The organism is Thermohalobaculum sediminis (assembly GCF_023487995.1).
Classification (GTDB): domain Bacteria; phylum Pseudomonadota; class Alphaproteobacteria; order Rhodobacterales; family Rhodobacteraceae; genus Thermohalobaculum; species Thermohalobaculum sediminis.
The window spans coordinates 55763-500993 of sequence record NZ_JAMFKN010000001.1 but is presented as its reverse complement, the minus strand read 5'-3'; the positions used below and the strand labels follow the sequence as shown (position 1 = coordinate 500993).

433 protein-coding genes, 4 tRNA genes, 2 pseudogenes and 1 riboswitch (2 of these 440 cut by a window edge) are annotated in these 445231 nt (G+C 70.8%); of the genes and pseudogenes, 262 read left to right on the top strand and 177 right to left on the bottom strand.

The genetic code is table 11. The features are described 5' to 3' along the window. The 3 genes from M1105_RS02445 to arfB all read left to right on the top strand — a co-directional run. Positions 1 to 895: the 3' portion of a mandelate racemase/muconate lactonizing enzyme family protein gene (locus M1105_RS02445; protein WP_249578751.1), read on the top strand. It extends 308 nt beyond the left edge of the window; the window shows 895 of its 1203 coding nt (coding positions 309–1203); the start codon falls outside the window, past its left edge; it ends in the stop codon at positions 893 to 895. 266 nt (positions 896 to 1161) lie between these two features. After that, positions 1162 to 1776 (top strand): VUT family protein, encoded by a 615-nt coding sequence (locus M1105_RS02440; RefSeq protein WP_249578750.1) that lies wholly within the window; start codon positions 1162 to 1164, stop codon positions 1774 to 1776. Next, complete coding sequence (gene arfB / locus M1105_RS02435; RefSeq protein ID WP_249578749.1) at positions 1769 to 2203, top strand: alternative ribosome rescue aminoacyl-tRNA hydrolase ArfB; 435 nt, start codon at positions 1769 to 1771, stop codon at positions 2201 to 2203. Before M1105_RS02440 ends, arfB begins: the two co-directional genes overlap by 8 nt. A gap of 21 nt (positions 2204 to 2224) precedes the next feature. On the opposite strand, the gene M1105_RS02430 is transcribed toward arfB, so the two are convergent. From M1105_RS02430 to M1105_RS02420, 3 genes are all read right to left on the bottom strand, one after another. Continuing rightward, complete coding sequence (locus M1105_RS02430; protein WP_249578748.1) at positions 2225 to 2599, bottom strand: VOC family protein; 375 nt, start codon at positions 2597 to 2599, stop codon at positions 2225 to 2227. A gap of 126 nt (positions 2600 to 2725) precedes the next feature. Continuing rightward, positions 2726 to 4003: a pyridoxal-phosphate-dependent aminotransferase family protein gene (locus M1105_RS02425; RefSeq protein WP_249578747.1), complete on the bottom strand. Its 1278-nt coding sequence runs from the start codon at positions 4001 to 4003 to the stop codon at positions 2726 to 2728. Positions 4004 to 4130: 127 nt separating this feature from the next. Continuing rightward, complete coding sequence (locus M1105_RS02420; protein ID WP_249578746.1) at positions 4131 to 4922, bottom strand: tyrosine-protein phosphatase; 792 nt, start codon at positions 4920 to 4922, stop codon at positions 4131 to 4133. 324 nt (positions 4923 to 5246) lie between these two features. Here M1105_RS02420 and M1105_RS02415 point away from each other — a divergent pair, with 324 nt between their 5' ends. From M1105_RS02415 to M1105_RS02190, 46 genes are all read left to right on the top strand, one after another. Next, on the top strand, positions 5247 to 5975 hold the full coding sequence (locus tag M1105_RS02415) for a sulfotransferase-like domain-containing protein (protein ID WP_455153128.1): 729 nt from the start codon (positions 5247 to 5249) through the stop codon (positions 5973 to 5975). A 53-nt stretch (positions 5976 to 6028) separates the two neighbouring features. Further along, positions 6029 to 6104 (top strand) — tRNA-Trp (locus M1105_RS02410). Positions 6105 to 6159: 55 nt separating this feature from the next. After that, positions 6160 to 6345: a preprotein translocase subunit SecE gene (secE, locus tag M1105_RS02405; protein ID WP_249578744.1), complete on the top strand. Its 186-nt coding sequence runs from the start codon at positions 6160 to 6162 to the stop codon at positions 6343 to 6345. 235 nt (positions 6346 to 6580) lie between these two features. After that, positions 6581 to 7114 carry a transcription termination/antitermination protein NusG gene (gene nusG / locus M1105_RS02400; RefSeq protein WP_249578743.1) on the top strand — a complete coding sequence of 178 codons (534 nt, stop codon included), beginning with the start codon at positions 6581 to 6583 and terminating at the stop codon, positions 7112 to 7114. A gap of 106 nt (positions 7115 to 7220) precedes the next feature. Next, complete coding sequence (gene rplK, locus M1105_RS02395; protein ID WP_249578742.1) at positions 7221 to 7646, top strand: 50S ribosomal protein L11; 426 nt, start codon at positions 7221 to 7223, stop codon at positions 7644 to 7646. Next, positions 7646 to 8341: a 50S ribosomal protein L1 gene (gene rplA / locus M1105_RS02390; protein ID WP_249578741.1), complete on the top strand. Its 696-nt coding sequence runs from the start codon at positions 7646 to 7648 to the stop codon at positions 8339 to 8341. The genes rplK and rplA overlap by 1 nt, the downstream gene beginning before the upstream one ends. Positions 8342 to 8621: 280 nt before the next feature. Continuing rightward, complete coding sequence (gene rplJ, locus M1105_RS02385; protein ID WP_249579041.1) at positions 8622 to 9137, top strand: 50S ribosomal protein L10; 516 nt, start codon at positions 8622 to 8624, stop codon at positions 9135 to 9137. Positions 9138 to 9220: 83 nt separating this feature from the next. Next, positions 9221 to 9601, top strand: a complete 381-nt coding sequence (gene rplL / locus M1105_RS02380; RefSeq protein ID WP_249578740.1) for a 50S ribosomal protein L7/L12 — start codon at positions 9221 to 9223, stop codon at positions 9599 to 9601. Positions 9602 to 9855: 254 nt separating this feature from the next. Beyond that, positions 9856 to 13959, top strand: coding sequence for a DNA-directed RNA polymerase subunit beta (gene rpoB / locus M1105_RS02375; RefSeq protein WP_249578739.1), 4104 nt, complete (start codon positions 9856 to 9858; stop codon positions 13957 to 13959). 92 nt (positions 13960 to 14051) lie between these two features. Continuing rightward, a complete protein-coding gene (gene rpoC, locus M1105_RS02370; protein WP_249578738.1) occupies positions 14052 to 18293 on the top strand; it encodes a DNA-directed RNA polymerase subunit beta' in 4242 nt (1413 codons plus the stop codon). 135 nt (positions 18294 to 18428) lie between these two features. After that, positions 18429 to 18992 carry a YbjN domain-containing protein gene (locus tag M1105_RS02365; RefSeq protein ID WP_249578737.1) on the top strand — a complete coding sequence of 188 codons (564 nt, stop codon included), beginning with the start codon at positions 18429 to 18431 and terminating at the stop codon, positions 18990 to 18992. 280 nt (positions 18993 to 19272) lie between these two features. After that, positions 19273 to 19644: a 30S ribosomal protein S12 gene (gene rpsL, locus M1105_RS02360; protein ID WP_249578736.1), complete on the top strand. Its 372-nt coding sequence runs from the start codon at positions 19273 to 19275 to the stop codon at positions 19642 to 19644. 12 nt (positions 19645 to 19656) lie between these two features. Beyond that, on the top strand, positions 19657 to 20127 hold the full coding sequence (gene rpsG / locus M1105_RS02355) for a 30S ribosomal protein S7 (protein WP_249578735.1): 471 nt from the start codon (positions 19657 to 19659) through the stop codon (positions 20125 to 20127). A gap of 17 nt (positions 20128 to 20144) precedes the next feature. Then, a complete protein-coding gene (fusA, locus tag M1105_RS02350; protein ID WP_249578734.1) occupies positions 20145 to 22286 on the top strand; it encodes an elongation factor G in 2142 nt (713 codons plus the stop codon). A 54-nt stretch (positions 22287 to 22340) separates the two neighbouring features. Further along, positions 22341 to 23516, top strand: coding sequence for an elongation factor Tu (gene tuf / locus M1105_RS02345; RefSeq protein ID WP_249578654.1), 1176 nt, complete (start codon positions 22341 to 22343; stop codon positions 23514 to 23516). A 65-nt stretch (positions 23517 to 23581) separates the two neighbouring features. Then, positions 23582 to 23890, top strand: coding sequence for a 30S ribosomal protein S10 (gene rpsJ, locus M1105_RS02340; RefSeq protein ID WP_200613472.1), 309 nt, complete (start codon positions 23582 to 23584; stop codon positions 23888 to 23890). A gap of 13 nt (positions 23891 to 23903) precedes the next feature. Beyond that, positions 23904 to 24626: a 50S ribosomal protein L3 gene (rplC, locus tag M1105_RS02335; RefSeq protein WP_249578733.1), complete on the top strand. Its 723-nt coding sequence runs from the start codon at positions 23904 to 23906 to the stop codon at positions 24624 to 24626. Then, the gene (rplD, locus tag M1105_RS02330) at positions 24623 to 25255 is read left to right on the top strand and encodes a 50S ribosomal protein L4 (protein WP_249578732.1); all 633 of its coding nucleotides are present in this window, start codon (positions 24623 to 24625) and stop codon (positions 25253 to 25255) included. The genes rplC and rplD overlap by 4 nt, the downstream gene beginning before the upstream one ends. A gap of 2 nt (positions 25256 to 25257) precedes the next feature. Continuing rightward, positions 25258 to 25554, top strand: a complete 297-nt coding sequence (locus tag M1105_RS02325) for a 50S ribosomal protein L23 (protein WP_249578731.1) — start codon at positions 25258 to 25260, stop codon at positions 25552 to 25554. 42 nt (positions 25555 to 25596) lie between these two features. Then, a complete protein-coding gene (gene rplB / locus M1105_RS02320) occupies positions 25597 to 26433 on the top strand; it encodes a 50S ribosomal protein L2 (protein WP_249578730.1) in 837 nt (278 codons plus the stop codon). Between the two features lie 12 nt (positions 26434 to 26445). Then, entirely contained in the window at positions 26446 to 26724 is a 279-nt protein-coding gene (rpsS, locus tag M1105_RS02315) for a 30S ribosomal protein S19 (protein ID WP_249578729.1), read from the top strand. A gap of 4 nt (positions 26725 to 26728) precedes the next feature. Then, complete coding sequence (gene rplV, locus M1105_RS02310; protein ID WP_249578728.1) at positions 26729 to 27109, top strand: 50S ribosomal protein L22; 381 nt, start codon at positions 26729 to 26731, stop codon at positions 27107 to 27109. Further along, positions 27109 to 27837, top strand: coding sequence for a 30S ribosomal protein S3 (rpsC, locus tag M1105_RS02305; RefSeq protein ID WP_249578727.1), 729 nt, complete (start codon positions 27109 to 27111; stop codon positions 27835 to 27837). Before rplV ends, rpsC begins: the two co-directional genes overlap by 1 nt. Before the next feature lie 21 nt (positions 27838 to 27858). Then, a complete protein-coding gene (gene rplP / locus M1105_RS02300) occupies positions 27859 to 28272 on the top strand; it encodes a 50S ribosomal protein L16 (RefSeq protein WP_249578726.1) in 414 nt (137 codons plus the stop codon). A 117-nt stretch (positions 28273 to 28389) separates the two neighbouring features. Then, a complete protein-coding gene (gene rpmC, locus M1105_RS02295; RefSeq protein ID WP_249578725.1) occupies positions 28390 to 28596 on the top strand; it encodes a 50S ribosomal protein L29 in 207 nt (68 codons plus the stop codon). A 5-nt stretch (positions 28597 to 28601) separates the two neighbouring features. Continuing rightward, positions 28602 to 28835: a 30S ribosomal protein S17 gene (gene rpsQ, locus M1105_RS02290; protein WP_249578724.1), complete on the top strand. Its 234-nt coding sequence runs from the start codon at positions 28602 to 28604 to the stop codon at positions 28833 to 28835. Between the two features lie 72 nt (positions 28836 to 28907). Continuing rightward, positions 28908 to 29276, top strand: a complete 369-nt coding sequence (gene rplN, locus M1105_RS02285) for a 50S ribosomal protein L14 (protein WP_200613440.1) — start codon at positions 28908 to 28910, stop codon at positions 29274 to 29276. After that, the gene (gene rplX, locus M1105_RS02280) at positions 29276 to 29593 is read left to right on the top strand and encodes a 50S ribosomal protein L24 (protein WP_249578723.1); all 318 of its coding nucleotides are present in this window, start codon (positions 29276 to 29278) and stop codon (positions 29591 to 29593) included. Before rplN ends, rplX begins: the two co-directional genes overlap by 1 nt. Beyond that, positions 29586 to 30146 (top strand): 50S ribosomal protein L5, encoded by a 561-nt coding sequence (rplE, locus tag M1105_RS02275; protein WP_249578722.1) that lies wholly within the window; start codon positions 29586 to 29588, stop codon positions 30144 to 30146. The genes rplX and rplE overlap by 8 nt, the downstream gene beginning before the upstream one ends. A 19-nt stretch (positions 30147 to 30165) precedes the next feature. Next, entirely contained in the window at positions 30166 to 30471 is a 306-nt protein-coding gene (gene rpsN / locus M1105_RS02270; protein ID WP_249578721.1) for a 30S ribosomal protein S14, read from the top strand. Between the two features lie 13 nt (positions 30472 to 30484). Next, a complete protein-coding gene (gene rpsH / locus M1105_RS02265) occupies positions 30485 to 30883 on the top strand; it encodes a 30S ribosomal protein S8 (RefSeq protein ID WP_249578720.1) in 399 nt (132 codons plus the stop codon). A 10-nt stretch (positions 30884 to 30893) separates the two neighbouring features. After that, positions 30894 to 31427 carry a 50S ribosomal protein L6 gene (gene rplF / locus M1105_RS02260; RefSeq protein ID WP_249578719.1) on the top strand — a complete coding sequence of 178 codons (534 nt, stop codon included), beginning with the start codon at positions 30894 to 30896 and terminating at the stop codon, positions 31425 to 31427. A 12-nt stretch (positions 31428 to 31439) separates the two neighbouring features. After that, on the top strand, positions 31440 to 31799 hold the full coding sequence (gene rplR, locus M1105_RS02255) for a 50S ribosomal protein L18 (protein ID WP_249578718.1): 360 nt from the start codon (positions 31440 to 31442) through the stop codon (positions 31797 to 31799). A 13-nt stretch (positions 31800 to 31812) separates the two neighbouring features. Beyond that, positions 31813 to 32385: a 30S ribosomal protein S5 gene (gene rpsE / locus M1105_RS02250; RefSeq protein WP_249578717.1), complete on the top strand. Its 573-nt coding sequence runs from the start codon at positions 31813 to 31815 to the stop codon at positions 32383 to 32385. A gap of 13 nt (positions 32386 to 32398) precedes the next feature. Beyond that, a complete protein-coding gene (gene rpmD, locus M1105_RS02245) occupies positions 32399 to 32587 on the top strand; it encodes a 50S ribosomal protein L30 (protein WP_249578716.1) in 189 nt (62 codons plus the stop codon). A 172-nt stretch (positions 32588 to 32759) separates the two neighbouring features. Further along, a complete protein-coding gene (gene rplO, locus M1105_RS02240; RefSeq protein WP_249578715.1) occupies positions 32760 to 33248 on the top strand; it encodes a 50S ribosomal protein L15 in 489 nt (162 codons plus the stop codon). Between the two features lie 102 nt (positions 33249 to 33350). Next, positions 33351 to 34682 carry a preprotein translocase subunit SecY gene (secY, locus tag M1105_RS02235; RefSeq protein WP_249578714.1) on the top strand — a complete coding sequence of 444 codons (1332 nt, stop codon included), beginning with the start codon at positions 33351 to 33353 and terminating at the stop codon, positions 34680 to 34682. A 48-nt stretch (positions 34683 to 34730) separates the two neighbouring features. Beyond that, positions 34731 to 35375, top strand: a complete 645-nt coding sequence (locus tag M1105_RS02230; protein ID WP_319936757.1) for an adenylate kinase — start codon at positions 34731 to 34733, stop codon at positions 35373 to 35375. Positions 35376 to 35603: 228 nt separating this feature from the next. Next, complete coding sequence (gene rpsM / locus M1105_RS02225) at positions 35604 to 35972, top strand: 30S ribosomal protein S13 (RefSeq protein ID WP_249578713.1); 369 nt, start codon at positions 35604 to 35606, stop codon at positions 35970 to 35972. A gap of 12 nt (positions 35973 to 35984) precedes the next feature. Further along, positions 35985 to 36377, top strand: coding sequence for a 30S ribosomal protein S11 (gene rpsK / locus M1105_RS02220; RefSeq protein WP_249578712.1), 393 nt, complete (start codon positions 35985 to 35987; stop codon positions 36375 to 36377). A gap of 117 nt (positions 36378 to 36494) precedes the next feature. Further along, positions 36495 to 37514, top strand: a complete 1020-nt coding sequence (locus tag M1105_RS02215) for a DNA-directed RNA polymerase subunit alpha (protein ID WP_249578711.1) — start codon at positions 36495 to 36497, stop codon at positions 37512 to 37514. Between the two features lie 117 nt (positions 37515 to 37631). Further along, positions 37632 to 38054 (top strand): 50S ribosomal protein L17, encoded by a 423-nt coding sequence (gene rplQ / locus M1105_RS02210; RefSeq protein ID WP_249578710.1) that lies wholly within the window; start codon positions 37632 to 37634, stop codon positions 38052 to 38054. A 185-nt stretch (positions 38055 to 38239) separates the two neighbouring features. Continuing rightward, entirely contained in the window at positions 38240 to 39649 is a 1410-nt protein-coding gene (locus tag M1105_RS02205; protein ID WP_249578709.1) for a Do family serine endopeptidase, read from the top strand. Next, positions 39646 to 40977: a replication-associated recombination protein A gene (locus tag M1105_RS02200; protein ID WP_406600575.1), complete on the top strand. Its 1332-nt coding sequence runs from the start codon at positions 39646 to 39648 to the stop codon at positions 40975 to 40977. The genes M1105_RS02205 and M1105_RS02200 overlap by 4 nt, the downstream gene beginning before the upstream one ends. Next, the gene (gene crcB, locus M1105_RS02195) at positions 40974 to 41360 is read left to right on the top strand and encodes a fluoride efflux transporter CrcB (protein WP_249578708.1); all 387 of its coding nucleotides are present in this window, start codon (positions 40974 to 40976) and stop codon (positions 41358 to 41360) included. Before M1105_RS02200 ends, crcB begins: the two co-directional genes overlap by 4 nt. 10 nt (positions 41361 to 41370) lie before the next feature. Then, positions 41371 to 42408, top strand: a complete 1038-nt coding sequence (locus M1105_RS02190) for an RluA family pseudouridine synthase (RefSeq protein WP_249578707.1) — start codon at positions 41371 to 41373, stop codon at positions 42406 to 42408. Between the two features lie 293 nt (positions 42409 to 42701). Here M1105_RS02190 and M1105_RS02185 read toward each other — a convergent pair whose 3' ends face one another. The 5 genes from M1105_RS02185 to M1105_RS02165 form a co-directional block, all read right to left on the bottom strand. Further along, positions 42702 to 43799: a flagellar basal body P-ring protein FlgI gene (locus M1105_RS02185; RefSeq protein WP_249578706.1), complete on the bottom strand. Its 1098-nt coding sequence runs from the start codon at positions 43797 to 43799 to the stop codon at positions 42702 to 42704. 16 nt (positions 43800 to 43815) lie between these two features. After that, entirely contained in the window at positions 43816 to 44832 is a 1017-nt protein-coding gene (locus M1105_RS02180; protein WP_249578705.1) for a hypothetical protein, read from the bottom strand. A 3-nt stretch (positions 44833 to 44835) separates the two neighbouring features. Then, a complete protein-coding gene (gene flgK, locus M1105_RS02175) occupies positions 44836 to 46302 on the bottom strand; it encodes a flagellar hook-associated protein FlgK (RefSeq protein WP_249578704.1) in 1467 nt (488 codons plus the stop codon). A gap of 25 nt (positions 46303 to 46327) precedes the next feature. Beyond that, the gene (locus M1105_RS02170; RefSeq protein ID WP_249578703.1) at positions 46328 to 47635 is read right to left on the bottom strand and encodes a flagellar hook protein FlgE; all 1308 of its coding nucleotides are present in this window, start codon (positions 47633 to 47635) and stop codon (positions 46328 to 46330) included. A 72-nt stretch (positions 47636 to 47707) separates the two neighbouring features. Next, the gene (locus M1105_RS02165) at positions 47708 to 48607 is read right to left on the bottom strand and encodes a flagellar motor protein MotB (protein WP_249578702.1); all 900 of its coding nucleotides are present in this window, start codon (positions 48605 to 48607) and stop codon (positions 47708 to 47710) included. Positions 48608 to 48754: 147 nt separating this feature from the next. On the opposite strand from M1105_RS02165, the gene M1105_RS02160 reads away from it, so the two are divergent. From M1105_RS02160 to M1105_RS02150, 3 genes are all read left to right on the top strand, one after another. Next, positions 48755 to 49732: a flagellar motor switch protein FliM gene (locus tag M1105_RS02160; RefSeq protein WP_249578701.1), complete on the top strand. Its 978-nt coding sequence runs from the start codon at positions 48755 to 48757 to the stop codon at positions 49730 to 49732. Between the two features lie 126 nt (positions 49733 to 49858). Further along, the gene (gene mepA / locus M1105_RS02155; protein ID WP_249579038.1) at positions 49859 to 50704 is read left to right on the top strand and encodes a penicillin-insensitive murein endopeptidase; all 846 of its coding nucleotides are present in this window, start codon (positions 49859 to 49861) and stop codon (positions 50702 to 50704) included. 67 nt (positions 50705 to 50771) lie between these two features. Continuing rightward, a complete protein-coding gene (locus tag M1105_RS02150; protein WP_249578700.1) occupies positions 50772 to 51746 on the top strand; it encodes an esterase-like activity of phytase family protein in 975 nt (324 codons plus the stop codon). Between the two features lie 33 nt (positions 51747 to 51779). Here M1105_RS02150 and M1105_RS02145 read toward each other — a convergent pair whose 3' ends face one another. Next, positions 51780 to 52598: an LOG family protein gene (locus tag M1105_RS02145; protein WP_249578699.1), complete on the bottom strand. Its 819-nt coding sequence runs from the start codon at positions 52596 to 52598 to the stop codon at positions 51780 to 51782. 202 nt (positions 52599 to 52800) lie between these two features. Between M1105_RS02145 and dapD the strand changes: the two genes are divergently transcribed. Both dapD and M1105_RS02135 read left to right on the top strand, forming a co-directional pair. Beyond that, complete coding sequence (gene dapD, locus M1105_RS02140; protein WP_249578698.1) at positions 52801 to 53646, top strand: 2,3,4,5-tetrahydropyridine-2,6-dicarboxylate N-succinyltransferase; 846 nt, start codon at positions 52801 to 52803, stop codon at positions 53644 to 53646. Further along, positions 53639 to 53983 (top strand): hypothetical protein, encoded by a 345-nt coding sequence (locus M1105_RS02135; protein ID WP_249578697.1) that lies wholly within the window; start codon positions 53639 to 53641, stop codon positions 53981 to 53983. Before dapD ends, M1105_RS02135 begins: the two co-directional genes overlap by 8 nt. A 23-nt stretch (positions 53984 to 54006) precedes the next feature. Here the strand turns inward: M1105_RS02135 and M1105_RS02130 are convergent, their stop codons facing one another. After that, positions 54007 to 55080 carry a phosphatase PAP2 family protein gene (locus tag M1105_RS02130; protein WP_249578696.1) on the bottom strand — a complete coding sequence of 358 codons (1074 nt, stop codon included), beginning with the start codon at positions 55078 to 55080 and terminating at the stop codon, positions 54007 to 54009. A 157-nt stretch (positions 55081 to 55237) separates the two neighbouring features. Here M1105_RS02130 and dapE point away from each other — a divergent pair, with 157 nt between their 5' ends. Continuing rightward, the gene (gene dapE / locus M1105_RS02125; protein ID WP_249578695.1) at positions 55238 to 56386 is read left to right on the top strand and encodes a succinyl-diaminopimelate desuccinylase; all 1149 of its coding nucleotides are present in this window, start codon (positions 55238 to 55240) and stop codon (positions 56384 to 56386) included. 80 nt (positions 56387 to 56466) lie between these two features. Here the strand turns inward: dapE and M1105_RS02120 are convergent, their stop codons facing one another. The 5 genes from M1105_RS02120 to M1105_RS02100 all read right to left on the bottom strand — a co-directional run bounded on the left by M1105_RS02120 (position 56467) and on the right by M1105_RS02100 (position 62103). Further along, a complete protein-coding gene (locus M1105_RS02120; RefSeq protein WP_249578694.1) occupies positions 56467 to 56985 on the bottom strand; it encodes a CarD family transcriptional regulator in 519 nt (172 codons plus the stop codon). A gap of 326 nt (positions 56986 to 57311) precedes the next feature. After that, positions 57312 to 57650, bottom strand: coding sequence for a ferredoxin FdxA (gene fdxA, locus M1105_RS02115; protein ID WP_249578693.1), 339 nt, complete (start codon positions 57648 to 57650; stop codon positions 57312 to 57314). A gap of 102 nt (positions 57651 to 57752) precedes the next feature. Continuing rightward, on the bottom strand, positions 57753 to 58166 hold the full coding sequence (locus M1105_RS02110; RefSeq protein ID WP_249578692.1) for an RNA-binding S4 domain-containing protein: 414 nt from the start codon (positions 58164 to 58166) through the stop codon (positions 57753 to 57755). Positions 58167 to 58169: 3 nt separating this feature from the next. Then, entirely contained in the window at positions 58170 to 61349 is a 3180-nt protein-coding gene (locus M1105_RS02105; protein ID WP_249578691.1) for a helicase-related protein, read from the bottom strand. An 82-nt stretch (positions 61350 to 61431) separates the two neighbouring features. Continuing rightward, positions 61432 to 62103, bottom strand: a complete 672-nt coding sequence (locus M1105_RS02100) for a tetratricopeptide repeat protein (RefSeq protein ID WP_249578690.1) — start codon at positions 62101 to 62103, stop codon at positions 61432 to 61434. Between the two features lie 67 nt (positions 62104 to 62170). On the opposite strand from M1105_RS02100, the gene M1105_RS02095 reads away from it, so the two are divergent. Both M1105_RS02095 and M1105_RS02090 read left to right on the top strand, forming a co-directional pair. Next, entirely contained in the window at positions 62171 to 62458 is a 288-nt protein-coding gene (locus tag M1105_RS02095) for an SCP2 sterol-binding domain-containing protein (RefSeq protein ID WP_249578689.1), read from the top strand. A gap of 2 nt (positions 62459 to 62460) precedes the next feature. After that, positions 62461 to 63402: an alpha/beta fold hydrolase gene (locus M1105_RS02090; RefSeq protein WP_249578688.1), complete on the top strand. Its 942-nt coding sequence runs from the start codon at positions 62461 to 62463 to the stop codon at positions 63400 to 63402. Between the two features lie 14 nt (positions 63403 to 63416). Here M1105_RS02090 and hisN read toward each other — a convergent pair whose 3' ends face one another. The 4 genes from hisN to M1105_RS02070 all read right to left on the bottom strand — a co-directional run bounded on the left by hisN (position 63417) and on the right by M1105_RS02070 (position 67877). Then, a complete protein-coding gene (hisN, locus tag M1105_RS02085; RefSeq protein ID WP_249578687.1) occupies positions 63417 to 64238 on the bottom strand; it encodes a histidinol-phosphatase in 822 nt (273 codons plus the stop codon). Between the two features lie 91 nt (positions 64239 to 64329). Continuing rightward, a complete protein-coding gene (locus M1105_RS02080) occupies positions 64330 to 64692 on the bottom strand; it encodes a helix-turn-helix domain-containing protein (protein WP_249578686.1) in 363 nt (120 codons plus the stop codon). Positions 64693 to 64963: 271 nt separating this feature from the next. Then, positions 64964 to 66781, bottom strand: coding sequence for a translational GTPase TypA (gene typA / locus M1105_RS02075; protein WP_249578685.1), 1818 nt, complete (start codon positions 66779 to 66781; stop codon positions 64964 to 64966). 121 nt (positions 66782 to 66902) lie between these two features. After that, complete coding sequence (locus M1105_RS02070) at positions 66903 to 67877, bottom strand: CorA family divalent cation transporter (RefSeq protein WP_249578684.1); 975 nt, start codon at positions 67875 to 67877, stop codon at positions 66903 to 66905. Between the two features lie 114 nt (positions 67878 to 67991). On the opposite strand from M1105_RS02070, the gene M1105_RS02065 reads away from it, so the two are divergent. Next, positions 67992 to 68951, top strand: coding sequence for an NADPH:quinone oxidoreductase family protein (locus M1105_RS02065; RefSeq protein WP_249578683.1), 960 nt, complete (start codon positions 67992 to 67994; stop codon positions 68949 to 68951). A gap of 280 nt (positions 68952 to 69231) precedes the next feature. On the opposite strand, the gene rocD is transcribed toward M1105_RS02065, so the two are convergent. Continuing rightward, positions 69232 to 70446 carry an ornithine--oxo-acid transaminase gene (gene rocD / locus M1105_RS02060; RefSeq protein WP_319936756.1) on the bottom strand — a complete coding sequence of 405 codons (1215 nt, stop codon included), beginning with the start codon at positions 70444 to 70446 and terminating at the stop codon, positions 69232 to 69234. Positions 70447 to 70462: 16 nt separating this feature from the next. Beyond that, positions 70463 to 71371: an arginase gene (gene rocF, locus M1105_RS02055; RefSeq protein WP_249578682.1), complete on the bottom strand. Its 909-nt coding sequence runs from the start codon at positions 71369 to 71371 to the stop codon at positions 70463 to 70465. A gap of 118 nt (positions 71372 to 71489) precedes the next feature. On the opposite strand from rocF, the gene M1105_RS02050 reads away from it, so the two are divergent. Beyond that, positions 71490 to 71915, top strand: coding sequence for an Lrp/AsnC family transcriptional regulator (locus M1105_RS02050; protein ID WP_249578681.1), 426 nt, complete (start codon positions 71490 to 71492; stop codon positions 71913 to 71915). A gap of 101 nt (positions 71916 to 72016) precedes the next feature. Here M1105_RS02050 and M1105_RS02045 read toward each other — a convergent pair whose 3' ends face one another. Beyond that, a complete protein-coding gene (locus M1105_RS02045; RefSeq protein WP_249578680.1) occupies positions 72017 to 72892 on the bottom strand; it encodes a LysR family transcriptional regulator in 876 nt (291 codons plus the stop codon). Between the two features lie 122 nt (positions 72893 to 73014). On the opposite strand from M1105_RS02045, the gene M1105_RS02040 reads away from it, so the two are divergent. Beyond that, positions 73015 to 73221 carry a DUF1127 domain-containing protein gene (locus M1105_RS02040; protein WP_249578679.1) on the top strand — a complete coding sequence of 69 codons (207 nt, stop codon included), beginning with the start codon at positions 73015 to 73017 and terminating at the stop codon, positions 73219 to 73221. 30 nt (positions 73222 to 73251) lie between these two features. Here M1105_RS02040 and thpR read toward each other — a convergent pair whose 3' ends face one another. Both thpR and M1105_RS02030 read right to left on the bottom strand, forming a co-directional pair. Next, on the bottom strand, positions 73252 to 73797 hold the full coding sequence (gene thpR / locus M1105_RS02035) for an RNA 2',3'-cyclic phosphodiesterase (RefSeq protein ID WP_249578678.1): 546 nt from the start codon (positions 73795 to 73797) through the stop codon (positions 73252 to 73254). After that, positions 73794 to 74474, bottom strand: a complete 681-nt coding sequence (locus M1105_RS02030) for an arylesterase (RefSeq protein WP_249579036.1) — start codon at positions 74472 to 74474, stop codon at positions 73794 to 73796. Before M1105_RS02030 ends, thpR begins: the two co-directional genes overlap by 4 nt. On the opposite strand from M1105_RS02030, the gene M1105_RS02025 reads away from it, so the two are divergent. The 3 genes from M1105_RS02025 to M1105_RS02015 all read left to right on the top strand — a co-directional run bounded on the left by M1105_RS02025 (position 74473) and on the right by M1105_RS02015 (position 78639). Next, positions 74473 to 75168, top strand: a complete 696-nt coding sequence (locus M1105_RS02025; protein ID WP_249578677.1) for an ABC transporter ATP-binding protein — start codon at positions 74473 to 74475, stop codon at positions 75166 to 75168. The genes M1105_RS02030 and M1105_RS02025 overlap by 2 nt on opposite strands. Before the next feature lie 23 nt (positions 75169 to 75191). Continuing rightward, positions 75192 to 77738 (top strand): ABC transporter permease, encoded by a 2547-nt coding sequence (locus tag M1105_RS02020; protein ID WP_249579035.1) that lies wholly within the window; start codon positions 75192 to 75194, stop codon positions 77736 to 77738. 115 nt (positions 77739 to 77853) lie between these two features. Next, positions 77854 to 78639 carry a Bax inhibitor-1/YccA family protein gene (locus M1105_RS02015; RefSeq protein WP_249578676.1) on the top strand — a complete coding sequence of 262 codons (786 nt, stop codon included), beginning with the start codon at positions 77854 to 77856 and terminating at the stop codon, positions 78637 to 78639. 165 nt (positions 78640 to 78804) lie between these two features. Here the strand turns inward: M1105_RS02015 and rpmG are convergent, their stop codons facing one another. The 4 genes from rpmG to M1105_RS01995 all read right to left on the bottom strand — a co-directional run bounded on the left by rpmG (position 78805) and on the right by M1105_RS01995 (position 81505). Beyond that, the gene (rpmG, locus tag M1105_RS02010) at positions 78805 to 78972 is read right to left on the bottom strand and encodes a 50S ribosomal protein L33 (protein ID WP_200613306.1); all 168 of its coding nucleotides are present in this window, start codon (positions 78970 to 78972) and stop codon (positions 78805 to 78807) included. Between the two features lie 135 nt (positions 78973 to 79107). After that, positions 79108 to 80292, bottom strand: coding sequence for an MFS transporter (locus M1105_RS02005; RefSeq protein WP_249578675.1), 1185 nt, complete (start codon positions 80290 to 80292; stop codon positions 79108 to 79110). Between the two features lie 10 nt (positions 80293 to 80302). After that, positions 80303 to 80998 (bottom strand): NUDIX hydrolase, encoded by a 696-nt coding sequence (locus M1105_RS02000; protein ID WP_249578674.1) that lies wholly within the window; start codon positions 80996 to 80998, stop codon positions 80303 to 80305. A 96-nt stretch (positions 80999 to 81094) separates the two neighbouring features. Beyond that, positions 81095 to 81505, bottom strand: a complete 411-nt coding sequence (locus tag M1105_RS01995; protein WP_249578673.1) for a DUF983 domain-containing protein — start codon at positions 81503 to 81505, stop codon at positions 81095 to 81097. Between the two features lie 202 nt (positions 81506 to 81707). Here M1105_RS01995 and M1105_RS01990 point away from each other — a divergent pair, with 202 nt between their 5' ends. From M1105_RS01990 to M1105_RS20760, 10 genes are all read left to right on the top strand, one after another. Continuing rightward, on the top strand, positions 81708 to 82196 hold the full coding sequence (locus M1105_RS01990; RefSeq protein ID WP_249578672.1) for an EF-hand domain-containing protein: 489 nt from the start codon (positions 81708 to 81710) through the stop codon (positions 82194 to 82196). 72 nt (positions 82197 to 82268) lie between these two features. After that, the gene (locus tag M1105_RS01985; RefSeq protein WP_249578671.1) at positions 82269 to 82838 is read left to right on the top strand and encodes a sigma-70 family RNA polymerase sigma factor; all 570 of its coding nucleotides are present in this window, start codon (positions 82269 to 82271) and stop codon (positions 82836 to 82838) included. 4 nt (positions 82839 to 82842) lie between these two features. Then, on the top strand, positions 82843 to 83253 hold the full coding sequence (locus tag M1105_RS01980) for a hypothetical protein (protein ID WP_249578670.1): 411 nt from the start codon (positions 82843 to 82845) through the stop codon (positions 83251 to 83253). Between the two features lie 52 nt (positions 83254 to 83305). Then, positions 83306 to 83815, top strand: coding sequence for a periplasmic heavy metal sensor (locus M1105_RS01975; protein ID WP_249578669.1), 510 nt, complete (start codon positions 83306 to 83308; stop codon positions 83813 to 83815). A gap of 115 nt (positions 83816 to 83930) precedes the next feature. Next, positions 83931 to 84224, top strand: coding sequence for a DUF3572 domain-containing protein (locus tag M1105_RS01970; protein ID WP_249578668.1), 294 nt, complete (start codon positions 83931 to 83933; stop codon positions 84222 to 84224). A 4-nt stretch (positions 84225 to 84228) separates the two neighbouring features. Beyond that, on the top strand, positions 84229 to 84909 hold the full coding sequence (locus tag M1105_RS01965; protein WP_249578667.1) for an HAD family hydrolase: 681 nt from the start codon (positions 84229 to 84231) through the stop codon (positions 84907 to 84909). 57 nt (positions 84910 to 84966) lie between these two features. Further along, entirely contained in the window at positions 84967 to 86934 is a 1968-nt protein-coding gene (gene dnaG, locus M1105_RS01960) for a DNA primase (protein WP_249578666.1), read from the top strand. 188 nt (positions 86935 to 87122) lie between these two features. Further along, the gene (gene rpoD / locus M1105_RS01955) at positions 87123 to 89129 is read left to right on the top strand and encodes an RNA polymerase sigma factor RpoD (protein ID WP_249578665.1); all 2007 of its coding nucleotides are present in this window, start codon (positions 87123 to 87125) and stop codon (positions 89127 to 89129) included. A 309-nt stretch (positions 89130 to 89438) separates the two neighbouring features. Next, the gene (locus M1105_RS01950) at positions 89439 to 90362 is read left to right on the top strand and encodes a hypothetical protein (RefSeq protein WP_249578664.1); all 924 of its coding nucleotides are present in this window, start codon (positions 89439 to 89441) and stop codon (positions 90360 to 90362) included. 22 nt (positions 90363 to 90384) lie between these two features. Then, positions 90385 to 91593, top strand: coding sequence for an FAD-dependent oxidoreductase (locus M1105_RS20760; RefSeq protein WP_249578663.1), 1209 nt, complete (start codon positions 90385 to 90387; stop codon positions 91591 to 91593). 21 nt (positions 91594 to 91614) lie between these two features. On the opposite strand, the gene M1105_RS01940 is transcribed toward M1105_RS20760, so the two are convergent. The 4 genes from M1105_RS01940 to M1105_RS01925 form a co-directional block, all read right to left on the bottom strand. Continuing rightward, positions 91615 to 91980, bottom strand: a complete 366-nt coding sequence (locus M1105_RS01940; RefSeq protein ID WP_249578662.1) for a nuclear transport factor 2 family protein — start codon at positions 91978 to 91980, stop codon at positions 91615 to 91617. Further along, a complete protein-coding gene (locus M1105_RS01935) occupies positions 91977 to 92117 on the bottom strand; it encodes a hypothetical protein (protein ID WP_249578661.1) in 141 nt (46 codons plus the stop codon). The genes M1105_RS01940 and M1105_RS01935 overlap by 4 nt, the downstream gene beginning before the upstream one ends. After that, on the bottom strand, positions 92114 to 94015 hold the full coding sequence (locus tag M1105_RS01930) for a BON domain-containing protein (RefSeq protein WP_249578660.1): 1902 nt from the start codon (positions 94013 to 94015) through the stop codon (positions 92114 to 92116). The genes M1105_RS01935 and M1105_RS01930 overlap by 4 nt, the downstream gene beginning before the upstream one ends. A gap of 115 nt (positions 94016 to 94130) precedes the next feature. Then, entirely contained in the window at positions 94131 to 95039 is a 909-nt protein-coding gene (locus M1105_RS01925; protein ID WP_249578659.1) for a DMT family transporter, read from the bottom strand. A 150-nt stretch (positions 95040 to 95189) separates the two neighbouring features. Here M1105_RS01925 and M1105_RS01920 point away from each other — a divergent pair, with 150 nt between their 5' ends. After that, a complete protein-coding gene (locus M1105_RS01920) occupies positions 95190 to 96074 on the top strand; it encodes a tetratricopeptide repeat protein (protein WP_249578658.1) in 885 nt (294 codons plus the stop codon). A 2-nt stretch (positions 96075 to 96076) separates the two neighbouring features. Here the strand turns inward: M1105_RS01920 and M1105_RS01915 are convergent, their stop codons facing one another. From M1105_RS01915 to M1105_RS01905, 3 genes are read right to left on the bottom strand one after another with little or no spacing between them, the layout of a single operon-like run. Next, positions 96077 to 97369: a TRAP transporter large permease gene (locus tag M1105_RS01915; protein WP_249578657.1), complete on the bottom strand. Its 1293-nt coding sequence runs from the start codon at positions 97367 to 97369 to the stop codon at positions 96077 to 96079. Then, positions 97366 to 97869 (bottom strand): TRAP transporter small permease, encoded by a 504-nt coding sequence (locus M1105_RS01910; protein ID WP_249578656.1) that lies wholly within the window; start codon positions 97867 to 97869, stop codon positions 97366 to 97368. The genes M1105_RS01915 and M1105_RS01910 overlap by 4 nt, the downstream gene beginning before the upstream one ends. 7 nt (positions 97870 to 97876) lie before the next feature. Next, complete coding sequence (locus M1105_RS01905; protein ID WP_249578655.1) at positions 97877 to 98911, bottom strand: TRAP transporter substrate-binding protein; 1035 nt, start codon at positions 98909 to 98911, stop codon at positions 97877 to 97879. A 209-nt stretch (positions 98912 to 99120) separates the two neighbouring features. Between M1105_RS01905 and tuf (M1105_RS01900) the strand changes: the two genes are divergently transcribed. From tuf (M1105_RS01900) to M1105_RS01890, 3 genes are all read left to right on the top strand, one after another. Next, positions 99121 to 100296 (top strand): elongation factor Tu, encoded by a 1176-nt coding sequence (gene tuf / locus M1105_RS01900; protein ID WP_249578654.1) that lies wholly within the window; start codon positions 99121 to 99123, stop codon positions 100294 to 100296. A 118-nt stretch (positions 100297 to 100414) separates the two neighbouring features. After that, the gene (locus M1105_RS01895) at positions 100415 to 100927 is read left to right on the top strand and encodes a hypothetical protein (protein ID WP_249578653.1); all 513 of its coding nucleotides are present in this window, start codon (positions 100415 to 100417) and stop codon (positions 100925 to 100927) included. Positions 100928 to 101062: 135 nt separating this feature from the next. Beyond that, on the top strand, positions 101063 to 101602 hold the full coding sequence (locus M1105_RS01890) for a hypothetical protein (protein ID WP_249578652.1): 540 nt from the start codon (positions 101063 to 101065) through the stop codon (positions 101600 to 101602). Positions 101603 to 101621: 19 nt separating this feature from the next. Here M1105_RS01890 and M1105_RS01885 read toward each other — a convergent pair whose 3' ends face one another. Beyond that, positions 101622 to 101912 carry a DUF1330 domain-containing protein gene (locus M1105_RS01885; RefSeq protein ID WP_249578651.1) on the bottom strand — a complete coding sequence of 97 codons (291 nt, stop codon included), beginning with the start codon at positions 101910 to 101912 and terminating at the stop codon, positions 101622 to 101624. 11 nt (positions 101913 to 101923) lie between these two features. Beyond that, positions 101924 to 103054: a carboxylate-amine ligase gene (locus M1105_RS01880; protein WP_249578650.1), complete on the bottom strand. Its 1131-nt coding sequence runs from the start codon at positions 103052 to 103054 to the stop codon at positions 101924 to 101926. A 132-nt stretch (positions 103055 to 103186) separates the two neighbouring features. Between M1105_RS01880 and M1105_RS01875 the strand changes: the two genes are divergently transcribed. The 3 genes from M1105_RS01875 to M1105_RS01865 all read left to right on the top strand — a co-directional run bounded on the left by M1105_RS01875 (position 103187) and on the right by M1105_RS01865 (position 106674). Next, a complete protein-coding gene (locus M1105_RS01875; protein ID WP_249578649.1) occupies positions 103187 to 104860 on the top strand; it encodes a thiamine pyrophosphate-binding protein in 1674 nt (557 codons plus the stop codon). 1 nt (position 104861) lies between these two features. After that, positions 104862 to 106028 (top strand): NAD(P)/FAD-dependent oxidoreductase, encoded by a 1167-nt coding sequence (locus M1105_RS01870; protein WP_249578648.1) that lies wholly within the window; start codon positions 104862 to 104864, stop codon positions 106026 to 106028. 70 nt (positions 106029 to 106098) lie between these two features. Beyond that, on the top strand, positions 106099 to 106674 hold the full coding sequence (locus M1105_RS01865; protein ID WP_249578647.1) for an NAD(P)H-dependent oxidoreductase: 576 nt from the start codon (positions 106099 to 106101) through the stop codon (positions 106672 to 106674). A gap of 67 nt (positions 106675 to 106741) precedes the next feature. Here the strand turns inward: M1105_RS01865 and M1105_RS01860 are convergent, their stop codons facing one another. Then, entirely contained in the window at positions 106742 to 108106 is a 1365-nt protein-coding gene (locus M1105_RS01860) for a glutamate--cysteine ligase (RefSeq protein WP_249578646.1), read from the bottom strand. Positions 108107 to 108346: 240 nt separating this feature from the next. Between M1105_RS01860 and bchI the strand changes: the two genes are divergently transcribed. Genes bchI through M1105_RS01835 form a run of 5 tightly spaced genes read left to right on the top strand, consistent with a single transcriptional unit; the run spans position 108347 to position 114677 of the window. Next, a complete protein-coding gene (gene bchI, locus M1105_RS01855; RefSeq protein ID WP_249578645.1) occupies positions 108347 to 109360 on the top strand; it encodes a magnesium chelatase ATPase subunit I in 1014 nt (337 codons plus the stop codon). A gap of 15 nt (positions 109361 to 109375) precedes the next feature. Continuing rightward, the gene (locus M1105_RS01850) at positions 109376 to 111142 is read left to right on the top strand and encodes a magnesium chelatase subunit D (protein WP_319936755.1); all 1767 of its coding nucleotides are present in this window, start codon (positions 109376 to 109378) and stop codon (positions 111140 to 111142) included. 10 nt (positions 111143 to 111152) lie between these two features. Beyond that, positions 111153 to 112106 carry an alpha/beta fold hydrolase BchO gene (bchO, locus tag M1105_RS01845; protein ID WP_249578644.1) on the top strand — a complete coding sequence of 318 codons (954 nt, stop codon included), beginning with the start codon at positions 111153 to 111155 and terminating at the stop codon, positions 112104 to 112106. Continuing rightward, on the top strand, positions 112103 to 113632 hold the full coding sequence (locus M1105_RS01840; protein ID WP_249578643.1) for a phytoene desaturase: 1530 nt from the start codon (positions 112103 to 112105) through the stop codon (positions 113630 to 113632). The genes bchO and M1105_RS01840 overlap by 4 nt, the downstream gene beginning before the upstream one ends. Next, the gene (locus M1105_RS01835) at positions 113613 to 114677 is read left to right on the top strand and encodes a phytoene/squalene synthase family protein (protein WP_249578642.1); all 1065 of its coding nucleotides are present in this window, start codon (positions 113613 to 113615) and stop codon (positions 114675 to 114677) included. Before M1105_RS01840 ends, M1105_RS01835 begins: the two co-directional genes overlap by 20 nt. Before the next feature lie 262 nt (positions 114678 to 114939). Here M1105_RS01835 and M1105_RS01830 read toward each other — a convergent pair whose 3' ends face one another. Beyond that, positions 114940 to 116139, bottom strand: a complete 1200-nt coding sequence (locus M1105_RS01830) for an aminotransferase class V-fold PLP-dependent enzyme (protein ID WP_249578641.1) — start codon at positions 116137 to 116139, stop codon at positions 114940 to 114942. Positions 116140 to 116388: 249 nt separating this feature from the next. Here M1105_RS01830 and M1105_RS01825 point away from each other — a divergent pair, with 249 nt between their 5' ends. The 4 genes from M1105_RS01825 to M1105_RS01810 all read left to right on the top strand — a co-directional run bounded on the left by M1105_RS01825 (position 116389) and on the right by M1105_RS01810 (position 118825). Next, complete coding sequence (locus M1105_RS01825) at positions 116389 to 117807, top strand: helix-turn-helix domain-containing protein (protein WP_249578640.1); 1419 nt, start codon at positions 116389 to 116391, stop codon at positions 117805 to 117807. Between the two features lie 15 nt (positions 117808 to 117822). Continuing rightward, positions 117823 to 118035, top strand: a complete 213-nt coding sequence (locus M1105_RS01820) for a hypothetical protein (RefSeq protein WP_249578639.1) — start codon at positions 117823 to 117825, stop codon at positions 118033 to 118035. 111 nt (positions 118036 to 118146) lie between these two features. Continuing rightward, positions 118147 to 118551 carry a methylmalonyl-CoA epimerase gene (mce, locus tag M1105_RS01815; protein ID WP_249578638.1) on the top strand — a complete coding sequence of 135 codons (405 nt, stop codon included), beginning with the start codon at positions 118147 to 118149 and terminating at the stop codon, positions 118549 to 118551. 1 nt (position 118552) lies between these two features. Beyond that, positions 118553 to 118825: a DUF1467 family protein gene (locus M1105_RS01810; protein ID WP_249578637.1), complete on the top strand. Its 273-nt coding sequence runs from the start codon at positions 118553 to 118555 to the stop codon at positions 118823 to 118825. Here the strand turns inward: M1105_RS01810 and M1105_RS01805 are convergent. From M1105_RS01805 to M1105_RS01770, 8 genes are all read right to left on the bottom strand, one after another. After that, the gene (locus M1105_RS01805; RefSeq protein WP_249578636.1) at positions 118779 to 119381 is read right to left on the bottom strand and encodes a hypothetical protein; all 603 of its coding nucleotides are present in this window, start codon (positions 119379 to 119381) and stop codon (positions 118779 to 118781) included. The two genes, M1105_RS01810 and M1105_RS01805, sit on opposite strands and share 47 nt — an antisense overlap. A gap of 15 nt (positions 119382 to 119396) precedes the next feature. Beyond that, a complete protein-coding gene (locus M1105_RS01800) occupies positions 119397 to 120089 on the bottom strand; it encodes an EI24 domain-containing protein (protein ID WP_249578635.1) in 693 nt (230 codons plus the stop codon). Further along, a complete protein-coding gene (locus M1105_RS01795; protein WP_249578634.1) occupies positions 120080 to 120667 on the bottom strand; it encodes a nitroreductase family protein in 588 nt (195 codons plus the stop codon). The genes M1105_RS01800 and M1105_RS01795 overlap by 10 nt, the downstream gene beginning before the upstream one ends. 11 nt (positions 120668 to 120678) lie before the next feature. Beyond that, entirely contained in the window at positions 120679 to 121377 is a 699-nt protein-coding gene (locus M1105_RS01790) for a GNAT family N-acetyltransferase (protein ID WP_249578633.1), read from the bottom strand. Between the two features lie 279 nt (positions 121378 to 121656). Continuing rightward, entirely contained in the window at positions 121657 to 123441 is a 1785-nt protein-coding gene (gene aspS, locus M1105_RS01785; RefSeq protein ID WP_249578632.1) for an aspartate--tRNA ligase, read from the bottom strand. A 94-nt stretch (positions 123442 to 123535) separates the two neighbouring features. Continuing rightward, a complete protein-coding gene (locus M1105_RS01780) occupies positions 123536 to 124216 on the bottom strand; it encodes a CPBP family intramembrane glutamic endopeptidase (protein ID WP_249578631.1) in 681 nt (226 codons plus the stop codon). Between the two features lie 143 nt (positions 124217 to 124359). Next, complete coding sequence (locus M1105_RS01775; protein WP_249578630.1) at positions 124360 to 124998, bottom strand: OmpA family protein; 639 nt, start codon at positions 124996 to 124998, stop codon at positions 124360 to 124362. 80 nt (positions 124999 to 125078) lie between these two features. Further along, positions 125079 to 125723 (bottom strand): ParA family protein, encoded by a 645-nt coding sequence (locus M1105_RS01770; protein WP_249578629.1) that lies wholly within the window; start codon positions 125721 to 125723, stop codon positions 125079 to 125081. Positions 125724 to 125873: 150 nt separating this feature from the next. On the opposite strand from M1105_RS01770, the gene rnd reads away from it, so the two are divergent. Next, on the top strand, positions 125874 to 127043 hold the full coding sequence (gene rnd / locus M1105_RS01765) for a ribonuclease D (RefSeq protein WP_249578628.1): 1170 nt from the start codon (positions 125874 to 125876) through the stop codon (positions 127041 to 127043). 44 nt (positions 127044 to 127087) lie between these two features. Here the strand turns inward: rnd and M1105_RS01760 are convergent, their stop codons facing one another. Continuing rightward, complete coding sequence (locus M1105_RS01760) at positions 127088 to 127534, bottom strand: hypothetical protein (protein WP_249578627.1); 447 nt, start codon at positions 127532 to 127534, stop codon at positions 127088 to 127090. A 176-nt stretch (positions 127535 to 127710) separates the two neighbouring features. Between M1105_RS01760 and M1105_RS01755 the strand changes: the two genes are divergently transcribed. The 4 genes from M1105_RS01755 to M1105_RS01740 all read left to right on the top strand — a co-directional run bounded on the left by M1105_RS01755 (position 127711) and on the right by M1105_RS01740 (position 130895). After that, positions 127711 to 128139, top strand: coding sequence for a SufE family protein (locus tag M1105_RS01755; RefSeq protein WP_249578626.1), 429 nt, complete (start codon positions 127711 to 127713; stop codon positions 128137 to 128139). Between the two features lie 104 nt (positions 128140 to 128243). Beyond that, a complete protein-coding gene (gene bmt / locus M1105_RS01750; RefSeq protein WP_249578625.1) occupies positions 128244 to 129257 on the top strand; it encodes a betaine--homocysteine S-methyltransferase in 1014 nt (337 codons plus the stop codon). 205 nt (positions 129258 to 129462) lie between these two features. After that, entirely contained in the window at positions 129463 to 130167 is a 705-nt protein-coding gene (locus tag M1105_RS01745; RefSeq protein ID WP_249578624.1) for a corrinoid protein, read from the top strand. Between the two features lie 74 nt (positions 130168 to 130241). Further along, on the top strand, positions 130242 to 130895 hold the full coding sequence (locus M1105_RS01740) for a DUF1638 domain-containing protein (RefSeq protein WP_249578623.1): 654 nt from the start codon (positions 130242 to 130244) through the stop codon (positions 130893 to 130895). Positions 130896 to 130917: 22 nt separating this feature from the next. Here the strand turns inward: M1105_RS01740 and M1105_RS01735 are convergent, their stop codons facing one another. Beyond that, a complete protein-coding gene (locus M1105_RS01735; RefSeq protein WP_249578622.1) occupies positions 130918 to 131643 on the bottom strand; it encodes a PAS domain-containing protein in 726 nt (241 codons plus the stop codon). A 272-nt stretch (positions 131644 to 131915) separates the two neighbouring features. Here M1105_RS01735 and gmk point away from each other — a divergent pair, with 272 nt between their 5' ends. Further along, positions 131916 to 132575 carry a guanylate kinase gene (gene gmk, locus M1105_RS01730; protein WP_249578621.1) on the top strand — a complete coding sequence of 220 codons (660 nt, stop codon included), beginning with the start codon at positions 131916 to 131918 and terminating at the stop codon, positions 132573 to 132575. Then, a complete protein-coding gene (locus M1105_RS01725; protein ID WP_249578620.1) occupies positions 132572 to 133099 on the top strand; it encodes a gamma carbonic anhydrase family protein in 528 nt (175 codons plus the stop codon). Before gmk ends, M1105_RS01725 begins: the two co-directional genes overlap by 4 nt. Positions 133100 to 133109: 10 nt before the next feature. Here M1105_RS01725 and M1105_RS01720 read toward each other — a convergent pair whose 3' ends face one another. Then, positions 133110 to 133730, bottom strand: coding sequence for a histidine phosphotransferase family protein (locus M1105_RS01720; protein WP_249578619.1), 621 nt, complete (start codon positions 133728 to 133730; stop codon positions 133110 to 133112). 90 nt (positions 133731 to 133820) lie between these two features. Between M1105_RS01720 and M1105_RS01715 the strand changes: the two genes are divergently transcribed. The 4 genes from M1105_RS01715 (at position 133821) to M1105_RS01700 (ending at position 137412) form a co-directional block, all read left to right on the top strand. Continuing rightward, a complete protein-coding gene (locus tag M1105_RS01715; protein ID WP_249578618.1) occupies positions 133821 to 134012 on the top strand; it encodes a DUF3553 domain-containing protein in 192 nt (63 codons plus the stop codon). Positions 134013 to 134184: 172 nt separating this feature from the next. Continuing rightward, complete coding sequence (locus M1105_RS01710; protein WP_249578617.1) at positions 134185 to 134991, top strand: GNAT family N-acetyltransferase; 807 nt, start codon at positions 134185 to 134187, stop codon at positions 134989 to 134991. A 30-nt stretch (positions 134992 to 135021) separates the two neighbouring features. Further along, on the top strand, positions 135022 to 135861 hold the full coding sequence (locus M1105_RS01705) for a lysophospholipid acyltransferase family protein (RefSeq protein ID WP_249578616.1): 840 nt from the start codon (positions 135022 to 135024) through the stop codon (positions 135859 to 135861). A gap of 204 nt (positions 135862 to 136065) precedes the next feature. Beyond that, the gene (locus M1105_RS01700; RefSeq protein ID WP_249579033.1) at positions 136066 to 137412 is read left to right on the top strand and encodes a glutamine synthetase family protein; all 1347 of its coding nucleotides are present in this window, start codon (positions 136066 to 136068) and stop codon (positions 137410 to 137412) included. A 263-nt stretch (positions 137413 to 137675) separates the two neighbouring features. On the opposite strand, the gene M1105_RS01695 is transcribed toward M1105_RS01700, so the two are convergent. The 9 genes from M1105_RS01695 to tkt form a co-directional block, all read right to left on the bottom strand. Next, positions 137676 to 138314: a thiamine phosphate synthase gene (locus M1105_RS01695; RefSeq protein ID WP_249578615.1), complete on the bottom strand. Its 639-nt coding sequence runs from the start codon at positions 138312 to 138314 to the stop codon at positions 137676 to 137678. 59 nt (positions 138315 to 138373) lie between these two features. Next, the gene (locus M1105_RS01690; RefSeq protein WP_249578614.1) at positions 138374 to 139102 is read right to left on the bottom strand and encodes a hypothetical protein; all 729 of its coding nucleotides are present in this window, start codon (positions 139100 to 139102) and stop codon (positions 138374 to 138376) included. Further along, positions 139095 to 139841 (bottom strand): hypothetical protein, encoded by a 747-nt coding sequence (locus M1105_RS01685; RefSeq protein WP_249578613.1) that lies wholly within the window; start codon positions 139839 to 139841, stop codon positions 139095 to 139097. The genes M1105_RS01690 and M1105_RS01685 overlap by 8 nt, the downstream gene beginning before the upstream one ends. A gap of 117 nt (positions 139842 to 139958) precedes the next feature. Continuing rightward, positions 139959 to 140390, bottom strand: coding sequence for a cupin domain-containing protein (locus M1105_RS01680; protein WP_249578612.1), 432 nt, complete (start codon positions 140388 to 140390; stop codon positions 139959 to 139961). Positions 140391 to 140466: 76 nt separating this feature from the next. Then, on the bottom strand, positions 140467 to 141396 hold the full coding sequence (locus tag M1105_RS01675; protein WP_249578611.1) for a class I fructose-bisphosphate aldolase: 930 nt from the start codon (positions 141394 to 141396) through the stop codon (positions 140467 to 140469). Positions 141397 to 141457: 61 nt separating this feature from the next. Then, the gene (locus tag M1105_RS01670) at positions 141458 to 142660 is read right to left on the bottom strand and encodes a phosphoglycerate kinase (RefSeq protein WP_249578610.1); all 1203 of its coding nucleotides are present in this window, start codon (positions 142658 to 142660) and stop codon (positions 141458 to 141460) included. A 66-nt stretch (positions 142661 to 142726) separates the two neighbouring features. Continuing rightward, positions 142727 to 143728, bottom strand: a complete 1002-nt coding sequence (gap, locus tag M1105_RS01665; RefSeq protein ID WP_249578609.1) for a type I glyceraldehyde-3-phosphate dehydrogenase — start codon at positions 143726 to 143728, stop codon at positions 142727 to 142729. Positions 143729 to 143885: 157 nt separating this feature from the next. Next, positions 143886 to 144434, bottom strand: a complete 549-nt coding sequence (locus M1105_RS01660; protein ID WP_249578608.1) for a carboxymuconolactone decarboxylase family protein — start codon at positions 144432 to 144434, stop codon at positions 143886 to 143888. A gap of 98 nt (positions 144435 to 144532) precedes the next feature. Further along, complete coding sequence (gene tkt / locus M1105_RS01655; protein WP_249578607.1) at positions 144533 to 146551, bottom strand: transketolase; 2019 nt, start codon at positions 146549 to 146551, stop codon at positions 144533 to 144535. A gap of 507 nt (positions 146552 to 147058) precedes the next feature. Between tkt and M1105_RS01650 the strand changes: the two genes are divergently transcribed. Then, positions 147059 to 150739, top strand: coding sequence for a vitamin B12-dependent ribonucleotide reductase (locus M1105_RS01650; RefSeq protein WP_249578606.1), 3681 nt, complete (start codon positions 147059 to 147061; stop codon positions 150737 to 150739). Between the two features lie 186 nt (positions 150740 to 150925). On the opposite strand, the gene M1105_RS01645 is transcribed toward M1105_RS01650, so the two are convergent. Continuing rightward, on the bottom strand, positions 150926 to 152131 hold the full coding sequence (locus M1105_RS01645; RefSeq protein WP_249578605.1) for an MFS transporter: 1206 nt from the start codon (positions 152129 to 152131) through the stop codon (positions 150926 to 150928). Between the two features lie 214 nt (positions 152132 to 152345). On the opposite strand from M1105_RS01645, the gene M1105_RS01640 reads away from it, so the two are divergent. Next, positions 152346 to 152972 (top strand): hypothetical protein, encoded by a 627-nt coding sequence (locus tag M1105_RS01640; protein WP_249578604.1) that lies wholly within the window; start codon positions 152346 to 152348, stop codon positions 152970 to 152972. Between the two features lie 158 nt (positions 152973 to 153130). Then, a complete protein-coding gene (locus M1105_RS01635) occupies positions 153131 to 154273 on the top strand; it encodes an ABC transporter substrate-binding protein (protein WP_249578603.1) in 1143 nt (380 codons plus the stop codon). Between the two features lie 96 nt (positions 154274 to 154369). On the opposite strand, the gene M1105_RS01630 is transcribed toward M1105_RS01635, so the two are convergent. Further along, positions 154370 to 154846, bottom strand: coding sequence for an Lrp/AsnC family transcriptional regulator (locus M1105_RS01630; protein WP_249578602.1), 477 nt, complete (start codon positions 154844 to 154846; stop codon positions 154370 to 154372). A gap of 141 nt (positions 154847 to 154987) precedes the next feature. On the opposite strand from M1105_RS01630, the gene M1105_RS01625 reads away from it, so the two are divergent. From M1105_RS01625 to M1105_RS01605, 5 genes are read left to right on the top strand one after another with little or no spacing between them, the layout of a single operon-like run. Further along, a complete protein-coding gene (locus M1105_RS01625; RefSeq protein WP_249578601.1) occupies positions 154988 to 156004 on the top strand; it encodes a 1-aminocyclopropane-1-carboxylate deaminase in 1017 nt (338 codons plus the stop codon). 50 nt (positions 156005 to 156054) lie between these two features. Next, on the top strand, positions 156055 to 156975 hold the full coding sequence (locus M1105_RS01620; RefSeq protein ID WP_249578600.1) for a branched-chain amino acid ABC transporter permease: 921 nt from the start codon (positions 156055 to 156057) through the stop codon (positions 156973 to 156975). Beyond that, complete coding sequence (locus tag M1105_RS01615; protein WP_249578599.1) at positions 156968 to 157945, top strand: branched-chain amino acid ABC transporter permease; 978 nt, start codon at positions 156968 to 156970, stop codon at positions 157943 to 157945. The genes M1105_RS01620 and M1105_RS01615 overlap by 8 nt, the downstream gene beginning before the upstream one ends. After that, a complete protein-coding gene (locus M1105_RS01610) occupies positions 157938 to 158687 on the top strand; it encodes an ABC transporter ATP-binding protein (RefSeq protein WP_249578598.1) in 750 nt (249 codons plus the stop codon). The genes M1105_RS01615 and M1105_RS01610 overlap by 8 nt, the downstream gene beginning before the upstream one ends. Next, on the top strand, positions 158687 to 159367 hold the full coding sequence (locus tag M1105_RS01605; protein ID WP_249578597.1) for an ABC transporter ATP-binding protein: 681 nt from the start codon (positions 158687 to 158689) through the stop codon (positions 159365 to 159367). The genes M1105_RS01610 and M1105_RS01605 overlap by 1 nt, the downstream gene beginning before the upstream one ends. Before the next feature lie 252 nt (positions 159368 to 159619). Here M1105_RS01605 and M1105_RS01600 read toward each other — a convergent pair whose 3' ends face one another. The 4 genes from M1105_RS01600 to M1105_RS01585 are packed head-to-tail and all read right to left on the bottom strand — an operon-like array spanning position 159620 to position 166205. After that, entirely contained in the window at positions 159620 to 160621 is a 1002-nt protein-coding gene (locus M1105_RS01600; protein ID WP_249578596.1) for an Ldh family oxidoreductase, read from the bottom strand. Position 160622: 1 nt separating this feature from the next. Beyond that, positions 160623 to 162605, bottom strand: a complete 1983-nt coding sequence (locus M1105_RS01595) for an oxidoreductase (RefSeq protein ID WP_249578595.1) — start codon at positions 162603 to 162605, stop codon at positions 160623 to 160625. Next, a complete protein-coding gene (locus M1105_RS01590) occupies positions 162606 to 164642 on the bottom strand; it encodes an NADH:flavin oxidoreductase (RefSeq protein WP_249578594.1) in 2037 nt (678 codons plus the stop codon). A 9-nt stretch (positions 164643 to 164651) separates the two neighbouring features. Then, a complete protein-coding gene (locus M1105_RS01585; protein WP_249578593.1) occupies positions 164652 to 166205 on the bottom strand; it encodes a trimethylamine methyltransferase family protein in 1554 nt (517 codons plus the stop codon). A gap of 97 nt (positions 166206 to 166302) precedes the next feature. On the opposite strand from M1105_RS01585, the gene M1105_RS01580 reads away from it, so the two are divergent. The 6 genes from M1105_RS01580 to M1105_RS01555 all read left to right on the top strand — a co-directional run bounded on the left by M1105_RS01580 (position 166303) and on the right by M1105_RS01555 (position 173308). Continuing rightward, a complete protein-coding gene (locus M1105_RS01580; protein ID WP_249578592.1) occupies positions 166303 to 167211 on the top strand; it encodes a LysR substrate-binding domain-containing protein in 909 nt (302 codons plus the stop codon). A gap of 58 nt (positions 167212 to 167269) precedes the next feature. Further along, positions 167270 to 167860: a helix-turn-helix domain-containing protein gene (locus tag M1105_RS01575; protein ID WP_249578591.1), complete on the top strand. Its 591-nt coding sequence runs from the start codon at positions 167270 to 167272 to the stop codon at positions 167858 to 167860. Between the two features lie 54 nt (positions 167861 to 167914). Continuing rightward, the gene (locus tag M1105_RS01570; protein ID WP_249578590.1) at positions 167915 to 169102 is read left to right on the top strand and encodes a glycine C-acetyltransferase; all 1188 of its coding nucleotides are present in this window, start codon (positions 167915 to 167917) and stop codon (positions 169100 to 169102) included. Then, positions 169099 to 170121: an L-threonine 3-dehydrogenase gene (gene tdh / locus M1105_RS01565; protein WP_249578589.1), complete on the top strand. Its 1023-nt coding sequence runs from the start codon at positions 169099 to 169101 to the stop codon at positions 170119 to 170121. Before M1105_RS01570 ends, tdh begins: the two co-directional genes overlap by 4 nt. A gap of 102 nt (positions 170122 to 170223) precedes the next feature. Then, the gene (locus tag M1105_RS01560; protein WP_249578588.1) at positions 170224 to 172020 is read left to right on the top strand and encodes an adenylate/guanylate cyclase domain-containing protein; all 1797 of its coding nucleotides are present in this window, start codon (positions 170224 to 170226) and stop codon (positions 172018 to 172020) included. Positions 172021 to 172111: 91 nt separating this feature from the next. Beyond that, positions 172112 to 173308 carry a trans-sulfuration enzyme family protein gene (locus M1105_RS01555; protein ID WP_249578587.1) on the top strand — a complete coding sequence of 399 codons (1197 nt, stop codon included), beginning with the start codon at positions 172112 to 172114 and terminating at the stop codon, positions 173306 to 173308. Here M1105_RS01555 and M1105_RS01550 read toward each other — a convergent pair. Then, the gene (locus tag M1105_RS01550; protein WP_249578586.1) at positions 173305 to 174906 is read right to left on the bottom strand and encodes a GMC family oxidoreductase; all 1602 of its coding nucleotides are present in this window, start codon (positions 174904 to 174906) and stop codon (positions 173305 to 173307) included. The genes M1105_RS01555 and M1105_RS01550 overlap by 4 nt on opposite strands. 17 nt (positions 174907 to 174923) lie before the next feature. Continuing rightward, positions 174924 to 175958 carry a radical SAM protein gene (locus M1105_RS01545; protein WP_249578585.1) on the bottom strand — a complete coding sequence of 345 codons (1035 nt, stop codon included), beginning with the start codon at positions 175956 to 175958 and terminating at the stop codon, positions 174924 to 174926. 172 nt (positions 175959 to 176130) lie between these two features. Here M1105_RS01545 and M1105_RS01540 point away from each other — a divergent pair, with 172 nt between their 5' ends. Genes M1105_RS01540 through M1105_RS01530 form a run of 3 tightly spaced genes read left to right on the top strand, consistent with a single transcriptional unit; the run spans position 176131 to position 178449 of the window. Further along, entirely contained in the window at positions 176131 to 176700 is a 570-nt protein-coding gene (locus M1105_RS01540) for a hypothetical protein (RefSeq protein WP_249578584.1), read from the top strand. Between the two features lie 52 nt (positions 176701 to 176752). Further along, positions 176753 to 177328 carry a hypothetical protein gene (locus M1105_RS01535; protein WP_249578583.1) on the top strand — a complete coding sequence of 192 codons (576 nt, stop codon included), beginning with the start codon at positions 176753 to 176755 and terminating at the stop codon, positions 177326 to 177328. Further along, on the top strand, positions 177325 to 178449 hold the full coding sequence (locus M1105_RS01530) for a CaiB/BaiF CoA transferase family protein (RefSeq protein ID WP_249578582.1): 1125 nt from the start codon (positions 177325 to 177327) through the stop codon (positions 178447 to 178449). The genes M1105_RS01535 and M1105_RS01530 overlap by 4 nt, the downstream gene beginning before the upstream one ends. Positions 178450 to 178456: 7 nt before the next feature. Here the strand turns inward: M1105_RS01530 and M1105_RS01525 are convergent, their stop codons facing one another. Continuing rightward, complete coding sequence (locus tag M1105_RS01525; RefSeq protein ID WP_249578581.1) at positions 178457 to 179221, bottom strand: class II aldolase and adducin N-terminal domain-containing protein; 765 nt, start codon at positions 179219 to 179221, stop codon at positions 178457 to 178459. 264 nt (positions 179222 to 179485) lie between these two features. Here M1105_RS01525 and M1105_RS01520 point away from each other — a divergent pair, with 264 nt between their 5' ends. Beyond that, positions 179486 to 179887 carry an Hpt domain-containing protein gene (locus M1105_RS01520; RefSeq protein WP_249578580.1) on the top strand — a complete coding sequence of 134 codons (402 nt, stop codon included), beginning with the start codon at positions 179486 to 179488 and terminating at the stop codon, positions 179885 to 179887. A gap of 196 nt (positions 179888 to 180083) precedes the next feature. Here the strand turns inward: M1105_RS01520 and M1105_RS01515 are convergent, their stop codons facing one another. After that, positions 180084 to 181361, bottom strand: a complete 1278-nt coding sequence (locus M1105_RS01515) for a PP2C family protein-serine/threonine phosphatase (RefSeq protein ID WP_249578579.1) — start codon at positions 181359 to 181361, stop codon at positions 180084 to 180086. 126 nt (positions 181362 to 181487) lie between these two features. Here M1105_RS01515 and M1105_RS01510 point away from each other — a divergent pair, with 126 nt between their 5' ends. From M1105_RS01510 to M1105_RS01500, 3 genes are read left to right on the top strand one after another with little or no spacing between them, the layout of a single operon-like run. Beyond that, entirely contained in the window at positions 181488 to 181838 is a 351-nt protein-coding gene (locus tag M1105_RS01510) for an STAS domain-containing protein (RefSeq protein ID WP_249578578.1), read from the top strand. 49 nt (positions 181839 to 181887) lie between these two features. Beyond that, complete coding sequence (locus M1105_RS01505) at positions 181888 to 182370, top strand: ATP-binding protein (RefSeq protein WP_249578577.1); 483 nt, start codon at positions 181888 to 181890, stop codon at positions 182368 to 182370. 11 nt (positions 182371 to 182381) lie between these two features. Next, a complete protein-coding gene (locus M1105_RS01500) occupies positions 182382 to 185111 on the top strand; it encodes a hybrid sensor histidine kinase/response regulator (protein ID WP_249578576.1) in 2730 nt (909 codons plus the stop codon). Between the two features lie 201 nt (positions 185112 to 185312). Here M1105_RS01500 and M1105_RS01495 read toward each other — a convergent pair whose 3' ends face one another. Further along, entirely contained in the window at positions 185313 to 185603 is a 291-nt protein-coding gene (locus M1105_RS01495) for a 4a-hydroxytetrahydrobiopterin dehydratase (protein ID WP_406600572.1), read from the bottom strand. 690 nt (positions 185604 to 186293) lie between these two features. Here M1105_RS01495 and M1105_RS01490 point away from each other — a divergent pair. Continuing rightward, positions 186294 to 187139, top strand: coding sequence for a DMT family transporter (locus M1105_RS01490; RefSeq protein WP_249578575.1), 846 nt, complete (start codon positions 186294 to 186296; stop codon positions 187137 to 187139). On the opposite strand, the gene M1105_RS01485 is transcribed toward M1105_RS01490, so the two are convergent. Genes M1105_RS01485 through M1105_RS01475 form a run of 3 tightly spaced genes read right to left on the bottom strand, consistent with a single transcriptional unit; the run spans position 187096 to position 188831 of the window. Then, positions 187096 to 187833: a DUF1045 domain-containing protein gene (locus M1105_RS01485; protein WP_249578574.1), complete on the bottom strand. Its 738-nt coding sequence runs from the start codon at positions 187831 to 187833 to the stop codon at positions 187096 to 187098. The genes M1105_RS01490 and M1105_RS01485 overlap by 44 nt on opposite strands. A 25-nt stretch (positions 187834 to 187858) precedes the next feature. Next, positions 187859 to 188140, bottom strand: a complete 282-nt coding sequence (locus M1105_RS01480) for a hypothetical protein (protein WP_249578573.1) — start codon at positions 188138 to 188140, stop codon at positions 187859 to 187861. Continuing rightward, on the bottom strand, positions 188133 to 188831 hold the full coding sequence (locus tag M1105_RS01475; RefSeq protein WP_249578572.1) for a M48 family metalloprotease: 699 nt from the start codon (positions 188829 to 188831) through the stop codon (positions 188133 to 188135). Before M1105_RS01475 ends, M1105_RS01480 begins: the two co-directional genes overlap by 8 nt. A 191-nt stretch (positions 188832 to 189022) precedes the next feature. Here M1105_RS01475 and M1105_RS01470 point away from each other — a divergent pair, with 191 nt between their 5' ends. Further along, complete coding sequence (locus M1105_RS01470; protein ID WP_249578571.1) at positions 189023 to 189523, top strand: VOC family protein; 501 nt, start codon at positions 189023 to 189025, stop codon at positions 189521 to 189523. Positions 189524 to 189604: 81 nt separating this feature from the next. On the opposite strand, the gene M1105_RS01465 is transcribed toward M1105_RS01470, so the two are convergent. The 5 genes from M1105_RS01465 to M1105_RS01445 all read right to left on the bottom strand — a co-directional run bounded on the left by M1105_RS01465 (position 189605) and on the right by M1105_RS01445 (position 193421). Then, on the bottom strand, positions 189605 to 190102 hold the full coding sequence (locus M1105_RS01465) for a hypothetical protein (protein ID WP_249578570.1): 498 nt from the start codon (positions 190100 to 190102) through the stop codon (positions 189605 to 189607). Between the two features lie 181 nt (positions 190103 to 190283). Further along, the gene (locus M1105_RS01460; protein WP_249578569.1) at positions 190284 to 191465 is read right to left on the bottom strand and encodes a vWA domain-containing protein; all 1182 of its coding nucleotides are present in this window, start codon (positions 191463 to 191465) and stop codon (positions 190284 to 190286) included. 6 nt (positions 191466 to 191471) lie between these two features. Beyond that, positions 191472 to 191642 (bottom strand): hypothetical protein, encoded by a 171-nt coding sequence (locus M1105_RS01455; protein WP_249578568.1) that lies wholly within the window; start codon positions 191640 to 191642, stop codon positions 191472 to 191474. A gap of 22 nt (positions 191643 to 191664) precedes the next feature. Beyond that, positions 191665 to 192966, bottom strand: coding sequence for a DUF2927 domain-containing protein (locus tag M1105_RS01450; RefSeq protein WP_249578567.1), 1302 nt, complete (start codon positions 192964 to 192966; stop codon positions 191665 to 191667). After that, positions 192963 to 193421, bottom strand: coding sequence for a GNAT family N-acetyltransferase (locus M1105_RS01445; RefSeq protein ID WP_249578566.1), 459 nt, complete (start codon positions 193419 to 193421; stop codon positions 192963 to 192965). The genes M1105_RS01450 and M1105_RS01445 overlap by 4 nt, the downstream gene beginning before the upstream one ends. Before the next feature lie 360 nt (positions 193422 to 193781). Between M1105_RS01445 and M1105_RS01440 the strand changes: the two genes are divergently transcribed. Beyond that, complete coding sequence (locus M1105_RS01440) at positions 193782 to 193949, top strand: hypothetical protein (RefSeq protein WP_249578565.1); 168 nt, start codon at positions 193782 to 193784, stop codon at positions 193947 to 193949. 79 nt (positions 193950 to 194028) lie between these two features. On the opposite strand, the gene M1105_RS01435 is transcribed toward M1105_RS01440, so the two are convergent. Further along, positions 194029 to 194868, bottom strand: a complete 840-nt coding sequence (locus M1105_RS01435; RefSeq protein ID WP_249578564.1) for an AAA family ATPase — start codon at positions 194866 to 194868, stop codon at positions 194029 to 194031. Between the two features lie 162 nt (positions 194869 to 195030). Here M1105_RS01435 and dksA point away from each other — a divergent pair, with 162 nt between their 5' ends. Further along, positions 195031 to 195453 (top strand): RNA polymerase-binding protein DksA, encoded by a 423-nt coding sequence (gene dksA, locus M1105_RS01430; protein WP_249578563.1) that lies wholly within the window; start codon positions 195031 to 195033, stop codon positions 195451 to 195453. 65 nt (positions 195454 to 195518) lie between these two features. Here the strand turns inward: dksA and M1105_RS01425 are convergent, their stop codons facing one another. Further along, positions 195519 to 196070, bottom strand: a complete 552-nt coding sequence (locus M1105_RS01425; RefSeq protein ID WP_249578562.1) for a hypothetical protein — start codon at positions 196068 to 196070, stop codon at positions 195519 to 195521. A gap of 221 nt (positions 196071 to 196291) precedes the next feature. Between M1105_RS01425 and M1105_RS01420 the strand changes: the two genes are divergently transcribed. The 5 genes from M1105_RS01420 to M1105_RS01400 all read left to right on the top strand — a co-directional run bounded on the left by M1105_RS01420 (position 196292) and on the right by M1105_RS01400 (position 202265). Beyond that, positions 196292 to 198505: a malate synthase G gene (locus M1105_RS01420; RefSeq protein WP_249578561.1), complete on the top strand. Its 2214-nt coding sequence runs from the start codon at positions 196292 to 196294 to the stop codon at positions 198503 to 198505. A 1-nt stretch (position 198506) separates the two neighbouring features. Next, a complete protein-coding gene (locus M1105_RS01415; protein ID WP_249578560.1) occupies positions 198507 to 198935 on the top strand; it encodes a GlcG/HbpS family heme-binding protein in 429 nt (142 codons plus the stop codon). 178 nt (positions 198936 to 199113) lie between these two features. Continuing rightward, on the top strand, positions 199114 to 199860 hold the full coding sequence (locus M1105_RS01410; protein ID WP_249578559.1) for a DUF3047 domain-containing protein: 747 nt from the start codon (positions 199114 to 199116) through the stop codon (positions 199858 to 199860). Between the two features lie 139 nt (positions 199861 to 199999). Beyond that, positions 200000 to 201700, top strand: a complete 1701-nt coding sequence (locus M1105_RS01405) for a Na/Pi cotransporter family protein (RefSeq protein ID WP_249578558.1) — start codon at positions 200000 to 200002, stop codon at positions 201698 to 201700. Positions 201701 to 201902: 202 nt separating this feature from the next. Next, positions 201903 to 202265, top strand: a complete 363-nt coding sequence (locus M1105_RS01400) for a hypothetical protein (protein WP_249578557.1) — start codon at positions 201903 to 201905, stop codon at positions 202263 to 202265. Between the two features lie 351 nt (positions 202266 to 202616). Here M1105_RS01400 and cbbR read toward each other — a convergent pair whose 3' ends face one another. Continuing rightward, the gene (gene cbbR, locus M1105_RS01395) at positions 202617 to 203546 is read right to left on the bottom strand and encodes a LysR family regulator CbbR (protein ID WP_249578556.1); all 930 of its coding nucleotides are present in this window, start codon (positions 203544 to 203546) and stop codon (positions 202617 to 202619) included. Between the two features lie 146 nt (positions 203547 to 203692). On the opposite strand from cbbR, the gene M1105_RS01390 reads away from it, so the two are divergent. Next, on the top strand, positions 203693 to 205231 hold the full coding sequence (locus M1105_RS01390) for a CYTH and CHAD domain-containing protein (RefSeq protein ID WP_249578555.1): 1539 nt from the start codon (positions 203693 to 203695) through the stop codon (positions 205229 to 205231). Position 205232: 1 nt separating this feature from the next. On the opposite strand, the gene M1105_RS01385 is transcribed toward M1105_RS01390, so the two are convergent. The 8 genes from M1105_RS01385 to M1105_RS01350 form a co-directional block, all read right to left on the bottom strand. Next, positions 205233 to 206108, bottom strand: a complete 876-nt coding sequence (locus M1105_RS01385; protein ID WP_249578554.1) for an NAD(P)-dependent oxidoreductase — start codon at positions 206106 to 206108, stop codon at positions 205233 to 205235. Between the two features lie 124 nt (positions 206109 to 206232). Beyond that, positions 206233 to 207078 (bottom strand): fumarylacetoacetate hydrolase family protein, encoded by an 846-nt coding sequence (locus tag M1105_RS01380; protein WP_249578553.1) that lies wholly within the window; start codon positions 207076 to 207078, stop codon positions 206233 to 206235. A 16-nt stretch (positions 207079 to 207094) separates the two neighbouring features. Further along, entirely contained in the window at positions 207095 to 207817 is a 723-nt protein-coding gene (locus tag M1105_RS01375) for an SDR family oxidoreductase (protein ID WP_249578552.1), read from the bottom strand. An 11-nt stretch (positions 207818 to 207828) separates the two neighbouring features. Continuing rightward, positions 207829 to 208308 carry a DUF6505 family protein gene (locus M1105_RS01370; RefSeq protein ID WP_249578551.1) on the bottom strand — a complete coding sequence of 160 codons (480 nt, stop codon included), beginning with the start codon at positions 208306 to 208308 and terminating at the stop codon, positions 207829 to 207831. Next, positions 208305 to 209021 carry a biotin/lipoate--protein ligase family protein gene (locus M1105_RS01365; RefSeq protein ID WP_249578550.1) on the bottom strand — a complete coding sequence of 239 codons (717 nt, stop codon included), beginning with the start codon at positions 209019 to 209021 and terminating at the stop codon, positions 208305 to 208307. Before M1105_RS01365 ends, M1105_RS01370 begins: the two co-directional genes overlap by 4 nt. Then, positions 209021 to 210118: an Mrp/NBP35 family ATP-binding protein gene (locus M1105_RS01360; protein WP_249578549.1), complete on the bottom strand. Its 1098-nt coding sequence runs from the start codon at positions 210116 to 210118 to the stop codon at positions 209021 to 209023. The genes M1105_RS01365 and M1105_RS01360 overlap by 1 nt, the downstream gene beginning before the upstream one ends. Then, positions 210115 to 210312, bottom strand: a complete 198-nt coding sequence (locus M1105_RS01355; protein WP_249578548.1) for a DUF6494 family protein — start codon at positions 210310 to 210312, stop codon at positions 210115 to 210117. The genes M1105_RS01360 and M1105_RS01355 overlap by 4 nt, the downstream gene beginning before the upstream one ends. Beyond that, on the bottom strand, positions 210309 to 212321 hold the full coding sequence (locus tag M1105_RS01350; RefSeq protein ID WP_249578547.1) for a 4Fe-4S binding protein: 2013 nt from the start codon (positions 212319 to 212321) through the stop codon (positions 210309 to 210311). The genes M1105_RS01355 and M1105_RS01350 overlap by 4 nt, the downstream gene beginning before the upstream one ends. 203 nt (positions 212322 to 212524) lie before the next feature. Here M1105_RS01350 and M1105_RS01345 point away from each other — a divergent pair, with 203 nt between their 5' ends. From M1105_RS01345 to M1105_RS20560, 9 genes are all read left to right on the top strand, one after another. Beyond that, complete coding sequence (locus M1105_RS01345) at positions 212525 to 213091, top strand: DUF3305 domain-containing protein (RefSeq protein WP_249578546.1); 567 nt, start codon at positions 212525 to 212527, stop codon at positions 213089 to 213091. Further along, a complete protein-coding gene (locus M1105_RS01340) occupies positions 213088 to 213789 on the top strand; it encodes a DUF3306 domain-containing protein (protein WP_249578545.1) in 702 nt (233 codons plus the stop codon). The genes M1105_RS01345 and M1105_RS01340 overlap by 4 nt, the downstream gene beginning before the upstream one ends. A gap of 154 nt (positions 213790 to 213943) precedes the next feature. Beyond that, positions 213944 to 214549 (top strand): TorD/DmsD family molecular chaperone, encoded by a 606-nt coding sequence (locus M1105_RS01335; protein WP_249578544.1) that lies wholly within the window; start codon positions 213944 to 213946, stop codon positions 214547 to 214549. A gap of 91 nt (positions 214550 to 214640) precedes the next feature. After that, positions 214641 to 214823, top strand: a complete 183-nt coding sequence (locus M1105_RS01330; RefSeq protein ID WP_249578543.1) for a twin-arginine translocation signal domain-containing protein — start codon at positions 214641 to 214643, stop codon at positions 214821 to 214823. Between the two features lie 94 nt (positions 214824 to 214917). Then, the gene (locus M1105_RS01325; protein ID WP_249578542.1) at positions 214918 to 217830 is read left to right on the top strand and encodes a formate dehydrogenase subunit alpha; all 2913 of its coding nucleotides are present in this window, start codon (positions 214918 to 214920) and stop codon (positions 217828 to 217830) included. Positions 217831 to 217845: 15 nt separating this feature from the next. Continuing rightward, positions 217846 to 218439, top strand: coding sequence for a formate dehydrogenase FDH3 subunit beta (gene fdh3B / locus M1105_RS01320; protein ID WP_249578541.1), 594 nt, complete (start codon positions 217846 to 217848; stop codon positions 218437 to 218439). Positions 218440 to 218609: 170 nt separating this feature from the next. Continuing rightward, complete coding sequence (locus M1105_RS01315) at positions 218610 to 219908, top strand: formate dehydrogenase subunit gamma (protein WP_249578540.1); 1299 nt, start codon at positions 218610 to 218612, stop codon at positions 219906 to 219908. A 106-nt stretch (positions 219909 to 220014) separates the two neighbouring features. Continuing rightward, a complete protein-coding gene (locus M1105_RS01310; protein ID WP_249578539.1) occupies positions 220015 to 221355 on the top strand; it encodes a c-type cytochrome in 1341 nt (446 codons plus the stop codon). Beyond that, positions 221352 to 221474, top strand: a complete 123-nt coding sequence (locus M1105_RS20560; protein WP_264759449.1) for a hypothetical protein — start codon at positions 221352 to 221354, stop codon at positions 221472 to 221474. The genes M1105_RS01310 and M1105_RS20560 overlap by 4 nt, the downstream gene beginning before the upstream one ends. A gap of 13 nt (positions 221475 to 221487) precedes the next feature. On the opposite strand, the gene M1105_RS01305 is transcribed toward M1105_RS20560, so the two are convergent. Then, positions 221488 to 222339 carry a GHMP family kinase ATP-binding protein gene (locus tag M1105_RS01305; protein ID WP_249578538.1) on the bottom strand — a complete coding sequence of 284 codons (852 nt, stop codon included), beginning with the start codon at positions 222337 to 222339 and terminating at the stop codon, positions 221488 to 221490. A gap of 49 nt (positions 222340 to 222388) precedes the next feature. On the opposite strand from M1105_RS01305, the gene cobD reads away from it, so the two are divergent. Both cobD and cbiB read left to right on the top strand, forming a co-directional pair. Continuing rightward, a complete protein-coding gene (gene cobD, locus M1105_RS01300; protein ID WP_249578537.1) occupies positions 222389 to 223363 on the top strand; it encodes a threonine-phosphate decarboxylase CobD in 975 nt (324 codons plus the stop codon). Continuing rightward, a complete protein-coding gene (cbiB, locus tag M1105_RS01295) occupies positions 223351 to 224265 on the top strand; it encodes an adenosylcobinamide-phosphate synthase CbiB (RefSeq protein WP_249578536.1) in 915 nt (304 codons plus the stop codon). Before cobD ends, cbiB begins: the two co-directional genes overlap by 13 nt. A gap of 13 nt (positions 224266 to 224278) precedes the next feature. On the opposite strand, the gene cobO is transcribed toward cbiB, so the two are convergent. The 10 genes from cobO to M1105_RS01245 form a co-directional block, all read right to left on the bottom strand. After that, positions 224279 to 224908: a cob(I)yrinic acid a,c-diamide adenosyltransferase gene (gene cobO, locus M1105_RS01290; protein ID WP_249578535.1), complete on the bottom strand. Its 630-nt coding sequence runs from the start codon at positions 224906 to 224908 to the stop codon at positions 224279 to 224281. Continuing rightward, positions 224905 to 225387 carry a GNAT family N-acetyltransferase gene (locus tag M1105_RS01285; RefSeq protein ID WP_249579031.1) on the bottom strand — a complete coding sequence of 161 codons (483 nt, stop codon included), beginning with the start codon at positions 225385 to 225387 and terminating at the stop codon, positions 224905 to 224907. Before M1105_RS01285 ends, cobO begins: the two co-directional genes overlap by 4 nt. 130 nt (positions 225388 to 225517) lie before the next feature. Next, positions 225518 to 229285: a cobaltochelatase subunit CobN gene (gene cobN, locus M1105_RS01280; RefSeq protein WP_249578534.1), complete on the bottom strand. Its 3768-nt coding sequence runs from the start codon at positions 229283 to 229285 to the stop codon at positions 225518 to 225520. Then, entirely contained in the window at positions 229285 to 229749 is a 465-nt protein-coding gene (locus M1105_RS01275; RefSeq protein WP_249578533.1) for a GNAT family N-acetyltransferase, read from the bottom strand. Before M1105_RS01275 ends, cobN begins: the two co-directional genes overlap by 1 nt. Beyond that, positions 229746 to 230816 (bottom strand): cobalamin biosynthesis protein CobW, encoded by a 1071-nt coding sequence (gene cobW / locus M1105_RS01270; RefSeq protein WP_249578532.1) that lies wholly within the window; start codon positions 230814 to 230816, stop codon positions 229746 to 229748. The genes M1105_RS01275 and cobW overlap by 4 nt, the downstream gene beginning before the upstream one ends. Positions 230817 to 230828: 12 nt before the next feature. Next, positions 230829 to 231458 (bottom strand): 5,6-dimethylbenzimidazole synthase, encoded by a 630-nt coding sequence (gene bluB, locus M1105_RS01265; protein ID WP_249578531.1) that lies wholly within the window; start codon positions 231456 to 231458, stop codon positions 230829 to 230831. Between the two features lie 10 nt (positions 231459 to 231468). Continuing rightward, positions 231469 to 232200, bottom strand: a complete 732-nt coding sequence (locus M1105_RS01260; protein WP_249578530.1) for a CbtA family protein — start codon at positions 232198 to 232200, stop codon at positions 231469 to 231471. A gap of 18 nt (positions 232201 to 232218) precedes the next feature. Continuing rightward, positions 232219 to 232398 carry a CbtB domain-containing protein gene (locus tag M1105_RS01255; RefSeq protein ID WP_249578529.1) on the bottom strand — a complete coding sequence of 60 codons (180 nt, stop codon included), beginning with the start codon at positions 232396 to 232398 and terminating at the stop codon, positions 232219 to 232221. Positions 232399 to 232431: 33 nt separating this feature from the next. Next, positions 232432 to 232674: riboswitch (cobalamin riboswitch) on the bottom strand. Between the two features lie 56 nt (positions 232675 to 232730). Then, positions 232731 to 233471 carry a cobalt-precorrin-6A reductase gene (locus M1105_RS01250; RefSeq protein ID WP_249578528.1) on the bottom strand — a complete coding sequence of 247 codons (741 nt, stop codon included), beginning with the start codon at positions 233469 to 233471 and terminating at the stop codon, positions 232731 to 232733. After that, on the bottom strand, positions 233468 to 234586 hold the full coding sequence (locus tag M1105_RS01245; RefSeq protein WP_249578527.1) for a cobalt-precorrin-5B (C(1))-methyltransferase: 1119 nt from the start codon (positions 234584 to 234586) through the stop codon (positions 233468 to 233470). Before M1105_RS01245 ends, M1105_RS01250 begins: the two co-directional genes overlap by 4 nt. A 96-nt stretch (positions 234587 to 234682) precedes the next feature. Between M1105_RS01245 and cobA the strand changes: the two genes are divergently transcribed. From cobA to purF, 12 genes are all read left to right on the top strand, one after another. After that, positions 234683 to 235546 carry a uroporphyrinogen-III C-methyltransferase gene (gene cobA / locus M1105_RS01240; RefSeq protein ID WP_249578526.1) on the top strand — a complete coding sequence of 288 codons (864 nt, stop codon included), beginning with the start codon at positions 234683 to 234685 and terminating at the stop codon, positions 235544 to 235546. Further along, positions 235543 to 236859, top strand: coding sequence for a cobyrinate a,c-diamide synthase (locus M1105_RS01235; protein WP_249578525.1), 1317 nt, complete (start codon positions 235543 to 235545; stop codon positions 236857 to 236859). The genes cobA and M1105_RS01235 overlap by 4 nt, the downstream gene beginning before the upstream one ends. Positions 236860 to 236964: 105 nt before the next feature. Next, a complete protein-coding gene (gene ade, locus M1105_RS01230; protein WP_249578524.1) occupies positions 236965 to 238662 on the top strand; it encodes an adenine deaminase in 1698 nt (565 codons plus the stop codon). A 156-nt stretch (positions 238663 to 238818) separates the two neighbouring features. Continuing rightward, positions 238819 to 240327 carry a replicative DNA helicase gene (locus M1105_RS01225; RefSeq protein ID WP_249578523.1) on the top strand — a complete coding sequence of 503 codons (1509 nt, stop codon included), beginning with the start codon at positions 238819 to 238821 and terminating at the stop codon, positions 240325 to 240327. After that, entirely contained in the window at positions 240324 to 241379 is a 1056-nt protein-coding gene (gene alr / locus M1105_RS01220) for an alanine racemase (protein WP_249578522.1), read from the top strand. The genes M1105_RS01225 and alr overlap by 4 nt, the downstream gene beginning before the upstream one ends. 27 nt (positions 241380 to 241406) lie before the next feature. Next, positions 241407 to 242201, top strand: coding sequence for an MlaE family ABC transporter permease (locus tag M1105_RS01215; RefSeq protein ID WP_249578521.1), 795 nt, complete (start codon positions 241407 to 241409; stop codon positions 242199 to 242201). Beyond that, positions 242198 to 242968 carry an ABC transporter ATP-binding protein gene (locus M1105_RS01210; protein ID WP_249578520.1) on the top strand — a complete coding sequence of 257 codons (771 nt, stop codon included), beginning with the start codon at positions 242198 to 242200 and terminating at the stop codon, positions 242966 to 242968. The genes M1105_RS01215 and M1105_RS01210 overlap by 4 nt, the downstream gene beginning before the upstream one ends. Beyond that, on the top strand, positions 242968 to 243333 hold the full coding sequence (locus M1105_RS01205; protein ID WP_249578519.1) for a hypothetical protein: 366 nt from the start codon (positions 242968 to 242970) through the stop codon (positions 243331 to 243333). The genes M1105_RS01210 and M1105_RS01205 overlap by 1 nt, the downstream gene beginning before the upstream one ends. After that, positions 243333 to 243776, top strand: coding sequence for a paraquat-inducible protein A (locus M1105_RS01200; RefSeq protein WP_249578518.1), 444 nt, complete (start codon positions 243333 to 243335; stop codon positions 243774 to 243776). The genes M1105_RS01205 and M1105_RS01200 overlap by 1 nt, the downstream gene beginning before the upstream one ends. Before the next feature lie 43 nt (positions 243777 to 243819). Continuing rightward, positions 243820 to 245193, top strand: a complete 1374-nt coding sequence (gene radA / locus M1105_RS01195) for a DNA repair protein RadA (RefSeq protein WP_249578517.1) — start codon at positions 243820 to 243822, stop codon at positions 245191 to 245193. A 25-nt stretch (positions 245194 to 245218) separates the two neighbouring features. Then, entirely contained in the window at positions 245219 to 245866 is a 648-nt protein-coding gene (locus M1105_RS01190) for a CvpA family protein (RefSeq protein ID WP_249578516.1), read from the top strand. A 177-nt stretch (positions 245867 to 246043) separates the two neighbouring features. Beyond that, complete coding sequence (gene purF, locus M1105_RS01185; RefSeq protein ID WP_249578515.1) at positions 246044 to 247522, top strand: amidophosphoribosyltransferase; 1479 nt, start codon at positions 246044 to 246046, stop codon at positions 247520 to 247522. Positions 247523 to 247670: 148 nt separating this feature from the next. On the opposite strand, the gene M1105_RS01180 is transcribed toward purF, so the two are convergent. Continuing rightward, positions 247671 to 248549, bottom strand: coding sequence for an alpha/beta hydrolase family esterase (locus tag M1105_RS01180; RefSeq protein WP_249578514.1), 879 nt, complete (start codon positions 248547 to 248549; stop codon positions 247671 to 247673). A 209-nt stretch (positions 248550 to 248758) separates the two neighbouring features. Between M1105_RS01180 and M1105_RS01175 the strand changes: the two genes are divergently transcribed. Then, entirely contained in the window at positions 248759 to 249439 is a 681-nt protein-coding gene (locus tag M1105_RS01175) for an SDR family NAD(P)-dependent oxidoreductase (protein ID WP_249578513.1), read from the top strand. Between the two features lie 216 nt (positions 249440 to 249655). Here M1105_RS01175 and rplI read toward each other — a convergent pair whose 3' ends face one another. Genes rplI through rpsF form a run of 3 tightly spaced genes read right to left on the bottom strand, consistent with a single transcriptional unit; the run spans position 249656 to position 250957 of the window. Continuing rightward, a complete protein-coding gene (gene rplI / locus M1105_RS01170; RefSeq protein WP_249578512.1) occupies positions 249656 to 250240 on the bottom strand; it encodes a 50S ribosomal protein L9 in 585 nt (194 codons plus the stop codon). Positions 250241 to 250253: 13 nt separating this feature from the next. Next, a complete protein-coding gene (rpsR, locus tag M1105_RS01165; RefSeq protein WP_249578511.1) occupies positions 250254 to 250481 on the bottom strand; it encodes a 30S ribosomal protein S18 in 228 nt (75 codons plus the stop codon). 17 nt (positions 250482 to 250498) lie between these two features. Beyond that, complete coding sequence (rpsF, locus tag M1105_RS01160) at positions 250499 to 250957, bottom strand: 30S ribosomal protein S6 (RefSeq protein WP_249578510.1); 459 nt, start codon at positions 250955 to 250957, stop codon at positions 250499 to 250501. 310 nt (positions 250958 to 251267) lie between these two features. On the opposite strand from rpsF, the gene M1105_RS01155 reads away from it, so the two are divergent. The 10 genes from M1105_RS01155 to M1105_RS01110 all read left to right on the top strand — a co-directional run bounded on the left by M1105_RS01155 (position 251268) and on the right by M1105_RS01110 (position 261537). Continuing rightward, positions 251268 to 252836, top strand: coding sequence for a sodium:solute symporter (locus M1105_RS01155; protein ID WP_249578509.1), 1569 nt, complete (start codon positions 251268 to 251270; stop codon positions 252834 to 252836). Positions 252837 to 252906: 70 nt separating this feature from the next. Next, a complete protein-coding gene (gene fabD / locus M1105_RS01150) occupies positions 252907 to 253845 on the top strand; it encodes an ACP S-malonyltransferase (protein WP_249578508.1) in 939 nt (312 codons plus the stop codon). Positions 253846 to 254066: 221 nt separating this feature from the next. Further along, positions 254067 to 254804 (top strand): 3-oxoacyl-[acyl-carrier-protein] reductase, encoded by a 738-nt coding sequence (gene fabG, locus M1105_RS01145; RefSeq protein ID WP_249578507.1) that lies wholly within the window; start codon positions 254067 to 254069, stop codon positions 254802 to 254804. Between the two features lie 163 nt (positions 254805 to 254967). Continuing rightward, positions 254968 to 255204: an acyl carrier protein gene (locus M1105_RS01140; RefSeq protein WP_249578506.1), complete on the top strand. Its 237-nt coding sequence runs from the start codon at positions 254968 to 254970 to the stop codon at positions 255202 to 255204. Positions 255205 to 255356: 152 nt separating this feature from the next. Next, complete coding sequence (fabF, locus tag M1105_RS01135; protein ID WP_249578505.1) at positions 255357 to 256619, top strand: beta-ketoacyl-ACP synthase II; 1263 nt, start codon at positions 255357 to 255359, stop codon at positions 256617 to 256619. Positions 256620 to 256653: 34 nt separating this feature from the next. Further along, positions 256654 to 257661: an endolytic transglycosylase MltG gene (gene mltG, locus M1105_RS01130; protein ID WP_249578504.1), complete on the top strand. Its 1008-nt coding sequence runs from the start codon at positions 256654 to 256656 to the stop codon at positions 257659 to 257661. Positions 257662 to 258076: 415 nt separating this feature from the next. Beyond that, positions 258077 to 258451 (top strand): hypothetical protein, encoded by a 375-nt coding sequence (locus tag M1105_RS01125; RefSeq protein ID WP_249578503.1) that lies wholly within the window; start codon positions 258077 to 258079, stop codon positions 258449 to 258451. Further along, positions 258372 to 259754: a DNA-packaging protein gene (locus tag M1105_RS01120; protein ID WP_406600571.1), complete on the top strand. Its 1383-nt coding sequence runs from the start codon at positions 258372 to 258374 to the stop codon at positions 259752 to 259754. Before M1105_RS01125 ends, M1105_RS01120 begins: the two co-directional genes overlap by 80 nt. 28 nt (positions 259755 to 259782) lie before the next feature. Then, positions 259783 to 260958, top strand: coding sequence for a phage portal protein (locus M1105_RS01115; RefSeq protein WP_249578501.1), 1176 nt, complete (start codon positions 259783 to 259785; stop codon positions 260956 to 260958). A 15-nt stretch (positions 260959 to 260973) separates the two neighbouring features. Next, entirely contained in the window at positions 260974 to 261537 is a 564-nt protein-coding gene (locus M1105_RS01110; protein WP_249578500.1) for an HK97 family phage prohead protease, read from the top strand. A 37-nt stretch (positions 261538 to 261574) separates the two neighbouring features. Here M1105_RS01110 and M1105_RS01105 read toward each other — a convergent pair whose 3' ends face one another. Beyond that, complete coding sequence (locus M1105_RS01105) at positions 261575 to 261712, bottom strand: hypothetical protein (protein WP_249579050.1); 138 nt, start codon at positions 261710 to 261712, stop codon at positions 261575 to 261577. On the opposite strand from M1105_RS01105, the pseudogene M1105_RS01100 reads away from it, so the two are divergent. The 15 genes and pseudogenes from M1105_RS01100 to cysE all read left to right on the top strand — a co-directional run bounded on the left by M1105_RS01100 (position 261690) and on the right by cysE (position 273473). Then, positions 261690 to 262758 (top strand): annotated as a pseudogene (locus M1105_RS01100) (phage major capsid protein). The gene M1105_RS01105 and the pseudogene M1105_RS01100 overlap by 23 nt on opposite strands. 133 nt (positions 262759 to 262891) lie before the next feature. Continuing rightward, positions 262892 to 263473 (top strand): head-tail connector protein, encoded by a 582-nt coding sequence (locus M1105_RS01095; protein WP_249578499.1) that lies wholly within the window; start codon positions 262892 to 262894, stop codon positions 263471 to 263473. A gap of 10 nt (positions 263474 to 263483) precedes the next feature. Next, entirely contained in the window at positions 263484 to 263822 is a 339-nt protein-coding gene (locus tag M1105_RS01090; protein ID WP_249578498.1) for a head-tail adaptor protein, read from the top strand. Beyond that, positions 263819 to 264154, top strand: a complete 336-nt coding sequence (gene gp17, locus M1105_RS01085; RefSeq protein ID WP_249578497.1) for a tail completion protein gp17 — start codon at positions 263819 to 263821, stop codon at positions 264152 to 264154. The genes M1105_RS01090 and gp17 overlap by 4 nt, the downstream gene beginning before the upstream one ends. Further along, entirely contained in the window at positions 264082 to 264246 is a 165-nt protein-coding gene (locus M1105_RS01080) for a DUF3168 domain-containing protein (protein ID WP_249578496.1), read from the top strand. The genes gp17 and M1105_RS01080 overlap by 73 nt, the downstream gene beginning before the upstream one ends. 36 nt (positions 264247 to 264282) lie before the next feature. After that, complete coding sequence (locus M1105_RS01075) at positions 264283 to 264696, top strand: phage major tail protein, TP901-1 family (protein ID WP_249578495.1); 414 nt, start codon at positions 264283 to 264285, stop codon at positions 264694 to 264696. Between the two features lie 2 nt (positions 264697 to 264698). Beyond that, on the top strand, positions 264699 to 265025 hold the full coding sequence (locus tag M1105_RS01070; RefSeq protein ID WP_249578494.1) for a gene transfer agent family protein: 327 nt from the start codon (positions 264699 to 264701) through the stop codon (positions 265023 to 265025). Further along, positions 265022 to 265231, top strand: coding sequence for a rcc01693 family protein (locus M1105_RS01065; protein WP_249578493.1), 210 nt, complete (start codon positions 265022 to 265024; stop codon positions 265229 to 265231). Before M1105_RS01070 ends, M1105_RS01065 begins: the two co-directional genes overlap by 4 nt. 1 nt (position 265232) lies before the next feature. Next, positions 265233 to 265898, top strand: a complete 666-nt coding sequence (locus tag M1105_RS01060) for a phage tail tape measure protein (RefSeq protein ID WP_249578492.1) — start codon at positions 265233 to 265235, stop codon at positions 265896 to 265898. A gap of 12 nt (positions 265899 to 265910) precedes the next feature. Beyond that, positions 265911 to 266537 carry a DUF2460 domain-containing protein gene (locus tag M1105_RS01055; RefSeq protein WP_249578491.1) on the top strand — a complete coding sequence of 209 codons (627 nt, stop codon included), beginning with the start codon at positions 265911 to 265913 and terminating at the stop codon, positions 266535 to 266537. Beyond that, entirely contained in the window at positions 266537 to 267430 is an 894-nt protein-coding gene (locus M1105_RS01050; RefSeq protein WP_249578490.1) for a DUF2163 domain-containing protein, read from the top strand. Before M1105_RS01055 ends, M1105_RS01050 begins: the two co-directional genes overlap by 1 nt. Beyond that, positions 267402 to 267890, top strand: a complete 489-nt coding sequence (locus M1105_RS01045) for an NlpC/P60 family protein (RefSeq protein ID WP_249578489.1) — start codon at positions 267402 to 267404, stop codon at positions 267888 to 267890. Before M1105_RS01050 ends, M1105_RS01045 begins: the two co-directional genes overlap by 29 nt. Then, complete coding sequence (locus tag M1105_RS01040; RefSeq protein WP_249578488.1) at positions 267890 to 271816, top strand: baseplate multidomain protein megatron; 3927 nt, start codon at positions 267890 to 267892, stop codon at positions 271814 to 271816. The genes M1105_RS01045 and M1105_RS01040 overlap by 1 nt, the downstream gene beginning before the upstream one ends. Beyond that, the gene (locus tag M1105_RS01035; RefSeq protein WP_249578487.1) at positions 271809 to 272513 is read left to right on the top strand and encodes a DUF2793 domain-containing protein; all 705 of its coding nucleotides are present in this window, start codon (positions 271809 to 271811) and stop codon (positions 272511 to 272513) included. Before M1105_RS01040 ends, M1105_RS01035 begins: the two co-directional genes overlap by 8 nt. Before the next feature lie 120 nt (positions 272514 to 272633). Continuing rightward, positions 272634 to 273473 (top strand): serine O-acetyltransferase, encoded by an 840-nt coding sequence (gene cysE / locus M1105_RS01030; RefSeq protein WP_249578486.1) that lies wholly within the window; start codon positions 272634 to 272636, stop codon positions 273471 to 273473. A gap of 66 nt (positions 273474 to 273539) precedes the next feature. Here the strand turns inward: cysE and M1105_RS01025 are convergent, their stop codons facing one another. Genes M1105_RS01025 through M1105_RS01015 form a run of 3 tightly spaced genes read right to left on the bottom strand, consistent with a single transcriptional unit; the run spans position 273540 to position 275868 of the window. Further along, positions 273540 to 274589: a methyltetrahydrofolate cobalamin methyltransferase gene (locus M1105_RS01025; RefSeq protein WP_249578485.1), complete on the bottom strand. Its 1050-nt coding sequence runs from the start codon at positions 274587 to 274589 to the stop codon at positions 273540 to 273542. A 20-nt stretch (positions 274590 to 274609) separates the two neighbouring features. Next, a complete protein-coding gene (locus tag M1105_RS01020; protein WP_249578484.1) occupies positions 274610 to 275542 on the bottom strand; it encodes a methylenetetrahydrofolate reductase in 933 nt (310 codons plus the stop codon). Positions 275543 to 275562: 20 nt separating this feature from the next. Then, positions 275563 to 275868, bottom strand: coding sequence for a virulence factor (locus M1105_RS01015; RefSeq protein WP_249578483.1), 306 nt, complete (start codon positions 275866 to 275868; stop codon positions 275563 to 275565). A 263-nt stretch (positions 275869 to 276131) separates the two neighbouring features. Here M1105_RS01015 and metF point away from each other — a divergent pair, with 263 nt between their 5' ends. The 4 genes from metF (at position 276132) to M1105_RS00995 (ending at position 280167) form a co-directional block, all read left to right on the top strand. Further along, positions 276132 to 277016: a methylenetetrahydrofolate reductase [NAD(P)H] gene (metF, locus tag M1105_RS01010; protein ID WP_249578482.1), complete on the top strand. Its 885-nt coding sequence runs from the start codon at positions 276132 to 276134 to the stop codon at positions 277014 to 277016. Between the two features lie 92 nt (positions 277017 to 277108). After that, entirely contained in the window at positions 277109 to 278251 is a 1143-nt protein-coding gene (locus tag M1105_RS01005; RefSeq protein ID WP_249578481.1) for a Ppx/GppA phosphatase family protein, read from the top strand. Further along, positions 278248 to 279036 (top strand): RlmE family RNA methyltransferase, encoded by a 789-nt coding sequence (locus M1105_RS01000; RefSeq protein ID WP_249578480.1) that lies wholly within the window; start codon positions 278248 to 278250, stop codon positions 279034 to 279036. Before M1105_RS01005 ends, M1105_RS01000 begins: the two co-directional genes overlap by 4 nt. A gap of 135 nt (positions 279037 to 279171) precedes the next feature. Then, positions 279172 to 280167 carry a methyltransferase domain-containing protein gene (locus M1105_RS00995; RefSeq protein WP_249578479.1) on the top strand — a complete coding sequence of 332 codons (996 nt, stop codon included), beginning with the start codon at positions 279172 to 279174 and terminating at the stop codon, positions 280165 to 280167. A 13-nt stretch (positions 280168 to 280180) separates the two neighbouring features. Here M1105_RS00995 and M1105_RS00990 read toward each other — a convergent pair whose 3' ends face one another. Next, on the bottom strand, positions 280181 to 281344 hold the full coding sequence (locus M1105_RS00990; RefSeq protein ID WP_249578478.1) for a glycosyltransferase family 61 protein: 1164 nt from the start codon (positions 281342 to 281344) through the stop codon (positions 280181 to 280183). 73 nt (positions 281345 to 281417) lie between these two features. Further along, positions 281418 to 282278, bottom strand: coding sequence for a glycosyltransferase family 2 protein (locus tag M1105_RS00985; protein WP_249578477.1), 861 nt, complete (start codon positions 282276 to 282278; stop codon positions 281418 to 281420). 182 nt (positions 282279 to 282460) lie between these two features. Between M1105_RS00985 and guaB the strand changes: the two genes are divergently transcribed. From guaB to M1105_RS00955, 6 genes are all read left to right on the top strand, one after another. After that, positions 282461 to 283915: an IMP dehydrogenase gene (gene guaB / locus M1105_RS00980; RefSeq protein WP_249578476.1), complete on the top strand. Its 1455-nt coding sequence runs from the start codon at positions 282461 to 282463 to the stop codon at positions 283913 to 283915. Continuing rightward, positions 283915 to 285093 (top strand): RsmB/NOP family class I SAM-dependent RNA methyltransferase, encoded by a 1179-nt coding sequence (locus M1105_RS00975; protein WP_249578475.1) that lies wholly within the window; start codon positions 283915 to 283917, stop codon positions 285091 to 285093. Before guaB ends, M1105_RS00975 begins: the two co-directional genes overlap by 1 nt. A gap of 86 nt (positions 285094 to 285179) precedes the next feature. Next, positions 285180 to 287555 (top strand): hybrid sensor histidine kinase/response regulator, encoded by a 2376-nt coding sequence (locus tag M1105_RS00970; protein WP_249578474.1) that lies wholly within the window; start codon positions 285180 to 285182, stop codon positions 287553 to 287555. Positions 287556 to 287698: 143 nt separating this feature from the next. Then, positions 287699 to 288757: a recombinase RecA gene (recA, locus tag M1105_RS00965; RefSeq protein WP_319936752.1), complete on the top strand. Its 1059-nt coding sequence runs from the start codon at positions 287699 to 287701 to the stop codon at positions 288755 to 288757. A 315-nt stretch (positions 288758 to 289072) separates the two neighbouring features. Further along, on the top strand, positions 289073 to 291748 hold the full coding sequence (gene alaS, locus M1105_RS00960) for an alanine--tRNA ligase (RefSeq protein ID WP_249578473.1): 2676 nt from the start codon (positions 289073 to 289075) through the stop codon (positions 291746 to 291748). A gap of 100 nt (positions 291749 to 291848) precedes the next feature. Beyond that, positions 291849 to 292418, top strand: a complete 570-nt coding sequence (locus M1105_RS00955; RefSeq protein WP_249578472.1) for an EF-hand domain-containing protein — start codon at positions 291849 to 291851, stop codon at positions 292416 to 292418. 71 nt (positions 292419 to 292489) lie between these two features. On the opposite strand, the gene M1105_RS00950 is transcribed toward M1105_RS00955, so the two are convergent. The 4 genes from M1105_RS00950 to M1105_RS00935 form a co-directional block, all read right to left on the bottom strand. Continuing rightward, the gene (locus tag M1105_RS00950; RefSeq protein WP_249578471.1) at positions 292490 to 293809 is read right to left on the bottom strand and encodes a pyruvate dehydrogenase complex dihydrolipoamide acetyltransferase; all 1320 of its coding nucleotides are present in this window, start codon (positions 293807 to 293809) and stop codon (positions 292490 to 292492) included. A gap of 10 nt (positions 293810 to 293819) precedes the next feature. Then, complete coding sequence (locus tag M1105_RS00945) at positions 293820 to 295193, bottom strand: pyruvate dehydrogenase complex E1 component subunit beta (RefSeq protein ID WP_249578470.1); 1374 nt, start codon at positions 295191 to 295193, stop codon at positions 293820 to 293822. Between the two features lie 17 nt (positions 295194 to 295210). Further along, entirely contained in the window at positions 295211 to 296209 is a 999-nt protein-coding gene (pdhA, locus tag M1105_RS00940; protein WP_249578469.1) for a pyruvate dehydrogenase (acetyl-transferring) E1 component subunit alpha, read from the bottom strand. Positions 296210 to 296429: 220 nt separating this feature from the next. Further along, entirely contained in the window at positions 296430 to 296729 is a 300-nt protein-coding gene (locus M1105_RS00935) for an FtsB family cell division protein (protein ID WP_249578468.1), read from the bottom strand. 228 nt (positions 296730 to 296957) lie between these two features. Here M1105_RS00935 and M1105_RS00930 point away from each other — a divergent pair, with 228 nt between their 5' ends. Next, positions 296958 to 297878, top strand: coding sequence for a calcium/sodium antiporter (locus tag M1105_RS00930; protein ID WP_249578467.1), 921 nt, complete (start codon positions 296958 to 296960; stop codon positions 297876 to 297878). Between the two features lie 52 nt (positions 297879 to 297930). Here M1105_RS00930 and eno read toward each other — a convergent pair whose 3' ends face one another. The 5 genes from eno to M1105_RS00905 form a co-directional block, all read right to left on the bottom strand. Next, positions 297931 to 299223 carry a phosphopyruvate hydratase gene (eno, locus tag M1105_RS00925; protein WP_249578466.1) on the bottom strand — a complete coding sequence of 431 codons (1293 nt, stop codon included), beginning with the start codon at positions 299221 to 299223 and terminating at the stop codon, positions 297931 to 297933. A 163-nt stretch (positions 299224 to 299386) separates the two neighbouring features. Next, positions 299387 to 300412: a Fe(3+) ABC transporter substrate-binding protein gene (locus M1105_RS00920; RefSeq protein WP_249578465.1), complete on the bottom strand. Its 1026-nt coding sequence runs from the start codon at positions 300410 to 300412 to the stop codon at positions 299387 to 299389. Between the two features lie 117 nt (positions 300413 to 300529). Beyond that, positions 300530 to 301369 (bottom strand): nucleoside triphosphate pyrophosphohydrolase, encoded by an 840-nt coding sequence (gene mazG, locus M1105_RS00915; RefSeq protein WP_249578464.1) that lies wholly within the window; start codon positions 301367 to 301369, stop codon positions 300530 to 300532. Next, a complete protein-coding gene (locus M1105_RS00910) occupies positions 301366 to 302247 on the bottom strand; it encodes a DMT family transporter (RefSeq protein ID WP_249578463.1) in 882 nt (293 codons plus the stop codon). Before M1105_RS00910 ends, mazG begins: the two co-directional genes overlap by 4 nt. Beyond that, positions 302244 to 302942 carry a YdcF family protein gene (locus M1105_RS00905; protein WP_249578462.1) on the bottom strand — a complete coding sequence of 233 codons (699 nt, stop codon included), beginning with the start codon at positions 302940 to 302942 and terminating at the stop codon, positions 302244 to 302246. Before M1105_RS00905 ends, M1105_RS00910 begins: the two co-directional genes overlap by 4 nt. Before the next feature lie 212 nt (positions 302943 to 303154). On the opposite strand from M1105_RS00905, the gene M1105_RS00900 reads away from it, so the two are divergent. Next, complete coding sequence (locus M1105_RS00900; protein WP_249578461.1) at positions 303155 to 303562, top strand: universal stress protein; 408 nt, start codon at positions 303155 to 303157, stop codon at positions 303560 to 303562. A 34-nt stretch (positions 303563 to 303596) separates the two neighbouring features. On the opposite strand, the gene M1105_RS00895 is transcribed toward M1105_RS00900, so the two are convergent. From M1105_RS00895 to M1105_RS00885, 3 genes are all read right to left on the bottom strand, one after another. Continuing rightward, on the bottom strand, positions 303597 to 304493 hold the full coding sequence (locus tag M1105_RS00895; protein ID WP_249578460.1) for a dihydrodipicolinate synthase family protein: 897 nt from the start codon (positions 304491 to 304493) through the stop codon (positions 303597 to 303599). A gap of 49 nt (positions 304494 to 304542) precedes the next feature. Beyond that, entirely contained in the window at positions 304543 to 305457 is a 915-nt protein-coding gene (locus tag M1105_RS00890) for a polyprenyl synthetase family protein (RefSeq protein ID WP_249578459.1), read from the bottom strand. Between the two features lie 87 nt (positions 305458 to 305544). Next, positions 305545 to 306324 carry an MlaA family lipoprotein gene (locus M1105_RS00885; protein WP_249578458.1) on the bottom strand — a complete coding sequence of 260 codons (780 nt, stop codon included), beginning with the start codon at positions 306322 to 306324 and terminating at the stop codon, positions 305545 to 305547. Between the two features lie 187 nt (positions 306325 to 306511). On the opposite strand from M1105_RS00885, the gene M1105_RS00880 reads away from it, so the two are divergent. The 4 genes from M1105_RS00880 to hpnH all read left to right on the top strand — a co-directional run bounded on the left by M1105_RS00880 (position 306512) and on the right by hpnH (position 312067). Next, positions 306512 to 309067 carry an MMPL family transporter gene (locus tag M1105_RS00880; protein ID WP_249578457.1) on the top strand — a complete coding sequence of 852 codons (2556 nt, stop codon included), beginning with the start codon at positions 306512 to 306514 and terminating at the stop codon, positions 309065 to 309067. A gap of 68 nt (positions 309068 to 309135) precedes the next feature. Continuing rightward, positions 309136 to 309738, top strand: a complete 603-nt coding sequence (locus M1105_RS00875; RefSeq protein WP_249578456.1) for an MlaC/ttg2D family ABC transporter substrate-binding protein — start codon at positions 309136 to 309138, stop codon at positions 309736 to 309738. Positions 309739 to 309939: 201 nt separating this feature from the next. Then, positions 309940 to 310917, top strand: coding sequence for a 4-hydroxy-3-methylbut-2-enyl diphosphate reductase (gene ispH, locus M1105_RS00870; RefSeq protein WP_249578455.1), 978 nt, complete (start codon positions 309940 to 309942; stop codon positions 310915 to 310917). Between the two features lie 19 nt (positions 310918 to 310936). Beyond that, entirely contained in the window at positions 310937 to 312067 is a 1131-nt protein-coding gene (hpnH, locus tag M1105_RS00865) for an adenosyl-hopene transferase HpnH (protein WP_249578454.1), read from the top strand. Between the two features lie 16 nt (positions 312068 to 312083). On the opposite strand, the gene M1105_RS00860 is transcribed toward hpnH, so the two are convergent. Continuing rightward, positions 312084 to 313229, bottom strand: coding sequence for a class I SAM-dependent methyltransferase (locus tag M1105_RS00860; protein WP_249578453.1), 1146 nt, complete (start codon positions 313227 to 313229; stop codon positions 312084 to 312086). A 261-nt stretch (positions 313230 to 313490) separates the two neighbouring features. Here M1105_RS00860 and M1105_RS00855 point away from each other — a divergent pair, with 261 nt between their 5' ends. After that, a complete protein-coding gene (locus M1105_RS00855; RefSeq protein ID WP_249578452.1) occupies positions 313491 to 313775 on the top strand; it encodes a hypothetical protein in 285 nt (94 codons plus the stop codon). An 18-nt stretch (positions 313776 to 313793) separates the two neighbouring features. Here M1105_RS00855 and M1105_RS00850 read toward each other — a convergent pair whose 3' ends face one another. From M1105_RS00850 to hpnC, 5 genes are all read right to left on the bottom strand, one after another. Beyond that, positions 313794 to 314444, bottom strand: a complete 651-nt coding sequence (locus M1105_RS00850) for a phosphorylase family protein (RefSeq protein WP_249578451.1) — start codon at positions 314442 to 314444, stop codon at positions 313794 to 313796. A gap of 144 nt (positions 314445 to 314588) precedes the next feature. Beyond that, complete coding sequence (gene shc, locus M1105_RS00845) at positions 314589 to 316562, bottom strand: squalene--hopene cyclase (RefSeq protein ID WP_249578450.1); 1974 nt, start codon at positions 316560 to 316562, stop codon at positions 314589 to 314591. A 45-nt stretch (positions 316563 to 316607) separates the two neighbouring features. Then, positions 316608 to 317864 carry a hydroxysqualene dehydroxylase HpnE gene (gene hpnE, locus M1105_RS00840; protein WP_249578449.1) on the bottom strand — a complete coding sequence of 419 codons (1257 nt, stop codon included), beginning with the start codon at positions 317862 to 317864 and terminating at the stop codon, positions 316608 to 316610. After that, positions 317857 to 318756 carry a squalene/phytoene synthase family protein gene (locus M1105_RS00835; RefSeq protein WP_249578448.1) on the bottom strand — a complete coding sequence of 300 codons (900 nt, stop codon included), beginning with the start codon at positions 318754 to 318756 and terminating at the stop codon, positions 317857 to 317859. Before M1105_RS00835 ends, hpnE begins: the two co-directional genes overlap by 8 nt. After that, a complete protein-coding gene (gene hpnC / locus M1105_RS00830; RefSeq protein WP_249578447.1) occupies positions 318753 to 319613 on the bottom strand; it encodes a squalene synthase HpnC in 861 nt (286 codons plus the stop codon). The genes M1105_RS00835 and hpnC overlap by 4 nt, the downstream gene beginning before the upstream one ends. Positions 319614 to 319748: 135 nt before the next feature. Between hpnC and M1105_RS00825 the strand changes: the two genes are divergently transcribed. Beyond that, positions 319749 to 320906 carry a glycosyltransferase gene (locus M1105_RS00825; protein ID WP_249578446.1) on the top strand — a complete coding sequence of 386 codons (1158 nt, stop codon included), beginning with the start codon at positions 319749 to 319751 and terminating at the stop codon, positions 320904 to 320906. 9 nt (positions 320907 to 320915) lie between these two features. Here the strand turns inward: M1105_RS00825 and M1105_RS00820 are convergent, their stop codons facing one another. The 7 genes and pseudogenes from M1105_RS00820 to hemB form a co-directional block, all read right to left on the bottom strand. Continuing rightward, on the bottom strand, positions 320916 to 321899 hold the full coding sequence (locus M1105_RS00820; protein WP_249578445.1) for an NAD-dependent epimerase/dehydratase family protein: 984 nt from the start codon (positions 321897 to 321899) through the stop codon (positions 320916 to 320918). Then, the gene (locus M1105_RS00815) at positions 321896 to 322909 is read right to left on the bottom strand and encodes a strictosidine synthase family protein (RefSeq protein WP_249578444.1); all 1014 of its coding nucleotides are present in this window, start codon (positions 322907 to 322909) and stop codon (positions 321896 to 321898) included. The genes M1105_RS00820 and M1105_RS00815 overlap by 4 nt, the downstream gene beginning before the upstream one ends. Further along, positions 322906 to 324003: a sulfotransferase family protein gene (locus tag M1105_RS00810; RefSeq protein WP_249578443.1), complete on the bottom strand. Its 1098-nt coding sequence runs from the start codon at positions 324001 to 324003 to the stop codon at positions 322906 to 322908. Before M1105_RS00810 ends, M1105_RS00815 begins: the two co-directional genes overlap by 4 nt. Before the next feature lie 54 nt (positions 324004 to 324057). Beyond that, the gene (locus M1105_RS00805) at positions 324058 to 325182 is read right to left on the bottom strand and encodes a pyridoxal phosphate-dependent aminotransferase (RefSeq protein ID WP_249578442.1); all 1125 of its coding nucleotides are present in this window, start codon (positions 325180 to 325182) and stop codon (positions 324058 to 324060) included. A 190-nt stretch (positions 325183 to 325372) separates the two neighbouring features. Further along, positions 325373 to 325654 carry a DUF4242 domain-containing protein gene (locus tag M1105_RS00800; RefSeq protein ID WP_249578441.1) on the bottom strand — a complete coding sequence of 94 codons (282 nt, stop codon included), beginning with the start codon at positions 325652 to 325654 and terminating at the stop codon, positions 325373 to 325375. A 119-nt stretch (positions 325655 to 325773) separates the two neighbouring features. Beyond that, positions 325774 to 326870, bottom strand: a pseudogene (locus M1105_RS00795) (PQQ-dependent sugar dehydrogenase). A gap of 72 nt (positions 326871 to 326942) precedes the next feature. Then, positions 326943 to 327938, bottom strand: a complete 996-nt coding sequence (hemB, locus tag M1105_RS00790) for a porphobilinogen synthase (RefSeq protein ID WP_249578440.1) — start codon at positions 327936 to 327938, stop codon at positions 326943 to 326945. A gap of 65 nt (positions 327939 to 328003) precedes the next feature. Here hemB and M1105_RS00785 point away from each other — a divergent pair, with 65 nt between their 5' ends. Further along, positions 328004 to 329071, top strand: coding sequence for an enoyl-CoA hydratase/isomerase family protein (locus M1105_RS00785; RefSeq protein WP_249578439.1), 1068 nt, complete (start codon positions 328004 to 328006; stop codon positions 329069 to 329071). A 108-nt stretch (positions 329072 to 329179) separates the two neighbouring features. Here M1105_RS00785 and M1105_RS00780 read toward each other — a convergent pair whose 3' ends face one another. Further along, positions 329180 to 329656, bottom strand: coding sequence for a hypothetical protein (locus M1105_RS00780; protein ID WP_249578438.1), 477 nt, complete (start codon positions 329654 to 329656; stop codon positions 329180 to 329182). Between the two features lie 136 nt (positions 329657 to 329792). Between M1105_RS00780 and mfd the strand changes: the two genes are divergently transcribed. Then, entirely contained in the window at positions 329793 to 333254 is a 3462-nt protein-coding gene (mfd, locus tag M1105_RS00775) for a transcription-repair coupling factor (protein ID WP_249578437.1), read from the top strand. Between the two features lie 348 nt (positions 333255 to 333602). Here the strand turns inward: mfd and M1105_RS00770 are convergent, their stop codons facing one another. Continuing rightward, a complete protein-coding gene (locus M1105_RS00770; RefSeq protein WP_249578436.1) occupies positions 333603 to 333782 on the bottom strand; it encodes a hypothetical protein in 180 nt (59 codons plus the stop codon). On the opposite strand from M1105_RS00770, the gene M1105_RS00765 reads away from it, so the two are divergent. After that, positions 333769 to 334551, top strand: a complete 783-nt coding sequence (locus M1105_RS00765; protein ID WP_249578435.1) for a bestrophin-like domain — start codon at positions 333769 to 333771, stop codon at positions 334549 to 334551. The genes M1105_RS00770 and M1105_RS00765 overlap by 14 nt on opposite strands. On the opposite strand, the gene M1105_RS00760 is transcribed toward M1105_RS00765, so the two are convergent. Further along, positions 334539 to 335591, bottom strand: coding sequence for a trans-3-hydroxy-L-proline dehydratase (locus M1105_RS00760; protein ID WP_249578434.1), 1053 nt, complete (start codon positions 335589 to 335591; stop codon positions 334539 to 334541). The genes M1105_RS00765 and M1105_RS00760 overlap by 13 nt on opposite strands. Positions 335592 to 335750: 159 nt before the next feature. Between M1105_RS00760 and M1105_RS00755 the strand changes: the two genes are divergently transcribed. Continuing rightward, positions 335751 to 336740 carry a glutathione S-transferase family protein gene (locus tag M1105_RS00755; RefSeq protein WP_249578433.1) on the top strand — a complete coding sequence of 330 codons (990 nt, stop codon included), beginning with the start codon at positions 335751 to 335753 and terminating at the stop codon, positions 336738 to 336740. Between the two features lie 33 nt (positions 336741 to 336773). Here M1105_RS00755 and M1105_RS00750 read toward each other — a convergent pair whose 3' ends face one another. The 5 genes from M1105_RS00750 to M1105_RS00730 all read right to left on the bottom strand — a co-directional run bounded on the left by M1105_RS00750 (position 336774) and on the right by M1105_RS00730 (position 341263). After that, entirely contained in the window at positions 336774 to 337265 is a 492-nt protein-coding gene (locus tag M1105_RS00750; RefSeq protein ID WP_249578432.1) for a hypothetical protein, read from the bottom strand. Then, a complete protein-coding gene (locus M1105_RS00745; protein WP_249578431.1) occupies positions 337262 to 337918 on the bottom strand; it encodes a DsbA family oxidoreductase in 657 nt (218 codons plus the stop codon). Before M1105_RS00745 ends, M1105_RS00750 begins: the two co-directional genes overlap by 4 nt. Before the next feature lie 78 nt (positions 337919 to 337996). Continuing rightward, positions 337997 to 339559: a class I adenylate-forming enzyme family protein gene (locus M1105_RS00740; protein WP_249578430.1), complete on the bottom strand. Its 1563-nt coding sequence runs from the start codon at positions 339557 to 339559 to the stop codon at positions 337997 to 337999. Positions 339560 to 339635: 76 nt separating this feature from the next. Further along, positions 339636 to 340112, bottom strand: a complete 477-nt coding sequence (locus tag M1105_RS00735; RefSeq protein ID WP_249578429.1) for an arsenate reductase/protein-tyrosine-phosphatase family protein — start codon at positions 340110 to 340112, stop codon at positions 339636 to 339638. Positions 340113 to 340201: 89 nt separating this feature from the next. Further along, entirely contained in the window at positions 340202 to 341263 is a 1062-nt protein-coding gene (locus M1105_RS00730; RefSeq protein ID WP_249578428.1) for a patatin-like phospholipase family protein, read from the bottom strand. 176 nt (positions 341264 to 341439) lie between these two features. Between M1105_RS00730 and M1105_RS00725 the strand changes: the two genes are divergently transcribed. Beyond that, positions 341440 to 341847 (top strand): hypothetical protein, encoded by a 408-nt coding sequence (locus tag M1105_RS00725; protein ID WP_249578427.1) that lies wholly within the window; start codon positions 341440 to 341442, stop codon positions 341845 to 341847. Between the two features lie 7 nt (positions 341848 to 341854). Here M1105_RS00725 and M1105_RS00720 read toward each other — a convergent pair whose 3' ends face one another. The 5 genes from M1105_RS00720 to M1105_RS00700 form a co-directional block, all read right to left on the bottom strand. Continuing rightward, a complete protein-coding gene (locus tag M1105_RS00720) occupies positions 341855 to 342265 on the bottom strand; it encodes a metallopeptidase family protein (protein WP_249578426.1) in 411 nt (136 codons plus the stop codon). After that, the gene (locus M1105_RS00715; RefSeq protein ID WP_249578425.1) at positions 342262 to 342783 is read right to left on the bottom strand and encodes a GNAT family N-acetyltransferase; all 522 of its coding nucleotides are present in this window, start codon (positions 342781 to 342783) and stop codon (positions 342262 to 342264) included. The genes M1105_RS00720 and M1105_RS00715 overlap by 4 nt, the downstream gene beginning before the upstream one ends. Continuing rightward, a complete protein-coding gene (locus M1105_RS00710; RefSeq protein ID WP_249578424.1) occupies positions 342783 to 343532 on the bottom strand; it encodes a class I SAM-dependent methyltransferase in 750 nt (249 codons plus the stop codon). Before M1105_RS00710 ends, M1105_RS00715 begins: the two co-directional genes overlap by 1 nt. A gap of 152 nt (positions 343533 to 343684) precedes the next feature. Then, positions 343685 to 345094: a type I glutamate--ammonia ligase gene (gene glnA, locus M1105_RS00705; RefSeq protein WP_249578423.1), complete on the bottom strand. Its 1410-nt coding sequence runs from the start codon at positions 345092 to 345094 to the stop codon at positions 343685 to 343687. 90 nt (positions 345095 to 345184) lie between these two features. Further along, on the bottom strand, positions 345185 to 345523 hold the full coding sequence (locus tag M1105_RS00700) for a P-II family nitrogen regulator (RefSeq protein ID WP_249578422.1): 339 nt from the start codon (positions 345521 to 345523) through the stop codon (positions 345185 to 345187). A 458-nt stretch (positions 345524 to 345981) separates the two neighbouring features. Between M1105_RS00700 and M1105_RS00695 the strand changes: the two genes are divergently transcribed. The 31 genes from M1105_RS00695 to M1105_RS00545 all read left to right on the top strand — a co-directional run bounded on the left by M1105_RS00695 (position 345982) and on the right by M1105_RS00545 (position 375607). Next, positions 345982 to 347565, top strand: coding sequence for an NAD(P)H-hydrate dehydratase (locus M1105_RS00695; protein WP_249578421.1), 1584 nt, complete (start codon positions 345982 to 345984; stop codon positions 347563 to 347565). Between the two features lie 296 nt (positions 347566 to 347861). Further along, positions 347862 to 347946, top strand: a tRNA-Leu gene (locus M1105_RS00690). A 71-nt stretch (positions 347947 to 348017) separates the two neighbouring features. Next, complete coding sequence (tig, locus tag M1105_RS00685; RefSeq protein ID WP_249578420.1) at positions 348018 to 349349, top strand: trigger factor; 1332 nt, start codon at positions 348018 to 348020, stop codon at positions 349347 to 349349. 197 nt (positions 349350 to 349546) lie between these two features. Further along, complete coding sequence (locus M1105_RS00680) at positions 349547 to 350173, top strand: ATP-dependent Clp protease proteolytic subunit (protein WP_249578419.1); 627 nt, start codon at positions 349547 to 349549, stop codon at positions 350171 to 350173. Between the two features lie 160 nt (positions 350174 to 350333). Beyond that, the gene (clpX, locus tag M1105_RS00675; protein WP_249578418.1) at positions 350334 to 351599 is read left to right on the top strand and encodes an ATP-dependent Clp protease ATP-binding subunit ClpX; all 1266 of its coding nucleotides are present in this window, start codon (positions 350334 to 350336) and stop codon (positions 351597 to 351599) included. A 222-nt stretch (positions 351600 to 351821) separates the two neighbouring features. Continuing rightward, positions 351822 to 354230 (top strand): endopeptidase La, encoded by a 2409-nt coding sequence (lon, locus tag M1105_RS00670; RefSeq protein WP_249578417.1) that lies wholly within the window; start codon positions 351822 to 351824, stop codon positions 354228 to 354230. Then, on the top strand, positions 354230 to 354700 hold the full coding sequence (locus tag M1105_RS00665) for a rhodanese-like domain-containing protein (protein ID WP_249578416.1): 471 nt from the start codon (positions 354230 to 354232) through the stop codon (positions 354698 to 354700). Before lon ends, M1105_RS00665 begins: the two co-directional genes overlap by 1 nt. 78 nt (positions 354701 to 354778) lie before the next feature. Continuing rightward, positions 354779 to 354854, top strand: a tRNA-Val gene (locus tag M1105_RS00660). 449 nt (positions 354855 to 355303) lie between these two features. Further along, positions 355304 to 355380: transfer RNA gene (locus M1105_RS00655), tRNA-Asp, on the top strand. Between the two features lie 229 nt (positions 355381 to 355609). Beyond that, on the top strand, positions 355610 to 355975 hold the full coding sequence (locus M1105_RS00650) for an NADH-quinone oxidoreductase subunit A (RefSeq protein WP_249578415.1): 366 nt from the start codon (positions 355610 to 355612) through the stop codon (positions 355973 to 355975). After that, positions 355966 to 356508: a NuoB/complex I 20 kDa subunit family protein gene (locus tag M1105_RS00645; RefSeq protein ID WP_249578414.1), complete on the top strand. Its 543-nt coding sequence runs from the start codon at positions 355966 to 355968 to the stop codon at positions 356506 to 356508. The genes M1105_RS00650 and M1105_RS00645 overlap by 10 nt, the downstream gene beginning before the upstream one ends. Before the next feature lie 42 nt (positions 356509 to 356550). Continuing rightward, positions 356551 to 357153 carry an NADH-quinone oxidoreductase subunit C gene (locus M1105_RS00640; RefSeq protein WP_249578413.1) on the top strand — a complete coding sequence of 201 codons (603 nt, stop codon included), beginning with the start codon at positions 356551 to 356553 and terminating at the stop codon, positions 357151 to 357153. A gap of 1 nt (position 357154) precedes the next feature. Further along, a complete protein-coding gene (locus M1105_RS00635; protein WP_249578412.1) occupies positions 357155 to 357373 on the top strand; it encodes a hypothetical protein in 219 nt (72 codons plus the stop codon). Next, the gene (locus tag M1105_RS00630) at positions 357373 to 358575 is read left to right on the top strand and encodes an NADH-quinone oxidoreductase subunit D (RefSeq protein WP_249578411.1); all 1203 of its coding nucleotides are present in this window, start codon (positions 357373 to 357375) and stop codon (positions 358573 to 358575) included. Before M1105_RS00635 ends, M1105_RS00630 begins: the two co-directional genes overlap by 1 nt. After that, positions 358572 to 359033: a hypothetical protein gene (locus M1105_RS00625; RefSeq protein WP_249578410.1), complete on the top strand. Its 462-nt coding sequence runs from the start codon at positions 358572 to 358574 to the stop codon at positions 359031 to 359033. The genes M1105_RS00630 and M1105_RS00625 overlap by 4 nt, the downstream gene beginning before the upstream one ends. Beyond that, entirely contained in the window at positions 359033 to 360106 is a 1074-nt protein-coding gene (nuoE, locus tag M1105_RS00620) for an NADH-quinone oxidoreductase subunit NuoE (RefSeq protein ID WP_249578409.1), read from the top strand. The genes M1105_RS00625 and nuoE overlap by 1 nt, the downstream gene beginning before the upstream one ends. After that, positions 360106 to 361401 carry an NADH-quinone oxidoreductase subunit NuoF gene (gene nuoF / locus M1105_RS00615; protein ID WP_249578408.1) on the top strand — a complete coding sequence of 432 codons (1296 nt, stop codon included), beginning with the start codon at positions 360106 to 360108 and terminating at the stop codon, positions 361399 to 361401. The genes nuoE and nuoF overlap by 1 nt, the downstream gene beginning before the upstream one ends. Positions 361402 to 361411: 10 nt before the next feature. Then, positions 361412 to 361915 (top strand): hypothetical protein, encoded by a 504-nt coding sequence (locus M1105_RS00610; protein WP_249578407.1) that lies wholly within the window; start codon positions 361412 to 361414, stop codon positions 361913 to 361915. Between the two features lie 102 nt (positions 361916 to 362017). After that, positions 362018 to 364096 carry an NADH-quinone oxidoreductase subunit NuoG gene (gene nuoG / locus M1105_RS00605; RefSeq protein ID WP_249578406.1) on the top strand — a complete coding sequence of 693 codons (2079 nt, stop codon included), beginning with the start codon at positions 362018 to 362020 and terminating at the stop codon, positions 364094 to 364096. A 1-nt stretch (position 364097) separates the two neighbouring features. After that, a complete protein-coding gene (gene nuoH / locus M1105_RS00600; RefSeq protein ID WP_249578405.1) occupies positions 364098 to 365129 on the top strand; it encodes an NADH-quinone oxidoreductase subunit NuoH in 1032 nt (343 codons plus the stop codon). Between the two features lie 4 nt (positions 365130 to 365133). Continuing rightward, positions 365134 to 365490, top strand: a complete 357-nt coding sequence (locus M1105_RS00595) for a hypothetical protein (protein ID WP_249578404.1) — start codon at positions 365134 to 365136, stop codon at positions 365488 to 365490. 1 nt (position 365491) lies between these two features. Beyond that, positions 365492 to 365983: an NADH-quinone oxidoreductase subunit NuoI gene (gene nuoI, locus M1105_RS00590; RefSeq protein ID WP_249578403.1), complete on the top strand. Its 492-nt coding sequence runs from the start codon at positions 365492 to 365494 to the stop codon at positions 365981 to 365983. 136 nt (positions 365984 to 366119) lie between these two features. Continuing rightward, on the top strand, positions 366120 to 366728 hold the full coding sequence (locus M1105_RS00585) for an NADH-quinone oxidoreductase subunit J (protein WP_249578402.1): 609 nt from the start codon (positions 366120 to 366122) through the stop codon (positions 366726 to 366728). A gap of 2 nt (positions 366729 to 366730) precedes the next feature. Further along, positions 366731 to 367066: an NADH-quinone oxidoreductase subunit NuoK gene (gene nuoK, locus M1105_RS00580; protein ID WP_249578401.1), complete on the top strand. Its 336-nt coding sequence runs from the start codon at positions 366731 to 366733 to the stop codon at positions 367064 to 367066. Positions 367067 to 367072: 6 nt separating this feature from the next. After that, positions 367073 to 369037: an NADH-quinone oxidoreductase subunit L gene (nuoL, locus tag M1105_RS00575; RefSeq protein WP_249578400.1), complete on the top strand. Its 1965-nt coding sequence runs from the start codon at positions 367073 to 367075 to the stop codon at positions 369035 to 369037. Continuing rightward, complete coding sequence (locus M1105_RS00570; protein ID WP_249579029.1) at positions 369037 to 370575, top strand: NADH-quinone oxidoreductase subunit M; 1539 nt, start codon at positions 369037 to 369039, stop codon at positions 370573 to 370575. Before nuoL ends, M1105_RS00570 begins: the two co-directional genes overlap by 1 nt. Before the next feature lie 16 nt (positions 370576 to 370591). Further along, positions 370592 to 372037: an NADH-quinone oxidoreductase subunit NuoN gene (gene nuoN / locus M1105_RS00565; RefSeq protein WP_249578399.1), complete on the top strand. Its 1446-nt coding sequence runs from the start codon at positions 370592 to 370594 to the stop codon at positions 372035 to 372037. Positions 372038 to 372059: 22 nt separating this feature from the next. Further along, positions 372060 to 372803, top strand: a complete 744-nt coding sequence (locus M1105_RS00560) for a biotin--[acetyl-CoA-carboxylase] ligase (protein WP_249578398.1) — start codon at positions 372060 to 372062, stop codon at positions 372801 to 372803. An 18-nt stretch (positions 372804 to 372821) separates the two neighbouring features. Further along, positions 372822 to 373607 carry a type III pantothenate kinase gene (locus tag M1105_RS00555; protein ID WP_249578397.1) on the top strand — a complete coding sequence of 262 codons (786 nt, stop codon included), beginning with the start codon at positions 372822 to 372824 and terminating at the stop codon, positions 373605 to 373607. Then, positions 373604 to 375289, top strand: a complete 1686-nt coding sequence (locus M1105_RS00550; protein WP_249578396.1) for a ribonuclease J — start codon at positions 373604 to 373606, stop codon at positions 375287 to 375289. The genes M1105_RS00555 and M1105_RS00550 overlap by 4 nt, the downstream gene beginning before the upstream one ends. A 147-nt stretch (positions 375290 to 375436) precedes the next feature. Further along, positions 375437 to 375607, top strand: coding sequence for a hypothetical protein (locus tag M1105_RS00545; protein ID WP_249578395.1), 171 nt, complete (start codon positions 375437 to 375439; stop codon positions 375605 to 375607). 147 nt (positions 375608 to 375754) lie between these two features. Here the strand turns inward: M1105_RS00545 and M1105_RS00540 are convergent, their stop codons facing one another. Then, positions 375755 to 377257 carry a DEAD/DEAH box helicase gene (locus M1105_RS00540; protein ID WP_249578394.1) on the bottom strand — a complete coding sequence of 501 codons (1503 nt, stop codon included), beginning with the start codon at positions 377255 to 377257 and terminating at the stop codon, positions 375755 to 375757. A 258-nt stretch (positions 377258 to 377515) separates the two neighbouring features. Next, positions 377516 to 379123 (bottom strand): peptide chain release factor 3, encoded by a 1608-nt coding sequence (locus M1105_RS00535; protein ID WP_249578393.1) that lies wholly within the window; start codon positions 379121 to 379123, stop codon positions 377516 to 377518. Between the two features lie 155 nt (positions 379124 to 379278). Here M1105_RS00535 and M1105_RS00530 point away from each other — a divergent pair, with 155 nt between their 5' ends. From M1105_RS00530 to M1105_RS00510, 5 genes are all read left to right on the top strand, one after another. Next, on the top strand, positions 379279 to 380442 hold the full coding sequence (locus M1105_RS00530; RefSeq protein WP_249578392.1) for an ABC transporter ATP-binding protein: 1164 nt from the start codon (positions 379279 to 379281) through the stop codon (positions 380440 to 380442). Between the two features lie 168 nt (positions 380443 to 380610). Beyond that, the gene (locus tag M1105_RS00525) at positions 380611 to 380835 is read left to right on the top strand and encodes a twin-arginine translocase TatA/TatE family subunit (protein WP_249578391.1); all 225 of its coding nucleotides are present in this window, start codon (positions 380611 to 380613) and stop codon (positions 380833 to 380835) included. A gap of 24 nt (positions 380836 to 380859) precedes the next feature. Then, positions 380860 to 381303, top strand: a complete 444-nt coding sequence (tatB, locus tag M1105_RS00520; protein ID WP_249578390.1) for a Sec-independent protein translocase protein TatB — start codon at positions 380860 to 380862, stop codon at positions 381301 to 381303. Positions 381304 to 381316: 13 nt separating this feature from the next. Then, positions 381317 to 382168 carry a twin-arginine translocase subunit TatC gene (gene tatC, locus M1105_RS00515; protein ID WP_249578389.1) on the top strand — a complete coding sequence of 284 codons (852 nt, stop codon included), beginning with the start codon at positions 381317 to 381319 and terminating at the stop codon, positions 382166 to 382168. Beyond that, a complete protein-coding gene (locus tag M1105_RS00510; RefSeq protein WP_249578388.1) occupies positions 382165 to 383016 on the top strand; it encodes an ATP-binding protein in 852 nt (283 codons plus the stop codon). Before tatC ends, M1105_RS00510 begins: the two co-directional genes overlap by 4 nt. A gap of 280 nt (positions 383017 to 383296) precedes the next feature. Here the strand turns inward: M1105_RS00510 and M1105_RS00505 are convergent, their stop codons facing one another. The 3 genes from M1105_RS00505 to surE form a co-directional block, all read right to left on the bottom strand. Further along, complete coding sequence (locus M1105_RS00505; protein ID WP_249578387.1) at positions 383297 to 384484, bottom strand: M23 family metallopeptidase; 1188 nt, start codon at positions 384482 to 384484, stop codon at positions 383297 to 383299. A gap of 98 nt (positions 384485 to 384582) precedes the next feature. Continuing rightward, a complete protein-coding gene (locus tag M1105_RS00500; protein ID WP_249578386.1) occupies positions 384583 to 385239 on the bottom strand; it encodes a protein-L-isoaspartate(D-aspartate) O-methyltransferase in 657 nt (218 codons plus the stop codon). A gap of 41 nt (positions 385240 to 385280) precedes the next feature. After that, complete coding sequence (gene surE / locus M1105_RS00495) at positions 385281 to 386078, bottom strand: 5'/3'-nucleotidase SurE (protein WP_249578385.1); 798 nt, start codon at positions 386076 to 386078, stop codon at positions 385281 to 385283. A 200-nt stretch (positions 386079 to 386278) separates the two neighbouring features. Here surE and M1105_RS00490 point away from each other — a divergent pair, with 200 nt between their 5' ends. Continuing rightward, positions 386279 to 386833, top strand: a complete 555-nt coding sequence (locus M1105_RS00490) for a GNAT family N-acetyltransferase (protein ID WP_249578384.1) — start codon at positions 386279 to 386281, stop codon at positions 386831 to 386833. Between the two features lie 82 nt (positions 386834 to 386915). Here the strand turns inward: M1105_RS00490 and serS are convergent, their stop codons facing one another. After that, entirely contained in the window at positions 386916 to 388208 is a 1293-nt protein-coding gene (gene serS, locus M1105_RS00485; protein WP_249578383.1) for a serine--tRNA ligase, read from the bottom strand. Positions 388209 to 388769: 561 nt separating this feature from the next. Here serS and yajC point away from each other — a divergent pair. The 4 genes from yajC to M1105_RS00465 all read left to right on the top strand — a co-directional run bounded on the left by yajC (position 388770) and on the right by M1105_RS00465 (position 392977). Then, positions 388770 to 389102, top strand: a complete 333-nt coding sequence (gene yajC, locus M1105_RS00480) for a preprotein translocase subunit YajC (protein WP_249578382.1) — start codon at positions 388770 to 388772, stop codon at positions 389100 to 389102. A gap of 69 nt (positions 389103 to 389171) precedes the next feature. After that, on the top strand, positions 389172 to 391733 hold the full coding sequence (gene secD, locus M1105_RS00475; protein WP_249578381.1) for a protein translocase subunit SecD: 2562 nt from the start codon (positions 389172 to 389174) through the stop codon (positions 391731 to 391733). Between the two features lie 84 nt (positions 391734 to 391817). Then, the gene (locus M1105_RS00470; RefSeq protein ID WP_319936749.1) at positions 391818 to 392180 is read left to right on the top strand and encodes an Mth938-like domain-containing protein; all 363 of its coding nucleotides are present in this window, start codon (positions 391818 to 391820) and stop codon (positions 392178 to 392180) included. Positions 392181 to 392362: 182 nt separating this feature from the next. Beyond that, positions 392363 to 392977, top strand: coding sequence for a superoxide dismutase (locus M1105_RS00465; RefSeq protein WP_249578379.1), 615 nt, complete (start codon positions 392363 to 392365; stop codon positions 392975 to 392977). A gap of 125 nt (positions 392978 to 393102) precedes the next feature. Here M1105_RS00465 and M1105_RS00460 read toward each other — a convergent pair whose 3' ends face one another. Then, positions 393103 to 393681, bottom strand: coding sequence for an LOG family protein (locus tag M1105_RS00460; RefSeq protein ID WP_249578378.1), 579 nt, complete (start codon positions 393679 to 393681; stop codon positions 393103 to 393105). Between the two features lie 110 nt (positions 393682 to 393791). Here M1105_RS00460 and M1105_RS00455 point away from each other — a divergent pair, with 110 nt between their 5' ends. Both M1105_RS00455 and M1105_RS00450 read left to right on the top strand, forming a co-directional pair. Further along, on the top strand, positions 393792 to 395195 hold the full coding sequence (locus M1105_RS00455; RefSeq protein ID WP_249578377.1) for a LysM peptidoglycan-binding domain-containing protein: 1404 nt from the start codon (positions 393792 to 393794) through the stop codon (positions 395193 to 395195). 118 nt (positions 395196 to 395313) lie between these two features. Then, positions 395314 to 397125: an ABCB family ABC transporter ATP-binding protein/permease gene (locus M1105_RS00450; protein ID WP_249578376.1), complete on the top strand. Its 1812-nt coding sequence runs from the start codon at positions 395314 to 395316 to the stop codon at positions 397123 to 397125. Between the two features lie 222 nt (positions 397126 to 397347). Here M1105_RS00450 and M1105_RS00445 read toward each other — a convergent pair whose 3' ends face one another. Both M1105_RS00445 and M1105_RS00440 read right to left on the bottom strand, forming a co-directional pair. Next, positions 397348 to 400659 (bottom strand): efflux RND transporter permease subunit, encoded by a 3312-nt coding sequence (locus M1105_RS00445; protein ID WP_249578375.1) that lies wholly within the window; start codon positions 400657 to 400659, stop codon positions 397348 to 397350. Continuing rightward, positions 400656 to 401759 carry an efflux RND transporter periplasmic adaptor subunit gene (locus M1105_RS00440; RefSeq protein ID WP_249578374.1) on the bottom strand — a complete coding sequence of 368 codons (1104 nt, stop codon included), beginning with the start codon at positions 401757 to 401759 and terminating at the stop codon, positions 400656 to 400658. Before M1105_RS00440 ends, M1105_RS00445 begins: the two co-directional genes overlap by 4 nt. Positions 401760 to 401974: 215 nt before the next feature. Here M1105_RS00440 and panB point away from each other — a divergent pair, with 215 nt between their 5' ends. The 4 genes from panB to M1105_RS00420 all read left to right on the top strand — a co-directional run bounded on the left by panB (position 401975) and on the right by M1105_RS00420 (position 405710). Next, positions 401975 to 402835 (top strand): 3-methyl-2-oxobutanoate hydroxymethyltransferase, encoded by an 861-nt coding sequence (panB, locus tag M1105_RS00435; protein ID WP_249578373.1) that lies wholly within the window; start codon positions 401975 to 401977, stop codon positions 402833 to 402835. After that, positions 402832 to 403545: a hypothetical protein gene (locus M1105_RS00430; protein WP_249578372.1), complete on the top strand. Its 714-nt coding sequence runs from the start codon at positions 402832 to 402834 to the stop codon at positions 403543 to 403545. Before panB ends, M1105_RS00430 begins: the two co-directional genes overlap by 4 nt. A gap of 106 nt (positions 403546 to 403651) precedes the next feature. Next, positions 403652 to 404296, top strand: coding sequence for a tetratricopeptide repeat protein (locus tag M1105_RS00425; protein WP_249578371.1), 645 nt, complete (start codon positions 403652 to 403654; stop codon positions 404294 to 404296). Between the two features lie 139 nt (positions 404297 to 404435). Then, positions 404436 to 405710, top strand: a complete 1275-nt coding sequence (locus M1105_RS00420) for an outer membrane protein assembly factor BamB family protein (RefSeq protein WP_249578370.1) — start codon at positions 404436 to 404438, stop codon at positions 405708 to 405710. Between the two features lie 15 nt (positions 405711 to 405725). On the opposite strand, the gene M1105_RS00415 is transcribed toward M1105_RS00420, so the two are convergent. After that, on the bottom strand, positions 405726 to 406640 hold the full coding sequence (locus M1105_RS00415; protein WP_249578369.1) for a DMT family transporter: 915 nt from the start codon (positions 406638 to 406640) through the stop codon (positions 405726 to 405728). Positions 406641 to 406744: 104 nt separating this feature from the next. On the opposite strand from M1105_RS00415, the gene der reads away from it, so the two are divergent. Then, positions 406745 to 408115: a ribosome biogenesis GTPase Der gene (gene der, locus M1105_RS00410; protein WP_249578368.1), complete on the top strand. Its 1371-nt coding sequence runs from the start codon at positions 406745 to 406747 to the stop codon at positions 408113 to 408115. Positions 408116 to 408282: 167 nt separating this feature from the next. Here the strand turns inward: der and cobM are convergent, their stop codons facing one another. The 7 genes from cobM to M1105_RS00375 all read right to left on the bottom strand — a co-directional run bounded on the left by cobM (position 408283) and on the right by M1105_RS00375 (position 416111). Beyond that, positions 408283 to 409047: a precorrin-4 C(11)-methyltransferase gene (gene cobM, locus M1105_RS00405; protein WP_249578367.1), complete on the bottom strand. Its 765-nt coding sequence runs from the start codon at positions 409045 to 409047 to the stop codon at positions 408283 to 408285. After that, positions 409044 to 410849 carry a precorrin-3B C(17)-methyltransferase gene (gene cobJ, locus M1105_RS00400; protein ID WP_249578366.1) on the bottom strand — a complete coding sequence of 602 codons (1806 nt, stop codon included), beginning with the start codon at positions 410847 to 410849 and terminating at the stop codon, positions 409044 to 409046. Before cobJ ends, cobM begins: the two co-directional genes overlap by 4 nt. Next, entirely contained in the window at positions 410837 to 411547 is a 711-nt protein-coding gene (gene cobI / locus M1105_RS00395; protein ID WP_249578365.1) for a precorrin-2 C(20)-methyltransferase, read from the bottom strand. Before cobI ends, cobJ begins: the two co-directional genes overlap by 13 nt. Then, a complete protein-coding gene (gene cbiE / locus M1105_RS00390) occupies positions 411544 to 412785 on the bottom strand; it encodes a precorrin-6y C5,15-methyltransferase (decarboxylating) subunit CbiE (protein ID WP_249578364.1) in 1242 nt (413 codons plus the stop codon). Before cbiE ends, cobI begins: the two co-directional genes overlap by 4 nt. Continuing rightward, entirely contained in the window at positions 412782 to 414365 is a 1584-nt protein-coding gene (locus M1105_RS20750) for a precorrin-8X methylmutase (protein ID WP_319936747.1), read from the bottom strand. Before M1105_RS20750 ends, cbiE begins: the two co-directional genes overlap by 4 nt. Before the next feature lie 388 nt (positions 414366 to 414753). Next, positions 414754 to 415917 (bottom strand): sirohydrochlorin chelatase, encoded by a 1164-nt coding sequence (locus tag M1105_RS00380; protein WP_249578363.1) that lies wholly within the window; start codon positions 415915 to 415917, stop codon positions 414754 to 414756. Beyond that, positions 415917 to 416111 carry a DUF6732 family protein gene (locus M1105_RS00375; protein ID WP_249578362.1) on the bottom strand — a complete coding sequence of 65 codons (195 nt, stop codon included), beginning with the start codon at positions 416109 to 416111 and terminating at the stop codon, positions 415917 to 415919. Before M1105_RS00375 ends, M1105_RS00380 begins: the two co-directional genes overlap by 1 nt. A gap of 306 nt (positions 416112 to 416417) precedes the next feature. On the opposite strand from M1105_RS00375, the gene M1105_RS00370 reads away from it, so the two are divergent. The 7 genes from M1105_RS00370 (at position 416418) to M1105_RS00340 (ending at position 422126) form a co-directional block, all read left to right on the top strand. Then, on the top strand, positions 416418 to 416825 hold the full coding sequence (locus M1105_RS00370) for a DUF1636 family protein (RefSeq protein ID WP_249578361.1): 408 nt from the start codon (positions 416418 to 416420) through the stop codon (positions 416823 to 416825). Then, complete coding sequence (gene cobT / locus M1105_RS00365) at positions 416818 to 417870, top strand: nicotinate-nucleotide--dimethylbenzimidazole phosphoribosyltransferase (protein WP_249578360.1); 1053 nt, start codon at positions 416818 to 416820, stop codon at positions 417868 to 417870. Before M1105_RS00370 ends, cobT begins: the two co-directional genes overlap by 8 nt. A gap of 1 nt (position 417871) precedes the next feature. Next, positions 417872 to 418621 (top strand): adenosylcobinamide-GDP ribazoletransferase, encoded by a 750-nt coding sequence (cobS, locus tag M1105_RS00360; protein ID WP_249578359.1) that lies wholly within the window; start codon positions 417872 to 417874, stop codon positions 418619 to 418621. After that, entirely contained in the window at positions 418618 to 419151 is a 534-nt protein-coding gene (locus M1105_RS00355) for a histidine phosphatase family protein (protein ID WP_249578358.1), read from the top strand. Before cobS ends, M1105_RS00355 begins: the two co-directional genes overlap by 4 nt. Continuing rightward, on the top strand, positions 419144 to 419659 hold the full coding sequence (gene cobU, locus M1105_RS00350; RefSeq protein WP_249578357.1) for a bifunctional adenosylcobinamide kinase/adenosylcobinamide-phosphate guanylyltransferase: 516 nt from the start codon (positions 419144 to 419146) through the stop codon (positions 419657 to 419659). The genes M1105_RS00355 and cobU overlap by 8 nt, the downstream gene beginning before the upstream one ends. Continuing rightward, on the top strand, positions 419656 to 421116 hold the full coding sequence (locus tag M1105_RS00345) for a cobyric acid synthase (RefSeq protein WP_249578356.1): 1461 nt from the start codon (positions 419656 to 419658) through the stop codon (positions 421114 to 421116). Before cobU ends, M1105_RS00345 begins: the two co-directional genes overlap by 4 nt. A gap of 83 nt (positions 421117 to 421199) precedes the next feature. Then, the gene (locus tag M1105_RS00340) at positions 421200 to 422126 is read left to right on the top strand and encodes a fatty acid desaturase (RefSeq protein WP_249578355.1); all 927 of its coding nucleotides are present in this window, start codon (positions 421200 to 421202) and stop codon (positions 422124 to 422126) included. Between the two features lie 216 nt (positions 422127 to 422342). Here M1105_RS00340 and M1105_RS00335 read toward each other — a convergent pair whose 3' ends face one another. The 6 genes from M1105_RS00335 to M1105_RS00310 form a co-directional block, all read right to left on the bottom strand. After that, positions 422343 to 424754 carry a glycogen/starch/alpha-glucan phosphorylase gene (locus tag M1105_RS00335; protein WP_249578354.1) on the bottom strand — a complete coding sequence of 804 codons (2412 nt, stop codon included), beginning with the start codon at positions 424752 to 424754 and terminating at the stop codon, positions 422343 to 422345. A gap of 137 nt (positions 424755 to 424891) precedes the next feature. Continuing rightward, positions 424892 to 426937, bottom strand: a complete 2046-nt coding sequence (malQ, locus tag M1105_RS00330; protein WP_249578353.1) for a 4-alpha-glucanotransferase — start codon at positions 426935 to 426937, stop codon at positions 424892 to 424894. Beyond that, positions 426934 to 429033, bottom strand: a complete 2100-nt coding sequence (gene glgX, locus M1105_RS00325) for a glycogen debranching protein GlgX (RefSeq protein WP_249578352.1) — start codon at positions 429031 to 429033, stop codon at positions 426934 to 426936. The genes malQ and glgX overlap by 4 nt, the downstream gene beginning before the upstream one ends. A gap of 91 nt (positions 429034 to 429124) precedes the next feature. Further along, entirely contained in the window at positions 429125 to 430567 is a 1443-nt protein-coding gene (gene glgA / locus M1105_RS00320; RefSeq protein WP_249578351.1) for a glycogen synthase GlgA, read from the bottom strand. Positions 430568 to 430576: 9 nt separating this feature from the next. Then, positions 430577 to 431845 (bottom strand): glucose-1-phosphate adenylyltransferase, encoded by a 1269-nt coding sequence (gene glgC, locus M1105_RS00315; RefSeq protein ID WP_249578350.1) that lies wholly within the window; start codon positions 431843 to 431845, stop codon positions 430577 to 430579. Positions 431846 to 431968: 123 nt separating this feature from the next. Next, positions 431969 to 433093, bottom strand: a complete 1125-nt coding sequence (locus tag M1105_RS00310) for an NAD(P)/FAD-dependent oxidoreductase (protein WP_249578349.1) — start codon at positions 433091 to 433093, stop codon at positions 431969 to 431971. A gap of 143 nt (positions 433094 to 433236) precedes the next feature. Here M1105_RS00310 and M1105_RS00305 point away from each other — a divergent pair, with 143 nt between their 5' ends. Further along, positions 433237 to 434103, top strand: a complete 867-nt coding sequence (locus tag M1105_RS00305) for a hypothetical protein (protein ID WP_249578348.1) — start codon at positions 433237 to 433239, stop codon at positions 434101 to 434103. A 10-nt stretch (positions 434104 to 434113) separates the two neighbouring features. Here the strand turns inward: M1105_RS00305 and M1105_RS00300 are convergent, their stop codons facing one another. The 3 genes from M1105_RS00300 to M1105_RS00290 form a co-directional block, all read right to left on the bottom strand. Next, entirely contained in the window at positions 434114 to 434347 is a 234-nt protein-coding gene (locus M1105_RS00300; protein ID WP_249578347.1) for a hypothetical protein, read from the bottom strand. A gap of 172 nt (positions 434348 to 434519) precedes the next feature. Beyond that, on the bottom strand, positions 434520 to 436511 hold the full coding sequence (locus M1105_RS00295) for a CocE/NonD family hydrolase (protein ID WP_249578346.1): 1992 nt from the start codon (positions 436509 to 436511) through the stop codon (positions 434520 to 434522). Positions 436512 to 436642: 131 nt separating this feature from the next. Continuing rightward, positions 436643 to 438235, bottom strand: coding sequence for an ABC transporter substrate-binding protein (locus M1105_RS00290; RefSeq protein WP_249578345.1), 1593 nt, complete (start codon positions 438233 to 438235; stop codon positions 436643 to 436645). 187 nt (positions 438236 to 438422) lie between these two features. On the opposite strand from M1105_RS00290, the gene M1105_RS00285 reads away from it, so the two are divergent. Then, on the top strand, positions 438423 to 439196 hold the full coding sequence (locus tag M1105_RS00285) for a helix-turn-helix domain-containing protein (protein WP_249578344.1): 774 nt from the start codon (positions 438423 to 438425) through the stop codon (positions 439194 to 439196). A 24-nt stretch (positions 439197 to 439220) separates the two neighbouring features. On the opposite strand, the gene M1105_RS00280 is transcribed toward M1105_RS00285, so the two are convergent. The 3 genes from M1105_RS00280 to M1105_RS00270 all read right to left on the bottom strand — a co-directional run bounded on the left by M1105_RS00280 (position 439221) and on the right by M1105_RS00270 (position 444137). After that, positions 439221 to 440618, bottom strand: coding sequence for an SLC13 family permease (locus tag M1105_RS00280; RefSeq protein ID WP_249578343.1), 1398 nt, complete (start codon positions 440616 to 440618; stop codon positions 439221 to 439223). A 303-nt stretch (positions 440619 to 440921) separates the two neighbouring features. Next, positions 440922 to 442220 carry an AfsR/SARP family transcriptional regulator gene (locus M1105_RS00275; protein WP_249578342.1) on the bottom strand — a complete coding sequence of 433 codons (1299 nt, stop codon included), beginning with the start codon at positions 442218 to 442220 and terminating at the stop codon, positions 440922 to 440924. A 231-nt stretch (positions 442221 to 442451) separates the two neighbouring features. After that, entirely contained in the window at positions 442452 to 444137 is a 1686-nt protein-coding gene (locus M1105_RS00270) for a tetratricopeptide repeat protein (RefSeq protein ID WP_249578341.1), read from the bottom strand. 507 nt (positions 444138 to 444644) lie between these two features. Between M1105_RS00270 and M1105_RS00265 the strand changes: the two genes are divergently transcribed. Both M1105_RS00265 and M1105_RS00260 read left to right on the top strand, forming a co-directional pair. Continuing rightward, positions 444645 to 445091, top strand: coding sequence for a DUF4381 domain-containing protein (locus M1105_RS00265; RefSeq protein ID WP_249578340.1), 447 nt, complete (start codon positions 444645 to 444647; stop codon positions 445089 to 445091). Positions 445092 to 445148: 57 nt separating this feature from the next. Beyond that, positions 445149 to 445231, top strand: partial view of a fatty acid desaturase family protein gene (locus M1105_RS00260; protein WP_249578339.1) — the beginning only. 1066 nt of this gene lie beyond the right edge of the window; 83 of the gene's 1149 nt are visible here — the first part of the coding sequence; the start codon lies at positions 445149 to 445151; its stop codon lies off the right edge, out of view.

The following is a 445231-nucleotide window of genomic DNA, read 5'->3' as shown; positions in this document are numbered from 1 at the left end:
CATCGTGGGCAAGTCGGCGGACAAGCCGATCTGCGACCTCTTGGGCGGGCGCTGCCGCGACCGGCTGCGCAGCTACACCTATATCTACCCGGCCGAGGGCGACACCTACCCCGACCCCAACCTGCCCAACGCCTACAACGACCCAGACATCGCGGCCGAGCGGGCGGCGCATTACCTGTCGCTGGGCTTCACCGCGCTCAAGTTCGACCCGGCCGGGCCCTACACGGTGTTCGACGGGCACGAGCCGAGCCTCGAGGACCTGGACCGCTCCGAGCGGTTCTGCCGGGTGCTGCGCGAGGCGGTGGGGACGCGCGCGGACCTGCTGTTCGGCACGCATGGGCAGTTCACCGTCTCGGGCGCGAAGCGCCTCGCGCGCCGGATCGAGCCCTATGACCCCTTGTGGTTCGAGGAGCCGGTGCCGCCCGACATGCCCGAGGCGATGGCCGAGGTGCAGCGTTCCACCAGCGTCCCGGTGGCGACGGGCGAGCGGCTCTCGACCAAGTGGGAATTCGCGCGGGTGCTCGAGACCGGGGCCGCGCGGATCCTGCAGCCGCAGCTTGGCCGGGTGGGTGGCATTCTCGAGGGCAAGAAGATCGCAGCGATGGCCGAGGCGAAATATGTGCAACTGGCGCCGCATCTCTATTGCGGGCCGGTCGGGGGGGCGGCGAACATTCAGCTCTCGCTGTGCATCCCGAACTTCCTGATCCTCGAATCGATCGAGCGGTGGGAGGGTTTCCACGCGAAGCTGCTCAGGAAACCGATCCGCTGGGAGGACGGCCACGTCCTGCCACCCCAGGGGCCGGGGCTGGGGATCGAGCTCGACGAGGAAGTCGCGCGGGCGCATCCCTATGAGGGAGATGAGCTGCACCTCCTGATGGCGGGCGAGAGCGTCTGAGAACGGACCGCTGGGCCGGGAGAGACGGAGCGGTGTGGACGCTGTCCCCGCGCCCCGCGTAGGGGCCTCGCGGGCGGGGCGTGGTGCGGATGGCGGCGAGGCCCCGGCTCAAGGCCGGGGCACCGGCAAAGGTGGCAGGGAGACCCCGGGACGAGTCAGCGGCAACGCGGGCCGCCACACGGGGCGCTTGCATTTGCGGGCCGAGGGGGCGTAGAGAACCGGCCTTCCGGCGCGTTCCCAGCGCCGGCGACGCGGAGGCGATGGATATGGGCGCGCAGGCAAGGGGCATTCTGACCGGCGTGGTGGCGATGATGGTGATCGTCACCGCCTCGAACGTGCTGGTGCAGTATCCGTTCAACGACTGGCTGACCTGGGGCGCCTTTACCTACCCGATGGCCTTCCTGGTGACCGACCTGTCTAACCGCTATCTGGGTGCGGCGGGCGCGCGGCGAGTGGTGCTGGCGGGCTTCGTGCTGGCGGTGGCGCTGTCGGTGTGGCTGGCGACGCCGCGCATCGCGGTGGCCTCGGGGACGGCGTTCCTCTGCGCGCAGTTGCTGGATGTGGCTGTGTTCGACCGGCTGCGGGCGGGCTCGTGGTGGCGCGCGCCGCTGGTGTCGAGCTTCTTCGGCTCGGCGCTCGATACCGCCCTGTTCTTCTCGATGGCCTTCGCGCCCGCCTTCGGCTTCCTCGGCGCGAACGAGGACTGGGCGCTGGCGCCGGTGCCGCTCCTGGGCATGGGCGCGCCGGTGGCGCTGTGGGTCAGCCTCGCGGTCGGCGATTTCGGGGTGAAGCTGGCGCTTGCCCTGCTGGCGCTGGTGCCGTTCCGGGCGGCGATCGCGCTGGCCGGGCCGGGCGTGAGGGGACGGCCCCGCGGTGCCTGACGGCCCGGTTCGGGTCACCGAGCGGATCACGCTCGAGCCCTGGGAACTGAGCGAGAGCTTCGCGCGCGCCTCGGGCCCCGGCGGGCAGAACGTGAACAAGGTCGAGACGGCGGTCGTGCTGCGGTTCGAGGCGGCGCGCTCGCCGAACCTCGCGCCCGAGGTCAAGGCGCGGCTCAGGCGCCTTGCCGGGCGGCGCTGGACCGAGGACGGGGCGCTGGTCATCCACGCCGACACCCACCGCAGCCAGGCGCGCAACCGCGAGGAGGCGCTGGCCCGGCTGGTCGACCTGATCGCCCGCGCCGCCGTCCCGCCCAAGCCGCGCATCCCGACCAAGCCCACCAAGGGCTCGCAGCGCCGGCGCGTCGCGGCCAAGAAGGCGCGCGGCCAGGTCAAGGCGCTGCGGCAGGGCCCGGACGCCGACGACTAGGCGTCGCCGCCAGCCCCGCGGTCACATGCTGATGAAGTTGAACTTGTTCCCGTCGGGATCGCGGAAATAGGCGGCGTAGAAGTCGAAGCCGCTGCGGCTGCGCGCGCCGGGCTTGCCCGCGTCGGTGGCGCCAAGCTCGATGGCCCGGGCGTAGAGGCGGTCTACCTCGGCAGGGTCCTTCGCGGCAAAGGCGATCATCGAGCCGTTGCCGACGCTCGCCGGGTTTCCATCGGCGGGGGTGCAGATGCAGAAGATCGGCGCGCCCTCGGCCCCGGCGTAGAGGATGGCCCCGTCCAGATCCATCGCGCGCTTGCCGCCGATCTCGGCAAGCAATGCGTCGTAGAAAGCGGTGGCCCTGTCGAGATCGTTGGTGCCGACCATCGTGTACGCGATCATCCCGTCATCCTTCCCGTCGCTGCGCCGCGAGGCCGGACGCCCCGCTCCCCGGGGGCCAAGTCTAGGTGGTTGCGGCCTCGCCGGGAAGCCGCAACCCTGCGCGGTGCGGGGCGCGGGGCCGGGCGATCAGGGGTTGAAGCCGTGGACCTGCCCGGTGCCGATCGCCTGCGTCCCCAGATCGGCCGCAATCGAGATGGCCGCCGCGGCGATGCCCGAGCCGCCGATCGGCGCACCCATGCCGATCAGCGCCGCCTCGATGGTGGCGAGCGTGCCAAGGATCATCGGCGGGTTCAGGTGCCCCATGTGGCCGATCCGGAAGGCGCGGCCCTCGAAGGTGCCGAGGCCGATGCCGAGGGTCAGTCCCGCGCGCTCCTCGCAGACCGTCCTGAGCCGCGCGGCGTCGATGCCCCCGGTCAGCACCGTGGTGACGGCGTTGGAGCGTTCGGCGGCCTCCTCGACGTTGAACTCGAGCCCGCCCGGCGTAGACCAGACCGCCACCGCCGCCCGCACGGCGCGGGCAAGGGCCGTGTGGCGGGCCCAGACATTCTCGAGCCCTTCCTCGGCGATCATGTCGAGCGCCTCGCGCAGCGCGAAGAGGTGCGACACCGGCGGCGTGCCGCAATAGCGCAGGTAGTGCATGCCCTCGGTCGAGCGGGCGAGCCAGTCCCAGTAGCCGGTGCGAAGATCGGCGCGGCGGCACGCCTCCATCGCCCGCGGGCCCGCCCAGCAGAAGCCGAGGCCGGGCGGCACCATCAGGCCCTTCTGGCTGCCCGCCACGGTGACATCGACGCCCCAGGCGTCCATCTCGTAGGGCACGCAGCCCAGCGACGCGATGCAGTCGACCATGTAGAGCGCCGGGTGGCCAGCCGCATCGATCGCCTTGCGGATCGCCGCGATGTCGTTCCAGACCGACGAGGCCGTGTCGATCTGCACGACCATCACCGCCTTGATCTCGTGTGCCCGGTCGGCGCGCAGGCGGGCTTCGACGGCCGCGGGGTCGACGGCGCGGCGGGGGCGGGCGTTGAGGATCTCGACCTCGATGCCGAGAACCTTGGCCATCTCACCCCAGCCCACGGCGAAGCGGCCGCTTTCCAGCACCAGCACCTTGTCGCCGCGCGAGAGCGTGTTGGTCAGCGCCATCTCCCACGCCCCGTGGCCGTTGGCGACCGCTATGAAGGGGATGCCGCTGGTCCGCGCGATCGAGGGGAGTTCGGCGAGGATCCCCTCGGAGCGCGCGACGAGGTCGCCCTCGTAGATGTTGGGCATCGCGCGAGCCATCGCCGCAAGCACCCGCTGCGGCGTCACCGAGGGGCCGGGGATCGAAAGGAAATGGATCCCGTGGCGCAGGCTGGGCGGTGTCGCCGCGTGCGTGCGGGTGGCGAGGCGGGTGTCGGCGAGGGTCATGCGGTCCTCATGGATGGGGCCGCCCGGTCGAGGTCGCCGGGCGGAGTGCGTCAAGGCTAGGCTGCGCCCGGCGCAAGGCAAGGCGCAAATCTTGATGCGGTCGATCACGCCGCGTGATCGGAGCGCGTCACTCGCGCTTCAGGATGTCGTCGATCAGCAGGCTGGCCCAGCCGCGGGCGTGGAACGCGCGGGTGATGCAATCGGGGTCATAGGCGGTCACGATCCAGTCGCGCAGCGACATGCCCCGCGCCTCGCCCTCGCGGGCATAGGCGTCGAAGAAGGCGTCGAGCACCCCGGTCTTCGACTGACGGACATGGCCGAAGCGCAGCGAGAGCTGGCGCCGCGCGACCGCGACCGGCGCGCCCTCGACCAGCATCAGCCACAGCGCCGCGGCAAACCCGGCCCGGTCGGCGCCGGACTTGCAGTGCAGCAGCACCGGGCGCTCGATGTCGTGGAAGAAGCGGTCGAGGGCTGCCAGCTCATCGCGGCCGGGCAGCCCGCGCGAGCGCAAGGTGAAGCTGCGGAAATCGAGACCGAGGCGGGCGCAGGCCTCGCGCTCGATGGGCAGCGAGCCGAAGGTGAGGCCGCCGCGCAGCGTCACCACCGTGCGCCCGCCCGCCGCGCGGAAGCGGCGCAGGTTGTGCGGCGCAGGCTGGGCCGAGCGCCAGAGCGCGGGCGTGACCCGCCAGGTGTTCGACCAGACCAGCCGCAGGATGCCGTGGTCGACCAGCAGCATGTTGGTCCAGGCGCGCAGCCGGTCCCAGGGCGTCGCCAGCGGGCGCTGCCATCGCTCGATCCGCGCGCGGTGCTTGAGATACCAGCAGTCCGGCTCGGCCTCGGGCGCCGTCGCGGGGCCGGGCTCGGGCGCGTTGGCGGCCGAGGGGGGGCTGGCATCGGGGGCGGGTCCGGGTTTACGCATGGGGCGGCGCTATAGCACCGGGCCGCGGCGGCTCACAAGCGCGCGGGGAGCTGCGCGGCGCGACATCGGGGTCGTGTCGAAAATCTGCCGCAGCCTGTGACATTTGTGACGAATCGGTGATAAATCGTGCCTCAACATCCCCACTTTCCTCGGGCAGGCTTGAGACCGGATGCGAGGCGGCGGCTGGCGAGAGCTGCCCGGCGCCGAGGCAGGCCAGACGCGATGACCGGGCCCTCCCGCGCTGCGGGGAGAAGGCGCGGCGGACCGGGCGGGGAGGCCACGGTAGGCGTAACAGGCAAGGACGTGAGGCAGATGCCCTGCACCATTCGGATCGCGATGTGGTCCGGCCCGCGCAACATCTCGACCGCGATGATGCGCGCCTGGGAGAACCGGGCAGACACGTCCGTGATGGACGAACCTTTCTACGGCGCATACCTGAAGGACACCGGGCTCGATCACCCGATGCGAGCCGAGGTGCTCGCCCACCATGCGGTCGACTGGGACGAGATCGCCGAGACCTGCGCGACCGCGGCCGGGGCGCCGATCGTCTATCAGAAGCACATGTGCCAGCACATGATCCCCGGCTCGCCGCGGGGCTGGATGCGCGCGGTGCGGCACGCCTTCCTGATCCGGCCGCCGCAGGCGGTGGCGTCCTCGTTCAAGCGCGGCTGGGAGGGCATGGGGGCCGAGGACCTCGGCTATCGCCAGCAGGCCGAGCTGTTCGACCATGTCTGCCAGATCACCGGGATGGCGCCCCCGGTCGTCGAGGCGCGCGACGTGCTGGAGCGGCCCGAGGCGATGCTGCCGGCGCTGTGCGGCGCGCTGGGCGTGGGCTTCGACCCGGCGATGCTGAGCTGGCCCGCCGGGCGCCGCCCAAGCGACGGGGTCTGGGCCGCGCACTGGTACCGCCGGGTCGAGGCGTCGACCGGATTCGCGCCCTATCGCGAGCCGGGACCGGTGCCGGCCGAGCTCGAGCCGATCGTCGAGGCCTGCTTGCCTTATTACGAGCAGATGCGGGCCTGGCGGCTGGGTCCGGTCGAGGCCGGCGAGTAGCGCCGCGCCCCCTTGCATAGCCGGACGTTTGCCCGTAAATGCAGCCTCGGCCTAGGGGTATAGCTCAGCTGGTAGAGCATCGGTCTCCAAAACCGAGGGTCGCGGGTTCGAGTCCTGCTGCCCCTGCCACCATCCCGCCGGGTGGCGCCATGCGCGCCGGCGGGGCCTTCGGAGGGAGAGGAACATGATGAACCCCGCGCAATTCGTCGCGCAGGTCCGCTCGGAAGCGGCGAAGGTCGTCTGGCCGTCGCGCAAGGAGGCGGGGCTCACCACGGTGATGGTGTTCGTCATGGCCACGCTGGTGGCGATCTTCTTCTTCACCGTCGATCAGCTTCTGAGCCTTGGCGTCGGCCTGCTGCTTTCGCTCTGAACCCCCATTCGGGGCTTGATTTCGGCGGGGTAGAGGGATAGTCCCGGCAGGCTTCATAAACCGTCCCGGCGCGCGGCGATTCGCGTTCGCGCGCCTTTGCGGTTGAAGCAAGCACCGCAAGGGCTTGAACAGGCAGGGTTTTCGCCGGCCGGAGCATTCCGGTGCGGCAACGGGCAGGCGGTCGCGGGCGGGCAGGCAACGCCCCGGCCCGAACGAAAAAAGGCGGCACGACACGATGGCGAAGCGCTGGTATTCGGTCCATGTCCTCTCGAACTTCGAGAAGAAGGTCGCCGAAGCGATCCGCGACGCGGTGCGTCAGCAGGGCCTCGATGACGAGATCGAGGACGTGATGGTGCCGACCGAGGAGGTCGTCGAGGTCCGCCGCGGCCAGAAGGTGAATGTCGAGCGGCGCTTCATGCCGGGCTACGTGCTAGTCAAGATGGAGATGACCGACCGCGCCTACCACGCGATCAACGACATCCCGCGCGTCACCGGCTTCCTCGGCCCCCAGGGCCGCCCGACGCCGCTGCGCGACTCGGAGGTCGCGCGCATCCTGAACCAGGTCGAGGAAGGGCTGGAGCGGCCGCGTCCCTCGATCACCTTCGAGATCGGCGAGCAGGTCAATGTCACCGACGGGCCCTTCGAGGGCTTTACCGGGCTCGTCGAGGATGTGGACGAGTCGAATGCGCGCCTGAAGGTCAGCGTCTCGATCTTCGGCCGGGCCACTCCGGTCGATCTGGAATACTCGCAGGTCTCGAAACCGGCCTGACGGGTTGCACCCCGTGGGAGGCGAGGGCGGCGCGCCGTCCGGACCGCACCACGCTTTCAATGGCGCCCCGTGACGCGTCGCGGGGCCGGAGAGAAGAGGAAGAGCGATGGCAAAGAAGGTCATCGGCACGCTCAAGCTGCAGGTTGCGGCGGGCAAGGCGAACCCCTCGCCCCCCATCGGCCCGGCGCTTGGCCAGCGTGGCATCAACATCATGGCGTTCTGCAAGGAGTTCAACGCCAAGACGCAGGACATCGAGCCGGGCGCGCCGTGCCCGACCGTGATCACCTACTACCAGGACAAGTCCTTCACTTTCGAGATCAAGACGCCGCCGGCGTCCTTCCTGATCAAGAAGGCGGCCAAGGTCCCGGGCGGCTCGTCCAAGCCGGGCCGCGAGGTCAAGGGCTCGATCACGCTCAAGCAGGTGCGCGAGATCGCCGAGGTCAAGATGAAGGACCTCAACGCGAACACCATCGAGGCCGCGATGCAGATCATCGTCGGTTCGGCGAAGTCCATGGGCATCGAGGTGAAGTGATGGCGAACACCGGCAAGCGCATGAAGGCGATCCGCGCCGCCACCGAGGGCAAGGCCAACCTGCCGCTCGCGCAGGCGATCGCGCTGATCAAGGAGAACGCCAAGGCCAAGTTCGACGAGACCGTCGAGATCGCGCTGAACCTGGGCGTAGATCCGCGGCACGCCGACCAGATGGTCCGCGGCTCGGTCAACCTGCCGAACGGCACCGGCAAGTCGGTGCGTGTGGGCGTGTTCGCCCGCGGCGCCAAGGCGGACGAGGCCCGCAAGGCGGGTGCGGACGTGGTCGGCGCCGAGGACCTGATGGAGACCGTGCAGTCGGGCAAGATCGAGTTCGACCGCTGCATCGCGACCCCGGACATGATGCCGATCGTCGGCCGTCTGGGGAAGATCCTCGGGCCGCGCGGCCTGATGCCGAACCCAAAGGTCGGCACGGTGACGATGGACGTGGCGCAGGCGGTGACCGACGCCAAGGGTGGCCAGGTGCAGTTCCGCGTCGAGAAGGCCGGCATCATCCACGCGGGCGTGGGCAAGGTGAGCTTCGACGACGCCAAGCTGGCCGAGAACATCCGCGCGCTGGTGGATGCGGTCAACCGGGCGAAGCCGACGGGCGCCAAGGGCACGTATCTGAAGAAGCTCTCGGTCAGCTCGACCATGGGCGCGGGCGTGTCGGTCGCGCTCGACAGCCTGAGCGCGTGAAGAATTGCGGCGCGGGGTTCGCGCCGCGTGACGGAATTCCCGGCCCTGGCCGGGAGTGAAGGGGGCGGCGGCGCCCCCACCTGTCCGAGACGGCGGGCGGCCCCTTCGGGGGCGGAAGTCCTGCCATAGACGGGGAACGAACGGATCAGCCATAGCCGCAGCGCGGCGCCGGCGATCTTGGTCGGGACCCCGGACGGGAGCCTGAGAGCCGTGGCGGCATCCCCGCCCCGGCGGAACTGAGCCGGCGGGGGCGTCGCCCCTGCCAAACTTGGAGACGACTGTGGATAGAGCCCAAAAAGCACAGGCGGTCGAGGAACTCGGCCGGATCTTTGCGGACTCTGGCGTCGTGGTGGTTGCGCACTACGCCGGTCTCACGGTCGCCGAGATGTCGGATTTCCGTGCCCAGATGCGTGAAGTGGGTGGCGGGGTCCGGGTCGCCAAGAATCGGCTCGCCAAGATCGCCCTGGAAGGCAAGCCCTGCGAAGGCATGGGCCAGTTCCTGAAGGGGCAGACGGTGCTCGCCTATTCCGAGGACCCCGTCGCCGCGGCAAAGATCGCGGATGCGTTCGCCAAAAAGAAGGACAAGTTCCTGATCGTTGGCGGCGCGATGGGCGGCGAGGTTCTCGACCCCGAGGGGGTCAAGGCGGTGGCCGGCATGCCTTCGCGCGAGGAGCTCATCTCCTCGATCGTCGGGATGCTGATGTCGCCGGCCGGAAACCTCGTGGCGGCGATCACCGCGCCTGGCAGCCAGCTCGCAGCGATCTGCGAAACCCTCGAGTCGAGGGAAGCGGCCTGACATCGACGCGAAACCGTGGACCGGGGAACACGCGAAACTGCGCCCCAGACCCACACATGACATGAACGGAATGGAAGAGAGACATGGCTGATCTCGCGAAACTGGCCGAGGAGCTCGTCGGCCTCACGCTGCTGGAAGCGGCGGAGCTCAAGAACATCCTCAAGGACAAGTACGGCATCGAGCCCGCGGCCGGCGCCGTGGCCGTCGCCGCGATGCCGGGTGCCGCCGCGGCCGCCCCGGTCGAGGAAGAGAAGACCGAGTTCGACGTCATCCTGGTCGATGCCGGCGACAAGAAGATCAACGTCATCAAGGAAGTCCGCGCCATCACCGGCCTGGGCCTCAAGGAGGCGAAGGATCTGGTCGAGGCCGGCGGCAAGGCCGTGAAGGAGCAGGCTCCGAAGGCCGAGGCCGAGGAGATCAAGAAGAAGCTCGAAGAGGCTGGCGCCAAGGTCGAGCTCAAGTGATCCCGCGCGTGGCACGCGCCACGCGGGATTGAGGGAAAACGGCTGGATCCGCCGGCTTGGCGGGTCCGGCCCGCGTCGTCTCAGGGCCTGAGGTGCGGGGGTATCCCGGCGCAGGCCCTGAGACGGCGCGGACGGGGTCCGGGAACGGTCGGCGGGGGCGCCGGCCGGATGGATGGGACCCCAGACCGCACCAGAACCAGCGCGCGGCGGCCGCCCCTGAGCCGACGCGCGCGGATGCAGGACCCGAGGTACAGATGGGCGAGATGTTCTCCGGCCGGAAACGTATTCGCAAGCATTTTGGCAAGATCCGCGAAGTCGCGGAAATGCCGAACCTGATCGAGGTTCAGAAAAGTTCTTACGATCTCTTCCTGGACTCCGGCGACGGGCCGAAGCCGACGGACGGCGAGGGCCTGCAGGGCGTGTTCCAGTCGGTCTTCCCGATCAAGGACTTCAACGAGACGGCGGTGCTCGAGTTCGTGAAGTACGAGCTCGAGGCGCCGAAATACGACGTGGACGAGTGCCAGCAGCGCGACATGACCTATTCCGCGCCGCTGAAGGTGACCCTGCGCCTGATCGTGTTCGATGTCGACGAGGACACCGGCGCCCGCTCGGTCAAGGACATCAAGGAGCAGGACGTCTACATGGGCGACATGCCGCTCATGACGTCGAACGGCACCTTCGTCGTGAACGGCACCGAGCGCGTGATCGTGAGCCAGATGCACCGCTCGCCGGGCGTGTTCTTCGACCACGACAAGGGCAAGACCCATTCGTCGGGCAAGCTCCTGTTCGCCGCCCGCGTGATCCCCTATCGCGGCTCGTGGCTCGATTTCGAGTTCGACGCGAAGGATGTCGTCTATGCCCGTATCGACCGGCGCCGCAAGCTGCCGGTGTCGACGCTGCTCTATGCGCTCGGCCTCGATCAGGAAGCGATCTGCGACTATTTCTACGACCGCGTCGTCTACCGCCGCCAGGGCGATGGCTGGGCCACGCCGCTGAACGTCGACCGGCTGCGCGGTTCGACGCCCGTCTTCGATCTGGTGGACGCGGCGACGGGCGAGGTCGTGGCCTCGGCGGGGCAGAAGCTCACGCCCAAGAAGCTGCGTGACCTTGCCCAGAACGGCGTGAAGGACGTGCTGGTTCCCTACGAGGCGATCATCGGCCGCTATGCCGCGGTCGACATGATCAACGAGCAGACTGGCGCGATCCATGTCGAGGCGGGCGACGAGCTCGACGAGGAGAACGTCAAGACGCTGGAGGAGGCCGGATTCAACGAGATCGCGACCCTCGACATCGATGGCGTGACCGTCGGCGGCTACATCCGCAACACGATGGCGGTGGACAAGAACGTCGGCCGCGAGGGCGCGCTGCTCGACATCTATCGCGTGATGCGCCCGGGCGAGCCGCCGACGCTCGACGCCGCCGAGACGATGTTCCAGTCGCTGTTCTTCGACTCGGAGCGGTATGACCTCTCGGCCGTCGGCCGCGTGAAGATGAACATGCGCCTCGAGCTCGACGTGCCCGACACGCAGCGCACGCTGCGCAAGGAGGACATGCTCGCGGTCATCAAGGCGCTGGTGGACCTGCGCGACGGGCGCGGCGAGGTGGACGACATCGACCATCTCGGCAATCGGCGCGTGCGCTCGGTCGGCGAGCTGATGGAGAACCAGTACCGCGTGGGCCTGTTGCGCATGGAGCGCGCGATCCGCGAGCGCATGAGCTCGGTCGAGATCGACACGGTGATGCCGCAGGACCTGATCAACGCCAAGCCCGCGGCGGCGGCGGTGCGCGAGTTCTTCGGCTCGAGCCAGCTCTCGCAGTTCATGGACCAGACGAACCCGCTCTCGGAAGTCACGCACAAGCGGCGGCTTTCGGCGCTGGGGCCGGGGGGCCTGACGCGCGAGCGCGCGGGCTTCGAGGTCCGCGACGTGCATCCCACCCATTACGGCCGGATGTGCCCGATCGAGACGCCGGAAGGGCCGAACATCGGCCTGATCAACTCGCTCGCGAGCTTTGCGCGGGTGAACAAGTACGGCTTCATCGAGACGCCCTACCGTAAGGTGGTGGACGGCAAGGTGACAGACGAGGTGGTGTATCTGAGCGCCACCGAGGAGATGCGCCACACTGTCGCCCAGGCGAACGCGCGACTGAACGCGGACGGCACCTTCCAGAACGAGTTCGTCTCGACCCGCAAGGGCGGCGAGTTCACGCTGAGTCCGCGCGAGGTCGTGGACCTGATCGACGTGAGCCCCAAGCAGCTCGTGTCGGTCGCTGCGGCGCTGATCCCGTTCCTCGAGAACGACGACGCCAACCGCGCGCTGATGGGCTCGAACATGCAGCGCCAGGCGGTGCCGCTGCTTAGGGCCGAGGCGCCCTTCGTGGGCACCGGCATCGAGGCGAAGGTCGCGCGCGACTCGGGCGCCGCGATCACGGCGCGGCGCGGCGGCGTCATCGACCAGGTGGACGCCACCCGCATCGTCGTGCGCGTGACCGACGATATGGCGATGGGTGATCCCGGCGTCGACATCTACCGGCTGCGCAAGTTCCAGCGCTCGAACCAGAACACCTGCATCAACCAGCGTCCGCTTGTGAAGGTGGGCGACATCGTGAAGGCGGGCGACGTGGTGGCCGACGGGCCCTCGACCGACCTGGGCGAGCTCGCGCTCGGCAAGAACGTGCTGGTCGCGTTCATGCCGTGGAACGGCTACAACTTCGAGGACTCGATCCTGATCTCGGAGCGGATCGCCAAGGACGACGTGTTCACCTCGATCCATATCGAGGAATACGAGGTCATGGCCCGGGACACCAAGCTGGGGCCGGAGGAGATCACCCGCGATATCCCCAATGTCGGCGAGGAGGCCCTGCGCAACCTCGACGAGGCGGGGATCGTCTATATCGGCGCCGAGGTGGGTCCGGGCGACATCCTGGTGGGCAAGATCACGCCGAAGGGCGAGAGCCCGATGACGCCGGAGGAGAAGCTGCTGCGCGCCATCTTCGGCGAGAAGGCCTCGGACGTGCGCGACACCAGCTTGCGCATGCCGCCGGGCGACTTCGGCACGGTGGTCGAGGTGCGGGTCTTCAACCGTCACGGCGTCGACAAGGACGAGCGCGCGCTGCAGATCGAGCGCGAGGAGATCGAGCGGCTGGCCCGTGACCGGGACGACGAGCTGGCAATCCTCGAGCGCAACATCTATGCGCGCCTGAAGGACCTGATCCTCGGCAAGACGATCGTGAAGGGCCCGAAGGGCGTCAAGTCGGGCAGCGTGGTGACCGAGGACCTGCTCGGCGAACTGTCGCGCGGGCAGTGGTGGCAGCTTGCGCTGCCCGAGGAGCAGGACGCGGCCGCGGTCGAGGCGCTGAACAAGCAGTTCGACGCCGCCAAGCGCGTGCTGGACGCCCGCTTCGAGGACAAGGTCGAAAAGGTCCGGCGCGGTGACGACCTGCCGCCGGGCGGCATGAAGATGGTCAAGGTGTTCGTCGCGGTGAAGCGCAAGCTGCAGCCCGGCGACAAGATGGCCGGCCGCCACGGCAACAAGGGCGTCATCAGCCGCGTCGTGCCCGAGGAGGACATGCCGTTCCTAGAGGACGGGCGTCCCGTGGATCTCGTGCTGAACCCGCTGGGTGTGCCGTCGCGCATGAATGTGGGCCAGATCCTCGAGACCCACATGGGTTGGGCCGCGGCGAACCTTGGCCGGCAGGTCGGCGAGGCGCTGGATGCCTACCGCCGCTCGGGGGACCTGACGCCGGTCAGGGACGCGATGAAGATCGTCTATGGCGACGAGATCTTCGCGGACGCGACCTCGGACATGTCGGAGTCGGAACTGGTCGAGGCGGCGGGCAACATCCGCAACGGCGTGCCGATCGCGACCCCGGTCTTCGACGGCGCGAAGGAGGCCGATGTCAACGAGCATCTGCGGATGGCGGGGCTGGACGAGTCGGGGCAGGTGACGCTCTATGACGGGCGGACCGGCGAGCCTTTTGCGCGCAAGGTGACGGTGGGCTACAAGTACCTCTTGAAGCTGCATCACCTGGTGGACGACAAGATCCACGCGCGCTCGACCGGCCCCTACAGCCTGGTGACCCAGCAGCCGCTGGGCGGCAAGGCGCAGTTCGGCGGTCAGCGCTTCGGCGAGATGGAGGTCTGGGCGCTGGAAGCCTACGGCGCCGCCTACACGCTGCAGGAAATGCTGACCGTGAAGTCGGACGACGTGGCCGGCCGCACCAAGGTCTATGAGTCGATCGTCAAGGGCGAGGACAACTTCGAGGCCGGCATCCCGGAATCGTTCAACGTCCTCGTGAAGGAGATCCGCTCGCTGGGCCTCAATGTCGAGCTGCAGGACAGCGAAGACGACGCGGCCTGACCGGAATTGCCCCAAGGGCGTCGCGCAGCATCCCCCGCGCGGCGCCTCAGGGGGCTCCCATCGTTGATGGGGGAGATGACGGAGAGTTTGAGATGAACCAGGAACTCACCAATCTGTTCCACACGCATGATGCGCCGAAATCGTTCGACGAGATCAAGATCTCGCTGGCGAGCCCGGAGCGCATCCTGTCGTGGTCGTTCGGCGAGATCAAGAAGCCCGAGACGATCAACTACCGCACCTTCAAGCCCGAGCGCGACGGCCTGTTCTGCGCGCGCATTTTCGGGCCGATCAAGGATTACGAGTGCCTGTGCGGCAAGTACAAGCGCATGAAGTATCGCGGGGTGACCTGCGAGAAATGCGGCGTCGAGGTCACGCTGCAGAAGGTCCGGCGCGAGCGCATGGGCCATATCCAGCTTGCGGCGCCGGTCGCCCACATCTGGTTCCTCAAGTCGCTGCCCTCCCGCATCGGCCTGATGCTGGACATGACGCTGCGCGACCTCGAGCGCATCCTCTACTTCGAGCAGTACGTGGTGATCGAGGCCGGCATGACCGACCTGACGCCGGGCCAGATGCTGACCGAGGAGGAGTATCTCGACGCGCAGGACCAGTATGGCGAGGATGCCTTCCGCGCCGGCATCGGCGCCGAGGCGATCCGCGAGATGCTGGCCGCCATCGACCTCGAGGAGGAGGCCGACCGTCTGCGCGTCGATCTCTCCGAGGCCACCGGTGAGCTCAAGCCCAAGAAGATCATCAAGCGCCTGAAGCTGGTCGAAAGCTTCCTCGAGTCGGGCAACCGGCCCGAGTGGATGGTGCTGACCGTGGTCCCGGTGATCCCGCCCGAGCTGCGCCCGCTGGTGCCGCTGGATGGTGGGCGCTTTGCCACCTCGGACCTCAACGACCTCTACCGCCGCGTCATCAACCGTAACAACCGCCTGAAGCGGCTGATCGAGCTGCGCGCGCCCGACATCATCATCCGCAACGAGAAGCGGATGCTGCAGGAGGCGGTCGACGCCCTCTTCGACAACGGCCGGCGCGGCCGCGTCATCACGGGCGCGAACAAGCGGCCGCTCAAGTCGCTCTCGGACATGCTCAAGGGCAAGCAGGGTCGGTTCCGCCAGAACCTGCTGGGCAAGCGCGTGGACTTCTCGGGCCGCTCGGTCATCGTGACGGGGCCCGAGCTCAAGCTGCACCAGTGCGGCCTGCCGAAGAAGATGGCGCTGGAGCTGTTCAAGCCGTTCATCTACTCGCGGCTCGACGCTAAGGGCTATTCGGCAACCGTGAAGCAGGCGAAGAAGCTGGTCGAGAAGGAGCGCCCGGAGGTCTGGGACATCCTCGACGAGGTGATCCGCGAGCACCCGGTGCTGCTCAACCGCGCGCCGACGCTGCACCGCCTCGGCATCCAGGCCTTCGAGCCCGTGCTGATCGAGGGCAAGGCGATCCAGCTTCATCCGCTGGTCTGCGCCGCCTTCAACGCCGACTTCGACGGCGACCAGATGGCCGTGCACGTTCCGCTGAGCCTCGAGGCCCAGCTGGAAGCGCGCGTCCTGATGATGTCGACGAACAACGTGCTGAGCCCCGCGAACGGCAAGCCGATCATCGTGCCGTCGCAGGACATGATCCTCGGGCTCTACTACCTCTCGCTCGAGAAGTCGGGCGAGCCGAACGAGGGCAAGGCCTTCGCGGACATGGCCGAGATCGAGCACGCCCTCGCCTCGGGCCTGATCAACCTGCACACCCGTATCGTCACCCGCTTCCGGACGGTTGACGAGAACGGTGACAGCATCGTCCAGCGCGTCGAGACGACTGCGGGGCGCATGATGATCGCGAACCTGCTGCCGCGGAACCCGAAGGTGCCCTTCGACATCGTCAACCGCGTGCTGAGGAAGCGCGAGGTCGGCGAGGTGATCGACACCGTCTACCGCCACTGCGGGCAGAAGGAGTCGGTGATCTTCTGCGACCGGATCATGTCGCTGGGCTTCAAGGAAGCCTGCAAGGCCGGCATCTCGTTCGGCAAGGACGACATGGTGATCCCGGACTCGAAGTGGGACATCGTCAACGAGACGCGCGAGCTCGTGAAGGAGTTCGAGCAGCAGTACATGGACGGCCTGATCACCCAGGGCGAGAAGTACAACAAGGTCGTCGACGCCTGGGCGAAGTGCACCGACAAGGTGGCCGACGCCATGATGAAGGAGATCTCGTCGGTCCAGATCGACCAGGAGACCGGCCGCGAGCGCGAGCCGAACTCGGTCTACATGATGAGCCACTCGGGTGCGCGCGGCTCGCCCACCCAGATGCGCCAGCTCGCCGCCATGCGCGGCCTGATGGCCAAGCCTTCGGGCGAGATCATCGAGACGCCGATCGTGTCGAACTTCAAGGAAGGCCTCACCGTGCTCGAGTACTTCAACTCGACTCACGGCGCACGCAAGGGCCTGGCCGACACGGCCCTCAAGACCGCGAACTCGGGCTACCTGACGCGGCGCCTCGTGGACGTGGCGCAGGACTGCATCATCAAGCTCGAGGATTGCGGCACCTCGCAGGGCATCACCGCGCGCGCGGTGATCGACGGCGGCAACGTGATCGCCTCGATCGGCGAGCAGGTGCTGGGCCGCGTGCCTCTCGAGGATGTGCTCGACCCGGCGACGGGCGAGGTGATCCACCCCGCGAACGAGCTGATCGAGGAGCGCCACGCCACGGCCATCGACGAGGCCAAGGTGCAGGAGATCTATGTCCGCTCGCCGCTGACTTGTGAGGCCGAGGACGGGATCTGCGCCCAGTGCTACGGGCGCGACCTTGCCCGCGGTACCCGCGTGAACGTCGGCGAGGCGGTGGGCATCATCGCCGCGCAGTCGATCGGCGAGCCGGGCACCCAGCTGACGATGCGGACCTTCCACATCGGCGGCGCGGCGAACGTCTCGAACCAGTCGTTCCTCGAGTCGACGCAGGAAGGCAAGCTGGAGTTCCGCAACGCCAACACGCTGACCAGCGCCGATGGCGAGGTGATCGTGATGGCGCGCAACATGCAGCTTGCCATCGTCGACGAGCAGGGCCGCGAGCGGGCGGCCTACAAGGTCACCTACGGCACCAAGCTGCTGGCGGCCGAAGGGATCGAGGTCAAGCGCGGCGATCGGCTGGCCGAGTGGGACCCCTACACCCTGCCGATCATCGCCGAGAAGGCGGGCATCGCGAAGTTCGTCGACCTCTACGCCGGCATCTCGGTGCGAGAGGAGACGGACGAGGCGACGGGCATCGCGCAGCGGATCGTGTCGGACTGGCGCTCGGCCCCCAAGGGCAACGAGCTTCGCCCGGCGATCACGCTGGTCGATGCGAACGGCGAAATGGTCAAGCTGGATAACGGCAACCCGGCCCATTACTTCATGTCGGTCGACGCGATCCTGTCGGTCGAGGACGGGCAGGAGATCAAGGCCGGCGGCGTGATCGCGCGCATCCCGCGCGAGGGCGCCCGGACCAAGGACATCACTGGCGGCCTGCCGCGCGTGGCCGAGCTGTTCGAGGCCCGGCGTCCGAAGGACCACGCGATCATCGCCGAGATCGACGGCACGGTGCACTTCGCCAAGGACTACAAGAACAAGCGCCGCATCGTGCTGGAGCCGCGCGACGAGAGCCTCGAGCCCCGGGAATACCTGATCCCGAAGGGCAAGCACATCACCGTGCAGGAAGGCGACGTGATCCAGAAGGGCGAGTACATCATGGACGGCAATCCCGCCCCCCATGACATCCTCGCGATCATGGGCATCGAGGCGCTGGCCGAGTACCTGATCAACGAGGTGCAGGACGTCTATCGGCTGCAGGGCGTGAAGATCAACGACAAGCACATCGAGGTGATCGTCCGCCAGATGCTGCAGAAGATCGAGATCACGGCCTCGGGCGACACGACGCTGCTGCCGGGCGAGCAGATCGACCGCTTCGAGTTCGACGAGATCAACGCCAAGATGGACGCGCAGGGCAAGCGTCCCGCCCAGGGCGGGCCGGTTCTGCTGGGCATCACCAAGGCGAGCCTGCAGACGCGCTCGTTCATCTCGGCCGCCTCGTTCCAGGAGACGACCCGGGTGCTGACCGAGGCCGCCGTCCAGGGCAAGCGCGACAAGCTGGTGGGTCTCAAGGAGAACGTGATCGTCGGGCGCCTGATCCCGGCGGGCACGGGCGGGGCCACGATGCGCCTCAAGCTCGAGGCGCAGCGGCGCGACAAGCGCATCGTCGCGGAGCGCGAGGCAGCGGCGCGCGATGCCGCGGCGGCCCTGGAGGTGATCGACGTCGCCGACGAGTCGGTCGATCCCGAGCCGTCCCCGGGCGGAGGCTTCGGCGAGATCCTCTGACCGGCGCGCGCGCGCCCCTCGCGACAACGACGGAAGCCCGGCCCCCGCGGCCGGGCTTTCCATTTTCTCAGACCCGCGTGATCGCCTGCGTTTCCCCATTGCGCGCGCGGCGGGAGCACGGCAGGGTCCGGCGCCATGGAGCCCCGCCGCCGTCCCACCTGCTGCCCACGACCGCACGCCGCGATCGCCCTTGCCGGCGCGCTCGCAGCGTGCACGACGGCCCCCGCGGGCTTCGAGCGCCCTGAGCAGCCGCTGCCGACGCCCGAGGGGCTGGTGGACGCGACCGATCCGCAGCCGATCTCGGAAGTCGCCTGGCGCTATGGGCCGGCGCCGTGGAAGACCGATGCGGTGGGAGACCCGCGGATCGAGGCCGAGATGGGTGGCCTCGCCTACGCGATCGAGTTCTATGGCTGCGACGTGGGCCGCGGCTGCACCGACCTGCGGTTCGTGACGCGGGCGACGGTGATGGACGCCGAGGCGCCCGACCGCCCGGCCTCGCGCCAGGCGCTGGTCTGGAAGGCTAACCGGTGGAATCTGGAGCACCGCTTCGGCAAGGCGAGCGCGGGCGAGGCGCGGGGCGAGCTGATCCTCGAGCTGAACGCGACTCTCGCCGGCGGGGTGACCCGGCAAAACCTCGACGCGCTGTTCGACTGGTGGCGCGTGGCACTGGCGGAATTTCGCGATTTCACCGAGCTTTAGCGGGCCTTCGTCCCGGGGCCGGGGGTGAAAAATCGCCCTTGACCGCCCCGGGGGGCACGAGTATGTTCCGCGGACTTTCGCGCGGGGACTCTCGCGCGAGGTTCAGAACTGCCTAAAGAATGGCATGCATGACCCGGCTTCGGCCCGGTCCTCTGAAATTCTGCCGCAGGGATGCGATCCTCGCATCGTTTGCGGCTTTTCGTGCGTTCCCGCACGGCCCGTGTGGCCAGACGGGGGACCGCAGGGAACGGATGGAAGAACGAGAAGGGCAACGCGACCCATGCCGACGATCCAGCAGCTGATCCGGAAGCCCCGGCAGCCCAGAGTCAAGCGACAGAAGGCCCAGCACCTGCAGGCCTGCCCTCAGAAGCGCGGCGTCTGCACGCGCGTCTACACCACGACGCCGAAGAAGCCGAACTCGGCGCTCCGCAAGGTGGCGAAGGTCCGGCTCACCAACGGCTTCGAGGTGATCAGCTACATCCCCGGCGAGGGCCACAACCTTCAGGAGCATTCGGTGGTCCTGATCCGCGGCGGCCGCGTCAAGGACCTTCCGGGCGTGCGCTACCACATCCTGCGCGGCGTGCTCGACACGCAGGGCGTGAAGGACCGCAAGCAGCGCCGCTCGAAATACGGCGCCAAGCGTCCGAAGTAAGGAGACCGCGACATGTCCCGTCGTCACAGCGCCGAGAAGCGCGAAGTCCTGCCGGACGCCAAGTTCGGCGACCGCGTCGTCACCAAGTTCATGAACAACCTGATGTATGACGGCAAGAAGTCGGCCGCCGAGAGCATCGTCTACGGCGCGTTCGACCGCATCCACGCCCGGCTCAAGCGCGAGCCGGTCGAGGTGTTCCACGAGGCGCTCGACAACGTGAAGCCCTCGGTCGAGGTCCGCTCGCGCCGCGTCGGCGGTGCCACCTACCAGGTTCCGGTCGACGTGCGCCCCGAGCGCCGCGAGGCGCTGGCGATCCGCTGGCTGATCGACGCCTCGCGCAAGCGCAACGAGAACACCATGGAAGAGCGCCTTGCCGCCGAGCTGATGGACGCGGTGCAGAACCGCGGCACGGCGGTCAAGAAACGCGAAGACACGCACAAGATGGCGGATGCCAACAAGGCGTTCAGCCACTACCGCTGGTAACCCGAGGAATTTGAACTATGGCCCGCGCATTCCCGCTCAGCCGTTATCGCAACTTCGGCATCATGGCCCACATCGATGCTGGCAAGACCACGACGACCGAGCGCATCCTCTACTACACCGGAAAGTCGCACAAGCTGGGCGAGGTGCATGACGGCGCCGCGACCATGGACTGGATGGAGCAGGAGCAGGAGCGCGGGATCACCATCACCTCGGCCGCGACCACGACCTTCTGGTTCCGCACCGAGGACGGCAAGAACCCGACCGGCCTCTACGGCGACACGCCGGACGAGGCGCGCTTCCGCTTCAACATCATCGACACGCCCGGCCACGTCGACTTCACCATCGAGGTCGAGCGCTCGCTCGCCGTGCTCGACGGCGCGGTCTGCGTGCTGGACGCGAATGCGGGCGTCGAGCCCCAGACCGAGACGGTCTGGCGCCAGGCCGACCGCTACGAGGTGCCCCGCGTCGTGTTCGTCAACAAGATGGACAAGATCGGCGCGGACTTCTTCAACTGCGTCCGCATGATCAAGGACCGCACCGGCGCGCAGCCGCTGCCGATCCAGTGTCCGATCGGGGCCGAAAACGAGTTCGAGGGCCTGATCGACCTCCTGACCATGAAGGAGTGGGTCTGGAAGGGCGAGGACCTCGGCGCGAGCTGGCTGGTGCAGGAGATCCGCGCCGAGCTGAAGGACAAGGCCGAGGAGATGCGCGCCGCGCTGGTCGAGCTTGCCGTCGAGCAGGACGACGAGGCGATGGAAGCCTATCTCGAGGGCAACGAGCCCGACTACAAGACGCTGCTCTCGCTGATCCGCAAGGGCACGCTGTCGATGTCGTTCGTGCCCGTGCTCTGCGGCTCGGCCTTCAAGAACAAGGGCGTGCAGCCGATGCTGAACGCCGTGATCGACTTCCTGCCGGGCCCGCTCGACGTTCCTGCCTACAAGGGCTTCAAGCCGGGCGACGAGACCGAAACCCGCAACATCGAGCGCAAGGCCGATGACGCGCAGCCCTTCTCGGGCCTCGCTTTCAAGATCATGAACGACCCCTTCGTGGGCTCGCTGACCTTCACCCGGATCTATTCGGGCCAGATCCGGAAGGGCGACGCGCTCATGAACTCGACCAAGGGCAAGCGCGAGCGCGTCGGGCGCATGATGATGATGCACTCGAACAACCGCGAGGAGATCGACGAGGCCTTCGCCGGCGACATCATCGCGCTCGCGGGCCTCAAGGAGACCACCACGGGCGACACGCTGTGCGACCCGTCGAACCCGGTCGTCCTCGAGACCATGACCTTCCCCGAGCCGGTGATCGAGATCGCCGTCGAGCCGAAGTCGAAGGCCGACCAGGAGAAGATGTCTGCGGCGCTCGCGCGCCTCGCGGCCGAGGACCCGTCCTTCCGCGTCGAGACCGATCTCGAGTCGGGCCAGACGATCATGAAGGGCATGGGCGAGCTTCACCTCGACATCCTCGTCGACCGCATGAAGCGCGAGTTCAAGGTCGAGGCGAACATCGGCGCGCCTCAGGTCGCCTATCGCGAGACGATCTCGCGCAAGGCCGAGATCGACTACACGCACAAGAAGCAGACCGGCGGCACCGGCCAGTTCGCCCGCATCAAGCTGGTGATCGAGCCGACCGAGCCGGGCGAGGGCTACTCGTTCGAGTCGAAGATCGTCGGCGGCGCGGTGCCGAAGGAGTACATCCCCGGCGTCGAGAAGGGCATCAAGTCGGTGATGGACTCGGGGCCGCTTGCCGGCTTCCCGGTGATCGACTTCAAGGTCGCCCTCATCGACGGCGCGTATCACGACGTCGACTCGTCGGTTCTCGCCTTCGAGATCGCGTCCCGCGCGGCGATGCGCGAGGGCCTGAAGAAGGCGGGCGCCAAGCTGCTCGAGCCGATCATGAAGGTCGAGGTCGTGACCCCGGAGGAATATACCGGCGGCATCATCGGCGACCTGACCAGCCGCCGCGGCCAGGTGCAGGGCCAGGACACCCGCGGGAACGCGAATGTCATCAACGCCTTCGTGCCGCTCGCCAACATGTTCGGCTACATCAACAACCTGCGCTCGATGTCCTCGGGCCGCGCGCAGTTCACGATGCAGTTCGACCATTACGAGCCGGTTCCGTCGAACATCTCTGAGGAAATCCAGGCGAAGTATGCGTGATCCGGCTGCCCGAAGCAGCCGCAGCATCTGACGCCCCACCAGGAGGAAAGAACAATGGGTAAGGCAAAGTTCGAGCGGACGAAGCCGCATGTGAACATCGGGACGATCGGTCACGTCGACCACGGGAAGACGTCGCTGACGGCTGCGATCACGAAGTATTTCGGGGAGTACAAGGCGTACGACCAGATCGACGCGGCGCCGGAGGAGAAGGCGCGCGGGATCACGATCTCGACGGCGCATGTGGAGTACGAGACGGCGGCGCGGCACTACGCGCATGTCGACTGCCCGGGCCATGCGGACTACGTGAAGAACATGATCACGGGTGCCGCGCAGATGGACGGCGCGATCCTGGTGTGCTCGGCCGCGGACGGCCCGATGCCGCAGACGCGCGAGCACATCCTGCTGGCGCGTCAGGTGGGCGTGCCGGCGCTGGTGGTGTTCCTGAACAAGGTCGACCAGGTGGACGACCCGGAGCTTCTGGAGCTCGTCGAGATGGAGGTGCGCGAGCTTCTGAGCTCGTATGACTTCCCGGGCGACGACATCCCGATCGTTGCCGGCTCGGCGCTGGCGGCGCTGGAGGACCGCAACCCCGAGATCGGCGAGCAGAAGGTGCGCGAGCTGATGGCGGCGGTGGACGAGTACATCCCGACGCCGGACCGCCCGATCGACCAGCCCTTCCTGATGCCGATCGAGGACGTCTTTTCGATCTCGGGCCGCGGCACGGTGGTGACGGGGCGCGTCGAGCGCGGCATCGTGACGGTGGGCGAGGAGGTCGAGATCGTCGGCATCCGCCCGACCCGCAAGACCACGGTGACGGGCGTCGAGATGTTCCGCAAGCTGCTGGACCGCGGCGAGGCGGGCGACAACATCGGCGCGCTTCTGCGCGGCGTGGACCGCGAGGGCGTGGAGCGCGGGCAGGTGCTGTGCAAGCCGGGCTCGGTGAAGCCGCACAAGCGCTTCGAGGCTGAGGCCTACATCCTGACGAAGGAGGAGGGCGGCCGTCACACGCCGTTCTTCACCAACTACCGGCCGCAGTTCTACTTCCGCACGACCGACGTGACGGGGACGGTGGAGCTGCCGGAGGGCACCGAGATGGTGATGCCGGGCGACAACCTGAAGTTCACCGTGCAGCTGATCGCCCCGATCGCGATGGAGGAGAAGCTCCGCTTCGCCATCCGCGAGGGCGGCCGCACCGTCGGCGCAGGCGTCGTGTCGAAAATCATCGAGTGAATGAAGGCTTGAGGACCCGGCCGGGGGCCTGACCCCCGGCCGTCCGATTTCCCTGCGAGGCGAAGATGCAAGGTCAGAACATCAGAATCCGGCTCAAGGCCTTCGATCACCGCGTGCTCGATGCCAGCACGGCCGAGATCGTGAACACGGCCAAGCGGACCGGCGCGCAGGTGCGCGGCCCGATCCCGCTGCCGAACAAGATCGAGAAATTCACCGTGCTGCGCGGCCCTCATATCGACAAGAAGAGCCGCGAGCAGTTCGAGATCCGCACCCACAAGCGTCTTCTCGACATTGTGGACCCGACGCCCCAGACCGTGGACGCGCTGATGAAGCTCGACCTCGCGGCTGGCGTCGATGTCGAGATCAAGATCTGAGGAGGCGACGTCCATGCGCTCCGGCGTGATCGCAAAGAAGCTGGGCATGACCCGGCTGTTCATGGAGGACGGACGGCAGGTGCCGGTCACCGTGCTCCAGATGGAGAATGTCCAGGTCGTCGCCCAGCGCACGGCCGACCGCGACGGCTATACGGCCGTCCAGCTCGGCGCGGGCGAGGCCAAGGCCAAGAACACCACGCAGCCGATGCGCGGCCATTTCGCCAAGGCGAATGTCGCGCCGAAGCGCCGCCTCGTCGAGTTCCGCGTGGCGCCCGAGAACCTGATCGACGTGGGGGCGGAGATCACCGCCGACCACTTCGTGAGCGGCCAGCTCGTGGACGTTGCCGGCACGTCGATCGGCAAGGGCTTCGCGGGTGCGATGAAGCGGCACAACTTTGGTGGCCTGCGCGCCTCGCACGGCGTGTCGATCAGCCACCGCAGCCACGGCTCGACCGGCCAGTGCCAGGACCCCGGCAAGGTGTTCAAGGGCAAGAAGATGGCGGGCCACATGGGCGACGCACGGGTGACCGTGCAGAACCTCGAGGTGGTGCGCACCGATGCCGAGCGCGGCCTGCTCATGATCAAGGGCGCGGTTCCCGGCTCGCGCGGCGGTTGGGTCACGGTCCGCGACGCGGTGAAGCGCCCGGCGCATGACGGCGTGCCGATGCCGGCCGCGATCCGCGCGGCGGAGGCTGCGGCGGTTGCCGAGGCCTCGGCCGAAGGGGGTGAGGAATGAAACTCGCAGTGATCAATCTCGATGCCGCCGCGGCGGGCGAGGTCGAGGTCTCGGACGAGATCTTCGGCGTCGAGCCGCGCGCCGACATCCTGCAGCGCGTGGTACGCTGGCAGCTGGCCAAGCGCCAGGCCGGCACCCACAAGACCAAGTCGCGTGGCGAGGTGAGCTACTCGACCAAGAAGATCTACCGCCAGAAGGGCACCGGCGGTGCCCGTCACGGCGACAAGGGCGTCACGCAGTTCCGGCACGGCGGCAACGCCAAGGGCCCGGTGGTCCGCAGCCACGCGCACGACCTGCCCAAGAAGGTCCGTGCGCTGGGCCTGAAGATGGCGCTCTCGGCCAAGGCGAAGGACGGCCAGCTCATCGTCGTCGACGAGGCGCGGCTGGATGCGCCCAAGACCAAGGCGCTGGCCGACAAGGTCGCGAAGCTGGGCTGGAGCAAGGCGCTGGTGATCGACGGAGCCGAGCTCGACGCGAACTTCGCGCGCGCCGCCCAGAACCTCGACGCGGTGCACGTGCTGCCGGGCCAGGGCGCGAATGTCTACGACATCCTGCGCAAGGACACCCTGGTGGTGACGAAGGCGGGTCTCGCGGCGCTGGAAGCGCGGCTCGCGGCGAAGGAGGCGTGACGATGACCGACAAGGCAGCCCTCTACGACGTGATCCGCCGTCCCATCATCACCGAGAAGGCGACGATGGTCTCGGAGTCGAACGCGGTGGTGTTCGAGGTCGCGATGGACTCGACCAAGCCCCTGATCAAGGAGGCGGTCGAGGCCCTGTTCAACGTGAAGGTGAAGGCCGTCAACACGACCGTCACCAAGGGCAAGGTGAAGCGCTTCCGCGGCAAGCCGGGGCGGCGCAGCGATGTCAAGAAGGCCTATGTGACCCTCGAGGAGGGGAACGCGATCGACGTGACCACCGGTCTCTGAGATCTGGGCACGGACTGAAACGAGCAAACGGAAGACAGCAAGATGGCGTTGAAAACCTATAAGCCGACGACGCCGGGCCAGCGCGGGCTGGTTCTGATCGACCGTTCCGGGCTCTGGAAGGGCCGTCCCGAGAAGACCCTCATCGAGGGGCTCACGGGCAACGGCGGCCGGAACAATACCGGACGGATCACCGCGCGTCGGCGCGGCGGCGGCGCGAAGCGGCTCTACCGCATCGTGGACTTCAAGCGGACCAAGGCCGATGTGCCGGCGACCGTCGAGCGGATCGAGTATGACCCGAACCGCACGGCGTTCATCGCGCTCATCCGGTACGAGGACGGCGAGCTTGCCTACATCCTGGCGCCGCAGCGCCTGGGCGTCGGCGACAAGGTCGTCTCGGGCCGCAAGGTCGACGTGAAGCCCGGCAACGCGATGCCGTTCACCGGCATGCCGATCGGCACGATCGTCCACAATGTCGAGATGAAGCCCGGCAAGGGCGGCCAGATCGCGCGGGCGGCGGGCACCTATGCCCAGTTCGTCGGCCGTGACGGCGGTTATGCCCAGCTGCGTCTCAGCTCGGGCGAGCTGCGCATCGTTCGGCAGGAGTGCATGGCGACGGTCGGCGCGGTGTCGAACCCCGACAACTCGAACCAGAACTTCGGCAAGGCCGGCCGCACCCGCCACCAGGGCAAGCGCCCCGCCGTCCGCGGCGTCGCGATGAACCCGATCGACCACCCGCATGGCGGCGGCGAGGGCCGCACCTCGGGCGGCCGTCACCCGGTCACCCCCTGGGGCAAGCCCACGAAGGGGCGCAAGACGCGCTCCAACAAGGCGACCGCGAAGTACATCCTGCGCTCGCGCCACGCGCGCAAGTCGAAGTAAGGAGGCGAGAACATGCCACGTTCCGTCTGGAAGGGTCCGTTCGTCGACTCCTACGTGCTGAAGAAGGCCGCGAAGTCGCGCGAGTCGGGTCGCAACGAGGTCATCAAGATCTGGTCGCGCCGCTCGACCATCCTGCCGCAGTTCGTCGGGCTGACCTTCGGTGTCTATAACGGCCAGAAGCACATCCCGGTGAGCGTCACCGAGGAGATGATCGGCCACAAGTTCGGCGAGTTCTCGCCGACCCGCACCTATTACGGCCACGCGGCCGACAAGAAAGCGAAGCGGAGGTAAGACCATGGGTCAGGAAAAGAACCCCCGCCGCGTCGCCGACAACGAGGCGATGGCCGTGAACCGGATGCTGCGGGTCAGCCCGCAGAAGCTCAACCTCGTGGCGCAGATGATCCGCGGCAAGTCCGCCGACCAGGCGCTGGCGATGCTGACCTTCTCGAAGAAGCGCATCGCCGAGGACGTGAAGAAGACGCTGCAGTCGGCGATCGCGAACGCCGAGAACAACCACGGCCTCGACGTCGACGCGCTGGTCGTGTCCGAGGCCTTCGTCGGCAAGAACCTTGTGTTGAAGCGTGGCCGCCCGCGTGCGCGTGGCCGCTATGGGCGGATCATGAAGCCGTTCAGCCAGCTCACGATCAAGGTCCGGCAGGTAGAGGAGCAGGCCTGATGGGTCACAAGGTTAATCCGATCGGCCTTCGTGTCGGCATCAACCGTACCTGGGACAGCCGCTGGTACGCCGACCGCAAGGAATACGGCCAGCTGCTGCACGAGGACCTGCGGATCCGCGACTTCATCCGCAAGGAGGCCGCGCAGGCCGGCGTCAGCCGCGTCGTGATCGAGCGCCCGCACAAGAAGTGCCGGGTGACGGTCCACACCGCGCGTCCGGGCGTGATCATCGGCAAGAAGGGCGCGGACATCGAGAAGCTGCGCTCGAAGCTGGCCGCGCTCACGGCGAGCGAGCTGCATCTCAACATCGTCGAGATCCGCCGCCCCGAGCTCGACGCGCAGCTGGTGGCCGAGAACATCGCCCAGCAGCTCGAGCGCCGCGTCTCGTTCCGCCGGGCGATGAAGCGGGCGGTGCAGAACGCCATGCGCATGGGCGCGCTGGGCATCCGCATCAACTGCGCGGGCCGCCTTGGCGGCGCCGAGATCGCGCGCACCGAGTGGTATCGCGAGGGCCGCGTGCCGCTGCACACGCTGCGTGCGGACATCGACTACGCGCTGGCCGAGGCGAAGACCGCATACGGCATCATCGGGATCAAGGTCTGGATCTTCAAGGGCGAGGTGATGGAGCACGATCCCTCGGCCCGTGACCGCCGCCAGCAGGAAATGCAGGAAGGCGGCGCCGGGCGCCCCGGCCGCGACCGCGACCATCGCGGCGACCGCGACCGCTGACGCAGGGCAGGGAGACGAGCAATGCTTTCGCCGAAACGAACCAAGTTCCGCAAGCAGCACAAGGGCCGGATCCACGGCGAGGCCAAGGGCGGCTTCGACCTGAACTTCGGCACCTTCGGGCTCAAGGCGGTCGAGCCCGAGCGCATCACGGCGCGTCAGATCGAGGCGGCACGCCGCGCGATGACCCGCCAGATGAAGCGTCAGGGCCGCATCTGGATCCGCATCTTCCCCGATGTCCCGGTCACGCAGAAGCCGACCGAGGTCCGCATGGGCAAGGGCAAGGGTTCGGTCGAGTACTGGGCGGCCAAGGTCAAGCCCGGCCGTATCATGTTCGAGATTGACGGCGTGCCCGAACCTGTGGCAAGGGAGGCCCTCCGTCTCGCGGCCATGAAGCTGCCGATCAAGAGCCGGGTCGTCGTCCGCGAGGACTGGTGAGAAATTTCGGGTCCGCCCCCGCCTTGCGGGCGAGGGGGCGGATCGATTTTTGATGAATGATGCGGTGGCGCGGGCCCTGCGGCTGCGCCCCCGCATATCTGTCAAAGGAGACGTGCCATGAAGGCCACTGAGCTGCGCGACAAGACGCCGGATCAGCTGCGCCAGGATCTCGAGGTCCTGAAGAAGGAGGCCTTCAACCTCCGCTTCCAGGCCGCGACCGGCCAGCTTGAGAACACGGCGAGAAAGCGCGCCGTCCGCCGCGACATCGCGCGGGTGAACACCATCCTGATCGAGAAGGCCCGCGCCGCGGCCGGGGCGGAGTGAGAGAGATGCCGAAGCGAATCCTGCAGGGCACCGTCGTGAGCGACAAGAACGAGCAGACCGTCACGGTCCTGGTCGAGCGGCGCTTCACGCACCCGGTTCTGAAGAAGACCGTCCGCAGCTCGAAGAAGTACCGCGCCCATGACGCGGCCAACGAGTTCAAGGTCGGCGAGACCGTGCGCATTCAGGAATGCGCGCCGATCTCGAAAAGCAAGCGCTGGGAGGTCGTCGGCCGGGTCTGATCCGGTCCGACATCCCAGCTGATCGAAACCGCGGGGCCATGAAGGGGTCCCCGCAGGTCGGGAGAGCAAAGCATGATCCAGATGCAGACCAATCTGGACGTCGCCGACAACTCCGGCGCGCGTCGGGTGCAGTGCATCAAGGTGCTTGGCGGCGCGAAGCGTAAATACGCGGGCGTCGGCGACATCATCGTCGTCTCGGTGAAGGAGGCGATCCCCCGCGGCCGCGTGAAGAAGGGCGACGTGCGCAAGGCCGTCGTCGTTCGCACCGCCAAGGAAGTCCGGCGCGAGGATGGCACCACCATCCGGTTCGACCGCAACGCCGCGGTCATCCTCAACAACAACCTCGAGCCGGTCGGCACCCGCATCTTCGGGCCGGTCGTGCGCGAGCTGCGCGCCAAGAACTTCATGAAGATCATTTCGCTCGCGCCGGAGGTGCTGTGATGGCCGCGAAGCTCAAGAAGGGCGACAAGGTCGTGGTCCTGACCGGCCGCGACAAGGGCAAGGAGGGGGAGATCCTCCGGGTGATCCCCAAGGACGGCCGCGCGGTCGTCGCGGGCGTCAACATGGTGACCCGTCACCAGCGCCAGACCCAGACCAGCCAGGGCGGCCGCATCCAGAAGGAAGCGGCGATCGACCTGTCGAACATCGCGCTCGTCGACCCGAAGGAGGGCGGCCCGACCCGTGTCGGCTTCCGCATCCTCGAGGACGGCACCAAGGTCCGCTTTGCAAAGAAGTCGGGGGAGGTCATCGATGGCTGACGGCTCCGCATATGTGCCCCGTCTCCGCGCTCTCTACCAGAGCCAGATCCGCCAGGCTCTGAAGGAGCAGTTCGGCTACAAGAACGACATGATGATCCCGCGCCTCGACAAGATCGTCCTGAACATGGGCGTCGGCGAGGCGGTGAGCGACTCGAAGAAGATCAAGTCGGCTCAGGACGAGCTGATGAAGATCGCCGCCCAGAGGCCGGTCGTCACCAAGGCCAAGAAGTCGATCGCCGGCTTCAAGCTGCGCGAGGGCATGCCGATCGGCGTCAAGGTCACGCTGCGCCGCGACCGGATGTACGACTTCCTCGACCGCCTGATCACCGTGGCGATGCCGCGCATCCGCGACTTCCGCGGCGTGCCGGGCAAGAGCTTCGACGGCCGCGGGAACTTCGCGATGGGCGTGAAGGAGCACATCGTGTTCCCCGAGATCGACTACGACAAGGTCGACGCGGTCAAGGGCCTGGAGATCGTGATCAGCACCACGGCAGGCACGGATGCCGAGGCGAAGGCGCTTCTTGCGGCCTTCAACATGCCGTTCCGGACCTGAGCGCGGGAGGAAGAGAGACATGGCAAAGAAGAGCATGGTCGAGCGCGACAAGAAGCGCATCCGCCTTGCCGCGCAGTATGCCGAGAAGCGCGCCGCGCTGAAGGCGATTGCGAGCGACGAGTCGAAGTCGATGGAAGAGCGCTTCAAGGCGCGTCTGAAACTCGCGAAGCTGCCGCGGAACTCGGCCCCGAGCCGCATCCGCAACCGCTGCGAGGTGTCGGGCCGTCCGCGCGCCTACTACCGCAAGCTCAAGATGAGCCGCATCGCGCTCCGTGACCTCGCCTCGCGTGGCGAGATCCCGGGCATGGTCAAGTCGAGCTGGTGAGGAGGGGACAGGTATGTCGATGAACGATCCTCTCGGCGATATGCTCGCCCGCATCCGCAACGCGAGCCTGCGCAACCGCTCGACGGTCCGCACGCCTGCGTCCAAGCTGCGCGGCTGGGTGCTCGACGTCCTGAAGGACGAGGGCTTCATCCGCGGCTACGAGAAGGTGGACGGCCAGGGCGGCCATCCCGAATTCGAGATCAGTCTCAAGTATTTCGACGGCCAGCCCGCGATCCGCGAGCTCAGGCGCATCTCGACCCCCGGTCGGCGCGCCTACTCGGCCTCGAAGGGGCTGCCGCATGTCCGCAACGGGCTCGGCGTCGCCATCGTCTCGACCAGCCGCGGCGTCATGACCGACGCACGCGCGCGGGCGGAGAACGTGGGCGGCGAAGTGCTCTGCACCGTTTTCTGAGGAGGCGATCATGTCGCGTATCGGAAAGAAACCGGTCCAGGCCCCCAAGGGCGCCGAGTTCAAGGTCGCCGGCCAGACCGTGGAGTGCAAGGGGCCCAAGGGCGTCCGCAGCTTCACCGCCACCGACGATGTCGACATCGTGGTCGAGGGCAATGTCGTCACCGTGAAGCCGCGTGGCACCTCGAAGCGCGCGCGTCAGCAGTGGGGCATGGCCCGCACGCAGATCGCTAACCTCGCGCAGGGCGTGACCGAGGGCTTTACCAAGCAGCTCGAGATCCAGGGCGTCGGCTATCGCGCCCAGGTGCAGGGCCGGACCCTGAAGCTGGCGCTGGGCTACAGCCACGACGTCGACTTCGCGATCCCCGAGGGGATCGACGTGGTCTGCCCCAAGCCCACCGAGATCGTGGTGAGCGGCATCGACCAGCAGCTTGTCGGCGAGACCGCCGCCAAGATCCGCGATTGGCGCCGGCCCGAGCCCTACAAGGGCAAGGGCATCCGCTACAAGGGCGAGTTCATCTTCCGCAAGGAAGGCAAGAAGAAGTAAGGACGCAAGGACATGGCCAACAGCAAGCGTGAGCTTTTCCTGCGGCGCCGCCTGCGCGTCCGCAACAAGCTTCGGAAGATGGCGGGCGACAGGCTGCGCATGAGCGTGCACCGGTCCTCGAAGAACATCTCGGTGCAGATCATCGACGACGTGGCGGGGCGCACGGTCGCATCGGCCTCGTCGCTCGAGCCCGCGCTGGGCGTCGTCGGCAAGAACAACGTCGAGGCCGCTAAGAAGATCGGCGCGACCGTCGCCGAGCGTGCCAGGGCGGCCGGCGTCGAGGACGTTTATTTCGACCGGGGCGGGTTCCTGTTCCACGGCAAGATCAAGGCCCTGGCCGATGCCGCCCGCGAGGGCGGGTTGAAGTTCTGAGGAGGCGAGAGAGATGGCAGAACGTGAAGGGCGCCGCGAGCGCCGCGACCGCCGCGAGGAGGATCGCGAGCCGGAATTCGCCGATCGTCTCGTCGCGATCAACCGCGTCTCGAAGACGGTGAAGGGCGGCAAGCGCTTCGGCTTCGCGGCGCTCGTCGTGGTCGGCGACCAGAAGGGTCGCGTCGGCTTCGGCAGCGGCAAGGCCAAGGAGGTCCCCGAGGCCATCCGCAAGGCCACCGAGGAGGCCAAGCGCTCGATGATCCGCGTTCCGCTCCGCGAGGGCCGGACGCTGCATCACGACGTTCTGGGCCGCTGGGGCGCGGGCAAGATCGTCATGCGCTCGGCGCCCGCGGGCACCGGCATCATCGCGGGCGGCCCCTGCCGCGCCGTGTTCGAGATGCTGGGCGTCCAGGACGTTGTCGCCAAGTCGACCGGCAGCCAGAACCCCTACAACATGGTCCGCGCGACCTTCGACGGCCTGCGGAACGAGTTCTCGCCCCGCCAGGTCGCGGCGCGCCGCGGCAAGAAGGTTTCGGACATCCTGCCGGCCCGCGAGGGCCAGCCGGCCGAGACCGCGGACGCCTGAGGAGGTCTGACCCATGGCCAAGACCATCGTCGTCAAGCAGATCGGCAGCCCGATCCGCCGCCCGGCCAAGCAGCGCGAGACGCTGAAGGGGCTGGGGCTGAACAAGATGCATCGCACCCGCGAGCTCGAGGACACGCCCGCGGTGCGAGGGATGGTGAACTCGATCCCGCATCTTGCGGTCATCGTCGAGGAGAAGGGCTGAGGCCCGTTCCCCGGGGGGCGCCAGGCGCGTCCCCCTTCCGCGCCCCTTCCACAGGGGCCGCGCCGGCGCCGGTCCCATCCTTGGTTCGTCCCGAGGCCGGCGCTTCATTGAAACCGTGGCGGCGGGGACTGACGCATTGCCCCGTGCGGTCCGGTGAGAGAGGAGATGCGTCATGAAACTGCACGAACTGCGCGACAATCCCGGCGCGGCGAAGACCAAGAAGCGCGTGGCGCGCGGCCCGGGCTCGGGCAAGGGCAAGACCGCGGGCCGCGGCATCAAGGGCCAGAAGTCGCGCTCGGGCGTGGCGATCAAGGGCTTCGAGGGTGGCCAGATGCCGCTCCACCGCCGCCTGCCGAAGCGCGGCTTCACCAACAAGATGTTCACGAAGAACTTCGCCGTGGTGAACCTGTGCGCCATCCAGCGCTTCATCGACGACGAGAAGATCGACGCCGGCGCGGTGATCGACGAGGCGGTGCTGGTCAATTCGGGCCTGGTGCGGCGCAAGCTCGACGGCATCCGGGTGCTGGCCAAGGGCGCGCTGACCTCGAAGGGCCTGAAGATCGACGTGACCGGCGCCTCGAAGGCGGCCGTCGCGGCGGTCGAGGCGGCGGGCGGGAGCCTCAGCGTGAAGGCCGCGGCCGCCGAGGCCGGCGCCGAGTGACGGCACGCGCGCGCGCCCCTGGCCGAGGCGCGCACCGGAACGGATGAACGGCCGCCGCGGGGCTTTCCCCGTGGCGGCCTTTGACCTGACAAGAGAGGCATCATGGCTTCCACCGCCGAGCAGCTGGCCGCGAACATGAGTTGGAGGTCCTTCGGCAAGGCCAAGGACCTGCAGAGCCGCATCCTCTTCGCCATCGGGCTCCTGATCGTCTACCGCCTCGGCACCTTCATCCCGATGCCCGGGATCGACACGGTGCAGCTTGCCCAGTTCATGGAGCAGACGCGCGGCGGGATTATCGGCGTCTTCAACATGTTTGCGGGCGGTGCCGTCGGGCGCATGGCGATCTTTGCGCTGGGCATCATGCCCTATATCTCGGCCTCGATCATCATGCAGCTGATGACCTCGATGGTCCCCTCGCTCGAGCAGCTCAAGAAGGAGGGCGAGAGCGGGCGCAAGAAGATCAACCAATACACCCGCTACGGCACCGTGCTGCTCGCGACCGTGCAGGCCTATGGCATCGCGGTCGGCCTCGAGGGGCAGGGCCTCGCGCTCGAGCCCGGCGCCTTCTTCCGCGCCTCGGCGGTGATCACGCTGGTGGGCGGCACGATGTTCCTGATGTGGCTCGGCGAGCAGATCACGGCGCGCGGCATCGGCAACGGAATCTCGCTGATCATCTTCGTGGGCATCGTCGCCGAGCTTCCCGGCGCGCTGGCGCAGTTCTTCGAGCTGGGCCGCACCGGGCAGCTTTCGACGATCGCGATCCTCGGGATCATGATCCTCGCGGGCGGCGTGATCTATGCCGTGGTCTTCGTCGAGCGTGCCCAGCGCCGGATCCTGATCCAGTATCCGAAACGCCAGGTCGGCAACAAGATGTATGGCGGCGAGAGTTCGCACCTGCCGCTCAAGCTCAACACCGCGGGCGTCATCCCTCCGATCTTCGCCTCGTCGCTGCTGCTGCTTCCGACCACGATCGCAAGCTTCGGCGCGCAGAGCGGCGATGTGGGCTGGCTGGGCTCGGTCGCCGCGATGCTGGGGCACGGGCAGCCGCTGTTCCTGGTTTTCTATGCCGCGCTGATCGTGTTCTTCGTGTTCTTCTATACGGCCGTGGTGTTTAACCCGGACGACGTGGCCGACAATCTCAAGAAGCATGGCGGCTTCGTGCTCGGGATCCGGCCGGGCAAGAAGACGGCGGAGTATCTCGACTACGTGCTGACGCGGCTCAGCGTGGTGGGGGCGATCTACCTCGTGGTCGTCTGCCTTTTGCCCGAGATCATGATCGCCGAGCTGGCGGTGCCCTTCTACTTCGGCGGCACGTCGCTCCTGATTGTCGTCTCGGTGACGATGGACACCATGACGCAGGTGCAGAGCCATCTGCTTGCGCATCAGTATCAGGGTCTGATCGAGAAATCGAAGATCCGGGGGCGGCGCCGGTAACAGGTGCCCCCTCCTGCCAGACTGAAGAACCGGAAGGGGAACGCGGACGTGAACATCATCCTCTTGGGCCCGCCGGGGGCCGGCAAGGGCACCCAGGCGCGCATCCTGATGGAGCGCAAGGGCATGGTGCAGCTCTCGACCGGCGACATGCTGCGCGCCGCCGTGGCGGCAGGTAGCGAGGTCGGGCGCAAGGCCAGGGCGGTGATGGAGGCCGGGCAGCTGGTCTCGGACGAGATCGTGATCGGCGTGGTCTCCGAGCGGCTCGACGCGCCCGACGTCCGGCAGGGCGTGATCTTCGACGGCTTCCCGCGCACCGTCGCGCAGGCCGAGGCGCTCGATGCCCTGCTGGCCGACAAGGGGATGAGCCTCGACGCGGTCGTCAGCATGGAGGTCGATGACGAGGCGCTGGTGGACCGGGTATCGGGCCGCTTCACTTGTGCAGGGTGCGGCGAGGGCTACCACGACACGCACAAGCGGCCGGCCGTCGAAGGCGTCTGCGACAAGTGCGGCGGGACCGAGTTCAAGCGCCGCGCCGACGACAACGCCGAGACGGTGCGCGAGCGGCTCAACGCCTACCATGCCGAGACCGCCCCGCTGATCGATTTCTACCGCGCGCAGGGCAAGCTGCGGACGGTGGACGGGATGGCCGAGATCGACGAGGTCACGGCGCAGATCGGTGCGGCGCTGGCCTGAAGTGCCTGGCAAGCCGGGCTGGCCCCGAAATCGGGGTTGACGCATCGGGGCGCGTGCTTATAGTTCGCGCTTCCATTCACGGAATGAGAGTCGCCGCCGTCGACTTCACCTCTCGACGGCACGGGATGTGGCGGAAAACTCTCGGGATGAGACGGGGCCGGTCGCGAGGACTGGTCCCTTGGATTTTGGGCCGCCCGGACGCGGGGGGCGAAGGACGGAGCTGGAGAAGTGGCGCGCATCGCTGGCGTTAACATTCCGACGAACAAGCGGGTGCATATCGCACTCACCTATATCCATGGCATCGGCCAGGCCGCGGCGCGCCAGATCTGCGAGGCCGTCGGCATCGCTGACGCACGCCGGGTGAACGAGCTCTCGGATGCCGAGGTGCTGGCGATCCGCGAGCACATCGACGCGAACCACCAGGTCGAGGGCGACCTGCGGCGCGAGGTTGCCGTGAACATCAAGCGGCTGATGGACCTCGGCTGCTACCGCGGCCTGCGTCACCGCCGCGGCCTGCCCGTGCGCGGCCAGCGCACGCACACCAACGCGCGCACCCGCAAGGGCCCCGCGAAGCCGATCGCCGGCAAGAAGAAGTAAGGAGCAGGGCAGATGGCTCGTGATCGTCGCGTTGCGCCCAAGCGCAAGGAGCGCAAGAACATCTCGGCTGGCGTCGCGCATGTGAACGCCTCGTTCAACAACACCCTCATCACCATCGCCGACGCGCAGGGGAACACCATCTCCTGGTCGTCGGCCGGGTCGATGGGCTTCAAGGGCTCGCGCAAGTCGACCCCCTACGCGGCGCAGGTCGCCGCCGAGGATGCCGGCAAGAAGGCCCAGGAGCATGGCGTACGCACCCTCGAGGTCGAGGTGCAGGGGCCGGGCTCGGGCCGCGAGTCGGCGCTGCGTGCGCTGCAGTCGATCGGTTTCCAGGTGACCGCCATTCGCGACGTGACGCCGATCGCGCACAACGGCTGCCGCCCGCCCAAGCGCCGCCGGGTCTGACCGCCGGAATTTGTCGAGCAGGCGGGCCTGCTTCCCGATCTGGGGCAGGTCCGCAGGCTTTTCCTCGAGTGTGCACGGACTCAGGGTCGGTCCGCGCGCGAGAATGGAGGAGACACCATGACGATCCACAAGAACTGGCTTGAGCTGATCAAGCCGCATGGCCTGGTGATTACCCCGGGTGCCGACAGCGAGCGCGTCGCCACCGCGGTGGCCGAGCCGCTCGAGCGGGGCTTCGGTCTGACGCTGGGCAACGCCCTTCGCCGCGTGCTCCTGTCGTCGCTGCAGGGCGCGGCGGTCACGTCGGTGCAGATCGACGGCGTGCTGCACGAGTTCTCCTCGATCCCCGGCGTGCGCGAGGACGTCACCGACGTCGTGCTCAACGTGAAGGGTATCGCGGTGCGCATGGACGCCGAGGGCAACAAGCGCCTGCAGCTCACGGCGACGGGCCCGGGCGTCGTGACCGCCGGCGACATCACCGAGGTCGCGGGCGTCGACATCATCAACAAGGGGCACGTGATCTGCCATCTCGACGATGGCGCGTCTCTGCACATGGAGCTGACGGTCGGGACCGGCAAGGGCTATGTCTCGGCAGACAAGAACCGGCCCGAGGACGCGCCGATCGGCCTGATCCCGGTCGATGCGATCTACTCGCCCGTCAAGCGCGTGAGCTACAAGGTAGACCCGACCCGCGAGGGCCAGGTGCTCGACTATGACAAGCTCTCGATCACGGTGGAGACCGACGGCTCGCTGAGCCCCGAGGATGCGATCGCCTATGCGGCGCGCATCCTGCAGGACCAGCTCCAGATCTTCATCAACTTCGAGGAGCCGAAGGAAGCGGGCCGCGAGGAGGGCGAGGAGTCGCTCGAGTTCAACCCGCTCCTCCTCAAGAAGGTGGACGAGCTGGAACTCTCGGTTCGTTCGGCCAACTGCCTCAAGAACGACAACATCGTCTATATCGGCGACCTGATCCAGAAGACCGAAGCCGAGATGCTGCGCACCCCGAACTTCGGCCGCAAGTCTCTGAACGAGATCAAGGAAGTGCTCTCGACGATGGGCCTGCACCTCGGCATGGACGTGCCCGACTGGCCGCCGGAAAATATCGAGGACATGGCCAAGAAGTTCGAGGATCAGTTCTGATCCTGCGACCCGCGGGGGCGTCAGCGCCCCCGCGTCACGACCCGGGCATGGTGCCCCAAGGAGGCCGCTTCCACGCAACGGCGGCCGGACAAAGCATAAGGACCAAGGAGAGACGACATGCGTCACGGTAGCGGACACCGCAAGCTCAATCGCACGGCCGAGCATCGCAAGGCGATGTTCGCCAACATGGCCTGCTCGCTGATCGAGCATGAGCAGATCAAGACCACGCTTCCCAAGGCCAAGGAACTGCGCCCGATCGTCGAGAAGCTGATCACGCTGGCCAAGCGCGGCGACCTTCATGCGCGCCGTCTCGCGGCGTCGAAGATCAAGCAGGACGAGGCGGTGAAGAAGCTGTTCGACGTCCTGGGCGCGCGCTACAAGGACCGCAATGGCGGCTATGCGCGCGTGCTGAAGGCGGGCTTCCGCTATGGCGACATGGCGCCGATGGCGATCATCGAACTCGTGGACCGCGACGCCGACGCCAAGGGTGCGGGCGACCGCGCCCGCGTGGCGGCCGAGGAGGCCGCGGCCGAGGAGTGAGGCGGGGGGCCACGCGGCCCCGGCGGCTTGCAGCGCGCTGCATCAGGGCGGCCCCCGCGGGGCCGCCTTTCGCGTTTCGGCGGCCGGCGCAGCCTGCGGCCGGGCGGCGGCGAGCCACCCCTTGGCGCGACCGTCGGCCCCCCATAGATTGCCGGGACAGGACCTCGATGCTGATGAGGCGGATCATGCGTGCCCGGGAAATCGGAAAGGCGATTGTGCTTGCGGCCTCGCTTACCGCGCTCGTCCCGCCCGCGGCCGCCCAGCAGGTGCCCCAGACGCGCGAGGAGATCACGCTGTCCTTCGCGCCGGTCGTGCGCAAGGCGGCGCCCGCCGTCGTCAACATCTACACGCGCAAGGTGGTCACCCAGCGGCCCGGCCGTTTTGCGGGCGATCCGTTCTTCGAGCGATTCTTCGGGGATTTCTTCGGTCAGCAGGTGCCCGAACGGCGGCGGATCGAGAACTCGCTGGGCTCGGGTGTCATCGTCGATGCGGAAGGGATCGTCGTTTCCAATCACCATGTCGTGGGCGACGCCGACGAGATCACGGTGATCCTGCATGACCGGCGGGAATTCGAGGCGCGGGTGATCTTCACGGACGAGGCGGCCGATCTCGCCGTGCTCGAGCTCGACGGCGCTGAGGATCTGCCGACGCTCGAGCTGCGCGATTCCGACACGCTGGAGGTAGGCGACCTCGTGCTCGCCATCGGCAACCCCTTCGGTGTCGGGCAGACGGTGACCAGCGGCATCATCTCGGGCCTCGCCCGCTCGGCGGGCAGGGCGGCGACGCGGCAGGGATATTTCATTCAGACCGATGCGGCGATCAACCCGGGGAACTCGGGCGGGGCGCTCGTCGACATGAAGGGGCGCCTGGTCGGGGTCAACACGGCCATTCTCAGCCGCACCGGCGGGTCGATCGGCATCGGCTTCGCGGTGCCGGCGAACCTGGTGGCCCGGGTGATCGACGCGGCGCTGAGCGGGGCCGAGGGCCTGGCCCGGCCGTGGCTCGGCATCGCCGGGCGCGAGGTGACCGGCGACCTCGCCGAGGCGCTCGGGCTCGGCGTGCCATCGGGCGTCCTGGTCGAGCAGATCCACCCGGAAAGCCCGCTCGCGGAACTTGGGCTGATCCCGGGCGACGTGATCCTCGGTATCGACGGCGTCGCGGTCAACTCGCCGGGCGAGCTCGATTTCCGGACCGCGACGCTGGGCATCGGGCAGAGCGTCACGATCAGCTATCTCAGCCGCGGCGTCGAGCGGGAGGCGCGCCTGCGCCTTGCGGCCGCGCCGGAGACGCCGCCGCGCGAACGGATGGTCCTCGAGCGCGCCGGGCGGCTCACCGGGCTCGATGTCGTCACCGTCAACCCCGGCGTCATCGCCGAGGCCCGCCTGCCCCTCATGGCGTCGGGCGTGCTGGTCATGGACGCCGCCGGCCCGTCCGGCCGCGCCGGGTTGCGGCGCGGCGATGTCATCCGCGCCGTCAATGGGCGCGAGATCGCCGGCACAGCGGACCTCGGCGCGGCGCTCGGCAATGCGCGGGGCGAGATCGTGCTGGAGGTGCTTCGCGGCGGCCGCCGCGGCAACATCACGGTGCGGGGGTGAGCGGCTCGCTCGACCTCTTCGGCGGCGACGAGGCGCCGGCCGCGGCGTCCGCGCCGGTGGGCGACGGGCCGCGCCCGTTGGCCGACCGGTTGCGGCCGGCGCGGCTGGAGGATGTCATCGGTCAGGATCACCTGTTGGGGCCCGAGGGGCCGCTCGGGGCGATGCTGGCGGCGGGCGAGCTGGGCTCGCTGATCCTCTGGGGGCCGCCGGGGGTGGGCAAGACGACGATCGCGTGCCTGCTGGCGGCCGAGACGCGGCTCGCCTTCGTGCAGATCAGCGCGATCTTCGCCGGGGTCGCCGACCTGCGAAAGGTGTTCGACACGGCCCGCACGCGGCATGCGGCGGGGCAGGGCACGGTGCTGTTCGTCGACGAGATCCACCGCTTCAACAAGGCCCAGCAGGATGCCTTCCTGCCGTTGATGGAGGCGGGCATCATCACGCTGGTCGGCGCGACGACCGAGAACCCGTCCTTCGAGCTCAATGCGGCCCTGCTGTCGCGCGCGCAGGTGCTCCGCCTTGCCGCGCTCGACGACCGGGCGCTTGGCGCGCTCCTCGACCGTGCCGAGGCCGCCGAGGGTCCGCTGCCCCTGACGCCCGAGGCACGCGCGGCCCTGATCGGCATGGCTGAGGGGGACGGGCGCGCGCTCCTCAACCTCGCCGAGCAGGCCTACCGGCTGGCGGGCGGCCCGCATGACGCGGCGGCCGTTGCCCGGCGCCTCAACCGGCGCGCCGCGCTCTACGACAAGACTGGCGACGGGCATTATGGCCTGATCTCGGCCCTGCACAAATCGGTGCGCGGGTCGGACCCCGACGCCTCGCTCTACTGGCTCGCGCGGATGCTCGAGGCCGGCGAGGATCCCCGCTTCCTCGCCCGGCGCCTCACGCGGATGGCGATCGAGGACATCGGCCTTGCCGATCCCGATGCGGCGCATCACTGCCTCGCGGCGTGGGACATCTACGAGCGGCTCGGCTCGCCCGAGGGCGAGCTTGCGCTGGCGCAGGCGGTGATCTACCTCGCGCTCGCGCCCAAGTCGAACGCGGCCTACATGGCCTACAAGGCCGCGCGCCGCGCAGCGGCCGAAAGCGGCGCCGCTCCGCCGCCCGACCATATCCTGAACGCGCCCACGCGGATGATGAAGGAGATGGGCTTCGGCCGCGATTACGCCTATGACCACGACGCGCCGGACGCGTTCTCGGGGCAGAACTACTTCCCCGCCGGCATGGCGCGGCCCGAGTTCTACCACCCCGTCGAGCGAGGCTTCGAGCGCGAGATGATGAAGCGCATCGATTGGTTTGCGCGGCTGAGGCGGGAAAGGGGTGGCGCGTGATCGAAAAGCTGATGCTGGTCGCGCTCGGCGGCGCCGTCGGGGCAAGTGCGCGCTTCCTGGCCGTGACGGGCGCGATCCGCCTGCTCGGCCCGGGCTTTCCCTGGGGCACGGTGATCGTGAACGTGGCGGGCTCGATCGCGATGGGGGTGCTGGTGGTCCTTCTGATCGAGCGGCTGCCCGGGGGCGGGGCCCGTCTCGCACCGCTGCTGATGACCGGCGTGCTGGGCGGTTTCACGACCTTTTCGGCCTTCTCGCTCGACGCGATTCAGCTCGTCGAGCGCGGGCGCTGGCTTGCGGCGGCCGGATACGTGTCGTCGTCGGTGATCCTGTCCATCCTCGGACTCGCGCTGGGTCTTGCGATCGCCCGCGCGCTGATAGCCTGAGGGGAGTGCGATGAGCGGCGTGCAGCACATGACGGTCGGACCGGACGAGGCGGAGCAGCGGCTCGACCGCTGGTTGCGCCGGCAGTTTCCGCAGCTTGCGCAGGGACGCATCGAGAAGATGTGCCGCAAGGGCGAGCTGCGCATCGACGGCGCACGGGCGAAGCCGTCGAGCCGCGTGGCGCCGGGGCAGGTGGTGCGCGTGCCGCCGCTGCCCGATCCCGCAACCGCGCCGGCCGAGGTCCCGATGGCCGTGCCGCAGATCGGCGAGGCCGAGCGCGACGCGATCCGCCGCGCGGTGGTCTTTCGCGACGACCACATGATCGTGCTGAACAAGCCGGCCGGCCTTGCCGTCCAGGGCGGCACGGGGCAGCGGCTGCATCTCGGCGCGATGCTGGATGCCCTTCGCTTCGGCCGCGAGGATGATCCGCGGCTGGTGCATCGGCTCGATCGCGACACGTCGGGGCTCCTTGTTCTGGCGCGGACGGGGCAGGCGGCCGTTGCCCTCGCGCGCGCATTCCGCTCGCGCGCGGTCGAGAAGATCTACGTGGCGTTGGTCGCCGGCGTGCCGTCGCCCCGGATGGGCACGATCCGGTTGGCGCTGGCGAAGTCCGCGTCGGGCGGGACGGCGTCGCGGATGCAGACCCTGCATCCCGATGACGCCGAGGAGGTCGAGGGCGCGCGCCACGCCGTCACCGACTATCGCGTGATCGACCACGCCGGAAGCCGCGCGGCCTGGGTGGCGCTGCGCCCCGTCACTGGGCGCACACACCAGCTTCGCGCGCACATGGCGGCGATCGGGCACCCGATCGCGGGCGACGGCAAATATGGCGGCAGCCGGCAGGAGAATCGCGGCGAGGGATGGGGTGCTGGCCTCGGGGGCGCTCTCAGCCGCAAGCTCCATCTTCACGCGGCGCGGCTGGTTCTGCCCCATCCGATCAGCGGGAAGCGGATCGAGTTTAGCGCGCCGCTGCCGGAGCACATGGCGCGCAGCTGGGATTTCTTCGGCTGGAATCCCGATGACCTGCCGGAGCCCATCTTCCCCGATTGAGCGCCGCGCCTGCGGTGCCGGCCTGGCGCGCGGGCGCCATATGACGGGCCCAGATGATGGACGAGTGTCCGAGGCGGGCTCACGGAGCGGCGAGAAGCCCTGGTGGCATCGAGGTGTCGGGCGGCATGTGATGGCGCCGGGCGGCGCGCAGCGACGCCAGTGCCAGCGCGGACGGCATGATCGGCCGGGCGGCGCTGGGGCCGTGGCCTAGCGCCCGGCGCGCTGCGACACCGGCCCGACGAGCACCTGTCGGCCCGGGATATTCTCGCGGGCCCCAGACCCCGCGCGTGCCATCAGTGGATCACCAGCTCGGCATGGAGCGCTCCGGCGGCGTGGATCGACTTGAGGATATCGATCATATCGCGCGGCCCCACGCCGAGCGCATTCAGGCCATCGACCAGATCGGCCAGCGTCACGTTCTCGTCCACCACGCCCAGCCGGTTGCCTGCCTCCTCGTCGATCTCGAGGTCGGTGCGGGGCAGCACCACGGTTTCGCCCGCCGCGAACGGATTGGGTTGAAGGGCGACCGGCGACTCGGTGACGCGGATCGTGAGGTTGCCCTGGGCCACGGCCACCTGGCTTATGCGAACGTCCGCGCCGAGCACGATGGTTCCCGAGCGCTGATCGATCACGACCCGGGCCTTGCGCGACGGGCTGATGGGCAAGCCCTCGATCATGCTCATCAGTTGCGCCGGCGGAACACCTGCTGCGACCACGTCCACGTCGACGGTGCCGCTGTCGCTCATCCGCGCGATGTTGCCCCGCAATCGACCGTTGATGGCGGCTTCGATCCGACTGGCCGTGGTGAAATCGGGCTCGCGGAGCGCGAGGCGCCCCCGCTGCATCGCGCCGAACACGAAATCCACCTCGCGCTCCACCCGGGCGCCGCCCGGCAGCGAGCCCGCCGTCGGAACGCCGATCTGCGCCGAGGCCCCCTGACCCTCGGCCGAGACGCCGCCCGCAAGGATCGGTCCCTGTGCCACCGCGTAGATCTCGCCGTCCGCGGCGTTGAGAGGGGTCATCACCAGCGTGCCGCCAAGCAGGCTCTTGGCATCCCCGATGGCCGAGACCGCGACGTCGATGCGGGCGCCGGCGCGGGCGAAGGCGGGCAGGGTGGCGGTCGCGATCACCGCGGCGACGTTGCGCGAGCGGAAGTCCTCGCCGCTGACATTCACCCCGAGGCGTTCCAGCAGGTTCTGCAGGGCCTCCTCGGTGAAGGGGGCGTTGCGGATGCTGTCGCCCGTGCCGTTGAGGCCGACGATCAAGCCATAGCCCACCAGGTCGTTGCCCCGGACACCCTCGATCTCGACGAGATCCTTGATGCGTGGACCGGCAACGGCCACCAGCGGTACCAGTGCGGCCGCAAGCATCACCAGAAGACCAAGACGCATCGGGCTCCTCCCCCGGTCAGCGCAGGAAGGCACCGAGCGACAGGCCCGACAGCCGCGCGGTCGTCGCAAAGAGCGTTCCGATCTGCCCCTCGATCGCATTGAAGCGCAGCGCGGCCGCGGTCTGATCGCCGCCCGAAAGCTCGTTGACGGCGATCGCGAGACCCGCCTGTTCGGCCATGTTGCGTGCTTTCACAAGTGAGATGCGTTCCTGCACGACGCCGACGCGGCCCATCGTGCCCGCGAGCTCGTCGGCGCTCTCGCGCAGGCCTGCAACGGCGCGTCGGGCGAGGCGATCGCTTTCTTGGGAATCGAGTGCCGTACTGCCGTCGAAGGCGCGGGTGAGCACGACAAGCTGCGCCAGCAATGCCCGAGCTTCCGGGTCGTCGGCGCGAACTCCAAGTGCGACTGTCTCGCCCGGTGCGATTTCGGCACGCGGCGCCGGGCCCGCCCCTCCGATGTAGATCGTGCCTCCGAAGACCCCCGCGGTGTCGGCAAAGCCCGCGACCAGCGCGTCGTGGGCGCTCGCGCCCGATGTTCCGGTCGCGATCAGTGCGTCGCCCGCGCCAAGCACCGCGGCCGCTCCGGTGAGGGCCGGGCCATCGGTCGCGTCGCCTGCGAACAGGCTGCGTCCGCCGACCGAGAGATTCAGCACCGCGACCGCGCGTTCGAGCGCAGCGCGTGCAGACGCCGCGATGGCCGAACGCCCCTGGGGCAGGTTGCCGGCGATGGCGATATCGGCGTCGTTGGCCAGGTCGCTCGCGAGCTGCCGAAGCTCGCCGAGGCCGCTGGCGACGACATTCACGCGCGTCTCGGCCAGGACGATTGCCTCGGCATGCCCCGCTAGGCGGTCGAGCGCGCCGCCGAGGCGCACGGTTTCCGCCACGCGGCCCGAAAGGCGTTCGGCGAGGTCGGCGGGTCGGCCGGTCACCGCCTCGGTCTGGGCGGCGTCGCCACGCGCGCGCAGCTCGGCCGCCATGCGCGTCAGCGTTGCCATGCGGGGCTGGAGGGTAAAGCCCGTCTCGAGTCGATTCATCGCTCAGATCCCCGTCAGTTCGTCCAGCATCCGGGCCGCGGCCTGGATGACCTGCGTGTTCGCCGCGAAGGCCTGTTCGAGGCGGATCAACTTGGCGAGCTCGGCATCCTCATCGACCGCGCGAAGCCGCCCCTCTTCTCCGGCGAGCACCGCGCGTGCCCCGGTCAGCACGCCCAGATCCACCTCGCGCGCCACGCGCGCGGTGGCGACCAGCTCCATGACGCCGGCGATGCGTCCGTCGAGGCTGAGCTCGCCCGAAAGTCCCGGGACCGAGGTGGCGTCCGTACGCGCGGCAAAGGCGTCGCCCAGCACGCGAAGCAGTGTATCGCGCCCCACCGGGCCGGGCGTGGCGGCCGCGAGCCCGTCCCGCAATCGGGAAGGGAAGCCGCCGGCCGCCGGATCGATGGAAGGGTTGACCGCGATGCGGCCCGCGAGGCCAACCAGCGTGGCGGGGTCGAGGGCCGCGCCCGCGTCGGTGAAGAGCCCCGGATCCCCGGCGCCAAGGGATGGGTCCGCAGTGCCCGGATCGCCGCGGGCGATCAGGTCGGCGGCGAGCGCGTCGATCTGCGCCTGGAACCGGGGGAGCGTCTCGTCTCGGATCTCGAACAGGCCCGCAAGCGCGCCGTCGGTGAGCGCTTGCGCCCTGCCACTGCCTGGCGCGATGTCGACATCGCCGAGCCGCAGGCCCGAAAGCGCGCCGGTGCCGCCGGCATAGGACATCGGCGCCGTGATCACCGGCGTCGGCGTGAAGTCGAGCCGCCGCACGCTGCTGTCGACAAGGGTGAGCCCCTGCTCGGTCCGCAGCTCGATCCGCCCGTCGTCGGTGCGGGTCTCTCGCAGCGGGATCGCCGCCGCGATCCGGTCGACATGCCGCTCGCGCGCGTCCTCGAGCGCGCTGGTATCGCGGCCGGTCGCCGTGAAGACCTGGATCTGCCGGTTCAGCCGCGCAACCTCGCCGGGCGCCGTGTTGATCGCCTCGACCTCGCGCGCGATGGCCCCGTCGGCGCCCTCGCGCAGGCGGACGGTTTCCTCCGACATCGCGACGAAGCCCGCAGCAAGGTCGATGGCGGCGGCGACCGCGGCCTCCTGCCGCGGCGCAGATTCAGGTGTGTCCGCCAGCGCGCCGAGGGCGGTCTCGAAGCGGCGCAGCCGGTCGATCAGGCTGCCGGGCTCGCCGGTCTCGCCAAGGGCCGAGGCAATCGCCGTGGCGGCGTCGGACATGATGCCGCCCCGCGCGGCCTCGGCGTCGGCGCGGCGGCGGAGCGCGGTCAGCTCGGTGTCGACCGCGCGGTCGACCGACAGCACCCGCACGCCACCGCCCAGCCCGCCGGCCATCGAGCCGAGCGAAACCGAGCGCGCGGCGTAGCCCTCCGTGAGCTGGTTCGCGAGGTTTCCGGAGACCACCTCGAGCATTCGGGAGTTCGCACCGAGGCCGCTGACGGCGCTCTGCAATGCGGACGAGATCGACATGGCTTCCCTCGCACCGGTCAGCGCCTCAGCGCTTGAGGTTGGTGGTTTCCTGCAGCATCTCGTCGACCGTCCGGATCGTGGTGGCGTTCGACGAATAGGCGCGCTGCGTCTGGATCAGGCTGGTCAGCTCCCTGGCGATGTCGACGCTGCTCTGCTGGACCGAGAACCCATTGATGCCGCCCACCGGACCCGTGTTGGCGTCCCAAAGGAACGGCTGCCCCGAGGCCGACGAGATCGCGAAGGCCTGGTTGTCAACGGCCGTCAGCCCGTTCGGGTTCGGCACGTCCACCACCGGGATGCGGTAGAGCGCGAGCCGCTGTCCGGTGTCGTAGACGCCGAGAAGCGTGCCGTCCGCTTCGAGCTCGAGGCCCGTGAAGTTGCCTGCCCGCGCGCCGTTCGCGTTGATGCCGGTGGGCGTGAAGCCCGCGGCGAGCTGCGTGAGGCCGCCCGCGAGCCCGGCGCCGCCGATCATCGCATCGATCGGGCCGCTGCCGGCCGTGATCGTCGCGACCCCGTCGGTCGCCGAGTAGGTCGCCCCGCTGGTGGCCGTGACTGTGCTGATAGTGCCGCGCCCGGCGACCGAGTCGTCGAAGGCGACCTCGAGTTCGGCGATCGGGTTCGTCGCGCCCGGGGCGCTGTCGTCGAAGGTGACGGTCCAGGTGTTGCTGCTGCCGGTGGCGGGAACCGTGGGCGTGAAGGTCACGGTGAGCCGGTTCTCGCGCCCGATGCCATCGAAATAGGCGATGGTCGAGGTGAAGGGGGCACCGCTCGCGGTGGCGTCGGTGGCGGTGGCCGGCAGGTTGGCGCCAAGCTCGATCCGCGTGGTGGGCTCGGCCGCGATCTGCGCGCCGTCGACTCGGATGGGCTCGAGGCTTGTGGGGCCGTCGCGCACCACGCCGGCCGCGATCTGGCCCGAGCTGTCCGTCGGGAGGCCGAGCAGGGCGAGGCCCGAGCGCGTCACCAGCACACCGTTCGCGTTCAGCGAGAACGAGCCGGTACCGGTGAGCTGGAACGGGCGCTGGCCGGCCGGCTGGTCGGCCGTGGCCGCCAGTGTGACCGGGAGCATGCCGCGCCCAGTGATCGCGATGTCCGTCGCGCTGCTGGTGCCGATCGGCGCGCCCGCGGTCGCGACGTCCCGGTAGGCCGCCGCCTGCACGCCGCCTGCCGAGAAGGCGCTGCGCGAGCCCGGAACGACCAGCGAGGCAAAGTCAACATCGGCGCGGCGAAATCCGGGTGTCGAGGAATTCGCGATATTGTCGGAGATCACCGCCAGCCGCGTCGAGTTTGCCTGTAGCCCGGCGACGGCGGCACCGAGGGAGGACGAAAGGCTCATGATTCTACCTCGCAGGTCGTTCTGATCGGGTCGTCTTGCCTTGCCCTTAGCCCGCCGAGGGTTGAGAACGCCCTAACGCCGGCCCTCGCGCAGCATGACGACCGCGATCCGCCGGTTCTGCGGTGCCTTGGGGTCGGCGTCGAACGGGTCGGTGTCGGCGAGGCCGCTCACGCGCACGATCCGCGCGGCGGGAAGCCCCTGCGCGGTGACGAGCCGCCGCGCCGCGTTGGCACGATCGGCGCTCAGCTCCCAGTTGGTGAAGGGCGCGCCGCTGCCGAAGGGCAGGGCATCGGTATGCCCCACCAGCGCGATGTCATTCGCGGTGTCTGCGATCAGCGGGACCAGAATGCCCAGAAGCGTATGCAGGACGGCGCTCGGCTCGGCCGAGCCCGCGTCGAAAAGCGGTCGCTCGGAGAGGTCGACAATCTCGATCACCAGCCCTTCGGGCGTCACGCGCAGCCGGAAGTGCCGACGGACGGTCGCGTCGTCCATTGCCGACAGCGCGGCGGCGATCCGCCGCTCGAGGTCGGCTTCGGCCTGCGCGGCCGCGCGAGCCGCGTCCGCCTCCGCATCGGGTGCAGGCGTGTCGGCGGTGCCGGTCGGCGGGTCGCTCGGCGCGCGCCTTTCGTCCGACGTCGCCGTCTCGTCGGGTGGCGGGTCGTCGACGCGCCGCTTGTGTCCCGAATCGTGCATCGCGGCGAGGCGGTCGCGACTGAAGATGCTCTCGCCCGAAAGCATCCCTGTCCCGCCCGCCGAGGTTCGGCTGACCGGCAGCGCGGGGTCGAAATAGTCGGCGATGCCCTTGCGCTGTTCCTCCGAGGTCGCGTTGAGAAGCCACATCAGCAGGAAGAAGGCCATCATCGCCGTGACGAAGTCGGCATAGGCCACCTTCCAGGCGCCGCCATGGTGGCCGCCCTCGACCTTCGTCACCCTGCGGATGATGAGCGGCGCCGCCGCGTCGCGATTTGCCATCATGTCCTCTCCGACCGCCCGAAGCCGAGTCTGGGCGCGCTCCCTTAGCGTCGGGTTAGCCCGCAGGGTTAACCGGCTCGCAAGCATCGCCATGCAAGACCCGGGGCGCGCGGGATGGTTGAGGCGGACCGGGAGCATGGACCGAGAATGACGGGACGAAGCGAGGACGAGGCAAGCGTTCTGGCCCGCAAGCTGCGCGGGCCGAAGATGCGGCTCAGCGGATTTCCGCCGATGGACCCGCTCTGCTACACCTTCGCCTCGATCGCGGCGACCCGGACGCGGGCGGAACTGCGGCCTGGCATCGACGTCACCGTCTATGGCTACGAGGTGCTGCGCCACGGCGACTACCTGCGCAGCCTGCGGGCGCCTTCGGCGATCTACCTCCTGTCATTTCCCACGACGCAGGGCACGGGGCTCATCAAGGCGCATCCGCGGCTGCTGGGGAAGGTGCTCGACATCTATTTAGGCGGCGACGGCAGCTTCGAGGAATCGAACTTCGCCCGCGGCCTGACCTCGATCGATCTGGCGATCTACGGCCGGTTCGTCGATCTCGTCGCCCGCTGCTTCGACGAGGCGCTGCACGAGCTGTGCGGCGCCTCGGCCATCGGGCTCGCGCGCCGGACGCGCTTCGAGCAGTTGCCGGGGATGGTGCGGATCGCCCCGGACGCGTCGGAAATCTTCGTCATCAAGCTCAATTACCATGTCGGCGACGACAAGCGCGGCGCCGGTCTGGATTTCGTCGTGCCCGTTTCGACGCTCGAGCCGCTCAAGCGCCAGCTGATCTCGGCGCAGCGCGGCGGCGATTCGAACCATGGGCTCTGGGCCGGCCACATGCTCGCGCAGGTGCTTGAGATGCCGCTGAAGGTGTCGGGGACGATCGGGCTCGGGCGCCTCTCGGTGGCCGAGATCAACCGCTTCCGGCAGGGGATGCTGCTCGAGCTTCCGCCCAACGCGCTCGACCGGGTCGAACTGCGGGTGATGACGAACGAGGGGCCGGTGACGCTGAGCACGGGCAAGCTGGGCGCGCGTGAGCGGCAGAAGGCGATCCGCCTCGCCGATCCCCCCGACCCGCGCTTCATGGCCCCGTTGCAGCGCGCCATCTCGGCCTCGCGGGCGGCGGAGTGACGCGGTAACCGCCGCGCGCAGGACGGGCCTTCCCGGACATTGGCGCCACGGGCATACTGAGGCGGGCGAGAGGCTTCGGGCGGGGCGAGGATCATGGCGGGGATCGGACGGCGCGGTGCGGCGGCCATGGGCGCGGTGCTGATCCTGTGCTCGGCCCTGGTCGCAACCCCTTCCATGGCCGAACCCGCCAAGGAACTCTTCGGCGCCATGTCCCGGCCAAGCGCCGAGCCGCCGGCACCCATCGGAGGCTATGCGGCAGGCTGCATCGGCGGCGCGGTCGAACTGCCCGAGACCGGCCCCGGCTGGCAGGCGATGCGGCTCAGCCGCAACCGCAACTGGGGCCACCCCGACGCGATCGCCTTCATCGAACGGCTTGCCGGCGCGGCCCGGGAGGCGGGCTGGCAGGGCCTCAACATCGGCGACATCAGCCAGCCGCGCGGCGGGCCGATGCGGACCGGGCATCGTTCGCACCAGATCGGGCTCGACATCGACATCTGGCTGCGGCCGCCGTCATCGCTCGACCTCAGCCGGGCGGATCGCGAGAGCGTCTCGTCCGTCAGCGTGGTGCGCGCCGACCGGCGCGGCGTCACCGCCGACTGGACGCCAGCGCATCACGCCATCCTGCGCGCGGCCGCCAGCGATCCCGCAATCGCCCGCATCTTCGTCAATGCCGCGATCAAGCGCGCGCTCTGCGAGGCCGAGCCGCAGGGCGCCGATCGCGCGTGGCTGGCGCGTATCCGTCCGTGGTGGGGGCATGACGCGCATTTCCATGTGCGCCTCTCCTGTCCCGCGGGGGCCGGGGACTGCCAGCCGCAAGAGCCGATCCCGGCGGGCGATGGTTGCGGCGCCGATCTCGACTGGTGGTTCTCGGACGAGGCGCTGAACCCCAAACCATCCGGGAAGCCCACGCGGCCGCGCGAGATCACGCTTGCCGATCTGCCGGCGGCGTGCCGCGCCGTGCTGTCGCGGTGATGCCGGTGCGTCGCGCCTTGAGCCTGCCCGCCACCGATCGGAGGCCGCGGCGAGGCGACGGGCGGCCATGACCAATCCGAACGCGGCAAGACTCGCGCAATCGCGCAGATGCCTGCGCGCCATGCTGCTCGCCGCCGCCCTTGCAGGGCTGAACCTGCCGCTCGCGCCCGCGGCCGCCGCCGGGCCGGTCGAGATCCGCGCCGAGCCGGTCCGCGTCGTCGCCGACACCCTGAGCGGCCTGAGGCAGCTGGGCGCATGGGAGCTTTCGAGCGAGGCGGGCCGGTTCGGCGGCTTCTCGGGGATGGTCGTCGAGGGTGGCCGCCTGACCGCGGTGAGCGACCGGGGGCTGCTGCTGAGCGCGCAATTCGCCGAGACGGCCGGAGCTCTCACCTTCTCCGACGCAACGCTCCGCCGACTGATTGAGACCGATGGCAGCCGCCTCCGCGGCGAAGGGGGCGACGCCGAGGCGCTGACCCGCCTCGATAGCCAGCTGTTCGTGGCCTTCGAGCGTGACCACCGCATTGCCCCGCTCGGGCGCGACGGGACCCTCGGGCCAAGCGTCACGCAGCGCGCCTTCGAGAGCCTGCCCTCGAATGGCGGGATCGAGGGGCTTGCCGGTGCGGGCCGCGTGCTTCTCGCCTTCCCCGAGACGCCGCAGGACGACAAGACGGCGGCGCTCGCCCTCTCTCCCGACGGCGAACTGCTCGGGACCGGTCGGCTCGCGACGCCAGCCCCGCATGTCGTCACCGATGCGGCGGTCGGACCGGATGGCCGGCTCTACGTGGTCCTGCGGGACTTCTCGATTCTGCGCGGCGTCAGCATCCGCGTGCGCCGCCACGCGCTTGCGGGCAGTCCGCCCCTCCCCGTCGAGGGGCCGGGCGAGACGCTCGCGGCCTTCGCGCATTCCAGCGGCATCGACAACATGGAGGCCATCGCCCTGTGGCGCGACGCGCAGGGACGCCTGCGGCTGTGGCTGATGTCGGACGACAACTTCAACCCGCTTCAGCGCACCCTGCTCCTGGATTTCGAAGTGACGCCCTGACGCGGGACCGGCATGCGGGGGCAGTGCGCCCCCTCAGGCATCGATCCCCAGCGCCGCGCGGACATGCGCCCAGCCTTCCTCGGCGGTGTCGACGAAATGGAACAGGTCGAGGTCCTCGGGCGCGATCGTTCCCGCCTCGACCAGCGCATGCCAATTCACGATATCGCGCCAGAAGTTCGAGCCGAACAGCAGGACCGGCAATGGGCGCATCCGCTCGGTCTGGATCAGCGTGAGCGTCTCGAACAGCTCGTCCAGTGTCCCGAAGCCGCCCGGGAACACCGCGATGGCGCGCGCGCGCATCAGGAAATGCATCTTGCGGATGCCGAAATAGTGGAAGTTGAAGCTCAGCTCCGGCGTGACGTAATGGTTCGGCGCCTGTTCGTGGGGCAGGACGATGTTGAAGCCCATGCTGGGGGCGCCGGCCTCGTGCGCGCCGCGGTTTCCCGCCTCCATCACGCCCGGCCCGCCACCGGTCACCACCACCAGCTCGCCGCCACCGCGGCGGACGCATTCATGGCCCACCAGCCGCGCGAACTCGCGGGCTTCCTGGTAGAAATGCTTGAGCCATTCGCGCTGCGGCGGGACGGCATCGCCCGGCCGCGGCACCCGCGCGCCGCCGAACAGCACGACGGTCGAGGTGATGCCGAGATCGCCCATTGCCAGTTCGGGCTTGAGAAGCTCGAGCTGCAGCCGCACGGGGCGCAGTTCGTCGCGCCCCAGGAAGTCGGGGTCCGCGAAGGCCAGGCGGAACGCCGGGGATAGTGCCTGCGGCGTCTCGGCGACATGGCCGGCGCGGCTCTTGTCCTCGTCGGCCGACGGAAAGACGCGCGGGGGATTGGACCTGGTCGTCATGTCTCGATGCCTGCCTTGCCTCGCTGGTCCGGCCGCCATGAGCGCGTGGCCGGTTCGCCCACTTCTAGACGCTTCCCGTGCCGCCCGCATCCCCTTCCGGTGGCGGCACGGCGCAGGGCGGCGCCGGAATGCCATTGCCCGGGCCCGGTGTCTTGCCTATAGCCTCTCCCGGACCGCGCCCGCCGCCATAAAGGAGACGACAATGAGCCATGCCGACCTCGAAGCCACCATCGACGCCGCCTGGGAGGCGCGCGCCGAGGTGACGCCAGCCACGACGGGGCCGGTGCGCGACGCGGTCGAGAGCGCGCTGGACCTGATGGACCGCGGCGCGCTGCGCGTCGCCCAGCGCCATGCCCGCGGCCACTGGGAGGTCAACCAGTGGGCCAAGAAGGCGGTGCTCCTCAGCTTCCGCCTCAACGACATGACGCCGATCGAGGGCGGTCCCGGCGGGGCCACCTGGTGGGACAAGGTGCCCTCGAAATTCGCCGGCTGGGGCGACAACCAGTGGCGGGCCGCGGGCTTCCGCGCCGTGCCGAACTGCGTGGTGCGGCGCTCGGCCTACATCGCGCCGGGGGTGGTGCTGATGCCGTCCTTCGTCAATGTCGGCGCCTATGTGGACGAGGGCACGATGGTCGACACCTGGGCGACCGTGGGGTCCTGCGCGCAGATCGGCAAGCATTGCCACATCTCGGGCGGCGCCGGCATCGGCGGCGTGCTCGAGCCCCTGCAGGCCGGCCCGGTGATCATCGAGGACAACTGCTTCGTCGGCGCGCGATCCGAGGTCGCAGAGGGCGTGATCGTCCGCGAGGGTTCGGTGCTCTCGATGGGCGTGTTCCTCGGCGCCTCGACCAAGATCATCGACCGCGCAACGGGCGAGACATTCATCGGCGAGGTGCCGCCCTATTCGGTGGTCGTCCCCGGCACGATGCCCGGCAAGCCGATGCCCGACGGGACGCCCGGACCCGGCCTCTACTGCGCCGTGATCGTGAAGCGGGTCGACGAGCGCACGCGCTCCAAGACCTCGATCAACGAGCTTCTGCGTGACTGAGGGGAGCGGCCCTGCGAAGCCGGCGAAGCCTCGCGCGGCCGAGCAGGTCTTCATCCTCGTGGTCGAGGTGGGTCGCCTGCCCGGCGACGGGCTCCCGGACGGCGCGACCGGCGCGGCGCTGATGTGCTACGCCTCGGGCCGCACCGAGAAGCACGCCGTCGACGAGACGGTGCGCGTGCTGAAGGAGGCGGGTCTCGCGCCGCTCGAGGTCGAAGGCTACGGCACCCGCGACGCCCCCGAAGGCGTCGCGCCGGGGCCGGAGGAATTGGCGCTGATGGACCGCGCGCTGGCCGAGAACGCCGTGATCGTGGCGCAGGTCACGACCTTCAGCGACTGAGAGGACGCCCCCCCCCGGCCGCCTCACGCGGTCTCGGGCCAGCGCGCGAGCCAGCGGCGCGCCAGCGTCGCGCTCATGCGCCAGATGGCGACCGACAGCGCGATCCCGGCGAGCCCGTCCACGAGGTAGTGCCATCCCAGGTGCACCGAGGCCACCAGCATCACCGTCGTGAACAGTGCCATGGCGACGCCGAGCCAGCGGGCGAGCGCGAAGCAGAACAGCGTCACCGTCATCGAGATGCACAGATGCATCGACGGGAAGGCCGAGATCCCCGTCGCCGGATAATCGGGATCGGCATAGCCGCGCCAGAGCTTTTCCTGGACGTCGAGGGCCGCGATGGTCAGCACCTCGCTCTGCGCCGAGAGACGCTCCATCAGCGGCGCGAAGTCGGTGATCCCGAACAGCCGCTCCATGTAGACCGGTCCCGCCGAGGCGAAGACCAGCGCGGCGAGCGAGCCGGCGAGGATCCAGTTGAGGTAGAACGCGGTCAGGAAGGTCAGCCGCGTCGTGCTGGAAAGCCGCATCACGCTCGCGGTGATGTAGCTGATCAGCATGATGAAGAACCAGGCGGCATAGAAGATGTCGAACGTCCGCGTGGCGATGGCGCCGGGCAACAGGCCGTGGCTGATCACCCATGGATCGGTGCCGAGGAAAAGGAGCCGGTCGATCTCGGCCAGCAGCGGGTCCCAGGTGAAGGGCGCGATCTCGGGGATGCTCTGCTTCACCGCCAGGAACAGCGGCTGGAACATAACGAACAGCCCCATCGCCGGCAGGAAGCGCCAAATGATGATCTCGCCGAAGGGGGTCGAGCTTGCCCAGGACATGATGCGCCGGAACGGGCGTTCGCCCGTGTCCGTCAGTGCAAGGTAGATCGTGCCGTAGATCGAGGCGGCGACCAGAAACAGCGGGATCATCACCTGAACGATGGTGACGAGGCTGCCGCTGCGCACGCCAAGCTCGCCCACCACCTTGCCGAGCCCGACATGCGCGATGATGCCGTAGACGAGCACGATCAGCCCCGGCAGCGCCATGGCACGGATCACGGCCAAGCCGCCGGCCTCGATCCGGTAGCGCTCTCGGAGGGGGCTGTCCGTCATCCTGCGTGTGAGCTGCTCGGCCATATCGTGCTGCCTGACACTTTTCACCTGCCGGCGCCTTACTTAAAAGCGATCAGTGAGGCAAAACCATGACGCGACGGCCGTCCCGGTGCCCAGCCCGCCGGCCGATGCCGTGGCGGGGCAGGAGAGCGAGCAGATGAAATCACTTCCCGACCCGGTCGAGCTGACCTCGGCGCTGGTCCGCTGCCCATCCGTTACGCCGGCCGAGGGCGGGGCGATCGCGCTGATCGAGCGCACCCTCGCGCCGCTCGGCTTCGTCTGCACCCGGATCAGCCGCGGCGGGGTCGAGAACCTCCACGCCCGCTGGGGCCGTGCCGCGCCGGTCTTCGCCTTCGCGGGGCATACCGATGTCGTGCCCGTCGGCGATCGCGCCGCATGGAGCGCGGAGCCCTTCGGCGCCGAGATCCGCGGCGGCGTGCTCTACGGCCGCGGTGCCGTCGACATGAAATCGGGCGTCGCCGCCTTCGTCGCCGCCGCGGCGCGCATGGTGATCGAGACCCCGCCGGATGGCTCCATCGCGCTCCTGATTGCCGGGGACGAGGAGGGCGACGCCACCGACGGGACGGTCGCGATCCTCGACTGGATGGCCGGGGCGGGCGAGGGCGCCGATTTCTGCATCGTCGGCGAGCCCACCTCGGTCGCGCGTCTCGGAGATGTGGTCAAGATCGGCCGGCGGGGATCCATGACCGGCAACCTCCGCATTTCCGGCAGACAGGGGCACACCGCCTATCCCGAGCGCGCGCTCAACCCCCTGCCGGTTCTGGCCCGGGTCTGCGCCCGGCTCGCGGACACGCCGCTCGATTTCGGCTCGGCGCATTTCCAGCAATCGACGCTCGCGCTCGCCTCGATCGACGTGGGCAACCCCGCCAGCAACGTGATCCCGGCCGAGGGGCGGGCGGTGTTCAACATCCGCTTCAACGACCTCCACAGCAGCGACAGCGTGAAGGTCTGGGTCGAGGAGATCGTGAACGACGAGATCCGAGGCACCGGCACCGAGGCCGAGATCGAGTGGAAGGTGTCGGGCGAGAGCTTCCTGACCGAGCCCGGCGGCGCGGTCGATCTCGTGACCGAGGTCATCACCCGCGCGACGCTCGAGCGCCCGGCGCTGACCACCGGCGGCGGCACCTCGGATGCGCGCTTTATCAAGGCGATCTGCCCGGTGATGGAGTTCGGCCTCGTCGGCGACACCATGCACCAGGTCGACGAGCGCGTTTCGGTGGCGGACATCTCGCGGCTCTCGGACCTCTATCTCGAGATCCTGCGCCGCTTCTTCGACAAGGGCTGAGTGGCGGATCCCGCACCTCGGCATGAAAACGCCGCCGGTCGCGGACGACCGGCGGCGCGGATTTCGGGGGGTGGCGCGCGTCAGGCGGCCTTGGCCTCGAGCATCGCGTCGACCCTGGCGGCGGCGTTCGCATGGTCGAGCCGCTCTACCGCCGCGACCTCGCGCGTGAGCCGCTCGAGCGCGGCCTCGTAGAGCTGGCGCTCGGAGTAGGACTGCTCGGGCTGGTCGCCCGCGCGATAGAGGTCGCGGACCACCTCGGCGATCGAGATGAGATCGCCCGAGTTGATCTTCTGCTCGTATTCCTGCGCCCGGCGCGACCACATCGCGCGCTTGATCTTGGCGCGGCCCTTGAGGGTCGCGAGCGCCTTCGCCACGAGATTAGGGCTCGAGAGCGAACGCATGCCGATCGAAGCGGCCTTGGCCGTCGGCACCCGCAGGGTCATCTTGTCCTTCTCGAACGAGATGACGAAGAGCTCGAGCCGCATCCCTGCGATTTCCTGCTCCTCGATGGACAGGATCCTGCCGACGCCATGCGCGGGGTAGACGACGTAGTCGTTCGCGCGAAAGACGTTCGCGGTGTCGCTGGACTTCTTGGACATGGGATCTCCGGTCTTCATGGAGCCGAGATGCGGGGGGGGGACGCATCAGGGCAAAAGAAGGGCGCCACCAGGTCACTCCCCAGGGTGGTGCGAAAAGTCAAAGAGGCAATGGCACCGACGATCTCATCGACAGCAGGTGCACCCTTGCCTCTGCGACAATTATGTAACACGAAAGGCTGGGATTTTCCAGCCCCCAGTTGCATGGCGGCCCTGCAAATCATGCAACGACCCAGAACAAGCCATGAATCAGCTATCAACTCCGTGCGAGGGGCGAGTCACAATTCATCATTTGACACGAAATCCGGCCCGATGGGGCCGAGTCGATGTCAATCGCCGCTGCCGGGAGCCTCGGAGAAGAACTTCTCGAACTTGCCCGATTCGCCGTCGAACTCCTCGGCCTCGGGAAGCGGGTCCTTCTTCTGGGTGATGTTGGGCCACGCATCGGCGTACTTCTTGTTGACCTCGAGCCATTTCTCGAGACCCGACTCGGTATCGGGGCGGATCGCGTCGGCGGGGCATTCCGGTTCGCAGACGCCGCAGTCGATGCACTCGTCGGGATGGATGACGAGCATGTTCTCGCCTTCGTAGAAGCAGTCGACCGGGCAGACCTCGACGCAGTCGGTATACTTGCACTTGATGCAGTTGTCGGTGACCACATACGTCATCGAGGTCGGCTCCTGTGTGGCTCGGTTGACTCGCGAGACCGTCAGGCGGCCGTTATATGTCCGAGTCTTTCGCTTGCGTTCTAGGCCCGCGCCGCATGGGCTTCAAGGTCTGTCGCGTCGCAGCATGTCGATTTCCCGACGCTCGCGCTTGCTCGGACGGCCGGCGCCGCGGTCGCGCTGCCCCTGCGCGGCGTCTGTCGCCTCGTCGCCCGCCGGGCTGGCGGCGGGCGGGTCGAGATCGGTGTAGAGCGTCGCCGCCTCGGTCGCCGGACCGCGCCGGGTGCCCAGGGCTTCGATCCGGATCACGCGGATCCGCCCGCCCTGCGGAAAGGTCAGCACGTCGCCGGGGCGGATCGGCTGCGCCGGCTTCGTGCAATGCATGCCATTGACCCTGAGCCGCCCCGATCCCGCGAGTTCCGCCGCGAGGCCGCGCGAGCGGACGAAGCGCGCCTGCCACAGCCACTTGTCCACACGTAGGCGGGCCGCGCCTTCATCCGGCGTGGCGGGCGCAGCCATCCCTCAGGGCTTCTTGAGCTGCTGGAGGATGGCGAAGGGGCTGTCGGGATCGACCGGCTTGTCCTCGCGCCGGGGTCGCGGCGGGGCGGCGCTGGCGCGAACCTCGTCGCCGCGCGGCGGGCGCTTGCCGCCGTGCTCGAAGCCGGGCTTGCCCTTGCGGCCCTTTCCGGGTCCGGTGCCGCGCGGCTTGCCGGGACGCTCGCCATCGCCGCCCCCGGCCCCATCGGCATCCTTCTTGGCGCCACCGCGCCGCTCGCGATGCCCGTGCCCGGCGCGCTCCTGCCCGGAGCGCTCCTGCTCGCGCGCCTGCCCGCGGCCTGGACGCGGGCGCGGACGCAGGGTGAAGGTGAAGAAGGCCTCGATCTCGACCGCGCTCTCGCTGCCTGCCGGGGGCTCGGCGGGCGCCGCGCCCTCAACGGGCAGGGGAGCTTCACCCGGCGCCTCCGGCTGTACCTCGGCCGCCGGCGCGGCCTCGGCCATCTGCGCGGGCTCGGCTACCGGCTTGGCCTCTGCCACCGGCTCGGCCTCTGCCGCCGGCGCTGGCTCGGCTACCGGCGCGGGCTTGGCCTCAGTCTCCGGCGCGGGCTCCGCCGCCAGGGCGGTCGCGGCCTCGGCGTCTGCTGTCCCGCCAGCGGTTTCCTCGGGCGCCACCGCGGCTTCTGCAACGAGGGCTTCGGCCTGCCCGGCAGCCTCCGGGGCCGCAGCGGCCTCGGCCACCGCCCCGGCGCCGTCCACTTCGTCCGGCGCGCTTCGCGCTGGCGCCGCCGGCTCCGCCGCCGGACGCGCCGCCTTGGGCCGCTCGCCCCGCTCGGCCATGAAGCCCAGGCCCTTCATGATCTCGGCGAACTGGTCGAGCGTGCAGCCGGTGATCGACAGCATGTCAGCGGTCGCCTCGAAGCCGCCGCGGACGTCCAGCGGGCGGATCATGTCGGCGAGCCGCTCGAGCATATCGATGCGCACGGCGCGGGGTCCGCAGACACGATAGCCCGCCTTCTCGTAGTAGCCCTGCGGCATTCCCGGCGCGACCGGCACCGTGACATGGCCAGCCGGCGGCGCCGAGGGGAAGTCCTCGAGCCCTTCCCACAGGCTCCAAAGGATCAGCCGCATCCGTGTCGGTGCGGGCTTCAGCAGCGCCGGCATGAACACGTTGTGCTGGCCGAAGCGCACGCCATGCTTGCGCAGGCTCGCGCGCTCCTCCTGGCCCAGCGCGCGGATGTCGTCGGCCATCGCGCGGCGCGGCTGGATGCCGAGGCCCTCGCCCAGCCGGAAGGCCACGCCGCGCGCGAGGCCCGTCACCGCCTCGTCCGCCTGCATCGCCACCAGCGGCTCGAACAGCGCGGCGATCCGGCGGGCCAGCCAGTGGGTCAGCCGCCGCTCGATCTTCTCGGCCACCGTGGGCTCGACGATGTCGTCGATGAACACCCGCACCCTGGGCGCGAGGATCGTGTCGCCCTTCTCGACGCGGCCGATCGCCTGGTCGCCCCACATCAGGCCGCCCTGCTCGGTCACATCGATCTCGGTGTCGGGGCTCAGATAGAGCTTGTCGGCGCGGCGGGCGAACTCGCTCTGCAGCGCCGCGACCGAGGTCGATTGCAGGGTCTTGAGCTCGTCCCCCGTGGCCGTTTGATCCACGGTGAAGCGGAACCCGTCGAGGCGGCCGATGAACTCGCCCTCGACCGTGACTTCGCCCTTGTCGTTCACCTCGGCCACGAGCCGCTCCTTCTGCTTCAGCCGGCGCATCAGCACCGAGGTGCGCCGGTCCACGAATCGCTGCGTCAGCCGCTGGTGCAGGGCGTCCGAGAGGCGGTCCTCCACCTCGCGCGTCGCCTCGCGCCATTCGGCCGGATCATCGAGCCAGCGGCCACGGTTCGCCACATACGTCCAGGTGCGGATGAACGCCAGTCTCTTGGAGAGCGCGTCGATATCCCCGTCCACCCGGTCGATGCGCCGCACCTGACCCGAAATCCAGTCCGAGGGTATAACGCCTCTCTCGGACAGCAGGAACCGGTAAATCCGCCCGATCAGCCCGGCATGGTCGCCCGCGCCCGTCTTGCGGAAGTCGGGGATCTGGCAGGCGTCCCACAACAGCCGCACCCGGTCGGGCCGGTCGGCCAGGCGGGCGAGCTCGGGGTCGGTGTCGATCGCCTTCAGGGCGGCGAGGTCGTCCGCCTCCCGCGCGCGCATCAGGTCGGGCCGGCCGGGGTTCGCCTCGAGGCTCGCGATCAGCCGCGCGACCGAGCCGAAATCGGGCGCGTGGTTGCGCCACATCAGCCGCGTCACGGGGCGGAAGGCGTGGTTCTCGATCGCCTCGACCGTCTCGGCGTCGAGGCCATGCGCCTCTCCGGTGACGCCGAAGGTGCCGTCCGCCATGTGCCGCCCGGCGCGGCCGGCGATCTGGGCAAGCTCGTCCGGCGCGAGCGAGCGGTGGCGGTGGCCGTCGAACTTCGCGAGGCCCGCGAAGGCCACATGGTCGACATCCATGTTGAGCCCCATCCCGATCGCGTCCGTCGCGACCAGGTAGTCGACATCGCCGTTCTGGTAGAGCGCGACCTGCGCGTTCCTGGTGCGCGGGCTCAGCGCTCCCAGCACCACCGCGGCACCGCCGCGCTGGCGCCGGATCAGTTCCGCGATCGCATAGACCTGGTCGGCCGAGAACGCGACCACCGCCGTGCGCGGCCTGAGGCGCGAGATCTTGCGCGGCCCCGCATAGCTCAGCGTCGAGAAGCGCTCGCGCCCCATGAAGCGCACGCCCGGCACCAGCCCGGCAATGCGCGCCCGCATCGTCTCGGACCCAAGGAACAGCGTCTCGTAGCGCCCGCGGGCGCGCATCAGCCGGTCGGTGAAGACATGGCCGCGGTCGGGGTCGGCGCAGAGCTGGATCTCGTCCACCGCCACGAAATCGGTGCCGAGATCGAGCGGCATCGCCTCGACCGTGCAGACGTGATAACGCGCGTTCGGCGGGACGATCTTCTCCTCGCCGGTCAGCAGGGCCACGGCGCCGGGCCCGCGCAGCGCGACGATCCGGTCGTAGACCTCGCGCGCCAGGAGGCGCAGCGGCAGGCCGATCACGCCATCGGTGCGCCCGAGCATCCGCTCGATGGCGTAATGGGTCTTGCCGGTGTTGGTGGGGCCGAGGATGGCCGTGACCGTCCGGCCCTCCGGCTCGCGCCCGATCTGGTTCATCCGCCCGCTCCTCGCACGCGCGGGACTGCCGCGTGCCGCAGCGGCTACCTAGTCCGGGCCGGGCGCGGCCACAAGGGCGCCGTCAGATCGGGCGGCCCTCGACCTCGGGCGCGAGGCGCTTCACGCCCTCGCGCGCGCCGGGCATCTGCGGGTTGATCTCGAGCACCCGACGGAACGCCTTGAGCGCGGCCGCCTCGTTGCCCAGCCGGTCCATGATTATGCCGAGGCCCGACAATGCCCCGAAATGCCTAGGCTCGAGGCTCAGCACCCGCTCGATGTCGGCGACCGAGCGGCCGTAGTCGCGGCGCAGGAAATGCACCGTTGCGCGCTGGTTCCAGGCTTCGGCGAAATCGGGCGCGAGCCGGACGAGGTCGTTCAGGAACACCAGCGCGGTGTCATAGTCGTCCTCCTCGATGGCCGCGAGCGCGCGGTTCATCAGGAGGTCCATCGAGGCCGAGCCGGACTGGCGCCACTGCCGGAAGATCTGCGCCTGCACCAGCTCCCAGTTCGGGTTCGTCTCGTCCGCCAGTTGATCGAACAGCGCATCGAGCTGGGCCTGCCGCGCCGCCTCGCGCGCCTCGGGCAGGGCGGGCATCAGGCCCTCGGGCAGGGCGGGGGCTTCTGGCAGCGCGGCATCGGCGCCGCCTTCGGGCAGTTCCGTCTGCGCCTGCGCCGGCCACGGGGCGGCGAGCGCGACCGCAAGCGCGAGTGACGCGACGACAGGAACTCTCGGGACCGCTCTCATGATTGCCAATGATAGCCTCGCAGCTTACCTGTGCAAGCGGCGCGGCACCGGCCGCCGGATCACGAAGGGGAGAGAGATGAGCAAGGACCTCGATGCCGCCGCAGCCGCCCTCCGCGAGAAGTTTGCGGGGTCCGGCTTCGCGGGCTCGGTGAAATTCGACGTCGAGGGCGAAGGCGTCATCCTGGTGCGCGACGGCGAGGTCAGCACCGGCGACGGCGAGGCCGACGTGACCATCGCGGCCAGCCTCGACACCTTCCGCGCCATGTTCGAGGGCGATCTCTCGCCCACCGCCGCCTACATGACCGGCAGGATCCGCATCGACGGCGACATGGGCGCCGCGATGAAGCTGAGCCAAATCCTCTGACGATGGACGGCCCGGGCGCCGCCGTGCCCCCGGGCGGCGCGGCCTGGGACCGGCCGCTGCGGTTCGCGGCGGCGGACGGCGTGGGCCTGCGCGGCGGGGTTTGGAACCCGTCGGGCGGGCGCGGCCACGTGGTCCTGCTGCCCGGCCGGACCGAGTTCCTCGAGAAGCTGTCTATCCCCGCCGCCGCGCTGGCGGCGCGCGGCTTCGCGGTGGCCGGACTCGACTGGCGAGGACAAGGGCTCAGCGACCGCGTTCTGCCGGACGCGCTGAAGGGCCACGTCGGCGATTTCGCCGAGTATCGCGCAGACCTCGCCGCCCTGCTCGCGCAGCCCGAAGTCGCGGACCTGCCGCGGCCGCGCGTGCTCGTCGCGCATTCGATGGGGGGCTGCATCGCGCTGGGCGCGCTGCTGAGGGGCGAGCTTGCGGCCGATGCCGCGATCCTCTCGGCGCCGATGCTGGGGATCTCGCTCAATCCCGCGCTTCGGGCGGCGAGCGCGGTGGTTGTGACGCTGGGGATGCGGTTGGGTCAGCACCATCTATGGGCGCCGCTGCCCGAACCCGCGAGGCCCTATGTGCTGCAGGGCTTCGACGGCAACGTGCTGACGGGCGACCGCGCCCTGTTCGACTGGATCGTCGAGGTGCTGCGGCGCGAGCCCGCGCTGCGGCTGGGACAGGCGCCGACGCTGGGCTGGCTCGACGCCGCGTCCGCCGAGATGCGCTGGATCGCGCGCGCCGCGCGCCCGCTCGGCCTGCCGGCGCTGGCACTGATCGGCAGCGAGGAGCGGGTCGTCGACCCTGCCGCGCTGCGCCGCACCGCGCCGCGGCTTGGCCTCGACATCGGCGAGATCGCGGGCGCCCGGCACGAGATCTTCCTCGAGGCCGCCCCGGTCCGCGCCGCCGCGTGGCAGGCGATCGACGCCTTCCTCGACCGTCACGGCATCTGAGCGCGGCGCGCCTCTCAGCCGGGCTCGACCTGACCGAGGATCGCGAGGGCCTGCGCGTGAAGCGCGGGATGCGCTGCCGCGACCACCCGCCCGCCGCAGCGGCAGTCCTCGCCGCGCCAGCCGGTGACGATACCGCCGGCGGCCTCGATCAGCGCCTTGGGCGCGGCGATGTCATAGGCCTTGAGGCCGGCCTCGATGACCAGGTCCACATGTCCCATCGCCAGCAGCGCATAGGCGTAGCAGTCGGTCCCGTAGCGGGTGAGCCGCGCGGCGCCGCGCATCGCTTCGAAGCCCGCGCGCTCGGGGGCCGTGAAAAGCTCGGGCGCCGTGGTGAACAGCGTGGCCTCGGCAAGATCGCGCCCCGCCCGCGTCGCGATCGGCCGCGCAATGCCGCGGTGCTCCAGCACCGCCCGCCCGCCATCGGCGCGGTTGAGACCGACGAAGCGCTCGCCGGTGAAGGGCTGGTCGACGATGCCGATGATCCCCCGCGCCCCGTCGTCGAGCGCGATCAGCGTGCCCCAGACCGGCAGGCCCGAGATGAAGGCCCGCGTGCCGTCGATCGGGTCAACCACCCAGGTGAGGCCGCTGCGCCCCGCCTGCGCGACATGTTCCTCGCCGAGGATCGCATCCTCGGGCCGCTCGCGCGCCAGGATCTCTCGGATCGCCGCCTCGGCCTCGCGGTCGGCGGCGGTGACCGGATCGAACAGGCCCGCCGCGCCCTTGTCCTCTGCGGCGAGGTCAGCCGCACGGAAACGCGGCAGCGTCACCGCCGCAGCGGCATCCGCAAGCCTGCGCGCGAGCCGCGCGAGCTCGTCGAGAGTGGGATCGTCGGTCATGTCCGAAGGGCCCGAAGGGCGGATCGAGCAGGTGAGACGGACCCGCGCCGGTGGCAGTGGGTCCGTGTCAGGGAACAGTTCCTGGGGCGCGTCAGGCGACGTCGCCCATCACGCGCGCAAGATCGAACAGCCGGCGGCGCTGCGTCTCGGGCATCGAGTAGTAGGCCCGGACCAGTTCGAGCGCCTCCTTGTCCATCAGCATGTCGCCCGCGACCTTCGCGTCCTCGCCGACGGCCTCGTCGATGCCTTCGAAGAAGAATGCCACCGGCACGTCCAGGGCATCCGCGATGTCCCAAAGCCGCGATGCCGAGACGCGGTTGGCGCCGGTCTCGTATTTCTGGATCTGCTGGAACTTGATCCCGACCTTGTTCGCGAGCTGCTGCTGCGTCATCCCGATCATCCAGCGACGCTGGCGCACGCGCTGCCCGACATGCACATCTACTGGGTGTTTCATTCCTCGCCTCTCCGATCTTCCACTGTGCTTATGGTTGTGCTCGGCAATCTGGGCGATTTTTTGCCCGGAACGCGAACCCATTCGTCACAATTCCCGTGACGCGGGAATCGTTCCATCTTGGATTGTAAACCGGACATGGACCGCTCGATTCTTCCACAATGCCGTTCTCAAGACACTGTGATCGCCTGCAACCTCTAGCTGGGTGCTTTTGTGGCCTCCTCAACGCTTACACAATTGCAGATTGCATCTCCGATTTCAATACACTGTTTCGTCACCCGGCCTGGCGGGCGGCGCGCTTGCGCTCATGCGGGTCCAGCAGGCGCTTGCGCAGGCGAATCGATCCGGGCGTCACCTCGACCAGCTCGTCGTCGTCGATATAGGCGATCGCCTGCTCCAGGGTCAGCCGCACGGGCGGCGTGAGCTTCACCGCCTCGTCCTTGCCAGCGGCGCGGATGTTGGTGAGCTGCTTGCCCTTGAGCGGGTTGACCTCGAGGTCGTTGTCGCGGCTGTGCTCGCCGATGATCATGCCCTCGTAAACCTTCTCGCCGGGGCCGATGAACAGCCGCCCGCGCTCCTCGAGGTTCCACAGCGCATAGGCGACCGAGTCGCCGCCCTCCATCGAGATCAGCACGCCCTGCCGCCGGCCGGGGATCGGGCCGCGCCATGGCGCCCAGTCGTGGAACACGCGGTTCAGCACGCCGGTGCCGCGGGTGTCGGTCAGGAACTCGCCGTGATAGCCGATCAGGCCGCGGCTGGGCACATGGGCGACGATCCGGGTCTTGCCCTCGCCCGCGGCGCGCATCTCGGCCAGCTCGCCCTTGCGCTGCGCCAGCTTGTCGACCACCACGCCCGAATAGGCGTCGTCCACGTCGACTGTCACCTCCTCGATGGGTTCGAGCCGCTGGCCGCCGTCCTCGCGGATGATGACGCGCGGGCGCGAGACCGACAGCTCGAAGCCCTCGCGGCGCATGTTCTCGATCAGCACGCCCATCTGCAGCTCGCCCCGGCCAGAGACCTCGAAGGCCTCGCCGCCCGGCGTGTCGGCCACGCGGATCGCGACGTTCGATTCCGCCTCGCGCATCAACCGCTCGCGGATCACGCGGCTCTGCACCTTCGAGCCCTCGCGGCCGGCGAGCGGGCTGTCGTTGATGCCGAAGGTCACCGTGATGGTGGGCGGGTCGATCGGCTGCGCCGGGATCGCCGCGCTCACCCCGGTGTCGCACAGCGTGTCGGCGACGGTCGCCTTCGTCATGCCCGCGAGCGCGACGATGTCGCCCGCCCCGGCCTCCTCGACGCCGGTGCGCGAGAGGCCGCGGAAGGCCAGCACCTTCGAGACGCGGAAGCGCTCGACCTCGGCCCCCTCGCGCGACAGCGCCTTGATGGTCTGGCCCTGCCGGACGCGGCCCGACTCGATGCGGCCCGTGAGCAGCCGGCCCAGGAACGGGTCGGCCTCGAGCGTGGTGGCTAGCATCGCGAAGGGTTCGTCTGCGCGAACCACCTGCGCCGGCGCGGGCACATGCGCCACGATCCGGTCGAACAGCGGCCCCAGTCCCTCGCGCGGGTCGTCGAGGTGATCGGCCGCCCAACCCGACCGGCCCGAGGCGTAGAGCAGGGGGAAGTCGAGCTGCTCCTCGGTCGCGCCCAGCGCCGCGAAGAGGTCGAACACCTCCTCGTGCGCGCGGTCGGGCTCGGCGTCGGGGCGGTCGACCTTGTTCAGCACCACGATCGGGCGCAGGCCGAGGCGCAGCGCCTTCGAGGTCACGAACTTGGTCTGCGGCATCGGCCCCTCGGCGGCATCGACCAGCAGCACCACGCCATCGACCATCGACAGGATGCGCTCGACCTCGCCGCCGAAATCGGCGTGGCCGGGCGTGTCGACGATGTTGACCCGCACCCCCTTCCACTCGACCGAGGTGCATTTCGCAAGGATGGTGATGCCCCGCTCGCGCTCGAGGTCGTTGCTGTCCATCGCCCGCTCGGCCACCGCCTGGTTCTCGCGGAAGGCGCCGGACTGTTTCAGAAGCTGGTCGACCAGCGTGGTCTTGCCATGGTCGACATGGGCGATGATCGCGATGTTGCGCAGATCCATTGGGGGCGCGTCCTTGATGCGGCGCGCCGGGGCTGCCTGCGGCCCGCGCGCGATGTTCCGGAGAGTTGGCGCTCATGTGGCGCAAATCGGCTCCGGGGGCAAGCCCGCGCGGCGGCGGGCCTCAGCGCAGGAGGTGGCGCGCGAGCCAGACCGCGAGCGCGGTCACGACGACGAGCACGCCTGCAAAGCACCAGAAGGCCAGCGGATGCTCGGCAAACGGGATGCCCGCGAGGTTCACGCCCAGAAGCCCGGTCATGAAGGTGAGCGGCAGGAACACGACCGACACGGTCGACAGCGTGAGCATGATCCGGTTGGTGCGCTCGGTCATCGCGATGTTGATCTCCTCGGCGATGACCTGCGCCCGGCCGCGCAGGGCGTCGAGGTCGGCGCTGATGCGACGGAAGGCCTCGCCCTCCTCGCGCAGGGCGGCCGCGTCCTCGAGCCATGCGGGCGGGACCCGCCCCAGCGCCTCGAGCGCGGTGGCCTGCGGCGCGATGAAGCGGTGGAGCATGATCGCGTCCTGCCGCGCGTCCACCAGTTCGGCGCGGTCGCGCCCGTCGAGCTGGCCCGCGAGCCGCAACGACTTCTGCTCGAGCCGGGCGATGTCGTCCTCGAGCGCATCCAGCACCATCTCGGCGTCCTCGCGCAGGACCTCGACCAGCTTGAGGACGAAGGCGCTCACGCTGGCCGGCGCCGCGCCCGCGCGGAACTCGGCGATCAGCCGGTCGATGAAGTGAAGGCGGCGGATCTCGAGCGAGACGATCCGCGTGCCCGAGACCACCAGCCGCAGCGAGATCATGTCCTCGGGCTCGGCGTTCGCGGCCTTGTTGATGCCGCGCAGGATCAGGAGCGTGGCCGGGCCTTCGCGGACGACGCGGGGCTGGGTGTCGCGCTCGAGCATCGCCCAGGCGAAGCTCTGCGGGATGTCGGCGTCGGCAAGCAGCGCGCGCTCGCTCTGCGTGCCGCCCTTGAGGTGGCGCCAGTGATAGGCGCGCTCGCCTCTGCCGCCGCTGCCGTCGAAGATCACGTCGCCCTGGCCGGCAATGGCCGCCGGGTCCTGCCCGGCCGCAAGCGGGGCGGGCGTGCCCGCGCTCATCGGGCGATGCCCCGTCGCGTGTCGTCAAGGCGGTGCCGCATGATCGACCCCTCGTCTCGAAGCCTCCCCGACGCTATAGCAGAGGGAGGCACGAGACAGCGAGAGGGGCGAGCAATGCGGGCAATGCGGCTGCACGAGATCGGGGGCGCGCTGAGGCTCGACGAGGTGCCGCCTCCCCAGCCCGGGCCGGGCGAGGTGCTGATCCGCGTCGCGGCCTGCGGGGTGAACTTCGCCGACACGCTGATGATGAAGGGGCAGTATCAGGAAAAGCCCGCGCTGCCGTTTGCGCCGGGGATGGAGGTGGCGGGCACGGTCGCGGCGCTGGGGCCCGGCGCCGACGGTCCGGCGTCCGGCACGCGGGTCGCGGCGATGTGCGGCGCGGGCGGCTTCGCCGAGTTCGTCTGCGCCCCGGCGGCGGCCTGCGTGCCGATCCCCGACGCGATGCCCGACACGGACGCGGCGGCGCTTCAGGTCGCCTACGGGACCTCGGAGCTTGCGCTCGGCCACCGCGCCCGGCTGAAGGCCGGCGAGCGGCTGCTGGTGCTGGGCGCCGCGGGGGGCGTGGGGCTCACCGCGGTCGAGATCGGCAAGCTGATGGGGGCCGAGGTGATCGCCTGCGCCCGTGGCGCGGCCCGACTCGAGACCGCGCGCGAGAAGGGCGCCGACCACCTGATCGACCCCGAGAGCACCGACCTGCGCGAGGCCGTGCTGGCGCTGGGCGGCGCCGACGTGGTCTATGATCCGGTGGGCGGCGAGCAGTGGAAGGCGGCGCTGAGGGCCGCGAACCCCGAGGCCCGGCTGATCCCGATCGGCTTCGCGAGCGGCGAGGTGCCGCAGATCCCGGCAAACATCCTGCTGGTCAAGAACCTCGACGTGCTGGGGGTCTACTGGGGCGCCTATTACCGCTTCGCGCCGCGGGTCCTCGCCGAAAGTTTCCGCCGCATCCTGGGGTGGTATGCCGAGGGCCGCATCCGGCCGCATGTCTCGAACGTGCTGGAGCTGGAGCGGGCGGGCGAGGCGCTGGAGCTGCTGGCAGGGCGCCGGGCGACCGGGAAGGTCGTGGTGACGCCGTAACGGGCCGAGACCTCACGCGCAAAGGTGGGGACAGTACATTGATATAAAGAGAAAATCAGCGGCTGCGCCGCTGATCCAAGATGAGCCGCCATCGGCCCTCGCGCTTTGGCTGGCTGCGGCTGCGGTGACGCCGCAGGGGGCGCTGGCTGCCCACCCCCGTGCGCGCGGCTCCCCTACGGCGCCCCGCCTGCAGCCTGCCTGCTCGCAGATACGAGCAAGGCGAAAACGTGCGCCCGCGCAGTTGGTTCCACGCGAGAGCAAATATTTTGCATGAGGCGTGTCAGAGATCGCGCCCGGTGAGCACGGCGTCGAACTGCTCGAGCGCCCAGTCCACCTCCTCCTCGGTGATGACCAGCGGCGGCGCGATGCGGATCGAATGGCCGTGCGTGTCCTTGGCCAGCACGCCGCGGCCCTTGAGCGCCTCGCAATAGCGCCGCGCGCCGCCGGCCTCGGGGTGGAGTTCGACCGCCAGCATCAGGCCGCGCCCGCGCACCTCGCGCACCGCGTTCGAGCGGATCGACTCGAGCCCCGCCTTGAAGCGGTCGCCCATCTTCTCCGCGTTCTCGATCATCCCCTCTTCGGTCAGCACGCGCAGCGCCGCGCGCGCGATGGCGCAGGCGAGCGGGTTGCCGCCGAAGGTCGAGCCGTGCTGGCCGGGCTTGAGCACGCCCAGCACATCCGAGTTCGAGAGCACCGCCGAGACCGGGTAGAACCCGCCCGACAGCGCCTTGCCGACCAGTGTGACATCCGCCTCGATCCCTTCATGCTGCTCGGCCAGCAGCTTGCCGGTGCGCCCCAGCCCGGTCTGGATCTCGTCGAGGATCAGCGTCACGTTGTGCGCGGTGCAAAGCTCGCGCACGCGGGGGAAGTAACCGGCGGGCGGGATCATGACGCCGGCCTCGCCCTGAATCGGCTCGACCAGGAAGGCCACGGTGTTGGGCGTGATCGCGGCCTCGAAGGCGTCCGCGTCGCCGAAGGGCACGACCACGAAGCCCGGCGCGAAGGGCCCGAAGCCGCCGCGCGCGTCGGGGTCGGTCGAAAAGCCCACCACGCCCAGCGTGCGGCCGTGGAAGTTCTGGCGGCAGACGATGATCTCGGCCTGGCCCTGCGGCACGCCCTTGACCTCGTAGCCCCACTTGCGCACCGCCTTGACCGCGCTTTCCACGGCCTCGGCGCCCGAGTTCATCGGCAGCACCTTGTGGCTGCCGGTCAGCGCCGCGATCTCCTCGTAGAACAACGCCAACTGGTCGTTCCGGAAGGCGCGGCTGGTCAGCGTGAGCTTGCCGGCCTGCTCGGTCATCGCGCGCAGGATCTTGGGGTGGCAATGCCCCTGGTTGACGGCGGAATAGGCCGAGAGGCAGTCGAGATACTGCTTGCCCTCGACATCCCAGACCCAGACGCCGCGGCCGCGGCTGAGGATCACGTCGATGGGCTTGTAGTTGTGCGCGCCAAGCTGGTCCTCGACGGCCAGGAAATCGGCGGGGTGCATGATCATCGAACGGTCTCCCATGTCAGTTGGCCACGATACGGCGGCCGAAGAGCGAGGCGGCAAGGTCCACGGCAAGTCGCGCGGTGCGGGCGCGCTCGTCCTCGAAGAGGTTCAGCTCCACGATGTCGAGGGCGGCGACCCGGCCGCAGTCGCACAGCATTTCCATAGCGAGATGCGCCTCGCGCAGGTTCGCGCCGCCCGGCACAGGGGTCGAGACGCCGGGGGCGAGCGCGGGGTCGATGAAGTCCATGTCGAGGCTGACATGGATCAGCGCGTCCTCGGCCTCGGCACGGGCGATCACCTGGCCGATCAGGCGGGCCATGCCGTGCTCGTCCACCCGGCGCATGTCCATGATCTCGACGCCATGGGCGCGCAGGCGGCGGGCCTCCTCGCGGTCGACCGAGCGGATGCCGAGCAGGCAGAACTGGTCGGGCCGCAGGATGGCGCGCGGGCTGCCGCGATAGAGGAAGCCGAGGCCGTCCTCGCCGGTCAGCGCGGCCACCGGCATGCCGTGGATGTTGCCCGAGGGCGAGGTGTCGGGCGTGTTGAAATCGGTGTGGGCGTCGAGCCAGAGCACGATCAGCGGCTTGCCCGCGGCCTCGGCCCTCAGGGCTGACGCGTTGACCGAGCCCGCCGACAGCGAGTGGTCGCCGCCCATGTAGACCGGCAGGCGCCCGGCGGTCTCCGCGCAGAGCCCGGCCTGCGTGACCGCGCCGACCCAGCCCGCGACCTCGGCCCCGTTCCGGCCCGCGGCCTCGGCGGCGTGGGGGAGGGGGGCAACGTCGCCCGCGTCCCGTACGTCGTGGCCGAGCGCCGCGAGCGCGGAGCCAAGCCCCGCAAGGCGCAACCCCGCCGGGCCGAGCGCCGCGCCGTCGCCGGCACCGCCCGCCGCCAGCGGCACGCCGATCAGTTCCAGTCCCATATGCTGCATCGAATCCCCCTGTTTCGGGCTTGCGGGGATGATCCGGGATCGGGATGTTGGCGAAAAGCCGGAGAATGTGCCAGATTGAGCGACGCATCTACCAAAATGACAAGGATGACTGAGCAGGATGCTCGATACGCTCGACCGTGATCTGATCGCGCTGTTGCGCTCGGACGGCCGCGCGCCGGTGGCGAGCCTTGCCGCCGCGCTGGGGGTGTCGCGTGCGACCGTGAAGGCGCGGCTCGACCGGCTGGTGGCGGACGGCGTGGTGCAGGGCTTCACCGTGGTGCTCGCCGCCCCCGAGGCGGACGCCGTGCGCGCGGTGATGCTGGTCGCGGTCGAGGGCAAGGGCACCGAGGCGGTGGTGCGCCGGCTGCGGGGGTTCCCGGAGATCCGGGCGCTCTATGCCACCAACGGGCGTTGGGACCTGGTGGCCGAGATCGAGACCCGCGACCTGCCGGCCTTCGACGCGCTGCTGCGGCGCGTGCGCGAGGTGGACGGGATCGGGCTCACCGAGACGAACCTGCTGCTGGCGGCGCGGAAGGCGGGGTAGGGGCGACGTGGGTCGGGCAGGAAGGCCCCGGCCCGGGGGGGCGGGGCAGCGCGGGTGTGGCGTGCGGGGCAATCGCGGGCGGGCGCGGTTCGCCCGCCGGCTCACTCCGCCGCGGTCTGGAGCGCCTGCGCGCCATAGGCCTGCCGCACCATCGCCGCGAGCGCGTCGAGCGGCAGCATCGAGATGGCATGCGTCTGGTACATGTTGATCTGCGTGGTCGGCAGTTCCGGCAGGGCGCCGCCATGGGCGATCGGCTCCATCCGGTCGGTCACCGCGCCCTCGATCATCGCATGCACCGCGAGGTCGGCCGAGACCGACGCCTCGACCGTGCGGGTCGAGCCGGTGTCTACCGCCATCTCCCACGGGATGCCGGCGTCGTCGAGCGCACGCAGCGCCCAGGGCTTGAACAGGCACGTCCGCTCGAACGCGAGGCGCAGCGGGCGCTGGCGCCAGGCGATCCCGCCATGCGCGCCCACCCAGACGAGGCGCTGCGTCGCGAGCGTCTCGCCGTCGGCGTCGCAGTCGTCTTCGGTCGTCAGGATCAGGTCGGCCTTGCCCGCGTCCAGCATCTCCTTGAGCTTGCGGGTGTAGGAGGACATCAGGTTGATCTTCATCCGGGGGTATTCGCGGTCGAAGCGCTTCAGGATGTGGGGGACATGCGGATAGACGATATCCGTGGGCACGCCGAAGCGGATCTCGCCCTCGAAGGCCTTGTCGGTCATGCGGGCGATGACCTCGTCGTTAAGGCCGAGCAGCCGCCGCCCATAGCTGAGCAGCTGCTCGCCCTGCGGCGTCAGCGCGACCCCCCGGCCCGAGCGGTCGAGCAGCGGCTGCCCGAGCGATTCCTCGAGCCGCTTGAGCTGCATCGAGACGGCCGACTGCGTGAGGTTCAGTTGCGTCGCCGCGCGCGTCACCCCGCCGGTGTCGGCTACGGTCACGAAACTGCGCAGCGCGGTCAGGTCGAGATTGCGGATCATCATCGCCATCCGTGATGATTTTGCCAACAAACATTCATTTTGATTATGCAACGCTCCCATCTATATATCACTCATCCTGATGGCGGTCCAGCTTTGGATCAGTGAAACGAATGAGGTTCGCCATGAACGCCCTGACGCTCCTGTTCGCCCCGCGCGCGTTCCGGCAGGCTCGCCTGCCGCTGCCGTCGATCGAGCGCTGGCTCACCGTTGCCGCCGAGCGGCGCCGGCTGGCGGCGCTGCCCGATCACGTGCTCAAGGACATCGGCCTCAGCCGGGCCGACGCGATGGCGGAAGCCGCGCGGCCCTTCTGGGACACGGACGCCCGCTGACGCCCCGGCTCGCCTCCCCGGCTGACGCGCTCAGCCGAGGGGGTAGGCCGCGAGGTCCTCGTAGCTCGGGCCCGCCTTGCCGAGGCGCGAGCGAACGAGGACGAATTCCTCCACCTCGAAGGGCTGGCAGGCGAGCCCCGCGCGCATGGCGGCAAAGCGGTGAAGCTCGGCGATCTCGTCGGGTCTGAGCCCTTGCCCGAGGCGCGCAAGCGTCACATGCGGCGTGAATCGCCCGCCCTTCAGCGCGATGCCCACGGCGCGGGCGGCCTGCGCCACTTTCGCCCGCAGATGCGAAAGCCCCGGCTCGGGGGCGATGCGTGCGTGCAGGATGGTGGGCTGCTCGCCGCCGAACAGGTCCACCCCATCGACCCGCAGGACGAACCGCGGCGCGCGAATGTCGTCGAGCGCGTGGTGCATGTCCTCGATCACCGGCTCGGGCTGCTCGCCGAGGAAGGCGAGGGTGAGGTGGAAGTTCTCGGCTTCGACCGCGCGGCCGACCGGCAATCCCGCCTGGGCGGCGGCAAGGCAGGCCGCCACGGCGCCCGGGGGCCGGATGCCGACGAAGGCGCGGATCATGGCGCGGCCCGGCCGATCAGCTCGAGCACGCGGGGGCCGATGGCCTCGACCATGCGCGCGACGCCCGCGGCGTTCGGGTGCAGCCCGTCGTCCTGGAGCAGGCCCGGCTGTCCCACCAGCCCCTCGAGGAAGAAGGGGTGCAGGATCGCGCCGTGCGTCGCCGCGAGATCGTGAAAGATCGCGTCGAACTCGGCCTTGTAGTCGGGGCCGTAGTTGAGCGGCGCCTGCATCCCCACCAGCAGGACCGGCAGGCCGCGGGCGTCGAGCGCGCTCAGCATGGCGTCGAGATTGGCGCGGCTTGCGGCGGGCTCGATCCCGCGCAGCAGGTCGTTGCCGCCGAGCGCGATGATCACCGCATCCGCGCCGTCGGCCAGCGCCCATTCGAGCCGGGCCCGCCCGCCCGCCGTGGTGTCGCCCGAGACGCCCATGTTGACGACCTCGGCCTCGGGCTGGCCCTGGGCGGCTAGCCAAGCGTCGAGCTGGGGCACGAATCCCTCGCCCTGCGGCAGGCCGTAGCCCGCGGTGAGGCTGTCGCCGATCGCGACGATCCGGGGGGCGGCGGCAGCCGCGGCGGGGCCGAGCGCCGCGGCCAGCAGGATGGCGAGGCAGGCAATTCGCTTGCGCCACGCGCCGCGCGGTCCATATGAGCCCCAGAGGCGGCGTGGGATGGTGAGCATGACGGACACGGTGATCGGCCTTCGCAGCGTGGGGCTGACCTTGCCAAGCATGGCCGGCGATGTCGAGGTGCTGCGCGGCATCGACCTCGAGGTCGCGCGGGGCGAGCGGCTGGGCATCGTTGGGCCCTCGGGCTCGGGCAAGTCGTCGCTCCTGATGGTGCTGGGCGGGCTCGAGCGCGCCACCTCGGGCGAGGTGCAGGTGCTGGGCGCGGATCTGAGCGCGCTAGGCGAGGACGCGCTGGCGCGGCTGCGCGGGCAGAGCATCGGCATCGTCTTCCAGTCCTTCCACCTGATCCCGACCATGACGGCGCTGGAGAACGTGGCGACGCCCCTGGAGATCGCGGGCGCGCGCGACGCCTTCGAGCGTGCGGGTGCCATGCTGGAGCGCGTCGGGCTGGGGCACCGGCTGACGCATTACCCTGCCGAGATGTCGGGCGGCGAGCAGCAGCGCGTGGCGCTGGCACGCGCGCTGGCACCGCGGCCGCGGCTTCTGCTGGCGGACGAGCCCACCGGCAATCTCGACGGGCGCACCGGCGAGGCGGTGATCGAGCTCCTGTTCGGCCTCGCCGCCGAGGAAGGGGCGACGCTGGTTCTGGTGACGCACGAGACGGCGCTGGCGCGGCGCTGCTCGCGCGTCGTGACGATGCGCGACGGGCGCATCGCGGGCGAGGAGCGGCGCGAGGCCGCGGCATGACGCGGCCTGCCTTCGCGGCCCGGATGGGGTTCGCCTCGCGGCTCGCCCGGCGCGAGCTGCGCGGGGGGCTGGCGGGGTTCCGCATTTTCCTCCTATGCCTCGCGCTGGGCGTCGCGGGGATCGCGGCGGTGGGGTCGGTGACGGCCGCGATCCGCGCGGGGCTGGCGGCCGAGGGGCAGGCGATCCTTGGCGGCGATGTCGCCATCACCTTCACCTATCGCGCGGCCGACGAGGCCGAGCGCGCCTGGATCGAGGGCGCGGGCCCGGTGGCCGAGGTGTTCGACCTGCGCTCGATGCTGGGCACGACCGAGGGTGAGCGGGCGCTGGCGCAGGTGAAGGGCGTCGATGGAGCCTATCCGCTTTACGGCGCTGTCGAGATCGAGGGCACGGACCTCACGGGCGCGCTGGCCCAGCGCGATGGCGCCTGGGGGCTGGTGGCCGAGCCGGTGCTGGCCGAGCGGCTGGGCCTGACCCCCGGCCAGCGGGTGCGGCTGGGGGCGGGCGAGTTCGAGTATCGCGGCGCGCTGCTGGCCGAGCCCGACCGGCTGTCGGGTGGCTTCGCCCTCGGGCCGCGGGTCATCGTGGCAAGCGAAGGCCTGCGGGCCGCGGGGCTCTTGGGGCCCGGCACGCTCTACGAGACGATCTACCGCCTTCGCGTGGCCGAAGGCATCGACCTGGTGGACTTGCGCGCGTCGTTCGAGGCGGCCTTCCCCTACTCGGGCGCGCGCTGGCGCGACCGCACCGAGGCAGCGCCGGGGATCGCGCGGTTCGTCACGCGGGCGGGGGCGTTCCTGACGCTGGTGGGGCTGGCCGCGCTGGTGGTGGGCGGCGTCGGCGTGGGCGCCGCGGTGCGCGGCTATCTGGCTCGCAAGCTGGGGGCGATTGCGACGCTCAGGACGCTTGGGGCCTCGGCGGACACCGTGTTCGCGGCATATCTGATGCAGATCGGCGCCATCTCGGCGCTGGGGATCGGTCTCGGCGTGGCGCTGGGCGGCGGGCTGGTGGCGCTGGCGGGCCCATGGATGGCCGGAACGCTGCCGCTGCCAGCCCGCTTCGCGCTTTATCCCGCGCCGCTCGCGCTGGCGGCGGTCTATGGCGCTGGGATCGCGGCGCTGTTCGCGCTGGGGCCCCTGATGTGGCTGCGCGAGATCCGGCCCGCAGCGCTTTATCGCGCGGCGGCGCGGGTGGCCGTGCGCGGGCGCGGCGGCATCGATGCCTGGCCGCATCGGGCGGCGCTGGTGGTGGTGGGCGGGCTGGGGCTTGGGCTCGCCGCGCTGGTCGTGGCGCTCTCGGGCGCGCCCAAGCTGGCGCTGGGGGTCATCGGGGCGATCGCCGGCGCCATGGCGGTGCTGCGCGGCGCGGGGTGGCTTGCGGCGCGCGGGGCGCGGCGGCTGGCGCATGGGCCGATCGCGCGCAACCGGCCGGGGCTGCGGCTGGCGCTGGGGGCCATCGGCGCGCCGGGCGGGGGCGCCGCGAACGTGGTGATGGCGCTGGGCCTGGGGCTGGGCGTGCTCGCGGCCATCGGGCAGATCGACGCGAACATGCAGCGGTTGATCCGCTCGGAACTGCCGCAGGACGCGCCCGCCTTCTTCTTCGTCGACATCCAGCCCGACCAGCTCGCCCCCTTCCGCGCGATGGTCGAGGGCACCGACGGCGTGAGCCGCATCGCCACTGCGCCGATGCTGCGCGGCGTGGTGACGCATCTGAACGGCATCCCGGCGGCCGAGGCGCCGATCGACCCCGCCGGCGCCTGGGTGCTGCGCGGCGACCGGGGCGTGAGCTATGCCGCCACGCCCCCGCCCGGCGCCCGGATCGTCGAGGGCGCCTGGTGGTCCGAGGCCCATGCCGGCGAGCCGCAGGTCAGCTTCGCGGCCGAGGAGGCGCGCGAGCTGGGGTTGGGCGTGGGCTCGACGGTCACCGTCAACATCCTCGGGCGGCCGGTGACGGCGCGGGTCGCCAACCTGCGCGAGGTGGACTGGCGCTCGCTGGGCATCTCATTCCTGATGGTGCTGTCGCCCGACGCGCTGGCCGGGGCGCCGCACACGCACATCGCCACGGTCCATGCCGCGCCGGGGGCCGAGGCCACGCTGATGCGCGAAACGGGACGGGATTTCCCAAATGTCACCGCGATCCGGGTGCGCGACCAGATCGAGCGCGTCTCGGACGGACTCGCGACGCTTGGGGCGGCGACGCGATGGGGGGCGCTGGCGGTGCTGCTGACGGGGCTCGCGGTGCTGGTCGGCGCAGCGGGCGCCGCGGCCGAGCGGCAGGTGAGCGAGGCCGCGGTGATGAAGGTGCTTGGCGCGCCGCGCCGGCGCATCCTAGGCAGTTTCGCGCTGAGGGCGCTGGCACTGGGGGCGGTGGCGGGACTCGTCGCGCTGATCTGGGGGACGCTGGCCGCCTGGGCGGTGACACATTTCGTTCTGGATGCCGATTTCACCCTGCGGATCGGGCCTGCCCTGGCGGTGGTGCTGGGGGGTGCGGCACTCAACCTGCTGGCGGGGCTTACATTTTCCGCTCGGCCGCTGCGCCTGCGGCCGGCGCGGGTGCTGCGGATGGCGGCCGGGTAACGATGCCGGAAATCCTTGAAACATCGCTCACGGTTTCCGATATCATCACTCGGGATAACGAAGGGGCGGCCGCCGGCCGCCTCTCTTAGTGCAACAGGAGCATAGGGTCAGAGACATGGTGAACCCGAACTACGCTACAGGCCGCGTTGCGACCGGTGCGCGCGTCGCGGAAATCGACGAGGGCCTGCGCGCCTATATGAACAAGGTCTACGCGCTGATGGCGGGTGCGATGGTCATCACGGGCCTCGTCGCCTGGGTGATCGGCCATGATTTCCGCGAGGCCATCGTCGCATCGCAGGGCGGCGACGCCGCGCCCTACATCCTGGGGCCGGGCGCGATCGCCACGCTCTACGGCAGCCCGCTGAAGTGGGTGATCATGTTCGCGCCGCTGGCCTTCGTGTTCGGCTTCGCGGCGATGATCAACCGGATGAGCGCCTCGGCCGCGCAGATGACGTTCTGGGCCTTCGGCGCGGTGATGGGCCTGTCGATGGCCTGGATCTTCGCAGTGTTCACCGGCGAGTCGATCGCGCGGACCTTCTTCATCACCGCGATCGCCTTTGGCGGCCTGTCGATCTGGGGCTACACGACCAGAAAGGACCTGTCCGGCTGGGGCTCCTTCCTCATCATGGGCGTGATCGGCCTGATCGTGGCCTCGATCGTGAACATCTTCCTTGCCAGCTCGGGCCTGCAGTGGGCGATCTCGCTGATCGGCGTGCTGCTGTTCGCGGGGCTGACGGCCTATGACACGCAGTCGATCAAGAACGAGTATCTCGGCATGCGCGCGACGCCGGGCGGCGAGGCGTGGCTCGAGAAGGGCGCGATCATGGGGGCGCTGCGCCTCTATCTCGACTTCATCAACATGTTCATGTTCCTGCTGCAGTTCCTCGGGAACCGCGAGTGACGCAGGCCGCAGGGCCGGAACGGAGAAGGGCCGGGGGGCGACCCCCGGCCCTTTCTCGTTGTCCCGCCGCCGTCAGGGCCGGCGCGCGACTGCCCCGGAAACGCGAACGGGCGGCCGCGATGGGCCGCCCGACTGTCCCCCGCGATTGTCTCGCGTGTCGGGTTCTTACTTGATCTTGCCTTCCTTGAACTCGACATGCTTGCGCGCGACCGGGTCGTACTTCCGCACGGTCATCTTCTCGGTCATGGTGCGCGAGTTCTTCTTGGTCACGTAGAAGAAGCCGGTGCCGGCGGTCGAGTTGAGGCGGATCTTCACCGTGGTGGGCTTCGCCATCGTCGTCACTCCTCTGCGGGCCGCGCGCCGCGCGTCGCCCATTCGCTCCGGGCGCCGCCGCCCGCACATGTTCCTGGCCGCGGGATCGAGCGCCCGCGAAGTCGAGTGCCGTTCCTACCCGTCGGCGCGCCCGAGTCAAGGGGTTTTGCGCGCCCGCGCCATCCGCGCCAGCACCAGCGCGAGGAAGGCGGCGGCAAAACCGCTGCTGCCCAGCAGCAGCCCGTCGGGGTCGGCCGCGTCCATCGCCGCCCCGAGTGCGAGGGGAGAGACCAGCGCGCCGACGCCATAGGCAAGCACCACGGCGGCATTGGCCTGCGCCAGCCGCTGACCCGAATAGCGCGCGCCAAGCCCGGTGAGCGCGACCAGGTAGAGACCCGAGGCCAGCCCGCCCCAGACCATCGTCACCGGCACCAGCGGCCCCAGCGCGCGCTCGAGGCCGGTGATCGCCACGGGGGCCGCGATCATCACCGCGGCGATGAGCAGGAGCAGCCGCCGCCGGTCGAACCGGTCGGCCGCCCAGCCAAGCGGCAGCTGCATCAGGATCGCCCCGAGCGGGAAGGCCGACAGCAGCAGCACCGCCTCGGCCTCGGGCAGGTCCGAGCGAACGCCCCAGACCGACAGCAGCGCGAGCGTGCCGTATTCGACGGTGGCGAAGAGGACGACCGCCCAGACCATCGCCGGATCGGTGACGAAATAGCGAAGCGTGTCGGCGAGGCGCGGCAGTTCCTCGTCCTCCATCGGCGGGGCGCTCGCGAGACCCCAGACGATGGGCACGAGCCCCGCGAGCGGGATCGCGGCGGCGACGAGGAAGGGCGGCCAGCCCTCGAGCCCGGTGACGGTCAGCAGCAGCGGCCCGGTCATGAAGCTGGTCGACAGCGAGATGCCATAGATCGCGATGATCCGCCCGCGGCTCGCCTCGGGGGCGGCGCCGACGATCCAGAACTCCGAGGCGAAGAACAGCGCCGTTCCGGCAAAGCCATAGGCGAAGCGCAGCGCCATCCACCAGCCGATGCCCTCGTGGAGCGGGACGGCGGCGAAGATCGCGGCCATCACCAGCGCCGAGCCGATCATCAGCCGGCCGATCCCGACGGCACGCAGCAGCCGCGGCATCATCGGCGCCGTGAGCACCATCGACACCGCCGCGGCCATGGTGTTGAGACCGATCGTGGCGCCGCTCGCCCCCGCCCGCTCCAGCAGCAGCGCGAAAAGCGGGTAGCTCATGGTCATCGACAGCCCGAACAGCGAGATCGCCGCGATGGGGGCGATCTGGCCCTTCCAGGCGCCGATCCGTCCGCCGATTCTGGTGGCGCTCCGCGTCATCGCGCGGGCCTCAGATCGCTTCGAAGAACGACCTCCCGCCGTCGTGGCGGAAGAAGGGCGCGGGCCGCGGCCCCGAGGGCGCATCGAGCCGGGCCTCGACCTCGGCCAGCACCACCTCGGTGATGAAGGGCAGGTCGAGCGCGCGAGCCTCGGGCAGGGTCAGCCAGCTCAGATGCGACAACTCGTGGTCGATGTCCTCGAACGCCTCGGGGCCGGTGGCGAGCCCTGCCGCGTCGGCCATGAAGAAGCGGGCATCGAAGCGGCGCGGCCGCCCCGGCGGCGTGATCGCGCGGAACACGAAGTCGAGCGCCTCGGTCGCCGGACGCCAGCCGCGCCCGAGGAAGTCGCGCCAGGGCCCCGGCGCCGTGGCGGCGGCGGCCCGCGCGTCGGCGTCGCCGGGCCGGGCGAGGACGAGCCCCGCCTCCTCCCACAACTCGCGGATCGCAGCCAGAGCCAGCGCGCCGCCGATGCCCGCGGGCGCGCGGATATCGAGCCGGGCGCCCAGCGCCGCGGGCGGCGCGAAGCGGGCCGCGAGCGCGTGGTCGGCCGCATCGACCGCGCCGCCGGGAAAGACGAATTTCGATGGCATGAAGGCCGCCGCCTCGCCGCGCTGCCCCATCAGCACGCGCGCCGGGCCAGGGCCGTCGCGGCGGATCAGGATCACCGTCGCCGCGTCGCGCAGCGTGTCCTTCGCCGGTTCGGCCATGTCGAATAATCCTGTCAGAATGCCGCGCCCGGCGAAATCCGGGCGCGTGTCGAGACTATGGCGCGGGGGCGGCGCCTGTCCAGACGCGTGCGGCGGTCAGCTGCCGCCGTCCTCGAAGCCGTGCATCCGCCAGGCCCACTGCATCGCCACGACCATACCCTTGATCCGGGGCAGCAGCCACAGCGTGAGGCCAAGCGCGAGGGTGGGCCAGACCGCGAAATGCACCCACATCGGCGGCTCGAGCGAGAACTCGACCGACAGCATCAGGCTGCCGACCAGGTGGCCGACAATCAGGATCGTGGCCCAGGCCGGCAGGTCGTCCGCGCGGTGATGGTGCAGCGCCTCGCCGCAGGCGGCGCAGGTCGGGCGGACGGACAGATAGCCCGCGAAGATCGGACCGCCGCCGCAGTTGGGGCAGCGCTTGCGCCAGCCGCGCAGCAGCGCAGGCACCAGCGGGCGGCCAAGCGGCTGGGATCCGTGCAGGAAGCTGTTGGGATCGTGTTGCATGGAAAGCATCTAGCGCCTCGGCCCGGCGCGCGCACCCCCTCGCATGGCGATTGCGGCACCGTGTCGCCATCCGCCGGCCCCACCCGGCCTGAAGTTGCGCGCGTGCCGCGACGGAATGCGCGGCCCGCGCCGTTTGCATCGACAGGTCGGGACGCGCCGGCCGCCGGACCGGCGGGGCGCCACAGATACAAGGGGTCGGATCATGTCCAGGATGTCATCGCAACCGGGCTGGATGTCTGCACTGCCGCGGGCGCGCACGCTGACCGCGTCGCTCGCCGCGCTCGCCTGTGTCGCCATCGCCGGCGCCGCGGCGGCCGAAGGCAAGCCGACCGCCGCCGAGCGTCGCGAAGCGCGGGCCGAGCGGATGTTCGAGCGGCTCGACACCGACGGCGACGGCCGCATCGGGCGCGCCGAGATGGAGAGCGGCCAGGCCGCATGGCACAAGCGCCTCGACACCGACGGCGACGGCACGCTGAGCGAGGCCGAGATGCGCGCGCCGCAGGAGGCGCGCATCGCCCGGCGCGTCGCGAAAAGGTTTGCGCGGCTCGACACGAACGGGGATGGTCGCATCGACGCCGCCGAGTTCTCGAGCCGGGGAGAGCGCCGGTTCGAGCGGCTCGACGCCGACGGCGACGGTGCGGTCTCGCGCGAGGAGATGCGCGCGGCGGGACCGGGCCGTGGACGCAAGTGACCCGCGACCATTCTCATCCGCGACGGCTGCGGAGCATGGCCGCGGCGAGGGCAGGGGGTGCGGATCGTCCGGATGGCCGGCATGTTCGATCTGAGCGAGACGGAGGAGGAGGCCGCCTTGCTCGCGCGCTATGCGGCGGGCGATCAGGCGGCGGCCCGCGAGTTGACCCAGCGGTTCCTGCCGCTGGTGCTGCGTCAGGCATGGCGGGTGCTGGGCAGCGAGGCCGAGGCCGAGGAGATCGCGCAGGAGGCGATGCTGAGGCTGTGGCGGCAGGCGCCGTCCTGGCGCGCGGGCGAGGCGCGGGTGTCGACATGGCTCTACCGGGTCACGCAGAACCTGTGCATCGACCGCATCCGGCGGCGGCGGGCGACCGCGAACGTGGACGACTTGCCCGAGCCCGCCGACCCGACGCCCGGCGCGCTGGAGCGGCTGGCGGCGGGCGAGGACATGCGCAGGCTGGCGCGCGCCATCATGGCGCTGCCCGACCGCCAGCGCGACGCACTGGTGCTGCGGCATTTCGAGGGGGCGTCGAACCCCGATATCGCCGAGCGGCTCGACTGCTCGGTCGAGGCGGTGGAGAGCCTGCTCGCGCGGGCACGCCGCCAGTTGCAGAAGGATCTCGCGCCCTATCGGCCGGAGTGATGACATGAGTAACGAGAAACCCGGCATGAACGCAGGCGACGAGGCCGCCATCGAGCACGCCATCGCCCGGCTCGCTGCGGCCGAGGCTGCCGCGGCCCCCGGTCCGTCCGACGCGCTGGTCGCGCGCGTGCTGGCGGATGCCGCGGCCAGCCGTCCCGCCACCGTGGCGCTGCCGCATTCGGGGGCGATGCGCGCCGGGCGCGCCGCGGCCTTGCGCCCACGGGCGCAGGCGCGGTGGTCGATGGGAGGCATGGGCGCGGCGGCGGCGCTGGCCGCCGGGCTGGTGTTCGGTTTCGTCGCGGGCTTTGCCGGGCCCGAGCCCGAGATGGTGTCGGTTGCCATGGCGGCCGAGGACGAGGTGATCGTGGTGTCCGACGCGGGGCTTGCCCTGTTCGACGTAGAACAGCCGTTCTGAGTGCGGCCCTGACGTTGCCCGAGGGCGCGCTCCGGGTCCGGGAGAGATGTGGATGAGTGCAGACACGAACGTCGCAACGCCCGCCGGGCGCCCCGGCTGCCCGCTCTGGCTGCGGGCACTGCTGGTGGTCTCGCTGGCCGGGAACCTCGCGGTGCTGGGCCTGGTCGGCGGCTGGTCGATGCGCGACCATCACTGGCACGATCGCGACCGCGACGGACTGGACCCGCGGCAGGCGCGCCTGTTGCGTGCGCTGCCCGAGGCCCGGCAGGACGAGGCGCGCGCGATGATGCTGGCTGGGCGCGACGCGATGGCGGCCGAGCGCGCCAGCATCGAGGCGGCGCAGCGCGAGATCGTCGCGGTGATCCGTGCCCCCGACTTCACGCCTGAGCGGCTGAGCGCCGCGCTGGGCGAGCGGCGCGAGGCCTCCGGCCGGTTGAACGGCATCGTTCACGCCCAGTTCGTGACGATCGCGACCGGACTGACCCCCGCGGAGCGCGCCGAGATGGCCGACCGGATCGAGGAAGCGGCGCGGCGCTGGGCCGACCGGCGCGCCGGCCGCTAGGGAGCGGCTGCGCGGCCGCCCTGCGGTCTCGCGTCCCGCCGCGGCCGATGCGGGCTTGCCTCGCGCCGCGTGCCGATGCATGTGAGGGACGAGGCGACGCGGCGGGGAGCGGCGGATGGGTTCCGGCATCATGGATCGCGGCAGGGCCGAGGCGCTGGCCGCCGGGGCACTGGCCTGGCTCGCCGCGGACGAGGAGCGGCTGATGGCCTTCCTCGGCCAGACTGGGGCGGGGGTGAGCGATCTGCGCGCGCGGATCAATGATCCCGAGTTCCTCGGCTTCGTGCTCGACCACCTGCTGTCGGACGAGGTCGCGCTGATCGCCTTTTGCGCCGCTGGCGGGCTGCGGCCCGACGAACCCTTGCGCGCCCGCGCCGCGCTGCCCGGCGGCGCCGTGCCGGAATGGACCTGAGCGCATGAGCCTCGACGCCATCGAATCGGGGATCGACCCGCAGACGCTGGAGGAACTCGGCGCGCTCGACATCCGGCGCGGGCAGCCGCTGGTGGCGCTCGACTGCGACGAGGTGCTGGTCGAGTTCTCGGGCCACCTCGCGCGCTGGCTGGTGCCGCTGGGCTACGAGATGCGGCTGCGGGCCTACCGGCTCGAGGGCTCGATCTTCCGGGCGGGCGAGGATGTGCCGCTGCCCTTCGACGACTGTCTCGACCTGATCGACCGCTTCTTCACCGAGGAGGCACACCGCCAGGCCGCGCTGCCCGGCGCGGTCGAGGCCGCCCGCGCGCTGGGCGAAAGCGCGCAGGTCGTGGTGCTGACCAACGTGCCGCGCCATGCGCGGGAGGATCGCCTGGCGAACCTCGCGCGCATCGGCGTCGAGGCGCCGCTGGTGGTCAATTCCGGCGGCAAGGGGCGCGCGCTGGCGTGGCTCAGCCGCAAGGCCGCCGCGCCGGTGGTGTTCGTGGACGACTCAACGCTCCAGCTTGCTTCGGCCGCCAAACACGCTCCCGAGGTCGGGCGGGTCTATTTCACCGGCTCGCCCTACATCCGCGGGGTGATGCCCGATTGCCCCGAGGCGCATCTGACCGCGCCGGGCTGGGACGAGGCGCTGGCCGGGATCGGGCCGCTGCTGGCGGGCGAGTGAGGCGATCGCTGCGCGACTCGGCTGACTCGTCGCATCGCTGAGGATACTCTGCGCCCCATGTCGCTCCCGCCATCCTTCCTCGACGAGCTGCGCGCCCGGCTGACGCTGTCGGACATCGTCGGCCGCAAGGTGACGTGGGACCGGCGCAAGTCCAATCCCGGCAAGGGCGATTTCTGGGCGCCGTGCCCGTTCCACCAGGAAAAGACGCCTTCGTTCCATGTCGATGACCGCAAGGGCTTCTATTACTGCTTCGGCTGCCAGGCGAAGGGCGACCTCATCACCTTCGTCAAGGAGAGCGAGAACCTCGACTTCATCGAGGCCGTCGAGCGTCTCGCCGCCGAGGCCGGGTTGGAGATGCCGAAGCGCGAGGCCGACCCGCGCGCGGCCGAGCGGCGCGATCGGGCGGGCCGCATGCTCGAGGCGATGGAGGAGGCGGTGCGGCTCTACGGCCTCGCCTTCCGCGCCGGCATGGGGCAGGTGGCGCGCGACTATGCCGAGCGGCGGGGGCTGTCGGCCGAGACGCTGAAGCGCTTCGAGATCGGCTATGCGCCCGACGCCCGCCATTACCTGACCCGCGCGATGCGCGAGCGCGGGCAGCTGGCCGAGGCCGTCGAGGCGGGGCTGGTGATCGCGCCCGACGACGGGGGCGAGCCGTTCGACCGCTTCCGGGGGCGGCTGATGTTCCCGATCCGCGACGCGCGCGGGCGCTGCATCGCCTTCGGCGGGCGGGCGCTGATGCCGAACCAGCAAGCCAAGTATCTCAACAGCCCCGAGACCGAGCTGTTCCACAAGGGTCGGACCCTGTTCAACATCGGCCCCGCGCGCGAAGCCGCGGGAAAATCCGGCCGGCTGATCGTGGCCGAGGGCTACATGGACGTGGTCGCCCTCGTCGCCGCGGGCTTCGGGCACGCGGTCGCGCCGCTCGGCACGGCGATCACCGAGGAGCAGTTGCAGCTCCTGTGGAAGATCGCGCCCGAGCCGGTGCTCGCGCTCGACGGCGACGCGGCGGGGCTGAGGGCCGCGCACCGCGTGATGGAGATGGCGTTGCCGCACCTCGCGCCAGGGCGCTCGCTCAGGTTCTGCCTGATGCCGCCGGGGCGCGACCCGGACGAGCTGATCCGCGAGGGCGGGTCGGGGGCGATGCAGGCGGTGCTGGACGCGGCGCTGCCGATGGTCGATATGCTGTGGCGCCACGAGCTTGGCGACGCGCCGCTCGACACGCCCGAGGCGCGGGCGGGCTTCGACGGGCGGCTGAGGGCCGCGCTGGGGCGGATCTCGGACCAGGGCGTGCGCGAGCACTACCGCGCAGAGGTCAGGCAGCGCCGGGCCGAGCTGTTCCGCCCGCAGCGCCCGGCCGCGCCGGCGCGGGGCAAGGGCGGCTGGCAGAACGGCGCGCCGCGGCGGGGGCGGGGCCCGATCCCGGATATCGGCGGGCCGCAGCCCGGCACGCGGAATTCCGACCTCGCGCGGGCGGGGGCCGAGGCCGGGCAGCTTGGCGCGCGCATCCGCGAGGCCGCGATCCTGCTGATCGCCTGCCACAATGCCGAGGCGCTGGCCGAGGTCGAGGGCGCGCTCGAGACCATGGCGGTGACGACACCCGACCATGTGCCGATCCGCGAGGCGCTGCTGGAGGCGCTGGCCGCGCGGGATGGCGCTGCCACGGTCGCGGACATCGCCGCGCGCTGCGGCTTCGACCCGATCGCGCAGCTCGCGCGGGTGCCGCAGGCGCGGGCGCATCCGCTGGCCCGTCCCGGCCAGCCGGCCGAGCGCGTGCGCGATGTGCTGGCCGAGGCGATCGGCCGGCACGCCGCGGCGCTGGCCTTCGAGGCCGAGCGCGCCGATGCCTGCCGCGACCTCTTGGGCGCCGAGGACGAGGGCTGGACGCACCGGCTGCGCCGCGCGGGCGCCGAGATCGAGCGGCTGGAGCGCGGGGTTCTGGGCAGCGACGCGCCCGGCGACGCCGAGCGCCGCAGCCCGATCCAGGAAATGCTGGATCGCGAGGTCTACAGGTCGAAAAAACGCTGATCGCGCCCTTTGAGTTCGCTGCGCTCTTGCCTACATTCCCGAATCAGCAGCATACGGCGAATCAGCGGATCCCGGCCCGTCAGGTCTGCGCCCAGCGAGGCGCCCGCCCGTCCTGACTGATCGCGGCTGTCCAGCTCGGCTTCTCCGGGAGGGCCTGCGCCGCAGCAGGCCCGCACAGCGAGGTATGAATGGCTTCCAAGGACGAAGAGCAGACCGAGACCCCGGAGACCGAGGTCCAGGGCCCGATGCTCGACATGAGCCAGGCGGACATCAAGCGGATGGTCGCCAAGGCCAAGGCCAAGGGTTACATCACCTATGACGAACTGAACCGGGTCCTGCCGTCGGACCAGTTCTCCTCCGAGCAGATCGAGGACGTGATGTCGCTCCTGTCGGAGATGGGCGTCAACGTCGTCGAGGAGGACGAGGAGTCCGAGGGCGAGGACGACCCCAACAAGGCCAAGGCGCAGGGCAAGGAGCTGGTCGCGGCACAGGCGCAGGGCGGCGAGGTCGACCGCACCGACGACCCCGTGCGCATGTACCTGCGCGAGATGGGCACGGTCGAGCTGCTCAGCCGCGAGGGCGAGATCGCCATTGCCAAGCGCATCGAGGCGGGCCGCGCCACGATGATCGGGGGCCTGTGCGAGAGCCCGCTGACCTTCCAGGCGATCACCGTCTGGCTGCAGGAGCTGAACGACGAGAAGATCCTGCTGCGCGACGTCATCGACCTCGAGACGACCTTCGGCGCCGCGACCGACGACTCCGACATCGAGGAGGTGACGCCCGAGCGCGCCGCGCCCGAGGAGGCACCCGCCGCCGCCGCCTCGCGCCCGAATGGGCGCGACCGCGAGGAGGGCGACGCCGAGGCCGAGGAAGGCCGCGCCGCCGAGCCCGAGATCGACCTCGACGACGACGAGGCGCAGGCGAACCTGTCGCTCGCGGCGATGGAGGCGGCGCTGAAGCCGCGCGTGCTCGAGACGCTCGACCGCATCGCCTCGGACTATGCGCGGCTGCGCGACATGCAGGACAACCGCATCGGCGCGGCGCTGTCCGAGACCGAGCGCTTCTCGGCCAACCAGGAGCTGGAATACCAGCGCCTGCGCAAGGAGATCGTCGAGCTCGTCAACTCGCTGCACCTGCATCCCAACCGCATCGAGACGCTGGTCGACCAGCTCTATGGCATCAACCGGCGGCTCATGACGCTGGAGGGCTCGCTTGCGAAGCTCGCCGACCGCTACCAGGTCAACCGGCGCGAGTTCATCGAGGAGTACCGGGGCGCCGAGCTCGACCCTACCTGGATCGACCGGATCGGCCGGCTGCCCGGCAAGGGCTGGGCAAGGCTGGTCGAGCGCGAGCGCCCGGCGCTCGAGTCGGTGCGCAACGAGATCGGCGAGATCGGCCAGCTCGTCGGCGTCGATATCCCCGAGTTCCGCCGCATCGTCCACACCGTGCAGAAGGGCGAGAAGGAGGCCCGGCAGGCCAAGACCGAGATGGTCGAGGCGAACCTGCGCCTCGTCATCTCGATTGCCAAGAAATACACGAACCGCGGCCTGCAGTTCCTTGATCTCATTCAGGAAGGCAACATCGGCCTGATGAAGGCGGTGGACAAGTTCGAGTATCGGCGGGGCTACAAGTTCTCGACCTACGCGACGTGGTGGATCCGGCAGGCGATCACGCGCTCGATCGCCGACCAGGCGCGCACGATCCGCATCCCCGTGCACATGATCGAGACGATCAACAAGCTGGTGCGCACGGGCCGGCAGATGCTGCACGAGATCGGCCGCGAGCCGACGCCCGAGGAACTGGCCGCCAAGCTGCAGATGCCGCTGGAAAAGGTCCGCAAGGTGATGAAGATCGCAAAGGAGCCGATCAGCCTCGAGACGCCCATCGGCGACGAGGAGGACAGCCAGCTCGGCGATTTCATCGAGGACAAGAACGCGGTGCTGCCGCTCGACAGCGCGATCCAGGCGAACCTCAAGGACACCACCACGCGGGTGCTGGCCAGCCTGACGCCTCGCGAGGAGCGGGTGCTGCGCATGCGCTTCGGCATCGGCATGAACACCGACCACACGCTCGAGGAAGTGGGCCAGCAGTTCAGCGTGACCCGCGAGCGCATCCGCCAGATCGAGGCCAAGGCGCTGCGCAAGCTCAAGCATCCCTCGCGCTCGCGCAAGCTGCGCTCGTTCCTCGACAACTGATTGCGGCGCCCGCCGCCCCGGTTCCGGGCGGCGGGCGCGGAACCAAAGTCGCGTTCGTGGGTTGGATTTCGGGTGGAGTGCGCGACGGGCCCGATTTGCCGTGAGGCGACGGGGGCCGCGCGCGGGTGCGTTCCGGTCGTACCGGGATTACGAGTGGGGACAGTCTTGCACATGGCTGGCAGCGTCTTGCCCGCGATCCGGGACGGACGCGCCGCCGCTGCGGCCGGAATGGCCACGGGCGGGCGGCGCGCCGACCCACTCGCCTGCGCGCGGCGGGGGCCTGCGGCCGCGGGCGGAGGCTAGCGGGGCATGTTCGGCGGCGGGCTCGAGCACAGACTTCGCAAGGAACTGGCGCAGCGCGAGCATTTCTCGCTGCTGATGCCGATGCCCGAGCCGGTGGCCGCCCCGGACGCGCGCGAATTCCGTGACCATCTGCGCACCGTCGTCGCCCATGCCGGGGCGACGGTCGAGCTGCATCCCCTGATGCGGGGCAACGCACCCGAGCCGCGCGGCGGCGCGCTGGGGCGCCTGATCGGCGCGCGCGCGCCCGAGGTGCCGGCGGGGGACCTGTTCTTCGTCGTCTCGGGCGTCGCGCTCTGGATCGCGTTCCGCGACACGCCGATCGGCGACGTCGAGGAGGTGGGCCGCTTCGTCAATCCCGAGGCATGGCCGGGCGGCCGCGAGGCGCTGGCCGGGCACCGCGCGCATGTCGAGATCTGCGATCTCGGGATGGTCGGGCGCGAGCGCATGACACCCGAGGACGCGGCCTTCAACCGCGCTGTCGCCGTGACCGCCGCCGCCGCCGCGGTGGTGCGCGGGGCGATGCCGCTCGCGCTCCTGTGGCTGCCGGCGCGGGGCGCGCTGGCGCCCGCCGCGTTCCGCGACCAGCTTGCCCGGGTGCTGGCGGGACACGCGCCGCTCGAGCTCTGGATGCGCTGGTTCTTCGTGCGGCCCGAGGACGGCGAGCGGCCCGGCGTGATCACGCGGGGGCTCGCCCCCTTCATCGGCCGCGAGATCGAGGTGCGCCCCTCGATCCGGCCCGAGTCGGAGGCGCTGGCGCTTGCCTTCGCGACCGCGAGCCTGCTGATCGACAGGCGCGGCTCGGTCGCCGACGGGCAGCTCGTGACGCCGGTGCCCGGCCTCAGCGCGCGCGTCCGGCTGGGCGAGAGCCGGGTGCGGCGCGGCCTCAAGGTCATCGAGCTCACGGTGCCCGCGCCGCTGAGGACGGGGTGAGCATGCGGCCGGGCGGAATGCCGTGCACGTGAAGGAGGAGGCGCCGGCTCGGCGCGCCGTCGTGGCGGGGGCCGGGATCGGCGGCACGGCGGCTGCGCTCGCGCTGGCGCGGCGCGGCTGGCAGGTCACCCTTGCCGAGCGCGCGACCGAGCTTGGCGAGGTCGGCGCAGGCCTGCAGATGAGCCCGAACGCCGCGCGCTGCCTCGGCGCGCTGGGGGTGCTCGGCGCGGTCGATGCCAACGCCTTCCGGCCGCGCCGCGCGGTGCTGCGCGATGGCGTCACGGGGCGCGAGGTTTTCGCGGCGCCGCTGGGCGCGGCCGCCGAGGCGCGCTGGGGCGCGCCCTATCTCCATGTCCACCGCGCCGATCTCCTTGCCGCGCTGGCGGGTGCCGCCACCGCCGCGGGCGTCGGGCTGCGGCTGGGCGCCGAGGTCACCGGCTGGCAGGAGGACGCGGCGGGCGTCGCCGTGCGGCTGGCCGATGGCACGACCGAGAGCGCGGATCTCGTGGTCGCCGCCGACGGCGTCCGCACGGCCCTGCGCGAGGTGATGCATGGCCCGGCGCCGGTGCGCTTCACCGGGCAGGTCGCCTGGCGCGCGGTGATCCCGACCAGCGCGGTGCCGGGCGGGCTGCTCCCGCCCGACGCGACGGTCTGGGCCGGCTGGGGGCGGCATGTCGTGACCTACTACCTGCGCGGGGGCGCGCTGATCAACGTCGTGGCGGTCGAGGAGTCCTCGGGCTGGACCGAGGAGGGCTGGTCGGTGCCCGGCGATGCGTCGCGCCTGAGGGGCATCTTCGGAGGCTGGCATGGCGCCGTGAGCCGGGTGCTCGATCTGGTCGAGGCGCCGCTGCGCTGGGGGCTGTTCGACCGCCCGCCGCCCCCTTCGTGGTCGAAGGGGCGCGCGGTGCTGCTGGGCGATGCCTGCCACCCGATGCTGCCCTTCATGGCGCAGGGCGCGGCGATGGCGCTCGAGGACGCGGTGGTGCTGGCCGCCTGTCTCGACGCGGCGCCGGTGCCGCAGGCGCTCGCGGCCTACGAGGCCCGGCGCCGGCCCCGAGCCACGCGGGTTCAGGGCGTGAGCCGGACAAACGCCGCGCTGTTCCACGCGGGCGGACTGTCGCGGGCTCTGCGCCATGGCGCGCTGGGCGCGGTCACGCGCCTTGCGCCTCAGGTCGCGGCCGGGCGGCTCGACTGGCTCTATGGTCACGACGCGACGCGCGACGCATCGTGACGCGGCGGGGCGCCGGCGCGGTCAGCCGGGGCGGTGGCCCGGCTCGCGGATGAACCCCACCCAGACGATCAGCCCCGCCCGGACGCGGTAGAGCGCGAGGATCTCGACCGGGCCGCCGGGAAGGCCGTAGACGGTCTCGCGGTCGATCGCATGATCGGCGATGTCGATCCGGGCATGGACCCGGCATTCCAGCCCCGGCGTCGCGAAGCGCGCGGCATAGAGCGCGCGGATGGCCTGCGCCCCGCTGGCCAGCACGGTCCCCGAGGGCAGATCCACCAGCTCGGCCGCGGGATCGAACAGCGCCATGTAGGCGTCGAGGTCGCGCGCGTTGTAGGCGGCGAGCTGGCGGTCGGCGATCTCGCGCGGCGTGGGCGGCTGCGCGCTCACCGCTCGGCCCCGCCGCCGGTGCCGTCCCTGCGACCGCTGCCGGACCGTCCCAGACCCCAGATCACCCAGCCGAGCGCGAGGCCGGCGAGGAAGGCACCGATCAGGTGCGCGAGCATCTCTCCTGCAAGGTATGTCACCGGCTGATCTCCGTCTGCGACGCGCGCGCGGCGTCGCCTGGCCTGTCGGTTGCCCGGGCGCGGGGCCGCGGCGGCGGCGCGGGGGCGGATGCGGGCGGGGGCGCCACCGTGGCGTCCCCGCCGCCCGTTGTCGCGGCGCCCCCGGGTGCCGGTTCGGTATCGGGCGGCGGATTCGCCGCGGCCGGGGCGGGGGACTGAGGCGCGCGGGCTGCGAGATCCGCCCGCCATGTCGCGGGGAGCCCGGCCTCCAGCGTCCGGGCCACGGTCCCGGCGGTCTCGCCCGGCGCGAGGGTTCCGTCGATGCCGATCGTGCCCTCCGAGATGCGCGCGTCGAGGGTGGCGAAGGCGGGCATCACCGCCGCCAATGCATCGAGCGCGCCGCGCCATTCGAGCGGGTCGCCCGCGCCGCCCGAGGTTAGCCCGTCGTTGCGCGCGCCGCGCAGCCGCACCAGCGCGACCTCGGGCCCGATCCCGTCCGGCAGGATGCCCGAGGCGGCGACGACGCCCCCGCTGTCCAGCGCGACCGCGACCTCGGCCGGCTGTGGCGCCTCGTCGAGTGCGAGATCAAGCGTCCAGCCCGAGCCCGCCGCCGCGCGCAGCGCCGTGCGGGTGCTGGCGGCGCTGAAGCCCGCCCGCAGGCGGCCCATGATGTGCAGGCGGTCGCCAGCCACGTCGGCGCGCCCGGTCTCGAGGCGCGGAAGCGCGATCGCGAGCGCGGCGATGGCGCCCTGCCAGTCGTCGCCGGTGCCGCGCCCGCCGGTCTCGAGCGTGGCGCCCGCGAGGTCGAGTTCGGGCAGGGCGCGGGCGAGCGCGTCACGGTCGAGCCCCTGCGGCAGCCGCCCCTCTGCGAGGCGCGGCCCCTCGCCCGAGGCGGGGATCTCGACCGCGAGCCGGGCTGCGGGCATGGGGTCGCTGATCACCAGATCGGTGGCGATGTCGGTGCCCGCGAGGCGATCGATCTCGGCCGCGGCTTCGGGCGTCGGGGCGCGGCCCGCGAGGCGCGCGGTCGAGCCCTCGACGTCGAGCACCCCGCGCTCGAGCAGGGCGAGCGCGTCGATGCCGCGGGTGACCATCAGCGGCCAGCCACGGCCGGGCATTCCCTCGGCCAGGGTGATCTCGCCCGTCGCGCCGCCAGCGCCAAGGCGCCCGGCGGCGGCGGCGAGGCGGGCGCGCACGGCCTCGGTCGGCGCGTGGCCGCTGAAGTTCGCGCCGCCCGGCCCGGTCTCGGCGCGGAAGCGGTAGGGCTCGGCGCGTGGCAGGATGATGTCGACCTCGACCTCCCATCGCAGCACCGGGTCGGCGGCGAGGTCCGCCAGCACCGCCTCGCGGACCTGCGCGGTCGCTGCCCAGCCCGCGAGGTGCCCGTCGCGGCCCGAGATCTCGATCTCGCCCTCGGCCAGCGCGCCGAGGGCCCGGAGCGCGCGGCCGACGGCCGCGGTCCAATCCGGATGCGGCGCCCCGGCGGCCAGGACCAGCGCGCTTTGCAGCATGGTGCCGGTGGCGATGGTGCGCGCCTCGTCGAGGATCAGCCGCTCGGCCGCGGCGCTCTGCGCCGCCCCCTCGATGCGGAGCGGCTCGCCGGGGTTGCGGCGGGCGGCGAAGCGAAAGGGCTCGTGCAGCGGCAGGACGCGGATGCGGTGATCGACGGTGCTCACTCCGGGCAGCGCGGCCAGCCGGACCAGCAGGGCGTCGCGCGCCGCCTCGCTGTCGGCGAGGCCCGAGACGCTGACCGACCTGCCACGGGTCGCGACGCTGATCGGATGGGGGCTCTGCTGTGCCGCGACTGCCTCGGCGGCCGCGTCGATCCGGCGCTCGATCCCCGGCCCGAGGACGGCGAGCGCGTGCCAGGTGAGCACGCCGAAGATCGCAAGGACTGCAAGGCTCAGGATCGGACGCATCGAACTCCTTCGGGCATGGCAAGGCCGGCGGTGCCCGGAGACCGCCGTCAGGTCAACGCTCGATCTCCGCTTTTCCGACGCGCGGCACCGTCATGCAAGCAAAACGGCGCGGGCCTCAGGGCGTCTGCACCGGGCGCGGGCGGCCCCGGCGCTGGCGCTCGCGGATCGCGATGTAGAGGGTCGAGGCGATGATGATGGCGCCCCCCGCGACCGTCGGCCCGTCGATGGCTTCGGCAAAGAGGACGTAGCCCGCGCCGCCCACGGTCACGAGACGCAGGTAGCTGAAGGGTGCGACGAAACCGGCATCGCCCACCGCATAGGCCTTGATGTCGGCATAGGTGCGCAGCGACGAGCCCGTCACCAGCGCCGCGATCGCCAGCCACTGCCAGGCCGCGAGCGGGATGTTCCAGTGCATGAGCGCGGGCGGCAGCGTCGCGATGGCGACGATCAGCGAGGAGGACACGAACACCGCGTCCGTCCCGTCGCGGTCGGCGACGATGCGCCCCAGCATCAGCGCGCAGGCGAAGGCCATGGACGAGACGATGGCGACGATCATCGCCGGGTCAAACGCGCCGAAGCCGGGGCGCAGGATGATCAGGGTGCCGAGAAACCCCGCCGCCGTCGCGCCCCAGCGCCGCGGGCCGACATGCTCGCCCAACACCGGCCCGGCAAGCACCGTGGCAAACACTGGCGCAAGGAAGAACAGGATGGTCGAGGTCGCGAGCGGCAGCTTCCAGATCGCGTAGAATCCGGTGTTGAGCGTGAGCGCGAGCAGGAGGCCCCGCGCGATGTGCAGCTTCCACGCCGTGATCCGCACCCGCCGCCGCGTCCGCGCGCCTCCCCACAGGAACGGCAGCACCGTCAGAAGCGCCAGCGCCGAGCGCAGGAAGGCCAGCATCGTCGTGTGGATCTCGGCCGCGAGGAACCGCACGGCAAGCGTCATCGCCGTGGCGCCCAGTACCGAGGCGAGGGCCCACAGGGCCCCTTCGGCATTGCCGGAAAGGTGGGGAAGGCGGAAGGTCATGGGTGGGTCTGCTCCGTTCGCGCGCCACCATCGGCCGGAACGCGCCGCGGCGCAAGCGCGGCCCGGCACGCCGCGCGCGCCCCGTGGCGGGGCCGCCGGATCGGGTCGCGTTCACGGGTTCCGTTGCGCCGCGCGCGCGGGTATTGCTGGATGACGGGCTCTGGCTGGTCGGGTGGGATCGGGATGATGCGGCACGTCTTCTTTGCCACGCTTGCGCTGGCCGGCCTCGCGGCCTGCGGCGGCACGGCTGGCGGCGCACGGCAGATGACGCCGGAATACCTTCGCATCTGTTCCGACCCCGCGAGCCCGCCCGCCGACGCGCTGCGCTTCTGCCGCCGCGCGCTCGAGGACCGGCGCCTCGACGCGGGTCAGCGGGCGCGGGTGCAGATGAACATCGGCATCGCGCTGCAGGCGCTGGGGCGCGAGCGCGAGGCGCTGGCGGCGCATTCCGAGGCGCTGGCGCTGGACCCGGGGCTCGCGGGCGCGCTGGTCGGCCGGGCGCAGGCGCATGAGGCGCTGGGCGACACCCGCGCGGCGCTGGTCGACTACGGCGCGGCGATCACCGCCGACCCCCGCGCGCCCGAGCCCTGGTTCGGCCGCGGCGTGCTGCTGCGCAAGGCCGGGCGGCCGGGCGACGCGCTGCGCGACCTCGACCAGGCGCTGGCGCTGCGGCGCGACTGGCCGGCCGCGCATTTCGAACGCGGCGCGGCGCTCTACGCGCTGGGGCGGAATGGCGAGGCGGTGGCCGAGTTCTCGGCGGTGCTGGTCGCGAACGCGCAGGACGTGGCGGCGCTGCTGAACCGCGCGCAGGCAAGGCGCGCGCAGGGCGGGGCCGCGGCCGCGGGCGCCGGCACCGACTTCGACCGCGCCATCGCGCTCGCCCCCGAATGGGGCGCGGCCTACGCCGCCCGCGGGGCATGGCACGACGCCGCAGGGCGGCGCGAGGCGGCGAATGCCGACTTCATGCGGGCCTACGAGCTTGGCGTCTCGGACCCCGCGATCATCGAGCGGGTGCGCCGCCTGTCGGGCGGCTGAGGTCAGCCGCCCAGCGCCGCGGGCAGCCAGAGCGCGATCGCCGGGAAGGCGAGCAGGAGGCCCAGGCGCAGGATGTCGGCGGCGACGAAAGGCAGGATGCCGCGCCATATCTGCCCGAGGCTGAGGTCGCCCGCCGCGGCGTTCACGACGAACAGGTTCATTCCCACCGGCGGCGTGATCAGCCCGACCTCGACTGTGGTGACCGCGAGGATGCCGAACCAGACCGGATCGAGCCCCGCCGCCTCGACCAGTGGGAAGAACACCGGCACGCTCAGCAGGATCATGGCGAGGCTCTCCATGAAGCAGCCGAGCACGAGGTAGAACACGAGGATCGCGAGCACCACCTCGAGCGGCGTGAGCCCCGCCGCCGAGACCGCCTCGGCCATGGCGAAGGAGATGCGGCTGACCGAGACGAAGAAGCCGAACACCTCGGCCCCGATCAGGATGACGAAGAGGCTGGCGCTGAGCGCCACCGTCTCGGCCAGGGCGGCATTGAAGCCCTCCCGCCCAAGCCCGCGCAGGACCGCGAAGCCGAGTGCGAGCGCCGCGCCCGCGCCGCCGGCTTCGGTCGGCGTGAAGACGCCGCCATAAAGCCCGCCCATCACCAGCCCGAACAGCAGCGCCACGGGGGCGAGGCGCCACAGCGCAAGGCCGAGCCCGCCCTCGGGCCGCGCCTCGGACCCGGTGCGCCAGGCCCGCGCCGCCAGCATCGCCGCCGCGGCATAGAGCAGGAAGCCCACGAGGCCCGGCCCAACGCCCGCGAGGAACATCGTCCCCACCGACTGCTCGGTGATGAGCGCGTAGAGCAGCAGCGCCACCGAAGGCGGGATCATGATCCCGAGCGTTCCCCCCGCCGCCAGCGACCCCGCCGCGAGGCGCGCGTCGTAGCCATGCGCCCGCATCTCGGGGTAGGCCACGCGCGTCATCGTCGAGGCGGTGGCGAGCGACGAGCCCGAGACGGCGGCGAAGGCCGCGCTCGCGCCGAGGCCCGCGACCGCGAGGCCGCCGCGGATGCGCCAGGTCAGCCGCCGCGCCGCGAGGAACAGGTCGCGCGAGAGCCCCGCGCGCGCGACCAGCGCCCCCATCAGGATGAACAGCGGGATGACCGTGAAGGAATAGTTGGTCACCGTCTCGAGCGTGCCGCGCTCGAGGATGCGCAGTGCCGGCTCGATGCCGACCACGGCCGCGAAGCCGCCCGCGCCGACCGCGATCATCGCGAGCCCGACGGGGCAGCCGAGCGCGATCAGCGCGACCAGTGCGCCCATGCCGGCGAGGCCGGCCGCCTCGGGCGTCATGGCGCCGGCCCGGGCCGGGCGCCGCCGCCCCGCGCGGCGTGGACGAGCGCGGCCAGCGCGATCAGCCCCGCCGCGACCGCCGCGCCCCCGGTGACATAGCCGAGCGGCAGCGCGAGGTCCTGCGTCGCGTCGCCCCGCGCCAGTTGCAGCCGCGCCTCGCCGCCCAGGAGCACGGCGACCGTCGCGGCGAAGAGGCCGAAGCCCGCGGCCCAGAGCCGCTCGAGCCCCCGAGCGAGGCGGCGGGGCAGGCGGGCCGCGAGGATCTCGACCCGCACGAGTCCGCCCACCGCGGCACGCGGCAGCGCGCACAGGATGGTGACCATCAGCGCGTGGCTCGCAAGCTCGATCCCGCCCGGCAGGATCGGGTCGACCGCGCCCCCGGTCGCGCCGAACACCGCGCGGCCCAGCACCGTCCAGGCCACCACCCCCAGCAGCGCCACGAGGCCGAGCCGCGCAAGCGCATCGGTGACGCGCAGCAGCCCGGCAAGCAGCGCGGCCATGCCGGGCTCAGCCGCCCAGCTCGGTCTTGCACGCGGCGACGTAACCCTTCACCGCCTCGTAGGTCGCGCTGCCCGGCAGGCCCTGCGCGTCGAGCTCGGCGATGTAGGCGGCCGCCGCGCGGTCGGCTGCGGCCTGCCAGGCGGCGCGCTCGGCCCCCTCGATCTGGTGCAGCGTGCCCGAGGCGAGCGTCTGCTCGCGCCCCGTCACGTCGCCCGCGTCATAGCCCCGCCCCGCCGCGAGCGTCCATTTCATTCCCGAGTTCGCGTCCACCACCGCTCTCAGGTCGTCGGGCAGGCGCTCGTAGGCGCCCTTGTTCATGGTGGCGACGAAGGCGAGCGCGTAGAAGCCGAACTCGGTGTGGTGATCGGACACCTCGTCGGCGCGGAAGCCCGCGACCGCCTCCCAGGGCAGCATGAAGCCGTCGATCGTACCGCGCTCGGCCGCCTCGTAGATGCGCGGCGCGGGCATGCCGACGGGCACCGCGCCCAATTGCTCCAGCAGCCTGCCGATCACCGCGGTGGGATGCCGGATCTGGAGCCCCTTGAGGTCGGCAAGGGTGGTCACGGGCTGCGTGCGGGTGTGCAGGTGGCCGGGCCCGTGGGTGTGCACGAACAGCACGTGCGTCTCGGCGTATTCCGCGTCAAGCGCGCCCGAGTCGTAGAGTTTCTGGAAGGCGCAGGAGCCAATCTCGGCGGTTTCGAACAGGCCCGGCAGCTCGACGATCTGGCTCAGCGGGAAGCGCCCGGCGGTGTAGCCCTGCACCGTCCACGCGATGTCGGCGATGCCGTCGCGGGCATTGTCGTAGCCCTGCGGCGCCTTGCCCAGCGTCTGCGCCGGAAAGACCGTGACGTCGATGCGCTGCCCCGAGGCGGCCTCGACCTCGGCGGCCCAGGCCTCGAACAGCCCGGTGTTCTGCCAGCTTGTCGCCGGCATGAAATGCGCGAAGCTGAGATTGGCCTCCGCCGCGCGGGCCGGCGCGGAGGGGGGCAGGATCGCGGTGGCCAGGATGGCTGCGGCAGTCGTCAGGGCGCGGCTCGGCATCGGACCTCTCCTCTCGCGGGCGCTGCGGGTCGGGGAGCGATCAAGCACCCCCCGGCCGCGAAATCAAGGCCGATGGCGACCATACTCCGAGCAGTTCCGCCACGCGGCATCGGGGGGCGGGCGATTCCGACTTGAACGCCGGGGCCAGAAACAGTATCCGGGCGCCCGGATCGGCATGGCCGCACCACCGGAAAACGAGGGCTGAGATCATGGGTAAGGCAAAGTTCGAGCGGACGAAGCCGCATGTGAACATCGGGACGATCGGTCACGTCGACCACGGGAAGACGTCGCTGACGGCTGCGATCACGAAGTATTTCGGGGAGTACAAGGCGTACGACCAGATCGACGCGGCGCCGGAGGAGAAGGCGCGCGGGATCACGATCTCGACGGCGCATGTGGAGTACGAGACGGCGGCGCGGCACTACGCGCATGTCGACTGCCCGGGCCATGCGGACTACGTGAAGAACATGATCACGGGTGCCGCGCAGATGGACGGCGCGATCCTGGTGTGCTCGGCCGCGGACGGCCCGATGCCGCAGACGCGCGAGCACATCCTGCTGGCGCGTCAGGTGGGCGTGCCGGCGCTGGTGGTGTTCCTGAACAAGGTCGACCAGGTGGACGACCCGGAGCTTCTGGAGCTCGTCGAGATGGAGGTGCGCGAGCTTCTGAGCTCGTATGACTTCCCGGGCGACGACATCCCGATCGTTGCCGGCTCGGCGCTGGCGGCGCTGGAGGACCGCAACCCCGAGATCGGCGAGCAGAAGGTGCGCGAGCTGATGGCGGCGGTGGACGAGTACATCCCGACGCCGGACCGCCCGATCGACCAGCCCTTCCTGATGCCGATCGAGGACGTCTTTTCGATCTCGGGCCGCGGCACGGTGGTGACGGGGCGCGTCGAGCGCGGCATCGTGACGGTGGGCGAGGAGGTCGAGATCGTCGGCATCCGCCCGACCCGCAAGACCACGGTGACGGGCGTCGAGATGTTCCGCAAGCTGCTGGACCGCGGCGAGGCGGGCGACAACATCGGCGCGCTTCTGCGCGGCGTGGACCGCGAGGGCGTGGAGCGCGGGCAGGTGCTGTGCAAGCCGGGCTCGGTGAAGCCGCACAAGCGCTTCGAGGCTGAGGCCTACATCCTGACGAAGGAGGAGGGCGGCCGTCACACGCCGTTCTTCACCAACTACCGGCCGCAGTTCTACTTCCGCACGACCGACGTGACGGGGACGGTGGAGCTGCCGGAGGGCACCGAGATGGTGATGCCGGGCGACAACCTGAAGTTCACCGTGCAGCTGATCGCCCCGATCGCGATGGAGGAGAAGCTCCGCTTCGCCATCCGCGAGGGCGGCCGCACCGTCGGCGCAGGCGTCGTGTCGAAAATCATCGAGTGACGACGCGCGCGCGCCCCTCGCGGGCGCGGGAATTCGGCGGCCGTCCCCGACGGGGGCGGCCGTTTTCTTTTGCCGGCCGGGGCGATACTCTGCGGCCGCGGCAGAGGGGAGAGGCGCGATGATCCGGACGGCGGGGCTGGCGGGGCTCGTGGTACTGGCGGGGCTTTCTGGCGGCTGCGTTGCGCCGCGGGCGCTGCCCTCGGGCGCCGAGCCGGTCGATGCGCGCTATGCGGTCTCGGGCGGCTCGTATTCGACGGGGGGCGAGCTGATCGTGATGCTGCGGGCGCATGAGCGCGATGGCCGGGTGGTCGTCTGCGGCGCCAGAACCCGCACGCGCGAGAGCGCCATGAGCCTGCCCTACAACCACTTCGTCGAGGGGACGGGCGTGATCCAGCTTGCCGGCGCGAACATCATGCAGGGCGTCCGGCGCTTCCCGGACTACCCGCTCGCGCGCGACATGACCGGGGTCTCGGCGGCCTGCTTCCTGACCGAGCGGCCCTGGGAGCCGCGTTTCGAGGGCGCGGCCGCGATCGCGCGCTTCGGCCGGATGCCGCTGGGCGGCGACGACTTCGGACGACCAGACACGGTCTTTCGCGGCGGGCCCGTTCCAGATGTGATCGACCGGCCCTGACCGGGCACGGACCGCCCTCCGGGCGCGCGACCCGGCCGAAATCTTTCTCACACCGGTTTGCACCAGCGTGTCGTGCCCCGCGCCGCCGCTTCGTCCTAGCCTCGGGACACGAGGCACCAGGGCGGAGGATGCATGATGACCGTGACGAACTGGGCCGCGCTTTGCGCGGCCATCCTGATTGGCGCCTGCAGCGGCACCATCAAGACCGGCATGGCCTCGGAGGGGGTCGATGCGCGCTACGTCTCGGGCGGCGGGCGGCTGCAATGGGGCGACGAGATCATCGCGCTCGCCCGGGTCTTCGAGCACAAGGGCAAGGTGGCGGCCTGCGGCGTCTGGACGGTGCGAGGCGAATCGACCATGGCGAGCGGCACGCATCACCTGTTTGCCCAGGCGGGCGTGATCCAGATGGACGGCCGCAACGTGGTGCAGGGTTTCACCTTCATGCGGCGCGCGGCGTTCCGCGACGACATGACCGGCACGCAGGCGCGCTGCGTGGTGACCAACACCGCGTGGGAGCCGCATTTCCGGCCCGAGGATGCCGTGGTCGTCCTGCCGCAGCAAAGCTATGGCGCGGGCGAGATGGAGGACACCAAGCTGCGCTTCCGCCGCCGCGCCCTGCCCGACCTCGTGCCCGAGGCCAGCGCGGCGGCCGATGGCGCGGCCCCGCAGGGGTGAGCAGGCCGACGGGTCGGGGTCAGAGGCCCTCGACCACCGCGAGCGTGGACTTGGCAACCGACTGGCGGATTGCGCGACATTCGGCGTAGGCGGGGTCGTCGCGCCAGGCGCGGGCGGCCTCGATGTTCGGGAAGCGGATGATCACAAGGCGGGTGGGGTGCCACAGGTCGGCCTCGAACACCTCGAGCGCCCCGCCGCGCGCGAGATACTCGCCGCCATGCTTCTCGATCAGCGGGCGGGCGCGGGCCTTGTAGTCCTCGTAGATGGCGGGGTCGCTGATCTTGGTGTCGACGATCAGGTAGACGGCCATGGATGCCTCCTTCAGATTGCGGTGAATTCCTCGATCAGTCGGTCCACGACGGCACGGAGCGCGGCCTCGGGCCCTGCGCCCGCAGCAACTGCCTCGGCATGGGCGGCGCGCTGGCGGTCGGCCGAGGTGCCGCCCGCGGCGATGCGGCGCGCATGCGTCAGTTCCGCGTGGCAGCCCAGCACCTCGGCCTCCTCGGACAAAAGGTCGATCAGCTCCTCGATCAGGTCGGGCAGGGGGGCCAGCACGGCCCGCCCGTGATCGACCAGCTTGCCGCCCACCCCGTAGCGCTGCGCGCGCCAGCGGTTCTCGCGGATCAGCGTCGCGGGATAGATGCGCCAGCGCTGGTTGCGGCTGCGCAGGCGGAACAGGAAGCCCATCAGCGACTGGAACAGCGCGGCGATGGTGGCCGCATCCTCGAGCCGCGAGCAGACGTCCGTGACGCGCTGCTCCAGCGTGGGGAACTTGGCCGAGGGGCGGATGTCCCACCAGATCTTGGTCGCATCCTCGATGCAGCCCGCGCCGACCAGCTGATCGACCAGCCGGCGGTATTCGCCAAAGGACGCCAGCGGGTCGGGCAGCCCGGTGCGCGGCAGCGCGTCGAACACTGTCAGGCGGTAGCTGGCAAGCTGGGTGTCCTCGCCCTCCCAGTAGGGCGACGACGAGGACAGTGCCAGCAGGTGCGGCAGGAAATAGGCCGCCTGGTTCATCAGGTCGATGCGCAGGTCCTCGTCCTCGATGCCGACATGGACATGGCAGCCGCAGATCAGAAGCCGCCGCACGGCAAGGCCCAGATCCGCACGCAGCTCGTCATAGCGCGGCTTGCGGGTATGGGTCTGCTCGCGCCAGCGGGCGAAGGGGTGGGTCGAGGCGGCGATTGGCGCGTAGCCGAACTCGGCCGCCGCGGCGGCCACGCCCGCGCGCAGCTCGGCGAGCTCGCCCCGCGCGGCGGGGACCGAGCGGTGGATTCCGGTGCCGACCTCGACCTGGCATTGCAGGTATTCGCGCGTCGCCCGCTGGCCCAGCAGGGCCTCGAGCCGCTCGTGGAACGCGGGGCAGGGCTCGCGCACCAGGTCGCGGCTCTCGCGATCGACGATGAGGTATTCCTCCTCGATGCCGATGGTCAGCGACGGGCGGTCGATCATGGGCGCTCCCTTGCACACGCGGGAGCACAGGATCGGGTGCCGCCCGCGTCCGGTCAATCGCCAAGCTGCGGTTGACAGGACGGCGCCGGTCGGATCGAGATGGCCCCGGCACCAAATCCTTGGGAGAGCAATATGACCCGCACCGGCGCGCAGCTTCTGGTGGACTGCCTGGCCTCGCAGGGCGCCGACACGGCCTTCGGCGTGCCGGGCGAGAGCTATCTCGCGGTGCTCGACGCGCTCCACGACAGCCGTATCCGCTTCGTGCTGTGCCGGCAGGAGGGGGGCGCGGCCTTCATGGCCGAGGCTTATGGCAAGCTGACCGGTCGGCCGGGCCTGTGCTTCGTCACGCGCGGGCCGGGGGCGACGAACGCCTCGATCGGGGTGCATACGGCACGGCAGAACTCGACGCCGATGATCCTGTTCGTGGGCCAGATCGGGCGTGACATGCGCGGGCGCGAAGCGTTCCAGGAGGTCGACTACCGCGCGATGTTCGGGACCGTGGCGAAATGGGCGGTCGAGATCGACGACGCCGCCCGCATCCCGGAAATCGTCGGCCGCGCCTGGCGGGTCGCCCTGTCGGGCCGTCCGGGCCCCGTGGTGATCGCGCTGCCCGAGGACATGCTGGTGGACGAGACCCAGGCCGCGCCGCTCGCGGACCGCATCGAGCCCGCCGAGCCTGCCTGCGATCCCGCCTGGGCGGTCGAGACGGTGCGGATGCTGGAGGCCGCGAAGCGCCCGCTGATCCTGCTGGGCGGCGCGGGCTGGGACGCCGTGAACTGCCGTGGGCGCGAGGCGCTGGCGGGCTTCCGCGAATGGGTCGAGGCGGCGGGCCTGCCGCTGGCGGTGACGTTCCGCTGCCCGGACCTGTTCGACAACGCCTCGCCGTCCTATGTCGGTGACGCGGGCGTGGGGATGCCGGCGCAGGTGCGGCGGATGCTGCGCGAGTGCGACCTGCTTCTCGCCATCAACATCCGCTTCGGCGAGAACACGACGGACGGCTACACGCTGCTTCAGGTGCCCGAGAGCGGCAAGACGCTGATCCATGTCCACTCCTCGGCCGACGAGCTGGGCAAGATCTACCAGACTCCGCATGCCTGGGTTGCGGGCCCCGCGAACTTCCTGCGCGCGCTGAGCGCCCTGCCGCCGCCGAAGGGCGATTGGGAGGGCTGGCGGGCAGAGGGGCGCGGGGGCTGCGAGAAGGCGCTGACGGCCCCGAAGCAGCCCGGCGACCTCGACATGGGCGAAGTGATGAAGGTCGTGCGCGCGAAGATGCCCGCCGACGGGATCATCACAAACGGGGCGGGCAATTTCGCCATCTGGTCGGGGCGCTTCTTCGTCTATCGCCCCGGCCACCGCCTGCTTGCGCCGCAGTCGGGCGCGATGGGCTACGGCATCCCGGCGGCGGTGGCGGCGAAGGTTGTGGCGCCGCATCGCACGGTGGTGTGCTTCGCTGGCGACGGCGATTTCCAGATGACGATGCAGGAGCTGGGAACGGCAATGCAGGCCGATGCCCGACCGGTGGTTCTGGTCGTGAACAACAGCAGTTACGGCACGATCCGCATGCATCAGGAGAGGAACTATCCCGGCCGAGTCTCGGGCACCGACATCGTGAACCCCGATTTCGTCGCCATCGGCCGGGCCTATGGCATGCATGCCGAGAAGGTCGAGGCGACCGCGCAGTTCGAGGCGGCCTTCGGGCGCGCGCTGGCCTCGCCCACCGGGGCGCTGCTGGAGCTGGTGATCGCGACCGAGAGCCTCACACCCGGCCAGACGCTGAGCCAGATCCGCGCGGGCGGCGCGCGCTGAGATGGAGACGGCGGATGTCGTCGTCATCGGCGGCGCGGTCACGGGGGCCTCGGTCGCCTGGCACCTCAAGGCTGCCCGGCGGTTCTGGGGGCGGGTGGTGGTGCTCGAGCGCGACCCGGCCTATGCCAAGGCCTCGACGGCGCTGGCGGCTTCGGGCATCCGACACCAGTTCTCGAACGAGACGAACATCAGGATCTCGCAATACGGGACAGATTTCATTCGGGAATTTCGCGGACCGGATTGCGAGGGACTGAGCTTCCGCGAGAACGGGTACCTGATCCTCGCGGGCGACGAGGCGGGCGCGGCGGCGCTGCGGCGCAACCATGCGCTGCAACGGGCCTGCGGGGCGGATGTGGCGCTGCTCGCGCCGCCGGAGATCGCGGCGCGATTTCCGCATCTGAACGTCGAGGGTCTGGCGCTCGGCTCGCTGGGCCTGTCGGGCGAGGGATGGTTCGACAACATGGCCTTGCTGCGCGGCCTTCGCGTGGGCTCGCAGGCCGCGGGGGCCGAGTGGCGGCGCGACGAGGCGGTGGGGGTCAAGATGGCGGGCGACCGGGTGGCGGCGGTCCGGCTCGCTTCGGGGGCCGAGATCGCCTGCGGCCATGTCGTGAACGCCGCGGGCACCCGGGCCGCGCTGGTCGCGGGCTGGGCGGGAATCGACCTCGCGGTCGAGCCGAGGAAGCGCACGGTCTTCCATTTCACCTGCCAGACGCCGCCCGCGGGGCGGCTGCCGCTGATGATCGACGCCTCGCGCCTGTGGTGCCGGCCCGAAGGCGAGGGCTTCATTGCGGGCATAGGCCCCGATCCCGACCCCGCCGTCGATCACGACGACTTCGAGCCGCGCTATGCCGAGTTCGAGGAGACCGTCTGGCCGCTGCTGGCCGCCCGCTCGCCCGCCTTCGAGGCGATCCGGCTGACCGGCGTCTGGGCAGGCCATTACGCCTGGAACACGCTCGACCAGAACGCCGTGATCGGGTTGCACGATGCTTGCGCGAACCTGATCTTCGCCAATGGCTTCTCGGGCCATGGCTTGCAGCAGGCGCCGGCGGTGGGGCGGGGGATTGCCGAGCTGATCATGGATGGCGGCTATCGCACGCTCGACCTCTCCGCGCTCGGCATCATGCGAATGGAGGGGGGCGCGCCGAATGCAGAGGCCGGGATCTACTGACTTGATCCGGCGCAAGGCGCGCGCGGGCTGATTCCCCCCATGGTGCCCCCGACCGGACAGGAGGGGCCCCATGAAGATCGCCGTCATCGTCGGCCATCCGCGGCCGCGCAGCTTCTGCGAGGCGCTGGGCGACAGCTACGCCCAAGGCGCGCGCGAGGCCGGGCACGAGGTCGAGGTCATCCGGTTGGCCGATCTCGGCTTCGACCCGATCCTGCATGGCGGCTTCAAGGGCGACCAGCCGCTCGAGCCTGACCTGATGGCCGCGCAGGCGGCGATCGGGGCGGCGCAGCATTCGGTCTGGGTCTGGCCGATGTGGTTCGGCTCGGCTCCCGCGCTGATGAAGGGCTTCATCGAGCGCGTGTTCCAGATGGGCTGGGCGGCCGAGAAGATCGACGGGCCGCCCTGGTATCGTCCGCTGCTGACGGGGCGCTCGGCCCGGGTGATCGTGACGATGCAGATGCCGGTGATGGTCTATCGCTTCGTTGCCGGCGCGCGCTCGGCGCGGACCTTCTCGAAGCAGATCCTCGAACATGCCGGGATCGGGCCGGTGCGGCGCACCTATTTCGGCATGGTGGACATCTCGACGCCCGAACAGCGGGCGCGTTGGCTGGAGGAGGTACAGGCGCTGGGGCGGCGCGGGATCTGATCGCCGCGGCGCGGCGCGATCGGGCCGGGCCCCGGGCTGGCGCGCCCCGGGGCCTGCCCGGTGGCGCTCAGTAGGAATATTCCGCGTAGATGCGGCTCAGATCGCCCTTCCAGTCGCCATGGTAGCGGGCGAGCAGTTCCTCGGCCGGGGTCACGCCGCTGTCGGCGATCTCGTGCAGCGCGTTGAGGAAGTGCGTCTCGTCCCGGTCGAAGCCCTGCGCGCGGGCCCGTGCGGCGAGGCCGGCCCGCGCGATGCCCAGCGCTTCCTTCGCGATGTCCTGCAGGCTGCGCCCGCGGATCGTGGCCTTCAGCCCCTGGCGCGAGGCGTCGATGCGAAGCTGCTCGCGCTCCTCGGCCGTCCAGTCCTTCGCCATCTGCCACGCGGCGTCGAGCGCGGTGTCGTCGTAGAGCAGCCCGACCCACAGCGCCGGCAGCGCGCACAGCCTGCGCCACGGGCCACCATCGGCGCCGCGCATCTCGATGAAGCGCTTGACGCGCGCCTCGGGGAACAGCGTCGTCAGGTGGTCGGCCCAGTCGCCCAGCGTGGGCTTCTCGCCCGGCAGGGCGGGCAGGCGACCGGCCATGAAGTCGCGGAACGACTGGCCCAGCGCGTCGATGTACTTGCCGTCGCGGTAGACGAAATACATCGGCACATCGAGCGCGTAGTCCACATAGCGCTCGAAGCCCATGCCGTCCTCGAAGGCGAAGGGCAGCGTGCCGGTCCGCGCCGGGTCGAGGTCGCGCCAGATGCGCGAGCGCCAGCTGAGGAACCCGTTGGGCTTGCCCTCGAAGAACGGCGAATTGGCGAACAGCGCGGTCGCGAGCGGCTGGAGCGCCAGCGAGACGCGCAGCTTCTTGACCATGTCGGCTTCCGAGGCGAAGTCGAGGTTCACCTGCACGGTGCAGGTGCGATACATCATCTGCGTGCCATGCGTGCCGACCCGGCCCATGTAGGCGGTCATCAGCCGGTAGCGCCCCTTGGGCATCCGGTCCATGTCCTCGTGCCGCCAGATGGGCGCGGCGCCGAGCCCGATGAAGCCCGCGCCGATCGCGTCGGCCACGGCCTTCACCTCGGCCAGATGCGCGTTCACCTCGTCGCAGGTCTGGTGGATCGTCTCGAGCGGCGCGCCCGACAGCTCCAACTGGCCGCCTGGTTCCAGGGACACGTTCGCGCCGTCCTTGGTCAGGCCGATGATGTTGCCCTGCTCGAGCACCGGCGCCCAGCCGAAGCGGTCGCGCAAGCCTTCGAGCATCGCCCTGACCGAACACGCGCCCTCGTAGGGCAGGGGTTTCAGGGCCGCCTTGTCATAGCCGAACTTCTCGTGCTCGGTGCCGATGCGCCAGGCATCCCGCGGCTTGCAGCCCGCGGCCATCCAGCCGACGAGATCCTCGACACCCTCGACGGGACCGCCACCCTGCTGCGGGATCGACATCGGGCTTCCCTCTCTCGCCGCCTCTCGAACCTCGCGGGACGTAATCGAGGGGGCGTCGCGCGGCAAGCCCGCAGTTGCGGGGACGGGCGCACACGAAATCTTGATGTGAGACGGATTGCACCCTCGCCGCGGGTGACAGGATCGCGGCACTTGTTGTCTGGAAAAATTGAATGCTAGACTGTCAATTCAAGTTGACGCTTCGCGCGGGCGGCTGGCCGGCGCAGAGGACGGGGGTCCGATATGCCTGCACTCTTCCCATTCTCGGCCATCGTGGGACAGCAGGAGATGAAGGACGCGCTGCTGATCGCCGCGGTCGAGCCCGCGATCGGCGGCGTGCTGGCCTTCGGCGATCGCGGCACCGGCAAATCGACCACGATTCGGGCGCTCGCGGCGCTGTTGCCGCCAATGCGCGCGATCAGGGGCTGCCGCTTCAACTGCGACCCGGACGCGCCCACGTCGTTCTGTCCCGCCTGTGCCGGGGGCGCGGCGGAAGCGGTGGACGTCCCGGTGCCGGTGGTCGACCTGCCGCTGGGGGCGACCGAGGACCGCGTGGTGGGTGCGCTGGACCTCGAGCGCGCCCTGACGACGGGCGAGAAGGCGTTCGAGCCGGGGCTGCTGGCGCGCGCGCATCGCGGGTTTCTGTATATCGACGAGGTGAACCTGCTGGAAGATCACCTGGTGGACCTGCTGCTCGACGTCGCGGCCTCGGGCGAGAACGTGGTCGAGCGGGAGGGTCTTTCCGTGCGGCACCCGGCGCGATTCGTGCTGGTCGGCTCGGGCAACCCCGAGGAAGGCGAACTTCGCCCGCAGTTGCTCGACCGCTTCGGCCTCGCGGTCGAGGTGCGCACACCCGGCGACGTGCCCACGCGGATCGAGGTGGTCCGCCGCCGCGATGCCTTCGAGCGTGACCCCGAGGGGTTCACCGCCCGCTGGGCGGGCGAGGACGCGGAATGCGGCCGACGCATCCTGTCCGCGCGGGCCCGGCTGGGTGGGGTCGAGGTGCCCGATCCGATGCGCGAGCGGTCGGCCGAGCTTTGCATCGGTCTTGGCACCGACGGGCTGCGGGGGGAACTCACGCTGATCCGGGCGGCACGGGCGCTCGCGGCGCTCGAAGGGGCCGGGCGCGTGACCGACAGCCACCTGCGCCGCGTGGCGCCGATGGCGCTGAGGCACCGGCTGCGGCGCAACCCGCTCGACGACACCGGCTCGACGGTGCGGGTCGAGCGCGCGGTGGCCGACCTGCTCGGCGCCTGAGAGGGGCAGGGCGCGATGCGCGACATGGCGGCAGGCGAGCCCGGGGACGGCGGCGGAGCCGCCGCCTGGGGCTTCGCGATCCTCGCCGCCACGGTGCTCGCGGTCGATCCCCACGGACTGGGCGGCGTGCGGCTGCGCGCGCTGCCGGGCCCTGCGCGCGATGCCTTCCTCGACCACCTGCGGCGCCTCTGCCCCGAGGGCGCGCCCTGGCGGCGGGTTCCGCTGGGAGTGGGCGAGGACCGGCTGCTCGGTGGGCTCGATCTCGCGGCGACGCTGGCGGCGGGGCGGCCGGTGGGGCAGGCCGGGCTGATCGCCGAGGCTGATGGCGGGCTCCTGATCCTGCCGGGCGCCGAGCGGTTGCCGCGCAGCGTGGTGGCGCATCTTGCCGCCGCGCTCGACGAGGGGGCGATCCGCATCGAGCGCGAGGGGCTGCGCGCACGCCATGCAGCGCGGCTGGGGGTCGTGGCGCTCGACGAGGGGATCGCGGCGGACGAGGCGCCGGCCGCTGCGCTGACCGACCGGCTGGGCTTCTGGCTCGATCTCGGGGCCGTCTCGATCCGCGATCTCGCGCCGCCCGAGCATGGCCGGGCCGAGATCGATGCCGCGCGCGCGCGTCTCGCGTCGGTCGCGGCGGGCGAGGGGATGGTCGAGGCGCTCTGCGCCACCGCGGCGGTGCTGGGCATCGGATCGCTGCGCGCGCCGCAGATGGCGCTGCGCGCGGCCCGTGCGCTCGCCGCGCTCGACGGTCGCGCGGCGGTGGAGGAGACGGACCTTGCGCTCGCCGTGCAGCTGGTGCTCGCGCCGCGCGCCACGTGCCTGCCCGCGCCGGAGGAGACCGCGCCGCCGCCCGACGAGGCGCCCGAGCCCGAGAGCCCGCCCGAAGCGGCCACCGAGGACGACGCGCGCCCCCTGCCGCCGCTCGACGAGATCCTGCTCGCGGCCGTCGAGGCGGCGCTGCCCGAGGGGGTGCTCGACCGGCTGCGCGCCGGTGCGGCGCGGCCGGGCGGCGGGCAGGGCAAGGCGGGGCAGGTGCGTTCCTCGGTCCTGCGGGGCCGGCCGCTCGGCGCCCGGCGGGGCGAGCCGAGGGGCGGCGCGCGGCTCGCGCTCATCGACACGCTGCGGGCGGCGGCGCCCTGGCAGCCGCTGCGCCAGCGCGCGGGCGGCGCGCTCATCGAGGTGCGACGCGACGACTTCCGCATCCGCCGCTTCCGCGAGCGGGCCGAGACGACGACGCTGTTCGTGGTGGACGCCTCGGGCTCTTCGGCGCTCGCGCGGCTCGCCGAGGCCAAGGGGGCGGTGGAGCTGATGCTGGCCGAGGCCTACCGGCGGCGCGACCACGTGGCGCTGATCAGCTTCCGGGGGCAGGGGGCCGAGCTGGTCCTGCCGCCGACCCGCTCGCTCTTGCGTGCCAAGCGCAGCCTCGCGGGCCTGCCGGGCGGCGGCGGCACGCCGCTCGCCGCGGCGCTCGACGCGGCGGCCGAGGTGGCGGGGGCGGTGGCGCGGCGCGGGCAGACGCCGGTGGTGGTGGTGCTGACCGACGGCAAGGCCAATGTTGCGCGCGACGGGGCGGGCGGGCGTTCCCGCGCGGCCGAGGAGGCGCAGGCCGCGGCCCGGCGCCTCAGGGCCGATGGCGTGAGCTCGATCCTGATCGACACCTCGCCCCGCCCGGCGCCGGAGGCCCGCGCCATCGCGGGGGCGATGGGCGCGAGCTATCTTGCCCTGCCGCGGGCCGACGCCCGGCGGCTCAGCGACGCCGTTCGCGCCGCCTCGCCGGCCGGATGAGGGGCGCGCGATGATGTTCTCGCCCGGCAAGCCCGACTGGACCCGCGAGCGCAGCCGCTGGCCGCATTCGGACGCCAGCCGTTTCATTCGCGCGGGCGGGCTCGAGTGGCACGTGCAGGTGGCGGGCGAGGGGCCGGACCTGCTCATGGCGCACGGCACGGGCGCCGCGGGCATGAGCTGGCGCGACCTGTTCGGGCCGCTCTCGCGCCGCTTCCGGGTGATCGTGCCCGACCTGCCGGGGCATGGCTTCACGCAGACGCCGCCGGTAGGCGGGCTGTCGCTGCCGGGCATGTCGCGGCTCCTCGGCGAGCTGCTGGGCGCGCTGGGTGCTTCGCCTGCGCTGGCGGTGGGGCATTCCGCGGGGGCGGCGATCCTCTGCCGCATGGCGCTGGACGGCCGCATCGCGCCGGGCGCCGTTGTTGCCTTCAACGGCGCCTTCCTGCCGTTCAAGGGGATGGCGGGGCAGGTGTTCCCGCCGCTCGCGCGGCTCCTGGTGCTCAACCCGATCGCGCCGCGCTTCTTCGCGCTGGGAGCGGTGACCGACCCTGCCTCGATCGAGCGGCTGATCCTCGGCACCGGCTCGCGGCTCGACCCCGCGGGCCTCGCGCTCTACCGCCGGCTGATCCGGGCACCGGGCCATGTCGCGGCGGCGCTGCGGATGATGGCGAGCTGGGACCTCGCGCCCCTCGTCGCGGACCTGCCGCGCCTCGGCCCGCCGCTGACGCTGGCGGTGGGCACGGCCGACCGTGCCGTCGACCCTGCCGAGGCGCGCGAGATCGCGGCCCGGGTGCCCGGCGCGCGGGTGGTGGCGCTGCCGGGCCTTGGGCATCTCGCGCACGAGGAAGACCCCGCGCGCGCCCTCGCCCTGATCGCCGAGGCCGCAGCGGGCACGACGCGACCGCAAGGCGGCGGCGGCCCGGATGCCCGCGAGGACGCGGACACCAACGAGAAGGCACGCCAATGACGGCCATCGACCGCTCCCTCCCCAACGACGCGCTGAGGCGCAGGCAGCCCCACGCGGTGGTGATCGGCTCGGGCTTCGGCGGGCTTGCCACCGCCATCCGGCTGGGCGCGCGGGGCTATCGCGTCACCGTGCTGGAGCGCCTCGACACCCCCGGCGGTCGGGCGCGGGTGTTCCGGCAGGACGGCTTCACCTTCGACGCCGGGCCCACGATCATCACCCTGCCCCACCTGCTGGAGGAGCTGTGGGCGCTGGCGGGCAAGCGCCTTTCCGACGACGTGGAATTGCGGGCGATGGACCCCTTCTACCGCATCCGCTTCGACGACGGCAGCCATATCGACTGCTCGGGCGATCCCGAGAAGATGCGGGCCGAGGTCGCGCGCCTGTCGCCCGGCGATGTCGCGGGCTACGAGCGGCTGCTGGTCTCGTCCGAGGAGAAGTTCAGATACGGCTTCCTCAAGCTCGGCACGATGGAGTTCTCGCGCATCCGCACGATGCTGAGGGCGCTGCCGGGCATCCTCGCGCGCGGCGGGCACCGGACCGTGGCGCAGGGGGTCAAGCTGTATCTGCGGGATCCGCGCCTGCAGGTGGCGTTCAGCTACCACCCGCTGCTGATCGGTGGCAATCCGCATGGCACGACAGCCATCTATCTGCTGATCCTCGCGCTGGAACGCCGCTGGGGCGTGCATTTCGCGATGGGTGGCACGGGGGCATTGATCGCCGGCATGGTTCGGCTGGTCGAGGGGCAGGGCAACCGGGTTCGCCTGGGCGCGGACGTGGCCGAGATCCTCGTCAACCGGGGCCGGGCGACCGGCGTGCGGCTGGCGACGGGCGAGGAGATCCCGGCCGACATCGTGGTCTCGAACGCCGATGCGGGCTGGACCTGGCGCCACCTGATCCGGCCCGAGCACCGCAGGCGGTGGACCGACCGAAAGATCGAGGCAGCCGACTACTCGATGGGCCTGTTCGTCTGGTATTTCGGCACCGACCGGCGGTGGGAGGACGTGCACCACCACACGCTGGTGCTGGGGCCGCGCTACAAGGGCCTCTTGGACGACATCTTCCGCCGCAAGCGGCTGGCACAGGATTTCAGCCTCTACCTGCACCGCCCGACCGCGACCGATCCCTCGCTCGCGCCGCCGGGCTGCGACACCTACTATGCCCTGTCGCCGGTGCCGCATCTCGACGGCGGCGTGGACTGGCAGGCCGAGGCCGAGGGCTACCGCGCGCGCATTCAGGCCCGGCTCGAGGAGACCGTGCTGCCGGGGCTGGGCGCGCATGTCGTCAGCCAGCGGGTGGTGACGCCGAACTACTTCCATGACGAGCTTCTGTCGCTCAAGGGCGCGGGCTTCAGCCTCGAGCCCACGCTGTTCCAGTCCGCGTGGTTCCGCCCGCACAACCGGGCCGAGGGGATCGAGCGGCTGTATCTGGTGGGCGCCGGCACGCATCCCGGCGCGGGCGTGCCGGGCGTGCTGACCTCGGCGCAGATCGTCGACGAAATGGTGCCCGATGCGCAAAGCCTGGTCTGAGCTCGCCCTCGCCTCGGCCGGGGATCACGCGGCCTGCCGCGCGATGATCCGGCATGGCTCGAAGTCGTTCCACGCGGCCTCGCTGGTCCTGCCGCGCCGGGTGCGCCAGCCGGCCTATGCGCTCTATGCCTTCTGCCGCGCGGCGGATGATGCGGTCGACCTGGGCGGCCGGGCGGACGCGGTGGCGCGGCTGTCCGAGCGGCTGGCGCGGGTCTATGCGGGGGCGCCCGAGCCGCACCCGGTGGACCGCGCCTTTGCCGACACCGTGGCCCGCCACGCCATCCCCCGCGCGTTGCCCGAGGCGCTGATCGAAGGGCTCGCCTGGGATCTCGCGGGCGGGCGGCGATACGAGACGCTTGCGGACCTCCACGCCTATTCCGCCCGTGTCGCGGGCACGGTGGGCGCGATGATGACGCTGCTGATGGGAGTGCGAGACCGCGCGGCGCTGGCGCGGGCTTGCGATCTCGGCTGCGCCATGCAGCTTTCCAACATCGCGCGCGACGTGGGCGAGGATGCCCGCGCCGGGCGGCTCTACCTGCCGCGCGCGTGGCTGCGCGAGGCCGGGATCGACGCCGATCGCTTCCTCGCCGCGCCGACCTTCGCCCCGGCGCTGGGGCAGGTGGTGTCGCGGCTGCTGGCCGAGGCCGAGCGGCTCTATGACCGCGCCGCCCCCGGCATCGCGATGCTGCCGGCCGACTGCCGTCCGGCGATCGCGGCGGCGCGGCTGATCTACCGCGAGATCGGGCGCGAGGTGGCGGCGCGGGGCTTCGATTCCGTCGCCTCGCGGGCGGTGGTGGGGCGGGGGCGCAAGCTCGGACTGCTGGCAGCAGCGAGCCTCGGCGCACGGCTGCCGGTGGCCGGCGCACGCGGCCTCGCGCCGCTCGACGAGACGCGATTCCTGGTGGAGGCGGTCGAGCCGCAGCCGGTCTGGGCCGCGCGCCCACGCAGCGTGGGGCGGGTGATGTGGACCATCGAGATGCTGCTCGAGCAGGGGCGCCGCACGCGTGGGCCGGACTCGGGGGCCATCCGGATCGTGCGGGGCTGAGGGTTTCGACGGGCCGCGACGGGCCGCCCGCCCGGCGCTTGCGCTGCCCCGGCCGTCGAGCCGGGGTCTCCGTGTCCCCCCCTGGGGTGACGATGCGGTGCTCGGCGAGGCCCCGGGTCAGGCCGGGGGCGGCGCGGGAAAACGGGCCCATGGCACAAAACCATGGCACAAAAAAAGAACCCCGGGACAAGCCCGGGGTTTAGGATAAGGCGCCGATCGGGGACTTGACCGGCGCCGCCTGGGAGACTGTTCGCGCCGAGGGTTACTCGGCGGCCTGGCGCGCGGCTGCCGTTTCCTGCGCCTCGAGATACCAGGCCTGCGCGGCCCCGACGCCCGAGCCGAGATCGACCCGGCAGCCCGCATCCCTCAGCGACATCTCGGCGAGCGAAAGGGCCGTGAGGCACATACCCTCGTTCAGATCGCCCAGATGGCCGATGCGGAAGACCTTGCCCATGACCTTGGAAAGGCCGGTGCCAAACGAGATCGAATACTTGGCATAGCCCGCCCTGATCACGTTGCGCGCGTCGATCCCCTCGGGGACCATGATGGCCGACACGGTGTCCGACTGCCACTCCGGCCCCTTGGCGCAGAGCCTGAGACCCCAGGCATCGACCGCGCGGCGCACGCCCTCGGCCAGGCGGTAGTGGCGGGCAAAGACGTTCTCGAGCCCTTCGCGCTCGATCCGGGCGAGCGAGGCCTTCAGCCCATGGAACAGCTGGGTCGGCGGCGTGTAGGGGAAATAGCCATCATCGTTCACCTTCATCATGTCGACGAAGTCGAAGTAGCACCGCTTCATGGTCGCGGTCTTGGAGGCCTCGAGCGCGCGCTGCGAGACGCCCAGCATCGACAGGCCCGCCGGCAGCATGAAGCCCTTCTGCGAGCCCGCCACGGCGAGGTCGACGCCCCACTCGTCCATGCGGAAGTCGATCGAGCCGATCGAGGACACGCCATCGACGAACAGCATCGCCGGGTGGCCGGCCGCGTCGAGCACGCGCCGCACCGCCGCCACGTCCGAGGTCACGCCCGTCGCGGTCTCGTTCTGCGTGGCGAACACGGCCTTGATGGCGTGCGTCCTGTCGGCCTCGAGCACCCGCGCGTAGGCGTCGAGCGGCACGCCTGTGCCCCACTCGCAGTCGATCACGTGGACGTCGAGGCCGAGGCGCTCGGCCATGTCGACCCAAAGGTGGCTGAACTGGCCGAAGCGGCTCATCAGCACCTTGTCGCCGGGGTTCAGCGTGTTGGTGATCGCCGCCTCCCAGGCGCCGGTGCCCGACGAGGGATACATGAAGATGCGCCCGGTCTCGGTCTTGAAGACGCGCTTGAGGCCCGCGAAGAGGGGCTTGGTCAGGTCGCCGAAGTCGGGCGCGCGCATGTCCTGCATGGGCACGTTCATCGCCTGTCGGACATCCTCGGGGATGTTGGTCGGCCCCGGGATGAAGAGATGCGCAAAACCGGTCTTCATGGCGTCTTCCCCTATTTCCCATTGATCTGTCGTTGGCCGGTCGCGGCGCCTTGGCCGCTCCTGCTGGTATGCCAATTAGCAACGGCAGCCCGCTGCGGCCAGTGAAACAGGGTTGGCAAGTTGTAAGTGTTGCTTACAAACTTGACATGTGTAAATCTTGTAACCGTCCTTCCGCAAAGTGGAAGAACACCGGCCTCCGCGCGGCCATTTCGCCGCAGCCGGCCGGCTGCTGACAGAGGGGCGCAAGCCATGAAGGCACAGAAGAATTTCATCGGGCCGCGGCTGCGTCAGCTGAGGCGCGAGCATCGCCAGACGCAGGCCGAAATGGCCCGCGCGCTGGGGCTGAGTTCGGCCTATGTGAACCTTCTCGAGAACAACCAGCGCTCGGTCTCGGTACAGGTGCTGATGAAGCTCTCCGAGGTCTATGGCGTCGACTGGCGCGACATCGTCAAGGACGACGGGCCGACGCAACTGGCGGACTTGCGCAACGTGGTGCAGGACCCGCTGTTCTCGCAGACCCGCCCCGACATCGAGGAGCTGCGCGCGGCGCTCGACCACGCGCCGCGGCTGGCGCACTCCTTTATCACCCTGCACAAGAGCTATCGCCAGCTGACCGAGCGGCTGCTCTCGGTCACCGAGGGCGACAAGGACACCGCCCGGCGCCTTCTGGGCACCAACCCCGAGACGGTGGTGCACGACCTGTTCCGCCAGCACCGCAACCATTTCGAGCCGCTGGAGGACGCCGCCGACGATTTCCGCGAGGGCGAGGAGGTCGAGCTGGACGAGTTCTACGTCTACCTCAAGCGCCGGCTCGACCGGAAGCACGGCATCACCTCGCAAGTGGTGCCAGTGGCCGCCATGCCCAACGCGCTGCGCTATTACGACGAGACCGAGCGGCGCATCCTGCTGAGCCAGGGCCTCGACTACCCGAACCGGGTGTTCCAGCTCACCCACATGCTGGGCCTGATCGAGCATCGCGACGCGATGGACAGGCTGATCGAGGGCGCCGGGATCAAGGGCGCGCGCGAGCAGGCTCGCTGCCGGGTCGAGCTTGCGAACTACTTCGCCGCCGCCGTGCTGATGCCCTATGACCGCGTGCTGCGCGAGGCCGATCGCACCGGCTACGACATCGACCAGATCGCCGCGCGCTTCGGCGTGAGCTTCGAGCAGGTCTGCCACCGGTTGACGACGCTGGGGCGCGAGGGGCGCGCGGGCGTGCCGTTCTTCTTCATGCGCATCGACAAGGCCGGGAACGTCACCAAGCGGTTCAACGCCACCGCCTTCCACCTGGCGCAATATGGCGGCGCCTGCCCGCGGCTCGACATCCACGTGTCGTTCCGCACGCCGGGGCGCGTCATCCCGCAATTCGTGGAAATGCCCGACGGGTCGCGCTACTTCACCATCAACCGCACGGTGGACCGCCCGGTGCTCGCGCGGCAGACGCAGGACAACCGGCTGGCCGTGACCCTTGGCTGCGCCATCGAGCATGCCGCGAAGCTGACCTACGCGGCGTCGTTCCAGATGGGGGACCCGGGGCTGTTCACGCCGATCGGCATCAACTGCCGGCTCTGCCCGCGTCAGCACTGCGCCCAGCGAGCGCACCAGCCGGTGCACCTCGAGCTTCCCATCGACGTGCACCGCCGGGGCGAGACGCGGTTCGAGAGCTGAGGCGAGGCAGGCGAGATGGATGCAACGATCTACGGGCTGATCGAGATCGTGGTGTTCTTCGGCGGCATCCTGGCCTTCTGCCTGTGGCAGCTGCGCGTCGTCCGCCGCTCGATCGCCGAGGACAAGGCGCGCAATCAAGCGGATGGTGGGCAACCCGCGCCGCCCGCCCGGCGCAGCGCCGAGGATGTGTTCTGGGACACGGTCGCCCGGCCGCCCCGGCGCGACTGAGCCCGCGGGCGCGCATGGTGTCGCGGGCCGCAAGCCTGCGCTTGCCACCGCGCCCGTCGCGCCTTAGGTGACGGCGCAGACACCCGCGGTCGGCGGTTTCGGAGGGACGCGATGATCGGCAGGCTCAACCACGTGGCGATCGCGGTGCCCGACCTCGACGCGGCGGCGGCGCAGTATCGCGACACGCTGGGCGCCAGGGTCGGCGCGCCGCAGGACGAGCCCGATCATGGCGTGACGGTGGTGTTCATCGAGCTCCCCAACACCAAGATCGAGCTTCTGCATCCGCTGGGCGAGAACTCGCCGATCAAGGGGTTCCTCGAGAAGAACCCGTCGGGCGGCATCCATCACATCTGCTACGAGGTCGAGGACATCATCGCCGCGCGCGACCGGCTGACGGCCGCGGGCGCGCGCGTGCTGGGGACGGGCGAGCCGAAGATCGGCGCGCATGGCAAGCCGGTGCTGTTCCTGCACCCCAAGGACTTCACCGGCACGCTGGTCGAGCTGGAGCAGGTCTGAGATGTCGATCACCTCGGCCATCGTGCTCTTCGCCATCGTCTGGGCGCTGGTGTTCTACATGGTCAACCCGCTGTGGCAGGTGAGCCAGCGCGAGGCGGGCGAGATCGTGCCCGGCACGCCCGAAAGCGCGCCCGTCGACCCCATGCTCCGCAAGAAGGCGATCATCACCACGATCGTCGCAGCCGCGCTGTTCGGGCTCATCTACTGGGTGATCGAATACCAGGTGGTCACGCTGGACGATCTGAGCTGGATCGAGCCTCCGGCGCGGCCCTGAGTCCCGCTGGCGGGGCGCTCTCGACGATCTCGACCGATGCGGTGGCGACGCGGCGCGCGAGGTCGCGGCGGCGGCTGACGGGCAGCCAGTCGAACAGCAGGGTTTCGAGCGGCTTCCAGCAGACAACCCAGCCGAGGATCGCGAGTCCGGTCGAGACGAACTCGGCCATCGGCCCGTCGCCCATCACGGCCGTGGCGACGCGGGCGAGCACGAGGCAGACGGCGAGAAGCGGCAGGCTGATCGCGAGATAGCGCCAGCCCAGCCGGAACAGATCGCGCCGCTCGGCCTCGGCGCTCGCGGCGACGGTGGTGAAATGGTTGGCGACGGCGGTGCCCAGGTCGGCGGCCCGGGCCTCGGCCGCCTCGGGCGGCGGCAGGTGGATGCGCAGCACCAGCGGCGCGTGGCGTGGCAGTTCGCGCGCCCAGCCCATGACGTAGGCCTCGGCCTGCCGGTCGAGGTCGCGCTCGTGAAAGGGCGAGGGGTCGAGCGACTCGAAGAGCTGGCCCAGCGTGCGGAGCCGGATCTCGACGACGGCGGGCTCCTGCGGCGTCGCCATCCCGCCCGCTCCCCCTCAGCCGCGCATCCGCAGGCGGTGGACTTGATGGGTGAATGTGGCGACGCCCAGCACCGGCACGATCAGGTTCAGCACCGGCACCGTCAGCGGCACGGTCATCAGCGTCCCCGCGATCCATGCCCGCAGCCAGTGGCGGCGGCGCAGCGCCTCGGCCTCGCGCGGCTGCATGTGGCGCTCGGCGACGAGCTGGAAATACTCGCGCCCCAGCAGGTAGCCGTTGACCGCGACGAAGACGAAGGGCGCAAGCGGTCCCGAGAGCAGATAGACCACGAGGCCCGCGATGTTCACCGCCACCACCACCGCGGTGAAGCGCAGTGCCGAGAGGGCGCTGGCAAGGATCCCCGCGCCCGGCGTGTCGGCAAGCTCGGGGTAGTGCTTGCGCTCGACCGCGTCGGCGATGCGGTCGAGGAACAGGTTCACGAAGGCCGCCGCGACCGGGATCATCAGGAAGGACGAGGCAAACAGCACCGCCCCCGCCGCGAGCCCCTGCAACCCCGCGACCGGCAGGCCGACCTCGCCCACCAGCGGCAGATGCAGCGTCTGGGGCAGGAAGCCCGCGACCCAGCCCGCCCCGGCGGCGAACAGCACCAGCAGCCCAAGCGTCAGCCCCAGCGACATCCCCAGCACGCCGAGGAACCGCCGGTCCCCCAGCTGCGCCAGCGCCTTGAGGAAATCGCCGATCAGAGCCATGTGGTCAGTGCCTCGGTGTCCGGGCGGGGCCGGTCGGCCGGCACGAGGGTCTCGCGGCCAATATGGACGAAGCCCGCGACCCACTCGCCGGGTGCGGCGCCCAGCGTGGCGCCCAGGAAGGCCGCGTCGCGCGCCAGCGGCCCGGTCAGCCAGTTCGCCCCCCAGCCCGCCGCGAGCGCCGCGTTCAGCAGCGAGAGGCACACGGCGCCGGCGGACATCGTCTGCTCCCAGTCAGGGATCTTGTCGGAAGCCTTGGGCGAGGCGATGACGGCCACGATCACCGCGCCTTGCGCGAAGGCGGCGGCGGTCTTGTCCACGGCCGCCGTGTCGAGGCCCAGCGCTCCGGCCCGGTCGCGCGCGGCCTGCGCCACCCGCGCGCGCGCATCGCCCGCGATCACCACGAAGCGCCAGGGCTCGAGCTTGCCGTGATCGGGGCAGCGCGCGGCCGCGGTGAGCAGGGTGACGAGTACCTCGCGCCCCGGTCCCTCGTCCGCCAGCGTCTTCGCGGGCCGCGAGCGGCGGGTCAGCAGGAAGTCGAGCACCTCGGGGCGCGCGTGCAGGCGGGTGGGCTCGGGCATGGTCTCTCCGGTCAGCCGGTGGCGACGAGGATCGGGCGGGTGAGGTCCGACAGCCGCCGGCGCTGGCGGCCCTCGGCGTCAAAATTGGCGGGGTCGAGCCAGGTCTCGAAGGCGGCCTTCAGCACGGGCCATTCGGCGTCGATCGAGGCATACCAGGCGGTGTCACGGTTGCGGCCCTTGACCACTGTGGCCTGCCGGAAGACCCCCTCGTAGGACAGGCCAAGCCGCAGCGCCGCCCGGCGCGAAGGGGCGTTCAGCGCGTCGCATTTCCACTCGTAGCGCCGATAGCCCGCCTCGAAGGCCCAGGCCATCATCAGGAACATCGCCTCGGTGGCACCGGGGCGGCCCTGAAGGCGGGGCGAGAAGTTGATGTGCCCGACCTCGATCGAGCCCGAGGCGGGCGCGATGCGCAGGTATGAGGCGACGCCCAAGGGGCCCTCGGCATTGTCGACGATGGCGTAGAACAGGGGATCGGGGTGGCGGCTCATCTCGCTCACCCAGTCCTCGTAGGCCGCGAGCGTGGCGAAGGGGCCGTAGGGCAGGTAGGTCCAGTTCTCGGCCGAGGTATTGGCGGCGTGGAGGGCGGCCGCATGGTCCACCGTCAGCGGCTCGAGCCGCACCAGCCGGCCCTGCATGACGCGCCGCCCGGGCGCGAGAGGCGGGGTCCAGCCGGGCAGGGGCGCGCCGGTCGGTTGCTGCGTGGCGGTCACGGGTTGGCACCTCCGGATTCGGACCCCGTCACTATGGCGAGGCGGTCGGGAAGGTCCAGCCCCTGCGGGAATGCGAGCCGGGGGCGAAGCGGTCGCCGGCCTGCGAGCCGGCGGCGCTGCGCGCCGATGCCGCGCGTGCCGGTCCGATGTGCCCGCCGCAGATTTCCTGCGCGGCCCCGCAGGTATCCCCGCGCTGCCCCGGCACCCGAGGCCGGGGCAGCGCGCGACGGGAGGGCGCGGTGCGCCCTGCGAGCGGCGCCGGACGCGCCGCGCTCCGCCTCACTCGCGCGGCATCAGGCGCAGGCCAAGCTCCCGCAACTGCTGGGCGGTGACCTCCGACGGGGCGCCCATCATAAGGTCCTCGGCGCGCTGGTTCATCGGGAACATGATGACCTCTCGGATGTTCTCGGCGTCCGCCAGCAGCATCACGATCCGGTCGATGCCGGGCGCGATACCGCCATGCGGGGGGGCGCCGAACTTGAAGGCGCTGATCATGCCGCCGAAATGGCTGTCCACGAAGGCGCGGTCATGGCCCACGATCTCGAAGGCCTTGTACATGATCTCGGGCTTGTGGTTCCGGATCGCGCCGGACGAGAGTTCCACCCCGTTGCAGACGATGTCGTACTGGAAGCCCTTGATGTCGAGCGGGTCGAGCTTTTCCAGCGCTTCGAGCCCGCCTTGCGGCATCGAGAACGGGTTGTGCGAGAAGTCGAGAGTCCTGGTCTCCTCGTCCCACTCGTACATCGGGAAATCGACGATCCAGCAGAACTTGAACTCGGCCTTCCAGTCGTCGTTGGGCTGGGTCTCGGCCCAGATCACGTTGCGCGCGCGGCCCGCCACGTCGAGGAACGACGCGGGCTTGCCGGCGAGGAAGAAGGCGGCATCGCCCGCGCCGAGGCCGAGCTGGGTGCGGATCGCCTCGGTCCGCTCGTCGCCGATGTTCTTGGCCACGGGGCCCGCGCCGACGACGGCGCCGCCTTCCTCACGCCAGAAGATATAGCCCATCCCCGGCAGGCCCTGTTTCTGCGCCCAGGCGTTCATGCGGTCGCAGAAGGCGCGGCTGCCGCCCTTGGGGGCGGGGATCGCGCGGACCTCGTTCCCGGGGCTCTCGAGCATCTGCGCGAAGATCTTGAAGCCCGACCCCGCGAAGTGTTCCGACACCACCTGCATCTCGATCGGGTTGCGCAGGTCGGGCTTGTCCGAGCCGTATTTCAGCATCGCCTCGGCGTAAGGGATGCGAGGGAACACCTTCGTCACCGGGCGGCCGCCGCCAAATTCCTCGAAGATGCCGCGCATCACCGGCTCGATGGCCTGGAAGACGTCCTCCTGCTCGACGAAGCTCATCTCCATGTCGAGCTGGTAGAACTCGCCGGGCGAGCGGTCGGCGCGGGGGTCCTCGTCGCGGAAGCAGGGGGCGATCTGGAAATAGCGGTCGAAGCCCGCGATCATGCAGAGCTGCTTGAACTGCTGCGGCGCCTGCGGCAGCGCGTAGAACTTGCCGGGGTGCAGGCGCGAGGGCACGAGGAAGTCGCGCGCGCCCTCGGGCGACGAGGCGGTCAGGATCGGCGTCTGGAACTCGGTGAAGCCCTGCTCGGTCATGCGCCGGCGGATCGAGGCGATCACGCCCGCGCGCAGCATGATGTTCTGGTGCAGCTTCTCGCGGCGCAGGTCGAGGAAGCGGTAGCGCAGGCGGGTTTCCTCGGGGTAGTCCACCTCCCCGAACACCGGCAGCGGCAACTCCTCGGCGGCGCTCAGGACCTCGAGCTCGCGGGCATAGACCTCGATCTCGCCAGTCGTGATCTTGGGGTTCACCAGCTCGGCTCCGCGGGCCTTGACCACGCCATCGACGCGGATCACCCACTCGCTGCGGACCTTCTCGGCCGCGGCGAAGGCGGGGCTGTCGGGGTCGGCGATCACCTGCGTGATGCCGTAATGGTCGCGCAGGTCGATGAACAGCACGCCGCCATGGTCGCGCACCCGGTGTACCCAGCCGGAGAGGCGCACCTCGTCACCGACATGCGCCTTGTTCAGCGCGGCGCAGGTATGGCTGCGATAGGCGTGCATCTCATCGTCCTCCGGGGCGTGCCGAGCGGGCAGGGGTCGGGGCGCGATAGACCGCGTTCGGGGCCGGGCTGTCAAGGGGCGCGCGGGGACCGCCTCAGCGCATGATCGCCCCGTGGTAGAAGAAGATCCCCAGCCCGGTGGTGAACACGATCTGCCCCGCCACCGCGTGCAGAAGGCAGGCGAGCAGGAACGAGCGGTGCCGCATGTAGGCCCAGGCGAACACCGCGCCGCCGATGGCGGTCATCGAAATGGTGATCCAGTTGAGGAAGAACAGGTGCCCCAGCCCGAAGGCCGCCGCGTTCGCCACCACCGCCGTGCCGACATTGGGAAACAGCACGCCATAGCGGCGGAAGAACAGGGGGCGGAAGATCAGCTCCTGCGGCAGGACCGAGGCGATGGGATAGGCCAGCATGATCGCCAGCCACAGCTCGGGCCGGTGGCGCGGCAGTTCGAGGAAGCGCTCGGGCACCATGATCAGCGCGACGGCGGCGCAGGCCAGCGCGACCAGCACCGAGAAGCCGAGGATGAGGCGCCACTCGTAGAGCACCGGCCCCTCGATCAGCTCGCGGAAACGGAAGCCGGGCGTGAAGGCGAGCAGGATCACCGATGCCCCGGAAAGCCCGATCAGCACCGGGAACAGCGGATACTGGCCGAAGAACGCGACCATCAGGAGCGGTGTGCCGACGAAGAGCGCGAGGAACTCGGCCCAGAGGCGGGCGCGCCGCGCGGGTGTGGGTGCCGCCGCCGCGGCGCTGGACGTGAGGACCTCGCTCATGCCGGTGGATATGTCCCGGCGCCCCTGCCGCTTCAAGCCGCCTGCGCGCGTCGCGGGCGCGGTCGCGCGATTGCGCGCGGCGGGCCGGAACGCGAAGGGGCGCCCGCGGGGGCGCCCCTCTGGTCCCCGGTGCGTCCCTGGCCTCAGCTCCGCTCGGTCGCGGGCGTGATGCGGATCTCGACGCGGCGGTTCTGGGCGCGGCCCTCGGGCGTCTCGTTCGAGGCGATCGGCTGGCTTTCGCCGACGCCATAGGCCGAGATGCGCGAGGGCGTGATGCCGCGCGCGCGCAGTTCGGTCGCCACGGTGTTGGCGCGCCGGTCCGACAGGGCCTGGTTCGACGCGTCCGACCCCACCGAGTCGGTGTGGCCGATCACGTCCACATAGCTCTGCGGATAGCGCTGGAGGGTGCGCGCGACGTCCGAGATGATCGGGTAGAAGCCGGGCTGCAGCTCGGCCGAGCCTGTGCGGAAGGTCACGTTCTCGGGCAGGCTGACATAGAGCGCATCGCCCTGCTGGTAGACGTCGGCGCCGGTCCCCTGGAGGTCGCGCTCGAGCTCGCGCTTCTGGCTGTCGAGATACTGGCCCACCGCGGCGCCGGCAAGAAGGCCGATGCCCGCGCCCACCAGCGCGTTGCGGTAGTCGTTGCCGCCCACCAGCGTGCCCAGCGCGGCACCGGCGAGCGCGCCGCCCGCGGCTCCCGCGGCTGTGCGCGGGTTCTGGTCGACCGTCTCGCAGGCGACGAGGGCGGTGCAGCAGGTCAGGGCAATCAGGGTCTTTTTCATTCGGGGAAGCTCCCTCTCCAGCTTGGATGCACGCGATGCGGGGCCGCGCCGCTGGCGGCCCCCCGCGGTCACGGTGAACTCTATACGGGCTCGCCGAGCGCCGCCAGAAGCGGTGCCCACTGTGCCTGCAACGCTTCCAACGCCCGGCTCCGTCGGCGGTTCCTCGCGTCGAACGCGCCGAGACCCTGCGCCGCCAACTCGGCATGAGCCGTGCGCTCGGGGATCCAGGCGAGGGCTGCGCGCCCCATGCCGGCCAGCGCGGCCTCGAGCTCGCGCCCCGCGCGGCTCTGCGCGCGGACGCGGTTGACGAGGAGGTGCAGTGCTACCTTGCCCTTGCGCACCCGCTTGATCTCGTCGATCTCGTCGAGGAAGCGGGTCGTCGACTCGAGGTCGAAGACCCCGGGCTGCACTGGCACGACGACCGCGCGGGCCTCGGCGATCAGCGCCTCGGCGCGGTTGCCCCTGAGCGCGCCCGGCGCGTCGATCACCAGCCAGTCGGTCTTCTTCGGCGTCTCGCCGATGTCGCCCGCCTTCTCCCAGCTCACGCCGCGGATCGCGGGGGCGGTGGCGGGGCGGCGCGCGAGCCAGCCCATCGCGGACTGCTGGCGGTCGGCATCGGCCAGCGTCACCCGCGCGCCCCGGGCCGCGAGCGCGCTTGCCAGCGTCACCGCGACCAGCGTCTTGCCGACACCGCCCTTGCGGTTCGCGATCAGCACCGTCTGCATCGGCGCCCCCCTTTGTGCGGCTGGCTCCCGGCGCGCGGGAAAGGGTCTTGTGACAGAATTGCCCCAAGCCTAGCCGACCCCGCGGCGAATGGAAGGCACCGCGAAAGAAACCCGCGACAGCGCCCGCGCGGCGCGTTAATCATCGCGCCCATGCAGGTGATTACCACGACAGACGATCTCGCCGCGCTCTGCGCCCGCTGCGCCCGCGGCCCCTATGTGACGGTCGATACCGAGTTCATGCGCGAGCGCACCTTCTGGTCGCAGCTATGCCTGGTGCAGCTTGCCGCGCCCGCGAGCGGCGACGACCCGGAGGTCGCGGCGCTGATCGACCCGCTGGCCCAGAAGATCGAGCTCGCGCCGCTGTTCGCGCTGATGGCCGATCAGGGCGTGGTCAAGGTGTTCCACGCGGCGCGGCAGGACATCGAGATCTTCCACCATCTGGGCGGCGTCATCCCGCAGCCGATGTTCGACAGCCAGGTCGCGGCCATGGTGCTGGGGTTCGGCGAGCAGGTGGGCTACGAGACCCTGGTGCGCCGCGTCGCCAAGGCCGAGCTCGACAAGTCCTCGCGCTTCACCGACTGGGCGCGGCGCCCGCTCAGCGACAAGCAGCTTGCCTACGCGCTGGGGGACGTGACGCATCTGCGCACGATCTACGAGGCGCTTTCGACGCGGCTGGAGAAGTCGGGCCGAGCGCACTGGGTGGCCGAGGAGATGGCGATCCTCACCGACCCCGAGACCTACATCACCCGGCCCGAGGACGCCTGGAAGCGCGTCAAGGCGCGCTCGAACAGCCCGGCCTTCCTTGCCGTGGTGGCCGCGCTGGCGGCGTGGCGAGAACGTGAGGCGCAGGCCCGCGACGTGCCGCGCCAGCGGCTCCTGAAGGACGACGCGCTGCTCGAGATCGCGGTCGCCCGCCCGCGCACACCCGACGACCTCGGCAAGCTGCGGCTGGTGCAGCGCGAGGCGCGCAAGCCCGATTTCGCCGCCGCGATCCTGGGCGCGGTGGCCGAGGGGATCGCCTGCCCGGCCGACCGGCGCCCGACCTTGCCGCCGCCGCCCCGGCGGCGCGAGGGCTCGGCGGCGGTGGCCGACCTTCTGCGGGTGTTCCTCAAGGCGCGCGCCGACGCGCTGGGGATTGCCGCGAAGCTGATCGCCTCGACCTCGGACCTCGACGCGCTGGCGGGCGAGGACAACCCCGACCTGCCGCTTCTGCGGGGCTGGCGGCGCGAGGTGTTCGGCGAGGACGCGCTGCGGCTCGTCGCCGGGCAGCTTGGCCTGGTGGCCCGGCCCGGCGGGGTCGAGGTGTTCGAGTTCGGCTGAGCGCCCGGCGGACCGGCGGGATGCGTCCCCGCGGCCCGCGCCGCTCAGAAATCCACCTGTCCCGAGTTCGTCAGGCTGTGGACCCTCAGCCCCGCCACGCCGCGCAGCCGCGACGCCGGAAGCTGGGCGTCGGCTCGGATGGCGCGCGCGTCGATGGTGCCCTGCGGCATGTTGAGCGCGGGGTCGGGCGGGATCGCGACGAAGTCGAAATCGAGATAGCCGTCGGGCGCCGGCTGCCCCTCGCGCCGGGCGCGCAGGCTGGCGCCGCCATAGCCGGTGGTCGGCGCGGTGCCGAAGGCGCTGATCGCATAGCCGTCGCGGGTGCGTCCGATCTCGATGTTGCGCAGCGCCTGGACCGGCACCGGCTGGCGCGCGGCAAGGGCCGCCTGCGCCTCGGCTTCGGGCTCGTCGCCGCCGAACAGGCTGCAGCCGCCGACCATGGCGCCAAGCGCCGCCGCGGCGAGGAGAGACGGGAATCGACGCAGACGCATGCGGGCCTTGCCTCCAGTGACTTTACGGCATCGCGATGGACCATAAGTGGCGCCGCGCGGAAAGGGAATTCCCAGATGGCGGGCTGGGCACGGCAGCGGCCGGCGCGCCGGGGGGCTGCACTGGACGCGAGGGGCGGGCATCGCTAGATGAAGGGCCAGAGCCACGGAGACGACGCATGACCGCCCAGCCCCGGTTCGAGGAAATCGCCGAGAACTTCGAGCTTTTCGACGATTGGGAGGACCGCTACCGCTATGTCATCGAGCTTGGCCGCGAGATGGCGCCGCTCGACGACGCGCAGAAGATCCCGGCCCACAAGGTCGAGGGCTGCGCGAGCCAGGTGTGGCTGGTGCCCTCGGTGACCGAGGGGCCGGACGGTGTGGCGCGGCTCGACTTCCGGGGCGATTCGGACGCGATGATCGTGCGCGGCCTGATCGCGATCCTGCACGCGCTCTATTCGGGCCTGCCGCTGCGCGAGGCGGCGGCGGTCGATGCGCCGCGCGAGCTTGCGCGCCTCGGGCTCGAGCAGCATCTCTCGACCCAGCGCTCGAACGGGCTCAAGGCGATGATCGGGCGCATCGGTGATCTGACCCGCGCCGCCGCCTGACCCGCCCGCCGCTGCGGCCGAACCCGATCCTTGCCCTTGGGCCTGGAGAGGAGGACGCTATAGTCCCCACCCCCCGAATCACGCGCCTGCGAGGCCCGACGCCCATGACCAACGCTCTCACCGATCTTCTTGCCACGCGCGAGTGGCTGCTGCTGGACGGCGCCACGGGGACCAACCTGTTCGAGATGGGCCTGATGTCGGGCGACGCGCCCGAACTGTGGAACGTCACCGAGCCGGGGAAGATCAAGGCGCTGCACCAGGGCTTCGTCGATGCCGGCGCCGACGTGATCCTGACCAATTCCTTCGGCGGCTCGCGCTACCGGCTCAAGCTGCACCATGCCGAGGACCGGGTCTTCGAACTCAACAAGCGCGCCGCCGAACTGGCCCGCGAGGTCGCCGACAAGGCGGGCCGCAAGGTGATCGTCGCGGGCTCGGTCGGGCCGACGGGCGAGATCCTCGAGCCCGTGGGCTCGCTGAGCCACGCCGACGCGGTCGCGGCCTTCGAGGAGCAGATCGAGGGCCTTATGGCCGGCGGCGCCGACGTGATCTGGGGCGAGACGATCTCGTCCGAGGAGGAGTTGCGCGCGCTGGCCGAGGCCGCCGCCAACAAGGGCGCGCCGCTCTGCGCGACGCTGAGCTTCGACACCGCGGGCCGCACCATGATGGGCGTGACCAGCCGGCACTATGCCGAGATCGCGCCGGATCTGGCGGCGCGGCCAATCGCGATCGGCGCGAACTGCGGCACCGGGGCGTCGGACCTTCTGCGCACCGTGCTGGGCATCACCGAGGCCGCGCCCGATGCCATCGTCATCGCCAAGGCCAATGCCGGCATCCCGAAATACGTCGATGGCCACATCCATTACGACGGCACGCCCGAGCTGATGGCCGATTACGCGCGGCTGGCGCGCGACGCGGGCGCGCGGCTGATCGGCGGCTGCTGCGGCACCAAGGCCGAGCACCTGCGCGCGATGCGCGCGGCACTCGAGGGCCACGAGCGGGACGGGCGGCCGAGCCTCGACGAGATCCGCGCCCGGCTTGGCGAGTTCAGCTCGGCCAGCGACGGGACCGAGGCGACGGGCGAGGGCGCCGAGGGCCGCCGCCGGCGCCGCCGCGGCTGAGCCCGGGCGCCGCGGCCGCGCCGACCCGCCGGACCGGGCCCGCAAGGCCACTGCCGTGCGGCGCGCGCGACACGCCGCGTCGCAGTCTGTCGGTTTGTCACCGGCGAATGACGGTTTTCTCGGAGCCGCGCGCGGGGCATATACCGCATAAGGCAGCAGGAAGCGCGCCGCGGCGTGCGAGGATTCATCCCGGGGAGATCGAGCCTTGGCCGAGGAAGACGACATCATCCTGAGCGAACTGGACGACGAGGAGCTTGTCCAGCAGATGCACGACGACCTCTATGACGGCCTCAAGGACGAGATCGTCGAGGGCGTGAACATCCTGCTCGGGCGTGGCTGGACGCCCTACGACGTGCTCACCAAGGCGCTGGTCGAGGGGATGCGGATCGTCGGCATCGACTTCCGCGACGGCATCCTGTTCGTCCCGGAGGTCCTGCTGGCCGCCAACGCCATGAAGGCGGGCATGGGCGTGCTGAAACCCCTGCTGGCCGAAACCGGGGCGCCGCGGCTTGGCACCATGGTGATCGGTACCGTCAAGGGCGACATCCACGACATCGGCAAGAACCTCGTGTCGATGATGATGGAGGGCGCGGGCTTCGAGGTCTACGACCTCGGCATCAACAACCCGGTCGAGAACTATCTCGAGGCGATCGAGAAGCACCAGCCCGACATCCTTGGCATGTCGGCGCTGCTGACGACGACCATGCCCTACATGAAGGTCGTGATCGACACCATGAAGGAAAAGGGCATCCGCGACGATTATGTCGTGCTGGTCGGCGGGGCGCCGCTGAACGAGGAGTTCGGCAAGGCGATCGGCGCTGACGCCTATTGCCGCGACGCCGCGGTGGCGGTCGAGACGGCCAAGAGCTTCATGGCCCGCAAGCACAACCGCGCCATCGCCGCGGGCTGAGGCCCGCGGGCGAGCCGCGAGGGCGCCCGCGCGCGGCGGGGGCGCCAGGGGCGCGCGCGGGACGAGGTCCGGTGATGACGCAGCCGCTGCCCGACGACGAGACCCTGACCGAGGCCGGCCTCGAGCTGCGGGGCAGGGGCCGCGTGCTGCTGATCGCCTGCGGCGCACTGGCGCGCGAGATCCTGGCAGTCGGCCGCGCCAACCGCTGGACGCATCTCGACCTCGCCTGCCTGCCCGCGAGGCTCCACAACACGCCCGCCGTGATCCCCGAGGCCGTCCGCGCCCGCATCCGCCGGGCCCGCGCCGAGGGCTACGAGGCCATCCACGTCGTCTACGCCGATTGCGGGACGGGCGGGCTTCTCGACCGCGTCTGCGCTGAGGAGGGGGTCGAGCGCATCGCAGGCCCCCACTGCTACAGCTTCTTCGACGGGAACGACGCCTTCGCCGCGCGCGCGGACGCCGAGATCGGCGCCTTCTACCTGACCGACTTCCTTGCCCGCCAGTTCGATGCGCTGGTGTGGCGGGGCCTCGGGCTCGACCGGCACCCGGAACTGCGCGATCTCTATTTCGGGAATTACGACCGCGTCGTCTATCTCGCGCAGACCGATGACCCTGCGCTTGAGGCGCGGGCGCGCGAGGCGGCCCTGCGCCTCGGGCTCGGGCTCGAGAAACGGGTCACGGGATATGGCGATCTTGCGGCCTTCGTCGCGGCCGCGATGCGGGGCTGAGCGCGCCCCGCGCGCGCATTTTTCAGGTGTCGGAGACGAGCCGCAACCGCGGCCGTGGCCGTTCGGGGCCGTCGCCCCCGCCCGCGGTTCCGGCCTCGAGCCCGCCCGCGATCGCGACCAGCCCGCGCCTCGCCGCGCCGCGCGGCATGACGCCCGGACGGGCCGCGAAGGTCGCGCCGCCTTCGGTGAAGCCGCCACCATAGGCCGTGTTCTCGCGCGCCTCGACGGTGATCTCGACGGGGGCCACCGACATCGCGTCGATGGTGAAGCGCAGCGGCTGGTTGCCCGAGCGCGCGGCGCCGTCCTCGAGGCAGTGGAGCGCCCCGATCACGCGGTCGACCCGGCCGTTGTCGCTGCGGAGCGGGAGGAAGACGATCTCCCACGCCTCGTGGCGCCCGTCCGCGCGGCGCATGCGGGCATGGCCCACGCCCGGTTCCGCCAGCGTCTCGCGGAGCAGTTCGATCAGACTCTGGCGCGCGCCGATGTCCATGATGGCGCCGACGGGCATCCCTCGCAGCTCCATGCCGAACGAGTCCGCCAGCGCCGTCCCGCAGATGCGGAACCGCATATTGCCAAGCCCCACATCCTCGAGAATGAACAGGTGGCCGATCTTCGACGGAATGTCGCGCGGATCGACCTCGGCGCGGTACGGGCATGCGCGTCCCGCCCGCAGGTCCTGCCAGTACGCCTCAAGCGCACGGATCTCGGGGTGCAGAATCGACGAATTATTCCGGGTCAGGTATCCCATGAAACTCACGCAACCGTCTTGAACGTTCGAAAAAGCGTACACCACCCTCGCGACGACTTTACTCTTTTGCAACCACGAGTCCAAGCGCGGGCGATGCCTCAAATCGAGACAATGCCGCCGGCCGCGAGCGCCGGGCACGGATGGCCATGCGGGCCCCTCGCGGGCGCGCGGGTGTTGACCCGGGCGGCGGCTGCGCGCAATCTCCGCGCCGCCGGGGTCCACGGGCCACGGCGGCCACTCCCCCGGTTCCTTCCAGCGAGCGAGACCCGCGAATGCCTGCCACGCCCGACCCCGAGCGCCAGGGACTGCTCTTCGTCCTTTCCTCGCCGTCGGGTGCCGGCAAGTCGACCCTGTCGCGCCGGCTGCTGGCGGGGGATGCGTCCTTCGTGCTGTCGATCTCGGCGACGACGCGCCCCATGCGGCCGGGCGAGATCGACGGAAAGGATTACCATTTCGTTGATCTCGCTCGCTTTCGCGCGATGGCCGAGGCCGGCGGGATGCTCGAGCACGCGCGGGTCTTCGACCATCACTACGGCACCCCGCGCGCGCCGGTCGAGGCGGCCATCGCCGCCGGGCGCGACGTGTTGTTCGACGTCGACTGGCAGGGCACCCAGCAGCTGCGCGACTCGGCGCTGGGCTTCGCGGTGGTCAGCGTCTTCATCCTTCCGCCCTCGATCGCCGAGCTCGAGCGCCGCCTGCGCCACCGCGGTCAGGACGACGACGCGGTGATCGCGCGCCGCATGGCCAAGTCGCAGGCCGAGATCAGCCATTGGGCCGAGTACGACTACGTCCTGATCAATGACGATCTGGATCTGTGCTATTCTCAGATTGAAACAATCGTTGCGGCCGAACGCTTGCGCCGCCCCCGCCAGCGCGCTCTCGTCGGACATATCGACTCACTGAATCGTGAGTTTCAGGAGCTCTTCGGATGACCCTCTATTCCCTCGACGGCCACAGCCCCGTCCTTCCCGCCTCGGGCGAGATCTACCTCGCGCCGGGCGCTCGGCTGATCGGCCAGGTGACGCTCCACGAGGGCTCGAGCGTCTGGTTCAACGCTGTCCTGCGCGGCGACAACGAGCCCATCGTGGTCGGCGAGGGGACGAACATCCAGGACGGCGCGGTCTGCCACACCGATCCCGGCTTTCCGCTGACCATCGGCGCCGAGGTGACCGTCGGGCATGGTGCGATCCTGCATGGCTGCACCATCGGCGACGGCTCGCTGATCGGCATGGGCGCGGTGGTGCTGAACGGCGCGCGAATTGGCCGCGGCTGCCTGATCGGGGCGAACGCGCTGGTGACCGAGGGCAAGGAGATCCCCGACCATTCGATGGTGCTGGGCCAGCCCGCCCGGGTGGTCCGCACGCTCGACGCCGCAGCGATCGAGGGGCTGCGCGAGGCGGCCGCGGTCTACCGGCGGCGCATCCGGCGCTATCTCGACGGCTTCGGCACGCTCTGAGGCGCGGGCGTCAGTTCGGCAGCGCGGTGACAAGCACGAGGCCGGGCGCGCTTCGCACGGCCAGGCGCGCGCCCGCCCCGCGCAGCACGGGCGCCAGCAGGGCAAGCTCGACCCGCCGCGGCTCGGGCAGGCGCTGCATGGGCAGGCCGGCGAGCCAGGCCTCGGCGTCGGCATCGAGCGCCGCGCCCTCGCCCTCGGCTGCCACGCCCACCGGCCAGGCTGTGTCGAGCGCCATGGTCACCGAGATCCGGCCGCGCATCCCCAGCAGGCAGCGCCCCGCCAGCGCCATCAGCGCGACGCCGCGTGCGGCGGCGAGCCGCAGCGGCGGGCCCTCGAGCCCGGTCCAGCGCATGGTCACGCGCGCATCCTCGAGCACCGCGCCCACGGTCCGTTGCAGCGCGTCGCGCGCCATGCCGCCGCCATCGCCGGCTGTCCCGAAGGCCAGCCGGTGCAGCCGCAGCATCGACGCCGCCCGCGCCGAGGAATCGCGGATCAGGCTTAGTTCCTCGCCGATGTCGGCGTGTGACAGTTCGTCGATCAGGTCGGCGGCGTTGCCGATCGCCCCCACCGGGCTCACGAGATCGTGACAGATCCGGGCGGCAACGATCTCCGCCAGCGCGCTCTCGTTCATCGCGTTGCTCCCCTCGTTCCCGCGGCCTCTGCCGGCGCGGATGCCGGCCTCCGGCGCGCGGTGCTGGCGGCGCGGTGCGGTCCGCGCTACATGGACCTCATGCTCGATCCATTCATAGAAGTGGGCGCCCTCGTCCGCCATGCCGCCGAGCCCGATTGGGGCATCGGCCAGGTGCAATCGATCATCGGCCAGCGCGTCACCGTCAATTTCGAGAACCGCGGCAAGGTGGTCCTGCAAGGCGCGGATCTGCCGCTCGACCTTGTCGAGCCCGACCGCGCCTGATCGGGGTCGCCGCAAAAGCTGAACGAAGCGTTAAGCGCGCTGGCGGCCGCCCGGGGGCGCCATGCGTGACGGTTGCACAGCCGTCACATTGCCCATAGTGTCCGCCAACCGGACGGCGGCGCGACAAGACGGCCGACGGGAGAGTGTCGGACGACCTGGGAGATCACCGCGGATGTATGTCGATGCCGGCCGCTTCGTCGTTCGACTGGCGGACTGCGACGAGGACGTCGCCGCGGCACAGCGCCTGCGATACCGCGTCTTCGTCGAGGAGATGGGCGCCACCGCCGCGCCCGAGGATGCCGCCGGCCGGCGCGAGCGCGACCGCTTCGACCCCTATTTCGACCATCTGCTGCTGATCGATCGCGAATGCGCGGATCCCGATCTCGAGCGCGGCGTGGTGGGGGTCTACCGGGTCATGCGCGGCTCGGTGGCGCGCGGGGGCATCGGCTTCTATGGCGCGCAGGAATACGACCTCGACCTGTTTCTGCACTATCCGCGGGAAACCCTTGAACTTGGACGCTCCTGCGTCGATTCGGCATATCGGGGCGGGACCGGAATGCACCTGCTGTGGACGGGGCTGGGGCATTACGTGGCCGAGCACGACGTCTCGATCCTGTTCGGGGTTGCGAGCTTCCACGGCACCGACACGGGCGCGATCGCGCAGGCGCTGAGCTACCTGCACTACAACCACCTCGCGCCCGAGGATCTGCGGGTGCGCGCCGTGCCCACGCACTCCACGCCGATGAACATCCTGCCGCCCGGCGAGGTCGACCGGATCGAGGCGCTGCGCCAGATCCCCGCGCTCATCAAGGCCTATCTCAGGCTTGGCGGCTTCGTCGGCGAGGGCGCCTATATCGACTGGGATTTCAACACCATCGACGTCTGCCTTATCATGGACACGGCGCGCATGGTGCAGCGCTACCGCACCTTCTATTCGCAGGAGAAGAAGCCCGGCAGCGCGGCCCCCGTCGCGGACTGAGCGGGCACGGGGCCGGGGCGCGAGCGCGACATGTCGAGCACCTGGAGGGGAGCCGAGCCCGAGCACCTAGCGCCCCTGACCGGCGTCGAGACGCTACGCGCCGGCCTGCGCCTGGTGGCGATGGTGACGCTGACGGCCACGATCCTCGGCCTGTTCCTGGTCGGGCGCGCGATGCGGGCCGTGCTGGGGCGGTGGGTGACCTTCCACTTCGCGCTGGCGCGGCTATGGGCGCGGGGTGGCCTGTGGCTCACGGGCCTGCAGCTGAGGGTCGAGGGGCGGCCGGTGACGGCGGGCGCGCTGGTGGCGAACCACTGCTCGTGGATCGACATCCTCGCGCTGAGGGCGGTCACGCTGATCTATTTCGTGGCGAAATCGGAAGTGCGCGACTGGCCGCTGGTTGGCTTCATCACCCGCGTGACCGGCACGGTGTTCATCGAGCGCCGCCGCAGCCACGCCAAGCGGCAGGAGGAGATCCTGCGCGAGCGCATCGCGGCGAAGCAGCTCCTCGCCTTCTTCCCCGAGGGCACCTCGACCGACGGGCTGCGGGTGCTGCCGTTCAAAAGCTCGCTCTTCTCGGTGTTCTTCCTCGATGGGCACGGCGCCGAGCTCTGGGTGCAGCCGGTGACGATCCGCTACCTGCCCGACCCGCGCGACAGCGTGCCGCCCAGCTTCTACGGCTGGTGGGGCGACATGAGCTTCGAGGGTCATGTCTGGCAGGTCATGGCCCGCTCGCGCCGGGGGCGGGTCGAGGTGATCTTCCACGACGCGGTGCGCCCGGGCGACTTCGCCGACCGCAAGGCGCTGGCCGAGCATGCCGGGCGCATCGTCGTGGCAGGGCATGCGGGCGGGCCGCCGGCGCCCGCCGCCTGACGGGCGCGGTCGGCCCCTCGCAGCCGGAGGGCGCGGCGCCCGGTTCAAGCCCCGCTTGCCAGCCCACCGGGGGGCAGTGCTAATGTCGCGCAGTTTTCACAACCTTGCAGGTTTTCCATGAGCGACAGTTTCAGCACGTCGCAGCTTCCGCGGCGCGGTCCTTCCTCGCCCGAGATCAGCCTTGGCGTCTCGCCGCCCTCAGACATGACCGAGCCGCTCGAGCTCGCGGCCTGGCTGCGTAATCACGCGGTCGAGGAGGTCGAGTGCGTCACCCCCGATTTCGCCGGCATCGGGCGCGGCAAGGTGATGCCGTCGTCCAAGTTCATCCGCGACAACCCGACCTTCCTGCCGACCTCGCTGTTCTTCCTCACGATCACCGGGGGATACCCGGACATTGCGAATTTCGCGGCCTACGACACCGACGCCGACCTGATGCTGAAGCCCGACTACGGGACCATGCGCGCGGTGCCATGGGCGAATGACCGCTCGGTGCAGGTGATCCACGACGTGTCCGACCGCGAGGGGCGGCTGGTCGAGTTCGCGCCCCGCTCGGTGCTGCGCCGGGTGCTGGGGCTCTATCACGCGCAGGGCTGGCAGCCGGTGGTGGCGCCCGAGATCGAGTTCTACCTGACCAAGCCCAACACCGACCCCGATTATCCGCTGGAGCCGCCGCTGGGCCGCTCGGGCCGCCGGGCGCAGAAGAGCCAAGCCTACTCGATCTCGGCGGTCGATGAATACGACTCGGTGATCGAGCATATCTACGACTATGCCGAGGCGCTGGGGCTCGAGATCGACACGATCATCCAGGAGGCGGGGGCGGCGCAGCTCGAGGTCAACCTGCGGCACGGCGACCCGCTGGAACTGGCGGATCAGGTGTTCCTGTTCAAGCGGCTGATCCGCGAGGCGGCGCTGCGCTGCGGCTGCTATGCCACCTTCATGGCCAAGCCGATGGAGGAGCAGCCGGGCTCGGCCATGCACATCCACCAGAGCGTGGTGGTGCGCGCGACCGGCGACAACCTGTTCTCGAACGAGGATGGCAGCCCGTCGGACGCCTTCCACCACTTCATCGGCGGCCAGCAGGCGTATCTCAAGGCCGCCTGCTGCCTGATGGCGCCCTATGTGAACAGCTATCGCCGCCTCGTGCCGGGGATCACGGCGCCGATCAACCTCGACTGGGGACGCGACAACCGCACCACCGGGCTGAGGGTGCCGATCTCGCCCCCCGCGGCGCGGCGGGTCGAGAACCGGGTGGTGGGCGCAGACGCGAACCCCTACCTCGCCATCGCGGGGACGCTGGCGGCGGGGTATTTGGGCCTCGTGCAGCGGGTCGAGCCGCGCGGCGAGATCGTCTCGGACAGCTACGAGCGCCCGCGCGAGCTGCCCTATGGCCTTCTGGACGCGGTCGAGGAGTTCCGGCGCTGCGAGCCGTTGCGCGACGTTCTGGGCAAGGGCTTCTCGGACCTCTACGCCGCCGTGAAGGTGCATGAATTCGAGGAGTTCATGCGCGTGATCAGCCCGTGGGAGCGCGAGCACCTGCTGCTGAACGTCTGAGCCCCAGAGCCGTCGCGGCGCGGGCATCGAGCCCGCGCCACGCCGCCGCCGGCTGCGCCGCCGGTACGCGCGCCATTGCCGGCGTGGCGGGCTGAGCCCGATCGCGCGGCCCGGAGCCCTGTCGCACACGCCTGCACGCCGAGGCCCCGAGGAGGGGCGCGCCTGTGTTCCCCGGTCGGCGCACGCTCAGGTCGGGCCGTGCGAGGCGCGCCAGGGCGGGGCAGGGCGCGGCACCCTCGCGCCGAGGCGGGCGGTCGTGCCGATCAAGCCCCGCGCAGGGCGTCCGCGAAGCCGCGCAGCGCGGCGGCCGGGTCGGGGCTGTCCCAGATCAGCGCGGGGTCGGGCACGACGAAGTCGGCGCGCGCGCCGAGGCGACGCGCGTCGTCGAGGGTGACGCCCCCTTCCGCGACGCAGGGGGTCTCGATCATCTCGGACCACCAGTCGAACAGCTCGTCCCCCGCCGCGGCGCCGTCGCCCAGCGCGCCGCGCACCCGGACCGGGCCGAGCGAGACGTAATCCGCCCCGGCCTCGGCCAGCGACATCGCGCGGTGGCGCTCGGCGCCGCCGAAGGCGCCGATGATCGCGTCGCGGCCCAGCGTCTTGCGCAGCTCGCGGATCGTCGCGCGGCTGCGACCGAGATGCACGCCGTCGAGCCCGAGCGGTCGCACCAGCCGGTGATGCTCGGCGATGACGAGGGCCACGTCGGCCTGGTGGCAGGGGCCGATCAGGTGGTTCGCCGCCCGGATCCAGGCGTCCTCGCCGGGGCCTTCGCCGAGGTCGAGCCGCAGGCAGGCGACGGCGCCGGTCGCGAGCATCGGTGCGAGTGCGGCGAGGTGGGTTTCGGGGTCCAAGCTGGCGGGGGTGACGAGGTAGAGGCGCGCGGCCTCCGCTTCCTGGGTCATGGGGTCCTGATCTTCGGCGCGTCGAAGGCCGGCGCGGGAAAGGCGGCCGGCCCGGGGTTTCAGTCGGTGTGGCCGATGCGCTTCGGGACCAGGAGGCGCGCGGGACGGCGGCGTTCGGCCTCGGCGAACATCGGGCCGACATTGCGTCCGAAGGAACTCACATTGTCAACCTGCGCGACGTGGCGGCGCAGGGCGGGGGTGAGCGCGGCTTCGGTCAGCGCGGGAACCTTGGTGGGGTCGTCGAAGGCGAACAGCACATAGGCGAGGTCGTCGCCGCGGCGGATCACCCAGTCGCGGCTGCGATCCTGCCATTCCAGCACCGCGTTGAGCGGGCGCGGCCAGCTTTTCAGCGGGAAGCGGCCGCAGACGATGGGGCCCGGCCAGTGGCGGAAGTTCGGACTGAGGAACGGCGGCATCAGGTGCAGTGTGCAGTCCTCGTCGCAGACGAAGAACAGGTTCAGCGCGACCTGCACCGCCACCGTGTCCGGGTCGCGCTGCGCCGAGGGCTTGATGGGCGTCACCAGCCCGCGGAAGCCGTCCTCGCTGAGCGTGCTGTCCTTCGGCACGCGGCCCACCTGCACCGGCCGGACCGCGGGGGGCGAGAGGCGCAGCCGCAGGTCGTAGGGCGCGCGGATGCGCACGAGGCGCCTCCCCAGCCCCTCGGCCGGCAGGCCGGGCAGCGCCACCCCCGCCGCCGCCTCGCCCAGCGGCCGGGGCGGGAAGAAAGCGAGAGACGCCTGCGGGGACGAGTTGCGCCAGCCGACCGGCACGGCGACGGGCTCAGGCATCCAGCGTCTCGGCCACGGGCACGAGCAGGCGCCCGGGCCTGCGGGCGTGCGCCATCTCCCAGACCTCCTCGATCCGGTCGGTGATGTGGTGGATGCCCTGCATCCCGAGGCGATATTCCTCGAGTTCGGGCGTGAGCGCCGCCTCGACCATCTCGGGCCGCTTCTCGGGCGAGTTGAACTCGAACAGCATGAGGCAGAGCGGCTCGCCCTGCTTCAGCACTAGGTCCTGCGCGGGGTCGTCCCACTCGAAGGCCCAGGCGAGGTCTTGCGGCCAAAGCGTGAGCGGCCAGCGCCCCGCCACCACCGTGCCCGGCCAGCGCCGGATCGAGGGGCCGAGGAAGGGCGGAAGTTGCGACGCGATGCAGGGCTCGTCGGTCACGAGGAAAAACGGCAGGCGCAGCCGCATCACCGGCCGCTTCGGGTGGCGCCAGCGCGCCGGCGGCTGGACCACCAGCATCGACTGGAGCTTGTCGGGTTGCATGAAGGTGCCCTGCTCGACAACCTGGATGCCGAAGCCGCCCTGCGGCCCCTTGGCGAGCCGCAGCCGCAGGCCGACGGGCGAGGGGATCTCGACCAGTTGCCGCTCGATGCCGTTGACGGCGGGGCAGTTCTGGATTGCCCGCATCCCCAGCGGTCGGGCGCGTGTCGAGAAGACGGTGCGCGGCGGCTGGAAGGCGAAACCGCCCTCCGGGTCGGTTAGGCAATAGCCGATGGGGCAGCGGATCGCGGGTGCGTACATCGTCTCGCTCGGCGTGGCGTTCGGGATTCACCATACCTGCGAACGGCCACGGACGCATGACGGCGGGCGTTCAACACCTCGGGAGCCGGCGTGCGGTGCCGTGAGCGCGGGAGGGCGTCAGTCGGTGGTGTCGGGGCTCCAGCCGGGGGGCGCCATCTCGAATCCTGCGAACTCGAAGCCCGGCGCGACGGTGCAGCCCACCAGCGTGTAGGCGCCCAGCGAGCGGGCGGATTGCCACCATCCGGCGGGGACGAGGCGCTGCGGGCGCGCGCCCGCCTCGATGCCGGGGCCGAGGATCATGGTCTCGGCGCCCCGCCCGTCCGGCGAGAGGCTGAGCCCGAGCGCCGCGCCGGCATACCAGTGCCAGATCTCGGCCGCGTCTACCCGGTGCCAGTGGCTGACCTCGCCGGCCTCAAGCAGGTAATAGATCGCGGTCCCCGCCGCTCGTCCGCCCGCGCCCGCGTCGGCGCGCCATGTCTCGCGATACCAGCCGCCCTCGGGATGGGGCGCGAGGCCGAGGCTCTCGATCAGGCGGCGGGGGTCGGTCATGCGGCGCTCCCGCGGGCGTGCCGTGCCGGGCGGCGGGGTGGCCAGGGGCGGCGGCGCGCCGCCCCCGGACCGCCGGTCAGGCCTTGCCCTTGTAGATGTCGATCAGCGTGTTGAGCATCGCCAGCGCGTCCTCGCGCGGGCGCTGGAAGGTGTTGCGGCCGATGATCGAGCCGTTGCCGCCGCCGTCGCGGATCGCGCGGGCGTCGTCGTAGACCGAGTCCTCGCCCTTCTTGGCGCCGCCCGAGAACACCACGATGCGCCGGCCGTTGAACGCCGCCTGCATGCAATGGGCGACGCGCGCCGCCTGGGTCGCGATGTCGATCTTCTGCGCCTGGTAGACCTTCTTGGCCTCGCCCAGTTCCAGATGGTCGGTCGAGAGCTTGATCTTGATGACATGCGCGCCCAGAAGCGCCGCGATCTGCGCGGCATAGGCGGCGATGTCGATCGCCGTCTCGCCGTCCTTCGAGATCGCCTCGCCGCGCGGATAGGACCAGATCACCGTGGCGATGCCGGCGGCGGCTGCCTCCTCGCGCATCTCGCGGATCTCCTCGAACATGTCGAGCGCCATGTCCGAGCCGGGGTAGATCGTGAAGCCGATGGCCGAGCAGCCAAGCCGCAGCGCATCGCCCACCGAAGCCGTCACCGCCTGGTTCTTGCCGGCCGTGTCCGACATCAGCGAGTTCGCCGAGTTGCACTTGAGGATCGTCGGGATCTGCCCGGCGAAGGTGTCCGCCCCGGCCTCGATCATGCCGAGCGGCGCGGCATAGGCGTTGAGCCCCGCGTTGATCGCAAGCTGGTAGTGGTAATGCGGGTCATAGGCGGCAGGGTTCGGGGCGAAGCTGCGCGCCGGCCCGTGCTCGAAGCCCTGGTCGACCGGCAGGATGATCATCTTGCCGGTGCCGCCGAGCTTGCCGTTCATCAGCATGCGGCACAGGTTCGCCTTCACGCCGGGGGTCTCGCCCTCGTAGTTCGCGAGGATCTTCTGGACGGTGCGGGTTGCCTTCATGGGTTCCTCTCTCGTGTTGCGGGCCGTGCGGCCGCGGCGGGGCGCGCGCCTGCGCCCCTCGTCAGGTCGTGAGCGCGGCGACGCCGGGCAGGGTCTTGCCCTCGAGCCACTCGAGGAAAGCCCCTCCGGCCGTCGAGACGTAAGTGAACTTCGCAGCCGCGCCCGAGGCGTTGAGCGCGGCCACCGTGTCGCCGCCGCCCGCGACGGTCAGCAGGCGGCCTTCCTCGGTGAGGCGTGCGGCGGCGCTCGCGGCCTCGTCGGTCGCGCGGTTGAAGGGCTCGATCTCGAAGGCGCCGAGCGGGCCGTTCCAGACCACCGTCTTCGCGCCCTCGAAGCGGCGGACGATGTCGCGCACCGCCTCGGGGCCCGCGTCGAGGATCATGGCGTCGGGCGGGCAGGCGTCGGCCGGCACCACTTCGGACGGGGCGCCCGCCTTGAACTCGCGCGCCACCACGACGTCCGCGGGCAGCACGATCTCGCAGCCCGCCGCCGTGGCCCGGCCCAGGATTTCGCGGGCTGTGGGCGCGAGGTCGTGCTCGCAGAGCGACTTGCCCACGTCCTTGCCCTGTGCCGCGAGGAAGGTATTCGCCATGCCACCGCCGATCACGATCTGGTCCGCCTTGCCGATCAGGTTGCCCAGAAGTTCGAGCTTGGTCGAGACCTTGGCGCCGCCGACCACCGCGATCACCGGCCGCTCGGGGCTCGCGAGCGCCTTCTCAAGCGCGCGCAGCTCGGCCTCCATCAGCCGCCCGGCCGCCGCGGGCAGGCGGTGCGCCAGCCCCTCGGTCGAGGCGTGCGCCCGGTGGGCCGCCGAGAAGGCGTCGTTCACATAGACCTCGCCCACGCGGGCCAGCGCTTCGACGAAGGCGGGGTCGTTTGCCTCCTCGCCCGCATGGAAGCGGGTGTTCTCGAGCAGGAGGACCTGGCCGGGGCCGAGACGCTCGGCTGCTTCCTCGGCATGCGGGCCCACGCAGTCGGGGGCGAACAGCACCGCGGGGCCCGCCTCGCCGCCCAGCGCGTCGTGCAGCGCATCCACCACCTGGCCCAGCGACATCTCGGGCAACGGCTTGCCCTTGGGGCGCCCGAAATGGGCGAGCAGGATGGGCAGGCCCCCCTTCGCCATCACGTCGCGGATGGTGGGCAGTACGGCGCGGATGCGGGTGTCGTCGGTCACGCGCCCATCGCGGACCGGCACGTTGATGTCGACGCGGATCAGCACGCGCCTGCCCTTGAGGTCGAGATCGTCGAGGGTGCGGAAGCTCATGGCGGGGTCCCGGCGGGTCGGCGGATGCGAAGGGGGCCGCACCCTGCGGCGCGGCCCCCGGCGTCGTCAGATCTTCGCGGCCATCGCGACCGCGGTGTCGCTCATGCGGTTCGAGAATCCCCACTCGTTGTCGTACCAGGTGAGGATGCGGCAAAGCGTGCCGTCCATCACCTTGGTCTGGTCCATGTGGAAGACCGACGAGTGGCTGTCGTGGTTGAAGTCCATGGACACCAGCGGCTCGGAGGTGAAGCCGAGGATGCCCTTCAGCTCCTGCCCCGCCGCGGCCTCGATGGCGGCGTTGATCTCATCGACCGAGGTCGCACGCTTGGCGATGAACTTGAAATCGACGACCGAGACGTTCGGCGTCGGCACCCGGATCGCCACGCCGTCGAGCTTGCCGTTCAGCTCGGGCAGCACGAGGCCCACGGCCTTGGCGGCACCCGTCGAGGTCGGGATCATCGACATCGCGGCGGCGCGGGCGCGGTAGAGGTCCTTGTGCATCGTGTCGAGCGTCGGCTGGTCGCCGGTGTAGCTGTGGATCGTGGTCATGAAGCCCTTCTCGATCCCGATGGCGCGGTGAAGCACGTAGGCCACGGGGGCGAGGCAGTTCGTGGTGCAGGACGCGTTCGACACGACCTTGTCGGCGCCGGTGAGCACGCCGTGGTTCACGCCGTAGACGATGGTCTTGTCCGCGCCCGACGAGGGCGCCGAGACCAGCACCCGCTTCGAGCCGTTCTTGAGGTGGACCTCGGCCTTCGCCTTGTCGGTGAAGATGCCGGTGCATTCCAGCGCGACATCGACGTCGCCCCAGGGCAGTTCCTCGGGGTTGCGGATCGCGGTCACCCGGATCGGGCCGCGGCCCACGTGGATGGTGTCGCCGCTGACGGTGACCTTGGCCGGGAAGCGGCCATGGACCGAATCGTAGCGCAGCAGATGCGCGTTCGTCTCGACCGGGCCGAGGTCGTTGATCGCCACCACCTCGATGTCGGTGCGGCCCGACTCGACGATTGCGCGCAGCACGTTGCGCCCGATCCGCCCGAACCCGTTGATCGCGACCTTCACCGCCATGTTCAATTCCCCTTCGTGGCCCGGACGCGCGGGCCTGCGGGCGCGCGCGTCGTGATTTCGACGCGCTTATACCCGGCCTGACAGGGGAATCAATCAGCCCGCCCGCGCGTGCCGCGATATGACGCGCGGGACGGCAGGGGCGGGCAGGGGCCTGCGCTCAGGCGATAGGCTGGCGTGGCAGGAAGGGGTCGATCTCGGTCTGCGCCAGCCGGTTGAGGCTGTTGGTGAACACGCAATGCGCGATCTCGGCCACGATGGCGATCAGTTCGGCATTGGTGAAGGTCTGCCGCGCGGCGTCGAGTTCGGCATCGTCGAGCGCGCCCTTCGTCGCCACCAGCCGGCGCACCAGGCGCTGCAGGATCGCTGGCCGGTCGTCGCCCTCCAGCGCCTCGCCCGCCGCGATCCGCTCGAGGGGCGCGAGGTCGAGCCCGCGCGACTTCGCCACCGCCCGGTGCGCCGGGATGCAGTAGTGGCAGCCGTTCGCGGCGGCCATCTCGAAGCAGATCACCTCGCGGTCCATCGGCTGGAGCCCCGAGCCGTCGATGGCCTGCCAGAAGCCCAGGAAGCCGCGCACGATCTGCGGATTGTTGGCCATCGTGCGGCCAATGTTCCAGGGCGTGCCCCAGACGCCGCGCATCTGGTCCATCGCGGCGCACTGCTCGGCGCTCAGCTCGTCATCGGTCAGGGCGGGAATGCGCTGGGTCATCGGGTCCTCCGTCGATCGGTCGCTTGGGTGAGCGGCGGAGGCTAGCGGGCCCGCGGGCGGGGCGCCATCACAGTGCCGTGAAGGCGCCCCTTGCGGGTTCAGATCAGGGATTTCGCCTTCTCGGCAATGGCCTGCGGCGTGATGCCAAAGTGCTGGTAGAGTTTCTCATAGGGCGCCGAGGCGCCGAATCCCTCCATGCCGACGAAGGCTGCCTTCGCGTCGCGCCCGCGCTCGCCCGCAAGCCAGCGGTCCCAGCCCTGCCGCACCGCGGCCTCGACGCCCACGCGCACCGGCCCCGCGGGCAGGACGCGCTTGCGATAGGCCTCGGGCTGGGCTGCGAAGAGCTCGAAGGACGGGGCCGAGACGACGCGGGTGCCGATGCCTTCCTTCTCCAGCAGCTCGCGCGCGGCCAGCGCGATCTCGACCTCCGAGCCCGTGGCGAGCAGGATCGCCTGCCGCTTGTGGTCGGCCTCGGCCAGCACATAGGCGCCCTGCGCGGTCAGGTTCTTCACCGTATGGCGAGTCCTCACCGTGGGCAGGTTCTGCCGCGTCAGCGCCAGCACCGAGGGGGTGCCGGGGGTGGTCAGCGCGATCTCCCACGCCTCGGCGGTCTCCACTGCGTCGGCTGGGCGGAAGACCAGCATGTTGGGGATCGCCCGCAGCGCCGCGAGATGCTCGACCGGCTGATGCGTCGGCCCGTCCTCGCCCAGGCCGATCGAATCATGGGTCATCACGTAGATCACCCGCTTGCCCATCAAGGCCGAGAGCCGCATCGACGGGCGCGCATAGTCCGAGAACACCAGGAACGTGCCGCCATAGGGCACCACGCCGCCATGCAGCGCCATGCCGTTCATCGCCGCCGCCATGCCGTGCTCGCGGATGCCGTAATAGACGTAGCGGCCCTTGCGGTTGGTCTCGTCGAAGGTGCCAAGCCCGTCGGTCAGCGTGTTGTTCGAGCCGGTGAGGTCGGCGGAACCCCCGATCGTCTCGGGCATCACCGGGTTGATGGCGGCCAGCGCCATCTCCGACGCCTTGCGGGTGGCAACCTTGGGGGCTTTCTCGCTCACGTCCTTCTTCAGCGCCGCCACGGCGCGGCCGAGCCGGGCAGGGGCCTCGCCCGCCATGACGCGGGCGAATTCCTTCTGGCGGGCTGGGCTCAGCGCGGCCAGCGCCGCCTCCCATGCCTTGCGGGCCTCGGCGCCGCGGGCGGCGGCGGCCTGCCAGTCCTTGCGGATCGACTCGGGGATCTCGAAGGCGCCATGCGTCCAGCCATAGGCCGCGCGCGCGCCCTCGATGTCCTTGGCGCCCAGCGGCGAGCCATGCGCCTTGGCGCTGTCCTGCTTGCCGGGCGCGCCGAAGCCGATATGGGTGCGGCAGGCGATCAGGGTCGGACGCGCGTTGCCCTTCGCCCAGGCCACCGCCGCGTCGATCTGGGCATAGTCATGGCCGTCGATCCGGCGAACCTCCCAGCCCGAGGCGGCAAAGCGCGCGAGCTGGTCTGTGCGGTCCGACAGGTCCAGCTTGCCGTCGATCGAGATGCCGTTGTCGTCCCAAAGCACGATCAGGCGCGAGAGCTGCTGGCGCCCGGCAAAGGCGATCGCCTCCTGGCTGATGCCCTCCATCAGGCAGCCGTCGCTCGCGATCACCCAGGTGCGGTGGTCGATCACCTTGCGGCCGAAGCGGGCGCGCAAGGATTCCTCGGCCATCGCCATGCCGACGACGTTGCCGAGCCCTTGGCCCAGCGGGCCGGTGGTGGTCTCGATCCCCGCGGCGTGTCCGTATTCCGGGTGCCCGGCGGTCTTGGCGCCCAGCTGGCGGAAGTTCTTCAGCTCGTCGAGCGTCATGCCCGGATAACCGGTCAGGTGCAAAAGCCCGTAGAGCAGCATCGAGCCATGCCCCGCCGACAGCACGAAGCGGTCGCGGTCGGCCCAGTCGGGCGCCTTGGGATCGAATCGCAGGTGCCGGTCGAACAGCACCGCCGCCACGTCGGCCATGCCCATCGGCATGCCGGGGTGGCCGGAATTGGCGGCCTCGACCGCGTCCATTGCGAGGACGCGCAGCGCCGTCGCCATACCGAAGAGCCGCGGCTCGGCCGCCTTCATCGCCTTGATGTCCACGCCTGGTCCCCGTGCAGGTGGAGGCGGGCCGGAATCGGCCCCGCCGGGATGCCGTCGCGCCGCGCGGAAGGCCCGGCGCCCGATTGCGGCGGGACAATGCGGATCGGGCGGGAGGCGGTCAAGTGCGGTTTACGTGCAACGCTGTCCGCGCGAATACGGCGCCCAACCGATGCGCCCGGGCGGGCGGGCGCTATGTGCAGGCCGGTCAGCCGAAGATGTTCCTGATTTGTTTACACCATGCGTAGTGGAGCCGCGGCGTCAATCCACAAAATGTGGGAAGGGCGCCAAAAAATCGGATTGACCCGACTCTGAACCTTCATGATGGTGGGGGCTGTCGAGCGGAAAACCACAACATGTGGTGTCACAATCGGCATCATGGGGCCACATTCGCGGGGCCTCGCAACTAACCGAGTCAGGTGTCGCCGGCCCCTTGGGGTGGGCCGGCAACCGGCGGAGCCAATCCGCCGGACAGAACAGGCGTCGCCGTCAGGGCGGGGGAGAGGGATAATGAAGATCGAGCGTAAGTTCACCGAAGCCGGCAAGTCGCCCTACGAGGCCATCGCCTTCCGGCAGGCATCCTCCGAGATCCGCAACCCGGACGGCTCGACCGTCTTCCGGCTCGAGTCCTTCGACGTGCCCGCGGCATGGAGCCAGGTGGCCGCCGACGTGCTGGCACAGAAGTATTTCCGCAAGGCGGGCGTCGCGCGCCGGCTGAAGAAGGTGAAGGAGAAGGGCGTGCCGTCGTTCCTGTGGCGCTCGGTGCCCGACGAGAAGGCGCTGGCCGAGCTGCCCGAGGACGAGCGCTTCGGCGGCGAGACCAGCGCGGCGCAGGTCTTCGACCGGCTGGCAGGCGCCTGGACCTACTGGGGATGGAAGGCCGGCTATTTCAGCACCGAGGCCGACGCGCAGGCCTATTTCGACGAGATGTGCTACATGCTGGCGCGCCAGATGGCGGCGCCCAACAGCCCGCAGTGGTTCAACACCGGCCTGCACTGGGCCTATGGCATCGACGGCCCCAGCCAGGGCCATTACTACGTCGATTTCAAGACCGGCGAGCTGACCAAATCCGACTCCGCCTACGAGCATCCGCAGCCGCATGCCTGCTTCATCCAGTCGGTCGCCGACGACCTCGTGAACGAGGGCGGCATCATGGACCTCTGGACGCGTGAGGCGCGGCTGTTCAAGTACGGCTCGGGGACCGGCACCAACTTCAGCTACCTGCGCGGCGAGAACGAGAAGCTGGGCGGCGGAGGCAAGTCGTCGGGCCTGATGAGCTTCCTCAAGATCGGCGACCGCGCGGCCGGCGCGATCAAGTCGGGCGGCACCACGCGCCGCGCGGCCAAGATGGTGATCTGCGACATGGATCACCCGGACATCGAGGCCTTCATCGACTGGAAGGTGAAGGAGGAGCAGAAGGTCGCCTCGCTGGTGGCGGGCTCGAAGGCGCACAAGCGCTGCCTCGGCCTGATCGCCGACGCGGTGCGGGGCTGGGACGGCGCCGAGGATGACGCCATCGACCCCAAGAAGAACGCGGCGCTGAAATCCGCGATCCGCGAGGCCCGCAAGGCCGCGATCCCCGAGAACTACGTGCGCCGCGCGCTTCAGCAGATCGGCAACGGCATCGACCCCGAGGACTTCCCGATCTACGACACCGACTGGGATTCGGAGGCGTATCTCACCGTCTCGGGCCAGAACTCGAACAACTCGGTGCGCGTGACCGACGCCTTCCTCGACGCGGTGGCGAAGGACCAGGACTGGAAGCTGACCCGCCGCACCGACGGCAAGGTGTCGAAGACCGTCAAGGCGCGCGACCTGTGGGAGAAGATCGGCCACGCCGCCTGGGCCTGCGCCGATCCCGGCATCCAGTATCACGACACCATCAACGACTGGCACACCTGCCCGGCCTCGGGGCCGATCCGCGCCTCGAACCCATGCTCGGAATACATGTTCCTCGACGACACGGCCTGCAACCTCGCCTCGCTGAACCTGCTGCAGTTCCTGGGCGAGGATGGCTTCGACGTCGCGGCCTACGAGCACGCGACGCGGCTGTGGACCGTGACGCTCGAAATCTCGGTGACGATGGCGCAGTTTCCGTCGAAGGAGATCGCGCAGCTCTCGTATGAGTACCGCACGCTCGGCCTCGGCTACGCCAATATCGGCGGGCTGTTGATGACGCTGGGCCATGGCTATGACTCGGATCAGGGCCGCGCCATTTGCGGGGCGCTCTCGGCGATCCTGACGGGCGTGGCCTATGCCACCTCGGCCGAGATGGCGGCCGAGTTGGGTGCCTTCCCGGGCTATGCGAAGAACGCCGAGCACATGCTGCGCGTCATCCGCAACCACCGGCGGGCGGCGTATTCCGAGAGCACCGGTTACGAGGCGTTGCGTACCCTCCCTGTGCCGCTCGATGCGGCCAACTGCCCGGACGCGCGTCTTGTGGCGCGCGCCCGGGCCTCGTGGGACGCGGCGCTGGGGCTGGGCGAGAAGCACGGCTACCGCAACGCGCAGGCCAGCGTGATCGCGCCCACCGGGACCATCGGCCTCGTGATGGACTGCGACACCACCGGAATCGAGCCCGATTTCGCGCTGGTGAAGTTCAAGAAGCTGGCGGGCGGCGGCTACTTCAAGATCATCAACCGCGCGGTGCCGCGGGCGCTGTCGCGCCTCGGGTATGACGACGCGACGATCGAGGGGATCATCGGCTACGCGGTCGGCCATGGCACGCTGTCGGGCGCGCCCGGCATCGACCACGAGAAGCTGATCCATCTGGGCTTCGGCCCGGACGAGATCGAGAAGGTGGAAGGGGCGCTCGCCTCGGCATTCGACATCCGGTTCGTCTTCAACCAGTGGACGCTGGGCGCGAAGTTCTGCGAGGAAGTGCTTGGCGTCTCGAAGGAAAATCTGGGCGACCCTGGCTTCGACCTGCTCCGCCACCTGGGCTTCAACGCCCGCGAGATCGAGGCCGCGAACACCCATGTCTGCGGGACCATGACGCTGGAAGGCGCGCCGGGGCTCAAGGCCGAGCACCTCGCGGTGTTCGACTGCGCCAACCCCTGCGGCAAGATCGGCAAGCGGTATCTGAGCGTCGACAGCCACATCCGCATGATGGCGGCCGCCCAGCCGTTCATCTCGGGGGCGATCTCGAAGACCATCAACATGCCGAACGACGCAAGCGTCGAGGACTGCAAGGAGGCGTATCTGCTGTCGTGGCGGCTCGGCGTGAAGGCGAACGCGCTCTACCGTGACGGCTCGAAGCTCAGCCAGCCGCTGTCCGCGAGCCTGATCGACGAGGAGACCGAGGAGGAGCTGATCGAGGCCGCCCCGGCCGAGCGCGCCCAGATCCTGGCCGAGAAGATCGTCGAGAAGGTCATCGTCAAGGAGATCCAGAACCGCGGCAAGCGCCACAAGCTGCCCGACCGGCGGCGCGGCTACACCCAGAAAGCCATGGTCGGCGGCCACAAGGTGTATCTGAGGACCGGCGAGTTCGAAGACGGCAAGCTGGGCGAGATCTTCATCGACATGCACAAGGAAGGCGCCGCCTTCCGCGCGATGATGAACAACTTCGCCATCGCGGTGTCCGTCGGCCTCCAGTACGGCGTGCCGCTCGATGAGTTCGTCGAGGCCTTCACCTTCACCCGCTTCGAGCCCGCGGGCATCGTGTCGGGCAACGAGGCCATCAAGAACGCGACCTCGATCCTCGACTACATCTTCCGCGAGCTGGCGATCAGCTATCTCGACCGCACCGACCTCGCGCATGTGCAGCCCGAGGGCGCGCGCTTCGACGAGCTGGGCCGCGGCGAGGAGGAGGGCAAGCGCAACTTCCGCGAGGCCGACCGCGAGGTCGCCCAGCCCGCCATCGAGCTGGTCCGCCAGGTCGCCTCGACTGGCTACCTGCGCAACCGGGTGCCCTCGGGCCACCAGTTCGTCGTGGTGAACGGCGGCGCGGGCGGGGCGACCGGCTTTGCCGAGGCGGGCGTGACGGGGGTCGCGGTCGAGACCTTCGGCGCCTCGACGGCAACCGCCACCGCGATCGGCGCGGTCGCGACCGCGGTGATGGACCGCCGCGCCGAGGCGAAGATGAAGGGCTACGAGGGCGATGCCTGCGGGGATTGCGGCAACTTCACGCTGGTCCGGAACGGCACCTGCATGAAGTGCAACACCTGCGGCGCGACCTCGGGGTGCTCGTGAGTTGACGAGGGGCGCGGGCGGGGGCTGGTCCCTCGCCTCCGTCCGCTGCCGCCTCGTCATTCGGGAATGGAATCAGGCCGCAGGCGAGAACCGCTCGGGCAGAGAAAAAAGACTGTCGGACCTGATGCCGGACTGGGAGGGGCTGCCTTGCCCCTCCCGTTTTCTTTTCGGGCCGCGCGGCGGCGCTCAGTCGCTTGCCTGCGCCTGGATGCTGCCCGACGGGATCGCCATGAGACAGGCGAGGGCGGCAAGCCCCAGCCCGGCCGAGACCATCAGCGCCGCAGCGCCGATCCGCTCGATCAGCAGTGCGAAGACGAAGGGCGCCGCCGCCTGCCCGAAGCGCGCGGGGATGGTCAGCACGCCCTGCCGGTGACCATAGCCCTCCGGCCCGAACAGCGCGAGCGGCAGCGTGCCCTTGGCGATGGTGAGGATGCCGTTGCCCGCCCCGTGCAGGATCGCGAAGCCGGCCGCGAAGGGCGCGCCGAGGCTGAGGAGGCCCAGCGCCGCGAGGGGATGGCAGACCGTCGCGAGCCGCGCCGACACCAACGGGCTGAAGCGGCGCAGCACGCCGAACTCCAGCACCCGGCCCGCGACCTGCGCGGGGCCCACCAGCGCCGCGGCCGCGATCGCTGCCGCGGGGGCGATGCCGATGTCCTGCAGCAGACGTGGCAGATGCGCCGCCATGCCGGTGCTCACGATCCAGGTGAGTGTGAAGACGGCGCCCAGCAGCGCCATGCTGCGGCCCTGCGCCGCCGGGGGCAGCGGGGCGGGGACTGCCACCGGTGGCGCGGTGGGCGCAATCGGCCCCGCGGCGGCTGCCCGCACGCTGCCCGTGCGGGGCAGGCAAAACAGGTTGAGCGGCAGGCCGATCGCCAGATGCGCCGCGGCCCAGACGAGGCAGGTCGCGCGCCAGCCGATCTCGGCGTCGAGCCAGGCCGAGATCGGCCAGCAGATCGTGCTCGCAAGCCCCGCCAGCAGCGTGACCCCGGTGATCGCGCCCCGCGCATTGCGCCCATAGGCCGAGGCCAGCGCCGCGAAGGCCGACTCGTAGAGCCCCATCGACATGCCGACGCCCAGCACCAGCCAGCCCAGCGTCAGCACCGCGACATGCGGCGCCACGCCCAGCAGCACCAGCCCCGCCGCGAAGACGAGGTTCGACACCGCCAGCACCTCGCGCCCGCCGAAGCGGTCGATCCGCCGCCCCGCCCGCGGCCCCAGCACCGCCGAGACGACAAGCGCCGCCGAGAAGGCGCCGAAGACGGCCCCCGTCGGCACGCCCAGGTCGCGCGCCATCGGCCCGGCGAGGATCGCGGGCAGATAGAAGGTCGAGCCCCAGGCCAGTGTCTGCGCGCTGCCCAGCGCGAGGACGACGCGGTGGCGCTCGCTCAGCATGACGGCTCGCAGGAAGGCGCCATCCGGTCGGCGCATGGGAGGGGCAGGGGCATCGGTGAAGCAAACCCGGCAAGCGTGTGCACGCCACGCTAGCGCGGCGCGGGCCGCGCGGCACGCCATTTCTGCGCCTCCCGGCAGGTTCTTCCGTTTGACCCGACGGCGATCTTTTGTGATCTTTTCACAAAGATCAGCGCAATTTCAGGGGGATTTTCCGATGGCGGATGCACGCGAAGAATTCGAGAAGGTCGCGAGGGCCTACACGAATGGCGGCGCGACGTTCAAGGACGTCGAACGCGCGCATTCCAAGTTGATAAAGCAGAACAAGAAGACGGACCCCAATGGCGTGAACATGGATTTCATCGATCTCGACTCCTACAGGAAAGATCGGGAGAAAAATGTAAAAGATGTCATGAAAAAGGTCTCCGACCCCGGCGCGATCGACAAGAAAGGCTGGAAATTTCTCAAGAAAGAAGCCGGAGTTTCGGACTCGGGGTTCATGCGGAAGGCCGATGCGAAGGTTGGAAAACACCTCGAGAAATACAAAAAAGATTACAACTCGTGGTCGAAGTCGACCTTCGTGACGCCCGGCGGTGACATCAGGCACTGTGAAAATCTTCTGAAATCATGCCGCGAGCTGCGTGCCGCGCTGGAAAGCTTCATGACCGCGAAGGAGCTGAAGGCGGAATTCGAAACCGGTGTCGCCAAGAAACTGCGGAAGATGTGCATCAGGATGTGCGCGTCTCTCGATGGAACCGAGAGTTCGCTGCTGCGAACCCTGTCCGACCAGGACAAGGGGCGGCGCGACATGGTCAACCATCTCAAGAAGGCTGGGCTCTGGTAGGTCGCGTTCGGGACGCGCCGGAAAGCCTCGTCTCAGGCTGCCAAGGCCGGGCGTTGCGCCGGCCGCAAAACTGGTGTGGCCGTCTCGCAAATCCCGTGGCATGAAGGTCCGCGATTGGCGCCGCCGAACGGCGCCGGCGTAGTGGAACGGGAGGGCGCATGCGCATGAGAAGGCTTCTGGCGGCCGGGGTTGCGGCCATGGCGCTGATCTCGGCCCCGGCATCGGCCGGGACCAAGGTCGGCATGATCACCACGCTGTCGGGCGGCGGCTCGCATCTGGGCATCGACGTGCGCGACGGCTTCGCGCTCGCGCTCAAGCAGTCGGGCCGCTCGGATGTCGAGCTGGTCGTGCGCGACGACGCGAACAAGCCCGACGTGGCGAAAAGCCTGTCGGACGAGCTGATCCAGTCAGAAAAGGTCGACATCCTGACCGGCATCATCTTCTCGAACCTCGCCATGGCCGTGGTGCCGGGCGCGGTGCGCGACGTGTTCTACATCAGCCCCAATGCGGGGCCGAGCGCGCTGGCCGGGAAGCTGTGCAACCCCAACTACTTTAACGTTGCCTGGCAGAACGATAATCTGCACGAGGCGATGGGCGCCCACATGAAGGGTGCGGGGCTCAAGAAGCCCTTCATCCTCGCGCCGAACTACCCGGCGGGGACCGACGCGCTCAACGGGTTCAAGCGGTTCTACGGCTCGGAAGGGCTGGCGGGCGAGGTCTACACCCAGCTCGGCCAGACCGACTATGCCGCCGAGATCGCGCAGATCCGCGCCTCGGGCGCCGATTCGGTGTTCTTCTTCCTTCCGGGCGGCATGGGCATCGCATTCATGAAGCAGTATGCGGCGGCCAATGTCGGCACGCCCGTATTCGGCCCCGCCTTCTCGTTCGACGAGATCATCCTCGGCGCAGTGGGGGACGCGGCGCTTGGCGTCAAGAACACCTCGCAGTGGGCCTATGACCTCGACAACCCGGCCAACAAGGCTTTCGTCGAGAGCTTCCGGGCGGAATACGGCCGCACGCCGACGCTCTATGCGAGCCAGGGCTTCGATGCGGCGAACCTTATCCTCTCGGCGCTGGGCAAGGCCGAGGTCGCGGACAAGGACGCCTTCCGCGCGGCGCTGCGGGCTGCCGAGTTCGCGTCGGTCCGTGGCGCGTTCCGCTTCGGCCCGAACCATCATCCCATTCAGGACATCTATGTCCGCGAGGTGGTCGCGGGGGCGGACGGCAAGCCCACGAACAGGCTGGTGGGTGTCGCGCTGAAGGACCACGCCGACGCCTACGCGGCCGAGTGCAAGATGTGAGGCGACGCGCCTGACGGCACGGACCCCCTCCCCATCCCTCCCCCGCTGCGGGGGAGGGAGCCTGCCCCGCGGCTGCGTCGCGCCGGATGACGCCGTTCAGAACTGCAGGGGCGCGTTGTCGACGACTTCCTTCATTACGAAAAAGGTGCGGGTCTGGCGCACGCCGGGCAGGGCGATCAGCTCGGTCCCATGCAGCCGGTTGAAATCGGCCATGTCGCGGACCCGGATCTTCAGGAAATAGTCGAAATCCCCTGCCACCAGGTGGCAGTCGAGGATGAAGCCGAGGCCGCGCACCGCTCCCTCGAAGGCGGCGAAGCTCTCGGGCGTCGAGCGGTCGAGCACCACGCCCACGATCACCAGCGCGCCGCGGTTCACGCGCTCGGGCGCCACGCGGGCATGGACGCCGGCCAGATACCCCTCGTCGAACAGCCGCTGCACCCGGCGGTGGCAGGTCGCGGGGCTGAGGTTCACCTTTCGCGCGAGATCGGCGTTCGACAGCCTTCCATCGGCTTGCAGCAGCCGCATCAGGCGCAGGTCGATTCGGTCGAGGGCGGGGCTGGAAGGATCGCTCATTTCTAACCCGTCAGGCGGAAGGATCGGTGCATATGGCGCCTCGATAGAATGAAATAGACACATTGTCACCCCCTTCTTTCGAAGCACCCCTCACCCGCCCTCGGCTACTCTGCGGCCCGATCCCAGCCACGGAGGCCCGCGATGCTCGAGAAATTCCCTCGCTACCCCCTCACCTTCCCCGGCCCCACGCCGATCGAGCGGCTCGACCGCCTCTCGGCGGCGCTGGGCGGCCGCGTCGAAATCTACGCCAAGCGCGACGACTGCAATTCGGGCCTCGCCTTCGGCGGCAACAAGTTGCGCAAGCTCGAATACATCGTCCCTGACGCCATCGCCGCGGGCGCCGACACGCTGGTCTCGATCGGCGGCGTGCAGTCGAACCATACCCGCATGGTGGCCGCGACCGCGGCCAAGATCGGCATGAAATGCGTCGTCGTGCAGGAGGCCTGGGTGCCGCACGAGGACGCGGTCTACGACCGGGTCGGCAACATCCTGCTCACGCGGCTGATGGGCGCCGACAGCCGCATCGTCGAGGACGGCTTCGACATCGGCATCCGCCGCAGTTGGGAGGACGCGATCCAGTCGGTCCGCGACGCGGGCGGCAAGCCCTATGGCATCCCGGCCGGCGCCTCGGTCCACCCGCTGGGTGGGCTCGGCTATGTGCGCTTCGCCGAGGAGGTCCGCGCGCAGGAGGCCGAGATGGGCCTTCGCTTCGACTACATCATCGTCTGCGTCGTCACCGGCTCGACACAGGCGGGGATGATCGTGGGCTTTAAGGCGGATGGCCGCGCAGGCCGGGTGATCGGCATCGACGCTTCGGGCACGCCCGAGCAGTGCCGGGCGCAGGTGGCATCCATCGCGCGGAACACCGCCGACCTCGTTGGGCTGGCAGAGCCGATCAGCGAGGACGACATCGTGATCCTGCCCGACTACGCCTATCCCGCCTATGGCGTGCCCAGCCGGGAGACGAGCGACGCCATCCGCCTCGCCGCGCGGACCGAGGCGATGATCACCGACCCGGTCTACGAGGGGAAATCCATGCAAGGCATGATCGACCTGATCCGGAAGGGCGCGATCCCCGAGGGCTCGAAGGTGCTCTACGCGCATCTGGGCGGCGCGCCCGCGCTCAACGGCTACGCCTATACCTACCGCAACGGCTGAAATCGGCCGCCGGGCTCGACACTTGCGCCGCGCCGCGCTATGCGCGGCGCATGACCCTCGCGCTCTTTCTCGAACAGCTCCTGAACGGGGTGCAGCTCGGGCTCACGCTGTTCCTGATGGCGGCGGGGCTGACGCTGGTGTTCGGTGTCATGGGGCTCATCAACCTCGCGCATGGCGCGCTCTACATGACCGGGGCGTTCGTCTGCGCGACGGTCGCGGGGGCCACGGGGTCGTTCTGGATCGGCCTTGGCGCGGGGGCGCTCGCGGCGGCTGCGGCTGGCGCGGTGGTCGAGGTCGCGGTGATCCGCAGGCTCTATGCGCGCGACCATCTCGACCAGGTGCTGGCGACATTCGCGCTGATCCTGATCTTTTCCGAAGGCGCGCGGCTAATCTTCGGCGACCGGCCGTTGTGGTTGGATATCCCCGCGGCGCTGTCGGGCACGCTGGCGCTGCCGGGGGGCGCGCAATATCCGCTCTACCGGCTCGCGATCATCGGCATCGGGCTGGGGCTGGCGGGGGGCCTGTGGTGGCTCATCAACCGCACGCGCATCGGCATGCAGATCCGGGCGGGCGAGGCCGACCGCGAGATGATCGCGGCGCTGGGCGTCGATATCCGTAGGCTCTACACGCTGGTGTTCGCGCTTGGCGCGGGGCTTGCGGGGCTCGCGGGGGCGCTGGTCGGCGCGCTGCAGTCGGTGCAGGTGGGGATGGGCGAGCCGGTGCTGATCCTCGCCTTCGTCGTCATCGTGATCGGCGGCATCGGCTCGGTGAAGGGCGCGCTGGCGGGGGCGGTGCTGGTGGGGGTGATCGACACCATGGGGCGCGTGTTCCTGCCCGCCACGTTCGGCCTGTTCATGGCCCCGGCCGAGGCAACCGCCACCGGCTCGGCGCTCGCCTCGATGCTGATTTATCTCGTGATGGCGCTGGTTTTGGCGCTCAAGCCCAAGGGCCTGTTCCCAGCCGATGCGTGAGGCGCTGGTCAATTTCGCGCTTATCGCGCTTCTGCCGCTGGTCGCGCTGGGTGCGCAGGCGGCGGGCGAGACCTATGTGGTCACGCTGGCCGCCAAGGCCGCGATCCTCGCGCTGGCGGGCGTGGGCCTCAACCTCGCGCTGGGGGTGGGGGGCATGGTCAGCCTCGGGCATGCCGCCTTCTTCGGGATCGGCGGCTATGCGGCCGGGATCGCGGCGCATCACGTCTTTGCCGGGACGCCGGTGATCGGCTGGCCCGTCACGCTCGAGGCCACCGACCAGATGCCGCTGATCTGGCTTGCGGGGGTGCTGGCGGCGGGGCTGGCGGCGGCGGCGATCGGCGCGGTCTCGCTGCGCACGCAGGGTGTGCACTTCATCATGATCACGCTCGCCTTCGCGCAGATGGTCTATTACCTCGGCGTCTCGTGGAAGACCTATGGCGGCGAGGACGGTCTGCCCATCTACCTGCGCAACCAGTTTCCCGGCCTCGACACCGGCGACGGGATGCAGTTCTTCGCGCTCGCCTATGCCTGCCTGCTGGCGGGCGTTGCGCTGGTCTGGCAGGTGGCGCGTTCGCGCTTCGGGCAGGCGCTCGCCATGGCGCGGATGAACGAGGCGCGGCTGGCGGCGTCCGGTATCTCGCCCTACCCGGTGCGGCTGGTGGGCTTCGTGCTGTCAGGCATGGTCGTGGCCCTTGCGGGCGCCCTGTTCGCCGACTTGAACGGCTTTGCCGGCCCCTCGATGCTGAGCTGGCATCGGTCGGGCGAGATCATGGTGCTGGTTATCCTGGGCGGCGTGGGGCGTCTGTGCGGGCCGCTCGCGGGGGCGATGCTGTTCGTGGCGCTGGAAACCTTGCTGGGTGGGCTCACCGACCGCTGGCAACTGTTCCTCGGGCTGGTGCTGCTGGGCGTCGTCCTCTTCGCGCGCGGCGGGCTGATGGGGATGCTGGCGGGGAGGGCGCGGCATGGCTGAGCCGGTGCTGTCGCTGCGCGGCCTGTCGAAGTCCTTCGGGGCGCTCAAGGCCACCGACGACGTGTCGCTGGACCTCCGGGCGGGCGAGATCCACGCCCTGATCGGCCCGAATGGCGCGGGCAAGTCCACCCTGATCGGCCAGATCGCGGGCACGATCCGCGCGGATGCGGGCGAGGTCTGGCTTGCGGGGCGCGAGATCACCGGGCATTCGGTCGCCGCCCGCGCACGGGCGGGGCTTGCGCGCAGCTTCCAGGTCTCCTCGCTCGCCATGGAGATCCCGGCGCGGGTCAATGTCCGACTCGCCGCACAGGGCCGTGCAGGGGGGTCGTATCGGCTGTGGGGGTCTGCGGCGAGGGATGCGGCGCTGGCGGCGGCCGCCGATGCGGCGCTGGTTCGTGTGGGCCTGTCTGCGCGCGCCGACATTCCCGTGGCGGAGCTGAGCCATGGCGAGCGGCGGCTGGCCGAGATGGCTTGCGCGCTGGCGCTCGCCCCCCGTGCCTTCCTGCTAGACGAGCCGATGGCGGGCCTTGGGGGCGAGGGGACGGCGCGGCTCACCGACCTGCTGGCGGACCTGCGCCACGAGGCGCCGATCCTGCTGGTCGAGCACGACATGGACGCGGTCTTCCGCCTCGCGGACCGCATCAGCGTACTGGTCTATGGCCGGGTGATCCTGACCGGCACGCCCGACGAGATCCGCGCCTCGCAGGCGGTGCGCGAGGCTTACCTGGGCGAGGAGGCGTGATGCTGGCCGTCGAGGGCATCACCGCCTTCTATGGCGCGGCCCAGGCCCTCTTCGGCGTCTCGCTGAGCGTTGGCGCGGGCGAGGTCGTGGCGCTGATGGGCCGCAACGGCATGGGCAAGACCACCACGATCCGCGCCATCTGCCGCCTGACGCCGCCGCGCGCGGGCCGGGTGCGCCTCGATGGCCGCAATCTCGCGGGCCTGCCGCCGCACCGCGTCGCCCGGCTGGGTCTGGGGCTGGTGCCCGAGGGGCGGCGCTGCTTTGCCACGCTGACGGTGGCCGAGAACCTGATGGCGACCGCCCGCCCCGGCCCCTGGGATACGGCCCGCGTGGGTGCGTTGTTCCCGCGCCTCGCCGAACGCGCGGGCCAGCGGGCGGCCACGCTCTCGGGTGGCGAGCAGCAGATGCTGGCGATCGGGCGCGCGCTGATGACCAACCCGCGCCTCCTGATCCTCGACGAGGCGACCGAGGGGCTCGCGCCCGTGGTGCGCGCCGAGATCTGGGCCGCGATCCGCGCGCTCAAGGCCGAGGGGCAGGCGATCCTGATCGTCGACAAGAGCCTGCGCGAACTCAGCGCTCTGGCCGACCGCTGCGTGATCCTCGAGAGGGGCGCAGATGTCTGGACCGGCCCGCCCTCGGAAATGAGCCCCGAGATCACCGACCGCTGGCTGGGGGTTTGAGCGCGGCGCGGTGCCGTTGACGGCGCGGGATGCGCGAGGCGAACGGCGCGAGGCCCCGGGTCGAGCCCGGGGCAGCAAGGTTCGGCCGCGGTAACCCGCGCATCCTCCCGGCTCTCGGTTCTGCGCTGTCCCGGGCTCGACCCAGAGCCTCGCGCCCGCGCCCGACACCCGCCGCTGCCCCGGGCTCACCCCGGGGCCTCGCCGGAGCCGGTGGCGCGCCATGCCCCCTGCGCGCTTCCCGCGCCGGGGGGCTTACCCCGCCCGCTCCGCATACCCGCGCAGCCGCGCCAGCACGTCATCCCCGATCGCGATCCCATCGGCCTCGGCGCGCGCCAGCGCGGCCAGGCGGCGCTGGCCAGGAATGTGCCCGCCCATCGCCTCGACCCGTCGGGCCCAATCGTCGAGCCGCCGGGTGAGGCCCGCGCCCCCCGTGGTCTCCGGCGCGATGGCGATGACCACGAGCCCGGTCATCGGGCTCGCGTTCCCCGCGACGATCGAGGGCGCGTCGAGTGACCAGTTCGCGCCCGTCAGCGCCGCCGCGAGCACCTCGACCATCAGCGCCATGTTGGCCCCGCGCGCCCCGCCATAGGGCAGGAGCGCCCCCGCCATTGCCGCCACCGGGTCGGTGGTGGGCTGTCCCCCGGCGTCGAGCGCCCAGCCCTCAGGGATCTCGCGCCCCTCCTCAGCGGCGCGGCGGATGTTCACGAAGGCCGTCTGGCTCGAGGACTGGTCGATCACCAGCGTCCCCTTGCCCCGTGGCGCGGCCAGCGCCACCGGGTTGGTGCAGAACACCGGCTGCGTGGTGCCCGAGGCCGCGAGCAAGGCGGGTCCGTTGGTTGCCGCCAGCGCCACCAGCCCCCGCTCGGCCAGCCGGTTGGGGAAATGGCCAAGCTGCCCGCAGGTATAGGCTCCCTTCTGCGCGAAGACCGCGACGCCGAAGGCGCGGGCCATCTCGACCAGTTCCTCGAAGACCCGGTCGAAGCCCAGATGCGCGACACCCCCGCCCGCGTCCGAGCGCAGCACCACGGGCGAGGAGCGGGTGATCGTGGGCTCGGCCTGCCCGTCGATCCGGCCCGCCTCGATGCTCGCGAGGTAGTCGAGGAAATGCGAGACCCCGACCGTCGGCATCCCCTCGGCCTCGGCTGCCACCGCGGCCTTCGCGATCGAGCGTGCGACCGTCCCGCGCGCGCCCGCGCCCATCGCCGCGCGGGCGAGCAGGTCGCGCGCGTCCGCGAGGCTCAGGGTCTCGGCCATCTCAGATCTCCAGCGCTGCCTTCCGCCCGTCATGGATCGCGTAAGCCGCCTGCCGCGGCGCCGCCGCATCGCCGATCAGACGGACCTCGACGCCGCGCCCTGCAAGCTCGCGGAACAGCCCGTCCTCGGCCCGGTTCGGCACGGCCATCACGAGGTCGTCCGCCTCGATCGCGCGCTCGGCGCCGGTGAGGAAGCTCACCACCCGCGCGCCCCGGCCGGTCCATTCGAGGATGCCGCTCTCGCACATGAATTCCACTCCAAGCTGCGCGAGGCGCTGGCGCAAGGGGAAATCGGCCGCCGTGCGCTGCAACTCCTTGCCGACCAGCGCGTCGGGCGTGACCAAGGTGACCTGGTGCCCGGCCTCGGCCAGATGCCATGCGGTCCCCGCGCCGCGCCAGTTGCCACCCTCGTCTAGCACGATAACGCGGGGGCCGGGCCGAGCGACCTTTCCCATCACGTCCTCGGCCGACCAGACGCGGCCGCGCTCGATCCCCGGCAGGTGCGGCAGATGCGGCAGGGCCTTCTGGAAAGCGGCGCCGTCGGGCTGCGAGCCCGTGGCCACGAGCACAAGATTGGGGGAAAATCCTCCCACGTCATCGGGTTCGAGGTAAGTGTTGAGCCGCACCTCGACCTGCAGCCGCGCAAGCTGGCGCTCGTACCATTCGATCAGGTCGATGATCTGCGCGCGCCGCGGCTGCAACCCGGCAAGCCGGAACTGCCCGCCCAGCCGATCCGCGGCCTCGGCCAGCACCACCCGGTGCCCGCGCTCGGCCGCCACCCGCGCGGCCTCGAGCCCCGCCACGCCGCCGCCCGCCACCAGCACCCGGCGCGGATGGGGCGCGCGGGTGAAGCGGTCGCCGCCCCATTCCCATTCGCGGCCCACGGACGGGTTCACGACGCAGGAGATCCAGTAGTCGCGCGATCGCCGCCCCCAGCACATCTGGTTGCACGAGAGGCACCCGCGCACGTCCTCGGGCCGCCCCTCCGCGGCCTTGCGCGCCAGGTGCGGGTCGGCGATCTGGCCCCGCACGATGGACACGAGATCCGCCTCGCCAGCCCGGATCACGTCCTCGCCGTTCTGCGGCGTGCGGATATGGCTCTCGGCGGTGACGAGGGCGTGCTTCACCACGCCCTTCAGCACCGCCGACAGCCCCGTTCCCAGCTTCTCGGGGTAGAGGAAGGTCGGCATCAGTTTGTAGAAGTCGAAGTAGCTGCCGCTGCCGCAGGTGACGTAATCGACCAGCGCGTCGCGGTCGTGGCGCTCGACGATCTCGGCGAGGGCCTCGCGCCCCAGCGCCACCTCGACGTCAGGCTCGTCGTTGACGGCGAGGCCGATCACGAAATCCTCGCCGCAGGCTTTTCTAATGCGGTGAATGATCTCGCGCGAGAATCTCGTGCGGTTTTCCAGGCTCCCGCCCCACTTGTCGTCGCGCCGGTTCGACCATGGCGTCCAGAACTGATCGACCAGCCCGTGATAGGCGGCCCAGACCTCGACCCCATCAAACCCCGCCTCGCGGCAGCGCCGCGCGGCCTGAACGAAGCCCTCGATCGTCTCCTCGATCTCTCCTTCGGTCATGGCGTGGCTGCCATCCGAGTCGTGGTAGGACGGCATGCCCGAAGGCGACCAGTGCGGGTGGAACGACAGGTCCGAGTCGCCGTGCTGGCCCACATGGTAAAGCTGCTGGATGGCGACCGCACCGTGGCCCTTGATCGCCTCGGTCACACGGCGGAAATGCGGGATCACGGCGTCCGAGGAATGGCGAAAATTGCCCCGCGTCAGCACGGCCGCCGCATGGACCGGTATGGGCTCGACCACCACCATCGCGGCGCCCCCGATGGCGCGCTCGCGGTAATAGGCGGCGTGGCGCTCAGTCGGCAGACCGTTCTCGGCCATGTTGGCGGTATGCGCGCCGAACACGATCCTGTTGCGAAGGACATGCCCGCGCAGGTTCACGGGCGACATCAGGCGCGGGAAGGCGGTCATTCAGAGGTCCTTGACGTATCTGAGCCCGTCATAGATGGCGGCATGGATGTTGCGCGAGGCCACGGCGTCGCCGATGCGGATCAGCCGGAACCGCCCCTCGGGGTTCGTGACCACCGCCTGCGCGCGCCCCGCGATCAGCGCCGCGTAATCGACCGCGCCGCCATTGACGGAATGCGGCTTCAGCGCCTCGTAGAGCTCAGGGTCCGGCAGGGTGCCGTGCTCGACCACCACCTGGTCCACCAATCGGGTGCCCGTCGTCTCGGCATAGTCCGAGCCCATCGTCACCCGCAGCTTGTTCCCCTCGCGCGCGACGCCCCTGATGCGGGTGTTGATCGTCACCCGCACGCCCTTCTCGGCAAAGACACGGGCGTAGGGGACGTGGTTCAGGCCCCCCATCTCGGGTGCGAAGAAGCGCTCGGGGCTGATGACCTCCACCGTGGCGCCAGCGCGGGCGATCATCTCGGCCGCCGACATGCCCGGGTGCCCGCCATTGTCGTCATAGACCAGCACGTCCGAGCCGGGTTTCGCCTCGCCCGACAGGATGTCCCAGGACGAGGTGACCAGATCCTCGCCGGACTCGACGCATCCGGTGTTCGGCAGGCCGCCGGTGGCAAGGATCACCACGTCGGGGTTTTCTGCCATGATCTCATCGGCCTCGCCGAAGGTGTTGAAGCGGGTCTCGACGCCGAGGCGCTCCAACTCCTCCATCCGCCAATCCACGATGCCGATCAACTCGGCCCGGCGCGGGTTCATGGCGGCGAGCCGGATCTGCCCGCCCGCCTGCGCCGCCGCCTCGATCAGCGTGACATGGTGCCCGCGTTCGCCCGCGACCCGCGCCGCCTCGAGCCCCGCGGGGCCGGCGCCCACCACCACCACCCGGCGCGGGGTGGCGGCGCGCGCAATCTCGTGCGGCATCGCCGCCTCGCGGCCCGTGGCGGCGTTGTGGATGCAGAGCGCCTCGCCCCCCTCATAGATGCGGTCGAGGCAGTAGGTCGCGCCCACGCAGGGGCGGATGCGGTGCTCGGCCCCGGCTGCCACCTTGCGCGCGATGTGGGGGTCCGCGAGATGCGCCCGCGTCATCCCCACCATGTCGAGCTTGCCCGCCGCGATGGCGTGCCGCGCGGTGGCCACGTCGGGGATTCGCGCCGCGTGGAAGACGGGGAACTTGACGGCCGCCCGCACCTCGCCCGCAAAATCGAGATGGGGGGCCGAGCGCATCCCCTGAATCGGGATTACGTCTGCCAGCGCCGCGTCGGTCTCGATATGCCCGCGAATGAGGTTTAGGAAATCGACCCGCGCCGAGGCCACGATCCGCCGGGCGATCTCGACCCCTTCGGCGCGGGTGAGCCCCTTGTCCCAGTCCTCGTCCGCCACCATGCGCACGCCGACCAGGAAGTCGGGGCCCACGCGGGCGCGGATGGCGTCCAGCACGCGGTGGGTGAAGCGCAGCCGGTTGTCGAGAGTGCCGCCGTACTCGTCCTCGCGCCGGTTGGTGGCGGGCGACCAGAAGCCGTCCATCAGGTGGCCATAGGCTTCCAGCTCGATCCCGTCGAGCCCCGCCGCCTGCATCCGCTCGGCGGCATCGGCGTAGTCGGACACGATCCGGTCGATGTCCCACAGCTCCGCCTCCTTGGGGAAGGCGCGGTGCGCGGGCTCGCGGACCGGCGAGGGCGCGAGCACCGGCAGCCAGTCGCCCTTGTTCCAGCCGGTGCGCCGCCCGAGATGCGTGATCTGGATCATCACCGCCGCGCCGTGCTCGTGGCAGTCGTCCGCGAGCCGCCTCAGCCAGCCCACGATCTCGTCATCATAGGCATGCAGGTTGCCGAAGGCCTGCGGGCTGTCGGGCGAGACCACCGCCGAGCCCGCGGTCATCGTCAGCGCAATTCCCCCCTTGGCCTTCTCGACATGGTAGAGCCGGTAGCGATCCTTCGGCATGCCCCCCTCGGAATAGGCGGGCTCGTGAGCCGTCGACATGATCCGGTTGCGCAGGGTCAGGTGGCGCAACTGGTAGGGGCTCAGCAGGGGATCGTCGCGCATCGTCGCTCCTCAGTGCCAGGCGTCTTCCATCGAGGCCTTGCGCCGCGCCACGAAATCCTCCAGCGCCTCGCGCGTGGCCTCGTCCATAGGCGGCGCCTCGTAGTCGGCCAGCACCTGCTTCCAGCGGCGGTTCGCGCGGGTCATGGCGTCGGTGCCGCCATTCTCGGACCATGTCTCCCACGGCTCGTTGTCGGCGGTCTGGCTGTCCCAGAAGGCGGTCTGGTAATGGCGCATGGTGTGGACGCAGCCCAGGAAATGCGACCCCGGCCCGACCTCGCGGAACGCGTCCATCGCCAGCGTGTCGTCATCCACCACCACGCCCGCCATGTAGCTGTGCAGCGCGCCGCAGAGGTCGGCGTCGAGGATGAACTTCTCGTAGGACATCGACAGAAGCCCATCGAGAAAGCCGGCCGAGTGCAACAGGAAATTCGCCCCGCAATGGATCGCCGACAGCATCGACATGGTGCTCTCGCCCATCGCCTGCGCGTCCGGAAGCTTCGAGTTGGTGAAGTTCCCCGCGCACCTCAGCGGCAGCCCCGCCCGGCGCGCAAGCTGGCCCACGATCATCGAGCCGATGGCGGGCTCGGGCGTGCCGAAGGTGGGCGAGCCCGAGCGCAGCGACATCGAGGACAGGAAGTTGCCGTAGATCGTCGGCGCCCCGGGGCGGTCGAGCTGACTCAGCGCGCAGCCCACCAGCGTCTCGGCATGGGCCTGGGCGATCGCGCCCGCCATCGTCACCGGCCCCATCGCGCCGCCCAGGATGAAGGGCACGATCACCGTGCCCTGGTTGGCACGGGCATAGGCGCGCATCCCCGTGGTCATGGTGGCGTCCCACACCAGCGGCGAGTTGACGTTGAAATTGCCCATCACCACGCAGTTGGCGTCCGTGAAGTCGGCCCCGAACACGATCCGCGCCATCTCGACCGAGTCCTCGACCCGCTCCTCGGCGGTGACCGAGCCCAGGAAGGCGCGGTCCGACAGCGTCAGATGCGCCATCACCATGTCGAGATGCCGCTTGTTCACCGGCACGTCAGTGGGCTCGCAGACCGTGCCGCCCGAGTGGTGCAGCCAAGGCGAGGACTGGCCAAGCTTCACGAAGTTCCGGAAATCCTCGATCGTGCCGTAGCGCCGCCCGCGATCGAGATCCATCACGAAGGGCGAGCCGTAGGAGGGCGCCATCACCGTGTGCCGCCCGCCGATCACCACCGAGCGGGCGGGGTTGCGGGCGTGCTGCACGAACTCGCGCGGCGCGGTGCGCAGGACCTCGGTAACCAGCCCCGGCGGGAAGCGGATGCGCTCGCCCGTAACTTCGGCCCCCGCCTTGCGCCACAGCTCGATGGCCCGCGTGTCGCCGCCGCGGAAGTCGATGCCGATCTCGGCGAGGATGCGCTCGGCGGTTCGCTCGATCCTGACGAGCGACTCCTCGGGCGCGATGTCGTAGGTGGGGATCCCGCGGGTGATGTAGGCGGGGCCCGTGGGTCCGGTCGCCCGGCTCTCGCGCCGCCGCGCGCGGGCCGAGGTGCTGCGCCCCTCGCGTCCGGCCGTCTCCGCTGCTGCTGTCATCGCGGCCTCTCCCGGTTTCATTGCCATCCGCGAAGCTACGCCGCGCAATGGCCAACGTGACGCTGGAAAATGCTGGCCCGTCAGATAAGCTGGGCTTATGCAGCCGCTCCGCCAGATCCTGCCCGTCGCGCGCCCGCTGATCGTGTTCGAGGCGGCGGCGCGGCATCTCAGCTTCACCCGTGCGGCGGTGGAGCTTGGCATGACGCAGGCGGCCGTGAGCCTTGCCGTGCGTGCGCTGGAAGATCACCACGGCGTGCCGCTGTTCACGCGGCGCCACCGGGCGGTCGAGCTGACCGAAGCCGGGCGCCGGCTGCACGCCGACGTGGCGCTGGGGCTGGGGCATATCCGCAAGGGGCTGTCCGAGATCGCGGCGCTGGGCACGGACCGGCATGTGACGCTGTCGGCCTCGACGGCCTTTGCCAGCTTCTGGATGCTGCCGCGTCTGCCGCGCTTTCGCGAGGCGATGCCAGGGATCGACCTGCGCATCCAGACCTCCGAGCGCGATCTCGACATCCTGGCCGAGCGCCTGCCGCTAGCCCTGCGCGGCGGTCAGCCCGGCGACTGGCCGGGCTGCGAAAGCGCGCTGCTGGCGCGCGAGGAGATCGTCGCCATTGCCTCCCCCGCCTATCTCGACGCGCACGGGACGCCCGCTACCGACGCCGAGATCGCGCGCCACCGCCTGATCCACCTCGAGGAGCCGTTCCGCCCATGCCCCGACTGGGCCGACTGGTTCCGCTCGATCGGCGTGGCGCCGCCGTCGCGCTCGAGCGGGCTGCTGATCAACGACTATGTGCTGGTCGTGCAAGCGGTGCTGGCCGGGCAGGGGATCGCGCTGGGCTGGCGCCACCTGGTCGAGCCGATGCTGCGGGACGGGCTGCTGGTGCGCGTCTCGCGGCAGGCGCTGGCGACCGGGTCGGGGTTCCACGTGGTCTGGCCGGCTCGGTCCGAGCCTGGAAGTGCCGCCCTCAGGGTGCGCGACTGGATGCTGGGCGCGGGGCTGCCGTGATTGCGGCGCGCCCGATTTCCTATATATTGGACGACGTGCAGGATACGGAGTGCCCGCCATGCCCAGCGACCTCGCCCCGCCCCCCGCGCTCGCGGAGATGGTGCGCCGTGCCCGCAAGCGGCAGGGGTTGACGCTCGAGGGGCTCTCGGCGCTCTGCGGCGTGTCGAAGAGCATGCTGAGCCAGATCGAGCGCGGCGCGGTCAACCCCACCTTCACCACGGTCTGGAATATCACCCGCGCGTTGGGGATCGAACTCGCGACGATCGAGGGCGCGAGCGAGGCGGGAGCGGGAATCGAGCGGATCCCGGGCTACGCCATCCCTAGCATGGGCAGTGCGGACGGAAAGTGCCGATTGCGCGCGCTCAATCCCCTGCAGACGGCGCTGGCGATCGAATGGTACGATTTCACCGCCGAGCCGGGCGGGGCGCTGATCTCGCAGGGGCACCAGGCGGGGACGGTCGAGCATCTGACCTGCCTCGCGGGGCGGCTCACCGTCGAGGCGGGCGACGCCACGACGACGGCCGTGGCGGGCGACACGCTGCGCTATCGCGCCGACCGCCCGCACGCGATCCGCAACAGTGGCGAGGCGCCGGCGCGCGCCCTGCTGGTGGTGGACATGAGCGGGCAGAGCGGTGCGCGAATCGGCTAGACGGAGTCTGAAAATTCGATATACGGGAATTTGTCCGGGATAAGGGAATATGTCATGCCCACCTCACTCGTCGCCGACACCGCCGCAGTCCTCGCGCAGATCGAGGCCGAAGGGCTGACCAAGCACGAGCGCGAGATCACCTCGGCGCAATCGGCGCATGTGAAGGTCGCGGGCGGCGAGTTCCTGAACTTCTGCGCCAACAACTATCTGGGGCTGGCCGACCATCCGCGCCTCAAGGCGGCGGCAAAGGCGGCGATCGACAGCCACGGCTTCGGCATGGCGTCGGTGCGCTTCATCTGCGGGACGCAGGACCTGCACCACCGGCTGGAACGGCGGCTGGCGGCGTTCCTGGGCACCGAGGACGCGATCCTGTTCGCCTCGTGCTTCGACGCCAATGCCGGCATCTTCGAGGCGCTCTTGGGGCCCGAGGACGCGATCATCTCGGACGCGCTCAACCATGCCTCGATCATCGACGGGGTGCGGTTGTGCAAGGCGCGCCGCTTGCGCTACGCCAACAACGACATGGCGGAACTCGAGGCGCGGCTGGTCGAGGCCGCCGACGCGCGCCACCGGCTGATCGTCACCGACGGCGTGTTCTCGATGGACGGGATCATCGCCAACCTGCCCGCGATCTGCGACCTCGCGGAAAAGCACGGCGCCACCGTGATGGTCGACGACAGCCACGCGGTGGGCTTTGTCGGCCCGCACGGGGCGGGGACGCCCGACCACTGGGGCGTGCGCGAGCGCGTGCAGCTTCTGTCCGGCACCTTCGGCAAGGCGCTGGGAGGCGCGGCTGGCGGCTACATCGCAGGGCCCGGCCCGCTGGTCGAGATGCTGCGCCAGCGCGCGCGGCCCTACCTGTTCTCGAACGCCGTGCCGCCGATGATCGTCGCAGCCACGCTCGAGGCGCTCGACATGGTCACCGAGGATGCGAGCCTGCGCGAGCGCCTCGCCGAGAATGCCCGGCGCTTCCGCGCGGGGATGACGGTCGCGGGCTTCACGCTGGTTCCCGGCGAGCATCCGATCATTCCCGTCATGCTGGGGGACGCGCGGCTCGCGCAGGACTTCGCGGCCGAGATGATGAAGGAGGGGGTCTATGTCACGGCCTTCTCCTTCCCCGTCGTGCCGCGCGGGCAAGCGCGCATCCGGACCCAGATGTCGGCCGCGCACAGCACCGCCGATATCGTCCACGCCATCGCCGCCTTTACCGAGGTCGGCCGCCGTCTGGGAGTCGTGTCATGAAGGCACTGGTCAAGGCCGCCGACGCGCCGGGGCTGGAACTGCGCGAGGTCGACAAGCCCGTGCCCGGCCCGGGCGAGGTGCTGATCCGGGTCAGGCGCGCCTCGATCTGCGGCACCGACATGCACATCTGGAAATGGGACGACTGGGCACGCAAGACCGTGCCGGTGCCGATGGTCGTGGGTCACGAATACATGGGCGTGGTCGAGGCGAACGGCCCCGGCGCCAATGCGCCCATCGGCGCGCGCGTCTCGGGCGAGGGGCACATCCCCTGCGGGCACTGCCGCAACTGCCTGTCGGGCCGTGCGCATATCTGCGCCCAGACCAAGGGCATCGGCGTCAACCGGCAGGGTGCCTTTGCCGAATGGGTGGTGATCCCCGAGGCGAACCTGCGCCCGCTGCCCGACAGTGTCTCGGACGAGATCGCGTCGATCCTCGACCCTTTGGGCAACGCCGTGCACACCGCGCTTGCCTTCGACCTGGTGGGCGAGGACGTGCTGATCACCGGCGCGGGTCCCATCGGCTGCATGGCGGCGGCCGTCTGCCGCCATGTCGGCGCGCATCACGTGGTGGTCACCGACATCAACGACGCGCGCCTGCGGCTGGCCGAGCAGATGGGCGCCACGCGCGGTGTGCGGGCGGACCGCGAGAAGCTTTCGGACGTGATGAGGGACCTCGGCATGCGCGAGGGCTTCGATGTCGGCCTTGAGATGTCGGGGGCCGAGGCCGCGCTCGACGCGATGATCGGGGCGATGATCACCGGCGGCAAGGTGGCCCTGCTGGGCCTGTTCCCCGGGCGGCCCGCGATCGACCTCAACGCCGCGATCTTCAAGGGGCTGACCTTCGAGGGCATCTATGGCCGCAAGATGTACGAGACCTGGCACAAGATGCTGGCGATGCTGGAATCCGGCCTCGACGTGAGCGCGGTGATCTCGCACCGCCTTGCCTTCGAGGACTATGCCAAGGGCTTCGAGGCGGTGGCGCGGGGCGAGGCGAACAAGGTGGTGCTGGAGCTGGACTGAGCCACGGGCGCAGGTCCCCCGATCGCATATGAGGCTTTGCGGGGCCACGCGGCGGGACTAGGCTTCTCCATCGGTCAACCCGCGCCGGGGGGCGCCTGACCCGTGGAACGCAAGCTCGCCGTCATCCTTGCGGCCGACGTCGCCGGATTCAGCCGCCTCGTGGCGCAGGACGAGGAAGGGACGCTCGCGTTCCTTGCCACCTGCCGCGCGACGATTGCCGAGCTGGTGCGAGAGCATGGCGGGCGAATCTTCGGCTCGGCCGGCGACAGCCTGATCGCCGAGTTCGCAAGCGCGGTTCAGGGTGTGCGCGCCGCGGTCGCGATCCAGCGGGCGATGCACCGCCGTAATGCCGACCTCGCCCCCGACCGGCGCGCCGAGTTCCGCATCGGCGTCAATCTTGGCGACGTGGTGGTCGAGGACGGCGACCTGCTGGGCGACGGCGTCAACGTGGCGGCGCGGTTGCAGGAGATCGCCGAGCCCGGGGGAATCTGCATCTCGGCGGCCGTGCGGGACCAGATCGAGGGCAAGCTCGGCTTCCCGCTGACGGCGGCGGGCGAGCGCAGGCTCAGGAACATTCCCCGTTCGGCGCAGGTTTGCCACGTGGACTGGCGGCGCGAGGACGGCGCCGCGCGCCAAGGGCCGTATTCGCAGCCCGCGCTGCCGGACAAGCCATCGATTGCCGTTCTGCCCTTCGTGAACATGTCGGGCGACCCCGAGCAGGAATTCTTCGCCGACGGCCTGACCGAGGACATCATCACCGCGCTGTCGCACTACCGATGGTTCTTCGTGATCGCGCGCAATTCGTGCTTCACCTACAAGGGCCGCGCCATCGACGTGACGCAGATCGCCCGGGAACTGGGCGTGCGCTATGTGCTGGAGGGCAGCGTGCGCAAGGCGGGCGGGCGGGTGCGCGTGACCGGCCAGCTGATCGAGGCGGGCACCGGTGTGCATCTTTGGGCGCAGCGCTACGACCGCGACTATTCCGACATCTTCGCCATTCAGGACGAGCTGACGCAGGCGGTGGTCGCCGCCATCGAGCCCGAGATCCTGATGGGCGAGGGCAGGCGTGCGTCGCACCGCCCGACCGAGCGGCTCGACGCCTATGAATGCTGCATGCGGGGGATGTGGCACCACTACCAGATCTCGGCCGACCACATCGACGAGGGCATCTGCTGGCAGCGCCGGGCGATCGCGCTGGACCCCGACTTTTCCCGCGCCCACATGGCGCTCACCCGCGCGCTGGCCTCGCGTATCGTGTTCGGCTTCAGCGGCGATGTCGCGGCGGATGCGGCGGAGCTGACCGCCGAGGCCGAGCGCGCCCTCGCGCTCGACGGCCGCGACCCGTATTGCCATTACGCGGTCTTCACGGCGCGTCTTGTCGCGCTCAGGCTCGACGAAGCGCTGGCAGCGGCGCAGAAGGCGATCGACCTCAACCCGAACTTCGCCTTCGGCCATTTCGGGCTGGGCTGGGTGAGGGTGGCGATGGGCCGCTTCGCCGAGGCGCTGGAGCCCCTGCGGACGGGCATGCGCCTGAGCCCGCACGAGCCGCTGACCTTCCACTTCATGGGCCGCATGGCGCTGGCGCATTACGGGCTCGGACACTACGCCGAGGCGCTCGACTGCGCCCGGGCGGCCAGCGCGAGCCGCCGCGTCCACCCGACGCTTGCGATCCTGCTCGCCTGCCTCGGCCAGACCGGCGCGACGGCGGAGGCCGCGGCGCTGTTGCCCGAGATCGAGGCCACGACCCCCGCGGATGCAGGGCGTTACTGGCAGGTGGTGTTCCCCTATGGCGACCCGTGCCATCGCGCCCACCTCGTCGAGGGGCTTCGGAAGGGCGGGCTGCCGCCCGACGCGCTGCGCGATGCGGCAGGCGATGCCGAGGTTCCAGCACCCGGCTGAGCCCCCGTCCATCGAACATCAGGGGCGTTGCGCCACGCCCGCGTCTGTGATGGTTGTGGCTCCCGTCCTTTCTCAATCGGGTGCCGCCGCCATGACCCACGATCCCCGCTCGCTCGTCCGCCGCACGCCGGTGCCGCCCTCGGTCTCGCGCCCGGTGGTGAGTCCGATCTTCCCCTCGGTCGTCTACCGTTCGACCGACGCGGACGAGCTGGATGCGCAATACATGGGGCAGGTGCGAGGCTACACCTATGCGCGCGAGGGGCATCCGAATGCCACCATCATCGGCCAGAAGATCGACTGGCTGGAGGGGGTGACGCCCGCGATGGGGCAGGGCGTGGTGACCGGCTCGGGCATGGGGGCGGTGTCGAGCCTGTTCCTGGGGCTCTGCCGGGCGGGGGACCATATCGTGGCGGGCGATCAGCTTTATGGCCGCTCGCTCAGGCTGCTGACTCAGGACCTGCCGCGCCTGGGGATTTCGGCGACGCTGGCCGATCCCACCGATGCCGCCGCCATCGAGGCGGCGATCCGGCCGGAAACCCGGCTGATCCTGGTCGAGGTGGTCTCGAACCCCACGCTTCGGGTGGCCGATATGGAAGCGATTGCCGAGATCGCGCGGCGGCGCGGCGTCATGCTGGCGGTGGACAACACCTTCACCACGCCACGCGCCTACCGCCCCTTCGAGCATGGCGCGAACGTGGTGATCCACTCGCTGACCAAGCTGCTGGCGGGCCATTCCGACGTGACGCTGGGCTGGATCGCCGCCGACACGCCCGCGCGCAACAAGGCGATCTACGATGCGGTGGTGACCTGGGGCCTCACGCCCAGCCCCTTCGACTGCTGGCTGGCCGAGCGGGGGCTCACGACCTTCGACCTGCGCTATGACCGGGCCGAGGCGAACGCGGCCGCATTGGCCGAGGTGCTGGCGGGACTGCCCGGGGTCGAGGCGGTGCTCTATCCCGGCCGCGCCGATCACCCCGACCACAACCGGGCGCAGGCGGTGCTGGGCGGGCGGGGCGGCAACATGCTGTCGTTCCGCCTCAAGGGCGGGCGGGCACAGGTCAACGCCTTCCTGCGCGCGGCGGAAAACATCGCGTTCGCGCCGACGCTCGGCGACGTGGGCACAACGCTGTCGCACCCGGCCACATCGTCGCACCGGGGGCTGACGGAAGCGGGTCGCGGGGCGCTGGGCATCACCGAGGGCTTCATCCGCGTCTCGGTCGGCGTCGAGGACATCGGCCTTCTGATGCGCGAGATGACGGAGGCGGTGGCCGCCGCCGCGCGGGCCTAGCGCGCGTCCTCGCGCAGCATCTCCGCGCCCTTCTCGGCGATCATCAGCACGGGCGCGTTGGTGTTGCCCGAGGTGATGGTCGGCATCACCGAGGCGTCGATCACCCGAAGGCCCGGAATGCCGTGCACCCGCAGCCGGGCGTCGACCACGGCCATCGGGTCCGTGCCCATTCTCGCCGTGCCGACGGGGTGGAAGATCGTCGTGCCGATCTGCCCCGCCGCGCGGGCAAGCGCCGCGTCGTCGTCGCCGAACTCGGGCCCCGGCTTGAACTCCTGCGGGCGGAAGCGCGCGAGCGGCGCCTGTGCCGCGATCCGGCGGGTCAGGCGGATCGCGTTCGCCGCCACCTGCCGGTCGCCCTCGGTCGCGAGGTAGTTCGTCGCGATCCCGGGCGCGGCCTCGGGGTCGGGGCCTTGCAGGCGCACCGTGCCGCGGCTGGTGGGGCGCAGGTTGCACACGCTGGCGGTGAAGGCGGGGAAGGGGTGCAGGGGCTCGCCGAACTTTTCCAGCGACAGGGGCTGGACGTGGTACTCGAGATCGGCGGTCTCGACGGCCTCGGACGATTTCGCGAACACGCCAAGCTGCGAGGGCGCCATTGACATCGGGCCCGAGCGCGTGAGCGCGTATTCCAGCGCGATTCCCGCCTTGCCCCACAGGCTGCGGGCGCGCTGGTTCAGCGTGGGCACCCCCTCGACCTTGAAGGCGCAGCGCAGTTGCAAGTGGTCCTGAAGGTTCTCGCCCACGCCGGGCAGGTCGTGGGCCACCTCGACGCCGTTCGCGCGCAGCACCTCGCCGGGTCCGATGCCGGACACCTGCATCAGGTGAGGCGAGCCGATGGCGCCTGCGGCGAGGATCACCTCGCCCCGGGCCATGGCCTCGACCTCGCGGCCGCCCTTGCGGTAGACCACGCCCGCCGCTCGCCCCTCGCGCAGCAGGATGCGCCGCGCCTGCGCGCTGGTCTCGACCCGCAGGTTCGGGCGGCCCTGCGCGGGGCGCAGGAAGCCCCGGGCGGTGTTCCAGCGCCAGCCCGATTTCTGGTTCACGCGGAAGTAGCTGACGCCAAAATTGTCGCCGCGGTTGAAGTCGTCGGTCTTGGGGATGCCGGCGGCGACGCAGGCGTCCGCGAAGGCGTCGAGGATCTCCCACCGCAGGCGCTGTTGTTCCACCCGCCACTCGCCGCCCGCGCCGTGCATTTCGTCGGCCCCGGCGTAGTAGTCCTCGTGGCGCTTGAACAGCGGCAGGACGTCGTCCCAGCCCCAGCCCGGATTGCCAAGCTGGCGCCACTGGTCATAGTCGCGCGCCTGCCCGCGCATGTAGATCATGCCGTTGATGGACGAGCATCCCCCCAGCACCCGCCCGCGAGGGTAGAGGATGGCGCGCCCGCCCAGCCCAGGCTCCTCGCGCGTCCGGAACCCCCAGTCGGTGCGCGGGTTGCCGATGCAGTAGAGATAGCCGACGGGGATGTTGATCCAGATGTAGCTGTCGTCGCCCCCGGCCTCGAGCAGCAGCACGCGGCTGGCGGGGTCGGCGCTGAGCCGGTTCGCGAGCAGGCAGCCCGCCGTGCCCGCGCCGACGATGACGTAGTCCCACTCGCCGTCCATGCGTCCCCCCCGGGCTCTCAGAGCGTGTTGCGCCTGTTGCGCAGCATCTTCCCGCATTTGTGACGGCAATTCTTGAGGGTGTCTGCCGTCCAGGCGCGGGCGTAGAGGGTCGCGAATGGCTCGTCCAGAAGGATGTCCTCGAGCGGACGGTTGCGGATGTTGTAGCGATCCGGCCCCAGCCCGTTTGCGGCGAAGAAGGCGGCTTCCTCGTCCGACCCCGTCACCCAGCAGCAGGCCGAGACCTGCCCGTGCGCCGAGATGTAGGGCCGGTTGAAGGCGGCAGACTTGCAGTCGATGCCGTTGACGCCCGTGCGCGGGGCTTCGGCCGCGGCCTGCGGGCGCTCCAGCACCGCCACGCCGCCGTCCTCGCCCGCTCGGAACTGCGCGGCCTTGACGTCTGGCAGTTCCAGCACCCGCTGCTCGCCACCCGGCATGACGTAGGGATATTGCGGGCCGCCCGAGAAGCGGATCGTGTCGATCAGCGTGAATTCCTCGAAGCCCATCTCGCGCGACAGCCGGTAGGCGTCCTCGATCTGGTGCTGGTTGTGGCGGAAGATGATGAAGTGCCACTCGGCCCGCGCGCCGGTCGCGATGTAAGCGCGCGCGTTCTCCATGATCCGCTCCCACCGCGTGTTGACGCGGTAGAGGTGGTTGGTGTCGGCCAACCCGTCGAGATGCAGCTCGAGCCGCGAGCCGGTGCGCTTCATCGCCCGCCCCAGCCGGCTCCACCAAGCGGGCGGGCGCAGGCCGCCATTGGTCGAGACCGCCAGCCGCACGCCTCGATCCGTCAGGTGCTCGACGATCTCCAGAAGCTGCGAGGCCGCCAGCGGGTCGCCATAGGCGCCGCCGAACACGATCTCGTCGGTGCGCGCGCAGAAAGCGTCGGTGAAATGCGTCTGGAAGTCAGCGAGTCCCAGCTCGACGTTGAACACCTTGCTGCGATCCGGCTTGCAGAAGTTCATCGCGTCGGTGCGCGGGCACATCGGGCAGCCGGCATTGCACTTGTCGGTCAGCTCGATGTGAAAGATGTAGGGCCGGTCCGGCGTGAACATGCGCGCGTGCTCCTCGTTCGGGCCAACCTAAGGCGGCTGCCGGCGCTTCGCCAGTGGTCTGGCGCCATCGGCGGGCGGCGGTTGGCGATTGATCGGCCGCGGTGGCGCGTCTAAGCAACGGCAAGGGGGTGTCGCGGCACGGTCGCGTCGCGGCAGGGCAAGGAGATTTCCGATGCAGGCATTTCGTTTCATGGGGCCGCTCGCGCTCGCGGCGCTGCTGGGCGCAGGGCCCGCCGCCGCCGACGAGATCGAGGACGCGCTCGCCGCCGCGCTCGAAGCCTACCGCGCGGGCGACCTTGCTGTCGCGAAGGAGGAGATCGACTTCGCCGCGACCCTGATCGCGCAGCAGAAGGCGGCGGGGCTCGAGGCCTTCCTGCCCGAGCCGCTCGAAGGCTGGACTCGCCTCGAGACCAGCTCGAACGCTGGCGCCGCCGGCATGTTCGGCGGCGGGCTGATGGCGACGGCTGAATACCAGAGGGACCGCGAGACGGTCGCGATCCAGCTGATGGCCGACAACCAGATGGTGGCCGCGATGGGCGCGATGCTGTCGAACCCGCAGATGATGGCGCAGATGGGCAAGGTCGAGCGCATCGACCGCCAGATGGTGGTCGTGACCAACGCGGGCGAGGTGCAGACCCTGCTCGACAACCGGATCCTCGTGCAGATCTCGGGCTCGGCGCCGGCCGAGACCAAGCTCGACTATTTTCGCGTTATCGACATCGACGGGCTCAAAGACTTCTGAGACAAGATGCCGCCGTTGCGCGGTCGCGTGTCCCCCTCAGCCGGAAGGGCCGATGATGAAATCGCTGCCAGCCAGCCTGAGCCTCGCCCTCTTTCTTGCGGCGCTGCCGCCGGGGACCGTCGCGGCCGGTCAGGAGACTGGTGGCGCAAAACCGCTCATGGCGATGGACGAGGAGGCCCGGGCGCGGAGCGAGCGGCTTGGTGGTCTGCTTCCCCCGGCGCTCGATGGATGGACGCGAACCGTCGATTCGGCCTCGCTCGCGACCGCCGCGATGTTCGGGATCGTTTCGGCGAGCGCGACCTATTGGGCAACCAGTCCCGACGACCCGCGGGACGAGCTGACGCGACTTATGGAGCGGGTGCCTCTCGTCTCGATCACGCTCTGGGCGGACCCGAAGCCAGACATGCGTGATCGACTGGAAATGCAGTGGCGCGCGGCCGAGGAGAGCGGCCTCGGCTGGGTCGAGGAGATCGAGGGCGAGCAGTTCGTGGTGACGCCCCTCGGAGACCTCCAGGCCCTCGTCGCCGACTATGTGGTGCTGACCATTGCGGGGAGCGCCTCGGCCGAGCAGAAGCGCGCCTATCTGGAAGCGACCGATATCGCAGCCTTAGGGGGCTTCCGACCATGAGCAGCCGGCCGTTCGAGGGGGTTCTCGTCGTTTCGCTGGAGCAGGCGGTGGCGGCGCCGATGGCCTCGCAGCGGCTGGCCGAGGCGGGCGCGAGGGTCATCAAGGTCGAACGGCCCGAGGGCGATTTCGCCCGTGGCTACGACACCGCGGCGGGGGGCATCTCCAGCTATTTCGCCTGGCTCAACCGCGGGAAGGAATCGGTGGCGCTCGACCTCAAGGACCCGGCCGACATGGCGGTGATGCGGGCGATGCTGGCGCGGGCGGACGTGTTCATCCAGAACCTCGCCCATGGCGCGACCGCGCGGATGGGACTCGACGCCGCGAGCCTGCTAGCCGCGCGGCCCGAGATGGTGGTCTGCGACATGTCGGGCTATGGCCCGGTGGGGCCCTATGCCGAGGCCAAGGCCTACGACCTTCTGATCCAGGCGGAATCGGGCATCATCGCGGTTTCCGGCGCGCCGGGGGCCTACGGGCGGATCGGGGTATCGCTTGCGGACATCGGCACCGGCATCAACGCGGCCGGGGCCATCGCCACAGCGCTGGTGCGCCGCTTCCGCACCGGCGAGGGGGCGTCGCTCGAGGTCTCGCTGTTCGACTCGATGGCCGAGTGGATGACCGTGCCGCTGTTGCATCACGACTATCTGGGCCGCGCGCCGGGTCAGGCGGGGCTCGCGCATCCCTCGATCGCGCCCTATGGCGCGTTCCGGACTGCGGATGGCGGCACGGTCCTGATCTCGATCCAGTCCGACCGCGAATGGCGCGTGCTGGCGGGCGAGGTGATGGGCCGCGCCGACCTCGCCGCCGACCCCGCGCTCGCCACCAACAACCAGCGCGTGGCCGACCGCGCCCGCACGGACGCCGAGGTGGGGGCGTGGTTCGCCGGCGTCACTCGCGCCGAGGCCGAGGCGAGGTTGTCGGCCGCGCGCATCGCCTTCGGCGCGCTCAACGACGTGGCGGGGCTGTCGCGCCACCCTCAGCTCGACCGCTGGCAGGCGGGGCACGAGGCGGGCTCGGTCGCCCTGCCCATGCCCGGCGCGCGGGCCGACTGGCTGGCCGAGGCCGATGTGCCCGCGCTCGACCAGCACGGGCAGGCGATCCGGGCCGAGTTCGCGCCGGGCTGAAGGGGGCTCAGGTCGCGTAATCAGGCGCCTCGCGGTCCAGGATGGCGCGCAGCTCGGCCAGGTGATTGTTCGCGAAGGGGTCGTAGTCGTCCATCTCGGCGGCGGTGCGGGCCGCGACCTCGTCGCTCAGGACGCGCAGCGGCCGCCCGGTCCACAGGGCCTTGATGTAGGTCTCGGCCGCACGCTCGAAGTAGTAGAGCCGGTTGAACGCCTGCGCGACCGTGTCGCCAACTACCATCACGCCGTGGTTGCCCATGATCAGGACGGTCTTGGCGGGGTCGGCCAGCGCCTCGCAGGCCCGCTCTGCCTCCTCCCCCAGAGCAAGCCCGCCGTAATGCTGGTCGATCGCGACCTTGCCGAAGAACATCGCCGCGTTCTGGTCGAGCGGCGGCAGGCTCGGGTCCTCGAGGCAGGCGAGCACCGTCGCGTGGATCGAATGCACATGCATCGCGCAGCGCGCATGCGGGCACAGCCGGTGCACCGCGCCGTGCAGGCCCCAGGCGGTGGGGTCGGGGGCGTCGGGGCGCTCCATCGTCGCGGGGTCGTTTGCGTCGATCTCGAGCAGCGAGGACGCGGTGATCCGGCTGAAATGGCGCTGGTTGGGGTTGATGAGAAAGCGCGTGCCGTCCTCGTTTACCGCCAGCGAGAAGTGGTTCGCGACCGATTCGTGCATGCCCAGCCGCGCCGTCCAGCGGAAGGCGGCCGCGAGGTCGCAGCGTTCCGCCCAGTGGGCGATGTTGGTCTCGCGGCGGGGCAGGGGCGTGGCGGTCATCGCAGTCTCCGTTCGGCGGGTGTGTCGCTGGGCGGATGGTGCCGCATCGCGGGTCGTCTGGCAAATGGATCGCCGGGGGCGATGGCTGGCGGCAGGCGGCTTGACGCGACACGCCATTTGACCGCCCCGCCGCAAGCCGCTAGCTGCTGGGCAACGGCGACGCGCAGCCCGATTTGAACGGCGCAGTCCGCCGCGCCCAGGGCCGCGACACGTGCCGTTAACCTTCGGGCCCCAACAATGGCGCGACACCAGCGCGGAGGATCGATGTTTTCGGACGGAGCCGAGGCCGCGATGCGGCGGGCAGGGTTGGACCCCGACGACGGCACCCTCGATACGGCGGTTCTCGATGCCCTCGGCGCCGAGTTCGGGCCGGCGCTGCTTGCCGATGTCGCGGCGAGCTTCCGGGCGGAGTCGGCGAAGGCGCTCGACGCGCTCGACGACGCGCTCGCCCGGGGCGACGCCGCCGTGGCCGAGCGGCAGTTCCATTTCATCAAGGGGAGCGCGCTCTATCTTGCCCTCGGCCGCCTCGCCGGATTGTGCGAGCGTCTCGAGTGCGAGGCGCGGGCCGGCCACCGCCACGGGGCCGCGATCGCCGCGACCCTGCGCGCCGAGGTGAGCCGCGGCCTCGATCTGCTCGCGGCGCTGGGAGTGCCGAGCGGCGGTTGAGGCGAGGTGCATGCCTGCCGTGGCGGGCACTGGCGCCGCGCGTCTCCGGCCTGTGCCGCACCTGCCGCACCTGACGCGCTGGCGCGTGCGCCGTGCCGGGCGTGGATGCAAGACATACGCGGGCACGTGCCTGATCGCTGATGCCGGCGGCAGCGGGCGTGCGCGCCTTGGTGCCGCGCGCATGGGCCCGCGCGGCTTACCCGGCCGGGCGCTCGATCAGCACGGCCGAGAGGTCGTCCTCGAACCCCTCCGGCCCGCCACGCGCCTCGAGCCGGGCGAGGAGGTCGGGCAGCACGGCCTCCGCCGGCAGCGCCGCGCCCGCGCCCAGCAGGTGCGCGAGGCCATCGGTCTCGAGCAGGCTGCCATCGGCTGCCCGCGCCTCGGTGATCCCGTCGGAATGCAGCACCAGCCGATCGCCCGGCGCCAGCCGGAGCCGAGTCTCGGTGAAGGTCATCCCCGGCAGCAGGCCGACCGGCGGGCCGCCATCGCCAGCGAAGCGCACCCGGCCGTCGGGCGCCACCACGGCTGCCGCGGGGTGGCCCGCCTGGCACATCCGCACCCAGCCGCTGCCATGCTCGGCCACCGCGTAGGCCATGGTGAAGTAGAGGTCGTGCCGCCGACCCGACAGGAAGCGTTCGTTCAGCTCGGCCATCACCTCGGCGGGCGGCCGCAGGCGAGGCGCCTCGCCCGGCGCGTGCTCGAAGGCGAGATTGCCGTCCGGGCTGCCCGGGTCGAAATGCTGGGCGAGCCGGATCGCCAGCAGCGCCGAGGCGACCCCATGGCCCGACACGTCGATCGAGTAGGCGCCCAGCGTCCCCTCGCCGGCGGCGAAATAGCCCACATGATCGCCCCCCACATGCCCCTGCGGCCGGCAGAGCGCCCCGACCCGGAAGCCCGCCACCTGCGCGAAGGCGGGCGGCAACACCGCGCGTTGCAGCCCTGCCGCCACCGCGAGGTCGCGGTCGAGCCGGTCGTGCAGCGCCCGCAGCGCGCGATAAGCGCGCGTCATCTCCTCGCGCTGGCCGATCAGCCGCTCCTGCAGCGCGAGCACCCGCCGGCCCGCGGTGAGGCGCGCGGCCAGCTCGCCCTCGTCGACCGGCTTCGACAGGAAATCGTCGGCGCCCGCGCCCAGTCCCTCGGACACGTCCGACTTTTCCTGCCGTGAGGTCAGCAGGATCACATAAGCGTGCTGGTCGGTCTCGCGCCGGCGGATGGCGCGGCACAGTTCGGGCCCGCTCAGGCCCGGCATGACCCAGTCGCTGAGGACCAGCCGGAACCCCTCGCGCTCGATCCGCGCGAGCGCCTCGGCGCCGTCCGCGGCCTCGGTCACATCGTAACCCCATCGACGCAGCCGCGACGCCAGCAGAATGCGCTGCGTGGCGCTGTCGTCGACCAGCAGCAGGCGCCCCGCGCCTTCGGGCTCCGGCTCGCCGGCATGCCCGCCCCGGCTCCGCTCCGCGATCTCAGGCCGCACGACACCATCTCGCAAAATTTACGCTGGCGCCGACCATGGCGGATCCGGGTTAACCATGGCTGAACGCCGCCGGGCGACACCGCGGACGCCGTTCGGACTTCGTTAAGGAGCAGCGGTTAAGGCTCGATGGACCGGGTCTGGACGAGGGAGGCGGACGTGCAGCTTGCAGTGTCACGCAGCGGCCAGCGGTGCGTGGTGGGCATTCCGGGGCCGCGCCTCGACGCCGCGGTGGCGGCAGAGTTCAAGCGCGAACTCGTCGAGCTGATCGACACCGGCGCGGCCGCGATCCTGCTCGACTTCAGCGCGGTCGAGTTCATCGACTCCTCGGGGCTCGGCGCGGTCGTCGGCGCCTACAAGCACCTCGGTCCCCGAGGCAGGCTCAAGATCTGCTGCCTGCGGCCCGCGGTGGGCAAGGTGTTCACCCTCACGCGGATGGACCGCGTCTTCACGATCCACGATGCCGTCCCCGCCCTGTGACGGCGCCATTCCCTGCGTCGCCTCGCGCCCGCCCAGGCTCGAGCTGGCGATGCCGAACGACATCCGCGCGGTCGCCGCGACGGTCGAGCGGGTGCTCGCCGCGGGCGGCCTCGCGGGCCTTGCCGCGGCGGCGCCGAGCGCGGGCTGCGGGGGTGGCGAGGCGGAGACGCTCGCCGACGCCGCCGACGCCCTGCGCCTTGCCCTGACCGAGGCGCTGAACAACGTGGTCGAACATGGCGGCGGCCCGGCCGTCTCGCCGCTTGTCCGGCTCCTGCTATGGCTCGACGGGTCGGCGCTGACGGTCTGCATCGAGGACAGCGGGCCGCCGGCGCCCGACGACCTCGGCGCCGCCTCGGCGTCGTTGGCGGATGCGCCGCTCTCCGAGGGATGCCCGATCGAAGCGCTGCCCGAGGGCGGCTGGGGCCTCCTGCTGATTGCGGCTTCGGTCGATCGCGTCCACCGCCACCGCCATCAGGGCTGGAACCGGTTGTTTCTCGAGAAGGTGCTGCCACCATGCGCCTGCCGGGCCTGAGCGCGCGACCCATGGCGCGGCGCGCAGGGGCCGTGCGCGGAACGCTCGTCGTACTGTTCGCGGTCATGACGGTGGCAACCCTGCTGCCGCCAGCGGCGGCGCTTTTGCACCAGCAGCGCAGCGAGGCCGCGCTGGCCGAGGCGCGCGGCCTCGCCGCCGACATGGGCCGGGTGCTCCATCTTGCCGAATCGCTGGCCGCGGCGAGCGGCGAGCCCGCGATGCGGCAGCGGCTGGCAATGCTTGGGGACCGCCTCGCCGCACGGCTGGCGGCGCAGCAGGCGCACCGCCGCGGCGGCGCCGTCGCCGCCTCGGGGACCACGGCTAAGCGGGATCTCGCCCAGTCCATCAGCGCTCTGCTGCCGGGACTTGCGGCCGAGGCGGACGGCGCCACGCCCGCGGCCGCGCTTGCCCGGTTGCTGCGCGAGCGCGGGCTCCCCTCGGCCGAGGCAGCGCTGGCCGCGCGGCTCGATGCCGTGGAGGCCTCGCGCCGGCTTCTCGGTGCCGCGGGCTGGTTCGTGCTGGGCTTCAGCCTGCTCGGGGTTGCCGGGCTCTATCACTGGGCGTTGCGGCCGCTGCAACGCTCGCTGGCCGATTCCGCCGGCGAGCTCGACGAGATCTTCGCCGTCATGTCGCAGGCGGTCCTGATCACCTGCGGGAACGGCAAGTGCGCGCGCGCGAACCCGCGCTTCTCGGCTCTGGTCCGCGACCTCGGGATGCGCAATCCCTTGGGCCAGGCCTTCGCGGCGCTCCATGCCGACCTCATCGCGTGTGGCGCGCTGACATTGCGGCCGGGCGCCCAGCCGCCCGGCAGTGCACAGTCGGCCTCGCCGCTCGCGCTCGACGGCGCGATCTTCGAGACGCCCGATGGGCGAACCTTCGCGATTTCGGTGTCGATGCGCGCGCGGGGCGGCGCCGTGCTGTCCTTCGCGGATGTCAGCAGCCAGCGGCGGCAGGCCGCACGGCTGCTGGCGGCCGAGCGCGCGGCCCATGCCTCGGCCACGCGGGCCGAGGAGCTGGCGCTGATCGCCCAGCAGACCCGCGACCTCGTGCTGATGACCGATGGCGCGGGTCAGGTGACCTGGGCCAACCGCGCCTTCCTCGAAGGCACCGGTTTCGGCATCGACCAGGTGCTGGGCCGGTCGCCGGACCTCCAGTTCGGCCCGCTGACCGAGCCCGAGACCGCCCAGCGCATCCGCGCCGCGCTGTCGGGCGACAGCCCCTTTGCCTGCGAGGTCCAGCTCTACCGCGCCGACCGCAGCGCCTACTGGGCCGATGTCGCGATCAGCCCGATCCGCGATCCAGCGGGCGGCGGCCGTCGCTACATCTGCACCCAGCGCGACATCAGCGCCCGCCGCCAGATCCAGGAGCGGCTGGCCGAAAGCGAGGCCCGCGCCATCGAGCTTGCCAACCGGGCGGAGGCCGCGAGCCGGGCGAAATCGGCCTTCCTCGCGTCGATGAGCCACGAGATCCGGACGCCCATGAACGGCGTGATCGGCGTGACCGAGCTGCTCTGCGCCACCGAGCTGACGCCGCAGCAATGCCGCTATGTCGAGACCATCCGCAACTCGGGCGAGGCGCTGATGGTGATCCTGAACGACATCCTCGACTTCTCGAAGGTCGAGGCGGGCCAGCTCGTGCTCGACCGCGCCCCCTTCGACCTCGAGGTTGTGATCGGCGAGGTTCTGAGCCTCGTTCTGCCCCGCGCGGCGGGCAAGGGACTGGCGCTGCAGGTCGACTACGCGCCCGGCCTGCCGCGGCGCTTCGCGGGCGACGCCGGGCGGGTGCGGCAGATCCTGCTCAACCTGATCGGCAACGCGGTGAAGTTCACCGACGCGGGCGAGGTGCGGGTCGCGGTCGACTGCACGCCCGGCGCGGATGGGGCGATGGTGCAGCTTGGGGTCGCCGACACGGGGATCGGCATCCCGCCCGACCGGCTGTCGCAGATCTTCGGGGATTTCGTGCAGGTGGACCAGCGGGCCTCGCGCAGGTTCCAGGGGACCGGGCTCGGGCTCGCGATCTCGCGCCGGCTCGCGCGGCTGATGGATGGCGACATCCGGGCCGAGCCCAACGCCGGTGGCGGGACGATCTTCACCGTTCGGCTGCCGCTCGCGCCGTGCCCTGCGCCCGCGGCTGAGGCGAACGCCGAACCGCCGCCCGCGGCGCTGCCCGGCCCTGCCGCGTCCCGGCGCGATCCGGCGGCGGTTTCCGATGCCGTCGCGGCTGTCCCCGGCCTCTCCGGCGCCCGCGCCGGGCTGCTGCATCAGGGTTGCACCCTGATGGCCACGCCGCAGCATGCGCTGCCTTGCGCCGATCCCGTCACCGTGCTGGTCGCCGAGGACAACGCCACCAACCGGCTGGTGGTGGAGGGGATGCTGGCCGGCACCCGTTTCGCCCCCGTCTTTGCCGAGCATGGCCGCCGCGCCGTCGAGCTTTTCCGCGAACTCACGCCCGGCCTTGTGCTGATGGACATCTCGATGCCCGAGATGGACGGCTTCGAGGCGACCCATGCCATCCGCGGGTTCGAGCGTGCCCGCGGCCAGCCGCCGGCGCATATCGTCGCCCTGACCGCGAGCGCGATGGCGGGCGACCGCGATCGCTGCCTCGCGGCGGGGATGGATGCCCACCTCGCCAAGCCCCTGCGCCGCAGCGCGCTGATCGAGGTCCTTTCGGCCGCCACCGCGCCGATAGCGCCGGTCGAGTCCCGGGGCGACGCGCGCCATGCCGCGCCCGGGACACCGTGAGCGTTCGTCCACCGGGCACCGGCCCACGAGAGTCGCGAGCTGGTCGGCGTCGCGGCTGCGACGCGGGCCCGGCCGGTGCGATGGGCCGCTTAGGAGGGGCGCGCCGAATGCCACGCGCGCGGCTCAGGCCGATGGGCGACGCCGAAGGCGCCGCGCGCGACTCAGGCCGATGGGTCGCGCAGAGTGTTCCGGGCGCACGGCTCAGGCCGCCTTGGGGGCCACGGCGATGCGCTCCATGCGCCGTGCGAGCTCGATATCCCGCTCGGTCAGGCCGCCGGTGTCGTGGGTGGTGAGCCGCACCTCGATCCGGTTGTAGACGTTCGACCATTCCGGGTGATGGTTCAGATGCTCGGCGTCGAAGGCAGCCCGCGTCATCCACGCCATGGCGTCTCGGAAGCCCTTGAAACGAAACGTCCTGGTGATCGCGGTGCCATCGCTCGAGATCTGCCAGCCTGCGTCGGTCAGGTCCTCGGGAACGGAGGTCATGGTCATTGCGTGTCTCCTTGACCGTGTTGCGCGCTGCGCCTGCGGGCATCGTCTCAGGAAAACCGCGGCGGGTCGAGGGCGGGCGGCGCGCGCGCCTCTGGGGTCGTCGCGCGGTGGCAGCCGGCCATCTCGGCCCTCGCCTCGGCCGCGCGACTCGGCTAGGGCTGTGGTCCCGCGCGACCGGCAGAGAGGCCTCCGACATGCCCGTGACTTCCCGCGCCCATGCGCGCCCGGCTGGCCGCGAGAGGGGGCAGGCGTGCCACCAGGGCGGCGGCGCACCGTGCGCGGCGCTCGGCCCCTCCTCGCGGTCATGAAGCACGCCCTCGACGTCATGACGGCCAAGGCCCGGAGCGGCCGCGGTATCGGGCCGACCGGTGGCGGTGCGGGACGCAAGCCCTTGCTCCCGCCCGCGCGCGGCTCTCGCATCGCGGGCGGACGGGGCGCGATCCTCCGGGGCGCTGGCCTGTCATCGTCCGGGCGAAACCAGGTCGCCTCCGATGGGGGCGATCGCGGGCCCCGCGCCCGCCTCGTCCGCACCGCCTGCGCCGGGCCCTCAGCGACACGCCCGCGAGCGGTTGGCGAGGCCTGGCCGATCCGCGTCCCCGGCCAGGGCAACGGCGTCGCTGGTCCGCACACCGTCGAGCCCGCGGCGCGGTCCCGGCGCGGTAACGGCGCCACCGATCGGGCGGCCCGGGCATGAGCGCCACGGTCTTTCTGGTCGTCATCGCCGCCGCCTTCCTGCACGCGCTGTGGAACGCGCAGGTCAAGCGCGGCGATGACAAGACGCTCGCGATGGCCGCGGTGGTTCTCGGGCAGGGGTTATTCGCGCTCCTCGCGCTCGCCGTGGCGCCGCTGCCCGCCGTCGAGAGCTGGCCCTACATCGCGGCCTCGGTGCTGCTGCATGTCGGCTACCAGGTGTTCCTGACGCGCTCCTACCGGATCGGCGATCTCACGCAGGTCTACCCAATCGCGCGGGGGACGGCGCCGCTGCTGGTCGCCGCGGTTTCGGTCGGATTCCTCGGCGTCGAGTTGGGCCCGGCCGAGATCGCGGGCGTCGTGGTGATCGGCGCCGGCATCATGAGCCTCAGCCTCGTCCGTCAGGCCGACGGCCTGCGTAACGGGCGCGCGGCCTTCCTCGCGGTGACGACGGGGTGCTTCATCGCCGGCTATTCGCTGGTCGACGGGCTTGGCGCGCGGGCGGCGGGCAGCCCGCTCGGCTTCTATGGCGTGGTCGCGGTGGTCAATTCGGCCATCTTCGCCGCGATGCTGGGGTTCTGGCGACCGGCGCGGCTGCGCGGCCTCCTGCAGGCGCGGCGGGTCTTCGTGTTGGGCGGTGGCGCCTCGTTCACCGCCTACGCGCTGGTGGTCTGGGCCTTTACGCAGGCCCCGATTGCGCTGGTGACCGCGCTGCGCGAGACCAGCGTCGTGTTTGCCCTGGTGATTGGCGTCGTCGTGCTGCGCGAGCGGCTCGACCTCGCGAAGGTGGCCTCGACCATGGTCACGATCTGCGGCGCGGCGCTCCTTCGGCTCGGCAAGGGCTGAGCGGCGCGCCCGCGTCGCCGCCGAGGGCGTGGCGCCGCAGCAGGTGGAAGGGCTGTCCAGCGCCGGGCTCGCCGAACAGGCAGAGGGCGTCGAGCACGAAGCGTGGCGCGAGGAGCGGCGCGAAGCGGGCCTGCGCGCGCGCGACCGCCAGCTCCGCCTCGGCCCCGGCGACCGGGCCGGTCAGCGTCACGTGGAACTGGAAGCCGTCGAGCACCCGCGGGTATCCCCAGCGCGCCAGCAGCGCCTCGCCCCGTGCGTCGAGCCCCTCGGCCCGGCGCCGTGCCATCTCGGCAGGCCCGGGCGGCGCGCGAAAGCGGTCGAGCCCGGTCACGCAGGATGCCGCCACAGCGTCGAGCGTCGGGCAGGGGCCGGTCGGGCGCAGCGCCACGAAACCCAGCCCCGCATCCGCCGCGAGCCCCGGCGCCGCGGCCGGCGCGAGCCGCCCGGCCAGCGCCGCGACCGCCGTGTCGAGTGCGCTCGCGGGCATCCCCTCACGCAGGCGGAAGGGGGCCTTCAGGGTCGCATGGAAGCCGTAGCGCCCCGGCACGGCGGCAAGCGGTCCGCCCTCCGGCGCCGCCGCGCGACGGGCCTCGGCATCCCAGCCCAGCCACCGGGCGCCCGCCTGCGCCAGTTCCGACCCGGCTGGTGGCGCCCAGTAGACGGCGTAGCGCCGATACCCCTCGATCCCCTGCATCGCCCCCCCCCCTGACGCCGCCGCCTCAGTCCAGCCGGGCGGTCACGCGCAGTCCGCCGCCCTCTGCCGCCGCGAGCCGCCAGGCCTTCGGCCCGATCGCGCGCCCCCGTGCCGTGCGGTAGGTACCGAGATCGAGCCGCCATCCGCCCGCGTCCAGCGCCGCCAGCCGCCCACCCGCCCGCGCCCCGTCGGCGAAGGCCACCAGGCAGTCGCCCGCGCTCGGCGCCTCGACCCGCAGCCGCGCGCCCGGGTAGAGATGGCTCGACCCGGCCTCGAGCAGCCGCGCCCCGGCGTCGCGCTCAGCCATGCGCACGCTCGCCCCAGCGCGCGGCGTTGGCACGGATCGCCGCCGTCCGCTCGGCCACCGGCGGGTGCGATGCGAGCCAGCTCGTCTGCTGCGCCATGAGGTTCTGCGGCAGGATCTGCTCGAGCTTCTCGAGCATCCGCGCCTGCGGCTCGGCACCCAGCCCCGCCCGCATCATCAGCGCCGTGGCATAGGCATCGGCCTCGAACTCGTCGCCCCGGCTGATGCGGGCGATGAACAGCGAGACCAGGAACTGCGAGGCATACCACCCAAGGATGCCGATGAATCGCGCGAGGATGCCGCCGAGGATGATTTGCGCCGTCTGCGCCCCGGCCATGTCGATCATCCTCCGCCGCGTGTGCCCCAGCGCGAGATGCCCCAGCTCGTGCGCGATGACCGATGCGACCTCGTGCACCCCGAGCCGCCCGGACTGGAAGTGCCGGAACAGCCCACTTGTCAGGTAGATCTCGCCCTCGGGCGTCGCCAGCCCGTTCGGCATGGGGTTCTCGAGCAGGCGTACCTCGATGCCGTCGATCCCGGCTGCCTCGGCCAGCCGGCCCAGCATCTTGTCGAGCTGGTCGTGATGCAGCGGGCGCGACTGGCGGCGCAGCGCCCGGCCCATCCGCCACACGTTATAGCGGAAGATCGCGAGCACCGCGACGATGAGCAGAAGGATCGGCAGCAGCTTGATCATGCGTCCCGAATATAGGTGCGCCGCCCGCGCCGGTCACCTGCGCGAGGGGGGCGCATCGGCGCCACGCGCGCGGCCCGTCCGCGCCATTCTTCGCCTGCGCTCAAGAGTCATTTGCCCGGCCGCCTCTCGCCGTGCGGATCGCGCACGGATACCTTGCGCGCAACTCGCCCTCAACGGATGGAGACGCCGCGATGACGCCCCTCACACCCGCCCCGCGACCGGTCGCGCCTGCCGCGCGCATCGGCCATGTCCATCTCAGGGTGGCCGATCTCGACCGCGCCATCGCCTTCTACTGCGGCGTGCTCGGCTTCGACGTGATGCAGGTGGTCCCGTCCGGCGCGGCGTTCCTGTCGGCGGGCGGGTATCACCATCATCTCGGCCTCAACGTGTGGGAAAGCCGTGGCGGCACCCCGCCGCCGCCGGGGCATACCGGGCTCTATCACACCGCCTTCCTCTACCCGACGCGCGCCGATCTCGCCGATGCCGTGCGGCGCGTCATCGCCGCGGGGCACCGGATCGAGGGCGCGGCCGACCATGGGGTCTCGGAGGCGGTCTACCTGCGCGACCCCGACGGCAACGGCGTCGAGCTCTACCGAGACCGGCCGCGCGAGGAGTGGCCGGTCGATGCCGACGGCAAGCTCGCCATGGTCAATGCCCGGCTCGACCTCGCCGAGCTGATCGCCTGCCGCTGAGCCCGGGCATGCCGCTGCGACGAACGAAAAGCGCCGGGCCTGTCGCCCGGCGCCGCGCCGATCAGGGATGTCCGGCGACGTTCAGCCGCGCACGAGGTCCGCGAGCGCGAGGCGCGTGGTGATCAGTGCCGCGAAGGCGACCGCACCGCAAAGCACCACCTGCGGAGCAAGCCCCGCAATCCCGGCGCCCAGCGTCGCCAGCGTGCCGAGGCCGAAAACTGCGAAGGCCGCCGTCGCGCGGATGCTGGCCGCCGAGGCGAGGGGGCCGCGCGGGTCGCAGCACCAGACGAGGAAGCCGAGCTCGACCGCGTTGAAGGCGCCGTAGCGTGCTTCCTGCGGCCGCGGCCGCATCACCACGCCCAGCACCAGCGCCGCGAAGGCCGCGAAGGACATCAGGAGCGCCGTCCCCGACGCCGCGAAGCCCAGCGCCAGCGCGAACACCGCGAGCGAGAGCCTCGGGTCGATCACCATGCGCGAGGCCAGCCGCTCGGTCAGCAGCGCCGTGCGCCGCGCCGCGCCCTGCTCCTCGGCGGTGTAGAACGCCGCGTCGTCGTACTCGGGTAGAGCAACGTCGAACATCTGATGATCCCTTCACGCCAACGGTCCGAACCCCGACCTTGAGAAGAGGCTAACCCCGCGATCCGGCGGAAATCGGGTCGCATTGCCCTGAATCTGGGCATTTTCGGGATTTCTTGCGTGCCGGGCGTGCCGATTGCCGCGATCCGGCCTCAATTCGGGGGCCGCGCGGGCTTCGCGCCCCTCAGCGGCTCAGCTCGCGCGTCGCGGCTTCGAGCCCCGCGAGCGTCATGGGGAACATTCGGCCCTCCATGATCCCGCGGACGATGCCGATCGACTGGGTGTAGCCCCAGTGCCGCTCGGGCACCGGGTTGATCCAGGCGGCCGAGGGCCATTTCGCCAGCGCGCGCCTCAGCCAGACCTCGCCCGGCTCGGCGTTCCAGTGCTCGCTCGCGCCGCCGGGATAGAGGATCTCGTAGGGGCTCATCGAGGCATCGCCCACGATCACCAGCTTCCAGTCGGGGCCGAAGGTGTTGAGCAGTTCGGCGGTCGGCGTCTGCTCGGTCCAGCGGCGGCGGTTGTCGCGCCAGACGCCCTCGTAGAGGCAGTTGTGGAAGTAGCGGTACTCGAGATGCTTGAATTCCGACCGCGCGGCCGAGAACAGCTCCTGCGCCACCCGGACGTGGTCGTCCATCGAGCCGCCCACGTCCATCAGCAGCAGCACCTTGACCGCGTTGTGCCGCTCGGGCCGCAGCTTCACGTCCAGCCAGCCGGCCTCGGCGGTCGCGCGGATCGTGCCGTCGAGGTCCAACTCCTCCGCCGCCCCCTCGCGCGCCCAGCGCCTGAGGCGCCGCAGCGCCAGCTTGATGGTGCGGGTGCCGATCTCGACATCGCCGTCGAGGTTGCGGAACTCGCGCCTGTCCCAGACCTTGACGGCGCGCCGGTTGCGGCTTTCCGCCTGCCCGATGCGCACGCCCTCGGGGTTGTAGCCATAGGCGCCGAAGGGCGAGGTGCCGGCCGTGCCGATCCATTTCGACCCGCCCTGGTGGCGCCCCTTCTGCTCCTCGAGCCGCTGGCGCAGGGTCTCCATCAGCTTCTCGAAGCCGCCCAGCGACTCGACCAGCGCCTTTTCCTCGTCGGTGAGGTGCTTCTCGGCCAGCCGGCGCAGCCATTCCTCGGGCAGGTCGATCGTCTCGGGCCCGGCGCCGCCAACGCTCTCGACGCCCCGGAACGCCTCGGCGAACACCCGGTCGAAGCGGTCGAGATGGCGCTCGTCCTTCACCAGCGCCGCGCGGGCGAGATAGTAGAAGCCCTCGACGTCCCAGGTCACCAGGTCGGCCCGCACCGCCTCGACCAGCATGAGGTGCTCGCGCAGGCTCACCGGCACGCGCGCCGCCTTGAGACCGAAGAACAGCTTGAGGAACACCGCCCCTCAGACCCCCGCGCGCGACAGCAGGATGGCGAGCACGAGGCCCACCAGACCCGCCGGGATGCCATGGGCGATGCCCCATTGCAGCTTGTCCGCCAGTGTCCCGTTGCGGTTGACGGCGCGCGCCCAGCCGATGGCGAAGGCGATTACGAAGAAGGCAACGGCGACTGGCATCGGGTCCTCGGTCTCTCGGGCATCACGGCCCCGGCGCGGGGCCCTCGTCCGCGCCCAGGGCATAAGCGCCCCAGGCGGCGGCAAGACGATGCGTGGCCTCGGCCCGCGCATGCTCGCCGGTCGCACGATAGGCACGGGCGCGCACGGCGTAAAGTGCGGCCAGCCGCTCGTCCTGCGCATGGGCGGCGAGCGGCCCCTCGGCCGCGTCGGTCGCCGCGAGCGCGCCGGCCGGGTCACCAGCCGCAAGCCTCGCCGCACCCTCGTCAACCCGCAGCCGCGCGACGCGGATGTCCTGCGCGCCATGCACGGCGGCGCAGAGCGCCCGCGCGCCGGCCAGCGCCTCGGCCGCCTCGGCCGGGTGCGCGGCGATCAGTGCCCGCCCCAGCGCCGTGCGGCTGCGAGAGGCCTGCGGGCTGCCCGGCGCGCGGGCCTCGGCGAGCCTCAGCGCCGCCCGCGCCCGCTCGATGCGGCGCGCAGGGGGCAGGTCCCGCTCGTGCACCCGGCCCGCCATGGTGCGCCAGTCGCCCAGCGCGGCGTCGGGCACGAAGGGCAGGGCGGGCGCCGCGCGGCCCGCCGGGTTCAGCCGGTCGAGCGCCACGCGCGCCGCCGCCTCGGCCTCGGCCCGACCCATCCCCGGCCGCAACTCGTGCGCGTAGAGCACGCGCAGCATCATCAGATCGACCGCCGTCGGCCACAGATGCGCGGCATCGTCGTTGAAGATCGACGGCCCCAGCCCCGAGAGGTCGTTGGCCGGCCCCAGCGCCTGCGCGATCTCCTCGATCAGGCAGGCGCGGATCAGGTGCGGCGGCGCGTCGGCCGGGATGAAGATCGTGGCGGCCTCCAACGTGTCGACCTCCGCCATCGCCGCTCCGGACAGCGCCGCCCCGTCGCGCCGGAACGCCGCCCAGCCCCGATCGCCCGGCGTGACCACGCAGGCCGCCCCCCGCAGCGCCTGTGCGAAGGCCCGCCCCTCGACCAGCCGCACATGCAGGTTGGCCGCGCCGCCGGGCGCGATCGCGATGCCCGTGCCGTCGGCCAGATAGCCGAGGTATTGCCGCAGAAAACCGGCGTAAGCCGCCGCTCCCGGCCCGTCCAGCGCGACCGTGACCGGCTCGGGCAGCCGTACCAGCCCGGCCCGCGAGGCGCCCCATTCGAGCTCGAACGTCAGGGCCCCGAACACTTCGGCCAGCCCGGCGTTCGACCACGCCGTGCCGCCCGCCGGCAGCGCCGCGCCCAGCGGCGGCGCCTCGGGCCGGGCGCCGGGCTCGCGCACCGGTCCCGTGCAGGCGGCGAGCAGGAACAGGAGCGCCGCAGCGCGCTTCACCTCTGGTACTTGATGAAGGGCGTTTTCTTTGCCACCCGGTCATAGAGGCGCCGCGCGGTTTCGTTGAAATCCTGCGTCAGCCAGTAGACCGTGGGGCAGCCCGCGGCATCTGCCGCGGCATAGACCGCCTCGATCAGCGCGCGCCCCGCGCCCGTCCCCCTCGCTTCGGGCGCGACGTAGAGGTCCTGCAGGTAGACCACGTTCTCGACCCGCCAGCAGTGCCGGTGGAACAGGTAATGCGTGAGTCCGACCAGACGCCCGTCGCGTTCGGCCACGAGCCCGTGGAAGTCGTGCGGGTCATCGCCTAGAAGCCGCGCGAAGGTCGTGCGGTAGACGTCCTCGCCGACCTTGCTCTCGTAGAAGTCGAGATATGCGGTCCAGAGCCTGCGCCATTCCGGCTCGTCGCTGGGCGCGAGCGGGCGGATCGTCAGGGCAGGAGATTCGGCTGTCGTCATCGGTGTCTCCGGTCTGGCGGGTCGGCCTCGACTCTGGACTGGCGTTGCCGCCGCCGCAACGGCCAGCCGCTTGCGGGGCGGCGGTCCCGATCCCGTGATCGCGTCGCAACGCCCCTCCGGAGCGGCACGTTCGTGGGGCATTCGAGGGCGCTTCCGGGAGACCGCCTGCCGGAGCGCCGAACGCACACGAGCGAGGAGTAGACATCTTGAAACGCGCGGCGCTGGCAATGCTGATCGCCGGGTTTGCCGCAGGCGGGCTTGCCCATGGTCAGACCTCCGGCGGTCTGAACGAGGCTCAGGAGGAGCTTCTCGATACCCTGCCGGACGACAAGGACTCGCCCGACGGGCGGCGGGGCCGGCATGGACACGACCATCGAGCAGCCCGGGATGGGCAACGAGGCGGGCTTGCCCGCGTCGATCTCCCCGGACCCCGGGATCGGCGAGGTCAACACGAATTTCGAGCCGGGCTCGACCACCGAGATGGGCTCGGGTGCCGGCGAGAACCCGGACCCGATCGGCGGCGGCTGACATTGGCGGGTGCCGCCCGAGCGCGCGTGGGGCCATCTAGCCCCGCCCGTCGCGTCCCGCCGGGCCGAACGGCGTCCGATCAGCCCTGACGGCGCGCCATGAAGGCCAGCCGCTCGAACAGGTGCACGTCCTGCTCGTTCTTGAGCAGCGCCCCGTGCAGCGGCGGGATCGCGTGCTTGGCGTCGGCGCGCAGCGTCGCGGGGTCCACGTCGTCGGCCATCAGCAGCCGGATCCAGTCCAGCGCCTCGGATGTCGAGGGCTTCTTCTTCAGCCCCGGCGTCTCGCGCAGCTCGTAGAAGCGCGTCAGCGCGGCGCGCACCAGCTCGTGCTTCACGCCGGGGAAGTGCACGTCGACGATGCGCGTCATCGTCTCGGTATCGGGGAAGGCGATGAAGTGGAAGAAGCAGCGGCGCAGGAAGGCGTCGGGCAGTTCCTTCTCGTTGTTCGAGGTGATGATGACGATGGGCCGCTGGCGGGCGACCACGGTCTCGCCGGTCTCGTAGACGTGGAACTCCATGCGGTCGAGCTCCTGCAACAGGTCGTTGGGGAACTCGATGTCGGCCTTGTCGATCTCGTCGATCAGCAGCACGACCTTTTCGGGCGCGTCGAACGCCTCCCAGAGCTTGCCGCGGCGGATGTAGTTGCGCACGTCGCCCACGCGCCCGTCGCCAAGCTGGCTGTCCCGCAGGCGGCTGACGGCGTCGTATTCATAGAGGCCCTGCTGCGCCCGGGTGGTGGATTTGACGTGCCATTCGATCAGCCGCAAGCCCAGCGCCTGTGCCACCTGGCGGGCGAGTTCGGTCTTGCCGGTGCCGGGCTCGCCCTTGACCAGCAGCGGGCGCTCCAGTCGAATCGCGGCGTTGACCGCGATCATCAGATCCTCGGTCGCGACATAGTCGGCCGTTCCCTCAAACCGCATGGCGGCTTTCCTCCACTCCGCGCCCACCGGGGATTTTTTCGCAAACGATTGAGGCATATAGCGCAATCTTTCATTGGTTTTAAGACGTGACAATCTGTCCCCGACGCTCTATATGCACCGCAACCTCGCTGCGCGGGAACTTGGGTGGGAGAGACCGTTCCGATGAATATCGAAGCCCCGATCGACCCTGAGTATCGCCCCTCCGACGACGAGCCCTTCATGTGCGACCGGCAGAAGGACTACTTCCGGCGCAAGCTGCTGGCATGGCGCGACTCGATCCTCGAGGAGAGCCGCGAGACCGTCCTCAACATGCAGGAGGACACGCAGAACATCCCCGATCTCGCCGACCGCGCCTCGGCCGAGACCGACCGCGCGCTGGAGCTGCGGACCCGCGACCGGCAGCGCAAGCTGATCTCGAAGATCGACGCGGCGCTTCGGCGCATCGACGAGGGCACCTACGGCTACTGCGAGGAGACGGGCGAGCCGATCTCGCTCAAGCGCCTCGACGCGCGCCCGATCGCGACCCTCTCGCTCGAGGCGCAGGAAAAGCACGAGCGGCGTGAGAAGGTCCACCGCGACAGCTGAGCGCCGCCGCGCGGGAGCATGAGGAAGGGCCGCCCAGGTGCGGCCCTTTGCCGTTTTGGCGCCGCCTACATCACGCCCGAGGATTTCAGGTTCTTCACCATATCCTCGTACTTGACCTTCATCTTCTCCTGCTTGGCGAGGGCCTCGAACAGCTTCTTCGCGGTCTTGGTGTCGCCGGTTGCCTGGGCCTCCATCGCAGCCTTCAGCTTCTTGACGTCGCTGATCCCCAGGACCTTGGCGGCCTTGGTCGGGTCGCCCATGTTCTCCTTGACCTGGTACTCCTTGTACTCATTCGAGGCGACGAAGGTGCCTATGTCGCCGTTCAGCGCGTCGCCGACCTGGGTCTTGCCCAGCGCGATGATCTTCGGCCAGAGCGCGTTGCCCCAGTCGCCCGCCGCCGCCAGCTTTCCCCCGGCGGTGGTGACCTTGCCGTCGACATTCACCGCGAGCTTGGCCTTGGGGTCGAGATACTTGGGCCACACGCCCTGCGCGTTGCCCTTGTCGAAGTAGAACATCACCTCGTTGAGCGTCGCCCGGCGTTTCGCATATGCAAGATATGCGGCCATCATCTTCGGGTTCTTCTTGATTTCGTCGACGTTTCTCGGCGTCTCGGCCATGTCGGTTCCCCCCTGGTGCTGAAATGACTTACGCAACGGCCACTCGGAAATCGCGATGCCGCGAGGGTAGGTCCGCGCAAGCCACGCGGCAACGAAATTCCGGCCCGATCCTGCCGCGCATGGCTTTTCCATCAGGCGGAAGTCCATCCATGCTGCCTTGCAGCATGGTCGCCCGCCCCCTATCCACGCCCGAAAATGGGGACAACACAGGACATCCGGCCATGACCGAGCGTGTCGGCGCAGGCGGCCTCCGGGTCGCGCGCGAGCTCTACGATTTCATCAACGCGCAAGCGCTGCCCGGGACGGGCGTGGACGAGGCCGCGTTCTGGGAGGGCTTTGGCCGCATCGCCGCCGCGTTCGCGCCAAGGAACCGCGCGCTGGTGGCAAAGCGCGCCGCGCTGCAGGAGAAGATCGACGCCTGGCACATCGCCCGGCGCGGCCAGCCGCATGACGCGGCCGCCTACAAGGCATTCCTGACCGAGATCGGCTACCTGGTCCCCGAGGGGCCAGACTTCACCATCGACACGCCCGGCGTGGACGACGAGTTCTCGACGATCGCGGGGCCGCAGCTCGTGGTGCCGGTGATGAACGCACGCTACGCGCTGAACGCGGCCAATGGGCGCTGGGGCTCGCTCTACGACGCGCTCTATGGCACCGACGCTCTGGGCAGCCCCGCGCCGAAGGGCAGGTATGACCGCAGGCGTGGTGGGCGCGTCGTCACCTGGACCAAGGCGCACCTAACCGGCATCGCGCCGCTGTCGGTCAAGGGGCTCGCCTGGGGTCATGTCGAGGGCGTCGCCGTGGTGAACGGCCAGCTGCAGGTCCGCCTGATCCCGGGCCTGACCGCGCGCGACGGTACCGGCGTGCGGGCCGCGACCGCGGGGCTTGCCGATCCCTCGCAGTTCGTCGGCTATCGCGGCGACCCGGCAAACCCCTCGGCGATCCTGCTGCGGCGCCACAACCTGCATGTCGAACTGAAGATCGACCTCGACAGCCCCATCGGTCGGCATGACAGCCTCGGCCTCGCCGACGTGATCGTCGAGGCCGCGATCACGACGATCTGCGACTGCGAGGATTCGGTTGCCGCGGTCGATGCCTCCGACAAGGTGCTGACCTACTCGAACTGGCTGGGCCTGATGAAGGGCGACCTGACCGAGCAGGTCGAGAAGGGCGGCGAGACCTTCACCCGGGCGCTAAACCCCGACCGCGAGTATCTCGCGCCCGACGGCACGCCCTTCACCCTGCCGGGACGGTCGCTCATGCTGGTGCGCAACGTGGGCCCGCTGATGACCAACCCCGCGATCCTGCTGCCCGACGGCGCCGAGATCCCCGAGGAGATCTTGGACGCCGTCTGCACCTCGCTGATCGCGCTGCATGACCTGCGCAAGACCGAAGGCCCACGCAACTCGCGCGCGGGCTCGGTCTACATCGTCAAGCCCAAGATGCACGGCCCCGAGGAGGTCGCCGCCACCGACGCCCTGATGGCCGCGGTCGAGGACCTGCTGGGCATGGCGCGCAACACCATCAAGCTCGGCATCATGGACGAGGAGCGGCGCACCACCGTCAACCTCAAGGAGTGCATCCGCGCCGCCAAGTCGCGTATATGCTTCATCAACACGGGCTTCCTCGACCGCACCGGCGACGAGATCCACACCTCGATGCAGGCCGGCCCCATGATCCGCAAGGCGGACATGAAGAAAACCCCGTGGATCGCCGCCTACGAGGACTGGAACGTCGACATCGGGCTCGAATGCGGGCTCAAGGGCGTCGCCCAGATCGGCAAGGGCATGTGGGCGATGCCGGACCTGATGCAGGCGATGCTCGAGCAGAAGGTGGTCCACCCGATGGCCGGCGCGAACACCGCGTGGGTGCCCTCGCCAACCGCCGCCACGATCCACGCGATCCATTATCACCGGGTCGATGTGGCCGCGCGGCAGGCCGAGATCGGCGGCCGCCCGCGCGCCGCTCTGGGCGACATCCTGGCCATACCGCTGGCCGACCGCCCGAACTGGTCGGCCGAGGAGATCCAGGCCGAGCTCGACAACAACTGCCAGGGCATCCTCGGCTATGTCGTGCGCTGGATCGACCAGGGGGTTGGCTGCTCGAAGGTGCCCGACATCAACGACATCGGCCTGATGGAAGACCGCGCGACCCTGCGGATCAGCTCGCAGCACATCGCTAACTGGCTGCTGCACGGCATCGTCACCGCCGACCAGGTCACCGCCACCCTGCGCCGGATGGCCGAGGTGGTCGACCGCCAGAACGCGGGCGACCCGGCCTACGCGCCGATGGCGCCGCGCTTCGACGGGCAGGCCTTCCAGGCGGCGGCAGATCTCATCTTCATGGGCACCGACCTGCCCAGCGGCTATACCGAGCCGGTGCTGCACGCACGGCGCCTGAAGAAGAAGGCGGAGCTGAAAGGGGAGGCTGCCTGAGATGCCCGAGATCACCCTGCGCAAGGCGCGCACCATCATCGCCCGGACGCTGGCCAAGGGCCGCGAGATGGAGCTCAAGCCCCTGTCGGTCATCGTGCTCGACGCGGGCGGCAACGTGAAGGCGTTCGAGCGCGAGGACGGTGCCTCGAACCTGCGTTTCCAGATGGCGCACGGCAAGGCATACGGCGCGTTGGGCGTGGGGCAGGGCTCGCGCTACCTGATGACGCGCGCCGAGAAGCAGCCCTATTTCACCGATGGCCTCGGCACCGTGTTCGGTGCCATCCTGCCGGTGCCGGGGGGCGTGCTGGTCAAGGACCGCAAGGGCAACATCATCGGCGCCGTGGGCGTGACCGGCGACACCTCGGACAACGACGAGGCCGCGGCGCTTGCGGGCATCGAGGCCGCGGGCTTCACCGGCGACGGCGGCTGAGCCCGGCGCAGTCCCCCGCCTGCAACGACTTGCGGCTTGCGTTCGGCGGCCCGAAGCGCTGCCGTATACATGCCGTCCGCGACGCGCCGGGCGGCACGGACCGCGCCTGCTTGCAGCTCTCCCGCTCTCGCGCACGGACGTCCGGATCGAACCGCATGGAGACTGCGTGAGGAGCTCGATGCCCGGTAATGACGCACAGTGCACGCGCCGCCGCCGGGCGCTCTGGCCCCTCGCCGCGCTCGTCGTCGCGGGCTGCGCCGCCGCGATGCGCCCGCCTCCGCCCGCCGCGGGCGAGCCGGTGCTGCCCTATCCGCTGTTTGCCGCCTCGGACGCGCTGATGAAAAGCTGGCGCTTCATCCGCATCTGGGGGCAGTCGGAATGGCGGCTGATCGCCGATGGCGACGACGTGGCGATCGAGCCGGTCGTCGATGGCTCGTCGACGGCGCTGGCCCGCTGGGTCCAGATCGACACCGAAACCTGCCCGGTCGTCGAATGGTCGTGGCGCGTGGACCGCCTGCCGGAGGGCGCGGACCTTGCTGTCCGGGCGACCGACGATGTTGCGGCCTCGCTGGTCTTTGCCTTCGGCGATCCCGGCGCGCTGTCGAACCCGCGCCCGGTGCCGACGCTGCGCTACGTCTGGTCCACGCCCGCGAACGCCGCGGGCAGCGTGATCGAGAGCCCCTATTTCATCGGGACGCTCTACAGCTTCGTGGTGCGCAGCGGCGGCGCGGGCGAGGGCTGGCACACCGAGCGGCGCAACCTGCGCGAGGACTACCAGCGCGCCTTCGGCGAAGCCCCGCCCGGTCCCGTCGAGGTGATGGCGCTGTTCACGGACAACGACCACCTCGAGGCGCCGCTGCACAGCCTCTATCGCGCGGCCACGCTCTACTGCACCGAACTGCCCGACGAGGCCTTCCCCTCGTGACCGCGCCGGCGTGACCGGCCGCACACATCACGACCGCGCGATGGGGCCTCACGCCGGGGCGCCCCTTGCATTATGTCATGAAACTGTCATGTAAGTGTCATCCCGGCGGGGGTCACCGGGTGCTGCGGAGTATCCACCAATGTCCGGTCACATGCTCCTTGTCGAGCTTGCAGGCGCCGTTGCCCTCCTCGTGTGGGCGGCGCGTCTCGCGCGGACCGGCATGGAGCGCGTGTTGGGCGAGCGGCTGCGCCGCGCCATCGGCCTTGCCACGCGCAACCGGGTCGCGGCCTGCGCGACGGGGGTGGGTGTGGCCGCGGCGCTGCAAAGCTCGACGGCCACCGCGCTCCTGCTCACCTCGTTCACCAGCCGCGGCCTGATCGCGCTCGCGCCGGCGCTGGCGGTGATGCTGGGGGCCGATGTGGGCTCGAGCCTCGTCGTGCAGGCGCTGATCTTCGACATCGGCGGGCTCGTGCCGATCCTGATCTTCCTCGGGGTCGCGCTGTTCATGGGCTGCGCGGCCGCGCATCTGCGCAACATGGGGCGCCTGCTGATCGGGCTGGGGCTGATGCTGATGGCGCTCGGGATGATCTCGGCCGCGTCCGAGCCGCTGCGCGACGACGCGCTGTTGCAGACCGTGCTGCAACGGCTGGCCAGCGACCCGCTGCTGGCGCTGGGGATCGCCGCGCTGCTGACATGGCTCGCGCATTCCTCGGTCGCGTCGATCCTGTTCTTCATCTCGCTCGCGGCAGGCGGCATCCTGTCGCCGGAACTCGCGCTCACCTTCATTCTGGGCGCCAATGTCGGCGCGGGCTTTGTGCCTCTGGGCCTTGCCTTGCGCAGCGGCGGCACGGCGCGGCGGATGCTGGTCGGGAATCTGGTGTTCCGGCTGACGGGGGCGCTGGTGGTGCTGCCCTTCCTGCCGCTGGTCTCGGGCGTCCTCGCCGGGCTCGACTGGGGGGTGGGGCGGCAGCTTGCGAACGCCCACACGGCCTTCAACCTCGCCCTTGCGCTGGGCTTCCTGCCGCTCGCCGGGCTGGCCGCGCGGCTGCTTGAGCGGCTGATGCCCGAGCCGGAGGAGGCGATGGCCGAGAACCGGCTGCCGCTGCTCGACCCCGCCGCCCTCGACCGGCCGCGGATCGCGCTGTCGGGCGCCTCGCGCGAGGCGCTGAGGATCGCCGAGACGGTCGAGCTGATGCTGCGCGAGGCTATCCGCCCGTTCGAGGAGGCCGACGGCAGGCGGCGAGAGGAGATCCGCAGCCTGGATGCCGGCGTCGATACCTCCTGCGAGGCGGTCGTACGCTACCTCACCCGCCTGATGCAGCGCGAGCTTTCGCCCGCCGAGTCCCGCGAGGCCTTCGACCTGATCCTGTTCACCACCAACCTCGAGCATGTGGGCGACATCATCGACAAGAACCTGCTGGCGCTGGCGCAGAAGAAGCAGCGTCTGCAACTCGCCTTCTCGCCCGAGGGGTGGCGCGAGCTGCAGCGCATGCACAACACCGCGGTCGAGCAGATGCGCCTCTCGGTCGCCGTCTTCGTGACGCGCGACCTCGAGATGGCGCGGGAGCTCGTGCGCGCCAAGGAGGCCATGCGCACCGCCGAGCGACAGGCGACCGAGAGTCACCTGCGCCGCCTTCGCGAGGGCACGCCCGCCTCGATCGAAACGTCGTCGCTGCATCTGGACATGCTGCGCGACCTCAAGCGGGTCGTGGCCCATGTGACGGCCGTGGCGCATCCGATCCTGGAAGCCGCGGGCGAGCTCAAGGACTCGCGGCTCAGGGACGGCGGCGGCTCGGGTGCACCCGACCGCGCCGCGGCCCCCGCGCCCGCGTTGCGCTGACGGCGCCGGGCGCGCGGACGCCTCCCACTATCGCGGATCGGAGATGCCACGCCCACCGCCGCGCGCCTGCAATCACAAGATCACGATCGCGTAATCTCCCTCAGCCTGCCGCGCGCCGCCCCGCCGATCGCGCTTGTCGGCGCACGCGAGCCATGACAACCTCAGGTTGTTTGTTGCTCAACGTTTTCCGTGGGACATCTTGATGCTCAAGCCGGTCTGCCGCGCCGCTTTCGGCGCAATCCTCCTCGCTGCCTGCGCCACAGGCCCCGAAACGCCCTTCGCACCGATCACCAGCGAGGCCGAGTTCGCCGAGAAGGTCGTGGGCAGAAGCATCGAGTATCCGAGCGGTTCACTGGTCGCGAACCCGGACTCGACGCTCACTGGGACCTTCGGGTCCGCGAGCGCCAAGGGCCGCTGGGAATGGCGCGACGGACGGTTCTGTCGCGATCTCGTCATCGGCTCGCGCGACTTTCCCTTCGAATGCCTCACGCCGGAAACCGCCGAGGACTACATCCGCTTCGTGCGGGCCGACGGCAGCCTCTCGGAAACCGCCCGCCTCAGGTGACCGTCGGGCGCGGGCGGGGGCAGGCGCGTGCCAGAACACGTCGCCGCTCCACTCGGCAGGAGCGGGGGCGCGCATCCGCCCCGTCGTTCGCGCTGCGCCCCGGCCGCCCGGTGTCCCGCTCCGGGCCGGTGGTGCCAAGGGCGTCCTGCCCGGCGCGTTCTTCCACTGCGCCGACCTCCACCGCACCGCCCGTCCCGGCTTCCCGCGCCGCTCCGCCCTGCGTCGTGTGCGCCCGCACTCAATCGTGCCCGCATGCGGCGCATGGTCTACGACCCAATTTGCGCAACGTTTCATAAACGCACTTTAACTCAAGAGACTGAAATGGCTTTCACGCGCGAAAGCCTGCGCCCTTCACACCGGCAGCCGGGGCAGGTAGGCGCCCTTCTGCTCCAGCACGAAGGCCCGGAAGGCCGCCGCCGCGGGTGACAGCTCGTGGTCCTCCAGCCGGATCATGTACCACTGCCGCACGATCGGCATGCCTGCGAGCCTCAGCGTCACCAGCCGCCCGGCCTCGAGCTCGGGCACCACGGTGTGGGCCGAGATCATCGCGATCCCCAGCCCGGCGATCACCGCCTGCTTGATCGTCTCGTTGGTGCCCATCTCGATCGAGCGGTAGGGCCGCCCCTCGCCGATCCGGTCGAGGTAGCGGGTCGTCAGGATCCGCGTGCCCGACCCCTCCTCGCGGGTGAGGAAGGTTTCGGACAGGAGTTCCTCGGCCGAGACGCTGTCCTTGCACGCCAGCGGATGGTCGGCCGGGGCGATCAGCACATAAGGGTGGTCGCCCAGCACGTCGGCCACGTTCGCAGGCTGCTGCGGCGGCCGGCCCATGATGGCCAGCTCGATCTCGCCGCGGGTCAGCATCTCGATGATCCGGTCGCGGTTGCCGACCTTGAGGCCGATCTCGATCCGCGGGTTGAGCTTCTTCATGCTCGCGACCAGCCCCGGCGCGAAGTATTTCCCCGTCGAGACCACGCCAACCGAGACATGGCCCGCATAACCCTTCCGCAGCGCCGTGACCCGCTCGAAGCACTGCTCGAGTGCGGTGTCGATCTGCCGGATCGTGGCCAGCAGCTCGCTCCCGACCGGCGTGAGCGAGACCTTGCCGTCCGGCCCTCGGTGGATGACCTGCGCGCCCACGATCTCCTCGAGCCCGCGAAGCTGCGTCGAGACCGCCGGGGGCGTCACGTGCAGCACCGCCGCCGCCGCGGTGATCGAGCCCGCATCGACGATCGCCGCCAGCGCGCGAAGCTGTTTAAGGGTGAGGGCCTTGGGATGCAGCATGGCCCCCGGGTTAAGGCAGATTTCAGCCGATGTAAATTTTCCTTTTGTCCGGATCGCGCGGCCTGCGCGAATGCGTTGCGCGGATCGCGCGCCCTGCGCGCGCATGGCGCCTTGCCAAGGTGCGAGCGAGGCATAGAGTCGGCGGCATGGACGAGGTCGAACTGAAGCTTCTGCTCGACGAGGCCGGCGAGGCGCGCCTGCGCCGCGCCGCGACGGCAGCCGGCCGGGGCAGGAGCGCGACGCTGCTGACCCGCTATTTCGACACCCCCGACGGGGCACTCGGCCGGGCCGGGATCGCGCTCAGGCTCCGCCGCGAGGGGCGGCGATGGGTGCAGACGGTGAAGGTGCGGGCGCGCCACTCGGCCGGCTTGAGCGCCGCGCGGGAGGCCGAGACGCCCGCGCCCGGCGGTCGCCTCGATCTTGGCCGCATCGCGGATGGCGATCTGCGCGAGCGGGTCGAGACCGCTGTGAACGGCGACGCGCTCGCACCGGTCTTCGAGACCGAGATGCGCCGCACCCGCTTCCGCCTGCTGCCGGACGGCGCGAGCGAGGTCGAGCTTGCCATCGACGCGGGCGAGATCCGGTCGGGGGCGCGAGCCGCCCCGCATCGCGAGGCCGAGTTCGAGCTCGTCTCGGGCGACCCGGCGGCGCTGTTCCTCGCGGCGCGGCAGCTGATTCCCGCGGGCGGGGTCGTGTTCTCGACGCTGTCCAAGGCCGAGCGCGGCGCCCGCCTCGCGGCCGAGGGGCAGACCTGCGACCCGGCGGTGCCGCGCAAGGCGGCCGAGGTCGCGATCGACCGCGGGATGACGGCCGAGACGGCGGGCGAGGCGGTGCTTGCCGAATGCCTCGACCAGATCGCGGGGAATGCGCGGGCGATCCTCGCCTCCGACGATCCCGAGGGGCCGCACCAGCTGCGGGTCGGACTGCGCCGGCTGCGCACCGCCTTCCGGCTGTGGCGCGAGCCGTTCGACGGGCTGGGCCTGCGGCGTCTGGGCGTCGAGGCGCACTGGCTGGGGTGCGAGGTCGGGCGGCTGCGCGATCTCGACGTGGCGATCTGCGACCTGCTTCGCCCCGCGGCGGCGCGCGCCGAAGCCGAGCCCGGTTTCGCACCGCTCCTCGCCACGCTCGGGGCGCGCGCCGAGGCCGAACGCGCGGCCCTGCGCGCCACGCTGGCCGGTCCGCGGATGCAGGCATTCCTGTTCGATCTTGCCCAGTTTATCGCGCTGCGCGGCTGGCTCGATCCCGCCGACCACGCCCAGACAGGGCGGCTCGCTCGTCCGGCCACGGACCTCGCCGCCGCCGAGCTTGGCCGGATCTGGGCGCGGACGTCCAGGCGCGCGCGGGGCATCGACCACCTCGACATCGAGGCCCGCCACGAGCTGCGCAAGGCGCTCAAGGGTCTGCGTTACGCGATCGAGTTCCTCGGGCCGCTCTATCCGGCGAAGCGGGTCGGCTCGATGCTCAAGCCGCTCAGGGCGCTGCAGGAGATCTTCGGCAATCTCAACGACCTGGCGATGGCCGAGGCGCTGTTCATGGCGCCCGACGGGCCGGCGGCCACCGACCCCGCCACGGCGCGAGCGGCGGGGCGCGTGATCGGCGCGCGCGCGGTGCTGGCCGAGGAGGACTGGGCGCAGGCCCGGGCGCGCTGGCGGGCGCTGAAGAAGGTCAAACCCTTCTGGGCGTGACTCACCGGCCCGCGTTCAGCGCCTTCAGCCACAGGTGATAGGCGCTGTGGTCCTTCTCGGCCATGCCCAGCTCGTTGGTGAGCGCGGCATAGGCGCCGCGCGCCGTCTCGGTCAGCGGCAGCCGCAGGCCCGCGCGACGCGCCGCGTCAAGCGCGTTGTCCATGTCCTTGAGCTGCACCCGCGCCATCGCGCCGGGGCGGAAGTCGCCCGCGATCATCCGGCCGCCATGCAGCTCGAGGATGCGCGAGGTCGCAAAGCCCCCCATCAGCGCCGCCTGCACCTGCGCGGCGTCGCAGCCGCCCGCCACGGCCAGCGTGAGCGCCTCGGACACCGCGCCGATGGTGATGCCGACGATCACCTGGTTCGCGAGCTTGGCGGTCTGGCCGGCGCCGCTCGGGCCGACATGGGTTGCCCGGCCCATGGCCGAGAACAGCGGCAGGGCCGCCGCGAAATCATCGGCCGACCCGCCGGCCATGATCGCGAGCCGCGCCTCGACCGCGCCGACCTCGCCGCCCGAGACCGGCGCATCGAGGTGCCGGCAGCCCGCTGCGCCCAGCGCCTGCGCGTGGTCGCGCGCAAGCTGGGGCTGGATCGAGGACATGTCGATGAAAAGCGCCCCGGCCGCGTGCTCGGCCAGCCTGCCGCCCAGCACGACCTCGGTCACAACCGCGCCGTTCTCGAGCATCGTCACCACCGCGTCGGCGCCGGCGACCGCAAGCTGCGGCGTGCCCGCGACCTCGGCCACATCCGCCAGCGCATCGGCCTTTGCGCGCGTGCGGTTCCAGACCCGTACCCGGAAGCCCGCTTTCGCAAGGTTGCGCGCCATCGGCGCCCCCATGATGCCGGTGCCGAGCAGGGCGACGGTGCGGATGGTCATGGGCCGAACCTTTCCGATCTGCGCCCCGCCCGCCCGCTCCAGCGAGCCGGGCGGCGGCGGGGGTGGGGGTGGGGCTGCCGCGCCAGGTCCGGGGCGGCGCCAGCCGCCGCGGGCGCGGTGCAACTCAGGGCGCTGCGACCACGCGCTGGCGCTGGCGACCCAGCCCCTCGATGCCAAGCTCCACCACGTCGCCCGGGCTCAACCAGCGCGGCTCCTTCATGCCCAGGGCGACGCCAGGGGGCGTGCCGGTCGGGATCACGTCGCCGGGCTCGAGCGTCATGAAGCGCGAGATGTAGCTGACGAGACGCCCGACCCCGAAGATCATCGTGGCGGTCGAGCCGGTCTGCCGCCGCTCGCCGTTCACGTCGAGGAACATCGCGAGGTTCCCGACATCGGCGATCTCGTCGGCCGTCACCAGCCACGGGCCCAGCGGGCCGAAGCTGTCATGGCTCTTGCCCTTGATCCACTGGCCCCCCTTGTGGATCTGGAAATCGCGCTCCGAGACGTCGTTGAAGACGGCATAGCCCGCGACATGGCCCGGCGCCTCGGCCTCGCTCACGTTCTTCGCGCGCGTGCCGATGACGATGGCAAGCTCGATCTCGTAATCCAGCATGGTCGAGCCCACCGGCTGCTCGATGTCGTCGTTCGGGCCCGACAGCGCCGAGATCGCCTTGCCGAACAGCACCGGCTCGGTCGGCACCGGCAGGCCGGATTCGGCCGCGTGGTCGGCATAGTTGAGCCCCACGCAGGCGAATTTCTGCACGCGCCCGACGCAGGGCCCAACCCGCACCGAGGGGTCGATCGCCGGCAGCGAGGCCGGGTCGAGCCCGCGCAGCCGGTCGAGCCCGGCGGGCGACAACACCTCGCCCGCGATGTCGTCCACCACGCCCGACAGGTCCCGGATCGTGCCCGCATCGTCCATCATGGCGGGGCGCTCGCGCCCCCTCTCGCCCACCCGCATCAGTCTCAAAGCCGTTCCTCCCTGATCAGCCTGTCCAGCCGCCGTCGATCACATGGGTCTGGCCGGTTACGAAGGCGCTTTCGTCGGACGCGAGATAGACCACCAGATGCGCGACCTCGGCGGCCGAGGCGAAGCGCGCCATCGGCTGGCGGGCCAGGAAGGCCGCGCGCGCGGTCTCGTAGTCGCCCTGCGCCTGCATCCGCGCATTGAGCGAAGGCGTGTCCACCGTCCCCGGGCAGACCGCGTTGCAGCGGATGCCCTGCGTTACGAAATCGCGCGCCACCTGCTTCGTCAGCCCGATCACCGCGCCCTTGGTCGCGCCATAGACCGCCCGGTTCGGCGCCCCGGTGATCGACGAGACGACCGAGGCGGTGTTGACGATCGAGCCATGCCCGCGCGCCAGCATGCCCGGCAGGGCCGCGCGGATGGTGCGGAACATCGAGGTCACGTTGAGCTCGAAGGCGGCGCGCCACTGGTCCTCGGTCGCGTCGAGGATGGTGCCGTGATGCACGACGCCGGCGCAGTTCACCAGCACGTCGGGCTCGGCGCGGGCGACCACGTCGGCGATCGCGTCCGCGTCGCGGGCGTCGAGGCGCATCAGCTCCGCGCCCCCCAGCGTCGAGAGCGTGTCGAGGTCGATGTCGGTGGCGAAGACCTCCGCCCCCTCGGCGACCGCGGCCTCGGCGCTGGCGCGGCCGATGCCCGCAGCCGCCGCGGTGACGAGAACGCGTTTTCCGCGCAGGCGCATGGGCTTTCCCCTCAGTCGTCCAGCGTTCCGTGAACCGCGACCAGATCCAGCGTCGCCTCCTGCGGCGCGATGGCGCGGAAGCTCTCGCTCACGCCCGAGGCCACCAGCTCGCGCTGCACGATCAGGAGCGTGTTGGCCTCGTGCTCGTCGCAGAGGCTCGCCATGAAGGCCAGTTCCTCCTCGGCCACCGGGTGGGCGGCGTCGAGGTCGGGCGCGCCCCAGGCCTCGACGAAATGCGCGGCCAGACGCTCGACCAGCGCGCGGTATTCGTGCGGCTCGATCTTGGCGGTGGCGATGAAGGTCGCGCGGCCGAAACTCTCGAGCCCCAGCCAGCCATTGGCGAAGGCTTGCCGGCGCTTGCCCTTGAGGTCGTCCTCGGTCCAGTTCGAGAACTCGAAGGCGCCCGAGATCGCCCATTCGTCGGGCTGGGCCGCGTGCTCGAACACGTTCTCGTCGGATGCGTCGAAGCGCAGCGTGCGCGCGAGCCTCATGCGCCGCCCTCCAGCATGACGCTGAGCGGGCGCAGCTCGGTCGTGTCGCCGCGCCGGACCAGCTGTCCGCCGAACTCGTCGAGGCCCATGAAGGTGCCGCCGTCCTCCAGCGTCTCGCCGATCCGCCAGCCGCGCTCGCGCCAGGCGGCGTGAAGGCCGGCGAAGCCCTCGCTCTCCAGCCGGTTCAGCCAGACCAGCATGTGGCGCGACCAGCTTTCCAGAAGCTGGACCGGCGTGATCTCGAGGCAGCCCTCGTTGGCGAGGCTGGTCTCGTCGGGCACGAGGCCCGGCGCCTCGGCGTGCTCGGGCGGCGGCAGGAAGGGGATCTCGATGCCGATCACCAGCCAGTCGGGCTCGGCTGCGGGGTCGGTGGTCGAGGCCTGCGCCCGCATCCGCCCGCAACGCGCGCCGTTGACGCGAAAACCGCCGGGCCAGTCGTAATGCACCGCGACCTCGGGCGGCGCCAGCGCGCCCACGGCGTCGCCAAGGCCCAGAGCGACGGCGAAGACCGCGCCCATCGCCTGCTCGAGCGGCTGCTCGGGCGCCAGCACCACCGCCGCCGCCAGCCGGTCCGCCCCGGCCTGCCAGACGATCAGGCCCGGATCGGTGCCGAGCGCCGCGACCGACACGGCGCGCAGCATCGGGTCGATGCCGTGCGGCGCCTCCTCGCCCCGCAGGAGCGGCGGAAATGTCGGGCCGGGCGCCGCGCGCATCAGATCTTCCCGCTCTCGATCAGCCGCTCGGCGACATCGAGGAAGGCGCGCGCCTGCGGGCTTGCAGGCTTCGCCGCCACGATGGGCGCGCCGCCGTCGCCCGCCTCGCGGATCGCGAGGTCGAGCGGGATCTCGCCGAGGAAGGGTACGCCCAGCTTTGAGGCCTCGGCCCGCGCCCCGCCATGGCCGAAGATGTGCGCCTCGTGGCCGCAGTTCGGGCAGATGTAGGCTGACATGTTCTCGACGATCCCCAAGAGCGGGATGCCCGTCTTCTCGAACATGTTGATCGCCTTGCGCGCGTCGAGCAGCGCGATGTCCTGCGGCGTCGAGACCACGATGGCGCCCGTGACCTGGGCCTTCTGGCTGAGCGTGAGCTGGACGTCGCCCGTGCCCGGCGGCAGGTCGATCAGCAGCACGTCGAGCCGGCCCCACTGCACTTGGCCCAGCATCTGCTGCAGCGCGCCCATCAGCATCGGGCCGCGCCAGACCACGGCCTCGCCCTCGGGCACCATGAAGCCGATCGACATGGCGGTGACGCCATGGTTCCTCAGCGGCAGGATGATCTTGCCGTCAGGGCTCGACGGGCGGCCCGAGATGCCCAGCATCCGCGGCTGCGACGGGCCATAGACATCGGCGTCCAGCAGGCCCACGCGCTTGCCCATCGCGGTGAGCGCGATGGCGAGATTGGCCGAGACGGTCGACTTGCCGACCCCGCCCTTGCCCGAGGCGATGGCGATGATGTGGTCGACGCCAGGGATCTTCTTCGAGGCGGGCTCGGCGGGCTTGCGCCGGCCGAGGTTGAGCTCCGGCGGCGGCCCCTTCGGCTCGGCCCGCGCCGACGAGGGGGCCGCCGAGTGCGCCGTAAGCACGCCCGAGACCTTCTCGACGCCCGGCAACGCCTCGACGGCCGCCACCGCCGCCTGCCGCAGCGGCTCCATCGCGGGCCCCTTGGCGGGGTCGACCTCGATCACGAAGCTCACCTGTCCACCCGAGATCGAGACCGCCTTGGCCATGTCGGCCGAGACGATGTCCCGGCCGATGCCGGGATCGACGATCTTCGAGAGGGCCGCGAGAACGTCTTCCCGCGTGACGCTCATTCATCCCCTCCGGGCGTGATCTTGCCCTCGACGACGTGCTCGACGCCCAGTTCCGGCATGGTGAGCACCACCTTCACCGCCACGGGGCCCGCCGGGTTCGCGGCGCGCATGGCTTTCTCGATCTCCTGCTGCGAGGTGACGCCCACCTGCTTGAGGAACTTTCGCATCGACATGTTGAAGGCATCCGATGTCATTGCTCGTCTCCGTTCCGCTTCGTTGCCGCAGCTTCGGCGATGTAGTCGTCGGTCGTCCGCACGCGCGGCCGCTCGCCCATCCGCATGGGCGAATGCGCGCTGTGATACTGCGCCTTGACGCGGCAGTCGTCGCACATCTGGATCAGCCGCGTGTTGTCCGAGTTGGTGAACATCCAGTGCTTGCCCTGGAGCTTCTCGACGATCTTCTCGATGGTCGATTTCACGCCGAAGGGCTTGCCGCACTCGATGCAGGCGAAGGGCTCCTCCTCCTTCATCACCCTGGGCGCCAGTACAGCGTCCGAGAGATCGAGCCTGGGCTCGAGCCGGATCGCGTCCTCCGGGCAGATGTTGGCGCAGAGGCCGCACTGGATGCAGGCCTCCTCGCGGAAGCTCAGCTCCGGGCGGTCCTCGTTGTCCAGGAGCGCGCCCGTGGGGCAGAGCCCGGCGCAGGAGAGGCACAGCGTGCAGGCGTCCTGGTTGACCAGCACCGCGCCATAGGGCGCGCCTTGGGGCAGGGGGATCGGCGCCTCGGGCAGCGTGTCGCCCGCCAGCGCCTTCGCGGCGAGGCGCAGGCTGTCGCGCCGCCCGCCCAGGGCGAGGATCGGCTCGACCGCCAGCCCCTCGGGTCGGTCGCCATAAAGAATGTCCGACATCGCGTCGGGGTCGGCGGGGTCGATCACGCGGACCCGGCCGGGCCGCACGCCCACGCCCGCCGCGATGGCGTCGGCCAGCGCGATCTGCGCGTCGATCACCTCGCGCTCGGTCCGGGGTCCCGCGAGGATCGTGACCTCCGAGTAGCCCATCGCCAGCGCCACCAGTTGCTCGGCATGGCCGATGGCCGTGAGCGAGGGCGTCTCGAGCGGGATCACGTCGCCCGGCAGGCCTCGGCCGAAGCGGGCGCCGAGGCGGATCATCTCGGCCCCGTGCTCGGCGTCGTGGATCATGAGCCGCGGCGTGCCGCCGCCGGCCTTGCGGAAGGCCTCGGCCATCACCCGCATCTGGCGGAACAGGAACTGCACCGGCGGGTCGTCGCTCGACGCGGCGCCCGAGGGGCAGACGGCATGGCACGCCCCGCAGCCCGCGCAGACCATGGGGTCGATCACCACGGTCTCCTCACCCGGCGAGATCGCGCCGGTCGGGCAGACGTCGAGGCAGCGCGTGCAGCCGGTCTGGCGCGCCCGGGAATGCGCGCAGAGGCTTTCGTCGAAGCGGATGAACAGCTCGCGCTCGAAGGTGCCGACAAGCTGGCTCGCGTCGAACACCGCGCGCTCCACCGCCAGCGGGTCGCGCGGGTCGGCGCGCAGGTAGCCGTCGCGCTTGTGATGGGCCGGCACCAGCGGCTGGCCGCCGCTGAGGTCGAGGAAGATGTCGCACTCGCTGCGCGCCCCGTCCTGCGTCCGGCCAAAGCGCCGCGCGCCGCGGCCCGCCGCGCCCAGCTCGGCAAAGCGATCGGCGGTCAGGCGGAACTGTCCGAGCGCACCGGCGAGGTTCCGGATCCGGCCTGTCACGATGTCGAAGCCGACCTCGGTCTCGGCGACCTCGCCGGCATCGGTCAGCATCACCGTGACCGAAAGGACCGGCGCGAGCCGCCGCGCCACCGGGAGCGCGACCTTGGCGCTGCCATAGACCAGGCAGAGGCCGCCCGACGTCACGTCGATCAGCGGCACCGGCGGGCGGGCGAGCCGCGCTCCCGCGATCAGCGCCGCCTGCTTGGGGCCGGACGCCTCGTCCGACCAGCCCGCCCGGTCGCGGATGTCGATGCAGTCGAGCCGGTCCTGCGCGCCAAGCTCCCCGGCGATCTCGGCGAAGAAGCCCGCCATCTGCCCGCAGGCGATGACCACCTCCTCGCCCGAGGACAGTGCCGCGACGGCGGCCTCGGCCTCCGCCCCGCACAGATGCGTGTGGGCCCGGCCTGCCGCGAGGCCGGTCGCCGATGCGATGGCGGCGGCGTCGGGCCGGAAGCTTCCGGCGCAGTCGCAGAGCAGAATGCGTTGCGCAGTCCCTGCCATCTTTCCTCCGGGTGTCCGTCTCGCGCGGGCTCGTGACGGCCTGTCGTCGCAGCCCGTCTGCTCGGTGCGTAGAACCAAAACCGACGGTCGGCAAGTGTTTCACTCGGATTTTCCCGTTTTGATCGACCTTCGGCAATTGGTCACTTCACAAAACCAGTTTGCGGGTGTTACGCCCTGATGTCAGGGCCACCGGGAGAGACGGTGTGGAGGAGAGATCGGCGAGCATTCCCCTTGGCGTGGTGATCCGCCGCCAGCCGGGGGTCACGCGCTGGGCGAAATGGGTCTGGCGGGTGGTCGCCGTGCTCCCCGGCGCGGGCCCCGCCGAGTGGCGCGAACTGCGGCGCGAGGGCGAGGCGGTCGAATATCACGCCGCGACCCTGCCGCTGAGCGTACATCGCGCCGACACCGAGGCCTACCGCATCGTGCTGGCGGCCGCGCAGCCCGCCGTGTTCGTCGTCCTGCACCCGGACGAGAACGGTTCGCGGGACCGGCCCTACCTCGTCCATTCGGTCACGGTCTCGGCGCACGAGGCGCAGCAGGCGCTCGATTCCGGCGAGGAGATCGTCGAGCCGGTGCCGATGCCCCACGCGCTGCTTGCCTGGCTGGCCGACTTCGTCGAGCGGCACCACGCCGAGGAGCCCTTCGTCAAGCGCGAGCGCGGCCCGGCCTTCGAGGCGCGGGACGAGGATGGCCGGGGCGATGCGCGCATCCGCCAGGCCTCCGACGTGTTCCGCAGTCCCGGGAGCCGCCGGAAGGAGGGCATGCATTGAGCGCCCGCGACCCCTCGCTCGATGCCGATTTCCTCGGCCGCTGGTCGCGGCTAAAGCGCGCCCGCGCCACCGAGACCGAGCCGCCGCAGGACCCCGCGCCGACGGCGCCGGCCGAAGCGTCCGTGCAGGGCGGCACACCCGAGCCCGAGCCGAAGACGGACGAGGAGGTGCTGGCCGAGCTGGGCCTGCCGCACCCCGAGACGCTTGGGCCCGGCGACGACTTCGCGGCCTTCATGGCCAAGGCGGTGCCCGAGCATCTGCGGCGCATCGCGCTGCGCCGGCTCTGGATTTCGAACCCCGTGCTCGCCTGCCTCGACGACCTCGTGGACTACGCGGACGACTACACCGACGCGGCGCTGGCGGTGGAGAAGCTGGAAACCGGTTACCGCGTCGGCTGCGGCTTCCTGACGGATGACGACCTCGCGCCACCCGGGGCCGGGCGCGCGGACGGGACGGCCATGCCGGGCGCCGAGCCGGAGCAGGCGGACGATCCCGAGGGCGGTGCGGGGGCCGCGGACGAGGTGGCCGCGACGGCACCGGAGCCGGACGCGCAGGCGGCGGCGCATGAGGGCGCGGCCGAGCCGGAGATCACCGTGCCGGAGCCGGACGAGGGTGCAGCCCCCGCCGTGGCTGAGACCCTCGAGACGCCGCTCGCGGCCCGCAGGCCGCGCATGCGTTTCCGTCTGGCGGATTCGTGATCCCGAAAGCGGCAAATGCCGCGCCGGGATTGGTAAGTCTGATTGACCCCATGGCGGAATCGGGCTTAGCTCTCGCAGAGTTGCGGAGGCTATGCCTGCCGCGGCGAACAAAAATACAACAGCGGCGCGTTGAAGACGCCGTCGGGAGGACAACTTGGGAGACGCAGCACCGATCGTCGAGGTCGCTGAGGAAGACGTGCTCCGGGCGGATCTCTACGATCTTCTCGGCACCCTGCTTGCCCGTCCGCCCTCGGCGGACCTGATCGCCCGCGTGGCCGCGCTGAGCGGGGATGCCGGCGAGATCGGGCGCGCGGTGTCGGCGCTTTCGCGTGTGGCGCGCGCCACCACCGAGAAATCCGCCGAGCGCGAGTTCAACGTGCTGTTCATCGGTCTCGGGCGCGGCGAGCTGCTGCCCTACGCCAGCTATTACATGACCGGCTTCCTGCACGAGCGCCCGCTTGCGGTGCTGCGCGGCGACATGGCGCGGCTGTCAATCGCGCGCGCGCCGAACGTCTACGAGCCTGAGGACAACATCGCGTCGCTGTGCGAGATGATGGCGGGGCTGATCCGCGGCCGCTTTGGCGCGCCGGCGACGCTGGCGGTTCAGCGCGACTTCTTCAACGCGCATGTCGGGCCCTGGGCCGGGCATTTCTTCAAGGATCTCGAGGGCGCGCAGGGGTCGGTGTTCTACGCCCCCGTGGGTGCGCTGGGACGCGCCTTCATGGAGGTCGAGCGCGAGGGGTTCCGGATGGGGGCCTGAGCCCGCATCCGTTCCGGGAGCCAGGGCCCAGGGCCCGCGGCTCCTTCACCGGCGGGCCGGCAGCGGCGCGCCAAGACTGGGAGAGGAGCACATGAGCGACGAGAAGGCGAATGCCAGCCGCCGCGACTTCCTCCGGCTCGCGGGGCTCGCGGCTCCGGCAGCGGCGGTGACGGTCGTCACCGGCACGCCTGCCGAGGCGGCGGTCCCCTCGAACACCGAGGGGTATCGCGAGTCGGAGCACGTCCGGAAGTTCTACGAGACCGCGCGCTTCTGAGAAGAGGCGAAAAACGGGGGACGGTTGCGTGATGCCCAGACCCCGAAGCGGTGCCCGTAGCGGGCCCCAGGCCCGATCAAAGGGGAGTTGAAGAATGCTCAGGAAGAAGACCGACGGGGTAGCGAGAGGCCCCCGCGAAGCGTCTGTCCTGTCGAGGATCGCGCAGAGCGCGGTCGACCGCCGCGCCTTCCTGCGCGGCTCGGGCCTGGCCATCGGCGGCCTCGCGGCGCTGGGCGCCGTGGGCGGCACCGTGCGCAAGGCCGAAGCGGCGGCTCCGGGGACCGGCGCCATCGAGATCAAGAAGTCCGTCTGCACCCATTGCTCGGTCGGCTGCACCGTGCTGGCCGAGGTGCAGAACGGCGTCTGGACCGGGCAGGAGCCCGGCTGGGACAGCCCCTTCAACCTCGGCTCGCATTGCGCCAAGGGCGCGGCGGTGCGCGAGCACGCGCATGGCGAGCGCCGGCTCAAGTATCCCATGAAGCTGGTGAACGGCGAGTGGACCCGGGTCGACTGGGCGACCGCCATCAACGAGATCGGCGACAAGATGCTGGAGATCCGCGAGAGCAGCGGGCCCGACAGCGTCTACTGGCTCGGCTCGGCCAAGCATTCCAACGAGCAGGCCTACCTGTTCCGCAAGTTCGCCGCCTACTGGGGCACGAACAACGTGGACCATCAGGCCCGCATCTGTCACTCGACCACGGTCGCAGGTGTCGCGAACACCTGGGGCTATGGCGCGATGACGAACAGCTACAACGACATCCACAATTCGAAGGCGATCTTCCTGATCGGCGGCAACCCCGCCGAGGCGCACCCGGTCTCGCTCCTGCACATCCTGAAGGCCAAGGAGGAGAACAACGCGCCGCTGATCGTCTGCGATCCGCGCTTCACCCGCACCGCGGCCCATGCCGACGAGTATGTCCGCTTCCGCTCGGGCACCGACGTCGCGCTGATCTGGGGCATCCTCTGGCACATCTTCGAGAACAAGTGGGAGGATACCGAGTTCATCCGCACCCGCGTCTGGGGCATGGACCAGATCCGTGCCGAGGTCGCGAAATGGACCCCCGAGGAGGTCGAGCGCGTGACCGGCGTGCCGGGCCGCCAGCTCGAGCGCGTCGCGCGCACCCTGGCGAACAACCGCCCCGGCACCGTGATCTGGTGCATGGGCGGCACCCAGCACACCAACGGCAACAACAACACCCGCGCCTACTGCGTGCTGCAGCTTGCGCTGGGTAACATGGGCGTTGCCGGTGGCGGCACCAACATCTTCCGCGGCCATGACAACGTGCAGGGCGCGACCGACCTCGGCGTGCTCGCCGACACGCTGCCGGGCTACTACGGCCTGACCGCGGGGTCCTGGGCGCACTGGGCGCGCGTCTGGGAGGAAGACCTCGACTGGCTCAAGTCGCGCTTCGCCGTGATGAAGAGTGCCGACGCCGAGGGCAAGGACCGGATGATGATGGGCGAGAAGGGCATCCCCGTCTCGCGCTGGATCGACGGCGTGCTCGAGGCGAAGGAGAACCTCGACCAGCCCGACAACACCCTGGCGATGGTGTTCTGGGGCCACGCGCCGAACTCGCAGACCCGCATGGTCGAGATGAAGAAGGCGATGGAGAAGCTCGATCTCCTCGTCGTGATCGACCCGTTCCCCAGCGTGACTGCCGTGCTGCACGACCGCAAGGACGGGGCGTATCTTCTGCCCGCGACCACGCAGTTCGAGACCTCGGGCTCGGTCACCGCGTCGAACCGCTCGCTCCAGTGGCGCGAGAAGGTGTTCGACCCGCTCTTCGAATCGAAGACCGACCACGAGATCATGAAGCTGTTCGCGGACAAGTTCGGCTTCACCGACCGGATGTTCCGCAACATCAAGATCGAGGGTGACGAGCCCGTCGTCGAGGACATCACCCGCGAGTTCAACCGCGGGATGTGGACGATCGGCTACACCGGCCAGTCGCCGGAGCGCATGAAGCTCCACATGGCCAACCAGCACACCTTCGACAAGACGACGCTGAGGGCGAATGGCGGCCCGGCGGATGGCGAGTTCTACGGGATGCCGTGGCCCTGCTGGGGCACGCCCGAGATGAAGCATCCGGGGACGGCGAACCTCTACGACATGTCGATCCCGGTGAGCCAGGGCGGCCTGACCTTCCGCGCACGCTTCGGCGTCGAGCGGGACGGCCAGAACCTGCTGGCCGAGGGCGTCTACTCGGCGAATTCGGAGCTGAAGGACGGCTATCCCGAGTTCACGATGCAGATGCTGATCGACCTCGGCTGGGACGGCGACCTGACGGCCGAGGAGCGGGCGTCGATCGAGAAGGTGGCGGGCGCGCCCGACAAGGTGGGCACGGTGAACTGGAAGACCGACCTCTCGGGCGGCATCCAGCGCGTCGCGATCAAGCACGAGGCGGCACCCTTCGGCAACGCCAAGGCGCGCTGCGTGGTCTGGAACTTCCCCGACCCCGTGCCGCTCCACCGCGAGCCGCTCTACACGCCGCGCTACGACCTGGTGGCCGACTACCCGACCTACACGGACCGCAAGTTCTGGCGCGTGCCGACGATGTACGAGTCGATCCAGAAGAAGGACTTCTCGAAGGACTATCCGATCGTTCTCACCTCGGGCCGTCTGGTCGAGTACGAGGGCGGCGGCGACGAGACGCGGTCGAACCCGTGGCTCGCCGAGCTGCAGCAGGAGATGTTCGTCGAGATCAATCCCTTCGACGCGAACGGCCTCGGCATCCGGAACGGCGAGCAGGTCTGGGTCGAGGGCCCCGAGGGCGGCAAGGTGAAGGTGGCGGCGATGGTCACCGAACGTGTCGGCCGCGGCGTCGCCTTCATGCCCTTCCACTTCGGCGGGCATTTCCAGGGCGAGGACAGGCGGGCCAAGTATCCCAAGGGGGCAGACCCCTACGTGCTTGGCGAGTCCACCAACACCGCGCAGACCTATGGCTACGACTCGGTCACCCAGATGCAGGAGACCAAGGCCACGCTCTGCAAGATCATGAAGGCCTGAGGGGAGGACACCTGAATGGCACGAGTAAAGTTCCTCTGTGACGCCGAGCGCTGCATCGAGTGCAACGCCTGCGTGACGGCGTGCAAGAACGAGCACGAGGTTCCCTGGGGCATCAACCGCCGCCGCGTCGTCACCATCAATGACGGCGTCCCCGGCGAGCGGTCGATCTCGGTGGCCTGCATGCACTGCTCGGACGCGCCCTGCATGGCCGTCTGTCCGGTGGACTGCTTCTACCAGACCAATGATGGTGTGGTGCTGCACTCCAAGGACCTCTGCATCGGCTGCGGCTACTGCTTCTACGCGTGCCCCTTCGGCGCGCCGCAGTATCCGCAGGCGGGCAACTTCGGCAGCCGCGGCAAGATGGACAAGTGCACCTTCTGCAACGGCGGGCCGGAGGAGACCCACTCCGCAGCCGAGTTCCAGAAGTATGGCCGGAACCGTCTCGCCGAGGGCAAGCTGCCGCTCTGCGCCGAGATGTGCTCGACCAAGGCGCTGTTGGCCGGCGACGGGGACCAGGTCTCCGACATCTATCGCCAGCGCGTCGTCGCCCGCGGCTTCGGCACGGGCGCCTGGGGTTGGGGCACGGCCTACGAGCGCAAGGGCAGCTGATCGGCTGCCCATGAGGTGACGGTGCGGGCGGGCGGCCGGAAGCGGCCCGCCCCCTCGTCGCGTGTCGCGCAGTCGTCCGGCCCGGAGCCGGGCCGAACGGCAATCCGGGCGTCCCGTGCCGCGCGCCGGGACGCCGCAGATTGTCATTGGGACACAAGGGGGTATCGGTCATGCGCGCGAAACGGCGTGGCACGATTGTCGGGGCGTCGGCTCTGGCGCTGGCTCTGGCGATCTTCATCTTCACCGCGCTCCAGATGAGCGTCCTGATCGGCGAGGCCGGCGCCCAGTCGTCGGCCGATCCGCAGGCGGGCGTCAATGTCGGGACGACGGATCCCGGTGCGGGCGTGATCCGTTCGGCCGGCGGCTCGGTCCGCCCGCCCGCGAACGCCGAGACCAACGCGCCGATGGAGCCGGGGGTCGCTCGCGAACTCGATCTCGTGGACCAGATGGACCCCGCCAAGGCGCAGACGCCGCTGGTGGTGCTGGGGCCGAATTCGGATGCCAGCATCTGGTCGGCGGTGCGCCACGGCGTGCAGGGCCAGGTCTCGATCCCGGACGCCAAGGCAGGCCAGCTGGTCCAGAGCTTCGGGACCACCTGGGAGTGGCTGCGCTCCGAGAAGGGGCCGCTGTTCGTCTGGGGCGGCTATGCGCTGGGCGCCGTCCTCGTCCTGCTGGTCCTGTTCTACCTGCTGCGCGGGCGCATCCGCATCGAGCATGGCCGCTCGGGCCAGCTGATCGAGCGGTTCAAGCCGATCGAGCGCTTCGGCCACTGGCTGCTCGCGGGCTCGTTCATCCTGCTCGCGCTGACGGGGCTCAACCTGCTTTACGGCAAGGAGCTTCTGATGCCGCTGATCGGCAAGGAGGCCTTCGCGACGATCGCCCTCGGCGGGAAGTTCGTCCACAACAATGTCGCGTGGCCCTTCATGTTGGGGCTGGTGCTCGTCTTCGTCATGTGGGTCTGGCACAACATCCCCAGCTATATCGACCTGATCTGGCTGGCGAAGGGCGGCGGCCTGTTCTCGAAGGGCGTGCATCCGCCGTCGCGCAAGTTCAACGCGGGCCAGAAGCTGATCTTCTGGAGCACGATCCTGCTGGGCGTGTCGGTCTCGGCGTCCGGGATCTCGCTGCTGTTCCCCTACGAGATCCCGATGTTCGCCAAGACCTTCGTGATCCTGAACGGACTCGGCGTCGATGCCCTGATCGGCTTCGTGCTGCCGACCGACCTCTCCATGCTCGAGGAGATGCAGTACGCGCAGGTCTGGCACACCATCGTCGCGCTGGCGATGATCGTGATCATCGTGGCGCATATCTACATCGGCTCGCTGGGCATGGAGGGGGCCTTTGACGCAATGGGCAGCGGCATGGTCGACCGCAACTGGGCGATCGAGCATCACGGCCTGTGGGTCGAGGAGGTCGAGGGACGCAAGGGCGGCCACGGTCGCGGCACGGCGGCGACGCCGGCCGAGTGATCCGCCTGCGAAGCGCACCGTGACCGGAGGCTCCCCGTCCCCCTCTCCCCGCCCGCGGGGCAGGCCGGCGCCCGGCAGGGTTGCCGGCCTGTGGCGGGCGGTCGCGATGGCTGCGGGACTTGCCTGCCTGTCGCCCGCCACACCCGTGCGCGCCGAGCCCGGCGGATACCAGCGGCTCGAGGGGCATGGCGGGCCGGTCAAGGGGGTGGCCTTCTCGGAGGGTGGCCGCCGGATGCTCACCGCGAGCTTCGACTATTCGGTCGGCCTGTGGGACGCGCAGACCGGTGGCCTGATCCGCTGGCTCGAGGGCCACGAGGCGGCGGTGAACGCGGTGGCCTTCCTGCCTGGCAACCGGGCGCTCTCGGCCGGCGACGATTTCGACATGATTCTGTGGGACCTCGGCACCGGCGACATCCTGAAGCGGTTCGAGGGCCACAAGGGCAAGCTGATCGCGGTCGAGGTCGGGCCCGGCGCCACGCTGGCGGCAAGCGCGGGCTGGGACGGGACCGTGGGCCTGTGGCCGCTTTCGGGCGGCGGTGAGCCGCGATTCCTTGCCGGCCACCGGGCGAACGTCAACGACGCGGCCTTCACCCCCGACGGGACCAAGCTCTACACCGCCTCGTATGACGGCACGATCCGGCGCTGGGACGTCGCCACGGGCGCCGAGGAGGCGATCGTCGTGAGCCACGGCTTCGGCGTCAATCACCTGGTGCTGAACGCCGCGGCAGGCTGGCTTGCCTATGGCGCGCTGGACGGGGCGGTGCGGGCGATCGACCTTGCCAGCGGCGCGCAGATCGCCGACCTCACGGCCGACCGCCGCCCGATCCTCGCGCTCGCGGCGGACCCGTCGGGGCGCTTCCTCGCCGTGGGCGACGGCGAGGGCTACGTCATGGTGGTCGATACCGCCGACTGGTCAATCCGGCGCGATTTCCGCGCGGCGCTGTCGGGGCCGATCTGGGCGCTGGCCTGGGAGCCCTCGGGCGGGCGCCTGCTGGCGGGCGGCATCGCCGACGAGGCCGCGCTCTGGCCCATCGACGCCGACGGCGACGCGCTGTTCGCCGGGGGGCCGCGCGAGTTCCACAAGCCGCCCTCCGAGATGACCAATGGCGAGCGGCAATTCGTCCGGAAATGCTCGATCTGCCATTCTCTGACGCCCGATGGCGGGCGCAAGGCGGGCCCCACGCTGTGGCGCCTGTTCGGGCGCCGGGCGGGCAGCGTCCCGGGCTATGCCTACTCGGACGCGCTGGGCAGTTCGGGCATCGTCTGGACCGAGGAGACGGTGGCGCGGCTGTTCGAGGAGGGGCCCGACGTGTTCACGCCCGGCTCGAAGATGCCGGTGCAGCGGATCGCGAAAGCGGGCGACAGGGATGATCTGATCGACTATCTGAGGCAGAAGTCCGGCCGCGCGGATCGGGCCGGCAGCGAGGTTGGGAGCAAGACGCAATGAAGGCCTTCGTCGCAGCGCTGATCGTGGGTGCCGGCCTGTCCGTGGCAGCATGGTTCGTCCTGAACGGCCTGGGGTTCACCAGCGCCGACGTGTTTTCGACCGAGAACGTCCGGCTCTGACCCTGCGCCGCGCTCAGATGCGCCAGGCCAGGATGCGCTTGAGCCCCGCAGCTTCGAGCCGGGGACGCAGGCCCTGCGCATCGGCGCCGGGCGGCAGCAGAAGGGCGATCGCGGACCCGGTATGCGCGACGCAAATGCCGAGCGCGCCGACCGCGCGGGCGAGCGTGCGGATCTCGCCCCAGGCAGGGTTCGGGTCGCGCGCCTGATTGGCCGCCGCCGATGCGGTCGCCGCGCGCCCAAGCCGCACCGCGTCCCCCGCCGCGAGCGCATCCGCAAGGTCGTCGAAGATGTCCTGCATCGGGGGAAAGCCGCAATCCGCCGGGTCCGTCTCGCGCGGTCCGCCCGCGAACCCGCCGATCACCGCCATCGGCGGCAGGCCGGCGAGGCGGCGCAGAACCCGGCCCTCGCGCGAGGCGAACAGCACCGCCTCGTCATGCATCAGCGGATCGACCGCGCCTTCCGCCGCGAGGCACAACCGCGCCTCGACCTCGGGCGCGAGGCGCGCGCCGAAGGCCGCCGCAACGGCCCGCACCGCGCCCAGCGCCTCGGCCGTCGAGGTGCCGGCGCCGAGGCCGGGCGGGCAGGCGCGGCGGATCGCGATCTCGCCGCCCCAGTCCCCGCGTCCGACGAAGCCGAGCGCGCCGCGCGCGGCGGCCAGCGCCTTCCCGGCGATGGCCTCGTCCGACCGGAGCGGCCCCGGCGCGGGGGTGTAGCGCACCTCGGTCACCAGCAGGGGGCAGGGCAGGGTGACGAGCGCGACCGGCCCGCCCGGTGCCGCAAGCCCCTGCGCAAGCTCGCCGAGGTGGCCGGCGACCCGGGCGGCTGCGGGTTTCGGATTGACGGCCGTGGCGGGCTTCTGGTTCATGGCCTGCGGCTTACCCCGGCTTCGGGTGGCTGAACAGCGGGAACCCGGCATGGCGCGCGATCACGGCGGCAACCTGGCGCAGGCATGTGCCCGCTTCGGCGGCACGCCGGGCGATTGGCTCGACCTCTCGACCGGGATCAACCCGCTCGCCTATCCGGTGAGCGGGCTTGTGCAGGAGGACTGGGCGCGCCTGCCGGACAGCGATGCGACGGACCGCCTCGTGGCGTTGGCGCGGGCGCTCTGGGGCGTGCCCGAGGGCGCCGCGGTGGTGGTCGCCCCCGGCACCTCGGCGCTGATCCGCCTGTTGCCACGGCTCGATCCCGCTGGCGAGGTCGCGATACCGGCGCCGACCTACAACGAGCACGCCGCCGCCTTCACCGCCGAGGGCTGGCGCGTGGCAGCGCGCCCCGGCGCCGCCACCCGCGCCGCGGTGATCGTCAACCCCAACAACCCCGACGGCAGGCGATGGGAAACGCACGAGTTGCAGACGCTGGCCGAGGCGCTGCCGCGCCTCGTGGTCGACGAAAGCTTTATGGACGCGACGCCCGAACGCTCGCTGATCCCGCATGCGGGGGCCGAGGGGCTGGTGATCCTGCGCAGCTTCGGCAAGTTCTACGGGCTCGCCGGCCTGCGGCTCGGCTTCGCGGTGACGGGGCCCGGGACCGCCGCGCGCCTCGCAGGCCTGATGTGGCCCTGGGCCGTGTCGGGCCCCGCGCTCGCGCTGGGCGCGGCGGCGCTGGCCGACCGCGGCTGGCATGCGCAGACCCGAGTCCGGCTGGCGCGCGACATCCGCCGGCTGGTCGCGCTTGGCCGCTCGGCCGGATGGCGGCTCGTCGGCGAGGCGGGGTTGTTCGCGACCTTCGAGACGCCCGATGCCGCCGCGGCGCATCAGCGGCTGGCGCGCGCGCGGATCTGGAGCCGGATCTTTCCCTATTCCGCGCCCTGGCTGCGGCTGGGCCTGCCGGGAACGGCCGAGGGGTGGACGCGCCTCGAGGCGGCGCTGGAGGCGGAATGCTCGCGCTAGCTCTCCTGATCGACGCGATCCTCGGCGAGCCCGAGGTGATCTGGCGCCGGGTGCCTCACCCGGCCGTGCTGATGGGGCGCGCGATCGGCTGGCTCGAGGCGCGCCTCAACCGGGGCCGGGCGCGGCGCGCGAAGGGCGTGCTCGCGGTCGCCGCGCTGGTGGCCGGCAGCCTGGGCCTTGGCGAGTTGCTGGCGCTCGACCTCTTCGGCGGCGTCATCGAGGTCATCCTAGGCGCGATCCTGCTGGCGCAGCGCAGCCTCGCGCAGCATGTCGCGCGGGTGGCGGAGGGGCTCGCGGTGTCGCTCGACGAGGGGCGGCGGCAGGTCTCGATGATCGTCGGGCGCGATCCGCAGTCGCTGGACCGGGCCGGCGTGGCGCGCGCGGCCATCGAGAGCGCGGCCGAGAACTTCTCGGACGGCGTGGTGGCGCCCGCCTTCTGGTTCGCCCTGCTGGGGCTGCCGGGCCTCCTCGCCTACAAGGCGGTGAACACGGCGGATTCGATGATCGGGCATCTCTCGGACCGCTACCGCGAGTTCGGCTGGGCGGCGGCGCGGCTCGACGATCTGCTCAACTGGGTGCCGGCGCGGATGGCGGGCGGGATCCTCTGCCTCGTCGGCGGCGGGCGCGCGGCGCTCCAGGTGATGCTGCGCGACGCCGATCTGCATCGCAGCCCGAATGCCGGCTGGCCCGAGGCCGCGATGGCCGCCTCGCTCGGCGTCGCGCTGGCCGGGCCGCGGGTCTATGGCGGCGTGCCGACGGACGACCCGCACCTCAACCCGCAGGGGCGCCTCGACGCGGCGCCCGACGACATCCGGGCGGCAGTGCGGCTGATCTGGCGCGGCTGGGCGGTGATGGTGGTCTTGGCCGTGCTGTGGTGGGGTCTGGGACGGCTGATCGGCTGAGCGCCGCGCGCCCCTACCACTCGACGCCGATCTGCGCCTTGATGCCCTGCTCGCGGAAGGGGTGCTTGATCAGCTCCATCTCGGTCACGAGGTCGGCCGCCTCGATCAGCGCCTCGGGCGCATTGCGCCCCGTGAGCACGACATGGGTCATCGCGGGCTTTTCCGCGCGCAGGAAGGCGACCACCTCGGCGGTGTCGAGATAGTCGTAGCGCAGGGCGATGTTTATCTCGTCGAGCAGCACCATGCGGTGGCGGGGGTCGCGGATCAGCTCCTTCGCCTTTTCCCAGGCAGCGCGGGCCATCTCGATGTCGCGCGCCTTGTCCTGCGTCTCCCAGGTGAAGCCCTCGCCCATGGTGTGGAACTCGCAGAGGTCGCTGAAGCGGGTGGTGATCAGGCTGCGCTCGCCCGTCTCCATGCCACCCTTGATGAACTGCACCACGGCGCAGGGGAAGCCGTGCGCGATGCAGCGGAAGATCATCCCGAAAGCCGCGGTCGACTTGCCCTTTCCCTTGCCGGTGTGGACGATGATCAGGCCCTTCTCGCCCGATTTCGTGGCCATGATCTTGTCGCGCGCGGCCTTCTTCTTCGCCATCTTGGCTGCATGGCGGGCGAGCTCGTCGGGCTTTCCGGGGGTGTCGGTCATGGGGCGGCGCCAAGCTCCTTGCGCATGGTGATGCTGGTCGGCCGATCATAGCCGGGGTGGGCGGTCTCGCCAGTCCTGGCGAAGCCGAGCCGGGCGTAGATCGTGTGGATCTCGGCCATCTCGATCCGCGATTGCAGCTCGAGCGCGGGCAGGCCCAGCGCGCGAGCCCGCTGCTCGGCGAGCCATGCCAGACGGCGGCCCAGCCCGCGGCCCTGCCGGTCGGGCCGCACCGCGACCTTGCCCAGATAGAGCGCGTCCGCCCGCGGCGTCAGGAACATGCAGGCCAGGGGCTCGTCGCCCTCCATGATCGCCCAGACCTCGCCGCTGCGGGCCTGCTCGGCCATGCCGGCCGCGGTCAGCCGGTGCGCGGACGAGGGCGGGTCGATCCGTCCCTCCATGTTCGCGAAGGCGTCGAGGATGAGGGCGCGCAGCCGCTTCCAGTGCGGCCATGCGGGGTCGAGCCGGATGGGGGCCGACATTGCCGGGACGGTCGGGGCGTCGGTCATGCCGCGCGCTCCGCGAGGGTGGGGGGCGCGGGTCGGGGGTGAGCAGGCGCGCCGCAGAATCTTCTGGGAGACCCCTGTTCTTCCTTGGCTTCCGCCAGTTTCCTCATGTTTCGCCCCGAAGCTCGGCCAGCATCGCGCGCGCCGAGTTCGAGCGCGGCTGCCACAGGTCCCGATCGATCGCCTCCGAAAGGCGCGCGGCGATCTCGCTCAGCGCGGCGGGGTTTGCCTCGGCGATGAAGCCGCGCACCTCGTCATCCTCGATCACCGCCTCGTGGACAAGATCGAAATGATGGCTGCGCACCGCATGGGTCGTCGCGGCGAAGGCGAAGAGGTAATCGACCGTCGCGGCGATCTCGAATGCGCCCTTGTAGCCATGGCGCCGCACCCCGGCGAGCCATTTGGGGTTGACCACGCGCGATCGCACGACGCGGCCTATCTCGTCCTCGAGCGTGCGGATCACCGGGCGCTCGGGCCGCGAGTGGTCGTTGTGATAGACCGCGGGCGCGCGGCCCGAAAGGTGCTCGACGGCGGCGGCGGCACCGCCCTCGAACTGGTAGTAGTCGTCCGAATCGAGCAGGTCGTGCTCGCGGTTGTCCTGGTTCTGGACCACGGCCTCCGCCGCGGTGAGGCGCGTCTCGAAGGCGTCGCGTGCACGCACGCCGTCCGCCTCGCGCGCATAGGCATAGGCGCCCCAGTTGACGTAAGACTCGGCCAGATCGGCTCGCCGTTCCCACAGGTGCTCGTCCAACATCGCCTGAAGCCCCGCGCCATAGGCTCCGGGCTTCGAGCCGAAAACCCTGTATCCCGCGTTCGTTGCGGCGTCATCCTCAGGCATCCCCCCGGCCGCGAGGCGCGCGCGATCGGCCCGGAAACGTGCGGCGAGGGGGTTCATCTCCTCTGGCTCGTCCAGCGCCATCACCGCGCGCGCGGCGGCGTCGAACAGGGCCATCTGCGCCGGGAAGGCGTCGCGGAAGAAACCCGAGACGCGCAAGGTCACGTCCACGCGGGGACGGTCGAGATGCGCAAGCGGCACGATCTCGAAGCCCGTCACCCGCCGGCTCGCCTGGTCCCATGTCGGCCGCACGCCCATCAGCGCCAGCCCCTGGGCGATGTCATCGCCGCCGGTGCGCATGTTCGCCGTGCCCCAGGCGGTGAGCACGACCGCGCGCAGCCAGTCGCCATGTTCCTGCACGTGCCGCTCGACCAGCAGGGAGGCCGAATGCCAGCCCAGCGCGAAGGCCGCGGGCGTCGGCACCGCCCGGCTGTCGACCGAGAAGAAGTTGCGCCCCGTCGGCAGCACGTCGGGCCGCCCCCTGGTCGGCGCCCCCGACGGGCCGGGGGGGACGAAGCGGCCGTCGAGCCCCGCCATGAGCGCCGCCATCTCGGCCTGCCCGCAGGCGCGGATGGCGGGCAGGATCTCGCCATGCAAGGCCTCGAGCACCGGCGCGGTGTGGCGGAAGTCGCGGGGCGTCTCGGGCCACTGGATCGCAAGCTGGGCGAGGGCCTCGAGCCGCTCGACCGTGTCGCCCTGCGTGCGCCACGGGTCGGTCGCGACCGCGTGCAGGAACTTGTGCCGCGGTCCCTCCCAGGGGGCGCCCATGTCGCAGTCGAGGGCGTCGAAGCTTTCGGGGTCGATCCCGCAATCGCGCGCCAGCGCCCGGATCAGCGAGGCGTTGCCCCCCTTGCCGTCGCCCCGCGGAACGCGCACCAGCGCGATGGCGAGGTCGCGCTCCAGCCCCCCGTCGGGCGCGCGGCCGAAGACGTGCAGGCCATCGCGGATCTGCGCCTCCTTCAGCTCGCAAAGATACGTATCGAGCCGGTTCAGCGCCTCGTCCTCGGCCATGTCCGGCGTGATCCCCGCATCGAGGTCGAGCCGCGCGGCCGACACGAGGCTGCGGATCTCGCGCCGCAGATGGTCGAGCCGGCGCGGATCGACGCCCGAGGCCTCGTAGTATTCGTCGACCAGCGCCTCGAGCTGCCTCAGCGGCCCGTAGGTCTCGGCCCGCGTCAGCGGCGGCGTCAGGTGGTCGATGATCACCGCCTGCGCCCGGCGCTTGGCCTGCGTGCCCTCGCCGGGGTCGTTGACGATGAAGGGATAGAGATGCGGCATCGGCCCCAGCGCTGCCTCGGGGAAGCAGTTCTCCGACAGCGCCACCGCCTTGCCCGGCAGCCATTCGAGATTGCCGTGCTTGCCCAGATGCACGATCGCGTGGGCCCCGAATTCCTCGCGCAGCCAGGCATAGAAGGCGAGGTAGTTGTGTGGCGGCACGAGGTCGGGGGCGTGGTAGCTTTCGACCGGGTCGATGTTGTAGCCGCGCGCGGGCTGGACGCCGACGACGACGTGGCCGAAGTCGAGGATAGAGAGCGCGAAGCCGCCGCAGTCGAGATCGCCGGGGGCGAAGAAGGGATCATCCTGCGGATGCCCCCAGCGCTCCTCGACCTTGCGGCGCAGCTCCCAGGGCAGGGTGCCGTAGAAGGACTGGTAGGCCGCGAGCGAGAGCCGCGCGCCGCCCGAACGCGCCGCGCGGTCCGCGAGCCAATTGGTCGGCCCCGCCTGGATGCGCGCCATCAGCGTGGCCGAGTCGGTCGGCGCCCCCTCGACGCCATAGCCCGCGGCCTTCAGCGCCGCCAGCACGCCCACGCAGCTCTCGGGCGTGTCGAGTCCCACGCCGTTTGCCAGCCGCCCGTCGCGGTTTGGGTAGTTGGCGAGGATCACCGCCACGCGGCGCCGCTCGGGCCGCTCGCGCCGCAGCCGCGCCCAGGCGGCGGCGAGGCGCGCGACGAAGCTCACCCGGTCGCCGCGCGCGCGGTAGGCCGTGATGCGGCACTGGGTGGCCTCGTCGAAGAAGGCCTCGCCCTTGAAGCTCACGGCGCGTGACAGGATGCGGCCGTCGACCTCGGGCAGCGCCACGTTCATCGCGATGTCGCGCGCCGAGAGGCCGGCCGTCCCCTTCTCCCACTGTTCCTCGGTGCCGCCGGAGAGGACGACCTGCAGAACCGGCACGCCCGGGCGGTCCAGCACCGTGGGCTGCTGCTCGCCCGCCTGGGGCGAGGAGACTGCGAAGCTCGTGGCGTTGAGGATGACCGCGGGCGGCGCCTCGGCGAACAGGCTCTCGAGCGTCCCCTGGCTCACCGGATCCTTGAGCGAGGCCACGAACACCGGCAGCGGGTTCAGTCCCTCGGCCATCAGCGCGCGGACGAGCCGATTGATCGGGTGCAGGCCCGCGCCCGCGACCAGCGCGCGGTAGAAGACCAGCGGCACGACCGGCGCCGCCGGATCGGGCCAGGCCGCCCGGACGGCCGCCAGATCGGTCGTGCCCGCCCCCGGCCAGTAGAGCCCCGCGCGCAGCAGCGGCCGGGCCGGGGGCGGCGGCTCGGTCCCGTCGGGGTCCAGCATCCAGCGGGCGTGGCGCAGGAAGTTGGCGGCGTTCTCGGGCCCGCCCTCGACGAGGTAGGCCCAGAGCGCCTCGTAATCCGCCGCCGCGACCGACGAGATGCGCGAGAGGCCGGGGTCCGGCTTATCGTCGCCGGGCAGGGCCGCGAAGGCCACGCCGGCCTCGGCCAGCCGCGCGGTGAACTGCTCGATCCCGTAGGTCCAGTAGCTCTCGCCGCCCAGCACGCGCGCGATCACCAGCCGCGCCCGGGTCGCCGTGCGGTCGAGGTAGAGATCGACCGACATCGGGTGCGCGAGATGCAGGAGCGACGCGAGCCTGAGGCCCGGCGCGTCGGGGCCCAGCTCGGCGCGCGCCTCGGCCAGCGCCGCAAGCTCGGTGTCGGCGGCCGAGATCACGATCACCTCGGCCGGGCTCTGGCCGAGATCGACGGCCTCGGACGGATCCGCCTGGCCAGGCTGCGCCAGCAGGAGGTGCATCAGTCCAGCCGCTTTTCCATGAACACGCTCGAGCCGTTCTCGAGATAGGCCCCGAACGGGCCGCGGCGCCGGTAGCCCATGCTCGCATAGAGGCCGAGTGCCTCTGGGCTGAGTTCGCCGGTCTCGAGCCGGACGATGCCGAGCCCCAGCGCCCGCGCCTCCGCTTCGAGCGCCTCGACGATCCGCCGCGCGATCCCGGCGCCGCGGCGGCCGCGGGTGACGAAGATGCGCTTGAGCTCGCCGTAGCCCTCGCAGGGCGCAAGCCCGCCGCAGCCCACCGGCCGCCCGTCCTCGCGCGCCACCAGGAAATGCACCCCCGCGGCGGCCAGCTGGTCGGGCGAGAAGGCGTGGCGCACCTCGGGGCGGTAGATCGAGGCAAGCTCGGCCTCGCTCTCGCCCACCATCGCCAGGGCATCCGGGTGATGCGGGCCGGTGCGGTCGATGGTGAGGGCGATCGGGATCATGCCGCGGCGCGTTCGGCGATCGCCGCCTCGATGGCGGCGCGATCGAGCCCCGCCTCGCCGATCACGACAAGATGCGTCCCGCGAGGCCCGGCGCCGAAGGGCCGATCGAAATAGGTCTCGATCCGCGGGCCCACCGCCTGCACCACCATCCGCATCGGCTTGCCCGCGACCGCGACGAAGCCCTTGAGGCGCAGGATGTCATGCGCGCGGATAATCTCGGCCAGCCGGCCGGTCAGCGCCGCGGGATCGGCGATCTCGCCCAGTTCGATCACGAAGCTCTCGAACTCGTCATGGCCGTGCTCGTGCTCGTGGTCATGATCGTCCTCGTCGTCGTCATGGTGGTGATGGTGCAGCTCGGCGCGCGCGTCGAGGTCGTCCTCGGCGCCGATGCCCATGCCAAGAAGGATGTCGGCGCCCAGACCCTCGACGGTCGAGCGCACGAAATGCACGCCCTCTCGCGTCTCGGCCGCGAGGCCGTCGATCAGCGCCTCGACCTCGGGGCCCGCCATCGCGTCGGTCTTCGAGACCACCACCATGTCGGCGCAGGCGAGCTGGTCCTCGAACAGCTCGGACAGCGGGGTCTCGTGGTCGAGCCCCTCGTCGGCGACGCGCTGGCGGTCCACCGCCGCCACGTCATGGGCAAAGCGCCCGTCGCGAACCGCGGGGCCGTCCACCACGGTGATGACGCCATCGACGGTGACGAGGGTGCGGATCTCGGGCCAGCTGAAGGCGCGCACCAGCGGCTGCGGCAGGGCGAGGCCCGAGGTCTCGATGACGATGTGATCGGGCGGCGCGGCGCGCTCGATCAGCTTGCGCATGGTCGGGATGAAGTCGTCGGCGACCGTGCAGCAGATGCAGCCGTTCGACAGCTCGACGATGTCATCCTCGGCGCAGACCGCGTCGCCGCAGCCGCGCAGCACTTCGCCATCGACGCCGACATCGCCGAACTCGTTGATGATCAGCGCGATGCGCCGGCCCTCGTTGCGCGCCAGCAGGTTGCGGATCAGCGTGGTCTTGCCGGCGCCCAGGAAGCCGGTGATGACGGTGGCGGGGATCTTGGCGGGCATGTCCGCTCCCTTTCAGATGGTGACGACGCGCGCCATGGTGCCCTCGCGGGGCTCCCATCCGGCGCGCTCGAGTTCGGGCTCGTCCTGCGCGGACTCGGGGTAGCCCACGCACATCAGCGCGACAAGCCTCCAGCCCGCCGGCACGCCCATGTCACGCGCGGCGCGGTCGGGGTCGATGATCGAGACCCAGCCCATCCCGATCCCGTCGGCGCGCGCGGCGAGCCACATCTGCATGACCGCGCAAACGACCGAGTAGCGCCGCATCTCGGGCATGGTCTGCTGCCCGAGGCCGTGGCCCTTGGCGTCGGTCTCGTCGCAGAAGGCGGCGACGATGCCCGGCGCCTCGCGCAGGCCCGCGAGCTTGAGGCCGGCGTAGAGCGTCTGGCGCTCGCCCTCGTAGCCGGCGAGGGCGTCGGCGTTCGCCGTCTCGAAATTGTCGATCAGGGCCGCGCGAACCCCGGCGCTCGCGACGATGGCGAAGCGCCAGGGCTCGGACAGTCCGACCGAGGGCGCGCTGCCGGCGCCCTCGATCAGCCGCGACAGCGTGCCGGGGGGAAGGGGGTCGGAGCGGAAGCGGCGCACGTCGCGCCGCCACCGGCACAGGCGGTGGAACTCCGCGCGGAACGCCTCCGAGAACTCCACCGCCGTCCCCTCAACCCGCCGTCTCGCGCGACCACAGCAGGCCCGCGATCCAGCCCAGCGCGACCCATCCGACCGCGCCCACTACCAGCGCGCGGGCCGCGAACTGCGCCGCGAGCTCGGGCGGCGTGACGCCGGCATAGCCCTCGGGATGCGGGGCGCCGACGAGATGCGGCAGCGCGATCAGCGCGAGCCCGGCAAAGCGCAGGGGCGAGCGGATGGCGGCCAGGAGCCCGATGCCCGCAAGCGTCGATGCCACAGTCATCAGCCACCAGAGCTGCCGCGCCTCGAGCGCCGCAGCCCCCGAGCCGGGAAGCTCGGGCGCGAGGCCAAGCGCGGGGAAGAACTGGGTCGCGGCAAAGCCCGCGAGCCCCCAGCCCAGCCCCTGCCGGGCCGTGATCCGCACGAGGCCCGCGCCTTCGGCCAGCGCGAAACCGGCAACGACCATGAGCGCGAAGCCCGTGTAGGTGGCAACCGTCGAGAGGATCGTGAGGAGCGCGCGGCCCGGCGCGTCCGATGCGCCGTGGTCGTGGTCGGCCTCGCCGTCTGCATGGACGTGGTCGGCCGGCCCGGCCGCATGATCATCAGCCGCCGGCGCACCGGCGGCGAAATGGGTGAGTGTGCCGCTCTCGTAGAGCTCGGCCTCGCCGATCAGCGGCGACAGCAACAAAAGCTGCAAGCCCGCGGCCAGAAGGCCCGCGGCAAGGCCGGCGCCGAGCGCGCTGGCCGTCAGCGATTTCAACATGTCACGACCGTGGGCGGGTCAGTGGCAGGGGAAGGAAATCGCGTGGCGCGAGTCGTGGGCCGCGTCGTGCAGCAGGGCCGAGTTCGCGAAGCCCGCGGTAAAGACCAGGGCGGCACCCATGACCATCGCGACGACGATGGCGGCGAGCCCGGATTCGGACCGCGCGATGGTGCTGGTGTTGTGCGTCGTGTTCATCATCTCATCCCCTCCCCGTCCCACCGACGGGCGTTCAGGTTGCTCCGGCGCAGGGCAGGTCTCCTGGCTCGCGGTTTCCGGCCCTTCGGGCCTGCGCGTCCCCCGGCCTTCCCGGCGCCCGATCAGGGGCACCAGTGGCGCATCGGGGTCCGCTCGCCGCTTACAGTCGCGGGGGCGGCTGCGGCTTCGGCCCCCCGCCTTGGGTCGGGCGCCACCGCATTCCCTTTTCATCCGCACCCGCTGAGCGGGCGGTGCGGAACCTTGCACGACCAGCCTTCCGTCAGGTGGGATGGACTGTCAAGCGAAGCCGGCGCCGGACACCTATTTGTCAGCACTCACGGCTTGAATCCGACGAAATCCCGCAGCCAGGCGACAGCCTCGCCGACCGTCTGCGCCCGGCTGCCACCCGCCGGCTGTTCGGGGCGGGCGATCATGATCGTGCTGATTCCCAGCGCGTCGGCGGCATCGAGCTTCGCCGTCCCGGAGCCGCCGGCGTTCTTGGTAACAAGATGCGTGATCCGGTGGCTCGACATCAGGGCCAGTTCGTCGGCATGGGCGAAGGGCGGGCGCTCGCGGATCGCGATCGCGTTCGGCGGCAAGGGCCCCGGCGGTTCGATCGAGCGCGCGACGATCCGCAGGTCGGCGCGGCACAGGAAGGGCGCGATGCCGCCACGCCCGACCGTCAGCAGCGCCCGCGCCCCCTGCGGCAGGGCGGCCACCGCCTCGCCGAGATCCGGAACCCCGATCCAGCCGGCGCGCGCTGGCCATTCCGGGCGGATGAGGCGCAGCCGCGGGACGCCCGCGCGCTCGCACGCCGCGCTGGCGTTCCACGGCATCTGCCGGGCAAAGGGGTGAGTCGCGTCGACCAGCGCGTCGAAGCCGTGACGCGCGAGATACTGCGCGAGGCCCTCGACCCCGCCGAAGCCGCCGATGAGCGTCTCGGCCACCGTTAGCCGCGGCGTGTCAGTCAGCCCGGCGAACGAGGCGGTGACGCGCAGCCCCGGCATGTCCCAGAGCCGCCCGGCGAGAATCCGCGCCTCGCTGGTGCCGGCCAGCAGCAGCACGCGCCGGGTCATCGCGGAAATCCGCGCCGGCCGTGGATGGTGCCCGCGCGATCCGTCACGATGGTTTCGACCTCGATGGGGGCGTGCGCGAGCATCGCCTCGACCCGTGCCGCGGCGGCCTCGGCCACCGCCTGCGCGAGCGAGGGGCCCGCGATCCCCAGCGCCTCGAGCGCCGTGTTGGCCTGCGCCACGCGCGCATCCCCGCCCGCGAGCGCGGCGAGCCCGGTGAAATCGACTTGGCTGCGCCCGGAATGCAGGTCCACCGCGCCCTGCGCGAGCTTGGCCATCTTGCCGATGCCGCCGGCGACCGTGATCCGCGGCACCGGGTGGGTGCGGAGATACTTGAGCAGTCCCCCGGCGAAGTCGCCCATGTCGAGAAACGCGGTCTCGGGCAGTTCCGGGTAGAGCCGGCGCACCGTGCCCTCGGAACTCGATCCCGTGGCCCCGACGACATGGCTCGCGCCGGTGGCGACGGCCACGTCGATGCCGCGGTGGATCGAGGCAATCCAGGCCGAGCACGAGAAGGGCCGCACGATCCCGGTGGTCCCGAGGATCGAGATGCCGCCCTCGATGCCCAGCCGCGGGTTCCAGGTGTGGCGCGCGATCTCGGTGCCGCCGGGGACCGAGACGGTGACTACCGCGTCGGGGTCGGCGCCCATCACCTCGGCCAGCGCGCGGGCGATCATGGCGCGGGGCACAGGGTTGATGGCGGGCTCGCCCGGCGGGATCGGCAGGCCCGGCTTGGTCACCGTGCCCACCCCTTCGCCTGCGCGGAACCGAACGCCCGCGCCCGGTGCCGCGGGGGCCACGCGCGCCACGATCAGCGCGCCATGGGTGACGTCGGGATCGTCGCCCGCATCCTTCTCGACCGCGGCCTCGGCCCAACCCTCGCCTGCGGTCGCCTGCGCGATGTGAAAGCTCGCGCGGCTACCCTTGGGCAGGGTGATCGTCACCTCGAGCGGGAACGCGCCCTCGGCCAGCCGGATGGCGGCCGCCTTGGCCGCGGCGGTCGCGCAGGCGCCGGTGGTCCAGCCAGTCCGCAGGCCGGCGCCGGGGCCGCAGGCATCCCCGGCACCGGAGCCATTTTCCGGTCTTGCGGCAGCGGCTTGCTGGGGGATTTTGCGCATGCCGCGACTATAGGTGCCCCCGGCGGGCCGCGAAAGCCGCGAAATCGGTCGCAATGGGCGCTTACGCAGGCCGGACGCCCGCCGTATAAGCGCCCCATGACCCGTGATCACGACATGCCCCCGACCGATCCCGACTGGCCCGAGCTTCTGCCCGGCTGGGTGTGGCTGGTGGGTGCGGGGCCGGGCGATCCGGGGCTGGTGACGCTGCACGCGCTCAACGCGCTGAGGCAGGCCGAGGTGATCGTCTATGACGCGCTGGTGGACCGGCGCATCCTCGGCTGGGCGCGGCCGGGGGCCGAGGTCGAATATGCCGGCAAGCGCGGCGGCAAGCCCTCGCCCAAGCAGCGCGATATCTCGCTGAGGCTGATCGAGCTTGCCCGCGCCGGGCGGCGCGTGCTGCGGCTGAAGGGGGGCGATCCCTTCGTCTTTGGCCGCGGCGGCGAGGAGGCGCAGGCGCTGGTGCAGGCAGGCGTTCCCATCCGCATCGTGCCGGGCATCTCGGCCGGCATCGGGGGGCTGGCCTATGCCGGCATCCCGGTCACGCATCGCGACGTCAATCAGGCGGTGACCTTCGTGACCGGCCACGATGCCTCGGGCGATGCGCCCGGCGCGATCGACTGGGCGGCGCTGGCGAAGTCCTCGCCGGTGATCGTGTGCTACATGGCGATGAAGACGCTGCCCGAGATCTCGGCCCGCCTCATCGCCGCCGGGCGCGCGCCGTCCGAGCCCGTTGCCATCGTGACCGAGGCCACGATGCCCGGCCAGCGGGTGCTGGAAACCACGCTCGCCACCGCCGTCGCCGATGCCGCCGCCGCGGGCATGGAGCCGCCCGCCATCGTCTGCATCGGGCGCGTGGCGCTGATGCACCGGGCGCTCGACTGGGTGGGGCAGATGGCGGGCCACGCGCCGCGCGACCTCGACCCGCTGGGCGGAGACGCGGACGCGCGGCGCAGCGGATGACGCCGCGAGGGCTGGTGGTCGCGGCGCCGGCCTCGGGGGCGGGCAAGACCACCGTGACGCTGGGCCTGATCGCCGCGCTGCGAGCCCGCGGTGTGGCGGTGCAGGCGGCCAAATCGGGACCGGACTACATCGACCCCGCCTTCCTCGCCGCCGCGAGCGGGCGGCCCTGCGCGACGCTCGACGCCTTCGCCGCCGACGCCGCGCAGCTTGGCGCCCGGGCGGCCGAGGCGCTTGCGGGAGGGCTTGGCGGGGACGCCCCTGCGCGGCTTCTGGTCATCGAGGGCGCGATGGGCCTGTTCGACGGCGCCGACGACGGCAGCGCGATGGGCCGCGGTTCGACCGCCGATGTCGCGGCAGCGCTGGGCCTGCCGGTGCTGCTGGTCATGGACGCGGCGCGGATGGGGCAGGGAGCCGCGGCCATCGTCGCGGGGCTGGCCCGGTTTCGCGCGGATGTGCGGGTGGCGGGCGTCATCCTCAACCGCGTGGGCTCGGCCCGCCATGCCGCTATGCTGCGCCGCGCCGTGGGGGCCGTCGCGCCGATGCTGGGGACGCTGACCCGGTGCGACGACCTTTCCCTTCCCTCGCGCCATCTGGGCCTCGTGCAGGCAGGCGAGCGCGCGGATCTTGCCGATTTCATCGCGCGCGCGGCCGAATGGGTTGCCGGCGGGGTCGATCTGGCAGCGGTCGAGGCACTGGCGTCGCCGATCGGCGCCGCCGCGCCGCCGCGCCGCCTGCCGCCGCCGGGCCAGCGCGTGGCTGTCGCGCGCGATTTCGCCTTCGCCTTCGCCTATCCGCACATGCTGGCCGACTGGCGCGCGGCGGGGGCCGAGATCGTCCCATTCTCGCCGCTGGCCGATCAGGCGCCCGACCCGGCGGCCGATGCCGTGTTCCTGCCCGGCGGCTATCCCGAGCTTCACGCCGGGCTGCTCGCCGCCGCCGGACGGTTCCGCGCGGGGATGGAAGCGGCGCAGCGCCGGGGCGCCGCGATCCATGGCGAGTGCGGCGGCTACATGGTGCTGGGCGAGGGGCTGGTCGATGCCGGGGGCGCGCGGCACGCGATGCTGGGGTTCCTGCGGCTCGAGACGAGCTTTGCCGAGCGGCGCCTGCATCTGGGCTATCGCCGCCTCAGCCCGCGCGGCGGGTCGTGGTCCGGGCCGCTGGTCGCGCACGAGTTCCACTATGCCACGACGCTGCGGGCCGAGGGCGCGCCGCTCTATGATGCCACCGACGCGGCGGGGGCCGATCTGGGGCCGATGGGCCTCGTCTCGGGCCGGGTCAGCGGCAGCTTCGCCCATGTGATCGAGCCGGGCTGACGGCGGCCGCGTTTGCGTGTTGCCGCTGCGGCACCCCTTCGCGGCGGGCGAGTGTCCGGGCTAGACTGCGCCTCCGGGGCGTCCTCCGGGCGAAGGAGGTGAACCTTGACCGATACCTCACAGCTCTCCCGTCGCATCGCGCAGGCGCTGGGCGAGACGCCGGCCGACCGGGTGATCCGGGGCGGGCGCATGCTCGACCTCGTGACGGGCGACCTGCGCGCGGGCGACATCGCCATCGCGGGCGAGCGGATCGTCGGCACGGTCGAGGACTACGACGGCGCCGAGGTGATCGACGCCCGCGGCCTGATCGCGGTCCCCGGCTTCATCGACGGGCATGTGCATCTGGAAAGCTCGCTGGTCACGCCCTTCGAGTTCGAGCGCGTGGTGGTCCCCCGCGGCACCACCACCGCGATCTGCGATCCGCACGAGGCGGCGAACGTGATGGGCACGGCCGCGCTGCGCTACTTCCTCGATTGTGCCGAGGCGATGGCGATGGACCTGCGAGTGCAGTTGTCGTCCTGCGTGCCGGCGACCGCGATGGAGACGTCGGGGGCCGAGCTGGGCGTCGACGACCTCTTGCCCTTCGCGAGCCACCCCAAGGTGATCGGGCTGGCCGAGCTGATGAACTTCCCCGGCGTGCTCGCGCGCGACCCTGGCGTGCTGGCCAAGGCCGCGGCCTTCCAGCACCACATCGACGGGCATGCGCCGCTGCTGTCGGGCCGGGCGCTCAACGCGTATCTGGCGGCCGGCGTGCGAAACGACCACGAGACCAGCCGGATCGAGGAGGGGCGCGAGAAGCTCGCGAAGGGGATGCATATCCTGCTGCGCGAGGGGTCGGTTGCGCGCGACGTGGCGGCGCTGGCGCCGCTGATGACGCTGGGGGCGTCGCCGTACCTCTCGTTCTGCACGGACGACCGCAGCCCGCTGGAGGTGGCCGAGCACGGTCATATCGACCACGCCATCCGCCACGCCATCGCGCATGGCGCCGAGCGGCTGGCGGCCTATCGCGCCGCGACCTGGTCGGCGGCGCGGCATTTCGGGCTGACCGACCGTGGCCTGATCGCGCCGGGGCAGCGGGCGGATATCGTGCTTCTGTCCGAGCTCGACGCCTGCCGGGTCGAGCGGGTGATCCTGGGCGGGCGGCCGGTGGACGAGGCGACCTTCGGCGGGCGCGCGATGGTCGCGCCGATCGGGCGGGGCTCGATGAAGCGCGGCCCGGTCGCGGCGGCGGACTTCGCAGTGCCCGCGACACCCGGCCCGCGCCCGGTGATCGAGATCATCCCCGGCAAGATCATCACCGGGCGCCTCGACGCCACGCTGCCCGGGCGCGGCGGGCTGGCCGAGGCCGACCCCGCGCAGGGCATCGCCAAGATCGCGGTGATCGAGCGGCACGGCAAGACCGGCAATATCGGGCGCGGCTTCGTGCGCGGCTTCGGGCTGGCGGAGGGGGCGCTCGCGTCCTCGGTCGGGCATGACAGCCACAACATCTGCGTGGCGGGCATGTCGGACGCGGACATGGCGGCGGCGGTGAACCGGCTGATCGCGCTGGGCGGCGGGTTCGTCGCGGCCCGCGAGGGCGAGATCGTGGCCGAGCTGGCGCTGCCGCTGATGGGCCTGATTTCCGACCGCCCGGCGGCCGAGGTCGAGGCGGGGCTGAGGCGCCTGCGCGACGCCTTGCGGGCCATGGGCTGCCCGCTCGACGACCCGTTCATCCAGCTCGCCTTCCTGCCGCTGCCGGTGATTCCGTCGCTCAAGATCACCGATCTGGGCCTGTTCGACGTGGACCGTTTCGCGCTGGTCTGACGTGCCGCCGATCTTTCCCCGCAGTTATCCACAGACCGGAAAGCTGTGGGCAAATCGCCGGGTCGGGGCAATCGGTTCTCCCGACTCAGTCCGGTTGCGCTATCCTCGCGCCCCACAGACCGGGGGCACCGGCGCGCAGGTGGACGAGGCAGTGAGATGGCAGACGGCGCAAGACCGGCAGGGCAGGACGTTGGGGGGAGCGCGGCGCAGCCTCACAATATCGAGGCGGAGCAGGCACTGCTTGGCGCGCTCCTCCTCAACAACGATGTGTTCAATCACATCGAGGCGCTGGTGCAGGCGCATCATTTCTATGACCCCGTGCATGGCCGGATCTTCAAGACCGCTTCGCGGCTGATCGCCAAGAACGCGCTCGCCTCGCCGGTCACGCTGAAAAGCTTCATGGCCGACGACGAGGGGCTGAAGGAGCTGGGCGGGCCCGAATACCTCGCGCGGCTCGCGGCCTCGACTATCTCGGTGCTGGCGGCGCGGGACTATGCTCAGACGATCCGCGACCTCGCGCTGCGCCGTGACCTGATCCGCATCGCCGACGAGATCGCCGCCCGCGCCACAGCCTTCGACGTCGAGAGCGACCCGGTGAGCCAGATCACCGAGGCCGAGCAGTCGCTCTACACGCTGGCCGAGACCGGGAAATACGAGGGCGGCTTCACCGATTTCGCCTCGGCCGCGGCGGCGGCGGCGAATGTGGTGAACCTCGCCTTCCAGCGGGGCGGGGGGCTTGCCGGCATCTCGACCGGGATCGCGACGCTCGACTACCGGCTTGGGGGGCTGCGCAACTCGGACCTCTTGATCCTTGCCGGTCGGCCGTCGATGGGCAAGACCGCGCTCGCCACGAACATCGCCTTCAACATGGCGCGCGCGCGGCTGAAGAGCCGCCTCGCCCGGCCGGATGCCGATCAGCACGACGGCGCGGTGGTGGGCTTCTTTTCGCTCGAGATGTCGTCCGAGCAGCTTGCCAACCGCATCCTTGCGTCGGAGGCGCAGATCAAGTCGCACCTTCTGCTGTCGGGCGATCTCGACGAGGGGCAGTTCCGCCGCTTCCTCGAGGTGGCGCGCGAGCTCGAGCAGATCCCGCTCTACATCGACGACACGCCGGCGCTGCCGATCTCGACGCTGGCTGCGCGCGCGCGCCGGCTCAAGCGGCAGGTCGGGCTCGACTGCCTCGTGATCGACTACCTGCAACTGGTGCGCGCGGCCTCGGGCCGCACTGATGGACGGGTGCAGGAGGTGTCCGAGATCACGCAGGGCCTCAAGGCGATCGCCAAGGAACTCGACATCCCCGTGATCGCGCTCTCGCAGCTCAGCCGCAAGGTCGAGGAGCGCGAGGACAAGCGCCCGCAGCTTGCCGACCTGCGCGAGTCGGGCTCGATCGAGCAGGACGCGGACGTGGTGATGTTCGTGTTCCGCGAGGCCTATTACCACGACCGCGCCAAGCCCCCCGAGGACGATCCGCGCTTTCCCGAATGGCAGCAGAAGGCCGAGCGTCTGCACGGCCGCGCCGAGGTCATCATCGGCAAGCAGCGCCACGGCCCCATCGGCACGGCGGAGCTGCATTTCGAGGACAGCCTGACCCGCTTCTCGGATCTCGCGCGCGACCGCGACTTCGATCCGCGCGGCGGCGGCTACGACGATCCGGGGTTCCGGTGACCCCGGACGCCACGCTCGCGGCCCGGGTCACTGTCGATCTCGACGCGCTGGCCGCGAACTGGCGGGCGCTCGACGAGTTGTCGGGCGGCACCGCGTCGGCGGTGGTCAAGGCCGATGCCTACGGGCTGGGCGCCGCGCGCGTGGCGCCCGCGCTTGCACGGGCGGGGGCGCGCCGCTTCTTCGTCGCATTGCCCGACGAGGGAGCGGCGCTGCGCGCCGTGCTGGGGCCCGGCCCCGAGATCTGCATCCTCGGCGGCTTTGCGCCCGCCGACATTGCCGTCTTTCGCGATCACGCGCTGGTGCCGGTGCTGAATTCCGCGGCGCAGGCGCGTGCCTGGTTCGCGGCGATGCCGGGTGCGCCGGCGGGGCTGCAGGTCGACAGCGGCATGAACCGGCTGGGGATGGAGGCGGACGAGCTTGCGGGGTTGCTGCCGCTGCCGCCCTCGGTCGGCTTCGTCATGAGCCATCTGGCCTGCGCGGACGAGCCCGAGCACCCGCTGAACGCGCGGCAGCTTGGGGACTTCCGGGCGCTGACCGACGGGCTGGGCCTGCCGCGGTCGCTGGCGGCCACCGGCGGCATCCTGCTGGGGCGCGCGTTCCGCTTCGACTTCACCCGCCCCGGCGTCGGCATCTATGGCGGCGCGCCCTTTGCCGAGTCCCGCCCGGTCGTCACGCTGGAGGTGCCGGTGATCCAGCTTCGCGACGTCGCGCCCGGAGAGGCGGTGGGCTACGGCGCCACCTGGACCGCCGACCGGCCCGCCCGGATCGCCACCATCGCGGCGGGCTATGCCGACGGCATCCTGCGCGCGGCGGGCGCGGGCGGCCTTGCCGCCTTCCATGCCGGGCGGCGGCTGCCGGGCGCCGGGCGTGTGTCGATGGACCTGATCACGCTCGACGTGACGGGATGCGCCGAAATCGGGCCGGGCACGATGGTCGAGATCCTCGGCCCCTCGCAGGGCGTCGACCAGCTGGCGGCGGCCGCGGGGACGATCGGCTACGAGATCCTGACAAGCCTTGGAAGCCGCTACTCCCGGCGCTATACGGGGGGCTGACTGCCGCTTGCGACCAGACCGGAGCCGATGGCCATTCTCTCCCTCATCCAGGGCTTTCTTGCCTCGATCGGCGCCGCAGTGCTTGGGCTGTGCCAGGCGACCGGGCACCTGACGCTGTTCGCGGGGGCCGCGACCAGCCACGTCCTGCGCCCGCCTTTCTACCCCCACGAGCTGTGGCGCCAGTTCATGAGGATCGGCTATTTCTCGCTGCCCGTGGTGGGCCTCACGGCACTGTTCACGGGCGCGGCGCTTGCCCTGCAGATCTACACCGGCGGCAGCCGCTTCAATGCGGAATCGGTCGTCCCCTCGATCGTCGCCATCGGCATGACGCGCGAGCTGGGGCCGGTGCTGGGCGGCCTGATGGTGGCGGGGCGGGTCTCGGCCTCGATCGCGGCCGAGATCGGCACGATGCGCGTGACCGAGCAGATCGACGCGCTGACGACGCTCTCGACCAACCCGCTGAAATACCTGGTGGTCCCGCGCCTGGTGGCGGCGACCATCGCGCTGCCGCTGCTGGCGTTCCTGGGCGACATCATCGGCATCATGGGCGCCTTTCTGGTCGGCGTCGGGCGGCTCGGCTTCAACGAGGCCACCTATATCCAGACCACCTGGGACTTCCTGGAATACGAGGACGTGACCTCGGGCCTGATCAAGGCGGCAGTGTTCGGCTTCATCATCGCGATGATGGGCTGCTACCACGGCTACAACTCGGGCCGGGGCGCGCAGGGGGTCGGGCGCGCGACCACCAACGCGGTGGTGTCGGCCTCGATCCTGATCCTCGCGTCGAACTACATCCTCACCGAGATCCTGTTCGCCGCATGAGCGCGCCCGCCAAGATCGTGCTGGAGGGTGTCGCGAAGAGCTTCGGCTCGAAGCATGTGCTGCGCGGCGTCGACCTGATCGTGCCGCAGGGGCAGTCGACCGTCATCATCGGCGGTTCGGGCACCGGCAAGTCGGTCACGCTCAAGTGCATCCTTGGCCTGATCGCGCCCGATGCGGGCCGCATCACCGTCGATGGCGAGGATGTGAGCCGCCTGCGCGGACGCGCGCGCGAGGCGATGCTCGACAAGTTCGGCATGCTGTTCCAGGGCGGCGCGCTGTTCGACTCGCTGCTGGTGTGGGAGAACGTGGCCTTCCGCATGCTGCAGGGCCGGCGCAAGCTGCCGAGGCCCGAGGCGCGCGATCTGGCCATCGAGAAGCTGCGCCGTGTGGGCCTGACGCCCGAGACCGCCGACCTCTACCCGGCCGAGCTGTCGGGGGGCATGCAGAAGCGGGTGGGGCTGGCGCGCGCCATCGCGGCACAGCCCGAGATCATCTTCTTCGACGAGCCGACGACCGGCCTCGACCCGATCATGGCCGACGTGATCAACGACCTGATCCGCGAGATCGTGGTCGAGATGGGCGTCACCGCCATGACCATCACCCACGACATGACATCCGTGCGCAAGATCGCCGACCGCGTGGCGATGCTGCATGACGGGGTGATCCAGTGGGAGGGGCCGGTGGCCGAGATCGACACCACCGACAACCCTTACGTCCACCAGTTCGTGAACGGGCTGGCCGTGGGGCCGATCGAGGCGATCCGCTGATGTCGGACATCTCGCTGCGGTTCTCGCCCCTCGATCTCCTCGTCATCGCGTATGCGCTGGCGATGCCGGTGCTGGCGGGATTGGTGCTGGCGGCGCGGGCGGTGACGGTACCGGGCAGGGTGCGGCTGCTGGCTCTCGCGGGGCTGGGCTGCCTTGCGGTCCTGGTGGCCGATGTCGCGCTGGTCCGCGACGGCGTGCTGCATGACGGGGTGCGAACCTTAGGGCGGGGCGCGCTGCTGGCCGGGCTTGGCGCCGCGTGGCTGGCGACCGCCTTGCGCGCGGATGCGTCGCGCTGGATGGATGCGGCGGTGGTGGCGGGGCCCGCGCTCCTTGGCGCCATCGCGATATGGTTCGAGCATGGCTGATGCTGCGGCTCGCGAATCTTTCGCTGCTGGCGCTCTACCCGCTCGCCTGGGTTGCGCCGCTGGCGACGGCGGGGCTGATCCCTTGGTTCGAGGGCGAGCGCGTGAGCATCCTCGGCGGCCTTGGCGATCTCTGGGCGGTGGACCGGGCGCTCGCTATCGTCGTCGCGCTGTTCGCCGTGGCGATTCCCTACGCCAAGACGCTGACGCTGGCGGCGGTGCAGTTCGACCTGCTCGGCCGACGCGCGATGCCGGCGATCGAGGCGCTGGGCAAGCTGTCTATGGTCGAGGTCTTTCTGGTCGCGGTCTACATCGTGGTGGTGAAGGGTGTGGGGCTGGGCCATGTCACGCCCGCCTGGGGGCTGTGGCTGTTCACCGGCTGCGTGCTGGGGCAGATCTGGATCGCGCATGCAACGGCGCGGCGGCTGGCGCGGAGCGCGGGATGAGCGCCCTTGCGGTGGCGGCCGCGTCCGTGCTGGCCTGACCCAGATGGCGAAGCCTGCGCTCCAGTTCGTCTGCAATGCCTGCGGCACGGTCCACCGCAAGTGGCAGGGCCAGTGCGAGGGCTGCGGCGAGTGGAACACGCTGGCCGAGGAGGCGGGGCTCTCGGCCGCCGGCCCCGCAGCCAAGACGCTGGGCGCCGCGCGCGGGCGGCGGATGGCGCTGGCGCCGCTCGCGGGCCAGGAAGCGCCCCCCCCTCGCGCCGCAAGCCGCATCGGCGAGCTGGACCGGGTGCTGGGCGGCGGGCTCGTGCCGGGCTCGGCGGTGCTGGTCGGGGGCGATCCGGGCATCGGGAAATCGACGCTTCTGCTGCAGGCGACGGCTGCGTTCGCCACCGCGGGCGCGCGCACGGTCTATGTCTCGGGCGAGGAGGCGATGGCACAGGTCCGGATGCGCGCGGCGCGGCTGGGCCTTGGCGCGGCGGATGTGCAACTCGCGGCCGAGACGAACCTGCGCGACATCCTGACCACGCTGGATGAATTGCGCCCGGACCTCGTGGTGATCGATTCGATCCAGACCATGTGGGCAGACAACGTGGAAAGTGCGCCCGGCTCGGTCGCGCAGGTGCGTGCCACGGCGCATGAGCTCACCAGCTTCGCCAAGCGCCGCGGATGCGCGGTCATCATGGTGGGCCACGTCACCAAGGAGGGCCAGATCGCCGGCCCCCGCGTGGTCGAACACATGGTCGATACGGTGCTTTATTTCGAGGGCGAGCGCGGCCACCAGTTCCGCATCCTGCGCGCGGTCAAGAACCGCTTCGGTCCGGCCGACGAGATCGGCGTGTTCGAGATGACCGGGGCGGGGCTTGCCGAGGTCACCAACCCCTCGGCGCTGTTCCTGGGCGACCGCGACGAGGGGGCGTCGGGCTCGGCGGTGTTCGCGGGGCTGGAAGGCACGCGGCCCGTGCTCGTCGAGTTCCAGGCGCTGGTCGCGCCCTCGACGCTGGGCACGCCGCGCCGGGCGGTGGTGGGCTGGGACGGCTCGCGCCTTGCGATGACGCTGGCGGTGCTCGAGGCCCGGGCGGGCGTGAGCCTCGCGGGGCAGGACGTGTATCTCAATGTCGCGGGGGGCCTGCGCGTCTCGGAACCCGCGGCGGACCTGGCGGCGGCTGCGGCTCTGGTGTCGGCCATGACGGGCCAGCCGCTGCCGCCGCGATCGGTGCTGTTCGGCGAGATCAGCCTCTCGGGCGCGATCCGACCCGTGGCGCAGCCGGAACTGCGGCTGAAGGAGGCGGAGAAGCTGGGCTTTACCGCCGCCTATGTGCCAAAGCAGATGAAACCGGTGGAAGAGTCTGGCATAAACTTGCGGCGCATTGCAGATTTGCCGGGTCTGATCAGCGCCGTGTTCGGCCCGCAGCAGTGAGCCACCGGGGTCGGGGGAGCGAGGAATGGAGTTCACTTTGGTCGATGGCGGCGTCGCGGCCGTGACGCTTGTCTCTGGGCTTCTGGCCTATTCGCGGGGCGTCACGCGCGAGATCTTCGCGATCGGGGGATGGATCATCGCGGCGCTCGCCGCCTTCTACCTCGCGCCGATGCTCGAGCCGCTGATGCGCGAGGCGCCGGTGGTGGGGCCGATTCTCGAGAAGTCGTGCATCTTCTCGATGATCGCGGCCTTCACGCTGATCGTGGCCTTCACGCTGCTGATCCTGTCGGTCTTCACGCCGCTTGCGTCGAGCCTCGTGCTCGGCTCGCCGCTTGCGCCGGTCGACAGGGTGCTGGGCTTCGTGTTCGGCATCGCGCGCGGCCTGCTGCTGATCGCGATCGCCTATCTGCTGTTCCAGACGCTGGGCGGAGGCGAGCCGTGGGCGCCGCTGGAGAACGCGGCCTCGAAGACGGTCGTGGCCGAGGGCGCGCGGCTTCTGGCCGAGAACGTGCCCGCGCAGGTGCCCGACTGGTTCCAGGGCCGGATCGACGCGCTCATGGCTCCCTGCAGCGGCGGCGCGGCGCCGGCCGGCAGCCTCACGCCGGGCGGATCGGTCGTCGTGCCCGGCACCGGCGGGACCGAGACGGTGACGCCGCCCACGACCGGCGGCTGAGCCGCGCGTCTGGCGTCGGTCCCGGGACGCCTCCGCTCATCTGCCGCGGGCCATGACAGGCCCGCGACGGCCCAGTGTCGGGCACATGTCGCCGTGATGACGCGTGAACGCGGGATGACATGCGGGCGAGACCGCTCTATATGAGTGCGCGCATGGCGGTCACGCGGGAGCGGGCGAATGACGGATACCCCGGCAGCCACTTTTCTTTCCGATCCATTCGATGATGACAAGCTGCGCGAGGAGTGCGGCGTCTATGGCGTCTTCGGGATCGACGAGGCTGCGAACTTCGTGGCGCTGGGCCTGCACGCGCTCCAGCACCGCGGGCAGGAGGCGGCAGGGATCGTCTCCTACACGCCCGAGACGGGCTTCAACACGGTGCGCCGCATCGGCTATGTCCGCGACCATTTCACCAAGCAGTCGGTGATGGACATCCTGCCCGGGCGCATGGCGATCGGGCACACGCGCTATTCGACCGCCGGCTCGAAGGGGCAGACGGCGCTGCGGGACGTGCAGCCGCTCTATGCCGACTTCGCGATGGGCGGTTGCGCGATCGCGCACAACGGCAACATCACCAATGCCGAGACGCTGCGCAGCCAGCTGATCGAGCGCGGCTCGATCTTCCAGTCGGGCTCGGACACCGAATGCATCGTCCACCTGATGGCGCGCTCGATCCAGAAGACCATCTCGGACCGGATGAAGGACGCGCTGAGGATCGTCGAGGGCGCGTTCTCGGTGATCGCGATGACCCGCTCGAAGATGATCGGCGTGCGCGATCCGATGGGCGTGCGCCCGCTGGTGCTGGGCCGGCGCGGCGAGGGCTGGATCCTGTCGTCCGAGACCTGCGCGCTCGACATCATCGGCGCCGAGTTCGTCCGCGAGGTCGAGCCGGGCGAGATGGTGATCGTGACCCAGAAGGGCGTCGAGAGCCTGCGCCCCTTCGAGGACCGCGACCCGCGCTTCTGCGTCTTCGAATATGTCTACTTCTCGCGCCCCGACAGCGTGATCGGCGGGCTATCGGTCTACGAGGCGCGCCGGCGAATCGGGGCGGAACTGGCGCGCGAGGCCCCGGGCGAGGCGGACCTGGTATGCCCGGTGCCCGACAGCGGCACGCCCGCCGCGATCGGCTTCAGCCAGGCCAGCGGCATCCCCTTCGCGATGGGGATCATCAAGAACCAGTATGTCGGGCGCACCTTCATCGAGCCGACCGAGCAGATCCGCGACATGGGCGTGCGGCTCAAGCTCAACATCAACCGCGCGGTGGTCGAGGGCAAGCGGGTGGTGCTGGTCGACGACTCGGTGGTGCGCGGCACCACCTCGCGCAAGATCAAGGACATGATGCTGGACGCCGGCGCGAGCGAGGTGCATTTCCGCATCGCCTCGCCGCCCACCAAGTGGCCCTGCTTCTACGGCGTCGACACGCCCGAGCGGGCGAAGCTTCTGGCCGCGCGGATGACCGAGGACGAGATCCGGGCCTTCCTGGGCGTCGATTCGCTGAAGTTCATCTCGCTCGACGGGCTTTACCGCGCCTGCGGCAGTCCCGCGGGACGAAACGCGGCCGCGCCCCAGTTCTGCGATGCCTGCTTCTCGGGCGAATACCCGGTCGAGCCGTCGGATGCCCGGGCGCGGGGCTGCATGCGGATGCCCGAGGACGCGTGAGGGCGGGCGGTTCTCATGCACAAAGCCGAATCCAAGAATCTGAAAAAATAGACAAAACTCAGCGCCGATGCGCGTTTCGCGCTGTGCGCGTGTTCGAGCACCGCGGCGCGGCGTGATCCGTCCATTGGTCGCGCGTTGACCCGCGGGCTCAGTCGTCGCGCGCGGCGATGCCGATCAGCCGGGCGGCGCGGGCAATGTTGGCGGGTCGAAGGTCATGCGCGCCGGTGAACAGGCATAGCTCGATCAGGCGGGTCGTCTCGCCGGCGTGGCGGACGCAATCGAGATCGCCGTCGGCGGCGACGGGTTCCGCTCGGAAGCCTTCGGAGCCAGAGACGAGCGCGAGCGCCTCGCCCACATCGCCCTGGCGTCCATCCTTGATCGGTCGCCCGTGCAGCGGCACCACCGGGTCGTCGCGGCCATGATAATGGATGAGCGTGCCGGCTGGTGCGGGACAGGAATCGGGGAGGGGTACCCAGAACGTGCCGGACATGGGCGCGAAGCCCGCGAAAACATCGCCGCGATGGCAGGCAAGGTGCCACACCATCATCGCCCCCGAGGAGAATCCCGTCACCATGATGCGCCCGGTATCGATGTGGAAGCGGTCCGCGAGATCGGCCGCGAGCGCGTCGAAGTACGCCAGCTCGTCGACCCCAGGCAGGGCATCGTCGCTGGGAACATGCGGGATGTTCCACTCGGGACCCGCCGCCTGCGCCGCGATCAGGGCGACGCCGAGCACGGGCGCGAGTGCGGCAAGCTCCGGATTGCCCACCACGCCCGCAGCGTTCCCGCGGTAGCCGTGCACGAAGACGATGGCGCCGACGGGATGGTCGGATCCGGCGCCGGGCGGCAGGATGATGCGATAGCTGCGCTCGCCGATCACGCAGTCGCTGTCCCGCCCACAGGCGGAACTGTCGGAGGCAGTGAGCGCCATGACGACGAGAACGCCGAGCACGGCGCGCCCGAGGGGGCAGAGCCCAAATGCGCGGATGGCGGCACGAACGCGTCGGAACCGGGCGAGAAGGGACATGACACGTCCTCCCCTGTCGGCAGGCGTGGGTCGCTCCCTTTTGAGAGGTTAGCACGAAAATAGCGCCGTTGGGACGCATGACGCGGCGGCGGTTTCGGGCTGGACACCGGGCTGGCGTTCCGCCAATAGACCGTCCCGAGCCGCCGGGGCCGGTTGCGCCCCTCGCCTGAGTGGAGTTTTCCGGACATCACGGGATCGCAAGGACCGACATGAGCTCAAGGATCATCCTCGTCACTGGTGCCTCGCGGGGCTTCGGATTCGCGGCCGCCCGTGCGCTTGCCGGGCAGGGCACCCATGTGATCGCTCTGGCGCGTACGGTGGGCGGGCTCGAGGAGCTCGACGACGCAATCCGCGCGAGGGGCGGCGAGGCGACGCTGGTGCCGCTCGACGTCACCGACGACGCGGGGCTTGCGCGGATGGGCGCGGCGATCCACGGGCGGTGGGGCCGGGTGGACCTGTGGCTGCACACCGCCGTGTCGGCGCCGCCCCTGTCGCCGGCCGAGCACATCCCGACGAAGGATTTCGAAAAGGCGCTAGCCGTGAACGTGCGCGCCTTCCAGCAGTTGGTGCGCGTGGTGGACCCGCTGCTGCGGCTTGCGCCCGCCGGCATGGCGCTGGTCGCGGGGGATGACCGGGCGGGCGAGAAGTTCCACGGCGCCTATGCCGCGACCAAGGCCGCGCAGTCGGCGCTGGCGCGGGCCTGGGCGGCGGAGGCGGCCCGGCGCATCACGGTGGCCGGGGTGGTGCCGCCGCCGATGCCGACCGCGCTGCGGGCACGCTTCTATCCGGGCGAGGACCGGGCGCGGCTCACGCCGATCGACGAGGCGGCGGCGCGGCTGGTGGCGCGGCTGGCGGAGCCGGTGAGGCCGGGCGAGCAGATCGTCCTCTGAGCGCCGCGCGGTTGCTGCGGCGCGTGGCGCGCGCGCACGCCCGGTGCGGCGGGGCCCCGGATCGGGTCCGGGGCAGCGGGAGAGGCTTCGGGGATCGGATGGGCCGGCAGTGCGCGGCGAGGCCCCTGAGGCGCAGTGGCTGGGGCTGAACGCGAAAGGGCCGCGCCGTGGGGCGCGGCCCTTTGCTGTTTCGCGTGGAGCGCGCGGGAGGGCGCGTCAGCGCGCCTCGCCGCCCTCGTCGCCGGCGGCGGTGCCGATCTCGTCGAACAGCTCGGAGATCTCGAACTCGGCCGCCGCTTCCTCCTCGGCGCGCAGGTCCTGGATCGACCGGCCCGAGGCCTGGAGCGTCGCTTCCTCGGCCGAGCGGGCCACGTTCACGGTGACCGTGGCCGACACCTCGGGGTGCAACACCACGCGGACCTGGTGGAGCCCAAGCTCCTTCACCGGGCGGTCGAGGCGCACCTGGCCGCGATCGACGGTGAAGCCCGCCTCGGTCGCGGCGTCGGCCACGTCGCGCGCGGTCACCGAGCCGTAGAGTGCGCCCGCCTCGGAGGCCGAGCGGATCACCACGTAGACCTGGCCGTCGAGCTTCTCGGCGACCTTCTGGGCCTCGGCCTTCAGCTCGAGGTTGCGGGCCTCGATCTGGGCGCGCTCGGCCTCGAAGCGGGCGAGATTCGCCTTGGTGGCGCGGAGCGCCTTCTTCTGCGGCAGGAGGAAGTTGCGCGCGAAGCCGTCGCGCACGTTCACCACCTCGCCGATCTGGCCGAGTTTCTCGACGCGTTCGAGCAGAACAACCTGCATGATCTGGCCCTCCTTACTTCACGGCGTAGGGCAGGAGCGCGAGGAAGCGCGCGCGCTTGATAGCGCGGGCGAGCTCACGCTGCTTCTTGGCCGAGACCGCGGTGATGCGGCTGGGCACGATCTTGCCGCGCTCGGAGATGTAGCGCTGCAGCAGCTTGACGTCCTTGTAGTCGATCTTCGGCGCGCCCTCGCCCGAGAAGGGGCAGGTCTTGCGGCGGCGGAAAAACGGTTTGCGTGCCATGTCTGTCTCCCTCGCTCTCAGTCGCGCCGCGGGCCGCGCGGGCCACGGTCGTCGCGGTCACGGTCGCCGCGGAAGCCGCCGCGGTCGCCACGGTCACCCCGGTCGCCGCGATCCCCGCGGTCGCCCCGGTCGCCGCGCCGGTCGTCGCGGCCGGACTTGGCCTGCACCACGGCCGAGGGGCCGTCCTCGTGCTCGTCGACCTTGATGGTCAGCGTGCGCATGATGTCCTCGTGGATGCCCATCAGGCGCTCCATCTCGGCCACCGCCTCGGAGGGGGCTTCGAGCCGCAGATAGGCGTAATGCCCCTTGCGGTTCTTGTTGATCTTGTAGGCAAGCGTCCGCAGGCCCCAGTATTCGTGGCCGACCACCTTGCCGCCATTGTCGGCGAGAACCTGGCCGAACTGCTCGATGAGCCCTTCGGCCTGCGCGTTGGAGAGATCCTGACGCGCGATGAAGACGTGCTCGTAGAGAGGCATCCGTCCCTATCCTTCCATGTCGGGCGCGCTTCAAAATGCGGGCGTGCTTCTCCCGAACCCGCATACGAGAGGCGACGCGATCGCTTTTCCTCGTCGGGAGAAGCCGCGCGTATAGCGCCGGACGGGCGCCGATGCAAGGCCGGGCGATGGCGGGACGGGGCAGGGGGGCGACCCGCCGGGGCTTTCCGTTTCGCAAAAACGATTCTGGATCATGGAATAATTCCCTAACACGTGTATGAAAAATGATTCCGATTGTCTGGTATGGGGCCCTTGCGGAAAAAAAAAAAATATAAATTGGAGGGGTTGTCCGTTGCCACAGGCAAATCTTGCGATCGTCGACCTCGTCGTCATCGCAATATACTTTGCCGTCATTGTCGCGATCAGCGTCATGGTGGCGCGGAAGGTCGAGACCGGCGAGGATCTGTTTCTGGCGGGCCGCTCGCTTCAGTGGCCGGTCATCGGGGGTTCGCTGTTCGCGTCGAACATCTCGTCGACCACGCTGATCGGGCTGGCAGGTGCGGCCTATGCGAGCGGGATCTCGGTCTCGAACTACGAGTGGATGGCCGGCGTCGTGCTGGTCTTCATGTCGGCCTTCTTCATTCCGATCTACCTGCGCGCGCGGATCACCACGGTGCCGGAATACCTGGAGCTGCGCTTCGACCGGAGGGCGCGGCTTTACTTCTCGGGGCTCACGGTGCTGCTCTCGATCCTGGTGGACACTGCCGGGGGCATCTATGCGGGATCGGTGGTGCTGGGCGTGTTCTTCCCCGGCATCCCGCTGTGGCAGATGTGCGTCGGGCTGGCGCTGGTCGCGGGGCTCTACACCGCCGCGGGTGGGCTGCGCGCGGTGGTCTATACGGACGTGATACAGGCGGTGGTGCTGATCCTGGGCTCGACGCTCCTGACCGTCATCGTGTTCGGCGAATTCGGCTACAGCTGGCAGGCGGCGAAGGCGGCGATCCCCGAGGGGCACCTTTCGCTGATCCGTCCGCTGGACGACCCCGCGCTGCCCTGGCTGGGCACGCTGGTCGGCGTGCCGGTCCTGGGCTTCTGGTACTGGGCGACGAACCAGTACATCACCCAGCGGGTGCTGGGGGCGGCAAGCCTGCGCGACGCGCAGTGGGGCGCGAACCTGGGCGGGGCGCTGAAGCTGCTGCCGCTTTTCATCATGGTGATCCCCGGCGCGATGGCGATCGGGCTCTACCCGGACCTGCCGGACGGCGACCAGGTATTCCCGACGCTGGTCGTGGACCTTCTGCCCGCTGGCATCGCGGGGCTGGTGCTGGCGGGGCTGATCGCGGCGATCATGTCGAGCATCGACTCGACGCTCAACTCGGCCTCGACGCTGGTGATCCATGACTTCGTCTCGCGCCCCGGCCATGTCCTCGAGCCGCGGCGGCTGGCCTTCTGGGGCCGGGTCACGACGCTGAGCCTGATGGCGATCGCCGCCGCCTGGGCGCCCAACATCGCGAATTTCGGCGGGCTGTTCGCCTATCTGCAGCAGGCCTTCTCGATCCTGGTGCCGCCGGTGGTGGCGGTGTTCCTGCTGGGCGCCTTCTGGGGTCGGGGCGCGAGCCAGGCCGCGTTCTGGACGCTGATCCTGGGCCATGCCGCGGGGATCGCGCTGTTCCTGGCCGGGCAGGCGGGGTGGTGGGACCTGCATTTCACCATCAATGTCGGCATCATGACGGCGCTGAGCGCCGCCGTGTTCGTGGCCATCGCGCTGCGCGAGCCCGCGCCGGATGCGGCGCACAGCGAGGGGCTGATCTGGCGGCCGGGACTGGCCGAGGCCGAGGCGTTGCCGCTGGTCAAGCGGCCGGGGGCGCAGGGGATTGCCATCCTGGCCGCGACGGCGGTGATGCTGGCGTTCTTCTGGTGAGCGGCGCGGGTGCCTTGACAAGCCGCGGCCCTGCGGAAAAGAGAGCGGCAACGAGAATGTGGAGGGACGGATGCGCGCTTTCACCTTTCCGGGGCAGGGAGCCCAGGCGGTCGGCATGGGGCGGGACCTCGCGGATGCCTACCCGGCGGCGCGGGCGGTCTTCGACGAGGTGGACGAGGCGCTGGGCGAGAAGCTGAGCGCGCTGATCTGGGACGGCCCGGCCGAGACGCTGACGCTGACCGCGAACGCCCAGCCCGCGCTGATGGCGACCTCGATCGCCGCGATGCGGGCGCTGGAGGCCGAGGGCGTCGGGATCGGCTCTGCGAGCTTCGTCGCCGGCCATTCGCTGGGCGAGTATTCGGCGCTGTGCGCGGCCGGGGCGCTGGGGCTTTCGGACACCGCGCGGCTCCTGCGCATCCGCGGCGAGGCGATGCAGAGGGCGGTGCCGGTGGGCGTGGGCGCGATGGCGGCGCTGCTGGGGCTCGACTTCGAGGCGGCGCGGGCGGTTGCGGAAGAAGCCGCGCAGGGCGAGATCTGCCAGGCCGCGAACGACAACGACCCGGCGCAGGTGGTGGTCTCGGGCCACCGGGCGGCGGTCGAGCGCGCGGTCGAGATCGCGAAAGCCAAGGGCGCGAAGCGGGCGCTGATGCTGCCGGTCTCGGCGCCCTTCCACTGCGCGCTGATGCAGCCGGCGGCCGAGCGGATGGCCGAGGCGCTGGCGGGCGTGGCGATCAAGGCGCCGGCGGTGCCCGTGGTGGCGAATGTCCGCGCCGAGGCGGTCAGCGAGCCCGAGGCGATCCGCAGGCTGCTGGTCGAGCAGGTCACCGGCTCGGTCCGCTGGCGCGAGTCGGTGATGTGGATGGCCGCACAGGGCGTGCGCGAGATGGCCGAGATCGGTGCCGGCAAGGCGCTGAGCGGCATGGCGCGGCGCATCGACAAGGAAATCGCGACGGCCGCGGTCGGCACGCCGGACGAGGTTCGGGCGTTCGCGGCGAGCGTGGCGGGCTGAGCCGCGGGCGGCCTCGACGGGACGCGGGGCGCGCGTCGCTCGGGCGAGGTTCGGGAGTGGCCCAGGGTCGAGGCCGGGGCGCGCGGGGCGGCAGGCGTGGGGCGGCTTCGGCGAGGCCCCGGGGTGAGCCCGGGGCAGCGGTGGCCGGACGCGCTGCGGGGCCACAGGGCGGGGCCCAGGCGTGGCGCCGGTTTCGGGTGATGGCAAGGCAGGAGGCGGGAATGTTCGACCTGACGGGGAAGACGGCGCTGGTCACGGGTGCCACGGGCGGCATCGGTGGCGCGATCGCGCGGGCGCTGCACGCGCAGGGCGCGGTGGTGGGCCTCTCGGGCACGCGCGCGGGCGTGCTGGAGGAGCTTGCGTCGAGCCTGGGTGGGCGGGCGCATGTGCTGCCCTGCAACCTGGGCCATGCCGAGGCGGTCGAGGCGCTGCCGAAGCAGGCGGCCGAGGCGATGGGCGGGATCGACATCCTGGTGAACAATGCCGGCATCACGCGCGACAACCTGTTCATGCGCATGTCGGACGAGGAATGGGCGCAGGTCATCGAGGTGAACCTGACCTCGGCCTTCCGGCTGAGCCGGTCCGTGCTGCGCGGCATGATGAAGAAGCGCTGGGGGCGGATCATCGGCATCACCTCGATCGTCGGCGTCACCGGCAATCCGGGGCAGGGCAATTACGCGGCCGCCAAGGCGGGCATGATCGGCATGTCGAAGAGCCTCGCGGCCGAGGTCGCCTCGCGCAACGTCACGGTGAACTGCGTGGCGCCGGGCTTCATCGAGACGGCGATGACCGACAAGCTGGGCGACCAGCAGAAGGAGAAGCTGATGGGCGCGATCCCCGCCGGGCGCATGGGCACGGGCGAGGAAATCGCGGCCGCGGTGGTGTATCTGGCGTCGGACGAGGCGGCCTATGTGACCGGCCAGACGCTGCATGTGAATGGCGGCATGGCCATGATCTGAGCCCGGCGTGACGCCCCAGCAAGGGGCGAAATCTGAATTTGCCATGCGCGGCCTTTGTGCTAAGGAACGCGCGGGCCGGACCCGGGGGGCCTGTTCCTGTGCGCCTTGGGGAAGATACGAGCAAGCGGGGCCAGGTCGGCCCGAGGGAATGCAAGGAGCGAACATGAGCGACATCGCGGATCGCGTGAGGAAGATCGTCGTCGAGCATCTGGGCGTCGAGGAGGACAAGGTGGTCGAGGCTGCGAGCTTCATCGACGACCTGGGCGCGGACAGTCTCGATACGGTCGAGCTCGTGATGGCGTTCGAGGAGGAGTTCGGCATCGAGATCCCCGACGACGCGGCCGAGTCGATCCAGACCTTCGGCGACGCCGTCAAGTTCATCACGGAGAAGTCGGCCTGACCGACCACCGCTGCGACGCGGGCGAGAGCGGCATTCGGGCGACCGGGTGCCGCTTTGTGTTGCAGTCCCGTCAGGGGCTTGGATAAAGTGCGGCGCGCGGCCGGACGGGCCGGGACGCGCGGCATCAGAGGAACATCTCGGGGAGAAGTCGGATGCGTCGGGTAGTGGTCACCGGACTGGGCATGGTCACGCCGCTGGCCTGCGGCGTCGAGGCGACCTGGTCGCGGATCCTGGCGGGCCAGTCGGGCGCGAACCGGATCCGGCATTTCGACGCGAGCCACCTGCCGTGCCAGATCGCCTGCGAAATCCCGCTGGGCGACGGAACGGACGGCACGTTCAACGCCGACGACTGGCTGGCGCCCAAGGAACAGCGCAAGGTCGACCGCTTCATCACCTACGCGCTGACGGCCGCCGAGCAGGCGGTGACCGATGCCGGCTGGAAGCCCGAAGACCCCGAGGAGCGCGAGAGGACCGGCGTGCTGATCGGCTCGGGCATCGGCGGGCTCGAGTCGATCGCCGAGGCGGCGGTGACGCTGAAGGAGAAGGGGCCGCGGCGGATCTCGCCCTTCTTCATTCCCGGCGCGCTGATCAATCTCTGCTCGGGGCAGGTGTCGATCAGGTACGGCTTCAAGGGGCCGAACCACGCGGTGGTGACGGCGTGCTCGACCGGCGCGCATGCCATCGGCGATGCTGCGCGGCTGATCATGCTGGGAGACGCCGACGTGATGGTGGCGGGCGGCGCCGAGAGCCCGATCTGCGAGATCGCGGTGGCGGGCTTCTCGGCCTGCAAGGCGCTCTCGACCGGCTACAACGACACGCCGGAACGCGCCTCGCGGCCCTACGACAAGGGGCGCGACGGCTTCGTGATGGGCGAGGGCGCCGGCATCGTGGTGCTGGAGGAGCTGGAGCACGCGCGTGCGCGGGGCGCCAAGATCTATGCCGAGGTGATCGGCTACGGCCTGTCGGGCGACGCCTATCACATCACCGCGCCGTCGCCGGACGGCGATGGCGGCTTCCGCGCAATGAAGGCGGCGCTGCGGAATGCGATGCTCGAGCCCTCGGCGATCGATTACGTGAACGCGCATGGCACCTCGACGCCGCTGGGCGACGAGATCGAGCTGGGCGCGGTGGCGCGGCTTCTGGGCAACCATGCGAGCCGGGTCACCATGTCGTCGACCAAATCGGCCACCGGGCACCTTCTGGGCGCCGCGGGCGCGGTCGAGGCGATCTTCTCGGTGCTGGCGATCCGCGACCAGGTGGCGCCGCCGACGCTGAACCTCGAGGACCCGTCGGTGCACACGCCGATCGACCTCGCGCCGTTGGAGAAGCGCGAGCGCGAGATCAACGTCGCGCTGTCGAACAGCTTCGGCTTCGGCGGCACCAACGCGACGCTGGTCTTTGGCAAGGCCGCCTGAGCGCGGCGCAGCCGGAAGGGAGCACCGGGCGCGCATGCGGCACCTTGCGGCGAACGTGCTGAGCATCCTGATCGTGCTCGGCGTCGTGCTGGTGGGCGCCGTGCTCTATGCCCAGCATGCCTTCCGCGCGGCGGGTCCGCTGACCGAGGACCGGGTGTTCATGGTCGAGCGCGGGATGACGCTGCGCGAGGCCTCGGAGCGGCTCGAGGCCGAGGGGATCGTCGCCGACGAGCGGCTTTTCCGGCTGGGCGCGCGCTATACCGGGCAGTCCGAGGCGCTGCGGTTCGGCGAATACATGGTGCATGCGGGTTCCTCGATGGCCGACGTGCTGGCGCTGATCACCTCGGGCCGCACCATCACCCACAAGGTGACCGTGGCTGAGGGTCTGACGAGCTGGCAGGTGGTCGAGCTGCTGCGCGAGGTCGCGGTGCTGGAGGGCGAGATCGACGCGATCCCGCCCGAGGGGATGCTTGCACCCAACACCTACTTCGTGCATCGCGGCGACACGCGCGCCGAGGTGCTGGCGAGGATGCAAGCCGACCAGCGCGCGATTCTGGACGAGGCCTGGGCGGCGCGGGCCGAAGGGCTGCCGCTGGCGAGCCCCGATGAGGTGCTGGTGCTGGCCTCGATCGTCGAGAAGGAGACGGGGGTTCCGGAGGAGCGCGGGCGCGTGGCCTCGGTCTTTGTCAACCGGCTTAAGCGCGGGATGCGGCTGCAGTCCGATCCCACGATCATCTACGGCCTCACCGAAGGGAAGGGGCCGCTGGGCCGCGGCATCCGCAAGTCGGAGCTGGAGAAGGCCACGCCCTACAACACCTACGTGGTGGACGGCCTGCCGCCGACCCCGATTGCCAATCCGGGGCGCGAGGCGATCATCGCCGTCGTTAACCCGGATGAAACCAATTTCCTCTATTTCGTTGCGGACGGCAGCGGGGGTCATGCCTTCGCCGAGACGCTCGACGAGCATAACCGCAACGTGCAACGTTGGCGGAGGATTGAGCGTGAACAGACGCAAAATCAGGGCTCTACGCAGAAAAATTAGTGCGCTGCATGAAGAAAGTTCTTGACCGGGCGCGCGGTCCGGGATAGACATTCAGGCAAGCTGGGAACAGTGTGTGAAGCGGGCGCCCTCAGGGCGCCCGTTCGCATTTCCGGGCTGGAAGGCAGGGGCCACGCGGTCGACCGCGTGGCCCCTGGCGTTTCCGGGCCGGATATCCCCAGCGGTGAGGACAGTCGCGAGGGCGGGCGCCGGGCCCAACCGTCGGCCGGGAGGGAAGCCTCGCGGCGGATGCGGCGGCAGGAAGGATGCCGACGCTGCGGCGTCCTCACCACCGGCGGCGGGCGCTGCGACCCAACCGGGCCGCGCCGAACCGCCGCCATGACGACCCGGGAGACGGGCGGAAAGCCCGCACCGGGGCACCCAACACAACTGATCACAACCGATAAAGGCGTCAGACGTGGACACGACCGGGATCACCGGCCGGCGGTGCCGCGCATGCGCTGACGAGTCGACTGAGGTGCGGTCGACACTGAGGCATGCACGCAGGATCTTCGCCAGCCTGGCAAGGGAGTTGGAGGCCGAGACGAGACGCCTCCGCAAGCGGGCGCGCGAGGGCGCGCCGGATGACGGCGAGACGGACCGGAAGGCGGAGGAGCGGCTGAAGATCGTCGCCGACCTCGCCAACCGCACGCAGAAGGCGTGGCAGACCGTCAACGAGATCGAAGTGAAGCTGATGAAGGCGGCCGAGGCGGATGTGCCCGGCCGGACCGTCATCGACCTGGAGGCCGCCCGTGCGGAAATCGCCCGCAGGCTCGATCGCCTCGCTGCCTGAGGCGGCGCGGGAGGCGTTCTTCGAGGGGCTCTCGGAGAACGCGCTCGCCGCGATGCCCTGGCTGTGGGAGCTGTGGGCATTGCCGGACCACCAGTTGGCGCCAGAAGGCGACTGGCGGGTCTGGGTCATCATGGGAGGCCGCGGCGCGGGCAAGACCCGCGCCGGGGCGGAATGGGTGCGCGCGCAGGTGGAAGGCCCGACGCCGCTGGCGTCGGGGCGCTGCCGGCGGGTCTGCCTGCTGGGCGAGACGATCGACCAGGTTCGGGCGGTGATGGTCGAGGGCGACTCGGGGCTGCTGGCGGTCACGCCGCCCGACCGGCGGCCGGTGGTCAACCTGAGCCACGGCAAGCTGGTCTGGCCGAACGGGGCCGAGGCGATGATGGCCTCGGCCGCCAACCCCGAGGCGCTGCGCGGCCCGCAGTTCGACTGTGCCTGGTCGGACGAGCTGGCCAAGTGGTGGCGGTGCCGCGAGGCCTGGGAGATGTTGCAGTTCTGCCTGCGGCTGGGCTCCGACCCGCGCCAGATCGTGACGACGACGCCGCGCGACAACGACGTGCTGGTGGAGGTCCTCGGGACCGCAGGCACGGTCGTCACCCATGCGCCGACGCGGGCGAACCGTGCGAACCTCGCGCCCGGCTTCGTCGAGGCGCTGGAGGCGCGCTACGGCCGCACCGCGCTGGGCCGGCAGGAACTGGGGGGCGAGCTGATCCGCGACCGGGCGGGTGCCCTGTGGAGCCGGGCGCTGATCGAGGCGGGACGGGTCGCGGAGGCGCCGGAGCTCGACCGCGTGGTGGTAGCGGTGGACCCGCCCGTAAGTTCGGGCGCGGATGCGGACGAGTGCGGCATCGTGGTGGCGGGCCTGCGCCGCGGCGTCCGGTCGGGCGAGGCGCGGGCCTATGTGCTGGCCGACCTGAGCGTCCGGGGCCTGAGCCCGGCCGGATGGGCGGGCGTGGTGGCCGCGGCCTATGACGCCCACGGCGCCGACCGGGTGGTGGCCGAGGTCAACCAGGGCGGCGAGATGGTCGAGAGCGTGCTGCGCCAGGTCGCGCCGGCGCTGAGCTATCGCCCCGTGCGGGCGCGCCACGGCAAGCGGCTGAGGGCCGAGCCGGTGGCCGCGCTCTACGAGCAGGGGAGGGTCCACCATCTGGGCGCCTTTCGCGAGCTCGAGGACCAGATGACGAGCTTCACCGCCGCCGCGAGCGGCGGAAGCAGAAGCCCCGACCGGCTTGATGCGCTGGTCTGGGCGATCACGGATCTTGTGCTGGCGGCTGAGGCCGGGAGCCCCAGGGTTCGAGCCCTCTGACCCCCGGAGAGACGGGAGATACCAAGACATGGGATGGAGACTGTTCCGTGCGTCCGCTGGCCGGGCGCGCGAGGAGAAGGCGTCGGCCGCGGCCGGGCCGATGATGGCGTTCCACGGGCCGGGCCGCGCGGTCTGGAGTCCGCGGGACATGGTCTCGCTGACCCGCAACGGCTTCGAGGGCAACGTGATCGCCTTCCGCGCCGTGCGGATGGTCGCCGAGGCCGCGGCGGCGCTGCCGCTGGTGCTGGCCGAGGGCGGCGCGCGGATGGTCGAGCACCCGGTGCTGGGCCTGCTGGCGCGCCCCAACCCGGCGCAGGACGGGCGCAGCTTTCTGGAATGCGTCTACGGCTACCTGCAACTGGCGGGCAATGCCTATGTCGAGGCGGCCGAGCCGGGCGAGGACGGCCATCCGCGCGAGCTGCATTGCCTGCGGCCCGACCGGATGGCGGTAGTGCCGGGGCCCGACGGCTGGCCCGCGGCCTATGACTACAGCGTGGGCCGCGCGAAGCACCGCTTCGACAATTCGGGCGCCTGGAAGCCGATCCTGCATGTCAGGGCCTTCCATCCGCTGGACGACCACTACGGGATGAGCCCACTGGAGCCGGCCGCGGCCTCGATCGACGTGCACAACGCGGCGAGCCGGTGGTCGAGGGCGCTGCTCGACAACGCAGCGCGGCCGTCGGGCGCCATCGTCTTTGGCGGCAAGGATGGGGCGCAGATGTCCGACGAGCAGTATCAGCGGCTGGTCCGCGAGCTGGAGGACAACCATCAAGGCGCGCGCAATGCCGGGCGGCCCCTGCTGCTGGAGGGCGGGCTCGACTGGCGGCCGATGGGGTATTCGCCGCAGGACATGGAGTTCCTGGAGACCAAGCACGCCGCGGCGCGGGACATCGCGCTTGCCTTCGGGGTGCCGCCCATGCTGCTGGGACTGCCGGGGGACAACACCTACGCGAACTTCCAGGAGGCCAATCGCGCCTTCTATCGCCAGACGGTGCTGCCGCTGGCGAAGAAGGTGGCCTGCGCGCTGGCGGTGTGGCTGGGCGACAATGCCGGTGCGCGGCTGATGCTGGAGCCCGATCTCGACGCCATCCCGGCGCTTGCAGCCGAGCGCGAGGCGCTTTGGCGGCGGATCGCGGCCGCCCCCTTTCTGACGGACGACGAGAAGCGCGCGGCGCTGGGCTTCGCGCCCCGCGACGGCGCCTGACAGCGGAGGATCGCGATGAGAGCGGCGATGCGGGGGGCGACGCGCCCGCCCGAGCGGAAATTCCTGTCCCTCACCGACCTGACGGCCGGGGCCGAGGCGGGGGAGGTCACGGGTTATGCCTCGGTCTTCGGTGAGGTCGATCAGGGCGGCGACCGGATGATGCCGGGGGCGTTTGCGCGCTCGCTGGAGCGGCGCGCGGCGGCGGGGCGGACGGTAAGGTTCCTGTGGCAGCACGATCCGGAGCGGGTGATCGGCGTCTGGCATGAATTGCGCGAGGACAGCCGGGGCCTCTGGGTGCGTGGGCGCATCCTGCCCGAGGTGGCGCAGGGCGTCGAGGCGCTGGCACTGATGCGGGCGGGGGCGATCGACGGGCTGTCGATCGGCTATCGCGTCGTGAAGGCCGAGCCGCACCGCCACACGGGCGGGCGCAACCTGATCGAGATCGATTTGTGGGAGGTGTCGCTGGTGACGTTTCCGATGCTTCCCACGGCCCGCGCGAGTCTGGGGGGTAGTGCGTCCCCCGGCTTCGTGCAGGCACTTGCGGCAGCCCTTACCGACGGGGCGGGCCAACCCTCCTGAGCCCCGGTCGGGGTTCTTCTTCCCTCCAAGGACTGGATCAGACGATGAGCGAGACCATCGACGAGACGTCCTCGGCACCCGCCGAGGCGAAGGCGGCGGCTGCCGAGTTTCTCAAGGGCTTCAACACCTTCAAGGATGATCTGAGCAAGCGCATGACCGAGATGACGAACCGCATCGACGCCCTGGGCGTCAAGTCGCACGAGACCCGCCGCCCCGTGCTGGAGGCCCGCGCAGCCGAGGGGATGCCGCATCAGAAGGCCCTTGCCGCCTATGTGCGGCAGGGCGACGAGGGGGGCGCTGAGGGCGCTGGACCTCGGCACCAAGGGGATGAACACGGCGGTGGCCGCCGAGGGCGGCTATCTGGTCGATCCGCGCACGGCGGCGCAGGTCGAGAGCGTGCTGCGCTCGGGCGGCTCGCTGCGCGCCATCGCCCGCGTCGTGCAGGTCGAGGCGGGTGCCTACGACGTGCTGGTGGACCACGCCGAGCTGGGGGCGGGCTGGATCGACGAGGTCACGGCGGTGGGCGAGACCGCGGGGCCAGTGTTCGAGCGCATCTCGATCCCGCTGCACGAGCTGTCGGCGAGCCCGCGGGCGTCGCAGCGGATCCTTGAGGACGCGGCCTTCGACGTCGAGGCGTGGCTGGCCGAGCGCATCGCCGACCGCTTCAAGCGCGCCGAGTCGGCTGCCTTCGTCAGCGGCGACGGGGTGAACAAGCCGGAGGGGTTTCTCACGAAGCCGATGATCGACAATGACGGCTGGGCCTGGGGCAGCATCGGCTATGTCGCCACCGGCACCTCGGGCGGGTTCGACCCGAACGACCCGGCGGACGCGCTGGTCGACCTCGTCTATGCGCTGGGGGCGGATTACCGCGCCAATGCGGCCTTCGTGATGAACTTGAAGACCGCGGGCGAGGTGCGCAAGATGAAGGACAGCCAGGGCCGCTTCATGTGGGTCGAGGGGCTGTCGGTCGAGCATCCGGCGCGGCTGATGGGCTATCCGGTGACGATCGTCGAGGAGATGCCCGACATCGCCGCCGACAGTTTCGCCATCGCCTTCGGCGATTTCGGCCACGGCTACACCATCGCCGAGCGGCCCGACATCCGCATCCTGCGCGACCCGTTCTCGGCGAAGCCGCATGTGAGCTTCTTCGCCACCCGGCGCGTGGGGGGCGATGTCACCGACTTCGCGGCCATCAAGACCCTGAAGTTCGGGATCGCCTGATCCCGCGCGCGCCGGGCGCGAGACGCGGCGGCGGGATGAAACCCGCCCTGCGTGCGCTTCGTGGGCGCGTGAGACGCCGCCGGGGGCAGGTCCCCGGCGGCACCGGTTCTGGCATCGCTGCGGAGGCAAGACGGTGATTCTGAGAGAGGCGGACGGCAATTCCCCGATCGCGTGGCCCCTGGCCGAGTTCGGCGCGCATCTGCGCCTGGCGAACGGCTTTCTCGACGACGGGTCGGAGGATGCGATCCTCGCCACCTGCCTGCGCAACGCCGCGGCGGCGGTCGAGCGGCAGATCGGGCAGGCACTGATCGCGCGCGGCTTCGAGCTGAAGGTCTCACGCTGGGACCGCGACGGGCACCTGGTCCTGCCGGTGGGGCCGGTCGCGGGGATCGCGCGGCTGGCGCTGGTCTCGGGCGCCGCGGTCATCGAGGTTCCGCCGACGTCCTGGGAGCTCGAGCCTGGCACCACGCGGCAGCGGCTCACGGGCGCGGGCGGTGCGGCGCTGAGCCCGATCCCGACCGGCTATTGGGCCGAGCTGAGCTTCGCCGCGGGCCATGCATCCGGCTGGGACGGGGTGCCGGGGGATCTGGCGCAGGCGGTGATGCTGATGGCCGCGCATTTCTACGAGTTCCGCGGCGGCCATGGCCGGGCGGCGGGCGGGATGCCGGCGGAGGCGGCGGCGATCCTCGACCGCCACCGCGCGGTGCGGCTGTGAGGGGGCGGCGATGGGTATCCCGCGACTGACCCGCAAGCTGGTGCTGGAGCAGCTTGCCCGTACGCCGGATGGCGGCGGCGGCATCGTCGAGGAATGGGTAGGGCTGGGCAGCCACTGGGCCGCGCTGCGCCCGGTCGCCGCGCGCGAGGTGGTGGCGGGCGAGCGGCCGGTCTCGCGCGTCACGCATGAGCTGACGGTCCGCGCGGCGCCGCCGGGCTCGCCCCGCCGGCCCGCCGCGGATCAGCGGTTTCGCCTTGGCAGCCGGGTCTTTGCGATCCGCGGCGTGGCCGAGGCCGACCCCGAGGGCGCCTACCTGCGCGTCTGGGTCGAGGAGGGAGGTGCGTCATGACCTATGCCCTTGCCTGGCCGCTGCAGAAGGCGGTCTACGAGCGGTTGGCGGCCGACCCGGCGGTGGCCGCCGCCACCGGCGGGCGCATCCATGACGGCGCGCCGCAGGAGCGCACGCCCGGCGCCGAGGAGGGCATCTACCTGATCCTCGGCGACGATCAGGCGTCGGACTGGTCGAGCGCCGAGCGCGCGGGGGCGGGCCACCTGGTCGGCGTCTCGGTCGTCGCGCCCCCCGGCGCAGCTTTGGCGAAGCCAAGGCGGTGGCGGGGGCGGTCAGCGACGCGCTGCTGGGTGCGCCGCTGGCGCTCGAGCGCGGGCGGGCGGTGCTGGTGAGCTTTGTCAGCGCCCGCACCAAGCGCGAGGAGCGCGACACGCTGCGGCGCATCGACCTGCGCTTTCGGGTGCTGGTCGAGGACACGGCCTGACCGGCCCCTTTTCACCATACAACGCGGAGAACGGACATGGCGGCCCAGAAGGGACGGGATCTTCTCATCAAGCTCGACGAGGGGGGCAGCGGCGCCTTCGTCACGGTCGCGGGGCTGAGGGCCACGCGGCTGAGCTTCAACCAGGACACGGTCGACGTGACCACCGCCGAGGCGCCGGGGCAGTGGCGCGAGCTGCTGGCGGGGGCGGGGCTGCGGACGGCCGCGGTCTCGGGCTCGGGCATCTTCCGGGACGAGGCGTCGGACGCGGCCTTGCTGCGGGTGTTCTTCGAGGGTCGCGCGCCGGCCTTCCAGCTGGTGATCCCCGATTTCGGCACCGTTACCGGGGCGTTCCAGGTCACGAGCCTCGAATATTCCGGCAGTCACGACGGCGAGGCGGCCTTCGAGGTTTCGCTCGCCTCGGCCGGGCAGGTCGTGTTCGCGGAGCTGTGAGCATGGTCAACCCGGCGCGTGGCGAGGTGGGGCTGGTGGTCGATGGCGTCGAGCGGCGGATGCGGCTGACGCTGGGCGCGCTGGCCGAGCTGGAGGAGCGGCTGAAGGCCGGCAGCCTGGTCGCGCTGGCCGAGCGGTTCGAGAGCGGGCAAGTGGCGGCGGTCGATCTGATCGCGCTGCTCGCGGCCGGGCTGCGCGGCGCGGGAGAGGCGGTTGACGAGGAGGCCCTTGCCCGCGCCGAGATCGGCGGCGGTGCGCTGGGCGCGCTGCGGGCGGGCGTGGCGCTGATGGCGCGCAGCTTCGGGGCCGGGGCTGAGGGCGGGGCGTGAGTGCGCCCGCCCGCATCGCGTGGCCCGCGATAATGGCGGCGGGGCTGGGCGCCCTGCGGCTGGCGCCGGAGGTGTTCTGGTCGATGACGCCGGTCGAATTCGCCGCGGCGCTGCAGGGGGCGGGGCTGGTGCGCCGCCCCGCCGCGCCTTCGCGCAGTGCCGTGCTGGAGCTGATGGCGCGATTTCCCGACGTGACGGAGGGTTGAGATGGCGACTTTCAACGAGGCCGACCTGCCGGCCTTCGGCGAGTTCTCGCGCGGGCTGCGGGAGGCGAGGGGGCTCTCGGGCGGCTTTGCCGCGGAGCTGGGGGCGGCGACGGCCGAGCTGCGGGCGATGGATGCCGAGACGCGCAGGCTGTCGCGCTCGCTGGGGTCGGGGCTGAGGGAGGCCTTCGACAAGGCGGTCTTTGGCGGCGCGAAGCTGGGCGACGTGATGCGGGGGCTGGCGTCGGACATCATCGGCTCGACGCTCGATGCCGCGCTGCGGCCGGTGCAGGGGGCGGTGAGCTCGGGCATCGCCGGGGCGATCGGGTCGCTGTCTGGCGGGATCGGCTCGCTGTTCGGGTTCGCGCAGGGCGGAGCATTCAGCGCGGGCCGGGTGCGGGCCTTCGCGCAGGGGGGCGTCGTCGATGGCCCCACGCTGTTCCCGATGCGGGGAGCGACCGGCTTGATGGGCGAGGCGGGGCCCGAGGCGATCCTGCCGCTGTCGCGCGGGGCCGACGGGCGGCTGGGGGTCGCGGCGGCTGGCGCGCGGGGCGCCCCGCAGATCACGGTCAACATCCAGACGCCGGATGTCGAAGGCTTTCGGCGCTCGCGCGCGCAGGTCTCGGCCCAGCTTGCCCGCGCGGTGGCGCGTGGCGAGCGGCAGATGTGAGGAGGGCCCGGCATGGCATTTCACGAGGTGCGCTTTCCGGCCTCGATCTCGTTCGGATCATCGGGCGGAATCGAGCGGCGGACCGAGATCGTCCGGCTGGTCAACGGCCACGAGGAGCGCAACACCCCCTGGGGCGCCTCGCGCCGGCGCTATGACGCGGGGCTGGGGGTGCGGAGCCTGACAGATCTGGACGAGGTGCTGGCCTTCTTCGAGGCGAGGCGCGGGATGCTGCATGGCTTCCGCTGGAAGGACTGGCTCGATCACAAGTCCTGCGCGCCGGGCGAGGTCCCGGCGGTGAGCGACCAGGTGATCGGCAAGGGTGACGGGCAGGCGCAGGTCTTCCAGCTGGTCAAGACCTACGAGCCGGGCCCGCACGCCTTCAAGCGCGCGATCCGCAAGCCGGTCGCGGGCAGTGTCCGCGTGGCGGTGGGCGGCGTCGAGGCGGTGGACGGATTCACGCTGGACGCGGCCACGGGCGAGTTGGTGTTCGACGCCCCCGTCGCACCCGGCGCCACGATCACCGCGGGCTTCGAGTTCGACGTGCCGGTGCGGTTCGACACGGATGTGATCGAGGTGAACCTCGCCGCCTTCGAGGCCGGCGAGATCCCGTCGGTCCCGGTGGTGGAGCTGAGGGTCTGATGCGCGCGATACCGGAGGGACTGGCGGCGAAGCTCGCCTCGGGGGTCACGACGCTGTGCCGCTGCTGGATTGTCGAGCGGCGCGACGGCGTGCTGCTGGGCTTCACCGATCACGATGCCGACGTGACCATCGAGGGCGTCCGTTGCGAGGCGGCCTCGGGGCTGGAGGCGGGCGCGCTCGAGACCACGACGGGCCTGCGCGTTGACACGCAGACCGTTTCGGGGGCGCTGCGGTCCGAGGCGATCACCGAGACGGACATCGAGCGGGGGCTCTATGACGGCGCCGGGGTGACGGCCTGGGTCGTGGACTGGCAGGCGCCCGAGGACCGCATCGTGCTAAGCCGCGGACGGATCGGCGAGATCCGCCGGAGCGGCGCGAGCTTCGAGGCCGAGGTGGTTGGCCTCTCCGAGCAGCTAAACAAGCCGATCGGGCGGGTCTATGTCCGCACCTGCCACCTGCGGCTTGGCGAGGCGCGCTGCGGGATCGACCTGAGCGATCCACGCTATCACGGCACGGGGCTGGTGGTCGGCATGCCGGAGCGGGCGATCTTCCTGGCCGTCGGCATCGAGGCCTTCGAGCCGGGTTGGTTCGATGGCGGCACCCTGACCTGGAGCGCGGGCGCCAACGCAGGGGGCAGCGCGACGGTGCGGCGGCACCGCAAGGTGGGCGCCGTGACCGAGATCGAGCTGTGGCTGACGGCCCCGGTCCCGATTGCCTCGGGCGATGCCTTCGTGATCGAGGCGGGCTGCGACAAGACCTTTGGCGTCTGCCGAGCGAAGTTCGACAACGCGCTCAATTTCCGTGGCTTTCCGCACATGCCGGGGGACGACTGGGCAGCCGGCTATCCGCAGGAGGGAGGCTCGCATGACGGCGGCTCGCTGTTCCGGAGCTGACGCGCGGCTGCGCGCCGCGGTGGTGCAGGCCGCGCGCGGCTGGATCGGCACCCCCTATCGCCATCAGGCCAGCGTGCGGGGCGCGGGCGCCGACTGCCTGGGCCTGTTGCGCGGGGTCTGGCGCGAGGTGATGGGCGCCGAGCCCGAGGCGCCGCCGCCCTACACGCCCGACTGGTCCGAGGCGAGCGGGCGCGAGCGCCTGCTGGAGGCGGCTGCGCGGCATCTGAGCCCCGTGCCGCTGGCCGAGGCGGAAGCGGGCGACGTGCTGGTCATGCGGATGCACCCCGCGGGGCCGGCGAAGCATGTCGCGATCCTGACCGGGCAATTCGGCCCGGCGGCACGCATCGTCCATGCCTATTCGGGGCACACGGTCTGCGAGACGGGGCTGGGCCCCGCCTGGGCGCGGCGCGTGGTTGCGGCGTTCCGTTTTCCGGCCGCGGCCGAAACGAGGAGATCCTGATGGCGACGGTTCTTTTGTCCGCGGCCGGCTCGGCCATCGGCGGCGCGATCGGGGGCAGCGTGCTGGGCGTCGGCGCGGCGACGCTGGGCAATGCCGTGGGCGCGGTGGCGGGAAGCCTGATCGACCAGCGCATCCTGGGGCAGGGGAGCCGGGCCGTCGAGGTCGGGCGTGCGCGGGCCCTGCGCATTCAGGGCTCGACCGAGGGGGCGCCGATCCCGGTGATCTTCGGGCGGATGCGGGTTGCGGGGCAGATCATCTGGTCGACGCGCTACCTCGAACGGGTTCGCACGACGACCGCGGGCGGCAAGGCGACCGGCGGGCAGCGGGTGCGGGAGTTCTCCTACTCGATCAGCTTTGCCGTCGGGCTGGTCGAGGGGCCGATCGACCGGATCGGGAGGATCTGGGCCGACGGCCAGCCGATGGACCCCGCGCGGTTCGAGATGCGGATCCATCGCGGCTCGGCCGATCAGCTGCCCGACCCGAAGATCGAGGCGGTCGAGGGCGCCGAGAACGCACCGGCGTATCGCGATCTGGCCTATGTGGTCTTCGAGGACTTTCCTGTGGGGGAGTTCGGAAACCGCATTCCGCAGCTGAGCTTCGAGGTTTTCCGCTCGAACCCGATGGCGGCGGCGGCGGCGGGCTCGGCCGAGGCGAGCGCGCCGCTGAGCGCGCTGATCCGCGGGGTCGCGATGGCGCCGGGAACCGGGGAGTTCTCGCTCGACCCCGAGCCGGCGCGGTATCTGCTGCCGAACGGGACGGCGCGTTTTGCCAATGTCAACAACGCCGAGGGGCGGGCGGATCTGGCCGTCGCGCTCGATCAGCTCGAGGCCGAGTTGCCGGACTGCGAGGCGGTCTCGCTGGTCGTCTCGTGGTTTGGGACCGACCTGCGGGCGGCGCGGTGCCGGGTCGAGCCACGGGTCGAGGAGCGCGGGAGGCGCTCGGCGCCCCGTGAATGGTGGGTGGCGGGGCTCACCACGGGAACGGCGCCGCTGGTCAGCCGCGACGAGCAGGGCAGGCCAAATTTCGGCGGCGCGCCCTCGGATGCGGCGGTCGTCCGCGGCATCCGCGAGATGACGGCGCGCGGGAAGCGGGTCATGCTTTATCCGTTCCTGCTGATGGACGTGCCGCCGGGCAATGCGCTTCCCGACCCCTATGGCGCGGCCGAGCAGTCCTCCTTTCCCTGGCGGGGGCGCATCACGCTGGAGCGCGCGCCGGGGATCGAGGGCTCGACCGACCAGACCCCGGCCGCGGCTGCGGAGGTTGCGGCCTTTTTCGGCACGGCGCGGGCCGCGGATTTCGCGGTTGCAGGCGACGGGGTTGCATATTCGGGACCGGATGAGTGGGGCTGGCGGCGCTTCGTGCTGCATCTGGCGACCCTGGCGAAGGCCGCGGGCGGGGTCGATGCCATCTGTATCGGGAGCGAACTGCGGGGGCTCACGCAGATCCGCACATCCCGCACCGACTATCCGGCGGTCGAGCAGTTGCGGGCCCTCGCCGCCGAGGTGCGCCTGATCCTGCCCGGGGCGAGGATCTCGTATGCCGCCGACTGGAGCGAGTATTCGGGGCATCGGCCGGGAGACGGCTCGGGCGACGTGATCTTCCACCTCGATCCGCTGTGGGCGGATGCGAACATCGATTTCGTGGGGATCGACGACTACACCTCGCTGAGCGACTGGCGCCACGAGGCGGGGCATCGCGATGCGGCGCTGTCGCCGTCGATCTACTCGCTGGGTTATCGGAAGGGGAATGTCGAGGGCGGCGAGAACTACGACTGGTTCTATGCGAGCGACGAGGATCGCGCCGCGCAGATACGCAGCCCCATCGTGGACGGAGCCCACGGCGAGGATTGGGTCTTTCGGGCCAAGGACATCCGGGGCTGGTGGCTGAATCCGCATCACAACCGCATCGGCGGCGTGCGGGAGGCGACGCCGACCGCGTGGGTTCCGCAGTCGAAGCCGGTCTGGCTGACCGAGACGGGATGCCCGGCGGTGGATCTGGGTGCCAACGCCCCGAACCTGTTCCTCGACGGGCGGAGTTCGGAAAGCGCGCTGCCCTTCGGTTCGCGCGGCGTGCGCGACGACGAGATGCAGCGCCGCTTCCTGCAGGCCAAGCTGGGGTATTGGGCGGAGGCCGGGTCGAACCCGGTTTCGGCCGTCTATGGCGGGCCGATGATCCCGGCGGATGGCGTGTTCGTATGGACATGGGACGCGCGGCCCTGGCCGGATTTCCCGGTGCGCGAGAGCATCTGGGCGGACGGCCCCGCGCACCGGGTCGGGCACTGGCTGAGCGGGCGGGTGCTGTCGGGCGGGCTGGCTGACGTGGTGGCCGAGATCTGCGCCGCGGGAGGGATTGCGCAGGCCGATGTCGCGGGGCTGTTCGGTGTCGTCCATGGCTTCGTGATCGAGCGCCCCTCGAGCGTGCGCGAGGCCCTGCAGCCGCTGATGACGGTCTATGGCTTCGATGCCTTCGAGAGCGGTGGCGTGCTGCGCTTTCGGATGCGGAGCGGCCGCATGGACCACCCGCTCGACGCCGAGGCGCTGGTCGAGGGCGCCGAGGCCGGTCGCGCCCTCGAGGTCGTGCGCGCAAGCGGTGGAGAGGAGCCCGACATCGTGCGCTTCTTCCATTACGAGGCCGAGAGCGACTATCGCCACGCAGTGGCCGAAACGCGCCGGCCCGGCGCAGGTGACGCGGCCGTGGCGGAGACCTCGCTGGCCATAAGCCTGCCGGGCGCGACGGCTCAGGCGACGGCCGAGCGGTGGCTGGCGGAGGGCGAGGGCACGCGCGTGCGGGCAAGCTTTCGCCTGCCGCCCTCGGCGCTCGCGGTCGAGCCGGGTGACGTCGTGACCATCGGCGGGGAAGGCGGCGGCCGCGCCTGGCGGATCGAGCGGCTGACACGCGGCGCGACGCTGGAGGTCGAGGCAGGCAGGATCGACCCCGGGCTCTACCTGCTCGGTCGCGCGGCCGGAAATGCGGCCGAGCCGCCGCTGGTGCGCCCGCCTGGCCCGGTCGAGGCGGTGTTCCTGAACCTGCCGCTGGCCGACGGGAGCGCGCGCGACCACCGGCCCTTTCTTGCCGTCGCGGCCGAACCATGGGCCGGCGACATGGCCGTCCATGTCTCGCGCGATGGCGAGAGCCACGAGCTGATCGGCAGGATCACGCGCCCGGCGCGCATGGGCTTGACGCTGGAGCCGCTGCCGCCAGGCCGGCCCGGGCGCTGGCAGCGTGCGAGCGTGGCGGTTGCGCTGCCCGACGACGCGCTTTCGTCCGAGCCGCCCGAGCGCGTGCTCAACGGCGCGAACCTGATGGCGCTGGAGGCGGCGCCGGGGCAGTGGGAGCTGATCCAGGCGCGGGATGCCGTGCTCGAGGCGCCCGGGCGCTACCGGCTCGGCGGCTTCCTGCGTGGCCAGCGCGGGACCGAGGCGCTTTCGGGCGCCGAGGTGCCCGCGGGGCGGCGGATCGTGCTGATCGACGAGGCGCTGTTCGAGCTGCCTCTCGCGGTCGACGAGGTCGGCGTCGTGCGCAGCTATCGCGTGGGGCCGGCGCGGCTGGGCTTCTCGCACCCGGCCTTCGTTGCGATCGAGGGTGTCGCGGAGGGCATCGGACTGCGGCCCTATGCGCCCGCGCGGCTGCGCGCGCGGCAGGGGCCGGGCGGGCTGGCGGTCCGGTGGACCCGGCGCACGCGCGTCGGCGGCGACGCGTGGGGGCTTGCGGAGGTGCCGCTAGCCGAGGAGGCGGAGCGCTACCGGCTGCGCATTTCTCAGGGCGGTGCGCTGCTGCGCGAGGTCACGCTCGCGGCGCCGGAATTCGACTACACGACCGGAATGCAGGTTGCCGACGGGCGGGTGAGCGCGATCGAGATGGCGGTCGCCCAGATCTCGCCCGTCTTCGGGCCGGGACCAGAGAGGGTGATCACGAGCGATGACTGAGACGCAGATGATGGGACTGGGCCTCTTGGAGGCCGCGCAGGCGCAAAAGCACGTGACGGTGAACGAGGCGTTGCTGCGGCTTGATGCGCTGGCGTCGCGGCAGGTGCTGTCGGCGGCGCTGAACGCCCCGCCGGCGGGCGCGATCGAGGGTGACCGATTCGTGGTCGCCGAGGAAGCGAGTGGCGACTGGGCCGGGCAGCAGGGACGGATCGCGTTCCACGTCAACGGCGGGTGGGAGTTTCACGCGCCCTGGGCAGGCTACCGCGCCTTCGACGCGGCGACGCGGGGCTGGCTGGTCCACGATGGCGTGGCGTGGCGGCGCGACGTCGTTGCCCTGTCGGCGGGAGGCGCCTCGACGAGGGCGCGGATCGTCGAGATCGACCACGACGTGGCGCCGGGCGCGAGCTCGGTCACGGTGCCGGTCATTCCCGACAAGGCGGTGGTCTACGGGGTGACGGGGAGGGTGCTCGACGGCATCGGCGGGGCGGCGAGCTGGTCGCTGGGCGCGGAAGGTGGGCCCGACCGCTACGGCAGCGGGATCGGGACATCCGCCGGATCCTTCGTCCACGGCGTGACTGGCGCGCCGCTGGCGTATTTCAGCGCGACGCCGCTTGTGCTGACCGCCGAGGGCGGCAGCTTCACGGGCGGGCGCGTACGGCTTGCGGTGCATCTGGTCGAGTTGACGCCGCCAGGGTGATATGTCCGGCGGGCGTTGCCTTGTGCCGCGCCTGCGCCTATCTGGGAGGCGGGAGCGGGGTGCGCGGCTGGGCCGGATGCTGTAGGCTCGCGCGACGCTCGCAAGGCTTAGGAGGCTTGGATGACCGCCGGTGTTTCCATCACGCCCGCACTAGGCTCCTGCGATCCCGTCTGGGACAGGATCCGACAGGAAGCCGCACGCCTTGCCGAGCAGGAGCCGCTAATGGGCGGCGTCGCGCATTCGGCCGTGCTGCACCACTCGAGCTTCGAGTCGGCGCTGAGCTATCGCGTGGCCGAGAAGCTCGCGGCGCCCGAGATGCCTGCGCTGATTTTGAGGGAACTGGCCGATCGGGCCCATTCGGACGACCCGGCCATCGGGCGCGCGGCGCGGGCGGATATCGTCGCGGTCTTCGAGCGCGACCCCGCCTGCCACCGGATGTTGCAGCCCTTGCTCTACTTCAAGGGATTCCTGGCCGTGCAGTCGTACCGGCTGGGGCACTACCTCTGGACGCATGGGCGGCAGGACCTGGCGCTCTACGTCCAGATGAGGACCTCGGAGATCTTTGGCGTCGACATCCATCCCGGCGCCAGGGTCGGACAGGGGATCATGATCGACCACGCCCATTCGATCGTGATCGGCGAGACGGCGGTGGTGGGCGACGATGTCTCGATGCTGCACAGCGTGACGCTGGGCGGCACCGGGAAGGAGGGCGGCGACCGTCATCCCAAGATCGGCGACGGCGTCCTGATCGGCGCGGGCGCGAAGGTGCTGGGGAACATCCGGGTCGGAAGCTGCTCGCGGATCGCGGCGGGCTCGGTCGTGTTGCGCGACATCCCGCCCTGCAAGACGGTTGCGGGCGTGCCGGCGAAGATCGTGGGCGAGGCCGGGTGCGACCGGCCCTCGCATCTCATGAACCAGATCGTGAACGAGGTTCCCGAGGATATCCTGCCCGACTGCTGATCGTCTCGACATAAAGAAAAGCCCCGCAGCCATTGTGCTGCGGGGCTTTTTCGTCGGTTGCAGGCGTCAGGCCCGGCGGCGGCGGCGACCCTCGCGCGCGCCGCCTTCGCCGGCGGCAGTCGGGGCGCGGTTGGTGCGGATCCACTCGGCGCCGTTGGGGTCGGTGTTCATCAGGAAGTTGGCGGCGCGGATCGCCTCCATCTCCTTCGAGGACACGGCCTTGGTCGAGCCCATCCCCAGCGCCTGCGCCAGCGCCTCAGGCTCGATGCCTTCGGGGATGACGATGCCGAGGGCGGCGAGCTCGGCGATCTTCTCGTCGAGCTTCTTGCGCGACACCGCCGCCTGCACCGGGTTCATGATCGCCGAGGTCATGCCCGCGGTGATCGCCATCGGCAGGAAGGCGTTGTTGATGCCGTGCCGGTTCGGCAGGCCGAACGAGATGTTCGACGCGCCGCAGGTGGTGTTGACGCCGAGCTCGTCGCGAAGGCGGCGGACGAGCGCGAAGACCTGCTGACCGGCCGTGGCCATCGCGCCGATCGGCATCACCAGCGGGTCGACCACGATGTCATGGGCCGGGATGCCGAAGTCGGCGGCGCGGTGCACGATCTTCTTCGCCACCTCGAAGCGGACGTCGGGGTCCTCGGAGATGCCGGTGTCGTCGTTCGAGATCGCGACGACGGGGACGTTGTATTTCTTGACCAGAGGGAGCACGAGCTCGAGCCGCTCCTCCTCGCCCGTGACGGAGTTGAGCAGGGGGCGCCCCTTGCAGGCCTCGAGCCCGGCCATGAGCGCGCCGGGGACCGAGCTGTCGATGCAGAGCGGCACGTCGACGAGGCCCTGCACGAGCTCGATCATCTGCCGCATGAGGGGCGGCTCGGTCTCGTTCGGGTTGGGGTTCGAGTTGTAGACGACGCCCGCATTGACATCGAGCACCGCCGCGCCGGCCGCGACCTGCTCGAGTGCGTCCTTCTCGACCGTCGAGAAGTCACCGGCCTCGAGTTCGGCCGCGAGCTTCTTGCGCCCGGTCGGGTTGATGCGCTCGCCGATCACGCAGAACGGCTCGTCGAAGCCGATGACGACGGTTTTCGTCTTTGATTCAACGACAGTGCGGGTCATTCTTCAAAGCTCTCCCAAGCTCAGGCAGTGGCCGCGCGGGCGGCAGGAGTGGCGCCGAACCCGGAGGTCCAGTCGGTCGTCGCCTTGATCCCGCCGAGCGGGAAGAAGTGGACATTGGTGATGGCGAAGTCGGGATGGGCCGCCCGATGGGCCGCAAGCTCGGACAGGAACTCCTCGGGCGTGAACGGCAGGACCAGCTTCGTGAGATCCGCCGCCCGGCGCTGGAGCACGCGGATCGACGGGCCGACGCCGCAGGTCATCGCGAACTTGATCATCGTCTGCAGCTTGGCCGGGCCCGCGACGCCGATGTGGACGGGCAGAGCGACTCCTTCGGCCCGAAGCCGGTTGGCCCATTCGATGACCGGCGCCGCCTCGAAGCAGAACTGCGTCGCGATGGCCATCTCGGCGTCGGTGCGCTCAGAGAAGGCCTGCTTCCAGCGCAGCGCCTCCATGACCATGCGGTCCGAGCCGTCGGGATCGATGTCGCGGTTGCCCTCGGGGTGGCCGGCGACGTGGAGGCGTCTGAAGCCCGCCTTGTCGAAGAGGCCCGTCTCCATCAGCTGCATCGAGCAGTGGAACGCGCCCCGCGGCCGATCGACGCCGCCGGCGAGCAGCAGGGCCTGGTCGACCCCTGCCTCGCCCTGATAGCGCGCGATCCAGTCGGCCAGCATCGACGCGTCGGCGATGATCCGAGCCGGGAAGTGCGGCATGACCGGGAAGCCCTCGGCGGCGATGCGCTTCGCGGTGGCCACCATGTCCTCGATGGGCGTGCCATCGATATGGGCGATGTAGACGCGTGTCCCCGCCGGCAGGATCGCGCGGAAGTCCTCGATCTTCTCGGCGGTGCGGGGCATGACCTCGATCGAGAAGCCGTCGAGCATCTCGCGCAGCCCGCCGCGGGGCGTTACGTCCGCGGGCTGCTTGCGCCCGAAGAAATTCAGAATCGTCGCCATCGGGCCGTTCTCCTTCACGGTCAGCGCGGTGCGGCCCAGCCGTCCTGCGCGATCAGCTGCTTGAGGCGGGTCGCATCGTAGTCCCGCTCGATCCGCTCGGCCTCGGCCGAGGCGATCTCGTCCGGCTCGCCCGGCGTCTCGACGGGCTCGCCACGGCGCCACTCGGCGAGATAGGCGTCGGTGTCGCGTGCGCCCACCTTCATCGCGCAGCGGTCAATCGCCTGCTCGAACCGCTCGGGCAACGGGCGCTTCGCGGCCTTGCGCCCTTGCCCGACGATGACCTGCGCGGGGATGTCGCGCCAGTAGACGATCGTGAGCAGCGGCATTTCTCACCCCAGGGTCCGAGCGGGTTTCTCCCGCACCTGATACGCGGATGGCCCCTCGCGGGAGGGATCGATTTCGACGTGATGCGTCGTTTCTGCGACGTCACCCGAGGCATGACCACCCCTTGTCGGAAATACATCTTGAGATGTCGCATCCCGCGCAATACCTTGCCAGAGAAATTCCGCAATCCGGGAGACGCGGCCGTCCTGTTGCAGCCTTGCATCGGGTCAGGTCGACACCGGGAGACCCGCAGGCACGCAGGACCATGGCAACGTCGAACCCGAGCCCTCGAATCAGCTTCGAGTTCTTTCCGCCGAAAACCCCGCGGGCTGCGGTGCAGCTTTGGGAGTCGGTCGAGCGCCTCGCGCCGCTCGCGCCCGCGTTCGTGTCGGTGACCTACGGGGCCGGCGGCACCACGCGCGACCGAACCCTGGCCGCAATCCTTGCGATCCGCGAGCGCGCGCGTCTCGAGGTGGCGGGGCACCTGACTTGTGTCGGCGCGAGCCGGGACGAGGTGCTCAAGGTTGCGCGGGGCTATGCCAAGCTGGGCTGCCGCCGGATCGTGGCGCTGCGGGGCGACCCCCCGGCGGGTGCGGGCAGCTTCCAGCCGCATCCGAGGGGCTTCGCGGGTTCCGTCGAACTGGTCGAGGCGCTGGCCGGGACGGGGCAGTTCGAGATCTGGGTGGGCGCCTATCCCGAGAAGCATCCCGAGGCGGCGGATACGCGCGCGGACATCGAGCACCTCAAGCGCAAGATCGACGCGGGCGCTGCCGGCGCGATCACCCAGTTCTTCTTCGAGAACGAGACCTTCTACCGCTTCCGCGACGCCTGCGTCGCGGCCGGCATTTCGGCGCCGATCCTGCCCGGCATTCTGCCGATCGACGATTTCGAGAAGACCGCAGGCTTCGCCGCGCGCTGCGGCGCCCATGTGCCGGAGTGGATGCACCGCGCCTATGGCCATGCCGAGACGGACGAGGCGCATGACCTTCTGTCCGTCGCCATCGCCGCCGAGCAGTGCGACGATTTGCTGGCGAACGGCGTGCCGCATCTGCATCTCTACACCCTGAACAAGCCCGAGCTTCCCTGGCGCGTCTGCCGGGCCCTGGGCGTCGAGCCGCATCCGATGCGGATGGCGGCAAGCTGCGGCTGAACGTTCAGGTTTTTCACGCTGCCCCTTGCTGCGGTCATCCTCTGGTCATAGAGCTTGAGGCATGAGCCCGGACTTGCGGCGGAAGGCGGACGGTGGACAGGGGTGAGACCAGCGCAGAGGGCGATGCCGCCCCGCCTGATGGGCGGGGCGACGCGCAACCCCGCCTCGCCCGCCGCGGCGCCGAGCGAACCCGCCCGATCGCCGCGCTCGATCTCGGCACCAACAACTGCCGCCTGCTGGTCGCCGCCCCGCGCGACGACGGCTTCGAGGTGATCGACGCCTTCAGCCGGCCGGTCCGGCTTGGCGAGGGGGTCGAGCACTCAAACGCACTCTCGCCCGAGGCGCAGGACCGCGCGATCAAGGCGCTCAGGATCTGCGCGGCAAAGATCCGGCAGCACCGGGTCGCCGCCTCGCGCGTCGTCGCGACCGAGGCCTGCCGCCGGGCGACGAATGGGCGCGCCTTCGTGCGCCGCGTCGTGCGTGAGACGGGGCTGCCCATGGCCATCATCTCGGCCGAGGACGAGGCACGCCTTGCCGTGGCGGGGTGCGCCCCCCTGATCGACCCCGAGGCCGAGCAACTCCTGGTATTCGACATCGGTGGCGGCTCGACCGAGCTGATCTGGGTGGACATGTCACACACGCCGCCGTCGCGGCGGCAAGCGCTGATCCGCGCGCTGGCGCCCCTCGGGCCCGGCGCCGAGTGCGACACCGCGCGGGCCGCGGCCGCGCATGTTACTGACTGGATCTCGGTGCCCATGGGCGTCTCGACATTGCAGGACCGCTTCGGGCACATCGACGGCGATGCCGAGCGGTTCGGCGCCATGTCGGCGCATTTCCGCGAGCGCCTTGCCCCCTTTCGCCCCGTCGCGTCGCCGCCGGGCGGCGCCCGGCCGGGGCGCCTGCAGATCATCGGCGTCTCGGGCACGGCCACCACCTATGGAGCGCTGCATCTGGGGCTGAGGAGCTACGACCGCGCGCGCGTCGATGGCATGTGGCTGCCGGGCGAGCGTGCCGCGGCGCTGACCGAGCGCCTTATCGCCATGGGGCCGCAGGGGCGCGCGCGCCATCCCGGAATCGGGCTCAGCAGAGCCGATCTCGTGATCTCGGGCGCGGCGATCCTGATGACGGTCCTCGATCTCTGGCCCGACGCGAGGCTGCGGGTGGCCGACCGCGGGTTGCGCGAAGGCATGCTCTACGGCCTGCTGCGCGAGCGCATGCGCGGGTTCGCGGAATGACGGACGGCAAGGGAAAATCGGGGCGCGGCGAGCGCACGCTGAAGACGCGCGTCAAGACGGCGAAGGGCAGGCGGCTCAGTTCGACCCTGTGGCTGCAGAGGCAGCTCAACGATCCCTATGTCCTTCGTGCGAAGAAGGAGGGCTATCGCGGCCGGGCGGCCTACAAGCTGATCGAGATCGACGATCGCTTCCATATCCTGCATCCGGGCGCGCGGGTCGTGGACCTTGGCTGCGCGCCGGGCGGATGGTGCCAGGTCGCTGTCGCGCGGACCAACGCCGACGGCGCGCGCAGCGGCAAGCCGCGGGGCTTCGTGCTCGGTATCGACCTCCAGGCGGTCGAGCCGATCGCCGGGGCCGAGATCATGCAGCTCGATTTCCTTTTGGAAGGCGCCGATCAGGCCGTGCGCGCCCAGCTTGATGGCCCAGCGGACGCGGTGCTCTCGGACATGGCGGCGGCGGCCTCCGGGCACAAGCGCACCGACCATCTCAAGATCATGGCCCTTGCCGAGGCGGCGGCGCATTTCGCCTTCGACGTGCTGGCACCCGGCGGCGCCTTCGTGGCCAAGGTCCTGCAGGGCGGGACCGAGAACCAGCTCCTCGCGCTCCTCAAGCAGCGCTTCGAGCAGGTGCAGCACTTCAAGCCGCCCTCGAGCCGGAAGGATTCGTCCGAGATGTTCGTGGTCGCCACGGGCTTCCGGGGCGAATCTAAGGCTGTGCCCGGCGCTCGCGATGAGGCGGATCCGGGCGGGGACGAGTCCGACTCGGAGGAGTGGTCGCCGCTCTGAGCGGCGGGCGGCGGTGCCTGTCCCTTGGCGCACGAGGATCTCGCACAGGGGCCCGAACGGGGCCCTTGACGCCGCCCCCGGCGGAGCGCATCTGAGCGCCGCCGCGGCCATCGCGGTGGCGCGCTTGGCATCTTCATGATCGGCAATCTCGACCTCAAGACCTCGGGCGATCCCGTCGCGGACCGCCGCTATTCGTATGGCGAGATGTTCCGCTCCGCCGGCGACCTCTCGGCAGCCGCCGACCTGTTCCTGCAAACCGCGGCCCTCGTCCCCGCCTGGGCGCCGGCATGGGTCGCCCTCGGCGATGTCGAGAGCGAGCGTGGTGACAGCAAGGCCGCCCTCGACGCCTGGCGCCGCGCGCTCGCGGCCGACCCCGCGGACCGCGTTGGCGTCGAGCTTCGGCTGGCCCGCGCGGGCCTCGCACCGGTGCCCGACCTGCCGCCCGAGGGCTGGGTGCGCGCGCTCTTCGACGACTACGCGCCCGGCTTCGACCGCGCCCTGGTCGAGCGGCTGGGCTATGCGACACCGGGAACCATCCGGGCGCTGCTCGACGAGGTGGCACCCGGCCGTGCGCTGCCGCGGGTGCTCGATCTTGGCTGCGGCACGGGACTGACGGGCGAGGCCCTGCGCCTCCGGGCTGGCTGGCTGGAAGGCGTCGATCTCGCGCCGGGAATGCTCGCACAGGCGCGGGCGAAGGGGGTTTTCGATGCGCTGAGCGAGGGCGAGGCGGTGCGCTTCCTCGACGCGGGGTCCGAGCCATTCGACCTCATCGTCGCGGGCGACATGGCGCCCTATCTCGGCGCGCTCGATGCCCTGTTCGCGTCGACAGCGCGCAGGCTGGGGCTGCGTGGGATCTTTGCGCTGAGCGTCGAGACCGGCGCCGATACGGCATCGCCTCCCGGCTGGCGCCTCCGCCCGACGCTCCGCTATGCCCATTCCGAGGGGTACCTGCGCGCGCTCGCCGCATCGGCCGGGCTGTCCATCCTCGCGCTGAAGCCGGCGCCCTTGCGCCGCGACGCCGGCGCGTGGGTCGAGGGGCTGGTCGGGCTGTTCGAGCGGCCGCGCCCGCTATCGGCCGACCCGATCGTCCCGCCGGCGATGGCGCGGGTCCGGCGCGCTCGTGGCGCCTGAGCCCGCGACCGGATCAGCCGGATAGCGCCGCCTCGATCAATGCCGGATCGACCTCGAAGGCCTCGTCGCGGTCGCCCGCGCCGCCAATCACCGGGACGTGGTGAAGGCTGCGCTGGCGGCAGATCCACCAATAGGGGCTTTTCAACTTGTTCGCCGGGAAGATCTCGATCACCCGCGCCTCCGGGGCGGTGAACAGCAGGTTCGCGAGCCCCGCGCCATGCACCGACACGATGACGCGCGCGGCGCGAAACATCGCGATCTGCGCGGCATGATTGGCATCGGTGGCGACCAGAGTCTCGAAGCCGTTCCGCGCCAGCATCTCGGCGACGGCCGCCTCGTTGCGCAGGCGCCTCAGCTTCGCGCCACCCCGCGAGAGGAACAGGCGCGGCCCGCTCGCGCGCTCGGGCGGCCCATATTGCGCTTCGAACAGCGCCCCGAGCCGGGCCACGGCCGCGGGCGGCAGTTCGGGCCATTCCCAGTGGTTGTTGCCGGGGAAGTAGATCACCGCGCTGTCGGGAAGCGCCAGGCTCCCGTCGGGCATCTCGCGCAGCGTGAGACGTGCGTCGGCCGCCGCGAGCCCCTCGAGCAGCGCACGCTCGACGCGCGATCGCGGCCTGCGATGGACGAGGGTGATCGGCTCGCCTCCCAGTTCCGGCCTGTCGAGCATGTCGAGAAGCCGGATGCCGTTCTCGACGATCTGGTGGAAATAGTTGTCCGTCGGAATTGGCACGGTCACCCGCCCGTCGATGCGGATGCGCGGCCGCCCGATCCGCGCGCTGGTCGCGTTCCAGTTGGCATAGCTGCCGCGCAGCAGGACCGTGCGCCCAAGCTCGGGCAAAAGCACCAGCCCTGTCGCGACATCGACCCAGGGCCGCTCGTAGAACTCCATCCGCGCGCCGGCTCGCACGCCGCCGGGCAGCGTGAGGTCATCGGCCGTCGCGTCGTTCGCCAGGCAGGCCGCAAGGAATTCGCGCTCGGCCTCGATTTCCGCCGCCGGCACGGAGCGCACCTCGTCGATCAGCACCCGGTCCGCGGCCTCCAGCATCCCGATGCCCTTCGGGAACATGCCCAGGCCCCTGCCCAGTGGCGGAATGACCGCGATCAGCCGGCACAGCAGCCACCACCGCAGGAAACGCGCATTGAGCACCCCTCTGAGGCGTGATTTCGCGCGCGGCATCGTCTCGCCTCCCCTTCCCTTCGCCGGTGACCGAGCTGCATCTAGGCAGTGCCCGGGCCCTGCCGGCGGGGCGCTATCGGCCTCCGAAGGCTTCGGCCAGCCTTCTGCGCATGAGCTTGCGGAGCGGATAGGCCCGCCGGTCAACATAGAATGGCATGGCAAGCGCCAGCAGCGCCCGGTCGACGACGCTCCACTCGCGCGCCGCGATCTCGGCGGCGCAGAATCTTGCGAAATCGCGCCGCAGGCCAGTCAGTTCCGCCGCGCTGGAGACGCGCTGGCGCGCCGCCCGGCTGGGCGCGCGCGGACGGATGGTCTGGTGGAAGACCGTCTCCGCGCTGCCGCGGATGGCGTGGTCGAGGATCAGCGGGAACAGCACGGCATGGTCCCAGGCCCAGACATGCGGGAAGCCGCGCGCGACCGCGTCGAGCCGCTCGATCAGGCAGCCCCGGTCCCAAAGACCGTAGACCCAGCTCGGATGGCAGGTGAAAAGCTCGCGGAGCGTGCCTGCGAGCCCCGCGCTGCGGCTGCGATACGGCCAGAGCTGGCACTGAGCGCCGCTCGCGGTGCGGCTCTCGACGCTGCAGACGGCGAGACGGATCCCCGGCTCGGCATCGAACAGGCGGACCAGTGTCTCGAGGAATTCGGGGGCCGAGGTGTCGTCATGCGCGCGCCACATGAACAGGGGCGCCTCGGCCTGGTCGACCAGCAGGCGGAAGTTCTGCACCACCGGCAGCGTCTGCGGCTGGCGCAGATGCACGAAGCGCGGGTTGCGCGCCGCGAACCCGGCGGCGATCTCGGGCGTCCGGTCGGTCGAGCCGTTGTCCGAGATCAGCACGGTGAAGTCCGTGAACGTCTGCGCGCGCAGCGACTCCAGCGCCTCCGCCAGCATGTCGCCGCCATTCAGGACCGGAACGCCGATCGCCACCCGCGCCATGGACCGTCTGCCCCCTCATGTTGAGCGGCTTCTAGCGCGGATTGCGCCACGGTGCCACATCGAGGGTTGTCGCAGGCCGCCGAGCCAGGGTCGCGCGCGCCGCGGGACGAAACATCTTCCCAATCCGTCGCCAACGTGAGATAGGGAGCCGCCAACACCGACATCCCCCAAGGAGAACCCGGATGGAGATTCGTGAGGCACTCACCTTTGACGATGTGCTCTTGGTCCCCGGTGCGTCCGAGGTCATGCCGGCGGATGCCGATACGCGCACCCGCGTCACCGCCGAGATCGAGCTCAACATTCCGCTCCTGTCATCCGCGATGGACACGGTGACCGAGGCGCCGATGGCGATCGCGATGGCGCAAGCGGGCGGCATGGGCGTGATCCATCGCAATCTCGACATCGAGGCGCAGGCGACTGCCGTGCGTCAGGTCAAGCGCTTCGAGTCCGGCATCGTCTACAACCCGATCGCGCTGCGCCCCGACCAGACGCTGGCGGATGCGCAGGCGCTGCAAAAGCAGTATTCGATCACCGGCTTCCCTGTCGTTGACGGCGAGGGGCGGCTCGCGGGCATCCTGACCAACCGCGACATGCGCTTTGCCGAGGACATGCGCACCCCGGTCTCGGCGCTGATGACGGCCGAGGATCTCGCGGTGGTGCGCGAGCCGGTCGATCTCGACGAGGCCAAGCGGATGCTGCAGGCCCGCCGGATCGAGAAGCTCCTCGTGGTCAACGAGCGCGGCGAATGCACGGGGCTCCTGACCGTCAAGGACATCCAGAAGGCCGTGCTCAACCCGATGGCCTGCAAGGACGCGATGGGGCGGCTCCGCGTCGCCGCCGCCTCGACCGTGGGCGATACGGGCTTCGAGCGCTCGATGGCGCTGATCGACGCGGGCGTCGATCTCATCGTGATCGACACGGCGCATGGCCATTCCGGCGCCGTCGCGCGGGCAGTCGAGCGCATCAAGGCGCGGTCGAACGCGGTGCAGGTTGTCGCCGGCAACGTCGCGACCGCCGAGGCCACGCGCGCCCTGATCGGCGCGGGCGCCGACGCCGTGAAGGTGGGCATCGGCCCGGGCTCGATCTGCACCACCCGCATCGTCGCGGGCGTGGGCGTGCCGCAGATGACGGCGGTGATGGACTGCGCGGGCGAGGCCGCGCGCACAGGCCAGCCGGTGATCGCGGATGGCGGGATCAAGTTCTCGGGCGATCTCGCCAAGGCGATCGCCGCGGGCGCGCATTGCGCCATGATCGGCTCGATGCTCGCCGGCACCGACGAGGCGCCGGGCGAGGTGTTCCTCTATCAGGGCCGCAGCTACAAGTCCTATCGCGGCATGGGCTCGGTGGGCGCGATGGCGCGCGGCTCGGCCGACCGCTACTTCCAGAAGGAAGTGGCGAGCGAGAAGCTGGTGCCCGAGGGCGTCGAGGGTCAGGTACCCTACAAGGGCGCGGCCGGCAATGTGCTGCACCAGCTGGTCGGCGGCCTGCGCGCCGCGATGGGCTATACCGGTCATCGCAGCATCGAGGCGATGCGCGGCAAGTGCCGTTTCGTGCGGATCACCAATGCGGGCCTGCGCGAGAGCCATGTCCACGACGTGATGATCACGCGCGAGAGTCCGAACTACCGCAACTCCTGATGACGCCCGGAGCCCGCGTCGCCGCCGCGATCGCCATCCTCGACGACTGGCTGGCGGGCGGGGACGGCGCCGATCGGCTGCTGGCGGCATGGGGCAGGGCGAGCCGGTACGCGGGGTCGGGTGACCGGCAGGCGGTCGCGGATCTTGTCTACGACGCGCTGCGCCGGCTGCGCTCGACCGCTTGGGTCGCGGGGGCGGATACGCCGTCGGGGCGTTCCGCGCTGATCGGCTCGCTGCGCCTCGACGGCAGAGACCCGGCGCCGCGCTTCACCGGCGAGGGCCATGCACCCGCGCCGCTGGCGTCCTGCGAGGCGCCGCGCGATCTCGCCGCCGCGCCCGAGGCCGTGCGCCTCGACCTCCCCGACTGGCTGATGCCGCATCTCGAAGCCGTGCCGCGCGCCGCGCTCGAGGCGTTGCGTCACCGCGCGCCGCTCGATCTGCGCGTGAACCGGCTCAAGGCCGATCCGCCGGCGGCGGTTGCGGCGCTCGCGGCCGAGGGCATCGCCGCGGTTCCCGGCCCGCTGGCCCCGGACTGCCTGCGCGTGACCGAAGGGGCGCGCCGGGTCGCGCGGAGCCGCGCCTATCTCGATGGCCTCGTCGAGATCCAGGACGCCGCGAGCCAGGCGGTGGCGGCGATCTCGCCGCCGCAGCCGGGCGAGACGGTGCTGGACTTCTGCGCCGGCGGGGGCGGCAAGACGCTGGCGCTCGGTGCCGCGATGGCGGGGCGCGGGCGGCTCGTGGCCCATGACATATCGGCCGCGCGTCTGGGCGCGCTCAGGCCGCGCGCCGAGCGGGCAGGGCTGGCAGTCGAGTGTCTCCCGCCCGGAGCCACCGGCTCCGTCGCCGGTGCCTGCGATCTCGTCTTCGTCGACGCGCCGTGCTCGGGCAGCGGCGCGTGGCGGCGCAATCCCGATGCGAAATGGCGCCTGACGCCGCAGCGTCTCGATGCGCTCATTGCGACGCAGGACCAGGTGCTCGACGACGCCGCGCGGGCCGTGCGCCCGGGCGGGCGGCTGGTCTATGCCACGTGCTCGATCCTTGTGGAGGAGAACGCCGCGCGCGTTGCGGCCTTCCTTGCGCGCGACAAGCGTTTCACCCTCGAGGGCGCGCCGCTCGCGCTCCTGCCCGGCGAAGATGCGGGTGACGGGTTCTTCGCCGCCATCCTGCGACGCGCCTGAGCTGCCGCGCGCGATAACGATTGATTAAGCGCTTTCGCGCGACAACTCTCGGGGGCGCAACGCTTCCCAGCGCGTCCGAGGAGGTCATGGCACAGCCCTTCCGCATCCTGCGCATGCAGCCGGAACTCGGCGTCGCAGGCCTTGGCATCCTGCTAATCGCGCTGCTCTGGGCGATCGGCTGGACCTGGAGCGCCGATGGCGGCACGCCGATCCTGCGCCTTGCGATGATGACCGGTGGGATCGGGCTCATCACGGCGCTGGTGGGCCTTGCGGTCGCGGGGCTCGCGGCGCGGCCGGCGGGCCTGCCCGATGGCCTGCCGGACACCGACGAGCCGGCCGTGCTTGCCCAGATCGGCGGCCAGGTGATCGGCGCGAATCGCGCGATGGCGCGGATCGCGCCATCCGGCGCGCGGCGGGTCGAGGGGATGCTGGGCGCGGCGGTCGAGACCGACGCGCGCATGATCTACCGCCTCGCCCGCGGCGCGGCCTCGATCGGCTTCGCATTCGAGGAGGTGCGCGCCCGTGACGGCGGGGCGCTGCGCTATCTCGTCGCCAGCCGTGCCGGACCGGGCGCGGTGGTCTGGACCCTGGTTGCGCCCGAGACGCTCGCGAATGTCATGCCCGCCTCGATCGCGGGGCGCTACGAGACGGCGCCCTTCTGCCACGCCGTGCTGCAGGGCGACCGGATCCTCGCCACGAACCTGCGGTTCCGGGCGATCTTCGGGCCCGACCCGCGCCGGGCGATCGCGCCCCTGATGGCCGAAGGACTGCCGCGCGCCGGGCGCTTCCTCCTGCCGCACGCCGATGGCAGCTACCGGCTGATGCGCGCCTTCGTCGTGACGCCGGGCGGCGGTGCCTCGGCCGACGGGATCGCTCCTCCGACCGACCTCTTCCTGTTCGAACTGGGCAACGAGGAATCGGCGCGCCGGGGCTCCAGCGTCGGGCTCGAGCGCATCCCCGTCGCAGTGCTGCAGATCACCCCCGAAGGCCGCGTCGTCTGGCTCAACGAGGCGGCACGGCGGATGCTTGGCGGCGACATCCCGCCCGGATGCGACCTCGCCGGGCTCGTGTCGCTGCGGGGGCGCCCGTTCGCGAGCCTCGTCGACGAGGCGATGATCGGCGGGCTCCAATCGACGGTCGAGATGGTGGCGCTGCGCGGCCCGGAGGGGGAGACCTTCGCGCAGATCTCGCTGATCCGCAGCGACATCGACGGCGCCCCGATGCTGCTCGCGGTGCTGACCGATGCGAGCGAGCTGCGCCAGCTCGAGGACAAGTTCGCCCAGAGCCAGAAGATGGAAGCGGTGGGCAAGCTCGCCGGCGGGGTGGCGCATGACTTCAACAACCTCCTCACCGCGATTAACGGGCACTGCGACCTGCTGCTGATGGGGCGCGATGCCAGCCAGCCCGATTATGCCGATCTCAACCAGATCAAGCAGAACGCCAACCGCGCGGCGGCGTTGGTGCGCCAGCTCCTGGCCTTCTCGCGCAAGCAGACGCTCAATCCCGCGCTCATCTCGCTGCGCGAGGTGGTGTCCGACACGCTCTACCTGCTGGTGCGCCTGATCGGCGACCGTGTGCATCTTGCGCTCGACCATGCGCGCGATGGCGATGCCTGCCATGTCCGGGCCGATCGGCAGCAGGTCGAACAGGCGCTGATGAACCTCGTGGTGAATGCCCGGGACGCGATGCCTTCGGGCGGCACGGTCACGATTTCGACGCGGCGGCGCGATTTCTTTCTCGACGAGGCCCGTCAGGACACCGTGATCCCCCGCGGCGCCTATGTCGAACTTGCCGTCGCCGACGAGGGCACCGGGATCGAGGAGAGCGTGATCGGCAAGGTCTTCGACCCCTTCTTCACCACCAAGCCCCAGGGCGAGGGGACCGGGCTCGGCCTCTCGACCGTCTACGGCATCGTCAAGCAGTCGGGCGGTTTCGTCTTCGCCGAGAACCGCGCCGAGGGCGGTGCCTGCTTCCGGATCCTGCTGCCGCAGGCCGATGCCGGCGCCGAGGCTCCGGCGCCCGAGCCGGCCGTCGCGAAGCCTGACCTGACGGGGCAGGGGGCGGTACTTCTGGTCGAGGACGAGGCCTCGGTCCGCTCGGTGGCGGCGCGGGCGCTGACCCTGCGTGGCTACCGCGTGACGGCGGTCGATTCGGCGCGCGATGCACTGGCGCTGGTCGCCCAGCCGGACCATCCGATCGACCTCGTGGTCTCGGACGTGATGATGCCGGGCATGGACGGCCCCAGCTTCGCAGCCGGGGCGCGGGCCATCCGGCCGGGGCTGCGGGTGCTGTTCATCTCCGGCTATGCCGAGGAAGCCTTTCGCAGGTCGATGGACGACCCGGATTACGCCTTCCTCGCCAAGCCGTTCACGATCGCCGAGCTGACCGCGAAGGTGAAGGAGGTGCTTGCCGAGCGGGCTGCTCCATCTCGCGAGCCCCATCCGCATGCCCCCCGCGATTAACGGTTCGTCAACCGTTCCGCCCTCAACTGGCGCGGGCAGGACAGGAATTTGTTCTTCCTTTGTCCCGGTCTTTGTGTGAACATCCGCAGAACATCGGGCAAATTGCGCGCCCGGGGGTGATGTGGAATAAGGGGTGCACCGGAATGGACCAGTCGATCCTCAAGCTGGATGAAAGGCGTGGCATGGACAAGCAGAAGGCTCTCGAATCCGCCCTGGCGCAGATCGAGCGGAGTTTCGGCAAGGGCTCGATCATGAAGCTGGGCCAGCAGGGCGCGGCGATGGACATCGAGGCCATCTCGACCGGCTCGATCGGGCTCGACATCGCGCTCGGGATCGGCGGGCTGCCCAAGGGGCGGATCATCGAGATCTACGGGCCGGAAAGCTCCGGCAAGACCACGCTGGCGCTCCACACCATCGCCGAGGAGCAGAAGAAGGGCGGCATCTGCGCCTTCGTCGATGCCGAGCACGCGCTCGACCCGGTCTATGCCCGCAAGCTGGGCGTGAACATCGACGAGCTCCTGATCTCGCAGCCGGATGCGGGCGAGCAGGCGCTCGAGATCACCGACACGCTGGTCCGCTCGGGCGCCGTCTCGGTCGTGGTGGTCGATTCGGTCGCCGCGCTCACGCCGAAGGCCGAGCTCGAGGGCGACATGGGCGACGCGCAGGTGGGCGCGCAGGCCCGGCTGATGAGCCAGGCGATGCGCAAGCTGACCGCCTCGATCAGCCGCTCGAAATGCATGGTGATCTTCATCAACCAGATCCGGATGAAGATCGGCGTGATGTTCGGCAGCCCCGAGACGACGACGGGCGGCAACGCGCTCAAGTTCTATGCGAGCGTGCGCCTCGACATCCGCCGCATCGGTGCCATCAAAGACCGCGACGAGACCGTGGGCAACCAGACGCGCGTCAAGGTGGTCAAGAACAAGGTTGCGCCCCCCTTCCGGCAGGTCGAGTTCGACATCATGTATGGCGAGGGGATATCGAAGACCGGCGAGCTGATCGACCTCGGCGTTAAGGCGGGCGTGATCGACAAGTCGGGCTCGTGGTTCTCCTATGGCGACCAGCGCATCGGCCAGGGACGCGAGAACACCCGCCAGTTCCTCAAGGAGAACGCCGACATCGCCCTCGCCATCGAGGACAAGATCCGCGCCGCCCATGGCCTCGACTTCGACATGGCCGCGGACGACGTGATGGAGGCCTGAAGCCTCCTGACGCCGGCCCGCGGCGAGATCGCCCAAGCGCATCTCCCACACGGCGCCGCGCAACGATGCTCGCGGCACCGCTGTGCTCCAGGCGCGGCGGGCGTGCCTGCGCGGCTCCGGGTCCACCGGGTCGGGCAGGCTGGCCCGCCCGGGGCGTTGCGCGGATGTCGCCAACGAGGCCGCGTCAAGCCTCCCTCCATTTGGCACGGTGCGGCCGCGCGCGGGGGAAGGCCGATCCCCGCGCGGCATGGACACCCGTCCGGGCGCGCGATAAGAGAACGCCTCTGAAAAGCCCCTTCGCAGACTGGTGCAGCCATGGCGTCGCTCAACGAGATCCGCTCGACCTTCCTCGACTATTTCGCGAAGCACGGGCACGAGATCGTCGCCTCGTCGCCGCTCGTGCCGCGCAACGACCCTACGCTGATGTTCACGAACGCCGGGATGGTGCAGTTCAAGAACGTCTTCACCGGGCTCGAGCACCGCGATTACGTTCGCGCCGTGACCAGCCAGAAATGCGTGCGCGCGGGCGGCAAGCACAACGATCTCGACAATGTCGGCTACACCGCGCGGCATCACACGTTCTTCGAGATGCTGGGGAATTTCTCGTTCGGCGACTACTTCAAGGAGCTGGCGATCCCGCTCGCCTGGGACTTGATTACCAAGGAGTTCGGCCTCGCGAAGGATCGCCTGCTGGTCACCGTCTACCACGACGACGACGAGGCCGCGGGGATCTGGAAGAAATACGCGGGGCTGCCGGACGAGCGCATCATCCGCATAGCCACATCGGACAACTTCTGGTCGATGGGGCCGACCGGTCCCTGCGGCCCGTGCTCCGAGATCTTCTACGACCACGGCCCCCAGATCGCCGGCGGCCCTCCCGGAAGTCCCGACGAGGACGGTGACCGCTTCATCGAGATCTGGAACCTCGTGTTCATGCAGTTCGAGCAGTTCGAGGACGGGCGGCGCGAGAGCCTGCCGAGACCCTCGATTGACACCGGCATGGGACTCGAGCGCGTGGGCGCCGTGCTGCAGGGCAAGCACGACAACTACGACACGGACCTCATGCGCGCGCTGATCGAGGCCTCGGCCCATGCGACCGGCATCGATCCCGACCGGCCGGACGCGCGTGTGCACCACCGGGTGATTGCCGACCACCTGCGCTCGACCTCGTTCCTGATCGCCGACGGCGTGCTGCCCTCGAACGAGGGGCGCGGCTACGTCCTGCGCCGGATCATGCGCCGCGCGATGCGCCACGCGCATCTGCTGGGGGCCGACCGCCCTGTCATGCATCGCCTCGTCCCGGAGTTGGTGCGCCAGATGGGACAGGCCTTCCCCGAGCTCGGCCGCGCGCAGGCGCTGATCGCCGAGACGCTCGAGCTCGAGGAGCACCGCTTCCGCCGCACCCTCGACCGCGGTCTCGGCCTGCTCGAGGACGAGCTCGCCGCGCTGCCCGCGGGGGCGCCGCTGCCGGGCGAGACGGCTTTCAAGCTCTACGACACCTTCGGCTTCCCGCTCGATCTCACGCAGGACGCGCTGCGCGAGAAGGGCCGCACGGTCGACACCGCGGGCTTCGACAAGGCGATGGCCGAGCAGAAGGCCAAGGCGCGCGCCGCCTGGGCGGGCTCGGGCGAGGCGGCGGAGGAGGGCCTCTGGTTCGACCTGCGCGAGGAGATCGGCGCGACCGAGTTCCTCGGCTACGACACCGAGAGCGCCGAGGGTGTCGTCCGCGCCATCGTCTCGGGCGGCGCCCGGCCCGAGCGGCTGACCAGCGCGCAGGGCGAGGGAACCCCGGTCCTCGTCGTCATGAACCAGACCCCGTTCTACGCCGAGTCGGGCGGCCAGGTGGGAGACGCGGGCCTGATCGCGACCCGCACCGGGCGCGTGCGCGTTACCGACGTGAAGAAGCGCGCGGGCGATCTCTTCGTGCATCTCGGCGTCATCGAGGCGGGCGAGATCGTGCAGGGCGAGGCGGCCGAGCTCACCGTCGCCAGCGCGCGCCGCGCGGCAATCCGCGCCAACCATTCCGCCACCCACCTGCTGCACGAGGCGCTGCGTGGCGCCCTTGGCGACCACGTTGCCCAGCGCGGCAGCCTCGTCGCGCCCGACCGGCTGCGCTTCGACTTCGCCCACACCAAGGCGATGGCGCCTGACGAGATTCGCCGCGTCGAGCGCGAGGTCAACGCCTATATCCGCCAGAACGCCGAGGTCGTGACCCGGATCATGACGCCCGACGAGGCGGTCGGGCAGGGCGCCCGGGCGCTGTTCGGCGAGAAGTATGGCGACGAGGTGCGCGTGGTCTCGATGGGCGCGCGGCCCGAGGGCGAGGCGGGTCCGGCCGGCCGCACCTATTCGCTCGAGCTCTGCGGCGGCACCCATGTCGCGCGCACCGGCGAGATCGGCATGTTCGTGGTCACGGCCGAGGCAGCCTCGGCCGCCGGCATCCGCCGGGTCGAGGCGCTGACCGGCGAGGCGGCGCTCGAGCACATGAGCGCACAGGGCCAACGGCTTGGCGAGGCCGCATCCGCCCTCAGGGCGCGACCGGAGGAGATTGGCGAGCGTGTCCGTGCGCTGATCGACGAGCGCCGCGCCATGGAGGCCGAGATCGCGGCGCTCAAGCGCCGGATCGCGCTCGGCGGTGGTGGCGCCGCGGGGCCCGAGGCCCGCGAGGTCGGGGGCGTTCGCTTCCTCGGCCAGGTGCTCTCGGGCATCAACCCCAAGGACCTGCGCGGGCTGATCGACGAGCACAAGAGCCGGCTCGGCTCGGGCGTGGTCGTCTTGGTCGCCGACACCGACGGCAAGGCCGCGGTTGCCGCGGGCGTGACCGAGGATCTGACCTCGCGCGTCTCGGCCGTCGATCTCGTGCGCGCCGCAGTCGAGGCGGTGGGTGGCAAGGGCGGCGGCGGACGACCCGACTTGGCGCAAGGCGGCGGTCCCGAGGGGGCGAAGGCGCAGGCCGCGGTCGAGGCGGCCGAGCGGGTCCTTGCCGGCTGAGGCGGCGCGTCGCAGACTGTGCTCCCGGATGCCCGGCCGCAACGGAGTCGGGCGCCTCGCGCGTATCACGCTGACATGTGACCGCAACGGAGACAGGACCATGAAAAAGATCTTCCTCGCAGCGGGCGGCGCGCTCGCCGTCGCCGCCATCATTCCGCTCGCGGCTCTCGCCGAGGGGGGAAGCGGCGGGGGTTCGGGGCGCCAGCATGGCGGCATGATGATGCATGGCGGCGACGGGGGCGGGGGCCATGGCGGCATGCATGGCCGGCAGGGCGGCAAGTCCGGCATCCTCGACCTGATCGAGACCTACGACGCCGATGGCGACGGCAAGGTCACCCAGGCCGAGGTCGATGCGTTCCGCGCCGACCGGCTCAAGTACTTCGACAAGGACGGCGACGGCATGCTGACATTGGCGGAATACGAGGCGCTTTGGCTTGACGCGATGCGCGAGCACATGGTCGACCGCTTCCAGGGCCACGACGACGATGGCGACGGCAAGGTGACCGCCGCCGAATTCGGCAAGTCTTATCGCCACATGGTGATCCTGCGCGACCGCAACGGCGACGGAGCGATCAGCCTGGACGACGCCGGTGGCCGCGGCATGGGTCACGGCGGCAAGGGCAAGGGCAAGGGGATGGGCATGGGCGGCGGGATGCAGCAGAAGCCCTGACCCCGATCCGGGACGAAATGGAAAAGGGCGGCCCGAGGGCCGCCCTTTTCATGGTCCCGCCTCGCGGATGCTCACATCAGCATCGACATCGGGTCCTCGAGATAGGCTTTCACCGCGTCGAGGAACTGCGCCCCCAGCGCGCCGTCGATGACCCGGTGGTCGACCGACAGGGTGACCGACATCACGGTCGCCACCGCCAGTGCCCCATCCTTCACCACCGGCTTCTGGACGCCCGCGCCGACCGCGAGGATCGAGGCGTGCGGCGGGTTGATCACCGCGTCGAAATTGTCGATCCCGAACATGCCGAGATTCGAGATCGCGAACGCCCCGCCCTGATATTCCTGCGGCGCCAGCTTGCGGTCCCGCGCCCGGGCGGCGAGATCCTTCATCTCGGCCGAGATGGCCGAGAGCGATTTCGCCTCGGCATCGCGGATGATGGGCGTGAACAGCCCGCCCTCGATCGCCACGGCGACCGCCACGTCGGATGCCTTGAACTGCAGCACCCGGTCACCCGCCCAGGCTGCGTTGCAGCCCGGAACCTGCTGCAGCGCGAGCGCACAGGCCTTGATGACGTAGTCGTTGACCGAGAGCTTGATGCCGCGCTTCTCGCCCTTGGCGTTCATCTGACCGCGCAGCTTCAGCAGGGCATCAAGCTCGATGTCGCGGCGCAGGTAGAAATGCGGGATGGTCTGCTTGGCCTCGGTCAGGCGCGCGGCGATCACCTTGCGCATGCCGTCGAGCGTGACTTCCGTGTAGGCGCGGTCGGCGTAGATCTTCTTGACCGCCTCGGCCGCCGGTCCCGCGGGCATCGCCGTGGGTGCAGGGGCGGGCGCGGCCTTCGGCGCCTCGGCCGCAGGCTTGGCGCCAGGCTTCGCGGCCTCGACATCGGCCTTCACGATCCGGCCATGCGGGCCCGAGCCCTTGATGGCGGCAAGGTCGAGCCCCTTCTCCGCCGCGATCCGGCGGGCAAGGGGCGAGGCGAAGATCCGCCCGCCATCCGCCGCCACGGGCGCCGCGGGTGCGGGTGCGGGTGCCGGGGCGGCCGGGGCCACGGGCTCGGGTTTGCCCGCGCCGTTCGACTTCGCTGCCGCGCCGTCCCCGGACGTCGTGGCCGGGGCGCCGCCCGCGCCGATGCTTGACGCGTCCTCGCCTTCCTCCAGCAGGACGGCGATCACCTCGTTGACCTTCACGCCCTCGGTGCCCTCGGCGACGAGAATCTTGCTGACCACGCCCTCGTCGACGGCTTCGACCTCCATGGTCGCCTTGTCGGTCTCGATCTCGGCGATCACGTCGCCCGAGGCGACGCTGTCCCCCTCCTTGACGTTCCACTTGGCGAGCTTGCCCTCTTCCATCGTCGGCGAGAGGGCGGGCATCAGGATATCGATGGTCATGGTCGCCCCCTCAGCGGTAGCAGACGGACTTGGCGGCCGCGACCACCTCGTCGGTGGTCACGAGCGCCAGCTTCTCGAGGTTCGCCGCATAGGGCATCGGCACGTCCTTGCCGGTGAGGTTGATGACCGGCGCGTCGAGGTGGTCGAACGCCTCCTGCATCAGCACCGCCGAGATGTGGTTGCCGATCGAGCAGGTGGGCCAGCCTTCCTCGATGGTGACGCAGCGGTTGGTCTTCATCACCGAGCGGATCACTGCGCCCCGGTCCATCGGCCGCAGGCTGCGCAGGTCGATCACCTCGGCCGAGATGCCCTCGCCCGCCAACCGCTCGGCGGCCTCCAGCGCATAAGTCATGCCGATGCCGAAGCTCACCAGCGTGACGTCCGTGCCTTCGCGCCAGACCTTGGCCTTGCCGATCGGGATGGTGAAGTCCTCGAGGTCGGGCACCTCGAAGGATTTCCCGTAGAGAATCTCGTTCTCAAGGAAAATCACCGGGTTCGGGTCGCGGATGGCCGACTTGAGCAACCCCTTCGCGTCCGCCGCCGAGTAGGGCATGCAGACCTTGAGGCCGGGGATCTGCGCATACCACGCCGCATAGTCCTGGCTGTGCTGGGCCGCGACGCGCGCCGCCGCCCCGTTCGGGCCGCGGAACACGATGGGGCAGCCCATCTGTCCGCCCGACATGTAGAGCGTCTTGGCGGCCGAGTTGATGATGTGGTCGATCGCCTGCATGGCGAAGTTGAAGGTCATGAACTCGACGATCGGCCTCAGCCCCCCGAAGGCCGCGCCGACGCCGATGCCGGCGAAGCCGTGCTCGGTGATCGGCGTGTCGATCACGCGGCGCTCGCCGAACTCGTCCAGCAACCCTTGCGTGATCTTGTAGGCGCCCTGGTATTCCGCGACCTCCTCGCCCATCACGAAGACGCTGTCGTCGCGGCGCATCTCCTCGGCCATCGCGTCGCGCAGGGCCTCGCGGACGGTCTGCGTGGTCATCTTCGTGCCCTCGGGCCAGTCGGGCGAGGTGTCGGCCACCGGTGCGGCGGCGGGTGCCGCCTTCGGCTCGGCCGGCGCCTTCGCCTCGGCTGGCGCGGGCGCAGGAGCGGCCGCACTCTTGCCGGCGCCGTCGAGCGCCGAGGCGTCCTCGCCATCGGCCAGCAGGATCGCGATCACCTCGTTGACCTTGACCCCCTCGGTCCCCTCGGCGACGACCAGCTTGCCGACGACGCCCTCGTCGACCGCCTCGACCTCCATCGTGGCCTTGTCGGTCTCGATCTCGGCGATGATGTCGCCGGACGAGACGCTGTCGCCCTCCTTCACGTTCCACTTGGCAAGCTTGCCCTCCTCCATCGTGGGAGAGAGCGCCGGCATCAGCACTTCGATCGTCATGTGGTGTCCCCTCCCGCTCAGGCGTCGGCGTAGATGTCGGTCCAGAGTTCGTCGAGCGCGGGCTCCGGGCTCTCCTGCGCGAACTTCGCGGACTCGTTGACCTCGGCCTTCACGTCCTTGTCGATTTCCTTGAGCTTGTCGTCATCGGCGACGCCCTGCTCCAGCAGCACCTTGCGCAGCGCCTCGATCGGGTCGCGCGTCTCGCGCATCTTCGAGACCTCCTCACGGGTGCGGTATTTCGCCGGGTCGGACATCGAGTGGCCGCGATAGCGGTAGGTCTTCATCTCGAGGATGTAGGGCCCCTTGCCAGAACGGCAGTGCTCGAGCGCGCGCGCGCCCGCCTCTCGCACGGCCAGCACGTCCATGCCGTCGACTTCCTCGCCCTTGATGCCGAAGGCCTCGCCACGGGTGTAGAGCGCGGGGGTCGAGGTCGAGCGCTTCTGCGCCGTGCCCATGGCGTACTGGTTGTTCTCGACCACGAAGATGACCGGCAGCTTCCACAGCGCGGCCATGTTGAAGGTCTCGTAGATCTGGCCCTGGTTGGCCGCGCCGTCGCCGAAATAGGTCAGCGAGACCTGGTCCGAGCCGCGATACTTGTTGGAGAAGGCGAGCCCCGCGCCGATCGGCACCTGCGCGCCCACGATCCCGTGGCCGCCGTAGAACTCGGCCTCCTTCGAGAACATGTGCATCGAGCCGCCCTTGCCCTTGGAATAGCCGCCCTCGCGCCCGGTGAGCTCGGCCATCACCCCCTTGGCGTCCATCCCGGCGGCCAGCATGTGCCCGTGGTCGCGGTACGAGGTGACCACCTGGTCGCCCTTCTTGCCCGCGCCCTGCAGGCCGACGACGACCGCCTCCTGCCCGATGTAGAGGTGGCAGAACCCGCCGATCAGGCCCATGCCGTAAAGCTGCCCCGCCTTCTCCTCGAAGCGGCGGATCAGCAGCATGTCGCGATACATGCCCAGCATCTCCTCGGGAGAGGGGCTGTTCGATTTCCGCCGTGTTCTGGGACTAGCCATCGGGTTCCTCCGTGTGACGCATTCTTCTCACCGGCATGCCTGCGCCGCCACCGCGACGAGGGCATGCGAGGTCCCCGGGCACGGCGCATCGGCTCGGGACTTTAGCGGGAGTGTAGGGGGTTCGCACGCGAGATTGAAATCAGTTCGTTGCGAATTCCGGCCGCCGGCGCTGATTTCCTTGCACGCTGTTCCCCGACGTCATGCCGATGGGCGGCGCCGATCAGCGGATCACGATCTCGTCGCCGCGCACATAGCCCAGCACGCTGCGCGCGCGCTCCTCCAGCAGGTCGAGGTCGAGATAGCTCTCGTCGAGCCGGCGCACGCGGTTCTCGAGGGCGGCGTTCTCGGCCTCGAGCGCCGCGAGTTCGGTCTCGAGCGTCGCGATGCTGCGCTCGGCGTCGTGCAGCGCAGTCAGGCCGCGCTCGCCCTGAAGCCCCGAATGAAGGAAGCCCAAGGCTGCAAGCAATATCAGGATGAAGAACAGCGGGACCAGCACCTGGCCCCATTCCAGCCTACTCATCTCACCCCAATCCCTTTACGCGGCTGGTGCCACGGTGCCGCTTCTCGCGGTCATCGAGCTCACCATGCCGAAATCCGCCCCAGGATTGAAACGGGTTTTTCGCGCGCCCCGGCTATTTTGGCGCGATGTGTTGCGGAAGCCCCTCAAGGGGCTTGCGGCGGATCGGGGCCGCTCCCACATGCGCCAGCGCGCCAGCATGGCGTGACAGGGGTCCAAGGGGCCACATCCATGATCATCGAAATCTTCTTGCCGCTCGTGCTGGGCGGCGCACTGCTTGCGGGCGGTGGCGAGGCGCTCGTGGCCGGAGGCGCGGGAACCGCGCGCCGGCTGGGGCTCTCGCCCATCGTCATCGGTGTCCTGCTGATCGGCTTCGGCACCTCGACGCCCGAGCTTCTGACCTCGATCGAGGCCGCGCGGCTCGGCTCGCCCGATATCGCGCTCGGCAACGTGATCGGTTCGAACACCGCGAACATCCTGCTGATCGGTGGGGTCGCGGCGCTGCTTGCGCCGATGGCGCTTCAGCGCGAGCATTATCGCTTCGATCTGTGGGTGGCTGTCTTCGTCGCCCTGACACTCGGGCTCGCCATGCTCGCCGGGCCGCTCACGCCGATGCTGGGCGCGTTGTTCCTGCTGTCGCTCGCGGTCTATGCGCTGGTCGCCCTCGCGCGCGGGGGCACGGCCTCGGACGAGCCGGTGGAGATGCGCCCGGTGCTGTGGCGCTCGCTCCTGATCGCGGCGGGCGGGCTCGTTGCCGCGCTCCTCGGAGCGCGGCTGTTCGTCGAGGGCGCGGTCGAGCTTGCCCGCATGTTCAGCATCTCCGAGGCGGTGATCGGTGCCACGATCGTCGCGGTGGGCACGTCGCTGCCCGAGCTTGCGACCTCGGTGATGGCGGCTCGGCGTGGCCACCCCGAGCTTGCCGTCGGTAACATCCTGGGCTCGAACGTCTTCAACATCCTCGGCGTTCTCGGCGCGACGCTGATGGTGGGCGAGATCGCTCCCTCGGCCGAGGCAGTCTGGCGCGACATGCCGGCCATGCTGGCGGCGACCGCCGCGCTGGTCTTCGTCATCCTCGTGCGCGGCCGCATGTCGCGCGCGGGCGGCGTGGCGCTGATCGCGGGCTATGCCGGTTATCTGGCGCTGATGCTCTGACGAACGAAAACGGCCCCGGAGTCGCCCCCGGGGCCGTCATCCTTGCCGCCGCTCAGCGGTCGCCGCGCGGGACGACCGAGGTGCCGGCATAATGCGCGGCCTCGCCCAGTTCCTCCTCGATGCGGATGAGCTGGTTGTACTTAGCCAGCCTGTCCGAGCGCGCGAGGCTTCCCGTCTTTATCTGCCCGCAGTTGGTCGCGACCGCGAGATCGGCGATGGTCGCGTCCTCGGTCTCGCCCGAGCGGTGCGACATCACCGCGGTGTAATGCGCGCGGTGCGCCATGCGAACGGCCTCGAGCGTTTCCGAAAGCGAGCCGATCTGGTTGACCTTGACCAGCACGGAATTGGCGCAACCAAGGTCGATGCCGCGCTTGAGCCGCTCGACATTGGTGACGAACAGGTCGTCGCCCACAAGCTGGCACTGCTTGCCGATGATGTCGGTCAGGGCGTACCAGCCGTCCCAGTCGTCCTCGGCCATGCCGTCCTCGATCGAGATGATCGGGTAGTCGGCGACCAGCTTCTGGAGATAGGCGGCCATCTCGCCCGAGGTGAGCTCGAGCCCTTCGCCCGTCATGCGGTAGAGCCCGGCCTCGGCGTCGTAGAACTCGGTCGAGGCGGCATCGAGCGCCAGCGCCACTTCCGCGCCCGGCTTGAAGCCCGCCTTCTCGACCGAGGACATGATGAAGTCGAGCGCCTCGCGCGACGAGCCGATATTGGGCGCGAATCCGCCCTCGTCGCCCACGTTCGTGTTGTGCCTGGCCTGCTTCAGCCCCGCCTTCAGCGTGTGGAAGATCTCGGCCCCCCAGCGCACGGCCTCGGCGATCGAGCCCGCGGCCACCGGCATCACCATGAATTCCTGGATGTCGATGGGGTTGTCGGCGTGTTGGCCGCCATTGAGGATGTTCATCATCGGCACCGGCAGCGTGCGAGCCGAGACGCCCCCGACATAGCGGTAGAGCGGCAGGCCGGACGAGGCCGCCGCCGCCTTCGCCACCGCCAGACTCACACCCAGGATGGCGTTGGCACCCAGCCGCGACTTGTTGGGCGTGCCGTCGAGCTCGATCATCATCTGGTCGAGCGACTTCTGCGCCAGCGCGTCGGTGCCGGCCAGCGCCTCGAAGATCTCGCCGTTCACCGCCTCGACGGCCTTCAGCACGCCCTTGCCCTTGTAGCGCGCGGGATCGCCGTCGCGCAGCTCCACCGCTTCGTGCGCGCCGGTCGAGGCGCCCGAGGGCACGGCCGCGCGCCCCTCGGCGCCGTCCTCCAGCAGCACGTCCACCTCGACGGTCGGGTTGCCCCGGCTGTCCAGGATCTCGCGCGCGGTGATGTCGATGATGACGCTCATGGGGTGCCTCCCTGCCGGCGGTTCTGCGTGGTCGGAGGCACTCTTACACCTCGCGGCGCGCGGCGCCTAGGGCAGGGGCGGCAGGGCAGGGCGCGCGGGCGACAAAATGCAGCGGGCGCCCCGAAGGACGCCCGCCAAGGCTGCCGGCACGTGGCCTGGCCCGTCAGGAGTTCGGGCCGAGGTCGAACTGCGTCTCCTCGACGATCCTCAGCGCCTCGCCGCGCAGGCTGCCGATCTTGGTCAGGCCGATCGTGTCGGGCGTGAAGCTGCCCCAGCTCTGCACCAGCTCCGAGGCGGGGACGCCCGCGCGCACCGGGTATTCGTGGTTGAGGCCGGCATAGAGCTCCTGCGCCGCGGGCGAGAGCAGGAAGTCGATCAGCTTCTCGGCCTCGGCCTTGTTCGGCGCCGAGCGGGTAAGCGCCGCGCCCGAAATGTTCACATGCGCGCCGCCGCCCTCGAAGGTCGGGAACACCACGCGCACCGACTCGGCCCAAGGCACCTGCTCGGGATCGGCCAGCATCTGGCCCATGTAGTAAGTGTTGCCGATGGCGATGTCGCACTCGCCAGCCCAGACCGCCTTGACCTGCGCACGGTCGTTGCCCTGCGGCTTGCGCGCGAGGTTGTCGCGCAGCCCCTCGACCCAGGTCTTTGCGGCCTCCTCGCCGTGATGGGCGATCACCGCCGAGATCAGCGCGAGATTGTAGGAATGGCTGCCCGGGCGGGTGCAGATGCGGCCCTTCCACTTCGGGTCGGCCAGGTCCTCGAAGGTCGTTACCTCGCCCTCGGCCACGCGCTCCTTGGAAACATAGGCCACGCGGGCGCGGGTCGTCAGGGCGAACCAGTGGCCCGCCTCGTCGCGCAGTTCGGCCGGGACGATGTCGCCCACGGTGGCGTTGCCATGCGGCTGGGTGAGGCCCGCGTCGGTCGCCGCCTTCACGTTCGAGACGTCGGCGGTCATGTAGAGGTCCGCCGGGCTGCGGTCGCCTTCGGCCTTCATCCGCTCGATCAGGCCCTTCTCGGCATAGAGCACGTTCACCTTGATGCCGCTCTCGGCGGTGAAGGCGTCGAAGATCGGCTGGATCAGCTCGGGCTGGCGCGTGGTGTAGACGTTCACCTCGGCGGCCAGCGCCGTGGCGGCACCGAACAGCGTTGCCAGCGCGGTTGCGGCGGCGGTCAGGGGTCGGAACATCGGGATCTCCCTCGTTGCGTGGCTGCAGCCCTGATAACCGACAAAAAGAGTCGGATCAATATCTGATCAAAACAGTCAGGTCATTTCTCAAGGACCTGCGGCGACCTGCCGCGAGGTTCAGCCGGCGGCCTTCTCGCGCGCCTTGGCGCCGTTCCAGTGGGCGTCCATCTCGGCCAGCGTCGCGTCCTGCGGCGTCCTGCCCTCGGCCCGCAGTCCAGCCTCGATGGCGCGGAAGCGGCGCTCGAACTTGGCGTTCGCGCGGCGCAGCGCGGCCTCGGGGTCCAGCTTCAGGTGCCGGGCCAGGTTGGCCATCACGAACATCAGGTCGCCGTATTCCTCCTCGATCAGGCCGGCGTCCCCGCCCGGCAGCTCGTCCACCAGCTCGCGCGTCTCCTCGGCGATCTTCGCCAGCACGTCCTCGGGGTCGGTCCAGTCGAAGCCGACCGCGGCGGCGCGCGTCGTCAGCTTCACCGCGCGCGTCAGCGCCGACAGCGTCGCGGGCACGCCGTCCAGCACGCTGTCGCGGGTCTCGCCCCTCGCCGCGCGCTCGGCGGCCTTCATCGCCTCCCAGTCCGCGCTTGCCCAATTCGCGCGGGCCGCGCCGGGCCCGGCGCCGAACACATGCGGATGGCGGCTTACCATCTTGTCGCTGATCGCGGCCACGACTGCGTCGAAGTCGAAGGCGCCCGCCTCCTCGGCCATGCGGGCGTGATAGACGACCTGAAGCAGCAGGTCGCCCAGCTCGTCGCGAAGTTGGCCCATGTCGCCCGCGGCGATGGCGTCGGCCACCTCGCAGGCCTCCTCGATGGTGTAGGGCGCGATGCTCGCGAAGGTCTGCTCGCGGTCCCAGGGGCAGCCGTCGGGCGCCCTCAGCCGCGCCATGATCTCCAAGAGCCGCTCGATCCCCGCCTCGCGGTCGAACACCAGCGCGTCCGACGCCGCCCGATCGCCTGTCATCGCCGCGCCCCCCGCAGATTGACCAGATTGCCGGCGAGGATCAGTGCCGCTCCCGCAAAGACGGCAAGCTCCAGCGCCTCGCCATAGATCAACGCCGCCGCCATAGCGATCACCGGCAGGCGCATGAACTCCATCGGCGCGACCACGGTGGCGGGGGCCGCGAACAGCGCCCGCGCCAGGCTGAAATGCGCGGTCAGCCCGCAGATGCCGACGAACAGGACCCAGGGGCTGAGGCCCCAGGACGGCAGCGCGATGCCGCCGGGCAGGGCGCAGGCGATGCCCATCAGCATCTGGCTCAGCGTCATCCAGAACAGGATGTTGAGCGTGCCTTCGCGGCGCGACAGGCGCTTGGTCCAGATGTTGGTGATGGCAAAGCCGATCGCCGCGGCCAGCGCCGCCGCGTGACCCGGCCCCAGCGGCGCCAGCCCCGGCCGCGTCACGATCAGCACCCCCGCGAAGCCCAGCGCCGCGGCGATCATCCCCGCCCGCGTCATCCGCTCGCCCAGCAGAAGCGGCGCGAGCAGGGCGATCCAGATCGGGCTCGTGAACTCGATGGCCACAAGCTGCGCCAGCGGGATGGTCGCGATGCCGAAGAACCAGAAGTTCTGCGCCGCGAAATGGATCACGTTGCGGGTCGCATGGGCGCCGGGCTGCGAGGTTCGCATTCCCGCCACCCCGTGCGTGGCCAGCAGCATCGCCGTGATGATCGGAAAGCCGATGGCCGAGCGGTAGGCCATGATCTCGAAGGTGTCGAGCTCGGCCGAAAGCTCGCGCCCCGCGATCGCCATCGCGCCGAACGACGCGATGGCGCCCAGCATCCAGCCCGCGGCGACCAGCGGCCGGGCAGGGGGCGCGGCGGCGGTGTCGCGCGGGCTCATCGGATCAGCCTCCCGCGAACGTCCTCGCCGACGCCCGCCAGCGCCAGCCCCTCCCAGGCCGCGACCTTGCCGAGGTTGAGCCACCAGGCCGCCGCCTCGCGCAGGTGATAGCTCAGCCGCACCCGGCTGAGCGGCCGGCCCCGCGTCCGCGCCAGCGCATAATCGGGCCAGGCGCCCATGAAATGGCGCCACAGCACCCGCGCCCGCGCCATGTGCACGGCGTCGGTCACCAGCAGCACCCGCCCCTCGGGCGCGCCGCCCAGCAGTTCGGCGGTGAAGCGCACGTTCTCGAAGGTCGAGGTCGCGCGCGGCTCGACCAGCAGGCGCGCGGGTTCGGGCAGGCCGCTCAACCGCGCGAGTACGGCGATGTTCGCCTCGGCGAGGGCGGGATAGGGCACCAGCGTCTCCGTCAGCACGACCAGCGCCTCGGGCATCAGCGCGGCGACCTCGAGCGCGCGCAGCATCCGGAAATCGGTGTCCGCCCGACAGGGGTTGTTGCCGAACTCGCCGCCGAACACCACGATCAGCGCGGCCTGCCGGGGCGGGTCGGCGGCAAGGGCGCGGTGCGCCTCGGCGGCGGCGAAGGTTCCGGCGACGCTCAACCCGCCCAGCGCTCCGACGGCAAGCACGAGGCGCCCAAGGGCCAGCAGCGCCCGGCGCGGCCGCGGTCTCGTCGGGGTGGCTTGGGTATTCATGGGCGGTCGGCACTCCGGGGCTCGGCGCGCGGCGGGCGGACGGGCCCGTCGCGGGCCCTCTTTAGCCGCTGCGCGCACGCCATGCCAGATCCAGGGGCGCGCGCGCCCGCGCCCCGACGCGGCTCGGCGGAATTCGCGCGGCATGATCTTGGTCAATGCGCGGGCCCCGGCGCCGGGCGAAGACAGGAACACCCAAGGAAGGAGGGCTCAGCATGTACAAGAACATTCTCGTCCCCGTCGCGCTCGACCACGCCGAGAAGGGCCGCTCGGCGCTTGCCGTCGCGCAGCAGCTTCTGGACCGCGACGGCCAGATCACGCTGCTGCATGTGATGGAGGAGATCCCCGGATTCGCCGTGAGCCACCTGCCCGAGGGCACGCTGCGCCGCAACGAGGACGCGGCCATCAACGCCATCCGGGAACTCGCAGGCGGGGCCGGCAATGTCGAGGGCAAGGTGGTCTGGGGGCATTCGGGTCGGACGATCCTCGACTATGCCGAGGATCACAAGGTCGACTGCATCGTGATCGCCTCGCACAAGCCGGGGCTCGAGGATTACTTCCTCGGCTCGACCGCGGCGCGGGTGGTGCGTCACGCGCCCTGCTGCGTCCACGTCCTGCGCTGAGCCGCGCCCCCGTGGGCGCAGTTCCGGCGGGGTCTCAGGCCGGCAGTGCGCCGCAGCCCTCCAGCGCGCGCCGCACCTCGGCCCGGCCCGCGGCATCGAGCGCCGGTTGCGGGGGCAGGGGGTCGCCGACCTCGAACCCCTGCAACCGCAGCCCCGCCTTGACCGCGCCCGCGAGGTTGTAGCGCGCGAACACCTCGTTCACCGCCCAAAGCCGGCGCTGCAGGGCCATCGCCGCGTCCCAGCGCCCGGCTCGGCACAGCTCGTAGAGCTCGACCGACTGGCGCGGCACGAGGCAGGACGGCCCGGCCATCCAGCCCAGGCCCCCGATCAGCATCACCGCGGCCGTGATGTGCGACGACGCCGCGAAGATGCCCAGCCGCCCCTCGGTGCGCTGCATGATGGTGAGCAGCCGCCCCGTGTTGGTCGAGGCATCCTTGAGGTAGCGGATGTTCGGCACCTGCGAGAGGCGCTCGATCACCGAAAGGCTCAGGTCCTGCCGCTGGAAGTTCGGATTGGTGTAGATGACCACGGGCAGCCCCGCAGCCTCGGCGATGGCGGTGAAATAGGCGACGACCCCGTCCTCGGGGATCGGGAAATACGCCTCCAGCGTCGCCATGACGCCGGCGACGCCCATCTCGCGGTAGTGCTCCGCCTGCGCGACCGCCGCCGCGGTGGTGGTGGCGGCGACGCCTGCGATCACGGGCACGCGGCCGCGCGCGGCCTCGACCACGGTCTGCACGACATCGGCGCGGCGGCGCGCGTCGAGATAGGCGAACTCTCCGGTCGAGCCGAGCGGCGTGAGCCCGTGCACGTCCGCGCCGATCAGGTGCTCGACCAGTGCCGCCAGCACCGCGCGGTCGATCTCGCCCGCCCCGTCGACCGGCGAGACGAGGTAGGGGATCACCCCGGCAAATCCCTGCTGCGCGGTCATCGCCGTCCCTTTCCGCCCGCGGGCCGCCGCCGGACGGCCCCGCCATGCATCACGAGCGCCGCTCGACCACGAAGCGCGCGGCCTCCACCAGGTGCGCCGCCCGCGCGCCGAAGGGGGCAAGCTCGGCCGCGGCCTGGGCCACGAGCTCGTCCGCCCGTGCCCGCGCGCCCTCGATGCCCAGGATGTCGACGAAGGTCGCCTTGCCCGCGCCCGCGTCCTTGCCGACCGCCTTGCCCACTTCCTCGACCGTGCCGGTGACGTCGAGCAGGTCGTCGGCGATCTGGAACGCCTCGCCCAGCGCGCGGGCATAGGCGCGGATACGGCCGATTTGGGCCGAATCGGCGCCGCCGACGATGGCGCCGGCCTCGGCCGAGACCTCGATCAGCGCGCCGGTCTTCATCGCCTGCAGCTTGCGCACCATGTCGGGCCCCATCGGATCGGTGGCGGTCTCGGCCGCGAGGTCGATCGCCTGCCCGCCGACCATGCCCGCATGGCCGCTGGCCTGCGCCAGCCGCAGGCACAGCCGCGCCCGCACCGCGCCGTCTGGGTGGGTGGCAGGGTCGGCCAGGATCTCGAAGGCCATGGTCTGCAGGGCGTCGCCCGCCAGCACCGCCGTTGCCTCGTCCCAGACCTTGTGCACCGTGGGCTTGCCGCGCCGCAGGTCGTCGTCGTCCATGCAGGGCATGTCATCATGCACCAGGCTGTAGGCGTGCAGGCACTCCATCGCCGCGCCCACCCGCGCCCCGCGCGGCGCGGGGGCGTCGAAGAGGCGCGCCGCCTCCATCGCCAAGTAGGCGCGCAGCCGCTTGCCGCCGCCCATCACCGCGTAGCGCATCGCGGCAATCAGTTCGGCCTCGCCGGGTGCTGCGTCGGTCGCCGCAGGCAGACAGGCATCGAGCGCGCGCTCGGCTTCCGCCGCGGCCTCGCTGAGCGATTCGGCGAAGGAGGCATCGGTCATCTGCATCGTCGTCCTCGTCGGAATGGATCGGCCTGCGCCGTGACGCGACGCCGGGCCGTGCGGCACTGGAGAAGGGCGCGGCGGCTGCCGGGCTCAGTTGGTCGCCGGCGCTGCCTCCTCGGCCTCTTCGTCGAAGATGTCGGGCAGCGCCTCGGTCGCGTCCTCGCCCGCGATCTGTGCCGCGCGCCGCTGGAGATAGACCGAGCGCAGCGTCACATAGCTGTCCGCGCTCTCGTAGAGCAGCTCGTCGATCAGGTCCGCGTTGCGGTTGCGCGTGTCGACCCGCTCGACCACGTTCAGCGGGATCGAGAGCACGTTCACCGTGTCCGAGCCGGTGATGCCGAAATAGGTCTGCGGGCTGAAGGCGAGGTCGACAACGAAGCCCGCGAGGTCGCGCGGCGTGCTCGGCCCGATCAGCGGGATGACGAGATAGGCCCCCTGTCCCGCGCCCCAGCGCCCCAGCGTAATGCCGAAGTCGGTCTGCTCGCGCGGCAGTCCGAACTCGGTGGCAGGGTCCAGCAGGCCGCCCATGCCCAGCACCGTGTTGAGCGTCAGGCGTCCCAGCGTCCGCAGCCCGGCCATCGCCTCGCCCTGCAGGAAGTGGTTCGCCATGTCCACGGGCAGGTCGAGATGCGACAGCCCGTTGCCGATCATGTGCTGGAAGGTGGCGGGCGTAACAAAGTCATAGCCCTGCGCGACGGGGCGCAGCACCGCCCGGTCGATTCCCACATTGATGTCGTGGAACACCCGGTTGGTGTCCTCGTAGGGGTCCTGCGCTGCGAAACCCGCCTCGGGGCCAGCCGAGGCGCAGGCGGCGAGCGCCGTCAGAGCGAGACCCGAAATCATCTTGACAGAAAACAGAACGAACTTCATCGGGCCTTCCTTGTCAGCGGCTTGCAGCCGATGCTTCAACCTGTTTACAAACTGCCGGAAATCGTGCGCGACGGCAAGCCAGCCCTACACGGCGGGCGGAGGCGTGGCTAAGCTAGCCTGCGCCCGGAACCATCTCAAGCGCCGCGGCCCGGGGGCGCGGATCAAAACAGCGACAAGGGGGCACGCGGTGCAGAACGGACACGGCCCGAATCTCGAGGCGGCGGCCGGGCGCGCGGTCGCGGCGTGGATGCGCCTTGTGGCGCGCGCGCCGGGCCGGGCGCTCGCGGGACTCGCGATTCTGCTCGCGCTTTCGCTCGTGGCGGCATCCGGGCTGAGGGTGGACACCGATTCGAGCCGGATGCTGGCGGCCGAACTGCCCTTTCAGGCCCGGGCGCAGGCGCTGGCCGAGGCGTTCCCGGCGACCCGGAACACCATCGTCGTGGTCGTGCGCTCGGACCACGCCGACGCGGCCGAGGCCGCGACCGCCGCGCTCGCAGGCGCCCTCGCGCGCCGCACCGACGTGATCGAGCGGGTGTTCGCGCCCTCGGCCGACCCATTCCTCGTCTCGCACGGCCTGCTCTACGACGACCTCGCGACGCTCGACGCGCGGCTCACCCGGCTGTCGCAGGCGTCGAACCTGATCGCGGCCCTGCGCGCCGACCCCAGCGTGGATGGCTTCTTCGCCGCGCTGGGCGAGGCGGTGACGCTGGCCTCGCGCGCGGCCATCGACCCGGGCGCGCTCGGCCCCTTCCTCGCCGAGGCCGCGGCGGTGCTGGACGCCGAGCGAAGTGGGCGCGTGCGTCCGCTCGACTGGCAGTCGGCCTTCTCCGACCGCTCGCGCGACGCGCCGCTCACGCGCCTCGTGACGGCCGAGCCGCGCTTCGACTACACGCGGCTCAGCCCGGCCAAGCCCGCGATCGAGGCGGTGCGCGCCGAGGTCGCGGCCCTCGATCCCGCGCTGCGGGCGCTGGTCCAGATCGGCATCACCGGCGACCCGGTGCTGCGCGCCGAGGAGCTGGAGAGCGTGACCGCCCGGCTCGGCGCCTCGTTCGCGCTGTCGATCCTGCTGGTGGCCGGGGTTCTGTTCCTCGCGGTCGGGCGGGTCTGGCGCGTCGGGCTCGCGCTCGGCTCGGTGGTCGTGACGCTGGTGCTGACCGCTGGGTTCGCGGCGCTGGCGGTGGGCGCGCTCAACCTGATCTCGATCGCCTTCGTCGTGCTGATGGTCGGGCTCGGCATCGACTTCGCGATCCACCTGATGACCCATCTCGACGAGGACGCCTCGCATGGCCTGTCGGCCGCGGGCGCGCTCGACCATTCGGGGCGCGAGATCGGGGGGGCGCTGGCGCTGTCGGCGCTGACGACCGCCGTGGCCTTCCTCGCGTTCATGGGCACCGATTTCGTCGGCATGGGTCAGCTTGGGCTGATCGGCGGGGCCGGGGTGATGATCGCGCTGTTCTCGGCGCTGACGGTGGTGCCGGCGGCGGTGGCGCTGCGGCCCAGCCTTGCGCGCGGCCGTGGCCGGCTGCCCCTGCCGGTTCTGCCGCGCCGCGCGGCCGGGCTCATGACGGTCGCGGCGCTCGGGCTCGGGCTGGGGTCGCTGGCGCTCGCGCCGGGCGCGCGCTTCGATGCCGATCCGATGAGCTTGCGCGACCCCGCGGCGCCATCGGTCGCCGTCTATCACTGGCTGACCGGCGACCCGGCACTCGCGCCGCTCAGGCTCGGCCTGCTCGCCGGCGACGAGGCCGCGGCGGGTGCGGCGGCCGAGGCGCTCGAGGCGCTGCCCGAGGTCCGCTCGGCAGTCTGGCTGGGCGATCTGGTGCCGCACGCGCAGGCCGAGAAGCTCGAGCTCGTCGACCTCGCCTGGCCCTCGCTGCAATTCGCGGTCGAGGGCGAGGCGATCGCGCTGGCGGCTCCCGCGCCCGGCGCGCTCTCGGCCCGGCTCGCCGCACTCGGCACCCCCGAGGGCAGGGCGCTCGCCGTCGCGCTCGACGCCTGGCGGGCGCGGGCCACCCCGGCGCGCGAGGCGGCGCTGGGCGAGGCGCTGTTCCGATTCTTCCCGGCGCTGACCGCACGCCTCGCGGCACAGCTCGAGATCGGCGAGTTCACCGCCGCCGATCTGCCCGCCGCGCTGGTCGCGCGCTTCCGCGCGCCGGACGGGCGCCTGCGCGTCGAGATCGCGCCCGAAGGCGACATGACCGACCCCGCCGCGCGCGCGGCCTTCGTCGCCGCGGTGGCCGCGGTCGCCCCCGAGGCCGGCGGGCCGCCCGCGCAGATCGAGGGCGCGTCGAGCGCGGTGGCGGCGGCGATGGCGCAGGCGGCCGCATTGGCGCTGGGCGGCACGCTGCTGCTCGCGGCCGCGATGCTGCGCCGCGCGCGGCTGGTGGCGGCGATTGTGCTGCCGCTCGCCCTCGCCGGAGCGATCACTATGGCGGCGAGCGCGGCGCTCGATATCCCGTTCAACTATGCCAACGTCATCGTGCTGCCGCTGATGATCGGGGTGGGCGTCGATGCCGGCATCCACCTGGCGCTGCGGACCGAGAACGTGGGCGCGGTTTCCAGCACCTCGACGCCGCGCGCGGTGCTGGCGAGCGCGCTGACCACCATCGCGGCCTTCGGCACGCTCGCGCTGTCGGACCATCGCGGCACGGCGAGCATGGGGCTGATGCTCAGCATCGCGATGACGGCGTCGATCGCGATGATCTTCGCGCTCACGCCCTGGCTGGTGCGGCTGGGCCGCCGCTGAAGCCCCTCGCACCGGAGCGCCGGGCGCCTTACGTTGAACGGCAAGAGCCCATTGCCGGAGAGACGCCGATGCCCCTTGCCCGCCCGCTGCTTGCCGCCCTTGCCGCCCTCTGCCTTGCCGTCGCCGCCGTGGCGACCGCGCGCGCCGATGCAGATGCCGACGCCTCGCGCGCCGTGGCCGAGCGGCTGGTCGAGGGCGCCCATGGCGCGCTCGCCGACACCGCGCGCCCCGAGGCCGAGCGCCTCGCCGCCCTGCGCCAGACGATCGACGCCGCATTTGCCTTCGACGTGTGGGAGAAGTTCCTCTTGGGCGAGCGCGCCACGGCCCTGTCCGAGGCCCAGACGGCAGAGTTCCGCGCCTTGCTTCCGGGCTTCCTCGCCGATCTCTACCGCAAGCAGTTCGGCAAGGGGCTGGAGGCAAAGCCCGAGATCCTCGAGGTCCGCCCGGCCCGGCGCGACATGCTGGTGCGCGCCGCGATCCCGCGCGCCAATGGCGGCACGCTGCCGGTCGACTGGCGGGTGCGCGACTTCGGCGAGCGCGGCCATCTTGTGATCGACGTGATGGTCGGCGGCGCCTCGTTCCTCATCCTCAAGCGCGACGAGTTTGCGGCGATCCTGGACAAGAGCGGGCCCGACGGGCTTCTCGCCCACATGCGCGCGAACTCGGTGTGAGGGGCGCGCCGACAAGGCGCGACGGCCGCCGGTCGTCGCATTTGCGCGACCGGACTGTCACAACTTGCTGAGAAACGCGCTGCGATGCGGCATGGCCCGTCGAAGGGGGTTGCTTTCGGCAACCGCCATCCCGATCCTTCCGGGACGCACAGGCGAAAGGCCACATCGCGGCCGATAACCGTCGAAGAACGGAGACGAGGCATGGAGGGTGTCGAGGGGCGGTCACCGCTTCGGGTCGTGCTTGCAAATCCGCGCGGGTTTTGCGCAGGCGTCGAGCGGGCGATCGAGACCGTCGAGCGCGCCCTCGCGCTCTATGGCGCACCTGTCTATGTCCGGCACGAGATCGTCCACAACGCGCGCGTCTGCGACGATCTCCGCGCCAAGGGGGCGGTCTTCGTCGAGGAACTCGACCAGGTGCCCGCGGGCGCGCTGACGATCTTCAGCGCCCATGGCGTGGCACGCCGGGTCGAGGACGAGGCCGCCTCGCGCGGGCTCGAGGTGATCGACGCGACCTGCCCGCTGGTCGCCAAGGTCCATGCCGAGGGGCGCCGCTATGCCGAGGCGGGCTTCCGCGTCGTGCTGATCGGCCATGCCGGCCACCCCGAGGTGGTGGGCACGCTGGGCCAGATCCCGGCCGAGGTGCATGTCGTGGCCGACGTGGCCGGCGTGGCCGGACTGCCCTTCGGGCCGGCCGAGCGCGTGGCCTATGTGACGCAGACGACGCTCTCGGTGATCGACACCCGGGGCATCGTCGCCGCGATCCTCGCGCGCTGGCCGCAGGCGCAGGGGCAGGACACGCGCGACATCTGCTACGCCACGCAGAACCGCCAGCAGGCGGTGATCGACATCTGCGGCCGGGTCGACCTGGTGCTGGTCGTCGGCGCGCCGAACTCGTCGAACTCGAACCGGCTGGTCGAGATCGCGCGGGCGCAGGGCGTGCCGGCGCATCTGGTGCCCTCGCCGGACGCGCTCGATCCCGCCTGGCTCGACGGCGTGGCGGCGGTGGGTGTCAGCGCCGGCGCCTCGGCGCCCGAGGTGCTCGTGCAGGAGACCCTTGGACGTCTTGCGGCATGGCGCCATCTTGTGATTGAAGCGGCGGGCGGCACGCGCGAGGACGTGGTCTTTCGCCTGCCGCGCGAACTCGACGCGGCACGCCCGCGCATGACCGCCGCCGGCTGAGGCAGACGAGGAGAGAGACGTGTCCATCCCCCTTCGCCAGCAGGCGCGCGTCGCAGGCTACATCCTGGGCCAGAAGCTCAGGGGCAACCGGCGCTATCCGCTGGTGCTGATGCTCGAGCCGCTGTTCCGCTGCAACCTGGCCTGTTCGGGCTGCGGCAAGATCGACTATCCCGACCTGATCCTGAACCGCCGCCTCAGCCCCGAGGAATGCTGGCAGGCGGCCGAGGAATGCGGCGCGCCGATGGTCGCGATCCCGGGCGGCGAGCCGCTGATCCACCGAGAGATCGAACAGATCGTGAAGGGCTTGGTCGAGCGGAGGTTCTATGTCTCGCTCTGCACGAACGCGCTGCTGCTCGAGAAGAAGCTGCACCTGTTCGAGCCCAGCCCTTACCTGTTCTTCTCGGTCCATCTCGACGGGCTCAAGGAGCATCACGACAAGGCCGTCGACCAAAGGGGCGTGTTCGAGAAGGCCGTGAAGGCCATCAAGGCGGCGCAGGACAAGGGCTTCCGCGTCAACGTCAACGCCACGATCTTCGAGGGCTATCCGGCCGAGGAACTGGCCGACTACCTCGACTACTGCACCAAGATGGGTGTCGGCATCTCGATCAGCCCAGGCTTCGCCTACGAGCGCGCGCCCGACCAGGCGCATTTCCTGAACCGCCGGCGCACGAAGGAGTTCTTCCGCGACGTGTGGCGCATCGGCAAGACGCGCGGCTCGAAGTGGAACCTCAGCCACTCGCCGATCTTCCTCGACTTCCTGCTTGGCAACCAGGAGATGCTGTGCACCCCCTGGGGGATGCCGACGCGCAACGTGTTCGGCTGGCAGAAGCCCTGCTACCTGCTGGGCGAGGGCTATGCGAAGACCTATGCCGAACTTATGGAAACCACCGAGTGGGAGAAGTACGGCACTGGCAATTACGAGAAATGCGCCGACTGCATGGCGCATTGCGGCTACGAGCCGACGGCGGCGAACGTAGCCTTCTCGAACCCGCTGAAGATGCTGAAGCTCGCCTTCACCGGGCTCAGGACCGAAGGCGGCTTCGCGCCCGAGATCGACCTCTCGAAGGCCCGCCCGGCCGAGGAGCACCACGAGCGCATCGTGTCCGAGGAGATGGCGAAGCTGCGCGGCGACAAGATCGCGGCGGAATGAGCGCGCCCGCGCGCGCTCATTCGTCCGCGTCGGTTCCCTGTGCAGGGCGCCCGGCCTGAAGGCTCTGCCGGCGCGATTCGAGCAACGATTTCGGCCCGCTCACCATGCTCAGCCAGTCGAGCCCGCCGACATAGCTGCCGACCCGCGTCTCGGACGAGATGACGGGCTCGAGCCCGGCGGCGCGGAACATCTGCTCCCAGGCCTCGCGGCTGAAGCTCCACAGATGCGAGCGGTCGGGCGCGCGGTCGTCGGGGCGTTCGAGCTTCTGCGCGAGCGGCGAGCCCGCGACCACGAAGCTGGGCCCGAAGGCCGCCACCCGGCGCAACAGCGCCAGCGGGTCCTCGAGATGCTCGAGGAACTCGAACATCGAGACGATGTGGAAGCGCTCGCCCGCCGCGGCCTTGGCGGCCAGCAGGTCGAAGGCGTCGGCGACCTCGAACCGCCGGCCCCGCGCAGCCCGCACCCGCGCGTCTGAAATCCGCGAGGTCTGGAGATCGGCGCCTGTGATGCTCCAGCCCCGCGCCCCGTAGCGCGTGGGGTCGGTCGCGTTCGCGATCTGGCCGGTTCCGCAGGCGATGTCGAGCCAGGCCACCTCGTCCGGCGCCTCCAGCGCCTCGACATAGCCGAACACCAGCTCGACCAGCCGCGTGGCAAGGCCCTTGCGCAGCGAATGGTTCAGGTTCGCGCCGATCCGCTCGGGCCGGCAGACTGGGCGGCGCGCGTCGGGCACTTCGCCCGCGTGCGCGGCGCGGGCTGCGGCGCGGGGCCGGGCATCGCGGTCCTGCTCGCGGTAGAAGCGGTCGTAGTCCTCGGCGGCATGGCGGACGTGAGGCTTGATTGCGACCGGGTCGATCGTCCCCGACACGATCGCGGCGATGGTCTCGTTCCCCTCGCGGCGCCAGTGGCCGAGCGAGGCGATCCGTGCCTCGATGACGCCGCGCGCGGCCTGCGGGCCGCGGGCGGCGCCCGCCCAGCGCCGTGCTGCACCGACGAGGCCGCCGCCGGACGCCTCGGCGGCACTCTCCAGCGCGTCCCGCAGCGCCGACCACGCGAAGGGATCGCTGTCACGGAGCCGCGCCGCAAGCGTGCCCAGCTCCCGCGAGCGACCTTTGCGCGCGGCGGACAAGATCGCCGACAGTGCGGCCGATTCAGATTCCGCCATCCTTGCCTCACCCCTCTGGCCTGCGCGCCCGGCGGGGCAGATCCCGTCGGGCCGCCGACCTTTGCAAAGCGCCGCCGCCGGAGCAAGTGGCGCGGCGCTCGCGGATTTCCTGCCGGCACGGCCTCGTAAAGCGCTCCCGGGGGGTTGCGCCGGGCCGTGATCGCTGAGACGCTGAGGGCGTCGTCACAGTTCATACCTCAGATGGGCAGCCCTTTGACCCGACGGCCGGGCCGGCCCGAACCAGAACGCGACGAGACTGCCATGAAACTGACGGACGAGCAGATCGCGGCCACCCGCGAGGCCATTGGTGCATCCCCCGTGGACCCGCAGCACCCCGCGGTCGCGCAGCTTGAGCAGGCCTTCGGCGAGCACACCTTCTACGTGGACCAGAACGGGCTTCTGGTGTTCGTCGATCCGGTCGAGATGGATCAGGAGCCGGGCGATCCCCGCCTCGTGCTGATCGCCGCCTGGACGGACGACGACCGCCGCCAGCTGGGCGCGGTCAACCCGGTCGACACCGGGGTGACGCTGCCGCGCGCGCCATGACGCGGCGGGCGCCGTGGCTCACGGCTCGCCCGCCAGCCCCGGCAGCCGCCGCGCCACCGCCGCCAGCGCCGCCAGCGCCGCGTCGGTGTCGCCCTTGAGCCGTATGAGCGCGGGCAGCGCCCAGGGCTCGGCCAGCAGGCCCAGCAGAACGCGCGCAAGCCGAGGCCGACCATCCGCGCCCAGCGCGTGGGCGGCCAGCCGGGGCAGGGCGCGAGCCGCGGGGTCGCCCACCGCGCGCAGCGCCATCACGGGGACGCCCGCCGCCTCGCCCGCCCGGGCAATGCGGTGGCTTTCCATGTCAACCGCGTCGGCGCCGCTCGCCGCATGCAGCGCCGCCTTGTCGCGCGCGGTCATCGCCGGACGGTCCAGACCTACCAGCCGCGCGCGCCGCACGCCTGGCAGCGGCGGCACCGCCAGCGCGTGGCGGGTGCCGTTCTCCTCGACCACCTCGGTGCCCAGAATCAGCGTGCCCGGCGCGAGGCGCGGATGCAGCCCGCCCGCGACCCCCCAACTCACCAGCAACCGGCAGCCCATGCGAGCGAGCCGGACCGCCTCGCGCTCGGCCTGATCGGGGCGCGCGCCCGACACGCCGGTGGCGAGGCAGCCATCGGCGCGCAACCCGCCCAGCGCGGCAAGCTCGCTCTCCATGCCGGCGATGATGCCGAGCACGGGCCCGGCTCGGTCTATTCGGCTCTGCAAGGCGCCATCCCCCACCCTCGCCCCGCCCCACGACGGGGAAGGGCGCGCCCGGCCGCCGGCCGCGGGGCACGCGCGAAGTGTCCGGCCGTTGTCGTGGGCCGGATCGCGGGGCTCTCAGATGCCCCAGCGCACCTCTCGGTCGTTCGAGGCCATGACGTTCTCGTAGCGGCCCATCGCCCAAAGCGGGAAGAAGGCCGCGTAACCATGATACTTCAAATAGAAAACTTTGGGAAATCCTGTTCCGGTCCAGTGCGCCTCCTGCCAGCGCGGCCCGTCCTCGTCATGCGGCGCGGTGGCGAGCCAGTCGATCCCGCGCGTCACCGCGTCGCTCTCGGTCTCGCCGGCCGACATCAGTCCCAGAAGCGCCCAGGCCGTCTGCGAGGCGGTCGAGGTGCGCGCAAAGCCAGCTCCCCAGTCCTCGTAGCTCTCCAGCCCCTCGCCCCAGCCGCCATCGGCGCGCTGGCGCCCCTTCAGCCAGGCGACCGCGCGGCGCACATAGGGCTGGCCCATGTCCTCGCCGGCGGCGTTCAGCGCCACCAGTGCCGACCAGGTGCCATAGATGTAGTTCGCGCCCCAGCGGCCGAACCAGGAGCCGTCGGCCTCCTGCTCGCGGCGGATGAAGCCCACGCCCTTGCGGATCACGTCCGCATAGCCCTCGCGGTCGACCTGCGCGAGGCAGCCCACGCAGCGCGCCGTCACGTCCACCGTGGGCGGATCCAGCAGCGCGCCATGGTCCGCGAAGGGGATCGAGTTGAGGTAGTAGTGCTCGTTCTCCGGATCGAATGCCCCCCAGCCGCCCGAGCGCGACTGCATCCCCACGATCCACTCGCAGGCGCGCGCGATGTTCTCGGCATAGCGCTCGGGGTCGGCGCGGTGCATCGCCAGCACCACCACCGCGGTGTCGTCCACGTCCGGATAATCGGGGTTGTCGTACTGGAAGGCCCAGCCGCCGGGCCGCAGGCCGGGCCGGCGCACCGCCCAGTCGCCCACATGGTCGAGGATCTGCTTGCCCGCGAGCCAGTCGAGTGCCGCGATCAGCCGCGGGTCGTCCTTCTCGCCGGTCTCGAGGAAGGCGTGGGCTGCCAGCGCGGTGTCCCAGACCGGCGAGACACAGGGTTGCAGATAGATCTCTTCACCCCGCTCGATTACCAACTTTTCAATGGCTTCTCGCGCGATCCTCATGTGCGGGTGGTCGTCCGCGTAGCCCAGCACCCGCAGCGCCATCACCGCGTTCGCCATGGCGGGATAGATCGCGCCCAGCCCGCTCTCGCCGTTGAGATGGCTGATGGTGAACTCCTCGGCCTTGCGGATCGCCCGCTCGCGCAGCCCCTTGGGGAAATGCGGCTCGGCGGTCTGAAGCGCGCGGTCGAGCAGCAGGAACATCTCGCCGATCCGGCTGCCGGTCGGGTTGATCTGCCACTTGCGCTGCTGCTCGGGCGGCACGACGAACAGCTCGCGGATGTCGCGCCCGGTGGGGTTCGCGGCGCTTGCGCGCTTGGCGTAGAGGATCAGCAGCGGCGTCAGCACCGTGCGCGACCAGTAGGCGATCTTCGACATGTGGAACGGGAACCATTCCGGCATCAGGATCGCCTCGACCGGGATGCAGGGCATCCCGTGCCACGGGATCTGGCGGTAGAGCGCCATCATGATCCGGGTGAACACGTTGGCCTTGGCGGCGCCCCCTTGTCCCAGCAGCCAGGACCGCGCGCGCGTCATGTGCGGCGCGTCGATGTCGTCGCCGATCAGCTTGAGCGCCCAGTAGCCCTTGACGGTGGCCGAGATGTTGCCCGCCCCGTCATGGAACAGCGGCCACGATCCGTCCGCGTTCTGCACCGAGCGGATGTAGCGCGCGATCCGCGCCTCGCGCTCGGGGTCGATCTCGCCAAGGAAATGGCGCAGCAGCACGTATTCCGAGGGAATGGTGCAGTCGGCCTCCAGCTCGAACACGATGTGCCCGTCCGGTTTCTGCATGTCCCACAGCCGCCCGGCGCGTTCGGCGATGACCGCCTCACGCTCCGCACGCGAGGGCGCCGCGCCGAGTGCCGCCGCGCCCGCAAGGCTGTCGGCCGAGATCACCGTGTTGTTCATGTCCGTCCCGGTCGTCCCGTTCTGCCTGTCCGTGCCTTCAGCCCGTCATCCCGCGAGTGCGGCCGCGGTCTCGCCCGACCTGATCGCGCCCTCGATGGTCGCGGGAAGGTCCGTATCGGTCGCGTCGCCCGCGAGAAATAGGTTTTCCAGCGAAGTTCTTGCCTTGGCCCGCTTTGCCACAGCTTGGGGCGATTGGTCAAAGGTTGCCCGCTTCTCGATGATGATACGCGCGGCGGTGTGATCGGTTGCCCGCAGTCCCAGCGCCGCGCGGGTCTCGGCCCAGAGCCGGGCGGTCAGCGCCTCGCGGTCGGCCTCGACCAGGCCCAGCGCGTCGGCGGCACTCACCGTCAGGCTGACCACGTCGCCGCGCACGAAGATCCATTGCGTGGTGGCGCCCAGCACGCCGGTCAGCGGTGCGGCGGTCGCAAGCCCGGGGTCATCGACAACGAAATGCGCGTTGAGGATCGCGCAGGCGTCATTGGGCAGGTCCAGTTCCGGCAGGATCGGCTTCAGCCGCGAGGGCGGCAGGGCCAGCACCACGCGGTCGGCCGGGCCCAACGCCTCATCGCCGTCGCTGAAAGCCAGCCGCGTCGCCCGTCCGCCCTCGCGCGCGATCGCCCGCAGCGTGCGGTTGAAGCCGACCTCGACGCCAAGCGCGGACAGGCGCGCGAGCGCGGGCTCGACCAGCGCCGGGCCAAGCCCGTGGGGTGCGAACATCGGGCGCGAGGCGTCGGCGCCCTTGCCGAAGGTCTCGACCAGCACGCGCGCCAGCAGTTGCGCCGAAGCGCGCTCGGGCGTCGTGTTGATCGCGGCGAGCGTGAGCGGCTCCCAGAAGCCGCGCCACAGCGGGCCGCGGCCGCGCACCGCCTCGGCCACCGTCGACTCGGGCCCCGCGCGCAGGAGCGCGAGCGCGCCCAGGTAGTCGCGCAGCCCGGTCCCCGGCACCCGTCGCGAGGGCAGGGCGATCCACCACGGCACCGGACCCCGGTTGAGCCGCACCGTATAGCGCGCCCCGCTCTCGAGGTCGGCGAATGGGAATGCCGCCTCGGGCGCGGGCGTCAGCGCGCCCGGCGCGCCCGCGAGGCTCAGATAGTCGCGCACCGAGCGGTTGCCGCTGAGGACAAGGTGGTTGCCATTGTCGATCTGCCGCCCCAATCGGGCGTCGAAGAACGACCGGCAGCGGCCCCCGGCATGGCCCGCGGCTTCCCAGGCCGCGACGCGCCGCCCGGCCGCGGCCAGCCTGAGCGCGGCCGAGAGGCCCGCAAGCCCCGCGCCCACCACATGCACCACGCCCTCAGGCATCGCGGCGCGACCGGGCGGGCGAAAGGACGCAACTCACCCCCGCCAGCAGCTTCGACGGCTTCGAGATCGTGACGCGCGCACGCGCGAAACCTCGCGCCGCCATGCGGTTCAGATACGCCTCGTAGACCCCCATCATCATCAGCGCGGGCGCAAGCCTCAGCCGGTCATGCGCCGCCACCAGCCCCCGCGCGGTGTCGAACTCGGCCCGCGCCAGCGCGCCAAGCTCCGAGCCCAGCGCGGGCAGCGCCGGGTGGTTCACCACGCCTTCGGGCGTCGTCGGCATCCCGTGCTGCTCCAGCATCTCGCGCGGCAGATACAGGCGCCCGAGGGCCGCGTCCTCCTCGACATCGCGCAGGATGTTCGTGAGCTGCAACGCATCTCCCAGAGCCGCGGCAAATCGCTCCGAGACCTCGCCCCGCCAGGCCCCGAAGATGCGCATCGACAGCATCCCCACCGCGCCCGCGACGCGGCGGGTATAAAGCCTCAGCGTCGCCATCGGGGGCGCGACGATGGGGCCGTCGGCGTCCATCTGCATCCCCTCGATCAGCGCGAGGAACTCGGCCTGCGGCAGGTCGTAGCGCGCGACCGGCGCCGCCAGCGCCCGCCCGATCGCCGAGACGGGCCGCCCCGCATAGAGCGCCGCGATCTCTCCCCGCCAGGCGTCGAGCAGGCGGTGCTTGTCGGCCAGCGGCCAGTCCTCGTCGGCGATGTCGTCGATCACCCGGCTGAAGGCGTAGAGCGCCCACATCCCTTCGCGCCGCGCGCGCGGCAGGATCGCCATGCCCGGCCCGAAGGACGAGCCCGCCGCGCGCGTGATCCGCGCCACCTCGGCCGCCGGATCCGGCGCGTCCGAGGGCAGGGGGGCGAGCGCGTCGAGGCCGCCCGCCGTCATCGCGGCGCCCGGTGCGTGGCGGCGCGCCAGAGCCCCGCGGCCAGCCCCCGCGCGAGATCGCCCTGCGAGTGCTTCACCCGCCCGGCCAGCGGGTCCTCGCGCCGCAGCCGGGCGGCAAGGCACCGCGCCAGCCGCTGGATCACCGCGACCTCGGCCGCCAGCCGGCGCGAGCGGATCATGCCCGCCAGCGGCTCGGCCCGGTCGAGCAGGCCGTCGCAGCCGTCGAGGCAACGGTCGATCACCTGCCTCAGCCCGGCCGAGGATTCGAGCGCATCGAGCGCGGTGTCGTCGATCCCGGCTTCGGCCATCCAGTCCTGCGGCAGGTAGACCCGGTCGAGGTCGTGGCGGTCCTTTCCCAGGTCCTGAAGGTGGTTCAGCACCTGCAGCGCCGCGCACAGCGCATCGCCCGGCACACCCGTCCGCGCGTCCTCGCCATGCAGTTCCAGCAGGTAGCGCCCGACCGGGTGGGCCGAGTAGCGGCAATACCCCAGCAACTCGTCCCAGTCGGCATAGCGCGCCTTCAGGGCGTCCTGCCGGAAGGCCACCAGAAGGTCGCGTGCCACCCGGTCGTCCACGCCCGTCGCGGACAGGCTGTCGCGCAGCCGGGTGGCGATCTGGGGCCCCGTGGCGCCGGGCTCGAGCCCCGCCTCGCAGGCGTCGAGCCGGGCGATCTTTTCGGCGGGCGAAAGCGCGCTGCTGTCGGCGATATCGTCGGTCCCACGCGCGAAGGTGTAGTAGCGCATCACATGGGGCCTGAGCCGCGACTCGATCAGGCGCGAGCCGACGGGGAAGTTTTCGTCCTCCGCCCATTTCCCCGAAGGCGCCTCGACCGCCCGGCTGTCCGTCCGCTGATCCATCGCCCTCGTCCGCCTGCCCCGCGCGGCCCGCCCGGGTGGCCGGAACATAAGGGCGAGGCGGGCGGCTGGCAATCTCGCCGCCCCGGCAGGGCCGAGGCTTGCCGCCGCCCGCGCCGCCGCGTATCGCTGTGAGCCATGCTGCTCGCCCTCGCAATCCTCGCGGTCGCGGTCTGGCTCGGGCTCCTCATGGGGCGCGGGGCCTTCTGGTGCGCCGACCAGCGGCTGCCGGATGCGCCGGAGCCAGCGGCCTGGCCGGTGGTCGCCGCCGTGATCCCGGCGCGCGACGAGGCCGCGTCGATCGGCGCCGTCATCGGCGCCCATGGGGCAACGCGCTATGCGGGCCGGTTCTCGATCACGCTGGTCGATGACGGGTCGACCGACGGCACCCGGGCCATCGCCGCGCGCGTGGCCGAGGGCACGGCCCGGCCGGTCCGCATCCTCGCCGGCGCGCCGCTCGAGCCGGGATGGACCGGCAAGCTCTGGGCGCTCGAACAGGGCGTGCGCGCTGCGCTCGCGGCCGAGCCCGAGACCGATTACCTGCTGCTGACGGATGCCGACATCCTGCACGACCCCCGCACGCTCTCGCGCCTCGTCGCGCTGGCCGAGGCGCGGGGGCTCGCGCAGGTGTCGTTGATGGCGCGGCTCGACGCCCGCGGGGTCTGGGGCGGGCTGCTGATCCCTGCCTTCGTGTTCTTCTTCCAGAAGCTCTACCCGTTCCCGCTGGTCAATGATCCTGCGTCGCGGGTCGCGGGGGCTGCGGGTGGCTGCGTGCTGGTCCGCCGCTCGGCGCTGGCCGAGATCGGCGGCATCGGGGCGCTGATGGATGCGCTGATCGACGACTGCACGCTGGCCGCGCTGGTCAAGCGGGGCGCGGGGCGCAAGGCGATCTGGCTGGGACTCGCGGACACCGAGGTCGTGTCGCTGCGCGACAACCGGCGGCTCGGCTCGATCTGGAAGATGGTGCGCCGCACTGCCTTCGTGCAGCTTGGCCGGTCCTGGATGATGCTTGCGGGCGCGACCGTGGGCATGGCGGTGACCTATCTCGCGGGGCCGCTCCTGGTCCTTCTGCTGCCGCTGCACGGCGAGGGCGGCGCGGCGGCGCTGGGCGCGGTCGCATGGGCGCTGTCGGTGGTCGCGTATCTGCCCACGCTGCGGCTCTATGGCGGCGACGAGGCGCGGGCGTTCGCGCTGCCGCTCGCGGCCGTTTTCTACATGGCGATGACGATCGATTCGGCGCTCGCACACCTGATCGGGCGGGGCGGGGCATGGAAGGGGCGCACATATCCGGGGTGAGGCCCCGGCTCACAGATGCCCCTGTGCCCGAAGCCAGCCGATGGCATCATTCAGCGCCGCCTCGACGGGCGGGGGCGCAAAGCCGAGTTCCGCCCGGGCGCGGGCATTGTCGAACCGCACCCGCCGCGCGGCAAGCCGCACGCCCGTCAGCGGCGCCTTCGGGGGCCTGCCGGTCACGCGCGAGATCGCCGTCTCGATGCGCCCCGCCGCCAGCGCCAGTGCCATGGGCACGTTCGCCTTCGGCGGCTTGACCCCGGCGAGGCGGGTGACCATGGCGGCGACCTCGCGCATCGGCAGGTCCTCGCCCGTCAGCAGGTAACGCCGGCCCGTCGCGCCGCGCTCCAGCGCAGCGACGATGCCGTCGGCCAGCGCGCGCGCGTCGATCAGGTTCAACAGGCAGTCGATCAGCGCGGGCGTGCGACCGGCGGCAAGGTCACGGATCATCGCGGTGGGCGGCGTCAGGCGATGGTCGCCCGGCCCCACGGGCGCCGAGGGCAGCACCATCAGCGCGTCCACCCCGCTGGCCGCGGCCTCGGCCACGCGCAGCTCGGCCAGCCGCTTGGATCGTGGATAGGGGCCCAGCATCTCGCCGGGCGCAAGCTCGACGCCCTCGTCGAGCACGGTGCCGTCGCATGAATCCCGCCCGACCAACGTCACGAAGCTCGAGACGTGGACGACGCGCGCGCCCTCGCGTGCCGCCGCCTCCAGCACCCGCGCGGTGCCCTCGACATTGACCAGGTCGTAGTCGCCCGGGGCGCGGGTCCACAGATGCGCGATCGCGGCCGCATGCACGATGGCCGAGGCCCCGCCGGCCGCGCGCCCGAGGGAGGAGGCGTCGAGCACCGAGCCCTCGATTCGTGCGACGCCCTCGGGCAGGGCGGCGGGGAAGCCGAAGTCGAGCGCTCGCACCTCGCGCCCCGCCGCCGTCAGCCGCGCGACGACATGGCCGCCGACGAAGCCACCCGCCCCGGTGACGAGGACCGGGCCGCTCATCCACCCGCCCCGCAGACCATGAGGCCGCGGTCCAGCGCCGAGCCTGCGATCACCGCATCCCCGCTGACCGCCGCGACCGTGGCGCCCGAGAACAGCCGGCCCTCGGGGTCGTCGAACAACACCTCGACCGTGCCCGCCGGGGGGTCGATCAGCGCGAGCCGTGTCGGCGCCCGCCCCGCAATCCCCCAGAGATAAAGCGCCTTTTGCAGCAGGTCCGGGTGAAGCGCCGCGGCGATCCAGCCGTCGGGGGCGGGCGTCAGGTTGTCGGGCCCGCCCGGCAGGCTGATGACGCCGCCGGCCAGGTCGGTGACGCGCGCGCCCCGCGTCTCGGCGACCAGGAGGTCGAGGCCATCGGCCACGATGCCGTTCGGGAACGACAGTTCGTCGTGCAGCGTCTCGGCCGTGCCTGCGCCGGTGCGGATGCCGACGATCCGCCCGGTCCGGCTTCCCGGCACCAGGTCGGCTATCGCCACGCCGCAGTCGCCGCGGTCCATCGTGACCGCAAGATCGGTGCCGACGAAGGCGAGATCGTTCGCCCGGCAATAGGCCTCTCCGCCCAGTTTCCCCTCGGCCCGGAAGCCGCCGGGACCGAGCCGCCCCCAGACAATCTCGGCCGCCCCCGGCGCGGGCCGGTTGACATAGGCGAGCCACCCGCCCGAGGCATCGACGGCGACGCCATGCGGCCGAAGCGGCTGGGCCACCCCTGCGAGGGGGAGGGCTTCGACCGGACCGCCGCCCGTCAGCCGCGCGAGATCGGCGACGAACAGGCCGCTGCGCGCGCCATCCGCGGCGTGCCGGTCATCCGCCGACAGGATCGCCCGCCCGTCGGGGAGAAGGGCGATGTCCTCGATGCCCACGAGCGCGCCGATGCCCTGCGCCGTGACCTCGACCCTGCGGCAGTCGGCGGCCGTGAAGCGCGCCTCGACCGCCGCGGGTGGCATGCCCAGCCACAGCGCGGTCAGCACGACGGCGAGAAGCGGCAGACTGAGGGCGAGCACGACGCGATTCACGCCGCGCGCCCCGGCAGCGGCGGGCGGGTGTAGCCCCAGCGCGCGAGCCACGGCGCAAGCGCATGCTCGACCGTCTCGATGGCGGCGGCGTCCCCGCGGAAGCTGTTCTTCTCGTAGCCCTCGATGCCCGCGAGATAGCTGCGCGCGCGCGGCGCCAGCAGCTCGAAGCCCGGCAGGTCCAGCGTCTCGTGGACCTCGGCCAGCACGCCCATGGGGTCGACGTCGAGCCGGGCATAGGGGATTTCGACGAACTCGGGGGCCTCCCAGCCCTCGGTCTCGGCCACGAAGACGCGCATCATGCGGTCGTAGACGCGCAGGATGGTGGCGTCGATATCGATCTCAGGGGGAATGTCCTGCAAGGCCATCACGCTCAGCAATCTGCGATAAAAATTCCGCATCGACAGAAAGACTTCATGCGGATTGCGGTGGATGTGGATGAACTTCGCGCCAGGGAACAGGCGGCGCAGCATCGCCGGGCGCGCGGTGTAGACCGGGTTCTTGATCAGCAGCGGCCGGCCCTGATCGCGCGCGAGCTTGCGCATGAAATAGGTGAACGTCCCCGCCCATTCCTCGATCTCGGCGGGCGAGCAGCCGTCGAAGAACAGGCCCCGGTCGATCATCCGGTCGAAGGCCCGGGGAAAGTAGATGCCGTGGTAGAACGAGAGCGGCGACATGTTCGCGATCGCGATCTCGTCCTCCTGCGGGCTCGTCGGCGTCACGGGGATGTTGTCGATGTAGCGCGTCGCGGGCAGTTGCCGCTCGAGCAGCGGTCGCAGGAGGCGCGCGAGGCCGAACATGTCGTGCGGCAGGCCCACCGCCACGGGCGGCACATAGCCCCACGCGCCGAGGCTCATCAGGTTGTAGAGATGCGTCGTCCCCGACCGCCAGTGGCCCAGGATGAAGACGGGCGGCGCCATGTCCTCGACCCGCGGCAGGCGCGGGCCGATCAGCGCGCGCTCGGCCAGCGTGAAGGGCAGCCGCCCCAGCGCCGCGCCCCAGATCGCCGCCGCCGTGCCCCAGCGGTCGGGCCGCCCGCCATCCGCGAACACGCGCCGGAGCGTGCCGAGATCAGCGCCGCTGAGGGGATGGGCCATGGGTCGTCCTTTGGGCTCGGTCGGGCGCGAGGCTAGCGGCTGGGGCGGCGGGGATCAACGCAACGCCGCGCGCGCCTCGGCAAGGGCTGCGGGCAATGCCGCTTCGAGCAGCGCAAGATCGTGCGTCCGCCCGCAACTGACCCGGATGCAGCGGTCGAGCGGCGCCACGCCCGGCATCCGTACGAACACGTCGCGCGCGACCAGCCCCCGCAGCACCGCGCGGGCAAGAGCGCCGTCGCCGCCGCAGTCGATGGCGACGAAGTTGGTGGCCGAGGGCAGGACCGCAAGGCCGTTCGCGGCGGCGATGCGGGCGATTTCGGCCCGGCTCGCCTCGACCTCGGCGACCACGCGGGCGAGGTGGCCGCGATCGGCGAGCGCCGCCACCGCGCCCGCCTGAGCGACACGACCCACCCCGAAATGGTTGCGGATGCGCTCGAAGCCCGCGGCGAGGCGCGCCTCGGCGATGGCATAGCCCACTCGCAGCCCCGCAAGCCCGTGCGCCTTGGAAAACGTGCGGAAGCGGATCACCCGCGGGTCGGCGACATCGAGCGCGGGCGCCGTGCCCGCGGGCGCGAACTCGACATAGGCCTCGTCGAGGCAGAGGACGCAGCCCTCGGGGAGGGCGTCGATCAGCCGCTCGACGCCGGTCGCGCCGTGCCACGAGCCCATCGGGTTGTCGGGGTTTGCGAGATAGACCAGCCGCGCGCCATGTTCCCGCGCTGCCGCGGCCAGCGCCTCGGGGTCCTCGGCGTCGCCGCGATAGGGCACGGTGACGAGCCGCGCCCCGAAGCCTGCCACATGGTAGTTGAAGGTCGGGTAGGCCCCGGCCGAGGTCACCACCACGTCGCCCGGATTGGCGAACAGCCGCACGGTGAGCCCGAGCAACCCGTCGATCCCCTCGCCGATCACCAGGTTGGCGGGCTCGACGCCCAGTTCGGCGGCGAGCGCGCCGCGCAGATCGTATGTGCTGGGGTCGCCATACATCCAGGCGTCCTGCGCCGCGCGCGCGATGGCCTCGACGGCCCGGGGCGAGGGGCCGAAGACGCTCTCGTTCGCGCCGATGCGGGCGGCGAAGGGGCGGCCGCGGTCGCGCTCCTGCTGCTCGGGACCGACGAAGGGCACGGTCGCGGGCAGGCCCTCGACGATGCGGGCGAACGGGGGGAGGGGGCGCGTGGTCATGACGGCTGATCTAGCGGCGCCCGGCCCCACCCCGCAAGAGGCGAGAGCGCCGCGGGGCGCGCGCGTGCACGACCCTGCCCGGATCGGCGGGCCGCTCGTCTTCCACGCCGACAGCACCCTGGCCCGCCCTTGGCGAGTCGGGGGATACCTGCCGACGCGGTGGTGACGGGTGCGCCCCGACCGCCGCGCGTCAGCCCGACGCGGTGGTCGGGTCGATCACCTTGCCGATGGGCGTGATCTTCGAGGCGGGGAAGCCGCTCAATTCGGCGTGCTTGTGGATCGCGTCCTCGCTCTCGGCCAGGTAGACGCAGAATGTCTTGTCGTCGGCGACGTAGCTGTGCTGCCACTGCACCTTCGGTGCGAGTTGGGACAGCGCCTCGTTCGACTTGGCGGCGGCGCCCTTGAGTTCGCCGCGATCGAGGCTGCCGACCTTGGGAATGTCACGCTCGATAATGAAACGTCTGAGAGTCATCGGGTCCTCCGACTTGATCGAATGTGCCCCCGCGCCTCGCGCCCCCGACGGGGACTCTGCCTCAACCGCGGCGCGAATGCCAGCGTGCCGGGCGCGAGCGGCCCGCGAGGTGTTCGGTCTCACTCGGCGGGCGTGACCCGGTAGAGCGCGCCGTCGCCTTCGCTGAGGAACCACAGCGCGCCGTCGGGCCCCTCGCGCACGTCGCGGATGCGGGCGAAGGTGCCGCGGAAGAGCCCCTCCTCGGCCACGATCCGGTCGCTCTCGCGGTCGAGGCGCGAGACATAGTCGTCCTTGAGCGAGCCCACGAAGATGTCTCCCTCCCATTCGGGGAACATCCGCCCCGACAGGATCGCCATGCCCGAGGGCGCGATCGAGGGGTCCCAGTAGGTGACCGGCTGCTCCATCCCCTGCTTGTGCGTGCCCTCGCCGATGGTCAGGCCGGAATAGGCCCGGCCGTAGGAGATCACCGGCCAGCCATAGTTCTTCCCCGCCTCGGGGCGGTTGATCTCGTCGCCCCCGCGCGCGCCGTGGGCCACGGTCCAGAGCCGCCCATCCGCGTCGAGCGCCGCGCCCTGCGGGTTGCGGTGGCCGATCGACCAGAGCCCCGGCGCCGCGCCCACCCCGAAATCGGGATTGCCGTCGGGCAGCGAGCCGTCGCGGTTGAGGCGCACGACCTTGCCCATGTGCGTGCTCACGTCCTGCGCCAGATCGGCCTGCCCGCGCTCGCCCAGTGTCACGAAGATCGTGCCATCGGCGTTCTCGACCACGCGGCTGCCGAAGTGGCGCCCGCCCGGAACGGTGGGCGACATGCGGAAGATCACGCGCAGGTCATCAAGCGTCCGCGCATCCTCCGACAGCCGTGCCACCGCCACCGCGGTGCGGGCGCCGCCATCGGCGGGTTCGGCATAGGTGAGGAAGATCTCGCGCGTCGCGGCGAAGTCGCGCGCCGCCACCAGGTCGAGCAGCCCGCCCTGGCCCGAGGCGTAGACCTGCGGTACGCCCGCCACGTCGCGCCGCTGCCATTCCCCGTCGAAGTGCAAGAGCTTCCCGTCGCGCTCGGTGATCAGGAGGCCCCGCCCGGCAGGAAGGCCACCGCCCATGGCGTGTCGAGACCGCCCGCCATCCGCGTGACCTCGACCCGGCCCGCCGAGGTATCGAAGGTCTGGGCAGCGGCCGGAAATGCCATGAGGAGCAAGAGCGCAAGCGCGCGGATCATCGGGTGTCCTCCGTTCAACCTGTCAGGCTGAGATAGGGAAGGACCGGCGAGACGGCCACCCGGCCGCGGCGATCAGCCCCTGAGCGCGCGCGCCGCCTCCATCGCGAAATATGTCAGCACGCCCGAGCAGCCGGCCCGCTTGAAGGCCATCAGGCTTTCCAGCATTCCCACCCGCGGGTCGAGCCAGCCGTTCAGCATGGCGCCCTTCAGCATCGCGTATTCGCCCGACACCTGGTAGGCGAAGGTCGGCACCCGGAACTCGGCCGCCACGCGCTGGCAGATGTCGAGATAGGGCATCCCCGGCTTGACCATCACCATGTCGGCGCCCTCGGCCAGGTCCATGGCGACCTCGCGAAGCGCCTCGTCGGTGTTGGCGGGGTCCATCTGGTAGGTCTTCTTGTCGCCCTTGAGTGCCCCGCCCGAGCCGACCGCGTCGCGGAAGGGGCCGTAGAAGGCCGAGGCATATTTGGCCGCGTAGGTCATGATGGTGACGTTCTGGAACTCGTGCTCCTCGAGCGCGCGGCGCATCACGCCGACCCGCCCGTCCATCATGTCCGAGGGGCCCAGGATGTCCGCCCCGGCTTCGGCCTGCGCCAGCGTCTGGCGCTCGAGCGCCATGAGCGTCTCGTCGTTGACGATCTCGCCGCCGCGCACGATCCCGTCATGGCCGTCCGAGTTGTAGGGGTCGAGCGCCACGTCCAGCATCACGCCCAGCCCCGGCACCTCGGCCTTGACCGCGCGGGTGGCGCGGCACACCAGGTTCTCCGGGTTCCACGCCTCCTCGGCTCCCGGCGTCTTCCGCGCGGGGTCGGTGTAGGGAAAGATCGCGATGGCGGGGATGCCGAGGTCGCGCGCCTCGGCGGCCTTCGCCACCAGCCGGTCGATGGAAAGGCGCTCGACGCCGGGCATCGAGGCGATGGGCTCGGCCCGGTCCTCGCCCTCGATCACGAAGCAGGGCCAGATGAAATCGGCGGGCGTCAGCACGTTCTCCGCCACCATCGCCCTGATCCACGGGGCCTGTCGCAGCCGCCGCGGCCGGGCGGCGGGGAAGGGTGCGGGTTGCAGCATGGCGGGCGTTTCTCCTATTTGTTTGGCCGCAAACTGACACGGGGTCCGAGGGGGCGGCAAGGGGCATGAGCGACGCAGACATCCAGTTCGAGACGCGCGGCAGCCTCGGCCTTGTCACGCTCAACCGCCCGCAGGCGCTGAATGCGCTGACGCACGACATGGCGCTCAGGCTCGAGCGCCAGCTTCTGGCGTGGCGCGAGGACGTCGCCATCGCCGCCATCGCGATCCGCGGGGCGGGCGACAAGGCCTTCTGCGCGGGCGGCGACATCCGGGCGCTCTATGACGCGGGCCGCCCGGGCGGCGAGCGGGGGCGCGCGAATTTCGGCTTCTATGCCGATGAATACCGGCTCAACACGCTGATCAGGCGCTACCCCAAGCCCTATGTCGCGCTGATGGACGGGATCGTGATGGGAGGCGGTGTCGGCGTCTCGATCCACGGCGCGCGGCGCGTGGCGGGGGACCGGACGCTGTTCGCGATGCCTGAGACCGGGATCGGCCTTTTCCCCGACGTCGGCGGCACTTACTTCCTGCCGCGGATGCCGGGCCGGACGGGGATGTTCGCGGGGCTGACCGGGGCGCGCTTCCGCACGGCCGATGCAGTCGCGGCGGGAGTGTGCGACCGATACGTGCCCAGCGCCGACCACGCGGCGCTGATCGAGGCGCTGTCGCGCGTGGCGCCCGGCGCAGGTTCGTTCGGAGCGGTGGACCCCGCGATCGGCACCCTCGCCCGCCCCGCGCCGGGCGAGACCCCGATCGCGGATGCCCGTCCCGCCATCGACCGCTGCTTCGCCGGCGAAAGCGTCGAGACGATCCTGTCCGCGCTCGACGCCGAGGGCGGCGAATGGGCCACGGCGCAGGCCGCCGCGATCCGCGCGAAGTCCCCCACCTGCACCCGCATCGCCCATCGCCAGATCCGCGAGGGCGCGGGCCTCGACTTCGAGGACTGCATGCGGCTGGAATACCGCCTCGCGCGGTTCTGCATGACCCAGCCCGATTTCTACGAGGGCGTGCGCGCGGTCATCATCGACAAGGACAATGCGCCGAACTGGCAGCCGGCCACGCTGGCCGAGGCCGACGAAGCCCATGTGGCGCCGGGCTTCGCGCCGCTGGGGGTGGAGGAGCTTGTGCTCTGAGCCCCAGTGGCTGCGGCAGCGCCCGCGCAGCGAGGGAAGACGGCGCGGGACCCTGATCCCCCCGGAGGTCCCGCGCCGGAGCCGTGGCGGCTCCCTCCCGTCCGCCTGTCAGTTGCAGGCGGGTCCGCGCGCCTCGATGACCGTGGCGCTGACGATGGTGTCGGCCGCGGGCGGGCGGTAGTCGATCAGTCCGTCTGCCGGAACGGGCGCCGAGATCACCTGATACCAGGTGCGCGACGACCGCGCGCCGGCCTCGCCACCTCGGCGATAGCCGATCTCCAGCCGGACGCGCTCGACGCCGCCGGCGCCGGACAGGCGGATGCCTTCGCCCGCGGCCCGTGCCTCGGGCCGGCAGCCCTGCGCCAGCGCCGGCAGGGCAAGCAGGGCGGCCGCGACGAGGCAGCAGGCGGCGACGAGGATGCCCCTCCTCCGGCCGCGCATCGGCCCGATGGGCGCGACGATGACGGGCGGAGCGCCGCGCCGGCGCCGGGTGGGCGCGGGCAGCGGCAGGTCGTCCGACAGCGGACGGGGCAGTTCGGTGGGCGCGGACCCGCGTCGCGTGTCGGTCCTGCATCCGGCGGGCATCTCGAAGGTCTCCTCTGCGATGGTCGGTCGGCTTGTCCGCGCATTCTGGCCGAATCGCGCTCGCCGCGATGTGAGGATTGATTCACCCCGGCCGTCCCCCTTGCGGCGTCGCGGGCTTCGCGTTACCTGCCGCGCCATGAGCACGCACGGGGAACTCGCCCCGGGCGCCGTCACCATTGGCGGCGCGCCCGAGGGACATGACGCGCGGCTGGTGGCGGACCTCGTCGCCCGCGCGAAGGGGCCGGTCATTCACGTCGCCCGCGACGATGCGCGCGCCGCCGCGATGGCCGAGGCGCTGGCGCTGACCGCCCCCGGAATGGCCGTGCTGAGCTTCCCGGCATGGGACTGCCTGCCCTATGACCGCGTCTCGCCCAACCCCGAGATCCTGGCCGCGCGGATGGCCACGCTTGCGGCGCTGGCGCATGGCTGGGACGCGCCCTCGGTGGTGATCGCGACGCTGAGTGCGGCGAGCCAGAAGGTGCCCCCGCGCGAGACGGTGGCGGCCTCGAGCTTCACCGCCGGCGTGGGCCGCCGCGTCGATGTCGAGGGACTGGTGGCCTGGCTTGCCCGCATGGGCTTCAACCGGGCGTCCACGGTGATGGAGCATGGCGACTTCGCCGTGCGCGGCGGCATCATCGACATCTTCCCGCCGGGGGCGGAATACCCGGTGCGGCTCGACTTCTTCGGCGACGTGCTGGAAAGCGCGCGCCGCTTCGACACCGAGACCCAGCGCACGGTCGAGAAGATCAAGCGCGTCGAGCTGGCTCCGGCCGCCGAGATCGTGCTGGACGAGCCCTCGATCCAGCGCTTCCGCACCCGCTACCGCGAGCTCTTCGGCGCGCCGCGGCTCGACGACCCGCTCTACACGGCGGTGTCGGAGGGGCGCAAGCACCAGGGCATGGAGCACTGGGTGGCGCTGTTCCACGAGCGGGTGGAGACGCTTTTCGACTACCTGCCCGGCGCGCCCGTCACGCTCGACCACCAGGTGGGCGAGGCCTTCGCCGCGCGCCTCGCGATGGTCCGCGACCACCATCAGGCCCGCGTCGAGACGGGCGAGAGCGCGCCACGGGGCGAGAGCCCCTACCGACCATGCCCGCCCGAGCTTCTCTATCTCGACGACGCGGCGTGGCAGGCCGCGCTCGCGCCCCGGCCGGTGCGCATCTTCAGCCCGCATCGCCTGCCGACCGGCCCCGGCGTCATCGACGCGGGCGGCCGGCCGGGCCGATCCTTCGCGGCCGAGCGCCAGCAGGAGGGCGTCAACCTGTTCCGCGTGCTGGCCGAGCATGTGCGCGACCGGATGCGTTCGGGTCCCGTGGTGGTCGCCAGCTATTCCGAGGGCGCGCGCGACCGGCTGCGCGGGCTGCTGGAGGATCACGGCCTCAAGGACGCGGCGCTGGTAGCCGACTGGCGCGAGGTGAAGCCGGGGCTGAACCTGATGGTCTGGGGGCTCGAGCAGGGCTTCGTGACCCCCTCGGCCACCGTCATCTCGGAACAGGACGTGCTGGGCGACCGCCTGGTGCGCCGCCCGCGCCGCGCGCGGCGGGCCGAGAACTTCCTGACCGAGGCGCAGAGCCTGACGCCCGGCGATCTCGTGGTCCATCTCGACCACGGCGTCGGCCGCTATCTGGGGCTCGAGACCATCACGGCGATGGGCGCGCCGCATGAATGCCTCGCGCTCGAATACGCCGGCGGCTCGAAGCTCTACCTGCCTGTCGAGAACATCGAACTGCTCAGCCGCTACGGGCAGGAGGCGGGCGAGCTCGACCGCCTCGGCGGCGGGGCGTGGCAGGCGCGGAAAGCGCGGATGAAGGAGCGCATCCGCGAGATGGCGGAGAAGCTCATCCGCGTCGCCGCCGAGCGCGCGCTCAGGACCGCCGAGCGGCTCGAGCCCGAGCATGGCGGCTATGCCCGGTTCGCGGCGGGCTTCCCCTATCAGGAGACCGACGACCAGCTGCGCGCCATCGAGGACGTGATCGCCGATCTTGGCCGCGGCCGGCCGATGGACCGCCTGATCTGCGGCGACGTTGGCTTCGGCAAGACCGAGGTTGCGCTGCGCGCGGCCTATGTCGCCGCCGCGAGCGGCATGCAGGTGGCGCTGATCGCGCCCACCACGCTGCTCGCCCGCCAGCACGCCCGCGAGTTCGCCGAGCGCTTCCATGGCACCGGGCTTCGCGTGCGCCAGCTCTCGCGCTTCGTCGGCGCGAAGGAGGCGGCCGAAACCCGCAAGGGCCTCGAGTCGGGCGAGGTCGCCATCGTCGTCGGCACCCACGCGCTGCTGGCGAAGGGCGTGAAGTTCTGCAATCTCGGGCTCCTCATCATCGACGAGGAGCAGCATTTCGGCGTCGCCCACAAGGAGCGGTTGAAGGAACTGCGCTCGGACGTCCATGTGCTGACGATGACCGCGACACCGATCCCGCGCACGCTGCAACTGGCCATGTCCGGGGTGCGCGAGCTTTCCGTCATCGCGACACCCCCGGTCGATCGCCTCGCCGTGCGCACCTACATCTCGCCCTTCGACACCGTCACCGTGCGCGAGGCCCTGCTGCGCGAGCACTATCGCGGCGGCCAGTCCTTCTTCGTCGTCCCCCGCATCGCCGACCTGCCCGACGCCGAGGGCTTCCTGCGCGACGAGGTGCCGGAGGTGAAGGTCATCACCGCCCACGGCCAGATGGCGGCGGGCGAGCTGGACGAGCGGATGAACGCCTTCTACGACGGCAAGGCCGATGTGCTCCTGTCCACCACCATCGTCGAGTCGGGCCTCGACATTCCGCGCGCCAACACGCTGATCGTGAGCCGCGCCGACATGTTCGGTCTTGCCCAGCTCTACCAGATCCGTGGCCGGGTCGGGCGCGCCAAGCTGCGCGCCTACGCCTACTTCACCACCGAGCCGCGCAAGCCGATCACGCCGCAGGCGGAACGACGCCTCAAGGTGCTCTCGAGCCTCGACACGCTGGGCGCGGGCTTCACGCTAGCGAGCCACGACCTCGACATCCGCGGCGCGGGTAACCTGCTGGGCGAGGAGCAGTCGGGCCATATCCGCGAGGTCGGCTTCGAGCTCTACCAGGACATGCTGGAGGAGGCGATCGCCCGCATCCGCTCGGGCGAGGCGGGCGCGCCGGTCGATGCCGGCGAGACCTGGGCGCCCACGATCAACCTTGGCGTCCCGGTGCTGATCCCCGACGACTACGTGCCCGATCTCGACGTGCGGCTGGGGCTTTACCGCCGCCTCTCGAACCTCGAGAGCCGGGCCGAGATGGAGGGCTTCGCAGCCGAGTTGCACGACCGCTTCGGCAAGCCGCCCGCCGAGGTCGAGACGCTGCTGCGCGTGGTGCGCGTCAAGACGCTGTGCCGGCGCGCGGGCATCGCACGGCTCGACGCGGGGCCGAAGGGGGCGACCCTCCAGTTCCGCGACGACCGCTTCGCCGACCCGGCGGGCCTGGTGGCCTTCCTCCAGGCCGAGCGGGGGCTCGCCAAGATCAGGGACAACAAGCTGATCATCCGCCGCGACTGGAGCGAGGAGGCCGATCGCGTCAAGGGCGCCCACAACATCGCGCGCGACCTCGCCAAGATCGTGGCGGACGCAAAAAAGGCGGCGTGACCGCCGCCTTTCTCAAGGTCTTCAAAGACGTCCGCCAGGCGCGCCGGGGCGCCGGGGCCCGCCTCGCGTCAGCTTGCGACGAAAGCGGGAAGTCGCGGCGCCGGTTGTGCCGCGCGGTTGGCGCGGCGCTCCTCGACCCATCGGTGCGCCGGACAGGCGTGCACAGCCCGCCCATCCGTTGTCTCGGTCTTGGACCTGCGTCTGTCGAGCGTCTTTGCATCACGCCCGGGAGTGGCGGCGGATGTGCGAGTCCGGTTGTCGGAACCGACCATGTCGTCCTCCCATGTCTGAAGTGGCGGCACAGGATAGCGCCGCCGGTCACGATCTATGCACAAATGTGACGGGAGATCACGTCTTGACATGGAGTTTTTTTACTTGCCCGCGCCAGCGCGCTTCACGCGTCCGCTGGCGCCGAACCGACAGGTAATCTAGCGTTTTACCCGGTGCGGCGGATTTGATGCCGCCCGACGGTCGCAACGGGAAGGTCTCCCACGCCCTTTGGAGCGTGACATCCATGGTCGAATTCATCGATCTGCCCCTTTGGCTGATCTACCTTGCCAGTGTCGTTGTCTTCATTGCCGGCGCCTTCGTCGGCCGGCTCTGCAGTCGCCGGACGACGGCCGGAGGACCAGCCGTGCCGAGCGTGGCAACGCTGCATTCCGCGGTCCTTGGCATGCTTGGCCTGATGATCGCCTTCACCTTCGCCATGGCGCTGACCCGGCACGAGGCGCGCCGCGCGTCTGCGATCGAAGAGGCGAACGCCATCTCGACCGCCGCGCTCCGCGCGCGTCTGCTGCCCGAGCCGCATGCCGCCGAAAGCCTCGCGCTCCTTCGCGACTATGTCGCGCTGCGAGTCGAGATCTCGCGCCCGACACCAAGGCGAAGCGATCTGGCGGAGCAGGTCGCGCGCTCCGGCGCGCTGCAGGAAAGCCTTTGGCGGCAGGCGATCGCGGTCGCGGAAGTCGACGACCGCCCGGTTCCGACGGGGGCCTATATCGCCGCGCTGAACGTGATGTTCGATCTCCAGACCGCCCGGCTCGCGGCGCATTTTTCCCATATCCCGGCCGTCGTCTATCTCGCGATCTACCTGATCGGCGCCGTCTCGTTCGGGTTCACCGGATATGCGAACCGCGTCGAGGGACATGGGCTGAGGGTGTCGACGGGGCTCATGGCGCTGATGATTGCCGCGGTCATCCTGCTGATCCACGATCTCGACCGGCCCGGCAGGGGGTTCATCAGGGTAGACCGCCAGCCGATGATAGATGTCGCCGCGACGATCGCGGACTATCGGGCCTGACGCCCGGCCGCTCCGATCCTCGGCCATGTATCCGAAAGCCTGTAGCCCGCGGGCCACGGGTCTGCGGGGTCCAGCATGTGCTGGTGGATGCCGGTCACCCAGGCCCGCCCGGAGACCGAGGGCAGGATCGCAGGCTTGCCCGCGACGGTCGTCGTCCCTTCGATGCGGCAATGGAACTCCGAGCCGAGGATCGAGACGCCGCGGAACGCCTCGCCCAAGGCAAGCCCGCCACGCGCGTGCAGGACTGCCATGCGCGCCGAGCAGCCAGTGCCGGTGGGCGAGCGGTCGAGCTTGCCGGGCTGGATCGCCACGGTATTGCGACCCGTCCTGACGCCATCGACGGTCTCGACCGGGAGCGTGATCTGGCAGAACGAGATGTGGTCCCATTCGGGGTTCTCGGGATGACGGAAGCCAAGCTGCTCGTTCGCCGCCGCGGTGATGCGGATGCCGGTCTCGGCCAGCTCGCGCGCCTCGTCGGGCGCTAGCGAAAAGCCCAGCACGCGCGCGTCCGCGATCACGAAGCTGTCGCCGCCATAGGCCGTGTCCACCGTCAGCGTCCCGAGGCCCGGGACCTCGAGCGCCGCGTCAAGGCGGTCGGCGAAGGACGGCACGTTGCGCAGCGTGATCCGCTCGACGCGGCCGTCGCGGCACGCGGCGCGGATCTCGACCAGCCCCGCGGGTGCTTCCAGATGCAGCACCGTCTCGGGCTCGGTCATCGGAACGAGGCCCGTTTCCAGCACCACCGTCGCCACGCAGATCGAGTTCGAGCCCGACATCGGTGGCGTGTCCTCGGGCTCCATGATGATGAAGGCCGCGTCCGCCCGCGGGTCCTTTGGCGGTACCAGCAGATTGACATGGCGGAACACGCCGCCGCGCGGCTCGTTCAGGACGAAGGCGCGCAAGCGCCCGTCGCGGGCGATCCAGCGCGACTGTTCCCAAAGCGTCGCGCCCGGCGGCGGGGCCACGCCGCCGACGATGACATCGCCGACCTCGCCCTCGGCATGGGCCGAGACGACATGGATGATCTTCGAGGCGCGCATCGCCTTCCCCCTTCCGGCCCTTCGACTGGCGCGCAGGATCGACGGGGAATTGCCGGGCGCGCAACGGTCTTTTTCCGGCGTCGGGGTTCACCACGCCGGCGGCGTGACTAGGTGGATGGCAGGCGGCACCGGGATCGCGCGGCAGGAGGGAGACGGAGGATGGGACTGCTCGTCGAAGGAGAATGGCGCGACCAGTGGTACGATACCGGCAAGTCGGGCGGCCGCTTCGTGCGCGACACGGCGAAGTTTCGAAACTGGGTGACGCCCGACGGCGCGCCCGGCCCCTCGGGCGAGGGCGGCTTCGCGGCGGAAAGCGGGCGCTATCACCTCTATGTCAGCCATGCCTGCCCGTGGGCGCACCGGACCCTGATCTTCCGCCGGCTCAAGGACCTCGAGGCGCATGTCGGCTTCTCGGTCGTCCACCCGCTGATGAAGGCGGACGGCTGGACCTTCGCCACCGATTTCGACGGCGCGACGGGCGACACGCTGATGGGCAAGCGGTTCCTGCGCGACGTCTACCTGGCGGCGAACCCCACCGCGTCGGGGCGTGTGACCGTGCCGGTGCTATGGGACCGCGAGCGCGCCACGATCGTCTCGAACGAATCGTCCGAGATCATCCGCATGTTCAATTCGGCCTTCGACGGGATCACCGGCAACCGGCTCGACTTCTACCCCGAGGCCCTGCGCGGCGAGATCGACCAGCTCAACGAACGGATCTACGACACGGTCAACAACGGCGTCTACAAGGCCGGGTTCGCGACCACGCAAGGCGCCTATGACGAGGCGGTGTCGGCGCTGTTCGAGACGCTCGACGCGCTCGATGCGCGACTTGCCACGCGCCGCTATCTCGCGGGCGAGCGGCTGACCGAGGCCGACTGGCGGCTGTTCACCACGCTGATCCGCTTCGATGCGGTCTATGTCGGCCACTTCAAGTGCAACATCCGCAGGATCGCCGATTATCCTGCCCTGTCGGGCTATCTGCGCGATCTCTGGCAGCATCCCGGCATCTGCGGCACGGTGCGGATGGACCACATCAAGTTCCACTACTACGCCAGCCATGCCAGCGTGAACCCGACGGGCATCGTGCCGATGGGGCCGGAACTCGACCTCGACAGCCCGCACGGCCGCGACCGGCTGCCCGCGGCCTGACGCCACCGCGCCGCGGGGCAGGGCGGTGCGATGTCAGAAGGCGGCGAGGCCCGCGACCATGGCGATGACCAGCACGAAGTTGAGCGCCACGAACCACAGGTGGCTGTCGCGCAGCCGCTTGTGCGCGATCGTCATCTGCTCGGGGGTCGCGGCCTCGCTCGCGACGACGCGCGCCACGGCCTCGCTGACCCTGAGCCGCGCTGGCTCGATCTGGACGACGAAGACCCCTGCGATCACCAGCAGCAGGGCATAGTTGGGAATCCGGCCCGCGTCGATCAGCACGAGGCCCGCGACCAGGGCCGCGATACCCATCAGCATGACCACGAAGAACCGCGGCCCGGCTATGAAAGGGTTGCGCAGGCGCGCCTCGGCCTCGTCGCGCGTGATCTGGGCGGTCCGGCACAGATAGGGGCAGCGAAGCCACTTCACCGTCGCGCCGATGCCGTGCAGCGCGATCAGCCCCACGGCGCCCCAGACCAGCGGGTCGTTGCTGGCCTGGTCGAGGGTGTCGACGAGCATCTTCATCGTGCGGCCTCCGTCATCCTTGCATCGAGGGCGGCGAGCTCGGCGATGATCCGGCCCCAGGTGTCGCTCTCCTGCGCTCCCTGCACCACGTGGCGTCCGCCGATGACGAAGCAGGGCACGCCGGTCACGCCCATCTGCCGCGCCTCGGCTTCCTCGGCTTCCAGTTCGGCGCGATCCGCGTCTCCGGCCAGCAGGTGGCGCAGGATCGCGGCGTCCATGCCGCAGGACGCGCCGATCTGCACCAGCGTGTCGTGGTCCGAGATGTCCTGGCCGTCATGGAAATAGGCCCGGAAGATCGCGTCGGCCACGCGCTGCTCGGCGCCCTCGGCGGCGGCCCAGCGGATCAGGCGGTGGGCGTCCAGCGTCTGTGGCGCCCGGCCGATCCGGTCGAGGTCCCAGTCGATCCCCTCGGCCCGCCCGGCGGCGTCGACCGCGCCGTAGACGCGGGCCGTGCCGGCGGGACCGCCGAACTTCGCGTCGAGATAGGCGCGGCGGTCCATCCCCTCGGCCGGCATGTCCGGGTTGAGGCGGAACATGCGCCAGACGATGCGGAAGGGATTCGAACGTGCCGCCGCCAGCGCGCGGTCGAGCCGCACCTTGCCGATGTAGCACCACGGGCAGACCGGGTCCGAGATGATGTCGAGCTGAATCATGGCTCCAAGGTAATCGCCTGGCCCTCGCCGCGAAAGGGGCGCACGATTCCGTGATCGGGTCTGTGATCCGCCGCGCGCTCAGGTCCGGTCGCGCCGGTGTGCAGCCACCAGCGCGCGGCGCTGCAGCTTGCCGTTCGGGCTGCGGGGCAGGCTCTCCACCGCGATCCACAGCTTCGGGGCCTTGTAGGGCGCGAGCGTCGCGGCCGCGTGCGCCGCCAGCGCCTCGTCGCCAGGCCAGTGGCCCCTCGGCACGACGAAGGCCGCGATCAGCGCGAGGTCCGCGCGCACCGGCAGCTCGGCCACCGCCACGTCGGCGACGCCGGGGTGCCGGGCGATGGCCTCCTCGACCTCCTGCGGCGCGACGCGGTAGCCCAGCGCGTTCATCACTTCGTCGGCGCGGCCCAGATAGGTGATGTAGCCATCCGCGTCCATCGCGGCGCGGTCGCCGGTCAGGAACCACTCGCCCCGCATCGCCGCCGCCGTGGCGGCCGGGTCGTTCCAGTAGCCCAGCATCAGTCCCGGGTCGCGGCGCGAGACCGCGAGCAGCCCCGGCTCGCCGACCGCGACCGGCGCGTCGCCCGCCCCGTCCTCGGCCAGGATCGCGACCCGGCGCCCGTCCTGCGGCCGGCCCGAGGCGCCCGGGCGCGGCGGCGCCGAGGGCGAGGACGAGATGTAGGTCGAGACCTCGGACATCCCCAGCGCCTCGTAGAGCGGCTTGCCCGTCGCCGCGCGCCATTCGGCCGCCACCGCCTCGGGCATCCGCTCGCCCGCCGTGAGGCCATGGCGCAGGCCCGCGAAGTCCCCGCCCAGCCCCCCGGCGCCGCGCAGCATCTGGCGGTAGACGCCCGGCACCGCCGCGAAGATGCTGGCGCCATGCGCACGCGCCAGCCGCGGCCAGACATGGGCATCCCGCGGCCCGGCATAGATCAGCGTCGAGGCCCCCGCCGCCCAGGGGTCAGTCAGGCCCGCGCCCAGCGTGTAGGTCCAGTTGAAGGCCCCGGCATGGAGCACGGTGTCGGCCTCCGACAGCCCGTACCAGCCCTGCCACATCATCCGCCGGGCATGGGCCGAACGCTGCGCGTGCAGCACGCCCCGCGGCTTGCCCGAGGTGCCCGAGGTGTAGATCATGAAGGCGGGGTCGTCGGCGCCGGTGTCCTCGATGTCGCCCGGCGGCGTCGCGCGCAGTTCGTCCCATGCCGGCGGCGGCAGCGGCGTCACCCCCTCGGGCAGCCGGACGGCGAGGTCGTCCGAGACGGCGGCGAAGCGCGGCCGCATGTCGCCCAGAAGCGCGTCGAACTCGCCCGCCGTGAGCTGCGAGGACGTGGGCACCGCCACGCCCCCCGCCGCGATCGTGCCGAAGAACAGGATCGGGAAATCCGAGAGATTCCCCACCCTGAGCGCCACCCGATCGCCGCGCGAAAGGCCGGCCGCGCGCAGCCCGGCCGCGGTCGCGCGGATCGCGCGGTCGAGATCGGCGTAGCTCCAGGCCTCGGCCACCGCGCCGGTGGCGTCGCCCAGCACCCTCAGCGCAAGCTTGTCGGGGGTCCGCCCGGCGGCGCCGAGCACATGGCGCGCCATGTTGAATCGCGCGGGGAAGGGCGGCGGCGGGCCCATGTCGAACAGGCTGTCGTCGGGGATCATCGCGGCTCCCGTGAGTGTGCGCCGCACCCTGTCACGTGCCGCGGCCCGGCGCAATCCGCCGAACGGCGCCGGCCGCTCAGCCGCGCCCGATGGCGCCCAGCCGCTCGGCCAGTTCGTCGCGTGCGAGCCGCTCGAGGGGCAGGGCCAGCGCCGCGTTGATGCGCGCCGAAAGGCGGTGATAGGCCAGCGCGAAGGCCAGCGCGCGCTCGCCCGGCGTCGCGGCCAGCGGCTCGTCCATCGGCCAGTCGACCGCGACCGGCCGGCCGGGCCAGGTCGGCGGCAGTTCGGCCGCCACGGCCGGACACAGCGTCAGCACGATGTCGAGCGGCGGCGCGCCGGGGCCCGCGAACTCGGCCCAGCCCTTCGAGCGCAGCCCGCCAACCGGCAGACCGCGCGCGGCGAGGCAGTCGAGCGTTGCGCGCGCCACCACCCCGGCCGGGTTCGATCCGGCCGAGAAGGCTCGCACGCGCCCCCCGCCATCGCGGTTCAGGATGGCCTCGGCCAGAATCGAGCGCGACGCGTTGCCGGTGCAGAGGGCGAGGATCGTGATCATCGGGGCGCGGCCGGGGTGGCGGGATGTGCGCCCCAGTCATCGCCCAGCCCGTCATCGCGCGCAAGCCGCCGCGGCGCGCGCGCCGCGCATCAGTCCAGCATTGCGCGGATGTCCACCGTTCCCCGCCGCCCGATGCTGTCCCAATGCGCGCGCAGGAAGGCGTCGGCCGCCGCGCGCCCGGCCGCCTTGAGGTCGTCGAGCAGCCGCGGCGTCGGGCTGAGCTTGGTCGCCACGCCGAGCGAGCGCATCGTCGCGTCGTCGCGGACGGCATGGATGCGGATCGATTTCATCTCGGTGTTCGAGATCCTGCCCTCCTCGATCAGGCGCCCAACGAAGGCAACCACCCGAAGCTCGCGCAGAAGCGAGGAATTGAATGATATCTCGTTGATCCGGTTGAGGATGTCCGGCGCAGACCTTGGCACGTCCGGGCGCTCGATGGGATTGACGTGCACGATCAGGATATCGTCGGTCCCGGTTTCGTAGAACAGCGGAAACAGTGCGGGATTCCCCATGTAGCCGCCGTCCCAATAGTGCTCGCCCGCAACTTCGACCGCCTGGAACAGGAAGGGCAGGCAGGCCGAGGCGAGAAACACCTCGACCGAAAGCTCGGCCTCGCGGAAAACCTTGATGCGGCCCGTGCGCACATTGGTCGCGGACACGAACAGATGCGGGAAGCAACCCCGGCAGATCCGCTCGAAGCAGGTCATCTCGCGCAGCAGGTCGCCCAGCGGATTGATGTTGAGCGGATTCCACTGATAGGGCGACAGCGAGCGGCTGAGCGTCTCCCGCGCGTGGTCGAGCGGGGCGCGCATCGCGTCGTGCAGCCGGTCGGCCGCTTCGGGCGAGAAGACCGCGAGCCACTCGACCATCGGGTGCGCGTTGCGCCGTGCCTGCCGCCGGACCTCGCCCCAGAATCGGTCGAGCTGTGCCCGTGCCCCTTCGCGCCCGCCCGCGCCCTTCGGGTCGCCGCCGAGCAGGCCGGTCTTGAGCATCGCCGCGTTCATCGCGCCGGCGGATGTGCCCGAGATCCCCTCGATCTCGAGCCGCTCCTCCTCGAGCAGCCGGTCGAGCGCGCCCCAGGTGAACGCTCCATGCGCGCCCCCGCCCTGAAGCGCGAGGTTGATCCGCCGCGTGCCGTGAACTGCCGCCATTCCCGCACCTCCGCCCGAAGCCTACCGGCGGCGAGCATCGCCCCTCGCGGCGCCGCGGGCAACCGCGCGCATGTTGCACTGCCGCACGATCGCGCGAGGTTGCGGCCACGCGCGGGCGGGTTGCGGCGCGCCGCGCCCCGGCCTAGCCTGCCGTGCGAACGGCGGGAGGACGCGGGATGCGACGTCCGGGAGTTGCAGGCATGGCGGCGTTGGCGCTGGTGGCGGCCACGGGACTGCACCGCGCGGGGCTGGCCGATCCCGCGTCGGGCGAAAAGCTCGCGCTCTTCCACTGCGGCCGCTGCCACGTGATCGACGCGCGCAACCGAATGGGGGGAATCGGCTCGACCCCCTCCTTCCCGGCCATGCGCGGCCATCCCGAGTTCGAGGCCAAGATGCGCGGCTTCTATGCGCTGCGCCCCCACCCCGCCTTCACCCAGATCCCCGGCGTGACCGAGCCCTTCACGCCCGAGCGCCCGTCGCCCATTCACCCGGTCGAGCTGACGCAGCAGGAACTCGACCGGATCGTCGACTATGCGCTGACGCTGAAGGCGGCCGATCTCGGGGCCTCGCTGGGCACGCGCTGAGGCGCGCTCACTCCCACCACGGGTCGATGCGGGCGATGTCGTCGTCCGACAATCCGAAATGGTGGCCGATCTCGTGCACCAGCACATGCGCGACCAGCGCGCCGAGGCTCACGTCGCCCCGCTCGGCCCATTCGTCGAGGATCGCGCGGCGGTAGAGCACCACCTCGTCGGGCCCGGTGGGCACGTCGGCGAGCGACTTCTCGGTCAGCGCGATCCCGCGATAGAGCCCGGTCAGCTCGAAGGGGTCCTCGATGCCCATCTCGTCCAGCGTCTCCTCGTCGGCAAGGTCCTCGACCCGGATCACGAGGTCGGTGCAGCGCGCGCGGAAGGCGACCGGCATGGCCTCGAAGGCCGCGCGCGCAAGCCGGTCGAAATCTGCCAGCGAGGGGGCCACCAGATCGGCGGGGGCGTGGGTCATGACGTGGTCTCCCGTTTCGCGACCTCGCGCGCCAGATAGCGCACGACCTTGCCCGGTGCGGGCGCGCCGCGCCCCACCTCCGCAAATCCCAGCGCGGCGTGAAAGGCGTCCGAGCCGCGATTGGGCGGCACCAGGTTCACCTCGCACACGACCCGGTCGCGCCCCGCCAGGGCCGCCGCCGCGAAGGCCTCGCCGTAGAGTGCGCGCGCGATCCCGCGGCCGCGCAGGCTTTCGGCCACCACGATCCGGTCGACATAGAGGAACCGCTCAAGGCGGTTGCGGAACCACAGGAAGTTCGGGCTGTCGTAGTCCGACCCCTCGTCGAAGGCGATCAGGAAGGCAGCACCATCGGGCGTCGCGCGCGCGAGGCTCGAGGCGTCGAGAAGCGCGGCCAGCCGTGCCGCGTCGAGTGGCGAGGTTTGGGTCTTGTGGCGTTCGTTAAGGGCAAGCATTTCCGCGAGCGGAGCAGCCGCGCTGCGGGCGGGGTCGATGAACGCGATGTCGCGTCGCCCGGCCATCATGTCACCCTGGGCTCACGGACAGGCCGGCGGCCGATGCAGAGCACCGAGACCCCGAACGGCAACGACACCCATGGCAGAAGCCACCGCTCGGCGGCGAAGATCGCGCCCAGCACCGCGTTGACCGTCGCCGGCGGAAGCGCCGCATCATTCGCGCCGGACCGGCCGAGGGCGTTGCCCACCAGCCGCGCAGCCGCGATCGCGGGAAAGAGCAGTGTGTTGAAATAGGTCGAGCGCGCGATCTCGAGCCCGGCGCGCCGCATCAGCGCCTCGACCTCGCCGATCGTGTAGCGGCGCTTGTGCTCGTGTGTCACGTCATGCTCGGACCAGAGCCAGCGATAGGCGGGAACCGTGACGACCAGGTGACCGCCCGGCGCAAGCAGGGCCGCCATGGCTCCGACCGAGGCGGCGTCCGCCTCGACATGCTCAACCACGTCGAGCGCGGCGACGAGGCCGAATTTTCCCGCTGCGAAGGGCAGCCCGTCCGGGAGTGCGCCATCCCGCACCTCGACACCCGAGCGGCGGATCGCCTCGTCACGCAGCGCTGGGTCGATCTCTGAGGCGTGCAGCGGGCCGAAGCGGGCCAGCATCGCAAGGTTCCCCCCCGCGCCGCAGCCCACCTCGACGACATCAGCCGGCGCCGCGCCCGCGACGCGCGCCAGCACTGCGGCAAGGATCCGGCGGCGCGCGACGAACCACCAGTGAACCTGGTCGACGTCGCGCATGTTCCGCTTGGCGCCGGTCTCCATGGCTGTCTCCTGCCGCCTTCTAGTTCCCGCGCATCGCCCGCGCACGGGACGAGTTGGACGCCGCAGCACTGGCGCGTCAAGAGCGCGCCGCCAGCAAAAGTTCAGGGCCCCCGAAGGGGCCCTGTGCTGTCGTCTTGCGGCGCGTCCTGCGGTCAGCAGGAATAGTACATCTGATACTCGATCGGGTGCGGCGTGTGCTCGTAGGCGTAGACCTCCTGCCACTTGAGCTCCATGTAGCCCTCGATCTGGTCGCGGGTGAACACGTTGCCCTTAAGCAGGAACTCGTGGTCGGCCTCGAGGCTTTCCAGCGCCTCGCGAAGGCTGCCGCATACGGTCGGGATGCCGGCAAGCTCCTCGGGCGGCAGGTCGTAGAGGTCCTTGTCCGCCGCCTCGCCAGGGTGGATCTTGTTCTGGATGCCGTCGAGGCCGGCCATCAGAAGCGCCGCCATGGCGAGGTAGGGGTTGGCCGAGGGGTCGGGGAAGCGGGTCTCGACGCGCTTGGCCTTGGGGCTCTCCGTCCAGGGGATGCGGACCGAGGCCGAGCGGTTGCGGGCCGAGTAGGCCAGCAGCACCGGCGCCTCGAAGCCCGGGATCAGCCGCTTGTAGCTGTTGGTGCCCGGGTTGGTGAAGGCGTTGAGCGCCTTGGCGTGCTTCAGCACGCCGCCGATGTACCACAGCGCCTCCTCCGAGAGGTCGGCATACTGGTCGCCTGCGAACAGCGGCTTGCCATCCTTCCAGATCGACTGGTTGACGTGCATGCCGGTGCCGTTGTCACCCTTGATGGGCTTCGGCATGAAGGTCGCGGTCTTGCCGTAGGCGTGCGCCACGTTGTGGATCACGTACTTGTACTTCTGCAGCGCGTCGGCCTGCTCGGTCAGCGTGCCGAAGATGATGCCCAGTTCGTGCTGGCAGGACGCCACCTCGTGGTGGTGCTTGTCCACCTTCATGCCGATGCGCTTCATGGTCGAGAGCATTTCCGAGCGGATGTCCTGCCCGGCATCGGTCGGGTTCACCGGGAAGTAGCCGCCCTTGAGGCCGGGGCGGTGGCCCATGTTGCCCATCTCGTACTCGGTGTCCGAGTTCCACGAGGCGTCCTGGGCGTCGACCTGGTAGCTCACCTTGTTGATCGCGACCTGGAAGCGCACGTCGTCGAACAGGAAGAACTCGGCCTCGGGGCCCCAGTAGGACACGTCGCCGATCCCGGTCTCCTTGAGATACCGCTCGGCCTTGATCGAGGTCGCGCGCGGGTCGCGGTCATACATCTCGCCGGTGTCGGGCTCGACGACGTTGCAGAACAGCGCGAGCGTCTTCTCGGCGTAGAACGGGTCGATATAGGCGCTGGCGGCGTCGGGCATCAGCTTCATGTCCGACTGGTCGATCGACTTCCAGCCGGCGATCGACGAGCCGTCGAACATCCAGCCCTCGGCGAACCAGTCCTCGTCGACGATGTCGGCCAGCGCGGTCACGTGCTGCATCTTGCCGCGCGGGTCGGTGAAGCGCAGATCGACATAGGCGACTTCCTCGTCCTTGATCAGCTTCACGATGTCGGCTGGTGTGGTCATTCTCGCGTCCCTTCTCCGTATGGTTCTGCGATTGCGTCTTGGGGGTGTCGTGGCCCGCGCCGGCCAGGCGGGGCCGAACTCGGGAAAATGTCAGAGGGCGTCGGGGCCTTCCTCGCCGGTGCGGATGCGCACCACCTGCTCGACGTTCGACACGAAGATCTTGCCGTCGCCGATCTTGCCGGTGCGCGCCGCCGAGACGATCGCCTCGATGGTCTGGTCGAGCATCTCGTCGCCCACCACCACCTCGATCTTCACCTTCGGCAGGAAGTCGACGACGTATTCGGCGCCGCGGTAGAGCTCGGTGTGACCCTTCTGCCGCCCAAACCCCTTGGCCTCGAGCACGCTGAGGCCCTGGATGCCGATCTCCTGAAGGGCTTCCTTCACCTCGTCGAGCTTGAACGGCTTGATGACGGCTTCGACCTTCTTCACTGCGCTCTCCCTTTCGCTTCCGGCCGCGGGGCCGGGGCCCCGGCCCGGGCTCCGCTCGTTCGTCGCGGTCTTAGATGCAGGCTGCGATGCAGGCTGCGTGCCAAGTTCCGCTTGCGGGGATTCGTGCGGCGCCGCAAGGGGGCTCGGAGTGGGTATTTCGACGCGAATCCGGCGATCTGCCGAAGCAGTATGCAAGATGCGCGAAATTTAGGCAGATTTTCTGGCAGTTTTCGCGTCAGCGTCGGGGCGCAGCGGCCGGCTTCCCTCGCCGCAACCGCCCTTCGCTGTCGCGGGCTTGACCGGGGGCCGCGCGGGTTCCAGCGTGGGGCGCCTGGTGGATCGGGGCCCAGGCCCGGTGGCCGGGCAGGGGGGGCGGCGCGCCGGATCCGGGCTTGACCACCGGCAGGCTTCCCCGCTCGGATGCGCGCAGGGCCGAATGCCGGGGAGTGGGGCGCGCCGTGACGGAACTTCTCACAGCCGCGCAGATGCGGGCGATCGAACAGGCGGCCATCGCCTCGGGCGAGGTGACGGGGCTCGAACTAATGGAGCGCGCGGGTCGCGGCGTGGTCGAGGCTATCCTCGAGTGGCGCCCGGAACTTGCGACGGCACCTCACCGCGCCGTGGTGCTCTGCGGCCCCGGCAACAATGGCGGCGACGGTTTCGTGGTCGCGCGGCTGCTGCGCGAGCGGGGCTGGGAGGTCGAGGTCTTCCTCGACGGCGACGAGGCCGGGCTGCCGCCGGATGCGGCGGAGAACTGCCGGCGGTGGCGGGAGATGGGGGAGGTGGAGCGGCTTCGGGAGCCTCCGCCCCGCATCACCGGCGTGTTGCCGTCAGACAGCTCCACGTTGGTGGTGGATGCCTTGTTCGGCACCGGGCTTTCCCGCCCACTGGAGGGGCCTGCGGCTGAACTCGCCGAGATGGCAGAGGAGATGCTGACGCTCCACACCGTGGTGTCCATCGACATGCCGTCGGGCCTCTGTTCGGACAGCGGCAAGGTCATTGGCGAGCGGGCCTTCGCTTGCGATCTCTGCGTGACGTTCCACCGCCCCAGGTTGGGCCACCATCTTTCGGACAGGCCGGACCACATCAGGAAGCTCGCCGTGAAGGACATCGGGCTCGCGCAGCGCGAGGCGACTGACGGCGTGCAGGACCTCGACGCCCTGATCCAGATGCCGCGGCTCAGGTCGCGGACGCGAGAACAAGTCGACAAGACGCGGCGCTGGAAGCAGCCGCACAAGTACGACCACGGCCACGCCCTGATCCTCGCCGGCGGGGTCGGGCGCGGCGGCGCCGCCCGGCTTGCCGCGCGCGGTGCGCTGCGCATCGGGGCCGGGCTGGTCACGGTCGGCGTGCCGCCGGCCGCGCTGATCGAGAACGCGGCGCGGCTCGACGCGATCATGCTTGCGCGGGTGGCGGATGCCGACGAGCTGAAGGCCGAGATGGCCGCCCGCAAGATCAAGGCTGTCTGCGTCGGGCCCGGCTTCGGTTTTGGCGAGCGGACCCGGGCGCTGATCGCGGTGGCGCTCGCGGCCGGGCTCGGCACCGTGCTCGACGGCGACGCGCTGACGGAATACCGCGACGAGCCGGAGGCGCTGTTCGCCCGGCTGCACGAGAAATGCGTCCTCACCCCCCACGAGGGCGAGTTCGGCCGCCTGTTCCCCGACATCCTCGACAAGCTGAAGGCCCCCGCCACCCGCGGCCCCGCCTTCTCGAAGGTCGACGCCACGCGCGAGGCGGCGAGGCGGGCGGGCTGCGTGGTGCTGTTCAAGGGCGCGGACACGGTGATCGCCGACCCCGGCGGCCGCTGCGCGATGAATTCCGCCCATCGCGAGCGCGCCGCGCCCTGGCTTGCCACCGCGGGTTCGGGCGACGTTCTGGCGGGCTTCGTCACCGGCCTTCTGGCCCGCGGCATCGCGCCGATGGCCGCGGCCGAGACGGCGGCCTGGCTGCATGTCGAGGCGGCACGCAAGTTCGGGCCCGGCCTGATCGCCGAGGACCTGCCGGAGCAGATTCCCGCGGTGTTCCGCGACCTGGGCCTTTGATGGAATCGCCGTGTGGAGCATCGCGCGGGGCCGAGGAAACGAAATGATTTCAGGCGCTTGAAATGGATATCACGCGCCGGGCGCTGCCGTCGCAGGCGGGCGGCCCCGCCTCTCGGCCGTGGCGGGATGCCGGTCCCGCCCACCCGGATCCGCCGTGCCGCCGCACCACGGCGCGTGCCAGCCGCGAAACGGCGACAAAGATGCGCTTTCCCTCTATCGTCCCCGAAATGGCCTTGTTATAGGGAACCCGAATTCGCGCGGCCGAAGGGTGGTTCACCCGCGGGCGTGCTCCGCGTGCGGGCGTGGTGGAACTGGTAGACACGCGAGATTTAGGTTCTCGTGCCGCAAGGCGTGGGGGTTCGAGCCCCTCCGCCCGCACCAGTGCAGCGTCCCGCCGCCATGAGGACGGTCAGCCCGTGCGGAGGCACGGAACAATGGATGAAGGTCAGGCAATGCAAGTGACGGAAACCAAATCGGAAGGCCTGCGGCGCGAGTATTCTGTCGTGGTCGCGGCCAAGGCGCTCGAAGAGAAGACGCGCGCCAAGCTCGAGACGGTGCGTGCCGATTTCCAGATGAAGGGTTTCCGAAAGGGCAGAGCTCCGCTGCCGCTTCTCAAGAAGATGTTCGGCAAGTCGGTGCTGGGCGAGGTTGTGCAGGAGACGGTCGAGGAGACGCTGCGCCAGCATCTTGCCGACACCGGCCACCGCCCCGCCGCGCAGCCCGACGTGCAGGTAACCAACGAGACCTTCGACGAGGGCGATGACCTCAAGGTCGCGATCAAGTACGACTGCCTCCCCGAGGTTCCTGAGCTCGACTTCTCCTCGGTCAGCCTCGAGCGCAAGGTCGTGACTGTGGACGACGCCGCCGTGGACGAGGCGCTGGGCAAGCTGGCCGAGAGCGCGCAGAGCTTCGAGGCGCGCCGCAAGGGCTCGAAGGCGAAGGACGGCGACCAGATCGTCATCGATTTCGTCGGCAAGGTCGACGGCGAGCCCTTCGAGGGCGGCTCGGCCGAGGATTACCCGCTCGTGCTCGGCTCGAGCCAGTTCATCCCCGGCTTCGAGGACCAGCTCGTCGGCCTCAAGGAGGGCGAGGAGAAGGCGGTCGAGGTGACCTTCCCCGAGAAGTACGGGGCGGCGCACCTTGCCGGCAAGGCCGCGGTGTTCGACGTGATCGTCAAGGAGGTCCGCGCGCCGAAGGCGGCCGAGGTCGACGACGAACTTGCGAAGAAGTACGGCGCCGAGAGCCTCGATGAGCTGAAGGGCCAGATCCGCGAGCGCATCGCCGAGGAATTCGCCGGCGCGAGCCGCACGCTGCTTAAGCGCCGCCTGCTCGACGCGCTCGACGCGATGGTCAGCTTCGAGCTGCCGCCGTCGCTGGTCGAGCAGGAGGCGCGCTCGATCGCGCACCAGCTGTGGCACGAGGAAAACCCCGACCACCACGGCCACGACCACCCCGCGATCGAGCCGACCGACGAGCACAACAAGCTGGCCGAGCGTCGCGTGCGCCTGGGCCTGCTGCTGGCCGAGCTTGGCCAGAAGGAGGGCGTCGAGATCACCGACCAGGAGCTTGGCCAGGCGATCATGGCGCAGGCGCGCCAGTATCCGGGGCAGGAGCGCCAGTTCTTCGAGTTCGTCCGCCAGAACCGCGCGGCGCTCGAGCAGGTCCGCGCGCCGATCTTCGAGGACAAGGTCGTCGACATCATCCTGTCGCGCGCGCAGGTGACCGAGGCCGAGGTCACCAAGGACGACCTGCAGAACGAGCTCGACAGCCTCGACGCCGAGTGACCGGCAGCGCCGCTGCGGGACCAGACGACGGGCGCCGCCGGCCGGCGCCCGTTTTCTTTGATGCGCGCCGCCGCGCCGCCCCGCGTCGCTGCGGCGGATTTCTCGCCGCCGGTGCTTGCCGCGTTTCCGGCGAGTGATTAGGACTAGGACAAAGATGCGCGCCCGCCCGTGGCGCCCCCAGCGTGAGGCAGCAGGCCATGAGAGACCCGATCGACACCTACATGAACACGCTCGTCCCCATCGTGGTCGAGCAGACGGCGCGCGGCGAGCGGTCCTACGACATCTATTCGCGCCTTCTGAAGGAGCGGATCATGTTCGTGTCGGGCCCCGTGCATGACGCGATGGCGACGCTGATGGTGGCGCAGCTCCTGTTCCTCGAGGCCGAGAATCCGAAGAAGGAAATCGCCATGTATATCAACAGCCCGGGCGGGGTCGTGACCTCGGGGCTGTCGATCTACGACACGATGCAGTACATCCGTCCCGCGGTCTCGACGCTGGTGATCGGGCAGGCGGCCTCGATGGGCTCGCTGCTTCTGGCGGCCGGCACGAAGGACATGCGCTTCTCGCTGCCCAACAGCCGGATCATGGTGCATCAGCCCTCGGGCGGCTTCCAGGGGCAGGCCTCGGACATCGCGATCCACGCGCAGGAGGTGCTGAGCCTCAAGCGCCGCCTGAACGAGATCTACGTCCACCACACGAACCAGGACTACGACACGGTCGAGAAGGCGCTCGATCGCGACAACTTCATGACGCCCGCGCAGGCCAAGGACTGGGGGCTGATCGACAAGATCGTCGAGCACCGTTCGGCGGGAGACGAGAGCTGATCGCGACGAAAGCGCAACAGCGTGCCACAAAGGCCGCGACCCCCGGCGTGACACGCCGTGTCAAGGGGGGTAGAGTGCATGTACATCGTGGCGTCACGCTTACGGGATTTTTCACATCCTGGGTGCAAGGCTCGGCCGCGCGCCCATCGCGGGGATCGATATGACAAAGTCCAGTGGCTCGGACAGCAAGAACACCCTCTATTGCTCGTTCTGCGGCAAGAGCCAGCATGAGGTCCGCAAGCTGATCGCAGGACCGACCGTTTTCATCTGCGATGAATGCGTCGAGCTTTGCATGGACATCATCCGCGAGGAGACGAAGAACAACCTCGTCAAGTCCTCGGACGGCGTGCCGACGCCGCGCGACATCTGTGGCGTGCTCGACGACTACGTGATCGGGCAGGAGGTGGCGAAGAAGGTGCTGTCGGTGGCGGTGCACAACCACTACAAGCGCCTCGCCCATGCCGGGAAGTCGACGGATGTGGAACTGGCCAAGTCGAACATCCTGCTGATCGGCCCCACCGGCTGCGGCAAGACGCTGCTGGCGCAGACGCTGGCGCGCATCCTCGACGTGCCCTTCACCATGGCGGACGCGACCACGCTGACCGAGGCCGGCTATGTCGGCGAGGATGTCGAGAACATCATCCTCAAGCTGCTGCAGTCTGCCGACTACAACGTCGACCGCGCGCAGCGCGGCATCGTCTACATCGACGAGGTCGACAAGATCAGCCGCAAGTCGGACAACCCCTCGATCACCCGCGACGTGTCGGGCGAGGGGGTGCAGCAGGCGCTGCTCAAGATCATGGAGGGGACCGTCGCGAGTGTCCCCCCTCAAGGCGGGCGCAAGCATCCGCAGCAGGAATTCCTGCAGGTGGATACGACCAACATCCTGTTCATCTGCGGCGGCGCCTTCGCGGGCCTCGACCAGATCATCCGCCGGCGCGGCAAGGGCTCGGGCATCGGCTTCGGCGCCGACGTCAAGGCCGAGGACGACCGGAGGGTGGGCGACATCCTGGCCGAACTCGAGCCCGAGGACCTGCTCAAGTTCGGCCTGATCCCCGAATTCGTTGGCCGCCTGCCGGTGATCGCGACGCTGCGCGACCTCGATGAGCCCGCGCTGATTGCGATCCTCACCAAGCCCAAGAACGCGCTGGTCAAGCAGTATCAGCGGCTGTTCGAAATGGAGGACGTGAAGCTCAGCTTCACGCAGGAGGCCTTGCACGAGATCGCCCGCAAGGCCATCGAGCGCAAGACCGGCGCGCGCGGCCTGCGCTCGATCCTCGAGAACGTGCTGCTCGAGACCATGTTCGACCTCCCGGGCCTCGACGGCGTGCGCGAGGTGGTGGTCAACGACGACGTGATCTCGGGCGCGGCGAAGCCGCTCTATATCTACGCCGAAAAGCAGGAGGCGGGTGCAACCGCGTCGTGAGAGGATACGCGCCTTTCGGACGAAGCCAGCCCCGCGGGCCCGGGGTTGGCTTTTTTGTCGGCACTTCCCGGCTGGCACAACTCTTGCTTGCGCAATGGGCATGCGTTGCAGCCGCCCCGGCCTTGAATTCGGCCGTGCCGGGGTCCACTTTCCTTCATCAGACGGCAGGGACCAGCGCGCGAGTCGCAGGCCGGCCGATGATCCCGAGGCAGGAGAACAACAATGACGAACACCGAAAAGCCCGCCGTCACCTACCCGGTGCTGCCGCTGCGCGACATCGTGGTGTTCCCGCACATGATCGTGCCGCTGTTCGTGGGGCGCGAGCGTTCGGTGCGCGCGCTCGAGGCGGTGATGAAGGACGACCGCCAGATCCTGCTCGCGAGCCAGAAGGACGCGGGCAAGGACGAGCCTGAGGCCGGTGACATCTACGCCGTCGGCGCGCTCGCCAACGTGCTGCAACTGCTGAAGCTGCCGGACGGGACCGTCAAGGTCCTGGTCGAGGGCAAGGCGCGCGCGCGCATCAACCGCTTCGTCGCGAACGAGAGCTATTTCGAGGCCGAGGCCGAGGTCATAGAGGACACCGCGGCCGATGCCGCGACCCGCGAGGCTCTGGCCCGCCAGCTCAAGCAGCAGTTCGAGCGCTATGTCAAGCTGAACAAGAACGTTCCCGAGGAAGCCCTTGCGAACGTGGGTGAAATCGAGGACGCGTCCAAGCTGGCGGACACCATCGCCGGGCATCTGGGCGTCAAGCTCGCCGAGCGGCAGAAGCTGCTGGAGCAGCCCGGCATCGCCGAGCGGCTGGAGCAGATCATCGCGCTGATCCAGGCCGAGATTTCGGTCTTGCAGGTCGAGAAGAAGATCAAGAGCCGGGTCAAGTCGCAGATGGAGAAGACCCAGCGCGAGTATTACCTCAACGAGCAGATGAAGGCGATCCAGCGCGAGCTGGGCGAAGGCGAGGAGGGCCGCGACGAGGCGGTCGAGTACGACGAGAAGATCGCCCGCACCAAGCTCTCGAAGGAGGCGCGCGACAAGGCGCAGGCCGAACTCAAGAAGCTGCGCCAGATGAGCCCGATGTCGGCGGAATCGACCGTCGTCCGCAACTATCTCGACTGGATGCTGTCGATCCCCTGGGGCGTGAAGTCCCGGGTCAAGAAGGATCTGAACAAGGCGCAGGAGGTGCTCGACGTCGATCACTACGGCCTCGAGAAGGTCAAGGAGCGGATCGTCGAATACCTGGCCGTGCAGCAGCGCAGCCAGAAGCTGAAGGGGCCGATCCTGTGCCTCGTCGGCCCCCCGGGCGTGGGCAAGACCAGCCTCGGCAAGTCGGTCGCGAAGGCGACGGGGCGCGAGTTCATCCGCATCTCGCTCGGCGGCGTGCGCGACGAGGCCGAGATCCGCGGCCACCGGCGCACCTATATCGGCTCGATGCCGGGCAAGATCGTGCAGGCCATGAAGAAGGCCAAGACGACGAACCCGCTGATCCTGCTCGACGAGATCGACAAGATGGGCCACGACTTCCGCGGCGACCCGGCTTCGGCGATGCTGGAGGTGCTGGACCCCGAGCAGAACTCGACCTTCGTGGATCACTATCTTGAGGTCGAGTACGACCTCTCGAACGTGATGTTCATCACCACGGCGAACACCTACAACATGCCCCAGCCGCTGCTGGACCGCATGGAGATCATCAGCCTCGCCGGCTACACCGAGGACGAGAAGATCGAGATCGCGCGCCGCCACCTGCTGCCCAAGCAGGTCCGCGAGCACGGGCTGAGGAAGGCCGAGTTCGAGCTGACCGACGCAGCCCTGATCGAGATCGTGCGCCACTACACGCGCGAGGCCGGTGTCCGGAACCTCGAGCGCGAGATCGCCAAGCTGTGCCGCAAGGCGCTCACGGTGATCGTCAAGGGCGATGAGAAGTCGGTCACGGTGACGCCGGAGAAGCTCGAATCCTTCCTCGGGGTGCCGCGCTTCCGCCATGGCCTTGCCGAGAAGGAGGACCAGGTGGGCGTCACCACCGGGCTCGCCTACACCTCGGTCGGCGGGGACCTCCTGCAGATCGAGGCGCTGCGCCTGCCCGGCAAGGGCCGGATGAAGACCACCGGCAAGCTGGGCGACGTGATGAAGGAGTCGATCGACGCGGCCGCAAGCTATGTCCGCGCCAAGGCGCCCGACTTCGGCATCAGGCCGCCGCAGTTCGAGAAGATCGACATCCACGTCCACGTCCCCGAGGGCGCGACGCCCAAGGACGGCCCTTCGGCCGGCGTGGCGATGGTGACGTCGATCGTCTCGGTGCTCGCGCAGATCCCGGTGCGGCGTGACGTGGCGATGACCGGCGAGGTCACGCTGCGCGGCAACGTGCTGCCGATCGGCGGTCTGAAGGAGAAGCTGCTCGCGGCGCTGCGGGGCGGCATCAAGACGGTGCTTATCCCGCGCGAGAACGTGAAGGACCTTGCCGAGATCCCGGACAACGTCAAGCAGGGGCTCGAGATCGTTCCCGTCGAGACGGTGTCCGAGGTGCTCAAGGTCGCGCTCACGCGGATGCCCGAGCCGATCGACTGGGACGAGACCGAACTGGATCGCGCGATCACCGAGGAGCCGGGCGCCGAGACGGCAACCGCGCTGCCGCACTGATGGGCCCGCGCGGGACATTGCGGGCGCTGATGCTGGCGGGGGCGGCGATCGCCGCCCTAGCCACTGCCGCGCCCGGCCGGGCGCAGGGCCGCGACGATGCCGGCGCCGCGTCGCTCAGCGTCGAGCGGATGAGCGCCGAGGCGGCCTATCGTCTGGCTGCCGAGGGCAAGATCGTCCTGATCGACATCCGCCCGGCGGAGGGCTGGGCGGCGCTCGGCGTGCCCGAGGGCGCCGAGACGGTCGATTTCTACGACCCGATGTTCTACGAGATGGTCGACATCTTCGTAGATGGCGACCATGACAAGCCCGTCGCGCTGATCTGCAACACGGGCGGCCGCAGCGAGCATGCCGCGCTCGAGCTCAGGGCGCGGGGCTACACCCGCACCATCGACGTGGCCGAGGGCATCAGGGGCTCCTCCGCCGGGCCCGGCTGGATCGAGCGCGGCCTGCCCATGTCGAAGCCCCGATGAGCCAGGCGCGCGCGGCGCCGGGGGATTGACCGCCGCCGCCGCGCATCCGATAAGCGCCAGTCTCGCCGCGGCGTGGGCGGGCGGTTAGCTCAGTTGGTAGAGCGCCTCGTTTACACCGAGGATGTCGGGAGTTCGAGTCTCTCACCGCCCACCAGCCGCGCGCGCTTCCCCGCATCCCAGCGCGCATCCATGGATGCCCCGGCAGCCCTGCCTCCCGCAGTCCCGCTTGGCGGTGACGGGCAGGCGCGTGCGGGTCGCGCGCAAGTCCAGTCACGACGCGAATCCCTCGGCGCGCCGGGCCGCCGGATGGGGCCTTGCCGCGCGTGCCCCCGGCGGGCGCGGGCGCGGGCGCGGTTGTGCGGAACCGGCGCGTGCGCCCGCGATGCATCGGATGGTCGAGGGGCCGCGCCGAATCTTCGGGATGGCGTGCGGGTCGGCGCATCCTTGGTCGCGCCCGCTCATCGCCCTCGCATCATGCCGTTTTTTAATCCTTTCAGGCCCTGCGCGTGCCGTCTCCCGCGAGCGCGATCGGTGCTTGACGCGGCTCGCCGGGAATTATAGAAGCCGTGGCATCGCAAGGGTGGAACGCCCACAGCGACCAGCGCGGTTGTAGCTCAGTTGGTTAGAGTACCGGCCTGTCACGCCGGGGGTCGCGGGTTCGAGCCCCGTCAACCGCGCCACTTTCCTCCCTTGGATCCTGACCCCGCAAGCGCGCCCGAGGGCGCGAGCGAGTAGTCGCGATTCTCGTTCCAGACCCCCGGTTTCGGTTGTGTCCCGCAACCGCCCTGAGGCAAAGTCACACGGCCGCGTGATGTTGTCGCCCCCGTCCCGCCGCCGCATTGACTGGACATGCTGCGGCAGCTAAGCGGAGGCACAACAAGAGACGGAAGCTGCTGGGAGATCACGAGAGTGGACGAGCTTCTGCGAGAATATCTGCCGATCGTCATCTTCCTGGGGCTTGCCGTGGCGCTGGGGCTGGTGTTCCTGATCGCCGCCTGGGTGCTGGCCGTGCGCCGCCCCGATGCCGAGAAGATCTCGGCCTATGAATGCGGCTTCAACGCCTTCGACGATGCGCGCATGAAGTTCGACGTGCGCTTCTACCTCGTCTCGATCCTCTTCATCATCTTCGACCTCGAGATCGCCTTCCTGTTCCCCTGGGCTGCGGCCTTCGGGGGGCTTAGCGACGTGGCTTTCTGGTCGATGATGGTGTTCCTCGGCGTGCTGACCGTCGGTTTCGCCTATGAATGGAAGAAGGGGGCGCTGGAATGGGAATGACCGCATCGCCCGCGCTCGCGACCGCCGCGGGGGCCGACAAGGACCTGCTGGCCGCGAACCTCTCGAACGAGTTGGCGGACAAGGGTTTTATCCTCACCACGGTCGATGACGTCATCAACTGGGCGCGCACCGGCTCGCTGATGTGGATGACCTTCGGGCTGGCCTGCTGCGCGGTCGAGATGATGCAGACCGCGATGCCGCGCTACGATCTCGAGCGCTTCGGCGTCGCGCCGCGCGCGAGCCCGCGGCAGTCCGACCTGATGATCGTGGCGGGGACGCTGACGAACAAGATGGCTCCGGCCCTGCGGAAGGTCTACGACCAGATGCCCGAGCCCCGCTACGTCATCTCGATGGGCTCCTGCGCCAATGGCGGGGGCTATTACCACTACAGCTACTCGGTCGTGCGCGGCTGCGACCGCGTGGTGCCGGTCGATGTCTATGTGCCGGGCTGTCCGCCGACGGCCGAGGCGCTGCTCTACGGCATCCTCCAGCTCCAGCGGAAGATCAGGCGGACCGGGACCATCGCGCGCTGAGGCGTGCGCAGGCAGGCGCGGCCGCGCGGCAAGGAGACAGGAATGGCGAGCGCACTCGAGGATCTGGGCGAGATGATCGCCATGGCGCAGGCCGATGCGGTGGTCGCGCATTCCATGGCGCGCGGGGAACTGACACTGACGGCCACGGCTGCGGCCCTGCGGGGGTTGGTAGGCTATCTGCGCGACAACCCGGCCTGCGCTTTCACCACGCTGGTCGACATCACCGGCGTGGACTGGCCGGGGCGCGAGCGGCGCTTCGACGTGGTCTATCATTTCCTCTCGATGCCGCAGAACCAGCGCGTACGCGTGAAGGTCGAGGTCGGCGAGGACGAGGTGATTCCGTCGATTGTCGATCTCCACCCCTCGGCGAACTGGTTCGAGCGAGAGGTTTTCGACATGTTCGGCGTGATGTTCTCGGGCCACCCGGACCTGCGGCGGATTCTGACCGACTACGGCTTCCGCGGCCATCCGCTGCGCAAGGACTTCCCGACCACGGGCTATGTCGAGGTCCGCTACGACGAGACCCAGAAGCGCGTGGTCTACGAGCCGGTGAAGCTGGTGCAGGAATACCGCCTGTTCGACTTCATGAGCCCGTGGGAGGGGGCCGAGTACATCCTTCCGGGCGACGAGAAGAAGGGGGCCTGAGATGTATGGGCCCGGAATGATGGGGGGCGGGATGCCGGTTGGCGGACTGATCTGGATGCTGATCATCGGCGCTCTGGTGGTCGTCCCGTTCTGGCGGCTGCTGCCGAGGTTCGGGATCCCGTCCTGGGTGTCGATCCTCGCGATCTTCCCGCTGGTCGCGCTCATCCTTCTGTGGGTGATGGCCTTCCGCGACAAGCTGGGCGGCGAGGGGAGGCTCTGATGGACGGAACCCATCCCGGCGGCGAGCAGCGCATCCGCAACTTCAACATCAACTTCGGCCCGCAGCACCCTGCCGCACATGGTGTTCTGCGCATGGTTCTCGAACTGGACGGCGAGATCGTGGACCGCGTGGACCCGCATATCGGGCTCTTGCACCGCGGCACCGAAAAGCTGATGGAGAGCCGGACCTACCTCCAGAACCTGCCCTATTTCGACCGGCTCGACTATGTCGCGCCGATGAACCAGGAGCACGCCTGGTGCCTCGCCATCGAGCGGCTGACCGACACGCCGGTGCCGCGCCGCGGGCAGCTCATCCGCGTGCTGTTCTCGGAAATCGGGCGCATCCTGAACCACCTGCTGAACGTGACCACGCAGGCCATGGACGTGGGCGCGCTGACGCCGCCGCTCTGGGGCTTCGAGGAGCGCGAGAAGCTGATGGTGTTCTACGAGCGCGCCTGCGGGGCGCGGCTCCACGCCGCCTATTTCCGCCCCGGCGGCGTGCACCAGGACCTGACGCCCGAGCTGTGCGACGACATCTGGCAGTGGACCGAGGAGTTCGGCGCCGTCCTCGACGACATCGACGGCTTGCTGACCGACAACCGCATCTTCAAGCAGCGCAACGTCGATATCGGCGTCGTCAGCCTGGCCGAAGCGCAGGCCTGGGGCTTCTCGGGCGTCATGGTGCGCGGCTCGGGCTGGGCCTGGGACCTGCGGCGCGCGCAGCCCTACGAATGCTACAACGAGTTCGATTTCCGCATCCCGGTGGGCAAGCATGGCGACTGCTACGACCGCTATCTCTGCCGCATGGAGGAGATGCGCGAGAGCGTGAAGATCATGCGCCAAGCGCTTGAGAAACTTGACGCATGCAAGGGTGGCGAGGTCATCCATCGGGGCAAGATCAGCCCGCCGAAGCGTGGCGAGATGAAGACCTCGATGGAGGCGCTGATCCACCACTTCAAGCTCTACACCGAGGGCTTCCGGGTCCCGGAGGGCGAGGTCTATGCCGCCGTCGAGGCGCCCAAGGGCGAGTTCGGCGTCTACCTGGTCGCGGACGGCAGCAACAAGCCCTACCGCGCCAAGATCCGCGCCCCGGGCTATCCGCATCTCGCCGCGATGGACCACATATGCCGCGGGCACCAGCTTGCGGACGTGTCGGCCATTCTGGGCTCGATCGACATCGTGTTCGGGGAGATCGACCGGTGATCGACAAGATCCTCCGCTTCCTCGGCATCGTCGCGACGATCACGCTGGTCGCGCTGGGCGCGGCGTTCTTCGCGAGCGGGGAGTGGGAGGCATGGAAGGCCGTGCGCGACGCGCGCCCCGACCTCGCGGTGGCGGAACTCCGCGCCTCGGCCGAGGCCGGCGACGCCCGCCTGAGCGCCGCCGAGACGGCGCTGGCCGAGGCGGGGGCCGAGATCGCGTCGCTCCGCGAGGCGCTGGTGTCCGCCGGCGACGAGATCGAGGCCCTGCGGGCGGCGGCGGTGGCGGAGATGACCCGCGTCGACGCGGCGCTGGCCGGGCGCGTGGCTTTCGGTGATCCGGTCCGGATCGGCGCGGCCGAGGGTGACGCGGTCCTGGGGCTCGCCGCCGCGGACGATGGCGCGCCCGCGGTCACGCTCGCGGACACTGGTACATGGCGACTTCTGAAGGCTGATCAATAATGCTGCGCAGACTCCATCACCACCAGCCCGAGAGCTTTGCCTTCACGCCCGCGAACCTCGAATGGGCCAGGGGCCAGATCGCGAAATATCCCGAGGGACGGCAGGCAAGCGCGGTCATCCCGCTGCTGTGGCGGGGCCAGGAGCAGGAGGGCTGGGTCACCCGCCCGATGATCGAGACGGTGGCGAGGATGCTGGACCTTGCGCCGATCCGGGTGCTCGAGGTCGCCTCGTTCTACTTCATGTTCCAGATGGCCCCGGTTGGGTCGGTGGCGCATGTGCAGGTCTGTGGCACCACGTCCTGCATGATCTGCGGCGCCGAGGACCTGATCGGGGTGTGCCGCGACAAGATTGCGAAGGCGCCGCATACCCTCAGCGCCGACGGCAAGTTCTCGTGGGAGGAGGTCGAATGCCTCGGCGCCTGCGCGAACGCGCCGATGGTGCAGATCGGCAAGGACTACTACGAGGACCTCACCGCGGAGAAATTCGCCTGGATTCTCGACGAGCTGGCCGCGGGGCGTGTGCCGACGCCGGGGCCGCAGAACGGGCGCTTCGCGTCCGAGCCGCTGGGCGGTCTCACCTCGCTCAAGGGCTTCGCGAAGACGCATGAGGCCAATGCCTCGGTCGCGTTGGCGACGCAGCTTGGCGATACCGTCAAGCGGATCGACGGCACCGAGCCGACCGCGACCGACGTGATGCGCGGCGCCTCGCCGATGCCGGTCCGCAAGAAGGGCGCCCCGAAGGCGCGCGCCACGGGCGCGGGCGAGTCGGACGCGGCGCTGCGCGAGGCCGAGACCGTGGGCCGGCCCGAGCAGGGCTCGGTCGCCGGCAGCAAGCCCGCCCTGCTTAAGAAACCGCGCAAGGGCGGTGCCGACGATCTCAAGAAGATCAGCGGCGTGGGGCCCAAGCTCGAGTCGCTGCTGAACGAGCTGGGCGTGTTCCACTTCGACCAGATCGCCGCCTGGACCGACGACGAGATCGCCTGGGTGGACGAGCGGCTGAAGTTCAAGGGCCGGATCGAGCGTGAGGGCTGGATCGCGCAGGCGCAGGCGCTCGCGCGCGGGGAGGGGGCGTGATGCTCGACGACAAGGATCGCATCTTCACCAACCTCTACGGCATGCATGACCGCAGCCTGGCGGGCGCGAAGGCGCGCGGGCATTGGGACGGCACGGCCGGGCTGATCGCCAATGGGCGGGACTGGATCGTCAACGAGATCAAGAACTCGGGCCTGCGCGGCCGCGGCGGCGCGGGCTTCCCGACGGGGCTCAAATGGTCCTTCATGCCGAAGGAGTCGGACGGGCGGCCACATTACCTGGTGGTCAATGCCGACGAGTCCGAGCCCGGCACCTGCAAGGACCGCGAGATCATGCGGCACGACCCGCACACGCTGATCGAGGGCTGCCTGATCGCGTCCTTCGCGATGGGGGCGCATGCCGCCTACATCTACATCCGCGGCGAATACATCCGCGAGCGCGAGGCGCTGCAGGCCGCGATCGACGAGGCCTATGACGCGGGGCTTCTGGGGAAGAACGCGGCGGGCTCGGGCTGGGATTTCGACCTCTACCTGCATCACGGCGCGGGCGCCTATATCTGCGGCGAGGAAACCGCGCTGATCGAGAGCCTGGAAGGCAAAAAGGGGATGCCGCGCCTCAAGCCGCCCTTCCCGGCGGGCGTGGGCCTCTATGGCTGCCCGACCACGGTCAACAACGTCGAGTCGATCGCGGTGGCGCCGACCATCCTGCGCCGGGGCGCGGCGTGGTTCGCGTCCTTCGGGCGGGCGAACAACACGGGCACCAAGATCTTCGCCATCTCGGGCCATGTGAACCGGCCCTGCGTGGTCGAGGAATCGATGTCGATCGGCCTCAAGGAGCTGCTCGAGCGCCATTGCGGCGGCGTGCGGGGCGGCTGGAAGAACCTCAAGGCGGTGATCCCCGGCGGCTCGTCGGTGCCGCTGCTGCCGTCGCATCTGTGCGACGACGCGATCATGGACTTCGACTGGCTGCGCGAGCAGAAATCCGGCCTTGGCACCGCGGCGGTGATCGTGATGGATCAGTCGACCGACGTCATCAAGGCGATCTGGCGGCTCGCGAAGTTCTACAAGCACGAGAGCTGCGGCCAGTGCACGCCCTGCCGCGAGGGCACCGGCTGGATGATGCGCGTGATGGACCGGCTGGTGACCGGCGAGGCCGAGATCGAGGAGATCGACACGCTGCTGGACGTCACCACCCGGGTCGAGGGGCACACGATCTGCGCGCTGGGCGATGCCGCGGCCTGGCCGATCCAGGGCCTGATCCGGCATTTCCGCGACGAGATCGAGGACCGCATCCGCGCCCGCAGATCGGGCCGCGTCGGCGCGGTCGCGGCGGAATAGGTCGGCGCGGATGGTCCCGGCGAGGCAGGCATACCCCTACGCGCTCGCGGCGCTCACCGCGCTCGGCCTGTCAGGCTGCGGCGAGGAAGGCGCGCGCGACGAGCAGGCTGCCGCGCCCATCGTCGAGCGCGAGGCGCTGCGCCATGACGACAAGCGCTTCCTGGTGCGCTACGGCGCGCTGCCCTACCGGGTGAACGTGCAGTATGTCGACATGATCGGCCAATCGGTGATCGCGGTGCGCCGGGGCGCCGAGGAAGCCGTGCCCGAAGGCTGGCCCGAACTGGCGATGGAGGCCGCGCGGCCGCAGCCCTCCGGCGTCCCCTTCGAAGACGAGGGCTTTCGCGAGGTCGCGCTCGATATTGCCGAGAGGGTCAGCCGGAACGGCGGGATCTGCCCGACCGAGGGAGAGATGAAGCTCCGCAAGGATGAACATGGCGACGCGCGGACGATGTATCGCGCCACCCGCGGCGCCTGGGTGGTCTTCGCCTATTGCCCCGACGCGGTGGGGAGCTGAGGCGATGCGGCGCGCGGCACCGATGGGACAGGGACGGCCCGGCCAGGCGGGCACCGACGGCAGGACCGGCGCGCGCCTTGCGCTGCGCCCGAGGGAGACAGCATGAGCGAGCTTCGCAAGATCATCATCGACGACCGCGAGGTCGAGGTCGATCCGCGCCTGACCCTCCTGCAGGCCTGCGAGGAGGCGGGGGTCGAGATCCCGCGCTTCTGCTATCACGAGCGCCTCTCGATCGCCGGCAACTGCCGCATGTGCCTCGTGGAAGTCGTGGGCGGCCCCCCCAAGCCAGCCGCGTCCTGCGCCATGCAGGTCAAGGACCTGCGCCCCGGCCCGGACGGCGCGCCGCCGGTCGTGCGTACCAACACGCCGATGGTGCGCCGCGCGCGCGAGGGCGTGATGGAATTCCTGCTGATCAACCACCCGCTCGACTGCCCGATCTGCGACCAGGGCGGGGAGTGCGATCTGCAAGACCAGGCGATGGCCTACGGCGTCGACTTCTCGCGCTACCGCGAGCCCAAGCGCTCGGCCACCGACCTCGCGCTGGGGCCGCTGGTCGAGACGCACATGACCCGCTGCATCTCCTGCACCCGCTGCGTGCGCTTCATGACCGAGGTCGCGGGCGTGCCCGAGATGGGCCAGACCGGGCGAGGCGAGGATTCGGAGATCACCTCCTACGACAGCGCGACGTTGCAGACCGGGCCGGACCTTGTGGTCGCGACGCTGCGGGCGGGGTTGTCGTCCGAGCTTCAGGGCAACATCGTGGACCTTTGCCCGGTGGGGGCGCTGACGAACAAGCCCTATGCATTCACAGCGCGCCCCTGGGAGTTGCGCAAGTTCCAGTCGATAGACGTGATGGACGCGCTGGGCTCGAACACCCGGGTGGACGTGCGCGGGCGCGAGGTGATGCGCATCCTGCCGCGCAACCATGACGGCGTGAACGAGGAATGGCTGGCCGACCGCTCGCGCTACGTCTGGGACGGGCTGCGCCGCCAGCGCCTCGACCGGCCCTATGTGCGGCGCGAGGGCAAGCTCAAGCCCGCAAGCTGGGCCGAGGCGTTCGGCGCCATCGCCGCTGCGGTGAAGGCCGCCGATGGCGCGGTCGCGGCGGTCGCGGGCGATCTCGTTTCGGTCGAGCCGATGTGGGCGCTGAAGAGGCTGATGGCCGCGCTGGGGTCGGACTGGCACGACTGCCGCCAGGACGGGGCGCGGCTGATCCCGGGCAACCGCTCGGCCTATGTCGGCAACGCCACGGTGGCAGACATCGACGCGGCGGGGGCGGTGCTGATCGTCGGCTCGAACCCGCGCGACGCGGCGCCGGTGCTGAACGCCCGCATCCGCAAGGCATGGATCGGGGGCGCGGACGTGGCGGTGATCGGTGAGGATGTGGATCTGACCTTCCCCGCCGCGCATCTGGGAACTGGCCCCGAGGCGCTGACCGGCAAGGGCCGTGGCAAGGTGGTCGCGTTCCTGAAGGACAAGGCCGCGCCCGTGATCATCGTCGGGCAGGGCGCGCTCGCGCGCGACGACGGCGCGGCGGTGATCGGGCATGCGATGGCGCTGGCGGCCGAGACCGGCGCGGGGATGCTGGTCCTGCACACGGCCGCGGCCCGCGTGGGCGGGATGGACATCGGCTTCACCCATCCGGGCGGGGTCGCCGGAGCGCTCGAGGGCGCGAAGGTGATCTTCAACCTCGGCGCCGACGAGATCGACATCGCGGCCGGTCCCTTCGTGATCTATCAGGGCCACCACGGCGACCGGGGCGCCCACCGCGCCGACGTGATCCTGCCGGGCGCCGCCTGGACCGAGCAGCCGGGGACCTACGTGAACACCGAAGGCCGCGTGCAGGTCGCCAACCGCGCTGGCTTCCCGCCGGGCGATGCGCGCGAGGACTGGGCGATCCTGCGGGCGCTGTCGGCCGAACTGGGGGTGACGCTGCCCTTCGACACGCTGGACGCGCTGCGCCGCGACCTCTATGCAGCCCATCCGCATCTCGCGGCGGTCGATGCGATCGCCGAGAGCCCGTGGCAGCCGGTCGAGGCGGGCGAGGTCGCGCCGCGCGCGTTCCGCAACGGGCTCGCGGACCACTACCTGACGAACGCGGTGACGCGCGCGAGTGCCGTGATGGCCGAATGTTCCCGCCTCGCGGCCGAGCGCCGCGCCAAGGCGATGGCGGCGGAGTGAGATGATGGCGTTCTTCGACACCCCCCTGGGCATCTTCACCATCATCCTCGCGCAGTGCCTCGTCGTGGTCGTGGGGGTGATGGTGAGCCTCGCCTTCCTGCTCTACATGGACCGCAAGGTCTGGGCGGCGGTGCAGCTGAGGCGCGGCCCGAACGTGGTGGGGCCCTGGGGCCTGCTGCAGTCCTTCGCGGACTTCCTGAAGTTCGTGCTGAAGGAGATCGTCATCCCCGCCGGCGCCGACAAGGCGGTGTTTCTGATCGCGCCGATGCTGACCTTCGTGCTGGCCTGCATCGCCTGGGTCGTGATCCCCTTCGCGGATGGCTGGGTGATCTCGGATCTGAATGTCGGGGTGCTGTATATCTTCGCGATCTCGTCGCTCGGGGTCTATGGCATCATCATGGGCGGCTGGGCGTCCAACTCGAAGTATCCCTTCCTGGGCGGGCTGCGCTCGGCCGCGCAGATGGTGAGCTACGAGGTCTCGATCGGCCTCATCATCGTGGGCGTGCTGATCTCGACGGGCTCGCTGAACCTCTCGGCGATCGTGCGGGCGCAGGACGGGGCCTACGGGCTGTTCTCGTGGTACTGGCTGCCGCACCTGCCGATGGTGGTGCTGTTCTTCGTCTCGGCGCTGGCCGAGACCAACCGCCCGCCCTTCGACCTGCCCGAGGCGGAATCCGAACTGGTGGCGGGCTACCAGGTGGAATACTCCTCGACGCCCTACCTGCTGTTCATGATCGGCGAATACATGAACATCGTGCTGATGTGCGCGCTGATCTCGATCCTGTTCTTCGGGGGGTGGCTGTCGCCCATCCCGGGGCTGCCGGACGGAGCGCTGTGGATGATCGGCAAGATGGTGTTCTTCTTCTTCCTCTTCGCGATGGTGAAGGCGATCGTGCCGCGCTACCGCTACGACCAGCTCATGCGCCTGGGGTGGAAGGTGTTCCTGCCGCTCTCGCTGGGCTGGGTGGTGGTGGCGGCGATCCTCGCGCGGCTCGAGGTGGTGGGCTATGCGCGCTTCGCGGTGGGGGGCTGAGCCGATGCGCGTCGCGCTCGCCCTCGTCACGATGCTGGCCGCCGGGCCCGCCGGCGCGCAGGCGACGCCTGAGGTGGCGGCGGAGGGCACGCTCTATTGCGACCATCTCGAGGAGATCGACGCGCAGCGCGAGGCCGAGAACCAGGGCTTCGACCGGATCTATGCGTCGATCAGCACGATGACGACGGCAAGCTTCTGCGGCTACCCGGAGCTCTCGGACCGGGTGGACGAGCGCATCCGCCGCGCGATCTGGGCGCTCGACGACCGCGCCTCGGGTCTCACGCCCGCCGAAACGGAACAGCTCAAGCAGGTCAAGGCCAGCTATGTACTCGGCCGCCAGATGATCGACCGGAGGAACTGAGATGGGCATCCCCTTCGACAAGGCCGTCCGCTACTTCCTGCTCGCCGACATCTGGGCGGGCTTCCGGCTGGGCTTCAAGTACTTCGCCAAGCCGAAGGCCACGCTGAACTACCCGTTCGAGAAGGGGCCGCTGAGCCCCCGGTTCCGGGGCGAGCATGCGCTCAGGCGCTACCCGAACGGCGAGGAGCGCTGCATCGCCTGCAAGCTGTGCGAGGCGATCTGCCCGGCGCAGGCCATCACCATCGAGGCCGAGCCCCGCGCCGACGGCTCGCGCCGCACCACGCGCTACGACATCGACATGACCAAGTGCATCTATTGCGGCTTCTGCCAGGAGGCCTGCCCGGTCGATGCGATCGTCGAGGGCCCGAACTTCGAGTTCGCGACCGAGACGCGCGAGGAGCTCTACTACAACAAGGAAAAGCTGCTCGCGAACGGCGAGCGGTGGGAGCGCGAGATCGCGCGCAATCTGGAACTGGACGCGCCCTACCGGTAATGCGCGGGGGCGCTGCGGCGCCGAGGATCAGGGCGGCCCCGGATCAGGTCCGGGGGGCATGGCGGGCGGGGCACAGGGGCCCGGGCCCGCGGGAACGGAAGTACCGGCACGCCGCTGCCGGGATCGAGAGGGGACGATGGGACTGACCCAACTGGCATTCTACGTGTTCGCGTCGGTCGCGGTCGCCTCGGGCGTGCTGGTGATCCTCGCGCGCAACCCGGTGCATTCGGTGCTGTGGCTGATCCTCGCCTTCTTCTCGTCGGCGGGGCTGATGGTGCTGCTGGGGGCCGAGTTCATCGCGATGCTGCTGGTCATCGTCTATGTGGGCGCGGTGGCGGTGCTGTTCCTGTTCGTGGTGATGATGCTGGACGTCGATTTCGCCGAGCTCAAGCGGGGGCTGGCGGCGTATCTGCCGGTCGGTGCGCTGGTGGGGCTGGTGCTGCTGGTCGAGCTCGGGCTCGTGTTCGGGCACTGGGCGTTGGCCGACGCAGCGCCGAACGCGCGTGCCGCGGCCTTCGCCATCGAGGGCGGCGTGGCCAACACCGAGGCGCTGGGGCGCATCATCTACGACCAGTATCTCTACATGTTCCAGGCGGCGGGGCTGATCCTGCTGGTCGCGATGATCGGGGCCATCGTGCTGACGCTGCGCCACCGGCCGCACATCAAGCGCCAGGATGTGCTGGCGCAGATCTATCGCGGCCGCGACGTGGAACTAAAGGACGTCGAGCCGGGGCAGGGGGTCTGAACATGGAAAACGGGGGCGCATCCCTGATCGCGGGCGTGGGGCTCGAGGCGTATCTGACGGTCGCCGCGATCCTGTTCGTGACCGGCATCTTCGGCATTTTCCTCAACCGGAAGAACGTGATCGTCATCCTGATGTCGATCGAGCTGATGCTTCTGGCGGTCAACATCAACTTCGTCGCCTTCTCGGCGCATCTGGGCGACCTGGTGGGGCAGGTCTTCACCCTGTTCATCCTGACCGTCGCGGCAGCCGAGGCGGCGATCGGTCTTGCCATCCTGGTCTGCTTCTTCCGCAACCGGGGCACGATCGACGTCGAAGACATCAACATGATGAGGGGCTGAGCGGCGATGTACACGGCAATCCTTCTCCTGCCGCTCGCTGGCGCCGTCGTCGCGGGCTTCTTCCACCGCATCATCGGCGAAAAAGCCGCGATGTACCTTACCACGGGGATCCTGTTCCTGTGCGCGGGGCTGTCGTGGATCGCGTTCCTGGGCGGCCATGGCGAGCATGGCGACACGGTCACCCTGTTCACCTGGATCGCGTCGGGAGACCTCGCGGTCGACTGGGGGATCCGGGTCGACACGCTCACCCACGTGATGCTGGTGGTCGTGACCTCGGTGTCGTCGCTCGTGCACCTCTACTCGATCGGCTACATGGAGGAGGATGACGCGAAGCCCCGCTTCTTCGCGTATCTCTCGTTCTTCACCTTCGCGATGCTGGCGCTGGTGACCGGCGACAACCTGCTGCAGATCTTCTTCGGTTGGGAGGGGGTCGGCGTCGCGAGCTACCTGCTGATCGGTTTCTGGTTCAAGAAGGCCTCGGCGAATGCCGCCGCGATCAAGGCCTTCGTGGTCAACCGCGTGGGCGATTTCGGCTTCCTGCTGGGCCTGTTCATGACCTTCTGGCTGGTCGGCTCGATCGAGCTCGACGAGGTGTTCGCCGCCGCCCCGATGCTCGCCGAGATGACGGTGGGCTTCCTCGGCATGGAGGTCAACGCGGCCGAGGCCATCGCGACGCTGCTGTTCATCGGCGCGATGGGCAAGTCGGCGCAGCTGTTCCTGCACACCTGGCTGCCCGACGCGATGGAAGGCCCGACGCCCGTCTCGGCGCTGATCCACGCGGCCACGATGGTCACGGCCGGCGTGTTCCTGGTCTGCCGCATGTCGCCGGTGATGGAATACGCGCCGAACGCGCTCATGCTGGTGACGGTGGTGGGCGCCTCGACCGCGTTCTTCGCGGCGACCGTGGGTCTCGTGCAGAACGACATCAAGCGGGTGATCGCCTATTCGACCTGCTCGCAGCTTGGCTACATGTTCGCGGCGGCGGGCGTCGGCGCCTACGAGGCGGCGATGTTCCACCTGTTCACCCACGCCTTCTTCAAGGCGCTGCTGTTCCTCGGCGCGGGCTCGGTCATCCACGCGATGCATCACGAGCAGGACATGCGCAGGATGGGCGGGCTGAAGGCCAAGATCCCGCTGACCTACTGGATGATGATGGCCGGCACGCTGGCGATTACCGGTGTGGGCGTGCCGCTCCTCTACATCCTCGACACGCCGATCGGTTTTGCCGGGTTCCTCTCGAAGGACGTGATCATCGAGACGACCTTCGCGGCGCATTCGGGGGCGGGCTCGTACGCCTTCTGGCTGCTTGTGGTGTCGGCGCTGATGACCTCGTTCTATTCGTGGCGGCTGATGTTCATGACCTTCCACGGCGAGACGCGGGCCGACCATCACACCTACGACCACGCGCATGAGAGCCCGAAGGTCATGATGATCCCGCTCTACGCGCTTGCCATCGGCGCGGCGCTGGCGGGCATGTGGTGGTATCCCGAGTTCGTCGGCCATCACGAGGCCGAGTTCTGGGGGCCTGCGATCTTTAACGGGGCCGAGAACCACGTGCTGCACGATGCGCACGACGTGCCGAAGTGGGTGAAGGTCTCGCCCTTCCTCGCGATGCTGCTGGGCTTCGGCACGGCGTGGCTGATGTATGTCCGCGCGCCGCATCTGCCGGCCGAGCTGGCCGAGCGGCACCAGCCGCTCTACCGGTTCCTGCTCAACAAGTGGTACTTCGACGAGATCTACGACTTCCTGCTGGTGCGCCCGGCCAAGTGGCTTGGCCACACGCTGTGGAAGCGCGGTGACGGCGGCACCATCGACGGCATCATCAACGGCATCGCCTTCACGATCATTCCGCGGCTGACGCGCTTTGCCGGGCGGGTGCAGTCGGGCTTCGTGTTCCACTACGCCTTCGCCATGCTGATCGGCGTCTCGCTCCTGATCACCTGGTTCGCCGTCTCGGGAGGGGCGCAATGATGTCCAACCTGCTCTCCATCATCACCTTCCTGCCGCTTCTGGGCGCGCTGGTGCTGGTGTTGTTCCTGCGCGGCAGCGACGCAGCGTCAGACCTGAACGCGCGCCGGGTGGCGCTGCTGGTCACGACGCTGACCTTCCTGCTCTCGCTTGCCGTGTTCTCGGGCTTCGACCCCGAGGCGCCCGGCTTCCAGTTCGTCGAGGAGGGGGCCTGGATCGCCGGGCTCACCTACAGGATGGGCGTGGACGGGCTGAGCCTGCCCTTCGTGATGCTGACCACCTTCTTCTTCCCGCTGACGATCCTCGCCTCGTGGAACGTCGAGCACCGGGTGAAGGAATACATGGCGGCGTTCCTGATGCTCGAGACGCTGATCATCGGCGTCTTCACCTCGCTCGACCTCGTGCTGTTCTACCTGTTCTTCGAGGGCGGGCTGATCCCGATGTTCCTGATCATCGGCATCTGGGGCGGGAAGGAGCGGATCTACGCGGCCTTCAAGTTCTTCCTTTACACGCTGCTGGGCTCGCTCCTGATGCTGGTGGCGATGATCTACATGTACTTCGACGCGCAGACGACCGACATCACCCGGCTGCTGACGCACCAGTTCGAGTACGGCACGATCGAGCTCATGGGCTGGCAGATCGTGGGCGGCGCGCAGACGCTGATGTGGCTCGCCTTCTTCGCCTCCTTCGCGGTCAAGATGCCGATGTGGCCGGTCCACACCTGGTTGCCCGACGCCCATGTGCAGGCGCCGACGGCGGGCTCGGTCATCCTGGCGGCGATCCTCCTGAAGATGGGCGGCTATGGCTTCCTGCGCTTCAGCCTGCCGATGTTCCCGGTGGCGTCCGAGATCATGCAGGATTTCGTGTTCTTCCTGTCGGTGGTGGCAATCGTCTACACCTCGCTGGTCGCGCTGATGCAGGAGGACATCAAGAAGTTGATCGCCTATTCGTCGGTCGCCCATATGGGCTTCGTGACGATGGGCATCTTCGCGGCGAACCAGCAGGGCGTCGACGGCGCGATGTTCCAGATGATCAGCCACGGCTTCATCTCGGGCGCGCTGTTCCTTTGCGTCGGCGTCATCTACGACCGGATGCACACGCGCGAGATCGCGGCCTATGGGGGCTTGGCCAACCGGATGCCGGTCTATGCGACGGTGATGATGCTGTTCACCATGGCCAATGTCGGCCTGCCCGGGACCAGCGGCTTCGTGGGCGAGTTCCTGACCATGGCCGGCACCTTCCAGGTCTCGACGTGGGCCGCCTTCGGCGCCGCCACCGGCGTGATCCTGTCGGCGGCCTATGCGCTGTGGCTCTATCGGCGGGTGGTGTTCGGGGACCTCATCAAGCAGAGCTTGCAGACCATCGCCGACATGGATCGCCGCGAGATCGCCGTGATGGCGCCGCTGGTGTTCTTCACCATCCTGCTCGGTGTCTATCCCTCGCTCGCCATCGACCTGTTCTCGCCCGCCGTCGAGTCCCTGCTCGAGGGCGTGCGCACGGCGCAGTCGGCGGCCGATGCCGTCCAGCTTGCCCTGAAGTGACCGGGAGACCCTGACGATGAACGGCGAATTCGCGCTGGTCCTGCCCGAGATCCTGATGGCCGCGGGCGCCATGATCCTGCTGATGTTCGGCGTCTACGGCGGCGAGGAGAAGCAGAGGAACACCGTCACCTGGGCCGCCGCGGGCCTGATGCTGCTGGTGGCGGCGATCGTCGCGACGCGAGGCGGCGCCGAGGCCACGGCCTTCGGCGGCGCCTTCGTGGACGACGGCTTCGCGCGCTTCACCAAGGTGGTGATCCTGCTGAGCTCGGCGCTGATGCTGCTGGTCGGGCAGGGCTATCTCGACCGGCGCGGCATCCTGCGCTTCGAATATCCGGTGCTGATCGTGCTGGCCACGCTGGGCATGATGATGATGGTCTCGGCCGGCGGGCTGATCGCGCTCTACATGGGGCTCGAGCTCCAGTCCCTCGCGCTCTACGTCATCGCCGCCTTCAACCGCGACAGCGCGCGTTCAACCGAAGCCGGGCTCAAGTATTTCGTGCTGGGGGCGCTGTCGTCGGGGATGCTGCTCTATGGTGCGTCGCTGGTCTACGGCTACACCGGCTCGACCAGCTTCTCGACCATCGGCGCGGTGATCGCGGCCGAGGGCGTGTCTCTGGGGCTCACCTTCGGGCTCGTGTTCATCTGCGCGGGGCTGGCCTTCAAGATCTCGGCGGTGCCGTTCCACATGTGGACACCCGATGTCTATGAAGGGGCGCCCACGCCGGTCACCGCGTTCTTCGCCACGGCGCCCAAGGTCGCGGCCGGCGCGCTATTCGCGCGGGCACTGTTTGACGGCTTTGGCAACGCGGTGGCCGAGTGGCAGCAGATCCTCGTCTTCGTTTCGATCGCCTCGATGTTCCTCGGCTCGATCGCCGCGATCGGGCAGACGAACCTCAAGCGGCTGCTCGCCTATTCGTCGATCGGCCACATGGGATTCGCGCTGGTGGGCCTGGCCGCGGGCACGCAGGCGGGGGCGGAATCGCTGCTCACCTACCTGGTGATCTACGTCATCATGAACATCGGCACCTTCGCCTTCGTCCTGTCGATGGAGCGCGACGGCCAGCCGGTGGTGCAAGTGTCCGACCTCGCCGGCCTTGCCGAGACGCGGCCGGCTCAGGCGCTGGCGCTTGCGGTGCTGATGTTCTCGCTGGCCGGCATCCCGCCGATGGTGGGCTTCTTCGCGAAGTTCTTCGTCTTCAAGGCGGCAGTCGATGCGGGCCTCGTGGCGCTCGCGGTGGCGGGGGCGGTGGCCTCGGTGATCGGGGCCTACTACTACCTCAACATCGTGCGCGTGATGTATCTGAGCCCGGCGGACCGGCCGCTCGACATCCGGACCAGCATGATCGGGCAGGGGGCGCTGGGGTTGTCGGCGCTGGCGATGGCCGCGGGCTGGCTGCCGGTCTTCGACGGCTTTGGCCTGACCGAGATGGCGGCGGCCGCGGCGCAGTCGCTGCTCCGGTGAGCGCGCCCGAGGGGCCTTGCCGGTGACCGGCTGGGCGGGGAGCGCGGATCGGGTCGTCCTCGACGAGGTCGACTCGACCAATGCCGAGGCGCAGCGTCGTGCGGCGCAGGTGCATGGGCCCCTGTGGATCGCCGCGCGGCGCCAGAGCGCCGGGCGCGGGCGCAGCGGGCGCCAATGGCTCTCGCCCGAGGGCAATCTGGCGGCGACGCTGCTGCTGCGGCGCGACGAGCCGCCGGCAGAGAAGGCGCGGCTTTCCTTCCACGCCGCGCTGGCCGTGGCCGAACTCGTCGAGCGGCTGGCGCCGGGTGCGCCTGTGGCGCTGAAATGGCCGAACGACGTGCTGCTGGCCGGGGCCAAGGTGTCGGGCATCCTGCTCGAGAGCTTCGCCACGCCCGCCCCGGGGGCCAATCTTGCCATCGGGATCGGCGTGAACCTCGCGCATTTCCCGCCGCCCGAACAGACGCGCTGGCCCGCGACCTCGGTCGCCGCGGCGCTGGGGCGCGTTCCGCCGGTCGAGGAGGCGCTGGGCCTGCTGGCCGATCGCATGGCGCACTGGCTGGCCATCGACGCGGCGCGCGGCTTCGCGCCGGTCCGCGAGGCCTGGCTCGCGCGCGCCGGCCATCTGGGCCGCCGGATCGAGGCGCGCCTTGCGTCCGAGACCGTCGCCGGCATCTTCGAGGATGTCACGGCCGACGGCGCGCTGATTCTTGCGACGACCTCCGGGCGGCGCGTGATCACCGCGGCCGATATCCACTTCCCCGCCTGAGCGCGAAAGGGTCCCGACATGCTGCTGGCGATCGACGTGGGCAACACCAACACCGTCTTCGCGCTGTTCCGCGACCGCGAGGTGGTCGGCGAGTGGCGCTGCAACACCGAAAGCGTGCGCACCGCCGACCAGTATTTCGTGTGGCTCAAGCAGCTGATGGAGCATGGCGGCCACGCCATGTCCGAGGTCGAGGACGTGGTGATCTCGAACGTCGCACCGGCGACGCTGTTCAACCTGCGGGTCCTGTGCGACCGGTATTTCAACACGCGCCCGCTGGTGGTCGGCAAGGGCGATTGCCGCCTGCCGGTCGAGGTCCGCGTCGACAATCCGCACGAGGTGGGCGCCGACCGGCTGGTGAACACGGTGGCGGCCTATCACCGCTACGGGCCCGACCTGATCGTTGTGGATTTCGGCACGGCCACTACATTCGACGTCGTGGCGCATGACGGCGCCTATGTCGGCGGCGTGATTGCGCCCGGCGTCAATCTTTCGCTCGACGCGCTGCACACGGCCGCGGCGCATCTGCCGCGCATCGACGTGACGCAGCCGCAGACCGTGTTGGGACGCAACACCGTGGCCTGCATGCAGTCGGGCATCTACTGGGGCTATGTCGGCCTCATCGAGGGGATATGCGCGAGGCTCGCCGCGGAACGCGAGCGCAGGATGAAGGTGATCGCGACCGGGGGCCTTTCGCCCCTCTTCGCCCGCGGCACCAGCGTGATAGAGGCAGTGGACCCCGACCTGACCGTGCGCGGCCTGGTGCTGATCCACGACTACAACAAGACAGGCAAGCTGAACGGATGAAAGACACGAACCCTGGCCCGCTCGTCTACGTCGCCCTTGGCGGCGCGGGCGAGATCGGGATGAATTGTTACATGTACGGGATGGGCGAGGGCGGCGCGCGGCGCTGGATCATCGTCGATCTCGGCATCGGTTTCGGCGACATGGACACCGCTCCGGGCGTCGAGCTGGTGCTTCCCGACATCACTTTCGCGGTCGAGGAGCGCGCCCGCATCGACGGCATCTTCCTCACGCATGGCCATGAGGACCATATCGGGGCGCTGCCGCACCTGTGGCCCAAGCTGAAGGTGCCGGTCTATGCGCGGCCCTTCACGGCCGAGCTCGCGCGCCGCAAGCTGACGGATGTGGGGCTCGACCCCTCGGTCGTGCGCGAGATCGACCTCGGCCAGCGCATCGAGGCCGGTCCCTTCTCGGTCGAATATCTCAACGTCACGCATTCGATCCCGGAAGCCTCGATGCTCGCGATCCGCACGGCGGCCGGGACAGCCGTGCATTCTGGCGACTTCAAGCTCGACCCGGCGCCGCAGCTTGGCGAGGCGGCCGACCTCGCGCCCTTCGAGGCGCTGGGCGACGAGGGCGTGCAGGCGCTGGCCTGCGACTCGACGAACGTCTTTCTCGACGGCGAGGCGGGGTCCGAGGGCGACATCGTCGCCAACCTCACGCGCCTGATCTCCGAGGCGCCGCGGGCCGTTGCCGCGACCTCGTTCGCCTCGAACGTCGCGCGCCTCAAGACGCTGGCCGAGGCGGCCGAGGCGACGGGCCGCTCGGTCGTCATCGTCGGCCGCGCGATGCGGCGGATGATCGAGGTTGCACTCCAGACCGGCCAGATCGACCGCTTCCCCAAGGTCGTGCCCGACGAGGATGCGTCCTCGATCCCGGCCGAAAACCTGTTCTACCTCGTCACCGGCAGCCAGGGCGAGGGCCGTGCCGCGCTCGCGCGGATCGCGGCGGGGACGCACCCGACCGTGTCCTTGTCGGCCGGCGATCTCGTGCTGTTCTCGTCGAAGACGATCCCCGGCAACGAGGGCGGCATCTACCGGCTCTACAACCGTCTGTCCGAGCAGGGCATCAAGGTGATCGACGGCGACATGGCGCGCATCCACGTGTCGGGCCATGCCCGGCGCGGCGATCTCGAGAGGATCTACAAGGCGCTTCGCCCGCGGGTCTCGGTGCCGATCCATGGCGAGCACCGGCACCTCGTCGAGCATGCGGCCTCGGCTTCCGGCTGGGGCGCGGCTCATGCGATCGTGGCGCCGAACGGCTCGGTCACCCGGCTCGACGGCAATGCGCCGGGCGTGGTCGACGAGATCGAGACCGGGCGCGTCTACCTCGACGGCGCAGCGCAGGTGGGCGCGCTGGACGGCGTGATCCGCGAGCGGCTGAAGATGGCGCGCCTCGGTCTTGTCATCGTCTCGGTGGTGACGGACGAGGAGGGCGAGCTGATAGCCGATCCCGAGGTGCGATGCCTGGGCGCACCCAAGGACGGGCCGAACTGGTCCGCGCCGCTGGCCGAGATGATCGCGGACGAGGTGGATGCCGCGCTGGAGGGCGCGCCGCGCAAGGCCCGCAAGACCGATGCCGGCATCGAGGACATCGCGCTGCGGGCCGTGCGCAAGGTCACCAACCGCCACTGGGGCAAGAAGCCCGTGGTCAGCGTGATCGTGCACCGGCTCGAGGAGGAGTAAGGGGCACCGGCACGCCAGCCGCTCGCGGGGCGGCGCCGGGCACGGACCGCCTAGGGGCAGGGCTGGTGGCTTGACCTGCGCGCGCGGTCCGTGCTCCCCTTGCCCTGCGGCATCCCGTGCCGCGGGGCGAAGGATGGGAGGGCTGCCATGACCACTCGATCTCGCGTTGCGGCCTGCTTCCTGACCCTCGTCGCGGCCAGCGCGCTTGCCGGCTGCAACCTGACCTTCGAGCCGGTCAACCTGAATGCCGCCGAGTCGCCCGCGGCCTGGGCGGACAATTTCAACGCCGGTCGGGTCTCGCCACCCGCAGGCCGCTGATACGGCAAGCCGCCCGGCGGAGGTGCGGGCGGCAGGTCTGCAATCCGGAATTGTGCGCCCGAGAACGGGCTGGGCGGGGCGCATCTCGCGACCGCCGGGCCGATGGGCGAGCCGCCGCGACCAGCGGGGCCCGCGCCCGGCCTGAGATCACGCGGCTTCGCTGCCGCTTTCCTCGCCCTCGCCGTCGCCGGCGGTCGTCTTTCGCGTGGCACGGATCGGAACCGGCCGCAGCAGGAAATCGGGCACATGGTCGCCGAGGCCGATCACCGGCTTGTCGCCGCGCCCCTCGCTACGACGACCGCCACGGTCGCGCTCGCGCCGGGGTTCGCGCGGCGTCTCGCGCTCGGCCCGCGTCTCGGCGGGCTGCGCTTCGGGCTTCGCTTCGGGCTTCGGTGCGGGGACGGCGGGCCGCTCCTCGCGCCGCCGCTCGCCGCGCTCGGCGCGCCGCCGCGGGCGCTCGTCCTCGTGCGGCGCCGGCTCGGCGCTCTCGGGGGCCGCGACATGGCCCGCGGGAAGGTCGCGGCGCGGTATCGGCTTGCCGATCAGCTCCTCGATCTTGTCGAGATACTTCTGGTCGTAGGGCGCGCAGATCGACAGCGCGATGCCCTCGCGCCCGGCGCGGCCCGTGCGGCCGATGCGGTGGACATAGTCCTCGGCATGCATCGGCAGGTCGAAGTTGAAGATGTGCGAGACGTTCGGGATGTCGAGCCCGCGCGCCGCCACGTCCGAGGCCACGAGGATCTTGATCGTCCCGTCGCGGAAGGCGTTGAGCGTGGCCGTGCGCACCGACTGGTCGAGATCGCCATGCAGCGCGCCGCAGTTGTAGCCATGCTTGTGCAGCGACTTGTAGAGCACGCCCACGTCGCGCTTGCGGTTGCAGAAGATGATGGCGTTGCGGAATTTCTCGCCCTCGCCGTCGATCATGGCGCGCAGGAGCGCCCGCTTCTCGGTGTCGGCCTTGTCCTTGCGCGAGGGGCGGAACATGGTCACGCCCTGCGTCACCGTCTCGGCCGTGGTCGCCTGCTTGGCCACTTCGACGCGGATGGGGTTATGCAGGAACGCCTCGGTCAGGCGCGTGATCTCGGGCGGCATGGTGGCCGAGAAGAACAGCGTCTGGCGGGTGAACGGGGTGAGGCTGAAGATCCGCTCGATGTCGGGGATGAAGCCCATGTCGAGCATCCGGTCGGCCTCGTCGACCACCATCACCTGCACGCCGGTCAGCATCAGCTTGCCGCGCTCGAAATGGTCGAGCAGGCGACCCGGAGTGGCGATCAGCACATCGACGCCGCGGTCGATCAGCTTGTCCTGGTCCTTGAAGCTGACGCCGCCGATCAGCAGCGCCATGCTAAGCTTGTGATACTTGCCGTAGATCTCGAAGTTCTCGGCCACCTGGGCCGCGAGTTCGCGCGTCGGGCACAGGATCAGCGAGCGCGGCATGCGCGCCCGTGCCCGGCCCTTGGCCAGCAGCGTGATCATCGGCAGGGTGAACGAGGCGGTCTTGCCGGTGCCGGTCTGGGCGATGCCCAGCACGTCGCGGCCCTTCAGTGCCTCGGGGATGGCCTGGGCCTGGATGGGGGTGGGGGTTTCATAACCCGCCTCCACGACCGCCTGGAGAACCTTGGGGTCGAGGTCGAGATCGGAGAATTTCATAGGGCTCCTTGATGCTGGCGCGTTCGCGAATTTGCGGCTTCAGGGTGGCCGCATCGTCTCGCGCGGCCCCGGGCGCCCGGATTGGCACCCTGCATCGATGCGCGGTAGATGGCGGATCGGGCGCGAAAAGTCAATGAAGCACGCCGGAATCGGCGCCTGACGCGACCTCCGGACGCATAATCACGGGCGATCGCGCCCCGCCGCCTCGGCGGGAGTGATGGGGCGCGGGCGTCGCGGCCCGCGGCCCCGCTGGCGGCGTCAGACGTGCATCTCCTTGGTCGCGCTCAGCTTCAGCTCGGGCCAGTCGCGGGTCACCCGGTCGATGTCCCATTGCAGGCGAGTCATGTAGACGGGGTCGCCGTCGTGGTCGGTCGCCATGTGGCCGCGGTTGGCCTTGGTGAAGGCGTCGATCCGGTCGGCCGGTCCCGACACCCAGCGGGCCGAGGTGAACTGGGTCTGCTCGAAGCGCACGGGCAGGCCGTATTCGGTCTCGATCCGGCTTGCCAGCACGTCGAATTGAAGGGCGCCCACCACGCCCACGATCCAGCCCGAGCCGATCGCCGGCTTGAAGAGTTTCGCCGCCCCTTCCTCGGCGAACTGCAGCAGCGCCTTGTCGAGATGCTTGGCCTTCATCGGGTCGCCCGCGCGAACCGCCTGCAACAGTTCGGGTGCGAAGGCGGGGATGCCGGTGAAGCGCAGATCCTCGCCCTCGCTCAGCGCGTCGCCGATGCGCAGCTGGCCGTGGTTCGGGATGCCGATGATGTCGCCGGCCCAGGCGTCCTCGGCCAGTTCGCGCTCGGAGGCGAGGAACAGCACCGGGTTCGAGATCGCCATCGGCTTGCCGGCGCGGACGTGGTGGAGCTTCATGCCACGCATGAAGTGGCCGCTGCAAAGCCTCACGAAGGCGACACGATCGCGGTGCTTGGGGTCCATGTTCGCCTGCACCTTGAAGACGAACCCGGTGACCTTCGGCTCGTCCGCGGTCACCTGCCGCGTCGCGGTGCGCCGGGGCTGCGGCGGGGGCGCGTTCTCGGAAATGCCGTCCATCAGCTCCTTCACGCCGAAGGAATTGATCGCCGAGCCGAACCAGATCGGCGTCATGTGCCCTTCGAGGAAGGCCTGCCGGTCGAAGGCGGGCAAGAGTTCACGCGCCATCTCGACCCCCTCGCGCAGCTTCACCAGCAGGTCGGGCGGCACATGCGCCTCGATCCGCGGGTCGTCGAGCCCGTCGAGCGCGATGGACTGCCCGCGCCGGTTGCGGTCGGCGCGGTCCATCAGTTCCAGCCGGTCGTGGATCAGGTCATAGGCGCCAATGAAGTCGCGTCCCATTCCGATCGGCCAGCTTGCCGGCGAGACGTCGAGCGCCAGCGCCTCCTGGATCTCGTCGATGATCTCGAAGGTGTCGCGGCTCTCGCGGTCCATCTTGTTGCAGAAGGTCAGGATCGGCAGGTCGCGCAGGCGACAGACCTCGAACAGCTTGCGCGTCTGGCTCTCGACGCCCTTGGCGCCGTCGATCACCATGATGGCCGCGTCGACCGCCGTCAGCGTGCGGTAGGTGTCCTCGGAAAAATCCTCGTGACCCGGCGTGTCCACCAGGTTGAACCAGTTCTTGCCGTATTCGAACGACATGGCCGAGGCCGAGACCGAGATGCCCCGCTCCTGTTCCAGCTTCATGAAGTCCGAGCGCGTGCGCCGCGCCTCGCCCTTGGCGCGCACCTGCCCGGCCATCTGGATCGCGCCGCCGAACAGCAGGAGCTTTTCGGTCAGCGTCGTCTTGCCCGCATCGGGATGCGAGATGATCGCGAAGGTGCGCCGCCGCGCGATCTCGAGCGGCAGGACGGGGGCGTTTGATCCATGGTCACGCATGGCGCGCCGTATATCCCGGCACCGCGCCGAGGTGAAGAGCGAAGCCACCGCCCGCCTGCGCCCCTCTGTCCCGCCCCTGAGGGTGGGGCTTGTCAGGCTGGGGAGGGCTTGTTACCTGTGAAACAGCGAGCCTGACAAAATTGCTCGGGAAGAGGATGCCAGCCGGGAACCCCGTCATTCGCGTCGTCGAGGGAGGCAAGCCGCCGCCGCGGCTGGCGCTCGAGTGCATCACCGTGCGCTTCGACGGCGTGGCGGCGGTCGATGACCTCTCGCTCGAGGTGGGCGCGGGCGAACTGGTCTGCCTGCTCGGGCCGTCCGGCTGCGGCAAGTCCACCACGCTGCGCGTCGCCGCGGGCGTCGAGCGGCAGAGCATGGGCCGCGTGCTGGTGGACGGGCGCGTCGTGTCGGACGACCGGCTCCACGCGCCGCCCGAGGCGCGCTCGGTCGGGCTGATGTTCCAGGATTTCGCGCTGTTTCCGCACCTGACGGTGGCCGAGAACGTGGGCTTCGGCCTGCGCCGCGGCGTCGGCGCGGACGAGCGCGCCGCCACCGTGCGTGACTACCTTCGCCGCGTCGGGCTGTCGGGATACGAGCGCAAGTATCCCCATCAGCTCTCGGGCGGCGAGCAGCAGCGCGTGGCGCTGGCGCGCGCGCTTGCCCCGCGTCCGCGCGTCATGCTGATGGACGAGCCGTATTCCGGCCTCGACAACCGCCTGCGCGACGAGGTGCGCGACGAGTCGCTGTCGATCCTGAAGGAGGAAGGGGCGGGGGTGCTGCTGGTCACCCACGACCCGGACGAGGCGATGCGCATGTCCGACCGCATCGCGCTGATGCGCGAGGGGCGGATCGTACAGGTGGGCGCCGCCTACCACATCTACAACTATCCCAGGGACCGGGCGGCGGCGGCCTTCTTCTCGGACCTCAACGTGATCCATGGCGTGGTGCGCGCGCGCCAGACCGACACGCCCTTCGGGCTGTTCCTGACGCCGGGGCTGGTCGATGGCGCGGATGTCGAGATCATCGTCCGGCCGCAGCACCTGAAGGTGACGGCCGACAAGGGGCAGGAGCCCGCGCTGAGCCCCGAGGACGGCATCGCCGCCCGCGGCCGCGTCATGCGCGCCCGCTTCGTCGGGGCGCAGAGCCTGATCGAAGTCGCCATGGACCATGACGGCCAGGTGCTGCGCGCGACCGTGCCCCATGCCTGGCTGCCCGAGCCCGGCACGCCCGTGTGGCTGTCGATGCGGCGCGACCGCTGCTTCGTCTTCCCCTGCGAGCGGCAGAGCCGGGTCGCGACGCCCTACGCTGCCGCCGCCGAGTGAGCCGCGCGCGCGGGCGCGAAGGTCCGCATCGCCGCCCGCTTGCCCGATTGCGGGAACCGTCGAAATCGGGTCTTTCAACCGCGCCGCCGAGCGAATATGTGTGTCCGGGACCGACGACCCGCGCAGGACCGCGCGGCGGTGCGCGGAAGTGACAGGGAGACGAGATTCATGGGCCTCAGCATCTGGCAAATCCTGATCGTGGTGCTGCTCCTGGTCCTGCTTTTCGGGCGCGGGAAGATCTCCGAGCTCATGGGCGACATGGCCAAGGGGATCAAGAGCTTCAAGAAGGGCATGGCCGAGGATCCGGACGAGGCGCCGAAGGTCGCCGAGCGCCGCGACCAGACCATCGACGTGACGCCCAGCAAGGCGGAGCAGGGCAAGGACAACGCCTGATCCGCGGGAGGGGGAGCACGCCCCATGTTCGACATCGGCTGGAGCGAGCTTCTCGTCATCGGCATGCTGGCGCTGATCGTCGTCGGCCCCAAGGAGCTTCCGGGGCTGTTGCGCACGATCGGCCAGTATGTCGGCAAGGCGCGCTCGGTCGCCCGCGAGTTCCAGCGCTCGATGGACGAGGCGGCGCGCGAGGCCGATATCGGTGCCCTCAAGGAGCTGCGCGACGCCAAGCTCGACCTCGACTCGATGACCCGGATCGACTTTGCCGAGCAGGCGCGCCGCAGCAGCGCGAGCGTGACGGGGACGAAGCCCGCAAGCGCCTCGCCGACTGGCGCGGCACCGGCTGCGGCGTCCTCCGGCTCCACGGCTGCCACGCCTGCGAGCGCCGGGCCAGCCCCGGCCGCCGTCCCCGCGCCGTCGACGCCCGAGCCCGCCACGGCGCGCCCCACCGGCACCGACGACGCCTGATACCGGACCCCCGATGACCGAGAAGCATATCGAGGAGAGCTCGGCGCCGCTGATCGAGCACCTGATCGAACTCCGCACCCGGCTGATGTGGTCGCTCGCCGGGCTCGGTGTCGGGTTCGTGATCTGCTGGATCTTCGCCGAGGACATCTACACGATCCTGACGCTGCCGCTGTGCAACGCGCTCGAGGATCGCGGCCAGCGCTGCGGCCTGATCTTCACGGCGCTGCACGAGGCGTTCTTCACCTATCTCAAGCTCGCGCTGTTCGGCGGCTTCTGCCTCGCCTTCCCGGTGATCGCGAACCAGCTCTGGCGCTTCGTCGCGCCGGGGCTCTACACCTCGGAGCAGAAGGCCTTCCTGCCGTTCCTGGTCGCCACGCCCATCCTGTTCATCATGGGCGGCAGCTTCGTCTATTTCCTCATCATGCCGCTCGCGATCGACTTCTTCCTGAACTTCCAGGTTCCGGGGGACGGGACGGGCACCACGCATATCGAGTTCCTGGGAAAGGTGAACGAGTATCTCTCGCTCTCGATGACCTTCATCCTGGCCTTCGGCGTCTGCTTCCAGCTGCCCGTGTTGCTGACCCTGATGGGCCGCGCGGGGCTGGTGACGGCGGACGGTCTTGCGGGAAAGCGCAAATACGCCATCGTCGGTATCGCGGCCGTCGCGGCCGTGCTGACGCCGCCGGACGTGATCAGCCAGCTCGGCCTCGGCTCGGCGGTCTACCTGCTCTACGAGATCTCGATCCACCTCGTCCGCCTCAACGAGCGCAAGCGCGCCGCGGCGGCCGAGCCGTGGGAGGACGAGGACGAGGACGCCGCCGCCGGCACCGAGGTCGCGCCGCGGTCGCCGGAGAAGGGGGCATGATCGGCGACACCGCGCTGCTCGCGCGGATCGCCGAGGCGCTCGAGCGCATCGCGCCCCCGCCAGCGCCGGCGCCCGATCTCGGCGCCGCCGACGCCTTCGTCTGGGCACCCGATCCCGACCGCCTGATCCCGGTCCGGCGCGTCAACCGCGTCGAGATGGAGCTTCTGGTCGGCATCGACCGCTCGCGCGACACGCTGATCGAGAACACCGGGCGCTTCGCGCGGGGCCTGCCCGCCAACAACGCGCTGCTGTGGGGCGCAAGGGGCATGGGCAAGTCGTCGCTGGTCAAGGCCGCGCACGCCCGCGCAAATGCCGAGACGGGCACGCTGCGGCTGATCGAGATCCACCGCGAGGACATCCCCACGATCGGGCGGCTGCTCGACCTGCTGCGCGGCCAGGCGCTGCGGTTCCTGGTGTTCTGTGACGACCTTTCGTTCGACAAGGACGACAGCCATTACAAGTCGCTGAAGGCCGTGCTCGACGGCGGCATCGCGGGCCGGCCCGAGAACGTGCTGTTCTACGCGACCTCGAACCGGCGCCACCTGATGCCGCGCGACATGATCGAGAACGAGCGATCGACCGCGATCAACCCCTCGGAAGCAACCGAGGAGAAGGTGTCGCTGTCGGACCGCTTCGGGCTGTGGCTCGGCTTCCACCCCTGCACGCAGGACGAGTTCCTGGCGATGATCCGCGGCTACTGCGACCATTTCGGCATTGCCATCGACGATGCGCGGCTGCGCGCCGAGGCCGTCGAATGGCGCCAGTCGCGGGGCGCGATGTCGGGCCGCGTGGCGTGGCAGTTCATCCAGGACCTTGCGGGGCGCGAGGGCATCGCGATCGGCCTCTGATCCCTGCCTGCACCGACTGGAACCCGCCAGAAGATCCCCCGCTGCCCCGACCCCCGAGCCGGGGCCTCGCCGGCATCGCCGAGCACAGGAGGCCCCGGGTCTAGCGCGGCGAGCGGGCCAAGCCCCGAACCACGTGAGTCCGGATCGGTGAGACGTGGTGTGAGCTCATCCCGACCGGCGGGGCGTCCCGCGCCGAGCGCGCCATCCCGCGCGGAGCCTTCGGCGCCATTGGGGCAGGCGGCTCCCACGCGCTGCGGGACGCCGCCTTGGCAAGACCTCTTCAGAAGAACGGCATCGGGTCGACGCTGACGGCGCCGCGGCGAACCTCGAAATGCATGCGCGGCTCGCCACCATCGGGTGCGGCGGCGACGCGGCCGATGGTCTGTCCGCGCCGCACCGCGGCGCCCTTGCCGACCGACACGCCATCGACGCGGCCATAGACCGTGAGGAGCTCGCCCTGATGGCGGACGACCACGATCGTCCCGAGCCCGCCCAGCGAGGGCGAAACCAGCGCGACCGTGCCATCCGCCGCGGCGACCACGGGGGCACCGACGGGGGCCGCGAAATCGACGCCCTCGTTGCGCGTCCCGCCCGCGCCCCAGGTGTTGTAGGCAACGGCGACCGGGCCCTCGACCGGGCGGGTCAGCCGCAGGTTCTCGAGCCCCGCCGGGCGCGATGCGGTGGGCGCCGCCGCCAGTTCCTGCTCGGCCGCGCGCTCGGCCTCGCGCGCTGCGCGCTCCATCTCGGCCGTGGTCGCGGCCGTTTCGGACGGCGGGCGGATCGTAGGTGAAGGCGTCTGGTACTGTCCCAGGTCGGGCGACGGCAGGTCGGCCGGCCGCGCGGGCTCCGGCGGCAGGGGCGTGGCCGACGATGGCGGCGGCGAGAGTGGCGCCTCGGGGGTGCCCGAGCGGTCGATCGCGGCCGCCGCGATGTCGGGCGACCAGCCCCCGGCGCTGCCCGCCTGCGTCGCGCCCGTGCCGCCCGCGACCGTTCCGGCCGCGGCATCCGCGCCGATCGGGCTCGTCACCACCGAGGGCGCCGGGGCCGGCTGGGTGTCGAATCCGCCGCCCACGCTGCCGCCCGCCGCGGCGACGGCGGTGCCGCCATAGCCGCCGGGGCGCGGCGGCAGGACCAGTTCGTCGCCCGGCCGCAGAGGCTGGCCGGCGGCGAGGCCGTTGTAGGCGCCCAGTTCGCTGGCCGAGAGCCCCACCCGATCGGCGAGGCTCGCGACGGTGTCGCCCTGGCCCGCTCGGATCGCCTCGTAGCCGTCATAGGCAATGATGCCGCCCGGCCCCGCAACCGGTGCGCCGGGGACCGCGGCCGCCGCGGCGGAGGGCTGACCGGCCGCGCCGGTGCCGCGATATTCGACGGACGCCCGGTCCGCCGGCTGGCGTCCCGCGCAACCGGCCAGTGCAATCGCCACCGCGAGGGCGAAGCCGGGCCCCGCATTCAGACTCTTCGACCGCATGCTGCTTTCCGCTCCTGCCTCGTCACGTTTCTCGTCGTCGAGAGGCCGCGCGCCCAAGCCGGCGCCGGTCCCTGCCTCGCCCGCAGCGGCCCGCCTGCTCAGGGGCCGTTCTCCTCGGGCATCCCCTCGATCAGCGGCACGAAGAGCACATCCGTCAGGACCTTGTAGTCGAGACCTTCGTCGGTCTTCTCGATCCGGATCAGCTGCTGCACCTCGTCCGACTGCCCGACGGGCAAAACCATTATGCCACCGGGACGCAATTGTTCCAACAGCATGCGCGGCGCATCATCGGCGGCGGCGGCGATCAGGATGCGGTCGAAGGGCGCCTGCTCGGGCCAGCCGCGGGTGCCGTCGCCGGTGCGGATGGTGACATTGGTGATGCCCAGCGTCTCGAGCCGCTCGCGCGCCAGCCGAACCAGCGGGCGGTGGCGCTCGATCGCGTAGACCCGGCGCGCGAGGCGGGCGAGGATCGCGGTCTGGTAGCCCGAGCCCGCGCCGATCTCGAGCACCTTGCAGCGCGGCGTGACGTTCAGCGCCTCGGTCATCACGGCGACGATCGAGGGCTGCGAGATGGTCTGCCCGCAGGCAATCGGCAACGGCCGGTCCTCCCACGCGCGGTCCTTGAAGGCGCGGTCGACGAACACGTCCCGCGGCACCGACTCCATCGCGGTCAGCACGCGCTTGTCGGTGACGCCCGCCTGCCGCAGGCTCAGCATCAGGCGCATCAGGCTCTCGGCCCGGGCATCCGGCTCCATCGCAAACTCCGGGTTGAGGGAAAGCGACACGTGGCCCGAGCCTAGACCGAAGCGGGGCGCCTGTCAGCGGCCAGCGTGGCGCGGGCTTCCTCGATCAGGTCGTGCGCGGTCATCTGCGGCAGGATGGGCGTCACCGTGATCCAGCCCTCGAGGCAGAGCCGCGCGTCGGTCCCCTCGGGCGCCGAAGCGTTCGCGGTGGTGTGGCGCAGGAACTGGAACTCGCGCCCGTTCGGTGCCGTGTAGGGGACGACGTTGAAGGTCGCCTCGGTCCGGATCCCGTGCGGGCAGACGGTGAGGCCCCTGACCGCCTCGGGCCGCACGGCGGGGAAGTTCACGTTGTAGAACACGCCGCGGCGCTGCGGCATGGCCAGCACGCGGCGGACCGCTTCGGCCCCATGGGTGCGGGCAGGATCCCAGATGTCATCGGGCGCGCCCTCCCAGTTGCGGAAGAACTGGCTCATGGCGATGGCGGGCCGGCCGGCCAGCGCCGCCTCCATCGCCGCGCCCACCGTGCCGGAATAGACGAGGTCCTCGGCGACGTTGTGGCCGCGGTTGACGCCCGAGATCACAAGGTCGGGCGGCGCCTCCTTCATCACGCCGTGCAGGCCGACCAGCGCGCAGTCGGCCGGGTAGCCATCGACCGAAAAGCGCCGCGGCCCGAGCCGGGTCATCCGCGTGGGCGAGGTGTAGGAGATCGCGTGGCTCGCCCCAGATCTCTCGTTGTCAGGCGCGACGACCCAGATCTCGCCGGAGGGGCCGGCCACCTCGGCGGCGATGGCCTCGGCCAGCGCGAGGCCCGGCGCGTTGATGCCGTCGTCGTTGGTGATGAGAATCCGCATGCCCGCTTCCCCGCCTTCCGCCGCACCTGCCGGGGTTTTAGGGGCGGGGCGGGGCGGCGTCCATGGCGGATTTGAGGGGGCGAGGGCACCACGGGTTGAACTCGTGCGCGCGCTGCGTGACACTCAACAACCTCGCGGCCATCGCCAGAGCGTCATTGCACGACCCTGCAACAGAGCCGCGACCTGGAGAGCCGTCGTGCATGCTGGGCGAGGGCGGCATGGTCGCTTTTGGAGGGCGAGGCATGAGTGAAGTTTCGGTGCGCCATGTCGAGGCCCGCGATGCCGAGGTCATCCGCGAGATCTTCCAGTCGCCTCATGTCGTGCGCGGTACCACGCGCCTCCCGTTTCAGGCGTCCGAGGAGCTGTCGAAGCGGATCGGATATGATCCCGCGATGCTCAAGCTCGTGGCGGTGATCGAGGATGAGGTCGCGGGCTATGCCGAACTGCAGACGTTTCCCGACTGGGCTCGCCACCGGCATGCCGGCGAGATCAACATGATCACGACTCATCAGAGATTTCGCGGGCGTGGTGTGGGTGACGCCTTGATGGCCGCGATGCTTGAAGTTGCCGACAATTGGCTGCGGTTGCGTCGTGTCGGCCTCTTCTGCTGGGAGGGGAACCCGAAGGCCGTGGCGCTCTATGAGCGTCACGGCTTCGTCAGAGAGGGTGTCATGCGGGACTTCGTCGTGGTGGACGGAGGATTTTGCGATGCCACCATGATGGGTCGTATCAGGCGTGACCCGCTCGACGCATGAGCAGTCATTTCACCGCGTAATGTAACGGGTCAGCAATTGCGCACCGCCGACGACGCTGCGTGATGGTGCGGAGCCTGCCCCTTCAGCTCAGCATGCCGTCCGCCGCGATCCGGCTTGCGCCTTTCATGTAGGGGCGCAACACCTCGGGGATCACGATCGAGCCATCCGCCTGCTGGCCGTTCTCCATGACCGCGATCAGCGTGCGCCCCACCGCGAGGCCCGAGCCGTTCAGGGTGTGCACGAAGTCGGGGCGCTTTTCGCCTTCGCGGCGGAAGCGGGCGTTCATGCGCCGGGCCTGGAAGTCGCCGCAGACCGAGCAGGAGCTGATCTCGCGGTAGGTGTTCTGTCCCGGCAGCCAGACCTCGATGTCATGCGTGCGCCGGGCGCCGAAGCCCATGTCGCCGGTGCAGAGCACCACGGTGCGGTAGGGCAGGCCGAGGCGTTCGAGAATTCCCTCGGCGCAGCGGGTCATGCGCTCGTGCTCGGAGAGCGCGTCCTCGGGCGTGGTGATCGAGACCATCTCGACCTTCTCGAACTGGTGCTGGCGCAGCATGCCGCGGGTGTCCTTGCCGGCGCTGCCGGCCTCGGAGCGGAAGCACTGGGTCCAGGCGGTAAAGCGCAGGGGCAGGGCGGCCGCGTCGAGGATCTCGCCCGCCGCGATGTTGGTCAGCGTCACCTCGGCGGTCGGGATCAGCCACCAGCCATTGGTGGTCTGGTAGCTGTCCTCGGCGAATTTCGGCAACTGGCCGGTGCCGATCATCGCCTCGTCCTTGACCAGCACGGGGGTCCAGACCTCGGTCAGCCCGTTCTCGTCGACATGGGTGTCGAGCATGAACTGCGCGAGCGCGCGGTGCAGCCGGATCAGCGCGCCCTTGAGCGTGACGAAGCGGGCGCCCGAGAGTTTGGCGGCAAGCTCGAAATCCATCAGCCCCATCGCCTCGCCCAGCTCGTAATGCTCGCGCGGTGCGAAGTCGAAGGCGCGGGGGGTGCCCCAGCGGCGCAGCTCGACATTGGCGGTCTCGTCGGGGCCGTCGGGCACGCTGTCGAGCGGCAGGTTGGGGAGGGTCATCAGCAGGCCGTTCAGCCGGTCGTCCTCGGCCTTCGCTTCGGCCTCGAGGCGGGCGATCTCGTCCTTCTTATCGGCCATCAGGGCGCGCAGGCGCTCGAACTCCGCCTCGTCGCCGCCGGCCCTGGCCTTGCCCACGTCCCGGGAGGCCGTATTTCGCGCGGCCAGCGCGGCCTCGGCGGCGGTGATCTTCGCGCGGCGTGCCTCGTCGATGGCGAGGATCTGTGGCGAGACGGGCGACATCCCGCGGCGGGCGAGCGCGGCGTCGAAGGCGGCCGGGTTGTCGCGAATGGCGCGGATGTCGTGCATGGGGCTGCTCCTTCGGGATCGGACGCGCGCGGCATAGCCGATCCGGCAGAGGTTTTCCAGCACGTGGCGAGGGGTCCGGCGGGACCCGCGGGGCGGGTGACAAGCCCGGCGCGGATCGCTTGAAGGCGCCGCGCCGGCAGTCGGATCCCGTCGGGGCCGGTTGGCCCGGCGTCAGACGAAGGCGATCGCCATCACCGCTGCATACAGCGTGATGCCCAGCGCGGCTGCGCCATAATACATGACATCGAGCATGCGTTCTCTCCCAGGCAATCGTTTTTTCGTTGTCCTTGAGCACGATGACCGTGCCAGAGCCGGCTTACATTGATTTGTGTCAACCTCGGCCGCCCCTGCGCAACAATATTCCTCAAGCCAAAAAATATTGCAAGTGCGAAAAGATGCTGCGCCTGCGAAAGCCCTTGGCGCAGAGCCGAAGCTGCAGCACCGCCGCGCCCGGCGCGCCGTGGCTTGCTTGCAAGCCGGGGGGGCGGCGTATATATCGCCCCTGCCTGCGGCCGCGACCATCGTGGCACGCCAGAACCAGTTGTCACGAAAGGAGCCCGCATGTTCGCGACCCCCGCCTACGCCCAGGCCGCCGGAGCCGGCGGAGAAGCGAGCTTCATCACCTCGCTGCTGCCGCTCGTGCTGATCTTCGTGATCTTCTACTTCCTGCTGATCCGCCCGCAGCAGAAGCGCGCCAAGGAGCACCGCTCGATGGTCGAGGCCCTGCGCCGGGGCGACCAGGTGATGCTGGCAGGCGGGATCCTCGGCAAGGTCACCCGCGTGCGCGAGGACGACGAGGCCGAGGTCGAGATTGCCGAGGGCGTCAAGATCCGCGTCGTCAAGTCGACCATCGCGCAGGTCCTGTCGAAGACCGAGCCCGCGAACGACGCCTGAGCCCTGCGGGAGGCGGGGCCGGTCGCGGTCCGGCCCCCCGAGCCCGAAGCCCCCGGAAGGCCGCGCCAAATGCTCTACTTCCCGTTCTGGAAAAAGATCGCGATCATCGGGCTTTGCGCGCTCGGTATCCTGTTCGCCGCGCCGAACCTGCTGACCGAGCAGACGCGCGCGACCCTGCCGGACTGGCTGCCGAAGGATTCGGTCAACCTGGGGCTGGACCTGCGCGGCGGCGCGCATCTGCTGGTCGAGGTGCAGGTCGCCGAGGTCGAGGCCGAGCGGATGGAGAGCCTGCGCGCCGACGTGCGCACGGCGCTGGTCGATGCGGAAGTCCGCCGCTTCACCGGGCTGAGGGCGGCCGAGGACCATGTCACGGTCCGCATCACCAATGCCGAGGACATGGCCCGCGCCACCGAGGCGCTTCGGGCCCTGGCACAGCCGGTGACGGGCTTCCTGGGCACCGGCTTGCCGGGGATGGCGGCGGGCTCGGACCTCGAAGTGACCGAGACCGGCGACCAGACGCTGCGCATCGGGCTGACCGAGGCCGCGATCGCGGCGATGAACGAGCGCACGATGGCGCAGTCGCTGGAGATCGTGCGCCGCCGCATCGACGAGAGCGGCACGCGCGAGCCCACCATCCAGCGCCAGGGTGAGGACCGCATCCTGATCCAGGTGCCGGGCATCGGCTCGGCCGAAGAGCTTCTGGGCCTGATCGGGCGCACCGCGAAGCTGACCTTCCACCAGGTGAAGGGTGTCGGCGCCGAGGCGCAGAAGACGCCGGGGCCGGGCGAGATCGTGCTGCAGGATGCGGACACCGGCGAGCCGCTCCTGCTGGAGCGCCGCGCCATCCTGACCGGCGACCAGCTCGTCGACAGCCAGCTTGGCTTCCACCCCGACACCGGCCTGCCGGTTGTCAATTTCCGCTTCGATTCGGGCGGCGCGCGCATCTTCGGGAACTACACGGCCGCGAATGTCGGCCAGCTCTTCGCCATAGTGCTCGATGACGAGGTGATCACCGCCCCGCGCATCCAGTCGCCGATCCTGGGCGGGTCGGGCTTCATCGAGGGCAATTTCACCGTCGAGAGCGCGACCGAGCTGTCGATCCTGCTGCGCGCGGGCGCGCTGCCGGCCTCGATCAAGGTGCTCGAGCAGCGCACGGTCGGACCGGATCTCGGCGCCGATTCGATCGCCAAGGGCGAGATCGCCACTGCGCTGGCCTTCGCCTCGGTGATCGGCTTCATGCTGGTTGTCTACCGGCTGTTCGGCGTCTTTGCCTGCATCGCGCTGGTGGTCAACGTGGCGCTCATCATGGGCGTGCTGTCGGCCATCGGGGCGACGCTGACGCTGCCCGGCATCGCGGGCATCGTGCTCACCATCGGCATGGCGGTGGACGCGAACGTGCTGATCTTCGAGCGAATCCGCGAGGAGCTGCGCCGCTCGAAGGGCGTGAGCCGGGCCATCGAGAAGGGGTATTCCGAGGCGTTCTCGGCCATCATCGACGCCAACATCACCACGCTCATCGCGGCGATAATTCTGTTCTCGATCGGCTCGGGGCCGGTGAAGGGCTTCGCAGTGACCTTGGGCATCGGCATCGTGACCTCGGTCTTCACCGCCGTTCTGCTTACGCGGCTGATGATTTCGATCTGGCTGGACCGCGCGCGACCCAAGACCCTGACGGTCGAGCGCTTCCGGCTGGTGCCGGACGAGACGCATCTGGCCTTCATGAAAATCCGCAAGGCGTGCTTCGGCGTGTCGATCGCGGGCGTCGTGGCCTCGATCGTGCTGCTGGGAGTCATGGGGCTCAACTACGGCATCGACTTCCGTGGCGGCACGATGATCGAGTTCCGCACGGCGCAGGAGGCCGACCTCGGCGCCATCCGGTCCGAGGTCTCGAGCCTGGGGCTCGGCGACGTGCAGGTCCAGAGCTTCGGCTCGGAGCGCGACGTGCTCGTCCGGGTCGAGGCGCAGGGCACCGATGGCGACGAGCGCATGGCGGCCGCCGACGCGGTTGGCAAGACCCTGACAGCGGCCTTCGAGGGCGGCGAGATCCGGCGCGTCGAGGTGGTGGGCCCGAAGGTCTCGGGCGAGCTGCTGTGGGCCGGTATCTCGGCGGTAGGGCTCGCGGTCGCGGCGGTGCTGATCTACATCTGGTTGCGCTTCGAGTGGCAGTTCGGCCTCGGCGCAGTCGTCGCGCTGGTCCATGACGTGGCGCTGACGATCGGCGTCTTTGCGCTCGTGGGGATCGAGTTCAACCTCTCGATCATCGCGGCCTTGCTGGCCATCGTCGGATATTCGCTCAACGACACCGTGGTGGTCTATGACCGCGTGCGCGAGAACCTGCGAAAATACAAGAAGATGGAGATCGCGGAGCTGCTCGACCTCTCGGTCAACGAGACGCTTTCGCGCACATTGATGACCTCGCTCACCACGCTGGTCGCGCTGATCGCGATGTTCCTGCTGGGGCCGCAGGTGATCCAGGGCTTCACCTTCGCGATGATCTGGGGGATCGTGGTCGGCACCTATTCGTCGATCTTCGTGGCGGGGGCGCTGCTGATGCTCTTCAAGGTCAAGCGCGACTGGACCGAGGAGGACCCGCAGAAGGCGGGCGTGCAGTTCGGCAGCGCCGAGGGCTGAGGGCCCGGCCACGGCCCGGTGCCGCGATGGCTGGCCCGGGCCTTGACCTCGGCGGTGCGAGGCCGCATCACTCGGCCCATGCGCATGAACGAGATCACCTTCGCCGGGCAGCGCCCGATCGACACCTACGGGCCCGGCGGTTTCCGCGTCGGCGGGGTCTGGCATGAGGGCGCGCTGATCCTGCTGCCGGGCGGCCTGCTGCCGATGCCCGGAGGCGCGCTGTCCGAGGCCGCGATCGCGTCGCTTCTGGCGGCAGCCGCCGGGATCGACATGGTGCTGGTGGGGCAGGGCCCCGAGATCGCGCCCCTGCCGCGCGCGCTGCGCGAGGCCTTCGAGGCGGCGGGGATCGGTGTCGAGGTCATGTCGACCCCCTCGGCCTGCCGCACCTACAACGTCTTGCTGGCCGAGGACAGGCGGATCGCGGCGATGCTCCTTCCCATCGGCTGAGCGGGCGCGCGGCGTCCATGTGGACCCGATGCGCCGACGTCTTCAACGCAATTGAAGACCGGCGGAAGGGCATGCGGGTTGCGCCGAATTCCCTTTCATCCGCGCGGCAAGGGCATATATTCCGCCGCGAGGGGCGCGAACGCCCCCAAGGATTTCCGAGACCCGACAGAGAGGGGACCCCCATGGCTTTCACCCTGCCCGACCTTCCCTATGCCCATGACGCACTCGCGCCCTTCGGGATGTCGAAGGAGACGCTGGAGTATCACCACGACCTGCACCACAAGGCCTATGTCGACAACGGCAACAAGCTGATCGCCGGCACCGAGTGGGAAGGCAAGTCGCTCGAGGACATCGTCAAGGGCACCTATCAGAAAGGTGCCGTCGCGCAGTCGGGCATCTTCAACAACGCCTCGCAGCACTGGAACCACAACCAGTTCTGGGAGATGATGGGCCCGACCCGCACCGGCATCCCCGGCGCGCTCGAGAAGCGGATCGCGGATGCCTTCGGCTCGGTCCAGAAGTTCAAGGACGATTTCGCCGCGGCGGGCGCGGGCCAGTTCGGCTCGGGCTGGTGCTGGCTGGTCCGCGAGGCCGACGGCTCGCTGAAGGTCACCAAGACCGAGAATGGCGTGAACCCGCTCTGCTTCGGGCAGGCCGCGCTGCTGGGCTGCGACGTGTGGGAGCACAGCTACTACATCGACTACCGCAACAAGCGCCCGGCGTATCTCTCGAACTTCCTCGACAACCTGGTGAACTGGGAGAACGTGGCCGAGCGGCTGGCGAAGGCCGGCGGCTGACGGCGCAGCGCTTCCCTCGCTGGAGGGACGACGAAAGATCGGCATCGGGGCGCGCGCCTGCGGAGGCGCGCGCCCCGGGCCATTCAGCCGGCCCGGCGGACGCGCGCGGAGCGGCCGGCTCGGCGTTACTCGACCATGCTGCGGATCGGCGACAGCGCCTCGCGCAAGGCGGCGATGGCCTCGTCCACGGTCTCGACCACGGTGAAGTAGTCGCGGAAGGGCGCGCCGACGAACCCCTCGTCGATCATGTGATCGAACAGGGCGAGCAACGGCCCCCAGTAGTCCTCGGGGTTCAGCAGCACCACGGGCTTGTCGTGCAGGCCCAGGTGGCGCCATGTCAGCACCTCGATCAGTTCGTCCAGCGTGCCGGGGCCGCCGGGCAGCGCGAGCACGGCATCGGAATTGCCGAACATCAGCTTCTTGCGCTCGTGCATCGTCTCGGTGACGATGAGGGCGTCGATGTCGCTCTTGCAGACCTCGAGCTCGAACAGGTGGCGCGGGATGAACCCGGTCACGCGGGCTCCGGCGGCGCGGGCGGCGCGCGCGGTCTCACCCATCAGGCCAAGGTCGCCGGCGCCGTAGACCACCGCGAAGCCCGCGCGCCCAAGCGCCCGGCCGGTGGCGCGCGCAACGTTTACATGACCCGCCCTGCGCCCGGCGCGTGAGCCACAATAAATGCAAATCGTCGCCGCCTGCCCGGTCATCCTGCCCTCTTGTTCGTGAACGTGGCTTGACTATCCACATGGCGTGGCGTTCATGCAATAGTCATGGGGACGGGGGTGTTGCGGCAGGGCCGCAGGATGAGGCATTCGGGATGAAGGGGTCTCTCAAAGGCTGGCTGGTCGCGGCTCTTGGCATCGGCCTGGTCGCGGTCGGGCTGGTGTTCGCGTTGCCCGACTGGCGCTTGAAGCTGGGCTTCGAGCCCGCGTCCGAGGTGGCGCCGGGCCTGGCGCAGCAGCCTGCCGCGCCGCCCGCGACTGCCGGCGATGGCGCCACGAGCGTCGCCAGCGCGCCACAGGCGCCGGGAGAGACGGCCGCCACGCCCGGCGCCGCGACGGACGCCTCAGCGACCCCCGCCGCGGGCGGTGAGACCGTGGCGACCCCACCCGCCGCGTCGCCTGCGGGCGCGACCACCGGTGCCGCCGGGACGACGGTCGATGCAACCGCGACGCCCGATGCCGCGGGCGATGCTACTGCGACGCCCGATGTCGCGGGCGATGTGGCCGGGCAGACCGGCGACGCGGCCGCGACCGAGACCGCGGCCGCCGATGCCGCGGCCTCGCCGGAGGCGCCGGCCTTCGATCTGGTGCGCGTCGACCCCGAGGGCGAGGCCGTGATCGCCGGAACCGCGCAGCCGGGCGCCGAGGTCGAACTGCTGATCGACGGCGTGGTGATCGCGAGCGCCATCGCCGGGGGCGATGGCAGCTTTGTCGTGCTCGCGAGCCTCGGCCGCAGCGACCTGGCGCGGGCATTGCAGCTGCGTCACGCGGGCGAGGCCACTGCTGCGGCGGTGGCGGAGGAGGCGGTCGAACTGGTCACCGCGGCCCCCGAGGCTGCTGCCGACGCGCCGGCCGCGACCGCTGAGAGCGCGGCTGCGGCAGCCGAGGCAGGCGCCGCCGCGACGGAGACCGAACCCGCGCAGGCCGGGCTCAGCGCGCCCGTCGTCATCCTGCCGTCCGAGACCACCGCCGAGGCCCCGCTGATCGTCGCGCCGGAGGCCGAGCAGGTCGCGCTGCTGCAGCCCGCGGCGACCGAGGTCGCGCGCGTGGTGCTCGACCGCATCACCTATGCGCCGGGCGGCGACGCGGTGGCCGCGGGGCGCGCGCGCCCGGGCCACGCGGTGCGCGCCTATGCCAATGCCGAGTTCGTGGCGGACAGCCCGGTTTCGGCCTCGGGCGACTGGCAGGTGACCCTGCCGCGCGCCACTGCCGAGACGGCGGTGCTGCTGCGCTTCGACGAGGTCTCGGCCAGCGGCGAGGTCACGAGCCGGCTCGAGATGCCTTTCGCCTATGACGACGGGGCGGGGACGGTGGCCTCACGCCAGCGGCGGATCGTGGTGCAGCGGGGCGACAACCTTTGGCGCATCGCCGAGCAGCATTACGGCGCCGGTATTCGCTACTCGGTCATCTTCGGCGCCAATTCCGGCCTGATCCGCGACCCCGACCTGATCTATCCCGGCCAGGTCTTCGCGATTCCCGAGCTCGTCGCCACCGAGTGACGGCGGGCTGCCAGACCTTCCGCGACCTCGTGCCGCCGGTTGGAATCCGTGGGCGGGTGAATAGATGCGAGAGGCGCGCGCCTCATGCCGGCGTGCCCGCCGCCTGACGGAGAGCCTGATGCGTGGATCGAGACGGCGCAGCCTGACCGAGGGCTCACCGGATATCCGGACATTGTCGCGCGTGCTGCCGGACCTTTGGCCTACCGGCCGGCCCGACCTTCGACTGCGCGTCGTCGTGGCGTTGCTGCTGCTGGTCGCGGCGAAGGGCGCGACCATCGTGACGCCCTTCTTCTACCGCGCCGCGGTCGATGCGCTGGGGCCGGGCACGGCGGCGCAGGCGGTGGCGGCGCCCGTCGTGCTGGTGCTGGCCTATGGTGTCGTGCGCCTCTCGGGCACGGTCCTGCAGCAGGTGCGCGACATGGTGTTCGCGCGCGTCAGCCAGCACGCGCTGCGGGGGCTGGCGAACCGGACCTTCCGGCATGTCCACCGCCTCAGCCTCGGCTATCACCTCGCGCGGCGCACGGGCGAGCTGAGCCGGGTGGTGGACCGCGGCATCAAGGCGATCGACTTCCTGCTGCGGTTCCTCGTGTTCAACGTTGTGCCGCTGGCGCTGGAGCTGATCGTCGTCTGCATCATCTTCTGGGCCGAGTTCGGCTTTTCCTACTTCGCCGTGCTGCTGGCGACCATCGCGGCCTATGTGGTCTTCACCTTCCGCGTCACCGAGTGGCGGCTGAAGATCCGGGTGCAGATGAACAAGGACGACCAAGACGCGCACCAGAAGGCCGTGGACAGCCTCCTGAACTACGAGACGGTGAAGTACTTCAACGCCGAGGGGCGCGAGAGCGCGCGATACGATCGGGCGATGGCGTCCTACCAGGAGGCGGCGATCAAGACGGCCACCTCGCTCGGCATCCTCAACGCCGGGCAGGCGGCCATCATCGCGGCGGGGCTGGCGGCGGTGATGGCGATGTCGGCGCTCGAGGTGCAGGCGGGCACGCAGACCGTGGGCAGCTTCGTCATGGTCAACGCCTTCCTCATCCAGATCACGGTGCCGCTGAACTTCCTCGGCACGGTCTATCGCGAGATCCGGCAGTCGATGATCGACATGCGCGAGATGTATGCCCTGACCGACACCGCCCCCGAGGTGGTGGACCGCCCCGGCGCCCGGCCGCTGCGGGTCGGCGAGGGCCGCGTGCGCTTTCGCGCGGTCGAGTTCGGCTATGGGCCCGAGCGGCCCATCCTGCGGGGCATCGACTTCGACGTGCCGGGCGGACAGACGCTGGCGGTGGTGGGGCCCTCGGGGGCTGGCAAGTCCACCATCGCGCGGCTGTTGTTCCGCTTCTACGACGTCACGGGCGGCGCGATCGAGATCGACGGGCAGGACCTGCGCGAGGTGCAGCAGGCCTCCATCCGGGCGGCGATCGGCGTGGTGCCGCAGGACACGGTGCTGTTCAACGACACCATCGGTTACAACATCGCCTATGGCGCCGAGGGGGCGAGCCGGGCGGATGTCGAGCGCGCGGCGCGGGCCGCGCGGATCCACGACTTCATCGCCGGCCTGCCGGACGGCTACGACACCATGGTGGGCGAGCGGGGGCTCAAGCTCTCGGGCGGCGAGAAGCAGCGCGTGGCGATCGCGCGCACGATCCTGAAGGACCCGCCGATCCTGATCCTCGACGAGGCGACCTCGGCCCTGGACACCGGCACCGAGCGCGAGATCCAGGCCGAGCTGCGGCGGCTGGGGCAGGGGCGCACGGTGCTGATGATCGCCCATCGGCTCTCGACCGTGGTCGATGCCGACGAGATCGTGGTGCTGGACGCCGGCCGCGTGGTCGAGCGCGGGCGGCACGAGGACCTGGTGGCGATGGGCGGACGCTATGCCGAGATGTGGGCGCGCCAGGAGGCCGAGGCCGAGGCCGAGACGGTGTGAGCGGGGCGCGGGTGGCGTGACGGTTTCCGGTGCGCCTTTCACGATGCTGGGGCCGGGGCTGGCGCGCCGATGTCTCGGGAGAGCGATGTCTTTGCGAGACCCCGGGGCAGCGCGGATTTGCGGGGAGCAGCGCGGATTGCCCGGAGCAGCGCGGATCACCCGGAGCAGCGCGGATCGCCCCGGGGCGGCGCAGGATGGCCGGGGCGGCGGATGTTGGCCCGGCTATTCGGCCGCGCGGATCAGGCGGCGGCTGGGCGGGGTGGGCGGCTCGTCCCAGATGATCTCGGCCCCCTCGTTGCGGGCCAGCGCCGCGCGCAGGCGCCAGTCGGCGAGATAGGGGTGGTCGCGGTGCGACGGCCGGATCGCGGCAAGCGCGAGGTGCCAGCCGAGTCGCAGCCCGACGCCCGCGCCATGCGTCACCCAGACCCGCGCGGCCAGCGCCGCTGGCGTGACCACCAGCGTCAGCACCGTCGCGAAGCCCAGGCCCCACACCACCGCCGTGGCAAGCTGCACCCACCAGATCGCGGTCGGCGCGCCCTGCACCATCCGCCCGCCCGCGAAGTCGAGCGAGACCGCGAACATCATCGGCGCCAGCCCCGCCATGGTGGTGACCGTGGTCAGCAGCACCGGGCGGATGCGCGCCTCGGCGGTGCGCACGATGGCTTCGAGCGGCGGCATGCGGCGGCAGAACTCCTGGTAGGTGTCGATCAGGATGATGTTGTTGTTCACCACGATGCCCGCGAGCGCGACGATCCCCGTGCCGGTCATGATGATCGAGAAGGTCTGCCCCATCACGATCATGCCGACCAGCACGCCCGCCACCGACATCACCACCGCCGACAGCACCAGCACGGCGTTGTAGAGCGAGTTGAACTGCGCGAGCAGGATCACGAACATCAGGCCCAGCGCGCCCGCGAAGGCCATGCCGAGGAAGACCATGCTCTCCTGCTGCTCCTCGCGGTCGCCGGTGAAGCGGGCGGCGACGGCGGCGGGGAAGGGGTTCTCCTCGGCGATCCAGCGCTCCAGCTCCTCGATCCGCGCGATGTCGGAGGTGTCGGCATCGACGCCGGCGCGGACCATGAAGAAGCGCTCGCCGTCGCGGCGCTGGATCTCGCCAAGGCGTGGAACCGCCTCGCGCGTCGTGAAGTTCGACACCGGCACGAGGCCCTGCGCAGTCGGCACCTTGACCGTGTCGAGCGTGCCGAGGCTGCGGTCCGCCGCGGGGAAGCGGACCCGGATGTCGAGTTCGTCCTCCGAGTCGTCGGGGCGGAAGGTGTCGAGCGTGGCGCCGCGGGTCACGAGCTGCACGATCGGGCCCACCGTGGCCACGTCGGCGCCGAAGCGCCCGGCGGTGGCGCGGTCGACGCTGACCTCCCACTCGATGCCCGGAAGGGGGCGGGTGTCGTCGATGTTGATCAGGCCCGGTGTCGCGTCGAACCTGACGCGTGCCACCTCGGCGGCGCGGTGCAGCGCCGCCCAGTCGTTCGAGCGCAGCTCGAGCTGGATCGGCTTGCCCTGCTGGGGGCCGTCCTTCTGCTCGCTCAGCTCGGCGATCACGCCGGGGATGTTGGCGATTCGGCGCTTGATCTCCTCGATGATCGGCTCGCCGGGGCCGCGCTCGGCCCAGGGCGCGAGCTCGAGCTGGACCTGGCCGATGGCGTCGGGCGGCCCCTCGGAGCCGGATTTCGCCGCGAGCCCGCCCGCGCCTGAGAAGGCGAACACCGACGCCACGCCCGGCACGCCGGCCACGCGCTCCTCGACCGCGCGCACCAGCCGGTCGCGGGTCTCGACGCCCAGGTTGCCGCGGGCGCGGACATAGACGATGGCGCGCTCGGGGTCGGTTTTCACGAAGAACTCGGTCCCGTTGCCGGCGGCGCCATACCACATGAAGATGCCGGCAATGGCGGCGGCGGCGGCCCCCAGCGCAAGCCAGGGCCCGACCGGGTTGAGCACGATCGGCGTCATCAGCCGCCCGAACAACGTGCGGCGGTAGGGCGGCGGCGGGGCGGGCGGGGGCGCCGCGCGACGCGGCACCATCCGCCCGGCAAGCCGCGAGATGCGCCCCGCCACCCCACCCATCACCGGCAGGTAGAACAGCGCCACGATCAGCGAGGCGCTGAGCACGAAGATCAGCGTGACCGGCAACTGCCCCATGAACTCGCCCGGCATCCCGGGCCAGAACAGCATCGGCAGGAAGGCGCAGAGCGTGGTGGCGGTCGAGGCGGTGATCGGCCAGAACATGCGGCGCGCGGCCTCGGTATAGGCGGTCATCGGGCCCACGCCGTCCGAGATGCGCTTGTCGGCGTATTCCACCACCACGATGGCGCCGTCCACCAGCATGCCCACGGCCAGGATCAGGCCGAACATGGTCATGTTGTTCACGCTCATGCCCAGCACCGCCATCAGCGCGAAGGTGAGCAGGAACGAGCAGGGGATGGCGATACCGACCAGCAGCGCCGAGCGGAAGCCGAGCGTGGCGAGCACCACCATCATCACCAGAAGCACGGCCGTCAGCACCGAACTTTCGAGCTGTCCAACCATGTCGAGGACGCGGGTGCTCTCGTCCATCGAGAAATCGACCTGCACGGCAGATTGCAACGCCGGCGGCCACGCGGCCATCTCGCGGGCGATCACGGCGCGCACGGTGTCGACGGTCGCGATGATGTTCTCGCCCACGCGCTTCGAGACCTGCAGCGAGATCGCCGGCTGGCCGTTGTAGCGGGCACGCCCTTCGGCGTCCTCGAAGGTGCGGCGCACCTCGCCGATGTCGTAGAGGCGCACGACGCGGTCGCCGTTGACCTTCACCGGCAGGTTGCCGACATCGGCGGGGCGCTCGAAGGCGCCGGGCAGGGTGACGGCGAACTCGGCGGTGCCGCTGCTGATCTCGCCCGCCGCCACGAGGCGGTTGTTGCGATCGACGACGCTGAGCAGGTCGGCCGCCGTGACGCCGTAGCTCTCCATCTTGAGCGGGTCGATCAGCACCTCGATCATCTCGTCGCGGTGGCCCGTGAGCTCGGCCTCGAGCACGGCGGGCACCGCCTCGACCGCGCGCTGGAGGTCCTTGCCGAGGCGCAGCAGCGTCCGCTCGGGCACTTCGCCCGACAGCGAGATCACGAGGATCGGGAACTGGCTGAGATTGACCTCGTTGATGACCGCGACCTCGGCGTCGGCGGGGAACTCGGCCTGCGCGCGGTCCACGCGGTCGCGCACGTCCGCGAGCGTCGCGGCCTTGTCCCAGCCGAACTCGAATTCCAGCAGCAGCCCGCCATGGCCCTGGCTGGCGATGCCGGTCATCTGCTTGAGCCCCTCGAGGCCGCGCAGCTCCTGTTCCAGCGGCTTGACCAGCAGGCGCTCGGAATCGGCGGCCGAGACGCCGGGCAGGGGGACCGAGACATAGAGCACCGGAATGTCGATGTCCGGCGCGCCCTCCTTCGGCAGGCCGGTATAGGCGAGCAGCCCGGCGCCGATCGACACCGCGATGAACACCAGCGTCATGCGCGCCCGCGCCGCCAGCCAGTCGACCACCCGGGTCATCCGAGGTCTTCCCAGCCCACGAGGCTCGGCACGATGGGCCGCCCGTCGCGCACGAATTCCTGGCCCACGACGATGACGCGCGCGACGTCAGGCAGGCCGGCGACCCAGACGCCGGCGGCGTCCTCGCGCAGCAGGCGCACTGGGACGAAGCGGGCGGCGTCGCCTTCGGCGAGGCGCACGCCGAGGCGGCCCTCGTCGTCCAGCGTCAGCGCCGTCTGCGGGATGCGGTGGGCGCGCTCGGCGGGCAGCTCGACCCCGATCTCGGCCGTCATGCCGTCACGGATCTCGCCCCCGGCGTTCACGATGCGCGCCTCGACGCGGTAGGTCCGGGTGCTCTCGTCGGCCATCGAGCCGATGAAGTCGATCACGCCCGAATGCTGCGCGCCCGAGATGAGCCGCACAGCCACGGCCTGCCCGGCCGACAGCCGCTCGACGTCCTGCTCGGAGACATAGCCGGTGACCTTGACCGCCGAGAGGTCGATCACCGTGGCGCAGGGGTCGCCGATTCCGAGGCGACTGCCATGCTCGGCAGTGTCGCTTTCGAGGATGCCGGCGAAGGGGGCGCGGATCTCGAGCCGCGCGAGGTCGAGCCGGATCAGGTCGAGCGCGGCCTCGGCGCGCTGCAGCGCGGCCATCCGGGCGATGCGGGTGGTCTCGGAGGTGAAGCCCTTCTCGGACAGTTGCGTCGCGGCTTCGGCCTCGACGCGGGCCTCGGCTCGCGCGGCCTCGGCCTCGGCAAGCTGGGCGGGGCGCGCGCCGGGCTCGAGCCGGCAGAGCAGCGTGCCTTCCTCGATCCGCGCCCCGGCGCGCAGGGGCTCGGAGATCACCCTGCCGGGGGTCTCGGCGCGCACGACGACGTTGCGGTTGGCCTCGGTCCGGCCGCGCAGGGTCAGCCGGTCGGTCGTGGGCTGGGCCGCGATCTCGATGACCATCACCGGGACCGGCTCGGCCGCGGCGGCCGGCGCGCTGCCGGTCGCCTCGGCCCCGTCGAGCGCGCGCGCCGACAGGTCGACATGCGGGTCCACCGCGTCGTGCAGCGAGAACCACCAGGCAAGGCCGGCGGCGAGCCCGAGGGCCATGATCAGCGGCGCGACGCGCATCCTTCTCCCATCGCCGGTGCGAAGTCCTGGCGGGTCAAACGCCGCCCGACCGGAATTCCGTTGCACCGCAAAAGATAATCCCGATGCCTTCGACGGGAAAGGGTGCCCCTGCGTCAGTTTCAATTGGCACATCACCGCCGCCCGGCGCGCCCCCTTCACCGCGATGGCAGGGCGGGCTATGGTCTGCGCCGCCACGCCCGCGACGGAGGAGCGCGATGTCCACCCGCAGCACGATTTCCAAGAAGTCCGCGATCAGCGACCCCGACCAGAAGCCGGGCGGGCGCAGGCGCATGACGGTGCCCGCCTTCATGGCGCGCAAGGGGGGCGCGCCGCTGGTGTGCCTGACCTCCTACACCGCGCATGTGGCGCGCATCTGCGACGAGGTCTGCGACCTGCTGCTGGTGGGCGACAGCCTGGGCATGGTGATCCACGGCATGCCGAACACGCTGGGCGTCACGCTCGAGCACATGATCATGCACGGGCAGGCGGTGGTGCGCGGGGCGGAGAAGGCGCTGGTCGTCGTGGACATGCCCTTCGGCAGCTTCGAGGAGAGTCCCGAGGTCGCCTTCCGCAACGCCAGCCGCGTGGTGAAGGAGACCGGCTGCCACGCGATCAAGCTCGAGGGCGGGCGCGACATGGCGCCGACCATCCAGTACCTGGCCCGGCGCGGCATCCCGGTGATGGCGCATATCGGGCTGATGCCGCAGGCGATGAACACCGCGGGCGGCTTCCGCGCGGTGCGCGACGAGGCGCAGTTCGACGCCGTGGTGGCCGATGCCAAGGCCGTGGAGCAGGCGGGCGCCTTCTCGGTGGTGGTCGAGGGGGTGGCGGCACCGCTGGCGGACCGCATCACCCGCGAGATCTCGATCCCCACCATCGGCATCGGCGCCTCGGCCAATTGCGACGGGCAGATCCTGGTGTTCGAGGACATGGTGGGCCTGTTCCCCACGGTGCCGACCTTCGTCAAGCGCTACGGCACGATGGAGGAGATGATGCGCCACGCCGTCGGGACCTACGCGGCCGAGGTGCAGGCGCGCAGCTTCCCCGGCGACGAGCACACCTACAAGAAGAAGTGAGCGCCCCGGCCGCCAAGCCGCCGCGCGCCATCGCCTATCCCCCGCTCGAGGTGGCGATGCACGACTGGTGGGCGGACGAGTACGCCCATGTATTCGTCGCGCTCCACCCGTTCCACCCGGTGGCGCTCAACGCGCGGGGCGACGACGATCTCGACGCGATGAAGGCCGCCCGCCCGGTGCGGTGGGAGGAGATGCGCCGCGCCGTCGGCGCGCCGCCCTTCCCGGTGTTCGCGCTCGCGCTGTGGTGCACTATCCTGATGGCCGAGCGGCGCGACGCCGACCTGCGCCTTGCCGACCGCATCGCACGCACGCTGGCCGAGAACCGGCTGGCGCCGCCCGGCGAGGACGTGGTGCCCCCGATCCTCGAGCGCCCGCTGGGGGAGGCGTTCGCGCGGCTGGGCGCGGCCCGCGTCACGGCCTGGGACGAAGGGCGCGGGGTCTCGACCGGGCTTTCCCCCGCCGATCTCGCAGCGCCGCCCGCGATCGCCCGGCGGCTGGCCTTCTTCGGGCCATTCGCGCTGCACGCTCCCGGCATGCTGGCCACGGCGGGGACCGAGGACATCGCGACGCTGATCGCCCTGACCGACGCGGCGCGCGAGGCGGTGCGGCCCGAGGAGCATTTCGAGGGCTTCTATGCCGCGCCCGGGACCTATTGCGACTGGATCAATCCGCCCGGTTTCTTCGAACGCGCGCCGCGCGCGGCGAAATGAGGCGCGGGCCGGGACACGAGGCGGGCACTTCCGCCTTTGACTGGCGCGGCGGCGGCGATAATGTGCGCGCGGCCCGAACCGCGGGCGCAACCGGCACGAGGGCAGTGTGAGCGAGACCGACAGCTTCATCCGCGAAGTGAGCGAGGAAGTCCGGCAGGACCGGATGTTCCGGTTGTGGAAGAAGTACGGCGCACTGGTGATCGGCGCGATCGCGGTGATCGTGGGCGCGACCGCGCTCTGGTCGTGGATGCAGCACCGCGAGCTTGCCGCGCGGGCCGAGCGGGGCGAGGCCTTCCTGGCCACCGATGCCGCCGACCCCGCCGCGCAGGAGGCCCTGATGGCCGCGCAGGAGGGCCCCGCGGCCGCGCTCGCGGGCATGCGGCTCGCGCTCGCCCATGCCGGAAAGGGCGAGACCGAGGCTGCGATTGCGGCCTACGAGGCAGTCGCGGCGGATGCCCAGGCGGGCGCGGCCTATGCCGATCTCGCGCGGCTCGAGGCGATCCGGCTGCGCGCGGTCAGCGCGCCGCCCGCCGAGATGATCGCAGACCTCGCCCCGCTGGTGGCCGAAGGTGCGCCTTATCGGCTGCTGGCGCTGGAGCTGCGCGCGGCGCTGGCGCTGAACGCGGGCGAGACCGATGCGGCCCGCGCCGACTTCGACGCGATCATGGCCGACCCGGGCCTGACGGGCGAGATGCGCAGCCGCGTGCAGGCGGCCGTGCAGACGCTGGGCCCGGCAGGCTCGGCGAGCTGACATCCACGGCCGTGGCGCGGCAATCGGACGAGAAAACCGCGCGGCCCGCGCACGGGCGATGCGCGGCGCAGGGGAGGGACTGTGCATGAGGCGTGAGCGGCGTTCGGTGGGTTCGGTGACACGCGCGGCTGGGGCCCTCATGGCCGCCGCCCTGCTGCTGGGCGGGTGCGGCCTGTTCGACGACGAGGAGATCCTCGAAGGCGAACGCATCCGGCTGAGGACCGAGGCGCCGGCCGCGCCGGGGGCCTTCGGCGGCGCCGCCCTGCCGCAGCCGCAGGAGATCGCCGACTGGACCCAGACGAACGGGGCGCCGTCGCACAATTCGGGGCACCTCGCGGGCCCGGCCTCGCCCGCGCCCGCCTGGAGCGCCGACATCGGGGCCGGAAATTCGTCCGACAGCGCGATCACCGGCGCACCGATCGTGGTGGGTGGGGTGGTCTTTGCGATGGACGCGGCCGCCGAGGTCTCGGCGCTCGACGCCTCGAGCGGGGCGGAGCGCTGGCGCACAGGCCTCTCGCCCGAGCGCGAGAGCGGCCGCGAGGGATTCGGCGGCGGGCTCGCCTTCGACGGCGGGCGGCTCTTCGCCGCCACTGGCTTCGGCGAGGTGGTCGCACTCGACCCGGCCTCGGGCGAGGTGGCCTGGCGCACCAGCCTCGGCGCCCCGGTGCGCGCGGCACCGGCCGCGGCGGGCGGGCTGATCGTCGCGGTGACGCGCGACAACCGCGGCTTCGGCCTGAGCGCACAGACCGGCGAGATCATCTGGCGCGTGCCCTCGGTCACCTCGGACGCGGGCGTGCTGGGGGGGGCCAGCCCGGCGCTGGCGGGGGCCTTCGCCTTCCTGCCCTTCGCATCGGGCGAACTGGTCGCCGTCGATGCGCGATCGGGCCGGCGGCTCTGGAGCGCGGTGCTGTCCGGCGGGCGGCGCGGGCTTGCGCGCGCGGCGATCTCGGACGTCACGGGCGATCCGGTCGTGGTCGGACCCTTGGTCGTCGCCGCCAACCAGGCGGGCCGGATGGTGGCGATCGATGCCCGCTCGGGCCAGCGCGTCTGGACCCGCTCGATCGGCGCGCAGGGGCCGATCTGGGCGGCTGGGGACACGATCTTCGTCACCACCGACGACTCGAAGCTGATGCGCCTCTCGGCGCGCGACGGCACGACGATCTGGGAGACCGAGCTGCCGGCCTTCGGCGACCCCGAGGACCGCGACGACCCGATCTCCTACTCGGGCCCCGTGCTGGTCGAGGGGCGGGTGCTGATCACCTCGTCTGAGGGCGAGCTGATTTCCTTCGACGGCGTGAGCGGCGAGGAGCTGGGCCGGACCGACCTCGCGGGCGGCTCGGTCACCGGGCCGGTGGTGTCGGGACGCACCGTCTTCGTGCTGACCGACCGGGGCACGCTGCAGGCGCTGCGCTGAGCCGGCGGCGCGGGGTCAGACGACCCCGCGCGCGCCTTCGGCCCGCTGCGCCGCCAGCTTGCGGGCAAGGCGCTGCTCGCGGCGGAAGCTGTAGACCCCGCTGCCGACGATCATCGCCGCGCCCGTCAGGGTCAGCACGTCCGGGATGTCGCCGAACACCGCGTAGCCGAGGATCAGCGCCCAGACCATCAGCGCGTAGCGAAAGGGGGCGACGAAGCCGATCTCGCCCATCCGCATCGCCTGGACACCGAAGAAGTAGCCGATGTTGACCGTGACGGCCGAGCCCGCGAGCAGCATCAGCGTGGGCGTCGAGACCGGCGCCCAGGGCTCGAACAGCATCACGCCCCCGCCCATGATCGTGACCCCCGCCGAGGTCGCGAACACCACCAGAAGCGACGGCACGCCGGGCGAGAGCTGCCGGGTGGAAAGCTCGCGCAGCACGACGAAGCCCACCGAGGCGAGCGCGACCAGCGAGGCGGCCGAAAACCCCTCGGCCCCCGGCCGGACGATCATCAGCACGCCCACGAAGCCCACCACGATGGCCGAGATCCGCCGCCAGCCCACCGGCTCGCCCAGGAACAGCGCGGCCGCGAGCGTGATGGCGAGCGGCGCCGATTGCAGGATGGCGGTCACGTTGGCGATGGGCATCTGGAACAGCGCCGTCAGGAACAGCGTGGCCGCCCCCATCTCGCCGATGACGCGCAGGCCCAGCACCCGGCGGTCTCGCCCGCCCAGCGAGACCCGGAACGCCCCCGACCGCGCGGCGATCAGCGCGATCAGCATGCTCGCCATCAGGCCGCGCAGGAACATGAGCTGGAAGACGCCCATCTCGGGCGAGGCGAGCTTGACGAAGGTGTCGTTGACGACGAATCCCGCCATGCTGATCGACATGAAGGCCGCGCCGCGCAGATTGTCGGTAAGCTGAATCATGCGCTCTTGATGAACCGCGCCGTGGCGCCGCGCCAGAGGCTTTCGGATGCAGGCTGCGCAAGGCTGCTTGCCACCCGCGGCGCCAGCGCGTAGAGAACGCCGCCATGTCCTTCACCCTCGCCATCATCGGCCGGCCCAATGTCGGCAAGTCGACGCTGTTCAACCGCCTGGTCGGCAAGCGGCTGGCGCTGGTGGACGACCAGCCGGGGGTGACGCGCGACCTGCGCGAGGGCGAGGGGCGGCTTGGCGACCTGCGATTCACGGTGGTCGACACCGCCGGGCTCGAGGACGCGACCGACGACAGCCTGCCCGCCCGCATGCGCCGGCTGACCGAGCGCGCGGTGGCCGAGGCGGACCTGTGCCTCTTCATCATCGACGCGCGCGCGGGCGTGACGCCCGTGGACCGCATCTTCGCCGAGATCCTGCGCAAGCGCGGCACCGAGGTGATCCTGGTGGCAAACAAGGCCGAGGGGCGCGCGGGCGAGGGCGGGCTCTACGAGGCCTTCGAGCTGGGGCTGGGCGAGCCCCTCGCGATCTCGGCAGAGCATGGCGAGGGGATGGGCGACCTCTACGCCGCGCTCGAGCCCTATGCCGAGCGCTTCGAGGCGGCGGCGAGGGCGGTCGAGTTTGACCCGGATACCGAGGAGGACGCGCTGGCCGAGCGGCGGCCTCTCCAGATTGCCGTCGTCGGCCGGCCCAATGCCGGCAAATCGACGCTGGTGAACGCGATACTCGGCGAGGACCGGCTGCTGACCGGCCCCGAGGCCGGGATCACCCGCGACGCGATCGCCGTCAGCACCGACTGGGGCGGGCGCGCCTTCCGCATCTTCGACACCGCGGGGCTGAGGAAGAAGGCCAAGGTGCAGGAGAAGGTCGAGCGGCTCTCGACCTCCGACGCCATCCGCGCGGTGCGCTTCGCCGAGGTCGTCGTGGTGCTGATGGACCCCGACAATGCCTTCGAGACGCAGGACCTGCGCATCGCCGACCTCGCCGAGCGCGAGGGGCGGGCGGTGGTCTTCGCCGTCAACAAGTGGGATCTGGTTGAGGACAAGGCGCGCGCGCTTGCGGACCTGCGCGAGCGGGCCGAGCGGCTCTTGCCGCAGCTCAAGGGCACGCCGCTGGTCACCGTCTCGGCGCTCACCGGCAAGGGGCTCGACCGGCTGCGCGAGGCGGTGGAGCGGATGCACCGGGTGTGGAACATCCGCGTGCCGACGAACCGCCTGAACCGCTGGCTGATCGAGCAGACCGAGGCCCACCCGCCCCCGGCGTCGAAGGGCCGCCGCATCCGGCTGCGCTTCATGACGCAGGTCCGCACCCGCCCGCCCGGCTTCGTCGCCTTCTGCTCGCGCGCCGAGGATCTGCCGGAGAGCTATGTGCGCTATCTGGTCAACGGCCTGCGCCGCGACTTCGGCATCGAGGGCGTGCCGATCCGCTTCACGCTGAGGAAGGGCGAGAACCCCTACGCGAAGGATTGAGCCCCCCGCCGCGTCGAGCCTTCGCCCTGCACCGCGCCTGTCGCCCCGCGCTGCCCCGGGCTTGACCCGGGGCGTCGCCGAAGGACCGGGAGGCCCCGGGTCAAGCCCGGGGCAGCGATCCGCACCGCGCGCGGCGCATCGGATTGTCCCTCACGCTTCCCGCCCCCTCAGGCGCTGCGCTTCGGCCGCAGGATGTGCGGGTGCGCGCCGTCGTAGAGCGCCGAGTCGCGGAACTCCTGCTCCGCCAGCGCCCGGCCGATCAGGATCAGCGCGGTGCGCGTGACCTTGGCCGCGCGCACCTTCTCGCGGATGTCCGACAACCTCCCCTCGATGAAGCACTGGTCGGGCCAGCCGACCCGGTAGGCCACGATCACCGGGCAGTCGGGCCCAAGGATGGGGGAAAGCGTCCGCTCGATCTCGAGCAGGTTGCGGATCGAGAGGTGGATGGCGAGCGTCGCGCCTGTGCGCGCCAGCGTCGCCAGATCCTCGCCCGGCGGCATGGCGGACGACTTCATCGCCGTGCGGGTGAGGATCACGGTCTGCGCGACTTCGGGGATGGTGAGTTCCCGCCCCAGCGCGGCGGCCGCGGCGGCATAGGCCGAAACGCCGGGGGTGATGTCGTAGGGGATGCCCAGCGCCTTGAGCCGCCGGATCTGCTCGGCGATCGCGCCATAGAGCGAGGGGTCGCCGGAATGGACCCGCGCCACGTCCTGCCCGCGCGCATGCGCCGCCTCGATCTCGGCCACGATCTGGTCGAGCGTCAGGGCCGCCGTGTCAATCACCCTCGCGCGCTCGGGTGCCTCGGCGACGATCGCCTCGGGCACGAGGCTGCCGGCATAGAGGCAGACCGGGCAGGCGCGGATCAGCCGCAACCCCTTGACGGTGATCAGGTCCGGATCGCCGGGACCCGCGCCGATAAAATGGACGGTCATGCTGCGCCCTCGATCTTCCTCGCATAGCCCCGCGGCGTGAACATCCGCGGCCCCTCGCCAAGCCGGGCGAGGCGGGACTGCGACGAGCCCACCAGCACCACGGTCAGCATGTCCACCTCGTCCACCTGCAACTCCGAGAGCCGGCGGTAGCGGATCGCCTCCTCCGGCCGGCCCAGCGAGCTTGCCAGCAGCACCGGGCAGTCGGCCGGGCGGTGGGCGAGCAGGATCTCGCGGGCCTCCGAAAGCAAGGTGCGGCGGCGCTGCGAGACGGGGTTGTAGAAGGCGATGACGAAATCGCCCTCGGCCGCGGCCTTCACGCGGCGGATGATGTCCTCGCGCGGCGTAAGCAGGTCCGAAAGCGAGATCGCGCAGAAGTCATGCCCCAGCGGCGCCCCCGCCCGGGCGGCCGCGGCTTGCAGTGCCGAGACGCCGGGGGCCGAGAGTACCTCGACCCGGCGCGCGGCGTCCGACACGCCATGCACCCGGCGGTCGAGCAGTTCGAACACCAGCGCCCCCATGGCGTAGATCCCGGCGTCGCCCGAGCAGATGACGGCGACGCTGACGCCTTCCGCCGCCCGTTCCAGCGCATAGCGGCAGCGGTCTTCCTCGCCGCCCAGCGGGAAGTCGCGGCGCGGCTTGCCGGCGGCGAGCGGCCCGAGCAGGTCGATGTAGAGGCCGTAGCCCACCAGTTCGTCGGCCTCGGCGATCAGGCGCGAGGCCTCGGGCGTGCGCCACTCGGCCTGCCCGGGGCCGATGCCGACGAGCGCCACCCGGCCCCTCGCCCGGCCGGGGAGGGAGGTGATCGGCGCCGGCGCGCGGGCGATCGCGACGGTGGCGTTCGCGGATTTGCGCTTTGGCAGGAACAGCGCGCCCATCGGGCCGACGGCGGCGAGCGCCGCGCCCTCGGCCACGCCGTGGCAGCCGACCTCGGCGAACACCACCTCGGAGGGGGTGGCAAGCCGCGGGGTCTCGGCCTCGAGCGTCGCGGCGTCGAACACCCTGAGCGGCACGCCGAGGCGCCGGGCGAGCGCGTTCACCGCCGCCTCGTCGGCCTTGAGGTCGAGCGAGAACACTCCCGCCACCGCGCCGGGGGCGATGCCGGCCTCGGCGAGGGCCGCATCGACCAGCGCGGCAAGCTCGTCCTCGGGGCAATTTCGCGCGCAGCCCACGCCCAGCGCGATGCGCTGCGGGTGGTAGACGAGGCGCGACATGCCGCCTTCGGTGGGGCCATCGGTCGCGGTCAGCCGCAGGGGCGCGCCGGTGCCGGGGCGCGGCGCCTCGGACAGCCATCCGGCTTCGCCCTCCACCACCACGGGCGCGCCGGCCAGCACGGCCGCCATCGCGGCCTTGGCATCCTCGGGATTCGCCAGCCGCCAGCCGGGGGGAGGCTCGTCGAGCGCGAGGCCGAGCGCGAGGTCGCCCGCGGTGGTGACTGCCGCCATACCCCCCAGCGCATCCGCGATCCGGCGCGCCAGCCGGTTCGCGCCACGATGTCCGCCCAGGAGCGGCACCACGCTCGATCCGTCCTCGGCCACCGCGACCACTGGCGGCTCGGCCCGCTTGTCGCCCAGCATCGGCGCCACGGCGCGCACGAGGATCCCGGCGGCGCAGACACCCACGACGGGCACGCGCGCCGCAAAGAGGTCGCGCACATGCGCCAGCGCGTTGGGGAAGAAGGCATCGGCCCGCGCGACGCGCCCCTCGCGGCCATGCACCGTTGCGCCCAGAAGGGCCGCGACACGGTGCGCCACATCCTCGCCCGAGCGCGAGAGGCAGACCACGACAGGGATCACGTCAGCCATGGGTCATCCGCCTTGTGGACCAATATCATCGAGAAATAGGGGGCGGGGTCGGGTGCCTCGGCCAGCGGGCGCACGGCCTGCGCGCCCAGCGAGGCGCGTTCGACATAGCCCGCTCCCGCCGCGAGGCCCATCCCGGCCAGCAGCCGCCGCACCCGGCCCAGATGCCGCCCCAGCTTCATGATCGCGACCGCCTGCGCGCCCTCGATCCGCGCGCGGAGGGCATCGTCCGGCAGCGGCGCGGGCAGGACCGTCAGCACGTCATTGCGCGCGGTCAGCGGGCGCTTTAGCGCGGCGGCGCAGGCGCCGAGCGACGAGACGCCGGGCACCACCTCGACCGGGAAGCGGTCCGCGAGGCGCGCGAACAGGTACATGAACGAGCCGTAGAAGAACGGGTCGCCCTCGCACAGGCACACCACGTCCTCGCCCGTCCCCAGCCGCGCGGCGATGCGGGTGGCAGCCTCGGCATAGACCTCCTGCGCCGGGAAGCGGTCGGGGCGCATGGGCACGATCATGGGGATTTCCTCGGCCCCCTCGGCGATCGCGCCGGCGGCGATCTCGCGCGCGAAGCTCACGCCGGAGTCGGGCGCGGGATAGGCGACGACACGGGCCGCCCGGATCAGGCGGTGGGCCTTGAGGGTCATGAGCTCAGGGTCGCCGGGGCCGACGCCCACGCCCCACAGGGTGCCAGTCGCGGTCATTTCACCAGGCTCCACTGCGTCACCGGCATCAGCGGACGCCAGCCGGTCAGCCCGCCCACGGGCGCGGCGCGCGAGATCGCAAGGCGGGTGAGATCGCCCCCCATCTCGGCATGGAGCGCGATCAGGAGCGCCTCGGACTCGAGCGTCACAGCGTTGGCGACCAGCCGGCCCGAGGGGCGCAGCGCCGACCAGGCCGCCGCCACCGTATCGCGCGTGAGCCCGCCGCCGATGAAGACGGCATCGGGCCGGCGCAGGTCGGGCTTGGTGCCCACGGGCGCGGGCAGGGTGGCCAGCACCTCGGGCGCCCTTCCCTCGATCAGCGCAAGGCGCGGCACGCCCAGCGCCTCGGCATTCGCGCGGGCCATGGCGAGGCGGTCGGCGTGCGGATCGAAGCCCATTGCCACCGCGTCGGGGGCCGCGCGCATCCATTCGATGGCGACCGAGCCGCAGCCGGTGCCGATGTCCCACAGAACCGCGCCACGCGACGGCATCAGGCGCGAAAGCGTAACCGCGCGAACTTCCTGCTTGGTCATCTTGCCGTCGTGCGTGAATGCGTCGTCCGGCAGACCAGGCAGACGCGGCAGAAGCATGGCGGGGGTGCCGCGGCACTCGATCGCCAGCGTGTTGAGCGCGGGCAGGTTCGGCGCGGGGTCCATCGCGGCCCAGTCGCGGGCGGTGCCGTCGTGGCGCGTCTCCTCGGTCCCGCCGAGGTTCCCGAGCACGCTGATCGCCGACTCGCCATAGCCCCGCGCGGTCAGGTGGCGCGCGATCTCGCCCGCCGTCTCGGGGCCCGAGGTGAGGATCAGCAGCCGCGCGCCTGGCCAGAAGGCGGGGATCACCTGTTCGGACGGGCGGCCATGGGCGGTCAGGGTCTCGACGTCCGCGAGCGACCAGCCCATCCGGCAGGCGGCCCACTGGAAGGCGGAAAGCTGCGGGTGGAACACGATCTCGCCCGCCGGGATCGCCCCCGCGATGCGCGCGCCGACCGAGAACCACAGCGGGTCGCCCGTGGCCAGCACCACCACGCGGCGCCCGCGATGGGCGCGGATCAGGTCGATGAGCGCATCGAAGGGCGAGGGCCAGGCGATGCGCTCGGCCGTAACATCGGGCGCGAGGCGGTGGTGCCGCTCTCCGCCGATGATGAGTTCCGCCGCCTCGACCGCGCGGCGCGCGGCGGGGGTCAGGCCCGCCATGCCGTCCTCGCCGATGCCGGCGATGTGGAGCCAGGGGTCGGTCATCGGGGTGCCTCCAGTCCCGCGGCCAGCGCGTTGACCGCCGCCGCCGCCATGGCCGAGCCGCCGCGCCGGCCGCGCAGCGTAAGGAACGGCACGCCGCGTGGGTCGCGGGCAAGCTCGGCCTTCGATTCTGCCGCGCCCACGAAGCCCACCGGCAGGCCGATGATCGCGGCAGGGCGCGGCCAGCCCTCGTCGAGCAGTTCCAGAAGGTGGAACAGCGCCGTGGGCGCGTTGCCGATGGCCACGACCGCGCCCGCGATCCGCTCGCGCCACAGCCGCACGGCTGCGGCCGAGCGCGTGTTGCCGATCTCGGCCGCCAGCGACGCCGCGGCGGGGTCGTCGAGCGTGCAGACCACCGGGTTCCTGGCCGGCAGGCGGGCGGCGACGATGCCCTGCGCCACCATGCCCGCGTCGCACAGGATCGGAGCACCCGCGGCCAGCGCGGAGCGGGCCGAGGCCGCGACATCGTCCGACCAGGCCAGCCGGCTGGGAACATCGGTCATGCCGCAGGCATGGACCATGCGGATGGCGACGTCGTGGAGGTCCGCGGGCAGATGGTCCAGCCGCGTCTCGGCGCGGACGGTCGCCCAGGACTGACGGTAGATGGCGTGCGGGTCGCGCTCGTAGCGCAGCGCCGCACGGCGGGGGAAGGGGATGACGGCGGGCGCGGGCGCGAGCCCGCGGGCAGCCTCGCGCAACGCGGCCTCGTGACCGACGCCGAGGATCCAGGCCTCCTCGGTCTCGGCCGCGGCGCGGGTGTCGGCATCGAGCCCCGGCGCGCCCGCGAACAGGGCCGCAAGCCCCCCCGCGCGGTCGAGCCCGGCATAGGCGAGCGCCGTGACACGGGTCTGCGCGGCATCGAGCGGCTCGTCCGCTCGCCGCGCCGCGCGGATCTCGCGGTCGAGCAGCGAGGGGTATATCTCGGCGATCACCACGGGTGCATCGGGCACCGCCATTCCGCCCTCGAAGGGCCAGACCGCGCAACGCCCGGCCAGCCGCGGGTCAGCGCGCAGGCGGGCAAGCGCCGGGATGCCGGTCAGCACCTGCCCGCCCACGGCGCCCGTCGTGTAGAGCTTCCAAACGGGTTGCGTGCGCGGGCAGACTCGCTCGACGGCCCGGCGCTCGGGCGGGTGCGCGGGGTGGCGGGCCGGCTTGCGCTCGGGCAGCGCGGCCAGGTCGTGGGTCCGCGGGCGGCCCCAGAACGGCCCCTCGCCCGGGAAGCGCGCGTTGAGCGCGGCCGCGAGCACGAAGCGGTTGTTGGCATTGCCGGGGCCGTCCTCGATCCCGTCGGCGAGGTGGTCCCACAGCGCGCGCCAGCCATCGGCCCCTGCCACGGCACGGGCGGTGCCGCGCGGGTAGCCCAGCGGAAAGTCGAAGCCTGCGAGGATGCGCCGCCCCGCATCGGCCTCGGCTGCGAGGATGTCCGCGATCAGTTCGACAGCCTCGGCCCGCGTGGCGGGGTTCTCGTGGCGGACGAGCGCGCCGTCGCGCGCCAGCGCCAGCCAGATGCTGTTCGCGCCCCGCGCGGGGGTGGCCGCCGACGACCAGTCGACGATCAGCACGCTGTCGAACAGCCGCGTCATGGCGCTGGCCGGGGTGCGTTTCGGCGCGCGCCGGGCGCGAGGCCCGGGAGGCCCCGGGTCAAGCCCGGGGCAGCGGCGGCTGGCGGGCGGCGCTGGGTCGGGCCCCGAGGAGCGGCGCTTGGTCCGAGGCGCCGGGTCAGGCCCGGGGCAGCGGTGGAGAAATCGAAGTCGCGGCGTTCGGCGATCGCGCCCGGCGTGGCCGATGGACGCCCGCGGAGATGCTGTGCGAGCCTCGCCGCTGCCCCGGCCTCGAGCCGGGGCCTTATTGGTGTCGTCGGATCCCCCGGCTCGACCCCGGGAGTTCCCGGTTGCCGCGCCGGGGCATCAGCCTTACCGCCATGGCCTGTGGCCGGACGCGCCGCGCGAGGCCCGATGGAGCCGCGCGTCGTCACTCGCGCGTGCCCTTCAGGTACTTTCGCACGCTCTCGGGTCCCAGCGGGTGCTTCGCGTGGGGATAGGGCGGGTGGTGGTGGTCGTGGACATGGTGGTGCCCATGGTCGTGCCCATGGTCGTGGCCGTGATCATGCGGGTGGTCATGGTCATGCGGATGGTCGTGATCATGCCCGTGACCATGCCCGTGACCATGCCCCGCATCCTCCATCGCCAGCCGGCAGGCGCCGGTGCAGAAGGTGTCGCACAGCGGGCAGTCCGCGACGTTCGAGCCGGGCGCGGACGCCCCTTGCCCCTCGACATGGTGGTGGTGGCTTTCCTGCGGCAGACCGACCTCGGCCTCGAAGCCCAGCACCTGCGCGCGATACTTGCACATCGCGCAGTTCATGGCGTTCTGGCCCTCCAGGATCTCGGTCACCCGCTCGGCGAAGGTCGCGATCACCTGCGGGTGGTCGTTGAGGTAGCCTGCCTTCACGAACTGGATGAAGGGATAGGCCCGCGCCACGGTGTCGGTGAAGCCGTAGATGCGGTCGATCAGGATCCCGGTGAACAGGAAGTAGGGGAAGACCACGATCCGCCGGAATCCCAGCCGCGCGGCGCGCTCCAGACAGGGCTCGACCAGTGGGAAGGTCACGCCGGAATAGCCGGTCTCGGCCCAGCCGAAGCCCATCCCCTCCCACAGGAGGCGCGTGATCTTCGAGACGTTGGAATTCGCGTCCGGGTCCGACGCGCCGCGCCCGATCACAACGAGGCAGGTGTCCGACAGCGGCACCTCGCCAAGGTCGCGGTTGGCCTGCTCGACCGCCGCGCGCACGCGCGCGCCCGCTGCCGCCACCATCTTGGGATCGACGCCAAGCTCGCGGCCATACTGCACCCTGATGCCGTGCTGCGCGGCATAGGTGTTGAGCACCGAGGGGATGTCGTTCTTCGCGTGCATCGCCGCGAACAGCATCCCCGGCACGGCCAGGATGTGGTCGCAGCCCTGCTCGCGCAGCCGGTCGAGCCCGTCGCGGATCACCGGGTTCGCGAATTCGAGATACCCGTATTCGACCGGCCAGCCGGGCAGGAGCGGCCTCAGCCGCTCGGCCACCACGGCGAACTCGTCGACCGCAGCCTGCGAGCGCGAGCCGTGGCCACAGACCATCACCCCGATGCGGGACATCAGCGGCTCTCCGCCCGGCGGTCCTTGCGGGCGCGGCGGACGGCGCGGAAGACGCCGATGGCGGCGATCAGGCCTGCGAGGCTCAACGTGCCCAGCGCGAGCCAGTGGCTGTGGCCCGCGGCCTCGGCGTAATGGCCGGGATGGGCCAGGGCGGTGGCGGGCAGGGCGGCAAGGATGGCGGCGAGCTTCTTCACGTGGGTCCCCTCCTGACGTGGGCCGACAGGACGGGCGGGCGCATGGCACCCTTCTCCGAACAGCCCCGGGTGACACCCCCGTCTTGGGTCGGCGCCGGTCCCGAATCCGCTCCGCCCCCGTCCGCCGGGTGCGCTGTTCATGCCCCTGCTTACGCGCCGCCGGGCGGGGGCTCAAACGAAAAAGCGCCGCATCGGGGCGGGCGGGCGACATCGGCGCATGGGGTGTCGCGAAACCGCTTTACAGGCCGCGCGCCACTGGCCCAAGGTCGCGCCCGGCCGCACGGGGCGCGCCATGCCGGGGAAATGATGAGCCTGCCAAAGACCACCATCGTCGTCTGCGATACCTGTCGCTATTCCGTCGAGGACAAGACCGCGCCCTGTGGCCGCACCGGGGGCGAGATCCTCGCGTCCGAGGTCGAGCGCCTCGCCGCCGGACGCGAGGGGGTCGAGGTGCGGCGCACCTCGTGCCTGATGGGCTGCGAGCGCCACTGCAACACCGCGGTGATGGCCGACGGCAAGATCACCTATGTCCTGGGCCAGTTCGTGCCGGGGCGCGAGGCCGCCGAGGCGGTGGTCGAGTACGCAGCCCTCCACCGCGAAAGCGAGACCGGGCAGGTGCCATTCAGGCAATGGCCGCAGGGCGTGAAGGGCCATTTCATCGCGCGGCTGCCGGCACTGGCGACGAAGCCTGCCGTGCCGCGGTTCGATGACTGAGATGCTGCAGCGCCTCGCCAGCTCGCCGGTGCCCGAGGGGCTTGCCGCCCGCATCGCCACGCGCATCGACGCCAAGACCAAGCCCCCCGGATCGCTGGGCAGGATCGAGGATCTCGCGGTCGCGTTGGGCGTGGCGCAGCGGCGCGAGGACCCGCAGGCCGATCCGGCGGAGCTGATGATCTTCGCGGCCGACCACGGCATCGTGGCCGAGGGGGTCTCGGCCTGGCCATCGGAAGTCACCGCGCAGATGGTGCTGAATTTCCTCGCCGGCGGGGCGGCCGCGAACGTGTTCGCCCGCGCGGCTGGAGCGGAGGTGCGGGTGATCGACGCGGGCGTGGCCTCGGACCTGCCTGACGCGCCGGGGCTGATCCGCGCGGGCATCCGCCGCGGCACGCGCAATGCCGCGACCGAGGACGCGCTGACGCGTGACGAGGTGCTGGCCGCGCTCGATTTCGGTGCAGGACTCGCGCGCGAGGCGGCAGAGCGCGGCGTGCGGGTCATCGCGCTGGGCGAGATGGGGATCGGCAACACCTCGTCGGCCGCGCTGCTTGCCCATGCGGTCGATGGCCTGCCGCTGGCGCCGCTGGCCGGGCCGGGGGCGGGGCTCGACGCGGAAGGGGTGGCGCGCAAGGTCGCGATCCTCGAGCGCGCGGCGGCGCGGCGGCCCGGGCGGCTGGGGCCGGTCGAGGCGCTGGCGGCCTTCGGCGGGCTCGAGATCGCGGCGATGGCGGGGGCGGTGATCGGCGCGGCCTCGGGCGGCGCGGCGGTGCTGGTGGACGGCTACATCTCGACGGCCGCGGCGATGGTCGCGCTGGCCGCGCGGCCCGAGGCGCGGGCGTCCTGCATCTTTGCCCATCGCAGCCGCGAGCCCGGCCACCGCCTGATGCTGGCGCATCTGGGGGTGGAGCCCGTGCTCGACCTCGACATGCGGCTGGGCGAGGGCACCGGGGCGTTGCTGGCGCTGCCGATCCTGCGGGCGGCCGCGCGGATGCTGGCCGAGATGGCGACCTTCCAGAGCGCTGGCATCTCGGGGCGCGAGGGCTGAGATGCCGTCCGCTCTCGCCCGCCTGCTGAGTGCCCTGCAGTTCCTCACCCGCCTGCCCGTGCCCGATCCGGGCTGGGAGGAGGGGCGGCTGCGCGCGGCCCTGCCGTTCTTCCCCGTCGCGGGGGCGGCTGTGGGGCTGATAGGCGCGGGCGTCTGGTGGGCTTCGGGCGCCGTGCTGCCGGGCGCCGTGGCGGCGGGGCTGGCGCTGGCGGCCATGCTGCTGGCAACCGGCGGGATGCACGAGGACGGGCTGGGCGACGTGGCCGACGGGCTGGGCGGGGGCGCGAGCGCCGAGCGCGCGCTCGAGATCATGCGCGACTCGAGGATCGGGAGCTATGCGGCTCTGGCTATCGGCCTTTCGGTCGGCCTGCGATGGGCCGCGCTGGCACCGGTGGCGCCCGCCGACGGGGCGGTGGCGCTGGTGATCGCCGCGACCGTGGCCCGCGCCGTGATGGTGCCGGCAAGCGCCTTGGTCACGCCTGCGCGGCCGGACGGGTTGGGCCGGATGCTGGGGCAGGGGGCCGATGCGCCCGGCATGGCGCTGGCGCTGGGGCTCGGGCTGGTCGTGGCCGCTGCCGGGGGGATGGCCGGCATCGGCGCGCTGCTGGCGGCGCTGGCCGCGATGGCGCTGGTCGTGCGGCTGATGGCGCGCCGGGTCGGCGGCATGACCGGCGACGGCTATGGTGCCATCGCCTCGCTGGCCGAGACGGCGGCGATGCTGGTCCTTTGCGCGGCATGGGTGGGCGCATGATCTTCCTGCGCCACCCCCGGCCCGACGTGGCGCCCGGCATCTGTTACGGGCGGCTCGACCTCGGGCCGGGGCCGGGGGCCGGGGCCGAGATCGCGGCGGCGCTCGCGGCCACACCCCGCGCGCGGGCGGTGCTGACGAGCCCCGCCACGCGCTGCCGGGGGTTGGCCGAGGCGCTGGCCGCGCGGGACGGCGTGGCGGCGGTGACCGAGCCGGAGCTGATGGAGCTCGACTTCGGGGCCTGGGAAGGGCGCGCCTGGGAGGCGATCGACCGCGCCGCGAGCGACCCCTGGGCGGCCGACCCCTGGCGGGTGGCGCCGCCGGGGGGCGAGAGTTTCGCCGCGCTCCATGCCCGGGTGGCGGCGGTGCTGGCCCGCGCGCCCGAGGGGGCGGTGTTCGTGACCCATGCGGGGCCGATCCGGGCCGCGCGGATGATCCTGACCGGCGCAGGCTTCGAGACGGTGTTCGCCGAGCCGATCCCCTATGCCGTGCCGCTGACCTTCGCACATGAGAAGTCGCCCGTTCATGGCTGATATATCGCTTGTTCTGGGGGGGGCGCGTTCGGGCAAATCGGCCCGAGCCCTGTCGCTGGCGGCGACGCCCCCGCATGTGTTCGTCGCCACCGCCGAGGCGCTCGACCTCGAGATGGAGGCCCGCATCGCCCGGCACAGGGCCGAGCGGGGCGAGAGCTGGCTTGTGGTCGAGGAGCCGCTGGACCTTGCGGACGCCGTGCGCGCCCATGCGGCCGAGGGGACGACGCTGCTGATCGACTGTCTCACGCTGTGGCTGTCGAACGTCATGCATCACGGCCGCGAGCCGGGGGCCGAGACGGCGCGCCTGATCGCGGCGATGGAGCTGGCGCCGGGCCGCATCGTGCTGGTGTCGAACGAGATCGGGATGGGGCTGGCGCCGATGAACGAGCTGGGCCGCGCCTTCCGCGACGAGCAAGGGCGGCTCAACCAGCGCATCGCGGCCGTCGCGGGCCATGTCGAATTCGTGGCGGCGGGCTTGCCGCTCACGCTGAAGGGCACGCCGCGATGACGCGCCCGCCCGCGCTGATGATCCAGGGCACCGGCTCGAATGTCGGAAAATCCGTCCTCGTCGCGGGTCTTTGCCGTGCTTTCCTGCGGCGTGGATTGAAGGTTCGGCCGTTCAAGCCCCAGAACATGTCGAACAACGCCGCCGTCACGGCCGATGGCGGCGAGATCGGCCGGGCGCAGGCCCTGCAGGCGCGCGCCGCCCAAGTCGAGCCGAGCGTCCACATGAACCCGGTGCTGCTCAAGCCCGAGTCGGAGAAGGGCGCGCAGGTGGTGGTGCAGGGGCGGCGGCTCACTCACGCGATGGCGCGCGACTATGCGCGGCTGAAGCCGCAGCTTCTGGCGGCGGTGCTCGACAGCTTTGCCCGGATCGGGGCCGAGGCCGACCTCGTGCTGGTCGAGGGCGCGGGCAGCCCGGCCGAGGTCAACCTGCGCGTGGGCGACATCGCCAACATGGGCTTTGCCGAGGCCGCAGGCGTGCCGGTGATCCTTGCGGGCGACATCGACCGGGGCGGCGTGATCGCGCAGGTCGTGGGCACGAAGGCGGTGCTGCCACCCGAGGATGAGGAACGGATAAAAGGTTTTCTTATTAACAAGTTCCGAGGCGATGTTTCACTGTTCGACGACGGCTATGCGATGATCGCCGAGGCCACGGGCTGGCGCGGCTTCGGCGTCGTGCCATGGTTTCCCGGCGCCCACCGCCTGCCGGCCGAGGATGCCGCGGACATCCGCGCGGGCAGCGCCGGGGGCCGCGTAAAGATCGCCGTGCCGCTGTTCTCGCGGATCGCGAATTTCGACGATCTCGATCCGCTGAAGCTCGAGCCCGGCGTCTCGGTCGTCATGGTCCGCCCCGGCGAGGCGCTGCCGGGGGATACGGACCTCGTGATCCTGCCGGGTTCGAAGTCGACGCGGGGGGATCTGGCGTTCCTCCGCGCGCAGGGCTGGGACATCGACCTTGCGGCGCATCGCCGCCGCGGTGGGCGGATCCTGGGCATCTGCGGCGGCTATCAGATGCTGGGGCGGACCATCGCCGACCCGGAAGGCATCGAGGGCGCGCCCGGTACGAGCGAGGGTCTGGGCCTGCTGGACGTCGAGACGGTGATGACGCCCGACAAGACCCTCACCCGCGTCGAGGCGGTGGAGATCGCCACGGGCCTGAGCGTGACCGGCTACGAGATCCATATCGGCCGCACGGAAGGACCCGACCGCGCCCGCCCGTTGTTCAGGGTCGGCGGCGCCGAGGAAGGGGCGGCAAGCGCGGATGGGCGGGTGGCCGGGGCCTACCTGCACGGGCTGTTCGGGGCGGACACCTTCCGCGCGCGGTTCCTCGAGCGGCTGGGCGCCGAGGCCTCCGGGCTCGGCTACGAGTCGGAAGTCGACGAGACGCTGGATGCGCTGGCCGATCACCTAGAGACCTTCCTTGATCTCGACGGCCTGCTCGCGGTCGCGCGCAGGCGCTGACGCGGGTGATTGGGGCCCTCAAGATCCCTCTTCGCGCGGATGACGCTTTGGTGTAGCAAAGATCACACTTTCGTGTGGTGATCATGTCCGACTCAGTCGACGCGCTCAGGAAACCGGTGCCGTTCGAGTGGCCTACGCTGGCCCTTATTGGGCTGTGCTATGTGGCATGGGCGCTGCTGACGCTTCATGCCAGCACGCTGGGGGGCTGGCTCGCGGTGCCGCTGATGGGCATCGTGCTGGCTTTCCATTCCTCGCTGCAGCACGAGGTGCTGCACGGCCACCCGTTCAGCGATCAGCGGCTGTCGGACGCGCTGGTCTTTCCGGCGCTGGGGCTGTTCGTGCCCTACGAGCGGTTCCGCGACACGCATCTGGCGCATCACCGCGACGAGATCCTGACCGACCCCTATGACGACCCGGAGTCGAACTATCTCGACCCCGCGGTCTGGGCGCGGCTGCCGGGCTGGCGCCGGGCGCTCTTGCGCGCGAACAACACGCTGGCGGGGCGGATGGCGCTGGGGCCGGCGATCGGGCTGGCGACTTTCTGGGCGGGCGACCTTCGGGCCATCCGGGTGGGCGACCCGGCCGTGCGGCGGGCCTATGCGCTGCATGTGGCGGGGCTGGTGCCGGTGGTGGCGTGGCTGGCGATGCTGGGAACCATGCCGGTCTGGCAGTATCTGCTGGCGGCCTATCTGGGCCTGTCACTCCTGAAGATCCGCACCTTCCTCGAGCACCGTGCGCACGAGAAGGCGGCGGGGCGCAGCGTGGTGATCGAGGATCGCGGGCCGCTCGCGCTTCTGTTCCTCAACAACAATTTCCACGCCGTGCACCATGCGAGCCCGCGGGTGGCGTGGTACAGGCTGCCCGCGCTCTATCGCGCGCGACGCGAAGAGGTGCTGCGGCGGAACCGCGGCTATCGCTATGCCTCCTACCGCGAGGTGTTCGCGAGCCACTTCCTGCGCGCGAAGGACCCGGTGCCGCATCCGCTGCGGCAGGGGCCGGGCGAGGGGTGAGGGGCGGTTCCACCGACGGCGCACGAGGCGCTGCCCCGGCCCTGAGCCGGGGCCTCGCGACGGCCCGGACACCGGGCGCATCTCGGCCCCTTCGTTCGCTGCATTGGCCTTGAGCCGGGACCTCCCGGGTTTGCACGTCAGCGAGGCCCCGGCTTACGGCCGTGGCAGCGGGCTGCTCGGCCGCGAGGGGGGCGGCCGGCGTAGAGCATGCCCCGCTCAGAACTGCGGCGCGACCTCCCAAACCTCGCTGGCATAGCCGCGGATCGTGCGGTCGGACGAGAATCGCCCCATCGGGGCGATGTTGAGCACGGCTTTCCGTGCCCAGCCGTCGGCATCGGCCCAGGCGGCATCGACGCGGCGCTGGGCGTCCCAGTAGGCGTCGAAATCGGCTGCGACCATGAACCAGTCGTGGTGGGTCAGGTTGTCCGCGACCGCGCGGTGGCGCTCGGCATCGCCGTCCGAGAAGCGGCCCGCGCGGATCTGCTCGACGACCTCTCGCAGGCGGTCGGAGCGCCCGACATGGGCGGCGGGGTCGTAGCCCTCGGCGCGCAGGCGTGTGACACCCCCGGCATCGAGCCCGAAGATGAAGATGTTGTCGTCGCCCACGCTCTCGTGGATCTCGACATTGGCGCCGTCCATCGTGCCAATCGTCAATGCGCCGTTCATCGCGAACTTCATGTTGCCGGTGCCGGACGCCTCCATCCCGGCGGTGGAAATCTGTTCCGAGAGGTCGGCCGCGGGGATCAGCCGCTCGGCCATCGTCACGTTGTAGTTGGGCGGGTAAACCAGCGCGAGGCGGCCGCGCATGGCGGGGTCGGCGTTGATCGTGCGGGCGATGTCGTTGATCAGCCGGATGATCGCCTTGGCCATGGCATAGCCGGGCGCGGCCTTGCCGCCGAAGATGCGCAGGCGCGGCGGGATCGGGGCGCCGGGGTTGCGGCGGAGCTCGTTCCACAGCGCCGCGGCCTCCAGCACGTTCATGAGCTGGCGCTTGTATTCGTGGATGCGCTTGATCTGGATGTCGAAGATCGCGCCGGGATCGGCCGTGACGCCGCATTCCGCCTCGATCCACGCGGCGAGCCGCTGCTTGTTCGCGCGCTTGGCGGCGGCCACACGCTCGCGGAAGGCCGCGTCCCCGGCCAGTGGCGCCAGCGCCGAAAGGCGGTCGAGGTCGGCCTCCCAGCCCTCGCCCACCGCCTCGGTGATCAGCGCCGACAGCGCCGGGTTGCAGCCTTTCAGCCAGCGCCGGGGTGTCACGCCATTCGTCTGGTTGACGATGCGGCCGGGATGCAGCGCGTCGAGCTCGCGGAACACCGTGCGGCGCATGAGCCCGGTGTGAAGCGCCGAGACGCCGTTCACCCGCCGCGCGGCGATGAACGACAGATCCCCCATCCGCACCTCGCCGTCGCGCAGGCAGCCCACACCGGCCGGGCGGGGTGCGGTCTCGGCGGCATGGGCCGCGTCGATTCGCTCGATGATCTGCATGTGGCGGGGCAGGACGCGGGCCATCAGCTCCGCCGGCCATTTCTCCAGCGCCTCGGGCATCAGGGTGTGGTTGGTGTAGTGGAGCGTGCCGCGGGCGATCTGGAAGGCCTCGTCGAAGCCAAGGCCCCGCTCGTCCATCAGCAGGCGCACCAACTCGGGTCCCGCGATCGCGGGATGCGTGTCGTTGAGCTGGATTGCCACGCGCTGCGGCAGCAGGCGCGGGTCGTCGTGGTCGCTGAAGAAGCGGCGCAGAAGGTCGCGCAGGCTGGCCGCGGTAAAGAAGTATTCCTGCTTGAGGCGCAGCTCCTTGCCCTGCGGCGTGGTGTCGTCGGGGTAGAGCACGCGGCTGATGGTCTGCGCCAGCACCGCGGGGGCGGCGGCGCCGAGGAAGTCGCCGCGGTTGAAGGGTTCGAGGTCGAAGACGCGCGTGGGCTTGGCAGACCACAGCCTGAGCGTGTTCACCCAGCGCCCCTGCCAGCCTGGGATGGGCGTGTCGTAGGCGGCGGCGAGCACGGTCTCCTCGGGCTCCCATCGCGCGCGGCCGCCGGTCTCGGTCACCCGGCCGCCGAAGCCGATCGGCCAGAGGGCCTCGGTGCGCTCGAACTCCCAGGGATGGGCTTGGGCGAGCCAGTCCTCGGCCTCCTCGACCTGCCGGCCGTCGCGGAAGCTCTGGCGGAACAGGCCATGGTCGTAGCGGATGCCATAGCCATGGGCCGGGATGCCGAGGGTGGACATCGAATCGAGGAAGCAGGCCGCGAGCCGCCCCAGCCCGCCATTGCCCAGTGCCGCGTCAGGCTCGTCCAGCATCGCCGCCGCGTAATCGACGCCGAGGGCCGCCATCGCCTCGCGCGCCGCGTCCTCGAGCCCGAGGTTGCGGATCGCGTCCTCGAGCAGCCGGCCGATGAGGAACTCCATCGAGAGGTAGCAGACCCGCTTGAGGTCGCGCGCATAGACCTGCCGGGTGGTCGCGAACCAGGGATCGACGAGCCGGTCGCGGATGGCGCGCGATAGCGCGAGCCGCCAGTCGGTCAGCTTCGCGGCGTCCGGCGTCTTGCCGATCGAATAGGTGAGATGGTGCCGGATGGATTCGGCCAACTCTGCGGGCGTGATCTCGCGCAGGCCGCGCGTCCGGTCGAAGGTCATCCGTTCCTGCTCCTTCCCGCGCGCCATGAGGGGCGGGCGGTGCTGCTGTCGGGTTCTTCCCCGGCGTCTTGCTCCCTCCCGGCCGTGCCGCCGGTTCGGGGTGCGATCCTAACGCATCGTCCGCGCGGGAAAAGGGGTCAGCGGGGGCGTTCTGCCGCCACGGCGCTGGCGACGGCGGCGAGGCAGGCGTCTTCCCCCAGCTCCTCGACCGCGCGTGCGGCGGGGCGGCGCCAGTTCGGGTGCGCATCGGTGGTGCCGGGGATGTTGGCCTGCTCGACGGTGCCCAGCGCATCGTCGATCTGCACCGCGAGGATCGCCGACGGCGCGCGGGCGACCAGCGCGTGGATCGCCGCGTTCAGGGCGGGCGCCAGCGTGGCGGGCGGCGCCTCGGGGTCGAGGCCGTCGGGCAGAAGCCCCTCGGCGGCAAGTCGGCGCAGCAGGCGGCGGCGGTCCTCAGCCCGCTCGGCGCGCCAGCGGGCGGCGTCCTCGTGCCCGGTTCGGCCCAGCCGCTCGGCCCAGTCGATGTCGCGCGCGGCCCACCAGCCTGCCAGCGTCGGCGTGTCATGCGTGCCGACCGAAGCCGCGGCACGGGCGGGGTAGGCGGCGGGCGGGCGGAAGTCGCCCGAAGGCTCGCGCTCGAACTGCATCACGCTCGATCCGTGGATGTGCGACTGCGCCATCCGCTCGCGCAGGCCCTCGGGCACGACGCCGAGATCCTCGCCGATCACCACGGCGCCGGCGCGCGCGGCTTCCAGCCGGACGATCGCCATCAGCACGTCGCGCGGCATCCGGACATAGCTGCCCGGCGTGCCGTCGCCCGGCACCCAGAAGGTGCGGTCGAAGCCGAGGATATGGTCGATGCGCACCAGCCCTGCATGGCGCATCGCCGCCCGGATCGTCTCGACGAAGGGCCGGAAGCCCACGGCCTCGAGGCCGGGCGGTGAGAAGGGCGCCAGGCCCCAGGACTGCCCGCCCGGCGCGAACTGGTCGGGCGGCGCGCCCAGCGAGACGCCGGTGGCAAAGACGCCGGGGCGGGCCCAGACCTCGGCGCCGTTGGGCCGCACGCCGACCGCGAGGTCGGTGTAGAGCCCCAGCGCCATCCCTGCCGCGCGGGCTTCGGCCTGCGCCTGCGCCAACTGCTCGTCGGCCAGCCATTGCAGCCAGGCGTGGAAGCCCAGCGCGTCGCCCTGCGCGACGGCGAAGGCGCGGGCGCCGGGGGCGTCGGGGCTGTCGAACCCCTCTGGCCAGCGCCGCCAGTCGGTGCCGTGACGCTCGGACAGCGCCTCGAACAACGCGAAGTCCGCAAGCGCCCGGCCGCGCGCCTCGCGGAAGGCGGCGAAGGCGGCGCGGCGCTGGGGCGTCGCGCGCTCGCGGAAGGCGGCGTGCAGGGCCGCGAGCACTGGCGCGCGGTGGGCGCGCGCGGCGGCATGGTCGATCAGGCCATCGGAACGCGTGGAGGGGCGGGCGGCCCAGAGCGCCCGGGCGTCGGGGGCGTCGGTGAACTCCGGCACGCGGTCGGGTGCGATGGCACGGGTGTCGAGGAAGCCGCGATGGCCGGGCGAGTAGGGGCTGAAGCCGGGATAGGCCGCCCCCAGCGCGTGCAGCGGGTTCACACCGAGGAAGTCGGCCCCCAGCGGCGCCAGCACCGCCGCCGCCGCGCGCAGGTCGGCGTAATCGCCCGGCCCCGGATTGCGCGCTGAATGCAGCGCGTGGATCGCCCCGGTGAAGCCCCAGACCCTTGCGCGCCCGGTCGCGCCCGCGACCGAGGGCGCCTCGGGCGGGGCCGAGACGACGAGGCAGCGCTCGGCGCCCACCGCAAGTTCGTGCAGGCCGGGCGGCAGGGCGGGAAGCTCGAGCATCCCGGCGGAACGCCCCTCGGCGATGCCGCCGCTCTCGAAGGTCAGCCGCCATTCGACCCCGCGCGGGAGCGGCAGCGCCGAGGGCCGCCAGGCGAGCGCGACATGGGCCGCGGGCAGCACCTGGGCGGCAAGTCGCGCGCGCGCGGCGGCCGCGGCATCGGCGGCCTCGGCCGGATCGCCGATCAGTCCCATGGCGCGCAGGAGCGCGGTGGCGGTCTCGCGCGTCGTGGTGTGGACATGGCCCGAGAGATCGACCCAGGCGGGCAGGATCCCGGCGAGTCCCGCAAGATCGAGGATCGGGTCGGGCAGGTGGGCGGGGGTCATGCGTCGGGCTCCGGCACGAACAGGGCAATCGACTCGGCTGCCAGCGGCGCGTGCGGGCCGGTCGCGGGGCAGGGTGCGCCCTCGGGCCGGGCGGTGTCGAGCGCGCGCAGCCAACGCGCGCCGGGGGGCGGGGGCGGCAGGGTCAGGGTTGCCTCGGCGGCTGCGCCATTGACGGCGATCAGCGCCTCGCCGAGGGTCCGGGCGCCGGGTGGCGCCTCGGCCGCGCCGCGCAGATGCAGGCAGAAGGCGCGCAGCCCTGGGTCGTGCCAGTCGGGCGCGCCGCCCGAAAGGGCGTGCCAGTCGACATCCGGCGCGCCGTCCTCGGCCCGGATGCCGCCATGCAGGAAGCGCGTCTGCCGCAACACGGGATGCGCGCGCCTCAGCGCGGCGAGCCGGCGGACGAAGCCGTGCAAGGCCTCGTCGGCCCCCGCCCAGTTCACCCAGGCGGTGGGGTTGTCCTGACAATAGGCGTTGTTGTTGCCGCCCTGCGAATTGCCGATCTCGTCGCCCGCCAGCAGCATCGGCGTGCCTTGCGCGAGGTAGAGCGTGGCCATCAGGTTGCGCGCGCGCCGGGCGCGGCGGGTCAGGATGGCGGGGTCGCCCGTCGCCCCTTCGGCCCCGCAGTTGTGGCTGAAGTTCTGGGCGTGGCCGTCGCGGTTGCCCTCGCCGTTCGCCTCGTTGTGCCGGCGGGCGTAGGCGGTCAGGTCCGCCAGCGTGAAGCCGTCATGGCTGGTGATGAAGTTGACCGAAGACCACGCCCGGCGGCCCGCGCGGTCGAAGATCTCGGCCGAGCCCATCAGCCGCGCGGCCAGCGCGGGCGCCGCACCCTCGTCGCCGCGCCAGAAGCGGCGGGCATCGTCGCGGAAGCGGTCGTTCCACTCGGCAAAGGGAGGCGGGAATCCGCCCAGCCGATAGCCGCCGGGACCGAGGTCCCAAGGTTCCGCGATCAGCTTCACCCCCGCCAGCACCGGGTCCTGCCTCAGCGCGTCGAGAAATCCGCCCAGCGGGTCGAAGCCGCCCGCCTCGCGCGCCAGCGTCGTGGCAAGGTCGAAGCGGAAGCCGTCCACGCCCCAGTCCACCGCCCAATGGCGCAGGCTGTCGAGCGCGAGGCGCGCGATCATTGGGTGCGACAGATCCAGCGTGTTGCCGCAGCCGGTGTCGTCCACATGAAACCGCTCGCGCCCGGGCTGGAGGCGGTAATAGCTGCGATTGTCGAGGCCGCGGAAGCCGAGCGTCGGGCCCAGATGATCACCCTCGGCGCTGTGATTGAGCGCGATGTCGAGGATCACCTCGATCCCCGCCGCGTGCAGCGCCGCGATGGCCGCGCGCATCCCGGCGCGGCCGAGGGGGCCCAGATAGCGCGGTTCGGGGGCGAGGAAGCCGATGGTCGAATAGCCCCAGTAATTCGTGAGCCCCCGCCGGGCGAGGTGGGTCTCGTCCCGGCGGGCGTGGATCGGCAGAAGCTCGATGGCGGTGACGCCGAGGCCCGCGAGGTGGTCGATCACGCGGGGGTCGGCCAGCGCCTCCCATGTGCCCGCGATGGCCGGGTCGAGGCCGGGGAACTCGCGAGTGAGGCCCTTGAGATGCGCCTCGCAGATCACCGTCTCGTCCCAGTCGCGGCGAAGGCCGGGCGCGGGCGCAGGTTCGGGCGCGACGACGACGCATTTCGGGACGAAGGGGGCGCTGTCGCGCGTGTCGAAGCTCAGGTCGGCGTCCGCCGCGCCGCGGTCGTAGCCATAGATCCCGCCGCATTCGGTGAAGGCACCGCGCAGCTCCCGTGCATAGGGGTCGATCAGCAGCTTGTGCGGATTGAACCGAAGTCCCTGCTCGGGCGCATGGGGGCCATGGGCGCGCAGGCCATAAAGGGTGCTGGGGCCGAGGCCGATGATCTCGCCATGCCAGATGTCGCCAGTGCGCTCGGGCAGCGGGATGCGCGCCGTCTCGCGGCCCGTGGCGTCGAACAGGCAGACCTCGATGCGCTCGGCCTCGGACGAGAAGACCGCGAAATCGACCCCCTCGTCCGTGCAATGCGCGCCCAGCCGGTCGAAGCGGCCGGCGCGGATGGCCAGGGGTGAGGGCGACGGAAGCGGGCTCATCGGGGAGTGTTAGCGAGGCGGCGGGGCGAATTCCAGTGCGGGCGGCGCGGGTTCCCCAATGCGGAAGGGCGCCCGCATGGCGGGGACGGGGTCATGCGGGGGGCCTGACGATCTCCTCGTAGAGCGTGCGGTAGGCGGCGGCCGAGACCTCCCAGCCCACGGGCTGCGCCATCGCGCGACGCATCATGCGCCGCCAGGCGGGGCGGTCGGCCCAGATGTCCATCAGCCGGTCGAGCGCGTCGCCAAGCGCCGCGGCCGTGATCGGCGCGAACTGGAAGCCCGTGGCGGCCCCCACCGCCAGCGCCGCCGGGTTCGCGTCGATCACCGTGTCGGCAAGCCCCCCGGTGCGGGCGACCAGCGGCAGGCAGCCATAGCGCAGGCCATAGAGTTGCGTGAGCCCGCAGGGCTCGAAGCGCGAGGGGATGACGATCGCGTCGGCCCCGCCATAGATCAGGCGCGACAGCGGCTCGTCGAAGCCGATCACCACGCCAACCGCGCCGGGATGGGCCTCGGCCGCGTCGCGGAACGCGGCTTCCAGCGCCGCCTCGCCCGTTCCCAGCACGCAGAGCCGCCCGCCGCGGGCAAGGAGCAGCGGCAGCGCCTCGATCAGCAGGTCGAGGCCCTTCTGCGCCGTCAGGCGGCTGATCACGGCGAGGATCGGCGCGCCCGCGTCGTGCGGCAGGCCGAGACGGGCCTCGAGCGCGCGCCGCGCCACGGCCTTCCCACCCGGCGCGCGGGCCGAGTAGGGCACCGGCAGGGCGGGGTCGGTCGCGGGGTCCCAGGCGCGAGTGTCGATGCCGTTGAGAATCCCCGTCACCGCATCGCGGCGGTGGCGCATCAACCCGTCGAGGCCCATGCCGAATTCGGGCGTCATCAGCTCGCGCCCATAGGTGGGGCTCACGGTGGTGATGCGGTCGGCAAGCGAGAGCCCGCCCTTGAGGAAGCCCACCTTGCCCCAGAACTCGAAGCCGTCCTGCCGGAAGCCTGCCCGCGCCAGCCCCAGCGGGCCGATCACGGCGGGCGGGAACAGGCCCTGAAAGGCGATGTTGTGGATCGTCAGCACCGTGGCCGGGCGCGGGCCGCCGCGCTGGTGCAAATAGACCGGCGCAAGCCCGGTCTGCCAGTCGTGCAGATGCAGCACGTCCGGGCGCCACCCCGCGATGCCGTCGGCCGCCAGCGCCGCCGACGCCTGCGACAGCGCACCGAAGCGCAGGTGGTTGTCGGGCCAGTCCTTGCCGCCCGGATCGGTGTAGGGCCCGCCCGGGCGGCCGTAGAGCGCGGGCGCGTCGAGCGCGATCAGGTCGAGCCCCGCCGCGCGCCCGGCCACCAGCCGCGCCGTGCCGCCCGGAGCCGCGATCTCACCGACGTGCACGGCCCCTTCCAACGCCGCCATGACCGCCGGGTAGCCCGGCAGCAGCACGCGCACCGCGACGCCTTCGGCGGCGAGCGCCGCGGGCAGGGCACCCACCACGTCGGCAAGGCCCCCCGTCTTGACGAAGGGCGCGCATTCCGAGGCGGCGAAGAGGACGTGCATCTGGTCCCTTCAGCCCCCCAGCCGGTCGATCATCGGCTGGGTGATGAGGCAGACACCCCCCTCGGTCCGGCGGAAGCGGCGGGCGTCGTCGTCCTCGTCCTCGCCCACCACGAGGCCCGCGGGGATCTTCACGCCGCGGTCGATCACCACGTCCCTGAGGCGGGCATGGCGGCCGATCTCGGCATAGGGCAGCACCACGGCGCCCGAAAGCTCCGACCAGGAATTCGCCCGAACGCCGGTGAACAGCAGGCTGCGCGTGACGCTCGCCCCCGAGATGATGCAGCCGCCCGACACCATCGACGAGACGGCCGAGCCGCGCCGCCCTTCCTCGTCATGGATGAACTTGGCGGGGGGCGTCTGCTCGGCATAGGTCCAGATCGGCCAGGTGGTGTCGTAGAGGTCGAGTTCCGGCTCGAAGTCGGTGAGGTCGACATTAGCCTGCCAGAAGGCGTCGATGGTGCCGACATCGCGCCAGTAGGGCGCGCGCTCGGACCCCGTCATGATGCAGCTTTGCGAGAACGGGTGGGCGACCGCCTTGCCACCCTTGACCAGCGCGGGGATCAGGTCCTTGCCGAAATCGTGGCTCGAGGCGGGGTCGGCCTGGTCGGCGCGCAGCAGGTCGACCAGGAACCGCGTGTCAAACACGTAGATGCCCATCGAGGCGAGGCAGATGCCGGGGCGGCCGGGCATCTCGGGGGGATCGGCCGGCTTCTCGACGAAATCGGTGATCCGGCCCGTGGCGTCCACCGCCATGACGCCGAAGCCCGTGGCCTCGGCCCGGCTGACTTCAATGCAGCCCACGGTCACGTCGGCGCCGGTCTCGACATGCTGGCGCAGCATCGGCTCGTAGTCCTGCTTGTAGACGTGGTCGCCCGCGAGGATGACCATGTAGGCGGGCGCATAGCCCTCGATGATGTCGATGTTCTGGGTCACGGCATCGGCGGTGCCCAGATACCATTGCCCCTCGTCCACCCGCTGGCTCGCGGGCAGGATGTCGAGCATCTCGCGCCGTTCCGCCCGGAAGAAGTTCCAGCCGCGTTGCAGGTGGCGGATCAGCGAATGCGCCTTGTATTGCGTAGCGACACCGATGCGGCGGATGCCAGAATTGACCGTGTTCGACAGCGCGAAGTCGATGATCCGCGCCTTGCCGCCGAAATAGACGGCGGGCTTGGCGCGCTTGTCGGTCAGCTCCTTCAGCCGCGAGCCGCGCCCGCCCGCCAGCACGAAGGCCATGGCGTCGCGGGCGAGGTTGGTTGGGATGTCCGGGCGAGACGTCATCGGGGCTCCTTCCGGCGGGTCGGGGCGCGCGGGTGCGGGCCCCGGAGATGCGAGATGGGGCCCGGCGCGGCCGCGTCCACCGCCGCGCGGGGGCATGGCTGCGGCGGGGGGCTCATTGCCGCCTCACCCACGGAGGCGCGCGGGCGAGAGCGCCGCGATCACGTCATCCGCGATGCCCTCGGGACACGGCGCGCCCACCGCGAGATGCGCCGCGAGGGCCGAGAGGGCGGGCGCCGTCTGGATGCCATAGCCGCCCTGTCCGGCCAGCCAGAAGAAGCCCTCGGCCGCGGGATCGAAGCCCGCGACCGGCGTGCGGTCGGGGGCGAAGGTGCGCAGGCCCGCCCATGTCCGCTCGACGCGGGTGACGGGTACCGTGACGGCGGCCTCGTAGCGCGCGAGTCCCTCGGCGATCACCATGTCGTCGGCCCAGGTGTCAATCGGTTCGGATGGGTCCTCGTCGGCGGGGCTGACCATCAGGCGGCCGGCATCGGTGCGGGCGTACCAGGTTTCGGCGGCGTCGGCGACCAGCGGCCAGCCGGTCACGTCATGCCCGCCCGGCGCGGGAATGATCGCGGCCGACCGGCGCAGGGGCGCAAGGCCCAGGGGCGCGACGCCCGCGAGCCGCGCCACGTGGTCGGCCCATGCGCCCGCGGCGTTGACCACGACCGGGGCCTCGAAGGCGCCGGCCGAGGTCTCGGCCCGCCAGACCGCGCCGCGGCGCGCGAGGCTGCCGACCCGCGCGCCGCAGACCACCCGGCCGCACGCCGCGCGCGCCAGGCGCAGGAAGCCCTGCAGCAGGCGGTCCACGTCGATGTCGCGCGCGGTTTCCTCGTAGGCCGCGGCGGCGATGACCTCGCGGCGCAGGATCGGGACCATGCGCACCGCCTCGTCGGGGTCGAGCGGCGCGAGCGCGGGGGCCTCGGCCATCAGCGCGGCAAGTCGGGCCTCGTCGCCTGGAGGGGCGAGGACCAGCTCGCCCCGCGGCGCGAGCAGGGGCCCGTCGGCCAGCGCCGGGTCGGGCACGGCCAGCGCCGCCTCGCTGGCCGCGGTCAGGGCCTGGATGGTGACGTTGCCATAGTTGAGCAGGAAGGCCGCGGCGGATCGGCCGGTGGCGTGGTAGCCCGGCGCGCTCTCGGTCTCGAGGACGATCACCGAGGCATGCGGCGCGATGCGCGCCGCCGCGCCCGTGCCCGCCATGCCGCCGCCGATGACGATGACGTCCGCCCTGCCGTCCGATCCGCCCGCCATTCCGTCCCCGCGCGCCGCCTGCCCGTCGCCGGACAGTCAACCCGCTGGCGCCGGGCCATGCAAGCCCCGCCCGCGCCGCGTGGACCGCGCCCCCGCTCTGCGCGTAAGGTGGGCCCCCGGAAACCGGCAGAACAGGGGACGACATGGCACGGCGACGGGCGCAGAGGCGCAGGAGTCTGGGCCTTGTGCTGGCGGCCGCAGGACTTGCCGGTTGCGATGCGGTGGGGAGCTTGCTGGCGCCGCAAGGCGGCGAGGGCCTGTCCGCCTTCGAGCGCGGCATCGACGAGCGGGCCGAGATCCGCGTGGACGGCCTTGTCGCCGCGAACCGGCGCTACGGCTACGGCTTTCGCCGGACCGGCGGGCTGTCGCTGTCGGGCGCGCGGATCGAGGACGTGAAATACGGCATCAACATCGTTGGCGGCGGCGCGCCGGAGGGCTCGGAGGAGGCTAGTCTTCTGCGCGACCTGTCGGTGACGGGCTGGAAGCGCTACGACCAGTATGGCGCCGCCGTCTCGATCGGGGGCGCCGCGGCGGTCTACATCGCCGGCCTGAGGGCCGACATGGGCCAGAGTCCCAGTGGCAACTACCGGCAGTGGAACATCGACGGCGTGGCGCTGGAGCGCGGCGGCGACGCGCCCCTGACGATGCTGCGCGATGTTGAACTCCGCAACGTCACCGACGCGCTAATCGACGCCAAGCACCGCGTGGTCGTGGGCCACATGACCGGCGGGAACGCCCAGCACCTGCTGAAGATCTGGGGCAAGGGCGGGGAGATCGTGATCGCCCATTGCGACCTGTCGCTGGGCTATGGCGAGAACTTCGTGCAGCTGATCGGCGATGCGCGCCTCGCCGCCCATGACTGCCGCTGGCGCCTGCCGGACGGGACCGTGTTCACCCGGCTCGACCAGATCCCGGACGCCTATGTCAGTCTCAGCCGGGGCGCCACGCGCGCGCAGATGGTCGATCTCGAGGCCGATCCGCTGGCGGGGCTGCCGTTCTTCACGGACTGACGGCGCCGCGTCAGAGCGACTCGACGCCGTCCGCGAGGTCGCGCAGCGTGGCCGAGGCGGATTCCCCCGACAGCCCCATCCGGTTCGCGCGCTCCACCGCCGCGATCGTCACGGCGGCGAGGAGTTGCTTCGGGGTGAGCTTTCGCCCGATCTCGGACTCCGAGAAATCCCGGACGCATTCGAACGCGCTGAGAACCGCGTCGTCGACGTTCTTGACCTCGGCGCGGCTGGGAGGGAGTTCCATGCAATTCACCTCATGCACAATCACGCAAAAATCTCGCGCAGACTTGGGGTTTCTCCCCTAACCTAAGGTAACGTATCATCCCGGAATGGGACATAACAATGGCAAAACGTGACAGGCTCCGTGACCGCGCGCGGCATCGTGGCCGGGCGCGGGGCGCGCCGCAGCGCGCCGCTCACATGTGGTCGCGCGGGATTCGGCCCGACCAGCGGCGCGAGAACACGTTGCGGCCGTCCTCGGTCACGTCAAGGCCCGCCTCCACCACCCAGTGGGTGGCCGTCGCGGTCAGGCGGCCGGTCGCCGTGCCGATGGTCTCGGTCCCGTCGCGCCGCCGCAGCGCCGTCATGCGCTCGCGGCCCTCGACGCTCAGCGGCTCGCCGCCGGTCAGCGACCATTCGGACAGGCGCTGCTCGCGCCATTCCATGCCGTTCGCCGGGTGGCGCAACTCGCCGGTGTCGGCCTCCACGGTCACCGTCGTGCGCCCGTCGGGGCGGTTGCGGGTGACGCGCCGGGTCTCGGCGCCGGCGCCCTTCGACGGATATGCGGGCAGGGGGGCGGGATCGGCCGGCTCGGGCAGGTCGATCTCTCGCCACTCGGGGCAGGGAAGGTCGATCACCGCCTCGGCGCCGAGGGTGGCGGTCAGAGTCGCGTCGGTCGGCGGCGGCAGGATCAGCGGAAAATACGCCGAGGAAAGCGCGAGCCGCAGCCGGTGCCCCGGCAGGAAGCGGTAGGCGGTGGAATCGAGGCGGATCTCGACCGTCTCGGCCACGCCCGGTGTCATCGGCTGCGGCGCGGCGCTGCCGTGGCGGTGGCACAGGTTCAGGAGCCCGATCGACACACGATGCGCCGTGCCGTCGGGATGGACGTCGACCAGCCGCGCGACGAGGTTGGCGACGGGGGCGTCCGCCGCCACCGGCAGCCGCAGCACCGGGCGGCCGATCACGTCGAGGGGAACGGGGAGCGGCGCCGTCTCGAAGCACAGCGACATCCCGTCGTCGGCGCGCTGGTCGTCCGGCAGGTCGGCGCCGCGGTTGCCGGTGAAATACTCGCCCCCGCCCGTGCCGCAGTCGAGCGGCGTGCGGATCGTCGCTGTCCCCGGCTCGCCCGGCAGCGCGTCCAGACGCCCCGACGCCAAAAGATGGAGCCGCGTGCCGTGCTCGGGCCCGCCCGACCCGATGGCGATCCAGCGCCCCGGGTCGCGGTCGCGCCGCCCGCCGGGGCGAACCCCCTCGAGGCGGTAGAGCCGGTGCGGGGGGAGGTCCTCGGCCCCCGTGGCCTCGTCCATCAGCCAGCGGCCGAACCAGCGGCGCGCCTCGGCGTGGAAGTCGAGGCGGGGATGGGGAAAGGCGAAGTGGGGATACTTGTGGATCCACGGCCCCGTCACCGACCGCGCGCGGTGGCCGAGCCCCGCCAGCGCCTCGTGCGGCGCGTTGCGGTAGCCGTCGGCCCAGCCGGCGATCACCAGCGCCGGGGCCTCGACCGCGCCGAAATCCTCGCAGATCGAGCCGTGCCGCCAGTAGCCGTCGCGCCGTTGGCGCGAGAGCCAGGGGAAGATCAGCGGCTCGATGCGCTCGAGCCGCGCCAGCCACATGGCGCGCCAGTCCGCCCCGACCACCGCCGAATCGGGCGGGCGCGCGATGTTGCCCAGCATCGTCGTCGCCCAGTAGAGCTGCGCCGAGAGGTGGCAGCCACCCTTGTAGTGGATGTCGTCGGCGAAGCGGTCGACGGTCGAGGCGATCGAGATCACCGCCTTCAGCGCCGGCGGGCGCCGCGCCGCCACCTGCAGCGCGTTGAAGCCGCCCCACGAGATCCCCATCATGCCCACCTTGCCCGAGCACCAGGGCTGAGCGGCGATCCAGGCGATCGCGGCCTCGGCGTCGGCAAGCTCGCGGGGCGAGTACTCGTCGTCGAAGATGCCGTCCGAATCGCCGGTGCCGCGCATGTCGACCCGGACACCCGCGATCCCCATGGCGGCGAGGGCGGGATAGGTGCTCTCGTCGCGCGGCGCAGTGACGTCGCGGCGGCGGTAGGGCAGGAATTCGAGCACGGCGGGCGCGGGCCGTGCCTCGGCGCCCTCGGGCAGCCAGATCCGCGCCGCGAGGCGGGTGCCGTCGGGCAGGGGGATCCACGCGGTCGGGATCTCGGTGATGCTCGTCGTTGCGGACATGTCTTCCTCCCCCGGTCGCGCGCCCGGTGGGGCCGCGGACCGGCAAGCCTTTCGCTTGCCCGTGTTCAGTCAGGTCCCGGCGGGAGCGAGAGCGGCGGTGCCGCCGCCCCCGCCGGAGAGGTCCGGCCCGGTCAGGCCATCCACCAGCGCTCCATGAACCGCCCGCCGTCCAGCTCCCAGTTCGCCGCGACCTTCTCGCCGTGCTGGATCCGCTCGCCCAGCGCGTCGACATAGTTCGCGAAGGCCCAGACCACGGCGCCACCATCGTCGCGGATGATCTGCTGCATCTCGCGGTAGATGTCGGCGCGCTTGCCGTTGTCGAGCTCGGACCGCCCCTCGAGCAGGAGCTGGTTGAACCGCTCGTTGTCCCAGAACGTGTCGTTCCAGTTGGCGCCGCGCTCGTAGGCGGTCGCGAACATCCAGTCGCAGGTCGGGCGGCCGCCCCAGTAGCAGGCGCACCAGCTCTTCTTCATCCAGACGTTCGACCAGTAGCCGTCGTTCGGCTCGCGCACCACGTTGACCGAGATGCCGGCGCGGCCAAGCTGCTCCTGCATCAGGACCGAGGCGTCGACGGCCCCCTCGTAGGCCGCGTCTGCGGCCGAAAGGTCAAGCGTAACATTCTCGTAGCCAGACTTCTTGAGGTGGAATCGCGCCTTGTCGGGATCGTAGCTGCGCTGTTCGAGATCGGCCCAGAACGGCACCGAGGGCGCGATCGGATGGTCGTTCGCGATGGTGCCGTGGCCGCGCAGGATCTTCTGGAGAAGCTCGTCGCGGTCGATGCCGTGCTTGATGGCAAGGCGCAGCTCGTTGTTGTCGTAGGGCGAGTTCGTCGTGATCATCGGGGCGGTGTAGTGCAGGTAGCCAGTTGCCTCCTCGACGCGCACGCCCGGCTGGCGCGCCAGCAGGTGCACGGTCTTGAGGTCGCAGCGGTTGATCAGGTCGACCTCGCCGGTGACGAGCGCGTTCTGCCGGGCGGCCGCGTCGGCCATCACGATCATCTCGACCTCGTCGACATGGGCGCGGCCGGGCTTCCAGTAATTGGGGTTGCGCTTGAGGAATACGCGAACGCCGGGCTCGAACTCGGCCATCGTGTAGCCGCCGGTGCCGATATAGCTCTGCCAGTCGGCCTTGCCGTCGACGGCGGGCATCATCAGCAGGTGGTAGTCCGCCATCAGGAAGGGGAAGTCGGCATTGCCGGCCTTCAGATCGAACGCGATGGTGAGATCGTCCACCTTGCGCAGCTCGGCGATGGGATCGACGTTGGCCTTCGCGGCCGATTTCGAATCCTCGCCGCGATGGTGGTTGATCGAGGCGATAACGTCGTCGGCGTCGAGCGTCTTGCCGTTCGAGAACTCGACACCCTTTCGCATGCGGAAGGTCCAGACCTTCGCGTCCGGCGAGGCCTCCCAGCTTTCGGCGAGGTCGCCGACCAGTTCGCCCTCGGGCGTGATCTCGGTCAGCGTGCCGTGCGTCGCGAAGCCGACCGACAGCATGAAGGTGTCGGTGTAGGTCGCGGGGTCGAGGCTGTCCGTGGTCGAGCCATGCGCCATGCCGACGCGCATCCGCCCGCCCTTCTTCGGCTCGGCCGCGTGCCCCGGCAGCGGCAGCGCCAGGCCGCCCAGCCCCGCGGCGAGACCGAGCGCCGCCGTGCCGCCAAGGAAACGCCGCCGGTCGGGCATCCACAGGCCCGGCGCTGCCGGCCTGCCGTCATTGCTGCTGGCCATGTCTTGTTACCTCCCGTTTCGGTTGCGTGGCCCTCCGCGCCGGGATGGCGGGGCAGGGCCGGTTTTTCTCCACTCTCTGCGCTCGCAGGCGCGATGACAATTTCGCGACATTGTGCGATCTTTCGCGAGTTTTCGCGCACTCGGCTTACCGGGCGCGCCGGTGCGATCCTGCGCGGGGGTGGGTGTGGTGACCGACGAGGCGGGCGATCTGGCCGCGAACCTGCGGCATCTCTGCGCGGGCGAGCGGTCGGTCTCGCAGGCCTGCCGGCGGATCGGCATCAACCGCCAGCAATTCGCCCGGTATCTGGGCGGCACGGCCACGCCCTCGCCGCACAACCTGCGCCGGATCTGCGCGCATTTCGGCGTGGGCGAGGACGAGATCCGCCTGCCGCACCGCCTGTTCGTCGCGCGCGGGCGGCGCGCGCTGGGGCTGCGCGCGGGGGATGCGCTGCTCGACGCCTTTCCGGGCGACGCCCGTGCGCTGCGGGCGTGGACGGGTTTCTATCACGCGCATTACCGCTCGCCGTCGCAGCCGGAGCGGATCATCCGCGCGCTCGTGTCGATCGAAGAGCGCGACGGGCAGTTCCTGTCGCGCACCATCGAGCGTACGCCCCATGCCGAGACCGGGCAGATCAGCCGGGCGCGCTATGTCGGGCTTGCCTCGATGCACGAGGGGACGCTTTTCCTTGTCGAGCGGGGGCGGCTGAGCCGGGGCGGGATATCCGAGACGATCCTCGCGCCGCTGCATCGCGGGACGCGAGGCTGGCTGTCTGGGCTGCTGATGGGCTTTTCGTGGCGGATGCGCCAGCCCTATTCGAGCCCGTGCCTCTGGAAGCGGCTCGGCCCCGGCCTGCCGGCGCGCGAGGCGCTGGCGGCCTGCGGCTCCTTCCCGCCGGTGCGGCGGCAGTTTGAGGCCGTCGTGCTCGACGCGCTGGTCGGGCGGGGCGGCGGCGCGCCCTGAGGCGGGCCGCGCGCCCGCGCGGTCTCACCCCAGGACCAGCGGCGCGATCAGCCAGCCCACCCCCACCGCCACCGCGGCACCGATCAGGTCGAGCGGCGCGCCTGCCCGCAGCATCCGCCCGCGCGTCACCGCGGGATGGGCGAACACGATGGCGTTCGGCGGCGTCGCGATCGGCAGCATGAATCCGACCGACGCGGCCAGCGCCACCGGTGCCGCGACCAGCGCCGGGTCGGCCCCGAGGCCGATGGCGGTGGCCCCCGCGACCGGCAGGAAGATCGCCGCCATCGCCGTGTTCGAGGCAAGCTCGCCCACCAGAACGATCACGCAGGCCAGCGCAGCGACGGTCACAACCAGCGGCAGGCCCGCCAGTGCCGTCATCCCGCCCGCCATCCAACCGGCGACGCCCGTCGCGTCGAGCGCCTGCGCCAGCGCGAGGCCGCCGCCGAACAGGATCAGCACGTCCCAGCGCAAGGCCTTCGCGCTGTCCCAGTCCAGCAGCCGCCCGCCGCGCCCGTCCGGCCCGGCAAACAGCGCCAGCGCGGCCAGCATGGCGATGCCGCCATCGGTGATCTCGGCCCCCGGCAGCAGCCGCGCCAGCAGCGGCCGCGTCATCCAGCCCAGCGCCGCCAGCGCCGCGATCCACAGCACCCGGCGCCCGGCGCGATCGAGGCGCACCACCCCGGCCGACGAGATCCCGAGCGGGCGCGGATCGACCCGGAAGGCCAGGCGCGCCAGCATCACCCAGGTCAGCGGCAGCAGGATCGCCGCCGTCGGCAGGCCCATCGCTGCCCACTCGGCGAAGCCGATCGGCCGGCCATGCGCGTCCGCCATATAGGCCGCGAACAGCGCATTCGGCGGCGTGCCGATCAGCGAGCCCATGCCGCCGATGGTCGCCGAGAAGGCGATCCCCAGCATCAGTGCGGCGGCAAGCCCTTCGTCCTCGGCGCGCGACGCCGCGATGGCGGCGCCGATGGGGGCCATGATCATCGCTGCCGCGGTGTTCGAGATCCAGAGGCTGAGGAAGGCGGTGGCAAGCATCACGCCCGCGATCACGCCGCTCGGCCGGCAGCCGATGGCGCGCATGAGGCCCAGCGCGATCCAGCGGTGCAGCCCGTGCGTCTCGATCGCCCGGGCGAGCAGGAAGCCGCCGAGAAAGAGGATGATCAGCGGGTGGGCATAGGCGGCCGAGACGCTCGCCATCCCCTGCACGCCCGACAGCGGGAAGGCCGCGAGCGGGATCATCGCCGTGGCGACCAGCGGCAGGGCGCCCGTCAGCCACAGGAGCGCCATCCCGAGCCCCACGCCCACCACCCGCCAGCCGGCGGCATCGAGCCCCTCGGGCGCCGGCAGCATGAAGGGCGCGAGCAGGCAGAGCCCGGCCGCGCCGAGGACGACGCAGGATGCGGAGGGAAGCCTGCTCACCTGCGCCTCCGCCCTGCCGTGGCGGTGCCCCCGTGCGCCATGCCGCGGCCCGCGGCCCGCCTCGAGCCGGGCAGGGGGTGGCGCGGGCCCGCGCGGCGTGTGCCTGTCTCGATCATTCGGTCCCCCGGCCTGCCTCCGACACCATCCGGCCGCGATCCTGCATCATCGTGCCGCGCGGGACATTGATCGGTGTCATGCCCGCGCGTCGGCCGAAGGCCCCGGGGCGCGGACAGATCGCCGCGAGCGGGGCACGCCGGACGGGCGGGCGATGGTCATCCGGATTCGGCGCGCGCCGGGCCGGGCTCAGCGGCTGCGGGCGAACGCCTCGGCGATCCCTGCGGCGAGCTCGTCCCGCAGCTCGCGCGGCGTGCGGCCGGCGCTGTCGTACTGCCCCATCCACTCGGCCGAGGGCGAGCCGGCCCGGTGCGCGGCGAGGGTCACGCGGAACTCGCGGCCGACGCATCTGAGCCCCGCCTCCAGCACATGCTCGCCGCCCGATGGCGCGTCCGCGTCGGCCCGCCGGTTCGGCAGGACCACGACGACGCCCGGCATGGCGAGGAGGGCCTGCTCGATCTCGTGCCGGATATCGCGCTCGAGGGCCGGGAACGCGCAGCCCGAGAGCTCGGCGTCGATGGCGGGCAGCGCGACCCAGACCCCGGGCGGCGCGCCGCCGCCGAGCCGCCCGACCGCGAGCGCGCCGAGCCAGCCGAGGCCCGCGACGATCAGCGCCGCGGCCAGGGCCACGCGCGCGGGGTGCCGCTTCCAGATGCGGTTGAGGGCTGGTGCCTCGATGCTGAGCTGGCGGAGGATCTCGTCGATGTCCCATGGGGCGGCGGAAGCCTGCGCCACGGGCCGGGCCTCCGGGGCTTCGGGCGCGATCGCCTCGCGCAGGGCCTGCGTCTCGGCCGAGGGCGCGACGCCATAGCTGTCGCGCAGTGCCGCGGTGCAGGTCTCGAACTGGCGCAGCGCTCCGGCCCGGTCGCCGCGGCGCAGATGCGCGCGGATGATGGCGCGGTGCGCCGTCTCGCAGGCCGGGTCGATGGCGAGGAGGGCGCGCAGCACGGCGCCTGCCGCCGCCTCGTCGCCCGCGCGCTCGAGCTCGCCGGCAAGGTCCGCACCGAGGTCGAGCGCCACGCCGCGCAGCCGTTCGCGCTCGTCGCGCAGGAACGCGGCAAGCTCGGCCGCCTCGGCGGGCAGCGACAGCCCTTCGAGGAGGTCGCCCCGATGCTGCTCGAAGGCCAGGCGTCGCGACGCGAGGTCGGGCGCGGCGGCAAGCGCCTGCATCACGCCGACATCGGTCCGCAGCGGGTCGAGCCCGAGCGTCACCGTCTCGTTGGTCGCCGTGATCAGGTCGAGCCCCGCCGCGCCCAGCGTTCGCCGCAGCGCCAGCAGCGCCATGCGAAGGCTGCCGCGCGTCGCGCTGTCGTCGCTGTCCGACCAGATGAGGGCCGCGAGGCGCTCGCGGCTGACCGGGCGCCCGGCGTGGAGGGCGAGCAGCGCAAACAACGCCCGCGTGGTGCGGCCCTTCCAGGCAACGCCCGGTGCGCCCTCGATCACGATGTCGCTCCCGGTGAGGAGGCGGACGAATGGCTCATCAGTCACGCGAGCGCCCCCAGTCACGAACGCCACCGGTCAATTCCGGATCAGGGTCGGGCAATGATGCGGGTTCTCGAATCTTGCGCGGGCATCCCGGCCGGAGCAGACACCCGCCCAGGCTCCAGTTTCGCATCTCTGCCGTGTGAAAGGCAATCTCGCCCTTCCACGAGGCCCGCGGGCGAGGGACGTGCGGATACCCGGGCTGCCGCGCCACGCCTTGCGTGGGCGGGGCGGGTCTCAGAGGCCGGCGCGGGCGAGATACTCGAACTCGATGCTCTGCCGGTCGGGGGCGCGGATCGGGGGATGGCGCAGCCAGATCGAGGCCGAGAAATGCGGGTCCATCGCCCGGATCAGCCCCGCGATGCGCCGTGCCTTGCTCATCATCCCCGCCGCCGAATACGAGGCGACGAGCTCGACGAGATGCACGATCGCGCGGTCCTCGCGGTCGATGTCGCGCTCCAGTTCCGCGACCGACTCCTCGACCCGGCCGGCCATCCGCAGCGCGCGTCCCCGCGTCCAGCGATACCATGGGGGGTGCAGCGGGCTCAGCTCCATTGCCCGCTCGATCAGCGCGAGCGCGCGCTCGTGCTCGCCGACATAGGTCAGCGTGTGGGCAAGCACGGCGGTGACGTCGGCCGAGCCGGGCAGGAGCTCGAGCGCCCGCTCGCCGGACCGCACGGCGTTGTCGTAATCGCCTGCAAGCAGCATGACGGCGCCCTGCAGGCTGAGGGTCAGCCCATCCTCGGGCGCGACGTCCGGGCCCGCCTCGGTGCGCCTGCGCAGGATGGCCTGCAGCGTGTCGCTCGCCTCGAGGATCGCGGCCTGCGGGTCCTCGGCCCAGCCCAGCCGGACCTTCAGGAATCGCACCCAGGCGAGCCCGCGCATCGCGCTGAGATAGTTCGGGTCGTGCTCGAGCGCCTTGCGGTAATACTGCTCGGCGGTCTCGACATCGCGCCGCTTCACCCGGATCAGGTGGCGCACGCCATTGGCCGCCGCCAGCCAGGCATAGAGGTTGCCGGTGTCGTCGAGATATTGCAGGCGGTTGCGCTCGGCGGTGCTGAGGTCGATCTCGAGCCCGGCGAGGATCTGGAGCGTGATCTCGTCCTGCAACCGGAAGGCGTCGGACACCGGCTTCTCGAACTGCCGGCGCCAGACCACCGCGCCGGTCTCGGCATCGAGGCATTGCGCGAGCACCCGCACGGTCGGGCCCAGCACCTCGACGGCGCCCGAGATCAGGTAGCGCACGCGCAACTCGCGCGCGACCTCCATCAGCGCGTCATGGGTGTCGTCCGTGGCCCGCACCGGCGAGGTGACGACGAACAGCTCGCGCGCGGTGACGGCGTAGAGCGCGTAGTTCACCCCCAACGTCACGCCGCCGGCGAGATCGGCCTCCTTCTCGGTCCCGTTCACGGTGGTGAACTGATGCACGGCGATGCGCGCGGGCGACGCCGCCTCCCGCATCACCAGGCTGTCGACGACATGATGGAATCGCGGGACGGCCAGGTAGGTGCCCAGCACGGCCGCGACGATCAGCGCCGCGCCGCCGCTCGCGATGTGCGCCGGGCGCAGCCAGCGCAGGCGCCCCGGCCGGGCGGCGCGGACCCGCAGGGGCGGCGCACCGGGGGTCGGGGCGAGCGGCACGGGGCCGAGCGCGGCCAGCGCCGCGTCGATCGCGGCCGCCCTGTCCGCGTCCCGTCCGCTGCGGCGGCCCGAGACGCGCGCGCCGATCAGGGCGCGCGTCGCGGCTGTCGCCAGCCGCGCGCGCCGCTGCTCGATCCAGGCGTCGAAGGGAGCGGCGCCGGTGCGGAACCCGTCGAGCAGCGGCCCGCGGCAGAGGTCGAGCAGCTCGTCCGCCGTGGTCGGCCGCCCCGACTCGATGGCGAGGAGGGCGCCCACGTCCGTCCCGACCGTCTCGCGCAGCACCAGAAGATCGCCCGGCGTGTCGATCGCGGCGTCGAGCCCGCCGCCCGGCGCCCGGCGCAGGCCCAGCAGGCATTGCCGCAGGTTGTGGCGCGCGCGAGGGGTCCATGCCGGGCCAGAGCAGCGCCGCGAGCGCGTCGCGCCGCAGCCCGCCGGGCGTCAGCGCCAGCGCCGCGAGAAGGCCGATCGCCTTGCGGCCCAAGCGGTGCGCGGCGTCGCCTTCGGGGCCCGGGATCGAGACCACGCCCATGAAGCGCCAGATCGGCAGGCCGGCGGCGGATGCCATGATCGCGGCTCCCTTCACTGTCGATGCAGCAGGATACCCCCGAACACCGGCCGTTCAAACCGGCCTGGATTGCCGCCCGATATTTCGCGTTCGCGCTCGAATGACGCCGGATTGACGGTATTCGGACCCTGAAATGACGGCGTTGATGACGGCGCGCGACAGTTTCATGACGGCGGATCCGGCAGCATCGAGCCAGTCCTCCTTCGACGGAAAGGGCCATTCGGATGCTGGGAAACATCGACACGCTTCACGCGATCCACCGCCGCTGCACTGCGGACCAGCCGCTGACGCCCGAGATGCGCGACTGGCTCGCGGGCGCCCTGAGCCGCTATCTCGAGCAGCGCTGCGAGACGCTCAACGAGGCCTTCGGCGTGATCCATGGTCGTGGCGGCGTGCCCTGGTGGCGCGAGCGCGCGATCCGCCGGCGCGACGAGGCGCTGCGCGCGCTGGTGCACGAGCATTTCTCCCACCTCTCGGTCTACGCGCGCGCCAAGCGCGTGGCCGAACTGGCCGAGCGCTACGCGCGCACCGCGTGGCCGCGCGACCGGGCGCTGGACGCGATGCCCGAGGCATATCGCGGCACCCCGCGCGCCGGGCTGTGGGAGGCCTTCCGGGCGGGCGCGAAGATGCCGGTGTCCGAACGGCGCCTGCGCACGCTCCTCGGCGACTGAACCCCGAACCCGGCCGGGCCGGCGCCCGACGGGTCATGCGATGAAAGGGCCCGCGCCATGACGATCACCGCCAACGCCCCCGCACGCCGCGGCGCACATGCCGCGACGCCGCGTCCGACGCATCTGCGCGCCCGATTTGC

Excerpts from the sequence above, each read along its gene's own strand:
- M1105_RS02440 (WP_249578750.1), top strand. The coding sequence starts at position 1,162 with ATGGGCGCGCAGGCAAGGGGCATTCTGACCGGCGTGGTGGCGATGATG.
- M1105_RS02430 (WP_249578748.1), bottom strand. The coding sequence starts at position 2,599 with ATGATCGCGTACACGATGGTCGGCACCAACGATCTCGACAGGGCCACC.
- M1105_RS02425 (WP_249578747.1), bottom strand. The coding sequence starts at position 4,003 with ATGACCCTCGCCGACACCCGCCTCGCCACCCGCACGCACGCGGCGACA.
- M1105_RS02420 (WP_249578746.1), bottom strand. The coding sequence starts at position 4,922 with ATGCGTAAACCCGGACCCGCCCCCGATGCCAGCCCCCCCTCGGCCGCC.
- secE (WP_249578744.1), top strand. The coding sequence starts at position 6,160 with ATGATGAACCCCGCGCAATTCGTCGCGCAGGTCCGCTCGGAAGCGGCG.
- nusG (WP_249578743.1), top strand. The coding sequence starts at position 6,581 with ATGGCGAAGCGCTGGTATTCGGTCCATGTCCTCTCGAACTTCGAGAAG.
- rplK (WP_249578742.1), top strand. The coding sequence starts at position 7,221 with ATGGCAAAGAAGGTCATCGGCACGCTCAAGCTGCAGGTTGCGGCGGGC.
- rplA (WP_249578741.1), top strand. The coding sequence starts at position 7,646 with ATGGCGAACACCGGCAAGCGCATGAAGGCGATCCGCGCCGCCACCGAG.
- rplL (WP_249578740.1), top strand. The coding sequence starts at position 9,221 with ATGGCTGATCTCGCGAAACTGGCCGAGGAGCTCGTCGGCCTCACGCTG.
- rpoB (WP_249578739.1), top strand. The coding sequence starts at position 9,856 with ATGGGCGAGATGTTCTCCGGCCGGAAACGTATTCGCAAGCATTTTGGC.
- rpoC (WP_249578738.1), top strand. The coding sequence starts at position 14,052 with ATGAACCAGGAACTCACCAATCTGTTCCACACGCATGATGCGCCGAAA.
- M1105_RS02365 (WP_249578737.1), top strand. The coding sequence starts at position 18,429 with ATGGAGCCCCGCCGCCGTCCCACCTGCTGCCCACGACCGCACGCCGCG.
- rpsL (WP_249578736.1), top strand. The coding sequence starts at position 19,273 with ATGCCGACGATCCAGCAGCTGATCCGGAAGCCCCGGCAGCCCAGAGTC.
- rpsG (WP_249578735.1), top strand. The coding sequence starts at position 19,657 with ATGTCCCGTCGTCACAGCGCCGAGAAGCGCGAAGTCCTGCCGGACGCC.
- fusA (WP_249578734.1), top strand. The coding sequence starts at position 20,145 with ATGGCCCGCGCATTCCCGCTCAGCCGTTATCGCAACTTCGGCATCATG.
- tuf (WP_249578654.1), top strand. The coding sequence starts at position 22,341 with ATGGGTAAGGCAAAGTTCGAGCGGACGAAGCCGCATGTGAACATCGGG.
- rpsJ (WP_200613472.1), top strand. The coding sequence starts at position 23,582 with ATGCAAGGTCAGAACATCAGAATCCGGCTCAAGGCCTTCGATCACCGC.
- rplC (WP_249578733.1), top strand. The coding sequence starts at position 23,904 with ATGCGCTCCGGCGTGATCGCAAAGAAGCTGGGCATGACCCGGCTGTTC.
- rplD (WP_249578732.1), top strand. The coding sequence starts at position 24,623 with ATGAAACTCGCAGTGATCAATCTCGATGCCGCCGCGGCGGGCGAGGTC.
- M1105_RS02325 (WP_249578731.1), top strand. The coding sequence starts at position 25,258 with ATGACCGACAAGGCAGCCCTCTACGACGTGATCCGCCGTCCCATCATC.
- rplB (WP_249578730.1), top strand. The coding sequence starts at position 25,597 with ATGGCGTTGAAAACCTATAAGCCGACGACGCCGGGCCAGCGCGGGCTG.
- rpsS (WP_249578729.1), top strand. The coding sequence starts at position 26,446 with ATGCCACGTTCCGTCTGGAAGGGTCCGTTCGTCGACTCCTACGTGCTG.
- rplV (WP_249578728.1), top strand. The coding sequence starts at position 26,729 with ATGGGTCAGGAAAAGAACCCCCGCCGCGTCGCCGACAACGAGGCGATG.
- rpsC (WP_249578727.1), top strand. The coding sequence starts at position 27,109 with ATGGGTCACAAGGTTAATCCGATCGGCCTTCGTGTCGGCATCAACCGT.
- rplP (WP_249578726.1), top strand. The coding sequence starts at position 27,859 with ATGCTTTCGCCGAAACGAACCAAGTTCCGCAAGCAGCACAAGGGCCGG.
- rpmC (WP_249578725.1), top strand. The coding sequence starts at position 28,390 with ATGAAGGCCACTGAGCTGCGCGACAAGACGCCGGATCAGCTGCGCCAG.
- rpsQ (WP_249578724.1), top strand. The coding sequence starts at position 28,602 with ATGCCGAAGCGAATCCTGCAGGGCACCGTCGTGAGCGACAAGAACGAG.
- rplN (WP_200613440.1), top strand. The coding sequence starts at position 28,908 with ATGATCCAGATGCAGACCAATCTGGACGTCGCCGACAACTCCGGCGCG.
- rplX (WP_249578723.1), top strand. The coding sequence starts at position 29,276 with ATGGCCGCGAAGCTCAAGAAGGGCGACAAGGTCGTGGTCCTGACCGGC.
- rplE (WP_249578722.1), top strand. The coding sequence starts at position 29,586 with ATGGCTGACGGCTCCGCATATGTGCCCCGTCTCCGCGCTCTCTACCAG.
- rpsN (WP_249578721.1), top strand. The coding sequence starts at position 30,166 with ATGGCAAAGAAGAGCATGGTCGAGCGCGACAAGAAGCGCATCCGCCTT.
- rpsH (WP_249578720.1), top strand. The coding sequence starts at position 30,485 with ATGTCGATGAACGATCCTCTCGGCGATATGCTCGCCCGCATCCGCAAC.
- rplF (WP_249578719.1), top strand. The coding sequence starts at position 30,894 with ATGTCGCGTATCGGAAAGAAACCGGTCCAGGCCCCCAAGGGCGCCGAG.
- rplR (WP_249578718.1), top strand. The coding sequence starts at position 31,440 with ATGGCCAACAGCAAGCGTGAGCTTTTCCTGCGGCGCCGCCTGCGCGTC.
- rpsE (WP_249578717.1), top strand. The coding sequence starts at position 31,813 with ATGGCAGAACGTGAAGGGCGCCGCGAGCGCCGCGACCGCCGCGAGGAG.
- rpmD (WP_249578716.1), top strand. The coding sequence starts at position 32,399 with ATGGCCAAGACCATCGTCGTCAAGCAGATCGGCAGCCCGATCCGCCGC.
- rplO (WP_249578715.1), top strand. The coding sequence starts at position 32,760 with ATGAAACTGCACGAACTGCGCGACAATCCCGGCGCGGCGAAGACCAAG.
- secY (WP_249578714.1), top strand. The coding sequence starts at position 33,351 with ATGGCTTCCACCGCCGAGCAGCTGGCCGCGAACATGAGTTGGAGGTCC.
- rpsK (WP_249578712.1), top strand. The coding sequence starts at position 35,985 with ATGGCTCGTGATCGTCGCGTTGCGCCCAAGCGCAAGGAGCGCAAGAAC.
- M1105_RS02215 (WP_249578711.1), top strand. The coding sequence starts at position 36,495 with ATGACGATCCACAAGAACTGGCTTGAGCTGATCAAGCCGCATGGCCTG.
- rplQ (WP_249578710.1), top strand. The coding sequence starts at position 37,632 with ATGCGTCACGGTAGCGGACACCGCAAGCTCAATCGCACGGCCGAGCAT.
- M1105_RS02205 (WP_249578709.1), top strand. The coding sequence starts at position 38,240 with ATGCGTGCCCGGGAAATCGGAAAGGCGATTGTGCTTGCGGCCTCGCTT.
- M1105_RS02190 (WP_249578707.1), top strand. The coding sequence starts at position 41,371 with ATGAGCGGCGTGCAGCACATGACGGTCGGACCGGACGAGGCGGAGCAG.
- M1105_RS02185 (WP_249578706.1), bottom strand. The coding sequence starts at position 43,799 with ATGCGTCTTGGTCTTCTGGTGATGCTTGCGGCCGCACTGGTACCGCTG.
- M1105_RS02180 (WP_249578705.1), bottom strand. The coding sequence starts at position 44,832 with ATGAATCGACTCGAGACGGGCTTTACCCTCCAGCCCCGCATGGCAACG.
- flgK (WP_249578704.1), bottom strand. The coding sequence starts at position 46,302 with ATGTCGATCTCGTCCGCATTGCAGAGCGCCGTCAGCGGCCTCGGTGCG.
- M1105_RS02170 (WP_249578703.1), bottom strand. The coding sequence starts at position 47,635 with ATGAGCCTTTCGTCCTCCCTCGGTGCCGCCGTCGCCGGGCTACAGGCA.
- M1105_RS02165 (WP_249578702.1), bottom strand. The coding sequence starts at position 48,607 with ATGGCAAATCGCGACGCGGCGGCGCCGCTCATCATCCGCAGGGTGACG.
- M1105_RS02160 (WP_249578701.1), top strand. The coding sequence starts at position 48,755 with ATGACGGGACGAAGCGAGGACGAGGCAAGCGTTCTGGCCCGCAAGCTG.
- mepA (WP_249579038.1), top strand. The coding sequence starts at position 49,859 with ATGGGCGCGGTGCTGATCCTGTGCTCGGCCCTGGTCGCAACCCCTTCC.
- M1105_RS02150 (WP_249578700.1), top strand. The coding sequence starts at position 50,772 with ATGACCAATCCGAACGCGGCAAGACTCGCGCAATCGCGCAGATGCCTG.
- M1105_RS02145 (WP_249578699.1), bottom strand. The coding sequence starts at position 52,598 with ATGACGACCAGGTCCAATCCCCCGCGCGTCTTTCCGTCGGCCGACGAG.
- dapD (WP_249578698.1), top strand. The coding sequence starts at position 52,801 with ATGAGCCATGCCGACCTCGAAGCCACCATCGACGCCGCCTGGGAGGCG.
- M1105_RS02130 (WP_249578696.1), bottom strand. The coding sequence starts at position 55,080 with ATGACGGACAGCCCCCTCCGAGAGCGCTACCGGATCGAGGCCGGCGGC.
- dapE (WP_249578695.1), top strand. The coding sequence starts at position 55,238 with ATGAAATCACTTCCCGACCCGGTCGAGCTGACCTCGGCGCTGGTCCGC.
- M1105_RS02120 (WP_249578694.1), bottom strand. The coding sequence starts at position 56,985 with ATGTCCAAGAAGTCCAGCGACACCGCGAACGTCTTTCGCGCGAACGAC.
- fdxA (WP_249578693.1), bottom strand. The coding sequence starts at position 57,650 with ATGACGTATGTGGTCACCGACAACTGCATCAAGTGCAAGTATACCGAC.
- M1105_RS02110 (WP_249578692.1), bottom strand. The coding sequence starts at position 58,166 with ATGGCTGCGCCCGCCACGCCGGATGAAGGCGCGGCCCGCCTACGTGTG.
- M1105_RS02105 (WP_249578691.1), bottom strand. The coding sequence starts at position 61,349 with ATGAACCAGATCGGGCGCGAGCCGGAGGGCCGGACGGTCACGGCCATC.
- M1105_RS02095 (WP_249578689.1), top strand. The coding sequence starts at position 62,171 with ATGAGCAAGGACCTCGATGCCGCCGCAGCCGCCCTCCGCGAGAAGTTT.
- M1105_RS02090 (WP_249578688.1), top strand. The coding sequence starts at position 62,461 with ATGGACGGCCCGGGCGCCGCCGTGCCCCCGGGCGGCGCGGCCTGGGAC.
- hisN (WP_249578687.1), bottom strand. The coding sequence starts at position 64,238 with ATGACCGACGATCCCACTCTCGACGAGCTCGCGCGGCTCGCGCGCAGG.
- M1105_RS02080 (WP_249578686.1), bottom strand. The coding sequence starts at position 64,692 with ATGAAACACCCAGTAGATGTGCATGTCGGGCAGCGCGTGCGCCAGCGT.
- typA (WP_249578685.1), bottom strand. The coding sequence starts at position 66,781 with ATGGATCTGCGCAACATCGCGATCATCGCCCATGTCGACCATGGCAAG.
- M1105_RS02070 (WP_249578684.1), bottom strand. The coding sequence starts at position 67,877 with ATGAGCGCGGGCACGCCCGCCCCGCTTGCGGCCGGGCAGGACCCGGCG.
- M1105_RS02065 (WP_249578683.1), top strand. The coding sequence starts at position 67,992 with ATGCGGGCAATGCGGCTGCACGAGATCGGGGGCGCGCTGAGGCTCGAC.
- rocD (WP_319936756.1), bottom strand. The coding sequence starts at position 70,446 with ATGATCATGCACCCCGCCGATTTCCTGGCCGTCGAGGACCAGCTTGGC.
- rocF (WP_249578682.1), bottom strand. The coding sequence starts at position 71,371 with ATGCAGCATATGGGACTGGAACTGATCGGCGTGCCGCTGGCGGCGGGC.
- M1105_RS02050 (WP_249578681.1), top strand. The coding sequence starts at position 71,490 with ATGCTCGATACGCTCGACCGTGATCTGATCGCGCTGTTGCGCTCGGAC.
- M1105_RS02045 (WP_249578680.1), bottom strand. The coding sequence starts at position 72,892 with ATGATCCGCAATCTCGACCTGACCGCGCTGCGCAGTTTCGTGACCGTA.
- M1105_RS02040 (WP_249578679.1), top strand. The coding sequence starts at position 73,015 with ATGAACGCCCTGACGCTCCTGTTCGCCCCGCGCGCGTTCCGGCAGGCT.
- thpR (WP_249578678.1), bottom strand. The coding sequence starts at position 73,797 with ATGATCCGCGCCTTCGTCGGCATCCGGCCCCCGGGCGCCGTGGCGGCC.
- M1105_RS02025 (WP_249578677.1), top strand. The coding sequence starts at position 74,473 with ATGACGGACACGGTGATCGGCCTTCGCAGCGTGGGGCTGACCTTGCCA.
- M1105_RS02030 (WP_249579036.1), bottom strand. The coding sequence starts at position 74,474 with ATGCTCACCATCCCACGCCGCCTCTGGGGCTCATATGGACCGCGCGGC.
- M1105_RS02020 (WP_249579035.1), top strand. The coding sequence starts at position 75,192 with ATGGGGTTCGCCTCGCGGCTCGCCCGGCGCGAGCTGCGCGGGGGGCTG.
- M1105_RS02015 (WP_249578676.1), top strand. The coding sequence starts at position 77,854 with ATGGTGAACCCGAACTACGCTACAGGCCGCGTTGCGACCGGTGCGCGC.
- rpmG (WP_200613306.1), bottom strand. The coding sequence starts at position 78,972 with ATGGCGAAGCCCACCACGGTGAAGATCCGCCTCAACTCGACCGCCGGC.
- M1105_RS02005 (WP_249578675.1), bottom strand. The coding sequence starts at position 80,292 with ATGACGCGGAGCGCCACCAGAATCGGCGGACGGATCGGCGCCTGGAAG.
- M1105_RS02000 (WP_249578674.1), bottom strand. The coding sequence starts at position 80,998 with ATGGCCGAACCGGCGAAGGACACGCTGCGCGACGCGGCGACGGTGATC.
- M1105_RS01995 (WP_249578673.1), bottom strand. The coding sequence starts at position 81,505 with ATGCAACACGATCCCAACAGCTTCCTGCACGGATCCCAGCCGCTTGGC.
- M1105_RS01990 (WP_249578672.1), top strand. The coding sequence starts at position 81,708 with ATGTCCAGGATGTCATCGCAACCGGGCTGGATGTCTGCACTGCCGCGG.
- M1105_RS01985 (WP_249578671.1), top strand. The coding sequence starts at position 82,269 with ATGGCCGGCATGTTCGATCTGAGCGAGACGGAGGAGGAGGCCGCCTTG.
- M1105_RS01980 (WP_249578670.1), top strand. The coding sequence starts at position 82,843 with ATGAGTAACGAGAAACCCGGCATGAACGCAGGCGACGAGGCCGCCATC.
- M1105_RS01975 (WP_249578669.1), top strand. The coding sequence starts at position 83,306 with ATGAGTGCAGACACGAACGTCGCAACGCCCGCCGGGCGCCCCGGCTGC.
- M1105_RS01970 (WP_249578668.1), top strand. The coding sequence starts at position 83,931 with ATGGGTTCCGGCATCATGGATCGCGGCAGGGCCGAGGCGCTGGCCGCC.
- M1105_RS01965 (WP_249578667.1), top strand. The coding sequence starts at position 84,229 with ATGAGCCTCGACGCCATCGAATCGGGGATCGACCCGCAGACGCTGGAG.
- dnaG (WP_249578666.1), top strand. The coding sequence starts at position 84,967 with ATGTCGCTCCCGCCATCCTTCCTCGACGAGCTGCGCGCCCGGCTGACG.
- rpoD (WP_249578665.1), top strand. The coding sequence starts at position 87,123 with ATGGCTTCCAAGGACGAAGAGCAGACCGAGACCCCGGAGACCGAGGTC.
- M1105_RS01950 (WP_249578664.1), top strand. The coding sequence starts at position 89,439 with ATGTTCGGCGGCGGGCTCGAGCACAGACTTCGCAAGGAACTGGCGCAG.
- M1105_RS01930 (WP_249578660.1), bottom strand. The coding sequence starts at position 94,015 with ATGCGTCCGATCCTGAGCCTTGCAGTCCTTGCGATCTTCGGCGTGCTC.
- M1105_RS01925 (WP_249578659.1), bottom strand. The coding sequence starts at position 95,039 with ATGACCTTCCGCCTTCCCCACCTTTCCGGCAATGCCGAAGGGGCCCTG.
- M1105_RS01920 (WP_249578658.1), top strand. The coding sequence starts at position 95,190 with ATGACGGGCTCTGGCTGGTCGGGTGGGATCGGGATGATGCGGCACGTC.
- M1105_RS01915 (WP_249578657.1), bottom strand. The coding sequence starts at position 97,369 with ATGACGCCCGAGGCGGCCGGCCTCGCCGGCATGGGCGCACTGGTCGCG.
- M1105_RS01910 (WP_249578656.1), bottom strand. The coding sequence starts at position 97,869 with ATGGCCGCGCTGCTTGCCGGGCTGCTGCGCGTCACCGATGCGCTTGCG.
- M1105_RS01905 (WP_249578655.1), bottom strand. The coding sequence starts at position 98,911 with ATGCCGAGCCGCGCCCTGACGACTGCCGCAGCCATCCTGGCCACCGCG.
- tuf (WP_249578654.1), top strand. The coding sequence starts at position 99,121 with ATGGGTAAGGCAAAGTTCGAGCGGACGAAGCCGCATGTGAACATCGGG.
- M1105_RS01895 (WP_249578653.1), top strand. The coding sequence starts at position 100,415 with ATGATCCGGACGGCGGGGCTGGCGGGGCTCGTGGTACTGGCGGGGCTT.
- M1105_RS01890 (WP_249578652.1), top strand. The coding sequence starts at position 101,063 with ATGACCGTGACGAACTGGGCCGCGCTTTGCGCGGCCATCCTGATTGGC.
- M1105_RS01885 (WP_249578651.1), bottom strand. The coding sequence starts at position 101,912 with ATGGCCGTCTACCTGATCGTCGACACCAAGATCAGCGACCCCGCCATC.
- M1105_RS01880 (WP_249578650.1), bottom strand. The coding sequence starts at position 103,054 with ATGATCGACCGCCCGTCGCTGACCATCGGCATCGAGGAGGAATACCTC.
- M1105_RS01875 (WP_249578649.1), top strand. The coding sequence starts at position 103,187 with ATGACCCGCACCGGCGCGCAGCTTCTGGTGGACTGCCTGGCCTCGCAG.
- M1105_RS01870 (WP_249578648.1), top strand. The coding sequence starts at position 104,862 with ATGGAGACGGCGGATGTCGTCGTCATCGGCGGCGCGGTCACGGGGGCC.
- M1105_RS01865 (WP_249578647.1), top strand. The coding sequence starts at position 106,099 with ATGAAGATCGCCGTCATCGTCGGCCATCCGCGGCCGCGCAGCTTCTGC.
- M1105_RS01860 (WP_249578646.1), bottom strand. The coding sequence starts at position 108,106 with ATGTCGATCCCGCAGCAGGGTGGCGGTCCCGTCGAGGGTGTCGAGGAT.
- bchI (WP_249578645.1), top strand. The coding sequence starts at position 108,347 with ATGCCTGCACTCTTCCCATTCTCGGCCATCGTGGGACAGCAGGAGATG.
- M1105_RS01850 (WP_319936755.1), top strand. The coding sequence starts at position 109,376 with ATGCGCGACATGGCGGCAGGCGAGCCCGGGGACGGCGGCGGAGCCGCC.
- bchO (WP_249578644.1), top strand. The coding sequence starts at position 111,153 with ATGATGTTCTCGCCCGGCAAGCCCGACTGGACCCGCGAGCGCAGCCGC.
- M1105_RS01840 (WP_249578643.1), top strand. The coding sequence starts at position 112,103 with ATGACGGCCATCGACCGCTCCCTCCCCAACGACGCGCTGAGGCGCAGG.
- M1105_RS01835 (WP_249578642.1), top strand. The coding sequence starts at position 113,613 with ATGCGCAAAGCCTGGTCTGAGCTCGCCCTCGCCTCGGCCGGGGATCAC.
- M1105_RS01830 (WP_249578641.1), bottom strand. The coding sequence starts at position 116,139 with ATGAAGACCGGTTTTGCGCATCTCTTCATCCCGGGGCCGACCAACATC.
- M1105_RS01825 (WP_249578640.1), top strand. The coding sequence starts at position 116,389 with ATGAAGGCACAGAAGAATTTCATCGGGCCGCGGCTGCGTCAGCTGAGG.
- M1105_RS01820 (WP_249578639.1), top strand. The coding sequence starts at position 117,823 with ATGGATGCAACGATCTACGGGCTGATCGAGATCGTGGTGTTCTTCGGC.
- mce (WP_249578638.1), top strand. The coding sequence starts at position 118,147 with ATGATCGGCAGGCTCAACCACGTGGCGATCGCGGTGCCCGACCTCGAC.
- M1105_RS01810 (WP_249578637.1), top strand. The coding sequence starts at position 118,553 with ATGTCGATCACCTCGGCCATCGTGCTCTTCGCCATCGTCTGGGCGCTG.
- M1105_RS01805 (WP_249578636.1), bottom strand. The coding sequence starts at position 119,381 with ATGGCGACGCCGCAGGAGCCCGCCGTCGTCGAGATCCGGCTCCGCACG.
- M1105_RS01800 (WP_249578635.1), bottom strand. The coding sequence starts at position 120,089 with ATGGCTCTGATCGGCGATTTCCTCAAGGCGCTGGCGCAGCTGGGGGAC.
- M1105_RS01795 (WP_249578634.1), bottom strand. The coding sequence starts at position 120,667 with ATGCCCGAGCCCACCCGCCTGCACGCGCGCCCCGAGGTGCTCGACTTC.
- aspS (WP_249578632.1), bottom strand. The coding sequence starts at position 123,441 with ATGCACGCCTATCGCAGCCATACCTGCGCCGCGCTGAACAAGGCGCAT.
- M1105_RS01780 (WP_249578631.1), bottom strand. The coding sequence starts at position 124,216 with ATGAGCGAGGTCCTCACGTCCAGCGCCGCGGCGGCGGCACCCACACCC.
- M1105_RS01775 (WP_249578630.1), bottom strand. The coding sequence starts at position 124,998 with ATGAAAAAGACCCTGATTGCCCTGACCTGCTGCACCGCCCTCGTCGCC.
- M1105_RS01770 (WP_249578629.1), bottom strand. The coding sequence starts at position 125,723 with ATGCAGACGGTGCTGATCGCGAACCGCAAGGGCGGTGTCGGCAAGACG.
- rnd (WP_249578628.1), top strand. The coding sequence starts at position 125,874 with ATGCAGGTGATTACCACGACAGACGATCTCGCCGCGCTCTGCGCCCGC.
- M1105_RS01760 (WP_249578627.1), bottom strand. The coding sequence starts at position 127,534 with ATGCGTCTGCGTCGATTCCCGTCTCTCCTCGCCGCGGCGGCGCTTGGC.
- M1105_RS01755 (WP_249578626.1), top strand. The coding sequence starts at position 127,711 with ATGACCGCCCAGCCCCGGTTCGAGGAAATCGCCGAGAACTTCGAGCTT.
- bmt (WP_249578625.1), top strand. The coding sequence starts at position 128,244 with ATGACCAACGCTCTCACCGATCTTCTTGCCACGCGCGAGTGGCTGCTG.
- M1105_RS01740 (WP_249578623.1), top strand. The coding sequence starts at position 130,242 with ATGACGCAGCCGCTGCCCGACGACGAGACCCTGACCGAGGCCGGCCTC.
- M1105_RS01735 (WP_249578622.1), bottom strand. The coding sequence starts at position 131,643 with ATGGGATACCTGACCCGGAATAATTCGTCGATTCTGCACCCCGAGATC.
- gmk (WP_249578621.1), top strand. The coding sequence starts at position 131,916 with ATGCCTGCCACGCCCGACCCCGAGCGCCAGGGACTGCTCTTCGTCCTT.
- M1105_RS01725 (WP_249578620.1), top strand. The coding sequence starts at position 132,572 with ATGACCCTCTATTCCCTCGACGGCCACAGCCCCGTCCTTCCCGCCTCG.
- M1105_RS01720 (WP_249578619.1), bottom strand. The coding sequence starts at position 133,730 with ATGAACGAGAGCGCGCTGGCGGAGATCGTTGCCGCCCGGATCTGTCAC.
- M1105_RS01715 (WP_249578618.1), top strand. The coding sequence starts at position 133,821 with ATGGACCTCATGCTCGATCCATTCATAGAAGTGGGCGCCCTCGTCCGC.
- M1105_RS01710 (WP_249578617.1), top strand. The coding sequence starts at position 134,185 with ATGTATGTCGATGCCGGCCGCTTCGTCGTTCGACTGGCGGACTGCGAC.
- M1105_RS01705 (WP_249578616.1), top strand. The coding sequence starts at position 135,022 with ATGTCGAGCACCTGGAGGGGAGCCGAGCCCGAGCACCTAGCGCCCCTG.
- M1105_RS01700 (WP_249579033.1), top strand. The coding sequence starts at position 136,066 with ATGACCGAGCCGCTCGAGCTCGCGGCCTGGCTGCGTAATCACGCGGTC.
- M1105_RS01695 (WP_249578615.1), bottom strand. The coding sequence starts at position 138,314 with ATGACCCAGGAAGCGGAGGCCGCGCGCCTCTACCTCGTCACCCCCGCC.
- M1105_RS01690 (WP_249578614.1), bottom strand. The coding sequence starts at position 139,102 with ATGCCTGAGCCCGTCGCCGTGCCGGTCGGCTGGCGCAACTCGTCCCCG.
- M1105_RS01685 (WP_249578613.1), bottom strand. The coding sequence starts at position 139,841 with ATGTACGCACCCGCGATCCGCTGCCCCATCGGCTATTGCCTAACCGAC.
- M1105_RS01680 (WP_249578612.1), bottom strand. The coding sequence starts at position 140,390 with ATGACCGACCCCCGCCGCCTGATCGAGAGCCTCGGCCTCGCGCCCCAT.
- M1105_RS01675 (WP_249578611.1), bottom strand. The coding sequence starts at position 141,396 with ATGAAGGCAACCCGCACCGTCCAGAAGATCCTCGCGAACTACGAGGGC.
- M1105_RS01670 (WP_249578610.1), bottom strand. The coding sequence starts at position 142,660 with ATGAGCTTCCGCACCCTCGACGATCTCGACCTCAAGGGCAGGCGCGTG.
- gap (WP_249578609.1), bottom strand. The coding sequence starts at position 143,728 with ATGGCGGTGAAGGTCGCGATCAACGGGTTCGGGCGGATCGGGCGCAAC.
- M1105_RS01660 (WP_249578608.1), bottom strand. The coding sequence starts at position 144,434 with ATGACCCAGCGCATTCCCGCCCTGACCGATGACGAGCTGAGCGCCGAG.
- M1105_RS01650 (WP_249578606.1), top strand. The coding sequence starts at position 147,059 with ATGAAGATCGAGCGTAAGTTCACCGAAGCCGGCAAGTCGCCCTACGAG.
- M1105_RS01645 (WP_249578605.1), bottom strand. The coding sequence starts at position 152,131 with ATGCTGAGCGAGCGCCACCGCGTCGTCCTCGCGCTGGGCAGCGCGCAG.
- M1105_RS01640 (WP_249578604.1), top strand. The coding sequence starts at position 152,346 with ATGGCGGATGCACGCGAAGAATTCGAGAAGGTCGCGAGGGCCTACACG.
- M1105_RS01635 (WP_249578603.1), top strand. The coding sequence starts at position 153,131 with ATGCGCATGAGAAGGCTTCTGGCGGCCGGGGTTGCGGCCATGGCGCTG.
- M1105_RS01630 (WP_249578602.1), bottom strand. The coding sequence starts at position 154,846 with ATGAGCGATCCTTCCAGCCCCGCCCTCGACCGAATCGACCTGCGCCTG.
- M1105_RS01625 (WP_249578601.1), top strand. The coding sequence starts at position 154,988 with ATGCTCGAGAAATTCCCTCGCTACCCCCTCACCTTCCCCGGCCCCACG.
- M1105_RS01620 (WP_249578600.1), top strand. The coding sequence starts at position 156,055 with ATGACCCTCGCGCTCTTTCTCGAACAGCTCCTGAACGGGGTGCAGCTC.
- M1105_RS01615 (WP_249578599.1), top strand. The coding sequence starts at position 156,968 with ATGCGTGAGGCGCTGGTCAATTTCGCGCTTATCGCGCTTCTGCCGCTG.
- M1105_RS01610 (WP_249578598.1), top strand. The coding sequence starts at position 157,938 with ATGGCTGAGCCGGTGCTGTCGCTGCGCGGCCTGTCGAAGTCCTTCGGG.
- M1105_RS01605 (WP_249578597.1), top strand. The coding sequence starts at position 158,687 with ATGCTGGCCGTCGAGGGCATCACCGCCTTCTATGGCGCGGCCCAGGCC.
- M1105_RS01600 (WP_249578596.1), bottom strand. The coding sequence starts at position 160,621 with ATGGCCGAGACCCTGAGCCTCGCGGACGCGCGCGACCTGCTCGCCCGC.
- M1105_RS01595 (WP_249578595.1), bottom strand. The coding sequence starts at position 162,605 with ATGACCGCCTTCCCGCGCCTGATGTCGCCCGTGAACCTGCGCGGGCAT.
- M1105_RS01590 (WP_249578594.1), bottom strand. The coding sequence starts at position 164,642 with ATGCGCGACGATCCCCTGCTGAGCCCCTACCAGTTGCGCCACCTGACC.
- M1105_RS01585 (WP_249578593.1), bottom strand. The coding sequence starts at position 166,205 with ATGACAGCAGCAGCGGAGACGGCCGGACGCGAGGGGCGCAGCACCTCG.
- M1105_RS01580 (WP_249578592.1), top strand. The coding sequence starts at position 166,303 with ATGCAGCCGCTCCGCCAGATCCTGCCCGTCGCGCGCCCGCTGATCGTG.
- M1105_RS01575 (WP_249578591.1), top strand. The coding sequence starts at position 167,270 with ATGCCCAGCGACCTCGCCCCGCCCCCCGCGCTCGCGGAGATGGTGCGC.
- M1105_RS01570 (WP_249578590.1), top strand. The coding sequence starts at position 167,915 with ATGCCCACCTCACTCGTCGCCGACACCGCCGCAGTCCTCGCGCAGATC.
- tdh (WP_249578589.1), top strand. The coding sequence starts at position 169,099 with ATGAAGGCACTGGTCAAGGCCGCCGACGCGCCGGGGCTGGAACTGCGC.
- M1105_RS01555 (WP_249578587.1), top strand. The coding sequence starts at position 172,112 with ATGACCCACGATCCCCGCTCGCTCGTCCGCCGCACGCCGGTGCCGCCC.
- M1105_RS01550 (WP_249578586.1), bottom strand. The coding sequence starts at position 174,906 with ATGGACGGCGAGTGGGACTACGTCATCGTCGGCGCGGGCACGGCGGGC.
- M1105_RS01545 (WP_249578585.1), bottom strand. The coding sequence starts at position 175,958 with ATGTTCACGCCGGACCGGCCCTACATCTTTCACATCGAGCTGACCGAC.
- M1105_RS01540 (WP_249578584.1), top strand. The coding sequence starts at position 176,131 with ATGCAGGCATTTCGTTTCATGGGGCCGCTCGCGCTCGCGGCGCTGCTG.
- M1105_RS01535 (WP_249578583.1), top strand. The coding sequence starts at position 176,753 with ATGATGAAATCGCTGCCAGCCAGCCTGAGCCTCGCCCTCTTTCTTGCG.
- M1105_RS01530 (WP_249578582.1), top strand. The coding sequence starts at position 177,325 with ATGAGCAGCCGGCCGTTCGAGGGGGTTCTCGTCGTTTCGCTGGAGCAG.
- M1105_RS01525 (WP_249578581.1), bottom strand. The coding sequence starts at position 179,221 with ATGACCGCCACGCCCCTGCCCCGCCGCGAGACCAACATCGCCCACTGG.
- M1105_RS01520 (WP_249578580.1), top strand. The coding sequence starts at position 179,486 with ATGTTTTCGGACGGAGCCGAGGCCGCGATGCGGCGGGCAGGGTTGGAC.
- M1105_RS01510 (WP_249578578.1), top strand. The coding sequence starts at position 181,488 with ATGGACCGGGTCTGGACGAGGGAGGCGGACGTGCAGCTTGCAGTGTCA.
- M1105_RS01505 (WP_249578577.1), top strand. The coding sequence starts at position 181,888 with ATGCCGAACGACATCCGCGCGGTCGCCGCGACGGTCGAGCGGGTGCTC.
- M1105_RS01500 (WP_249578576.1), top strand. The coding sequence starts at position 182,382 with ATGGCGCGGCGCGCAGGGGCCGTGCGCGGAACGCTCGTCGTACTGTTC.
- M1105_RS01495 (WP_406600572.1), bottom strand. The coding sequence starts at position 185,603 with ATGACCATGACCTCCGTTCCCGAGGACCTGACCGACGCAGGCTGGCAG.
- M1105_RS01490 (WP_249578575.1), top strand. The coding sequence starts at position 186,294 with ATGAGCGCCACGGTCTTTCTGGTCGTCATCGCCGCCGCCTTCCTGCAC.
- M1105_RS01485 (WP_249578574.1), bottom strand. The coding sequence starts at position 187,833 with ATGCAGGGGATCGAGGGGTATCGGCGCTACGCCGTCTACTGGGCGCCA.
- M1105_RS01480 (WP_249578573.1), bottom strand. The coding sequence starts at position 188,140 with ATGGCTGAGCGCGACGCCGGGGCGCGGCTGCTCGAGGCCGGGTCGAGC.
- M1105_RS01475 (WP_249578572.1), bottom strand. The coding sequence starts at position 188,831 with ATGATCAAGCTGCTGCCGATCCTTCTGCTCATCGTCGCGGTGCTCGCG.
- M1105_RS01470 (WP_249578571.1), top strand. The coding sequence starts at position 189,023 with ATGACGCCCCTCACACCCGCCCCGCGACCGGTCGCGCCTGCCGCGCGC.
- M1105_RS01465 (WP_249578570.1), bottom strand. The coding sequence starts at position 190,102 with ATGTTCGACGTTGCTCTACCCGAGTACGACGACGCGGCGTTCTACACC.
- M1105_RS01455 (WP_249578568.1), bottom strand. The coding sequence starts at position 191,642 with ATGCCAGTCGCCGTTGCCTTCTTCGTAATCGCCTTCGCCATCGGCTGG.
- M1105_RS01445 (WP_249578566.1), bottom strand. The coding sequence starts at position 193,421 with ATGACGACAGCCGAATCTCCTGCCCTGACGATCCGCCCGCTCGCGCCC.
- M1105_RS01440 (WP_249578565.1), top strand. The coding sequence starts at position 193,782 with ATGGACACGACCATCGAGCAGCCCGGGATGGGCAACGAGGCGGGCTTG.
- M1105_RS01435 (WP_249578564.1), bottom strand. The coding sequence starts at position 194,868 with ATGCGGTTTGAGGGAACGGCCGACTATGTCGCGACCGAGGATCTGATG.
- dksA (WP_249578563.1), top strand. The coding sequence starts at position 195,031 with ATGAATATCGAAGCCCCGATCGACCCTGAGTATCGCCCCTCCGACGAC.
- M1105_RS01425 (WP_249578562.1), bottom strand. The coding sequence starts at position 196,070 with ATGGCCGAGACGCCGAGAAACGTCGACGAAATCAAGAAGAACCCGAAG.
- M1105_RS01420 (WP_249578561.1), top strand. The coding sequence starts at position 196,292 with ATGACCGAGCGTGTCGGCGCAGGCGGCCTCCGGGTCGCGCGCGAGCTC.
- M1105_RS01415 (WP_249578560.1), top strand. The coding sequence starts at position 198,507 with ATGCCCGAGATCACCCTGCGCAAGGCGCGCACCATCATCGCCCGGACG.
- M1105_RS01410 (WP_249578559.1), top strand. The coding sequence starts at position 199,114 with ATGCCCGGTAATGACGCACAGTGCACGCGCCGCCGCCGGGCGCTCTGG.
- M1105_RS01405 (WP_249578558.1), top strand. The coding sequence starts at position 200,000 with ATGTCCGGTCACATGCTCCTTGTCGAGCTTGCAGGCGCCGTTGCCCTC.
- M1105_RS01400 (WP_249578557.1), top strand. The coding sequence starts at position 201,903 with ATGCTCAAGCCGGTCTGCCGCGCCGCTTTCGGCGCAATCCTCCTCGCT.
- cbbR (WP_249578556.1), bottom strand. The coding sequence starts at position 203,546 with ATGCTGCATCCCAAGGCCCTCACCCTTAAACAGCTTCGCGCGCTGGCG.
- M1105_RS01390 (WP_249578555.1), top strand. The coding sequence starts at position 203,693 with ATGGACGAGGTCGAACTGAAGCTTCTGCTCGACGAGGCCGGCGAGGCG.
- M1105_RS01385 (WP_249578554.1), bottom strand. The coding sequence starts at position 206,108 with ATGACCATCCGCACCGTCGCCCTGCTCGGCACCGGCATCATGGGGGCG.
- M1105_RS01375 (WP_249578552.1), bottom strand. The coding sequence starts at position 207,817 with ATGCGCCTGCGCGGAAAACGCGTTCTCGTCACCGCGGCGGCTGCGGGC.
- M1105_RS01370 (WP_249578551.1), bottom strand. The coding sequence starts at position 208,308 with ATGAGGCTCGCGCGCACGCTGCGCTTCGACGCATCCGACGAGAACGTG.
- M1105_RS01365 (WP_249578550.1), bottom strand. The coding sequence starts at position 209,021 with ATGCGCGCGGCGCCCGGCCCGACATTTCCGCCGCTCCTGCGGGGCGAG.
- M1105_RS01360 (WP_249578549.1), bottom strand. The coding sequence starts at position 210,118 with ATGAGCGTCACGCGGGAAGACGTTCTCGCGGCCCTCTCGAAGATCGTC.
- M1105_RS01355 (WP_249578548.1), bottom strand. The coding sequence starts at position 210,312 with ATGACATCGGATGCCTTCAACATGTCGATGCGAAAGTTCCTCAAGCAG.
- M1105_RS01350 (WP_249578547.1), bottom strand. The coding sequence starts at position 212,321 with ATGGCAGGGACTGCGCAACGCATTCTGCTCTGCGACTGCGCCGGAAGC.
- M1105_RS01330 (WP_249578543.1), top strand. The coding sequence starts at position 214,641 with ATGAGCGACGAGAAGGCGAATGCCAGCCGCCGCGACTTCCTCCGGCTC.
- M1105_RS01325 (WP_249578542.1), top strand. The coding sequence starts at position 214,918 with ATGCTCAGGAAGAAGACCGACGGGGTAGCGAGAGGCCCCCGCGAAGCG.
- fdh3B (WP_249578541.1), top strand. The coding sequence starts at position 217,846 with ATGGCACGAGTAAAGTTCCTCTGTGACGCCGAGCGCTGCATCGAGTGC.
- M1105_RS01315 (WP_249578540.1), top strand. The coding sequence starts at position 218,610 with ATGCGCGCGAAACGGCGTGGCACGATTGTCGGGGCGTCGGCTCTGGCG.
- M1105_RS01310 (WP_249578539.1), top strand. The coding sequence starts at position 220,015 with ATGGCTGCGGGACTTGCCTGCCTGTCGCCCGCCACACCCGTGCGCGCC.
- M1105_RS20560 (WP_264759449.1), top strand. The coding sequence starts at position 221,352 with ATGAAGGCCTTCGTCGCAGCGCTGATCGTGGGTGCCGGCCTGTCCGTG.
- M1105_RS01305 (WP_249578538.1), bottom strand. The coding sequence starts at position 222,339 with ATGAACCAGAAGCCCGCCACGGCCGTCAATCCGAAACCCGCAGCCGCC.
- cobD (WP_249578537.1), top strand. The coding sequence starts at position 222,389 with ATGGCGCGCGATCACGGCGGCAACCTGGCGCAGGCATGTGCCCGCTTC.
- cbiB (WP_249578536.1), top strand. The coding sequence starts at position 223,351 with ATGCTCGCGCTAGCTCTCCTGATCGACGCGATCCTCGGCGAGCCCGAG.
- cobO (WP_249578535.1), bottom strand. The coding sequence starts at position 224,908 with ATGACCGACACCCCCGGAAAGCCCGACGAGCTCGCCCGCCATGCAGCC.
- M1105_RS01285 (WP_249579031.1), bottom strand. The coding sequence starts at position 225,387 with ATGTCGGCCCCCATCCGGCTCGACCCCGCATGGCCGCACTGGAAGCGG.
- cobN (WP_249578534.1), bottom strand. The coding sequence starts at position 229,285 with ATGCACCTCCTGCTGGCGCAGCCTGGCCAGGCGGATCCGTCCGAGGCC.
- M1105_RS01275 (WP_249578533.1), bottom strand. The coding sequence starts at position 229,749 with ATGATCCCGATCGCCCTCACCATCGACCGCACCGGCCCGCATCACCCG.
- cobW (WP_249578532.1), bottom strand. The coding sequence starts at position 230,816 with ATGCCCGCCAAGATCCCCGCCACCGTCATCACCGGCTTCCTGGGCGCC.
- M1105_RS01260 (WP_249578530.1), bottom strand. The coding sequence starts at position 232,200 with ATGTTGAAATCGCTGACGGCCAGCGCGCTCGGCGCCGGCCTTGCCGCG.
- M1105_RS01255 (WP_249578529.1), bottom strand. The coding sequence starts at position 232,398 with ATGATGAACACGACGCACAACACCAGCACCATCGCGCGGTCCGAATCC.
- M1105_RS01250 (WP_249578528.1), bottom strand. The coding sequence starts at position 233,471 with ATGACCCGGCGCGTGCTGCTGCTGGCCGGCACCAGCGAGGCGCGGATT.
- M1105_RS01245 (WP_249578527.1), bottom strand. The coding sequence starts at position 234,586 with ATGCGCAAAATCCCCCAGCAAGCCGCTGCCGCAAGACCGGAAAATGGC.
- cobA (WP_249578526.1), top strand. The coding sequence starts at position 234,683 with ATGACCCGTGATCACGACATGCCCCCGACCGATCCCGACTGGCCCGAG.
- M1105_RS01235 (WP_249578525.1), top strand. The coding sequence starts at position 235,543 with ATGACGCCGCGAGGGCTGGTGGTCGCGGCGCCGGCCTCGGGGGCGGGC.
- M1105_RS01225 (WP_249578523.1), top strand. The coding sequence starts at position 238,819 with ATGGCAGACGGCGCAAGACCGGCAGGGCAGGACGTTGGGGGGAGCGCG.
- M1105_RS01215 (WP_249578521.1), top strand. The coding sequence starts at position 241,407 with ATGGCCATTCTCTCCCTCATCCAGGGCTTTCTTGCCTCGATCGGCGCC.
- M1105_RS01210 (WP_249578520.1), top strand. The coding sequence starts at position 242,198 with ATGAGCGCGCCCGCCAAGATCGTGCTGGAGGGTGTCGCGAAGAGCTTC.
- M1105_RS01205 (WP_249578519.1), top strand. The coding sequence starts at position 242,968 with ATGTCGGACATCTCGCTGCGGTTCTCGCCCCTCGATCTCCTCGTCATC.
- M1105_RS01200 (WP_249578518.1), top strand. The coding sequence starts at position 243,333 with ATGCTGCGGCTCGCGAATCTTTCGCTGCTGGCGCTCTACCCGCTCGCC.
- radA (WP_249578517.1), top strand. The coding sequence starts at position 243,820 with ATGGCGAAGCCTGCGCTCCAGTTCGTCTGCAATGCCTGCGGCACGGTC.
- M1105_RS01190 (WP_249578516.1), top strand. The coding sequence starts at position 245,219 with ATGGAGTTCACTTTGGTCGATGGCGGCGTCGCGGCCGTGACGCTTGTC.
- purF (WP_249578515.1), top strand. The coding sequence starts at position 246,044 with ATGACGGATACCCCGGCAGCCACTTTTCTTTCCGATCCATTCGATGAT.
- M1105_RS01180 (WP_249578514.1), bottom strand. The coding sequence starts at position 248,549 with ATGTCCCTTCTCGCCCGGTTCCGACGCGTTCGTGCCGCCATCCGCGCA.
- M1105_RS01175 (WP_249578513.1), top strand. The coding sequence starts at position 248,759 with ATGAGCTCAAGGATCATCCTCGTCACTGGTGCCTCGCGGGGCTTCGGA.
- rplI (WP_249578512.1), bottom strand. The coding sequence starts at position 250,240 with ATGCAGGTTGTTCTGCTCGAACGCGTCGAGAAACTCGGCCAGATCGGC.
- rpsR (WP_249578511.1), bottom strand. The coding sequence starts at position 250,481 with ATGGCACGCAAACCGTTTTTCCGCCGCCGCAAGACCTGCCCCTTCTCG.
- rpsF (WP_249578510.1), bottom strand. The coding sequence starts at position 250,957 with ATGCCTCTCTACGAGCACGTCTTCATCGCGCGTCAGGATCTCTCCAAC.
- fabD (WP_249578508.1), top strand. The coding sequence starts at position 252,907 with ATGCGCGCTTTCACCTTTCCGGGGCAGGGAGCCCAGGCGGTCGGCATG.
- fabG (WP_249578507.1), top strand. The coding sequence starts at position 254,067 with ATGTTCGACCTGACGGGGAAGACGGCGCTGGTCACGGGTGCCACGGGC.
- M1105_RS01140 (WP_249578506.1), top strand. The coding sequence starts at position 254,968 with ATGAGCGACATCGCGGATCGCGTGAGGAAGATCGTCGTCGAGCATCTG.
- fabF (WP_249578505.1), top strand. The coding sequence starts at position 255,357 with ATGCGTCGGGTAGTGGTCACCGGACTGGGCATGGTCACGCCGCTGGCC.
- mltG (WP_249578504.1), top strand. The coding sequence starts at position 256,654 with ATGCGGCACCTTGCGGCGAACGTGCTGAGCATCCTGATCGTGCTCGGC.
- M1105_RS01120 (WP_406600571.1), top strand. The coding sequence starts at position 258,372 with ATGTGCCCGGCCGGACCGTCATCGACCTGGAGGCCGCCCGTGCGGAAA.
- M1105_RS01115 (WP_249578501.1), top strand. The coding sequence starts at position 259,783 with ATGGGATGGAGACTGTTCCGTGCGTCCGCTGGCCGGGCGCGCGAGGAG.
- M1105_RS01110 (WP_249578500.1), top strand. The coding sequence starts at position 260,974 with ATGAGAGCGGCGATGCGGGGGGCGACGCGCCCGCCCGAGCGGAAATTC.
- M1105_RS01105 (WP_249579050.1), bottom strand. The coding sequence starts at position 261,712 with ATGCGGTTCGTCATCTCGGTCATGCGCTTGCTCAGATCATCCTTGAAG.
- M1105_RS01090 (WP_249578498.1), top strand. The coding sequence starts at position 263,484 with ATGGGTATCCCGCGACTGACCCGCAAGCTGGTGCTGGAGCAGCTTGCC.
- gp17 (WP_249578497.1), top strand. The coding sequence starts at position 263,819 with ATGACCTATGCCCTTGCCTGGCCGCTGCAGAAGGCGGTCTACGAGCGG.
- M1105_RS01075 (WP_249578495.1), top strand. The coding sequence starts at position 264,283 with ATGGCGGCCCAGAAGGGACGGGATCTTCTCATCAAGCTCGACGAGGGG.
- M1105_RS01070 (WP_249578494.1), top strand. The coding sequence starts at position 264,699 with ATGGTCAACCCGGCGCGTGGCGAGGTGGGGCTGGTGGTCGATGGCGTC.
- M1105_RS01060 (WP_249578492.1), top strand. The coding sequence starts at position 265,233 with ATGGCGACTTTCAACGAGGCCGACCTGCCGGCCTTCGGCGAGTTCTCG.
- M1105_RS01055 (WP_249578491.1), top strand. The coding sequence starts at position 265,911 with ATGGCATTTCACGAGGTGCGCTTTCCGGCCTCGATCTCGTTCGGATCA.
- M1105_RS01050 (WP_249578490.1), top strand. The coding sequence starts at position 266,537 with ATGCGCGCGATACCGGAGGGACTGGCGGCGAAGCTCGCCTCGGGGGTC.
- M1105_RS01045 (WP_249578489.1), top strand. The coding sequence starts at position 267,402 with ATGACGGCGGCTCGCTGTTCCGGAGCTGACGCGCGGCTGCGCGCCGCG.
- M1105_RS01040 (WP_249578488.1), top strand. The coding sequence starts at position 267,890 with ATGGCGACGGTTCTTTTGTCCGCGGCCGGCTCGGCCATCGGCGGCGCG.
- M1105_RS01035 (WP_249578487.1), top strand. The coding sequence starts at position 271,809 with ATGACTGAGACGCAGATGATGGGACTGGGCCTCTTGGAGGCCGCGCAG.
- cysE (WP_249578486.1), top strand. The coding sequence starts at position 272,634 with ATGACCGCCGGTGTTTCCATCACGCCCGCACTAGGCTCCTGCGATCCC.
- M1105_RS01025 (WP_249578485.1), bottom strand. The coding sequence starts at position 274,589 with ATGACCCGCACTGTCGTTGAATCAAAGACGAAAACCGTCGTCATCGGC.
- M1105_RS01020 (WP_249578484.1), bottom strand. The coding sequence starts at position 275,542 with ATGGCGACGATTCTGAATTTCTTCGGGCGCAAGCAGCCCGCGGACGTA.
- M1105_RS01015 (WP_249578483.1), bottom strand. The coding sequence starts at position 275,868 with ATGCCGCTGCTCACGATCGTCTACTGGCGCGACATCCCCGCGCAGGTC.
- metF (WP_249578482.1), top strand. The coding sequence starts at position 276,132 with ATGGCAACGTCGAACCCGAGCCCTCGAATCAGCTTCGAGTTCTTTCCG.
- M1105_RS01000 (WP_249578480.1), top strand. The coding sequence starts at position 278,248 with ATGACGGACGGCAAGGGAAAATCGGGGCGCGGCGAGCGCACGCTGAAG.
- M1105_RS00995 (WP_249578479.1), top strand. The coding sequence starts at position 279,172 with ATGATCGGCAATCTCGACCTCAAGACCTCGGGCGATCCCGTCGCGGAC.
- M1105_RS00990 (WP_249578478.1), bottom strand. The coding sequence starts at position 281,344 with ATGCCGCGCGCGAAATCACGCCTCAGAGGGGTGCTCAATGCGCGTTTC.
- M1105_RS00985 (WP_249578477.1), bottom strand. The coding sequence starts at position 282,278 with ATGGCGCGGGTGGCGATCGGCGTTCCGGTCCTGAATGGCGGCGACATG.
- guaB (WP_249578476.1), top strand. The coding sequence starts at position 282,461 with ATGGAGATTCGTGAGGCACTCACCTTTGACGATGTGCTCTTGGTCCCC.
- M1105_RS00975 (WP_249578475.1), top strand. The coding sequence starts at position 283,915 with ATGACGCCCGGAGCCCGCGTCGCCGCCGCGATCGCCATCCTCGACGAC.
- M1105_RS00970 (WP_249578474.1), top strand. The coding sequence starts at position 285,180 with ATGGCACAGCCCTTCCGCATCCTGCGCATGCAGCCGGAACTCGGCGTC.
- recA (WP_319936752.1), top strand. The coding sequence starts at position 287,699 with ATGGACCAGTCGATCCTCAAGCTGGATGAAAGGCGTGGCATGGACAAG.
- alaS (WP_249578473.1), top strand. The coding sequence starts at position 289,073 with ATGGCGTCGCTCAACGAGATCCGCTCGACCTTCCTCGACTATTTCGCG.
- M1105_RS00955 (WP_249578472.1), top strand. The coding sequence starts at position 291,849 with ATGAAAAAGATCTTCCTCGCAGCGGGCGGCGCGCTCGCCGTCGCCGCC.
- M1105_RS00950 (WP_249578471.1), bottom strand. The coding sequence starts at position 293,809 with ATGACCATCGATATCCTGATGCCCGCCCTCTCGCCGACGATGGAAGAG.
- M1105_RS00945 (WP_249578470.1), bottom strand. The coding sequence starts at position 295,193 with ATGACGATCGAAGTGCTGATGCCGGCGCTCTCTCCCACGATGGAGGAG.
- pdhA (WP_249578469.1), bottom strand. The coding sequence starts at position 296,209 with ATGGCTAGTCCCAGAACACGGCGGAAATCGAACAGCCCCTCTCCCGAG.
- M1105_RS00935 (WP_249578468.1), bottom strand. The coding sequence starts at position 296,729 with ATGAGTAGGCTGGAATGGGGCCAGGTGCTGGTCCCGCTGTTCTTCATC.
- M1105_RS00930 (WP_249578467.1), top strand. The coding sequence starts at position 296,958 with ATGATCATCGAAATCTTCTTGCCGCTCGTGCTGGGCGGCGCACTGCTT.
- eno (WP_249578466.1), bottom strand. The coding sequence starts at position 299,223 with ATGAGCGTCATCATCGACATCACCGCGCGCGAGATCCTGGACAGCCGG.
- M1105_RS00920 (WP_249578465.1), bottom strand. The coding sequence starts at position 300,412 with ATGTTCCGACCCCTGACCGCCGCCGCAACCGCGCTGGCAACGCTGTTC.
- mazG (WP_249578464.1), bottom strand. The coding sequence starts at position 301,369 with ATGACAGGCGATCGGGCGGCGTCGGACGCGCTGGTGTTCGACCGCGAG.
- M1105_RS00910 (WP_249578463.1), bottom strand. The coding sequence starts at position 302,247 with ATGAGCCCGCGCGACACCGCCGCCGCGCCCCCTGCCCGGCCGCTGGTC.
- M1105_RS00905 (WP_249578462.1), bottom strand. The coding sequence starts at position 302,942 with ATGAATACCCAAGCCACCCCGACGAGACCGCGGCCGCGCCGGGCGCTG.
- M1105_RS00900 (WP_249578461.1), top strand. The coding sequence starts at position 303,155 with ATGTACAAGAACATTCTCGTCCCCGTCGCGCTCGACCACGCCGAGAAG.
- M1105_RS00895 (WP_249578460.1), bottom strand. The coding sequence starts at position 304,493 with ATGACCGCGCAGCAGGGATTTGCCGGGGTGATCCCCTACCTCGTCTCG.
- M1105_RS00890 (WP_249578459.1), bottom strand. The coding sequence starts at position 305,457 with ATGCAGATGACCGATGCCTCCTTCGCCGAATCGCTCAGCGAGGCCGCG.
- M1105_RS00885 (WP_249578458.1), bottom strand. The coding sequence starts at position 306,324 with ATGAAGTTCGTTCTGTTTTCTGTCAAGATGATTTCGGGTCTCGCTCTG.
- M1105_RS00875 (WP_249578456.1), top strand. The coding sequence starts at position 309,136 with ATGCCCCTTGCCCGCCCGCTGCTTGCCGCCCTTGCCGCCCTCTGCCTT.
- ispH (WP_249578455.1), top strand. The coding sequence starts at position 309,940 with ATGGAGGGTGTCGAGGGGCGGTCACCGCTTCGGGTCGTGCTTGCAAAT.
- M1105_RS00860 (WP_249578453.1), bottom strand. The coding sequence starts at position 313,229 with ATGGCGGAATCTGAATCGGCCGCACTGTCGGCGATCTTGTCCGCCGCG.
- M1105_RS00855 (WP_249578452.1), top strand. The coding sequence starts at position 313,491 with ATGAAACTGACGGACGAGCAGATCGCGGCCACCCGCGAGGCCATTGGT.
- shc (WP_249578450.1), bottom strand. The coding sequence starts at position 316,562 with ATGAACAACACGGTGATCTCGGCCGACAGCCTTGCGGGCGCGGCGGCA.
- hpnE (WP_249578449.1), bottom strand. The coding sequence starts at position 317,864 with ATGCCTGAGGGCGTGGTGCATGTGGTGGGCGCGGGGCTTGCGGGCCTC.
- M1105_RS00835 (WP_249578448.1), bottom strand. The coding sequence starts at position 318,756 with ATGACGGCGGGCGGCCTCGACGCGCTCGCCCCCCTGCCCTCGGACGCG.
- hpnC (WP_249578447.1), bottom strand. The coding sequence starts at position 319,613 with ATGGATCAGCGGACGGACAGCCGGGCGGTCGAGGCGCCTTCGGGGAAA.
- M1105_RS00825 (WP_249578446.1), top strand. The coding sequence starts at position 319,749 with ATGCTGCTCGCCCTCGCAATCCTCGCGGTCGCGGTCTGGCTCGGGCTC.
- M1105_RS00820 (WP_249578445.1), bottom strand. The coding sequence starts at position 321,899 with ATGAGCGGCCCGGTCCTCGTCACCGGGGCGGGTGGCTTCGTCGGCGGC.
- M1105_RS00810 (WP_249578443.1), bottom strand. The coding sequence starts at position 324,003 with ATGGCCCATCCCCTCAGCGGCGCTGATCTCGGCACGCTCCGGCGCGTG.
- M1105_RS00805 (WP_249578442.1), bottom strand. The coding sequence starts at position 325,182 with ATGACCACGCGCCCCCTCCCCCCGTTCGCCCGCATCGTCGAGGGCCTG.
- M1105_RS00800 (WP_249578441.1), bottom strand. The coding sequence starts at position 325,654 with ATGACTCTCAGACGTTTCATTATCGAGCGTGACATTCCCAAGGTCGGC.
- hemB (WP_249578440.1), bottom strand. The coding sequence starts at position 327,938 with ATGCTGCAACCCGCACCCTTCCCCGCCGCCCGGCCGCGGCGGCTGCGA.
- M1105_RS00785 (WP_249578439.1), top strand. The coding sequence starts at position 328,004 with ATGAGCGACGCAGACATCCAGTTCGAGACGCGCGGCAGCCTCGGCCTT.
- M1105_RS00780 (WP_249578438.1), bottom strand. The coding sequence starts at position 329,656 with ATGCCCGCCGGATGCAGGACCGACACGCGACGCGGGTCCGCGCCCACC.
- mfd (WP_249578437.1), top strand. The coding sequence starts at position 329,793 with ATGAGCACGCACGGGGAACTCGCCCCGGGCGCCGTCACCATTGGCGGC.
- M1105_RS00765 (WP_249578435.1), top strand. The coding sequence starts at position 333,769 with ATGGTCGAATTCATCGATCTGCCCCTTTGGCTGATCTACCTTGCCAGT.
- M1105_RS00770 (WP_249578436.1), bottom strand. The coding sequence starts at position 333,782 with ATGAATTCGACCATGGATGTCACGCTCCAAAGGGCGTGGGAGACCTTC.
- M1105_RS00760 (WP_249578434.1), bottom strand. The coding sequence starts at position 335,591 with ATGCGCGCCTCGAAGATCATCCATGTCGTCTCGGCCCATGCCGAGGGC.
- M1105_RS00755 (WP_249578433.1), top strand. The coding sequence starts at position 335,751 with ATGGGACTGCTCGTCGAAGGAGAATGGCGCGACCAGTGGTACGATACC.
- M1105_RS00750 (WP_249578432.1), bottom strand. The coding sequence starts at position 337,265 with ATGAAGATGCTCGTCGACACCCTCGACCAGGCCAGCAACGACCCGCTG.
- M1105_RS00745 (WP_249578431.1), bottom strand. The coding sequence starts at position 337,918 with ATGATTCAGCTCGACATCATCTCGGACCCGGTCTGCCCGTGGTGCTAC.
- M1105_RS00740 (WP_249578430.1), bottom strand. The coding sequence starts at position 339,559 with ATGATCCCCGACGACAGCCTGTTCGACATGGGCCCGCCGCCGCCCTTC.
- M1105_RS00735 (WP_249578429.1), bottom strand. The coding sequence starts at position 340,112 with ATGATCACGATCCTCGCCCTCTGCACCGGCAACGCGTCGCGCTCGATT.
- M1105_RS00730 (WP_249578428.1), bottom strand. The coding sequence starts at position 341,263 with ATGGCGGCAGTTCACGGCACGCGGCGGATCAACCTCGCGCTTCAGGGC.
- M1105_RS00725 (WP_249578427.1), top strand. The coding sequence starts at position 341,440 with ATGCGACGTCCGGGAGTTGCAGGCATGGCGGCGTTGGCGCTGGTGGCG.
- M1105_RS00720 (WP_249578426.1), bottom strand. The coding sequence starts at position 342,265 with ATGACCCACGCCCCCGCCGATCTGGTGGCCCCCTCGCTGGCAGATTTC.
- M1105_RS00715 (WP_249578425.1), bottom strand. The coding sequence starts at position 342,783 with ATGGCCGGGCGACGCGACATCGCGTTCATCGACCCCGCCCGCAGCGCG.
- M1105_RS00710 (WP_249578424.1), bottom strand. The coding sequence starts at position 343,532 with ATGGAGACCGGCGCCAAGCGGAACATGCGCGACGTCGACCAGGTTCAC.
- glnA (WP_249578423.1), bottom strand. The coding sequence starts at position 345,094 with ATGACCACACCAGCCGACATCGTGAAGCTGATCAAGGACGAGGAAGTC.
- tig (WP_249578420.1), top strand. The coding sequence starts at position 348,018 with ATGCAAGTGACGGAAACCAAATCGGAAGGCCTGCGGCGCGAGTATTCT.
- M1105_RS00680 (WP_249578419.1), top strand. The coding sequence starts at position 349,547 with ATGAGAGACCCGATCGACACCTACATGAACACGCTCGTCCCCATCGTG.
- clpX (WP_249578418.1), top strand. The coding sequence starts at position 350,334 with ATGACAAAGTCCAGTGGCTCGGACAGCAAGAACACCCTCTATTGCTCG.
- lon (WP_249578417.1), top strand. The coding sequence starts at position 351,822 with ATGACGAACACCGAAAAGCCCGCCGTCACCTACCCGGTGCTGCCGCTG.
- M1105_RS00665 (WP_249578416.1), top strand. The coding sequence starts at position 354,230 with ATGGGCCCGCGCGGGACATTGCGGGCGCTGATGCTGGCGGGGGCGGCG.
- M1105_RS00645 (WP_249578414.1), top strand. The coding sequence starts at position 355,966 with ATGGGAATGACCGCATCGCCCGCGCTCGCGACCGCCGCGGGGGCCGAC.
- M1105_RS00640 (WP_249578413.1), top strand. The coding sequence starts at position 356,551 with ATGGCGAGCGCACTCGAGGATCTGGGCGAGATGATCGCCATGGCGCAG.
- M1105_RS00635 (WP_249578412.1), top strand. The coding sequence starts at position 357,155 with ATGTATGGGCCCGGAATGATGGGGGGCGGGATGCCGGTTGGCGGACTG.
- M1105_RS00630 (WP_249578411.1), top strand. The coding sequence starts at position 357,373 with ATGGACGGAACCCATCCCGGCGGCGAGCAGCGCATCCGCAACTTCAAC.
- nuoE (WP_249578409.1), top strand. The coding sequence starts at position 359,033 with ATGCTGCGCAGACTCCATCACCACCAGCCCGAGAGCTTTGCCTTCACG.
- nuoF (WP_249578408.1), top strand. The coding sequence starts at position 360,106 with ATGCTCGACGACAAGGATCGCATCTTCACCAACCTCTACGGCATGCAT.
- M1105_RS00610 (WP_249578407.1), top strand. The coding sequence starts at position 361,412 with ATGGTCCCGGCGAGGCAGGCATACCCCTACGCGCTCGCGGCGCTCACC.
- nuoG (WP_249578406.1), top strand. The coding sequence starts at position 362,018 with ATGAGCGAGCTTCGCAAGATCATCATCGACGACCGCGAGGTCGAGGTC.
- nuoH (WP_249578405.1), top strand. The coding sequence starts at position 364,098 with ATGATGGCGTTCTTCGACACCCCCCTGGGCATCTTCACCATCATCCTC.
- M1105_RS00595 (WP_249578404.1), top strand. The coding sequence starts at position 365,134 with ATGCGCGTCGCGCTCGCCCTCGTCACGATGCTGGCCGCCGGGCCCGCC.
- nuoI (WP_249578403.1), top strand. The coding sequence starts at position 365,492 with ATGGGCATCCCCTTCGACAAGGCCGTCCGCTACTTCCTGCTCGCCGAC.
- M1105_RS00585 (WP_249578402.1), top strand. The coding sequence starts at position 366,120 with ATGGGACTGACCCAACTGGCATTCTACGTGTTCGCGTCGGTCGCGGTC.
- nuoK (WP_249578401.1), top strand. The coding sequence starts at position 366,731 with ATGGAAAACGGGGGCGCATCCCTGATCGCGGGCGTGGGGCTCGAGGCG.
- nuoL (WP_249578400.1), top strand. The coding sequence starts at position 367,073 with ATGTACACGGCAATCCTTCTCCTGCCGCTCGCTGGCGCCGTCGTCGCG.
- M1105_RS00570 (WP_249579029.1), top strand. The coding sequence starts at position 369,037 with ATGTCCAACCTGCTCTCCATCATCACCTTCCTGCCGCTTCTGGGCGCG.
- nuoN (WP_249578399.1), top strand. The coding sequence starts at position 370,592 with ATGAACGGCGAATTCGCGCTGGTCCTGCCCGAGATCCTGATGGCCGCG.
- M1105_RS00555 (WP_249578397.1), top strand. The coding sequence starts at position 372,822 with ATGCTGCTGGCGATCGACGTGGGCAACACCAACACCGTCTTCGCGCTG.
- M1105_RS00550 (WP_249578396.1), top strand. The coding sequence starts at position 373,604 with ATGAAAGACACGAACCCTGGCCCGCTCGTCTACGTCGCCCTTGGCGGC.
- M1105_RS00545 (WP_249578395.1), top strand. The coding sequence starts at position 375,437 with ATGACCACTCGATCTCGCGTTGCGGCCTGCTTCCTGACCCTCGTCGCG.
- M1105_RS00540 (WP_249578394.1), bottom strand. The coding sequence starts at position 377,257 with ATGAAATTCTCCGATCTCGACCTCGACCCCAAGGTTCTCCAGGCGGTC.
- M1105_RS00535 (WP_249578393.1), bottom strand. The coding sequence starts at position 379,123 with ATGCGTGACCATGGATCAAACGCCCCCGTCCTGCCGCTCGAGATCGCG.
- M1105_RS00530 (WP_249578392.1), top strand. The coding sequence starts at position 379,279 with ATGCCAGCCGGGAACCCCGTCATTCGCGTCGTCGAGGGAGGCAAGCCG.
- M1105_RS00525 (WP_249578391.1), top strand. The coding sequence starts at position 380,611 with ATGGGCCTCAGCATCTGGCAAATCCTGATCGTGGTGCTGCTCCTGGTC.
- tatB (WP_249578390.1), top strand. The coding sequence starts at position 380,860 with ATGTTCGACATCGGCTGGAGCGAGCTTCTCGTCATCGGCATGCTGGCG.
- tatC (WP_249578389.1), top strand. The coding sequence starts at position 381,317 with ATGACCGAGAAGCATATCGAGGAGAGCTCGGCGCCGCTGATCGAGCAC.
- M1105_RS00510 (WP_249578388.1), top strand. The coding sequence starts at position 382,165 with ATGATCGGCGACACCGCGCTGCTCGCGCGGATCGCCGAGGCGCTCGAG.
- M1105_RS00505 (WP_249578387.1), bottom strand. The coding sequence starts at position 384,484 with ATGCGGTCGAAGAGTCTGAATGCGGGGCCCGGCTTCGCCCTCGCGGTG.
- M1105_RS00500 (WP_249578386.1), bottom strand. The coding sequence starts at position 385,239 with ATGGAGCCGGATGCCCGGGCCGAGAGCCTGATGCGCCTGATGCTGAGC.
- surE (WP_249578385.1), bottom strand. The coding sequence starts at position 386,078 with ATGCGGATTCTCATCACCAACGACGACGGCATCAACGCGCCGGGCCTC.
- M1105_RS00490 (WP_249578384.1), top strand. The coding sequence starts at position 386,279 with ATGCTGGGCGAGGGCGGCATGGTCGCTTTTGGAGGGCGAGGCATGAGT.
- serS (WP_249578383.1), bottom strand. The coding sequence starts at position 388,208 with ATGCACGACATCCGCGCCATTCGCGACAACCCGGCCGCCTTCGACGCC.
- yajC (WP_249578382.1), top strand. The coding sequence starts at position 388,770 with ATGTTCGCGACCCCCGCCTACGCCCAGGCCGCCGGAGCCGGCGGAGAA.
- secD (WP_249578381.1), top strand. The coding sequence starts at position 389,172 with ATGCTCTACTTCCCGTTCTGGAAAAAGATCGCGATCATCGGGCTTTGC.
- M1105_RS00470 (WP_319936749.1), top strand. The coding sequence starts at position 391,818 with ATGAACGAGATCACCTTCGCCGGGCAGCGCCCGATCGACACCTACGGG.
- M1105_RS00465 (WP_249578379.1), top strand. The coding sequence starts at position 392,363 with ATGGCTTTCACCCTGCCCGACCTTCCCTATGCCCATGACGCACTCGCG.
- M1105_RS00460 (WP_249578378.1), bottom strand. The coding sequence starts at position 393,681 with ATGACCGGGCAGGCGGCGACGATTTGCATTTATTGTGGCTCACGCGCC.
- M1105_RS00455 (WP_249578377.1), top strand. The coding sequence starts at position 393,792 with ATGAAGGGGTCTCTCAAAGGCTGGCTGGTCGCGGCTCTTGGCATCGGC.
- M1105_RS00450 (WP_249578376.1), top strand. The coding sequence starts at position 395,314 with ATGCGTGGATCGAGACGGCGCAGCCTGACCGAGGGCTCACCGGATATC.
- M1105_RS00445 (WP_249578375.1), bottom strand. The coding sequence starts at position 400,659 with ATGACCCGGGTGGTCGACTGGCTGGCGGCGCGGGCGCGCATGACGCTG.
- M1105_RS00440 (WP_249578374.1), bottom strand. The coding sequence starts at position 401,759 with ATGCGCGTCGCGCCGCTGATCATGGCCCTCGGGCTCGCCGCCGGCCTT.
- panB (WP_249578373.1), top strand. The coding sequence starts at position 401,975 with ATGTCCACCCGCAGCACGATTTCCAAGAAGTCCGCGATCAGCGACCCC.
- M1105_RS00420 (WP_249578370.1), top strand. The coding sequence starts at position 404,436 with ATGGCCGCCGCCCTGCTGCTGGGCGGGTGCGGCCTGTTCGACGACGAG.
- M1105_RS00415 (WP_249578369.1), bottom strand. The coding sequence starts at position 406,640 with ATGATTCAGCTTACCGACAATCTGCGCGGCGCGGCCTTCATGTCGATC.
- der (WP_249578368.1), top strand. The coding sequence starts at position 406,745 with ATGTCCTTCACCCTCGCCATCATCGGCCGGCCCAATGTCGGCAAGTCG.
- cobM (WP_249578367.1), bottom strand. The coding sequence starts at position 409,047 with ATGACCGTCCATTTTATCGGCGCGGGTCCCGGCGATCCGGACCTGATC.
- cobJ (WP_249578366.1), bottom strand. The coding sequence starts at position 410,849 with ATGGCTGACGTGATCCCTGTCGTGGTCTGCCTCTCGCGCTCGGGCGAG.
- cobI (WP_249578365.1), bottom strand. The coding sequence starts at position 411,547 with ATGACCGCGACTGGCACCCTGTGGGGCGTGGGCGTCGGCCCCGGCGAC.
- cbiE (WP_249578364.1), bottom strand. The coding sequence starts at position 412,785 with ATGACCGACCCCTGGCTCCACATCGCCGGCATCGGCGAGGACGGCATG.
- M1105_RS20750 (WP_319936747.1), bottom strand. The coding sequence starts at position 414,365 with ATGACGCGGCTGTTCGACAGCGTGCTGATCGTCGACTGGTCGTCGGCG.
- M1105_RS00380 (WP_249578363.1), bottom strand. The coding sequence starts at position 415,917 with ATGTCCCGCATCGGGGTGATGGTCTGTGGCCACGGCTCGCGCTCGCAG.
- M1105_RS00370 (WP_249578361.1), top strand. The coding sequence starts at position 416,418 with ATGAGCCTGCCAAAGACCACCATCGTCGTCTGCGATACCTGTCGCTAT.
- cobT (WP_249578360.1), top strand. The coding sequence starts at position 416,818 with ATGACTGAGATGCTGCAGCGCCTCGCCAGCTCGCCGGTGCCCGAGGGG.
- cobS (WP_249578359.1), top strand. The coding sequence starts at position 417,872 with ATGCCGTCCGCTCTCGCCCGCCTGCTGAGTGCCCTGCAGTTCCTCACC.
- M1105_RS00355 (WP_249578358.1), top strand. The coding sequence starts at position 418,618 with ATGATCTTCCTGCGCCACCCCCGGCCCGACGTGGCGCCCGGCATCTGT.
- cobU (WP_249578357.1), top strand. The coding sequence starts at position 419,144 with ATGGCTGATATATCGCTTGTTCTGGGGGGGGCGCGTTCGGGCAAATCG.
- M1105_RS00345 (WP_249578356.1), top strand. The coding sequence starts at position 419,656 with ATGACGCGCCCGCCCGCGCTGATGATCCAGGGCACCGGCTCGAATGTC.
- M1105_RS00340 (WP_249578355.1), top strand. The coding sequence starts at position 421,200 with ATGTCCGACTCAGTCGACGCGCTCAGGAAACCGGTGCCGTTCGAGTGG.
- M1105_RS00335 (WP_249578354.1), bottom strand. The coding sequence starts at position 424,754 with ATGACCTTCGACCGGACGCGCGGCCTGCGCGAGATCACGCCCGCAGAG.
- malQ (WP_249578353.1), bottom strand. The coding sequence starts at position 426,937 with ATGACCCCCGCCCACCTGCCCGACCCGATCCTCGATCTTGCGGGACTC.
- glgX (WP_249578352.1), bottom strand. The coding sequence starts at position 429,033 with ATGAGCCCGCTTCCGTCGCCCTCACCCCTGGCCATCCGCGCCGGCCGC.
- glgA (WP_249578351.1), bottom strand. The coding sequence starts at position 430,567 with ATGCACGTCCTCTTCGCCGCCTCGGAATGCGCGCCCTTCGTCAAGACG.
- glgC (WP_249578350.1), bottom strand. The coding sequence starts at position 431,845 with ATGACGTCTCGCCCGGACATCCCAACCAACCTCGCCCGCGACGCCATG.
- M1105_RS00310 (WP_249578349.1), bottom strand. The coding sequence starts at position 433,093 with ATGGCGGGCGGATCGGACGGCAGGGCGGACGTCATCGTCATCGGCGGC.
- M1105_RS00305 (WP_249578348.1), top strand. The coding sequence starts at position 433,237 with ATGGCACGGCGACGGGCGCAGAGGCGCAGGAGTCTGGGCCTTGTGCTG.
- M1105_RS00300 (WP_249578347.1), bottom strand. The coding sequence starts at position 434,347 with ATGGAACTCCCTCCCAGCCGCGCCGAGGTCAAGAACGTCGACGACGCG.
- M1105_RS00295 (WP_249578346.1), bottom strand. The coding sequence starts at position 436,511 with ATGTCCGCAACGACGAGCATCACCGAGATCCCGACCGCGTGGATCCCC.
- M1105_RS00290 (WP_249578345.1), bottom strand. The coding sequence starts at position 438,235 with ATGGCCAGCAGCAATGACGGCAGGCCGGCAGCGCCGGGCCTGTGGATG.
- M1105_RS00265 (WP_249578340.1), top strand. The coding sequence starts at position 444,645 with ATGCTGGGAAACATCGACACGCTTCACGCGATCCACCGCCGCTGCACT.